The sequence below is a fragment of the Oryzibacter oryziterrae genome, assembly GCF_021864535.1.
In the GTDB taxonomy this organism is placed as follows: Bacteria; Pseudomonadota; Alphaproteobacteria; order Rhizobiales; family Pleomorphomonadaceae; genus Pleomorphomonas; species Pleomorphomonas oryziterrae.
In genome coordinates, this window is the sequence record NZ_JAKJIC010000002.1 from 1 (window position 1) to 461,373 (window position 461,373).

A 461,373-nucleotide genomic window follows, 5' to 3' on the forward strand; every position below is an offset into this window, starting at 1 on the left:
GGCCGCACGGCTTGAGCATTCGATCCGCGAGATCCGTGACGAAGTGGTCGCCACCTCGGGCGTGGTCGAGCATTCCAAGACGGAGGCCGACAGCTCGGCCCGCGAGATCAAGGACTTGAACGACGCGGCCATCGGCATCGGGTCGGTGGTGGAAATCATCCGCGCCATCGCCGAGCAGACCAATCTGCTGGCGCTCAACGCCTCCATTGAAGCCGCGCGTGCGGGTGACGCCGGACGCGGCTTTGCGGTGGTGGCCGGTGAAGTGAAGGCCCTGGCCGAACAGACCGGCAAGGCCACGGCGGAAATCTCGGGCCGCATCGCCGACATCCAGTCGAAGACAGGCGGGACCGCCGCGCGCATTGCCGCCATTGCCGGCATGATGGACCAGATCAACCGCATGACCCTGACCGTCGCCGAGGCGGTGGAGAAGCAGACCGCTGAGACGCGCGAGATCTCCAATGCTTCCGAAGCGGCCGCGGAAGGCGCAGGATCGCTGGCCGCCAGCATCAGCAGCGTTTCGGCCATGGTGTCGCGCACCACGGCGACAGCGGAGACGCTGCGCCATCACTCGACGGAAGTGAAGCGGCAGGCGTCGGACCTGTCGCGGGAGATCGATGGCTTCGTCGACGCCTTCCGGAAGGGACCGCTGGCGCGGGGGTGACGGGCAATGCTCCGGTGAGTACGCTCGCGGTGGGGCAAAGGCGACGTCACGGAACAGGGAATCGCTGCGAGGCGCGCTGGCTCCGCAGCTCGCGGCAACGGTCGGCCCCGCGATGGAGGCGCCTCGATTTACGTCGCCTTCCTGCATGAAATAGATTCAGTTTCTTCTAATATATGAATATCTGAAATAACTTTGCGTCCTAGAGCGCCGGGGGAATATGGCTTGCCTTCAAGCCGCAGGCCGACCATGCGACAATGCACACTCGCCGCCTTTTGCCATGGAGCCGCAGTTGACCGAATTCACCCCCTACGCTTCCCTCGCCGGGGGACTGTTGATCGGATTGTCGGCCGTTCTCCTGATGGCGGGGCTTGGCCGCATCGCCGGCATCACCGGAATCGTCGGGCATCTGTTGCCGCCCTGGCGCGGCGAGGTCAAGGGACGCGCCGCCTTTGTCGCCGGTCTGGTGGCCGCACCGCTGATCTTCACGCTGTTCCATCTGCCGCTGCATGCGGTGACCGTCGCTGCGTCGACACCCGCGCTCGTGGTGGCCGGACTCGCGGTCGGTGCCGGGACGGTGCTCGGCAATGGATGCACCAGCGGCCATGGCGTCTGCGGTCTGGCGCGTCTGTCGCCTCGATCCCTGGCTGCGACGCTGACCTTCATGGCGGTCGCCTTCGTGACCGTCTTCATTGTCCGTCACGTGATCTGAGGTCTGACGATGCGTATCGCCCTGCAAGCCATCGCCGGCCTGATCTTCGGCCTTGGTCTCCTGATCTCCGGCATGGCCGATCCGGCCAAGGTGCTGAACTTCCTCGACCTGTTCGGCAGCTTCGATCCGAGCCTGATCCTCGTGATGGGCGGGGCGGTGATGCTCACCTTCGTTGGCTATCGCCTGGCCTTTCGGCGCGGTCAACCCTGGCTCGCCAGCCGCTTCGACCTGCCGGTTCTCAAAGCCATCGACCTGCGCCTTGTTGCCGGTGCCGCGCTGTTCGGCCTCGGCTGGGGGCTCGCCGGCTTCTGCCCCGGCCCGGCGCTGGTGTCGATCACGCTGGCTGGAACCTCGGGACTGATCTTCGTGGCGTCCATGCTGCTGGCAATGACGGTGACGCAATCCTGGCTCGTCCGCCGTCAACAGGTGGCCGGCGCCGACGCCTCCTGAGCGACCCTTTCGAGATCAGCCATGTGGACATGACAAACGGGCGGGGCGCCATCGCATCCCGCCCGTTTCATATTGTTCGATGCCCCGTCATGGGGACGACCGGGGCCAGCCGCCGATCTTACTGACCGTCGTCGGCGCCATCATCGGAGCTATCGTCACCGCCGTCATCAGCGCTGTCGTCGCCGCCGTCGTCCTGGCTGTCGGCGCTGTCGCCACCGTCATCGGGAGCGTCGGCGCTGTCGCCGCCATCATCGGGGGCGTCCGCACTGTCGCCACCGTCGTCGGGAGCGTCGGCGCTATCGCCGCCATCATCGGGGGCGTCGGCGCTGTCGCCGCCGTCAGCGGGAGCGTCGGCACTATCGGCACCAGCGTCCTCGCTGTTCACCGCTTCATCGGTGGCTGCGCTGTCTTCCTCGCTGGTGGCCTCGGTGTCGACCTGATCGATCTCGTCGGAGAGGCCGCTCTCTTCGTAGGAAGCGTCGACAGAGGCTTCGATCTCGGAGTCGGTGTCGATCTCGGAGGAATACTCGCTATATTCTTCCGAGGTCGCGCTGAGCTCGTAGGATTCCTCGACCGAGACGGTCTCCTCATAGGATTCCCAGGAATACTCTTCGTAGTAGCTGTAGGACTCGGTGTAGAAGTAGCTGGTTTCCTGCGAAGCGTAGGTCCAGTAGGTCTTGTAGTCGGCCGCATAGGTGGGATCGTAGGCGACCACATACTCATAGGTGCCGGACGAGTAGCCGAAGACTTCCGCCAGCAGCAGGTCGACCATCCACAGGGCGGCGGCGTCCTCATTGGCCTTGTTGGCTTCGGCCAGCAGGGCGAGCAGGCGGGCGTCGGACGCCGAATAGCGCGAGTCCTTGCCATGCTTGGAGGACATCTCGGTGACCTTGGCGGTCAGCGCCTGGATGCGCTTGCTGTTCTCGCCCTTGGCCTTGTCCGAACCGCCGGACTTCTTGGGGGCGACAACCTGGGCATACTGACGGAACAGGCCGTTCAGCGCCGTGAGATCCTTGTCGATCTTGGCGTCTTCGATGCCGGACAGGTCCTGGGCGCTGCCGAGCTTGGCAAGCGCGGTGGCCGCGGCGGGCAGAGCCTTGCCGAGAGCCTTGCTGTCCTTCTTCTTGGCGGCAGCGTCGAGAGCCTGGTAGGCATCGATCGTGTCGCTGAGCGCCTTGGCGAAGGTGGCCGACTTTGCACGCGTGTCCTTGGGCAGGGCGGCGTAGGTGTTGGCAATCGACAGCACCGCAACAGCCTGCTGCTCCAGCAGCTTGGCAGCGGAGGTCTGAACCGCAGCTGCCATCGCCGGCAGGGCAGGCGCTGCAACAAAGGCAAAGCTGCCTGTCGCCAGGGCGACCTGGAGGAGCAATACACGTGACAGTTTTTTCGACATTTAGGTTCCCTTGAGTGGAAGGACATCTGCCGATTGTTGGCTGAACGGCAGTTACAGGTTCAAAAGTCTGGGTAATCCGGCTTCCAAGGCATCTTGGCGATGGGCATACGACAACGCGAGAACGCGACCGGCTGCGGCGACGGCAGATCCGGCGGAGGTCCTTGAATCCTTTTCGGTACGCCCCACACAACTCTACCTAATATATTGGGAGCTCCGAAAATCAGGTTAATTGCGACAGTTTCCAAAGAGTTAGCTTGCGCCTCGCAGAGATTGCGGAGGCGTGAGACAACCTTACGGTCTGATTGTGGTGACAATTTGCAGAAATAGTTTCGTTGTCTGCGGGCGAAGTGTCGTCGCACGACACGGCATCGGATCAGAGCACGCGGATGTATCCCATCATGCCCGTCTCCTGATGCTCGATCACATGGCAATGCAGCATCCAGTCGCCGGGGTTGTCGGCGACGAAGGCGACGCGGGCGCGCTCGCGCGGAACGGTCAGCACCGTGTCGGTGTAATGCGGTGGCAGGTTGTTCTTGTTCGAACCGAGATAGGTGAAGCTGTGACCGTGGAAGTGGATCGGGTGGAACTGCTTGGAGATGTTGGAAAACTCGAAGATGTAGCTCTTGCCGCGCTCCAGCACGGCCAAAGGCGGCGGCAGCTTCTCGTGGCCGGTCTCCGGCCAGGTGGTCTTGTTGATCGACCAGAAGGTCTTCTGGCTGAGGCAGAGGCTGTCGATGCCCGGAAAGCGCTCGGCGTCCGCCGCCAGCAGCGAGCCTTGCGCGGTCGACGAAAGCTCGAAGGCGATGGTGGTGGCGTTGCCAAGGTCCGGTGCCGCCACACGCGAGGCGGCAAGCGGGGCCGGATCGAAGGCTTGGGTCCGCTTCGGCGTGCCTGACGCCTTGAGATGGGCGAGGACGGCGCCTCCGGCAGTCCGATAGTCCATGAAGGTGGCGACGCCGCCATCGGCCGGCGTGCGGACCACCAGATCGATGCGCATGGCCGATCCCATGCGCCAGGTTTCCAGCGGGAAGGGCGTCACCGCCATGCCGTCGACGGCAATGATCGCCGCCTCGGCGCCCTCGAGGCCGAGCTCGAGAATGCGCGTCGGATCCACATTGTAGAAGCGGATGCGGACGTCGGCGCCGGCGGGAACGGCGATCTCGGGCTCTACCTGGAAGTTGACGCTGCGCAGCTTGCCGAAGGTGCCGGCATTGGCGGCACCATTGTCGGTGAGGAAGGGTTCGAAGGTGGGCGCGGTGCCGTCCGGGCTCATGTGCCAGTCGCGATAGACCAGCACTTCCTCGTGGTCATAGGGCTCGGTTTCATCCCCCTCGACGATGATCAGGCCGGCGAGACCGCGACCGAGCTGTTCGGCCGTGTTGCAATGGGTGTGGAACAGGTAGCTGCCGGTATCGGGCGGCACGAAGCTGTAGTCATAGCTTCTGCCCGGCGCCACCGGATATTGTGAGATATAGGGCACGCCGTCCTGATCGATCGGAATGCGCAGGCCATGCCAGTGGATCGACACGTGTTCATTGGCGCGCGTGAGATTGTTGACGAGATGGGTGTCCAGCCGGTCGCCCAGCTTCATGCGCACGATGGGGAGCGGGGTGTCCGGCGAAAAGGTCCAGAGCGGCAGGTTGCGGCCGCCAAAGCAGGGCAGGGACTGCGGCCGCTCGGCGACGTCGAGCTCAAGCCTGACGGTTCGTCCTGACGTCGGCTTGGGTACGGGGCCGGGATTGCGCGGATTGGCAAAGGAGGGGCGGGGTTGGGCGAGAGACAGGAGCGGCAAGGCGGCCGCACTGGTCAACAGTGCTCGGCGGGACAGCATTCGCGCCTCCTTCAAAAACATGAATGCTGTTTACATCTTTTCAGGCGAAAGGCAATCCGGGACATTGCCCATGGTGCGGCGTGACCGCTCCTGGCGCTCTAGCAGAGGGATTTCGCGAGAATGTGACGGTCCATCAGGACCGGGCACGCCAGGACTGGCGGGCGGCAAAGTCCACGATGGCACTGGCGGGCATCGGGCGAGCCAGGCCGTACCCCTGAAGGAAGTCGCAATCGAGCGCCTTGAGCACCTGCACATGCGCGTCGGTTTCGACGCCCTCGGCAAGCACGCGGATGCCCAGCGAATGGCCCATCTGGATGATGGCCTGCACCAGACCGCGCTGTTCGGTGGAGCTGGTGATCGCGGCGATCAACTGACGGTCGATCTTGAGCAGGCTCGGACGCAGGCGCAACAGGCTGACGATCGAGGCATGCCCGGTGCCGAAGTCGTCGATCTCGATGTTGATGCCAAGGGCACCGAGATGATGCAGCGTGGTGGCAACCGGCTCGTCGATCTCGTCAAGAAAGATGGATTCGAGCAGTTCGAAGGCAATCGTGCCCGGGCGGATGGGCAGCGTCGACAGGGACTTGATCAGGCTCGGATCGCGCAGGCGCTCGGAAGAGACGTTGACCGAACACTTGGGGACGATAAAGCCGCGTGCCTCCCAGGCTGCGCAATCGGCGAGGGCCTGTTCCAGGATCCGCCGGTCGATCTCGGCGACCATGTCGAGATCCTGCGCGATGGCCAGAAACTTGTCCGGCGCCAGCAGACCACGGGTTGGGTGCTGCCAGCGTGCCAGCGTCTCGACGCCGACGATATCGAGCGTCTGCCCGCAAAACTGCGGCTGGTAGACGGGAACGAACTCGCCGCGGTCAAGACCAAGCAGGATCTCGTCCGAAGTCTGGCGGTTGAGCACCATGCGGTTGCGCGATTCGTCGGTGAAGAATTCGAAGCGGTTCCGCCCCTTGTTCTTGGCCTGATAGAGCGCGATGTCGGCGTTGAGCAGCAACTGGCGCGGATCGAGGCCGCTGCCGTGGCCGACAGAGATGCCGACGCTGGCGCCGTAGCGGCATTCTATGTGATCAACATGCACCGGCTTGCGCATGGCATCGATGATGCGCGTGGCAAGCTCGGCCAGGTCTTCGAGATCGGTGAGACCGGGCGCAAACAGCGCAAACTCGTCGCCGCCGATGCGTGCCGCGAAGTCGCCTTCGCGGGTGTTCTCCCGCAGGATCGCCGCCGCCTTGTGCAGCACGGTGTCGCCGACATCGTGACCATAGGTGTCGTTGATCTGCTTGAAGCGGTCGAGGTCGATGTGCAAGACGCCGAGCCCTTGCGACGACAGGTCAGGATCGAGCGCCATGCGAACAAGCTGGCTGTCGAGATAGCGCCGATTGGGCAGGCTCGTCAGGGGATCCAGAAGCGCCACGCGCTCGATTTCGGCCTTGGCGATTTCCAGTTCACGGTTGCGGGCCTCGGCAAGGCGATGGGCATCTTCGAGGGCCTTGCGCAACATGCGGTCGTCGGTGACGTCCCAGTTGGCGCCGATCATGCGTCGGTGACCGTCGGCGTCGATGAAGGGGAGGGTGTGCGAGCGGATGAAGCGGACCTCGCCGCTGGCCACGATCACCCGGAACTCATCGAAGAACGGCAGCAGGTTGGCGACGTGGTGATTGACCTTGGCAAACACCCTGTCCCGGTCTTCGGGATGCAGCATGTTCTCCCACAGGCCGCCGATCAGGACCTGCTGTGTCTCTTCCACCTGGTAGACGCGGAACATGCCGGCGTCCCATCCGGCGGTGCCGGCATCGAAGTCTGCCTCGAAAACACCGATGCGCGACGCTTCCAGCGCGACCTGCAGCCGCCGTGACAGGCGCTCGAGGGTCTGCTCGGAGCGCTTGCGCTCGGTGATGTCGATATCGGTGCCGACGATGCGAAGCGGCTTGCCGTCCTGGCCCCATTCAACCGTGGTACTGCGGCACTCGATCCAGATCCACTCGCCGTTCGTTCGCCGCAGTCGATAGTCGTAGACGTTGCATACCTGCTCGCCGTTTCGCTGACGCAGGACAAGGTCGGTGATGCGATCGGTGTCCTCAGGGTGCACCGCAGCCATGAGCTCATCGAGCGAAATGGGCGTTGTGTCCGCGGGATCAAGGCCACGGAGCAGCTTCCAGGAGTCGCTGAAATAGGGGCGTTGCCGCCGGGTGTCATATTCCCAGATGCCGGTTCGCGCACTGGCCAGCGCCTGATTCCAGCGGGCTTGCTTCCTCAGAAGCTCGGTCTCGCGGGCGGCGATGTGGGACATGTCCTGGAACTGCAGAAGGACTGCATTTCGACCGCTTCCGTCGCGCGCTGCCTTGAGCCAGACGCGGCAATGGGAGACGCTGCCAGCACCATCAAGGCCGATGTCGCGCGTCTCCACCCTGTCAGGGGCCATCAGGAGGACGATCATCAAGGCCTTGAGAGGGGGATAGTCTTCTGCACGAACCAGGGCACCGAGATGGGCGCTGACGCCGGGACGGAGATCGAAGAGCTCGGCAGCGAGCCCGTTCAGCTCCACAATCAGCCCCGTTCCATCGGCAAGCACCGACGGTAACGGCAGTCCGTCAAGCCAGCCCCGCCGAAGCGGCTGCGTACCATCAGGGTTTGTACTTAGTGTGGTCGCTTGGGTGCTCAACGCGATCTCGATGAGGAAAGACTTATTGTCGTCATACACGGTACCATTAAATAGCGAGTAAATAACGAAGTATGCTTTGGGGTTCTGTCTTGTTCGTGGCGCTTTTGTTGGCGTGAGGTATGCAGAAATATGTACCCGGAGATGATTGTCTCGGCAAAGACTGCAAAAAAGATCATTCAGGCATTGTATTGAGACGACAATGCCAAACGCACAGACACAGTGTCGTGGTAGAATTTTCTCGCGTTTGAGTCGTCGGGACGAGGCGCGGGCTCTGCCGCGACGCGCGGGGGCGGTGCGACAAAATGTGCCAAATGCGTCTGATCCGGTCGCCCGCGTCGGCGTAACCGTCAGGTTGCAGTCAGGTTGGCATGTCATTTCATGTCAGCCTTGAAATGGAGAAACAGCAAATGAAGAAGTCAAGCCAAGGGTACACGGCCATGCAGCTGGCGCTGCATTGGGGTATCGCCGTCCTGGTGCTCTACCAACTGGTCTTCGGCGAAGTGATGGGCGATCTTGGCCATTACCTGCGCGGCCTCAAGGAGAGTGGCGCCCAGCCCGATCCGACGGTGCTTGATCCCCTGAACCAGGGCGCAAACCTGCATATCTACGTCGGCATCGCCATTCTGCTTCTGACGGCCATTCGCTTGCTGGTTCGTCTGTCCGTCGGCGCGCCCGAGCCGGTGCCGGGACCGGCGCTGCAGGTCAAGGTGGCCCAGCTCCTGCATTTTGGCTTCTACGTGCTGCTGTTTGCCGTGCCGGTGACCGGCCTGCTGGCCGAATATGTCAGCCGTGAGTTCGGCGACATCCACGAGCTGGCCAAGCCCGTGTTCATCGTGTTCATTCTGGTTCACGCCGGCGCCGCGCTTTACCACCATTTCGTGGTGAAGGACTCGACGCTCATGCGCATGATGAAGCCGGGCAGCCTCTGAGCCACGGCTCGGGCTGACCGGCCTTGTGCCGCCCGTCAGCCCGGGCGGAAGGCAACGACGACGGACGGGTCGGTCTCGATCCGTCCGGCCTCGATGAGATCGAGGCAATAGGGCACCGCCGGAAAGACGGCGTCGAGACAGACATTGATCGACGACGGCTTGCCCGGCAGGTTGATGATCAGCGTGCGGCCGCGCGTGCCGGCCGTCTGGCGCGACAGGATGGCCGTCGGCACCTTTTGGAGGCTGATCTTGCGCATCAGCTCGCCAAAGCCGGGCAACTCCTTTTCCATAACCTGACGCATGGCCTCCGGCGTGAGGTCGCGCGGCGCCGGTCCCGTGCCGCCGGTGGTGAGGATCAGATCGACCTTCTCCTCGTCGCAGAGGCGGATCAGCTCATCGCGCACGCTGTCGACGCCATCGGGGATGATGCGGATGACCGGCTCCCAAGGGCTGGTGATGGCAGCCGACAGCCAGGCGGCCATGGCAGGACCGCTCAGATCCTGATATTCCCCCCGCGAAGCGCGATCGGATATGGTGACGAGCGCGATACGGACCATGGCAGGCTGTTCTCCCCGAAATCTGTGGTGGACCATCCTCCTATCACCGGCGCACGGCCTTGGACAATCCGGGGCGAATCGGCAAACAGTGCCGCTTGATCTCGCCAGTCGGCGATGGCGGACCAGTTCAGCGTAACGGATAGCCCATCAGGATGACCATCAGCGTAGACATCGGCGGCAAGGGCAACGGCCAGCGGGCCTGCTTCGACCTTGAGGAACTGCTCGCGACCCGCCTGCTGGTGCAAGGCAATTCCGGTTCAGGCAAGTCGCATCTTCTGCGCCGTCTGCTCGAACAGAGCGCGCCCTGGGTGCAGCAGGCGGTGATCGATCCGGAGGGCGATTTCGTCACGCTTGCCGATCGCTTCGGCCACGTGGTGGTCGATGCCGTCGGCTCCGAGCGCGATCTCGCCCTGATCGCCGCCCGCGTGCGCCGTCACCGGGTGTCGGTGGTCCTGAATCTGGAGGGCCTCGATATCGACGGCCAGGTGAAGGCCGCTGCCGCCTTCCTGAACGGCCTGTTCGACGCCGAGCGGGATCACTGGTATCCCATGCTGGTGGTGGTGGACGAAGCGCAGCTCTTTGCGCCGGCCGCATCCGGCGAAGCCGATGGCGAATCGCGCCGCGCCTCGCTTGCCGCCATGACCAACCTGATGTGCCGCGGCCGCAAGCGCGGCCTTGCCGGCGTGATCGCCACGCAGCGTCTGGCCAAGCTGGCCAAGAATGTTGCGGCCGAGGCGTCCAACTTCCTGATGGGCCGCACGTTCCTTGATATCGACATGGCGCGCGCCTCCGACCTGCTCGGCATGGACCGGCGGCAGGCGGAGACCTTCCGCAATCTTGAGCGCGGCCACTTCGTCGCCCTCGGTCCGGCCATCACCCGTCGTCCCGAACCGGTGAAGATCGGCAATGTGGAAACGCGCGGTCGTGGCGGTGGTCCCGCCCTGATGCCGCTGCCCGAGACCGTGGGCGAGGAAGCGCGCGAGCTGATCTTCCGGTCCGTACCGGGCGAACAAATCCCGCGCGGGCCGGTGTCGCAGGTCTCCACCGCCGACATTCTCAACCAGCTGGCCCAGTCGCGTCAGGCCCTGGCGCCCGAACCCGAGGACAACCCGGCGCAGGCCGATCTCCTCGGCATGATGGAGCGCGACGAGACCATCGAGGAGATCCTCACCGAGATGCTGGCCGAGCCGGAGGCGGCTTTCGCGCAGGTCTCCATGCTCTATCAGGACTTCCTGGTGCGCTGTCGCATCAAGCGCGTGCAGGGCGAAAGCCTCGATCTGCCGTCCTTCCGCAAGCGTCTGGCCCTGGCGCGCGCCGGTGTCGAGACGGAAACGGTGGACGAGGACGCCTGGAAGCAGGCGACGCTGATCGCCGCGGCCCTGCCCGAGGACATGCGCGGCGTGTTCCTTCTGGTGGCCAAGGCGGCACTGCAGAAGGCGCCTTGCCCCTCCGATCTCGAAATCGCCAAGGCCTATGGCACCCGCAGCCCGTCGCGGGCGCGCCGGCTGCTCGCCTATATGGAAGAGCGCGGCTTCCTGGTCTGCGCGTCCGACCTGCGCGGCCAGCGCATGATCCAGCTGCCCGACCTTGGCTGGCAAACCGCGCCGGGCATGGCGGATGCGCTCGCAGCCGAATGATTTTCCGGTGAGATAGGTAACGCACCCGCTTGGCGGCGGGCAGAATTCCTGCGATTAGTTGAAGCACATACAATTATTGCGTCGGCCAGTCGCGGGAGGAATCGGCGCTGGCTGCGCAGGGAATGTCTCCGGCAGGGGTGCCGCAGAGGCATTCGGCTGGACCGGACAAGGGAGAGAGCCATGAGCCTTGACTATGTCGATGGCGCCGCCACGGCGGTCGTCGATCTCACAAGTGTTGCCTTCGGCGAAGTTGAACGGACGATTTTCCGCTCGGGTCGCCTCGCCGCCTCGGTCTTCCGCTATCCCACGGGTGTGGATGCCGTTCGCATCGGCGATGGCGACAATGAAATGGTGATCCTGCCCTTCCAGGGTCAGCACATCTGGCGCGCACGCCTTGGCGGCCGCGACGTCACCATGAAGAGCATGTTCGACATGCCGCGGCCGACGCTGAAGTTCTTCGAGACCTATGGCGGCTTCTACCAACATGCCGGCGCCACGGCGATCGGCGCGCCGGAGCCGGGCGAGCGGCGCGAGCAGCATGGCGAACTGCCCAACGCCCCCTATGGCGAGGCGGCCGTCTATGTGGGCGAGGATGCTGACGGGCGCTTCATTGCCGTGACCGGCCGCTACAATCACACGGTCGCCTTCGCCACCAACTATGCCGCTGTGCCGGTGGCCAAGGTCTATGAGGGCAGTGGCCGCATCTTCGTCGGCATGACCGTCACCAACCTCAAGGCCTCCCCCATGGAGGTGCACTATCTCGGGCACCTGAACTGGCGCGCGGCCGACCACGCCGAGCTGTTCGGTACCACCATCGACAGCGGCGAAGCCTTCCGGGTGCGCCAGGAAATCCCGCCGCATATCAAGCCGGGCCCGGGTTACGTGGAGTGGATCGACCGCCTTGCCAAGGATCCGACGCCGGCGTCGGTGCTGTCGCCGGACAAGCTGTTCGCGCCGGAAGTGGTGTTCACCTTCGACAGCCTCACCGACGATGCAGGGCAGGCGCATTTCCTTGCCGTCCATGGCGACGGCAGCGGCGACTATGTCTCCTTTGCCCCGCTCGGCGGTTCGGTGCGCTGGATCTGCCGCACGCCCGATCAGGATGCGCTCGGCCTTGCTTTCCCCGTGCACTCCGTGACGACGCCCGGTAAGGTGAACGGCGTGCCGGTTGAGCACAAGCCGCTTGGGCCCGGCGAGACCTTCAAGGTCGGTATCCGCGCCGGCGTTCTGCCGCCTTCCGAGGTGGCGAAGGCCAAGGCGCATATTGCCGGCGTCAAGGCTAGGCACGGCTGACGGTACGATGGAGCGATCGTCCGGCCGGCGTGATGAGAGGAAGCGATGACCACCACCGTCTTTCACCCCGACGTCTACCGGACCGATCTCAAGCCGCGCAGCTATTGGCAGGCGACCGCCAAGGTTCGCGCTGCGGTGCCGCTCGAAGGGGCGCGCTCGACCGAAGTGGCGATCATCGGCGGTGGCTACGCTGGGCTCAGTGCCGCGCTGCATCTGGCGCGCGACTGCGGTATCGAAGCGGTGGTGCTGGAAGCGAGAGACTATGGCTGGGGCGCCTCCGGCCGCAACGGCGGCTTTGCCACCATCCCCGCCACCAAGCTGTCGCTCGCCGACATGATCCGCCGTTACGGGGAAGGCGAAACGCGCGCCTTTCATGCCATGCAGCAGCGTGGCCTCGATACGGTGCGGGCACTGATCGCCGATGAGGCGATCGCCTGCGACGTGCAAGGCGACGGCAACTATGAAGTGGCCCATAGCCCAGCGGTGGTCGACGATCTCAAGGCCGCCGTCGAAGCCTGGCGCCAGTTTGGTTTCGAGGGCGAGTTCCTGAGTCGCGAGGCCTTTCTGGAAGTTGGCCACGCAGGAACCGAGCAATTCGGCGCCATGCGGTTTCCTGGCCATTTCGGTCTGCATCCCATGAAATATCTCGGCGGACTGCGCGAGGCTGCGGAGCGCCATGGCGCCACCCTCTACGCCCAGTCGCCCGTCATCGGCTGGGAGAAGAGCGGCGGCCTGCATGTGCTGCGCACGCCCGGTGGCGAGGTGAGCGCCCGCCATGTCATCCTCTGCACCAATGGCTACACGCCCGACGGCCTGCGCAAGGACTTCGACAATCGCACCGTTCCGGCGCTCTCCAACATCATCGTCACCCGTCCGCTGACACCGGAAGAACTCGCCGCCGAGGGCTGGAAGACGGAGTGCACGCTGACCAATGCGCGCGATCTCCTGTTCTATTACCGCCTGCTGCCCGACCGCCGCATCCTGTTCGGCGCGCGTGGCGGCACGTCCGGATCTCCCACCGAAGACATGCGCATGAAGGCCTGGCTGACCCGCCGGCTCGGTGAAGTCTTCCCGTCCTGGGCGGACGTGGATGTGGAGTATTTCTGGAATGGCCTCGTCTGCCTGACGGGCCGCCTGACCCCCGCGATCGGGCGTCTCGACGACGATCCGACGGTGTCCTACGGCTTTGGCTGGCACGGGAGCGGCGTGGTGGGCGGCACCATCGCCGGACGCTTGCTGGCGGAGGCCCTTTCGGAAGGCGTGGCAACGCCCTTGCGCTTCCCGAAGCCGGTTCTCGGGCTGCCACCCAATCTGTTCCACCCGCTTGTGCGCCGCTTCGGCCTCAAGGCCGCCTATGTCTGGTACGCCTATCGCGATTGGCGCGCCGGCCGGGACTAGGGGCGGCGCTCGTGAGAGGGCACCCTCGTCGGATTACCGGAAAAACCTCGATTTCATAGCATCTTGCCTGTCGTGGCCTCCGCGTCGCTGCAAGCTCCGAAGCCGTAACGGCACGCGCTTCAAGGGGCGTGAACACACAAGGTCGTTACATGCACATCACGACTTGGTTCCGTATCTTCACGGATATCATCGCCGGCTGTTGACGGCACCCCCACTATTTGCGTGATCAACCTGCCCCTATCTTCAGATCATCGATGCGACGCCAAGTGGTTCGCACCGAACCTCAGCCGAAGGAAAAGAAAAGTTCGGCGAGGTTCAATCAGATCAAAATTGAAATGAAGATCAGGAGTCAAATCATGAAGAAGATCGTCCTCTCTGCCGTCGCTCTGGCGTCCATCGTTGCTCCGAGCCTGGCCTTCGCCAACAGTGTCACCTACTGGGATCCCTCGGCAGACGACAGCCATGGCGAGATCGTTACCATTCATTCGGGTAGCGATGCTGCCGCCGACGCTGCGAGCGCCAAGGCGGATGCCAAGACCTACAACTCGACCCTGTCCTACTATGATCCTTCCGCCAGCGACCACGGCGGCGGCCAGATCGTGATCAAGAAGGTGGGCGAGGATCAGCCGTTGATCGCCACCCATGATGCCGGCACCGGTTCGCAGGCGTCGCAGATGCAGCGCTTCCTCGCCTATCGGGCGGACGCTCAGGACAAGTGACCGCAACGGCGGTCCAGCACGGCTCTTCAGAGCTCAAAAAAGCGCGCCGGGATCTCCCCGGCGCGCTTTGTGACTCGCGAACACATTGGTGCGCCTCAGCATTTCGGCCCTATGTGTTCAAGGGGGCGCTGCGCACGATCGCGTGATAGCCGGCTCACGATTATGTTCCGGGCGTTCACGTTTCCAGTCGCCGTCAAGTGACGACACCCCCTCTATTTCCGTGATCGATCCGTCTCTATCTTCCAATCATCGAAGCGAGGCCAAATGCTTCGCAAGAAAAGATCAGCGGTTCGCAGAAATCGGGCCGAGATTCAAAGTTGAAACAAAGACAGGATTTAGAAATCATGAACAAGATCGTCCTCTCCGTCGTTGCTCTCACCGCTCTTGCTGCTCCCAGCCTGGCTTTCGCCAATGGCGTGACCTATTGGGACCCGTCGGCCAACTCGTCCTCGGGTGAGATCGTGACCGTTGCCCCGGGCAGCAACGCCGCTGCTCAGGCCGAAGCCGCCAAGGCTGACGCCGGTCTCTACACCACCACCGTGTCCTTCTACGATCCGTCCGCCAACTCGTCCTCGGGCGACGTCGTCTCGGTGAAGGTGGGCGCCGGTCAGGCTCTGGTCGGTACGCATGACGCTGTCGCCGGCTCGCAGGCTGCCCAGCTGGATCGCTTCCTGCAGTATCGCGCTGACGCTCAGGACAAGTAATCGCTTCATTGGCACCAGGCCAATCTCAGATGCGCGTCGGGTTCGCCCGGCGCGCTTTTGCATTTCCTGGGCGGAAGCTCGCGGCCGTTTTGCAAGCGTCGGCGATCCCGTGCTCACGAAGCCGTGTGAGATCTTCACGAAAAGGCTCCCACTCTGTTGACGAGAACGCCACTGTTTCCGTGATCGATTGGCTCCTATCTTAAGGTCATAGCAGCGACGACAAGTCGATCGCCGCAAAGAGTTCAGTAAAGAGATGGATCTGGGTTCCATCTTTACTTTCCAAGAACAAGCCTAAACCCAAGGAGTTCAATCATGAAGACCTTCGTGCTCTCCGCCGTCGCCCTGACCGCTCTGGCCATCCCGAGCCTGGCTTTCGCCAACGGCGTGACCTATTGGGATCCGTCTGCCAACTCTTCGTCCGGTGAGATCGTCACCTTGGTTCCTGGCGCCAATGCCGGTGCGCAGGCGGAAGCCGCCAAGGCCGATGCTGCCCGCTACACTGCCACGGTCACCTACTATGATCCGTCGGCCAACTCGTCGTCGGGCGACATGGTGACCAAGAAGGTCGGCATGGACCAGCCGCTCATCGGCACCCATGACGCCGGGTCCGGCTCGCAGGCCGCTCAGATGCAGCGCTTCCTGCAGTATCGTGCGGATGCCCAGGACAAGTGATTGTCCGGCTCTGCCAGGAAATGAAAAGAGGCGCGTCGGGTTTGCCCGGCGCGCCTTTTTCTTTGGCAAAAGCCGTCCGCCTTACTTCGAGCCCGCCTGCGCGCGGCCGGCGATGAGGTCGCGGTACCACTTGCCGGAAGCCTTGATGGTGCGCTTCTGGGTTTCGTAGTCGACATAGACGATGCCGAAACGCTTGGCGTAGCCATAGGCCCATTCGTAATTGTCCATCAGCGACCAGGCGAAATAGCCGCGGATGTCGATGCCTTCTTCGATGAGGTCGGCGAGCACCGTGAGATGGCCGTCGAGATAGTCGATGCGCTCGGGGTCGTTCACCTCGCCGTCGACCATTTCATCGAATTGGGCGCAGCCATTCTCGGTGATGTAGATGGGCGGCAGCTTGAAGCGACGACCCATGTCCTTGATGAGATGGGCAAGCGACGGTGCGTGCACTTCCCAGGTCATGGCCGTGCGCGTGACATTCTCGAGCTGGATCTGGGTCGCCGCGGGGAAGGGCACCGACGGATCGGCGACCACGCGATCGGGGAAGTAATAGTTGATGCCGAGGAAATCGAGCGGCTGGGAAATGATCTTGAGATCGTCGGCTTCGATCTTCGGCATGACGGGCCCGAGCGCTTCCATCACCGCGGCGGGATAGCGGCCGGCGAAGATCGGCTCGGCGAAGACGCCATTGTGGAAGGCGTCGTAGCGCTCGGCGGCGGCGATGTCCTCGGGCTTGTCGCTGCCGGGATGGATCGACTTGGCGTTCAGCACGATGCCCACGGGCATGTCGGGCTTGTGGGCGCGCACCACCTGTACCGCAAGGCCATGAGCCAGATTGAGGTGGTGCACGGCGGCCAATGTCGCCTGCAGGTTTTTCTCGCCCGGCGCATGTTGGCCATAGAGATAGCTCAGGAAGGACGAGCACCAAGGCTCGTTCAGCGTCATGACGCCTGCCAGACGGTCGCCGAGACGTTTCATCACGGCATCGGCATAGTCGGCAAAGGCGTAGGAGGTGTCGCGGGCGCACCAGCCGCCGCGGCCATGCTGCTCGATCGGCAGGTCCCAGTGATAGAGCGTGGCGAAGGGCTTGATCTCGTTCTTGAGCAACTCATCGACCAGGCGATCGTAGAAGGCGAGGCCCTTCTCGTTCACGGCGCCGCGTCCGTCGGGCACCACGCGCGGCCAGGCAATGGAGAAGCGGTAAGCGTCGGCGCAGAGCGACTTGATCAGCTTCACGTCCTCGGGCATGCGGTGATAATGATCACAGGCAACTGCACCCGTGTCGCCGTTGATGACGCGGCCCGGCGTCCGCGAAAAGGCGTCCCAGATGCACGGCTTGCGCCCGTCCTCGTCATGGGCGCCCTCGATCTGATAGGCGGCGGTGGCGACGCCGAACAGGAAGTCCTTGGAAAATCGATGGGATAGGGTATGCGAAGACATTGTTCCTCCTCTGGACCTCGCGTCGGTTTTTTCGATGCCTTTCAGATATAAATAGATGGCATGAATCGGTTCATAAAAAAAGTACTGCCATTTGTTTCTAGAAGTCACATTGTTCGGGTATAGCTGCTCGCTCAGATCGGAAAGCGTGGTTCGTTCACCATGGGAAATGTGTCGTTGCAAAACGCCGTCAAAATTGCCTCCTTCGTCGTCGTTGCCGGTGGCCTGTTGATTTCGCTTGAAATGGGCCTGTTGGCCGGCTTGCTCGCCGGCTTGCTGGTGCATGAGACCGCGCTTCTGGTGGCCCCCTGGTTCCGCAACCACACGGGCTGGACGCAGGAAATGGGCAAGGCGGTCGCCCTCATCGTGATTGTCGCGCTGATCTCGCTCGGCATCACCGCAGCCGTGGTGGCGGCGTCCTCGCTGTTTTCCAATGACTCCGAAGGCCTGATTGCGCTCCTCAACAAGATGACGGCCGTCGTCGAGACCGGCCGCAGCTATCTGCCGAGCTGGGCTGCGGAGTATCTTCCGGGCAATACCGAGGAGTTGCGCCATCAGGCCGCGCAGTTCCTGCAGGCCAATGCCTGGGCATTGCAGCGCTTCGGCCAGGATGTCGGCCGCATCCTCGTCTACATCCTGTTCGGCATCATCATCGGCGGCCTCGTGCTGTTCCGCAAGCCGCCGACCGAGCAGGCAGGCCCGCTCGCCGTTGAGATGAAGGAGCGCATGGCGCGTCTGACGCTGTCCTTCCGCCGCGTGGTCTTTGCGCAGATTCGCATTTCGGCGCTCAACACGGCGTTGACGGCCATCTTCCTCGGCGTGGCGCTGCCCTTCTTCGGGGTGCACCTGCCGCTGCTCAAGACCATGATTGCCGTGACCTTCGTGGTCGGTCTGCTGCCGGTCATCGGCAACATCATCTCCAATACCGTGATCGTCGTCGTCAGCCTCGGGATCTCGGCCGGGGCCGCCATTGCCGCTCTCGTCTTCCTGATCGCCATTCACAAGCTCGAATATTTCGTCAATGCCCGCATCATCGGCGGCCAGATCAACTCTCGCGCCTGGGAGATGCTGACGGTGATGCTGGTGATGGAGGCGACCTTCGGCATTCCGGGCCTGATCGCCGCGCCGATCTTCTATGCCTACGTGAAGGAAGAGCTGAAGCAGCACGACCTGATCTGAGCTGGAACAGTCAGGCGCTTGTCACCTTCGCCGACCCGATATACCCTCAGGTATATAACGGTGAAGCGGAGCTCTAACATGTCGAAATTTGCAACACTTCTGGCCACTGTCGCCTTCGGTCTCTCCCTGTCGGCCGCCTCGGCCGCCGATCAGGTCAAGATTTTTGCCGGCGCCTCGATCGCGCCGTCGCTTCAGAAGGCCGCCGATCTCTACAAGGCGTCCGGCAAGGATGTGGAATTTGCCATCACGCCAGGTGCCTCCGGCCAGTTGGCCAAGCAGATCGAGGCGGGGGCTCCTGCGGACATCTTCGTCTCGGCCGACGTCAAATGGGAAAAATACACCGAGGAAAAGGGCCTGGTGAAGCCGGAGACGGCCTATGATCTCGCCGGCAACGATCTGGTGCTGGTGGCCGGCAAGGACGCCGACGTCGCGGTCGATCTCTCGGCCAAGGACAGCCTGCCCAAGGTGCTCGGCGACGAGCGCATCGCCGTTGGTGAAGCCAAGTCGGTGCCGGCCGGTGCCTATGCCGAGGAAGCGCTGAAGAAGCTCGGTCTCTATGACGCGGTCTCCCCGCATTTCGCGCCGGCGGAAAACGTCCGCGTCGCCCTGCAGATGGTCGCCCGCGGCGAAGCCAAGCTCGGCATCGTCTACGCCACAGACGCCAAGGCCGAGCCGGGCGTGAAGGTGATCGCGACCTTTGCCGCCGACACCCACAAGCCGATCGTCTATCCGCTGGTGGTGACCAAGGACGGGAGTGCGGCCGCTGCCGACTTTGCGACCTGGTTGAAAACCGAGAAGCCGCAGGCCATTCTGGCCGAAGCCGGCTTTGCCAAGACGGTCAAGTGACAACGGCCCTGCCGTGCTTTGTCTCCCGCCTGTGACGATCGAGGCCCATGATCGACCTATCGCCTGACGCCTGGATTGCCATAGGCCTGTCCTTCAAGGTGGCCGCCGTCTCAACGCTCGTGTTGCTGCCGGTGGCCACTGCCCTCGCCCTGATGCTGGCCCGCGCCGATTTCCCCGGCAAGGCACTTGTGGATGGGCTGATTCATCTGCCCCTGGTGCTGCCGCCGGTGGTCACCGGCTATGCCCTGTTGCTGCTGTTCGGCCGAAAGGGGCTGATCGGCGCCTTTCTCGACCACTATTTCGGCATTGTCTTCGCTTTCCGCTGGACCGGCGCCGTACTGGCCGCCGCCGTGATGGCGCTGCCCATCGTGGTGCGCGCCATCCGCCTGTCGATCGAGGCTGTGGACCGCAAGCTGGAAGAGGCGGCCGGCACGCTGGGTGCCGGCCCCGTCGCCACCTTCTTCCTGGTGACCCTGCCCTTGGCGACGCCCGGCATTCTCGTTGGCGCCACGCTTGGATTTGCCAAGTCGCTGGGCGAATTTGGCGCCACCATCACCTTCGTCTCGAACATCCCCGGGGAGACGCGCACCATCGCCTCGGCCATCTACACCGCCAGCCAGTCGCCGGATGGAGACCTTGAAGCGCTGACGCTGTCGGGCATTGCCGTGGCCATGGGCCTCGGCGCCCTGGTGCTGTCGGAAGTCATCGCCCGCCGCAGCCGGAGGGCGCTGTGATGCTGGAAGTGGACGTCGCAAGCCGCCTCGGCAGTTTCGAGCTCAACGTCGCCTTTTCCGGCGGCGAGGGCGTGACCGCTCTGTTCGGGCCGTCGGGTTCGGGCAAGTCGTCCGTCATCAAGCTGATCGCCGGTCTTGCCGCACCGGATCGCGGCCACATCGCCCTCGATGACCGCCTGCTCTGTGATACCTCGGCCCGCGTCAACCTCAGGCCTCACCGTCGTCGCGTTGGCGTGGTGTTCCAGGAAAGCCGCCTGCTGCCGCATTTCAGCGTGCGCCACAATATGCATTTCGGCCGCTGGTTCTGCCCGCCGGCCGAGCGGCGCATTGAAGAAGGGCCGGTGGTCGAGACCCTGGGGATCGGCCATTTGATGGAGCGCCGGCCGGAAACCCTGTCCGGTGGCGAGAAGCAGCGCGTGGCCATCGCGCGCGCGCTCCTGTCGTCGCCTCGCCTCCTCTTGATGGATGAACCGCTGGCGGCGCTCGACTGGGAACGCCGCCGCGAGATCCTGCCGCTGATCGAGCGCCTGCGCGACGATTTTTCCATTCCCATCGTCTATGTCAGCCACGCGGTCGAGGAAGTGGCCCGCCTTGCCGCGCGCGTCGTGGTGCTCGACCGGGGCCGTGTGGTGCGCGAGGGTGCGCCGGCGGATGTGCTGCACGCCTCGGGCGCGGACACCGGCGACCGCTTCGGCATCGCCTCCGTTCTCGAAGGCCGCCTCGGCGCGCCGGACGTGGACTATGGGCTGACGCCCGTGGATCATCCGGCCGGGCGGCTCTGGCTCACCGGGGTCAACGGCCCCGCCGGACGCAGCGTTCGCGTCGTGGTGCGCGCCACCGATGTGTCGCTGGCCACCGAGCGGCCCAAGCACATCACGATCCGCACCGCGCTCAAGGGCGAGATCGCCGCCGTCAACGGCACGGGCCCGCAACTGTCGCTGGACGTGAAGCTCGAGGGGGGCGCCATCCTGGTCGCCGCCGCGACCCGCCGCGCGGTGGACGAACTCGGCCTGCGGCCCGGCGTGCCGGTCTTCGCGCTGATCAAGTCCGTGGCCATTGACGAACGTCCGGTCTGAGCGCAAGGACCGCCGAAGAAAGCGCACACGTTCCTGTGAGCCTTGAAACAAATCCTGTGTGGCCAACGAATAACGGGTAGAGTTCTCCCGTTGCACAGGACTGGAAGATGCTGCCCTGGACCGATCGCGCCAATCGATTTTCGCCCCTCAAGGCTCTGACTTTTCTGATCCTTTTCCTGCCGACCTTCTGGATCGGCTGGCGTCTTGCCTCAGGAGCCATCGGGCCTCGCCCCTATAACGCCGCGGTGCACGAGACTGGCGACTGGATGGTGCGCTTCCTGCTGGCCTCGCTCGCCGTGACCCCCTTGCGGCGCATCACCGGCTGGAACAAGCTGATCCAGATCCGCCGCATGCTCGGCGTTGCGTCCTTTGCCTATGGCCTTGGCCATCTCATCCTCTACACCGTCGACATGAACGGCGACCTGGTGAAGGTCGGCAGCGAGATCGTGCTGCGCTTCTACCTGACCATCGGCTTTATCGCGTTGACGGGGCTCGCCCTGCTGGCCGCGACCTCCACCGACAGTGCCATCCGCCGGCTCGGCAAGCGCTGGAGCGTGCTGCATCGCCTCGTCTTTCCGATCACCGTGCTGGCCCTCCTGCATTTCTTCCTGCAGTCCAAGATCGACGTCTTCCAGGCAACGCTGATGGCCGGTCTGTTCCTCTGGCTGGTCGGATGTCGTCTGGCCGCCCGTAGATGGGCGCTGACCCTGCCGGTGCTGCTCGGTCTGGCGATTGCCGCCTGCCTCGCAACCATGGGGCTGGAATGGCTCTGGTATCGCCTTGCCACCAACATCCCCGCGAGCCGCGTGTTCGCAGCCAACTTCAGCCTCGCCGCTGGCCTGCGTCCTGCCTGGTGGGTGGGCGCCACGGCGCTGGCGGGATTGGCACTCAGCAAGACCTTGCGCGAAAGCCTCAGGGCAATGACCGTAGGACGGCAGCAGGTGTCCAAGCCCTGAGGCTTTGGGGATCTCCGACTTTCTGCTCGGGGGCTGCGATCACGAAGGCTCTGGAAATCGCCGGCGCGGCATGCTGTACTTGCCGTTAGATACAAATCAGATTCATTGGGTCGGGCCGGCGCGTGGGGGAACAGGCGGGTCGGAACTGGCCAATCATTCATTGGGGGGATCATGCGCCAGTTTGCGGCGACGCTTGCCTTGGGCCTGGCGCTTGCGGCCTGTCAAAGCGGCGAGGGCGAAAGCGTTCAGCCGGAGGCCGTGACAACGCCGGCACCTGTGATTACCGGTGCTCTGGGCGCGATGCGCAAGGACGCGGTGACGCCTGACGCCGAACTCAGCGCCTTTCTCGCCGATCTCGCCGCCAAGGCCGGACGCAGCCGTCCGGACGGGGCAGCGGACAGCGACTATGCCGATGTGGCTTCCCTGTTCGCGCCGCGCCTCACCGTCTTCAATCGTGGTCTGGAACCCGACGAGCCCTGGCATCGGATGGCGCCTGACAAGCGGTCGCCGCTGGCCGTTGCCGAGTCATTCCTCGTCGAGCAAGGCGAGCTGCCGCCGGGCGCAAAGGTACCCGACTATCGGCCGGAGCTGATGCAGGTGCTGGTTCGTCACGCGAGCGCGCCGATGACCTATGGCCGCATGCCCGGCTTTCCCGGTGCGGTCTGCTCGGACGCTGAGCTGACTGTCGACTGGTCCGCAGCCAAGGCGTTTGCCGCCACCGACGACCTTGATACCGCCAGCCTGCGCCTTTTCCTCGACGCGCGGCAGCTTCGCGCCGAGCCGAAGGCCAAGGCGCCGGCCGTCGGTACGCTGCCGGCGATGACGCTGTTCCTGTCCAATTATGATGGCGTGCAAGGCGCGCTGGACAAGGGCTGGCTGCAGGTGACGCTGTCCAATGGTGTCAAGGGCTGGGTGCAGGATCCCGACGAGGTCTTTCACGGGCTCAGCCAGCAGCATCTGTGCTTTGGTCGAGAGGGCGGTCATTACCGCGTCATAGGGTTTTATGCCTACGGCCTTTGAACGTCCGAGAGGCGGAAATGGGCTTATGATCAGCCCGTAAGGGCCAGGAGAGTTTCTTGAGGCCGCGATTTGTGTGCGGGCTCATCCATCGGGGGGAAATGATGTCGGTTTACAAGGCTTCCGCGGCGCTTTGCGTCGGTCTCGTTGCGTCGCTGCTCGGCATGGGCGGTGCACTGGCGCTTGATCGCCATGTGGTCATCGTCAACAACACATCCTATACCATCAATGAATTCTACGCCTCCTCCGTCGGGCAGAAGTCCTGGCAGGAAGACATTCTGGGCAATGATACGCTTGCCCCCGGCGCCAAGGTGCGCATCAACATCGATGACGGCACCGGCTATTGCAAATACGACCTGCGCGCCGTTTTCAACGACGGCACCGACGCGGTGAAGCAGGGCGTGAACATCTGCGAAGTGCGGACCTTCACCTTCAACGAGTGAGGCGGTCCGCCCGCCTTTGAAGACAGCCTCAGACGTCGATCAGCTCGAAGCGGTCGACGTCCACCAGCCCCTTGTCGGTGATCTTGAGATGCGGGATCACCGGCAGCGGCAGGAAGGCCACCTGCAGGAATGGCTCGGCCAGCGTGACGCCGAGGGCTTCGCGCGCCGCACGGCGCAGCGGCAACAGGTCGTCATGCACCTCGCCATGCGACTTGAGGCTCATGAGGCCGGCAATCGGCAAGGCGATCTCTGCCAGCACCCGCCCACCCTCGGTGACGACAAAGCCGCCCTCGATCTCGCCGAGGCGGTTGACGGCCAGTGCCATGTCGGCCTCGTTGGCGCCGACCACGGTGATGTTGTGGCTGTCATGGCCGACCGATGAGGCGATCGCGCCACGCTTCATGCCGAATCCCTTGACGAAAGCGCAGCCGATACCGGCTCCGGGGGCGGACTTGCCGTGCCGCTCGACCACGGCCACCTTCACCACATCCTGATCGAGGTCGATGAACTTCTCGCCGTCGCGGAAGGGCAGGCTGAGGTCCACGCGCGCGGTGATGATCTTGCCGGGGATGATGCCGATCACCGGCGTCGACGGGCCTGCGGAGCGCACGCGGAAATCTTCGGCGGTAACCCGGCGCGCCTTGACGCTGTTGCGACCAATCGGGGCGATCTTCGGCCGGGCCGCGAACAGGGTAGGCTCGACGAGACGGCCTGCCGCCACGGTGGCGCCGACGCGGCAGGTCTCAAAGTCATCGAGGAGGACCAGATCGGCGCGATAGCCCGGGGCCACAAGGCCGCGATCATAAAGGCGGAAGGCGCGCGCCGCCGACCATGAGGCGATGCGATAGGCCACGAAGGGCGGCACGCCCGCGGCAATGGCGGTGCGGACGAGGAAGTCGAGATGGCCTTCTTCCGCGATCTCGAGCGGATTGCGGTCATCGGTGCAGAAGGCAAGGAAGGGCGAGGTGCGCTCGGAGATGATCGGCATCAGCGCATGCAGATCCTTGCAGACCGAGCCCTCGCGGATCAGCACCGTCATGCCCTTGGAGAGCTTTTCCATAGCCTCATCGGCGCGGGTGCACTCATGATCGGTGCGAATGCCGGCGGCGAGATAGCCGTTGAGATCCTTGCCGCGCAGCAGCGGGGCGTGCCCGTCGATATGCCCGCCCTGGAAGTCGATCAGCTTGTCGAGGCAGATCGGGTCCTTGTAGAGCACGCCGGGGAAGTTCATGAACTCGGCAAGGCCGATGACCTTGGAATGCCCGACATAGGGCGCCAGATCGGCGGCGCGCAGCGTGGCGCCGGAGGTTTCCAGATGTTCGGTGGCCGGCACGCAGCTTGACAGCTGCACGCGCAGGTCCATCACCGTGGTCTCGGCCGAGCGCAGGAAATAGTCGAAGGCTTCGGCGCCCAGCACGTTGGCCATCTCATGCGGATCGCAGACCGCCGTGGTGACACCATGCGGCAGCACGCAGGCATCGAACTCCTGCGGGGCGATCAGCGACGATTCCACATGCAGATGCGTATCGACAAAGCCCGGCACGATCACCTTGCCGCGCGCGTCCACTTCCCGCTTGCCGCGATAGTCGCCGAAGGTGCCGACGATGCGGTCGCCGCTGATGGCCACGTCGGAGGCGACAAGCTCGCCGGTGACGAGATCAAGGAAGCGGCCGCCCTTCAGCACGAGATCGGCGTCGGCAACGCCGCGGCCCTGGTCGATCATGGCGGAAAGGCTGTCGTGGGTCAGTCGGGTCATGGGCAACCTGTGGCAGTTGGAAGCGCGGCGAAAGCCAAGCAATCGCCGTTCCAACTACTGACACGGCGGCGCGGCGCTGGAAAGGCTTTGCAGGAGGCGCTTATTGCTTGTTCTGCATGTGGAAGGCGAGCTGCTGGATCGGTTCGAACACGATGTCGCGCAGTTGCTGGCTCTCCACCGTTTCGTTGAGCGCCCGGCGGAAGCACAACAGCCAGCCGTCGCGCTCGCGCGGACCGATCGGCGCCGGCAGGTGACGACGGCGCAGCATGGGGTGGCCATACTTGTCCTGGTAGAGCTGCGGCCCGCCGGTCCAGCCGGTCAGATATTCGTAGAGCTTTTCCTCGGCTCCGGCGAGGCTCGGCCCGTGGATGGCGCGGCATTCGCGCGCCTCGGGCAGGCTGTCCATCAGCTCATAGAAGCGGCGCACCAGGGCCCGGATGGTTGGCTCGCCACCAAGCGCCTCGTAAAGGGTGATGGTTCGGAGGCTGTCGTCGTCGGTCATGCTTGTGCCTGAGGCTGTTCTGTCCCGCCTTGCTTACAGGAAGGCGGGACAGGGCTCATCAGGAAAAATGGCGGCGCCTGCTCATCCTATGGTCATCAGGCTGGCATTGCCGCCGGCCGCAGCCGTGTTGACGGAGGTGGACACTTCCTCGAGCAGCAGATTGACCGCATAGCCGAGCGCACCCGAGGCGATCTCCTCCCGAGATGCCGCCTGTACCGTCACGATGGCGCCGGGCAGGCCGGCCAGCGTGCCGCAGACGCCGGTGACCGCCGCAGCGTCACCCTCGACGAGAGCGGCCGCAAAGGGACCGGCGGTGGGCCAATCGGCCGTCCAGGTGATCGCATCGGCTAGCGCGGAGGGCAGCTCGGCGGCAAGCGCCTCAAGACGCGAATGGCTGGCCACCACCGGCTGATTGCCGCTGGCAAGGCAGGCGGCCAGCTGGCGCAGGAAGCCCGATTGCGTCTCGGCGATCATCAGCACCCGGCCGCGCGGATGCAGGGCATAGGCGTTGAGCTCGCCGACCGGGCCGGAGAGCTCCGTCTTGAGACCGAGCCGCGACTGCCGGGCGAAGCTGCGCGCGGCGGTGGCATCCTGTTCGGCGCCCCGTTCGTCCAGCCAGGCGGCCAGACTGTCCGTGAGCGGCTTGGCCGCGGAAGTTGTTCCCAAGGGCTGCTCTGGCGGCGGCGTGACGAGGCGGCCGAGATAGAGCGGACCACCCGCCTTCGGTCCGGTGCCGGACAGGCCGCGACCGCCGAAGGGCTGCAAGCCGACGACGGCGCCGATGACATTGCGGTTCACATAGAGATTGCCGGCGGCGACGCGGCTGGTGACATGCTCGATGGTCTCGTCGATGCGGGTGTGCAGGCCGAAGGTGAGGCCGTAACCGGTGGCGTTGATGTCGTCGATCAGCCGGTTGATGTCGGTCCGCTTGTAGCGCACCACATGCAGCACCGGGCCGAAGACTTCACGGCCAAGATCGGCGAGCCCGGCGACCTCGATGATGGTGGGCGCCACGAAGGTGCCGCGATCGGTCGCGCTTGGCAGCGGCAGCTGTTCGACCTTGTGGCCGCGCGCGGCCATGCGCGCCACATGGGCATCGATGGTGGCCTTGGCCTCGGCGGTGATCACCGGGCCGACGTCGACGGCGAGACGGTCGGTGCGGCCGATGTCCAGTTCCGTCAGCGCGCCCTTGAGCATGGTGAGAATGCGGTCGGCCACCTCCTCCTGCAGGCAGAGGACGCGCAAGGCCGAGCAGCGCTGGCCGGCGCTGTCGAAAGCCGAAGCGATCACGTCGCCGACCACCTGCTCGGCCAGCGCCGAGGAATCGACGATCATGGCATTCTGGCCGCCGGTCTCGGCGATCAGCGGGATCGGCTTGCCCGAGGGCGTGGTGCGGGTGGCAAGCTCACGCTGGATCAGCCGGGCGACTTCCGTCGATCCGGTGAACATCACGCCCGCCGTCTCGCGGGCCGCAACCAGCGCCGCGCCGACGCGACCGTCGCCCGGCAGGAGCTGCAGCGCCGCCCGAGGCACGCCGGCTTCGTGCAGGAGGCGCACGGCGGCAGCGGCGATCAGCGGGGTCTCCTCCGCCGGTTTGGCGAGTACCGGGTTGCCGGCCACCAGCGCGGCGGCAATCTGCCCGGTGAAGATGGCCAGCGGGAAGTTCCACGGGCTGATGCAGGTGATGGGGCCGAGCGCCTGCTGGGAGGGGCCGAAGGTGGTCCGGGCCTGCTCGGCGTAGTAGCGCAGGAAGTCGACGGCCTCGCGCACCTCGGCAATGGCGTTGGGGGCCGACTTGCCGGCCTCGCGCATGATGAGGCCGAGGAGATGCGGCATCTCCGCCTGCAGCCGATCGGCGGCGCGGTCGAGGCAGGCGGCGCGTGTTGCCACCGGCGTTGCCGCCCAGTCGGGCGCGAAGGCGGCTGCGGCGGTGAGCGCGGCGCGCACATCCGCCGTGCTGGCCTCACACACCTCGCCGACGTGGTCGCCGTGATCGCCCGGGTTCAGGACCGGGCGAGGCGCCGCAGCCTCCGAGGCAACGGCCAGGATGGGCTCTGCCGTCCAGCTCCTGGCGGCGGACGCCTGCAATGCGGCGTCGAGATCGGCGAGCACGGTTTCGTTCGACAGATCGAGACCTGCGGAGTTGGCTCGCGTGGCGCCGTAGAGGGCGGCGGGCAGGGCGATCTTCTCGTGCGGCGCGCCGGGCACGGCCATGGCGCGCACCTGCTCGACCGGATCGATCACCAGCTCGTCGATCGACACCTTGGGATCGGCGATGCGGTTGACGAAGGAGGAGTTGGCGCCGTTCTCCAGGAGGCGACGGACGAGATAGGCCAGCAGCGTCTCATGGGTGCCGACGGGCGCATAGATGCGGGCGGGACGGTCGAGCTTGCCGGCGCCGACCACTTCCTCATAGAGCGGCTCGCCCATGCCATGCAGGCACTGGAACTCATATTGCCCGGCATGATAGGCGGGACCGGCCAGATGGTAGATCGTGGCGAGCGACTGCGCATTGTGGGTGGCAAACTGCGGGAAGACCGCATCGGGAGCGGCCAGGAGCTTGCGGGCACAGGCCACATAGGCCACGTCGGTGTAGACCTTGCGGGTGTAGACCGGGAAGTCGTCGAGGCCATCCACCTGCGCCCGCTTGATCTCGGCATCCCAATAGGCACCCTTGACCAGGCGCACCATGACGCGGCGACCGGCGCGGCGGGCAAGGTCGATGATGAAGTCGATCACCGCAGGGCAGCGCTTGCCATAGGCCTGCACCACGAAGCCCATGCCGTTCCAGCCGGCGAGATCCGGATCGAGGCAGAGGCTTTCGAGGAGATCGAGGGACAGTTCCAGCCGGTCGGCTTCCTCTGCGTCGATATTGAGGCCGATGTCATAGCCGCGCGCGATGAGCGCCAGCGCCTTCACCCTCGGCAGCAGCTCGCCCATGACGCGCGCCGTCTTGGCGCGGGCATAGCGCGGATGCAGGGCCGACAGCTTGATGGAAATGCCCGGGCCTTCGATGACGCCGCGGCCGGCGGAAGCCTTGCCGATGGCGTGGATGGCCGTTTCGTAATCGCGATAGTAGCGGTCGGCGTCGGCGGCCGTGGTGGCCGCTTCGCCGAGCATGTCATAGGAATAGCGGAAGCCCTTCTTCTCCAGTGTCCGCGCGCGCTTGAGCGCCTCGTCGATGGTCTCGCCGGTGACGAACTGCTCGCCCATCATGCGCATGGCGAGATCGACGCCTCGCCGGATCACCGGCTCGCCGCAGCGGGCGATCAGGCGGGTGAGAGCGGCGCCGAGGCCGCGCTCGTTGACGGTGCCGGTTAGTTTGCCGGTGACCGCGAGGCCCCAGGTGGCGGCGTTGACGAACAGCGAACGGTCAGCACCCATGTGGGCGGCCCAGTCGCCGTCGGCGATCTTGTCGCGGATCAGAGCGTCCCGCGTCGCCGTGTCGGGAATGCGCAACAGCGCTTCGGCCAGGCACATGAGCGCGACGCCTTCCTCGCTCGACAGCGAGTATTCATGCACCAGCCCCTCGACGCCGCTGTTGCGCGGCTTGGCGCGCAGCGCCGTGATGAGATTGCGGGCGGTGGCGGCGATCGCCTGGCGCTGACCGGCGGGCAGGGCCGCTGCTGCCAGCAAGGCCGGAACGCAGATGGTCTCGGGCGTGCGATAGGCGGATGTGATCGCCTGCCGCAAGGGGCCCTGCGGTCGGATCGGCGGTGCAAAGGTGGCAAACGGAGGAGCGGAAGCAAGCGGGGACGTGGGCAGGGGGGCGTTCATGGCTGAAGTCTCCTGTCGGGCATGGCTTCGTCGAGCATCGCTCACGTGGCGGTCGACGAAAATCTGCGGGAAATGTGGGAGAAATCATACCAGTCGGCGTCTGGTCATTTTGCCTGAAATCGACGAAAATGGAAGGCAAATCGCCTATTTGAATAGCCAATGATAGGATGAAGAATGGATAGGGAGCCGAACATAAGTCAACTCGACCCGTTTGACCGGAAGATTCTGGCCGCCTTGGCCGAAGATGGCCGCATGGCGGTGACCGAACTTGCCCGCAAGGTTGGCCTCTCCAAGACACCCTGTCAGGTGCGCATGAAACGCCTTGTCGATGAGGGATATATCCTGGGCTTCCGTGCCGTGCTCAACTTGCCGAAACTCGGCCTCGACCACATCGCCTTTGCCGAGGTGAAGCTGTCGGATACGCGCGAAAAGGCGCTCGACGAGTTCAACCGCGCCGCCAACAAGGTCCGGGAGATCGAGGAGTGCCACATGATCGCCGGCTCCTTCGACTATCTCCTCAAGGTCCGGACCACCGACATCCATAAATACCGGCAGGTGTTGGGCGAAAAGATATCAAGTCTGCCCCACGTGGCCAGCACGTCCACCTATGTCGTGATGCAGCCGGTGAAAGAGGCGGGCAGTTGAGGCAGCTCGTGGTCGATGGAGAGAGGTAATTTATACGGAGGGTCTGGTTGAGATCATTGAGAGTTCGTCAATGGACTAGTCAAAGTTACCATGGGGATAAATATATCGTAAGTTGTTACATTCGGAACCAATTGAATAAGTATCAATATAAACCGACGGGTAATTATTGCGCGATAGCATGGAGTTGAGCTTCCGAGTTCCCTTGCGGGAACCAGATAGACCTTGGACAGGTCGTCGTGCCCCACTCTGCAGTCTAGAGAGTGCATACGTCCATAGACATCTCTTCAGGCTGAGCGCCTGAAAAAGAAGAACTCGCGTTCGATCAAGTGCAGTCAATCACTGCCCCGGCAATTGCCGGGGGGCTGGCTTGTTGCCGATCGGGTGGGCCGGACCGATCAAGGTCCGTGTCCCCGCCGCGGAAGGTCATTCCGGCGGCGCGCGAAGGCATAATCGTGGGGTAGGAAATGAAGCTGACGATCAAGACCCTTCTGGTTGGCGCTGCCGCCCTTCTCGTTCTCCTGATCGGGGTGCTGGGAGGATTGTCTCTGACCAAGATGGGCGCCATGCAGGCGGCAACCTATGACATCACCAACAACTGGATGCCGGCGGTCACCAACCTCGGGCGGGTGAGGGCTGCGGCCATTCAATACCGCATGCTTGGCGCGCGTCACGTGACCAACACCGACGCGGCGAAGATGCAGGAAATCGAGACGTCCATCGGTGCCGCCCTCGCAGACGTCGACACCTATTCGAAGCTCTACACGCCGACGATCACCGGGTCTGACGAGCAGGCGCTGTGGAATGTCTTTGCCACCGAATGGCCAGCCTACAACAAGATCCAGGACCAGATTCTCGACTTGAGCCGCAAGAACGAGAATGAGAAGGCCGCCGAGCTGCTCAATGCGTCGGCGAGCGACTTCAACAAGGCCATGGACTCGCTGAACAAGGACATAGAGTACAACGACAAGGGGGCCGAAAAGGCCAAGGACTTGTCGATCTCCACCTATGAGATGGCCTTCTGGTCGGTGTTGGTGGTGAGTGCCGTTGCGACCCTCTGCGGTCTGTCCACCATCGCCTTCGTGTTGTTCGGTGTGTCGCGTCCGCTGACGCGCATCACGGCGGCCATGCAGGCCGTGGCCGAGGGGCGGCTCGACACGCCCATTCCCTCGGAAGACGCCCGCAACGAGATCGGCGATCAGGCCCGCACGCTGAAGATCTTCCGCGACGGTCTGATCGAGGCAGAGCAGTTGCGCGCCAACCAGGCCGAGCAGGAGCGGCGGGCGCAGGAAGCGGCGGTCGTCGAACGCAATCAGCTGGCTGACCGGTTCCAGGCCTCCATGGGCGCCCTGGCCGATCGCTTCGCCCATTCGTCCCAGGAAGTGGCCTCATCCGCCCGCAATCTTTCGGCCACGGCCGAGGAGACGTCGCGGCAGGCGCAGGCCGTGTCGGGAGCTGCAGAGGAAGCTGCGTCCAATGTGCAGACCGTTGCGGCTGGAACCGAAGAGCTGTCGGCCTCGATCCGCGAGATCAACCACCAGGTGACGAAATCGGCGCAGATCGCCGGCGAGGCCGCAAGTGAGGCCGCCCGCACCGAAAGCAACGTGCGCGAACTGACGCAGGCGGCAGTCCGCATCGGCGACGTGGTCAATCTCATCAGGGACATCGCCGAGCAGACCAACCTTCTGGCGCTCAATGCCACCATTGAAGCGGCGCGGGCCGGCGAGGCGGGGCGCGGCTTTGCGGTGGTGGCCTCGGAAGTCAAGCAGCTGGCATCCCAGACGGCCAAGGCTACCGACGAGATCGGCGCCAAGATCGGTGAGATCCAGGACGCGACCAACGAGACGGTGCAGTCGATCGGCCGCATCGTCAGCACCATCAGTTCGATCCGCGACGTCACCTCCTCCATTGCCGGTGCCATGGAAGAGCAGGGGGCTGCCACCTCCGAGATCGCCCAGAACACCCAACGGGCCTCCACCGGCACGCAGGACGTCACCGGCAACATAGCCGGCGTCGGCCACGCGGCGGAAACCACGGGCGCAGCGGCAACGCAGCTGATGGGCCTGTCGGACAATCTGCAGACTCAGTCCCGAGATCTGCAGCGCGAAGTGTCGGAGTTTGTCAGCAGCCTGCGGGCAGGCTGAAAGGATAACGCCTGACCAGATAAAGGCGCCCGGCGACCACGTCGGGCGCGTCGTTCCTGGGGAGTGTCGATTCCGGAGCCTTCACGCACGCAAGGCAACGCCAACGGCGCAACGATGCAGTGGCCGCGACAGGCGACAGCAACCAGCTCAATCACATCAGTCTTGTGTGGATTGACCGAAGAAGAATGGCGCGCTCGAAGAGATTCGAACTCCTGACCCTCAGATTCGTAGTCTGATGCTCTATCCAGCTGAGCTACGAGCGCATGCCATGGCAAAGAAATTTCTTCGCCGGGATCGGTCGGTCCCGATCGATGGGCAGTGTCTATATCGTCGCGTTTCTGATTGCAAGTGCTTTCTCAGATTTCGTGCGCGAAAATGGGAAAAAAAGGAAAAGCGCTAAATTACAATGGCTTGCATTGTTGGAAGTGGCGCTTCCGCCACCTCCGCTACAGATGAGCCGGATATTGGATCATCCGGTCTTGCGGCTGCGGGCGTCTGCCAGGGAGGCTGAACGGTCGGGAATTTCGATCTCGAAGGTGGCGCCGGGCTGGTTCTCGAGCGCGACGATCGTGCCCCCGTGAGCGCGGATGAGTTCGGCGGCGATGGCAAGGCCAAGGCCGGTGCCGCCAGGGCGCACGGAGCCCTGGAAGGGCTTGAACAGGGTCTCTCGCGTCTTCTCTGGCAGGCCGGGTCCGGTGTCGGCCACACGGATGCGGACGACACTGCCTTCACGCGATCCGGAGATGGTCATGCGCTTGACCATGGCGCTGTCGGCGGTCTGCTCGAGCGCTTGCACGGAGTTGCGCGTGAGATTGAGCAGCACGCGGAAGAGCTGATCTGAATCGGCGTCCACCTCGAGCGAATCGGGGACGGCGTTGACCCATTCGATGCTGGCGTGATGGCTGATGCCGGTGACGTCGGCCACATCGTTGGCGAGGCGCACCAGTGCCACGAGGCGCCGGTTGGGCGGCGCTTCCTGCGCTTTGCCATAGGCAAGGACCGACTGGCAGTAGGTGATCGCACGGTCGATGGTGCTGACCAGCTTGGGGGCGAAGCGCTGCACCGTCGGGTCGGGAATGGAGGTCAGGCGATCTGAGACAAGCTGCGCCGAAGCGAGCAGATTGCGCAGGTCGTGATTGATCTTGGAGACCGCGAGCCCCAGATCGGCCAGGCGGCGCTGCTGCTTGAACATGTCGCCGATGCGGCGCTGGATCGAGGCGATCGCCAGCTCCGCGTGTCCGAGCTCGTCGGTGCGGCCGGAGGGGATGACGTGGTAGGCGGTGGCTTCCGGGTCGTGGCTCCACCGTTCGAGCTGAATGCCGAGCTTGCGCATGGGCTGAACGAACAGGAAGCGGATGCTGTAATAGACCAGCATGCCGGTGATGGCCGAGATCGTCAGCGATATCAGGAAGATGGTTCCCGACGCCTCGATCATGGCCCGCCGCAGTCCGCGTTCGGAGAAGGCGATTTCGATTTCGCCGTCGGCGCCATAGGCTCCGGTCGCCTTGATGGTCCTGTCATCGCCGAGCAGCAGCGTGTTGGTCGCCTCGCTCAGCAGGTCGAGGAAGCTCGTCTGCCGCACGTCGATGCTGCGATCCACCGTGGGTGGGGTGTCGGCAACGGCGACCATCTGCTTCATGCCATCGGTCCGGACTGCGATGGCATAGGCATCGACCTGGGACAGCATGTCGGCCTGGATGTCGCGCGGCGGTGCCTCGGGATAGGCGGTCAGCGCATGGGCGGCGATCACGCCGGTCCGCAGGCGCTTTTCGATCTCGTCCTTCTGGAAGTTGGAGATCAGCGGAAAGTAGATGAGAATGTCCGCAAACATCACGAAGAGAATGGTCATCAGCAGCAGCTTGAAGGAGAGACCCCGCTTGGGATCTCCGAGCGGCATGGCCGTCTCTTCCTTCAACGGCAAATCGTCTGACTGATGCATCTCACCCGTCCCAAATCAAATTGCCCTTCTATCTGTTCCTTTCGTCAGAAATTGGAAGAGGCTGATGAGCGGATCTGGCGAAATATTTTGTAAGATTATGTCCCGTTGTAACACGGCAATGCAATTTTCCTCGGATGCCCAGCGGATTCCGGGTCTGTCTCCCATTGATCCGTTGACGGCGCCGTTGCGCTCCCGTATAAGCCCGCATCGATCGGAGAGGTGCCGGTCTGCCGGGGCGTTTGCCGCTGGCGGAAGGCGCCGCATTTCCATTTTTGGCAACAACCTGCCGACTGACCGGGCGCGACACTGCCGCCGGGGCAGGGGCACGACGAATGAGGACGCCCGCACAAGCGGGCGAAAGAACAATGAAGCGGACTTATCAGCCGTCCAAGCTCATCCGCAAGCGCCGTCACGGCTTCCGTGCCCGCATGGCCACCGCTGGCGGTCGCAAGGTGATTGCCCGTCGCCGTGCTGTCGGGCGCAAGAGCCTTTCGGCCTGATCAGCCGCCGCGTGCGGCTCAAGGCCCTGAATGAGGGGACGGAGCCCGCTGCCATGGATCGGCTGAAGAAGCGCAAGGACTACCTGAAAGTCGCCCGGGGTGCGCGAACGCCCCGGCGCGGCTTTTTGCTGCAATCATCCTGGCGTGAGGGTGCTGTGCCGGGTCTCGAAGCCGAAGCCTCGCGTTTCGGTTTCACCGTCACCAAGAAGACCGGCAATGCCGTGGTGCGCAATCGCATCCGGCGCCGTCTCAAGGAAGCCGTCCGGCTGGAAGGGCAACGCCATGCGGCCCCCGGTCAGGATCTGGTGCTGATCGGCCGGCATGCGGCACTCGACATGCCTTTCGCCGATCTGATGGCCGACGTGGCTGGCGCCATAAGGGCGGCCGGCAAGCGGCGCAATGCGGACGGCAACGGATCGCACAAAGCTGCCGCGCAGAATAAAGAGGTGCCGCCTGCGGCATCAAGCGAGGAAGAAACCCGCCAATGAGTGAAAATCGCAATCTGTTTCTGGCGATCGCCCTGTCGCTCGCGATCCTGCTGGGGTGGCAGTATTTCATCGCCAAGCCGCAGCTCGACAAGGCTCGCATGGCCGAGCAGGCCAAGCAGGAGCAGACGGTGGCCGCCGGCGCTGCCGGCACAGGGGCGCCGGCTGCCGGTGTGGATGGCGCCGTGCCCGTAGCCCAGGCTTTCGTCACGCGCGATGCCGCCATCTCTGCCAGCGCCCGTGTCGCCATCGATACGCCGGAACTGTCCGGCTCGATCAGCCTGACCGGCGCGCGCATCGATGACCTTTCGCTGAAGCTCTTCCGCGAGACCATCGATCCGAACTCGCCGCTGGTGAAGCTGCTGAACCCGTTCGGTACCGAAAACGCCTATTATGCCGAATTCGGCTTCAAGGCGCCCGCCGGCGATGCGACGCCGGTGCCCACCAGCGATACCGTCTGGACGGCGCCCGCCGGCGCCAAGCTGACGGCGACAACGCCGGTGACGCTGACCTGGGACAATGGCAAGGGCCTTGTCTTCTCGCGCACCATCTCGGTCGATCCGCACACCATGTTTGACGTCAAGGACTCGGTCGAGAACAAGACCGCCGCTCCGGTGACGCTCTATCCCTATGGTCTGGTGACGCGTTACGGCGAGCCGAAGGACCGTACCGCCTGGGTGCTGCACGAGGGCATGGTCGGTGTTTTCGGCGACAATGGCCTCAACGAGACGACCTATGCCAACCTCAAGAAGGAGCTGATGGTCAAGACCGATCCGGTTTCCTACGGCTGGCTCGGCATCACCGACAAGTATTGGGCCGCGGTCCTGATCCCCACGGGCGAGGCGACCTTCACGCCGAAGTATTCCTTCGCCCAGGCCGGAACCATCGACACCTTCCAGGCCAACTACCTGCGCGACGCGCTGGCTGTTGCTCCGGGCGCCTCTGCTTCGACCGAGACCCGCCTCTTCGCCGGCGCCAAGACCGTGTCGCGCATCGACGCTTATGAGACGGAACTCGGCATCGACAAGTTCGATCACCTGATCGACTGGGGCTGGTTCTACTGGATCACCAAGCCGATGTTCCGCCTGATCGACACGCTCTACAAGTATGTCGGCAACTTCGGTATCGCCATTCTCCTGGTGACCTTGATCGTCAAGACCATCTTCTTCCCGCTCGCCAACAAGTCCTATGCGTCGATGAGCAAGATGAAGAAGATTCAGCCGGAAATGAACGAGCTGAAGACCAAGTATGCTGATGACAAGGTCAAGCAGCAGCAGGCGATGATGGAGCTCTACAAGCGGGAGAAGATCAACCCGGTTGCCGGCTGCCTGCCCGTCGCCCTGCAGATCCCGGTGTTCTTCTCGCTCTACAAGGTGCTCTACGTGACCATTGAAATGCGTCACGCGCCCTTCTTCGGCTGGATCCACGACCTCTCGGCGGCTGACCCGACCACCGTCTTCAACCTGTTCGGCCTCATCCCCTGGGCGCCGCCGGCCATGCTGATGCTGGGCGTCTGGCCGCTGATCATGGGCGTCACCATGTTCATCCAGATGAAGCTCAACCCGGCGCCGCCGGACCCGACGCAGGCGATGATGTTCACCTACATGCCCATCATCTTCACCTTCATGATGGCCTCCTTCCCGGCTGGCCTGGTGATCTACTGGTCGTGGAACAACACGCTGTCGATCCTGCAGCAGTCCTTCATCATGAAGAAGAACGGCGTTAGGATCGAACTGTTCGACAATCTGAAGTCCACCTTCGGCAAGAAGGCCAAGGCGGGCTGACCATAGAGCGCTTTCCGACCTGACGGAATCGTCAGGTCGACAAGAAATCGCTCCAGATTCAAGAGTTTGAGCACCCGCCGATCATGTTGGTTCAACATGATCGGCGGGTGCTCCAGGCAAGAGGAGTTGAGGGCCATGATCCACTGATCGCCCGGCGGGCGTCGCACGTTCCGCCGCGTTTCACCGCCCCTGGCAAGCCCGATGGGTCCGCCGGGACAAGGTTGAATTTTGCGAAAGCGCAGATCATGGCCCACACCTTCCCTCATCCCGATCCGTCCATCGTTCACCCCATGCCGGAACACCCGCGCGTGGTGTTCCTGAAAGCCGTGGTGGACGCGCCGAATGTCGAAATCGGCGATTTTTCCTATTACGATGATCCGGTGGAGCCCGAGCGCTTCTATGAGAAGTGCGTGCTCTATCACTATCCCTTCCTTGGCGACCGTCTGGTGATCGGACGCTTCGTGGCAATCGCCACCGGCGTTTCCTTCATCATGGGCGGGGCCAACCACCTGATGGGCGGCATCTCCACCTTCCCCTTCCAGATCTTCGCATCGGGCTGGGAGAAGGATTTCGACATGGCGCCGATTCTTGCGGGCCTCAAGGGCGATACGCTCGTCGGCAACGACGTCTGGATCGGGCGCCGGGCGACCATCCTGCCGGGTGTCCGCATCGGCGATGGCGCCATCATCGCTGCCGAAGCCGTGGTCAGCCGCGACGTGCCGCCCTATGCGATCGTCGCCGGCAACCCAGCTCGCGTGGTCAGGCGGCGCTTTGATGAGGGGATTGTGGACAGGCTTCTTGCCATTGCCTGGTGGAACTGGCCCGCCGAACGGATTACACAACATTTGCAACTGATCATGGGCGCCGACGTGGATGCCCTCGAAAGGGTGAGCGGGGAAACGCCATGACCCAAGACCTTGCCGGCCGGGCTCCGATCGATCCCGAGGCCATCCGCCTGATGTTCGCCCGTCCCTGGGTGTTCATTCGCGGCATGCAGACCGTGAACGACCTGCCGCCCCTTTCGGGGACGATCGAGATTGCCTTTGCCGGCCGCTCGAACGTCGGCAAGTCGAGCCTCATCAACGCGCTCACCGGCCAGCAGGGCCTCGCCCGCACGTCCAACACGCCGGGACGGACGCAGGAACTCAACCTGTTCCGCCCCGAGCGCGACGCTGGCCTGATCCTGGTGGACATGCCTGGCTATGGCTATGCCGAGGCGCCCAAGGACAAGGTGGATCTGTGGAACCAGCTGATCCGCGACTATCTGCGCGGGCGGCCCAACCTGCGCCGCGTCTATGTGCTGATCGACGCCCGTCATGGTCTGAAGACCAACGACGACGGTGTGCTGACCATGCTGGACAGGGCAGCCGTCTCCTATCAGATCGTGCTGACCAAGGCCGACAAGCTGAAGCCGGGCGGCCTCGAGAAGGTCGTCGCCGACACCGTTGAGCGCATCCGCAAGCGCCCGGCCGCCTTTCCCGAAGTGCTGGCAACGTCCAGCGAAAAGGGACTGGGCATCGAAGGGCTGCGTTCCACGATCGCGGGGCTGCTGACCTATTAAGAAGACTCCGCCGGCGGTGGGCCAATGGCTCCCCGTCCGGCGCGCTCCGACCGATTGTCCGGCATTTGCGTGGGCGAGGTGATATCCGTCATTGAGGCGTCGCCCATGATCCGCTATACGGCGTGCCGGAATTCTCCCCGCACTGACGATTGAGGCCGGCCATGTCCGTCAACGCCGATACTTCCGCCAGCACCGAAGAGGCCATGGTCTCGCGGGCTCGCATCATTTCCGAGGCGCTGCCCTATATGCAGCGCTATGACGACAAGACCATCGTCGTGAAATACGGCGGCCACGCCATGGGCGACGAGGCGCTGTCGCGTGCCTTTGCCCGCGATATCGTGCTGCTGAAGCAGTCGGGCATGAAGCCGATCGTGGTGCACGGCGGCGGGCCGCAGATCGGCGCCATGCTGGACAAGCTCGGCATCAAGAGCGAGTTCAAGAACGGTCTGCGCGTGACCGACAAGGCCACCGTCGAGATCGTCGAGATGGTGCTGGCCGGCTCGATCAACAAGAATATCGTTTCCGCCATCAACGCCGAGGGCGGTCGCGCCATCGGTCTCTGCGGCAAGGACGGCAATCTCGTCACTGTCCAGAAGGCCACGCGCACCATGCGCGACCCCGACAGCAACATCGAGAAGGTGGTGGACCTGGGCTTCGTGGGTGAACCCAAGACGGTGAACCCGGCCATGCTGGACATGGTCGCCAAGGAAGACCTCATCCCGGTGGTCGCCCCCGTGGCTCCGGGCGAGGACGGCGAGACCTACAACGTCAACGCCGACACCTTCGCCGGCGCCATTGCCGGCGCTCTGAAGGCCGCGCGTCTCCTCTTCCTGACCGACGTGCCGGGCGTGCTCGACAAGCAGGGCCGCCTGATCAAGCAGCTGTCCAAGGCCGAGGCCCTGGCTCTGATCGCCGACGGCACCATTTCCGGCGGCATGATCCCCAAGGTGGAAACCTGCTTCGACGCGCTGGAGCGCGGTGTCGAGGCGGTGGTGATCGTCAACGGCAAGACGCCGCATTCGGTGCTGCTTGAGATCTTCACCGAGACCGGTGCCGGCACGCTGATCACCCAGTAATACCAATTCTGCCCAAGATGCCGACGCATCGGCTCATTGCAGATATTTCGAATTTCTCATCTGCATCAAGGGCATGAGAAATTCGAAAGCGGGATACCGAGGTCATTTTCAATGACACTCGGTATAATCCATGGGCTGAACGCAAGAAAATGAGGGCTGCGGCTGGTGTCGCGGCCCTTTTTTGTTGCGCCACACGACCAACATAGTGAACGTTTAATTAATCGGTTACCCGCAGCTGCCAAACTCAACCTTCCGCCGCTCCGCAATGAGGACCCGCCGTTGAACGCTCCTTCCCATCCCGCCGTCCTTGAAACCCGGCCCGTCCTGGACTTCGGCGGCTTTGCGCATGTGGACTTCTGGCTGTTCGATCTCGACAACACGCTCTATCCGGCCGAGACGAACCTCTTCGCACAGATCGACGTGCGCATCCGCGACTTCGTCGCGCGCCTGCTCGACATGCCGCCCGAGCGCGCCAATGTGGTGCAAAAGGACTATTATCATCGCTACGGCACCACGCTGCGTGGCCTGATGGAGGAGCATGGCGTCACGCCCGATGGCTTCCTTGAATATGTCCACGACATCGACCATTCCGTGGTGCGCCCCGATCCGCTGCTGGCGGCGGCGTTGAAGCGGCTGCCGGGCCGGAAGTTCGTCTTCACCAACGGCTCGCGCCGTCATGCCGAACGCACCATGGACTATCTCGGAATCGGCGATGCCTTTGACGACATTTTCGACATCGTCGCCGCCGACCTGGTGCCCAAGCCCCAGCGCGAGGCCTATGACAGCTTCCTGCGTCACACCGGCGTCGCCCCCGAACGCGCCGCCATGTTCGAGGATCTCGCCCGCAATCTTGCCGTCCCGCACGCCATGGGCATGCGGACCGTGCTCGTGGTGCCCACGGGCGGCCACATCCAGTTTCGGGATGCCTGGGAAGAGGGCGGCGAACAGTCGCCGCATGTGGATCACGTGACGGAAGACCTGAGCCTGTTCGTCGAAGGGCTGGCCGACAGTCGTCGATGATCGCGCGGCGGGGGAGGGTGACGGGCTCCCATGCAAAAAGGGAGCTGGTGTCTCGCGGGCACCTCCTGTATGAAGCCAGCATCGGCGGCTCTCACGAACGGGCCGCCGTTTTCCGTTTCACCCGTAGCGCGCCGATACGGACCTTCTGACGTGGCTTGCCCTGGCATCAGGCAGGGAAGCGCCCAGTTCCAGACATCTGGAGAGAGGGCAATGCGATCCTGCCATTCCGGCAGGTGTTGCATGTGGGTCATTGCGGCAGTCGCTCGATCGTAGCCGAATCAAGCCCAGGGGTCTGCCCGGGCGCCGGCCGCGACTGCCAGACCTAGAGAGATTAATGCCCTTTACCGTGACCAACCCCAGCCTTGCGCGCGCGCTCGAGGCCAAGTCCTACGTCGATCCCACGCCGGTTCAGGCGGCGGTGATCGATCCCGCCCTGTCGGGCCGCGACATGCTGGTGTCGGCGCAGACCGGCTCGGGCAAGACCGTGGCCTTCGGTCTCGCCATTGCCGCGACGCTCCTGGGCGACGCCGAATTCTTCGGCGCCCCGGCCCGTCCGCTGGCGCTGATCATCGCACCGACCCGCGAGCTGGCCCTGCAGGTGCAGCGCGAACTCACCTGGCTCTATGGCGAAACCCATGCACGCATCCTGCCTTGCGTCGGCGGCATGGACCCGCGCCGCGAAAAGCGCGGCCTTGCCGAGGGCGCGCATATCGTCGTCGGTACGCCCGGCCGCCTGCGTGACCATCTTGAACGCGGCGCGCTCGATCTGTCGGACCTGCGTGCCGTGGTGCTCGACGAAGCCGACGAGATGCTGAATCTCGGCTTCCGCGAAGACCTGCAGTTCATCCTCGACACGACGCCGGCCGAACGCCAGACGCTTCTGTTCTCGGCGACGATCCCCAGCGAAATCGCCCGTCTGGCCAAGCATTACCAGCGTGACGCCGCCCGCATCGACGTGATCGACCAGCGCCAGGCCCATGCCGACATCGACTATCGCGCCATCCGCGTGCTGCCGCACGAAGTGGAGAAGGCCGTGGTCAACGTGCTGCGCTGGTTCGAGGCCGGTGCTGCCATCGTCTTCTGCGGCACCCGTGAGGGTGTGCGCCACATGCACGGCGCGCTGGTGGAACGCGGCTTTGCCGTCGTCGCCATGTCCGGCGAGATGGGTCAGAACGAACGCAATCAGGCGCTTCAGGCCATGCGTGACGGTCGCGCCCGCGTCTGCGTGGCGACCGACGTTGCCGCCCGCGGCATCGACCTGCCCGACCTCGGCCTCGTCATTCACGCCGACCTGCCGCATGATCCAGAAGTGCTGCTGCATCGCTCCGGCCGCACCGGTCGTGCCGGCCGCAAGGGCACCAGCGTCCTTCTGGTTCCGATCAGCCGCCGCCGTCGCGCTGACGGCCTGATGGCAGGCGCGGGTATCGTCGCCAACTGGAGCGGCCCGCCGATGGCCGACGAGATCCATCGTCAGGACCAGACGCGTCTTTTGGCCGACCCACTGCTGGGCGAGGCAATTGCCGAGGATGACGCCGAACTCGTGGCCTCGCTGGTCGCGCAGAAGAGCGCCGAGGAACTGGCCGCCGCACTGATCCGCCTCTATCGCGCCGGCATGCCCGAGCCGGAAGAGATCACCGATCCGCGTGAAAAGCCCGAGCGCAAGACGCCGGCGCAGGCCAGCAGCGAGCGCGTGGCCGGCGGCGCCTGGTTCCGCCTGTCCATGGGCTGGAAGGACAATCTCGACATCCGCTGGCTGCTGCCGGCCCTGAGCCGCGCCGCCAAGATCTCCAAGAACCGGATCGGCGCCATCGACATCCGCGACCGTGAGACCTATTTCGAAGTGGCGCAGGACGTCGCGGCCATCGTCGAGCGGGCCGCCGCCCATCCGCTGGAGAACGGCGCCGTGATGGAGCCAATCCCCACGCCCCCCATGGACGTGCGCAAGGGGCCTGACGCCCGCAAGGCCAAGCCGGTTGGCAAGTCTGGCCCGAAGGAAGGCAAGCCCTACAAGCCGCACAAGGACAAGAAGGACGGCAAGTTCCGCCACGGCTGATCGTCCGCCGACCATCAATAGTGTCGATTCTGCAAGCGGGTGGGCGCCAGGCGTCCACCCGTTCGTCATTCTGCGTCCGAATTGCGCGGGCGCGAAATCAGCGCTTGACCTGGAGTGCACTCCAGGGGGTAACTGATGGGGTCGGTTGATCAGACCAAGGAGACCGACCATGAAGATTGGCGACCTGGCGCGGGCGACGGGGCTTACCGTCGACACCCTGCGCTACTATGAAGACATCGGCCTGCTGCCGCCCTCGCAGCGCGATCGCAGCGGCCACAGGATCTACGGCGCCGAGAGCCTGCGCTGGCTGGAGTTCGTTGGCCGCCTCAAGGCGACCGGCATGGGGATCGCCGACATGGTCCGCTATGCTCAGCTCCGGGCCAAGGGACCCTCCACCAATGGCGAGCGTCGCCGCCTGATGGAAGCCCACAGGGCCAAGGTGGCGCTGAAGATCGCTGAGCTCAGCGAAAACCTCGGCAAGCTCGACGAGAAGATCGCCTGGTACCGGGCCGAGGAATCAGCAACCGATATCGCGGAGGCCGCGGAATGAGCGACACCCGTCCCGCACTCGACCGCGGCCGCGACGTGGTCGCCATCCTCAATCCGGCGCTGGAAGACATGCTGGCCGGCTATGACGCCGTGTTGCCGGGCTTCACCGAGACCATGGTCGAGTATGCCTATGGCCGCCACTATGCCCGGCCCGGCCTTGACCTCAGGACCCGGCAGATCGCCACGGTGGCGGCGCTGACGGCGCTGGGTGGACAGACCGGACCACAGCTGGCCATCAACATCCGCCATGCACTCGCTGCCGGCGCGACGCGGACCGAGCTTCTGGAAGTCATCTACCAGATGGCCGTCTATGGCGGCATGCCCGCGGCAATCAATGGCATCAACACGGCACTCGCCACCTTTGCTGACCTGGATGCTGCGGCACCGGCCGCGTGAGAAGGCCAGGGGAAGAGGCTGCGTCATCCCGTAACGCTCGGAGACCAGTTTGGGGAACCGACCCGATCATGCCGTTGTTCAAACGCCTCTGCCTCGCAACCCTCTCGATCCTGCTCTTGTCCCCGGCTGCCGCCGGGGACAACCTTCTGGCTGGAAAGAGCTACATCCTCCAGCTGTCATCCAGCCAGTATGACAGCGGCTACGGTGAGTATCTCGTGCCGCCGCTTGCCAAGTCCATCGCCAAGACCGGCATGAAAGCCAAGGGCGGGCCAGGTGCCGATGTGGTTGTGAACGTCGTCAAACAGGCCGATCACGGCGCCTGGTACGGCAAGGGCGCTGCGCGTCGCTGGCTCTATCGCAACGAGGTGACCGTCGGCTTCAGCCCGGAAAGCTACGACATCCCCCTGAGCGGCAAGCCGCAGTTCGGCATCAAGGTGACCGCGCTTACCGAAAACGAGGACCGCATGGACGAGTACGCCTGCATGGTGGATTTGGCCGTGCGTATGGCAATGTCCAGTTACAAGCCGAAGGGCCTCGTCAAGATCGATGGACAGGCTTGCGTCGCGGCTGGGCACTGATCCCGCAAACCATCCCGTAAGGCGGAGTCAGGCCGGCGCGGTTGACGCGCTGTCCAATGTCCTGCTCGCTGAGCTGCCGCAAGGGAAATGCCCCCGTGAAACACGCCGACCTCCTCCGCGCTCTTGTCGTTGCCGCTGTTGTGTTGAGTGCCGGTGCCGCTGAAGCCGCGCTGGTGGAAGACGGCGCCGTGATCAGCTCGCCTGCCACGGCGCCGCTGCCGCCGGTCAAGCCGGTCGTTGCAAGCGGTCCGGCGACGCGTCATACCGAACCACTGCCCGCCTTCATGAAGGGCGTCAAAGCCACCGGCAGCGCCATCGGTTCCGCCGCAGAGGCCACCGTCGACGCGACGGGCGAAGCGGTCGAAGCCGGATGGTCCGCGACCCGCTCCGGCGTGCATAGCGTCGGCCATTCGGCGCACAAGCTCTGGCGCCGCACAGGCATCCCCCAGCTGTTCAATTGAGCGGGCGCGTCAGCTATTCGCAGCCTCACCTAGGCGCCGCCGGTTGCACAGACGGGCGTTAGTCTCTAAAGACGTCCCGGAAACCCGCCTGTTCTGGAGACGCCGATGACCACGACTGCCGCCTCTGCCGCCTACTCCGATCTCGCCACGACGATCGACGCCGCCTGGGAAGACCGCAACTCCATTTCCGTCGACACCAAGGGCAATGTGCGTGACGCCGTGGAAGCTGCGCTGACCCTGCTCGATGGTGGCAAGGTGCGTGTCGCCGAGAAGATCGACGGCGAATGGCTGGTCAACCAGTGGCTCAAGAAGGCGGTTCTTCTCTCCTTCCGCCTGACGCCGATGCAGATGATCTCCGGCGCCCCCGGCGGGGCCTCGTGGTGGGACAAGGTGCCCTCCAAGTTCGACGGCATGGACGCTGCCGCCTATGAGGCAGCCGGCTTCCGTTCGGTGCCGGGCGCCATCGTTCGCCGCTCGGCCTATATCGCCCCGACCGCCGTGCTGATGCCCTCCTTCGTCAATCTCGGCGCCTATGTCGATACCGGCACCATGGTCGATACCTGGGTGACCGTTGGCTCCTGCGCCCAGATCGGCAAGAACGTGCATCTGAGCGGTGGCGTCGGCATCGGCGGCGTGCTTGAGCCCATGCAGGCCGGCCCGACCATCATCGAGGACAATTGCTTCATCGGCGCCCGTTCGGAAGTGGTCGAGGGCGTCGTCGTCGGCGAAGGCTCGGTGATCTCCATGGGCGTGTTCATCGGCAAGTCCACCAAGGTGATCGATCGCGAGACCGGCGAGATCCACATGGGCAAGGTGCCGCCCTATTCGGTGGTGGTGTCCGGCTCGATCCCCGGCAAGCCGCTGCCCGGCCAGACCTGGGGTCCGTCGACCTATTGCGCCGTCATCGTCAAGAAGGTGGACGAGAAGACCCGCTCGAAGACCTCGATCAACGAGTTGCTCCGGGACTGATCTGTTCGTCCAAGGCTCTTGCATCGCATGAAAGCCGGCAAGAACCGGCGGCGGCTTGTTCCTCCGCCGGTTTTTGCTTATCTTGGGGACATTGAGTGAACAAGAGATGCCGCCCATGAGTGCGTTGACGATTTCAAGCCTCGATCCTGAAACGTTGGCCGGCCTCAACCGACTGGCGGCGACGCACGGGCGGAGCCTTGAGGCTGAGGTTGTATCGATTCTTCGCGGCGCAGCCGTCAGGGAGGATGACGCGATTTTGTCCGATCCCGAACTCGGGCTGGGGAGCAAGATACACGCGCTTTTTGTTCGTCACGGCGGGTTGGACCTTCCAGAGCGTGAGCCTTGGCCGGAAGGCGATCCGAAAGACTTTCGCGGTCCGGAACCTGATCGATGATCGTTCTGGACACCAACGTCATCTCCGAGTTGTCACGCGACAAGCCGGATGCAAACGTGCTGTCCTGGGTCGACAGCCGGCCGCCCGATCGCTTTCTGACCACCTCCATCAGCGTGATGGAAATGCGCTTCGGTCTGGCGATCATGCCTGCAGGTCGGAAACGGACCGAACTGGCGAGAGACTTGGATCTTGTGTTCAATCACCTCTTTGCCGGGCGCGTGCTCCCCTTCGATACCGAGGCCGCTGTCATCTGCGCCCGCATCCGTGCCGAGCGTCGCGCGTCGGGGCGGCCACTCGTGGACATCGCCGATGCGGCGATCGCGGCCATTGCCTTGGCGAGGCAACTGCCGCTCGCGACACGAAACCTCGACGATTTCGCCCATCTCGGGCTTGACCTGATCAATCCATGGGATATGCCTGCGTCCTGATTTCTACGGAGCTGGCTCCAGATGCCCCACGATCCCGTTTCCATCGCCCGCGATCTCCTGATGTGTCCGTCGGTGACCCCGGAGGAAGGCGGCGCGCTTGCCTTCATCGAGGGGCTGTTGAAGCCGGCAGGTTTCGCGGTGGATCGGCCGGTGTTCACCGAAGACGGCACGCCCGACATCGAGAACCTCTTCGCCGGCCTCGGCGCCGGAAATCGCCATCTCTGCTTTGCCGGCCATACGGACGTGGTGCCGCCGGGGCCGCTCGACAAATGGAGCCACGGCCCCTTTGCCGGCGACATTGTCGACGGCTTGCTCTATGGCCGCGGTGCCGTGGACATGAAGGGCGGTATAGCCGCCTTTGCGGCTGCTGCGCTCGACTTCATCGCCGACAAGGGACCAAGCTTCGGCGGGCGCATCTCCTTCCTGATCACCGGCGACGAGGAAGGACCTTCCATCAACGGCACGGTGAAGCTTCTGGAATGGGCGGTCGCGCGCGGCGAGCGTTTCAGCCATTGCATCGTCGGCGAGCCGACCAATCCCAATGCGCTTGGCGACATGGTGAAGGTGGGGCGGCGCGGTTCGCTCTCGGGCCTTGTGACGGTCAAGGGCACCCAGGGCCACGTGGCCTATCCCCATCTCGCCGACAATCCCTTGCGCGTTGCCCCCTCGGTGATGGCGGCGCTGATGGATCCGCCGCTCGACGCCGGCAACGAGCGCTTCCAGCCGTCCAATCTCGAGGTCACCTCGGTGGAGACCGGCAACCGCGCCACCAATGTGATCCCGGCCGAGGTGCGCCTCGCCTTCAACGTGCGCTTCAACGACATCTGGACTGTGGAGACGCTGGAGGCGGAGATCGCCGCACGCGTCAAGCGCGGCGTGGAAGCCTCGACGCTGCGTGAAGGTCGCGACAAGCCCATGGCCTATGCGCTTGCCTTCGAGCCGACCAATGCGGTGTCCTTCCTGACCCATGACGCTATGCTGATCGGCGGTCTCGCCGATGCAGTGGAAGCGGTGACCGGCAAGCGGCCGGAACTCTCCACCACCGGCGGCACGTCGGACGCCCGCTTCATCAAGAACTACTGCCCGGTGGTGGAGTTCGGCCTCGTCGGCCAGACCATGCACAAGATCGACGAATGCGTGGCGGTCGAGGACCTCCAGCGCCTCAAGGTCATCTACCGCACGTTCCTCGATCGCTATTTCGCCGATTGAGGATGCTCAGGCTGCTGGGGCGCGCCTGAGAAACCCCGGCAGCGGCAGCACGATCGTGCCGAGGCCGATGAGGATCAGCGCCATGCCCAATACGCGCAGCGGCGAGAAGGTCTCCCCCAGCACGGCCCATGACGAGACGGTGCCGAACAGCGGCACCATCAGCGAGAAGGGCGCCACCGTCGACGCCGGGTGATGCTTCAGCAGGAAGCCCCAGACGGCGAAGCCGAAGATGGTGGTGGGGATGGCGATATAGAGCACCGAGGCGACGCTGACGAGGTTGGCGTCGGCAAAGGCGGTGACGATGGCCGGCCAGCCCTCGAAGATCAGCGACAGGCCGAACAGCGGCAGCGGCGGGATCAGGCACAGCCAGATGATCATCGGCAGCGTGTCCACCTTGCCGGCACCGCGCATCAGGATGTTGCCCGAAGCCCAGCTAATCGCCGAGGCAATGGTGAGTACGAGGCCGATCGTGGTGAAGTCGCCACCGACCGTCGAGGCGATGGTCAGGAGCCCGGCGCCGGCGACCAGCGCGCCGCCGATCTGCCGCGGCTTTGGCCGCTCGCGCAGCACGATGGATGCAATCAGGATGGTGAAGAATGCCTGCGACTGCAGGGTGACCGAGGCCAGCCCCGGCGGCATGCCGAGCTTCATCGCCGGAAACAGGAAGGCGAACTGGCCGACGAACAGCGTCATGCCGATGGCGAGCATGCGCCAGAGGGGCACCTTGGGGCGCGGCAGGAAGAACACGGGCAGGGAGGCCACCACAAAGCGCAGTGCCGCCAGCAGAAGCGGCGGCACGGTGCCGAGCCCCAGCCGGATCACCACGAAATTGAAGCCCCAGACGGCGGTGACCATGACGGCGAGAAGGATGTGGCGCAGGGGCATGAAGATGGGACTCTCAAGTTGGCCCCGACACTAGCCGCTGGCCGGCGCGCAGGACAGGGACAGTTGAGCGCAGATTTTGCCCCCAACTGTCCGGTCATGGTGCCGGCGCGAATGGGCCCACCGGCCGAAGCCGGCCGGGGGAGCCCGCTCGTCTCGATCAGGCCTGGCGCGCGAGCACCCGGTTAGCCGCCGATACCACCGCCGACAGCGAGGCGGCGACGATGTTGGTGTTGATGCCGACGCCGAACAGCTTCCCGCCGGGATGCTTCATCTCCACATAGGCGATGGCCGCCGCGTCCGAGCCGTGCTGCAGCGAATGCTCGGAATAGTCTTCCACCGACAGGGGGATGCCGAGGTAGATGGAGAGCGCGTTGACGAAGCCGTCGATCGGGCCGTTGCCGTGCCCTTCGATCCGCTTGGTCACGCCGCCGTCGGTGATCTCGGCAGCGCAGACGCGACGCCCCTTCTGCTCGGGGTCGGGATAGGTGTGGTGATCGACGAACTTGATGCGACCGTCCGGCTGGTCGACATAGAGGTCGAGGAAGCGCTCGTAGATGCGGCGGGACGGCAGTTCCTTGCCTTCCTCGTCGGTGATGCGCTGGATCTCGTCGCGATATTCGACCTGCAGGTTGCGCGGCAGGTTGATGCCGTAGTCTTCCTGCATGATGTAGGCGATGCCGCCCTTGCCCGACTGCGAGTTGATGCGGATGATCGCCTCGTAGGAACGGCCGACATCCTGCGGGTCGATCGGCAGGTAAGGCACTTCCCACAGGGACGAATTGGCCGTCTTCAGTGCCTTCATGCCCTTGTTGATGGCATCCTGATGGGAGCCGGAGAAAGCGGTGTATACAAGCTCGCCGACGTAAGGGTGCCGCTCGGGAATGCGCATCTGGTTGGAATATTCGAATACGTCGCGGATGCGTTCGATGTTCGTGCAGTCGAGACCCGGGTCGATGCCCTGCGTGAACATGTTGAGCGCCAGCGTGACGACGTCGACATTGCCCGTGCGCTCGCCATTGCCGAACAGCGTGCCTTCCACGCGATCGGCGCCGGCCATCAAGGCGAGTTCGGTGGCGGCGATGCCGGTGCCGCGGTCATTGTGCGGATGCAGCGAGATCAGCACATTCTCGCGATTGTTCAGATTGCGGCACATCCACTCGATCTGGTCGGCGTAGATGTTGGGCGTCGCCATCTCGACGGTGGAGGGCAGGTTGAGGATCAGCTTGTTGTCGGCCGTGGGCTTGATCACGTCGATGACGGCATTGGAGATTTCCAGCGCCACTTCCAGCTCGGTGCCGGTGAAGCTCTCCGGCGAATACTCGAAGCGATAGCCGCCGCCGGCCTTGGCGGCCATGTCGGTGATCATCTTGGCGGCGTCGACGGCGATCTGCTTGATGCCGGGCACGTCCTTGGCGAAGACGACGCGGCGCTGCAGCTCGGAGGTCGAGTTGTAGAAGTGGATGATCGGGCGATGGGCGCCCTCGAGCGCCTCGAAGGTGCGCGTGATCAGCTCGGGCCGGCACTGCACCAGCACCTGCAGCGACACGTCGCGGGGCACGTTGCCTTCCTCGACGCACCAGCGGGCGAAGTCGAAGTCGGTCTGCGAGGCCGAGGGGAAGCCAATCTCGATTTCCTTGAAGCCCATGTCCAGGAGCAGCTGGAACATGCGGGCCTTGCGGTCGTGCCCCATGGGATCGACGAGCGCCTGATTGCCGTCGCGCAGGTCCACCGAGCACCAGATCGGCGGCTTGGTGATGGCCTTTGACGGCCAGGTGCGATCGGGAATGTTGATCTGCGGATAGGGGCGATACTTGGCAGCGGCGCTGGGCATGCCCTTGGGGGCGGGGGACGTCTCGGTCATGGCTCTCGTCTCTTCGGCAATGGCGCGCCTTTTAGCCCATCGTCGCAGCTTTGGCGACGGCAAAGGAGGCTGCAGGCAGCAAATTCAGACATAGGGATTGAACGAAGGAGCTCACGCACGTCGGCGGGCTATCGGCCGCCGGGCGCTCCTTCACTGGACCCGGCAACCGCTGATAAGGCCGAGCAGAAGAAGCGAGTTTGCAGTCCGCGCACAGTCGCCCGGGGCGGCAAAGCCGACCGGTGAAACGGTGCTGATGGTGGCGGACGTGATCTTCATGAAACGCTGTATACGGGAACGGGGCCGGATTTGGCAAGGGCGGATTTTGCTCGCGGCGGCGTCTCAATAGTCGACCCGCATGAAGCACAAGCCCGCGGCCGGGGCCACCGGGGCGCAGGCCTGGCGGTCGCAGGCGTCAAGGGAAGCCTTGAGGTCGGCAGCCGTCCAGCTGCCGTCGCCCACCTTGCGCAGGCCGCCGACCATGGAGCGGACCTGGTTGTGCAGGAAGCTGCGGGCAGAGACGATGAAATGCACTTCGTCGCCCACCTGCATCACGTCGAGCTGGTCCAGCGTCTTCTCCGGGCTCCTGGCTTGGCAGGCGGTGGAGCGGAAGGTGGTGAAATCATGCTTGCCGAGCAGGACCTTGGCCGCCTCGTGCATCGCCGGCACGTCGAGCGGCACCTTGGCGTGCCAGACCAGATGCCGCTCCAGCGTCGCCGGCGCCCGCCGGGCGAGAATGCGATAGCGATAGTGCCGCTTCCTGGCCGAGAAGCGGGAATCGAAACTCTCCGGGACTTCCTCTGCCTCGACGATGGTGATCGGATGCGGCCGGATATGCACGTTGCCGGCGTCGCGGATGGTGCCGGGCTTCAGCGGGCGATCGATGTCGAAATGGCAGACTTGGCCTACGGCATGCACGCCGGCGTCGGTACGGCCGGCGCCGTTGATGCGCACGTGAGCGCCGGTGAAGCCGAAGATGGCCCGTTCCAGATGATCCTGAATGGCGTCACCCGTCGCCTGGCTCTGCCAGCCGGAATAGTTGGTGCCGTCATACTCGACGAGGAGCTTGTAGCGGGGCATCTCAGCTGAACCTCTCGCCCCCGGCAAGACGCGCGCCGCGGGCAAAGTCGCCGAAGGCCATGGCCTTCGAGCCGGCGCGCTGCACCGTGACGAGGCGGATGGCGCCGTCACAGCAGGCGACCGTGCCGTCGGTGGACAGAAGCGTGCCGGGAGTGCCCGAACCGCTGGCCGCAGCCGCTGCCACCACCTTGACCCGCTCGGGCCCCTTGCCGAGATCGGCTTCGAACCAGGTGCCGGGGAAGGGGGCGAGGCCGCGGATGTGATTGTGCACCTCGCGACCGGGACGCGCCCAATCGATGCGGGTTTCCTCGTTGGTGAGCTTCTGGGCATAGGTGACGCCGTCGTCGGACTGGGCGGTGAAGCTGAGGCGACCCGCTTCCAGCGCTTCCAGTGCCCGGCCCATGAGGCCGGCGCCAACGGCGGACAGCGCGTCATGCAGCACGCCTGCCGTCATCTCCGGCGTGATCGCCACCTCTTCGCCCATGCCGACGGGGCCGGTGTCCAGCCCCTCTTCCATGCGCATCACCATGACGCCCGAGGCCGGATCACCGGCCATGATGGCCCGGTTGATCGGCGCAGCGCCGCGCCAGCGCGGAAGCAGGGAGGCATGCAGATTGAGGCAGCCGAAGCGCGGCGCATCCAGCACCGGCTTGGGCAGGATCAGGCCGTAGGCCACCACCACGGCCACATCGGCGCCATGGCCGGCGAACACTGCCTGCGCCTCCGGATCGCGCAGCGTGCGCGGCGTCAGGACCGGAATGCCGGCGCTCTCGGCCTTCACGTGCACGGGCGACTGGCGCAGCGCCATGCCCCGACCGGCCGGACGGGGTGCCCGCGTATAGCAGGCCACCACCTGGTGACCACGGTCGAGGATCTCGGAAAGGACGGGAACGGAGAAATCCGGCGTTCCCATGAAGACGACTTTGAGCGGCATGGGTGTCCAAGCTTTGCAGATTTGTCCCCTGCTTTCATACCAGGTGAACCGCAAGGTCAAGGACAAACGGCGTCTCGGCAGGGCCCGCGCCCCGGCTAAATGGCCCAGAAGTCGGCGGCCTCCTGCGGCAGGGTAGACAGCAACTGCTCGAAGGCTACCGCGTCCACATGCCGGCGCAAGGCTCTCGCAACATCGCCAATGGCGCTGTCCGGGGAGAAATTGTGGTGCTGGCGCAGCATCTGGGCTTCTCGCGTGAGATCGCTTCGCGAGCCGAAGGCAAGCAGTGGAGCGTCCACGTCCCAGTCGGCAACAAAGATGGCGCGCAGCACGGGCGGCAGAAGGCCGGCAAATCTCAGGGCATCGCGGGGCTTGAGACGCCGCCGAAACACCACGAAGACGCTCTGCACGGTCGTGTAGGCCTGGTTGCGGGTGGCAAGCCCGGTCTCCTCGATGACATCAGCCAGGAACCGGTTGAAGTCTTCGGTCGCGCGCTGATAGTCGAGCGGCATCGGCATGGTCGCACTCCCCGTTTCCTCGGCGACGCGACGATCGGTGTTCACCGACACTGGCTGGACGGCGCGGTCCGCCGCTCAGATCCGCGTCTTTTCCTTGGCCTGCTTGGTGAACTTGCGGATCACCCGGTCGCGCTTGAGCTTGGAGATGTGGTCGATGAACAGCACGCCGTTGAGATGGTCGATCTCGTGCTGCACGCAGGTGGCCAGCAGCCCCTCGGCATCGATCTCCTGCGGCTCGCCGGCCAGATTGGTGAAGCGCACCTTCACCTGGGCCGGACGCTCGACCTCGGCATAATATTCCGGGATCGACAAGCAGCCTTCCTCGTAGACCGACTTGTCCTCGGAAGACCAGAGTATCTCGGGATTGACCAGCACCATGGGCTGGCGGTCTTCGCCTTCGCGGGAGACGTCCATGGTGATCAGCCGGGTCAGCTCTCCGACCTGGATTGCGGCCAGGCCGATGCCCGGCGCGTCATACATGGTCTCCAGCATGTCCTCGGCGAGACGGCGCACGCCGTCGTCCACCTTGGCAATGGCGGGAGAGGTCAGCCGAAGCTGGTTGTCGGGGAGGATCACAAGGGGGCGAATGGTCATCCTGTGCACATAAGGCTCCGGCGAAAAGGCGTCAATAGCGCCGTTTTGCCGGGTTTCAAAAACAATCCCCTCCGGCTTGCAGCCATGGGAGCGCTGGTGCATTGATCGGCTTCATCGATCTTCACGCCGAACCTGCTCCGGGAGCCGAGCCGCAATGTCCATTCTCATCGCCGTCAAGGGCTGGAACCCTGATCACTGGATCCACGCGTTGAAGGCCCAGGCGCCGGATCGCCAGGTGGTGCTGGCGTCCGAAGCCTTTGATCGCGACGCCATTCGCTACGCCCTTGTCTGGAAGCCCGAACCCGGGCTTCTGAAGTCTTTGCCGAACCTGCAGGTGATCTTCTCCCTTGGAGCCGGCGTCGACCATCTGACCACCGATCCGCAACTGCCCGATCTGCCGGTGGTGCGCATCGTCGACCCCGATCTCACCCAGCGCATGACCGAGTGGGTGCTGCTGCAGGTGCTGATGCACCACCGCCAGCATTTTCATTATGCGGCTGCGCAGGCTGCCGGCCAGTGGCGCGCGCGCCGCCAATGGGGCGCGGCCGACGTGCGTGTGGGCGTCATGGGGCTGGGCGTGCTCGGGCTCGACGCCATCCGCGCGCTCAAGGCGCTCGGCTTTCAGCTGAGGGGCTGGAGCCGCACGCCCAAGGTGATCGAAGGCGTACAGACATGGGCTGGCGACGAAGGCCTGGCGCCCTTCCTCGCGGCCACGGACATTCTGGTGTCGCTGTTGCCGCTGACGGCGGAGACCACGGGTCTCATCGACGCCAGGCTGATCGACGGTCTTGCCAAGGACGGACCGCTGGGTGGTCCGGTGCTGATCAACGCCGGTCGCGGCCGCAGCCAGGTGGAAGGCGACGTGAACGCCGCCCTGCGCGATGGACGCCTCAAGGGGGCAAGCCTCGACGTCTTTGCCGTCGAACCACTGCCCCATGACAGCCCGCTCTGGACCGCGCCGAACCTGATCATCACTCCGCATGTGGCGGCTGAAAGCGATCCGGTCGCCCTCAGTGCCTATGTGCTGTCGCAGATCGCCGGCCACGAGGCGGGCGCGGGTCTCGCCAATCTTGTGGATCGGAAACTCGGATACTGAGCTGCGGGAAATTTGCGCAGCAGATGAAGGGCTTCGACACTCCGTCATAACGGGGCCGACATGCGCGGCCGCGACTGCCGAAAAATCGCACCAAATCGAGAGAGTACCGGCCTAAGCAAATGCACCTAGAGAGAAAAGACAGGTGCGAAGCGGCTGGTGGCGACGCTCTGATGGCGCAATATATCCAAAGGAAACAATGCAGCTCCAAATGAATCAATGAGTTAGGCGGGTAACTACTGTAATGCCTGTTACATGCCTGAACGAATTGACGGAACGTGTAACAAACTGTCATATTCGTGGTGTAACGAAGATCGCGGAGACGGCAAATTATCGGCAGCTCAATGAGGTTGCCGGACATTGCCGACCAGATAACCGCGACGCGGGGGAGCCGATTTTTGCGAGTCCGCACGTTACCCGCCAGTGGGAATACGTTTCCGACCGCCTCGGGGTGGTCGAATTTCAAGGGAGCCGTCATGTCTTTCAAGAGCATTCTTTCCTCGTCGATCGCGCTGTCGACGCTGGTGTCTTTCACCGGCCACGCCTTCGCGGGTTCGATGGATGATCTCGTTGCCGCCGCCAAGAAGGAAGGCGCTCTGACGGTCATCGCCCTGCCGCATGACTGGTGCGGTTATGGTGGCGTGATCGACGGGTTCAAGGCCAAGTACGGCCTGACCGTGAACGAACTCAACCCGGACGCCGGTTCGGGCGATGAAGTCGAAGCCATCAAGGCCAACAAGGGCAACACCGGTGACCAGGCTCCCGACGTCATCGACGTTGGTCTGTCCTTCGGCCCGTCCGCCAAGGCCGACGGCCTCATTCAGCCCTACAAGGTTGCCACCTGGGACAGCATCCCCGACACCGCCAAGGACGCCGACGGCTACTGGTACGGCGACTATTACGGCGTGATGGCCTTCGAGGTGAACAAGGACCTCGTCAAGGAAAGCCCGAAGGATTGGGCCGACCTGCTGAAGCCGGAATTCGCCAACATGGTCGCCCTCGCCGGTGACCCGCGCACCGCCAACCAGGCGATCTCCGCCGTCTTCGCCGCCGGCCTTTCGTCCGCTGGTGGCGACGTTGCCAAGGCTGGCGACGCTGGCCTCGCCTTCTTCAAGGACCTGAACGCCAAGGGCAACTTCGTGCCGGTCGTCGGCAAGTCCGCTCCGCTCGCTCAGGGCACCACGCCGGTCATCCTGCGTTGGGACTATAACGCCCTCGCCGACCGCGACACGCTCGCCGGCAACCCCCCGGTTGACGTCGTCGTTCCCGCCACCGGCGTCGTTGCCGGCGTCTACGTGCAGGCGATCTCCGCTTTCGCTCCGCACCCGAACGCTGCCAAGCTCTGGATGGAATACCTCTATTCGGACGAAGGTCAGCTCGGCTGGCTGAAGGGCTACTGCCACCCGATCCGCTTCAACGACCTCGCCAAGAACGGCAAGGTTCCCAAGGAGCTGCTCGACAAGCTGCCGCCGGCTGACGGCTACGCCAAGGCTGTCTTCCCGACGCTCGACGAGCAGAAGGCCTACAAGGAAACCATCAGCAAGAACTGGGACAGCGTCGTCGGCGCCGACGTCAAGTAATCCCGTTCGCTTGAGGAACGACCCCGCGGCGGCACTGCCGCCGCGGCTGGTCACCATGCTGATTGCCGAGAGAATGTCTCCTCCGTCATCGGAGACAGGATCGTTTCTTCGTCTGGAACGCGGGCGCCACGGCAAGTCTTCTCCGAGCTTGCCTCCGGCGCCTTTCCCGTTGCCGACCGCTCGATCAACTCACAGGTCCTGACATCTCTGCGTTCCGATAAAGGCTGACCATGGCCGCACAAGCTCAAGCCGCATCCAAGCCTGTTCAGGGGGGCATCCCCTGGGCCTGGGTTGGCGTCACCCCCTTCCTGCTCTTCGCCATCCTGTTTCTGATCCTGCCGACGCTGTTCCTGGTGGTCGGTGCCTTTCAGGACCCCGATGGCAATCTGACGCTGGCCAATATCGGCGACCTCTTCACGCCGTCGATCCTGTCGGCCTACTGGATCTCCATCAAGGTCAGCCTGGCATCCGGTCTCACCGGCGCGATCTTCGGCGCCTTCATGGCCTATGCCGCCATCGGGGGCGGGCTGCCCAACTGGATCAAGCCGACGCTGATGACCTTTTCCGGCGTCGCTTCGAACTTTGCCGGCGTACCCCTGGCTTTCGCCTTCCTGGCCACGCTTGGCCGGCAGGGTCTGGTGACCCTGTTCCTGATGAATGTCTTCGGCCTCAACATCTACGCCCAGGGTTTCAACATCCTGACCTTCTGGGGCCTGACCATCACCTATCTCTACTTCCAGATCCCGTTGATGGTGCTGATCTTCACGCCGGCCATCGAGGGATTGCGAAAGGAATGGCGCGAGGCTGCCACCATCCTCGGCGCCTCCAACTGGCAGTATTGGCGCCATGTGGCCGGCCCCGTGCTGATGCCGAGCTTCCTCGGCGCGGCCTTGCTGCTCTTCGCCAACAGCTTCGGCGCCATCGCCACGGCCTATGCGCTGACCGGTTCGTCGCTCAACATCGTCACCATCCTGCTCTATGCGCAGATCCGCGGTGACGTGTTGCACAACCAGAACCTCGGCTATGCCATCGCACTTGGCATGATTGTCATCACGGGCTTGTCCAATCTCGCCTACATCTGGCTGCGTATCCGGTCGGAAAGGTGGCTCAAATGAAACAGAACCGCATCGGCCACTGGATCGCCATCATCCTCGGCTCGCTCTATTTCGTCGTGCCGCTGATCGGGACCTTCGAGTTCTCCTTGCGCAAGTTGCGCGGGGTCTACAGCTTCGAAGCCTACCGGGTGGTGCTCGGGGATCCCGCATTCCAGGCCTCCTTCCTTTACTCGGTGGGGCTGGCCTGCCTGACGATCATCATCGGCCTCCTGCTCATCGTACCCACGGCCTACTGGGTCCAGCTGCGCCTGAAGCGTCTGCAGCCCTTCGTCGAGTTCGTCACGCTGCTGCCGCTTGTCGTCCCGGCCATCGTGCTGGTCTTCGGCTATCTCCGGCTCTACAACTCGTCGAGCTGGCTGCCGCTGACCGCCACGGCGCGCGGCACCGACATCCTGCTGACCTTCGGCTATGTCACGCTGGCGCTGCCCTACATGTATCGCTCGGTGGAAACCGGTCTGAAGTCGATCGACGTCAGGACGCTGACCGAGGCGGCAGAAAGCCTCGGCGCAGGCCCCGCCACGATCCTCGTGCGGATCATCCTGCCGAACATCCGCTCCGCGATCCTGTCGGGCGCCTTCCTGACCTTTGCCATCGTCATCGGCGAGTTCACCTTCGCCAGCCTGCTCAACCGGCCGGCCTTCGGACCCTATCTGCAGCTCATCGGTGCCAACCGCGCCTACGAACCTGCCGCCCTCACCATCATGTCCTTCGCCATCACCTGGGCCTGCATGGGCATCATCCAGGTGGTGAGCCGCAATCGCGCCGCCATGCGCAAGTGATCGCCTAGGACACATGACCTCAGACATGACGGAACGCCAACGATGAGCTTCATCGACATCAGGAACCTCAAGAAGTCATTCGGCACCAACACCGTGGTGCATGACTTCAGCCTCTCGATCGAGAAGGGCGAGTTCGTGTCCTTCCTTGGTCCCTCGGGCTGCGGCAAGACCACGATCCTGCGCATGATCGCGGGTTTCGAACTGGCCTCCTCGGGCTCGATCACCATCGGCGGCAAGGACGTGACCTACCTGCCGCCGGCCAAGCGCAACGTCGGCATGGTGTTCCAGGCTTACGCCCTGTTCCCCAACCTGACGGTGGCCGAGAACATCGGCTTCGGCCTGAAGATCGCCGGCGCGTCCCAGAGCGACATCAACACCCGCGTCAGCGAAATGCTCGACATGATCAAGCTGCCGCATCTGAAGGACCGCTATCCCTACCAGATGTCCGGCGGTCAGCAGCAGCGCGTGGCACTCGCCCGCGCCATCGCCGTGCGCCCGCAAGTGCTGTTGCTCGATGAACCCTTGTCGGCGCTCGACGCCAAGATCCGCGTGTCCCTGCGCGAGGAAATCCGCGCCCTGCAGCGCCAGCTCGGCATCACCACGGTGTTCGTGACGCATGACCAGGAAGAGGCGCTGTCGATCTCCGACCGCATCGTCGTCATGTATGAGGGGCGTGCCAACCAGGTCGGCGCTCCCTTCGAGATCTACAACAACCCCAAGACCCGCTTTGTCGCCAGCTTCGTGGGCACGCTGAACATCTTCGAGGCCAAGATCACCGATCGCGCCCGCGGCGCGGTCTCGATCGACGGCCAGACGGTGGTCACCTCGCGCGACCTTGGTGACCTTGGCAATGGCGATACCGCCACCGTGGCGCTGCGCCCGGAAGCCGTCCGGCTCGGAACACCGGTCGAGGGGCGCAACAGCCTGGCCGGCACCATCGGGGAAGTGGCCTTCCTCGGCGCCGTCATCCGCATCGAGGTCAAGCTCGGCGAGTCCGTGGTGTCGCTGGATATCTTCAATGACCCCGGCCTGCACCTGCCGAAGATCGGCGATCAGGCAACCGTGGTGTTCAAGCCCGAAGACGTGTTGGTCATCGATCCGACCTGACGCGCGGCAGCAGGTGAAGACAACCAAGGCCCCGGACGGTGATCCCGTCCGGGGCCTTGCTGTTACACGCAGGACGTCGTCTGACTCGCGGTCATCACTGGGCCGGCGCCGCGTCCTCGGGCCCGCCTTCCTCGTCACCGCCCGGCGCCATGCCGCCCGGTCCCGGGCCGCAGTCGCCCATCATGCCCATGCGATGGCCCATGCGCCCGAAGTCCTGGCCGGCGCCGCCATGGTGGCCCCATTTCATCCAGCCGCGCGGTTCGTCACCTGGCTTGGGCGGCGGCGGAAGATCGTCCCTGGACAAGGCCTTGTCGCCGTTGCGGTCAAAACGGGCGATGAGGCGATCGGCCTGACCTGCCATCTCTTCCTTGGAGATCTCACCGTCGCCATTGCGATCGAGGCGCTGGAAGGCGCGCACCATCATTTCCCGATGCTGCGCCCAGAAATAGGGCTCGAATTCCTGGATGGTGACGCCGCCCTGGCCATCCTTGTTGGCTTCGGCGAAATTCTTGGCTTCAACGGCGTCGATCTCCTCCTGGGTGATCTTGCCGTCCTTGTTGGTGTCGAATTTTTCCATGAGACGGGCGCCCATGGCCGGGCCGCGACCACAGCTGTCGCCGGGGGCGGCGCTCGCCAGGCCAGCGGTGGCGATCAGGGACAGGGCGGCAAGGCTGGTGAGTGTGAGAGTCTTCACGGGGGGAAACCTCCTCGAATGGATCCAGGGCAGCGGGCAATGGGGGTATCCCGCCGCCGACAAGGTCAACATAAGCGTGGTTTGTCGCGAGACTTCGCCGGAAAACGGCTTGAATGTAAGCGGTGGTATCGGCTGTGGCCCTTCGTTACAAAATGATACCATTTCCTGTAGCGAAGATTTTTCCGGGGCTTATTCTGGAAGAACCTCAACCGGGCAAGGCCGAAATGAACGACCCTCAGCCGCATATACTTGTCGTCGACGATCATCGCGACATCCGAGACCTGATCGGCCGCTATCTCACCAAAAACGGCTTCCGCGTCACCACGGCGGAGAACGCACAAATGGCCCGCAAGGCCCTGAAGGCGGCATCCATCGACCTCGTGGTTCTGGACATCATGATGCCCGGTGAGGACGGCCTGAGCTTCTGCCGGTTCCTGCGAGAAACCTCGGACATTCCCGTGATCCTGCTGACCGCCATGGCCGAGGACACCGACCGTGTCGTCGGTCTTGAGATCGGTGCCGACGACTATCTGACCAAGCCCTTCAACCCGCGCGAGTTGCTGGCTCGTGCCCGCGCCGTACTGCGCCGAACGCTGGCCATGCCGCGCAATCGCGACCAGATCGACGCCAAGCGCCTCAAGTTCGATCGCTATGTGCTCGACGTCAACAGGCGCGAACTCCTTGATGCCGAAGGTGTTTCCCTCCCGCTCTCGACCGCCGAGTTCCAGTTGCTGACCGCCTTTCTGAAACGGCCGCGCATCGTGCTCAACCGCGATCAGCTGATGGATCTTACCTCCGGCCGCACACCGCAGATCTTCGATCGCTCCATCGACAACCAGGTCAGCCGCCTGCGCAAGAAGATCGAGGTCGATCCCAAGGCCCCCGAGATCATCAAGACGGTCTGGGGTGGCGGTTATGTCTTCTCCGTCGAGGTCGAGGAGCTCGCCAATTGAGGATTCGCTTGCTTCCGCGCAGCCTCGCCGCGCAACTGACGATCCTGCTGCTGGCGGCCGTGTTGGTAGCCCAGACGCTGACGACGCTGATTTTCGCGGAAAGCCGCCGTTCTGCCATTGATGCAGCCGCGCGCGAGCAGGTGCTCGGACGGACCGCCACGCTTGTCCGCCTGATCGAGGAGACGCCGCCCGAGCAGCACGAGCATATCCTGGCGGCCTCAAGCTCCAACCGGCTGCACTATTCCATCGATGACGCCCCTGTCGTATCGGGAGCGCCGGATCAGAACGCCGATACCTTCGAACAGAACCGCCTGAGCGACGTTTTCGGTGGCGGGCGACAGGTGCGCGCGGAGTTCTTCGATCGCCATCGCTCGGACCTGGAAGACACTCCGGACGGCGCGCGACCTCATGCCGGCGCGCGCCGTATCGGCCAGCCGACCGTCGCCCTTTCGGTGCAGCTCTCCAATGGAAAATGGCTCAATTCCGAGACTTTGCTGCCTCGCCCGGTACTGTGGGCCTGGCCGACCCTGGTCTCGACGCTGTTCATGGCCATCGCCGTGGTGCTGATCGTCGGCCTGTCGCTGCGGCGCATCACCCAGCCCTTGCGACGTCTGGCCGAGGCCTCCGATCGGCTTGGGCGGGGCGAGACGGTGGACGCGCTGCCGGAAGCCGGCCCCGAGGAAGTGGCGCGCGCGTCCCATGCCTTCAATGCCATGCAGGAACGGGTGAAGCGGTTTGTTGCCGACAGGACGCGGATGCTGGCGGCCGTCAGCCATGACCTCAGGACGCCGCTTACCGCCTTGAGATTACGGGCAGAATTCATTGACGACGACGAGATCCGCGAGAAGATCACCGATGCCGTTGATGAAATGACCCGCATGACCGAGGCGACGCTGGCCTTTGCCCGCGAGGACGCTGCGCACGAGGAAACGCACGATACCAACATCGGCGCCCTGGTGCAGGCGGTGGCGGACGACTTCACCGAGCTCGGCCACGACGTGACGATGAGCGGACCGGAACGGCTCGATCACCCGGTCCGCCAGGTGGCGTTGCGGCGCGCGCTCCGAAATCTTGTAGAGAATGCAATACGTTATGGCGAGCGTGCCCGTGTTGCCTATGCCCGGGGCGGGCGTGATCTGGTCATCACCGTCGACGACGACGGCCCCGGCATCCCGCCGGACCGGATCGAGGATGTGTTCGCGCCCTTCACCCGGCTCGAGTCCTCGCGCAATCAGGAGACCGGCGGTGTCGGCCTCGGCCTTGCGACAGCGCGCTCGATCGTACGGGCCCATGGCGGCGAACTGACGCTCGCCAATCGCAGTGGCGGTGGCCTGACGGCGACCATCCGCCTGCCCGGCGCCAACCGCTGATATCCCCGAATCCAGTGCCAGGCGACGTCACGATCATGTCGCCCTGGCCGCGGTGAAGGCGGCGCTGGATGTCACGCATTTCGTGTGCAACGTCGCACTTTTGTCGCATGCATTTGCGACATGCGAGCTTCCGTGTGATGTGAGCTGCGCTCCTGCGCCGTATCGGCTGCGAAGGGGACAATGAGGGGAAGAGGCATGCGCTACGCCATCTACTTTGCACCGGCTCCGGAGGATCGCCTGCACGACCTTGGCAGCCGCTGGCTTGGCCGTGACGCGATCACCGGGGAGACCCTGCCTCAGCCCGACGTCGCGGGGATCTCAAACGGCGATCTGGCGGCGGTCACCAGGGACCCGCGCCGCTATGGCTTTCACGCGACGCTGAAGGCGCCGTTTGCCCTGGCGGACGACGCCACGGTCGAGGACCTCATCGCGGAAATGGAAAGCTTTGCCGGTGAACAAAATGGCTTCGACCTCGATCTGGGTGTCAACTGCCTGTCAGGCTTTCTCGCCCTGACCCCGACCGCGCCGTCCGTCGATCTCGATCGCCTTGCGGCGGAGTGTGTGCGTCGGTTCGATCGTTTCCGCGCCCCGATCTCGGAGGCCGATATGGCCCGCCGCCGTCCGGACTTGCTGACGGAGCGCCAGCGCGGATATCTCAAGGACTGGGGCTATCCTTACGTCTTCGAGGACTTCCGCTTCCACATGACGCTGACCGATCGGCTGGACGGCACGGTGGTCGAGCGGATGGGAGCCGCAGCTCGTACATACTTTGCGCAAGCGTCAGCCGCTCCGATTCGCATTGATCGCATTGCACTATTCAGCGAAGCCGAACCCGGGGCGGCCTTTCGGCTGCAACGTTTCTTGCCGTTTAGTCGTGGAGATATAGGCAACTAAAAGGCAAAACGGGCGGCGCGGCCGCCCGTCGCTCACCTGCTGGCGCGGGATCGACTATTGGCTGATAATGCCGTTGATCCAGGAGTTGATGCTCGAGTAGCCAAGCCGACTATATACGCCAGGATAGTTCTTCATCGCGCAGCCCTGGCCCCAACTAACCACACCCACCAGGGTATTGTAGGACGAGCCGCTCTTGGCGAGCAGCGGGCCGCCGGAATCTCCCTGGCAGGAGTCCTTGGTGCCGTTCGTGAAGCCTGCGCAGATCATCCGATCCGAGATGTGGCCATTGTAAGAAGTTGATTTGTTGCAGGTGGCATTGGAAATGATGGGCACCTGAACCTGACGCAACTTGATCGGGTAATTGTCATCGATCTTGCTGGTGTTGCCCCAACCGACTGTATACTGATTGACGCCCGGCGCCGTGAGCCCGCTCTGGCTTGTGGTGACGAGTTTTGCGGGGGTGACGCCGATGACGCTACTGCTCAACTTGATTACAGCCACATCGTAATCATGCGTGAACGGGTTATAGTTCGGATTGACCGAAATCTTCGCCACCGAATAGCGCGTCCCCCCCTTGGACAAGTCCTGTGTCTTCGCGAGAACCTTGATCCAACCGGTGGGTATGGTCTGGAAAAAATAGTCGTCGAAAACACAATGCGCAGCTGTGACCACGTAATTGGCCTTGACCAACGTGCCACCGCAAAACTGCCCTTGATAGTTGTTGCTGGTCGACGACTTCTCCAGGGCGACAACAAACGGCCAGGCACCCGACGGAGCTTCGGTTCCGCCGATGATGGCGGGAGCGGCGGTATCCGAAGGCGACGCTGCCAGTGCCGGCGAAAGGGCAAGGCAGGCGGCGGTAAAGCCGAGCAAACTGTTTCGCATAAATGACATGATCGTGAGACCTCTCGCTGGTGGATAAATACCGAAAATTTATCCAGCAATTTCAAAATCTTGTGGGCCAACTTGTCGCGCATTCCAGGGTGGCAGATGTCGCGGTCGGATCACCAGGGCAGAAAATGCCCGCTTTCACGCATTCTGCAGGACAGAAGACATGCGAGAAAAACGATACGTCAGGAAGGGCTTATGGTCAAAGCCTAAGAATATACAGGATGTATAAGGTGTAACGGCAATCATTGCGAGTTTTTGCGGTGCTGCGCATGGCGCGCCACCTGCAAACGATCAGGTCAAAGCAATACTTGGAAAACAGCCCGAGACTGAGGGCATGGGCCGGCGGCCTGTTGAGCCCGCGCCCGGTTCCGAACCTGGGGCAAGGATGCAACAAGCTAGAGGCCTGCGCTTGCGCCACTCACCGGCCAGAGGAGCGGACCTTCTTTGACCGGTGAGGTACATTGGCTTCAGGCTGCGGAAACGGCGGTGGCATGGCCCCACCGGTTTGTCTTACTGGCCGATCTTCGCCTTGACCCAGTTGTTGATCTCGGGAAGAGCAAGGCGGGTATAGACGCCCGGCAGGTTCTTCCGGGCGCAGCCATAGCCCCAGCTCACCACACCAGCCTGGAGCTTGAAGGCCCCGCTTGCGTCGGCAACGATCAGCGGGCCGCCCGAATCGCCCTGGCAGGAGTCCTTGCCGCCGGCAAAGGTGCCCGCACAGAACATGCGAGGCGTGATTTCGCCGTCATAGGATGTTGCCGAGTTGCACTTGGCCCTTGAAAGGATCGGGACCTGAACCTGCTGCAGCAGGGTGGGAAAGTTATCGTCTTTGGTGGACATGTTGCCCCAACCGATGACAAAGGACTTGTCGTTGACCGCAGCCAGGGTGCTTTCCTGAGCCGGCTTGATCAGCGCGATGGGCTTGATGCCCGTGACGGGCTTGTTCAGCTTGATGACCGCAAGGTCATAATCCATGGTCTTGGGATTGTATTTGGGGTGCCGATAAACCGCGGCTCCCTTGAATACCTTGCCGCCGGACTCCAGGTTCTGTGTGCCTGCCAGGACGAAGACCGTTGATGCGGGAACGACACCATTGTCCTCGCGCGTAATGCAATGTGCGGCGGTCAGGACGTAGTTCGACTTGATGAGGGTCCCGCCGCAGAACCAGGCCGAACCGTCCGTGTCGTCAACTTCCAAGTGGACCTGGAATGGCCACTTGCCCTTGGGAGCGGTGGTGCCGCCAATGATCTGTGCCGAACCTGTGTTGCTTGCACCACTTGCGAAAGCCTGGCTCAAGGAAAGACCCGCGATAGCGAGCGCTAACAAACTCTTGCGAACAAAAGACATGATTGGGAAGCCCCTTAAGTGTCACAACAAAGCCGATCGTCCCCGTCGGGCGCGGCGGCTGACGGCAGCTAAAGGTCGCGCCAGTTAAAAGGGGCTTACGGTCCGCTGAAATTACCAGGGGACCGCAGAGGTCAATCAAATCAGGGGCTCAATACGGCGCCCAGACGTCGCCCATCTCGACATAAACCGACTTGATCTGCGTATAGGCGTCGAGCACGGCGCGGCCGTTCTCGCGGCCGAGGCCGGATTGCTTCATGCCGCCGAAGGGCATCTCGACCGGTGTGAGATTGTAGGTGTTGATCCAGGTGGTGCCGGCCTTGATCTTGCCGATGACGCGATGGGCGCGGGTGATGTCGGCGGTGAAGACGCCGGCGGCAAGCCCGAAGGGCGTGTCGTTGGCCCGCGCAATCACCTCGTCCTCGGTCTCGAAATCGAGGACGCTCATCACCGGCCCGAAGATCTCCTCGCGGGCGATGCGCATGTGGTCCTTGACGTCGGCAAACACGGTGGGCTCGACCCAATAGCCGCTCTCGAAGCCCTGGATCTTCGGCACGCCGCCGCCGCAGACGAGGCGGGCGCCGTCCTCGCGGCCGATGGTGAGATAGGACAGCACCTTCTGGTGATGCTCCTCGCTGACCAGCGGACCGAGATGGGTGGCCTCATCCAGCGGGTCGCCGAGGCGGATCTTCTCGGTGCGCATGGCGAGCTTCTCAAGGAAGGCATCCTTGATCGACGCCTGCACGAAGACACGCGTGCCGTTGGAGCAGATCTGGCCGGTGGAGTAGAAGTTGGCCAGCATGGCTGCGGAGACGGCATTGTCGAGATTGGCATCCTCGAAGACGATCAGCGGCGACTTGCCGCCGAGCTCCAGCGTGACCTGCTTCAGCGTCTGGGCGGCATCGGCCATCACCTTGCGGCCGGTGCCGCTTTCGCCCGTCAGCGACACCTTGGCAATGCCGGGATGGCGGACGAGGGCGCGGCCCGTCTCGGCATAGCCCTGGAGCACATTGTAGACGCCGGCTGGCACGCCCGCCTCGTGCAGGATCTCGGCAAGCTTCAGGGCGCTGAGCGGGGTGTTCTCCGCCGGCTTGAAGATCACCGCGTTGCCGGCGGCGAGCGCCGGGGCGGCCTTCCAGGAGGCAATCTGGATCGGATAGTTCCAGGCGCCGATGGCGGCGACCACGCCGAGCGGCTCGCGGCGGGTGTAGACGAAGGACGAGCCGAGATCGACGTGGGCACCCTCGATGGAGGCGGCGAGGCCGCCGAGATATTCGAGCGCGTCGGCGCCGGAGGTGGCGTCGGCCACCAGCGTCTCCTGCAGTGCCTTGCCGGTATCGAGCGTTTCAAGCTCCGACAGCTCGCGATTGCGCGCGCGCATGATGTCGGCGGCCTTGCGCAGGATGCGGCCGCGTTCGCGACCGGGCATGGCGGCCCAAGCCTTCTGCGCTTCGGTGGCAGCATCGACGGCAGCGTTGACGGTGGCCTCAGTTGCGGCATTGAGGCGCGCGATCACCTCGCCGGTGGCCGGGTAGCGGCTCTCGATCAGAGCGCCGGCGGGATCTTCCACATACTGGCCGTTGACGAAATGGGAGGCGGTCGGTTGGGCGCGCATGGAAAGCTCCTGGGGGAAAGTCTGAGGGGCGATAGCGTTGGAACGCCCAAAGGTCAATTGCTTTGGCTTGCAGGAAGAGAGGAGTGGCACTGCGGTGGCTCACCCCTCTCCCTGTCCCTCCCCCGCAAGGGGGGAGGGACAGGGAGCGGGGTATACCCCGCTCCCACCCTCACGACGGCTTGCGCAGGATCGCCTTCATGATGGCTTCCGGGCTGATGGTGCCGACCACCTTGCCGTCGTCTTCCACCAGGATCGGAGCCCCCGACGCCACCGAGGCAGCCATGACCGACTTGACGGGATAGTCGGCGGGAACGACGCAGGACTGGCCCTTGACTGGCGTGCCTTCCGGCAGGCGGATGGCGCCGTCGGCCACCGCATAGCCGGGGCCGGCCTCCATCATGTCGGACGCGCGCAGCACATTGAGCGGGTTCATGTGCGCCACGAACTCGGCCACATAGGGCGTTGCCGGGTTGAGCATGATCTCCTGCGCGGTGCCCACCTGCACCACACGGCCGGCGGCCATGATGACGATGCGGTTGCCGATCTTCATGGCCTCGTCGAGATCGTGGCTGACGAAGAGGATGGTGCGCTTGAGCGAGCGCTGGAACTCCAGGAGCTCGTCCTGCAGCTTGTCGCGGATCAGGGGATCGAGCGCGGAGAAGGGCTCGTCCATCAGCAGGATCGGCGCATGCGTGGCGAAGGCGCGGGCGAGGCCCACACGCTGCTGCATGCCGCCCGAAAGCTGGTGCACCTTCTTGCCGGCCCAGTTGGTGAGATGCACGAGGTCGAGCTGGGCGGCGACGCGCTTGTCGATCTCCGCCTTGTCGACACCGGCGAGTTCGAGCCCGAGCGCCACGTTGTCGGCGACGGTGCGCCAGGGCAGCAGGCCGAACTGCTGGAACACCATGGCGACACGCGAGCGGCGGATGCGGCGCAGCGTGGCGGCGTCGCACTTGGAGACGTCGACCTCGGTCTCGCCGTCGCGCACCCAGACATTGCCGCGCGCCACCTTGTTGAGGCCGTTGACGGCGCGCACCAGCGTGGACTTGCCCGAACCGGACAGGCCCATCAGCACGACGATCTCGCCTTCCTTCACCTCGAAGGAGGCTTTCATGACGCCGACGATCTGGCCGGTTTCGGCATTGATCTCGGCGACAGGCCTGTCCTGGTCGATCAGCGGAAAGGCCACGGAGGGCTGCTTGCCGAAGACGATGTCCACATTTTCAAAGCGGACGGCATTGGGAGCGGAAGCAAGAGACATGGACAATCCCTCAGTCGTCGACGCGGCAGATGCGGTCCAGCATGATGGCGAGCAGAACGATCGCCAGGCCGGAAGTGAAGCCCATGCCGATGTTCACGGAGTTGAGCGCGCGCACCACGGGGACACCGAGACCGGCGGCACCGACGAGCGCGGCGATCACCACCATCGACAGCGAGAGCATGATGGTCTGGGTGAGGCCGGCGAGGATCTGCGGCATGGCGTAGGGGATCTCGACCTTGATCAGCCGCTGCCAGGGCGTGGCACCGAAGCTCTCGGCCGCTTCCACCAGCGCCGTCGGCGTCGAGGCGACGCCGAGATGGGTGAGGCGGATCGAGGCGGGCAGGGCGAAGATCACCGTGGAGATGAGGCCGGGCACCATGCCGAGGCCGAACAGTACCAGCGCCGGGATCAGGTAGACGAAGGTGGGGATCGTCTGCATCAGGTCGAGGATCGGCCGCATGGCCGTCATCAGCCAGGGGCGGCGGGCGGCGGCGATGCCGAGCGGCACGCCGATCACCATGCACACCGACGCGGAGGCCAGCACCAGCGCCAGCGTCTGGGTGGTTTCCTTCCAGTAGCCCTGGTTCAGGATGTAGAGGAAGCCGAGCACCACGAAGATCACGAGCGGGATCGAACGCTTGAGATAATAGGCAAGGCCGGCAACGATGGCGACGAGCACCAGCGGTGGGGGTGCCTGCAGCAGGAAGAGAATGGCCTGCACGCCGGCTTCGAGCACGAAGGAAATGGCGTCGAACACGGGGCTGGCATTGGTGGTCAGCCAGTCAACAGCCACCTTGGCCAACTGGCCGACAGGAAGCTTGGTCTCTGTCAGGAATTCCATGGAAATGCCGCCTCCGGGTCATCTCATGCGGGAGCGTATGCGGGCGCAAAGGCGCCGGGACGAGAGGTCCGCGCGGCGCGGGGTGTCCGGCGCCCGCGAGGGCCGGCGCCGGAGAATGTCGTCGGTAGCGATCAGAGGCCGAGCTTGGCGGTCACTGCGTCAACGGCATCGCCGCCGTCGAAGGTGGTGACGCCTTCGAGCCAGGGGGCGATCACGTCGGCATGGGCCTTGAGCCATTCGCTGGCCGCCGCCTTGGGCTCTTCGCCGCCGTCGAGGATCTTGCCCATCATCTCGTTTTCCATCGCAAGGGTGAACTTGAGATTGGAGACGAACTTGCCGGCATTCGGGCATTCGCCCACATAGCCCTTGCGCACGTTGGTATAGATGGTGGCGCCGCCGTAGTTCGGGCCAAACACATCGTCACCGCCGGTCAGATAGGCCATCTGGAAGTTGGCGTTCATCGGATGGGGTTCCCAGCCGAGGAAAACGATCGGCTTCTGGTCCTTCACCGAACGGGCGACTTCGGCCAGCATGCCCTGCTCGGAGCTTTCGACGAGCTCGAAGCCCGTGAGGCCGAAGGAGCCCTTGGAGATCATGTCGAGGATCAGGCGGTTGCCGTCGTTGCCCGGTTCGATGCCGTAGATCTTGCCCTCGAGCTTGTCCTTGAACTTGGCGATGTCGGCGAAGTCCTTGAGGCCGGCGTCATAGGTGTACTTGGGAACGGCCAGCGTATACTTGGCGCCTTCGAGATTGGCGCCGAGGGTCTCGACGGTGCCCTTGTCGGCATAGGGCTTGATGTCGGCGGCCATGGACGGCATCCAGTTGCCCAGGAAGACGTCGATGTCCTTGTTCTCGAGCGAAGTGAAGGTGACCGGCACGGAGAGCAGCTGCACGCTGGGCTCGTAACCGAGCGCTTCGAGGATCACCGAAGCGGTCGCCGTCGTGGCGGTGATGTCCGTCCAGCCGACATCGGAGAAACGGACGGCCTTGCAGCTCTCCGCGTCGCCTGCCAGCGCAGGCACGGCGCCGGCGACGAAAGCGGCGAGACTGGCACCCAGAATCCAGGACTTCATGCTGCTACTCCCTTGTTGCAGATCCCCTGCCAGGAACATCCCCCTCGGACGTCCCGCATGAAACGACCCCTGTCGGTCAGGGCCGCGATTCAATACGCATTCGGCCTTGTGGCCAATGCCTAAATTGCCGCGACAAACAAAAATCACGACATCCCTGCTGTCCGCAGTCCGTCGACGCCTCTTGCCAGGGTGTTCGATCGCTACGGCTTTTTCCTTAAGTGTTATCCAATCATTGCTCCCTTGCGGGCGCAAGTTTTTCTTGATTGACGGATCAATCAAAAATACGCTTTTCGCTCGAAAACAGCCGATTTGTCGCTTTTCTTCAAAGTTGGCGCCGGTTTGCCCCCGCGCGCCACCGCCTCATTTGGCGGCATGGATGGGAAAGAGGCGCTGTCGGGCCTACGGAGAACCACGATGCCCAAGACCGGAATGCAGCCTCGCCGCAGACGGGATCTGATCGAAGCGGCGATCGAAGCGATCCACGACCGCGGCATGAGCGGCGTGACGGTCGGCGACATCGCACGCCGGGCCGGTGTCTCCTCGGCGCTGGCGCATCACTATTTCGGCTCGAAGGACGACCTGTTGCTCGCCACCATGCGGCACCTGCTCGACGATCTCGGCGCCGAGATGCGCCGCTCGCTGTCGGCAGCCATCGGTCCGCGCGAACGTCTGTCGGCGCTGGTCGCCGGCAACTTCGGACCTGAACAGTTCCGACCGGCCGTCATCTCGGCCTGGCTCGCCTTCTACATGCAGGCCCAGCATGACGCAGAAGCGGCGCGTCTGCTCAAGGTCTATCTGCGCCGCCTCGAATCCAACCTCGTCCACGCCCTCCTCGAACTGATGCCAGCCCCGGTGGCGCGCCAGACTGCGCGCGGTGTCGCCTCCATGATCGACGGTCTGTGGCTGCGCGCCGCGCTTCCGGCGGTGTCGATCACGGCCGGGGACGCCATCGAACTCATCGAAAACTACATCTCCGAAATGGTGAACCGCTATGTCGCTTGAAGCTGATTTCGTCATCGTTGGTTCCGGCTCGGCCGGCAGCGCCATGGCTTCGCGTCTCAGCGAGGACGGCAAGCACACGGTTCTCGTCCTCGAGTTCGGCGGCACCGACGCCGGCCCGCTGATCCAGATGCCGTCGGCGCTCAGCTACCCCATGAACATGGACCTCTACGACTGGCGCCTGAAGGCCGAGCCGGAAGCCGCCCTCGGCGGCCGAGCGCTGGTGACGCCGCGCGGCAAGGTGGTCGGCGGATCCTCCTCGATCAACGGCATGGTCTATGTGCGCGGCCACGCCCGCGACTTCGACACCTGGGCCGACATGGGCGCCACCGGCTGGAGCTATGCGGACGTGCTGCCCTATTTCAAGCGCATGGAGCATAGCCACGGCGGCCAGGCCGGCTGGCGCGGCACCGACGGGCCGCTGCATGTGACGCGCGGCAATCGCAAGAATCCGCTCTACAACGCCTTCATCGAATCCGGCCGCGCCGCCGGCTTCGGGGTGACGGAAGACTATAACGGTCAGCGCCAGGAAGGCTTCGGCCCGATGGAAATGACCATCTGGAAGGGCCGCCGCTGGTCGACCGCCAATGCCTATCTGAAGCCGGCGCTGAAGCGGCAGAACCTCAAGCTGCAGACGCGGACACTGGCCCGCAAGGTGGTGTTCGAGGGCAGCCGCGCGGTCGGCGTGGAAGTGGAACGCGGTGGCAAGGTGGAAGTGATCCGCGCGCGCCGTGAGGTGATCATCGCCGCCTCCTCGCTCAACTCGCCCAAGCTGCTGCTGCTCTCGGGCATCGGACCTGCCGCCGAACTCGGGGCGCTCGGAATCCCGCTGGTGGCGGATCGGCCGGGTGTCGGCAAGAACCTGCAGGACCATCTCGAAGTCTACGTGCAGCAGGAAGCCAGCCAGCCGATCACGCTGAACGGCAAGCTGGGGCTGTTCTCCAAGGGGCTGATCGGCCTGGAATGGCTGCTGTTCAAGTCGGGCCTGGGCGCGACCAACCATTTCGAAGCCTGCGCCTTTGTCCGTTCCAAGGCCGGCGTCGACTATCCGGACATCCAGTTTCACTTCCTGCCCGCCGCCATCCGCTATGACGGCAAGGCGCCGGCCGGCGTGCATGGCTTCCAGGCCCATGTGGGGCCGATGCGTTCGAAGTCGCGCGGCGAGGTGACGCTGCGTTCGACCGATCCGCGCGAGGCGCCGCGCATCCGCTTCAATTACATGAGCCATGAAAGCGATTGGGCCGACTTCCGCACGGCCGTCCGCCTGACCCGCGAGATCTTCGGCCAGAAGCCCTTCGATCCCTATCGCGGCAAGGAGATCCAGCCGGGCGCCGACGTTGAGACCGACGACGAGCTGAACGCCTTCCTGCGCGATCACGTGGAGAGCGCCTACCACCCCTGCGGCACCTGCCGCATGGGCCGAGCCGACGATCCCATGGCGGTGGTCGATCCGCAAGGTCGCGTCATCGGCGTCGACGGCCTGCGTGTCGCCGACAGCTCGATCTTCCCGCAGGTGACCAACGGCAACCTGAACGGCCCCTCGATCATGGTCGGCGAGAAGATGTCCGATCACATCCTGGGCAAGACGCCGCTCCCCAAGCTCAACAGCGAGCCCTGGATCCATCCGGACTGGCAGAACCGCCAGCGGTGAGAGAGGCTGTCCGAACTATCTGATTTGAAGCCGGTTGAGCGGGAAGGGTCTCCACAAAAAAGCGGAGTTTACCATCTTCCTTAGGCTGCCCTTATGACTCCATCTGCAATCCTGCGTAAGGATTTTTGCTTTGATGGGGGCATCATGCGCGTGTTTTTGATCAGCGTATTGCGGGTCTGCTGGGCGGCACTTGCGCTGGCCATGCTGGCCGGAACGGCGTCGGCCACAACCGGCACCATGACGCTGACGGCCAGCAAGACTTCAGTCACTGAAGGCGGCAGTGTCGACTTCACCCTGTCGGTCACCGATGGCGACCCGATGCCGGATCAGCCGACCTACATCATGTACGTGAATGACAACACCGATCTTTACGGTGACTTCACGTCCAACCCCATGACCGTCAGCCGCGCCTTCGACAAGGCAGGCACCTATCATGTGATGGTCTGGGTGAACACGGCGGCGAGCAAATATTGGTACAGCAACGTTGTCGATATAACCGTCCAGAAGCCGGTTTTCGACACCACGACTTCGCTGACGGCGACGCCTGCGGTTGTGATGCCAGGAAGCAATGTCACCCTGAAGGCAAGTGTGACGGCCTCGGACAGGACGGTGTCCGGCGGCACGGTGACCTTCAAGGATGGGGCGGTGACAATGGGTACAGCCAACGTTGCCGCCGGCAAGGCGCAACTGATCAAAAACAACCTCGCCGTGGGAAGCCGTTCCATCACTGCCGTTTACAACGGGCTGAGCAACGGCACAGGGGACAATTTCAACCCATCGACATCGTCGTCGGTGACGGTGAAAGTTGGGGCGAGCGGCTCCATCAGCCTTTTGACCAGCTCCGATCATCTGAAGCCGGGCGACCCGATCAAGCTGACAGCTACGGCGCTGGACGGGAGCGGCAAGCCGATCACGACGCTTCGCGGGCAGGTGGCCACATTCAAGATGGGGACGACCACGCTCGGTACAGCGACGCTCGGCAACAATGGTGCTGCCAAACTGACAACCACGGGGCTGGCTTTCGGCACGCAAAGCATCACTGCAACCTTGTCGGCCTTGTCGTCGCCGGTCTCAAAGCCGCGAACGGTGCAGGTGGATTATTTTGGCGACCCGCAGACTCTGATATCCGGTGCAAGCACAGACTACTCTGCAGGCAAGGCTGCCGTAGCGTCTTTGTTTGGCGGGGGTAACGTCATTGTCAGCCAAGATCCGATGAATCATGGTGCGATCGATTTCTTCAAATCGAGAAAAAGGACCAATATAATCATTTTAGGCAGCGCTTTTGAAGTTGGCGGCATTTGGGTTGGTCCCGGCGTCTACGATGGCAAAGGTGCTTCTGAGTATCAGGGGTTCATAAGGTTCATCAATAAAGATGACAGAAGTACATTAAATATGACGTTTATTTATACGGAGGGAGCGGGTCTTAAAATGACAGGGGTAAACAACCCCCCTGACGAGCATATGTCGGCCCCTGTTGCGTTGCAAATTTCAAATAGTAGCATAAAATTTGTGTCTACCGATAATAAAGGTAATTTTGACTATGACACTTGCAACTCAAAATGTTCTAGTACGCAGGTCAAGAACTCCATTGTTCTGAATGCTGATATAGCTTCAAAGCGTCTTCCTGGTGGCAAGCTGGCTGTCATCTTCCCGACCACTGTTTCCGCAAAATGCACGTTGAGCTACACACTCGACAATATCACTTTCAAGACACGTCAGGCGAACACAGGCGCCTGCAATTTCGCAGTGCCGCCTTTCATTGTCGCCATGGGCGGCAACAAATTTGGCATTGCCTGGGCCAACGGTGCCGGAGCCAACAAGCCGGTAGCCTTGCAGCTTGCGACTTTCGACGAGAATGGCTCCTTCGTGAAGCAATTTGGTGGCTTTGCGACGTTGCCGACGAACCTCAAGGGCGTGGATCTGCAGCTGATCGACCAACAGCACTATGCCCTGACCTGGAGTTCTGTAGTGAAGAACAAGCAGGTTGTGAGCATGGCCTTGTACGACACGAAGGGCGAGCAGGTGGGGACCACTTTGCAGCTGGCTGACTCGGCCTACTATCCGAAGTTCACGCCCAGCTATGGGGCCAACCAGGCCCCAACAAAGCAGGGCTATCTTGTGAGCGAGGTCTACAAGTCCAGTGACAAGACCTGGAACCTCGTCAGCTATCCCTGGCAACTTCCCTGATCCGTGAACTGCCCGCGTTTCTCCTGGGCGCCCGAATGTGCAAGGGCCCGCCGGTCACCTTGACCGGCGGGCCCTTGCCATTCAGGACAATCCGCGGTCGTTCAGTCCTATGCCGCCCGCAGCGAGGTCACGAAGGTCTGGACTTCGCGCTGCAACTGGGCGGACTGCGAGGTCAGGCCCTCGGACAGGCGCATGAGTTCAGTCGAGGCCGTGCCGGTCATTTCCGCGGCGCTGCCGACGCCGGAGATGTTGGCGGTGACGTCGGAGGTGCCGGTGGCGGCCCGTTGCGTGTTCTGGGCGATCTCGTTGGTGGCCACGCCCTGCTGCTCGACGGCGCCGGCGATGGCCTGCGACGACTCCTGGATCGAGACGATGGTCTTGGTGATCAAGGACATCGAGTCCACCGTGGTGTGGGTGGCGTTCTGGATTTCGCCGATCTTGCGACCGATCTCCTCGGTGGCCTTGGCCGTCTGATTGGCCAGTTCCTTCACCTCGGCGGCGACAACCGCAAAGCCGCGACCGGCTTCACCGGCGCGCGCCGCCTCGATGGTGGCGTTGAGCGCCAGCAGATTGGTCTGGGCCGCGATGTTGTTGATGAGGTCGACCACTTCCCCGATCTGGTTGGCGGCCAGCGCAAGGCTCTGGATGTTGTGCGCGCTCTGTTCGGCGGCGGTGGCCGCTTCCTGGGCGATGCGGTTGGAGGCAGTGACCTGGTTGGCGATCTCGCGGATCGACGCGGCCAGTTCCTCGGTGCCGGCGGCGACGGTCTGCACGTTGGAGGCGGCTTCCTCGGCAGCGCCCGTCACGGCCTGGGCCTGACGCGAGGTTTCCTCGGCGGTGGCGGACAGGCCGCGCGCCGATTCGGCCACATCGCCGGACGACTTGGCAAAGCCCGAGGCAAGGTCTTCCATGCGGCCAACGAATTTCTCGGCGAGCGCGGCGCGTGCCTGGGTCGCTGCGGAGATCTTCTCGCGCGCCGCATCTTCTTCGATCCGGCGTTTCTGCGCACCGGAAAGCTCTTCGCGGAACATTTCGAGCGCGCCGGCCATGGCGCCGATCTCGTCATTGCGCTCCTTGTGCGCGATCTGGACGTTGTAGTCGCCGGACTGCATGCGCTGCATGGCGTCGATGCTCTGCCGCATCGGCACGGCAAAGCGCTTGTTGAGCACGAAGGCCGCGCCAAGGCCGACGACGAGCCCGGCGATGATGGTGAAGATCACGGCGATCGTGATGGTGGATTGCGCTTCCGCCATGGCCTCCGCGCGCGTGGTCAGCAAGGAGGCTTCCGCTTCCTTGAAATCCTTGATGACACTGCGGATCGCGTCGAAGCGCTTCTTGCCGAGGCCCTGACGCTCGACGTCGCGGGCCTGTTCCTGCGTGGCCGCATTGCCCATGAGATCGATGGCGTGATGGGACACCTCATCCTGCCAGCCCTGGACTTCGGTGGCGAGGGTGGCAAGGCGGGCTTGTTGGGCGGGGTTGTCGGAGGTCAGCGACTTGGCCTTGTCGAGCGCTTCCTTGAATTCGGTTTCGCCATTCTTGAGGGGGTCGAGATTGGCGGTGTTGCCGGTGACCATATAGCCTCTGAGACCGGTCTCCTGGTTCACCATCGTGGCAAGGATGCGGTCTGCCTCGGTCATCACCTGGTAGGTATGTACGGTCCAGTTGACATTCTGCTCGACGGTTGTGTTGGCCGTCTCAATGAAGATGCCCGTGGCCAGCCCGGTTGCGATGATCGCTCCGAATGCCGTCAGCAACTGGCCGCGTAGTTGTAGTCCCTTCGCCATGCAAACCCCCATGCCCAAGCGAAATTAAACGAAGATCCGACATCGGTCGTGCGATGGTATTGATTGAAGAGGACACAAGGTCACCGGCGCAGAGGCCGCGTGATGTAGTCCAACCAGCTTCCTGTCCTGCCTTCAGCCTTTGGTTTCAGACCGTGCCTTCGGGGCACCGGCAAACTTCAGGTCAGACACAACAGGGACGACGCGGTGTATGGATGCAACAATATGCATATATAGGTTAATAAGGCGTTTAACTTGTTGGGTTGGCTGTTCCCTTTGGCCTCAAAAAGCCAAAAAACGCGGCGCTGGGAGGCTCGACATAGTATTTTGTGGTTCTTTGTGCTGCAGATCAATCAAGGATAGCCGCAGAAAAACCTAAGCAAACAGGTGCATCGATCATATGAAGTGTTCGAAAATCAAGACGGCTGGGGTTTCTCAATAGAAAGACCTGCGGTTCATCTTAATTGAGCGTGCAATATTTTTCATGAACAGCAGCGCGATGCCGCAAGAGCGGCAGCTGCGACCCGACCGCAACAGGGCGCGCGTCCCGTCAAGACGGGCGCGCGTGCCATGTCCGATCGGAGTCTTGCCCCGAAGACGTCAGGCGCCGATCTCGGTCGGCGACACCCACTTCATCACCACGATCGACAGCGGCGGAAGCGTGAGTTCGAGCGATTGCGCCATGCCATGGCTCTTCTTTGCCTTGGCCTTCTGCTGGCCCTTGTTGCCGGTGTTCGAGCCGCCGTAGATCTCTGCGTCCGAATTCAGCACTTCCTGCCAGGTGCCCGCGCGCGGCACGCCGACGCGATAGCCCTCGCGGGGCACGGGCGTGAAGTTGCACAGCACGAGACAGGGCGCGTCGGCCTCGAAGCCCCAGCGGATGAAGGCGAAGGTGGAGTGTTCCGCGTCGTCGGCCACGACCCACTGGAAGCCGCCGGGCTCGTGGTCGCGCGCATGCAGCGCGGGTTCGGCGCGGTAGAGCGTGTTCATGTCGCGCACGAAGCGCTGCACGCCCCGGTTCTCGACCCGGCTTTCCAGCCAGAGATCGATGGAGCCGTCGTGGTTCCATTCGCGGCCTTGGCCGATCTCGCCGCCCATGAACAGCAGCTTCTTGCCCGGGTGGGTCCACATGAAGCCGTAGTAGGCGCGCAGGTTGGCGAACTTCTGCCATTCGTCGCCGGGCATGCGGCCGAGGATGGAGCGCTTGCCGTGCACCACTTCGTCATGGCTGAGCGGCAGCACGAAATGCTCGGAATAGGCATACATCATCGCGAAGGTCATCTGGTTGTGATGATACTGGCGATGGATGGGCTCGAAGCCCACGTAAGCCAGGCTGTCGTGCATCCAGCCCATGTTCCATTTGTAGGTAAAGCCGAGCCCGCCCTCGCTGAGAGGGGCCGAAACACCCGGCCAGGCCGTGGACTCCTCGGCGATCATCAACGCGTCGGGAACTTCCGTGGCGATGATGCCGTTGAGATGCTTGAGGAAGGCGACCGCCTCCAGATTCTCCCGACCACCGAACTTGTTGGGGATCCATTCGCCTTGCTTGCGGCTGTAGTCGCGGTAAAGCATGGAGGCGACGGCATCGACGCGCAGCCCGTCGATATGGAAGCGCTTCAGCCATTCGAGCGCGGAAGCGACCAGGAAGCCGACCACTTCGGTGCGCCCGAAGTTGTAGATCAGCGTGTTCCAGTCCTGGTGGAAGCCCTCGCGCGGGTCCTGGTGCTCGTAGAGCGCCGTGCCGTCGAAACGCGAGAGGCCGTGGCTGTCGGTGGGGAAATGCGCCGGCACCCAGTCGAGCAGCACGCCGATGCCCGCCTGGTGGCAGGTGTCGATGAAGCGGGCGAAATCGGCCGGGCTGCCATAGCGGGCCGTCGGCGCGAACAGGCCGAGCGGCTGGTAGCCCCAGGAGCCGCCGAAGGGGTGCTCCATGATCGGCAGCAGCTCGATATGGGTGAAGCCCATGTGCTTCACATAGGCGACCAGATGCTCGGCCAGGAAGGCCCAGGTCACCGGCTGGCCCTGAGGCCGCTGCCAGGAGCCCGGATGCAGCTCGTAGATGCTCATGGGCGCCGTGCGGCTCTGGATCGCCGGACGGTTCTTCATCCACTCCTGGTCATGCCAGGTGAAGGGGGTGGGATCGGTGACGATCGACGCCGTCGCAGGGGCGAGCTCATACTGCCGGGCCACGGGATCGGCCTTGTCGGGCAAAAGGCCCCCGTCGGCGCCGATCAGTTCGAACTTGTAGGCCTCGCCGATGGCAAGGCGCGGCACGAACAACTCCCAGACCCCGCATTCGCGCCTCAGCCGCATGGGGTGGCGTCGGCCGTCCCAGCTGTTGAAGTTGCCGATCACCGAGACGCGCCGGGCATTGGGCGCCCAGACGGCAAAGCGCACGCCGGGGATGCCGTTCACCTCGGTGCGGAGCGCACCCAGCGTGTCGGCCAGAGCCCGGTGTTGACCTTCGGCCAGCAGATAGACGTCCATCTCGCCGAGCAGCAGCGGGAAGGCGTAAGGGTCTTCGGCTTCATGCAGGCTGGTCGGCCACTGAACGCGCAACTTGTAGCGGCCGGGGTTGCCCTTGACCATGCCGATCCACAGGCCGGCTTCCACATGGGCCAGCTCGCAGAGCACCTTGCCGTCCTCGCCGACGGCGGTTACCGAGAGCGCATTGGGCTTGAAGGCGCGGATGGCAGTGCGGGCGCCGGAGACCGGATGCGGCCCGAGAACGGCGAAGGGATCACCATGCGTCCCCTGGGCCAGAGCCGAAATTGCGCCGTCGAGCACGCCCTCGCGCAAGCCGAGATCCACCATTGCCGCCTCCCAAACCGCTTTTATTTCTGTCAGGTTAGCCGGATTGTCGCATGAGGGCAAATGGCTTTGTCGGCCATGTCCAGGAAATGCACGCGCAGGCAGTCAATAGCCCGACAGCGGTCGTCAATGTACGAATACCGGCGACGGTCCGACGACCACCTGGGTGCCGGTGAGTGCCTTCGAGCTGCCCTGGACATCGGTCACCGTTGTCGCGCGCCAGTCCTGCGGCACGTGTCTGGTCATGGACCCAGCCGTGGACCAGAGAACATGGGTGACCTGCCGGCCTCGCGCCAGGGTCACGTGCACCAGTGAGCCGGTCTCCGAGGCTGCCGTCATCGTTGCGCCGCTCATTGTCCGCATGACAAAGGCGTAGGCCTTGCCGGCGGCAACCAGTGTCTTGTGGTCGGCTGCGGTAAAGACGATGCGGTTGTTGTTGTCCCATGTGTAATAGTGGAAGCGAGAAAGCCCCCAGAGCCAGTTGAGGAGCATGCTGCGAGCCACGTAAGCGCTCGCGGTGCCGCTATCCATGAGGTCAACGGGTAGGACGCCGTCGTACCAGCCCTGTTCGGTGTTCCAGATCGGCAGCCGGGTGAGACCGTGCGAAGCCATCGCAGCGCGCACCAGCGTCGCCGAGCGTCGCATGTCTTCGGGCCGATCCACATAGAAATGGTAGCCGATTACGTCGACAAGCGATCCGCCGCCGGCGTCGAGGAACTGGGTCAAGCCCGACAGGCCTTCCACGCCGTTATACGAGGGGGAAACGATCCGGGCTTGCGGATCGATCGAACGGATGGTCTGCCGGGCGATCGCAGTAAGGGCAACCATGCGTCTGAGGTCGCCGCAGAAGAATTCGGCATAATTGGGCTCGTTCCAGATTTCCCAATAGCGGATCTTGCCCTTGTAGCGGCTTGCCAGGGCCTGAATCCAGGCGCGCCAGACCGAGTCCGATTTCGGCAAGGCGCATTGCCCCGGACCATATGGCGACGGTGCGTCGGGGCGCGCCGAGGCCCAGCGCGGGGTTCTGCCGCCGAGGGTGTAGATCACGTCCGCTCCATGCGCTGTCGCAGACGCAACACGCTGATCCAGACCGGACCAGTGAAAGACACCCTCTGCCGGACTGACGTCCGCCCATTGGGCGCCGACGCCGCTGCCGTCGCTGGAGCGGTCGCCGTCCCAGATCCGGATGCTGCCGAAATGAGGCGCGCTCGCCGGCCAAGGCGTATCCAGGTAGTTGAAATGGGTGCCGAAATAGCGGCTGGGCACCGGCTGGCTTGGCGGCTTCGGGAGGAGCGGCGCCGTGCCGGCGCCTACGACCTGGACATCATCAAAGGAAAAGGTGCCCCGATCGTTCGAGAACAGGACAAGGCTCGTGGAGCCCTTCGACGCGAGGGCAGGAAAGGTGAAGGCCCGCCAGGCTGCTGTCGCGGTCACCTCGACCTGGCCGTAGACCGCATAAGGCGAATCGGTCTGGCGGATTTGCACGGTGACGGTCTGGTGCGACGACGATCGCAGCCACAGGCGAACCTGCATCAGCTGCCGGGTTGTCGTTGGGCGCGGCAGGGTCTGGATCAGTTGCGCCCCGGCGCCGGAAAGCAGCGTCACGGACTGCGCCGCGGCGCCTCCATGCCGGGAGCGGGTGTCGAGCGCGTATCGGACATGAGGGGATGGGGTCATCCAGCAACTGTTGTCGTTCCATCCGACGGCCAGCTTGCCCGTGACATATGGACAGCTGCTCACCGCAAGCGCGGGCGTTTCAACGCCGCCATTGACGGTCAGGTTCGTGACGGCAGCCGATGGCGAAATCCCGGACGAAAAGATGCAAAGAGCGCAGACAACAACAAGGCAGATATCAAACAGGCGAAACATCCAGGATCGCTCCAAGCGGACGGTGCGTCAGCAAGGTGGGGCGTGTGCCGCTTGCTTGCGATTGCGGCTCTCTGGCCTGACGGGGCTGATTTTGACCGATGAGACGTCTGTTCGCAACATGGCGTCAGCCGCATCGGCATTTTTCCCGCAACAAAACTGGCCGCAAACGGGGCTTCACGGTTCCGACAGCATGGCCTTGAGCCGCGTCCAGCGCCGGCGGATGCGGGCGTCGGAAATTGCCATTTCCAGCGCCGAGGGTTCGGCCACCAGCACCACCAGCTGCCGGCCGCGCGTGGCGGCCGTGTAGAGGAGGTTCCGTGCGAGCATGATCGAATGTTCGCGCACCAGCGGAATGACGACGGCCGGATACTCCGAGCCCTGCGACTTGTGGATGGTGATGGCATAGGCGCGCGTCAGCGCTTCGAGATCCTCAAGGCCATATTTGACGTCGCGTCCGTCGAAGGAAACCACCACCTCGTCTTCACGCGTGCGGACACGCTTGAGGATGCCGAGATCGCCGTTGAACACGTCGCGATCATAGTCGTTCTCGATCTGCATGATCTTGTCGCCGACCGCATAGGTCTGGCCGAAGCGCTCGACCTGATCGATCGGGGCGCCGTTGAGCAGGCGCGCCAGCTGGTCGTTGAGATTGCGCGCGCCGACCACACCCTTCTGCATCGGCGTGATCACCTGCACGTCGCGCATGGCGTCGAGGCCGAAACGGCGGGGAATGCGGGTGCCGACCACTTCCAGGATCTTGGCGAGCGCGTCGTCCGAGCCGCGCGCTTCGACCACGTAGAAATCGGCCAGTTCGCCGGGCGGTGGCGGCTCGGGCAATTCCCCGTGATTGATGCGATGCGCGTTGACGATGATCCGGCTTTCCTCGGCCTGCCGGAAGATCTCGGTAAGGCGGGCGACTGCAACCGCGCCCGAAGAGATGACGTCGCGCAGCACCTGGCCGGGGCCGACGGAGGGCAACTGGTCGACGTCGCCGACCAGAATCAGGGCGGCGTTGAGCGGGATCGCCTCGACCAGCGCCGCCATCAGCGGCACGTCGACCATGGACGCCTCGTCGATGACGATCACGTCGGCCTCCAGCGGTTCCGAAGGGCCGCGCCGGAAGCCGCCTGTGGAGGGGTCGATTTCCAGAAGGCGATGAATGGTCTTGGCTTCGCGCCGGGCCTGCTCGGCCATGCGCCGCGACGCGCGCCCGGTGGGGGCGGCGAGCGCGACGGTGAGCTTCGAGCCGGCGATGGTGGCCAGCAGCGCTTCGAGAAGCGTGGTCTTGCCCACGCCGGGGCCGCCGGTGATCACCGACACCTTGGCCTCGGCGACAACAGCCAGCGCATCGCGCTGCGAGGCCGACAGCTGCTTGGCGCTCGACGCTTCGAAGCGGGCGATGGCCCCCTCCACATCCACCTTGCCCCAGGGCGGGCGCCCCGTGGAGAGCGCCTTGAGGCGGACGGCAACCGAGCGCTCGAAGCGCGTGAGACGTCGGGCGGCGAGGCAGGCGGTGCCGTCGATCTCCACTTCCTCGATGTCGCCATGGCGGATGGCCTCGCCCAGGGCGTCTTCGACGGCCATGTCGTCGACGGCGAGCAGGCGCGCCGTGCGGTCGATGATCGCGCCGCGCGGCACGGCGGTGTGACCATCGTCGGCCGCATTCTCGAGCGCATAGGTGATGCCGGCGCGCAGACGCTCCGGGGCGGACTTGCCGATGCCGAACCGGGCGGCGATCTCGTCGGCGCCCTCAAAGCCGATGCCGCGCACCTCGCGGGCGAGGCGATAGGGATCTTCCTCCACCAGCTTCACCGCGTCCGGACCGAAGTGCTTCCAGATCGACACGGCGCGCGCGGTGGAAATGCCCTTGTCCTGAAAGGCGATCATCACGTCCTTGACCGCCTTGCGCTCGCGATAGCTCTCGGCAATGCGCGCCGCGGTCTGCTTGCCGAGGCCGGGCACGGTGACGAGCCGCATGGGCTCGTTCTCGATGATCTCCAGCGCCTTGGCGCCGAGCACCTGCACGATGCGTTCGGCCATGGCCGGGCCGACGCCGGCGATCAGGCCCGAGCCGAGAAAGCGCAGCACCGCGTCCTTGCCGGAGGGCTCGTGGGTGGTGATGGTTTCAGCCCGGAACTGCAGGCCGTGGACCTTGTCGGTGGCCCACTGCCCCTCGGCCTCGACCTTCTCGCCCGCCGACACGGTGGGCACATGGCCGACGAGCGCGACCGGGTCCTTGCGACCGCGCACGCGCACGCGCAGCACGGCAAAGCCGTTGTCGGCGTTGTGAAACGTCACGCGCTCCACGGTGCCGGTCAATCGGTCGAAAAGCCGCCCTTCTGATGCAGAATCATCGTTCATTGAGCCCTTTATGGCGCGTGACGCCCCTGTTCGTCGAGCCTTGTTCGCGGTATGTATGCGCCGCCCGCCGTTCGATGCCCAAGCTGTCGGCGCCCGGCGGGACGCATTGGAGAGAACTTGTTCATGTCGTCCACGTTGACCCGCCGCGAAATGCTCGGCCTGCTCGCGAGCCTTGGCCTTCTACCCCAGCTTTCCGTCGAAGAGGCGCTTGCCGCCGCCGACAAGACCCGCCTCGGCAAGGCGACGGAGTTTTCCTTCGCAAAGCTGATGGCCGCTGCCAAGGATCGTGCCTCCAAGCCCTACGTGCCTGAAGTGCCCCGCGCCGCCGACACGCTTGAGAAGATCGATTACGACCAGCATTGGAAGATCCACTTCAAGGAAGATCACACGGTGCAGGCCGCCGGTGGCAAGGCGCCGCTGCGCTTCTTCCACCTCGGGCGCTATTTCAAGCTGCCGGTGGGCATTTTCCTGGTGGACGGTGAAAAGGCGCGCGAAGTGCTCTATTCGCCCGACTATTTCGAGATCCCCAAGGATAACCCTGCCAACGGTCTGCCCGATGACATCGGCTTTGCCGGCTTCCGCGTGATGGAGCCGGGCGTCGAGCGCGACTGGCTCGCCTTCCTCGGCGCCGCCTATTTCCGCTCGTCGGGGGCGCTGGACCAGTATGGCCTTTCGGCGCGTGCGGTTGCCATCGACGTCGCCATGCCGACGCCGGAAGAATTCCCGCGCTTCACCAACTTCTATTTCGGTCCGTCCAAGACCGGTCTTTTCACCATCTATGCCGACCTCGAGGGGCCGCGCGTGTCCGGCGCCGTGCGCTGGGACATCTCGCGTGGCGGCGACGTCACCGGCAAGCAGGTGGTGATGGACATGGCGGTGCGCTTCTATCCGCGCGAGAACATCGCCCGCTTCGGCGTTGCGGCGCTGACCTCCATGTTCTGGTATGACGAGACCAACCGCCAGAAGGCGCCGGACTGGCGTCCGGAGATCCACGATTCCGACGGCCTGGGCATCTGGACTGGCGCCGGCGAGCGCCTGTGGCGTCCGCTCAACAACCCGCAGAACGTGATGACGTCGACCTTCGTCGACAACAACGTCAAGGGCTTCGGCCTGTGCCAGCGCGATCGCAGCTTCGAGAACTACCAGGACGACGGCGTCTTCTACGAGAAGCGCTCGACCGTCTGGGTGGAGCCGACCGGTGAATGGGGTGCGGGCGCGGTTCAGCTCGTGGAGATCCCGACCGACGACGAGATCCACGACAATATCGTCGCCTACTGGATCCCGAAGGAGCCTGCCAACAAGGGGACGGAGATCGCCTTCGACTATCGCCTGACCTGGGCCGGCGACGAGCCGCATGTGCCGACCGTCGGACGCGTCTACTCGACCCGCCTGGGCTTCGGTGGCGTGCCGGGGCAGGAGCGTCCCAAGGGCGTGGTCAAGTATGTGATCGACTTTGACGGTGGCGAGCTGGCCAAATACGGCCAGAAGGACGGCGTCGAGGCCGTGGTCAGTGCGTCGGCTGGGACGGTTTCAGGCGTCTACACGCTGCCGGTCGTCGGCACCACGCGCTGGCGCGCCGTGTTCGACTTCAAGGCTGCTGGCCCCGAGCCGGTGGACATGCGCTTGTTCCTGAAGACCAAGGACAAGACTCTGACCGAGACCTGGCTCTATCAGCATCACAACGAGACCTTCGTCTGGCCGAAGTGATGTCATGAAAATCGCGGGGTGGCCGGCAGCATGGCCGGCCACCCCGCGCATGTCTTCAATGGGGGCGGCGCGGGTCGCGCGATACGTCGTTGCCCTCGATCGCTTCCGTGTGATACCAGCACGGATCGATGGCGTCGCAAACGGCGAAGGATTGGGCTTGGGGCGTGAAGCGCTGAACCTGATCGTGAGCGGCAAAGCGCCCGCGAGCCGGAAATGCGATGATCTCGGCGCTGGTGCGGGAGTTGATGCTGGCCATGTCTTTCCTACCCCGGCTCGGCCGTGAACTGGAAAGGCCAGTCCCGCCTTGCCGTAATTTTGAGTGCAAGAATTCATTGCCGCATCCACTGAAGATGCGAGCTCTTTGAACTGCGACTCTTTTTTGTCCGCAAGCACTTATGCGGTTTTTACAAGATAAGAATGGTCACACTCCATGCAAGTTGGCTAGTGACAAAATTAGCAATTGCATAACATTTGATCACTAAATCTGCTGCCTAATTGTGCATCTATGCCGATTGTCCGGCAATCTACCAATCCTTAACCATTCAATAACGGGTCAATCTGCCTAATTTGCGGGCAGGTATGCAGCCGGCTGACTTTTTGTCCTCATGGCCAGGGTGTCCGGATTTCGCGGAAAACCGGGAATGTCCGGCTCATTTCCGCCATTTGCCGCGGTCTCGGCTCGCCGGCTGATGGCACTTGGCACGCATCCTGCAAAAGAGGAACCGCTTCGCAGGTCCCGGAGCGCGCTCTGGCCACCGGAACCGTTCGAGTTAAGTTCAACACGCGCCGCCATCGGCTTTTTGAGAGGCACGCAATGACCAAGTACAAGCTGGAGTATATTTGGCTTGACGGCTATACCCCGGTTCCCAATCTGCGCGGCAAGACGCAGATCAAGGAATTCGACGCTTTCCCGACGCTTGAGCAACTCCCCTACTGGGGCTTTGACGGCAGCTCGACGCAGCAGGCCGAAGGCCACAGCTCCGACTGCGTGCTGAAGCCGGTTGCCGTGTTCCCCGACCCGACCCGCACCAACGGCGTGCTGGTCATGTGCGAAGTCATGATGCCCGATGGCGTCACGCCGCACGCGTCGAACAAGCGCGCCACCATCCTCGACGATGAAGGTGCCTGGTTCGGCTTCGAGCAGGAATACTTCCTGTACCAGAACGGTCGCCCGCTCGGCTTCCCCGAGAACGGCTACCCGGCCCCGCAGGGCCCCTATTACACCGGCGTCGGCTATGCCAACGTGGGTGACATCGCCCGTGAGATCGTCGAAGAGCATCTCGACATCTGCCTCGCCGCCGGCATCAACCACGAAGGCATCAACGCCGAAGTGGCCAAGGGCCAGTGGGAATTCCAGATTTTCGGCAAGGGTTCCAAGACCGCTGCCGACCAGATCTGGATGGCTCGCTACCTGCTGCTGCGCCTTTGCGAAAAGTATGGCGTCGACGTGGAATGGCACTGCAAGCCGCTCGGCGACACCGACTGGAACGGCTCGGGCATGCACTGCAACTTCTCCACCAAGTTCATGCGCGAGACCGGCGGCAAGGATTACTTCCTCGCCCTCATGGACGCCTTCGCCAAGAACTGGAAGGAGCACATCGAGGTCTACGGTCCGGACAATGACAAGCGCCTGACCGGCAAGCACGAGACGGCTCCCTGGAACAAGTTCTCCTGGGGCGTGGCCGACCGTGGCGCCTCGATCCGCGTGCCGCACAGCTTCGTCAAGAATGACTACAAGGGCTATCTGGAAGATCGCCGCCCCAACTCCCAGGGCGACCCATACCAGATCGCTTCCCAGGTCCTGAAGACCATCGCGGAAGTTCCCCTGAAGTCTTCGGCTGCCGCCTGAGACTTGACCTCAGACAGATGAATGCAAACGGCGCGGGCAGCAATGCTCGCGCCGTTCGGCTTTTGGGAACGGATGCAGGGACGGAGCGTCAGCAGCAGGCGCCAACGGCCTCGGTGTGCGTCTGCGTTGCGGCCGGACCGCAGTCGAAGGCGCCGAAATGGGTGGAGCGGTCGCCGAGGACGCGGAAATGCCGCGCGAAGCGGCTGGTGCCGACCATGGCGGCGGTGTTGCCGCAGACCAGCATCGGCTTGCCCGTGATGAAGCTGTGATGATCGTCGAGCTGATAGCCGTGCGGCTGGCCGGGGATGGTGCCGAGATAGGTGGCCACCTGGCCGTAGTCCTCGCAGCGGTCCTCGAGGCCTTCGACCTTGAAGGCGCGGATCTTCAGCGACCAGAAGGTGGTCGGGCCGACCATCAGTTCCGCATAGGGATGATTGATGGCGATCGGCGCCTGCCGCAGCACCCGATAGTCGGGCCAGCCGACGTCGGCCATCAGCCGGCGAAAATCCTCCACATAGAGCGCGCCGCCCAGGCATTCGCCGACGAGCAGCGGATCGGTCGCCACATGCGGCGGCAGGCGGCGGCTGGAGAAGACGTCGGAGAACAGAAGTTCGCCACCGGGCTTCAGCACGCGGTGGATCTCGGAGAAGACGCGGCGCTTGTCGCCTGACAGATTGAGCGCACAGTTGGAGATCACCACGTCGACCGAAGCGTCGGCAATGCCGAGGCCGGCGAGGTCTTCGAAGGTCCCGTCGCGCAGGGAGACGTTGGAGACGCGATGGCCCAGGACGCGCGCCTGTTCGGCCTGGTGCCGACGGCCGACTTCGAGCTGCTCCGGCGTCATGTCGACGCCGATCACCCGGCCTGTTTCCCCGACGAGAGCCGAGACCAGATAGACGTCGCGCCCGCTGCCGCACCCGAGGTCGAGCACGGTCAGGCCCTCAAGGTCGTCGGGAATGGGCGAACCGCAGCCGTAGAAGCGATCGAGGATCTCCGGGTGGATGTTCTGCACGATGGCCTGCAGCTGCGGCGACAAGGCCTCGGTCGAGCAGCAGGCCCCGGTCTTGAGATCGGTGGTGCCCTGGAGTTCCGAGCCATAGTAGCTCAGGACGTCGCGGCGGCTCATCAGGAGAGACTTTCCGCAAACAGGATCGAGCAGCATCCGAGATCGAAGCCCGCCTGGCCATTGTCGAGGCGTACTCCTTCGGCAAGGCTGTAGGTGACTTCGCGGCCGTGCCGCCGCCCGATGGCGAGCCCGGACTGCTTCAGGATCTTGAGGTGGTGGGACAGAAGCGTCGGATCAATGCCGATGGCAGCCTGCAACGCACCGGCGGTCATCGCCCGGCCATTGAGCAGCACCATCACGGACCAGCGGGTGGTGTCGGCAATGGCTTTCAGGCGGCTCACACAATAGTCGGCAGAGGTTCGGTCCAGATCCGGCATGGCAGTGCCCTGTTCTCGGGTTCTTGAGCGTGCGACCGCCAGTCCGGACAGGACAACGGCTCGGTCCACGCTGCACACACCAAGCGACAGATTGAACGGACTTTCAATTCAGGAGGCATACCAACCGGACTAGAACCTATGCGTCTTGCATAGATTGATCAGGCTAGTGGTTTGATTCCGACATTTGCATCCGTCTGATACAACGCGCAGAGCAAATGTCAGAATCTGAAAGGCCACTAGCAAGCTATTGTTTCTAGTGGAGCTTTAGACTTTGACATTTGAGCGCGAGACCGATGTCATCCGGGACTCAAATGTCAAAGTCGCTCCACTAGACGCCGGATGGAGCGCACCGGCTGCCCGGCTTCGGCGATGCGGCGGATGGCACCGTCGAGCGGCTCGACGACCGTGAGCATGTGATGGCCGTTGGCATGCAGCAGACGGTTCGATCCGGAGACGATGCCCACGTGGCCCTTCCAGAACACCAGGTCGCCCCGCTTGAGGTCGGCAATGCCGCCCTTCCAGTCCACCGGAGCACCGAGCGCGGCTTCCTGCATGTCGGTGTCGCGCGGCGCGGCAATGCCGGCTGCGGCCAGCGCGCTCTGCACGAGGCCCGAGCAATCGATGCCGAGGGCAGTGCGACCGCCCCAGAGATAGGGCGTGCCGACGTAACGCTCGGCCACCGCGACGAAGTCGGCTTCCGCAGGGACAGCCTCAGGCGCGAGGTGGCTTGCGACGATCGCACGCCCATCCGGCAACAGACCATAGACGAGACCGCGGCGTTCGACGGTGCCAGTGAGCGTGACGCGCGCGCCCTCCGTCAGTTGCCCGACCGCCGGCAGCTTCATGTCCGGGCCGGGATAGACAAAGGTTCTGAGGGCGGTGACCCGATGGGTCGGAGCCGGATCGGCAGGTCCCAGCGCGTCGGAAGACAGATAGCCAACATAACCGTCCCGCTTCAGCTGGACCCAGGCCCAGCCCTCGCTGTCGCGCTCGAAAACGTCGACGTCCTCGCCGAACACCGCTTGAGTGTCCAGGCCGCAGTCGCTGCGCGGTTCCGCCCGGAGATCGGCAACGGCGACGGCAACGCGACTGCGCTCGGCCGCGACGAAGCGATCGGCTTCCACCTTGCCCTTGAGGAAATCGGCGGCAAGGTCGGGACGAGCCGGCGTGAGCCGACGGTCGAAACTGGTCATCGCGGCAGATCCTTGGCCTTGCCGACGATGGTGTCGGCCAGCTTTTCCAGAAACAGGGAGCCCTCGACCGTGCGGTGGACGATGACATTGCGCCGGTCCGCTTCGTCGCGCTTGCGTCCGAGCAGCTTCAGCTCGCCCATGGTGTCGAGCGCCCGGGTGATCGCCGGCTTGGTGACGCCCAGCTTTTCGGCGAGGCCACGGACCGTGTGCGGCGGCGGTTCGAGATAGACGGTCAGCAGCACCGTGACCTGGCGCGGCGACAGATCGGCCCCGTTCTCGCGCACGATGGCGAGGGAGACGTCGTGCCAGAGCCTGAGGGCCTGAGAGGGGCGCATGTCGATGGGCATGCGTCCCTTCTACACCAGGATCGTTTCGGATGCGTTATTAAAGCGCGATCAGCCGAGCGCTTCTGCGAGATCGGCAATCAGGTCGTCGGCATGCTCCAGCCCCACCGACAGGCGCAGGATTCCCTGGGTAATGCCCAGTTCGAGCCGCGCTTCCTCGGTCAGGCGATGATGCGTCGTGGTCGAGGGATGGGTGACGAGGCTCTTGGCGTCGCCCAGATTGTTGGAGATCTTGATGATGCCGAGACGGTTGAGCGCCTTGAAGGCCGCTTCCTTGCCACCCTTCACCTCGAAGGCCACCATGGTGGAGCCGCCGAGCATCTGCCTGGCGCAGATATCGGCCTGCGGATGGTTGGGCGAACCGGGATAGTTGACGCGGGCGATGGCCGAATGGCCTTCGAGGAAGGTGGCGATCTTGCCGGCGCTGGCGGTCTGACGCTCGACGCGGATCGGCAAGGTCTCGAGGCCCTTCAGCAACACCCAGGCGTTGAACGGGCTGAGCGAGGGGCCGGTCTGGCGGATGAACACCTGCAGATGCTTGTCGAGGAACTCCTGGTCGCACAGCACCACGCCGCCCAGGCAGCGGCCCTGGCCATCGATATGCTTGGTGGCCGAATAGACCACAACATCGGCGCCGAGCTTGAGCGGCTTCTGCAGCATCGGCGTTGCGAAGACATTGTCGACCACAAGGCGCGCGCCGGCATTGTGGGCGATGTCGGCCACAGCGGCGATGTCGACCACTTCAAGCGTCGGATTGGTCGGGCTTTCGAGGAAGAAGGCCTTGGTATTGGGGCGTACGGCAGCCTTCCAGGCGGCGAGATCGCGGCCGTCCACCAGCGTGCAGGCGATGCCGAAGCGCGGGCAAAGGTCTTCCACGATATAGCGGCACGAGCCGAACAGCGCCTTGGCGGCGACCACGTGATCGCCTGCAGACACCTGGCTGAGGATCGCGGCGGTGACCGCTGCCATGCCCGTGGCGGTAGCGCGCGCCACCGGGGCACCTTCGAGCAGCGCCATGCGCTCTTCGAACATGGAGACGGTGGGGTTGCTGAAGCGGGAGTACTGGAAGCCGGGGTCCTGGTTCAGGAAGCGGGCTTCGGCCTGCTCGGCGCTGTTGTAGACAAAGCCTTGCGTCAGGAACAGCGCTTCGGATGTCTCGCCCCACTGCGAACGGCTGGTACCGCCGTGTACGAGAGCGGTTTCCGGGTGCCAGCTACAGGTGTCCTTGCTCATCAAAATTGTCCTCTGCCTGAAGCGCGCGGCCAATAAAAAACCCGGCGCGCAAGATGCCGAGCCGGGTGCGTCTGACTGACTTTTCCGTCCCGACCTTTTAGCAACTTTGTTTAACGTGGCGGCAAGCCGGTCGGCTCAAAGAACCACGATGAGAGATTTCTACGCCGCACGGCGCCGCCGGTCAAGGCGCATGCTGCGCTTGCTGATCCGTCTGAAGCCTATGCGGGTAGGGGGTGCGATTGCACCAAAAATGCGGAAACATTTGTCATTCTGAATTTAACGCAATGGAAAGCGCGTCATGACAGAGTAAGGCATCGGAGTTCTCATGTACCAGTCCTTGTCAGCAAATCGCCAGTATCTCATCAGGATCATCTTGCCCGTCGCGGGGCTGCTGGCAGCGTTGCTGATTGGCATCACGTTCGGCTTGTTCACCCTCGCCGAAGTTCAGACGTCGGCGGCCATTGCCGAACAGGTCAAGCTCGCCAACGGCGCCATCCGGACCCACGGCGAGTATCTGGAGACCGGTGCCGTCGACTACGGCCACTGGGACGAGGCCGTCGAGAACATCGTCACCAAGTTCGACTTCGATTGGGCCGACGGCAACATCGGCATGTCCGGCCAGGACAATTACGGCCTGAGCATGGTGTTCGTGCTGGGGGCCGACAACAGCACCGTCTATTCGCGCGTTGACGGCGTGGGCGGCAACAGCGACATCAACAGCCATCTCACCGGCGGCTTTCAGGAACTGCTGAACCGCTGGCGCAAGGGAGATGACCATCTCGGCAGCGTCTCGGGTCTGATGATGGCCGATGGGACGCTGGCCATGGTGGCGATCGCGCCGCTGCGGCCCTACGAAGACACCGCAACCAAGCAATATACAGGCTACGGCGTGGTTTTCGTCGACAAGATGGATGATGAGATGCTTGGGCATCTCGCGCATGACTATCTGCTGCCGGGCTTGCATCTTGATCGCGGCAACGAGACGGGGCTCGACCTGCGTGCCTCCATCGCGCTGTCGCAGGAAGACCCCAGCCAGCGCTTCCGCCTCGTGTGGACGCCCAATCGCCCCGGTGACACCACCCTGCGCACCCTCGGGCCGGCGATCGGCCTGATCGCCCTCTGCTTCTGCCTGTTGTCCGCCTTTGTCATGCGGCACGTGATGTCCACCTTCCGTCAGCTGAAGGACAGCGAAGCGCGGGCCATGCACGATATCCTCACCGGTTTGCCGAACCGCCAGCTGCTGTTCGATCGTCTCGATCGTCTGGTCGGCACACGGCGTACCGTGCGCCCGGAAGCCGCGGTGCTCTATCTCGATCTCGACGGCTTCAAGGCGGTGAACGACACGCTCGGTCACGACGCCGGTGACGCTGTGCTCCTGCAGGTGGCCGAGCGCATGCGCGATCTTTGCCGCGATCGCGACACTGTCGCGCGGCTCGGGGGCGACGAGTTCGCCATGGTGATGCCCGGCGTGACAACCCGCGAGGCCATCGAGCGCCGCGCAACCGAGATCATCACCCGCATCGCCGAGCCCTTCCACGTGGGGGCGGCGACCGCCCGCGTGGGCGTCTCCATCGGCGCCGCCATCTCGCCGCACGATGGCACGGACTGTGCCGAACTGCTGCGCAAGGCGGACGTCGCACTCTATGATGCCAAGTCCGCCGGAAAGGGCGTCGTCCGCTTCTTCAGTGACAGCGTTTCGCCGGAAAAGTCGGGCAAGGACGCGAATGTGCGCTGGGTCGCCTGACGGCGGTCTTCGCATGCTCAGTTGAAATCCTGAACACAGGCGCGCTATGGCTTGGGACCGAGTTGTTTCCGGTGCCCAAAGGTCCTGCCCCATGATCCTGCCGAGCGGCATCCTGCCTGCCCACCGCATTGTTGAACTGGCGGCCTCCGGCGCCCTCAGTGCCGACCGGCCATTCGATGCCGACCAGGTCCAGCCCGCCAGCATTGACCTGCGCCTCGGCCGCATCGCTCATCGCATGCGCGCCAGCTTCCTGCCGGGGGCCACGGCATCGGTGGAGGAAAAGCTCGAGCGCCTGCGCCTGCACACCATCGACCTGAGCCAGGGCGCGGTGCTGGAAACCGGCGGCGTCTATCTGGTTCCGGTGCAGGAGCGGGTTGCCCTGCCGGCTTCCATATCGGCGTCCGCCAATCCCAAGAGTTCCACCGGCCGCATCGATGTCTTCACGCGCCTGATCACCGACCGCGGCGTCGCCTTCGATCAGATCCCGGCGGGCTATACCGGGCAGCTTTATCTCGAAGTCTCGCCGCGCACCTTCCCCGTTCTGGTGCGGGAAGGCTCCCGCCTCAGCCAGGTGCGCTTCCGCAGCGGCGATACGCGCCTGTCCGATGCGGATCTCGCCGACCTGCACCGCCTGAGCCCGCTGGTCGATCGCGAGCCGGCGCTGCTCGACAACGGCCTGTCGCTGTCCATCGATCTTGCGGGCGCTGGCCCGGGTGCGCTGATCGGCTATCGCGCCAAGCACCACACCGGCGTGATCGACGTCGACCGCAAGGCCGCTCTCGAAGTGCTGGACTATTGGGAACCGATCCATGCGCGCGGCGCGCCGTCGCTGATCCTCGATCCGGACGAGTTCTACATCCTCGCCTCGCGCGAAGCGGTGCAGGTGCCGCCCGAGACTGCGGCGGAAATGGTGGCCATCGATCCCCTGGTGGGCGAGTTCCGCGTCCACTACGCCGGGTTCTTCGATCCCGGCTTCGGCCATGCACCGGCGGGCGGCACAGGGTCGCGCGCCGTTCTGGAAGTGCGCAGCCACGAAGTGCCCTTCATCCTCGACCACGGCCAGACCATCGGCCGCCTGGTCTACGAGCGCATGAGCGAACTGCCGCGCCAGCTCTATGGCCAGGGCATCGGCTCCAACTACCAGGCGCAGGGCCTCAAACTCTCCAAACACTTCGCTGGCGGCTGAGCCTACTTGACACGACCCGGTCTTGCTGCGATCTAGGAACCCGCGCGGGTATGGTGAAATGGTATCATGCGAGCTTCCCAAGCTCTTGGCGCGGGTTCGATTCCCGCTACCCGCTCCAGCTCCTTTCCTTTCGTCAAGCATTGAGCATCAGCTGCATCAGTCGGGATGACTGTGCTGGTTGCCGTCTTTCGTGCCGGTGATGGTGTCGTGCGGTGTCTTGTGCCAGTGGTGTGGCCGGATCATCAGGTCGAGAAGTGCGTGCCAGGCGGCGAAGGAAACCAGCAGCCAGTAGAGCGGCATCTTCAGGATGTCGCGCCGCAGGTCGGTTCGCTCCACTGCGCGCAGGGCGTGCCAGGCCAGCAGCATGCTGCCGACGTAGCCGCTTGATAGCCCCACCGCCGCGCCCGAAATCAGCAGGGTGTCGGTAAAGTCGATATCGTCGGGGGCGTCGATGTAGCCGCTGGCATAGCCGGCGATCAGGCCGAGCCAGCACAGGTGAGCGAGCGGTGCCACCACGGTGGCGGCCATGTGAAACTGGAAGGTCACGGCGTTGAGGAGGCCCATCTCGCGGATCAGCGCCACGGGATCGCGCATATGCACCATCCATGTGATCAGCCAGCCCTTGATCCAACGGCGCCGCTGGCGCATCCAGACGCCGATCCGGTCGGGCGCGTTTTCCAGCGTTCGGCTCTCGACCACCCCAACCGAGTAGCCGAAGCGGGCAAGGCGGGCGCCAAGGTCGGCATCCTCGGTGACATTATAGGGGTCCCAGCCGCCGGAGACGTCGAGCGCATGTCGCTTGAAGTGATTGGACGTGCCACCGAGCGGCATGGGCATGCGATGATCGGCGAGCCAGGGCAGGATTCCGTGAAACAGGCTGGCATATTCGATGAGAAACTGTCGCTGCAGGAAGCTGTGCGCATGGTCGATGTCGAGCCTGGCCTGCACGCAGGCAAGGTGATCCGGCCCCTGGATGAGGGCCGCGGCCGCGAGACGCAGCTGGTCGCGCGCCGGCCGATCCTCGGCATCGAAGACGGTAACGATGTCGCCGCGGCAAAAGGCGAGGCCATAGGCGAGCGCCCGCGGCTTGGTGCGCGGCAGTCCATCCGGCACGATCGAGACCTGCATGTGTGGCCGGCCTTGGATGGCGGTCTCGGCGGCGAGCCGCGTGGCCTCGTCATCGGCTTCGACCAGGATGCGGATCTCCAGCCGGTCTTGCGGGTAGTCGAGGGCGGCGAGGGCGGCAACCAGTTGCCCGATCATGTTGGCTTCCCGGTAGAGCGCCACCATCACGGAATAGGACGGCAGTTCGGAGTCCGGGAGGTCCGGCAGCGCTGGCTGGCGCAGGCGGAAATCCACAAAGGCCTGCCAGCGCAGAAAGCCGAGGCCGACAAAGGTGACGACCGAAGCCAGGAACAGCAGGGCGGCTCCCGTCCAATGCTGGAAGAGAAGGCACGGCAGGACCCCGGCACAGGCGGCCGCGACCAGCACGCGCTGCAACGGCGACGGAGCCCTGTACGCCGACATGAGCGGTGCGATCGCGGCCAGATGGCCGGTCGTGGAGCGCTCGGTGTCCGTGGCAATGCTGGCCTCCAATCGCCGTCGGAGGCGCCGGGGCGTCGTTAACGAGAGGTCCTGCCCGCTGTCGCTGGCGATGAGGTCCTTGAGCAGCCCCGAAACCTGTTCGAAGGAGGGGGCAAAGACGGTGCGTTCGCTGCCGCGCCGGCGAAAGCGGGCGAAACGGAGCGCAGCCAGCGAGCGTGGGACCAGGGGGTAGGCGCGAGCCAGTTCGTGACGGGCGTCGAGCGCCACGAAGGGAAGGCCGTATCGACGCGCGATCTGCCCGTAGACGAGATCCTCGCCATTGAGCCGACCTGCGGCAAGGGCCTGAAGGGGGCGAGGGCTTTCTGAGGCGCGCTCCAGCTCGTCGAGCGAGAACGGGCCGGTGTCATAGAGGCGCGGGCTGTTGCCCTGCGGGCTGAGACGTACGAGGGCGGCGACGCGAGAGCGTGCGGCGGCCGCCTGTGCGAGCGCGTCGAAGGAAAGGTCGGACGGCAGCAGCAAGGCAAACCGCGGTCCGCGAGTTCCGCCGCCCATGTTGCAAGCTGCAGTGTCGGGTGAAAGTTGCACGCCGACGGTATCGAGTAGTTCCATGAGCCTGGACGTTGCCAGCTTCAACGGTGGCCGGGTGTTTTCCTCGGCGGCCGGCAATGCGTCGGCAATGGCAGGCTTTGCAGCTGCAACTGTTTCGGTTAGCGTCTGCGGGGAACCTGCTTTACTCGGCATGGCTGCGGACACATGTGCACGACGATTTTTCGCTTAGCAATTTTATGTGCAATGATTGCAACCGGAGTCAATCCGTCTCTTGCAGAAGGTGTATATGTTCCTGCGCAAAATGCCATTGCAGCATCTCCACATATCGGCAGGACTGCGGGAGATGGCGAGGTCAAGAGCAAGGTCGCCTCGCTCCGCTTCGTCACAACCGACGATTTCCCTCCCTACAGCTTTCTCGACGGCCAGGGCAATCTGACGGGCTACAATGTCGAGCTGGCGCGCCGCATCTGCGAGACCTTGGTCATTGCCTGCACCATCCAGGTACGGCCTTTCGCGCTGATGGTGCAAACCCTGCGCGAGGACAAGGCCGATGCCAGCATTGCCGGTATCAAGGATACGCCGGCGTTGCGCCATTACCTTGCCTATACGATGCCCTACCTGCGCTTGCCGGCCCGCTTCGTGACAGCGCGCTCCGGCGTGACGATCGATGGCCCGGACAGCCTTGCAGGCAAGACCGTGGCGGTGGCGAGCCATGGTCGCTACGAGGACTTCCTGACGGATTTCTTCCCCCGCGCCCAACGCGCGCCGATGGCGTCCACCGAAGACGCCCTGGCAGCGGTGAAGGCCGGCAAGGTCGATGCAGCCTTTGCAGGCGCCGTCGACGCCGCCTTCTGGATGGCCGGACCGTCTGCTGCGGACTGCTGCCGGTTCTCCGGCGGCGTCTATACGGAAGCTGCCTATTTCGGTGACGGGATGACCATTGCGGTCGCTGCCGGCAATGATGACCTGCGCCGGGTTCTCGACGGCGCCATTGCGAGCCTGGACAGCGACGGCACGCTGGCCGACCTCGCCGCGCGTTTCTTCCCGGCCGATCTCCATTGAGGCGCGGGCACGCAAGCTCAGCAGATGTTCCGTCCGCAGCAGAAAACTGCTAAGGTGTTGCTCCAAGGCCCCTATTGCCGCTCTCTGCCAACCGGAGCCCGTATCGAGATGTTCAGCGCCGTTACCCATTCGATCGTCATTTCCGTCGAGCCGAACTTCCTGCCGCAGGAATCGGACCCGTCGGAGAACCGCTTCGTGTGGTCCTATCGCGTGGTGATCGAGAACCGCAGCGATCGGGCAGTTCAGCTGATCGCCCGCAAATGGGACATCACCGACGGCAATGGCGTGCGCCGGGAGGTGTCGGGCCCGGGCGTCGTGGGGCAACAGCCGGTGATCGAGCCGGGCGAGGCCTTCGAATATTCGAGCGGCTGTCCGCTGACCACCGACAGCGGCATCATGTCGGGCAGCTACAAGATGGTCGACGAGCATGGCGAGACGCTGCACGTGACCATTCCGGCCTTTTCGCTCGACCTGCCCGACGCGCCGCGCGTGTTGAACTGAGGGCTCCTGTCCGCTGTTGGCACCTGCCACTGGACGGGCCGGTCGGCAATGCCTATCTGTCTGTGCAGTGTAAAGGCTTGAAGGACTTGGCCATGAACGATTCCCTGTCCCGTTTCTTCGGGGACTCCCCGGCGCGTGTGCTGTTGCGCCTGGTGGTGCTGTCCTTCGTGGTCGGCGTGGTGCTGGCAGCCCTTGGCCTTGAACCCTATGACATCGTCAATTCCGCGATCCGCTTCGTTGAGCATGTGTGGGAAATGGGCTTCTCCGCCATTGATCGCGCCTGGCGCTATTTCCTCCTTGGCGCCGTGGTGGTGATCCCCGTGTGGTTTGTGCTGCGCCTTCTGAAAGTCGGCAAGCGATAAGCTTCGGGGCCTTGCGCCCGCCTGCCCGATCGGATGAAGTTGCTGCCGGTGAATCGGAACAGCAAGCGGTGCAACGTGCGGGACAGTCGACTTGAACAGGACTTTCGGGTCGACAGCCGGGCCGTCTTTGCCATCGCCCTGCCGATGACGCTCGCCTTTCTCACCGTGCCCCTGATCGGTGTGGTGGATACGGCCGTGGTCGGCCATGCGGGCGACCCGGCGATGATCGGCGGTGTGGCCGTCGGCGCGCTGATCTTCGACGTGGTCTTTTCCACCTTCAACTTCCTGCGCAGCGGCACAACGGGACTGACCGCTCAGGCGCTCGGTGCCGGCGACCGGGTGGAGATCGACGCCAGCCTGTTGCGGGCGCTGGTGATTGCGCTTGTCGCCGGTCTCGCCATCGTGCTCCTGTCCGGACCGCTGCTGACGGCCGGTCTTGCCTTCGTATCGCCGAGCGAGGCGGTGGCCAGCGCGACGCGCCGCTATTTCGCGATCCGTGTGCTGGCCGCCCCGCTGTCGCTCGCCAACTTCGCCTTTCTCGGCTGGCTGCTCGGGCTCGGTCGTGCCCGGGTGGGGCTGGCGCTGCAAATCCTGTTGAACGGCACCAACATCGCCCTGGCGATTGGTCTCGGTGTGGGGCTCGACTGGGGCATCGAAGGGGTCGCCTGGGCGGCCGTCTGCGGCGAGACGCTGGCCGCCGCCGCGGGCGCCCTGCTGGCGCTTCGCCTCGGCTGGGCGGGCTGGGCGGTTGCCGCGCGTCAGGTGCTGGAAGGCTCGGCCTTCCGGCGAATGCTGGGTGTCAACCGCGACATCATGATCCGGTCCTTCGCCCTCCTGGGCGCCTTCGCCACCTTCACCCGGACGGGCGCGCAGTTCGGCGACGCCATCCTCGCGGCCAACGCCGTGCTGATGAACTTCTTCCTGGTCGGCGGCTATTTCCTCGACGGCCTTGCCACGGCCGCCGAACAGTTGACCGGCCGCGCCCTCGGCGCGCGGCGGGCGCCGGAGTTCCATGCCGCTGTCCGGTTGACGCTGATCTGGGGCTTTGCCTTCGCCGGTGTGGTCGCCGCGCTGTTCTGGCTGGCCGGAACGCCGCTGATCGCGCTGATGGCGACGGCGCCCGAGGTTCGCAGCGCTGCCGCCGCCTATCTGCCCTGGGCGGCGCTGACGCCGCTTGCGGGCGTTCTGGCCTTCGAGATGGACGGTATCTTCATCGGGGCCACCTGGTCGGCGGACATGCGCAACATGATGCTGCTGTCGCTGGCCCTCTTCGTGGCGATGCTCTTCGTCGCCGTGCCCGCCCTCGGCAATCACGGCCTGTGGCTGTCACTGCTGGTGTTTCTGGGCGCACGCGGCATTTCCCTGTCTCTCCGGCTGCCCAAGCTGGCGGCCCGCACCTTCGTCAAGGATGTGAAGAATGCCTGACTTTCAGCTCGACCCCCGCCTTGCCGGCGACACGCTGGTGATCGGCGATCTCGCGCTCAGCGGCCTGTTGCTGATGAACGAGAGCACTTATTGCTGGGCCATCCTGGTGCCCCGCCGATCCGGCCTCACCGAGATCATCGATCTCGACAGGGCCGCACAGGGGGTGCTGATGGAGGAAATTGCCGCCGTCAGTGCCGCCATTCGGGCCATCGCTGCGCCGCTGAAGATCAATGTCGGTGCGCTCGGCAATATCGTCAGGCAGCTGCACGTGCATGTGCTGGCCCGCCACGAGGGCGATCCGGCCTGGCCGGGACCGGTGTGGGGCAAGGCGCCTCCCAAACCCTACGAGCCTGCCAAGGCCGCCGAAATCATCGCCCGCTTCCGCGCCGAGCTTGCCCCGCATATCAGGATCTCATGATGCCCATGACTTTGTTTTCCGACGCCTTTCCGGTCCTGGACTGGTCGCGTGCCAATGGCTTTTCCGGCGGCGGGCTCGATCGTCGCTCGGATCTGCGGGGGGACAGCGCCGCGCTGGACGAGGCGTTTGCCCATCCCGACGTGCGGTTGATGCTGTTCTTCGGCGACCAGATCTGGCTCGGCGGCGGCGAGAACCCCTTCGCCTATCTCGAGGGCGACCGGGCGCGCACGGCCGTCTGCACCAACCGCCTTTTCCTCGGGCTCGATGCCGACGATCGGCCCTGGTTTGCCGGCGAACTTGTGTCCGAGCCAGTGCTCGGAGAGGGCGAGCGCCTCACCGATCTGCGCTCGCTGGCGCTTGAGGGGGAAGTGTCCGCCGAGGTGTTCGGCCCGGCGGCGCAGGCGCGCTCCATGCTGTTCTGGCACAAGCGCCACGGTTTCTGCGCCAACTGCGGCGCGCCGACGGCGATCGCGGCCGGCGGCTATCAGCGGGATTGCGCCGCCTGCGGTTCCCAGCATTTCCCGCGCACCGACCCGGTGGTGATCATGCTCATTACCGATGGCGACAGGGCGTTGCTTGGACGGCAGTCCCGCTTCAAGCCGGGAAGCTATTCCTGCCTTGCCGGCTTCATGGAGCCGGGCGAGACGGTGGAGGACGCCGTGCGGCGCGAAGTGCGCGAGGAATCGGCCATCAAGGTCGGACGCGTGCGCTACCACTCGAGCCAGCCCTGGCCCTTTCCGTCCAACCTGATGCTCGGCTGCATCGGCGAAGCCGAGAGCCAGGAGATCACCATCGATCCCAACGAACTTGAGGATTGCCGCTGGTTCAGCCGGCAGGACGTCAAGGCCATGCTGGCCGGGGACCATCCGCAAGGGCTGTTCTGCCCGCCGCCGCTGGCCATCGCCCGCGTGCTGATCGAGGCCTGGATCAACGGCTGAAAAGGCTGTCACCGGTGACGAATGTCGCCGGTGACCTGCTGAAGGCTCGGATCACTCGCCGCGGCGAAGGCCGAGGCCCGCGTTGGGCTCGCGGATATTCTCGCGGAAAGGGCTCGCCGGATAGCTGCCGAGCACCCGCACCTCGTGGCTGAAGAACTCGAGTTCCTCAAGGGCGAAGCGCAGGTTCTGGTCGTCGGGATGACCGTCCACGTCCGCATAGAACTGCGAGGCGAAGAACTGGCCTTCGAGCTGGTAGCTTTCGAGCTTGGTGATGTTGACGCCGTTGGTGGCAAAGCCCCCCAGCGCCTTGTAGAGAGCGGCCGGCATGTTGCGGACGCGGAAGATGAAGGACGTGATGGTCGGCACGTCCAGCGCCGGGACGGGGGCAGGAGTCGGCGACAGCACGATGAAGCGCGTGGTGTTATGGGCGGCGTCCTCGACATTCTCGGCGAGAATGTCGAGGCCATAGATCTCTGCGGCAAGGCGCGGTGCCAGCGCGGCGCGGGTCTTGTCGCCGCTTTCTGCGACCTGACGGGCGGCGCCGGCGGTGTCCGCAGCGACGATGGCGCGCAGGCCATGCTTGCGGATGATCTTGCGGCACTGGCCGAGGGCGTGCACGTGGCTCTCCACCGTGCGGATGTCCTCAAGTCGTGCGCCGGGCACGGCCACCAGCTGGAAGCGGATCGGCAGGAAGAATTCGCCGGTGATGTAGAGCTTGGAGCGCGGCAGCAGGTGATGCACATCGGCGACCCGGCCGGCGAGCGAGTTGTCGATGGCGATCATGGCGAGATCGGCCTGACCCTGCTCCAGGGCGGCAAAGCAGTCTTCAAAAGTGGCGGTCGGCACCGGCTCAGCGTCGGGAAAGACGGATTGAACGGCGATATGGGAGTTGGCTCCTGGCTCTCCCTGGAAGACGACCTTCAGCTTCTGAGACATTTCGGTAGCACTTTCGGCTAGAGCACCCGCCGATCATGTTGGACCAACAGGATCGAGAAGCGGCCGCTCAACTTTTGAATCTGGAGCGATTTCCTGTCGATCCGGTGAGTCCACATGATCGACACGCGCTCCAGTGACGCGCATCCGCGCGGCTCTGGCTCTAGCAGCCGCGCGGAAGGTTGTCACCTGCGATGGCAGGAAGGTCTGCGGATCAACCGCCGAGGACCTGGCGGGCGCGGTCGAGGTCGTGCTGGGTGTCGACGCCGAGCGGCACGTCGTCGACGATCGCCGCGTCGATGCGCATGCCGGCTTCGAGGAGGCGCAGCTGTTCCAGTTTCTCGCGCTTTTCAAGTGTCGACGGCGGCAGCTTGACGAAGGCTTCCAGCGCGGACCGGCGATAGGCGTAGAGGCCGATGTGATGATAGAGCGGTCCATCGCCGTAAGGGGCGGTGGCGCGGGTGAAGTAGAGCGCGCGCAGGCGGCCGTCCGCCACCGGCGATCCCACGATCTTGACCACGTTGGGATCGGTCTTCTCTTCCTCGCGGGAAATGATGGCCGTGAGCGTCGCCACGTCCACCTTCGGATCGGCGAGCGGGCTGAAGCAGGCGCGGATGGCATGCGGCGCAATGGTCGGCAGGTCGCCCTGCACGTTGACGATATAGTCATAGCGGCCGGCGGAATCAGACTTCGATATCGCCTCGAAGATGCGGTCGGAGCCGCTCGGATGATCGACGCGGGTCAGCACCGCGTCGCCGCCGGCGCGCTTGATGACGTCGGCGATCTGCTGATCGTCGCAGGCGACGACGACGGGGCCGATCTTGGCCTCCATGGCGCGGCGCCAGACGTGTACGATCATCGCCTCTCCGGCGATGTCGGCCAGCGGCTTGTTGGGCAGGCGGGTCGAGCCCAGGCGGGAAGGAATGACCACCAGGGCCTGAAGCCCGCTTGTGTCAGCCGACGTCATCAAAATCTCCTTGAACTGAACCTGCAACCGAATGAGACGAAAGTCCCGGCATCGTCAATCCTTATAAGTATGGACAGAACGCGAGGAAAGTTTGTACTTTCCGGCGAAATCCCTTATGAAGCCGCGTGAGAATACGGAACAGACGGCGCAATCCGGCCATGCGGCTTTTTTCATGGCCCGATTCTGCGCCGGTCTCGCGATAGGTTAGCTGGAGCCCTCGATGTCGCTTGAACTCAACAAGATTCTCGGTGCTGTCCTCGGAACCGTGACATTCACCCTTGCTGTCGGCTTTGTGACCGAGCTGGTGTTCAAGAAGGAGCCGCCGGCAAAGCCGGGTTTTGAAATCGCCGTGGCCGAAGCTGCCCCGGCCGCTGCAGCGACTGCCGGTGCTCCGGCCGCTGCCGGTGCCCCCGCCGCCGCTGCGGCTCCCGCTCCGGCCGCCGAAGTTGTGGCTCCGATCGCCGAACGCCTGAAGACCGCCGACGCCGCCAAGGGCGCCACCACCGCCAAGGCCTGCGCCGCTTGCCATTCGGAAGACAATTCCGGTGCCAACAAGGTCGGCCCCGGCCTGTGGAACGTGGTCAACCGCAAGCCCGGCACGCACGAAGGCTTCAAGTACTCCGACCAGGTGGTCGCCTTCGGCCAGACCGCGACTTGGGATTACGACAATCTCGACAAGTGGCTGACCAGCCCGAAGGCTCTGGTGCCTGGCACCAAGATGGCTTTCGCCGGCCTGAAGAAGCCCGAGGATCGCGCCAACGTCATCGCCTATCTGCGCACGCTGTCGGACAACCCGGCACCGCTGCCCTGATCGATCGGCACGATGGCTGAACAATGCGACGGCGGCTCCTGACGGGGCCGCCGTTTTCGTTGGGGCTCAGCCGGGGATCGGCCGATCGGCCCAGCGCGCGACGGCGCTGTTGGTGACGGCAGTGATCGAACTCAGTCCTTCCCGGTCGAGGCGCTGGCTGAGGCCCGAGCAGATGTCGGCCACCGCATTGCCGCCGGCATAGATGAAGGACGTGTAGATCTGCAGGAGATTGGCCCCCGCGGCCAGCTTCTCATAGGCCTGATCGGCCGTGGCGATGCCGCCGACGCCGATGATCGGCAGATCCGGCCCGAGACGCTGGCGCATCTTGGCGAGCACGATGGTCGAACGCTCGAACAGGGGCTGGCCCGAGAGGCCGCCGGTCTCCGCCGCATGCGGTCCGCCGATGCCGTTGCGCGACAGCGTGGTGTTGGAGATCACGAGGCCATCGAGCCCGCGCTTGAGGGTCACCTCGGCAATGTCGTCGAGGCCTTCCTCGCTGACGTCGGGCGCGATCTTGACCAGCAGCGGCACGCGGCGACCAACCGTGGCGATCGTCGCATCCCGCGCCTCGACGCAGCGGGCGATGAGATCATCAAGCGCGGCGCGCGCCTGCAGGTCGCGCAGGCCCGGCGTGTTGGGCGAGGAAATGTTGGCGGTGAAATAGTCGGCGACGCCGGCGAAGACGCCGATGCCGGCCACATAGTCGGCGGTGCGGTCGGCACTGTCCTTGTTGGCGCCGACGTTGACCCCGACGAGGCCCGGCTGCCCGGCCCGCTTCTTCAGGCAGGCGAGCGCATGGGCATGACCCTTGCCGTTGAAGCCGAAGCGGTTGATCACCGCCTGATATTCCGGCAGGCGGAAGACGCGCGGACGCGGATTGCCTGGCTGCGCCCTTGGAGTGATCGAGCCCACCTCAACGTAGGAAAAGCCCTGCCGCAGCAGCGTGCTCACCACCTCGGCATTCTTGTCGAAGCCCGCGGCGAGCCCGATCGGATGCGGGAAGGCGAGATCGAACAGCCGCACGGCAAGCCGCGGATCGGGTGCCACGGGCAGGGACGGCACCAGCCCGGTCTTCATGGCGGTGATGGCGAGGATATGCGCCGTCTCCGGATCGAACTGGCGCAAGAGGCGGGCACTGAGGGTGCCGAGAAGGGAAGCGAGGCTCATCGTCCGGTCTCCAGATCGGGGAACTGATGCAGGCCGTCCGGCCCGAGCGGCAGCGGCACGGCCCAGACGACCGCGGCGAGATTGAGCGGCCCGTAGAGATGCGGGAACAGGGCGCCCCCGCGCGAGGCTTCCCACTTGAGGGGCTCGCCCAGCGTGGTCGCGCGCACGGCGATCAGCAACAGATCGCTCTGGCCCGCGAAATGCAGACGGGCGGTTTCCCTGACTTGCGCGGCGGCGGAGAGATGGATGAAGCCGTCCTGCACGTCGATGGGCGCGCCGGTGAACAGGCCGCTCTCCTCGGCCCGGCGCCAGAGTTCCACCGGTGCGATCTTGTAGACGAGGGCGTTCATGGCGGCTGTCTCCCCGAAGCTGGCGGTTGATGCTGCTGCCATAGCGGAAGCTGGCCCATCTCGCCAGTCCCGGCAGTCGATCTCAGCGGTGATGCGGACGGCACAGACCGAGAAAAACTTGCGCCTTGGCGTGAAGGACCGATTCAAATCCCGCGCGTACTAGGCTAAGGAAGGGCATGATTTGGCGTCGGGCAGACAAAGAGAGGCCGCAGGCCGTTCCGCGCAAGCGTGGCTTTCTGGCACGCTGGACGCTGCCCATCGTGATGGGCCCGTTCATCACCTTCGGCGTGCTGGCCTATCTCAACAAGCTGGCCGTGGAACACCCCAACCCGGGGCCATCGCCGACCATTCTCGATTTCGGCAAGGTCAACCATCCGAAGGTGCCGCTGAAAGTCGGCGAGCCCGGCGTGCTCGACCTCGGCAATGTGCCTCCCCCCGGCGAGGGCAAGGCCCCCGTCCGCACTGGCGCGGCGGTCAACGATCCCCTGCTGTCCCAGGGACAGGTGGACGCGCCCGAGGCGCCGCCTGCCTTCGATGTGGAATATCCGCGCGTGACCGTGCTCGACGCCGTGCATTTCCGCGCCATCAAGGACAAGACCTCCACGGTCGTGGCGCTCAAGGGCGTCACCGGGCCGCTGTTCATGGAAGTCTGCACCGACAGCAACGAGAAGACCTGGAAATGCGGCGCCCGCGCCCGCGCCGAACTTGCCCGGCTGGTTGGCCCGCGCAGCATCGGTTGCGTCGAACCCGAGGCGCTCGACGACAACACCACTTCGGCGGACTGCTATGTCGGCAGCCGCAATCTGACGCAATGGATGGTGCAGCAGGGCTGGGCCGATCCGATCGACCGAGGCGACGCGACCCTGGCCCCGCTCTATGACGAAGCGCGCGCGGCCAAGCGTGGACGCTTCGGGCTGGCGCCGGACACCTCCGCGCCCTCCCAATGAAAGCGAAATCCGGCCATCATGTCGCTCGTTGATCAGGTCCTGCCCATCTTTCTGCTGATTGCCCTCGGCGTGATCAGCCGCCTGTTCAACTGGCTCGACGATGCGGCGGTGGCCGGCCTGCGCCAGATCGTGGTGCGCCTGGTGCTGCCGTCGATCCTGTTCCTGTCCTTCGTCGATATGGAACTGTCGAGGAGCTATCTGTCGATCGTCGGTATCGTCTTCGCCGTCTGCGCCTTGAGTTTCGCCATCGGCTGGCCGTTAGTGAAGCGGCTCTATCCCGCCGATCGCTTCACGCCCTTCCTGACCGCCGGCTATGAATTCGGCATGCTCGGCATCAGCCTGTTCGTCGGCGCCTATGGGGCCGGCGCGCTCGCCTCCATCGCGGTCATCGGCCTTGGCCACGAACTCTTCATCTGGTTCGTCTTCTTCGCCTTCCTGATCGCGGCCCGCGACGGTTCGGCCAGGCCGGCAGATCTGCTCATGGGCTTCCTGCGCAATCCGGTGACGGCAGCCATTCTGGCGGGGCTTCTGCTCAACATGCTTGGAGTGAGATCCGGCCAGCTCGAGGCCATCGCCGGCCTCGGCGCGGTGATCAAGACCTTGCGCTTCCTGGCGCCGATGATCGTTCCGGCGGTGTTGATCGTCGTCGGCCATGGCTTGCGCTTTGACGGCGCCGACGGTGGCAAGGTCGTCCGCCTGATCGGCCTGCGCCTGATGATCCAGCTGCCGCTGGCGCTGGCCGCCTCCTTCTTCGTGCTCGGAACCCTCTGCGGCTTCGACTTGCGCTATCAGGTGGCCCTGTTCACGCTGATGATCCTGCCGCCGCCCTTCATCGTGCCGCTGTTCATGCCCGACAAGGCGGAACTTGCCGGCGAGCGGGCGCTGATCCTCAAGGTGCTCACCGTGCATACGCTGGCGTCGCTGGCTGTTTTCGCCGGGATCATCGCGGCCTTCCCGACGTTCTAGCTTCGCGCGGGCGTCAACCAGGATGCGAGCCAGCATCGGACGACGAGTCGCCGACCGGCTGATAGCTGTTGCCGTTGGTATTGTCCCAGCCGACATCGCTGGTGCGGCGGCGTTGAGACGGGTGCGAAAAGGAAAAGGCAATCACCAGTCCGATGATTGCGAAACCGCCCACAATGCCGAGGATGATCGCCATGTCCTGAGGCTCCGGCCAAGCACAACGCTTGCGCGCAAGTGTACGCGAAACAGCCGTCCGGGCCAAGCCAGGAAACAGAAAGGGCGCGCGCCTGAGCCCGCCGCCCCACTCTGTGACTGGATATCGGCTCAGCCCTTGGACAGCGTGCCGTCCAGCGCCTGGCCGATCATCTCGGCGGTTTCCTTCAGGCCATAGAGCGCGACGAAGGAGCCGAAGCGTGGGCCCTTCTCCTGGCCGAGCAGCACCTGATAGAGGGTCGCGAACCATTCGAGGCTGACGCCCGGGCCGCCGTCGGGGCTCTTCTTGGAGAGATCCTGGAAGCGCTCGAAGGCACGGCCCACCGACAGCACGCTGTCCTGGATCGTCTCGGCAGAGGCGTCGGTCGGCAGGGCGAGCAGGACCTCGCGCAGCTTGGCCAGCGCCTGACGCTCTTCGGCATCGGGCGTGCGGAAGGTCTTGAACGGCTTCACCCGGTCTTCGTAATAGGCGATGGCATAGCCGCAGAGCTCGTCGAGCTTGGGATGGCTCGACGGCGTCACGCCCGGGCTGTGCCGGCCGATATAGGACCACAGCGCCGCCTTGTCATGCGCATGGCTGGCCGAGACCAGATTGAGCAGCATGGTGAAGCTCACCGGCACCGGTGTCACCGGCGGATTGCCCGAGTGGATGTGCCAGACCGGATTGTTGACCTTGGCGTCGGCGTCCATCTCCGGATACTTTTCCAGGAAGGCGAAATATTCATCGACGGCGCGCGGGATCACGTCGAAGAACAGCCGCTTGGCCGTCTTCGGCTTCTGGAACATGTAGAGCGCCAGGCTGTCCGGCGAGGCATAGGTCAGCCATTCGTCGATGGTGAGGCCATTGCCCTTGGACTTGGAGATCTTCTCGCCATTCTCGTCGAGGAAGAGCTCGTAGTTGAAGCCATCAGGCGGATTGCCGCCGAGCACCTTGCAGATCTTCGACGAGGTCTTGACGTTGTCGATGTGATCCTTGCCGCTCATCTCATAGTCGACGCCGAGCGCCGCCCAGCGCAGCGCCCAGTCGGGCTTCCACTGGCACTTGGCGTGGCCGCCGGTCACCGGCGTTTCGAACCGCTCGCCGGTGTTGGGATCGGTCCAGACAATCGTGCCCGTCTCGAGGTTGCGCTCCTCGATCGGCACCTGCATCACCACTTCGGTCTTCGGATGCACCGGCAGGAAGGGCGCATAGGTCTTGCGCCGCTCCTCGCGCAGCGTCGGCAGCATGATCTCCATGACCTCGTCATACTTCTCCAGCATCTTGAGAAGCATCTGGTCGAAGGTGCCCTTCTTGTATTCCTCGGTGGCCGACATGAACTCGTAGTCGAAGCCGAAGGTGTCGAGGAAGGAGCGGAGCTTGGCATTGTTGTTGTGGCCGAAGCTCGCATGCTCGTTGTCGAAGGGGTTCGGCACGTTGGTCAGCGCCTTGCCCAGATTGGCCGTGAGCAGATCGCGGTTCGGCACATTCTCGGGCACCTTGCGCATGCCGTCCATGTCGTCGGAGAAGCACAGCAGGCGCGTGGGGATCTTGTCTTCCGTGATCACGCGGAAAGCCGTGCGCACCATGGTGGTGCGCGCCACTTCGCCGAAGGTGCCGATATGCGGCAGACCCGAGGGGCCATAGCCCGTCTCGAAGATCACCGGCCGCGCCTCGCCTTTGCGTTTCTCGATCCGCGCCACGATCTTCTTGGCTTCCTCGAAGGGCCATGCCTTGGAGCGGCCGGCCGCAGCGATGAGCGCGGGATCGGAAAGGGCGGAGAGAAGCGCGGTGGTCATCGTTGTCCTCAAATGACGAAAAACGCCCGGAAACGGGCCGGCGGACAGTAGGGAGGGGGCAAGGAAAGGTCAAGGACGGTGCAAGCGCTGTTACGCAAAAATGCAAGAGAAAGGCTTGGTGCCGCATGGACATGCGCGTAGGCCTTGGGCAGGGTGAGCAGACTGGGGCCGATCGGGAGATGAAACATGTCGTGGTTGAGCTTTCGCCTTGCCGTTATCCTCGCCATGCTGCTCTCCGCCGGACCAGCCCTGGCCGCGCAGAAGCTGGCTTTCTTCGGCTACCGCATGATCAACTCCTCCATGCAGGAGACGAGCGCCGTCGAGACGGGGCGCATCGCCACGCTGACGCGCGAGTTCGAGGCGCGGGTCGGCGCGTCGGGAAAATATGAGATCGCGCCAGTGCCCGAGGCGGCGCGCGCGGCGCTCGCCAAGACGGCGGGCATGGGCGAGTGCAACGGCTGCGAACCCAGGCTCGGCGCCATGGCCGGGGCCGATCTGGTCGCCTGGGGCACGGTGCAGAAGGTCTCCAACCTGATCCTCAACGTCAACATCTACGTCGCCGACGTGAAGACGGGGCAGTTCACCTTCATCAAGAGCGCCGACATGCGCAACAACACGGACGAGAGCTGGCATCGGGCACAGGAATATATTCTCAAGAACTATTTCCTTAAATGAGAGGGCGCCGAAGCCGCTTGCGCTTTGGTCCGCACTGTCCCACATAGGGTTTCTCGTTTTGCCAGAGGATAAGATGACCAAGCCGCTTTCCGTGCACGAAGCCCTGATCTGGGTGATGGTGACCACCGCTGTCGCCGATCGCAACATGACCGAAAGCGAACTCGACCAGTTCGAGCGGCTGATCGGTTTCCTGCCGGTGTTCCAGGGCTTTGAAGGCAGCGTGGGTGCCATCGCCGACACGTGCTCGGCGCATCTGAAGAGCGACGACGGCATCGACCGCATCCTCGACAAGGTGGTGGAAGCTCTGCCGGCGCGCCTGCACGAGACCGCCTATGCGCTGGCCATCGAAGTGGCGGCGTCCGACCTCGACGTGCGCCAGGAAGAGCTGGTGTTCCTGCAGATGCTGGAAGATCGCCTGGAGCTGGACAAGCTCGGTGTCGCCGCCATCGAGCATTCGGCGCGCGTCCGCTATCGCAAGCTCTGATCGGCCACCCCACCCATGTCCCGCGCCAGCCTCACGTCGGGTGACGTGATCGCCGATCGCCGCTACGAATATGCGCGCGCCTATGCCGCCGCCGATGATTTCGCCGCGGCGCTGGATCTCTACGCCCAGGTGCGCGAACTCACGCCCGAATGGCTGCCGGCCATGCTGGGCGAGGCCGATTGCCTGATCGAACTCGGTCGCGGCGAGGAGGCCGCGCCCATTCTCGCGCGCATGGTCGAGCTCGATCCGGACGGCCTGTTCGGGGCGGAGTTGAAACTGGCCGCGCTGGGACTGGCCGCCGCCCCGGCCGCACCGCCGACCGCCTATGTGAAGGGCCTGTTCGACAGCTATGCCGACAAGTTCGACAAGGCGCTGGTCGGCGATCTCGGCTATCGCACGCCCTGGCATCTCGCCGACCGGCTGGCACTGCTCGATCCCAAGCGGACCTATGGCTCCGTGCTCGACCTTGGCTGCGGCACCGGGCTGATGGCCGAAGCGCTCGGCGATCTGGCCTCGGGCCTTGTGGGCTGCGACCTGTCGCCCGGCATGCTGGCGAAGGCGCGCGTGCGCGGGCGTTATCAGCGGCTGATCGAAGCCGATGTGGTGGCAGCTCTCGACGGCGAGGCCGGTCCCTTCGATCTCATCACCGCCGCCGACGTCTTCGTCTATGTGGGACGGCTCGAGGCGACCTTCGCTGGCGTGGTCAAGCGCCTGGCGCCCGGTGGGCTCTTCGCCTTCTCGGTCGAAGCCGCAGAGGAGGGCGATGGCGTGCAACTGCGCGACAGCCTGCGCTATGCCCATGGCGAGGGCTACGTCCGCGCACTCGCAGCTGCTGCCGGTCTCGACATCCGCGTTTTCGACACGGCACCGCTGCGGCTCGACCGCGGCAAGGCGATCAAGGGCTATCTGGTCCTGGCCCGACATGGAAACAAAGCCGCCAATCCCTGATTTTGTTCTTCACTTGTTCTGGAAAATAGGCTCTACTCCCGCCCCATGGACACCGTGGAGCGACCTCTGCCGCAAAAATTTCTCGACTGGTTCGCCGGGCGCGGCTGGAGCCTGCGGCCGCATCAGGCGACTTTGCTGGAACACGGGCGTGCCGGCCATTCGGCGCTGCTGATCGCCCCTACCGGCGCCGGCAAGACGCTGGCCGGCTTCCTGCCCAGCCTCGTGGAGCTGAGCCAGCGCCCCAGATGGAAGCCGGGCACGCGGCGGCGCGGCGTGCACACGCTCTACATTTCGCCGCTGAAGGCGCTCGCCGTCGACATCGAGCGCAATCTCGAACGGCCGATCGCCGAGATGGGGCTCAACATCACCATCGAGACGCGCACCGGCGACACCTCCGCCTCGCGCCGCCAGCGGCAGAAGCTCATTCCGCCCGACATCCTCCTGACGACGCCCGAACAGCTGGCACTGCTGATCGCCGGCAACGACGCTTCGGTCTTCTTTGAAGACCTGCGCACGGTGATCTTCGACGAGTTGCATGCGCTGGTCACCTCCAAGCGCGGCGATCTCCTGGCGCTGGGCCTCTGCCGCCTCAGGACGCTGGCGCCCGGCCTCCGCACCGTCGGTCTGTCGGCCACCGTTGCCGAGCCGGACGAACTGCGCGCCTGGCTGATGCCGCAGCAGGGCACAGACCTCGTTCTGTCCGAGGTGGTGACCGTCACCGGCGGCGCCAAGCCGGAGATCCGCATTCTCGAGGCCGGCGACGCCATCCCCTGGGCCGGCCATTCGGCGCGCTATGCCTATGCCGATCTCCTCGACGTGATCGCCGCCCATCGCATGACGCTGATCTTCGTCAACACCCGCAGCCAGGCGGAACTGGTCTTCTCCGAACTCTGGCAGATGAACGACGACAATCTGCCGCTCGCCCTGCATCACGGTTCGCTCGACGTCGGCCAGCGCCGCAAGGTGGAGGCGGCCATGGCTGACGGGCGACTCAGGGCCGTCGTCGCCACCTCGACGCTCGACCTCGGCATCGACTGGGGCGATGTGGATCTCGTGGTGCACATCGGCGCCCCCAAGGGGGCGAGCCGGCTCGCCCAGCGCATCGGCCGCGCCAATCACCGCATGGACGAGCCCTCGCGCGCCATATTGGTGCCGGCCAATCGTTTCGAAGTGCTGGAATGCAAGGCGGCGCTCGACGCCAATTATCTTGGCGCGCAGGACACCCCGCCGATCCGCGCGGGCACGCTGGACGTGCTCGCCCAGCATATCCTCGGACGGGCGGTGGCCGGTCCCTTTCGCGCCGACGACCTCTATGCCGAGGTGACCTCCGCCTATGGCTATCGCCATCTCGACCGCGACAGCTTCGACAAGGTGGTCGATCTCGTCGCCACCGGCGGCTACGCCCTCCGGACCTACGAGCGTTATGCCAAGATCAAGCTGACGGCGGACGGCACCTGGCGGCTCACCCATCCGCGCTTTGCGCAAGGCTATCGCCTCAACGTCGGTACCATCATCGAAAGCCCGATGCTGAAGGTCCGGCTCGGCGGCAGGGCGCGCGGCAGCGGCCCGGTGATGGGCGGACGCGTGCTGGGCGAGGTGGAAGAGTATTTCTGCGAGCAGATGGCCGTCGGCGACACCTTCATGCTGGCCGGCGAGGTGCTGCGCTTCGAGGGCATCCGCGAGACCGAGGTGATCGTCTCCCGCGCCAAGGCGCAGGACCCGCGCATTCCCGTCTATGCCGGCGGCAAGTTCCCGCTCTCCACCTTCCTGGCGGCCGGCGTGCGCCGGATGATCTCCAACCCCGAGGAATGGCGAAGCCTGCCCGGTCCGGTGCGCGAGTGGCTGGAGCTGCAGCGGCAGTTCTCGCGCCTGCCGCGGGAGAACGAACTCCTGGCCGAGACCTTTCCCGAGGGCGACCGGCACTATCTCGTGCTCTATCCCTTCGAGGGACGGCTCGCCCATCAGACGCTCGGCATGCTGCTGACCCGCCGGCTGGAGCGCTTCGGCGTCGGGCCGCTCGGCTTTGTGGCGACCGATTATGCGCTCGGCATCTGGTGCCTCCATGACGTGGGCGCGGCCTTTGCGACCGGGCGCCTGCCGCTCTCGAAACTCCTCGATCCCGACATGCTCGGCGATGATCTCGAAGCCTGGATGGCGGAGAGCTATCTGCTCAAGCGCACCTTCAAGGCCTGCGCCATGATCTCGGGTCTTGTTGAGAAGAATGCCATCGGTGCCGAGAAGACCGGGCGGCAGCTGACTGTCTCCACCGATCTCATCTATGACGTGCTGCGCGAGCACGAGCCCGACCACATCCTGCTGCGCGCCACCTGGGCGGACGCCTCGTCTGGGCTTCTCGATCTGCACCGGCTCAGCGACATGCTCTCCCGAATCACCGGCCATATCGTGCATAAGCGACTGGACCGGATCTCGCCGCTGGCCGTGCCCATCATGCTGGAGCTCGGGCGCGAGCGGATTTCCGGCGCGGCCGAGGAGGACATTCTCGCCGCGGTGATGGACACGGGGTTGGCGGCGGCAATGCGATGACGGGACTGGCGGCGGTTGCTTCGGAACGGGAGGAGACCTCGGGCGTGCTGACGCGGGACGGCCTCGTCAATCTCAACGGTGCCGCCGTGCGCTTCGACGCGGCGGGCGTGCTGCATTGGCCCGACGAGGACCTGCTGGTGGTCGCCGACCTGCATTTCGAAAAGGGCTCGGCCCGCGCGGCGCGCGGCGCCTTCGTGCCGCCCTATGATACCCGGGCGACCATTGCGGCGCTGGAAGGCGTGGTCAAGCGCCTCGCGCCGCGTCGCGTCATTGCACTGGGCGACAGTTTCCATGACGAGCGGGCGGAGAGCCGGCTTGCCCCCATCGATCTTGATCGCCTGGCGGCGCTGGTAGCGTCGGTGGAGTGGATCTGGCTCGAAGGCAACCATGACCCGCTGCCGCCCTCGACGGTGGGCGGCACCTGCCTCAAGGAACTGGCAATCGACCCGCTTTGCTTCCGCCATGAGCCACGCGCCGGGCGCCAGCGCGGCGAGGTGGCGGGCCATCTGCATCCGGCTGCCAAGGTAGGGCGCGTGCGCTCGGTACGGCGCCGCGCCTTCGTGACCGACGGCGCCCGCTGCATCCTGCCCGCCTTCGGCGCCTATACCGGCGGCCTCAATGTGCGCGACAAGGCCTATGCGGGCCTGTTCGAGAAATCGCGGCTGATTGCCTGGATGATGAGCGACGGCCGGCTGTTCCCGGTGCGGGCGGGCGACCTTCTGAGCGATTGAGCGTCAATCCCGCCGGAACAGCACGCCGGCCAGCCAGCCGGTGAGGCAGGCGATCAGCACGGTGGCGAAGCCATAGGCGACGGGCTGCTGATGGGCGGCATCGGTAACGAACTGTTCGAAGCCGGTCTTGCGGATGTTGAAGTCCTCCGACGTCCTCGACAGCAGCACGCCGCCCGAGAAAAGGTAGACCGTCGCCGTATACCAGCCGACCGGCACATTGGCCGGCAGGTCGACCTGCGAACGGAAGAGCTGCGGGCTCAGGAACTCGACGCCGCCTTCCTTCAGGGCAAACAGCTTCTGCTGCTGCATCAGGCGGATGAAGGCGCCGTCGAAGTCGGTGCGGATCGGCGGCAGCGGGCCGGGCGGATCGTTGATCGGCAGCATGTCGAAGCCGAGGCCGAGCCGGGCGCGGACACCCACGCTCGCCACGTCGGGCATGGGGGCCGTGGTGGAAATCGACAGGAACGAGGGGACGGACCGCAGCTTTTCCGATTCCCGGTTCAGCCAGATGCCGGCCGTGCGGTCTTTGCGGCGGGCCACGATGGTGCGCGGCGGGCCGGATAGCGTAACCACCAGGTGATAGTCACCATTGCGCGAAATGGTCTGCGCGTCGCGCTCCACGGTGCCGAAGATGGTCACCTGGCTGCCGGTGAAGTTGGAGGTGATGGCGACGCGGTCGCTGGACAGCGCGGTCACCAGGTTCTCCGCACGGGCAATGCCGGGCAACAGCGTGAGGACGACGAGGGCGAGCAACCGGAGCGCGGTCATGACGCCCCTCCGGTGCCGGACAGCGAATAGATCTCCGTGGGCGTGACGATCAGATCCACGGCAAAGCGCACGCCGACCGCCAGCACCAGAAGGCCGAGCAGCAGGCGCAGCGTCTCACCGCGCAGGCTCTGGCCGACGCGGGCGCCGAACTGGGCGCCCACCACGCCACCCACCATCAGGCAGAGGCCGAGGATCACATCCACCGTCTGGTTGGCGCTGGCCTGCATGAGGGTGGTGAAGGCCATGGTGCCCAAGGTCTGCATCAGCGTGGTGCCGATGACGATGGTGGTGGGCACGCGGAGGAGATAGATGAGCGCCGGCACCATGATGAAGCCGCCGCCGATGCCGAGGAGGGCGCCGAGGAAGCCGATCATCACCCCGAGCCCGATCACCGGGAAGACGGAGATATAGAGGCGCGAGCGTTCGAAGCGCACCCGCAGCGGCAGCTTCTGCATCCAGCCATGCTGGCCGGGGCGCTTGACCGGCAGCTGCGTGCCGCGCTTCTGGGCGATGAGCGCGCGGGTGGATTCCACCAGCATCAGCGCGCCGATCGTGCCGAGGAAGCCCACGTAGCAGAGCGCAATGACGAGATCGAGCTGGCCGACCTTGAGCAGCAGCGAATAGACGAGCACGCCGAGGCCGGAGCCGGCGATACCGGAGACCAGCAAGAAGCTGCCGAGCTTGAAGTCGACGGTCTTCTTGCGGATGTAGGCCAGCATGCCCGAGGCCGAGTTGGCAACGATCTGCGAGGAGACCGAGGCCACCGCAACGGCCGGCGAAATGCCGGAGAAGATCAGGAGCGGCGTAAGCAGGAAGCCGCCGCCCACGCCGAACATGCCCGACAGAAAGCCGATCGCCGCCCCCATCCCGATCAGGATGAAGACATTCATCGGCAGTTCCGCGATGGGCAGGTAGAGTTCCAAGGAGGCAATCCGCTTGCAAGATCGTTGACCGATCCTATGCATAAAAACTTTGTCAAAATCGAAAAGGTAAGGCGCCTGCCAACTAAAAATTTGGGGTGTGTTGCCGCAGACCCTGCCTGAAACGACAATCCCCGCGCTGGCGGGCGCGGGGATTGGAGACGTAAAGCGTGGATGCGAGGGTCAGATCGGCTGCGCGGTGATCGCGGTGATCAGGGCCGCGTCGATCTCGCCGGTCGCCGGCAGGCCCTTGGACTTCTGGAAGGCGGCGATGGCGTCCTTGGTCTTCTTGCCCATCTTGCCGTCGGCCGGCCCCACGTCGAAGCCGTGTGCCGTCAGGACATTCTGGATCTTGGCGATCAGCCGCGTCTGGTCGATCGAGGCGGTGCTGCCGGGGGCGGCGGTCCAGGCCGGATCGAGCGGGCCGTCGTCGTTGGCGGCGGGATCAACCGGCTTGGCGGTCCAGGTTTCCACCGCGAGACGCGCCCGCGCCAGATCGTCCTTGGACAGGGCGAGGGCGACGTCGTCGCGCTTCTTGGCCGCGTCAGCATCGCCGCCGTTGGCCGCGATGGCGAACCACTTGTAGGACGAGGTGAGGTCGCGCGGCAGGCCGAGGCCGCGGGCATAGAGAATGCCGAGGTTGAACTGGCTGTCGCGCACGCCGAGATCGGCGGCCTGCTGGAACCACTTGGCGGCCATCTGATAATCAGGCGCACCAAGACCGCCCTCGGCGTTGAGCACGGCGAGATTGTGCATGGCCTTGGCATTGCCCTGCGCAGCGGCCTTGCCATACCAGACCGCGGCCTGCTTGGGATCGCGCACCACGCCTTCGCCCTTTTCGAACAGGCTGCCGAGGCGATATTGCGCAACGGCCAGTCCGCCGTCGGCCGCGTGATGGTACCAGGTGGCAGCGGTCTTGAGATCGGCGGGCACGCCCTTGCCGTCGGCATAGCGCGAGGCAACTTCCATCTGCGCCCGCGGATTGCCGTCGGCAGCAGCCTGACGCAGGGCCATCGGGCCCACGGCGGACGGCGGCAGGTCGGCCTTGACCGGAGCCATCGCGGTGGCCACGGGGGGCGCAGCTTCGGTAACCGGAGGCGCCGTCATGGTCTGCGGCGGCACGAGAGCCGTCGTCGACGGTGACGTCTCAGCGCCGGACGGCGATGCTACCGGGGCAAAGCTGTTGGCCGGCAGGTCGGTGGCCTTGGCGCCGAACCCGGTCGACGCGGTCACCGAGGGCATGCCGGAGAGATCCGACGAGGCCGCAGCCGAGGCATCTTTGGCTTCCGGAGCAGCGGCAACCGGTGCCGGCGTGTCGCTCGGGGGCGCTGCGGCAACCGACGTGTCGCCTGAGGCATTCTGCGCGGAAGCGTCGGCTGACGCCGGTTCCACCGGGGCCGGTTCGGCGGGAACCGAGGTCTCCTGCGCGACGGATTGGGTATCGCTGCGGTGCTCGAGGAACTGCACGGCCAGTCGCGTCCCGCCGGCGAGCACCAGAAGGGCTACCGCACCGATGCCGATCTTGCGGCCATGCGCCTTCAGGACATCGAGGAGACGCGAAGACTTGCCGCCTTCGGCAGGCTGCGCCATGGCGACATGGGGCGCCTGACCAGGCTCGGCCGTGCCGGCAGCGAGAGCCGCCCGCCGCGCAGCGGCAATGAAGTCCGCCTTGGACGGCGTCGCGGCGGCGTCCTTGGCATCGGCTTGCGGCGCGCGCGCCGGCTTCTCCCCGGTCGGACGGGCGACCCTGGGTTTGCCCGAACCGGGTTCGAGCGGCAGATTGACGTCGAAGGGACCGGGGGCGGCATCCTCGTCGGGCGTCGCCGCGAGGGGCGGCTCCTGGCGCGGCTTCGGGGCCTTGGCCTTGCGGCCAAAGATGCGCGGCATGTCCTCATCATCGGCGGCTGGGGCTGCGGCCGGGCGCTGCAGCTTGCCGGTCAGTGCCTTCTCGATTTCCTGCCAGGTGCCGTTGTCGCGATCCTCGGGCTCGGCCACCGGGGCGGCAGCCGGCTCGACCGGCTCGTCGAACATCGTGTTGCGCCGTGCGGCCAACTCGCGGGTCGCAAGACGCTCGACGGCTTCGCAAATGGTCAGCAGCAGTTCGCGGTCGCGCTTGGCATCGCCGCGCAGATCCTCGCTGAGGCGGGAAATGTTGCCCTCGACAGCCGCCAGAAGCGCAACCGCCTCGCGGTCGCTCCCGGATGCCGCGTAAGAGGCGCCCGCCTGAGCGTTGCCGGCCAGCGACACCGCCATGGTTGCTTCGAGCTTTTCGAGCGCATTGGCCAGGGCGAAGACTTCCGCCGGCCGCGATTCCAGCTTGGCGACCACATCCGACAGGCGCTGTTCGATGCGGATGATGGCATGGGCATCGAACTGCGGCAGGCGCATTTCGCCGATGCGATCGGTGATGAGGCGCAGCTCCTGCTCGACGCGATCGACCGTCTGGGTCGACAGCGTCGTCACCTCGCCGCGCAGCGCGTCGATCGCGCGATCGACGGCGGCAAGGTCCTTGGTGGTGGCAAAGTCGATTTCCGACAAGGACCGGGTCAGGCTCTCTACCCGGTGCTCGAGTTCGGTGAAGCGATTGCCCGAAGCGCTGGACGACAGGTGGCTTTCAATCCGCGCAAGCGCCCCCATCAGGTCTTCCGCCTGTGGCGGAACGGACGCGGTCAGGCTGCTGTCCACCGACTGGGCCAGCCGCCCGAGATGGGTTTCCAGCTGCTTGAGGGATGCCTGATCAAGCGGGGTATCGATACGGTCGAGGCGGGAGAGGATTTCGGCAAGCTTGTCCTCGAGACCGTCGAGCCGAGGCCCGTCAGCGGTTTCGATGCGCGCGCCGAGTTCGTCCATGCGGGCGATCAGCTTGTCGAAGCCGGCCAGCGTGCGGTCACGGTCCTGGCCGAGGGCATGCTGGACGGCATCCATGTCGCGGGCAAGGCGGGGCAGACCGTCGGTGACGCGGGCCAATTGCTCGACGGCGGTGGACTGGCGCTCGAGCTCGTGGGCAAAGCGCGGCAGTTGTTCTGCGCGCTGGGCAATCTGGCCCATCAGGGCCGTCTGGCGACTGGCGACTTCGCCCCAGCGGTCGAGGGAATCGAGACCGGCAAAGCGCTGCTCCAGGGACTGGATCTGGCGGCTGACGTCGGCAAGATGCGAGGAGATGGCAGAGATGGTCTCCCGCTGATCGAGCGTGGCGACCGCTCCGGCGAGATCGCCGATGCGCCGGTTGAGCTCCAGCATGGCGCGACCGTCACCGCCGCGGTGCACGAGTTCGGACAGGTCTTCCAGCCGGGCCGCGATGGCGTTGACATGGGCATCGGTGGGAATGGTGTCGAACAGCCGGCGGATGTCCGCAAGCTGTTGCACGAGGTCCCCGAAGGAGCGTTGGTTGTCCACCAGCGGGCGGATGCTGTCGAGGCGATCCACCAGCGAGGCAAAGCCGGCTTCGAGGAGTCGCGGCGAGTTGCGGGCGGCCAGATCGCTCAGCATGGCCTTGAGTTCGCCGACGTCGCGCTGCAGCCCCTGCAGCGGCTGACTGCCATAGTCGGTCGCCTGCGACGGCGCGGGCTCGGCATAGCGACGGCGCGGGGCCTCTTCGCGGAAAGAGGGGCTCTCGGGACGGCTCAGGGCCTGAACACGGGCTCCGAGATCGGCGACATCCTCGCGGAAACGGCTGGACGGTGTGGCCCGGTCGACAGAGCCGCGCTCCAGCGCATCCCGCTTGCGCGAGATCTGCTCGATGGCCCGCTGCAACTCGTCGGACGCGGAGGCACGCGGTGCCGGCGCTTCGCCCGCTGCCGGCGTCAGCATGCGAATGCGCTCGCCCAAGCGATCGAGCGAGGACAGGATCTTTGAGACCGATTCGTCTTCCGAACGCCGAGGCGGCGCTCCGCGGTGGGACGGACCCGTGGCGCTCAGCCAGTCGTCAACCGTCTGGCCAGCGCGGGCGGCGGTGTAATCTGCGTCCCGCTGCGTACTGCCATAGGTTCCGCCGTCAGTACGAGACATTGCCCGCGACGCCATCGTCCATCTCCCCAATCGGCCGGATCGGTCGGACGCGCACCCAAGGGAACGCACGTCCTCCATTCTTTCAAACTGGCTCGACTTTCGGAAATCACGGTAAACAGGCGGTTAACATCAGTTAACGAACGCAAGGTATTTTTAAGCGCTGTGAAAAATACCTTACGCCAGCGCGTCGATTTGGAGCCAAAAGAGGTCTTTCAGCCATAACCTGCCGACCAAATCGCAACTTGACCTAAACGTCAGCTCATGCCCAAGGTATCGTACAATTGCCGATATCGATCGATCCGGCCGCGCGGCAACGCTGTTGTCTCTGCGCCTTGAATTGCGTGACCCAAGAGGCCCGAACATGACCAACGCCGTGGACCCCGAAGCCGACAGCGCCATCGGTGCGCCGATTGCAGATGAGCTCGATGTCGACGATGGGCTTTATCCCAAGGGGTCGATGTTCTCGATCGGCGATCTGTCGCGCGAGTTCGACGTGACACTGCGAACCTTGCGCTTCTATGAGGATCGCGGCCTGCTCAATCCCAAGCGCGACGGGCTCAACCGCCTCTACTCCCGCCGCGACAGGGCGCGCCTGAAACTGGTCCTGATGGGCAAGCGAGTGGGCTTTTCGCTCACGGAGATCAAGGACATGCTCGATCTCTACGATCTGCGCGACGGCCAGGTGTCACAATTGCGCGTGGCGCTGGGCCGCTTCAACGAGCAGATCTCCATCCTCGAACGACAGAAGAAGGACATCGAGCAGGCCCTGACGGAGCTTCGCCGCACGACGGCGGTGGTGAGCGGCCTTCTCAAGGAAAAGGAAGGAAAGGCGCCCCGCTGAGCGGCGGTCGCCATCTTTGTGACGCAAGCGAGCACCATGGTGTGTCACCATGTCGGAGCTTGGGGGACGGACGCTTCGAAAAGGTCTGAAGCGCCATCTTGAGCTTGAACTCCGACCAGCCTGGAGGATGCGGCATGCAGACCAAGCTTACGATCCTTGCCATCACCTGTTTGCTTTCAGCGCCGGCTCTGACCAGCGCCATGGCGACCGACCAAGCGCCGGCTGGGCCGAAGGATGGCGTTGCCGACACGTTTGCCTTTGCCCCTGCCGACGGGCCTCAACTCCGCATCGATCGCCGCGATGGCACCGTGTCGCTCTGCGAGCAGACCGCGGGCCAATGGGCCTGCAAGCTGGTGGCCGATGACCGCAAGGCTTACGAGGACCGTCTCTCCGAGGTGGAGGCCGAGAATGCGCGCCTCGCGGCCCGGGTGAGCGAACTCGAACGCAAGCTCGCCGACAGCAGCCCCATGCTGGGCTCGTCGGACCAGCAGAAGCTGGACGAGTTCCTCGATCTCTCGGACCGCATGTTCCACCATTTCTTCAATATGGTGGAGGATCTGAAGAGGCAGGAGAACAAGCCCATCTGATCAAAGTGGGGCGCAAGTGCTGCAAACAGGGTTGCAGCCACTGGCGCTTTTGCGAATTCTTAAGCATAATCAGCCGGCTGGACAATTGATCCCGGGCGCTTGCCAAAAGCGCTGCGGGACAGGCTGGAGGATGGCATGCTCAAGGAATTCCGGGAATTCGCCCTCAAGGGCAACATGGTCGATCTCGCGATCGGTGTGATCATCGGCGGTGCCTTCGGTGGCCTCGTCAACTCGATCGTTGCGGATCTGCTGATGCCCATCATCGGCGTCATCACCGGCGGCATCGACTTCTCCAATCTTTATGTCCAGCTGTCCGGCACGCCGGTGATCAACGACCTCGCCGCCGCCCGCAAGGCCGGCGCAACGCTGGCCTACGGCAACTTCATCACGCTGGCCATCAACTTCCTGATCATCGCCTTCGTGCTCTTCCTTGCGGTGAAGGGCATCAATCGCATGAAGAAGAAGGAAGCCGAGGCACCTGCGGCGCCGCCGGCACCGGCCGCCGACATCCTGCTGCTCACCGAGATCCGCGATCTCCTCAAGAAGAGCTGACGTCCTGAGCCGCCGCGTGTAGTCGCCAGCTCCTGGCGGCTACACCCAAAGATCGAAAATGACGAGTTGGCTTGAGCGGATTCGCCCTGCTAAGAACAATCACCTAGTGGACAGGGCCTGACATTTGAAATCGAGATGTCGCCGTCGGACCGCTAGCGCGCCTGCGCCCCTTTCGAGTTGCGCCGCCGCAGGAAAACCCGGTGTTGTCAGGGCAAGGTGAAGATGGCTTTTTCCGAAGAAATGCTGGCGAACGTGCGGGCCGAGGCGCGCAATGCGCCGGCGAGCGGCATCGTCGAAGTCCACAAGCGGGGGCTGGCGCGTCCGGGGACCATCAAGCTCTGGGTGGGGGAGGGCAATCTTCCCACGCCCGACAACATTCGCGCTGCTGCCGCACGATCGCTGGCCGACGGCGAGACTTTCTATACCCATCAAGCCGGTCTGCCCGAGCTGCGGCAGGCCCTGGCGACCTATCATGACCGCGTCTACGGCGGTCTTGCCGGTGCGCCCTTCAGCCCGGATCGCTTCCTGATCACCGGGTCGGGCATGCACGCGATCACGCTGGCGGTAGCCTGCGTCGCCGGCAGTGGTGACGAAGTGATCGTGCCCTCGCCCGCCTGGCCCAACTCGTCGGCTGCCGCCGGCGTGAACGGCGCCGCCATCCGGCAGGTGCCGATGCGCTTTGACGCGGCAGGCTGGGATATCGACATGGCCGCGCTCACCGCGGCCATCGGCCCGCGGACCCGGGCGATCTTCATCAACAGTCCGTCGAACCCGCTCGGCTGGGTGGCAAGTCGGCAAAGGCTGCAGAGCCTGCTCGATCTCGCGCGCCGGCACGGCCTGTGGATCGTCGCCGACGAAGTCTACGGCCGTTTCTGCTTCCTGGACGGGCAGCCCGTGGCGTCGTCCTTCCACGAACTGATGGCCGCCGACGACAAGGTGATCTTCGTCAACACCTTCTCGAAGAACTGGGCGATGACCGGCTGGCGAATCGGCTGGATCGAGGTGCCGCCGGCACTCAACGAAACCGTCCAGAACCTCATCCAGTATTCGAGTTCGGGCACCGCCACCTTCATGCAGCGTGGCGCCATCGAGGCGCTGGAGCATGGCGAGGCGTTCATCGAGTTCCAGGTCAACCGCGCCCGTCACAACCGCGATCTGGCGCTCGCGCGGCTGCGCGACACCGGCCGCGTCCGCCTCGCGGTTCCCGACGGCGCCTTCTACATGTTCTTCGCGATCGAAGGTGAAACGAATACCCGCGACCTCTGCCTGCGCCTCGTTGACGAAGCCGGTGTTGGCATTGCGCCGGGGACCGCCTTTGGCGAGGGCGGCGACGAGTTCATGCGGCTTTGCTTTGCCGGCGATCCGGACATCCTCGCCGACGGGCTCGATCGCCTGGTCAACTGGCTCGGACGCAACCGTCGCTGACCGTCTTCCGGCGCCCGATGGAAGATATTGCATTCACGCGGAAAGCCCTTTTCCGCCAGAATGATGCAGTGACTTGCCAGCACCAATGAACTGCGTTTATTGCAAAATCGAAATATGGACGGGGCCGAGGGCTAGGCAAGGGCGAAAAATAGTGGATCATAAGGCCCAAGGATTTTTTCGTTTTCGCCGGTGAAATTTGATTTGGCGCAGATACGACTTTCACGAGTTGGTGCATGGTTCATCCGGAGTTGCACGAAAAGGTCGATGACGGATTGACTGAGCGGTCTTCGCAAGAAGCCAGAACAAGGTGTGGCAAAGGTGTCCGTCAAATACGGGGTCGGTAATGGTCAAGGTTGACGACCGGAATACTACGGTGAATGAAGCCCGCTTCGAGAGCCTGCTGGATACGGCAGCCGACGGGATCATCGTCATGGACGAGCGTGGTCGTATGCTGGTCTTCAACAAGATCTGCGAGACCATGTTCGGCTACAGCTCGGAAGAGGCTGTGGGCAAGCCGGTCAACCTGATCATGCCGCCGGAATTCTCGACCGATCACGATCGGTATGTCCGCAACTATCACCGTACCGGCGAGAAGCGGATCATCGGCATCGGCCGTGAAGTCTCCGGCATGCACAAGGACGGAACGGTGTTTCCGCTGGAGCTGTCGGTCGGCGAAGCGGTGACGCCGGAAGGCCGGCAATATATTGGCGTGCTGCGCGACCTGCGCCCGCGCCGCGCCGTGGAAGTGCGCGTGTCGCAGCTGCAGGCTCAGGTGGTCCACATGACGCGCCTGTCCGCCATGGACGAGATGGGCGCCGCCATGGCGCACGAACTCAACCAGCCGCTTACCGCGCTCCTGCTCTATCTGCAGGCGGTGACGCGGCAGATCAAGAATTCACATGCCGAGGGGCAGGTGCCCTCCGAAAAGGTTCTCGGCGTGCTCGACAAGGCCGTTACAGAGGCCGAACGCGCCAGCCATATCGTCCAGCGCATGCGCCAGATGGTGGAAAAGCGCGATCCGGAACGGGCGACCATCGATCTGCGTGAAGTGGTGAACGAGGCGCTGGATCTCAGCGAGTTCGTCGCCCAGAGCGCAACGGTGACCATCCGCCGTGTCTACGGTCCCAACCCCATCTGGGTCGATGCCGACGCCACGCAGATCCAGCAAATCGTTTTGAATCTTCTGCGCAACGCGCTCGAGGTTGCCAAGGAAAGCGAGGAGCGCTGGGTCAAGGTGTCCATCGGCTCGGACGATCGCAGCGCGGTCGTCAGCGTGACCGACAGCGGGCCGGGCTTCTCCGAAGAAGTCAGCCGGTCGCTGTTCAAGACTTTCAGTACAACGAAGAAAAGTGGAATGGGTCTCGGTCTCGCGATCTCGCGCGCCATTGCCCAGAACCACGGCGGTGATTTGATGGCCGATTCCGGAGGAAGCGGCCAAGGCGCAACCTTCACACTCGTTCTGCCCGTGCATCGGGCAGCTGTCGACGAGGGGTGATGAATGGAACCCGGCCGTCTCCACGGGATTGCCGGTCAACAATGGGGCCTTGTCCCCGGCGGGCGGACCGCTGATGCAAGCGGACCGTCGTTGGGAACAAGGTGGGCTAAAGGCTGATCGAGAGCCGCCGGAGACCTCCTCCGGACATCGCAAGGCCGCGTGATTGAGGAAGACGAAAATGGGTGAAGCTGTCGAAGGAAAGATCTTTGTGGTCGACGATGATGCGGCGGTGCGCGATGCCCTGTCGGTGATCTTCGATATGGAAGGATATGGCGTGCGGACCTTCGCCGATGGCGATCAGTTCCTGAACGCGCTGAAGACCGAAGGGCCGGCCTGCGTGCTGCTCGACGTGCACATGCCCGGCAAGTCCGGTCTCGATATCCTGAAGTCGATGGACGTCGGCACCTTCCCGGCACCGGTGTTCATCATCTCCGGCCAGGGCGATATCCCCATGGCCGTCAGCGCCATCAAGGCCGGCGCGACCGACTTCATCGAGAAGCCCTTCGACGCTGAGACCGTCGTGATGCGCGTGCGCGAAGCCATCGCCAGCTACGGTCGCCATCAGGCCAACGGCGTCGCCGCGATGAACTTCCCCGGCGCCGAGCACCTGACCCCGCGCGAGCGCGACGTGCTGCAGGAAATCACCGGCGGTGCCTCGAACAAGGAAGCCGGCCGCAAGCTCGGCATCTCGCCGCGCACCATCGAAGTCCATCGCGCCCGCATCATGGAGAAGCTCGGCGCGCGCAATGCGGCCGATCTCGTTCGCATTGTGTTGACTGCGCATACGGGCGAACACGGATAATAATTTCCGATAAAAAAATGCAAGTTATCAGTCTGCCGGTTTGCCCCGGCAGACAATGGGGTATCGCATGTATTTCGTCGTCGAAGATGATCCTGCTGTTGCCGACGCGCTCGAGTCTCTGCTCGAAGGCGCGGGGCTGGAGGTTTGCGTCTTCGGATCGGCTGAAGAACTGATGCGCAACGGCCTGCCCAAGGCCAACGACACCATGATCGTCGATCTAGGCTTGCCCGGCATGAGCGGCGGTGAACTGGTTCGTCGCCTGGGCAAGGTTGGCGCGGCCCCCCGCGTGATCGCCATTTCCGGCAAGTCCTCGCGCACCATTGCGCGAGAGGTCGAGGGCATCAACGACATCAAGATCCTGCGCAAGCCGCCGTCGGCGGATTGGCTGGAAGCCATCACGGCCTGATTGTCGCGCCTCGATGGAGGCTGGGATTGCTTGCAGCGAACGTCGGGCGTCTGGGCGTGCGGCGGAGTTCGATTCTTCCTCTCCAGTGGAGGGGGCTGCGCATTTCCTTGATTTTCCGCGTAATCCGCGGGTATCCCGCTCATGTTTTGCTGACTGCGCAAATTTGCATGGCTGGGGTCCAGTTTATGGAAAGCGCGTAATAGTCGCTCCAGACGTCGCTCTGGACCTGAAAAACACACATTTTCGTTTTTGTGATTCGCGTGGATCCAGCGTGTCCGGCGTCTGGCGCATTCCCGGCCATCGATGCGAGCTGCAGATTTATGCCGCCTATATTGCGGTTTACTACAATCATTTCAAAAAAATCTCATGCTTTTGTGGCAAGATCTTGATTGTTGATTTGACGGATCGCAGTGGATCGAGAAACATATCAAGTAATATTTATGCGTAGTTGGGCGTACGTAGCGGCACGAATTTTGTGTCTCTGGGTATTTACCTAATGTGCGCTGGTCAAGTTTAGCTGCCGTATGTCAGATCGGGAAAGCGAAGCAGCGGTCGGATACAAGCTCGTAAGGCCATGGACGGATGGTCCCTTGCGGGAAAGCTGCTCTGAACCGGGTCTCATCGAGGAGGGATCGATGTTCGTGGAAAAGAAATCTGCCTTTGAACCGGGCAATCAGGCTGATGGCATGGTGTCCATGCACCATCACAACAGCCGCTATTCCGGCACCAAGATGAAGGCGCCGGTCGATGACAGCGCCTGGCTCAGCTTCCGCTCTTCGCCGCGCGCTCGGCTGGACCGCTTCGAGTCCCATGACATCCTGTTCCATGAGGACGATCCGGCCACCAATCTCTACGAGATCGCGTCCGGCCAGATCATGCTCTATCGCCTCCTCGCCGATGGGCGCCGCCAGGTGGTGGACATCCTGTCGGAGGGCGACCTGTTCGGCCATTCCATGACCGGCCTCTACGACTGTTCCGCCGAAGCGCTGATGCCCTGCGAAGTGCGCATCCTCGATCGTCGCGATATCGAGCAGTCCAGCGAACTCCTCGGACACGTCAACCGCTGCCTGATGAGCCGCATCGAAGTCCTGCACTCGCACGCCGTTCTGCTCGGCCGCAAGTCGGCGACCGAACGCGTCGCCAGCTTCCTGATGCGCTTCGTTCCCGGCCGCGGCGTGGTTGGCTGCAGCGGCCCCAAGGCCGACGTCGACCAGCAGGTCGTCGTCCTCAAGATGACCCGCCAGGAAATCGCCGATTATCTCGGCCTGACCATCGAAACGGTCAGCCGCGTGCTGTCCGATCTCAAGCGCCGCGGCATCATCTCCATCGAGAAGAACGACCGCATCAAGCTGGTCGAAGTCTGCCGCGTCTGCAAGATGACCGGCATTCACTGACCCATCCTCCTCGATCGACCTTCCAGCGGCCGGATGCGCATTGCGTTTCCGGCCGTCATTCTTTTCAAGCGCCGCAAAAGATGCGGCAAGGGCGTCACACCGCCACCGAATGGCGACCGCCCCTGCCGAGATAGGCGTCGAAGGCCGACGCGACCACGCGGGCGAGCTCCACCTTGTGTTCGATGATCGAGACCTTGTACCCGTCGATCGTCAGCCAGCCGGCCTTGACCATGGGCGCAAGCGACTCGAGGTCCGCGGCGAACATCTCCGGCGACACCCTGTGGTGCGCGGCGATGGCTCCGAGATCCACGTCGAAGAAGCACAGGACCTGCTCGATCACGTCGGCACGAACGAGGTCGTCCGGCGTGAAGATCCGGCCCTTGTGGACGGCGAACTTGCCGGCCTCTATGGCGCGCTGCCAGGGCGCGTTGGCCGTTTCATTCTGGGCATAGCCCCAGGGCGTCTTGCCAATCGAGGAGGCGCCGAAGCCGAGCAGGGTGTTGGCAGCGTCGGTGGTATAGCCCTGGAAGTTGCGGCGCAGGGTGCGTTGATCGCGCGCCCGCGTGAGATCGTCCTCCGGACGGGCGAAATGGTCGATGCCGATTTCCTCGTAGCCGAAGGCGTCGATGGTGGCACGCGCGATGCGCGCGAGCTCATGACGAGCGGCGCTATCGGGCAGCAGGCTCTCGTCGATCACCTTCTGATGCGTGCGGAACCAGGGCACATGCGCATAGCCGAAAAGCGAGATGCGGTTCGGCGCCAGACCGGCCGCATGCAGCGCCGTCTGGCGGATCGAGGCCGGGGTCTGCCGCGGCAGGCCGTACATCAGGTCGAAGCTGATGGCGCCGATGCCATGCCCATGAAGGTTTGCGACAGCCGCTTCAACCATTTCCAGCGGCTGGATACGGCCGATGGCCTCCTGCACTGCCGGATCCAGGTCCTGGACGCCGAGGCTGGCGCGGTTGATTCCCATGCGCGCCAGGAAGCGGGCATTCTCACGGGTGAGATGGCGCGGATCGAGCTCGATGGCGTGCTCGGCATTGCGGCGAATGTCGAAGAACTCATGCAGATCGCCGACGATCTTCTCGAAGGACGCCATCGGCACCAGGTTCGGCGTGCCGCCGCCCCAGTGGATATGCGAGACCTTGAGCCGTCCGAGGCGGTCGGCTGCCAGCGCGATTTCCTTGCGCAGCACCTCCACATAGGCTTCGATCGGCGCATCCTTGCGTGTCGCCTTCGTGGTGCAGCCGCAATAATGGCAGATGGTCCGGCAGAAGGGGATGTGGATGTAGATCGACACCGCCTCTTCCCGGTTGCCGATCTTGTCGAGCCACGCCCCATAGAGTTCCGAATCCACGTCCTGATTGAAATGGGGCGCGGTTGGATAGGACGTGTAGCGGGGGACCGTGGCGCGGATCACGCTCGACAGGTCCAGCGAAGGGAGGGACATGGCGTTCATGCTTCCTGTTTGCGGCACGGACGGCGCCCCGGCATTGATCGACATCAAAGAAAACCCTATTCGGGTTATTCCGCAGTCTTGCGGGGATGGAGCGTGGTCGGACAAGGCTTCGGAACAGTCGGGACCTGCTTGCCCGTCCGGAGCGTCCGCCGAAGCGGTGCTTTTGCGGCCAAGTGATTCTGGCATCTGGCAAAAGACGGACTACTCAGACTTTCGGTGCATCGGCTTGCACCTACCGTCTTCGCCTGCACCCCGACATCGGTAGTCCCTCTCCGCAATTTTCCGCAAAAACAGGCTCTTAGCGGCGAGAAGGCGGCATAAGTGGTGAGTCAATTCCCCTATTTAAAGGGGTAGATATTGATTTCGATCAAGGTTGCCCTGCTTCAAGCCCACTAGGTTCGGCCCGAACTCTCGCGTATTCGGCGCGGGGCTCGACCAGTGTGACCGCGGATCACCCCCGGGGGAGTGTCTGAATTACCAAGGGGCGGTCCGGACAAAATACGGGGCGACAATCATGACAGCGCAGAGGGCAAAACCTCTCATGTCGCTTGAGGAGGGGGGCTTTGCCGTCTTCCTGGGGCTACTCACTCTGCTATGCGTTCTGCTCGCCGGTAAGGCGCTCGATCCGGTCTTCGCGTTCCACGCGACGATCGGCGCGATTGCGTCAGCGGCAGGCGTTTATCTCATCGTCAAGGCTTACATCGACCGTGCCGGCAAGGAAGTTCCTGCCGAAATCAACGGTAAGCCCAACTACAACTACGGACCCATCAAGTTCGCCTCGATCGCGGCGATGTTCTGGGGCATTGCCGGCTTCCTCGTGGGCGTGATCATCGCCTTCGAACTGGCGTTCCCGAACCTCAGCATGGGTCTGGAGTGGATCAACTTCGGTCGCCTGCGCCCGCTGCACACCTCCGCGGTGATCTTCGCCTTCGGTGGCAACGTGCTGCTGGCGACGAGCTTCTATGCCGTGCAGCGCACCTGCCGCGTCCGCATGCCTGGCTTGGTCGCGCCCTGGTTCGTCATCCTCGGCTATAACGTCTTCATCGTCATCGCTGGTACGGGCTACCTGCTGGGCGTGACGTCGGGCAAGGAATACGCCGAGCCGGAGTGGTATGCCGACCTGTGGCTGACCGTCGTCTGGGTGGCCTATCTGCTGGTCTTCCTCGCCACGTTGTGGAAGCGCAAGGAGCCCCATATCTACGTGGCCAACTGGTTCACGCTGGCCATGATCGTCACGATCGCCATGCTGCATCTGGTCAACAACGCGGAGATTCCGGTGTCCTTCTTCGGCACCAAGTCTTACGTGCTGTGGTCCGGCGTGCAGGATGCCATGGTTCAGTGGTGGTATGGCCATAACGCGGTGGGCTTCTTCCTGACCGCCGGCTTCCTGGCCATCATGTACTATTTCGTGCCCAAGCGCGCCAATCGTCCGGTGTATTCCTATCGCCTGTCGATCGTGCACTTCTGGGCGCTGATCTTCCTGTACATCTGGGCCGGTCCGCACCACCTGCACTATACCGCGCTGCCCGAATGGGCCTCCACGCTGGGCATGACCTTCTCGGTGATGCTGTGGATGCCGTCCTGGGGTGGCATGATCAACGGCCTGATGACGCTGTCCGGCGCCTGGGACAAGCTCCGCACCGACCCGGTGCTGCGCATGCTCGTGGTGTCCGTCGCCTTCTACGGCATGTCGACCTTCGAAGGTCCGCTCATGTCGATCAAGGCGGTCAACAGCCTCAGCCACTATACGGACTGGACCATCGGTCACGTGCACTCCGGTGCGCTCGGCTGGGTGGGTTACGTCTCCTTCGGCGCGCTCTATTGCCTGGTCCCCTGGGTCTTCGGCAAGAAGGACGTCTACTCGCTGAAGCTCGTGGACTGGCACTTCTGGATCTCGACCCTGGGTATCGTTCTCTACATCTCCGCGATGTGGGTGTCCGGTATCATGCAGGGCCTGATGTGGCGCGCCTACACCTCGCTTGGCTTCCTGCAGTATTCCTTCGTGGAAACCGTTGAGGCGATGCATCCCTACTATGTGATCCGTGGGCTCGGTGGCGTTCTGTTCCTCACCGGCGCGCTGATCATGGCCGTCAACCTCTACCTGACCATCACCCGTGGCGAAGCCGAAGAGGCCGAACCTGCTGGTGCTCTGGCTGCGGCCGAGTAAGGAGAGCCGAGCCATGTCCTTGTTCGAAAAACATGCAGTTTTCGAGAAGAACTCCATCGTTCTGCTGCTTGGCATCCTGGTTATGGTTGCCATCGGCGGTCTGGTGGAGATCGTCCCCCTCTTCTATCTGAAGAGCACGATCGAGACGGTGGACGGGATGCGTCCCTATTCACCGCTCGAACTGGCCGGCCGCAACATCTACGTCCGTGAAGGGTGCTATCTGTGCCATAGCCAGATGATCCGCCCGATGCGCGACGAGATCGAGCGTTACGGTCACTTCAGCCTGGCCGCCGAAAGCCAGTATGATCATCCCTTCCAGTGGGGCTCCAAGCGTACCGGTCCGGATCTTGCCCGCGTTGGCGGCAAGTATTCCAACGCCTGGCACGTGGCCCACTTGAGCGATCCGCGTCAGGTCGTGCCGGCTTCGGTCATGCCCGCCTACGCCTTCCTCAAGAACGCTCCGCTGAAGGCTGATCGCATTGGCGACGACATGAAGACCCTGCGCATCGAAGGCGTCCCCTATACGGACGACGAGATTGCCCAGGCCCAGGCCGACCTGGCAGCCCAGGTCAATCCTGACGGCGACAGCTCCGGCCTCCTCGGCCGCTATCCCAAGGCTGTGGTTGCGGACTTCGATGGCGACCCGACCAAGGTCACCGAGATGGACGCTCTTGTCGCCTATCTGCAAATGCTTGGCACGTTGGTTGATTTCTCGACCTACGACGACAAAGCCAACCTGCGTTAACCCGGGGGGTCATCATGGGCTTCACCTACGAACAGGTTGCAATGTTTGCCCAGCAGAGCGTGACGATCTACTTCTTCGTTCTATTCCTGGCCATCCTCGCCTATGCGCTGTGGCCGAAGAACAAGGAGCCCTTCGATCACGCCGCGCAGATCCCGCTTGAGGAGGATTGAGCCATGGCTCAACACGGAGAAATCGACAAGGTCACCGGCGTGTCGACCACCGGTCACGAGTGGGACGGCATCAAGGAACTGAATACCCCGCTGCCGCGCTGGTGGCTGTGGCTGTTTTACATCTGCATCGTCTGGGCCATCGGATACTACTTCGTGTATCCGTCCTGGCCGCTGGTCTCCGACTACACCCGTGGTTATCTGGGCTATTCGCAGCGCGAAGCAGCTCTGACGGATGCGGCGGCCGGACAGGCGTCCCGCATGGTGATCGGTAAGGGACTTGAGGCGGCGACCTTTGAGCAGATCAAGGCCGACCCGAAGATGCTCGAGTTCGCCATGGCCAACGGCAAGGCGGCCTTCGGCAACAACTGCGCGCCCTGCCATGGTTCGGGTGCCACCGGTTCGCCCGGTTATCCGAACCTGCAGGACGACGACTGGCTGTGGGGCGGCACGCTTGATGCCATCCAGCAGACGATCACGGTGGGTGCCCGCTCGACGAGCCCCGACACCCGTCAGAACGTCATGCCGGCCTTTGGCCGCGACCAGATGCTGACCGCCGACCAGATCGACAAGGTTGCCGACTATGTTCTGTCCCTGTCCGGTTCGGGTGGCGCTGCCACCGACGAAGGCAAGCAGATCTTCGCCGACAACTGCGCGGCCTGCCATGGCGAGGGCGGCATTGGTAACCAGGATCTCGGTGCGCCCAAGCTCACCGACAAGATCTGGCTCTACAGCGGCACCAAGGAAGCCATCGTTGCCCAAATCAACAATCCCAAGCTCGGCGTCATGCCGACCTGGGGCGGCAAGCTCGACGCTGTGACCATCAAGTCGCTCGCGATCTATGTCCACGACCTGGGTGGCGGCGTCTGATTGACGCGCCTTTCCTGATAACTTCGGCGGCGGGAACCTCGGTTCCCGCCGTTGTCATTTGGGGCTCTGTTGTTCGCCGATGCCGCGCTAACGCCTCTGAGTCGTCGTTGGCTGGGGTGATGACAACCCCGGCCAAGCCGGCAAAATGCGCCCTGCAAACCTATTTTATTTTTAGACCTTTGTCGAAATCTGGCGGATTTCCAAGGGTGTGGTCATGTGGTGTTTGACCTTTATCAAAGCATGGGCTAACCCGGCCTCCTATGGTGCAGGCGCGCGTCAGGGCGGACGACGGGGCTCGGCGACGGCGCAGCGAGGAGTCGGGCGACGATGCGCGTCGAACAAGACGGTTCTGCCGGAGGCGACGGCCTCTATTCGGCAGCAAAGAAAAACTATCCAGCGGCAGTCAGCGGGCGGTTGAGGACCATCAAGTGGGCGGTCCTGATGATCACCCTCGGTATCTACTATCTGTTGCCGTTCATTCGCTGGGATCGCGGACCCAACTCGCCGGATCAGGCTGTTCTGATCGACATGACCGGCCGTCGCGCCTATTTCTTTTTCATCGAGATCTGGCCGCAGGAGGTTTACTACCTCACCGGTCTTCTGGTGATCGCGGCGATCACGCTGTTCCTGATGAACGCGGTCGCGGGCCGCGTCTGGTGCGGCTATCTCTGCCCGCAGACGGTCTGGACCGACCTGTTCTTTGCCGTCGAGCGCCTGTTCGAAGGCGATCGCCGCGACCGGATCCAGCTGGACAAGGCGCCGTGGAGTGCCAACAAGATTGCCCGCAAGGGTGCCAAGCATGCCACTTGGCTGCTGATCGCCTGGTGGACCGGTGGTGCCTGGGTGCTTTACTTCGGTGACGCGCCCACCATGGTCCGCGATCTGATCACCGGAAATGCGTCCTTTGCCATCTACATGTGGATCGGCATCCTGACCTTCACCACTTACGCGCTCGCCGGCTTCATGCGCGAGCAAGTCTGCGTCTACATGTGCCCCTGGCCGCGCATCCAGGCCGCGCTGACCGACGAGTGGGCGCTGAACGTCACCTATCGCTCCGATCGTGGCGAACAGCGCATGTCGACCAAGGCCGCCGCCAAGGCGCGCGAGGCCGGACAGCCGGCCGGCGATTGCATCGACTGCTATGCCTGCGTCAATGCCTGCCCGACGGGCGTGGATATCCGCGAGGGCATGCAGCTCGGTTGCATCCAGTGCGGCCTCTGCATCGACGCCTGCGACACTATGATGGAAAGGGTCGGTCGCGAGCCCGGTCTGATCGGCTACGACACCGACATGAACATCGAGCGCCGCAAGGCCGGCAAGCAGCCGATCTATCGGATCGTGCGCGCCCGTACCGTGCTCTATACGGTGCTGATTCTGGGCATCGGCGGCGTCATGCTCTACACGCTGATGCATCGCACCTTGCAGGACATCAGCGTCCTGCACGACCGCAATCCGCTCTATGTCGAGCTGTCGACCGGCGGCATTCGCAACGGCTATACCGTCCGCTTCATCAACAAGCGCTCGGAAGAACGGTCCTTCTCTCTCGATGTGAACGGCCTGCCGCAGGGTTCGGCCACGATCGAGGCGCAGGGCATCGAGACGGTTGTCTCCGGCCTGCCGGTGGTCACCGTGGCGCCCGATGATACGCGCGAGTTGCGTGTGGTTGTGACGGTTGCACCGGGCGTGGCTCTGCCGCCGTCAACCGACATCATCTTCCGCATTGTTGACATGAAGACCGGTGAAAGTGCCCGGACGGGGGACTTCTTCAAGGCCGATGACGATCACGGCGAGGCTGAAGAGCACAAGCCCTGAGCGTCAGGCTCCGAACTGTCGCCCGGCCCCGCGAGGGGCCGGGCTTTCCGCTTCAGACAATCCCGCGAGGAGGGATCATGAGCATTGCCGTTGATGGAAACAAGCAGCGTCGCCTGACTGGTCGCGCAGTCCTGCTCTGGCTGATCGGCTTCTTCGGGTTGATCTTCGCGGTCAACTTCGCCTTCGTCTATTTCTCCATTTCCACCTTCCCCGGGCTGGAAGTGGAATCGAGCTATCAGGCTGGGCAGGACTTCGAGAAGGAAGTTGCGCTTGGCCGCGAGCAAACTGAACGCGCCTGGAAGGTTGACGCCTCGGTCAAGCCTGCCGGCACCGACGCGGCCGTGTCCATCAGTTTTGTCGACAAGGCGGGCGCGCCGATCTCGGGTCTGGCGGTTTCCGTGCAGCTGATCCATGCCGTCGACCCGACCCATGACCACACCGCCAAGCTGTCGGAGACCGCTCCTGGGGTCTATACGGCGTCGCTTGAAGACGTTCCCGATGGCAGCTGGGTGCTGAACATCGAGGCCGACAAGGACGGCCAGCGCCTCTTCAAGAGCCGCAACCAGCTTGACTACAAGCGCTCGTGACCCTGGGCGTTCCGGTGGGCGTTCGGACCTTCGGTTGCAGGAGTAACCTGCTGTGACGGCTGTTCTTTCAGAGGGGCTAGCGCCCGAGCTCCCTGCCGCGGCCAGCCAGCGGGAAGAACACGATTGGACCGCCTTCACGGTCGCGGACAAGGATGGCGCGCGTCGGCTCGAACTGGCGGTCAGCGGCATCACCTGTGCCGCCTGCATGACCGATATCGAGCGGGGACTGAAGTTTGTCCCGGGTGTCAAGTCGGCGCGGGTGAACCTTGCCAGCCGCCGTACCTCTGTCGTCTATGACCCCGAGGTCATCGGTCCGGTTGCGGTGCTCGATCGCATGGCGGCGATCGGTTATCCCTCGCATCCCTTCGATCCGGCGCTGGCCGGCGATCGGCGCTCCGAAGCCTCGCGCGAACTCCTCCGGTGCATGGCGGTCGCTGGCTTTGGCGCCATGAACGTGATGCTGATGTCGGTGGCCGTCTGGGCCGGCAACGTGACCGACATCACGCCGGAGACCCGTGACTTCTTCCACTGGATGAGCGCGCTGATCGCCATCCCCGCGGTGGGCTATGCCGCGCGGCCCTTCTTCCGCAGCGCCTTCGGCGCCCTCAAGCGGCGTTCGGTGAACATGGACGTGCCGATCTCCATCGGCGTGACGCTGGCCATGGGGCTGTCGCTGGTCAACACCATGCTGCACGAACTCGAGGCCTACTTCGACAGCGCCTTGATGTTGCTGTTCTTTCTGCTGCTGGGTCGTTTCCTCGACGAAAACATGCGCCGCAGAACCGCGGTCGAAGCCGAGACCCTGGCGACGCTGCGGGCGGAGTCGGCCGTCCGCATCGCCGAGGACGGGACGCTGTCGCGCCTGCCGCTCAGCCAGGTGAAACCTGGCGATCGCATCCTCGTCCGGGCCGGGGAAAGAGTGCCGGTGGATGGCAAGGTGCTGTCGGGGCGGTCGGATATCGACATGAGCATGGTAACCGGCGAGACGCTGCCGGCGCGGGTGTCCACGGGGAGCATGGTGCATGCGGGAACGCTGAACGGCGCCGGAGTGCTGACCGTCTCGGTGACGGCGGCGGTCGAGGGGACGCTGATGGCCGAGATCGAGCGGCTGATCGGCGAAGCCCAGACCGCCAAGGCCGGAACCTTGCGACTGGCCGACCGGGCGGCGCGCGCCTATGCGCCGGTGGTGCACAGCTCGGCCTTGCTGACGGCGGTGGGCTGGATGATCGCCGGTGCCGGCTGGCACAACGCCCTGATCAACGCCATCGCCGTGCTGATCATCACCTGCCCCTGCGCCCTCGCACTCGCCGTTCCGGCGGTCCAGGTTGTGGGCGCGGGTCGTTTTTATCGCAATGGTATTCTTCTCAATGCCGGCGACGCGGTCGAGCGCCTCGCCAAGGTTGACACCATCGTGTTCGACAAGACGGGAACGTTGACGCTGCCCGATCCGGTGCTGCTCAACGGTGCGGAGTTCGACGCCCAATGCCTTGATGTCGCCGGGCGGCTTGCCCGTGGCAGCCGCCACCCGCTGGCCCATGCGCTGGCCGAAGCGGTGGCGGCGGGGGCCAGCTTCGAAGGTATCGAGGAGACCCCCGGCGAGGGTGTCGCCGTGACCCAGGAAGGCCGCCGGCTGCGCCTCGGCTCCCTGGAGTTCTGTGGCGTCGACCATGACGCTGCCCAGCGCGTCCGCACGGACTATCCGACCGCCTCGCTGATTGCCTTTGCCGACGGCAGTGAACCGCCACGCGTCTTTGCTTTCGGCCAGACCCTGAAGGCGGACGCCGTCGAAACCGCAGAATCCTTGAGAAAATCGGGCTATCGCCTCGAAATCCTGTCAGGAGATCGCGAGGCCGCTGTCGCCGACATCGCCCGCGCTCTCGACATCGCCGCCTGGAAGGCCGAATGCGATCCGGCCAGCAAGATCGAGCGATTGAAGGCGCTGAAGGCCGAGGGGCGCAAGGTGCTGATGGTCGGCGACGGCATCAATGACGCACCCTCGCTGGCGGCTGCTCATGTGTCCCTGTCGCCTGTCTCGGCGGTGCACGTGGCGCAGGCCGCTTCGGACGCCGTGTTCCTCGGCGACCTGCTGAAGCCGGTGACCGTCTCGCTCGAGATTTCCAAGGCCGCCTATCGCCTGATGATGGAAAATCTCGGCATAGCCGTTATATATAATCTGTTCGCCGTGCCCATCGCGGTGGCCGGTTATGTGACGCCTTTGATTGCTGCCCTGGCAATGTCGGGGTCGTCGATGATCGTGACCCTGAACGCGCTGCGGTTGCGGCGGGTCGCCGAGCCGCCGGAGATCCGGCCGCTGCAATCGGCTGATGGCGAAACCGTTGGAGAAGCCGGATGAACGTCCTCGTATTCCTCGTGCCGATCGCCCTGTCGCTGGGAATGCTGGGGCTCCTGGGCTTCATGTGGTCGCTCAAGAATGGCCAGTATGAAGACCTGGACGGCGCCGCCTGGCGCGTGCTGCAGGACGACGACCTGCCGCAGGGCGACCACAAGCCCTGAACTCCCAAGGCGACTGGATCGTCAGACCTGGGCGATGCGCGATCACGCCGGGCCTGTCGGTCCGCTCGGCGGAAACGCGGCCTGGTTGCAGGGGCGTGTGCAAATGCGCTGGCCAGGATGTCGCGCTTTTGTCGCTCTGGGCACCGATGGCGACGGCGGGAATGTCGCGGATATGTCGCCCGCGCTGCCGATTGTCACATTCAGCGAAAATGATCGGTCGCACGCGGCCTGAATGTCACGGGCGCGCGGATTGTTGCCCCCACTTGTCCCCGCCTGCCGGCGCCGCAAAAGAAAAGGGGCCGGTGCAGCACCAGCCCCTTTCGATATCGATGATTGGCCTGACGCCGATCAGCCGCCGGCGGCGCGGAAGATCTGCTGACGCAGGACCATGTCGTCGTCCATCAGCGTCGGCGTCTCGAAGGTGAGGCCGAGCGTCTGCCAGACGTCCACCAGAGCGGTGGCCAGCTGCACGATCAGTTCGTCGTTGTGGAACGGCGTCGGCGTGATGCGCAGGCGTTCGGTGCCGCGCGGCACGGTCGGATAGTTGATCGGCTGGATGTAGATGTTGTGCTTCTCAAGAAGGATGTCGGTGGCCTTCTTGCACAGGTCGGGATTGCCGACCAGCACGGGAACGATATGCGTCTCGCTCGGCATCACCGGCAGGCCGGCGGCGGTGAGCACGGCCTTGGTGCGGGCAGCCTGGCGCTGGTGCGCATCGCGCTCCACCTGGCTTTCCTTGAGATGGCGAATTGAGGCGGTCGCCGCGGCGCAGAGGCCGGGGGGCAGGGCGGTGGTGAAGATGAAGCCGGGCGCATAGGAGCGCACCGCATCCACCAGCGACTTCTTGCCGGTGATATAGCCGCCCATGACGCCGAAGCCCTTGGCCAGCGTGCCCTCGATGACGTCGATGCGATCCATCACGCCGTCGCGCTCGCAGATGCCGGCGCCGCGCGGGCCGTACATGCCGACCGCGTGCACCTCATCGATGTAGGTGAAGGCGTTATACTTGTCGGCGAGATCGGCGATCTTCTCGATCGGCGCAATGTCGCCGTCCATGGAGTAGACCGATTCGAACACGATCAGCTTGGCGCGCTCGCGACCGGCGGCCTTCAGCAGCTCTTCGAGATGGGCGAGGTCGTTGTGGCGCCAGACCTGCTTGGAGACACCAGACGACCGGATGCCGTGGATCATCGAAGCGTGGTTGAGCGCGTCGGAAAGGATCAGGCAGTTCGGCAGCAGCTTGGCGATCGTCGAGATCGCCGCTTCGTTCGACACATAGCCCGAGGTGAAGATGAGGGCGGCTTCCTTGCCATGCAGGTCGGCGAGTTCGTTCTCGAGCTGGACCAGCGGATGGTTGGTGCCGGAAATGTTGCGCGTACCACCGGCACCTGCGCCCATGCGCTGCGCCGTCGAGGCCATGGCATCAATCACCTTGGGGTGCTGGCCCATGCCCAGATAGTCGTTGGAGCACCAGACCGTGATCTCACGTGAGTCGCTGCCACGATGCCAGAGTGCCGTCGGAAATCGACCAGCCATTCGCTCAAGTTCGGCGAAAACGCGGTAACGCTTCTCGTCCTGAAGGGCCTGGACTGCACTCTCAAAAAAAGCATCATAGTTCATGATAGGATCCATTCCCTCCCGGCGTCGCGCCCTTATAACGCCATTGACGCCGTGTCGAAAGCCACCCCCGCCATTTGACGGGAAAATGCGCCGGTTCCCTTTGCCGCAGGCGCCAACCTAGCCACCTGCACGCTCGATCACTTTGATCGGTGTCAAACTGCGTCCGGGATCTGTCAAAAGTAACTTCCCGTAGCCGCTGGCCCACAGCTGCCCTCGGAAATGACCCCATAGTTTTGAAGGGTTCCGAAAAGCATTTGTATGTCGCTGAAATTCAAGCATGAAAGGGTAAATTTCTCAAGGCCGACCGAGAGGTTATTGCTATGGTAGCTCTACTTACCCGTCGATTGGCTGACGGATTGCAAGGTTTTCCAGGCTTCACGATTTGGTGAAGGTCTGGCGCCGGCCACCGCGCGAGAGAAATCCGAACTGCCCTAACCGGATATTCACTTTTGCCGACCAAGGTCTAGGGGGCATATGGGAGTTCGGCACGTGCAGCTTGATCTGTCATCCCTGACCTTCCTGGTCGTGGAAGATAGCGCATACATGCGGACGATTTTGCGCACCATGCTGCAAGGCTTCGGGGCCCGCCGGATCGTGGAAGCTGAAGACGGCGCCTCCGGTCTCGAAGCGATGGACCGCGCCAATCCCGACATCCTGATTCTCGACTGGGTGATGCCGATTCTCGACGGCGCCGACATGGTGCGCATGATCCGCGTGCCCTCCAATCCCTTCGCCTATATCCCGATCATCATGGTGACGGGGCATACCGAGCGCAGCCGCATCATCGAAGCCCGTCGTCTCGGCATTCACGAGCTGCTGTGCAAGCCGATCTCGGCCAAGTCGCTCTATCAGCGCATCCAGTCGGTGGTGCTGAGCCCGCGCGACTTCGTGAAGACGCCGACCTATTTCGGTCCGGCGCCGCGCGAGATCCGCAACCGCCAGAACATCTGGCAGGCCAAGCCGGGCGAGAAGGCTGCGTCCTGACGCCGCGCTGAGGCCGGCAAGCAGTCGTGAAAATCCTGAAGTTGCGCGAAAGCGGTCGGCGTCCGGTCGGCTGGCGGACTTTGCCGCTTTACCATTCCACCAAATGCGAGATGCACATGCGTGTTGAAATACGTTATTATACCAATCTGCCAGAATGCTGACGCATTGGCTCGTTGAAGATGTTTCGAATTTCTCATCTGCATCAAAGGCATGAGAAACTCGAAATCGGAGTGCCGCGAGCCATTTTCAACGCCTCGTGGTATGACACGCATGCCCCGGCGCAATTGCGCGCCGACCAGACCGTAAGGTCAGGCCAGTGGCTCAATTGATTGGATGACAAGATGTTCAAGACCCGTCGTTTGCTCGGCTTTGCCGCCATCGTTGCCTCCGCCATCGTCGTTGCCTCCGGCCTTGCCGCGATTTCATCCCCCGCAGGCGCGGTGACCCGCCAGATGGACAGCGTTCCGTCGGTCAGCGAGACACCCGCCACCCTGGCGAGCGCCGAGACCTGCAACGTCGATATTTCCGACGTCGCCGGCAGCGATGAAACGTCGCCTCTTTCGGTCGCCGAACATCACTCGGTCGATCTCGATCTGCTCGAAGGTTACGGTGTGTCGGTCGCTTGCGGCACCGGTGCCGGTTCGGCGGCTACCGCCGGATTCAGCGTCGAGACCGATCCCAATCTGAAGGCCGATCGCCTGCCGCTGTGACGACGGATCGAGGCTTTCCGCGCTCTCGCTGCCCACAGACACCCAAGGACCTCGGGAAATTCGCCGCAGATCGCGTCGCCGGGACGTGATCGCTTGCCGCTTCGCTACCCGATGGACGAGGGAGAGGCCGCCTCCCTGAACCGCGCTGGCCTGCCACGTTCGGGGCTTGTCAAAAAACGACCGCGCGTCATGTCGCTTTCCTTCAATGCCGCCGCCGTGTAGGACACTTTCCTTGAGCCGTATTTGTCCGAATAGTTCGGCTTGTGAGTTTCTCAAGCTGATGGCGGTGTCATGCAGCCCTTTTCGGCCTTTAATCTGTTTCGTCGCGCGCTCGGCGGGCACACCAGTTGGCAGGCGCAATGGCGTCAGCCCTCGCTGAAGAGCGAGTATGACGTCGTGATCATCGGTGCCGGTGGTCATGGCCTTGCGACCGCCTATTACCTCGCCAAGGAACACGGCGTCCGCAACGTGGCGGTGATCGAGCGCGGGTGGCTCGGCGGCGGCAACACGGGGCGCAACACCACGATCATTCGGTCGAACTATCTGTTCGACGAAAGCGCGGCGCTCTACGACCACGCCGTGAAGCTGTGGGAAGGCCTCAGCCAGGGCATCAACTACAATGTCATGTATTCCGCCCGCGGCGTGCTGATGCTCGCCCACACGGTGCATGACGTGCAGTCGGCCCAGCGGCATATCCATGCCAACCGCTTGAACGGCGTCGACAACGAGTGGCTCTCGCCGGAAGAGTGCCGGGAGTTTTGTCCGCCGCTCAACATCGCCAAGAACATCCGCTATCCCGTGATGGGCGGCGCCTTGCAGCGGCGCGGCGGCACCGCGCGCCATGACGCCGTGGCCTGGGGCTTTGCCCGTGCCGCCGACGCGCTGGGCGTCGACATCATCCAGAACTGCGAAGTGACGGCGATCCGTCGCAATGCCGCCGGCGCCGTGGAAGCGGTGGAAACCACCAAGGGTACGGTACGCACCAAGAAGGTGGGTGTCGTCACCGCCGGTCACACCTCGGTGGTGATGGGCATGGCCGGCGTGCGCATGCCGCTCGAAAGCTTCCCGCTGCAGGCGCTGGTGTCCGAGCCGGTGAAGCCCGCCTTCCCCTGCGTGGTGATGAGCAACACCATCCACGCCTATATCTCCCAGTCCGACAAGGGCGAGATGGTGATCGGCGCCGGCACCGACGTCTACCCGAGCTATTCCCAGCGCGGCGCACTTCATATTGCCGAGCACACGCTGGACGCCATCTGCGAGCTGTTCCCCATGTTCCGCCGCATGCGCATGCTGCGCAACTGGGGCGGCATCGTCGACGTGACGCCGGATCGCTCGCCGATCCTGTCCAAGACCCCGGTGCCCGGGCTCTATGTCAACTGCGGCTGGGGCACCGGCGGCTTCAAGGCGACGCCGGGGTCGGGCAACGTGTTTGCCCACACCATCGCGCGCGACGAGCCGCACCCCATCAACGCTCCCTTCTCGCTCGACCGTTTCCGTGACGGTTTCCTGATCGACGAAGCGGCGGCCGCCGCCGTGGCTCACTGAGGTCTCGCGATGCTGATCATCAACTGCCCCTATTGCGGCGCCCGCCCGGAAGTCGAGTTCCGCCATGCCGGTGAAGCCCATGTGGCCCGTCCGGCCGGGACCGAGTCGCTGACCGACGAGGAAGTGGTCGACCGTCTCTATTTCCGCAGCAACCCCAAGGGGATGACCGTCGAGCGCTGGCGCCATGTGCACGGCTGCGGTCGCTTCTTCAACGCGGTGCGCGACACGGTGTCCGATTTCTTCGTGACCACCTACAAGACAGGCGAGCCCAAGCCTGACCTCGAAGCTCTCAAGGCAGGAGCGGCGAAATGAGTTTCCGCAAGGCGGCCGGCGGCCGCATCGACCGCAACAAGCCGATCTCCTTCTCCTTCGACGGCAAGACCTACCAGGGCTATGCCGGCGACACGCTGGCCTCGGCGCTGCTGGCCAACGGCGTGCATCTGGTGGGGCGCTCGTTCAAGTATCACCGCCCGCGCGGCATCCTCACCGCCGGCATCGACGAGCCCAACGCGCTGGTGGGTGTGGGCAAGGACGACGCCCATTATACGCCGAACCTGCGCGCGCCGGTCATCGAACTCTATGACGGGCTGAAGGCGGAGAGCCAGAACCGCTGGCCCTCGCTCGGGTTCGACATCGGGGCCGTCAACGACCTGCTGCTGAGTCGCTTCATTCCCGCCGGCTTCTACTACAAGACCTTCATGTGGCCGAAGAGCTTCTGGACCAAGGTCTATGAGCCCAAGATCCGCGCTGCCGCCGGCCTCGGCCGGGCGCCGGAGACGCCGGATGCGGCGCGCTACACCCAGGTCTACCAGACCACCGACATCCTGGTCGTCGGCGCTGGTCCCGCCGGCCTGTCGGCAGCGCTCTCCGCCTCGCGCAGCGGCAAGCGCGTGATGCTGGTGGACGAGCAGGCCGAAATGGGCGGCTCGCTGCTGCACAATCTCACCGAGGTGATCGAGGGCAAGTCGGCCTCCGAATGGGTGGCCGATGCGCTCACCGAGCTCAAGGCCAACCCCAAGGTGACGCTGCTGCCGCGCGCCACGGCCTTCGGCTACTATCCGCATAACTTCATCGGCATCAACGAGCGCCTGACTGATCACCTCGCCAACCCGCCGGCCAACCTGCCGCGCGAGCGCCAGTGGCAGGTGCGCGCCGGCGAGGTGGTGATCGCCATCGGCTCGCTCGAGCGGCCGCTGGTCTTCCCCGACAACGACCGTCCGGGCGTGATGATGGCGGAAGCCGCCCGCGCCTATGTCAACCGCTGGGGCGTTCTGCCCGGTCGCCGCGCGGTGATCGCGACCGCCCATGACAGCGCCTATCGCGTCGCCCTCGACCTCAAGGCCGCCGGCATCCAGATCGCGACGATCGCCGACCTGCGCGGCGACGTCAGCGGCGAGCTGGTCTCCGCCGCCGAGGCCGCCGGCATCCGCGTCCAGCGCGGTGCGGTGATCACCGGCACGCGCGGCCGCAAGCGTATCACCCAGGCGCATGTGGCGCGCATCCAGCCGAACGGCACCGCCGCCGCGCCGGAAGCGATCGCCTGCGATCTCCTGCTGATGTGCGGCGGCTGGACGCCGTCGGTGCATCTGTTCTCGCAGTCGCGCGGCAAGCTGACATTCGACGAGGCGCTGCAGGCCTATGTGCCGGGCCAGTCGGTGGAAAAGGAACGCTCCGCCGGCGCCTGCCGCGGCCTGTTCGACCTTGGCGCCATTCTCGAAGACGGCTGGAAGGCCGGTGCCGACGCTGCGGCTGCGGTTGGCGGCGTGGTCGCGCCCTTCCGCGTCATCGACGTCAAGGGATCGGTCAAGGAGAGCGGCGGCTATCTCGGCGCGCTGCCGCATGGCCGCAACGTCAACACCGTCAAGGCCTTCGTCGACTTCCAGAACGACTCGACCGCCAAGGACATCAAGCTGGCGGTGCGCGAGGGCATGCGCTCCATCGAGCATGTGAAGCGCTATACCACCACCGGCATGGCGACCGATCAGGGCAAGACTTCCAACATGAATGCCCTGGGCATCGTGGCGGATACGCTGAAGACGCCGGTGCCGGCCGTCGGCCTCACCACCTTCCGCCCGCCCTATTCGCCCATCACCTTCGGCGCCTTCGCCGGTCTCGCCCGTGGCGACCTGTTCGACCCGCTGCGCAAGACGCCGTCGCACGACTGGGCGACGCGCGCCGGCGCCGCCTTCGAGCCGGTGGGCCAGTGGATGCGCGCCTGGTACTTCGCCCGTCCGGGCGAGGACATGCACGCGGCGGTCAACCGCGAGGTCAAGGCGGTGCGCAGCTCCGTCGGCATGTTCGACGCCTCGACGCTCGGCAAGATCGAGGTGGTCGGCCCCGATGCCGCCGCCTTCATGAACCTGCTCTACACCAACGCCTGGACCAAGCTCGGCGTCGGCAAGTGCCGCTATGGCGTGATGCTGCGCGAGGACGGTTTCGTCATGGACGACGGCGTCGTCGGTCGCCTGGCCGAAGACCGCTTCCACGTGACCACCACCACCGGCGGCGCGCCGCGCGTGCTCCATCACATGGAAGACTATCGCCAGACCGAGTTCCCCCATCTCGACGTCTGGCTGACCTCGACCACCGAACAATGGGCTGTCGTCGCCGTGCAGGGCCCGAAGGCCCGCGACGTGGTCAGGAAGCTCGTCGGCGACTTCGATCTCTCAAAGGAAGCCTTCCCGCCCATGTCGGTCGCCGAGACCGCCATCGCCTGCGTGCCGGGTCGCCTGTTCTCCGTCTCCTTCACCGGCGAGATCGGCTATGAGCTCAACGTGCCCGCCGACTATGGCGCGGCGCTGTGGGAGGCCGTGTTCGAAGCCGGCCGCGAGTTCGGCATCACGCCCTATGGCACCGAGACCATGCACGTGGCCCGCGCCGAGAAGGGCTATATCATCGTCGGCCAGGAAACCGACGGCACCGCGACGCCCGACGACGTCGGCCTCGGCTGGGCCGTGGGCAAGACCAAGCCCGACTTCGTCGGCAAGCGTGCTCTGGCCCGCCCGGCCATGTCGGCACCGGACCGCAAGCAGATGGTCGGCCTGTTCACCGAGGACCCCAAGGTGGTGATCGAGGAGGGCGCGCAGATCGTGCTCGACCCGAACCAGCCCGTGCCGATGAAGATGGTCGGACACGTCACCTCCTCCTACTGGAGCCCGACCGTCGGCCGGTCCATCGCCATCGCCATGCTGCGCGGCGGCCGCGCCCGCATCGGCGAGACGGTCTACATCCCCATGCCGGAAGGCACCATCGCCGCGAAAGTGGTGGAACCCGCATTCTACGACAAGGAAGGGGAGCGCCTGAATGGTTGACATCTCCAGCGATCGCCGCACGGTTCTCGACGGCCTGCAGTTCACCTCGCCGGCCGACGCTGAGGTGCGTATCGAACCGGTGGCGGCCATGAGCCGGCTCGCCCTGCGCGGACGGCCCGGCATCGAGACCGCGGTCGCCCCGGTCTTCGGCTTCAACCTGCCCAGCACCGCCTGCACTTCGGCGACCGCCGCCGAATATGCCGCGCTCTGGGTCGGGCCGGACGAATGGCTGGTGACGGCGCCGGACGGCCGCGTCGACGTGGTCAAGGCGGCGCTCGAAGAGGCCTGCGCCGGCGTGCCGCATGCCATCACCGACATCTCCCATCGCAACGTCGGCCTGACCATCTCCGGACCGAAGGCGACCTGGGTGCTGTCGCACGGCTGCCCGCTCGACTTCGACCTCGCCGCTTTCCCGGTGGGCATGTGCACCCGCACGCTGCTGGGACGGACCGAGGTCGTGCTCTGGCGCCGCGCCGAGGACACGTTCCGCATTGAGGTCTGGCGGACTTTCGCCGACTATCTGATCGGTTTCCTCAACGAAGCGCGCAAGGAACTTGCCGCATGAGCTTGGAGCGCTTTCCGACCTGACGGAATCATCAGGTCGATTGGAAATCGCTCCAGAGTCAATAACTTGAGCAGCCGCCGATCATGTTGGTTCAAACTGGTCGGCGGCTGCTCTAGATCCGGCAGAGGCTCTGCTGCCTTTGCCGGAAGCCTGCAACAGCCCGACTCATGACCAGTTGGGATGGGGTGCGAGAAGAACTGGCCTCCGGACTAAATCGAATTGATTTGGCTTGAGGCCGGGTCTGGGCCAATTCTGGAACCAATCACTGACACGGCAACGCCGGAAACGGAGCAAGGGAGCGTCGATGGGAGCCACGGCAGCGCGGGGACGGGTGAAGACGAACGGGGTGCCACAGGTACCGGCCCGGCCGCGTCTGTCTGTCGGATTCATTCTGGCCGACAATTTCACCCTATCGGCCTTTGCGCTCTTCGTGGACCAGTTGCGCCTCGCCGCCGATGAGGGCGACCTTTCCCGCCAGATCAATTGCTCCTGGTCGATCATGGGCGCGCGCCCCGAGCCGGTTCGCTCGTCCTGCGGCGTCGGCATCGAGCGCACCTCGCCCTTCACCGAGCCGGAACGCTTCGATTATATCGCCGTGGTCGGCGGCATCCTGCATGCCGGCCGTCAGGTGGACGACGCCACCATCGACTATCTGCGCCGGGCCGCGCGCGCCGGCGTGCCCTTGATCGGGCTCTGCACCGGGTCCTTCGTGCTGGCGCGCGCCGGCCTGATGACCGGACGGCGCATCTGCGTCAACTGGTACCACTATCAGGATTTTCTCAACGAGTTCCCGCACCACCATCCGGTGGCCGATCGCCTGTTCGTGGTGGACGGCGACCGAATCACTTGCCCCGGCGGCGGCTCGGTGGCGGATCTGGCGAGCTATATCGTCGAGAAGTCGCTCGGCCGCGCCATTGCCCAGAAGAGCCGGCAGATCCTGGTGCTCGATCAGGCCCGCCCCGGCACGGCCGCCCAGCCGCATCCGCCGCTGGCCGACAGCATTTCCGACGAGCGGGTGCGTCGTGCCCTGCTGATCATGGAACAGCATCTGGCCGATCCGCTGTTGATCGCCGACATCGCGACACGGCTGAAGCTGTCGACCCGCCAGCTCGAACGGCTGTTCCACAGCGTCATGGGCATCAAGCCTGCCGCATTTTACCGGTCGCTGCGTCTGAAATATGCACGGTGGCTACTGGATAATACGGATAGATCAGTTACGGATATTGCGCTTGAGTCGGGCTTCTCTGACTGCGCCCATTTTTCCAGACATTTCAAGGCGCTTCACGGCATTTCACCATCCGATATCCGCATCCGGGACGGGGGACGGCGGCGGATGGAGGAAGTCGATGGCGTGCTGGCAGGGCAACCGATCGCCGTCGCGGGCCATCGGCTGTTTGAATGAGTGCATCAGGTAGAACAGGTAGACAACGACAACAAAGTCACCAGAGGGATCGAAGAGATGCTTGACCGCTCCAATGACACCCCCCGCGCGCTCCTGGCGCGCCGTCGCCCGGGCTACAGCCTCGAGGCGCCTTTCTATACCTCGCAGGAGATCTTCGATCTCGACATGGAAGCCGTCTTCTACAAGACCTGGATCTATGTCGGCGTCGAAGCCGATGTGCCCGACGAAGGCGACGTGCGCCGCATCGACATCGGCAAGTATTCGATCCTGATCCTGCGCGACGACGACGGCGAAGTGCGCGCCTACCACAATGTCTGCCGCCACCGCGGCGCCCGCCTTGTGGAAGAGGAACGCAAGTCCGTCGCCAAGCTGGTCTGCGCCTACCACTCCTGGACCTATGGCCTGGAAGAGGGCAACCTCATTCGCGCCGACCACATGGGCACGGAGTTCGACAAGAGCTGCCACAATCTCAAGAAGGTGGCGCTGAAGTCGATCGAAGGGCTGCTGTTCGTCTGCTTCGCCGACGATCCTCCTGAGGATATCGAGGAGATGGCGGCCAAGATGACGCCCTATCTGAAGCCGCACGACATCCGCAACACCAAGGTTGCCTTTGAGATGGACCTCATCGAGGAAGGCAACTGGAAGATCACGATGGAGAACAACCGCGAGTGCTATCACTGCGCGGGCAACCATCCCGAACTGACCATTCCCTTGTTCGAATACGGCTTCGGCTTTGCGCCCGACCAGATGAGCGCCGAGAAGATCGAGGACGCCAACAAGTATCTGTGCATGGCCGACAACCTGCATGAGGAATGGGAAAAGAAGGGCTTCCCCTCCAAGGGCTATGATCATCTCGATGACATGGTGACCGGCTTCCGCACCCAGCGCCTGCCGCTCAACCACGAGGGCGAAAGCCAGACGCTGAACACCAAGGTGGCCTCCACCAAGCTGCTCGGCAACATCACCGAGAAGAAGCTCGGCGGTCTGTCCTTCTGGACCCAGCCCAACAGCTGGCACCACTTCATGAGCGATCACATCGTCACCTTCTCGGTGATCCCGCTGACGCCGGACCGGACGATCGTGCGCACCCGCTGGCTGGTGCACAAGGACGCGGTGGAAGGCGTGGACTACGATCTCAAGCGTCTCAACGAGACCTGGATCGCCACCAACGCCCAGGACGGCGCGCTTGTCGGCATGCAGCAGCGGGGCCTGCAGTCGCCCGCTTACGAACCCGGTCCCTACTCGCCCTATACCGAGGGGCTGGTGGACAAGTTCATCAACTGGTACTGCCTGCGCCTGAAGGACCACCTGGGCTGAGTTGGGACGTCAGACCCTCTCCCCTTGTGGGAGAGGGTGCGGCGGAAAAGCGGTCCTTCGGACTTCTTTTCTCATGACTGCGTGGATGGTCCGCCTTCGCGGACCATGACGGCCTTTGCCAGAGTCGAAGCTATTTCGGTGAGTTGGTTCACACGTGACGACGCCGGGGAAAGGGAATGGCTGGATATGTTTACATCGTTACCAACCGCCCGAACGGTGTTCTCTACATTGGTGTGACCGCAGATCTCGAGAGACGAATTCTGGAACACCGATCCCGCGCTGCGCCTGGCTTTACGGCTAGATATGGCTGCGACAGACTGGTTTGGTACGAAGACTATCCGGATATCTCGGATGCCATTCAGCGGGAGAAGCGTCTCAAGACCTGGAATCGTGCATGGAAGATCCGGCTGATCCACGAAATGAACAGCGATTGGCGGGATCTTTATGAAGAGTTGAATCAATAGGATGGACTTTGGCCGACGTTTCCACGCCGTCATGGTCCGCGAAGGCGGACCATCCACGCAGTCAGTGCAAAAAAAGTCCGAAGGCCCGCTTTCCCAAAAGGGGGGCGGAAGGATGCCGAGTTCCGAATGATATTGGTTGGCAATAACGCTATGGAACCATTGCGCTATTGCAGAGCTAGTAAGTAGTATTACACATGGATCGGGCGCGGCAGACAGGCCGCGCCCGCGACTATTGGGAAGCTTGACGGATGACCCTTGCCGCTTCGACGCATCTTGCCGCCCACCTTGGCGATCTGCCCCTCTGGGACAGCGAGGCCGACGATACGCTGGTCTGCCGGGCCGTGATCGACGAGACCGCGGACGTCAAGACATTTGTCTTCGAGGGGCCGGAACCACGCCGCTTCGCCTACAAGCCGGGCCAGTTCCTGACCATCTCCGTCGAGATCGGCGGCGAGACCGTCAATCGCTGTTACACCATCTCCTCGACGCCGACACGGCCGAACACGGTGGCGATCACGGTCAAGCGCGTGCCGGGCGGCATCGTCGCCAACTGGCTGCACGACAATCTGAAGCCGGGTGGCACCATCAAGGGCATCGGCCCCATGGGCGAGTTCAGCTGCCTCAACGATGCGGCGCCGAAATATCTCTTCCTGTCCGGTGGCTCCGGCATCACGCCGCTGATGTCCATGAGCCGGGCGCTGGCCGATCTCGGCCGCCCCGTCGACGTGGTCTTCGTGCACGCCTGCCGCACCCCGAAGGACATCATCTTCCGCGCCGAGCTGGACCTGATCGCCGCGCGTCTGCCGGGCTTCCGGGTGATCCACCTGCCCGAGAGGCAAGATGGCGAAGCCGGCTGGGCGGGTGCGACCGGACGCATCTCCGCTGATTTCTTCAAGCTCTTCGTGCCCGATTTTGCGACACGCTCCGTCTGGTGCTGCGGCCCGGCGCCGTTCATGAAGGCGGCGAAGACGACGCTCGGCGATCTCGGCGCCCCCACGGCGCTCTATCACGAGGAAAGCTTCGACTTCGGCACGCTCACCGGTGGGGCTGCCGAACCTGTAGCGGAGGCGGCGGTCGAGCCGGGCGTGGCCACCTACAAGATCACCTTTGCCAAGTCCGGCCAGGTGGTGGAGGCCCGTGCCGATCAGTTCGTGATCGCCACGGCGCGCGCGGCCGGCGTGCCGCTGCCGGCCTCCTGTTCGGAAGGGCTGTGCGGTACCTGCAAGTCCAAGCTGGTGTCGGGCACCGTGGACATGAACCACAAGGGCGGCATCCGCAAGAAGGAAATCGACCAGGGCCTGTTCCTGCCCTGCTGCTCCAAGCCGACCAGCGATCTGGTGATCGAACGCTGACGGCCCGCTCGGCCGCGGTCGAGGCAAGCCGTCGCAGGCTCAGCCGGTCGGGCCGGGCGTGAAGGCCTGATCGAGGCGGACGAAGTGGAAGCCCTTGGCCTCCAGCGCCTTGATGCCGTCGACCACGCCGGCGCCGGCGTCGCGCTTGGGCTGGTTGATGTGGGCGATGATCACGTCGCCGGTGCGGGCGGCGGCCATGCGCCTGGCGACCTGCTTCTCCGGCAGCGACGCGCCGATATCGGCGTTGAGCGAATAGCCGGCGATGCGGAAGCCGAGCTGCCCGATCAGCGACATGGCGTCCTTGCTGTAACGCGCGGTGGCGCCCCGGAACCAGACGGCGTGATGGCCGAAGGTGGTGGCGATCGCCGCATCGCCGCCCTGGACCTCGCTGGTGACATTGTCCAGACTGCCGGCCGTCTTGAGGCCGAAGACGAAGGAGCGATCCGTCACGGCGGGCACATGCTCGTCGCCGTGGTTCTCGATCTCGAACAGATCCGGATGCGCCTCGATCACGGCGATGGCCTCGGCGTTGCGCTCGATCCAGCGATGGGTGACGAAGAGCGTCGCCGGGATCTGCTCGGCGACCAGTTCGTCGAGAATGCGCCTGTCGGTCTGTCCCATGCAGGCGTCGAAGGTGAGCGCCACCGTCTTGTCGGCGGGCGCCGGCAGGCTGAGGCTGGGCTCCACATCGCCGGCAAAGGCGGGGGCGATGAGGGCGGTCAGCGCGAGCGCCAGGGATACGAAAGACGACAGTCCAGTTGCGCGCGGCGACATGATCAGGGGCGAGGCCTTTCCGGTTCGGAACGCCGTGCTGGTGCCGCAAGCCCAAGGCAAAATCAAGGCGTGGGGCGACCTCGCGAAACTGTGATCGAGCCCATGCAATTTTCGCCAAGTGTTGCGCATATCAGCCATGAAGCAAAAGGCCTGAAACCGGATTCCCCTTTTAGGCCGGATACCCTAAAAAAGGCCTCGAACGTCACTACGGAATTTCCCTTATGTTCTTCATACCCCTGCCGCTCGTGCCGATCGTCTTCCTGATCGCGTCCAACCTGTTCATGACGGTCGCCTGGTATGGTCACCTCAAGTATCCCGACAAGCCCCTGTGGATGGTGATCCTGATTTCCTGGTCCATCGCGCTGGTGGAATATTGCCTGGCCATTCCCGCCAATCGCTACGGCTTCAAGGTCTATTCGGCCGCCGAATTGAAGACCATGCAGGAGGTGATCACGCTGACCATCTTCACGGTCTTCTCGGTGGTCTACCTCAAGGAGTCCCTGACGCTGAACCATCTGGTCGGCTTCGCCTTCATCGGCCTCGGCGCCTGGTTCATCTTCAAGGGGCCGATCCATCTGTAATACCATTTCGCCCGGATGCTGACGCATCGGCCCAATGAAGACATTTCGAATTTCTCATTTGCATCAGAAGCGCGAGAAGTTCGAAAACGGAATACCAAGAGTCATTTTCAATGCCACTTGGTGTAACGGGTCGGAAGCAAACCCGCAGACAACAGCCTCATTTGCCATGCGATACGCCCCGGATAACGCCCCGCGTTTCCGGGGCGTATGTATTCATGGTTCATTCAGTAGCTTGAAATCCCTTGCCAATATAAGCTTTGTAATTTCGTATATTCTAATATAGTGTGATGCATGAGGAGGCGGGAGCCGTCGGGGTGGGAGGACGCCGTGGCGGACCCAGGGGAAACGCCTCGCAGTTTCCAGGGAGGGTTTCATGGCAAGAGTTGCAGTTCTCGGCGCCGGGCTCGGCGGCGTGATCATGGCTTACGAGCTCAAGGATCAGCTTGGGCGCGAGCACGAGGTGATCGCCATCAACAAGGGCACGAGCTATTCCTTCGTGCCGTCCAACCCGTGGGTGGCGGTCGGCTGGCGCGACAAGGAATCGATCGAGGTGGACCTGACCTCGGTTTTCGCCAAGCGCGACATCAAGCTCCACGCACAGGGCGCCGAGCGGGTGCACCCGGCCGAGAACCGCGTCGACCTGATCGGCGGCGGTTCGGTCGACTACGACTATCTCGTCATCGCCACGGGGCCGGAACTGGCTTTCGACGAGATCGAGGGCTTCGGACCCGAAGGCTTCACCAACTCCATCTGCCACGTCGACCACGCGCTGAGGGCCAAGGCGGCTTTCGACCAGCTCGTCAAGAAGCCGGGGCCGGTGATCATCGGTGCGGCGCAGGGCGCGTCCTGCTACGGCCCGGCCTATGAATTCACCTTCGTGCTCGACAAGGCCCTGCGCGACGCCAAGGTGCGCGACAAGGTGCCGATGACCTTCGTCACCGCCGAGCCCTATATCGGCCATCTCGGCCTCGACGGTGTCGGCGACACCAAGGGCCTGCTTGAGAGCGAGATGCGGCAGCATCACGTCAAGTGGATCTGCAACGCCAAGGTCGACAAGTTCGAAGCGGGCATGGCGCATGTCTCCGAGCTCAACGACGACGGTTCGCTGAAGGCCAAACACGACCTTCCCTTCGCCTATTCCATGCTTCTGCCGGCCTTCCGCGGCGTGAAGGCGGTCTATGGCACCGAGGGGCTGACCAATCCGCGCGGCTTCATCCTGGCCGACAAGCACCAGCGCAACCCCAACTTCGGCAACGTCTTCTCGGTCGGCGTCTGCGTGGCCATTCCCCCGCTCGGCAAGACGCCGGTGCCGGTGGGCGTGCCCAAGACCGGCTTCATGATCGAATCCATGGTCACCGCCACGGCGCGCAACATTGCCCGCCTGCTCGACGGCAAGGAGCCGGATGCGGAGGCCACCTGGAACGCGGTCTGCCTCGCCGACTTCGGCGACAGCGGCGTCGCCTTCGTCGCTCAGCCGCAGATCCCGCCGCGCAACGTCAACTGGTCGTCGTCGGGCAAATGGGTGCACGCGGCCAAGATCGCCTTCGAGAAATATTTCCTGCGCAAGATCCGCATCGGCAAGTCCGAGCCCTTCTACGAAAGGCTGGCACTGCAGGCGCTGGGCATCGACAAGCTGAAGGCCATCAAGATCGAGGAAGAATGAGCGCAAGGACCAAAGTGTCTGCCGGTCAAACCGATCGGCAGGCGCCAAGAAAAAGGCCCGCCGGGGGGCAACCCGACGGGCCTTGGCGTGCGAGCTGTCTCAAGCGCGCTGGTGAACTTCTCAACTCTTCGCGGTCTTCGGCTTGTCGAAGCCGGCGGCATTGGCCGTGATCACCGGATTGCCCGGTGACAGCTTCACCGCCTCGGCAAACAGGATCTTGGCTTGCGCCCGGTTGCCGCGCAGCACCTGCGACCAGGCCATGTTGTTGACCACTTCGCCGCGCCGGCCCGACACCGCGACGACGCGGGCATAGGCCTGATCGGCGAGATCGAAGCGACCGAGCCGGTCGTAGGAGGCGGCGAGGCCCAGCCAGGCTTCACCATCCTTGGGGTCCTTGGCGACGACCACCTTGAAGGTGCGTTCGGCGAGGCCATAGTTGGCCTGACGGAAGTAGTCCTTGGCCTTGGCGCGCATGCCGGCCTGGCTGGCGCCAAAGGCCGACAGATCCGGCGAGGCGTCGAGCAGGCCTTCCTCGAACTCACTGCCCGCACAGCCACCTGCGACAAGACTGAGCCCCAGAAGGGCTGCAAGGGCGATGCGACGGGAAGCGTTACGGAGAAGGTAGGCCGACATTTGCAAATCCAGCAAGATGATCTGGATTTGACAATACCAAACAAAGTCTAAACCGCGGTCAATGTAGCGCGTTAAATTGCCTAACCTGATGTCTTGATTTGTTTACAAATGTTAACGGGATGAGCTTGCCGGGCGAGGCTGTCGGGAGCCGACAAGCGAAGGGCGGGAGGAACCCCGCCCCTTAGATTGTCTCGGCAACTCGGTTCCAGCTGAGGCGTGAAACGGCCTCAGGGAAGTTTCTCGAGGACAATGTTGTCGAAGGTCATGGTGGTGACCGGATAGGTCGTCTTCGCCTTGAGGTGCCGGACCTGGATGATATGGCTGCCGGCGGTCGCAAACGTGACGGTCGTGCTCGCGGTGTGAACCGGAATGTCCGCATAGCCGGTGGAGGGCGAGTAGTCCTTCAGGACGTCCTTGTAATCCAGCGCAATGGCCAGCCCCTGGCCGATCTCGTAGGTACGGACGGTGTAGCTGACGTCAACCGAGAGCTTGTAGGTTCCCGCGCTGGGCACATTGAAGAACTGATAGGCGTTGGGATTGGCCGGATAGGCGGCGCTGGTGCTGGCGCCCGGCCGGTAGAGCGTCGAGAGGACCCCGTAGCTCTCGCCGGCAGCCGTCCGGACGATGGAGATGTTCCTTACGATGCGCGGCCAGTTGGTGATCTTCCAGTTGGAGGGGCCGAAATAGGCCGCGCCGATGGCATCGGTCTGCAGCGTGTACTGCTGGAAATCGCCATTTGGGATCAGGTTCTCGGCTTGGGCGCTCGCCAGGGGCAAAAGCGTGAAAGCGGCAATGGCAAGCACGGACGGGAAGTTCATGGGCTGACACCTTTCGCAGGCAATTGAGTTGACCGCAAATGTGCCATCGAAATCGTTGGAACCGAGCGCGGTATGCTAGGCCTAACGTTCCGTGGAACCCCTTATTCCCGCAATCAGAAGAAAACCATGTGTCTCGCCTGCCCATGATGTAGGTACAGGCGGGCACGTCACCCCTTGAAGTGCACGACCACCGGCCAGATGGCCACGAAGAGCACCACGGGCAGGATGCAGGCCGTCACGGGGACGGAGAGTTTAGCCGGCAAAGCATAAGCCTTTTCTTCGGCGGCCGCGAGGCGTTGATGGCGCATGTCGTCGGAGAAGACGCGCAGGGCGTCGGAGAGGCTGGAGCCCAGTTCCTTGGACTGCTGCAACAGCGTGGCGAAGGCGCGGACCTCCGGCACGTTGAGCCGGTCGGACAGCGATTGCAGCGCCAGTTCGATCGGCCGGCCGGCGCGCACCTCGAGGCAGACGATCTGCAGGTTGACGCCGAGCGCCGGATAGAGCGGCGCGAGTTCCCGCGAAACGCGCTCAAGCCCGGCTTCCATGCTGAGGCCGGCATTGGCGCAGACGCCCATCAGGTCCATGAAATCGGGGAAGGCGGTGCGGTTCTGCCGCATCACGGTCTTGGCCGAGCGGTCGACATAGAAGCTCGGCGCCAGATAGCCGCCGAGGAAGGACAGGAGCAGCGCGCCATAGAACAGGCTGCCGGAGGGATCGCGGCCCGAGGCGTAGAGGGCGACGGCGGTGCCGAGCGGCAGGAGGACGGCGAGCAAAACGCGGCTGAGGAAGAACACGGCGACGGCGTTCTGGTCGAAGAAGCCGGCCTGAACCAGCCGCTGGCGCACCAGCTTGATCTTGCCGGCATCCATGGTCTTGACCAGGCTGTCCGCATGGGCAACGGCCTTGTCCAGCATCAGGTTGTTGCGCTTGCGCGGCAGTTCGATGACGAGGGGGGCAGCCGGCTCCGACGAAGACGGCGCCGGCTTGCTCGCTTCGCTGCGCGGCTTGGGCAGATCGACCTTGAGGCGTCGGCGCGCGGTGCTGCGGGCGTCGCGGGCCGAAAGCACGAGATAGATCACGCTGGCCAGAGCCACCAATCCGGCAAGCACCAGAACCGGCCCGAAAGGTCGGTTCATGATGGCACTGATCAACTCGTAGAGGGCGGTCATGGTGGGCCTCAGAACTTGAAACTGATCATCTTCTTCATCATGAGATTGCCGACGCCGAGCCAGGCGAGTGCCCCCATGATGCCGTAGGTGGTCATCGGCTTGCCCCAGACGTCGCCGTAGTAATGCGGCGAGATCAGGTTGAGCACCAGGAACAGCGCCACCGGCATGGCCGTGAGGAAGATGGCGGAGATGCGCCCCTCCGCCGAGATCGAGCGGATCTTGCGCCGCATCTTGATGCGCTGGCGGATGACATCGGTGAGGCCCTGCAGGATCTCCCTGAGATTGCCGCCTGTCGACGACTGGATCGACACGGCGGTAACGAAGAGCGGCATGTCCTCCTGCCCGACGCGCTGCTGCATGTTGGTGAGCGCGGTGACGAGATCGGAGCCATAGGTCACCTCGTCGGCCATCAGGCCGAATTCGGTGCCGATCGGATCGGACATCTCGCGCGCCACCATCGACATGGCGACGGGAACCGGATGGCCGGCCTTCAGCGAACGGATGATCAGCTCGATCGCCTCGGGGAATTGCAGGCTGAAGCGATCCTGCCGCCGCTTGCGCATGTGCCGGAGCACCAGAAGCGGGACAAAGATGCCACCCGTAGGCAGGGCAATCGCGGTCTTCAGCAGATCGTGGGTGAGATTGAAGGTGAGGCCGGCGATGATGACGCCGGTAGCAGCGCAGATGGCCATCAGCTTGGGCAGGCCGATGGTAATGCCGCACTGAACGATAAGCCGGCTAAGCCAGGCGAGGCGCTCGGAGATGTCGCCGGAGGCGGTGAGCCCGCGCTCGCGCCTGAGCGTCACCATCACCTCCTGCCGGCTCTTCTCCGGATCGGAGATGCGCATGCGCCGGTTGACCTTGCCCTTGTCGGCGCCGCCTTCGGTGGCAAGCAGGTAGACCGCCTCGGCCACGAAGATCGCTGCAAATCCGGCGAAGGCATAGAAGATGTAGATCTCCGGCATGGGCGTATCCTCAGACGATCGGCTTGGTCGGGTCGAAGGTGGACGCGGGCAGGGTGATGCCCTTGGCGATCAGTTCTTCGAGAAAGCGCGGGCGGATGCCGGTGGCGCGAAACTCGCCGACCACGGTACCGTCAGCCTCGGTCTTGAGCCTGTTGAAACGGAAGATCTCCTGCATCTGGATGATGTCGCCTTCCATGCCGGTGATCTCGGCGACCGAGGTGACCTTGCGTTTGCCGTCGGACAGGCGCGTGAGCTGGACGATCAGGCCGATGGCCGAGGCGATCTGCGAGCGGATCGAGGCCACCGTCATCGGCATGCCGGTCATGCCCAGCATCTGTTCGAGACGGGCGATGGCGTCGCGCGGCGTGTTGGCGTGGATGGTGGCCATGGACCCCTCGTGACCGGTGTTCATGGCCTGCAGCATGTCGAAGGCTTCCTCGCCGCGGCACTCGCCGAGGATGACGCGGTCGGGGCGCATGCGCAGGGCATTCTTGACGAGGTCGCGCTGGCGGATCTCGCCATGGCCTTCGGTGTTGGCCGGCCGGGTCTCCATACGCGCCACATGCGGCTGCTGCAGCTGGAGTTCGGCGGCGTCCTCGATGGTGATCAGCCGCTCGTCGGGCGAGATGAAGGCCGAGAGGGCGTTGAGCATGGTGGTCTTGCCCGTGCCGGTGCCGCCGGAGATGATGGTGGTGACGCGGGCATTGACGGCGGCGGCCAGAAGTTCGCCCATGGGGCGGGCGAGTGCGCCCACATCGATCAGGCGATCGAGCGACAGCTTCTTCTTGGCGAACTTGCGGATCGATACCAGGGGGCCATCGACGGCGATCGGACGGATGGCGGCGTTGAAGCGCGAGCCGTCGAGCATGCGGGCGTCGCAGGTGGGGTGGCTCTCGTCGATGCGGCGACCGACGGCGGAGACGATCTTGTTGATGATGCGCAGCAGATGCGCCTCATCCTTGAAGGGGATGTTGATCGGTTCGAGCTTGCCGGCGCGCTCGACATAGCAGTTCTGGTGGCCGTTGATCAGCACGTCGTTGATGGTGGGATCGCGCATGATCGCTTCGAGCGGGCCGAGGCCCATCATCTCGTCGTAAACGCTGCCGACGAATTCGGAGAATTCCGTCTCGTTGAGTGCCAGGCGCTCTTCCTGGGCGAAGACGGTGACGTGATTGTAGATCTCGCGCATGACGAGGTCGGGTGCCAGCTTTTCGAGCTTGGCGAGATCCATCTCCTCGATCAGCTTCTTGTGCAGCTTGTCCTTGGCGGCGATCAGCCGGTCGTTGACCGGGCGCGGCAGCGGGATCGGCGCCATCTGCTGCAAGGGCGTGATCTGGATGGCGGCGGGCTTGGCCTCCGTCGGCACGGCGGTGACCATGGCGAGCGGCGCGGCCTCGGTCTGCGCCTGCTGCAGGGCCGAGAAGCGGCTACGCATGGCGCTTCTCCTTCGCCTTGCCGGCGCTGGCGGCGGCCGGTGTGGTGCGACCGAGCCGACCGATGAGGGCTTTCAGCTGGTGCGTCCAGGCGGGGCCGGCGCTCGTGTCCACGTCGGTGACAAGGGTGTTGAGGTCGGCGAGGATGCGCGACGACGGCGCGACGTCCTTGAGCGGCTTGCCCTGATCGAGCGCCTCGCGCACCGCCTTGTAGTCATTGGCGACCGAGCCGAGATAGCTGTCGCCGAGCACCTCGCGCACGTCCTTGATCGAGATGTTGGCGCTGCCCTTGGCGTCGACGCGGTTGACGATCACGCCGAGCTTGCCCTCCTTGCCGATCCGCTCGCGCACGGCGCTGGCGAGCCGCTGGGTATGGCGGATGGCCGGCACCGTCATCTCGGTGACGAGGAACACCTTGTCCGAGCCGAGCAGCACCGAATCCGTCCAGGGGAACCAGGTACGCGGCAGGTCGATCACCACGGTGTCGAAATGGGTGGAGACGAGATCGAGGAGCCGCGTGATGAGATCGGGCCGGTAGCTGCGCATTTCCCAGGGGCAATGCGGCGCCGAGACGATGGCCAGACCCGACTTGTGCCGGCTCAGCATCACGTCGAGCAGCTTGCGATCGAGGCGATCGGGCTGGTTCTCGATCTCGGCAATGTCGAAACGCGGCTCGAGGTCGAGATATTCGGCCGCCGAACCGTGCTGCAGGTTGAGGTCGACGAGGCAGGTGGTCTTGTGGTGCCGGGCGTTTCGCTCGTGCAGCAGGAAGGCGGTCTGCAGCGCCAGCGTGGTGTTGCCGACGCCGCCGGCGCAGGGGAAGAAGCTCAGGATGTTGCAGTCGGGATGCGGGTCGCCGTCGCCCATCACGGCGCGGCGCAGCGTGGCGGCGAGATCGTCGGCGGCCACGGGCTTCACATGGAAGTCGTTGAGCTTGAGCCGCAGGAAGGCGCGGGCGAGATCGGGGTCGAAGGCGCCGGTGACCGCCACGAAGCGCACCGAGGCGCTGGCCATGCGCTGGAGATCGCCCAGCGCGGCGGCCGGACCGTCGGGGAAGCCGTCGAGGTCGGCGATGACCAGATGACAGTCGGGGTCGCTGACCTCCGTCGTCAGCTTGTCCGGCGCCCGTACGGTGAGATTGCCCACCGGCAGCGCCGAGGCACGCAGGGCGGCCGAGACGGTGACGGCCAGCTCTTTCTCATCGGTGATGACGACGACATTGAGGGGCGTATCGGCTGCGAGGGTCATGAGCATCTCTTGGCCAGCGAGTTTCGAGACAGGCTGTGGGCCTTAACGGGTGGCGAGCGCGGGCAGGTCGAGGATGTAGCCGCCGGTGGCGGTGCCGTTGTTGGCGGTATAGGACGCCATGTCGGCGGGGATCTCGGCCTTGCCGTTGACGAAAAGATCGAAGTCGCCGGCCATCCTGGCGCCGTCGAAGGGCGTCGGGATATCGGTGGCCACATCGGTCGGCGTGACGATATGCGGGGTGACGATGATCACGAGATCGGTTTCGTTGCGGCTATAGGCGGTGCTGCGGAACAGCGCGCCGAGCACCGGAACGTCGCCGAGCCAGGGCACGCGCTGGCGCGTCGCCGACCGGCCGCTCTGCAACAGGCCGGCGATGACGAAGCTCTGGCCGTCGCGCAGTTCCAGCGTGGAATCGGCCCGGCGCACCTTGAGGCCGGGGACGGTGATGCCGTCGGCGACGATGCCCGAGCCATAATCGATCTCGCTGACCTCGGGCTTGAGCTGCATGTGGATCAGATTGTCCTTGCCCACCGTCGGCGTGAAGTCGAGGCTGACGCCGAACTTCTTGAAGGCGATGGTGACATTGCCGTTGTCGGACGCCACCGGGATCGGGAACTCGCCGCCGGCAAGGAAGCTCGACGTCTGGCCCGACAGCGCGACGAGATTGGGTTCGGCCAGCGAGCGGGCGAGGCCGCGCGCTTCCAGGGCCTGCACCAGCACGTCGACCCCAATGCCGTTGCCTATGATCTGCGAGATGATTTCGCCGAAGGGGGTGGAGCCAGAGGGCAGCGTGTCCGAGCCGACGCCCACGCCGGTCTGCGTGCCGGCGACCGCCCACTTGAGGCCGAGATCCTTGCTGGCCGAGCGCGACGCTTCGATGAAGCGCACCTTCAGCTGCACCTGCTTGCCGCCGCCGATGTCGACGGCGTTGACCACGTTGCCGCCGAACTGGCTGGCGATCTGGTTGGCCTCGTCGATGGTCTTCTGATCGGCGGCCGTGCCCGACAGCACGATCGAACCGTTGGCGCTGGACACGTCCACGTCGGCGTTCGGCAGCTTGCTTTCGAGCGCCGACTGCAGCCGGTCGGTGTGCAGCGTGATCTCGAAGTCGCCGGCGCCGACGATGTTGCGCTCCTTGTCGAACAGCACGATGCCGGTGAGCCCGCCCTTGTTGCCGAGCACCATGAAGGTCTTGTCGGTGAGCGGCCAGGCGTCGGCGAGGGAGGGATCGCCCACCACGATCTCCGAGAAGGGTCGCGTGGTCTCGATCATCTGCGGCACGCCCTTGGGGATCTTGAAGGATTGCCCCGTGGTGGCCGCGCTCATGTGGATGGGGGCTGCGGCCTCTGCAACCGACACGACCGGCGAAAGGCTTGCGACCAGCGCGACGACGGCCGCGGCCAGGAGGGAGGAGAAAGTCCGCATCATTGAGGCTCCGGCACGGTCTTGCCGCTCGCGGGATTGGTGGCATCGGCGGGAGGCGCGCCGGCACTGGCCGGCACCACGGCGACCGCGTCGATCGGTTGAGCCTGAGGCGCACCGGGCACGACCGGAAGGGCGATCACGTTGACCGGACGCACCGGTCCGCCTGAGCGTACGGGGACGTTGTATTGCGTGAGATCGGTGGCGCGCCGCACCCAGATCACCGCGCTGTCGCTGTCGCCGGTGTCCTTGGCCGTGGAGGCGGCGGAGAGATCGGTGGAGGTGATCGGTTGCACCGAGGCGGACGCCACTTCACCGGCGCGGCGCAGCACCAGCGACAGGCTGCCGACATCCTGGGCCAGCACCAGCTTCTGGGCATTTTCGGGATTGGCTTCCACGGTGACCGTCCGCGCCACCTTGGGCTCGTTGGTGCGCTCGTCGGCGCTCTGGTCGATGGAGAGGATGCGCACGTCCTGCAGGATCACCTCGGCGCGATCCTTGCCGGTCAGCACCACGTCCACATGATCGCCGGGCAGCACGAAGCCGCCGACACCGGCGACGTCGTTGACCTTCAGCGTCACCGCGCGATTGCCGGCGCCGATGAGGCGCGACAGGGCGGCGCGCTCGCCGGGGCCGGTGACCTTGGCCGACAGGATTGGCTCGCTGGCTTCAAGGGGGAAGAGCACGGTGCGGCCGCCGTCGCGCAAGAGATCGTCGATGGTGGCGAAGGCGCCGATCGGCAGGTCGCTGCTTGGCCAGGGAATTTCCTTGAGCTGACGGCGCGTGAGCTCGGAGCCGAAACGCAAGGGCTCGGCGGCGACCACCAGCGTGGCGAAGGTAATCTCCGGTCTGGCGGCCTCGATTTCCTTGATGCGCTGCGAGGTCTGGGTATCGAGCCAACGCTGACCGAACCAGACGGCACCGCCGCCGCAGACGATGGCCAGCAACAACATCACTTTTACACTGCTGCGCATGTTCACGCTTCTCCAGCCTTGCGCAGAGCTTACGGCAATCAAAATAAATTCAAGTTCAGAGAATTAACGTGATTTTATTGGCCGCATTAAAGGTTGATAAGTAAATGAAAATTGCCAATGGCGTTTACACGCTATGAACCATGGCTATACGACGCATTTGCCTGGCCCTCTTCTGATGCTGTGCTAGGATGCGTGAAAAGCCGTAGGTCTTGTGTTCCGTCCATGAGGGGGACGGCCGCCTGCGGCCGCGGGGAGGGCGGGACATGGGAGAGCAGGTTTCCGTGCTGATCGGCACGCGCAAGGGCGTGTTCATCGCGCGCAGCGATGCCGGGCGCAGCGCCTGGCAGATCGACGGGCCGCATTGCGAGGCCTGGCCGATCAACCACGTGATCGCCGATGACACCGGCACGCTGTTCGCCGGCGGTGGCAACGAATGGTTCGGTCCCGCCGTCTGGCGCTCGACCGACGGCGGTCGCAGCTGGAACCATTTCAGTGCCGGCCTGACCTATGGCGAGGGTGGCACCCCCATCAAGGCGGTGTGGTCGCTGGCCCGGCGCGGCAAGACGCTCTACGCCGGTGTCGAGCCGGCGGGCCTGTTCAGGAGCGAGGACGAGGGCGAAACCTGGAGCCATGTGGAAGGCCTGCAGCGCCATCCCTCACGCCCGACCTGGGTGCCGGGCGCCGGCGGCATGATCCTGCATTCCATCGTCCTGCATCCTGATGATCCCACGCAGATCTGGGTGGCCATCTCGGCCGCCGGCGTGTTCCACACCACGGACGGCGGCGAGACCTGGGCGGCGCGCAACTCCGGCACCCGCTGCGACTTCCTGCCCGAGGGGCAGCAATATCCCGAGACGGGCCAATGCGTGCACTGTCTGGTGATGGCGCCGGGACGGTCCAACCGGCTCTATCAGCAGAACCATTGCGGCATGTACCGCTCCGACGACGGCGGCGTCAGCTGGCAGTCGATCGAAAAGGGCCTGCCTTCCACCTTCGGCTTCCCCGCCGCCGTGCATCCGCGTGATCCCGAACGGCTCTATCTGGTGCCGCTCAACGGCGCCATGGAAGGCCGCTTCGTGCCGGACGGCCGCGCCGCCGTCTGGAGCACGGGCGATGCCGGCTCCTCCTGGCACGGCAACCGGGCCGGTCTGCCGCAGGAAAATGCCTTCTTCGGCGTGCTGCGACAGGCCATGGCGACCGATTGCCTGGAACCGGCCGGCGTCTACTTCGGCACCAGCTCGGGCGAACTCTACGCCAGCGCCGACGAAGGGACGAACTGGATCTCGATCGCCGCCCATCTGCCCGTCATCCATTCGGTGGAAACATGGACGCCGCGCAGCTGACCGGGACAGGCACAGGGCAGGTGGACCTGCGCCTGCCCGAGGCGCTGCTCGCGCTTTTTCCGGGCGCCCCGCGTCGACTTCATCTCGGCGCCGGCTCGGTCCGCGAGCTGATCGCCGAACTCGACCGCCGCTGGCCCGGCATGTCCGATCGGCTCACCGACAGCCGCCCGGCGATCCGCAAGCACATCAACGTCTTCGTCGACGGCGAACGCGCGGGCCTGGATACGCCGCTCGACGCGGGCGCCAGCGTGACCATCCTGCTGGCGATCAGCGGCGGCTAGGGGCGCCCCGATCGATCAGGCGGACTCAACCTGATCGACAGAAAATCGCTTCTCTCCAGGCGTCAGTGCCGCCCCCGCACCAATCCGTCAGGCGGCTGAGCGAATGCCGCAGGCGGCCAGAAAGCCGGCGGTGGTGTAGGCGATGAGCGGCTCCAGCGCTGCGTCCAGTCCCGTCGCGTCGAGGCCGGGCTGCGCCAGCGCCTCGATGCGTCCGACGCCGGCGAAGGACGAGACCATCAGCGCTATGGTGAAGTAGAAGGCCTGGACCAGGCGGTCCCGATCCACATCGGGCAGGCTGCGGGCGAAGCGGTCGAGGAAGATCGTCAGCGTGTCTTCCATGTGCAGCTTCAGCAAGGGCGAGAAGCGATCCGACTGGCAGATCTGGGCGATGATGCGCGTGTAGCTCTTCCAGCCTTCGCCGCCGGTAACCGCAAGGTCGATATAGGGCCGGATGAAGATCGTCAGCAGGCGCGCGACACCGAGCACCGAACCATCGGCTTCGGCGGCGGCGAGGATTTCCCGTCGCCGGGCGTTGAGGACATGCAGGCGCCGGTCGATGACCGCCTCGAAGAGCCCCTCCTTCGACTTGAAGTGATAGGACAGCAGGTTGAGCCGGACGCCGGCGCGATCGGTGATGGCGCGCACGGACACGGCATCAAACCCGCCCTCGGCGAACAGGGCCTCGGCAGAATCCAGGATTCGCTCGGGCGTGGTGGCTTTGACGGCCATTCAGGAACTTCCCCTATTGAATTGGTAGGTCGACCGACCTATTATCATCTCCAGCGACGGACCTGACAAGAGATCGATAATATCTGGAGGAAAGAAGACCATGGATACGACCCCTGAACAGCGTGACTTGGCTTACCCGGCATCGGCCGGATCTGTCACTCAGAAAATGTCCGTAGACCTGCCGTTGCCCAACCGGCGCGCGTTTGTCGCCGGTGTGGGCATGCTTGCCGCCGCCACCTGCGGCGCCGTTGCCGGCCAGGCTGCGCCCGGTGGCAAGACCTACAGCTCCTGGCTGGTCGGCACCTGGATGATGGAGTCCTTCACCACCACCGACGACAAGGGCGTTGTCGCCGACGCCATGGGGCCGGGCGCGCTCGGCGTCATCAGCTATTCCGCCGACGGCTGGATGTCCGTCCAGATCATGAGGCCGGACCGCAAGCCCTATGATCATCCCGACCTTTCCGGCGGTACGCCCGAGCAGACGATCGAAGCGGCGCGGACCTTCTTTGCCTATGCCGGCCCCTATGACGTCGATGAGGCCAATGGCATCGTCTACCACAATCTCCAGTTCAGCCTGATGCCCAACTGGCTGGGCGGCCGCCAGAAGCGCTACATCGCGGCAGAGGGTGACGACATTCTGGTGCTTTCCGGTGATCCCGTGCTGATCAACGGCAAGACCCAGGTCACGCATCTGCGCTGGAAGCGCCGCAAGGCCTGACGCCCGAACCTCTCCCTCTCCCATTCCCTCGTCACGACCATCCTCCGACCGGTGATGCCGGTCGGCCGGGCATGATTTTGCCGACACTCCGAGGACACAAGAATGACTGATGCTTCCGTTTACATTCTCTCGGCTCGCCGCACGCCGATCGGCACCCTGCTGGGCCAGTTCGCCGGCATTCCCGCCACCCAGCTTGGTGCGACGGCGCTTGCCGCCGCCGTCAAGGACTCGGGCGTCGACGCGTCCGCCATCGACGAGGTGGTGATGGGCTGCGTGCTGACTGCCGGCGTGGGGCAGGCTCCGGCGCGCCAGGCGGCCATGGGCGCGGGCATTCCGCTCGCCACCGGCGCCACCACCGTCAACAAGGTGTGCGGTTCCGGCATGAAGGCGATCATGCTCGGTCACGATCTGATCCGCGCCGGTTCGGCCGGCATCGTTGCTGTGGGCGGCATGGAGGCCATGTCCAACGCGCCTTATCTCGCCCATGCCCGCGCCGGTCTGCGCTTCGGTGACGCGGTGCTGCAGGATCATCTGCTGCGCGACGGCATCGACAATGCCGACGGTCGCTCGCTCGGCCTGTTCACCGAAGACTGCGCGGCCAAATACGGCTTCACGCGGCAGGCGCAGGATGCCTCGGCCACGGTCTCGGTGCAGCGTGCCAGAGTGCCCAGGCCAGCGGTGCCTTCAACGCGGAAATCGTCGGTGTCGACGTGGTTCGGCAGGGCGTCACCACCACCATCCGCACCGACGAAGGTCCGAAGCGGGCCGACGTCGCCCGCATCCCGCAGCTGCCGCCCGCCTTCAAGCCCGACGGCACCATCACGCCGGCGACCGCCTCCGGCTTCTGCGACGGCGCGGCCGCGCTGGTGCTGACGGGTGAGGCCGGGGCTGGCGGCAAGGCGCCGCTCGCCCGCATCGTGGCGCACGCCACCCATTCCCAGGAACCGGAATGGTTCACCACGGCGCCCATCGGCGCCATCCGCAAGGTGCTCGCCAAGGCCGGCTGGCAGGTGGGCGACGTCGATCTCTTCGAGATCAACGAGGCACTGGCCGCCGTCCCCATGGCGGCGATCGTCGACCTCGGGCTCGATCCGGAAAAGCTCAACGTCAACGGCGGCGCCTGCGCCCTCGGCCACCCGATCGGCGCGTCCGGTGCCCGCATCGTCGTCACGCTGCTGCATGCGATGGCCGCACGCGGCCTGAAGCGGGGCGTGGCCTCCCTGTGCATCGGTGGCGGCGAGGGCGTTGCCCTGGCCATCGAGCGGCTCTGACCCGGAAAGGAGCGCGAGAGATGACCGATGACAGTGAACATCGCACCAGCCCGGAACTGGTCGCCGACAGGCGGAGCGTGATGCTGGGCATCAGCGGCTTCATGGCGGCGCTGGCCGCGTCCGATGCGGCGGTGGCGGCGACGCCGACCCGCAAGATCGTGGACATTTCCGTGGCCATCGAGAATGACCGTCCGTCCGACCCGCCGGGGCTCGGGCCGAAGGTAACCTATCGCGGCCACAAGGAGTCGGCGCCGGGCATGGCGCATTTCTTCCCCGGCCTGAAGCCCGAGGACCTTCCCAACGGCGAAGGCTGGGCGATCGAGGAAGTGCAGCTGACCACCCACAATGGCACGCATCTCGACGCGCCCTACCACTATCACTCGACCATGGACAACGGCAAACGGGCGCTGACCATCGACGAAGTGCCGCTGGAATGGTGCTACCGGCCGGGCGTCAAGCTCGACTTCCGCCACCTGCCCGACGGCCATGTGGTGAGCGCCGCCGAGGTCGAGGCGGAGCTGAAGCGGATCGGTCACGAGTTGCAGCCGCTCGACATCGTGCTGGTCAACACCTCGGCCGCCGCGCAATACGGCACCATGGCCTATCTCAACTCCGGGTGCGGCATGGGGCGCGAGGCGACGCTTTGGCTGCTGGAGCGCGGCGTGCGCGTGACCGGCACCGACGCCTGGAGCTGGGACGTTCCCTTCTCCTTCACCGCCAAGCGCTTCGAGCAGACCCATGACAAGAGCATCATCTGGGAAGGCCATTTCGCCGGCATCCAGATCGGCTATTGCCACATGGAAAAGCTCAGCAATCTCGACGCGCTGCCGTCCACCGGCTTCGAGGTGATCTGCATGCCCGTGAAGATCAAGGGCGCATCGGCCGGCTGGACCCGCGCCGTGGCGCTGGTCGGCTGAGGGAGAACCTGATGACGCACACATCATCGATCGCCGATCGTCTCGTCGGCACCTGGACCCTCACCGGTTTCACGCTGCAGGTGGAGGGGCTGCCGCCGATCCTGCCCATGGGGCCGAACGTCAAGGGCTACGGCTCTTGGGGCGCCGACGGCTGGATGTCCTTCCTGGTCGAGACCGCCGAGCGTCCGCTGTGGGACAGTCCGGCGCCCGACGGCGGCACCGACGCCCAGACCATCGCGGCGGCGCGGAGCTTGCTCGCCTATGCCGGGCCCTACACCATCGACGAGGCGGCGGGCACCATCGCCCAGCGCCTCCAGCACTGCCTGATCCCCAACTGGGTGGGCGACGTTCACCTGCGCTCCGTCCGCTTCCCCGGCGACGGCCAGATGGAACTGACGAGCGACCCGTCGCCCACGCCGGCCGGTGCCGGCCGCTTCGTGCTCACCTTCACACGCAGACCGGCCACGGTGCTCTGACCTCCACCGTCTTGTCAGGACACCACGCCGCCAACGCTCCGCCGTCCCCCCGGCGGAGCGTCTTGTCGTTTGGCAAGGGCTTGGGCGCGGATCGGACGGCACCGATGATCCGTTGGCCGTTGGCGTGCGTAGAGAGGTCACACGCAACGGAGGTTCCCATGATCGCTGCCATCGCCACCTATGTGACGGGTCTCGTCTGCTTTCTCGCGCTGGATGCGGTCTGGCTCGGCACCATGGTGCCGCGGCTCTACAAGCCGGCCATGGGCGATCTGGTGGCAGATCCGTTCCAGCCGCTGCCGGCGGTGATCTTCTATCTGATCTATGCCGCAGGGCTCGCCTTCCTTGCGATTCAGCCGGCGCTTTCCAGCGGCAGGTGGACCATGGCGCTGGTCAACGGCGCGGCGCTCGGCCTCGTCGCCTATGCCACCTATGACCTCACCAACCAGGCGACGCTGCGCGGCTGGCCCGTGGTGATCACCCTGGTCGATCTTGCCTGGGGGACGATTGCCAGCGGCCTGGCGGCGACGGCAAGCTACCTGCTCCTGTCGCGCTGGCTCTCGCCCTGAGCGTCCGTGCGCGACGGCCAGGGGAAGAAGGCCGAGACACGCCGCCGGTAGGCCGCAAAGGCCTCCCCTCGGCTGCGAGCCATATGGGCTTCCAGCGGCGGAATGCCGGAGACGTGCACCAGCAGTGCGTACATGATCGCCGGGGCAAGCAGCGCGCCGGCGCTGCGCAGGTCGAGCCCGCCGACGCCGGTGAGCGCCAGCCCGACCCAGAACAGCCACTCGAAGAAATAATTGGGATGGCGCGACCAGCCCCACAGGCCCCGGTCGCACACCGCACCGGGCTTCTCGCGGCGGAACCGGTTCAGCGTCCGGTCGGCGAGGCCCTCGCCGCAGATGGCCGCGAGAGCAAGGAACAGGCCGAGCCCATCCTGCCAATCGACCGGCCCCGGACGGGACGCCATGGCGGTGGCGGACAGCGCAAGCAGCCAGCCGGCCAGGGCCTGCGTCTGCAGAAACAGGAACATGCGGCGCGGCGCCGCCTCGCCCCATTCCCGCCGCAGGGCCGCATAGCGGGGATCATCGCCGACGTGGGCGAAGCTGCGGCTGAGCAGGTGACGGCCGAGGCGGAGCGCCCAGAGGCCGATCAATCCGGCAACCAGCACGGCCCGCCCCGTCCAGCCAGCCGCAAGGCCGATCGATAGCGCGCCGGCGAAGCCCGACGACAACGACCAGATGCCGTCGACGAAGCCGGAGCGGCGAGTCCGTTCGGCGATCAGCGCGGCGGCAGCCATCGCCAGCATCATCACGGCCAGGGCGGTTGCGGCGCCGGTGATCATGCGCCTAGAGACCTATGAAAGGGCTGACGAGACGACCGATCAGGCTGTGCGGCCGAAGGCGTCCCTCGATGGCGGCGAGGCAGACGCAGGTCTCCGTGCCGATCACCACGGGCGTGTGATGGCTGTCGCCATCCTCTTCGGCCAGATCGCCCTTGGCAAAGCGGCCATGCTCGTCGGTGAAGGCGCCCTGCAGCACCAGTGTCAGCTCGGCACCGGAATGGCCATGCGTCGGCATGCGGCGACCGGCGGCGATGCGTAGGAGAACGAGGGAGGTGCGCTCGTCCTCGGGCACGTCCAGCCGGGTGAAGGCCATGCCCGGTCCCATCCAGCGCCAGCCGGAGTTGACGCGGCCGGCGATCGGAGCTGGCAGGTCGATGCCGAGATCGGGCGTTGTGCGACGCGCGCGGCCGGCCGAGGCACTGGCGGGACGCGGTTCGTCGAGGCGCGCAAGGGTCCGCTCGAACAGGCGCGCGTCGAGATCGGCAGGGGCGAGGCGTTCCAGGAGGACGCCGCCGAGGGCCGTCATGTCACGCGCCTCGCCTTCGCAGGTGTCGCACATGCTCAGATGGCTCTCCACCACCAGCGCAGCCGCCGGCGACAGGGACCCGGCCGCAAAGCGGGCGAGGAGTTCGGGAGTGGGGTGATGCTTCACAGTCATTGGAAGTCGCCGAGCAGTTGGCGCAAACGGGTCAGGGCGAGACGAACCCGCGATTTGACGGTGCCAAGGGGAATGCCGAGACGGCGCGCGATTTCCGTCTGGGGCGAGTCGCCGAAATAGGACAGCGCAATCACCTCGGCTTGCTCGGCCGGCAGCTGGCCGAGCGCCTTGCGGACCCGCGCTTCTTCCTCGCGGCTGATCAGATCGCTGTCGACGAGCGGCGTCGGGTCGAGATCTTCAGGTGTCTCCAGTTCGGCGACGCGCGAGCGCCGCACCAGACGCCGCCGGCGGTCGATGCCGAGATTGCGGCAGATGGTGAAGATCCACGTGGACACCGCCCCCGACTGCAGGTCGAACTGGCCGGCCTTGCGCCAGACGGTCAGGAGCGTGTCCTGGATCAGGTCGTCGCAATCGCTGGCGCCGAAGCCCTGGCGGGTCAGGAAGGATTTCAGCCGCGGCGCATAGAAGGCGAACAGCCTGGCGAAGGCCTGCCGATCGCCGTGAGCGGCGATGGCCGCGACGAGGCGTGCGGCCTCGTGGCCGTCGAGCGGCTCGCCGTCGGACAGAGCCGGTCTCATGACGCGCCCCGCCGATTGGGGCGCCGTCGATGGGGCCGGGAAAGGAAGTGACGCACGTTTCATGCCCTTCATACGCGCCGGATCACGGGGTGGATCACCGAAATCCGGCTAGACGACAACTTTCCTGCGCGCACAGTGATCCCAAAATGTGTGCCCGGCGTAGAAGCGATGTTACATCAATTGCGAAGGCAAGCGGGAGAGGCCATGCACAATGCGACGAAGACCTGTAGCGACCGGTTGCAGATCGCTGTCCTCGGCTCGGGAATCAGCGGTTTGTCGGCTGCCTGGCTGCTCTCCACCCGGCATGACGTCACCGTCTTCGAGACCGATCGCCGCGTCGGTGGCCACAGCAACACCCTGCTGGCGCCGACCTCCGGCGCCTCCATCCCCGTGGACACCGGCTTCATCGTCTATAGCGAAGCCACCTATCCCAACCTCACGGCCCTTTTCCACCACCTCGATGTGACCACCGAGGCGACCGACATGTCCTTCGCCGTGTCCATCGATGGCGGGCGGCTCGAATATGCCGGCTCCGATCTGGCCGGCCTGATCGCCCAGCCCGGCAACCTGCTGCGGCCGCGCTTCTACGCCATGCTCTCGGGCATCCTGAGGTTCTATGCCCAGGCCCCGCGCGATCTTGGCAAGCTCGGCGACATGACGCTGTCCGACTATCTCGACGCCAACCGCTATGGGCAAGCCTTCCGGCAGGACCACCTCTATCCCATGGCGGCGGCCATCTGGTCGACCCCGGCAGCCGACGTCGGGGCCTATCCGGCCGAGGCCTTCATCCGCTTCTGCGACAACCACGGCCTGCTGAAGATCGCCAACCGGCCCGTCTGGCGGACGGTGACCGGCGGCAGCCGCTCCTATGTGGCGCGGCTCACAGACCCCCTGGCCGGTCGCATCATGCTGGGGCGGAAGCCGCGTGTGGTGGCGCGCTCGGACGAGGGCGTCGTCATCGAGGACGGCAGCCGACTGCGCAGCTTCGACCGGGTGCTGCTGGCCTGCCACGCCGATCAGGCGCTGGCCGTGCTGGAGCAGCCGACGGAAGAGGAGCGGCGTGTGCTGGGCGCCTTCCGCTACAACAGCAACGAGACCATCCTGCATGGCGACGAGCGGTTGATGCCGCGCCGCCGGGCGGCCTGGGCGGCCTGGAACTATCTGGCCACCTCCGATCACTCGGCGGGACCGTCGGTGACCTACTGGATGAACCGGCTGCAGCATCTCGATCCCTCGGTACCGCTGTTCGTGACGCTCAATGCCATGACGCCGCCGCGCGAAGAGCGCGTCTATGCGCGCATGACCTACGAGCATCCGCAGTTCGATCAGGCCGCCATTGCCGCCCAGCGGCAGCTCTGGACCTTGCAGGGCAAGGCCAACACCTGGTTCGCCGGGGCCTATTTCGGCGCTGGCTTCCATGAGGATGGCCTGCAGGCGGGCCTGGCCGCCGCCGAAGCCATGGGGGGCGTGCGGCGCCCCTGGTCGGTAGCGGCCGAATCCGGTCGCATCCATCTCGTTCCGGCGCTGACCGCCGACGCGAGGGCGGCATGAGCCTGGCCCCCGCCCTCTATGTCGGGCCGGTGATGCACCGGCGCCTGCGGCCGCGGCCGCACCGGCTGAGATACAGCATCTTCATGATTCATGCCGACGTGGACCGTCTGGAGGATCTTGATGGCGCGAGCCGCCTCCTGTCGGTCAACCGCGCCAATCTCGTCTCCGTCCGCGAAGCCGATCACGGGCCAGAGGGCGCAGGCTCGCTGGCAGCGCGCATGCGGGCGTTGGCGCAGGCGCGGTCGCTCGCCTGGGATGGCACGTCACTGACAATCCTGGCCATGCCGCGCGTCCTCGGCTTCGGCTTCAATCCGCTGAGCGTCTATTTCTGCCGCAATGCCGACGCTGGTCTGGCGGCGGTCATCTACGAAGTGCGCAACACCTTCGGCGGCCTGCACCATTATGCGCTGGACGTGGCCCCAGGTGCCACCGGCACCCTGTGCCAGACGACAGCCAAGGACTTTTACGTCTCGCCCTTCCTGCCGATGGATCTCAACTATCGCTTTCACATCCGGCCGCCGGAGGCGCGCTTCTCGCTGGCCATCGAGGATCGCGATCAGGACGGCCTCCTGCTGGCCGCGTCCCTGTCGCTGACACGTCAGGCGCTGACCACCGCCGGCCTTGCCCGGCTCCTGTTGCGCATGCCCCTGATGACGCTGAAGGTCGTCGCCGGCATCCACTGGGAGGCCCTGAAACTGTGGCTGAAGCGCGTGCCGTTTCACTCCCGCCCCGGCGGCGGCCCCAAGGGCTTCAATTCCAAGGAAAGGCATTCCGCATGACGTTGCTGTCGATCTCCACGCTCGTGCCCTCCATCGTTGGCCTGGCGGTGCCGAGCCGGCTGCGTGTCGCCTTCGTCAGGCGGATGATGGCCCATGTCAGCCGTGGACGTCTGACCGTATTGCTGCCCGACGGCACCCGGCTGGTGGCGGCCGGTCGCCAGGCAGGGCGTGACGCGGAACTGCACATTCTGAACTGGCGGGCGATCAATCGCCTCCTGACCTCCGGCGACATCGGCTTTGCCGAATCCTATGTGGATGGCGACTGGGAGACCACCGATCTGGTGGCCCTGCTCAGCCTGCTCGCCGACAATCTCGATGGGCTGAACAGCCTGGCCGAAGCCTCGCTGCCGATGCGCCTGTTCCAGCGCCTGACCATGCTGCTGCGGCGCAACTCGCGCACCGGCAGCCGACGCAACATCATGGCCCATTACGACCTCGGCAACGACTTCTTCGCCTCCTGGCTCGACGAGAGGCTGATCTACTCCTCCGCGCTCTACGAGGCCGGCGATGACCTGGCCACCGCCCAGCAGCGCAAGCTCGAGCGCATCGCTGACATGCTCGCCCTCGACGGTCGCCAGAGCGTGCTGGAGATTGGCTGCGGCTGGGGCGGGCTTGCCGCCCATCTTGCCGGCAGCGGTGCGGCCCGCGTCGACGGCATCACCCTGTCGCCGGCCCAGCTCGCCTTCGCCCGGCAGGCCGTGGCCGCGCAGGGGGTGAGCGAAGCGGTCAGGCTGGATCTTTGCGATTATCGCGATGTTGCGGCGAGCTACGACCGCGTCGTCTCCATCGAGATGTTCGAGGCAGTGGGGCAGGCCTACTGGCCGGTTTATTTCGACAAGGTCCGCCAGTCGCTCAATCCGGACGGCCGGGCGGTGCTGCAGGTGATCAGCATTGCCGACGACCGCTTCGAGCACTACCGCACCCATCCCGACATGATTCAGACGCTTGTGTTCCCCGGCGGCATGCTGCCGAGCAAGTCGGCTTTCGCCGAAGGGGCTTCCCGCGCCGGTCTTGCGATCCGCGAACGCCTGGACTTCGGCCTGTCCTATGCCGAGACGCTCGCGGCCTGGCGCCGCAACTTCGACGCCGCCGCCCCTCGCGTCGCCACGCTGGGCTATTCCCCCGCCTTCCGACGCCTGTGGTCCTATTATCTCGCCTATTGCGAAGCCGGCTTCCGCACCGGCCAGATCGACGTCAGCCTCTATGTGCTGGAGCGGGCGGAGGTGGCAGAGGGCTGAACCCGCGCATGCCCTGTCATCCGCCGGGGCACGGGGCCACGTCTGGGCCGCCGGCCGCGGAGGGGGCCGCGGCAATGGTATGAAAGGGCGCCGGAGCGATCCGGCGCCCTGTTTGCGTCAGTTGCAATCGGACGCCAGAACCTTGCAATCGTCCTTGCCGCAGCCGACCATGGACTGCTTTTCGGCCTCTTCCTGGGTCGGGGCGTTGCCCCAGCCAATCGAGCTTCCGTTCGACGCAAGGGCGCCGCACTGCTCGTAGGTGGTGGCGAGCGTGCAGTTCTTGCCACCTTCTTCGGCGCAGAACTTCACGGCGTTGTCGGAAGCTTCCTTCTCGGTGTCGCCCCCGCCCACCCCATAATAGGGGGTGTTGGTGGTGGCGTCCGACGTGTCGACGGCAAACGCGCCCCACTTGGTGTCGCCGGCAAGGACAGAGCCGGTGGAAACGGCAATTGCGAAGGCGGTGACGACGCTCAACTTGGCAAAGTTCTTCATGAGATTATGGGTTCCTGTCTCGCTGACTGGCTGCCACACGACGCGGCACAGCGCAAGCATTATCAGCTGCCACCTAAGAAACCCTGAAAGGCGCAGGCTGCAAGCAATTGACTTGACTTGCAATTTCGGTGCAGCCCGTCGCGGGACGCTGTCGAGACGTTGGGAAGGCTTAACGAGCGCGGTCATATGAGGAGGCGAGGGCGTTACGCGAGCGGGCAGGGTGCGGCCGGCGGCTGACCGCGCCTGAGGGCAACTCGGCCCTGGCGAACGCATTGAAAGGCAAGAGCACAAATCAGCGTGCCAGGCGCACGCGAGTCCCGTTCGGACAACAGGAAAAATCGCCGAATGACAACTCTATGTTTTTCAGGGAATTGATGGTGCTGTGAGAGAGGATTGAACTCTCGACCTCTCCCTTACCAATAGAGCAACCCCTTATCTCGGGTGGGCTCTGGTAGTCTCTATAAGTTGCCTTTTCATTTTACGAACAATGGCTTGCCGTCTATAATCGTCTCCGACGGGATCGCCCCGTATCGCTGAAACTCGCTCCATTTTTAACCCCGCGTTACCCCGACATGGCCAAACAGCCGCTGGACAAAGCCAAGGACCCGCCCATCCGCTTCACGGATGCCGCGATCAAGAAACTCAGCCCCGATCCGGAGCGCCGCCGCGAAATCCGCGACGCCCAAACCGATGGCCTCGTACTGCGCATCACGCCGCAGGGGCAAAAGAGCTGGTCCGTCCTCTTCCGTGTCGCAGGCGCGGGCGAGGCCGGATTGCGCGGGCCGCTGCGCCGAGTGACGATCGGAGCCTATCCGCTCGTCAGCTTGGCGGACGCCCGCGACAAGGCGATGGCCGTGCTCGACGCGGCGGACAGGGGCGAAGACCCGGACTCGTCGCGCGACATCGCCGTGAAGGCGCAAAAGGTGAAGCAGGAAGCCGAGAAGGCGAAGACCGAACGACTGATCCGCTCGGTCATCGACCGCTTCATCAATGTCTACGCCAAGGTCAACACGGTGAAGTGGAAGGACACCCAGTTCCTTCTCGAAACCTATGTGGTGCCGCATTGGGGCGATCGACCCATCGACGGCGTCACCCGTGCCGACGCCCACAATCTGCTCGACCAGTTTGTCGCCGAAGACCGCGCCTCCATCGCTCGCGAAGTCCGCAAGCACCTGACGCGCGTCTTCAACTGGGCCGTCGATCGCGACATCATCCGCGCCAACCCGCTCGCCGGGATGGAACGCCCGGAAATCGCCTACAAGCCCCGTGAACGCACGCTGACCATGGCGGAGCTTTCGGCGATCTGGCAGGCCGCGCCGCTAATGGGCTATCCGTTCGGGCCGATCTTCCGCCTGCTGATCCTGACCGGCCAGCGCAAGACCGAAATCGCTGAGGCGCGCTGGTCATGGGTGCGGGCCGATATCGCCGCGCTGGAAATCCCGAGCGACTTCTACAAGACCAAGCGCCCGCAGGTGGTGCCCTTCACGGCGGCCATGCAGACCATCATCGACGCGCTGCCGCATTTCACCATCGACGACTATCTGTTCACGACCAGCGCCGGCCACAAGCCGGTCAGCGGCTTCAGCAAGGCCAAGCAGCGCATGGACAAGCTCTCGGGCGTCACGGATTGGACCATCCATGACATCCGCCGCACCGTCGCCACCGAAATGGCCCGGCTCGGCATCGCCCAGGAGCACATTGAACGGGTTCTCGGCCACGTCATTCCGGGCGTCGCGGGAACCTACAACCGTTACAGCTATCTGGACGAGAAGCGCGCCGCGCTGGAGAAGTGGGGCGCGTTGTGGGACCTGAACGCCGAAGGCGGGGTGATCAAGCCGCCGCGTCGATCTCCAACCGGACGGAAAGCCCGGCCTGCCGCGCAAGGTTGATGAGGGCGTCGAGGCTGAAATTGGCGATCCGCCCGCGCAGCAGATCGTTGAGGCGCGGTTGTGTCACCCCGAGCCGCCGCGCCGCTTCGGCCTGCGTCAGGTTCCAGCCCTCCACAGTGTTGCGAAGGGCGATGAGCAGATCGGAGCGCATCGTCATGTTGGCCGCCTCACTCGGCGCATCTTCGATCGCGTCCCACACGTTGGCGAAGGTCTGGCGTTCCATGGCGATACCTCCGTCTGTAACGGTGTCGGGTCTGATTGGATGTTTATATCGGTTTTGGTATAGTCCGGCAAATTGGTCGGTTTTTGAGTTCAGGCATCATGGTGCGCGTAACAACCCATCCCGGCGAAGTTCTCCGCGAGGAGTTCATGAAGCCGCTCGGCATCAGCGACCGGGCGCTTGCCGCCGCGCTCGGCGTGAGCCGCTATCGTGTCGCGGCAGTGCGACGGGAACGGCGTGGGGTCGATGCCGATACGGCGATCCGTCTCGGGCGCTATTTTGGAACGAGCGCCGAATTCTGGATCAACATGCAGGCGGCGCAAGATCTTTCACGCGCGGAAGGGAACCACCGTGGAATTGACGCCTGAACAGTTCAGCTACGTCCGTGACGTCTATGTCCGGGCGCGCCATTTGGAGGAAGAACAGGTTGGCCGTTCACGGCTGGCGACGATTTCGAAAACCGAATTGAGCGCTGAGGCTCCGACGCAAGAGCTAGAGGATCGCGAAAGACGCCAGAAGGCCAAGGAGTCATTGAAACGCATTGCGCGCCTGTGGGAAGGTGTCCCCGATGAAATCAAGGCTTTCGTCGCCCATGAAGCGCTGATGTCCATTGGCACAAAATTCAACTTCGATCCTTTCGAGCGCATCGATCCGCAGGAAGAAGACAGCGAAATACTGTCGTCATTCCCGTTGAACGTCTTCATCGACGCGACACTTGAAACCCTCGCTGGACGAACGGGCAATTTTTCTGGTCGGGATATTGCCGAGCGGGCTGCGGTACAGGCATTGCTCGAAATTTGGGAGCAATCGCATGGGACCGTCCCCTTCAAGCCCGCACCCGATGTGATGACAGAAAGTCCAAAGCATAAAAGTCAGACACGATTGTTTTGCGAGTTCTGCGCTCCCATCCTGCTCGGTCTGAACCCCGAGAAATATCCCCTGAAACGAGACACGCCGTCACAGCACGACAAGCGGACAGCCACAGCGACCGAAAAGGTCGCCCGTCACTTGCGAGAGATTCGTGAAATATCCAGAAAATCCCGATAATTCGCGTTCTACCTAAAGCCACAGGTCTTAACTAGCGTCGCCCCGTTCCTTTCGATTTCTCTTGGAGCGAGGCAGTAATGAACGCGCCGCACAAACTCCTGACCATCCGCGAAGTCGTCGCGGCGACCCGGCTCAGCAAGCCGACCATCTACAAAATGGTCCGCGCGGGCAAGTTCCCCCGTCAAGTCCGCCTCGCGGAACAGCGCGTTGCTTGGCTCGCCGCTGAAATCGACGGCTGGATCGCCGAACAGGCTGCCACCCGTTGCCGCGCGTGACGGGGGCGATCATGTCCGATATGCTGCTTCCCGATTTTGACCAGACCATCGCGTTTCTCGATGCCTATTCCGGCGACGACCCGATCGTATTGACGGCGATCGTGCCGGATCGCGGTGGCATCGGTTTGCGAACCTTCCGCCCCCGCTCGCAGCCCGACGAAATTCGGTCATGGCTTGAAGGGCTCAGCGGTAAAGCGAACCTCTATTTCACAGTCAATCCCTGCCTTGTGGCCCTGAGCGGCAAGGGCAAGAAGGCCAAGAAGACCGATATTCGGGCGCTGAAGGCGCTGCATGTCGATATTGATCCCCGCGTCGGCGAAGAGTTTGCCGAGGAACGGGCGCGCGCCGTGCGCGTGCTTCAGAACTTCGATCCGCCAGCTTCAATCGTCATCGACAGTGGCAACGGCTTTCAAGGCTTCTGGTTGCTCGACGAAGAACAGCCCGTCGATGGACTGGAAGAGCGCGCGGTTGAGTTGGAGCGGTATAGCCAGCACATCGCCCTGAAGCTCACGGCAGACCATTGCCACAACATCGACCGCATCATGCGCCTTCCGGGCACGATCAACCTGCCGGACGCGAAGAAACGCGAGAAGGGCCGTGTGCCGGTGCTGGCGTCGCTGTTCAGCGTTGACTGGGACCGCCGTTATCCGTTGTCCCGGTTCGTTGCCGCCCCGCTTCGCCGATCTGTGGCGACTACGCCCGCCGTCACCGTGACAACGCCGCGCATACTGGTCGGGCCGGTTGACTTGGACGGGTTGCCCAATACCGTCTCGGATCAGACGAAGGTGGTCATTCTTCACGGCCATGATCCCGACGCGCCGAACCGTTTGCCGTCACGCTCGGAATGGCTTTTCGGCGTCTGCTGCGAGCTGGTTCGGACTCGTGTTGACGACGACGTCATCGCGGCGATCATCATGGACCCTCGGTTCCTGATCAGCGCGTCGGTTCTGGAGAAGAAGGGCAAGGCGGCGGATTATGCGGCGCGCCAGATCCGGCGTGCGCACGAGGAGGCAAACGGCGGCCACCGTAGCAATCGCCCCACCGTCATGTTGACCGAAAGCGAACTGCCCCGCGTGCTCGACGAGGTAGAGGCCGGACTGTTGGCGATGGACGCTCGGCTCTACCAGATGGCGGGCCGACTGGTGCACGTCGAACGCCGTGACGGGCACACCGCGACCCGAGACGGCGCTGCGCCGGGGGCGCTGATCATCAAGGACATCACCGATCATCGCTTGCGCGAATACATGATCGAGAACATCGACTTCCGCCGCCCGAAGGACGACGACGGCGATGCGAGCGTTTCGGTGCCGACGCTCGCCCACGCCAAGCATCTGCAAGCCCGTTCGGACAAATGGACCTTCCATCCGCTTCGCGCTGTCGTCGAAGCGCTGACCTTGTGTCCGGATGGCTCCGTCATCCAGACCGAAGGCTATGATCAGACGTCCGGCTTCTATCTCGACTTCGGCGGCACTGCCTTCCCGCCGGTGCCCGACAACCCGACGCGAGACGATGCGCTCGCGGCATTGGCGTTGCTGAAAGAGCCGATCACGGGTTTTCCCTTCGTCGTCGAGCCCGAGATTGGACCGGGCGCGAGTTCGTCGCGCTCGGTGGCGCTGTCGGCGATGCTGACGGCGCTTTGCCGCCGGGCGCTGCGCAGCGCGCCGCTGCACGCCTTCACCGCGCCGACCATGGCGACCGGCAAGTCGCTGCTTGCCGATGTCGTCAGCATCATCGCCACCGGGCGCTCGGCCACGGTCGTCTCTCAGGGCAAGAACGAAGAGGAAGACGAAAAGCGCCTTCTCGCCCTCCTGATGCCGGGTGAGCCGATTTTCGTACTCGACAATGTCGAGCGACCGATTTCCGGCGATGCCTTCGCGTCGATCCTGACGCAGGAGCATTGGCAGTCGCGCATGTTGGGCCAGAGCAGACAGGTGCAGGTTGCGACCAACGTGCTGATCATCGCCACCGGCAACAACCTCGCCTTCAAGGGCGACATGTCGACCCGCGCCATCGTCTCGCGGATCGATGCCGGCGTCGAAGCTCCCGAGACGCGGACATTCACCGGAGACCTCCGTAAAGACGTTCGCGCCCGGCGTCCCGCCCTCGCCGTCGCCGGCCTGACCATCCTTCGCGCCTTCCACGTCGCCGGGCGTCCCGGCTTGTCCGAGCTGAAGCCCTTCGGTCGGTTCGAGCCGTGGTCCGAACTGGTGCGCGGCGCGCTGGTCTGGCTCGACGAGGCCGATCCGTGCCTCTCCCGCACCTTCGTCGCCCAGCGCGATCTGGCCCGCGATGAGCACGGCGACCTTCTGGAAGCATGGCGCGAGACGATCGGCGCCGGAACCGTGGTGCGGGCGGCGGAAGTCATCGAACGCACGATGCGAAGCGGCGGTTTGAAAGCCTTGGGCGAGGCCGTCGCCAGCATCTGCCCGATGGGTCCGAACGCGAAGCGGCTCGGCCATTATCTGAAGGCGATCAACGGGCGCTGGCTGAATGGCCTCTGCATCGAACAGTTACCCGACCCCAAGCAGGGCGCGCGCTACCGGCTGAAGGATCAGACCCAGAGCGAAGCCCCGAGGCAGACCGAATTGAAGCTGTGACGGGGTTCTCGGGGTTTCCGGGATTCGTTTCGGCCTGCCGCCGCCGTACTCGCCGCGCCGTCCGTCGTCGTCGGCGCGCGCCGCTGTCTCGCGTAGCCCATAGAGAACCCCTTGAACCCCTCGAAGCCCCCGACATTCCCCGAGCCTGTGGAACCGGAAATGCAAATGTGCCCGCGCCGTCCGGCGAGGGGTGAACACCGGCTGTGTTTTCCGGAAGTTGGGGGTGGGGGTGTCCTTGTGGGCTGGCGCATGGCGCGCGTCGCCCCTCGGCATCACATCGGCACGCCATCCCGGCGGATGGAGGCCAGCAGGGCGGGGTTGGGATAGCCGTCCGGCCTCTGCCATTCGCTCTCCCAGATGGGCCAAGGCTGGATCAAAACGCCGTTCTCCAACAAGATGTCATAGGCGATGTCGGCCATCGCCAGCTTGGTCTTGACGAGCGGCCCGGCATCGCCGGACAGGAAGACAGCAAGGTCGGCGTCGCTGTCGGCTCGGTGGTCACGGCGCGCGGCTTCCAAACAGAACCGCGCGGCGGATGGGGAAACTCTGCCGGGCGACGGCGAGGAAGGCTTCAACGGCTTCTCGGGTGGCGGTGTCGGGGCTGGTATCGCTCATGTCTGGTCGCCTGTGCTCATGGCAGGTTCTACCCCGGTGACGACCACCCGGAAAACCCCCTCGAAAATGCCGACGCTGCACCCCAAAAAATCTGGCGCTTTTTCCAACCCGTTGAATCCACCCGGAAAACGAACGTTTCTCGGGTGGATTTCGGTAGACGAGAACAAAAAGTGAACTTATTATCCCCGCCATCAGGAAGGGAGAGTTCATCATGCGCCGCGCCGCCATCTTCAGCCGGGTCAGCACCGACCGTCAGATCACCGACAATCAGCTTCAGCGCCTCCGTGAGGTCGCCGCCAAGGCCGGATGGGAGGTGGTGCAGGTTTACGAGGAAACCGTCTCGGGCGCGGCGGGCAAGGCCAAGCGCGACGCCTATAGCCGGATGCTGGCCGACGCCACCCGGCGGCAATTCGACGTGGTGCTGGCGTGGGACGTATCGCGGCTGGGCCGCTCCTTGCGGGAGCTGCTGGAATGCTTCGAAACGCTGAAGGCGACGGGCGTCGACCTCTATCTTGACCAACAGGGCGTCGACACGACCACGCCCGCCGGGCGCGCCCTCTTCGGCATGGCGGGCGTCTTCGCCGAATTCGAGCGGTCGATGCTGATCGAACGGACCAAGGCGGGGCTTGACCGGGCGAAGGCCCAAGGCAAGCGGCTGGGCCGTCCGTCAACCAGCCCCGAGGTGATCACCCGCATCAGGGACTTGCGGCAGTCCGGCATGGGCATGGATCGGATCGCGCGGGAATTGGGGATCGGGAAGAGTGTGGTGTTCAACCGTCTTGCGGAAGGGAAAGAAGCAAGATCAGTCCAGTGATGGCCTAAACAATTTAGGCCACCTGCGATCTGCATCTTGACCAGCCATCTGTATCCAGCGAAACGACGATTCACCAGAGTAGTACAACTCGGTCTCACCTTCTCTTAAAACATAAGGGAGGTTTCCCTCAATGTCTCCATCCGCCAAAAGCTTGCGGAAACCATCGATACTGTCAGATAGCGAAGAATGTGAATATCTGGTGCGACCATCTTCATCGTCTACCATTTTCCAGTAAATGTTTTTGTTCTTTAGAATGAAGTCAAGATCTTTGTCGCAAATCTCACTACTATTTGTGATATCTAATATTCTAAGGCTCCGGCTATCGACAGATGAAGCTGATAAGAGTTCATCGAGTCTATCCTTTACGCATGGCGATGTCAGAACAATGCAACCGTCATGCCGAATTCTGCATATAGACGGATAAAAATCGGAAAGGTCGATTTGAGACCATGTAACAGAGCGCATATCTCTATCCGGTCGGCCTGTAGAAACATGAATTACCCTCTGACCCTGATCTTTCAGATAGGAGAGAAGCGGAATAAAATCGCGATCGCTGGAAATTAGCCCTAAATACTCATGTTCGCGCATTGTGGCATGTTTAATCATCTCGACTGAGAGAAGCACGTCAACGCCGCTCTCGGAGAAAGTTTTGAATTTGTTGCTGCACTGAGGGCATGTAGTGGATGATTGCTTCGGAACACGCGGCGCGAAATTGAAGAACAGCCCAGAAATTGCCCCATACTGATCTAAAACACGATCAACAAATTCTTTTTCTTTCGGATTTGAATTTGAAACAGATCCAAAAACGTAGCAGCCAGCCAACTCGCCGATTGTATCATCGAAATGTCCGAGCCGCGTTGAGCTAACGAGCAATTCTGATAAGGCGTCCCATCGAACATCTATATCGAAATTCTTGCATAGCTTCCTCGCGTTAATCATTACATTCCAAAAATCAACGAATAATTTGATCCGCCTCCGACCTGATTGAACTACCCGTATCGTGTCTTTTAGTGACATGGCCGCTTCCTTCAGAAGATGCCAGCCGCCCTCCATTGCAGTGATCACAAGGCAGAGTCATGAGCGATCTGGCTCACTTGAAAGACTACAATGATTTTCGGTTGCGTTATAGATAAACAACAAATGCCGCGCGCGCGAGCATCGTATAAAGCGTAGAATCAGGGGCATGAAGACGCCCTGGCACTCCTACACCCGACTGACGGCGGAACGGCGTGATGCCTTCCTCGCCCATCTGGCCGCGTGTGGCAACGTGACGGCGGCGGCAGACGCGATCGGCGTGACGCGGGTCGCCGTCTACAAGCTCAAGGACCGGGACGTGGACTTTGACGAGGCGTGGGAAGCCGCCCTTGACCGCTATGCCGCCGCCCTTGAAGCCGAGCTGCATATGCGCGTCTTCGATGGGCTTCAGCGCCCGGTGTTCCAGCGAGGTGAGCTTGTTGGGCACGAAACGGTCAAGTCCGACCGGCTGCTTGAAATCGCCCTTCGTGCCCATGCGCCCGAACGCTATTCGGAGCGGGTTGCCGCCAAGCTCGAACATTCCGGTACCGCCGGGGTGCTCGTGGTGTCCGGCACGCTGGAACCGTCCGACTGGCTGGCGAAGTTTTCGCCCTCAGCCCCCGGAGGCCACGACGATGACCGGAAAGACCGCGCTTGAGCGCCTGATGGCGTTGCCCAAGCGATACCAATCCGCCGCGCTGGCGGCCATCGCGCGGGCGCGCATCGCCTGCAAGGACCGGTGGCCTGACCTGCCGACCCTGTCGCGCACGTCGAAGGAATTCGAAGTCGAGATGGACAAGCTGGCCGCCATGTTCGGCCATCTGCGCGTGCCCATGGGCAGCACCAACAAGTTCTATTTCGACGCGCTGCGGCATGGCGAGCCGATGAACATCTATCGCTATGATCCCCGGCTCCGGCAGTTCTACAACTTCTTCCGCGCCTTCGTGGCTCAGGACGAAGAGCCGCTGCGCCGGGATTCACCGCCTTGGGCGGCACCTTCGCCGCGCGCCAAGAGCTGAGCGGGCGGAACGCCCAAGGCATCAGCAAGCCGGGCCAGCACCTTGACGGTGGGGTTGCGCACGCCCCTCTCGACGCCCGAGACATAGGTGCGGTCAATCCCGGCTTTGTCGCCCAATTCCTCTTGCGACAGGCCGATGGCCTCGCGCGCCCGGCGCACGTTTTCCCCGACGATCTTGGTGATGCTCGCTTCACTGCTCATTCCCTGAACGAGCCGTGATGTGGACTAATCGTCCACGGACTATGAGTCTCTTTTTGGTTTACGAACCTGCATGTTGACTATAGTCTACAAGTCCAATCTGGAGAGGATTGGACCTCGTGACGCTCGTTGCAAGCGCCGACGAAGACCAGCACCGCCCGATCCACCATTCTTGAGATCGCGCCGGGCACCGGCGACTTCGGGCCATCATGGAAACCGCAAAGCACATCCTCGGCTGGATCGCCATCATCCTCGGTGCTGCGCCGATCGTTCTGGGCATCGGCTGGTCGGTCTGGGAATTCAACATCGCGCCGATGCTGATCCCGCGTGCGGAAATCGCCCGGATCGCCGACCAGGTCATGCGTGACCACCCCGACGACCCGCAAGAATGGGCCTTCATGGAAGAGCACGCCGCTTGGTTCCGCAGCCATACCGCAGAACAAGGGAGATGGCGGCGGGTCCGGTGCGAGTTGCGGAGGCGTCTCGGATGATCGCTTTCCGGCTGGCAGCGATGGCGCAGGGCTGGCGAGCGCGGTTCGCCTGTAGGTCGGGCTGTCCCGCCCTGCCGTTCGCCGCCCTGCTGACCGCGCTGTTGACGACGGGCATAGCGCGGGCCGAAAGTCCCCGCGTCGCCTTTACCGGTCCGCCCGGCCACCAAACGCTCCTGATCGATGGTGAACCCGCCCGCTACGATCCCGAGGCCGATCGACTGATTGCCCGCCTACACCTCTCCGATGGGCTTCGGCAGGTCGCCCGTGACGTGGTGGCCGTCGATATGGCGAAGGGGATCAGCGCGCGGGCAGCGGTAGAGGGGTGGGCAATGCGCCGGCAACATTGCAAATGTCATGTCGGCCAATTACGCCAGTATTTCCAATAGGGCCACGCAGCTAAACGGCTTGTGACTCTTTTCGGTACAGAAGCTCGTCGAGGCGACAGGCTGCACGAAAAACTGCACTTTTGAGGTTTTTATGAGCGGATGTTTGCGACGTGGCGCGTTCGTAGCATTTTAATAGAATATTCGGGAAATTTTCGAGGTTCTTCTGTTCATCAGGCAAGCCTTGAACGGCAAGAGCGAACTTATGCGCCTCGGAATCATCCGTAGGCTCATCTATAATCCCGCTGCCGAATTCCTTGATTAATTGCTTGGGTTTGCCATTATTGACATTATATGCGCTGCGCTTCCCGCTGAGCCGAGCAATTGCACCGTCCCGATGTGACGGATGGCTGGCAACCTCTTTCTGCAAGTGCTCTATGGCCGCGTCGATGGGGATGTTCGCATGATGTAAATAGTACCAGATCGGCTGCCATTCGCGGTTTGAGTTCGCAGAGTTTGCAAGGTACTGAAGAGGCTGTTCGACTTTCTCGCTAGTCAAAAAATTTCGAAGAACTGCGTCGGGGGTTATATTGGCACGAACTATCTTGCTATCGACAGCCTTCCCGTCTGCAGTCACATCTCCAATAAGTCGCAACGCAGGCGCACCCACCTTTTCGTCGAATTCGCCTTCACGAATGAACTTGATTTGATCAAGCAATGCAGGGTCAATGACGATTGATCGTTTCCCATCGTTCAGAATACCTTTGTCGAGATCTGCGATCAGTGCGCGCTCTGGGCCAAGCGCGAGCAGCCGTTCAACCAAAGGGAGAATATCTCGTCGAGTTGATGCATCGCGCGCGTCCAGCATGGCCCGAAGATCGCTGTACTTGATCCGCTCGCTACGGCCCGGATACCGGAAGAAGATATCTCCCTCCTTGATCGTCTTTCCATCCCCGCTTCGCGCAATGACCGGTCGCCCTGGATGTTGCTCAACGTACATCACGCCGATGGTCTCGGAACCTATTGAAATAGTCGTTGTTCGCACCGTTGGGGTTGGATCGAGATACGATTTCGTGAGCTTGGAGAAATCGGACGGATCAGCCTTCGCGAACTCACCGCTCTGCAATCCGATGACCGAATAGCTTTTGTCGTCTTCACCAACTGCGGGCTCGTGTTTGTCATGCACACCGAAAAATATATATCCGCCGCGATTGTTGGCGAGTGCAGCAATGGCGCGCATCCACTCGTGCCAATGTTTAAAACCAAAGTTCCCCTTGCATTCATGCTCATCCGTTTCACCACAGCCCAGACGCCAAGTGCCACCTTCATCTTGGGTGAAATGTGCGGCTATTACTTCCGGGTGAAGTGGTCCCTTTAGCTCTTCAGTCTTTGGCGTTGAAACGGCCCCCCCTCCGGCGGTTCCACCCTCGGCAGCAGCAGCGATAAACGCATCCAGATCAGGATCCGATGCGGCGGCGACCTCGCCACCATATTTTCTTTGCTTGATTTGGGTAATCCGCCCTGAGCTGATCAGACGATCAGGGCGATTAAAATAGAAGTGAACCTTGTCGTTGGCCATCCCGCGCGCAAGCATCGCCTTTATCAGGCCGATTTCCGTATCGGTGATGCTGCGCTTGGCCATGGTCTACACCTCGAACACCTTCTGCACTTCGTCGCCGAAATGGTTGATCACCTTCACGCAGATGCGGCCCGACTTCGGGCGCGGGAAGGGGCGGGAGATGGTGGCGTTCATCTCGTCCCATGCGGTTTCGTCGATTTCGGCCTTCAGGGCGCGCTTCAGGCTGTCGTAGGGGTCTTGGCCGACGAAATAGGCTTGGCGGACGAAGAAGCTCTCCTCGTCATAGTCGTCGTCGATGAACCAGGCGGCGACGTCGTTCTTCAGTTCGCTGCCGCCGGAGGAACGGACTTCGCCCGTCGTTGGATCGAAGATGTCCATGCCCCTGATCTCGACGCGGATTAGGTCGCCGTCGGCCTTCACCACGCGCAAGTCCGGTTCGCCGAAGATGACGAAGAGGTTGCCCGCGCCGGTCGCCTTGAGCTTGTCGCCCATGCGCAGGTCCTGGTTCATGCGCGCCTTCAAGACGGTCAGCGAGCCGAAGTTCAGCCGCGTCTCGTCCACCTCTGGGGCGAAGGCGAAGCCGCAGACGATCAGCGTGTCGTAGAGGTCCGCCGCTTCGCGCGCGGCCTTCTTCACGAGGTCGTAGCCGACCGTGTCATATTCCGGGCCGATGCAGATCGCGGCGCGCTTCAATTCGCCGTTCTCGGCGTAGCGCCCTTCGAATGGCACCAGACCGGAGCGGGAGACGCGCGGCTTCAGCCATTCGAACTTGATGGCCTCGCCCTTCTTTGTGTTTTGCACGCCCGACGCCATCAGGTTGTCGTAGACGACCTGCGCGAAGTCGCTGGACGGCTCGGCGGACGTCGCCTCCTTCAGCGCTTCGGTGTGGGCGTCGTCGTCGCCTTCCAACAGTTCGGCGAGGAACGGGTCTTCGCCCAAGGGCAGCACGCGGTGCGGGCTGAGGCTTTCGACGGTGAAGGGGCCGGAGACGCGGACGATGCCCTTGGCCTTGATCGGCTGATCGTAGAGATATTCGACGTCGGCATTGCGGGCGATGCTGTCGTCGATCTCCTTCTGCCGGGCGCGGCGCAGATCCCACCATGCGGCATGTTCGAGATTGGCGCGGACCGACCAGCCCTTGCCCGCCTCGCGCGGCACCTGCCACTCTTCCCATTTCGTGCCGAGTTCGGCATTGAGCCTGCCGAGGCACGGGGCCATCTGGGCTTCGTAGCGTTCCCAGATCACGTCGATTTCCGCATTGTTGGCGATCGACTTCAGCGTGACGTGCGGTGCGCGCTTGTAAACGAAGCCGTGACGGATGTCGCCGATGAACGGCCCTTCCGCCGGAGGTTTACCCGACAGCTTGCCTTCTTCCAACGCGCCGTCCTTGCTGTCGGCGAGATGGAAATAGTCGAACTTCGCCCCCATCAGCCGGGCACGTGCCAGCGTCAGCGCCACACGGGACGTGTCGATGGTGATCCAGCGACGACCCCAGTTTTCGGCAACATGGGCCGTCGTGCCGGATCCGCAGGTCGGATCCAGAACCAAATCGCCGGGATCGGTGGTCATGAGGATGCAACGTTCAATGGTTTTTATTGAAGTTTGAACAACATAGGTCTTGTCTTCAGATCTGCTTGAAAATTTAACATCAAGCCAAATATTGTTAATGGGGACCACTGGGAAATCGTCAACAAATCTCACATAGCTCAGACTAGTTCCTCTTGGTTCCAGCCGAGCCGCAGCGCCAAGGCGCCTCATCCCGCTTTCGTTGGTCTTCCAACGGTTTTGCATGCTGGGAGTAAATGTGCGCCCTTCAACGGACACAGCAAACCATGACGCTGCGCCTTCGCCTTTCTCTCGTCCCATGCCTTGGCTGGTAAGATTGTCTTGACGATAGAGCTTTGTCCCCTCTGGGAGTGGACTGCCAGCATCTGTCGCCTTCAAAGTTCGCTTTCCGAGGTCGGGCAACAGCAATCTGTTGTATTCTGAAAATCCAGCCTGATCTCCGCCTTTGTCCTTCCAAATGGGTCGATACTTTGCCGCTTCTTTTCTTTTCGAATACCAAAGTACGTAATCGGATACATTTGGCATGTAGTCTTGCGTTTGACTGCTGGTTTTTGCAATTGTAATTTGAGCAAGAGAGTTTGTTGCTCCAAATACCTCATCAAGAAGTGATCGGACGATGTGAATGTTTTCGTCACCAATCTGTACAAAAATGCTTCCGCTTTCGCTCAAGAGATCGCGCGCAACGATCAACCTATCTCGCAAGTAGCTCAAATATGAGTGTATTCCATCCTTCCACGTATCCCGGAACGCCCGCACGACTTCGGGCTCACGAGAGACGCTGTCCTCCTTGCCGTCCTTGACGTCACGGCTCTTGGTCGAGGGCTGCCAGTTGGAATTGAACTTGATGCCATAGGGCGGGTCAAAATAGATGCACTGCACCTTGCCGCGCAGCGCCTCGCGCTCGGCCAGACTGCCCATGACGAGCAGACTGTCGCCGAGGATCATCCGGTTCTGCCAGCGTCCTTCGTCTGGTAGTAGCTTGCCGCAGCGTCTTCAATCCAGCCCTCCGGTAGGCCATTGAAGTCGTGAAAGAAATCAAACTGTGACGCGTCGCCCGACCTGCGTTCGCGGGATTGGCGGCGCAAGTTCTCGATCAACACCTGAGGATGGATCTTCTCCTGAATGTAGATCGGCGGCGCGGCCACCTCCAACGGTGCGCTATCTTCGGCATCCTTGCCGCGCCAGACCAGCTGAGGGTCCAGATCGGGATTGCGCGGATAGCGCAACACCTTCAGCGCCTTGTCGTCGTCCGGCACCAAAGCCTGATTCTCGGCGGTCGGGATGTTGATCCGCTTCGCCGCCTCATGGCGGTAGTTGTCGACGTCGGTAGGGGTGGGAGGCTTGGCCATGGAATATCTCACTCTCGACCGCTGTCACGGTCGCTTGTCGCAGAAATCAAAACCGCTCGTTTGGCGTTGTACTCGCGGGCAACGGTCTCCAGACTGTTTTTGTCTGCCGCCGCAAATCGATAGTCTCCGTGCCAACAACTCAAGAACTGGCCCATGAAATTGGCGAGTGAACGGTTCTCGACTTCCAAGACGGTTCTATGGTTTCCACATCCGGCCAACGTTCCGGCGCGCATCACCCTGACACCCGGTTCCGCGTAGACCCAGACAAACGATTCTGGTGTGATTTGCAGCATATTCTGAATTTGGCCCCGAAGATGATTATCCAACGTGAAAGTTGGGTACATGAAGTTGGTCATAAGCTCGCGAACATTCTGCAATATCTTCGCCTGAACCAGAACACCCTTGGAAACGGAGAAGTCCGGAGAGTTGACGGACAAGACAATCATCAAGTCTGCGCCATACTGCTTTTCCTCCGATGAAGAACCTCTCCACGGGAGCTTTCTTGTCACAACATTCCATCGATAGCCGGAATCGATGACGCCATCGATCGCGTTCTCTATTCTGTCGGCAAGGCGGGACGTGAAGTCGTCCTCATCATGAATGCTCGTTCCGATCCGCTGACAAAGCTGCGTCTCTTCAAGCGCGATCTTGTGTACGATTGCCCGGATAATACTGTCGAAACGCGCGAGCATGGTTCACTCCGCCGCCATCTTGGGAAACACCGCATCCCGGATGATCGCCGCCGCGTCGTAGGGCGCGCTCTTCAGCTCCAGGAAGGCCCAGCGCCCATGCCGCCCCGCATTGTTGACGGCGGGCACCCAGACATTGCGCATGGTCTCGGCCTTGGCGGCGTCCTGCTCGTCGCGCTGGCCCTTGACCTCGATCACCAGATTGAGCGGTCCGGCCCCGCCGTCGTCGATCCGCACGACGTAATCGGGCCTATACCGACGGGTCTCGCCGCCGAACTCGTAGGGCACCTCGAAGCCGAGATTGTGGTTCTTGGCATAGGCGACGACCTCGCCCATGCCTTCCAGCCGCTCGGCCAACCCCACCTCCCAATCCTGATCGTAGACCACATAGTTGAGGTGGCACTTGTCGGCTTTGGTCGCGAACAGCGTCGTCTTGGAGGTGTTGAAATCGACGTGCCGCGTCGTGCCTTCCGGATTATAGGCATTGAGGATCGGCAGCAGCGCGCCACTTGACCCGTCCGGCGGGCCGGACAGCGACGGCGCCAAGGCGCGATAGATTTTCTCGGCCGCGCGGACGGCCAGCGAGCGCCATTTCAGGAATTGCGGTCGCGTGTCCCCGGCGCAGGTCAGGCACTCGGTGAACCACCGCTCGGTGATCCGCGTGAGTTCGGGATAGCGCCAGACCTGAAGCGCGCCGTCTTCGTCCTTGAAATAGGTGCGCAGCAGGAGACCGGCGACGTCGAACACCACCGTCTTCAACCGAAGCTGGTCGGCATGGGTGCGCAGGTCCAGCGTGAAGCCTTCGCCGATCAGCGGCTCGACTTCGGTCACGACAGGCAAGTCGTCCGAGGTGATCGTCATCTTGCTGTCGTTGGTGAAAACCGGCTTCAGCAGTTTGCGCGGGAAGACGATGCGGTAGCCCTCGACATTGGGGAAGCGGATTTCACGTGCCGCCCGGTCCTCCAAGGCGCGGATGCGCGTCACCTTCGGCGGCGGCTTCGGCGCGACGTTCTTGCCCTGCTGGGCGAAGGTGAAGGGCACGCCGAGGACGTCGGCATATTCGACGGGGAAGAAGCCGGTGGCCGGATCGATCTCGTAGGACACGCGTCGGAGGCCGCGCCCTACCACTTGCTCGCAGAGCAACTGCGTGCCGAAGGCGCGCACGCCCATGATGTGGGTGACGGTGTTGGCGTCCCACCCCTCGGTCAGCATGGAAACGGACACCACGCAGCGGATGTCCGCGCCGAGCTTGCCCGGACGCCCGACCGTGTTCATCACCTCGCGCAGGATGTCGGCATCGGTCAGTTTGTCGATGTCGCGCGGGTCGTTGCGGATGCGCAGTTCTTTCTTGAAGGCGGCCAACTCGCCAGCCGCGAGCTTGCGGAAGTCCTCCGACAGCGCCTCGCCGGAATCGAGCTGTTCGCTGTCGATCAGCAGCGTCCGCCGCCGTCCCAGCCATTCGCCACGGCCGTCGACATTAGAGAAGAGCGGCAGCTTGCCGGGCACCAGCCGGGTCTGTGCCTTCGCGCCTTCGCCTTCCGTTACCTCGTAGCCGGAAATCCAGTCGGCGATCAGCTTCGATGTCGCGGTGTTGTTGCACACGACGATGAAGACCGGCGGGCGACCGAGTTCGGGTTCGGCTTCCCATGCGGCATAGGTCGCCTTGTAGTGATCATAGAGGGCTTCGGTCGCCTGAAGCAGCAGGGCGGGCAAGCGCTGCGGGTCCATCAGCGCCTTCGATTGCTTGCCGCGCCCCTTCTTCGGCAGGTCCTTGGCGACGTGCCGGTACACATCGCGGAACTTCGGCAACTCGCCCTGAATGGAGTCGTCGAGCACCGGCAGGCGCGGCACCTTGACGATGCCGCTCTCGATAGCGTCGAGCAGGCCGAAATCGGACGTCACCCATGGGAACAGGGTGCCTTCCGGATAGCCGGAGCCCTTGAGGAAGAAGGGGGTTGCCGAGACGTCGTAGACGGCCTGCACGCTGAGCCTGCGCTGGAATGCTTCGATACCGCTGATCCAGACCCGCGCGGCTTCCTCGTTGCGCTTTGCCTCTTCCTTGTCCTCGGCTGTCAGGGCTTCGCCGTTGCCCTCTTCGTCGCCGACCTTGTGGCGGTAACAGTGATGTGCCTCGTCGTTCAGGACGATGATGTTCTTGCGGCCCATCAGGTCGGTTCCGCCGACGCGCGCGACCATCTCGCCTTCCGTCTCGGTGAAGGACTTCTCGCCGTCCCGTCCGCCGAGGATCTGGCGGTTGAGTTTCGAGACCTGCTCTTTCTCTCTGAGCATAAAGGCGTGGTAGTTGGTGATGACGATCCGCGCCTTGCGGATGCCGTCGATCAGATCAGTCGGGACGAGGTTCAGCGCCTCGTAGATGTTCTCGGGGTCGGACGGGATCAGGACACGCAGCCGGTCACGGATGGTGATTCCGGGCGCGACGATCAGGAAGGCGTCGGAAAACGTCTTGGAATTCGGTCGCCGCGCCTTGTTGACCGCGTGCCACGCGATGATCATCCCCATGACCGTCGTCTTGCCCGAGCCGGTCGCCATCTTGGCGGCGAGACGATAGAGGCCGGGGTTGGCCTCGGCGTTGGCGTCCTGAAGCTGTTTGCGGAAACGGTTCGGCGCGACCTCGGTCAGATAGATCAGCGTCTCGACGGCCTCGCGCTGACAAAAGAACAGCCGCCGGGCACGGGTCGGCTCGCGCCAATGGAGGAGTAGCCGCTGCGTCTCTGGCGTCACGCCCCACTGGCTCGGAGGCAGAGCGCGCCATTGTTCGACGTGCTTGCGGATTTCGTTGATCAGGGCATTGGACGTGACCTTGGCCCCGTTCTCGTCGAACAGTGCAAGTTCCGCCTGTTTTGGACCGCGACGACGGGCTGCCGGGACCGGAACAACCTGAATACTCTCGCGTCGCCCGGCGAGCTTCTTGCCAGTCGGCTGGCCGTCGTCGTCGAGTTCATAATGATGCGTGGGAGGATCGAACGGCGACGTGATGATCGGGTTGTCCGTAAACCCCATATTCGCCTCCCTCTAAGCTGCTGAGCTGATTCAAGTTGAGTCGGAATTCTAGCGAAAGCTAGCACGGACCGCGCACGCCCTTACAGACGGTTATTGACCGTCGTCCACAATTATAGAGCGAAACCAAAGTGGTTGAACGATTTTCTGCCCCAAGAGAAAACGCCCCGCACGAGGCAGGGCGTTTTACCTGTATTGCGTATATTGCGGCACAAGCGTCTTACGCCACTACTCCGCCGTCGAAGCAGGAGCCGGTTCGCACTCATCTGGCTCAATCTTATTTTCAAGATTAAATATGCTGTAGGCGAAACAGAAGCGACGCCAGTAGTCGATACTGGCGTCTGTATTATTTTCAGTCGAGGAGGCGATCCTCGCCCCATCAGCAGCAATTTCCCTCAGCGCTTTGAACACATGCGGCAGCAGATTGATATCGACTTCGGCTTCCCGAGCCATCAATGCCAGCCGAACACCACTGGCAGCCATATTGAAAGCGTTTTCGTCAACAGCATCGCCGACGAAGCTCGAAGCAGTTAAATTGGAAATCTGGGACAGAAGATAGATCACCTCCTCAGGTGACCAGTCATAAGCCGCGCCGTGCTTATCCTGAAATTCGAACATGCATTCCATTGCCTTCACTCCTTTTGTCTAACGGCGGCTTCGATTGCCGTTGGAGGAGCATGGCAAGGAGGAACGTCCCATGAAATGACGAGAATTCCCCGGAAAACGAGGGTAATTTCTGTCATCGTAAAGGGGCTGGATTTGTGCTTTCGCGCGCGCCGGTACGGCGAACGCCATTCGGGATGCCAAAAGGCTGCGCACCCCGGAAGGGCTGCTTTTAACCCCGGACAACTGCTCGAATATGGCGGAAAATGGTGCTGTGAGAGAGGATTGAACTCTCGACCTCTCCCTTACCAAGGGAGTGCTCTACCACTGAGCTACCACAGCAGGCCGGTCCGGATCGCGTTGCGGCGATGTCGTTCGGAACGGGCGCACGTCTGCCATAGTTCTCCGTGGCATGCAAGCCCAAGATCGGAAATTCTCGTGAGTTTTCTTTGCCGGGTTGGGGGCGGCGAGGGGCGGGTGTGGAGAAAACGGGCGGATTTCCAGCTTTTCGCTTGTCTTCACCGAAAAAGCGCAGCATGGAAGGGGCCGTATTTTTCGGGGAAGGGTCATGCCGGATACCGAGCGGGACGATAAGGCGCGGAAAGAGCGCGAAAAGCGCCTTGCCGAGGCGCTGCGTGAGAATCTGCGCAAGCGCAAGAGCCAGGCGCGCGGGCGCCGGGCCGGCGAGGCTGATTCGCGCGTCGGTTTGCCGGCGAGTCCCGTCATCGACAAACAAACGCCGGAAACCGCTGATTAAGCCTGTGGCGACAGGTGCGGGTCGCAGCGGGGCTGCGAGGCCGGCAGACGAAGGATAGGGCGCCCGTGCGGCGTTCCGGGGCAAAGGACGGATAATGGACAAGATCAGGATCATCGGCGGCAACCGCCTCAACGGCGTCATTCCCATTTCCGGCGCCAAGAATGCCGCGCTGCCGCTCATGATCGCCAGCTTGCTGACCGACGAGACGCTGACGCTGGAAAACGTCCCCCGCCTGGCCGACGTGCGGCAGCTGACCAACATCCTGGTCAACCATGGCGTCGACTATGGCGTGAACGGCAAGCGCATCGGCGAGGACCTGCTCACCGGCCAGACCATTTCGCTGACCGCCCGCTCGATCACCGACACCACCGCCCCCTATGAGCTGGTGTCGACCATGCGCGCTTCCTTCTGGGTGATCGGGCCGCTCCTGGCTCGCATGCATGCCTGCAAGGTGTCGCTGCCCGGCGGCTGCGCCATCGGTACGCGCCCGGTCGACCTGTTCCTGATGGGCCTCGAGCGCCTCGGCGCCCAGCTCGACGTGGAAGGCGGCTACGTGGTCGCCAAGGCCCCCGGCGGCCTCGTCGGCAACCGCGTCGTCTTCCCCAAGGTCTCGGTCGGCGCCACCCACGTGATCATGATGGCTGCGACGCTGGCCAAGGGCCAGACCGTGATCGAGAATGCCGCGCGTGAGCCGGAGATCGTCGATCTCGCCAAGTGCCTGATCGCCATGGGCGCGCATATCCAGGGCGCCGGCACCTCCACCATCACCATCGACGGCGTCGACCGCCTGCGCGGTGCCCGCCATCGCGTGGTGGCCGATCGCATCGAGACCGGCACCTATGCCATGGCGGTTGCGATGACCGGTGGCGACGTGCTCCTGGAAGGCGCCGAAGGGTCGCTGCTGGAGAACCCGCTCGACGTGCTGCGCCAGGTCGGCGCCGAGATCACCGAGACCAACTCCGGCATCCGCGTGCGCCGCAACGGCCATGGCATCGTCGCCGCCGACGTGACCACCGATCCCTTCCCGGGCTTCCCCACCGACCTGCAGGCGCAGTTCATGGCGCTGATGACCCGCGCCAAGGGCACCTCGCACATCACCGAGACCATTTTCGAGAACCGCTTCATGCACGTGGCGGAACTGGCCCGCTTCGGTGCCAGGATCTCGCTGTCCGGTCAGGTGGCGACCGTCGAAGGCGTCGAGAGCCTCAAGGGCGCCCCTGTCATGGCCACCGACCTGCGCGCCTCGGTGTCACTGGTGATCGCCGGCCTTGCCGCCGAAGGCGAGACCACGGTCAACCGCGTCTATCACCTCGACCGCGGCTTCGAACGGCTCGAGGAAAAGATCTCGCGCTGTGGCGCCGACATCTCCCGCATCTCCGGCTAGTGCACCCGCCGATCATGTTGAAGCAACGTGATCGAAAAGCGGCTGCTCAAGCAATTGAACCTGGAGCGATTTTGAGACGACCTGACGATTGCGTCGGGTCGGAACACGCTCCGAGCGCCAAAGGATTGACCATGGACCTCGTGATCCGCGACGCCGTTGCCTCCGACGAGGGGCAATGGCGTCAGCTGTGGGCCGGCTATCTCACCTTCTACAAGACCGAGCTTGCGGAAGGCGTCACGGCCCATACCTGGCAGCGCCTGCTCGATCCGGCGTCGCCGCTGTTCTGCCGTGTGGCCTTTGCGGGTGACCGCATGGTGGGCTTTGCCAATTGCGTGCTGCACGAGGGCACCTGGGTCACCCAGCCGATCTGCTATCTCGAAGACCTGTTCGTCGACCCCGACACCCGTGGCGCCGGGGTCGGCAGGGCCCTGATCGACGATCTGCTGCGCCTCGCCTCCGAGCGCGGCTGGGACCGCGTCTACTGGCACACCCACGAGACCAACACGACCGCGCGCAAGCTCTATGATCGCTTCCGCCCGGCCAACGGGTTTGTTGTCTACCAGCTGGACCTGTGACCAAGGCGAGGCGCTGCGTGGGCCAGTGTCTATTTCCCTGCAGGGGTGACCGTCACGTCGTCTCAGGGCGAGAAGTCCGGTTCCCGCGCAAGAGGTGATAGGAAACGCCGGCTCTGCCGGCTACATCCAGTCACCGGCCTTCGTTGCGGCTGTGGCGAAGGTGAAGCACCTTACCGTAGAATGGGCCGTGCCGTCTTGCCATCGTCCCCGTCGCATCCTATCTGCATCAGCAGCAGAAAATGAGGTTGGACGATGGACTTGCTGAAGCTTGCGGCGCTGGACGCCGATGATCTCAAGGTGATCGCCGCCCATGTGCAGGACGCGGTGGGCCAGGTGGGGGACATCCACTGGCGGCCGCAGGAGAAGCGCCTGACGCTGGAACTCAACCGCTTCGTGTGGGAGAAGACCGGCAAGCGCGGCCTTTATGAACGGCGCCGGTCGCTGTTGCACTTTGCCCGCGTCAACGCGGTGCAGGCCGCCCATATCCGGCGCGATGTGCCCGATGCCGTCGTCAGCCTGCTGACCATCCGCGTCGAGGTGAAGGACGAGCCGGCGGCGTGGGTCTTCCTTGAGTTCGCCGGGGGCGGTTCCTTGCGTCTCGATGTGGAATGCATCGAGGCGAGCCTGACCGATCTCGGTCCAGCCTGGTCGACGGAAAATATCCCAACGCACTCCGAAGCGTGATAAAGGGCGGCGGATCAAGAGCGCGCCAGCCGCGCTCCCTTCTGTCTTTTGTCACGCAACTCCGGACGCAGAACCGGTTCCCGCCTTTGCCGGAGTTGTGTGTTCTGCCGGAGTGACACGCCGTGGCCATTCGCCTTGACGATCGGGATGCCGATTTCGAAACCCGCTTTGCCGCCTTCCTGACCACCAAGCGCGAAGTCTCCGAGGATGTGGACAATCGCGCCGCCGAGATCATCGCCGACATCCGCAAGCGCGGCGACGCGGCGCTGATCGAGTGGACGCAGAAGCTCGACCGTTTCGACGCGGGCGCCAAGGGCCTGCGCGTCAGCGAAGCGGAGATTGATGCCGCCGTGGCCGCCGTCGAACCGAAGGTGATGGACGCGCTGAAGCTGGCGCGCGACCGCATCGAGAGCCACCACGCCCGCCAGAAGCCGAAGGACGACCGCTATACCGACGCCATCGGCGTCGAGCTCGGCTCGCGCTGGACGGCCATCGAGGCGGTCGGCCTCTATGTGCCCGGCGGCACGGCGAGCTATCCCTCGTCGGTGCTGATGAACGCGGTGCCGGCCAAGGTGGCGGGAGTCGATCGTCTGGTGATGGTGGTGCCGACGCCCGATGGCGCGGTCAACCCGCTGGTGCTGGCGGCCGCGCGTCTTGCCGGCGTCGACGAGGTCTGGCGCATCGGTGGCGCCCAGGCCGTCGCCGCGCTCGCCTATGGAACGGAAAGCCTGAAGCCCGTGGCCAAGATCGTCGGCCCCGGCAATGCCTATGTGGCCGCCGCCAAGCGGCGTGTGTTCGGCACCGTGGGCATCGACATGATCGCCGGCCCATCCGAGGTGCTGATCATCGCCGACAAGGACAACAATGCCGAATGGCTGGCCGCCGACCTGATCGCCCAGGCCGAGCATGACCGTGCCGCCCAGTCCATCCTGGTGACCGACAGCGCCGAACTGGCCGAGGCGGTGGAAGCGGCCGTCGAGCGGCAGCTGAGCGTGTTGCCGCGTGGCGAGATCGCCCGCGACTCCTGGCGCGACTTCGGGGCGGTGATCCTGGTGCAAGATCTCGCCGACGCCATCCCGCTGGCCAACCGCATTGCGGCCGAGCATCTGGAACTGGCCGTCGCCGATCCCGAGGCCATGCTGCCCAAGGTGCGCAATGCCGGCGCCGTGTTCATCGGCCACCATACGCCGGAAGTGATCGGCGACTATGTGGGCGGATCCAACCACGTGCTGCCGACGGCCCGTTCGGCGCGCTTTTCCTCGGGCCTCGGCGTGCTCGACTTCGTCAAGCGCACGTCGATCCTGAAGGTGCCGCCCGAGGCGCTGAAGATCATCGGCCCGGCGGCGGTGACGCTGGCGGAGGTCGAAGGCCTCGGCGGCCACGCCCGCTCGGTCTCCATCCGCCTGAACTGAAAGAAAAGTCCCGCTGCAAGGCAATGCAGCGGGACTATCGCAGCGGGCAGCCGGGCAGGGCTGCCCGTTGCAATCCGATCACTTCTTGCAGGTGTTTATGCCGAAGAGCGTATAGGCAGGGCAGAAGTTGACAAGGCCGGTCAGCAACAGCACGGCGCCGACGGCGGTCAGTACCCAGCTCCAGCCGCCGATGGCGGACTTGAGAGCGTCGCCGAAGGGTGTCAGCGTCAAGGCCAACAACACGACGCCGACGAGGATTCGCACGAGGCGATCGTTACCACCCACATTCTTCATGGAACTCTCCCGTTGGTGATCGGGCCGAAGCGGCTCGGCCTTAACTCATCGTTATTATATTAGTACATAGTCATGTACATTGATAGAGGCGAGGCGTTGCAACAAAAAAGAAAATGGCAGCGAGAGGGGCTCGCTGCCGATCTCCGGTTTCGGACCTCTGACTGGGGTCAGTGCCGGCAACTGGCGGAATGCACATGGCTTCCATCGGCGGCCACGGCCTTGAAGGCGCCGCTGGCTGCCAGCCGGTCCTGCCGGGCACTGACATAGGCCGACAGGTCTTCCAGCCGCTCCACAACATCGGCGCTGGCGTGGTTGAGCTCTGCGAGTGCGGCCATCATCTTGTCCGGCTGACCCGCCGCCCTCGCTTCCAGCACCTGCCGGGCAACGTTGTGGACGCGTTCATGCGGCCCGAGGATGGCGATGAAGGCGGGCTGGTTGCGCACTTCCGGGTCGCGCATGCCGTCATACCACTTGCCCAAGCGACAGTTGTGATGGTCGGTGACCTCGCTGGGGCGCCATTCCAGCGCGCCCATGACGGCATCGATCACCTTCTTCTTGAACAGGACGTGGTCGATCTTGGCGATCTCGCAGAGCGAGGCGTCGTCGCCGTCATTGTGCCAGCTGGCCGCCTTCTGCGAGAAGCGATCGTTGCTGCCCCGCATCTTGCCGGACATCGTGTGCAGCAGGCCCTCGTTGTCGGTCGCAGTGTCGGCCACCGTGTTGATCGACTTGGAGATTTCCTCCACCGCTTCACGTTGCTGGCGCAGGATGCCGGAAATGTCGCGCATGCGGTGGTTGACGCTGCCGACCTGCGAGGAGATCTGCTCCATCATGGCAAGCGCTTCGGCAATGGAGGCCTGCCCTTCGCCAACGGCCGACTTCGACGCAGCCATGGTCTTGAGGATCTGGTCCATGCCGCCTTTCAGCACCGAAATGCGGTGGGAGATGTCATCGGTCGCCCGCGAGGTCTGGTTGGCGAGCCCCTTGACCTCGGCCGCCACGACGCCGAAGCCCCGGCCTGCCTCGCCGGCGCGCGCCGACTCGATGGTGGCGTTGAGTGCCAGGAGATTGGTCTGGCTGGCGATGCCCTCGATCACCGCGAGGATTTGCGCGATCTGGCCCGAGGCCTCGCTCAGCTGATCGACGCTGCGCGCCGTCTCGTCGACGGCGGAGGCGATGTTGCCCACGGCCGAGGCCACCTTGGCCACCACGCCACGGCCGGCCACGGCCGTCTGGTCGGTGGCATTGGCATCGGCGGCAACGCCGTCGGAGTTGGCGGCGATCGCCTCGACCGAACTCACCAGTTCCGCGGAAGCGGTGGCAATGGTCTGCGCGCCGCTGGTGACCTGCGCCATGTTGCGATTGAGCGCTGTCAGGTCAACGGCGATGTCGTTGAGATCGGCCACCATGTTGGCGCCGACCTTGAGGCTTTCGAGGGCGCCATGCCGGCCGCGCTCGATCAGGGCGCTGGACTTTTCCTGCTCCTTGCGCAGGCGTTCGTTTTCCACCAGGCGATCGCGGAACACCAGCAGGGCCTGGGCCATGCCGCCGATCTCGTTGTCCATGCCCGTATGCGGTACGTCGGTGTCCAGATGGCCTTCGGAGATGCGCGTCATGGTCATGGTCACGTCGACCACCGGCGCGGCCACCCGGCGGCGGACGAACAGCACCGTCGCCGCGCCAAGCACGAGACAAACCGCGGCAAGGCCGAGCGACATCAGGCGGATCTCGAGGAACTCCGCCTTGGCTTCCTCATGCGCGGCGGCGGCCTCCTGGCGGTGGTCCTGCAACAGCGCCTCGACGCCGCCCAGGAGCTTTTCGGAAAGCACTTTGAGCTCGCCGTTGAGCAGCTTGGTGGCGCCGTCCTTGTCGCCCTTGCGCGACAGCGCGATCAACTGGTCGAACTGTGCCTTGTAGGGGTCATAGGCGGCGAAGGCGTCGCGATAGGTTGCCTGCTCGGCCGGATCGATCAACAAAGCCTCGGCGGCGGCCCGATCCTTGGCAAGTTCCGCCAGCGTTTCCGCACATTGGTCTTCCACCGCCTTGAGGTCAGCTTCCGAGGTGACCAGGATATGGCGGGACATGCGCAGACGGAAGCGGATCAGGTCGAACTGCACCTGCCCGAGAAGATCGACGCTCGGGAGATAATTCGCGGCCTCGATCTCAACCTTGTCCTGCAGCTTCTGTGCGATGAAGAAGCCGGCCACACCTTGCGCCAGGCCGATCGCGACAAGCAACCCGGTCGCCAGAGCCAAGACAGTCTTGATTGATCCAGTCCATCGTCGTGTCATCGTCGTCGCCTTGGGTGTCGATGTGAGCAACTTCGCGCCAAACGTGCCGTGCCTGAAGGTCTATATATTTGACCAAGTCATCATCGGACAGGGCTCAGTAGATCCGACTTCAGATGTGCTCAGCAAGTTGGCAGTCTTGCCAAGATTTATAGCAATGACAAAATTAATTTATCATACATGATTTTTGATATCATGTTTTAGTGACGTCTTTTCATGTTTAATTCGTAGATATGCTTATGCGACAAAAGTATTGAGCGGAAGCGAAAGCGGTCCGTCAAAGGCAAGAAGGCCCCGGACCGCAGTCCGAGGCCTTCCATTGCTTTTGCTGGAAAAACACCCCGTCCGCCGGGACCTGCCTGAACGTCTCAACCGCAGCCAGGGCGTGGGGCGCTCAAGCGAGGGGGCGGTCCGGTTCCGCGCGGCGAGCGTCAGCCGAGCTCGCGCTCCATCATCCGGCTGACCGCTGCCGCAAAGGCGGCGGGATCATCAGGTGCTTCGCCGTCGAGGATCCTGGCCTGGCCGTAGAGCAGGGCGGCGGCATCCTTGATGGCGGCCACATTGCCGGCGGTGGCCTTGGCGGTGAGCGCCTTGATCAGGCTGTGCGACGGATTGATCTCGAGCACCGGCTTGGTCCCGGCCGCCTTGCCTTCCTGGCGGGCCAGCAGCTTCTCGGTCATCTTGTCGAGGCCGAAGTCGGCGGCGACCAGACAGACCGGGCTGGTAGCGAGGCGGGCGGAGACGCGCACGTCCGACACCACGTCGGCGAGCGCGTCCTTGAGCGTCGCGGCAAGGCCGGCGGCTTCCGCCTTCGGCGCTTCCTCGGCGCTGTCGTCCACTTTCTTGATGTTGTCGAGATCGGCGGCGCCCTGGGTCACCGACTTGAAGGGCTTGCCCTCGAAGCCGAGCGCGGTGCGCACCCAGAAGGCGTCGACCGGATCGGTCAGCAGCAGCACCTCGAGGCCGCGGGCGGCATAGCCTTCCAGATGCGGCGAGGCCAGCACCTGCTCAGCGCTGTCGCCGAGCGCGTAATAGATCGAGGTCTGGTTTTCCTTGAAGTCCTTGACCACGTCGGTCAGCGTCCGCCAGCTCTCGCCGGAGGTGGTGGTCTTGAAGCGCACCACCTTGAACAGGTCGTCGCGCCGGTCGGCCGCCTCGTAGAGGCCTTCCTTGATCACGGGGCCGAAGGCATCCCACACCTTGGCGAACAGCTCGGCATTGCTGTCGGCGAGCTTGGAGAGTTCGGTCAGCACGCGCCCGGTGACCGCCTTGCCGATCGCCTCCAGCACCGGGTTCTTCTGCAGCATCTCGCGCGAGATGTTGAGCGGCAGGTCCTCGCTGTCGATCACGCCGCGCACGAAACGCAGCCAGGCCGGCAGGATCTCCGCCTCGTCGGTGATGAAGACGCGCCGGACGTAGAGCTTGACGCGGCCCTTGCGCGAGGGATCGAACAGGTCGAAGGGCTTGGTCTCCGGCACGAACAGCAGGACGTTGTATTCCTGCCGCCCCTCGGCGCGATAGTGCAGCGTCAGGGCCGGGTCGTCCCAGGCCATGGCGACGTTGTGATAGAATTCCTTGTACTCCTCAGCGCTGACCTGCGCCTTGGGCTTCACCCACAACGCCGAACCGTCGGCGAGTTCCCGCGTCTCGTCCTTGCCAGCCACCTTCAGCGAGATGGGCACCGGCACATGCGCCGAATAGGCATGCACGATGCGGTCGACGGTATGCTCCTCGGCGTAATCGAGGCTCTCGTCGTTGAGGAACAGCTCGACGCGGGTACCGCGCAAGGGGGCGTCGGCCACGTCCACCGACGACAGTTCATAGGTGCCGAGACCGTCCGACTCCCAGGCCCAGGCCTCGCTGGTGCCGGCCTTGCGCGAGACGACGCGCACCTTGGCGGCCACCATGAAGGCCGAGTAGAAGCCGACGCCGAACTGGCCGATCAGCGCCGTGCCCTCGGCCTTCTGCTCGAGGCTGTCGAGGAAGGCCTTGGTGCCCGAGCGGGCGATGGTGCCGAGATTGTCCTTGAGTTCCTCGCGGCTCATGCCGATGCCATTGTCGGCGACCACAAGCCGCTTGCCGTCCTTGTCCGCCTCGATGGCGATGCCGAAACCGCCTTCGCCGCCGAGCAGCGAGGGATCGGCAATGGACAGATACCGCAGCTTCTCGCAGGCGTCGGCCGAGTTGGAGATCAGCTCGCGCAGGAAGATGTCCTTGTTGGAATAGACCGAATGCACCATCAGGTGCAGGAGGCGGGAAACCTCGGTTTCGAAGCTCAACCGTTCCGTGGTCGTCATGTCGCACTCTTCTCGTTGGTTGCGGGGTGAATTCACGCGCGCGACATATCGGCGAGGCCGGGCGCGGATTCAAGCGTCTGCGGCCCGCTTTCAGACATTTGCGGCGAATTTTCTGGTGGCGCGTCGATCATCGGCTACCTCAAAGGCCCGGTCGCGTCGGGCAAACGCCTGTGCTATCAGACGGCATCCAGCATGGAGGCCATTGTGACCGATCAACCGGAGCAGACGCGTCCCTGCCGCCTCGTGGCGGTGACGCTCGACGAAGCTTCGATCAGCCATATCTCGCGCGAGGTCGATCACGAGCGGCGCGTGGCCATCTATGACCTCGTCGACGACAACAGCTTCGCCCCGGCGGGCCACGACAGCGGCGAGTTCACCCTCAATCTCGCGCTGGTCTCCGGCCGTCTGGTGATGCAGATCGGGCGCCAGGACGGCACGCAGGTGATCACCCACGTCCTGTCGCTGAGCCCGTTCCGGCGCATCGTGCGCGACTATTTCGTCGTGTGCGACAGCTATTATCAGGCCATCAAGACGGCCAGCCCCAGCCAGATCGAAGCCATCGACATGGGACGCCGCGGCCTGCACAACGAGGGCGCCCGCGCACTGATGGAGCGGCTCGACGGCAAGATCGTCATCGACATGAACACCGCCCGGCGGTTATTTACGCTGATCGCCGTTCTGCAGTGGAAGGGCTGAGGCCGCGCGTCGATCGGGCATCGCCCTGACGACCGACCAGGCAAGACGAGAGGCAGATGACCGACGTCCCCGAACTTGAGGAGGAAGAGAAACGGCCCGGCGCCGTGCTGTTCACCTGCTCGTTCAATGCCGTCCGCTCGCCCATGGCCGCCGCCATCGCCCGCCATCTGTTTCCCGGCAAGATCTACATCGCCTCGGCCGGCGCCCGGCGCGGCGAACTCGATCCCTTCGCCGTCGCGGTGATGGAGGAGATCGGCCTCGACATCACCCGCCATCGCCCGCAGACCTTCGAGGATCTCGAAGACGAGAGCTTCGATCTGGTGATCACGCTGGCACCGGACGCCCACCATCGGGCGCTGGACCTCTTCCGCTACAATGCCGTCGACGTGGAATACTGGCCGACGTCCGACCCGACGCTGGCGAGTGGCTCGCGCGATCACATCCTCGAGGAATACCGGGCGGTGCGCGACTATCTGATGGCGCGCATCAAGAAGCGACTCAACTGGAACCCGCAGTTTCAAACCGCCCCGGCGCGGGCTTGAGGCCGGACGGGGCTGCTCTTGAACGCGGTCCACAGACCTGCACGGTTACCAAATCACCAATCCCACGCCTTTTTCCTGCATTTTCGCGGGTCTGCTGTTTATTTCGGCGTTGCTTTGGGCTAGGTATCCGGCACCGAATTCAATCCCTGGAACGAAAATCGCATGTCTGAAAAAGAAGAAGTCCTCGAATTTCCGGGCGTCGTGTCCGAACTGCTGCCCAACGCTACCTTCCGCGTGAAGCTCGAGAACGAGCACGAGATCATCGCCCACACCGCTGGCCGCATGCGCAAGAACCGCATTCGCGTTCTCGCCGGCGACAAGGTGCTGGTGGAGATGACGCCTTACGACCTGACCAAGGGTCGCATCACCTATCGCTTCAAGTAAGCAACTGAGCGCAAAGGTGCCGACCATGACCGACAGCCCCTTGCTGGTTCTGGCCTCCGGCAGCCCGCGCCGCGTCGCGCTTCTGAAGCAGATCGGGATCGAGCCCGGCCTGCTGCTGCCTGCCGACATCGACGAGACGCCGGAGCGGCGCGAGTTGCCGCGCAGCCTCGCCCGCCGGCTGGCGCGCAGCAAGGCCGAAGTGGCAGCACTGCGCCTCGATGCCAGGCTGACCGGCGAGCGCAAGGCGCTGGTGCTCGCCGCCGACACGGTGGTGGCACTCGGCCGCCGCATCCTGCCCAAGGCCGAGACCTTCGCCCAGGCCGAGGAATGCCTCGCGCTCCTGTCGGGCCGCACCCATCGCGTCTTCACCGGTCTGGCGCTCGCAACGCCCAATGGCCTGCGCGAACGCCTCGTGGAGACGCGCCTGCGCTTCAAGCGTCTGTCGGCCCAGGAAATGGCCGACTATCTCGCCTCCGGCGAATGGCAGGGCAAGGCCGGTGGCTATGCCATCCAGGGCTTTGCCGGTGCCTTCGTCGCCACCATGTCCGGGTCCTATTCCTCCGTCGTCGGCCTGCCGCTGCATGAAACGGCGCAGATGCTGGAAGGCGCCGGCCTGCCGGTACGGCAGAACTGGTCCGAAGGCGCGCTGGCATGACCCCGTCGCAGCCGCGCTGCCCCAACTGCGGCGCGCCCACCGATCCCGGCTTCCGCCCCTTCTGCTCCAAGCGCTGCAAGGACGTGGACCTCAATCGCTGGCTGAAGGGCGCCTATGCCATCCCCGTGGTGGAATATGACGACCTGCCCGACAGCGCCGACGATCCCGACGCCGACCGCTGATTTTGCGCGGACCTCTCAATTTTTCCAGCTTTTCACCAGTGCGAGGCCCGATTCCCTGCGTCTGTCCGCACGCGCTTACGCCTTGATCCAAAATCATTTTCCCCGGCTTTCTCCCCAAATTTCAATTTCCTGACAAATTTCCCGCCAAACCCTCTGGACAAGCCTCGCCGCGCTATCTATAAGGCCGATGCTTCGTCGCTGGAGCCAACCAAACCAGCGGCTGATGTGCCTGAGTAGCTCAGTTGGTAGAGCATGCGACTGAAAATCGTAGTGTCGGTGGTTCAATTCCGCCCTCAGGCACCATCCCTTCCCTGAACATTGCAAGTTGACCTTGGCGCCGGGGCTTCGACCTGTTTGCGTGTCGTCGCGGCTATTGGTCAGCGCGCTGATCGTGCATTGAAAATTTCAATTCGCCGCCATAGGGGATATTGCCGAAGTTGCGGGCAAATGCTCCTATGGGTGGTAGGGAGCCTATTGGGGTGGAGATTTTTGATGGCGAGGATTGGCGCGGTTTTGGGCGTGGCCCTGTTGGGGCTGTCGATGGTGTCGGCCGCTGAGGCGGCCACTTGCGGCAACACGGCTGCTGGCTTTGCCGACTGGACGAAGCAGATCCGCGGTGAGGCCATGGCCAACGGCGTGCCGGCGTCGACGCTGGATACTGTGCTGCGATCGGTCAGCTACTCGCGGGGCACCATCAGTGCCGATCGCGGCCAGAAGAGCTTTCATCTCTCGCTCGACGCCTTCATGAAGAAGCGCGGCGGTCCGGCCATCGCCTCGCAGGGCAAGTCGGTGCTCAAGCGCAATGCCGCGCTGTTTGCCTCCATCGAACAACGCTTCGGCGTGCCACCCGGACCGGTCATTGCCATCTGGGGCATGGAAACCGGCTTCGGTTCGTTCATGGGCAACACGCCGACCCTGTCGGCGGTGGCGACGTTGGCCTATGACTGTCGCCGCACGGAATATTTCACCGACCAGTTCTACGCCGCCCTGCAGCTTGTCGACCGCGGCGTGCTGACCACCGACATGATCGGCGCCGCCCATGGCGAGGTGGGACAGACGCAGTTCCTGCCGAAGAATGTGCTGCTCTATGCCGTCGATGGCGACGGCGACGGCCGGATCGATCTGATCCACTCGGCAGCGGACGCGCTGGCGTCAACGGCCAACTTCCTGAGGGGGCATGGCTGGCAGCCGGGGCAGGGATACCAGCCGGGGCAGCCCAACTTTGTCGCGCTTCAGGGCTGGAACGCCGCCAGCGTCTACCAGCAGGCCATTGCCATCATCGCCGGTCGCATCGACGGTGGCTGACGGCCTTGCACCGGTCGAGCAACCGGTTACTGATGTGCGGCGAACACAGGGCTTACGGGGGATTGCATGACGGGCGTATCGGTGGTGTCGAACCATTCCTGCCATCTGGGGGAGGGGCCGTCCTGGCATGCGCCGACCCGCACCATGTTCTGGTTCGACGTGCTCGATCGGCAACTGCTGGAGATGGGCTGGGACAGCCGCACGCTGATCCGCCATGATCTGCCCTTCCATGGCACGGTGGCGGCGACGGTGGACGCGGCGCGTCAGCTGATCGCCGGCGATGCCGGCCTGTTCCTGCGCGACATCCGCACCGGCGCACTCACCGAGCTGATGCCGTTCTGGGACAAGACGCCGGGCACGCGCGCCAATGACGGGCGCACGCACCCCTCGGGGGCGCTCTGGATCTCCACCATGAGCTGGACCTTCGACGATGGCCTCGGCACCATCTGGTGCTATCGGGACGGCGAGATCAGGCCCATCATCACCGGCCTTGCCATTCCCAATGCCATCTGCTTTTCGCCCGATGGCCGCAGGGCCTATTACTCGGACAGCAAGGTGGCGCGGATCTATTGCATCGACGTCGATCCGGCCACCGGCCTGCCCCTGGGCGAGGGGCGTGTCTTTGCCGAGCTGACGGACGGCGGCCCCGACGGGGCCGTGGTGGATGCCGATGGCTTGCTCTGGAACGCCCGCTGGAACGGTGCGGCGGTGGACGCCTATGCGACGGACGGGCAGCGCGTGCAATCGGTCGCGCTGCCGGCGAAACAGACGTCCTGTCCGTGCTTCGTCGGCCCGGACCTCGATCATCTGCTGGTGACGTCCGCCCGCGAGTTCTACGACGCCGACAAGCTCGCCGCCGACCCCCTGGCCGGCCAGACATTCCTCGTCACGGGTAGTTTCAAGGGCAAGGCCGACCCGGCTGTACGGGTGTGATCGCCGGCAGTCACAGAACCGTCAGGACACCGCCTCGGCCACTGCACGGGCCCCGGCCTCAATGACCAGCCGCATGGCGGCGCGGGCAGCTTCGGCATCGCCGGCATCGATCGCGGCAACGATCCGCCGGTGCTCGGCCGCCACTTCCAGTATGCGCACACTGCCGGAGGCGGGCGAGGACAGGCGGAAGGACGTCGCCAGCGCGACCTCGATCACGCTGGTAATCGAGTGCATGAAGGGATTGCGCGACATCAGCGCAATGGCGAGATGCAGCTCGAGGTCGACGGCTGCAAAGTCCTCAGGCGAGATCTGAGGATCCGACATGCGTTCGATCAGGACATAGAGGCGGCTGACGTCCTGCTCGGTGCGCCGACGGGCGGCAAGGGCCGCTGCTTCCGGTTCGAGCGCGGCGCGCACCTCCGACAGGCTGGCCAGAAACTCGCGACTGATGCCGCATTCGAAGTGCCAGGCCAGCGTATCGGAGTCGAAGAGGTTCCAGCACGAACGCTCCAGGACGCGGGTGCCGATCTTGGCCTTGGGCAGCAGGAACCCCTTGGCCGCCAGCGTCTTCAAGGCTTCACGCAGGACGGTGCGCGAGACGCCGAAGCGCGCCATCAACTCGGCGTCCCCTGGCAGCAGGCTGCCGGGCGGCAAGGTTCCGCGCACGATCTCGAGGCCGAGCTGGTGGACCACATTGGCGTGATTGTTCTGGGGCGCCTTGCGCAACGCGCCGGCCCCGAAGAGATCCGTCTTCATGTCTCCCAAGCTCTCCCAGCCCACCTTCGCGCTCCAGACCAACCGTCCGTCAGGTTGAAACGATCCCTTTGATGGCGATTGCCCGAGATCCTTGAATCTGGAACCGTCGCAAGCATTCCCTCTCCCCAAAAGGCGCTGCGCGGCTTGTCCATGATGCCCATGTTGTCATTCGTGCGTATAGCAGGATTATCGCCTAGGCACTGGAAAATCTGTTAGTTTCCGTGGGTATATCCGGATGCTGAATCAATGGGCGGCCGGCGAAGACGAGTTTGCGAGACAATGCGATGAACAAGACCAAGGAAATCATTCTGCGTGGCGATGCCGGCTTGACTGCCCGCTTTGCCCCGGCGGGCGCGCGGCTTCTCAGCCTGGACGTGCCCACGGCCTCCGGGCCGGTGCAGGTTGTCATTGGCACGGCAACGGACACCGATCAGCCGGCCGGCGACACCTGGGGCGGCACCATCTGCGGCCGCGTCGCCAACCGTATCGCCGACGCCTCCTTCGTGCTCGACGGCGTGAAATACGCCCTGCCGGCCAACAACGGCACCAACACGCTGCACGGCGGCCCGGGCGGCTTCGGCCGGCGCGACTGGGACGTCGAGGCCGGCACCGATCAGGTGACCTTCCGCCTGTCCTCCGCCGATGGCGACATGGGCTTTCCGGGCGCGCTGGAGACGACGGCTACCTATGGCCTCAGCGGCACGACGCTGTGGCTGGAGATGACGGCAACGACGAGCAAGACGACGCTCGTCAACCTCACCCACCACGCCTACTGGAACCTGCTCGGCAAGGGCAATGTGCTGGCCCACGAGGTGGAGATCCCCGCCTCGCGCTATACGCCGGTGGATGAGCGGCTGATCCCCACGGGACCGCTGGTGGACGTGGCCGGCACGGCTTTTGACTTCCGTGCGAAGCGGCCGATCAACGGCAGCTACGACCATAACTTCTGCCTCGACGCCGGCCGCGGCGCGCTGCATCTCGGTGCCCGCGTCACCGAACCGGGCACGGGCCGCGTCATGGAAGTGTGGACCACCGAGCCGGGCATCCAACTCTATACGGGCGATCACTTCTCGGATGCGCTGAAGGCGCCCTATTCGGATCTGGTCAAGAATGGCGCCATCGCGCTCGAACCGCAGACCTATCCCAATGCCGCCAACGAGCCGTCCTATCCGAGCGCCGTGCTGCGCCCGGGCGAGACCTATGGGCATCGCATGGAGTGGCGCTTCTCGGGCTTCTGACCGGAGCCGGCGAGAAGCCAGGACCATCAAGAGAAGACACAGGCCGGCTCGCTTGAGCCGGCCTGTCTGTTTCTGGTGCCTGTCGGACACAGGGGCGAGGCTGGCGGAGGGCATAGCCCAAAAGAAAATCGGGGCCGAAAGGCCCCGATTGCATTTTGTCGTTCCGCTGAAACCTTGGGGCTCAGCCCTTGGTGCGGTTGTAGACGTCGAAGAACACGGCGGCCAGCAGCACGAGGCCCTTGACCATCTGCTGATAGTCGATGCCGAGGCCCATGATCGACATGCCGTTGTTCAGCACGCCCATGATGAAGGCGCCGATCACCGCGCCGGTGATCTTGCCGACGCCGCCCGTGGTCGAGGCGCCGCCGATGAAGCAGGCCGCGATGACGTCCAGCTCGTTGCCGAAGCCGGCCTTGGGGGTCGACGAGTTCAGGCGGGCGGCGATGATCATGCCGGCGAGAGCGGCCAGCACACCCATGTTGATGAAGGTGTAGAAGGTCAGGCGTTCGGTGTTGATGCCCGACAGCTTGGTGGCCTTCTCGTTGCCGCCGAGGGCATAGATGCGACGGCCGATGGTCGTGCGGGTGGTGACGAAGGTGTAGAAGCTCACCAGCACCAGCATGATCACGAGCACGTTGGGGAAGCCCTTGTAGGTCGACAGTTCAAAGCCGAGGTAGAGGGTCACGACACCGAGCACGATGTTCTGAACCAGGAAGAAGGCCTGCGGCTCGACTTCGATGCCATGGGCCATGTTGACCGTGCGCGTGCGCCAGGACATGAACACCAGCGCGAAGGTCATCAGCAGCGTCAGGACGAAGGACGACAGCGACAGGATCGGACCCGCCGTACCGAGCGGCGGGATGAAGCCCGTGGCCATGCTCTGGAACTCGGTCGGGAACGGGCCGATGTTCATGCCGCCCAGCACCCACATGGTCATGCCGCGGAAGACGAGCATGCCCGCCAGCGTCACGATGAAGGCCGGGATCTTGTGGAAGGCGACGAAATAGCCCTGCGCCACGCCGATGACGGCACCGAGCAGGAGGCAGACGATCGACGTCGTCACATAGTCGATCTTGTAGTTCACCATCATCACCGCGGCGACGGCGCCGACGAGACCAACCACGGAGCCGACCGACAGGTCGATGTGGCCGGCGACGATGATCAGCAGCATGCCCAGCGCCATGATGACGACGAAGCTGTTCTGCAGCACGAGGTTGGTCAGGTTGACCGGCTTGAACAGCACGCCGTTGGTGATGATCTGGAAGAAGACCATGATCACCACGAGCGCAATCAGCATGCCGTATTCGCGGATGTTCTGCTTGAGGAAGGTACCGATGGAGGGTTGCTCAGCCGCGTCCGGCTTGGTCGTAGCAGTCATTTAGTTCTTCTCCCCAGAGGAGCGCATGATGGCGCGCATGATGCTTTCCTGGCTGGCGTCTTCCTTGCTCAGCTCTGCAACGATACGGCCTTCGTTCATCACGTAGATACGGTCACAAGTGCCGAGGAGCTCGGGCATTTCGGACGAGATCATGATCACGCCCTTGCCTTCCTTCACCAGGTCATTGATGATCGTATAGATTTCATACTTGGCGCCGACGTCGATGCCGCGCGTCGGTTCGTCGAGGATCAGCACGTCCGGATTGGTGAACAGCCACTTGGACAGCACCACCTTCTGCTGGTTGCCGCCAGACAGGTTCACGGCCATCTGATAGATGCCCGACGAACGGATGCGCAGCTTGTTGCGATAGTCGTTGGCAACCTTGCGCTCGGCTATGTCGTCAATCACCAGGCTCTTGGACACACCGCCATGATTGGCCAGCGTGGTGTTGTGCATGATGTTGTTGATCAGCACCAGACCCAGCTGCTTGCGGTCCTCGGTGACATAGGCCAGCTTGGCCTTGATCGCCTTTTCCACCGTCGAGACGTCGGCGGTCTTGCCGTTGATCAGCACATCGCCGGAGATCTTCTTGCCATAGGACCGACCGAACACGCTCATGGCGAACTCGGTGCGGCCGGCGCCCATCAGGCCGGCGATGCCGACCACCTCGCCCTTGCGGACGTTGAGGTTGATGTTGTTGCAGATCTGCCGTTCGCTGTGGATCGGGTGATAGGCGTTCCAGTTCTTGACCTCGAAGATCGTCTCGCCGATGGCCGTGGAGCGCTTGGGGAAGCGGTCGGCGATTTCACGACCGACCATGCCGCGGATGATGCGGTCTTCCGACGCCGGCTCGTTCGAGCAGTCGATGGTCTCGACCGTGGTGCCGTCGCGCAGCACGGTGATCTTGTCGGCGACGCGCGAGATCTCGTTGAGCTTGTGCGAGATGATGATCGAGGTGAGGCCCTGCTTCTTGAACTCGAGCAGCAGATCGAGGAGAGCCTGACTGTCGGCCTCGTTGAGCGAGGCGGTCGGCTCGTCGAGGATCAGCAGCTTCACCTTCTTGGAAAGCGCCTTGGCGATTTCCACCAGCTGCTGCTTGCCCACGCCGATATGCGTGATCAGCGTGGCCGGGTTCTCGTTCTTGAGACCGACCTTGGCCAGAAGTTCCTTGGTGCGGCGCGTGGCTTCGGCCCAGTCGATCACGCCACTCTTGGCGACTTCGTTGCCAAGGAAGATGTTCTCGGTGATCGACAGCATCGGGATCAGGGCAAGCTCCTGATGGATGATGATGATGCCTTCTTCTTCGGTATCCTTGATACCGTAGAACTCGCGCTGCTTGCCCATGTAGTGGATTTCACCCTCATAGGTTCCATGCGGGTAAACTCCCGACAAAACCTTCATGAGGGTAGATTTTCCTGCGCCATTTTCGCCGCAAAGGGCGTGAATTTCGCCCTGGCGCACCGAAAATGTCACATCGCTCAAGGCTTTCACACCAGGGAAAGTCTTGGTGATGTTGCGCATTTCAAGAATGATGTCGGCGCTCAAGACGACGCTCCTCTTCTCATTCACTGTTCTTGTCATTCGCGGGCCACCGCGAGACAAGAAGGCATCCGATTTTCATTCGATGCCTTGATCCAACGCCGTTTGCCGTCGATTTTTTGTGGATTTTGTGCCGGCTGCGCTTGCGGGCGAACGCCCTAAGCTTCGACCAGACCTTGAGAATACTCGCGCGGCGAAACACGGGTCGCCTGCGCTCTCACGCTCTGATCAGCCTGCGGCACCGGCGGCGCACCACCTGTCCGTCTGCCGTGCGCACTCGCACCAAGGCAAACGACCGGTCGCGGGGCCAGCCAGTCCTTGAGGCCCTGTCTCCGGACGCAGCCCCTCACAAGGAATGGCCGCAGTTGGAGGCTTGGTCCTGATCCCACCACACACCTTTACCCGACGGCATCGAGGGGCGTGATGGAAGTCTTCGCAACACAATCCGTGCGGCATCGCAAGCGACGCCGCACGGACTGTAATCCCGAGATTACTTCAGCTGGTCAGCCTTGTAATAGCCCGAGTCGATCAGAGCCGAGGTCACGTTTTCCTTGGTGACCAGCGACGGCTTCAGCAGATAGGCCGGAACGACCTTCACGCCGTTGTCGTAGGTCTTGGTGTCGTTCACTTCCGGCTCCTTGCCCTGGAGAACGTCGTCAACCATCTTCACGGTCACCTTGGCGAGTTCGCGGGTGTCCTTGAAGATCGTCGAATACTGCTCGCCAGCAAGGATCGACTTGACCGACGGAACTTCGGCGTCCTGCCCGGAGATGTAGGGCATCTTCAGATCGCCGGAACCATAGCCCACGCCCTTGAGCGAGGAGATGATGCCGATGGAGATACCGTCATACGGCGACAGAACGGCGTCGACCTTCTTGTCGGTGTAGTTGGCGGACAGGATGTTGTCCATGCGGGCCTGGGCGGTAGCACCGTCCCAACGCATGGTGGCAACCTGCTGGAAGTCGGTCTGGCCGGACTGGACAACGATCTTGCCGCTGTCGATGTACGGCTTCAGAACGCTCATGGCGCCGTTGAAGAAGAAGGTGGCGTTGTTGTCGTCCGGCGAGCCAGCGAAGAGCTCGACATTGAACGGACCCTTGCCTTCTTCAAGACCGAGCGGCTTGGTGAGCGAGGAGGCCTGCAGGACGCCGACCTGGAAGTTGTCGAAGGTGGTGTAGTAGTCCACATTCGGCGAGTTGCGGATCAGGCGGTCATAGGCGATGACCTTGACGCCAGCGTCGTGGGCCTTCTGCAGGATGTCGGTCAGCGTCGTGCCGTCGATGGCGGCAACCACGAGAACCTTCACACCCTTGGTGACCATGTTCTCGATCTGAGCGAGCTGGTTCGGGATGTCGTCTTCGGCATACTGCAGATCGGTGTCATAGCCGGCAGCCTTGAACTGGTCGACCATGTTGGCGCCGTCGGCGATCCAGCGGGCGGACGACTGCGTCGGCATGGAGATGCCCACAGTGCCCTTGTCGCCGGCGAAGGCAGCGGTCATCGTGGAAACGCCGAGCACGAGCGCCGCGGCCAGAACTTTCGTAAGCTTCATAAGTCTCTCTCCCCCTTCAAACTCGTCGGCTCCAGATCATCGGTAGCAGACGAGAATTCCGTTTGGGCTATCCATGTCCGCCAGAGCCTCCCGGCATCCAGCGGTCTCCATAAAGCGAGTGCAGAACACGCCGCTCTATTCTTGCTGTCCGGGGTTTTCGAAGGGGCTGCACTGGCCCTCTCCTTGACCTCGTGACGAAATCATCTTCTACGCCGGAAGTTCGAGCTTTGATTTCTCGCAAACATCACACGGATATATGCGGTGGCCCTGTCACTTCCGAAGCGTGCTTCGGCAGATAACGAAATTCAGATGAAGCAAACTGGCAAAACCCGGAAATGCAATCGCTGACGCGTGTCACCTCACTGATCCCAAGGTAAACACCGCTGCGGTCGGGCATCCAAAAGGACAAGCCCATCCCGTTTGCCAAAGTGTGCTGGATACTCCTCCCGATCTACCGTCTTCTGCATCGTGCGCCCGACAAGCGAACGCCTTGCATGTCTTCCTTATTTGCAGGCTCACACTACTCAAACGCCCATGTTTGAGCAAGTCCGTTAGTTTGAGCCTTGAAGGGGGAACATCTCCTGATTGTACCGCCTTCACGCTTGAACCAAATCGCTGATCTGCAATGCTAATTCCTGCAATGCGATTTAATTCAGAGGCCAAAATAATCGATTGTATCGGAAAAGGCAATACGCAGATTCGCGCTGTAGGCGGGCATTCATAACCGGGAAGTGCTGGCCTACAGCAGTTTTATCCATGTCATTCTTGTGGAAATTGCAAGGCAACTCCCGGCGAATATGCGGAGATCAAGGGGTAGGGACCTGACAAGGCCGGGATTTGCCCCGCGCAGGCCGCCCGGCGACGGGAAGCAGTATTCTCCATAACCTGGCCTCCGCTCAACTCCGCGATTTTTGACGTGATTTCCTCGGAGGAGGGTTACTCCACCGTCACGCTCTTGGCGAGGTTGCGCGGCTGGTCGACGTCGGTGCCGATGAAGACGGCCGTGTGATAGGCGAGCAACTGGACGGGAATGGCGTAGGCGAGCGGCGCGATCGCCGCGGGCATGTCCGGCAGAATGATGGTTTCGGCCGGTTCAAGGCCGGACGCGCCGGCCCCGCGCGTGTCCGTCATCAGGATGATGCGTCCGCCGCGCGCTGCCACCTCCTGCATGTTGGAGACGGTCTTTTCGAAGATCTGATCATGGGGCGCAATCACGATGACCGGCATGGTCTCGTCGATCAGCGCGATCGGTCCGTGCTTGAGCTCGCCCGCCGCATAGCCCTCGGCGTGGATATAGGAGATTTCCTTGAGCTTCAGCGCGCCTTCGAGGGCGAGCGGGAAGTTGGTGCCCCGTCCGAGATAGAGGGCGTGGCGCACCTTGGACAGCGACTTGGCCAGGCCCTCGATCTGATGCTCGACCTTGAGGGCCTCCGCCATGATGCGCGGGATCTCGATCAGCGCCTGCACAAGCGAGCGCTCACCGTCGTCATCGAGCACGCCGCGCTGCCGACCGGCGGCAATGGCGAGGCAGAGCAGGGCGGTGAGCTGGCAGGTGAAGGCCTTGGTGGACGCAACGCCGATCTCCGGACCGGCCAGGGTCGGGAACACCACGTCGCTTTCGCGGGCGATGGTCGATTCCATCACGTTGACGACTGCCGCCACCTTCTGGCCCGCCGCCTTGCAATAGCGCAGGGCGGCCAAAGTGTCGGCGGTCTCGCCCGACTGCGAGACGAACAGCGAGACGTCGTCGGGATCAAGCGGCGCCTCGCGGTAGCGGAACTCCGAGGCGATGTCGATGTCCACCGGCAGGCCGGCATAGCGCTCGAACCAGTATTTCGCGGTGAGGCCGGCGTAATAGGCGGTGCCGCAGGCCGAGATGACCAGGCGCCGCACCTTGGCGAAGCTGAAGTCGCTGTCGGCGGGCAGGCGGATGCGACCGGAGGTGAAGTCCACATAGCGGGCCAGCGTATGACCGACCACTTCCGGCTGCTCGTGGATTTCCTTGGCCATGAAATGGCGATGGTTGCCCTTGTCGACGATCAGCGCCGAGGCGTTGGAACGCGTGACGGCGCGGGCGACAACTTCGCCCGTCTCGTCGCGAATGGTGGCGCCCTCATGGGTGATCACCACCCAGTCGCCATCCTCAAGATAAGCGACCGACGAGGTGAAGGGGGCAAGCGCCATGGCGTCGGACCCCAGGAACATCTCGCCCTTGCCATAGCCGATGGCGAGCGGGGAGCCGCGGCGGGCGCCGATCAGGATGTCGTCGCGGCCGCGGAACAGCAGGGCGAGCGCGAAGGCGCCCTTGAGGCGCGGCAACACACTGGCCACGGCGTCGACAGGGCTGGCGCCGGCTTCCACCGCCTGGGAGACCAGATGGGCCACCACCTCGGTGTCGGTGTCGGATTCGAAGTGCCGGCCGAGGCCTTCCATCTCCTCGCGCAGCTCGCGGAAATTCTCGATGATGCCGTTATGGACGACCGCTACCTGAGCGGTGGCATGCGGGTGGGCGTTGCGTTCGGAGGGAACGCCATGCGTCGCCCAGCGCGTATGGCCGATGCCGACGGTGCCAAGTGGAGGCGCCTTGTCGATGAGGGCCTGCAGATTGACCAGCTTGCCTTCGGCGCGCAGACGGGCAATGGCGCCGCTCGCCTCGAGGGTTGCAATGCCGGCCGAATCGTAACCGCGATACTCGAGGCGCTTCAGCGAGTCGGCCAGTCTGTCGGCAACCGGTGAACACCCAACAATTCCGATGATTCCGCACATGACACCGCTCCGCCGACTGATTGTCTCCACCCCGGTTTGACCGGCTGATGGTTAACGCGGCGTGAACCTAAGGGGGAGCAGGTCATAATCGAAATCAAACTTGGTTGCAGTTTGTTGCGCCGACGCCGGAGCCATCACCGCAAGGTCGCCCGAACTGGTCTGCAAAGGGCGGCTCCGGCGGGCGGGCCTTACGCCGCCAGCAGCCGGTCGAGGAAGCGGCGGAGACCTGCCTGCAGATCGGTCGCGCCCTGGCCGAGGCTCGCCGCCTGCTGCACGACCCGGTTGGCCGCTTCATCGGCAACGGCGGCGGCCCCCTGAACGTCGGAGATGCAGGCGGACACCGTATTGGTCCCGTCCACGGCGCTTTGCGAGGAGCGGGCGATCTCGTTGGTGGATGTGCCCTGCTGCGTCACGGCGGCTGCCACGGCGCCGACAGCGGTGCCGATCTCGGAGACCACGGAGCGGATCTGCCCGATGGCGCCGACCGCCGAGCCGGCCGCCTCGCGGATCGAGGCGATCTGCGCGGAAATCTCTTCGGTCGCCCGTGCCGTCTGCCCGGCCAGCGACTTGACCTCGGAAGCCACCACTGCAAAGCCCTTGCCGGCATCGCCGGCGCGGGCGGCTTCGATGGTGGCGTTGAGCGCCAGGAGATTGGTCTGCTGGGCAATGGACTGGATGATGTCGATCACCGAGCCGATCTGGTCGGCCGTCACGGCCAGCGAGTCGACGATGGCATTGGTGGACTGCGCGTGTCCGTCGGCGTCGCGGGCGATCTTGCCGGACCGGTCGATCAGGCCGGAAATCTCGTTGATGGCCTGGAATAGCTGTTCGGAGGCAGCGGCAACGTTGCGCACTTCGCCTTCCGCCGTGCTGGAGGCGGACGCCATGGTCTCCGACTGGTCGCGCGTCCGCGTCGCCGCGCCGGCCATGGAGGTGGCAAACTGCTCGAGCTCCTGCGCCGAGCGACCGAAGGAGGAGACGAGGGCGCCGATCTCACGCTCGAACTCGGCGGCCAGACGCCGCGTCATCTCCTGCCGTTCCTCTTCCTGGCGCCGGCGCTGGCTGTCGGCATCCTCGGCGCGACGAGCCGCATCACTCTCGGCGCGCTCGCGGATGTCCTCGACGGCACGGGCGATTTCGCCGATCTCGTCGCCGCGATTGCGTCCGGCGATCTCATTGACCTGGTCGCCGCGCGACATGGCCTTCAGCGTACCGGTCAGGCGGCTGATCGGCCGGGTGATCCAGATCGCGATCAACACGCCGACGGCAATGGCGGCGCCCACATTGGCAAGGCCGATCAGCACCATGTTGCGCAGCACCTTGGTCAGCGCCACGAAGGCTTCGGCCTGCGATTGCTCGGCGACGATGGTCCAGGTGCCGCCGAGAGCGGGCACGTCAACGCGTGTTGCCATCATGGGTTCGCCATTGCGCACATAGGTCGTCTGCAGCTGGTCGGCCGCGAAAGACGCGTTGGCCGTGAGAGTGGAAGCCGGCGTGCCGCTGCGGGCGGCTTCGACCAGCGCCGTATCGGCGCGCAGCAATCCGTCGCTGCCGAAGACGAAGGTCTCGCCGCTGTCGCCAAGGCCTTCGCGGTTGCCGAACAGGGGATTGAAATAGTCGGCCCCGAGGCGGATCACGGCGAAGCCACCGGCCACATCCTGCTGCGCCGCGCCCATGGCGACGTTGGACTTGCGCAGCACCGGCGCGACAATGAAGGCCGACGGTCCCTTGTCGCCGGCGACGTCATAGGGCGCATAGTCGACGCTGACACTCGCCTGACCACCGGACCTGGCCTGAGCGATCGCGGCCGCAAGGCCCGTGCCCGCCAAGGCGGGGTCGTCGAGCGTCTTGCCCAGGTCCGCGTCCTTGGCGATCGAGAAGGCGATGCGCCCGTCGGTGCCCACCAGCAGGATGTCGGCAAAGCGCTTCTGATCGGCGAGCGGCTGCAGTTCTTCGAACACCTTCTTGTAGCGCGCGCCATAGAGGGCGTTGATCTGTGAGCCGTTGACCTTGCGGCGCGCCACCGGATCGGGCTCCGACGTCATGGCCTTGATGACATTGGCCGCATCGGGGTTCTTGGCGGAGAGCTGGTCGGAGAGGTCCGAGATGGTCGACGTGATCGTCTTCTGCCCGGCGATAGACTGAACGGACGCCTCAAGGTCGGCGATCTGGCGGCGCAACTCGCCGGCGCGCGTGTTGGAGGCCAGTTCAAGCCGTTCCACCACCGCGGTCTCGATGCCGGATTTCGCGCTGAAATAACCGAGGGTTCCCATCACCGCGACGCAGGCAAGCGCGAGGCCCACCATGGTGGTCGGAAGACGGAATTTCAGGGTGCGGAATACGGCCAGCATGAAGATCTCCGGTCTGTCGACAGGCGTTGTCGAGCAGACGTTGATCCGGATGCATTAACTGCGAGTAAAACTTGGAGAAAAATGATTGTCTTTAAGCAAAGCAATTGGTCGCAGGCGGCGGTGCGACTTGAAAACTGTCAATAATGACGAGTGGCGAGCTGTCGCAGATGCTGCTTTTCCTTCGAGGCTGTCTGCGGCGAGGCGGTATTTATTGTGGGTTTCTCGCCGCAGGGCCGATTGTCCGGGGAATAAAACTATTTCTTCGCCTTGGCCGCAGCCAGACGAGCGCGCAGTTCGCGGGCCCTGGCGGGAAAAACACTCTGGCGGGCCCGGCCGAAGGCCATGGCATCCTCGGGCACGTCGTCGGTGATGACGCTGCCGGCGGCGGTGAGCGCGCCGTCGCCGATCGTCACCGGTGCCACCAGGGTGGAATGCGAACCGATGAAGGCGCCGGCGCCGATCTCGGTCTTGTGCTTGAAGAAGCCGTCATAGTTGCAAGTGATTGTTCCGGCACCGATATTGGTCTTGGCGCCGACGGAGGCGTCGCCGATATAGGTGAGGTGGTTGACCTTGGCCCCGGCGCCGAGCGTGGCATTCTTGATCTCGACGAAGTTGCCCACATGCGCCTCCGGGCCGACGTCGGCCCCGGGGCGCAGGCGCGCATAGGGGCCGATGATGGCGCCGGTGGCAACCTTCGCTTCTTCCAGATGGCTGAAGGCGCGGATGGTGACGCCATCGGCCACCGTCACGCCGGGGCCGAAGACCACATTCGGCTCGACCAGCACATCGCGGCCCAGCACTGTGTCATGGGAGAAGAACACCGTCTCCGGTGCGATCAGCGTGACGCCGGCGGCCATGGCGGCCGCGCGGGCGCGCCGCTGGAAGATGTCCTCGGCGACGGAGAGCTGGATGCGGTCGTTGACACCGGCGAACTCGTCTTCCGGGCCGGTGACCACCACGGCCCTGAGGCCGCGTTCGGCCCCGACGGCGATGGCGTCGGTGAGATAATATTCGCTCTTGGCGTTGTTGTTGCCAATGGCCTTGAGCAGGTCTGGCAGCAGCCCGGCGCGGAAGGCCATGATGCCGGAATTGCACAGCGTGATGGCGCGCGTGGCCGCGTCGGCATCCTTCTCCTCGACAATGGCCGTCAGTCGGCCGTCGCGCACGACGAGGCGACCGTAGCCATGCGGATCGCGTGCCTCGAAGCCGAGCACGGCGATGTCGGCGCCCCTGGCGATCTCGTCGCGTACGCGCTGGAAGGTCTCCGGCAAAACAAGCGGCGTGTCGCCGTAGAGCACCAGGACGTCACCGGTGTGCTGCGCCAGCGTCGCCTCGGCGGCGAGGACGGCATGGGCCGTCCCGAGCCGCTGCACCTGCTCGTGAAGGGCGGCCTCCGGCGCCGTCTTGTGAAGATGGGCCCGAAGCCGATCGGCTCCGGCGCCGACGACCACCGCCAGCGACGAGGCGCCGGCCTTGCGGGCGCTGTCGATCACCGCGTCCACCATGGGGCGGCCGCCCACCGGGTGCAGCACCTTGGGCAGCGACGACTTCATCCGCGTTCCCTCGCCAGCGGCGAGCACAACGGCGAGGCAAGCGGACATGGTCATGGCACGGTCTCCGGCAAATCAGGTTGGAGACTTTTGGCCGGGGCGGGCGTCAGCGTCAAGTGAGGGCACCGACTGCTCTCACTTCATCGCGGTGACGATCGTCTTGCCCAGATGGAACAGGCGCTGTTCGATGTTGACGGGCACCTCGCAGACATAGGTCAGCGACTTCTGCCGCTCGTCGAAGACGCGCAGGTTCCACTGCACTTCGTCATTCTTGGCCTGCAGGGTCTCGAAGGGCGTCTTCGGGTCGTTCCTGAGCGTGTTGAGATTGGCGTCCATGCTCTTGAGCTTGGCGGCAAAGTCCTTCTGCTTGCGGGCGAAGCGGTCGATGCCGGTCATCACATCCTTGCGCTCGGTGTTCATCTTCTGGAACAGGCCTGCGAAGAGCTTGCCAAGCTTGTCGGTCCTGGCCGCGCCAGCGGCGCCGGCGAAGGCGCCGATCTTGGCGTCGGCCTCGTCGAGCGGCACGCGGCGCTGCATCAGATAGACCACCAGCGAGGCGACGTCCTTGTCGTCGCTCCAGCCGGATGTGGCGGGATCGATCGCGGGACCATTCCACACCTGGCCAAGCGCCAGCTCGGGCACCTTGATCTGGACGCAGGGCCAGTCGGGATCGTTGGGATCGGGACGATTGGCCGCCGCCGCCGACGTGATCCCGGCGACCAGCAGCGCAAGGCCGAGCGTGAAGGAGGTGAGAGAGGCTTTCATCACTTCACCACGAACTTGCCGGTGAGGCCCTGTTCGCCGAGACCTTCGCATTCCCAGTCGTATTCGCCCGGGCGGATCGGCACGAACTCGATGGTCACCTCGGCGTCGTCGTCGAGATCCACCGTCTCAAGTCCGGCAATCTCCAGGCTGGCGCGACCGATGTCGATCTGGCGGATCCAGGTGTTGGGGAAGAACTCTTCCGCCGACCACTCGCAGCCATGCGGGCCGACTTCCTTCAGCGTCAGCTTGTAGGATTTGCCGGTTTCCAGCTGATACTCGGGCACCGAGACGCCATAGCCGGTGTCGCCGGTCCCGATTTCCAGCGTGTCCAGCTTCTTGGCCTTGATGGCAAGATCGCCCTCGGCAAAGGCCGGCGCCGAAAGGGCGACGAGGGGCAGGGCGACGAGCACAGTCTTGAACATGGGGTTTCCTCCTCCCAATTTCATTTGAGTGTTCAGCTCACTTGAGCGACGGCCCGATGGCGACACCCCAGGGCATGGAGCCGACCGGGATCGACTTGATGACTTCCTTGGTGGCAACGTCGATCACCGACACGTCGTTGGAGACGCCGTTGGTGGTGTAGAGATATTTCTCGTCGGGCGTGAAGGCCATCTGCCAGACGCGCTGGCCGACCAGGAGATAGTCGAGCACGTCATGGGTGGTGCCATCGATGACGGCGACGCGATTGGCCGGCCCGAGCGCGACGAAGCCGGTCTTGCCGTCGGCGGTGATCTTGATGCCCACCGGCTGGATCGCCTCGGACCTGAGGCCGGGGATCTCGAAATGCACCGTCTTGGTGACTTCCTGCTTCACCGGGTCGATGATCGACAAGGTGCCGCCGATTTCCGAGGTCACCCACAGTTCGGACTGGTCGGTCTTGAAGGTGGCATAGCGCGGGCGGGCGTCCACCAGCACGTTGCCGACGATCTCCTGGCTCGCCGCATCGATGATGTGCGCCATGTTGGTGGTCTCGGAGGTGTTGACGATCATCTTGTCGTCAGGCGACACCGCCATGCCCTCGGGCTCCACGCCAACGGGGATCTCCGCCTTCACCTCCTTGGTGGTGACATCGATGGCGGTGACCAGGTTGTCATTCTCGTTGGCGATGTAGAGCATGTCGCCCTTGTGATTGAGGGCGAAGAGTTCCGGGTCTGGCCCCGACGGCAGATTGTGCCTGAACTCCATGGTCTTGGCGTCGAACACCTGAACCGTGTCGTCGTCGGAGGCGCACAGGTAGAGCTCCGAGCCGTCGTGCGACATCATGATGCCGCGCGGCCGCTGGCCCACGTCGACGGTCTTGATCACCTCCATCGTATCCGTGTCGATCAGGGTGACCGTATTGTCCTTTTCATTGGACACGTAAGCGGTGAAGGCTGCGGCCGGATGGCTGGCCAGCAGGAGCGCCAGCAGCGAGACGGCGGGGGCTGTTCTAGTCACGTGGGTCTCCTCCGGATGGTCTTCTTATTTCAGTTTGCAAGCGGTCTCAGGTTCGTCGATGCCCATGGTGTCGAGTTCGGAGCGCTCGTGCAGGAAGCCTTCCTGCGGCGACACGGACACGATGGTGCGGCCGTCGGTCAGCAGGATCGGCTGGCGCAGTTGCTGGTTCCAGCTGCGCAAGGTGAGCTTCTGGCCCTTGTAGGCGGCCACTTCCATCTTGGGGCCCGTGACATAAGCGCGAATGGTCGCCGCATCGGCGCTCTTGGTCCGCGTCGCAGCCTCCCCGATCATGCGCACAGCCGTCCAGGCGTCGGCGTCGATGTCGCGCATCCAGCGATGGTTCATGTCATAGAAGCGGTTCTGGGTCTGGAACCCGCCCCATTGCTCATGCGTCGGCGACCATTCGGTCGGCATCAGGCCAGCCGAACCGGCCACCGGCTTTGGGTCCCAGGTGCGATAGGGCACATAGGCGGCAAAGATCTCGTTGACGTCGGCCACCACCACCACGTCGTGGTCGGGCGCATTCTGGGTGAACACGGGCATCTGCCGCTGTACCTGGGCCTGCCCGGAATCGGTGCGGGCGGAGGTGTCGGTCTCCGAATAGGTCCGCTCCTCGACGATCTCCGCGCCGAAGCGCCCGGCGGCGCGCTTCAAGGCATCGGCCCAGATCCTGTCGGTCGGCAGCGCGCCGGTCAGCAGGAACCAGTGCGGCCAGCGCTTCCAGACCAGATATTGGGCGAGACCATCGGCCAGCATGGTGTAGCTCGGCACCACGTGGACCACGTCGGCCCGGCAGTTTTCCTCGCGCAGCGAGTCTTCCTTGGCGGCGATGTTGAAGATCAGCGTAGTGGCCGAGGGCTTGTCGTCGGCAAGCTTCAGGATGCCTTCGGCCGGCAGGTCGGCGATCACCAGCGTGACGCCGTCGGCAACCAGAGCGTCATAGGCCTGTACGCCCTCATCCACGGAGTTAACCTTGCGCTCGACCAGTTCGAACTGCTGCCTGGTGAACTTGCCGGTGGTGTTGTTGTCTGCGATGGCCAGCCGCGCACCGGCCAGCCCGCGATCGGCGGTCGGGCTTTCCGGAAAGGACAGGGTTTCGCGCGGCTTGCCCCACTGGATATAGCCGATGCGAATCTTTTGCTGTGGCGCAGTGTTATCTGCGGCAATGGCGTCAGATCCCCAAACCAATGAGGTTATCACCGCAAGTGCAGCGCCGGATATTTCCCTCAGGCCAACTTGTGTATTTTTCATCATTCCAAGTCTTCCTCCCGATGATGCCCGACCCGTATTTTGTCAAACCTTCGGTTGGCTGTCGAACATTACAGATTTTTAATTTTTTGTATTTTGGGATTTTTTCCTTGGATCTTGAAATGTTAATGTTTGAACCATGGGAAGAGTCTTGCCAACCCAACGAAAATTCAAGTCTGCACTTGGAAATCCAGGGTGGGCGAGTTGACGCAGGGGCGCGAAGCGGCGACAAAAAAGACCGGGAATCGGCGAAAGTCGCGGTTTGGCCTCCCCCAGCCTGCTGCTTGACCCAAAGGGGGCGCGCACTATTCTGCAACATGAGGGGACGGTGCCGTTGAGGGACGAGCGCCGGGTCTTTAGGGAGGACCACATGAATCTGTTCAACATCGTCATGGGCATCTGCCTTCTGAGCGATCCGAATTCCTGCCGGGAGCACCGGATCCAGTTCGAAAGCTATGAATCGCTGAACGAATGTATTCTCGATGCACAGTTTTATATTGCGCAATGGCAAGCCGCCAATCCGGGTTGGAAGCTAGGTCCGTGGCATTGCGAATATGGCGAGCAGCCGGACAACGGCAAGAACAACGGCTGAAGGTGCCATCCCGCGCTGGCCAGGGTGCTGGCGGAGAGAGCGGTTCCTGTGGAGGTTTAGAGTGGTCGACGACAAGCCCAAGGAAGCGGCGCTCGAAGTTCGGGGACTGACATTCTCCTATTCCGGCAAGAACGCGCTGGAAGATGTGAGCTTCATGGCCCGGCAAGGGCGGTTCACCGCCTTGCTCGGCCCCAACGGTGCCGGCAAGACCACCCTGTTTTCGCTGATCACCCGCCTGTTCGACACTCGCGTCGGCTCGGTGCACATCTGCGGCCTGGACGTTGCCAAGGCGGGCGCCGGTGCCTTGGCCCCGCTCGGGGTGGTGTTCCAGCAGACCACGCTGGATCTCGATCTGAGCGTCAGGCAGAACCTGCGCTATTTCGGCTATCTGCGCGGCATGTCCCGTCGCGACTGCGACCGTCGCATCGAGGAGGAGCTTAGTCGGCTTTCGATGTATGAGCGGGTGGACGAGAAGGTGCGCGCGCTCAATGGCGGCCATCGCCGCCGCGTCGAGATCGCCCGCTCGCTGCTGCACGATCCCAAGGTCGTGGTGCTCGACGAGGCGACTGTCGGTCTCGACGTCCCGACGCGCAAGGTGATCGTCGATCACGTGCATGAGCTGACCCGCACGCGCGGCCTGGCCGTGCTCTGGACCACCCACCTGATCGACGAGGTCTGGCCCGACGACGATCTGGTGGTGCTGCACCGCGGCCGCGTGGTCGCCAACGGCATTGCCGACGAGGTCTGCGCGTCCGTCGGCGAAGCGACGCTCGACGCCGCTTTCGCCAAGCTGATCGGCTCCAAGCGGGGGGACGCAGAATGAAGGCCCAAGTCTATTATCGCGCCTTCATGGGCATCGTCTCGCGGGAGGTGCTGCGCTTCTTCCACCAGCGCGAACGCTTCTTCTCGGCACTGGTGCGCCCGCTGGTCTGGCTGATCATCTTTGCTGCCGGCTTTCGGGCCGTGCTCGGCCTTTCCATGCAGCCGCCCTACCAGACCTATGTGGAATACAACGTCTACATCGTGCCCGGCCTGATCGCCATGATCCAACTGTTCAACGGCATGCAGTCGTCGCTGTCCATGGTCTATGACCGTGAGATGGGCTCGATGCGCGTGCTGCTGACCACGCCCCTGCCGCGCTGGTTCATCCTGGCGGCAAAGCTGTTCGCCGGCGCGCTGGTGTCGGTGATCCAATCCTATGCCTTCCTGGCGGTGGCAGCCCTGTTCGGGACCAAGGCGCCCATGTGGGGCTATGTGACGGTTCTGCCGGTGCTGGTTCTGTCCGGACTGATGCTGGGATCGCTCGGCATGTTCCTGTCGTCGACCATCCGCCAGCTCGAGAATTTCGCCGGCGTGATGAACTTCATCATCTTCCCGACCTTCTTCCTGTCCTCGGCGCTCTATCCGCTTTGGAAGATGCGCGAGAGCAGCTTCTGGGTCTGGCAGCTGTGCCAGCTCAACCCCTTCACCTATGCGGTGGAGGCCCTGCGCTTTGCCTTCTACATGAAGGCCGAACCGCGGTCGCTGATCGTAGTGGGGGTGACGCTGGTGCTGTTCCTGGCGCTGGCGGTCTGGGGCTATAACCCCAGCCGCGGCTTCACGGTGCGCAAGAAGGGCGGCGACTGACGTCCGCCCCCGTGACCGGTCACTGCCCCGCCGGCCGAATGGCGGCGTCGTCCGGTGAACCGGCGACCACGGCATTCGAGGGCTGGCTGACAAAGCAGCCCCGATCCGCCTGCAGCAGGCCGGCCCCGTAGACCCGGTCGACGCCGGGCGTGCCGAGGTCGCGCGCGGACGTGGCGAGCGCCTTGGAGACTTCGCGCGGCGACAGTCCCGGGCGCTCGGCCCTGAGCAGCGCCACCGAGGCAGTGACGAAGGGCGCGGCAAAGGACGTGCCCGAGCGCGCCTGTTCGCCCTTGCCCGCCGAGGCGACCCAGACATTCACGCCGGGCGCGGCCACGTCCACATAGCTGCCCTGGTTGGCCTGCCGGTAGACCTTCATCTTGCGATCGATTGCGGTCACCGCCACCACCGGTGCATAGGCGGCGGGATAGGCCGGCGCAGCCGAGGGCCCGCCGTTTCCGGCGGCCGCCACCACCACGACACCCGCGTTCACAGCCGCATCGACGGCGGCCTCGAGCACCGCATTGGGCGGCCCGGACAGGCTGAGGTTGATCACGCCCACATGCCGACTGACCAGATAGTCGATCGCCTGGACAAGCCCGACCGTGTCGGTGCGATCCTTGTTGCTGTCGTCGCGGAAGAACGTGTTGACGGCAACGATATGCGCATTCGGCAACAGGGCGGTGCCGCCCCCGCGCCGCCCGACCAGCAGCGAGGCGACCGCCGTGCCATGGCCGGCATCGGACGGATCGGCCTTGGCCTTGCTGTTCTCGAATGTCTCGATCGAGGCGCCGGCGAGATCGGGATGATGGGTGTCGACGGTGGTATCGATCATGCCGATCAGCGGCAGATGCCCGCACTGCGGCGTCAGCACAGGCGACCAGCCGACGAGGTTGCTGCCGAGAAAGCGGTCGGAGCCTTTGTCCTGGCCCGCATCGGCATAATAGAAGTCATTGGCGGCGACCACGGCGCTGCGGCTGAGGGTGGCCACCTCGCTGGCCGCTTCGCGCACGCTGACGCCCTTGGGCGCGCTCAGTGCCACGGTGGCCTTGCGCAAGGCGGTTCCGGTCGATGTCCGGACGGTATAGCCCTTGGCAGCAAGGCGCGCGAGATCGTTGCGGCTGAGGCCGCTGGCGAGCAACTCCCCCTTCACATAGTCATGGCTGTCTTCCACGTGATCGCTGCGTTCGGCCACATCCTTGGGGACCTTGCCCGAATGGCTTTCGGTCGAGCCGGACGTCGTGGATGCGCTGCTGTCATCCGTGCCACCGTCATCGGAGCCATGGTCGTCGGACCCGTGGTCGTCCGATCCGCCATCATCGGACCCGCCGCCATCGTCGGATCCGCCATCGTCCGAGCTGCCGCCGTCGGACCCGCCACTGTCGGACCCGCCGCTGTCGGAGCTGCCGCCATCCGAACCACCGTCATCCGACCCACCATCATCGGAGCTGTTGTCGTCCGAACTGTCGTCCTCGCCGTCGTCCTTGCGCGAGGTGTCAGTCTCGGATGCGACGGCACGGCTTGCGGCGATCAGCGAAAAGGCGTGCATCTCGTCGTCGACGCGCATCTCCAGGCGAAGCGGCATGACGATGCTCACGCTGGCCAGCAACAGACCGAGACGCCATTTTTCCTTGCTGCTCTTCATCTTCCTGCCGCCCCCAACCCGTTCGCTTGCTGCAGGATTGCCCTGCAATCACAGTCCGAATGCTGTCGAAACAGATCTTTTCCGGACAATCCCTGAAACATGAAACGATCGGGAAACACTTATAATCCATTGATCGGGAAAATATCCGCAGCCGACTGCCGCAGCACGGGAATAAACATCGTCAACGCCCGTTAACGAAGCAGATCACAATCAAGGAGCCGCGATGGCTCATCCCGTGGAAACCGAGCTTATCCAGTTGCTGCCGCGCCTGCGCCGCTACGCGCTGTCGCTGTGCAAGTCGGCCGTCCAGGCCGATGATCTCGTGCAGTCGGCCTGTCTGAAAGCCCTTGCGGGCGCCGACGGCTGGATGCAGGGAACGCGCTTCGATGCCTGGGTGTTCCGGATTCTGCGCAATTGCTGGATCGACGAACTGCGCCGGTCGCGTCAGCATGCTTCGCTGGATGACGACGAGACCGCGCTCAACCTGGTGGGTGAACGAGGAGAAGAGGCGGCCATGGAGCGTCTGTCCTTCGACGAAGTGCGGCGGGCGATCGACAGCCTGCCGGTGGACCAGAGGGAAGTGCTCCTCCTGGTCTGCGTCGAGGACATGGCCTACCGCGAGGCTGCCGAAGTGCTCGGCATACCCTTGGGAACCGTAATGAGCAGGCTGGCCCGGGCGCGACAGCGCCTGTCGGACCTGACGGCGCGCACGGGCTGACCTCCGCCTGTCCGCCACGAGAAATGAAGGGTGCGTATCATGACGCTCGTTGATTTCACTGACGAAATCCTGATGGCCTACGCCGACGGCGAGTTGGACGAACCAGCCGCCCGCCGGGTCGAGATGGCCATGGGCGCCGATCCCGCCATCAGCGCCCGGGTGGTCGCCTTCCTGCGCAGCCGCCGCCTCGCCAAGGCGGCCTATGCCGCGCCCGCGGATGTCGAGGTGCCCGAAGCGCTGCGCAAGGCGATCGAGGCGGACATGGCGGCCTTCCGCGAACGCTCCGGTCCGGTTCTGCCGGCGGCCGACAACGTGGTCGCCTTCCCGCGCAAGACCGAGGGCGGCAGGCCGTTCCTGCGCTCGATGATGGCCGCCGCCGCTGCCGTTGTGGCGGCCGTCGGCATCGTCTACGGCACCTTCGGCTGGCAATCGAAAAGCGCGATGGAGATGAACCTCGCCGAACTCGACCACCCGGAAGTGGTTGAAAAGCTGGCGACTTTGGCCTCCGGCGACACCGCCCACCTCGGCAACACCGCCATGACCGCGGTGGAGAGCTTTGCCGGCCAGGGCGGCGAACTCTGCCGCAGCTTCGACCTGACCGATCCCGACAGCCGCACCCAGGCGGTGGCCTGCCGGGCGGGGACAAGCTGGCAGGTGCGCTTTGCCATGGTCGGCCCGGCGCCCAAGGCGACCGAGGGCTATGACACCGCCTCCGGCGACGAGGCGCTGAGCAACTACCTGAGCTCCATCGACGCCGGTCCGGCCATGGACAAGGCGGCAGAAGCAGAAGCGCTGGCCGCGCTCGGCAAGCCGTAACCCCTTGAAACAGAAGCGGGACTGCGATCCGTCCCCGTCCCGCTTCCCAAGACCGGTTGCCCGCTATAGGCTGCTCCCCGACAAACCGAACCGGGGGCCGCATGACCGAACTCCTCACCAAAAGCGTCAGTACCCACGACAGCGCCGAGGACAGCCGCAACGAACAGATCAAGATCTACGTCAACGGCACATACTATAGCCGCGACGAAGCCAAGATCTCGGTCTATGATTCCGGCTTCATGATGGGCGACGGTGTCTGGGAAGGACTTCGCCTCTACAATGGCCATGTCGCCTTCATCGACGATCACATGGCGAGATTGTTCGAGGCGGCCAAGGCCATCGACCTGGACATTGGCCTCTCCCCGGCGGAGATGAAGCGCATCCTCCATGAAACCCTTGCCATCAACGCGATGACCGACGGCGCGCATATCCGCCTGATGGTCACCCGCGGCAAGAAGAAAAATCCCTTCCAGGATCCGCGCCTGTCGGTCTATGGTCCAACCATAGTCATCATCCCAGAATACAAGGTTGCCTCCGAGGCCACCATAGAAAAAGGCCTTCGCCTTTTCACGGTTCATGTGCATCGGCAGACGCCGGACAGCCAGGACCCCAAGCTCAATTCTCACTCGAAACTCAATTGCATCCTGGCGCTGATCCAGGCGCTCAAGGCTGGCGGCGACGAAGCCTTGATGCTGGACCCGCATGGCTTCGTCAATACCTGCAATTCCACCAATTTCTTCATCGTGCGCAAGGGCGCTGTGTGGACCTCCACCGGCGACTATGCCATGAACGGCATCACCCGCGCCAAGGTGATAGAGGCTTGTAAAACCTCGGGAATCCCCGTCTTCGAACGCAATTATTCGCTTCTCGACACCTATGGCGCCGACGAGGCCTTCGTCACCGGCACCTTCGGCGCGCAGACCCCGGTGGTGGAGATCGACGGCCGCACCATCGGCGATGGCCGCCCCGGCCCCATGGTCCGCCGCATCCGCGCGCTCTACAAGGCCCTGGTGGCCGAGGACGCAAGACGCCAGGCGGACATGTCGCACGGCGCCCGGTGAGACAGGAGCCAACGTCGCCCTTAAGGAACACAACGCCATAGAACATGTCGCGCGACCATGTCGGGCCGCGCATCACCCAAAAATCCCCGCCGCCGGAGCTCAAGACCGTGACCCAGGACCTGCCCCCGAGCCATCTGCCGCCCATGACGCTGCGCGACCGCAAGGTGGTCTACGACGGCTGGCTGACGCTGGAGGTCGCCCGCTTCGACACCACCATCCACGGCACCCCCGCCGTGGTGGTGCGCGAGGTGCATGACCACGGCCACGGCGCTGGCGTGCTGGCCTATGACCCGGTCCGCCGCACCGCCGTCCTCGTCCGCCAGCGCCGTGCCGCCGTGCTGCTCGACGGCGGCGACGGCCTGACGCTGGAAGTCATCGCCGGCCTCGTCGACCCCGGGGAAACCGGCGAGACCACCGTCCGCCGCGAAGCCTGGGAGGAAGCCGGCGTCACGCTCGGGCAAGTGGACTTCCTCGGCAAACCCTATTCCTCCCCCGGCTCGGTCACCGAACGCGTCTGGCTCTACCTCGCCGAGATCGACCCCACCGCCCCCCGCGGCAAGGGCGGCGGCATGGCCGAGGAACACGAGGAACTGGAAGTGCTGGAAATCCCGCTTAGCCAACTGGCGGAGCTGTCCGACGCGATGATGCTGTCGGACCTGAAGACGCTGGTACTGGTGGAGGCGCTGAGGCGGAGGCGGCCGGAGCTGTTTTGAGGGGAGGGGGCGGAAGTGGAGAGCAGCATAGGGTGCGAGAGGCTGAGAAATAAACTAAAGATAGTGGTTATTGTTTGCTCGCGAGGAGTTGGCGAGTATATTAACCAATGGGCGTAGGCGACTGCTTCGACGTTTCGCATTTGTGCAATCGACGTGGAGTGAATCGCTGAGCTTGATTGAAGGTCTTGGCACGAGACCGAGAACCTTTGAATATATGGGCGAAAATTTCCATGGCTAAGCAACTCACAAGGACAGCGGTTAGAGTGTACGGCGCTCTATCCGCTTTGGGCAATGGCACTGGTAGTGTTATGGAGAGCTTGCTTCCGTTTTTTGCCCCAATACTTCAAAGACACACTGGTGAAAAACTCAACCCTCACTCGCTTTCAGCTGAAATCAGAGATGCTTACAAGTGGAATTTTAACGCGGATCTTGTCGAGGCATTCGTGCCTCTGTTGGAGAAACACGCTTGGCTTAGAGCGGATCTCGTTCACCAACACGGTACAACTTACACCATCACAATTGACCTAAATGAAGACGAAACTCTCAATCAGAGTCATATTGCTAATGAACTGAGGGATATTGCTAAAAAGTTTAAGGAATTTTCCGAAGCTCTTACCCCGCTGACTACAATCCCTCGAGACGTGGAAGAGTTTGAGGATATTTTGGTCGAATGGCTCCTTTATGTTGAAGCATTTAGTGAGAAAAATATAGAATTTAGGGATGTATTTAGAAAAGATGAAGGGGGTAAGATAGTAAAAAATATAGAAATACCACGAACAACAACCCTGAGGGATGAAGAACATTTTTTGTGCGCCAGATTTGTGCAGCAGATGATAAAACAGGATAGCGGAAGTTCAGAAATACTTGCAAAAATTGCATCAATAGGTCTTTTAACGGAAGTTGTTCAGGATTTTATAAGTCCTTCCACTTCGGTGGAAAGGACAAATCTTGTGGTTTATGTTGATGCCCCTGTGGCAATGGAACTTATAGGTGTTTCGGGAACCGATGCAAAAAACAATATTGAGCCAATCATAAGAGAACTCATCAGAATGGGGGCCGCAGTAAGGATTTTCGGGCAGAGCATAGAGGAAATTAAGCAGGCTTTGATAGCAGTGTTGAGAAACCCGCGGCCGACTGGGCCGACAGCTCAGGCGCTGGCTCGGCGTGAAGTATTGAAAGAATATGTTGTTTCTGCGTCGCAGGCTCCCGAAAAGTTGCTACAGGAATTTGGAGTCCAGCCGACATACCGAACACTTGAGCAAACACCTTCCGAACATAGATATTTTGACACTGAGGACCGTGAGGAATTATTCAGTAAGCTTAGATATGCGGAAAATCTCCACGCGCGCGAACATGATGCAGACATAACGACTCTAACGGTGAGACAGAGAAGCGGCAGAACCTCTTCCGATTTGTTTCAATCGCATGCTGTTATACTGACGCGGAATGGGCTGCTCGCACAAATTGTACGCAAACAGTTTCAGGAAATGCAGAACGGGGCGAGTAATTTTGTCCCTCCAGTTGTTCATAGGCGAGCGTTCGCAACGGCAATGTGGCTCCGGACGGGTATGGGAGCCAGAGATCTAAACATCCCGAAACGCATGCTTCTTTCCAGTTGTGAGAGGGTTCTTGCTATACGCCCAGGAGTGGTCAATGCGGTGAAGCGGCTGACAGATGCGATGGAAGACGAATCAACGGCTCGCCAACTCGATCTCTTAATATCTCAAGACAGAAGTGCACAGGCACTTATGGACAAGACCTTGGGACTCGCTAACGTCGTGACTGAAGAAAACTTTCCTCTTTTGTGGCAGGAAATGCTCCAGCCGCATCTGGAGGAAGAGCGAGAGAAGGGGAAGGCAGCGGTGGCAGCTGAAAGGGGAGCTGCACGGAAGAAAATCGAAGAAGAACGGCGAAAGCTAAAGAAATTTGAAGAGGATCGAAATACAGAAAGAAAGATTTTAGAAGAAAAAATAGCTTCCCTCCGCGAGGATGATCGAATGGCAGTCAAAGGCTTATGTGATGATGTCACACGTATTATGTACAGGAATAAAATGATAAGAATTGTATTTGGTATATCTATTGCTGTATTTTTCTCTGTTCCATTATTGCTTGAATCTAGCATCGCTGTTCGTTTAATTTCGTTCTCTTTTGGAGTCATTATGGCGTTTTTGACTGCAACTGGAGGTCGAATGGTTAGTACTGCGACTTCAGCCTCAAAAGCGCGTAAAATCCTGAAGGATGTGGCAGGCAAGCGTTATCTAGACGCAAAGCTCTCTCAGTTTGAGATTGTGTGGAACGGGCGGATTTTCGAAATCAGTGATTTACCTACGGTCCCGCAGAGTGCCTCTCGAGAGGACTTGTTCATTTATGATTCGTGAATCTTTGCTGGAACAGATGCGCGTCATTTGCCCCTCCCTCCACGCCCTCTTGGACGGACTGCGCGTTAAGCCGTTCTAGAAGGCCCGATAATAATCGCCTGCAGTATTTATACGGTGCACAGACTTGGCTTGGCAGAACGCGACTTTTCAAAGTGGCAAAGAGCACTTTGGATTAGAGAGACGATAGTCTTGAGCCTGTCAATTTTGATGATTAGGCAAAAGGATCCGAAGGCATCTCCTTGAGGAATCTCTTACCTCCCATGCCCACCCATGGCGCTTACGCCCTCGTCATCCGCCTCGACGCGCCTCTCCCCGTCTCGCTCCCCGGACGTGGCGTTGCCGTGCACGCCCCCGGCTGGTATGCCTTTGCCGGCCGCGCGCGGTCCGGGGGATTGCCGCGCGGGTAGGGCGGTATTTTGGGGCCGGTGACTGTTTCGGCGGCGGAGCCGGCGTAGCTGTCACCTCTTGCGCGGGAACCGAATTCCGGGCTTGGATCTGCGGCGTGCAAAGGGTGACAGCTACCGCCTGCGGCGGAAACAGTCACCGGCACGCGTAGGCTCCGCCTTTTCGGCTGATAGGGTGGCGTTGCAAGTGAGGTATCCATGCTCCCCACCCCCGGCGCCTACGCCCTCCTGCTCCGCTTCGACGCGCCTCTCCCCGTCTCGCTCCCCGGTCGGCTCTCCGCCGTGCTTGCGCCCGGTTGGTATGCCTATGCCGGCAGTGCGCGCGGGCCGGGGGGTATCGCCGCGCGGGTGGGGCGGCATTTGCGGGCAGAGAAGAAGCCGCATTGGCATGTGGACAGGGTGACGGCGGTGGCCGGGGCGATGGAGGCCTTGGGGTTTCCCGGCGGCGAGGAATGCGCCGTCGTGGCGGGTCTGCTGGCGGCGGGCGAATGGTCGGTGGCGATGCCGGGCTTTGGCAGCAGCGATTGCAGGACCTGCGCGAGCCATCTTTTGCGCTATGAGGGCGCGGGGCGGCCGGAGGTGCGGCTTGCGGGAGCGGTGGGGCTCGGGGCGGCTCCCGGGCAAGGGGGATGATGGGCTCGCCCTGTGGCAGACGGGGCGCGGCTGGCGCGTCGGGGCCGGGCCAGGCCGTTGACGGGAAGGTCGCATGACGGGGCGGGACAAGGGGCTTGCCGCTTCGTTCAGGGAAGTCTAACAATTTCCCGGCTAAACTCTTTTGATTGTCCTCTCATACCAATTCGCCAGAATGCTGACGCATTGGCTCATTGAGAACAATTCGAATTTCTCATTTGCGTCAAAGGCATGAGAAATTCGAATACGGAATGCCAAGAGTCATCTTCAATGCCACTTGGTATCAGGCAATCAGCTGGGATTTCTGACCATGGCGCCGCACGAACTGCTCCTCAACCTCATCGGCGGTGTCGCCCTGCTCATCTGGGCGACGCGCATGGTCAAGACCGGCATACTCAGGGCCTTCGAGCATCCGCTGCGCCTGATCATCCGTCGCGCCTCCAGGAGCCCGATCACCTCCTGCGGGGCGGGCCTTGCGGTGGCGACGGCGCTGCAGAGCTCGGCGGCGGCGGGGCTGCTCGCGGTGTCCTTCGCCGAGCGCGGCATGATCGAGCTGGCGCCGGCGCTGGCCTTCATGCTCGGCGCCGACATCGGCTCGACGCTGGTGGTGCAGGCGCTGTCCTTCGACCTGTCGCGCGTGGTGCCGATCCTGCTGATCGTCGGCGTGCTGCTGTTTCTGAACGGCGGCGAGGCGCGCACCCGGCAGATCGGGCGCATCGTCATCGGTCTTGCCTTGATGATCATGGCGCTGAAGATGGTGGTGGCCGCCTCTCTGCCGCTGCGCGACTCCCCGGCGCTGGCGGCGGTGCTCAACGCCGTCTCGGGCGACAACCTGATCGGCCTCGTCATCGGCGCCGGCCTCACCTGGATGGTGCATTCCTCGGTGGCCATGGTGCTGTTCTTCATGACGCTGGCCTCCGGCGGCGCCATCAACCCCGAATTCACCCTGGCGCTGGTGCTGGGCGCCAACATCGGCTCGGGCATCCTGCCGCTGGAAATGTCGCCCGGCGCGCTGCCGGCGGCCAAGCGCGTGCTCTATGGCAATCTCGCCTTCCGCATCGCCGGCGCGCTGGTGGCAGTGGCGCTGATGCCGGCGATCTGGCCCGAGCTCGAAGGGCTCGGCTGGCGGCCGGCGGCGCTGGTGGCCAACTGGCACACCGGCTTCAACCTCGTGCTGGCGCTGGTGTTCCTGCCCTTCGTGCCGCGCGCGGCGCGCCTGCTCGAACGGCTGGTGGCCGATCCCAAGACGGCGCTGTCGCCGGCCGCCCCGGTGCATCTCGACGAGGACCTGCTCGACCGGCCGCAGCTGGCGCTCGGCGCCGCGTCGCGCGAGGTGATCCGCCTCGCCGACATGGTGGAGGTGATCCTGCGCGACGTGATCGGCATCTTCGAGGCGCCGCCGCGTATCACTCGCGAACAGCTGGCCGGGCAGGAAAACGCCATCACGGAACTGCAGGATTCCATCAAGCTCTATCTCGCCCGCCTGACGCGCAACCCGCTGGCGGAAGAGGACGCGCACACCTGCTTCGACCTGATCGTGTTCGCCACCAACCTCGGCCATATCGGCGACATCGTCGCCAAGGGGCTGATCGCGCACGCCGACACCAAGCTGGACCGGCACCTGAGCTTCTCGGAAACCGGCTGGGCGGAGATCTGCGAGCTGCACCGCATCGTGCTCGACCAGATCCGTCTGGGCGTTACCGTGTTCATGACGCGCGACGACGCCATGGCGCGCGAGCTGGTCATGAAGAAGGACGCCATCCGCGATTTCGAGAAGACGGCGGTGCAGAGCCACGTCTCGCGCCTGCGCGACGGCACGCTGGAATCGATCGAATCGAGCTCGATCCATCTCGACGTGATCCGCGATTTGAAGCGCATCAACGCCCATATCGCCGCGGTGGCCTATCCCATCCTCGAACGCAAGGGCGTGCTGCGCACGACCCGCTTGCGGGCCGTCTGACCGGCCTTCAGCCCCGGAAGGCGCGGGCCTGCTGCGGCGTGGAGAAGACGTCGCGGTCGAGGCGCGAAAGCATGTAGGAGATGAGGCCGGACATGATCATGTCGTCCTGCCAGGGCAGCGTCTCGATCACCGTGTGCCGGCGCAGATCCTCCACCAGACCGTCCTCGATCGCCGCCATCATCGCCGGTGCGAACAGCGGATAGGCGCGCGTCGACTTGCCGGTGAAGACGATGCGGCTGGGGTTGATCAGCGCCATCAGCCGGGCGAGGCCATAGCCGAGGGCGGTGCCCACCTGCTCGTAGACGGCGCGGATGCGCGCGTCGCCCGCGTGCGCGGCGGCCTCCAGCGCGATCAGCTCGCCCTGGGTGGGGTGGGCGTCGGTCGGCACCGTGTCGGGCGACAGGCCCTTGGCGTCGCGATAGATGGCGTAATCGGCGGCGAAGGCCTCGAGGCAGCCGCGCCGGCCGCAGCGGCAGAGCGGGCCATGCGGCTTGTGGTTCATGTGGCCGAACTCGGCGGCCGAACCGGCGGCGCCGTGATGCAGCTCGCCCCCGACGAACAGGCCCATGCCCACGCCATAATCGATGAACACCACGGCGAAGGTGTCGCCATAGAGCACCGGATCGGCCTCGTGCAGCGCCTGGGCGATCATGTTGGCGTCGTTGGAGAGGGTGCAGGGCCGGCCCAGCTCGGCCATCAGCGGTTCGACAAGGCGCACGTCGGCCTCGCCGAAAGCCGGCGACCACATCACCGAGCCAGCCTTGGTGTCGACGAAGCCCTGCGCGCCGATGGCGATCTCGGCGATCTGGTCCAGCGTCAGGCCGCAATCGCTGACGAGGTCGCGGATCGCTCCGGCGAGCTTCTTGGGGAAGCTGTCGCGCGTCTCCCCGAAGGTGGGCAGCGCCGCTTCATGGCGGACGACGGTCTTGCCGGAAAAGTCGGCCAGCTGCAGGACCACCTGATTGTAGGAGAACTTCACCGCCAGCACATGCGCCGCCTGGGCGGACAGTTCCAGCAGCACGCGCGGACGGCCGCGGCGGATGCGATCGCCGCCGGCGTCGGCGTCAAGGCTGTCGTCGTCGCGGGCGACCACGAGGCCCTCGGCGATCAGGTCGGCGGTGATGGCGGTGATGGTGGCCGGCGACAGATGCGTTTCGGCGCCCAGCTCGACGCGGGCGATCGGCGAGCGCCGGCGCAGGGCCGAAAGCACCAGCGAACGATTCTGGCGCCGCACATTGTCGCTGTCGGCGCGACCGGCCAAGCCTCGACGTACCCCGGACATGGTCCCGATCATGGCCGTCCCCCCAAAACGCGGTTGGACGACGGCAAATGCCGCATGGGCGCGATCATCTTTCTCCTCCCGGCCCGTTCCATCCTTGGTTCTGCCTGACCTCCAGGTAATGCTTTCGCATCTGTCCGGGGCGTTCTGTCGGCTTGACGGGCTTCGTATTTGAGTTTCAATAGTGACACCTTGGCACGTCTGGGTCTACGCTTTTTTTGACCTTCAAACTTATTCGAATACGTCCATTTTCCGGCAGTGATGCCTGACATGGCAGGAGAGCGGCCTTGAAGAGCTTGATCGTCGCGTGTCTCTCGCTTCTTGTCGTGGTCCTTGTCGGGCCGACCGATGCCCTGGCCACGGGGGGCACCACCATCGGCGTCAGCTGGGGCGATTTCCGCGAGGAGCGCTGGCACACCGACCAGGCCGCCCTCAAGGCGGCGGTGGAGGCGGGCGGGCTGCACTATATGGAGACGGATGCCCTGAGCTCCGCCGCCAAGCAGCTCACCGACATCAACAGCCTGATCGACGGCGGGGCCGACGTGCTGGTCATCCAGGTGCAGGATGCCGACCTGATCGCGCCCGCGCTGGCCAAGGCCGCCGCCCGGCGCATCCCGGTGATCGCCTATGACCGGCTGATCGAACAGCCGATGGTGTTCTACATCAGCTTCGACAATCGCGAGGTCGGCCGCCAGCAGGCCCGCGCGGTGCAGGCCGTCCGCCCCGACGGCAACTACGTCTTCATCAAGGGCGACGCGGGCGACCCGAACACCGAGTTGCTGTATGCCGGCCAGCTGGACATCCTGAAGCCGGCCATCGATACCGGCAAGATCAGTGTGGTGGGCAAGGACAATGCGGAAGGCTGGATGCCGGCCAACGCCCACAGCATCATGCGTCAGTTTCTGGTCGCCAACAGCAATCATGTCGATGCCGCCGTCGTCTCCAACGACAACATGGCCGGTGGCGTCATCTCGGCGCTCTCCGACCAGAACCGCGACGGCCAGGTGCCGGTGTCGGGCCAGGACGGCGACCTGGCCGCGCTCAATCGCGTCGCGCTCGGCACGCAGACCGTTTCGGTCTGGAAGGACAGCCGCGCCCTCGGTCGCCGCGCCGGCGAGATCGCGGTGCAATTGGCCAAGGGCAAGCAGATCACCGACCTGCCCGACGTCTCCGTCTTCCGCGGCGGCCCCAAGGGCCTGCCCATCCACGCCGTCCTGCTGACCCCCATCCCCATCACCCGCGACACCCTGAACGTGGTGCTCGACGCCGGCTGGATCAGCAAGCAAGAGCTTTGCAAGGGCGTGAAGCGGGGAATGGTGAAGGTGTGTGACTGAGGGGGAGGGGGGCAGGGGGCGCAGGCTGGTGACTGGATAGAGCCGACCAAAGCCGGTGTTTCCTGTTACCTTTTGCGCGGGATCGACCCGCGTAGGGGGGGGCTGCGCTCCGGAGACGGTCACAGCCAGACTTGCGGGCACGTGATCACCTGCGCTTGGCTTCATTCCCAAGCGAGTTAGCGAATGGCTGTTATCGCTATCCATTCTGTCGGATGGCGGTCATAGCCGCTGCCCAGCCGGCTTTCCACTTCCAAAGAGGCCCACGGGGCCGCCGCGTGCCAGACGGCTTTCAGTTCGTCTCGTGAGAGGTAATTGTAAGTGCGACCGAGCAGATCCTGGCCTTCTGCGGTGCCAGCCTTGAAACTCGCCCACACAAGGCCCCCGCGCATCAGCGCGGTGTGAACCTTGGTGAGTATGTCGCCGAGCTCGCAGCGCGGGGCATGGGTGAGAGACGCACAGGCATATATTCCGTCGTATTCTTCTACGGGAGCGAGTTCGCCGAAGAGCATGGTATGAACCGGCTGGCCAATCCTATGCGAGGCGATGGCCGCAAGTTCCGACGAGCCATCCTTTGCATCCAGCTCGAAACCGGCTTGCAGGATCGCCGCGGCATCAACCCCGCCGCCGCTTCCCAGCTCAAGAATGCGGCCGCGCCTTGGGCAGCGATTCAAAAAGGCATGTAGCCGAGGATTGGGCACATCTCCATCTGCGGCGTAGTGTGCAGCATTCGCGCAGTAGAAGCTGAGAGTTGTATCGAGCATCGGTTGTTTCATCGAGACTAGCCAAAGCGGTAGGATCCAACTCCAGCACGGCGAAGAAAAGCCCAACAAGCTTTTAGGGGGCAATTCAAAAAATCACTCAAGTGGACTTGCCAACAGCTGAACGCGCTTCCAGACAGCTTCTTCCATCCTGTTGCGCCAGACCCCGCCGAGTACACGCTTCCACGTTACCGAGCGACGAGCATACATCTCAATACTATCGATGATCATGCTGCCGTGAATCGCCAAGATATCCTCGACAGAGCCTGCCCCGAGGTTTGCCAGCAGGAGAGCATCGGGATTGAGAGCGATTATGGCGTCGGCTACGAGAAGTGCGTCGTCCGGGTGCACACGCACGAGATGGTCCATACGGTCGTAGGCCCATCCCGATTCAGTCTGTTTGGCGGAATTCCCATGGGTGGTATGTAGGTCAATCCAGGCTCTTGCCAGCGCCTGAATTGCGTCTCCCTCGATCATCTGAAGCGGCTCCCGTCGACCGGCATTTCGCGGATGTCGAAACACGACGGACGTCGTGTTCGTGAGCTGGAAGACTATCACAGAGTTGCCGGCCTTGTGCTGGACAAGCATACGTTCGCCAAAGGCGCGACATGGGCCGGTGACTGGATCGACGGCAAAGCTGACGTTTTTCTGTAACTTTCTGCGCGGAAAGCCGCGACCGAGCTGGGTCTCCCGCCTCAGCGAGGGTGACAGCTACGCCTTGTCGGCGAAGCAGTCACCGGCCCCCGCTAAGCTCGCCTTTGCCGCCCGTCACTCCGCCAGATGCAGGCCCTCTGCCGCGTCCAGTTCGGACTTGAGGCGCTTTTCCTCGGTGCCGCGCGGCTTGGATAGGCCGGCGAGCAGCAGGTAGACGGTGGGGGTGAGGAACAGGGTGAAGACGGTGGCAAAGCCGAGACCGCCCACCAGCACCCAGCCGAGGGCGACGCGCGCTTCGGCGCCGGCACCGGAGGCGAGCACCAGCGGCACGGCACCGACGACGGTGGCGATCATGGTCATGGTGACCGGCCTGAGGCGGATCTTCGCTGCCGTCTCGATGGCCTTGCGCACACCCATGCCTTCGTCGCGCAGCTGGTTGGCGAACTCCACCACCAGAATGCCGTTCTTGGCCATGATGCCGACGAGCATCACCAAGCCGATCTGGCTGTAGAGGTTGAGCGTGCCGCCGGTGAGCGTGATGGCGAAGACGGCGGCGGCAAGGCCGAAGGGCACGGTGGCGATGATGATCACCGCCGACACGAAACTCTCGAACTGGGCGGCGAGCACGAGCAGCACCACCAGGAGCGCGAAGCCGAAGGTGGCAGAGAGGCCCTTGGAGGTCTGCGCCAGCGCCGCCGCCTCGCCGGTGACGGCGATGGAATAGCCCGGCGACAGCACTTGAGCCGCCACGTCATTGGCGACGATCATGGCCTGTGCCAGCGAGGTGCCGGGGCCGAGATCGGCGGTGATCGGCACGGCGCGCTGCTGGCCGGCGCGCGACAGGCCGGGTGCGGTGGCACTTTCCTCCACGGTGGCGATCGACGACATGGGCACGATGCGCTTGTCGGCGGTGCGCAGGAAGACGTTGGAAAGGTCGGTCGGATCGTCGATCGGGTGCTCGCTGGAGACGAGTTTGACGTCCATGGTCTGGCCGCCGACCGATACGGTGGCGATCTTGCGCCCGTCGAGCAGCGATTGCAGCGCCTGACCGAGACCGGTGATGTCGATGCCAAGATCCTGCGCCTTGTCGCGATCGATCTTCACCGACAGCTGGGCCTGGGTCGGTGCATAGTCGAGGCGGATGTTGGCAAGCTCCGGCCGCTTGGAGAGCGCGTCCATCAGCTTGTCGCTCTCGGTGGCCAGTCCCGCAAAATCGGGGCCGACAAGCGAGAAACGCAATCCCTGGCCGCCGCCGCGAATGCCGAGCGAGTTGGAGCTCATGGCAAAGGCGCGGATCGAGGGCAGGGCGGCGAGCTTGCCGTTGATCTCGGCGGCGATCTGCTTCTGGCTGCGGCTGCGCTGGTCCCAGGGGGCGAGCGCCACCATCATGAAGCCGGTGTTGATGTCGCCGCGCCCGGCAATGGCGAAGGTGGATGTGGCCTCGCCGCTGTCGAGATAGGGCTTCAGGATCTCGCCCACCTTGTCCATCTGCCGGCTCATGGCCTCGATCGACACGCCTTGCGGCGCGGTGACGTTGAGCATGATCGAGCCGCGATCCTCGTTGGGCGTCAGTTCGTTGGGCAGGCTGCGGAAGGCGACGAAGGCGGCGCCGGCGAAGACGAGTGCGATGACGATCACCACCATGGGGGCGGCAAGGCACAGGCCGAGCACACGGCCGTAGGCCCAGGCGAGCGGCCGGCCGACGGCGCCGAAGATCGTCGCCATGACGGGGCGATGATGGCCGGGCTTCACCTCGTCGCTCGGCAGGATATAGGCCGCCAGCATGGGGGCGAAGGTGAGCGCGGTAAAGGCGGAAATGCCGACCGCGATGGCCAGCACGAAGCCGAACTCGCGGAACAGCGCCCCGGCAGTGCCGGGCAGGAAGGAGATCGGCACGAAGACGGCGGCGAGCGTCACCGTCGTCGCCAGCACGGCGAAGAACACCTCCTGGGTGCCGAGCACGGCGGCGGCGCGCGATTTCATGCCCATGTGCCGGCGGCGGACGATGTTTTCGAGCACGACGATGGCGTCGTCCACCACGATGCCGGTGGCCAGCACCAGCGCCAGCAGCGTGATGATGTTGACCGAGAAATCCACCGCCCACATGGCCGCCAGCGTGCCGATCAGCGAGATGGGAATGGTGATGGCCGGAATGAGCGTGGCGCGCCAGTTGGCAAGGAAGAGATAGATGACGCCGATGACGATGAGCACGCCAAGGCCCAACGCCATGATCACCTCGTGCAGCGCACCGTTGATGAACTGCGCGTCGTCGGAGGTGACGCTGACGGAGACGCCGGCGGGCAGCGTCTTCTGCAGCGTCGCCACGGCCTTGGCGACGTCCTTGGAGATCTGGATGGTGTTGGAGCCGGCCGAGCGGATGATGCCCATGCCGATGCCGGTGTGACCGTTGATCTTGAGCGCGGAGGCTTCCGTGTCGGGGCCGAGGGTGACGGAGGCGATGTCGCGCACCCGCGTCGTCTCGTTGACCATCAGGTTGCCGATGGCGGCGGGGTCGGTGAGGCGGGCGTCGGCGCGGACCAGCAGCGACAGGTCGCGGTTGGACAACGACCCGGCCGGGCTGTCGATGGAGACGGTGGCGACGGCCTTGGCGAGGTCGGCGACGGTGAGGCCGCGGGCGGACAGCGCCACCTGATCCACGTCCACCTTGAAGATCGGTGTGCGATCGCCGAACACCTGCACGTCGGCGACGCCGTCGACGGCGGAGAGCACGTCGGAAATGCGGTTGTCGACCAGATCGGACAATTGCTCGATCGGCATGCTGTCGGAGGTGACGGCGAGGCGCAGGATCGGGTTGGCGTCGGCGTCGGCCTTGACGATCTGCGGCTCGTCGATGTCGTCGGGCAGGCTGTTGCGGATGCGGCTGACGGCGTCGCGCAGGTCGTTGGCGGCGACGTTGAGGTCGGTGCTGTCGGAGAACTGCACCGTCACGCGCGAGCGGCCGAGGGAGGAGCGGCCGGCAATGTCGGTGACGCCGGCGACGCGGGCGACGGCGGACTCGATCTGGGCGGTGACGTCGGTGTCGACGGTCTCCGGCGCGGCCGAGGTATAGTTGGTGGAGATGGTGACGACCGGCTGGTCGACATTGGGCAGTTCGCGGATCTCGATGCCGCGGAAGGCGGCAAGGCCGGCCACGACGACGAGGGCGTTGACCACCAGCGCCAGCACAGGGCGGCGCACGAACAGGGCGGTGAAGGTATTGCCGGATGCGGACATCGGATCAGCCTCCGTTGGCCGGTGCGGCGGCGTCCTGCCCGTGCTGGTGATGCTTGCGCGTGCCGTCGGCGGGCGCTGTCCCGTCGCTCGGGGGGGCGGCGGCTGGAGCCGTGCCGGGTGTCGCCGCAGCGCCGGCATCGGCGACGGGGGTGACGGCACCGGAGGGATCGGTGGTGCCGAGGCGGACGGCGGCGCCGGCCTTGACGCCCTGCAGGCCCTCGGTGACGATGGCGTCGCCCGCGGCGAGCGGGCCGTCCAGCAGCACCGTGTCGGCATTGCGCTCGACGATGGTGACGCCGACGCGCTCGGCCTTGCCGTCGGTGATGCGCCAGACATAGGAGCCGTCGCGATCCCATTGCACGGAGACGGCGGGCACGGCGACCTTGTGTTCGCCGGGGAAATGCAGCGTCACCAGGAAGGACATGCCCGGGCGCAGGAGGTCGGCGGCATTGTCGATCACCGCCTGCACCACCAGCGTGCGGCTGTCCGCCTCGATCTGGCTGCCGACGGCGGAGACGGTGCCGTCGAAGGACTTGCCTGGCTGGGACGGCGTGGTGACGGCGACGGTCTCGTTGAGGCTGACGCGGGCGGCAAAGGCCTCGGGGACGCGGAACTCCACCTTGAGGCGCGACCGGTCATCGAGCGTCGCCAGCTGGGTCGAGGCGCTGACCATGTCGCCCACCTCGACGCTGGTGAGTCCGATGATGCCGGAGAAGGGAGCATGGGTGACGCGGCGGCTCAGGTCGAGCTCGGCCTGCTTCAGGGACAATTGCGCCTTGGTGAGGTCGGACAGGGCGGTGTCGCGGTCGACGGTGGCGATGGACTGGTTGGCCACCAGCTTGTCATAGCGCGCCACCTTGGCCTGAGCATCCGACAGCGCCACCTTGGCGGTCTCCACCGCGATGGTCTCGACATCGTCGTCGAGCTTGAGGAGCACGTCGCCCTCGGCCACACGCTGGCCCGCTTCAAAGGGGACGGCGGTGACCATGCCGGACGAGCGCGGGAACAGCGCCACGGTGCGCGCCGCTTCCGCCGTGCCGATGGCTTCGACCCGATCGGCGGTGATGGCGTCTGTGGCCGGCGCGGTGATCACGAGGGCGGGGCCGCCGAAGCCGCCACCCTGCCGCCCGCCGCCGCCCTGGTGTCCTCCGCCCTGACCGGCCCCCTGACCGCCACCTTGGCCGCCGCCCTGATGCTGTCCCTTGCCGCCGGACGCGGCAGCCGTGGCGTCCTCCGCCTTGGCCGTGAAGGCCCAGGCGGGCAGCGCGGCCTCGGGCACGCCGAGAGAAACCAGGGTTGAACGGGCGGACGGGTCATAGGCGCCCCAGGCAGCGATACCCGCCACCACGAGGCCGACAACGATCAGAAACTGCTTCCAGAAAGCCATCTGGCGCTCCGACTAAGGACAATTGGCACTTATCCTTATCTTCGCGCCAAGGAGGGCGACAGGGAAGAACATGTAATCAAATGTATCGGGGGCGCCTGGCGCCCCCGAAATCATTTCACAATGTCGTGACGGTCTTCAAAACCCTACCGCGCGCGGCGCAACCAGGGACGTGTGCCCACCGGCGCCTCGACGCGCACTGCCGGCTGGTAGTGGATCTGCGGCGCCGGATCGCGGCCGGCGGCGAGATACTCGCGCGTGATGGCGTGTCGCACCTCGAAGGCGGTGAAGCCGAGGCGCTTCATGTAGGTGATCTGGTCGATCAGCACATTGCCGATGGCGCGTAGCTCGCCCGAAAAGCCGGTGCGGGCGATGCGGGTCGCGTGGCTGAAGCCGCGGCCGTCGGTGTATTTGGGAAAGTCGATGGCGATCACCGCGAGGCGATCGAGGAAGGGCAAGACGGCATTGACGTCGTCGGCCGGGCGCAGCACCACGCCGATGCGGCGGTTGCCGAGATGGCCGCCGTCGAGCGTCGCCTGCAGGTCGGCAAGGGGAACCAGCACACCGCCGCTCTCGGGCAGACCGGCGCCGGCTTCGACCTGCGCAAAGTCATTGGCCTCGAAGGCGCCGTTGCGGAACACGTCGGCGGTGGACACAACGGTCGGCGGGGCCGCCGGGATCAGGGCGCTCTGTACGCTCATGGCTTAGATTCCGCTGCCAAAGGCTTCGTGGCCGAGAAGGCCGAGGTGGATGCCGCATTCGGTCTTGGCCTGGCCACGCCAGCGCCCGGCCCGCTCGTCCTCGCCGGGCTTCACGCGGTCGGTGCAGGGCATGCAGCCGATGGAGAGATAGCCGTCGGCGACGAGACCGTGCGCCGGCAGGCCGTGTTCCTCGCGATAGGCCTCGACGCGGGCGCGGTTCCAGCCGGCCAGCGGGTTGACCTTGATCTTGTCGCCGTCGGCTTCGAACAGCGGCAGCTTGGTGCGCGTCTCCGCCTGGAAGCGCTTGCGACCGGTGATCCAGGAGGAAAAGCCCTCCATGGCGACCGACAACGGCTGCACCTTGCGGACAGCGCAGCAGGCGTCGGTGTCGCGCAGCCACAGCGCGCCCTCCGGATCATGCTGCTGCAGCAGGGCCGGTTGCGGCTGGATCGAGCGCACGTCGGTGAGCTGGAGCAGATCGACGAGGCTGTCGCGATAGCGCAACGTCTCGCCGAACAGCTTGCCGGTGTCGATGAAGACGACCGGCAGGTTGCGATCGATGCCGGCGACCATGTGCAAGAGCACGGCGCTGTCGGCCCCGAAGGAGGATACCAGCGCGATCTCGCCGGAAAAATGCTCCTCGATGGCGGCGCGCAGCACGACCGGGGCTTCCTGGCCGTCATACTGGCTGGAGAGCAGGCGGGCTTCGGCGACGACGCCCTGATCGGGATCGACGGCGAGCGTCATGGCGTCAAGCACCATAGAGCGCCTCCTTGAAGGGCGCCTCGCCGACACGGCGATAGGCAGTGAGGAAGGTTTCGTCCGGCGACTGGCGCAGGCCGAGATAGGCGTCGACCACCTTTTCGACCGCGTCGACGATCTCGTCGGAGGAGAAGCCCGGACCGATGATCTCGCCGACCGAGGCGGTCTCGTCGGGGCTGCCACCGAGGGTGATCTGGTAGACTTCCTCGCCCTTCTTGTCGACGCCGAGGATGCCGATATGGCCGACGTGGTGATGGCCGCAGGCGTTGATGCAGCCGGAGATCTTGATGGACAAGGGCCCGATCTCGTCCTGCCGCGCCGGGGCGCCGAAGCGCTCCGACAGACGCGAGGCCACCGGGATCGAGCGGGCGTTGGCCAGCGCGCAATAGTCGAGACCGGGGCAGGCGATGATGTCGGTGATCGACCCGGCATTGGCGGTGGCGAGCCCCGCCGCCTTCAGCGCGGCATAGATCGCCGGCACGTCGTCCAGCGCCACATGCGGCAGCACGAGATTCTGCTCATGGCTGACGCGGATCTCGTCGAAGGCATGCGCTTCGGCAAGATCGGCCACCACGTCCATCTGATCGGCCGAAGCGTCGCCGGGAATGCCGCCGATCGGCTTCAGCGAGATGGTGAGCGAGGTATAGCCCGGCTGCTTGTGCCGGTGCAGATTGTAGCGGCAGAAGCGGTCGAACTCGGCATCCGCCTTGCGGGCGGCGTCGAGCGTGGCCGATGTCGCCGGACGGGCGGCGAAAGCCGGTGGCGCGAAATAGGCTTTGATGCGCTGCACCTCCGCGTCCGGAACGGTGAGCGTGCCGCCCTTCACGAAGGCGAACTCCTCTTCCACCATGCGGCGGATCTCGTCGATGCCGGTCTCGTGCACGAGGATCTTGATGCGCGCCTTGTACTTGTGGTCGCGGCGGCCGAACAGATTGTAGACGCGCAGGATGGCGTCGAGATAGGCGAGAATGTCCTCCTGCGGCACGAAGGCGGAGACCTCGCGCGCCATCATCGGCGTGCGGCCCTGGCCGCCCCCGACGAAAACCTTGAAGCCCACGCCGCCGGCCGCGTTGCGGACGACTTCCAGACCCACGTCATGGGTGCGGATGGCGGCGCGGTCGTGGGCGGCGCCGGTGACGGCGATCTTGAACTTGCGCGGCAGGAAGGAGAATTCCGGGTGCAGGCTCGACCACTGGCGCAGGATTTCCGCATAGGGGCGCGGATCGTCCACCTCGTCGAAAGCGGCACCGGCGAAGTGATCGCAGGTGACGTTGCGGATGCAGTTGCCCGACGTCTGGATGGCGTGCATCTCCACTTCGGCCAGCTCGCCGAGAATGGCCGGAATGTCCTTGAGCGCCGGCCAGTTATACTGGATGTTCTGCCGCGTGGTGAAATGGCCGAAGCCCTTGTCATAGGCGCGGGCAATATGGGCGAGCTTGCGCATCTGCCGCGCGGCCAGCGTGCCATAGGGCACGGCGACGCGCAGCATGTAGGCGTGCAGCTGCAGATAGAGCCCGTTCATCAGCCGATGCGGCCGGAACTCGTCCTCCGTCATCTCGCCTGCGAGACGGCGCCGGACCTGATCGGAAAACTGGGCGACGCGCTCACGGACAAAGGCGGCGTCGAATTCGTCGTAACGGTACATGGCGGCTCACTCGGCGGCGGAACGGATCAGGAGGCGAAGGGCTTGAGATCGGCCCGGTGGTCGGATTTGACGGTGGGGCCGAAGGCACGGATGCGCTCGCGCAGGCGTACGGGGACGATGGCGCCATCGGCGTCGGTTACGTCGATCACCTCGACCTCGATCACCCGCGCCGCGGCGACATCGGCCTTGGCGGCAAGCTCGGCGGTGGTGGCGGCGGCCTTGTCGGACAACACCTCGGCAGCGTTGACGTCCCGCACCCAATCGCCCGAGGCGGTGCGGAACACGACGTCTCCGTCGGCGAGGCGGTTGGCAGTGACGATCTGCGGCATCGGGGCACTCTTCGCGTGCTGGAAATGGAATTCGACAAATAGCCGAAACACCTGCGCGGGAAGAGCATGAGGCTTCCAAATTGGCGCCAGTGAATAGAAAAAAATGCTCAGTGCGGCAATTTTGGCCGGATGACTTGCCAAGTTGCAGCCTCAAGCTCCGAAAATGGGCCGCTGCAAGCGGGGCTGACGCCCCGAAGATCCGGTGAGAAGGGACCTGAGGCGCGTGCGCCTCAGGACGATGCTACGGCAACCGTGAGCCCGCAAGGGGAGACGACGTGATCTCCCTCTGCAACAGGCGGCTCACCCCGCCCGGAGGGTCTCGACAAAATTCGCCACGGCTCCGCCCATGTCGGCGGCCTGACGCTGCAGTTCGGAGGACAGGCCCATCAGCTGGGTCGACGCCGAACCCGTCATCTCCGCGGCGTGGCCGACGCCGGAGATGTTGCCGGTGACCTGCGTCGTACCCTCGGCGGCGCGGCGGCAGTTCTCGGCGATCTCCGACGTGGCGGCGCCCTGTTCCTCGACGGCCGAGGCGATGTGGCTGGAGATCTCGCGTACCGTCGTCATGGTGGTGACGATCTGCTCGATCGAGGCCATCGCGACACCGGTCGCCTGCTGGATCTCGGTGACCTTCTGCGCGATCTCGTCGGTGGCCTTGGCGGTCTGGGTGGCGAGCTGCTTCACCTCCGAGGCAACGACGGCAAAGCCGCGCCCTGCTTCGCCAGCGCGTGCCGCCTCGATGGTGGCGTTGAGCGCGAGGAGGTTGGTCTGGTCGGCGATGTTCTTGATGAGGTCGACCACGTCGCCGATCTGCTGGGCGGCGGAGGCCAGGTCTTTGACGCGCCCGGCCGAGGCGGTGGCCTCGTTGAAGGCGTGGTCGGCAACCGAGGCCGACTTGACCACCTGGCCGTTGATCTCGCCGACGGAAGCGGTGAGCTGCTCGGCGGCGGAGGCGACGGTCTGCACGTTGGTGGCGGCCTCCTCGGCGGCCGAGCCGACGGCCTGGGCCTGCCGCGAGGTCTCTTCCGCCGTGGCGGAGAGATTGCGGGCGGCATCGGCAACCTGGGTCGACGACGATCCGAAGTTGGCGGCGAGCGCGCCCATCTCCCGCTGGAACTTGTCGGCCAGCGCCAGCCGCTCGGCAATCGCCCGCTCGTGCTGCGCCAGTTCCTGCTGCTTGGCAGCAGTCCGATCGTTGGCCGCCTGGAAGAGGTCGTCGCGGAACTGCAGCAGTGTCTTCGCCATCATGCCAAGTTCATTGGTGCGATCGGCGTAGGGGACGGAGGCATCGAGCTTGCCGCCGGCGATTGTGCCCATCGCGGCGGTGATGCGCTGCATCGGCAGGGCGACGCCGAACACCGAAAAGCTGCCCTGCACCAGGGCGATCAGCGTCAGGACGCCGGTGATGCCGACCACCGACCACCAGACCTTGGCAAATGTCGCGTCGTTTTCATCGTTGACGACGTCGGCATCGTGATTGTTGAGCTCCATGAGCTTGTCGAGAAGATCGCCAGCGTTGTTGTAATATCTGTCCATCTCGCCGCGGAACAGCTTGCCTGCCTCCTCGTCCTTCGAGGCGCGCGAAAGTTCCACGAAAGTCTTGTTCAAGTCGACATAGTGGAGATAGCTGTTCTGGATGTCATTGAACAAGTCGGTCTCGGCGCCCGCTTGCATATGGGACGCATATTTCTTCGACCAATCGGCGAATGTGTCCTGCGCTGCGGCAATGGCCTTTTCCGAAGCATCCTGTTCTGGCGGCGTATTGGCCATCAGGTGCTCGCCACCGGCGATACGCAGATCGCCGATGGCGACATTCATCTCCTCGGCCTGCTGCAGCCCGGAAAGGATATCGTCATAGAGCGTGTTGGCGCCGTCGTTGGTGGTGCTTACGCCGGAGACACCGACATAGCCGACTGCCAGGCACAGAATGAGGCTCAAGGCCGACAAGGTGGCGAGGCCAAACTTGATCGAGACCGATTTCATATGTCTCTCCGACATCCAGTTGAGATCACTTGCAAGTATATTGCCGCGCGTTGCAGGAGAGATCCCCTGCCTCGCACGGCAATCATGTGTCGTGCACACTGAGAATCATTATTTTCATGTGTGTGCGTGTTTGTAGCGTATACTGTGTGTGGTGTTATTTGTACTTTACCGTATTTCGTCAAAATCACGGAAATCGTCATGATTTGGGGCGCGTTCGGGTGGGGAAGTGCAGCTGGATATGGCCGAGTGTTGCGGCGGGATGCTGCGAGGAAAGACAGTAAGATATTAGGAAATAACGATTAGTGGCGGGGTGGTGGTCGAGGTCGCGCACCTTCCTTGCGCCTTGCCGGCAGCGGGCTGCAGCCAGATGATGTGCAATGTAAAGTAAAAACTCCCACAGTAATGCAAAAAATAATCAGATGCGGTGTTCCGACGTTTAGTGTAAAAAGGTAGTGCATGAAGCCGTCGAAGTACAATGAAATTTTATTCTGAAATAGGAAGTATGCATAAATCCATATGTTTCAGATGTCTGTCGTGCCTTCGAATACAGTCATGGTGATGTGGAAAAGATCGGGAAGCTTGAGATAAAGAGAAGTTTTCACATTGATAAAAATGCCAATTTAACCGATTAAAATTCCGCTGATTACATTTTACATTTGATGTGGCGACCGGTTTGGAGACATTATATCAGTACTTTAAACAATGGTAAGTTCTATTAGGGCGCGTAAACTTGGGCCGCGTGAGCGGTCCAATGAGATGCGCCGAGTGCCGTATCTGATCTTGAAGTTGCAGGTTGGCGGCAAAGGGGAGTGCCTTGGGATGCAAGCGGCGTCCGCCAGTGACCGTTACCGCATAGTGGAAGGCGACGGGCCCGAGATGATCTCGGAGAAGCTGAACGACGCCTTCCGGGCGCGGATCACGTCGACCAACCTGTCGGAGATGCAGCACTCGGTCATGAACGGGTTCATGACAAAGATCGGGGGTGTCTTCTGGCAGGAAGGCTTCAGCGGCATCGAAATCGAGACCAGGACCCGCTACCACATGCAGGTCTTCACGCTGGAAGGCGCCATGTCTGTCCATGCGGAAGGGCAACTGATCGAGGGTGGGCAGAACGACCTTGTCCAGATCTCTCCGAATATCCTTATCCGCAAACGCTTCGCACAAGGATCCCGCCACGTCTATCTGGCCTTGCCCGATGACTGCGTCCGCGATCGCGCCCTGTTTCTGTTTTCCGATCGTGGCTACAGCTTCGTTGGCGCTCCGGTGTCGGTCAGCCATCTGACACCGCTCAACAAGATCTCCAAGCGGATCATCCTGAACATCATCGACTATCTCGACGACGCCTCGACGGATCGGCACGACAGTTTCGTGATGGAGTCGCTCGAGTATCTCCGCACGCTCTATGTGCGCAGCCACTATATCGAGCACGAGGGGGGAATGCTGGACGGCGACGCCTGTGCCGGAGACGTGTCGATCCGCATCGCCATCGAACACATCAAGGAAAACTGGCGTCAATCGCTGTCCCTGCAGGACCTGGTGCAGCTGACCGGCGTCAGCCCCAGTACGCTGCTGAGGGCTTTCAAGCGCCACACGGGCATGACACCGATGGCATTTCTCAAGCAAACACGCTTGCGTCGCGCCCGCGATCTGCTGCTGGCGGCGGACAGGCATGTGACGATCACCGAGGTGATCTTCTCCTGCGGCTTCGGCAATACCGGGCACTTCGCCCGAGAGTACAAGGAACTCTTCGGTGAGCTGCCGTCTGAAACGCTGCGACGCAGGGTCCCGGACTGCTTCTGATCCCGACGTCGCGAGCACCGAGCGCCATCTGTCGGGGCACTCGGTGCTTGCGATCTTGTGGTGGCTTGCCCGGGGCTTGCCCGCTCACCCCGCCCGGAGGGTCTCGACGAAACTCGCCACGGCTCCGCCCATGTCGGCGGCCTGACGCTGCAGTTCGGAGGACAGGCCCATCAGCTGGGTCGACGCCGAACCGGTCATCTCCGCGGCGTGGCCGACGCCGGAGATGTTGCCGGTGACCTGCGTCGTGCCTTCGGCGGCGCGGCGGCAGTTCTCGGCGATCTCCGACGTGGCGGCGCCCTGTTCCTCGACGGCCGAGGCGATGCGGCTGGAGATCTCGCGTACCGTCGTCATGGTGGTGACGATCTGCTCGATCGAGGCCACCGCGACACCGGTCGCCTGCTGGATCTCGGTGACCTTCTGCGCGATCTCGTCGGTGGCCTTGGCGGTCTGGGTGGCGAGCTGCTTCACCTCCGAGGCAACGACGGCAAAGCCGCGTCCCGCCTCACCGGCGCGTGCCGCCTCGATGGTGGCGTTGAGCGCGAGGAGGTTGGTCTGGTCGGCGATGTTCTTGATGAGGTCGACCACATCGCCGATCTGCTGGGCGGCGGAGGCCAAGTCCTTGACGCGCCCGGCCGAGGCGGTGGCCTCGTTGAAGGCGTGGTCGGCAACCGAGGCCGACTTGACCACCTGGCCGTTGATCTCGCCGACGGACGCGGTGAGCTGCTCGGCGGCGGAGGCGACGGTCTGCACGTTGGTGGCGGCCTCCTCGGCGGCCGAGCCGACGGCCTGGGCCTGCCGCGAGGTCTCTTCCGCCGTGGCGGAGAGATTGCGGGCGGCATCGGCAACCTGGGTCGACGACGATCCGAAGTTGGCGGCGAGTGCGCCCATCTCCCGCTGGAACTTGTCGGCCAGCGCCAGCCGCTCGGCAATCGCCCGCTCGTGCTGCGCCAGTTCCTGCTGCTTGGCAGCGGTCCGATCGTTGGCCGCCTGGAAGAGGTTCTGGCGCAGCGCCTCGGCGGCGCGGGCCAGCTGGCCGATCTCGTCCTTGCGGTCAACACCACCAACGGTGACGTTGAGGTCGCCGGCGGCGAGCGTGTTGGTGAGCCGCGTGATGTCGCCGATCGGCTGGGCGATGCCGAACCGCGAGGCGAAGAAGGCGATGATCAGGACGATTCCAAGCGCCCCGAAGGTGACAAGATAGGTGGTCGAGATCGTGCTGTTGGTGTTGGCAGACGCTTCGGCGCTTTGAGACTTCATCTGGCCTTCAATCTCGTCAGTCAGAGCAACCAACTGCTTCACGGCATCGTCCAGCAGCGGTCCACAGGTGGCACTCATCTGACTGGTCGCCTTGCGCAGGGTTTCCGCATCGGTACCGCCGTTTGCCATTGCAATGGCGCTGTCGCAGGAGGCGGTGAGCTGGCTCGACACCTTATCGCCGATCTCCTTGAGCCGGGGAGCGAACTCGGGACCCGCTTCGGCTGCCTTGGCGAGCCAATCCTGGAACTTGGCCCTTGCCGTGTCGGACTCCTTGGCCGCGGCGTCCTTGGCGTCAGGCGTTGTGGCCGCCAGGTTCATGTAAAGGCTTGCCGACAGCGATGCCAAATTGCGGTTTGCCCGGACAACGTCGATCTCGACAATGGCTTTGTGATTGATCAACTGGTCGTAGTCCGCGCCGATGGAACGCATCTTCGTTGCAGCGAACAGGGTGGCACCAATGGTTGCCAGGCCGAGGAGCATCAGAAGCGAGACAATCTTCAGGAGCACGGGCAGGTTCTTGAACATTTGAGCAGGCTCACCTTCACGAAAGAATTCGCTATTCCGGCGCCACGCTGTCCATTTTTCCTTAAGATAGAATTAATAACAAAATAAATAAATGTATACGTTAAGTATCTAAGATATCAAATCCTGAATATATCATCCCTGCAGAAGACAAATTCAAATATCGACATAAGATAATCTTGTCGTGTTATTGGGCAGCTCGCAAAGGAAGCTGTCACAGCAGGTCCAGGATCTTGAACCAGCTCATGGCGGCCACCAGTGTCGGCCAGCGCAGGGCAGCGCCGCCGGGGAAGGGCGGCGTGGGGATGGCGGCGAACTGGTCGAAGCGGCCGAGCGTGCCGGCGATGGCTTCGGCGAGGATATGACCGGCGAAGGGCGCCATCATCACGCCCTGGCCGGAATAGCCGGCGGCGACCCAGACATTGGGGCGCGGACGCCGCACATAGGGCATGCGGTTGAAGGTGATGCCGAGCGTGCCACCCCAGGCGTGGCTGACCGGCGCCGTCACCAGCTCCGGATAGACATTCCGGAGGTGCTTGCGCACGAAGCCGGCAATGTCGGCAGGGAAATGCGGGCTGAAGGTTTCGCCGCCGCCGAAGACGAGGCGCAGGTCCGGCGTCTGATGCCAGTAGTAGACCACGAAGCGCGTGTCGCTGACCGCTTCCTCGCCCGGGATCAGCCGCCGGTCGAGCGGCTCGGTGGCGAGGATGAAATTGTTGAGCGGCATGACGCGCGCGTCGGTCTCTGGGTCGAGGCCGCCGAGATAGCCGTTGCCGGCGAGGATCACCGTATCGGCCTGCACTTCGCCCGCTTGCGTGCGCAGCACCGGCCGCGAGCCGTGTACGATCTCGAGGACACGCGAGTTCTCGAAGATCGTGGCGCCGGCCTCCGTGGCGGCGCGGGCAAGGCCGAGGGCGAATTTCAGCGGATGCAGTTGGCCGCCGTCGGGATCGTAGGTGCCGGCGTGATAGACCGGGGTACCGACGCGGGTGGCGGTTTCCTCGCGGCTCAGGAACTGGTGGCGGAGGCCCCATTTCTCCGCCTGGTGATCGAGATGCTTGCGCTCGTCCGCGACCCAGCGCTTCTTGTGAATGGTGTGGATCAGCCCCTCACGCAGATCGCAGTCGATGGCATGTTCGGCGATCAGCTGGCGCTGGAACAGTCGCGCCTCCTCGGCCAGCGCGAGCAGGTCGCGCGCCGCCTGCTCGCCCATGTGCGCGGCAATCCAGTCCGGCCCCATGCGCTGGCCGGGGTGGATCTGTCCGCCATTGCGGCCCGAGGCGCCCCAGCCCACCTTGTTGGCTTCGAGCACGGCCACCTTGAGACCGCGCCGGGCGAGACTGCGCGCCGCCGACAGACCGGTATAGCCGGCGCCGATGATGGCCACATCGGCCCGAACATAGCCCTTCAGCGCCGGATGATCCGGGATGGCGCCGGCACTTGCCGCATACCACGAACCGGTGTGCGGGGCTTTTCCTTGCGGCGGCATGAAGGTGGTCGGATACATGGGGCGGCTCTGCAATGGCGAGAAGGAGTGAGGACAAGTTTAGGTGGGCAAGGGCGGTGCGTCGTGCGTGACGACGCGTAAGAGGTCTGCGGATTTGCCCGTTTTGCCGAGGATATTTTGGGCAGCCATGCGGAAATGACGGGCAGGGCTGTCAAGGGTCACGGGCATTCGCGATGTCTGTCATGGAGAAGTCGTTGCCCTTGAAGAGCAGACGCAGTCCATAAATGCGTGTGCAGGCATAAGAAAAGCAGTCGCCAAAGTTCAAGTCCGCCGGATGGCCGATCGCCTTTCCAAAACGCATGCCGGCATCAAGAGCGGCCAGGCCGACCCGATCCGTGATGGCGACTTCCTGCAGATTGAGCTCCTTGGCCAACAGGGAGACAGCTTCGTGGGCGAGGGCAATCTGATCGGCGGTCGGCTTGCAGTGAGGCGCATCCAGTCTTGCCATCGCATGCGCCAACGAGATGGTCGCCTCATACCGAACAAGCGGCGAGAAGTGAAAGGGACCTGGCGCGGCTTCCAGCAGTTCGACAAGCTCCCGGGCGTCAGGCTCGGGCTTCAGTATGGCTACAATCACGGATGAATCGATGAAGATCACTTATCGCCCCACATGGCGTCAGTGAACGACTTCATGTCGAAATCCGGATTGCCCGGGCCTATCTGGCCAGCTTTCTCACGCGCAGCGGACAACCTGTTCCACAAGCCGGTCGAGTTCTTGACGCGGTCGATCTCGTGTCGCAGCGCCTGTTTCACGGCAACTTCCAGGCTGTCGGCGTGGGTAAGTCGCTTCACTTCCTCTGCCAGCGCGAGCGCTTCGTCGTCTTGAAGATGGAGCTGCATCGTCCAACCCTCCATGGCTAGACATTATCATGGCAATGGCTGTGCGCGCCATGGTGCGCACAGCCATGCGGACGATACAAGATCAACTGCGCTTCACAGTCCTTTGCGTCACCCCATCAGGCCTTCCGCCTTGAGGTCGGCCAGCGTCATGTCCAGCGTCTTGGCGGCGGTGGCGACCAGGAGGTCGGCTTCCTCGTGGCTGAGCACCAGCGGCGGCGAGATGATCATGGTGTCGCCGACGGCGCGCATGACGAGGCCGTTCTTGAAGGAATGGTCGCGGCACATCATGCCGACCTTGCCGTCGCCCTCGAAGCGGCGGTGCGACGGCTTGGCCGGAACCAGCTCCAGCGCGCCGACGAGACCGGTCATGCGCACTTCGCCGATCAGCGGATGGTCGGCGAGCTGCATCCAGCGCGCCTTGAGATAGGGGCCGATGTCGTCGCGCACCCGCTCGACCAGCTTCTCTTCCTTGATGATCTTGAGATTGGCGAGCGCGGCTGCGGCACAGACCGGGTGGGCCGAATAGGTGAAGCCGTGGTTGAAGTCGCCGGTCTCCTCGATGACATGCGCCACCTTGTCGGAGACGAGCACGCCGCCGATCGGCAGATAGCCCGAGGACAGGCCCTTGGCGATCGGCATCAGGTCAGGCTCGACGCCGAAATGCTGGCAGCCGAACCAGCTGCCGAGACGGCCGAAGCCGCAGATCACTTCGTCGGTGATGAGCAGGATTTCCCGCGACTTGCAGATGCGCGAGATCTCGGGCCAGTAGGTCTCCGGCGGGATGATCACGCCACCGGCGCCCTGGATCGGCTCGGCGATGAAGGCGGCGACCTTGTCCTCGCCGATCTCGTCGATGGCCTTCTCAAGTTCGCGCGCCGCCCACAGGCCGAAGTCGGCCGGGCTCATGTCGCCGCCCTCTCCGAACCAGTAGGGCTGGGCGATGTGGTGGACGCCGGGGATCGGCAATCCGCCCTGCTCGTGCATGGGCTTCATGCCGCCGAGCGAGGCGCCGGCGACGGTGGAGCCGTGATAGGCGTTCTTGCGGGCGATGATCACCTTCTTGTCGGGCTTGCCGAGCGTCGCCCAATAGGTGCGCGCCATGCGCAGGATGGTGTCGTTGGCTTCCGAGCCCGAACCGGTGAAGAACACGCGGTTGAAGCCCTCCGGCGACACCTCGGCCAGCGCGGCGGCCAGCTCGACCGCCGGCGGATGCGTGGTCTTGAAGAAGGTGTTGTAATACTCGAGCTCGAGCATCTGCTTGTTCACGGCTTCGGCGATCTCGTGCCGGCCATGGCCGATGTTGCAGCACCACAGCCCGGCCATGCCGTCGAGGATCTTGTTGCCATCGCTGTCATAGATGAACGAGCCTTCACCGCGCACGATCACGCGCGCGCCCTGCGCGTTCAGCGATCGGGTGTCGGAGAAGGGGTGGATGTGATGGGCCGCATCGAGCGCGCGATAGTGGGCGGTGGGGTACTTGTTGTGCAGGGTCATGGGGTCGCCTCGTGACAATAGAGGGGCGCTGCGCCGCAGATCGAAACGTTCCGCGGCGCTGTCGCCGATGGGCTCAAGTGGTATTGCGTGTCGTTCAGACCGCCAGAAGCAGGTGCTGCCGCTCCCAGCTGGAGATCACGTTCATGAAGGTCTCGTATTCCTGCTGCTTGATCGCGCGGTAGGTGGCCGTGAAGCGCGAACCGAACATGTCGGAGAGCTCCGGCGTGTCCTCGAACAGCGCAAGGGCTTCCAGCAGGCCGCGCGGCAGGCCGAAGGGCAGCGAGCGGGCCGAGCCGACGATCGGATCCTCGGCGGTCAGCTTTTCCTGGATGCCGAGCAGGCCGCAGCCCAGCGTCGCCGCCATGGCGAGATAGGGATTGGCGTCCGAAGACGGCACGCGGTTCTCGACGCGACGCGCCTGCGGCCCGGAGTTGGGCACGCGGATGCCGACGGTGCGGTTGTCATAGCCCCAGTGCACGTTGATCGGCGCCGCGGTGCCGCGTGTGAGGCGGCGGTAGCTGTTCACGTAGGGCGCCAGGATGCACATCACCGACGGCAGATACTTCTGCAGACCGGCGATGAAGGAGAAGAACAGCTCCGTCGGGTTGCCCTCGTCGTCGGAGAAGATGTTCTTGCCCGTCTCGATGTCGACCACCGACTGGTGGATGTGCATGGCCGAGCCCGGCTCGCGGCTCATCGGCTTGGCCATGAAGGTGGCGTACATGTTGTGGCGCATGGCCGCTTCACGGATGGTGCGCTTGAACAGGAACACCTGGTCGGCCAGCGCCAGCGGGTCGCCGTGACGCAGGTTGATCTCCATCTGCGCCGCGCCTTCCTCGTGGATCAGCGTGTCGATCTCGAGACCCTGCTTCTCGGAGAAGTCGTAGATGTCGTCGAACAGGTCGTCGAACTCGTTGACGTGCTGGATCGAATAGGACTGGCGCGACGACTCGGCCCGGCCGGAGCGACCGATCGGCGGCTCCAGCGGATAGTCGGGGTCGATGTTCTGCTTGACCAGATAGAACTCGATCTCCGGTGCCACCACGGCCTTCCAGCCCTCGCGCTCATAGAGGCTGGCGATGCGGCGCAGCAGTTGGCGCGGCGCCAGCTCGAAGGCGCGACCGTCGCGGTGATAGGCGTCGTGGATGATCTGCGCCGTCGGCTCCGACGCCCAGGGCACGGCGGCCAGCGTCGAGTAGTCCGGCTTCAGGATGACGTCGCCGTCATTGGGATCGTGCTGGAAGTTGTCGTCTTCTTCCGGATACTCGCCCGTGATCGTCGTGGTGAACACCGAGGTCGGCATCGCCATCACGGGGGAGGAGAAGAACTTGTCGGCGGGCATCAGCTTGCCGCGCGCCACGCCGGCAAGGTCGGACGTCATGCACTCGATATCTTCGATGCCGCGGGAATTCAGCCACTGGCGGGCCTCGGCCAGCGACTCAACCCCGCGCAAGGGGTTGCGGGTCGCATCGGTTGTCTCGGTCGTAACCAGGCTCATGATAAAAATCTCTCGTGTTGTCTTCGCCGCGCGGGTGGACGTTTTGAACCGCACTCGGGGCGGCAACGCGACGGCGTCAATCAGATGGTGTCGATGTCGTATTTGTGATCACAAATTTGCATTTTGTCAAATCGTGACCTTGGGAGCGGCGATCTTGCGGCGGCGTCGAGGCGGCGGGTGCTGCACCTCGGCATCGCGAACGGCATCGCCGATCAACTCCATGCCCTCGGAAATATCGAGCCGAATCGCCTCGGCAAAGGCGGCGGCATCGCCGCGCGCGGCCGCTTCCAGAGCCTGCTTGTGATGGTCGACAAGGCCCGTGGTGCCGACGCGGCCATAGACCATGCGCATGAACGGGCCGAACCGCAGCCAGACGCTTTCGATGAGCGGCAGGAACACGTCGGACAGCGAGCGCTCGTAGATGGCAAAATGGAAGGCGTGGTTGAGCACCATGTAGCGCTCGACATTGCCGTCGGACAGGCTGACGTCGATCTCGTCGTCGATGCGTTTGAGCTGCCGGAGGCACTCCCGATCGATGTTGGGCAGCGCCAGGGCCGCCGCCCGCGGCTCCAGCAGGGCGCGCGCGTCGAGGATTTCCGTGATCCGCTTCTGGTCGAGGCGCGGAACGGTGATGCGCCCGCTGGCGGATATGTCGATGGCCCGCTCGGCCGCAAGGCCGCGGATCGCTTCGCGCACCGGCATCGGGCTGACGCCGAGCTGGTCGGCAAGGCCGCGCAGCGTCATCGGCAAACCCGGCTGGATGCGTCCGATGATCAGGGCTTCGCGCAAGGCCGAGGTGACCCGGTCGCGCGCATTGCTGCGCACCGAAAGGTCCTGCGGACTGGCCTGAGGGCCGGAAAGGGTCGATAGGGTCTGTTCGCTCATCGCTCAGCTCGTTGTGCCTGCAATCAGCTCTTGCAGGCGCTCTCTATTTGTGATCACAATTACGTACGGACGCAATAGGGAAAGTCATTAGGCGGCAAGGTTGGTTCGAACAATCGGCACCGTCCGACGACGAAACGGACAGCGTAAAAGTCGACGACTGACGCTTTTCGGTACAAGCCAAAAAATAGGCACAAGCCTGTTGTGGTCCATGTCCGCCTATGCATAAACTGCAGTGGGCGGAGGCGGCTCGGGATCGTTTGGGTGGCAGGCCCGGACGCGGGGCGCAGCCTTCAACAGGGGGCGGAAGATCTTGAACCGCAAGGCTGATCTGCCGTCGAAGGTCAAGGTTTCATACGTGGCAGGCAGGCAAGAGGGAACAACGAAAATGTCCAAACTTGGATTGCGCGCGCTCGGCGCGGCAGCGGGCCTGACGGTGGCGCTGATCTCGGGCGCTCAGGCCGAGGACAAGGTGGTCAACGTCTTCAACTGGTCCGACTATATCGACCAGTCGGTGCTCGACGACTTCACCAAGGAAACCGGCATCAAGGTCGTCTACGACGTCTTCGATTCCAACGACATTCTCGAAACCAAGCTGCTGGCCGGTGGCACCGGCTATGACGTGGTGGTGCCGAGCGCCGAGTTCCTCGCCCGCCAGATCCAGGCCGGCGTGTTCCAGAAGCTCGACAAGTCGAAGCTGCCCAACCTCGTCAACGTCTGGCCGGACGTGGCCGAGCGCCTGGCGGTTTACGACCCGGGCAACGAATATGCCGTCAACTACATGTGGGGCACCACCGGCATCGGCTACAACCCCGACAAGATCAAGGCGATCGATCCCAATGCGCCGGTCGACAGCTGGAAGATCCTGTTCGATCCGGAAACCGTCGCCAAGTTCAAGTCCTGCGGCATCTATGTGCTAGATGCGCCGGAAGAGCTGATCCCTGCGGCCCTCAACTATCTGGGCAAGGATCCCAACTCCAAGGACTCGGCCGACATCGAAGCGGCGGGCGAACTGCTCAAGTCCATCGCCCCGAACATCCAGAAGTTCAACTCGTCGGAATACATCAACGCACTGGCCAACGGCGACATCTGCCTGGCCGTCGGTTATTCGGGTGACGTGCTGCAGGCGCGCAACCGCGCTGCCGAAGCCAAGAACGGCGTGACCGTGGCCTATTCCGTGCCGAAGGAAGGCGCCAAGCTGTTCTTCGACAACATGGCCATTCCCGCCGACGCACCGCATCCGGAAGAAGCGCTCGCCTTCATCAACTTCATCCTGAAGCCGGAAGAGATCGCCAAGTCGTCCAACTACGTGAGCTATGCCAACGGCAACCTCGCCTCGCAGAAGTTCATCGATCCGGCGATCCTGAACGACAAGGCGATCTTCCCCGACGCCGAGACCATGAAGCACCTCTACGGCATCTCGCCCTATGATCCGAAGTCGCAGCGCGTGCTGACCCGCGTGTGGACCTCGGTCAAGACCGGCATGTAAGCCCTGAGAGACGCCCGGTCGGAAGAGACCGGGCGTCTTGCCTTCGAACCGGCCACGATGCGCCTGACAGGACTTTGCCCTGACCGCGCACCGAGGAGCCATCTTTCGCGGGCCCTGTGACGCCGGACCGGAGAGCCTTGCTTGGGCCCTCGACCGCGGACCAGACCCGGCACTTCAGATTTCATCAATTGAGGTAGGCGATGAATAAAGCGGTGGGCCCGATCAAGCGCAAGTTTGCTCCCTGGGATGATCCGGCGGGGGTTCCCTTCATCCGCTTCGAGAATGTCACCAAGCGTTTTGGTGACTTCGTCGCCGTCGACAACCTGACGCTGGACATCTACGAGCGCGAGTTCTTCTCGCTGCTCGGGCCGTCGGGCTGCGGCAAGACCACGCTGATGCGCATGCTCGCGGGTTTCGAAAACCCGACCGAGGGGCGCATCCTCCTGGACGGCAAGGACCTTGCGGGCATTCCGCCCTACAAGCGCCCCGTCAACATGATGTTCCAGTCCTACGCCCTGTTCCCGCACATGACGGTGGAGGCCAACATCGCCTTCGGCCTCAAGCAGGACGGCATGGAGAGCGACCAGATCAACACGCGCGTCGCGGAGATGCTGCGCCTGGTCAAGCTCGAGAAATTCGCCAAGCGCAAGCCGCACCAGCTTTCCGGCGGTCAGCGCCAGCGCGTGGCGCTCGCCCGTTCCGTGGCCAAGCGGCCCAAGGTGCTGCTCCTCGACGAACCGCTCGGCGCCCTCGACAAGAAGCTGCGCGAGGAAACCCAGTTCGAGCTGATGGACCTGCAGATCGAGCTCGGCATGACCTTCCTGATCGTGACGCACGACCAGGAAGAGGCCATGACCGTGTCCGACCGCATCGCCGTCATGAACCACGGCGTCATCGCCCAGATCGGCACGCCGGCCGAGATCTACGAGCTGCCGGCCACGCGCTACGTGGCCGACTTCATCGGTGACATCAACCTGATCGAGGGCAAGGTGTCCGCCGTCAGCGGCACCCAGCTGTCGCTGACCTCCGAGGGCATCGGCGGCGTCATCGATGCCGAAGCCGCCGAGGGTGGTGACGCGACCGTCGGCCTGGACGCCTGCTTTGCCATCCGTCCGGAGAAGGTGCGCATCTCCCGCGAGGCCCCGCCGGCCGGCAGCCACAATGTGCTGGAAGGCGAGGTCTGGGACATCGGCTATCTCGGCGATATCTCCGTCTACCGCGTCAAGCTCGCCAACGGCACCATCGTCAAGGCGACCGTGGCCAACATGACGCGCATCGTCGAACGCCCGATCACCTGGGAAGACAAGGTCTATCTGACCTGGCCGCGCGACGCCGGCATCATCCTGACCAAGTGAGGAGGACGCCCGATGGCAGACACCAAGGATCCCACCGGCTCCTCCAAGGCGAAATGGCTCGTGGTAGCCGTTCCCTATCTGTGGAGCGCGATCTTCTTCCTGGCGCCCTTCTTCATCATCGTGAAGATCTCGCTGTCGCAGACGGCGATCGCCATGCCGCCCTACATGCCGCAGTTCAAGGACCTGGCGACGGCCTGGGACGCGGTCAGGCAATTCTCCCTCGACAACTACGTTTTCCTGACCGAGGACCCGCTCTATATCGCCGCCTATCTCTCCAGCCTCCGGATCGCCCTGATCTCGACGCTGCTGTTGCTGGCGGTCGGCTATCCGATCGCCTATGGCATGGCGCGCGCGCCCAAGGGGGTGCGCAACGTGCTGGTGATGCTGGTGATACTGCCCTTCTGGACCTCCTTCCTGATCCGCGTCTACGCCTGGATCGGCATCCTGAAGCCGGAAGGCCTGCTCACCATGCTGCTGCAGGCCCTGCATATCTTCGGGCCGGACCAGCAGCTGAAGATCTTCAACACCGAGACGGCGGTGTTCATCGGCATCGTCTACTCCTATCTGCCCTTCATGGTGCTGCCGCTCTATGCGGCGCTCGAGAAGATGGACCACACGCTGCTGGAAGCGGCCGCCGACCTCGGCTGTCCGCCGCTGCAGGCCTTCTGGAAGATCACCTTCCCGCTGTCGCTGCCCGGCGTGGTGGCCGGTTGCTTCCTCTGCTTCATCCCCATCGTGGGCGAGTTCGTGATCCCCGACCTGCTCGGCGGTTCCGGCACGCTGATGATCGGCAAGACGCTGTGGGCGGAGTTCTTCAACAACCGCGACTGGCCGGTCTCCTCGGCCGTGGCGGTGGTGCTCCTCATCATCCTGGTGGTCCCGATCGTGATCTTCCAGAATCAGCAGAAGAAGTTGTGAGGCGCCGATGAACAAGAATCTGACCTGGTTCAACGTCACCGCACTGGTTCTGGGATTTGCCTTCCTCTACATCCCGATCCTGATCCTGGTGATCTATTCCTTCAACGAATCCAAGCTCGTCACCGTCTGGGGCGGCTTCTCGACGAAATGGTATGCGTCGCTCGCCAACAACCAGTCGATCCTGGATGCCGCCTGGGTGACCATCCGCGTCGGCCTGTTGTCGGCGTCGCTGGCCACCGTGCTCGGCACCATGGCAGCCCTGACGCTCGACCGCTTCAAGAAGTTCCACGGTCGCGCGCTGTTCTCGGGCATGGTCTACGCCCCGCTGGTCATGCCCGAGGTGATCACCGGCCTGTCGCTGCTGCTGCTCTTCGTCGCCATCGGCTTCGACCGTGGCTTCTGGACCGTGACCATCGCCCACACGACGCTGACCATGTGCTTCGTGGCCGTGGTCGTGCAGTCGCGCCTCGTCACCTTCGATCGCAGCCTGGAAGAGGCCGCGCTCGATCTCGGCTGCCCGCCGTTCAAGACCTTCTTCATCATCACCCTGCCGCTGATCTTGCCGGGTGTCGTCGCCGGCTGGATGCTGGCCTTCACCCTGTCGCTGGACGACCTGGTGATCGCCAGCTTCTCGACCGGTCCCGGCGCCACCACGCTGCCGATCAAGATCTACTCCATGGTGCGCCTCGGCGTGACGCCGGAGATCAACGCGGTCAGCTCCATCCTGATCGGCGTGATCGCCTTGGGCGTGGTTGCCGCCTCGATCGTGACGAACCGGGCGGAAAAGGAACGCGAACGCGCCGAGCGCGCCGCCTTCGCGCAAGGCTGAGCGAGAGCGGGTTCAAGGTACAAGATGACCGGAGGGCAGGGCGCCAAGCTCTGCCCTTTGCTTTTGGGACTGACGGAAATCCTGTGCGGTAGCGCTGTTCACGCCTTGGGCGGGCGGAACATGTAGGCGACCAGCCAGATCGGCACCAGCACCATGGAGCCGAGCATCATGTTCGGCAGCGCCCAGGCAAAGCCGCGCTGGAGCAGGGCCAGGGCGCTCTCCGGCGTCAATCCGAGCATGGCGAGGAGATCGTTGGGGCCAACGCGAAAGAAGCTCAGCACCACGCCGGTCAACAGCGAGGCGATGGCAAATCGCACAAGTCCCCAAAGAATATCGTACACGCTCGGCCCCAGCTGGTCCCAAGCCCCAGGAACCCGGCGTCAGGCAGAGGATATAGGCTCGTCAGGCCATCAAACGGCTGCGGATGCGCGGGCGGGCAAGGTTACAGACCGCCATTGAAGCGCATCATGATGAACAGCGGGTAAACTCGCCCAAGGGAACCACCTGTGCGGGACTTCCCTGCGCCGTGCAGGACGAGCGTTCGTCGCAGCTGCAGCCGCCGAGGACGGCCGGATCACTGTCGACGCCGGCGACGCGCTGATGGATCAGCTCGACCACCCGGCGGAAGCAGCCGCAGCAGCGGCCGCGCTTGCCGAGCTCGCGATAGACGAGACCGGGCGTGATCAGCTGCAGGCCGTTGTCGTTGAGCTTGTCGATGGCGCCGAGGATCTGGGTTTCCGTCAGCATGTTGCAGTGACAAACCATGCAGGCGCCTGGCTCGGCGAGCAAGTCAAAGGCGGGCGCGGGCGAGTGATGCAAGGAAACCTCCAGCCAGTCACGGCAGGCAACGGCAAAAAACTAGCATGCGTGTTGCCATGCGGCAATCGCAGTTGCGAAGCATTCGCATTCATCCCTATGGATAGGTAAAGTTTGACCGAAGTTCGACGGAGCCGTCAGGTGGCGGCGAGCTGCGCCGTCGCCTTGCTTGGCCGGCTTTGCTGGTCGCCGAAGCTCGAGCGGGCCAGCAGCACCACCGGCAACAGGCCGACGAGGACAATGGTGAGCGCGGCGATCGAGCCGTCCTCGTAGGTGCCGCGTGCCGCTTCGCCATAGACGGTGGTCGACAGCGTCTCGAAATTGAGCGGCCGCAGCAAGAGCGTGATCGACAGTTCCTTCATGCAGTCGACGAACACCAGCAGGCCCGCCGCGGCGACGGCGGGGCGCAACAGCGGCAGGTGGATGGCCCAGGCGATTCGGGCCGGCGGTGCGCCGAGCGAGCGGGCGGCCATGTCGAGCGACGGCGAGATCTTGGTGAGGCCCGCCTCGATGCCACCCGAGGAGACGCCGAGGAAGCGGATGACATAGCCGGTGATCAGCACGATGCCCGACTGCGACAGCACGAGGCCGACGCGTGCATCGGTGAGCCAGCGAATGCTGTCGGCAATCCAGTTGTCGAGCGTGGCGAAGGGCATCAGCATGCCCGCGGCGAGCACGGTGCCGGGGATGGCATAGCCGATGCCGCTGAGGCGCAAGAGGGCGGGCGCTGCCTTGCGCCGCACGAGGCGCGCCATATAGGCCATGAACAGGCCGACGAGGATGGCGATCAGCGTGGCGCCGCCGGCGGCCAGCATGGTGTTGGCGATCCAGCGGCCGAGCGCTGGCGGCAGGCCATGCGAGGCAAGGCGCTCCAGCGCGTGTACGAGCAGATAGCTCGCCGGGACGGCAAAGCCGATCAGCACCGGCAGGCTCGCCAGCGTGCAGGCGATGACAGCGCGAAGACCGGTCAGTCGCCGCGGCGTGACCGGGCGGCCACGGCCGCCGCGCGCCACGAAGCGCTGCCGCCGCCGGCCGAGCCGCTCGACGCCCACCAGCACCAGCACCATCAGCAGCATGACCAGCGCGATCTGCGAGGCGCCTTCGATCGACGAGCGCGTGACCCAGGTGGAATAGATGGCGACGGTGAGCGTCTTGACCCCGAGGAAGGAGGAGGCGCCGATGTCGTTGAGCGCTTCCATCAGCGCAAGGCTGGCGCCGACGGCGACGGCGGGACGGGCCAGCGGCAGCGCCACGCGCCAGAACACGGCGGGCCGCGACCGCCCGAGCGTGCGCGCCACCTCGAGCAGGACCGGCGACTGCATCATGAACAGCGCCCGCACCGGCAGGTAGACGTAAGGGTAGAGCACGAAGCCGAGCAGGGCGATGGCCCCGGGCAGCGAGCGGATCTCGGGGAAGGGCAGGCCGCGCGGGTCGGTGATGCCGAACAGGGCGCGCAACGTGCTCTGCACCGGGCCGACCGGATGCAGCACGTCGAGATAGGCATAGGCGACGATATAGGTGGGAATGGAGAGCGGCAGCAGCAGCGCCCATTCCAGCGTCGCCCGACCGGGGAAGCGATACATGGCGATCAGCCAGGCAAGGCCGACGCCGATCACCGAGATCAGCAGGCCGACGCCGAGAAGCAGGATCGCCGTGGTTTCCACCGCAGTGGGCAGCACCGAACGATAGAGATGCGGCCAGAGGTCACCCGAACCTCTGGCCGCGTAATAGGTGAGACCGCCGAGCGGCGCCAGAACCCCGGCCACTACCAGGGCGCCGGCAGTGAGCCAGAGCCTCTCGGTGAGATCGCGGCGGGAACGGCGTCGTGCGGCGGTGTCAGGCATTGTCCTACCAGTTCGCCAGGATGCGGACGCATCGGCTCATAGAGGGGTTTTCGAGGTCATTTTGAATGACACTCGGTATCAGTCGTCAAAGCCCGTGTCGTCGACCAGCAGGCTGGCGGCCTTGCGCTGCGCGGTGATCTCGGTGAGCGGGGTCGGGTCGATCTTGAGCGTGCCGAGGGCGGCGATGATCGGATCGGCGGCAACGCCGGCCTTCACGGGATATTCGAAGTTGCTCTTGGCATAGAGTTCCTGTGCCTCGTCCGAGGTGAGGAACTCCAGAAGCTTCACAGCCTCGGCCTTGTTGGGGGAGAACTTGGCGATCGCGGCGCCCGAGACGTTCACATGGCTGCCTTCGCCGTCCTTGAAGGTGGGCAGGACCACCTTGATGGCGGCGCCCCAGGCCTTCTGGTCCTCGCCGCCGGCGCCCGAGCGCATCAGGCCGACATAATAGGAGTTGCCCACGCCGATGTCGCAGATGCCGGCGAGAATGTCCTTGGCCACGTCGCGGTCGCCGCCGCCGGGCTTGCGGGCCAGATTGGCCTTCACGCCTTCGAGCCAGGCCTTGGCGGCATCTTCGCCGTCCTTGACGATCATCGCGGCGATCAGCGAGGTGTTGTAGGGATGCTGGCCCGAGCGGATGCAGACCTTGCCCTTCCACTTGGGATCGGCCAGTTCCTCATAGGTTGAGATGGCGCCGTCAGGCACGCGATCCTTGGACAGGTAGATGGTGCGGGCGCGCATGGAGAGCGCGTACCACATGTGCTGCGGATCGCGCAGCGCCGAGGGAACGGCAGCGTCCAGCGTGTCGGACTGGATCGGCTGGGTGAGGCCGCGATCCACAAGGTCGGTGAGGTTGCCGTAGTCGACCGTCATCAGGATGTCCGCCGGCGAATTCTCGCCTTCCGAGGCGACGCGCTCACCCAGACCTTCGTTCATGAAGATGGTGTTGATCGCAACACCGGTCTCCGCCGTGTAGCGGTCGAGCAACGGCTGGATCAGGCCGGGTTCGCGCGTGGTGTAGATGTTCACCTCGGCGGCAGTCGCGGCGGTGATGGCAAAAAGGCTGGAGGCAAGCGCGGCGACAACGCCGGCCCGGCGGAAGGTGAGGGTCATACTGATCTCCAGGAAACAGGGGTCAAGGCCCGGTTGCGAGTGGATAAAACCAGACTTACAGGCTCATGATTTCGTCTGTCAATCAGGAAAAGAACCTTCTCTTCAAGGGCTTGGGAGAAAATGTACTGGAATGGTTCCAATCTATGCCGCAAGTCCTTGCGGGCGTTGGAATTTCAACAGCGCCATTTCGAGCGATGCGCGCACGGCAACCCAGTGCCCCGGGATCGCGGTATCTGATAACCGCGCCGCAGACGGTGTCACGGGGCGCCGCCGGAGTATTCGGTCAGGTCCAGACCATGTCCATCGAGCGCGAAGCGGCTTTGAGTGAACTGTGCAAAAGTCGGCTGAAAGCGGGAGGGATCGTCGAGCGTGCCGGCGTAGATGGTGACGATGTCGGGGGCATGTCCGGGCAGGCCGAACAGCAGGCTGCCGCAGGCCGCGCAGAAGTTTCGCGTCGTGTCGACACCGCTGCCGCCCGCGCAGGTGAAGGAGCGGATCTCCCCCTTCACCCTGAAGCCGTCCTTCCGGAGCACGACAACCGGCATGCCCGCGGAGCCCGACGCCCGCTGGCAATCCCGGCAATGGCAGATGAGGCTGGCGAGCGGCGCCCCCTCTGCGGCATAGCAAACCGAGCCACACAGGCAGGCCCCGGTCCAGGTTTGATCACTCATGACGCCCCCTCAAGCGCTGAGGTCTCGAAAGCTGCGACCGCTCGGCCGCGAGGCCGGAACGGCCGTTATACCAATTCTGCCCAGGATGCTGACGCATCGGCTCATTGAAGACATTTCGAATGTCTCATCTGCATCAACGGCATGAGACATTCGGAAGCGGGATACCGAGAGTCATTTTCAATGACACTCGGTATTATTCCGCCAGCACGCGCGTCGAGGGGAAGGTGATCTGCACCAGTGTGCCCTGGCCCGGTGTCGAGTCGATGCGGAAGGCCGCCCGGTTGGCTTCGACCAGCGCCTTGGTCAGCGGCAGGCCGAGCCCGGTGCCCTGGCCGGTGCGGGTGGTCTGCAGCTGGCGGAAGGGTTCGAGCGCCTTCTCGATGTCGCCCTCGCTCATGCCATGGCCGGTGTCGCGCACGCGCAGAACCACCTCGCCGCTCTCCTCGTAGAGCGTGGAGACGATCACCTGACCGCCGGCCGTGTTGAACTTGACCGCATTGGACAGAAGGTTGAGCACGATCTGCCGCAGGCTGCGATTGTCGGCCACCACCGGCGGCAGCGAGGAGGACAGCGAAGTGCGGATGATGATCCGTTCGCGATTGGCCTGCGGCTGCATCAGCGCGGCGCACTCACGGATCACCTCGTTGAGCCCCACCGCCTCGAAGCTCAGTTCCAGCTTGCCCGCCTCGATCTTGGAGAGATCCAGAAGATCGTTGACCAGGCTCATGATGTGGCTGCCGGACATGTGGATGTCGCGCAGATATTCCTTGTATCGATCCGAGCCCACGGGGCCGAAGCGCTCTTCCATCATCACCTCGGAGAAGCCGATGATGGCATTGAGCGGCGTGCGGATCTCGTGGCTCATCTTGGCGAGGAAGTCCGACTTCTGCGAACTGGCGTTCTCCGCCGCCTTCTTGGCCGAGGTCAGCTCTTCTTCGGCACGCTTCCACTGGGTGATGTCACGCAGGACCGCACAGAACTTGGTGAGCGACACCCGGCCGATGGTCATGAACAGCGGCACCAGGCCACCGCTGACCACCTTGCCGATCACCTCGCGCCCATCGTTGAGCACGGACGACAGGCCATTGCGGCTGAGGCCGTCGAGATAGTCGAGCGCGCTGCGGTGGCTTTCGGGGGCCAGGAGGTCGACGAAGCTGAGGCCCACCATATGCGAGCGCTCAAGCCCGAACAGCGCTTCCGCCGAGCGGTTGGCGCCGATGACGATGCCCTTCTGGTCGAGCACCAGCACGCCGTCGGTGGCGGTGTCCAGAATGCCCTCGAGATCCTCGACGCGCTGCTCGGCAAGTTGCAGGCGCTCGCGGCTGGTGGTCTGGGCCGTCTCCTGCACCACCAGCATGGAGGCGACCGAAGCGCCGAAGGGGATGGAATGCAGACGCGCCGTGACCGGCACTTCCACACCATCCTTGCGGCGGATGGCCGGAATGGTGGATTCGCGCGGCAGGGCCGTGCCCTCGAACACCGAGGCAAAGCCGCCGGCGGCGTTCATCTCCTCAAGGTTCGCATAGGCGGCGAGATCGAGGAAGGCGCGGTTGGCATGGACGAAGTCGCCATGCTTGAGGATGGCCAGCGGCAGCGGCAGCTTGTCGATCAGCGTGAAGTCAAGCGTGGCCGCTGCATCCGGCTTGGCGACCGGGGCGGGCGTTGCCACCGGCTCGGGCTGGACCTGCGATGCCGGCTCGTTCGGACGCGTGAGGAGCGAGCGTGCCGGCGCTTCGGCCGGCGTGCCGCTGCGTCCGCCACGGGCCTCGAAGGCTTCCGACAGCGCCTCGGCGATGCGATCGAAGGCTTCGCGATCGGTCTTGGACAAGCGACCGGAGTCCTCGCGCGGAATCGGGCGGGGAACGATCGGCACGGGGATGACTTCCGCCGTGGTTTCCGTCTGGGCCGTCCAGTCGATATCCTGCTCGCGCGTCGCCGCCAGAGTCTCCTCGACGGTGATCAGGCGCTCGAGTTCGTCGAGATGTTCGGAAATGGTGCGCGTGCTGTCGTCGGGGCCGAGCATGGCGGCAGTGTCGTCGATCGGCGCGATGACGATGGGCTCGGCGGTGTCGACGGCAAAGGCGTCGTCGTTGCCGGCAGGCGGCAGCGGTTCATCGGCGAGGACCGGCTGGGCGTCTTCGACAGGCGCTGGCGGCAGCTCGGCCACCGCTGCGTCGTCGGCGGCCGCGACGGGTTCGTCGCCAAGGCGCACTTCGCCGTCGCCGGACGCCAGCGTGATGGCTTCTTCCACAGGAGTGGCGGCAACGACCGGCGCGGCCTCGACCGCTTCGGCGTCAATCGACGGGGCGACATCGGCGGGCGCGGCGAGGTCTTCAACCGGCGCCTCATCCTCTGCAACCGGTGCCGTCTCGGGGGCGACGGACGCAGCGTCGCCGAGGACGGCGGGCTCTTCCGGCAACAGGCCGGGCAGCGCTTCCGCCGGAGACGGATCCAGCGCGGCAAGGGCAGCCGGGGCGTCGTCCGCGATGACGACCGGCGCGACATCGACAGTCTCGCCGGCGTCCGGCGGAACTTCGGCAGACGGGGCCAGAGGCTCGATGACGGTCTCGACCGCAGCCACGCTTTCCGTGACCGGTGCGGCGAGAGGCAGGTCACTCTCCATGTCGGCGACGGGCGCGTCGGCGGGCGCCGCATCACTGACGAACTCCGCACCTTCCGGTACGGCCACATCGGCTGAGGTCTCGATCGGTTCTGCGACCGGACGCTCGTCGACCGGCGCGACATCGGCTTCCACGACGGCCGGGACTTCGGCGGCGGCAGGTTCAGGAGCCGGCTCGACGGCCGCCACCACTTCCGCAACCGCAACGGCGGCCAGAGCGGCGATCTCCGGCGCCGCCACAGGGGCAACGGTATCAGGTGCGGCCTCGACGAGGTTCGCGATGGGCGCGGTGACTGGCTCGGCTGCCGTCTCTTCCGGCTGGGCTTCCACCGTTTCGCTTGCCGGCACGGCGGCGGTGGCCACCAGCATCGGGGCGGTGAAGGCAGCGCCGGTCTTGATCACGCCGAAGCCGCGATAGCCGCTGAAGCGACGGTCCCGACCGAACACCGGCATGCCAGCTAGATCGATCGGCACGCGCATGTCCGCGTCCTGAACCGGCCAGTCAACGGTAAGGCCGGTGAAGGTGTCGCGCCGCTCCAGCGCCTGAGCCACGCGGTTGCGCGGATCGAGCGCGTAGCGGGTAGCGAGATCGGTCCAGGCCGTGCCGGCAAGATCGCCGGACAGCGGGCCGACGGTGGTGGCAAAATCGGCCGAGACGAAGGAGAAGGCGAGGCTGGAATCCAGCTCGAACACAAAACGCACCGGCCGGCCATGGTCCGGGAAGGCGAAGGTCGTGACGGCGGGCGCGGCCTCGATCTCGGCTGCAACCGGTTCGATGACGGCGTCTGACTGTGCGGTCTCAGCGTCTTCGGGAAGCGCCTCGGGGGCGGCGAAGGCGGGCGCTGCGTCCACGATCTCGGTGGCGCTCTCGACCGGAGAATGGATTTCAGGCGCGATGGCTTCCGGTACGACGGCTTCCGGCACGTCCGACGGTGCTTCAGCGCTGCCCTCCGACGGAAGCGCGGCGACGGTCTCCGCAATGCTCGCCTCGACGGGGGCGTCGGTCACTTCGGTCAGGGTGACTTCGGGCGCGACAAGCTCCGTCTCGGTCTGATCGGGGGCTGCGGCAACCGGCGCGGTCTCCAGATCCGCCTCGTCGGCGATCGGCTCCACCGGCGCTTCGATTGCGGCGGGCGCAAGGTCGGACGACGCGGCGGCTGTGTCCATTTCGGAGATTGCCGACGACACGGTGAGGCCCTCGGCCTGAGGCGCAGGTTCCACCGCTTCCGCCGCGGGGATTGCCGGGATGACGATCGGCGGGGCGTAGGTCACGTCCACGTCGTCGCTGACCGGCAGATCCGGCTCGGCGGTGAAGGCGATCGCGTCCTCGGGATGGGCTGTGACGGCCAGAACCTCGTCGCCGCTCGGCAGCAGGTCCTGCACCGGCTGCACCTCGGCAGGGGCGGTGGCAAGGGGGGCGACGACCGGGGCAACGGGCGCCGCGGGCAGCGTTACTACCGGGGCCGGTTCGACAGGCGTCGCGGGCAGCACAGCGACCGGGGCAGGTTCAATCGGGGTTGGCACCGCGGTGGCCGGCCTTGCCGCGCCGCAGAAGGCCGCATAGGCGGCAACGGGATCGCCGCTGATCTGGCCCGAGCCATCGGCCACCAGCAGCAGCACGGAGCGATTGGCACCGATCTGCAGCCGGCGCGCCTTGCAGACCACAGGCTTGGGCATCAAGCCGCGCGGCAGCGCAATGCGTTCGACGCGCTCGTCGCCCGACCCCAGACTGACGGCGAGGCTGGCAATGCGGCGTACGGCAGGGTGATCGGGCGCAAAGCGGCGCGCCAGCACTTCGGCGGGAGAGCGGAGGCTGAAATAGGCGGCACCGGCGGCATTGGTCCACAGGAGCGAGGTGCCGGAGCGGTCAAAGGCCAGAACGGGTCGCGCGTCTCCGATCAGCGCAGCGAAGGCCGGCTCGCTAGCTGCTGCGACAAACAGTTCCAGTTCATCGGCCATGCCGATCACTCCCACGTCCAAACTGCGATTGCCCGCCCTCCATTGCCACGACGAAATGGTCGGGCCAATTCTTGGTAAATTTGGCCAGAGGTCGGCATGTTCCGTCAAGGTTATGTTAATAGTATGGCAACGGCCCTGAGGCCATCCCGGATGTGCTGACAAGGCCGATCACTTGCAGATAACCTTAATGGCCCCGACAGAATTAAGTTTAATTGCGTCCCTCAACAAGTCGTGATGAACTGTCATCGTTCGGCAGGGGCGCCGATGCTGGTGCCTGCCACATCCCGGACGCGAGGAGACTGCCATGGTCGACAAATTCGTGCCGCCCGAAAGCGCCGCCCAGGCGGCGGACATGTTCAAGCAGGCAGCAACGCAGTCTGTCGACCAGGCCCGCAAGGCCTTTGACGAGGCGCTTGCCGCCACGCGCAAGACCTTGGGCGGCATCGAGGAAAACGCCTCCGAAGTGCAGGATCGCCTGCGTGAGGTGGCGCGCGACAGCGTCGACTTCGCCTCGCAGTCGGCAGAGGCTGCCTTCTCTCTCGTCGAAAGCCTCGCCCGGGCACGCAGCCCGGAAGACGCGCTGGCGCTGCAGAAGGCCTTCATCGAACAGCAGATGGAGCGGCTCGGCCGCCAGACCCGCCAGATCGGCGATCAGGCCGTCCGCACCATGCAGGGGCTGACCAAGCCGTTCGAGAGCTGAGCCTTTCCCCAGGGGACAACCGGTCGCGCCTGTGCATTTGTCGCATTGCAGCATTTATGTTGCAATGCAGCATAAACTCGTGTAGACAGGATCGCAGAAGATCGGAGCGGTGGCAGGTTTCTGCGTCCCCCTTCGATCCGGAAGCCGCCCCCAGAGGGTGCGGCGTCCATCCCCGGCTTCCTGGCGCTGTCCGTATTCGCCTCCAGCCGTTTGACCGACCAAGAAACAGGCATCGATCCATCCGCCTCGTGAGGCGCCGGGCGATGTCGCAGGAGGGATGCCATGACCGACGAAATCAAGACCACCACCACCGAAACCAAGGCCGCCCCGAAGGCCTCCCGCAAGCCCGCCGGCAAGGGCGAGACGATCGACGCCTTTGCGATCGGTGGCTTTGAAATGCCCGAGATGATCCGCGACGCCGCCGAGAAGTCGGCCAAGCAGGTCAAGGATGCCTATGACAAGCTGCGCACTGCGGCTGAAGAGGCTACCGACGTGATCGAAGAGCAGATCGCCACCACCCGCAGCGGCGTCAGCGCCCTGAACGGCAAGGTGCTCGAGAACGCCAAGGCCAATGTCGACGCCTCCTTCCAGTTCGTCCACGACGTTTTGTCGGTGAAGTCCTTCGCCGAGGTGATCGAGCTGCAGACGGCTTTCGCCCGCGCCCAGTTCGAAACCGCTTCCGCCCAGGTCAAGGAGTTCCACGAACTGGCCACCAAGGTGGCGACCGACACCTCCGCCCCGGTGAAGGACGCCTTCGAGAAGCTGTTCAAGGACTTCAAGGCCGCCTGACGCTGGTCGATCCCGAAGAATGACGTCATACCAATTTGCCAAGATGCTGACGCATCGGCTCATTGAAGATGTTTCGAATGTCTCATCTGCCTCCAGGGCATGAGACATTCGAAAGCGGGATACCGAGGTCATTTTCAATGACCCTCGGTATCAGGCCGCCCCGGGGCTCTCCCCGTCGGGCGGCTTTTGCTTGCGCGGCGCACCGTTCCCCGCACGACTGCATGGCAGCTCTCTGAGGCGAGGCGAGGTTGCCTGCTGCCGCAATGACGGCCCATCCCGCTGAATTTCCCAGAAAATTCAGCATTTTCCATCGATTTCACCCCGACCGCAAAAAATGCGCTCGGGGGGCTTGCATTGATGCGGCTATCGAACTAGGTTCCGCGCCGTTGTGCAGCTGTAGCTCAGTTGGCTAGAGCGTCGGATTGTGGCTCCGAAGGTCGCTGGTTCAAGCCCAGCCAGCTGTACCACTTCTTTCAATGACTTAGCTGAGTGTGATGCGGTGCTGCATAGGCGCCGGAGCTGGCTTTATACCAAGTTTATACCAACTGCGTTTGGCGGGCGGGCTGCACGGCGGGGTTCTGGGCCTGGTAGCCAGAGCGACGCCATGGAAGCCGGTTCTCGTCGGAAAATATAGTTAAGAATTTGTTGCGCAACGGCTTTTCAGGAGCTCGGCCTGAAAGTGGGGCTGGCTTGTTTGGTGGCCCGCCTGCTTCCTTCTCACGATCCCCGAATCGAGGCTACAGGCGGCTATCTGCGCCGGCCAAAGACACGGCGCCAAACACCAAGCAGTCCCGCTTTGGAGGCAATTGCTCGGGGCTTGAGTGAAGTCGCACCACGCTATTTGACGGAGCAATCCCGACAATCCTTTGGCTGGGAGCGATGGCAAGTCCGGTCGCGACTTGGGGAAGTATAGAGAGCCAGGTAGTTCGATGCATCTGTGGCTGAACGATAAGATGGATGGACGTGTTGTTGGAGGGGATGATCTAACTAAAAGTAATGATCGCTGAGATCGGAGCCTTCTGATACGATTTTATGGGATTCGGCGGCAAACAATCAAAATTGAACAGAGAAAATATTCGTCGAAATCGTTGATGGATAAAATCCGAGCAATTTAGCCGGCGCCTCATAAAGACTTTTGTCATAGGATATATTCGCCTACCTTGAGGTAGCAGCCTCAGTCAGCAACTTCGCCCATTCGGTCGAAGCAATAGGCGGCTGTCGCCAGTGTTGACGCACCAACGACAGCCTACGCCACATCAACCCTGATTGCGACAGGATACGACATGACGATTGAAATGCATTCCGGCACTTTGCCGCCCATCAGTTCTTACGCTAACTCTGTTAACGCAGAACCACCGAGCCATAATTTCATGGCCGCCTACACCCGCTACCTTCGTCTTCGCGCCGACGCGTTCGACGCCGATCTTTCAAAGACCGACGCAGAGATGTACGCGCTCGTCGGGTCCGAAGCGCGAGCCCTCGCCGAGGCTGCCGCGGCTCCTGCTTATACGATCGAGGAATATGGCCTGAAACTGCAGCTCCTTCAGAGCTAGCTTGCGGAGATCGACGTGGATCATCCTGTGGCACTCCTGGCTGCGGGGTTGACGGCTGACTTGCGCCATCTGTAAGGGACCAGCAAGTGGGAGTAGTCAAATACGGCGGCTGGGCAACTGGCCGCCGCGATTGGTTTGGAGCGGGATGAGTTTGCAATCGCGGTGAGATCCGGACCTTTGAAACTGGCGCTCCAAGCAATCATGGCCAGTGCAGCCCGGCACTCAGATTTTTATGTGCCAATCCGTCGCCGCTGTCGGCTGCGGGGCTCGCGCTTCGAGAGTTTCGCAACGATCAATCCCGCTCAACCCGAGCCTTGAGGCATTTGTCGATCAATCCAGCGAGCTGATCGGGATTGTTAAGGAGGCTGACAATGTCGCTCCGTGTTGCGCGGGAAGCGTGGAGCAAGGCATTGCGCAAGCCCTTGAGGACCAGGTAATCTGCGTCCTCTTCTCGGCGTTCCGATCGCCTCAACGATCGTATAGACGCGTTGAGTTCTGCCTGGCAGTAAGAGCGCTGTCCAGGGTCTTCCACCGCTTGCGCTGCATCCCCAATCTCCTGCTCCATATGGGCTGAAATGCAGGCTTCGAATGCAAGGGCAGTCGCGCGCATGAGATCGCCGTCCGCCAGTGAGCGTCGCGCCAGCGCGGCTTGTATCCAGCTGATCTTTTCGCCTTTCATGGCCCAGTCCAGGCGCTCCTTCAATGCGCTCAGGAAAAGCATGGTTCTGGGCGATTGGCTCTGTTGCGCAACTGCCAGCAACTGGTGCGCGCGCTGCGCAGCTCTGCGCGGACGCAGCATTTTCTCGTCGACATACTGACGAGAAATCAGGTCGGCGATCTCTGTATTGTCCTTCAGGAGCTTGGACAAGGGCCGCATGTCGCCAGTTGCATCCAGTACAGAAAGGGCCCGAACCCACGCGATGATCTCCCTGACTGCTCCAATGGAAAGGACGTCAGCCTGCCCACCGGATTGGGCCTTGATGGAGGCGTAGATCACATCGCGCAATCTTATGTCGTTGAGGTGCTCCAGTGCGAGGGCGCAGGCGAACGTGGTCAACATTACGTCGCGCAAGCCGAAGGTCATGTCGAAGACGACCTGTTCTCCCTTTCTTAAGACCGAAGCAATTTGCCCAGCCAGCACAGCGGATGCCTGTGGATCATCGGCATATGGCGCGATGAGCAAGACGACATCTTCAATGCCAAGATGTTTCGCAAGGTGGCTTTGAAGCTTGTGAACATTCGCTACAGACGCTGTTTGGCTCTCAACCTCCGAAAACAGGTCATATTCCAGCAATGATCCATCCAGTTTTGCGATACGGGCCAGCAGGTCCCAGCCGCTCCCGCGCGTGCCAACGATGATCAGCCGTCTTATGGCATTGTCGGTATCCGCACACATGCGGATCAGCGCTTCTGGCATCCATCGGCTTTCCGCATGTCGTGGGCCGAAATGATAGACGAATTTCTCATAGTCTCCGGTTTTTGGGGTTCCCAGGAGGGTGACCAGCGTGGTTCCTGTCGGCTTCGACGGTCGCGGCGTGGCAACCTCTGCGGGGCGCATGTCGAATGCAATTTGCAACGGCACAAGCCGCGCACCGCATTGATCCATTTGATCCGCGTTCAGGTTCTGCCCTCGCAGATGCTCGGGAACGGTCATCGCCAGGTGAATGTATCGCCCGCCTTTCACGGCTATCTCGGCGGCCAAATGGGCGGGCAGATTGCCGATGACAACGTCACCCGGCTGCACGGATGTCATCTCAAGATGGCCGAACACCTCTGCGCTGATCCCCTGCCGCCGCAGCCAATCTGCTGCACCGCTATGCCGGGTTACAAATCGCGTCGTCATGATGGCCCGCCCCGCGTTGCCATGGCGCCTGCCCCTCTAGGGAGCCGCCTTGCCCGAGCGAAGAGTCCAATGGAGAGTAGGGTTTGTCAAATTTCCACAGGGTAGGCGATGAACAAGTAAGTCAAGCGAAATCGGCGGCATCTATGTGGATTTAACTCGCCTGCAGGGCATATTGACAAAGGGCTGCAGACAGGGGAGTTTAGGCGCTCATGGCGCGCCTCAGCGCTTAGCAACGGCGGGGCATGCGTGAAGGACTTCATCCTTGTTTAGGCGCTCATGGCGCGCCTCAGCGCTTAGCAACGGCGGGGCATGCGTGAAGGACTTCATCCTTGTTTAGGCGCTCATGGCGCGCCTCAGCGCTTAGCAACAGAGAATCTCCTGTTACGGTTCAGGAGAGGAAGTTTAGGCGCTCATGGCGCGCCTCAGCGCTTAGCAACTTGGGTAAACACAACCATGTATGCCTCCTGTGTTTAGGCGCTCATGGCGCGCCTCAGCGCTTAGCAACTAATGGTTAAGCCTTGAGGCTTCCCTTTTAGGTTTAGGCGCTCACGGCGCGCCTCAGCGCCTAGCAACTGCCAATCGCCATGAATGTCTATGACGTGGATTTGGGCGCTCATGGCGCACCTCAGCGCTTAGCAACGGACAGGGCGGCGGTGGGCAGCTCTTTCAGTCTAGGCGCTCACGACGAGCCTCCTTGCTCCCGGATAGGGGTTCACCCTTGGAGGGGTTGACTATTCTTCGTTTTTCGAATGACGATGCTCGCATTACGGGAGGCTGTGCGTGTCGATCTCTCTGAGAATCCCTCAACCAAATGACGAGTCCGGTCGGACCGTGCGCTTTCCGTTGGTCTTGGCGACACACGCTCTCGTGTCGGGCGCAGAGGCAAATTGCCCTGAACTCCGACTTAGCAGTATTTTGGGATTGTTACGGTTCTGGTGGCGCGCGACTTCGCCGTTGTCAACAAGTTCCAACAAGCTACTGGATCGGGAAGTACAACTCTTCGGTGGCCCAGCTACTGGCGACGACAAGAGTAATCAGGGTACAGGGTGCTTTACCGCCTCGGTAGAGTGGAAGGGCCAAGACGGCCTCCTTGGCTTCAAGTCAAACAGTCGTGGGAAGCCTGGCGGCAATCTGGAGTCGTTTCTTGGATATGGTGTGCAAAAAAACCGTCGGAATGGGCTGTTGCCCGGCTTAGTCGGCGAATTGACTATCCGGTTTAGAAGCAACGCAGGCCCGGATTCCCGGGCAGAGATTCTTCGCGCGGTAGAATATCTGCTCCACTTTGGGGGGATCGGGCTCCTCTCGCGCCGTGGCCTGGGTTCGCTCCAACCTTCCGAACAGACTCTTGCGAAAGATACGCTTGTCTCCAAGCTTCAGGCGTTGGTCAGCGCTGTATCCCAAAATGCGAAAACCAGTGACATACCCACTTTTTCCAAAGCTTCACGTGTTCTTTTTCTTCCCGAAGAGGCAAAAATAGGGCGTGATGCCCTGCACGTTATTGCAGACGATGCTGTAGCCTTTGCATCTTTTCTCAGCGGGAAGGGTGTCAACGGCGTGTCGCCGGACAATATTTTTGCTGAGCAACGAGGTAATCAGCGTGCGCCGAGTCCTCTATTCATCAAGATTTTCTCCTATCTCGACGGCAACGGTGCCGAGGTATTTGGAGTGCTGCTGACATACTTACCAACTACTTTTGTAAATGCGCATGAAAATATCATGGATTACATGGGAAGCCTCGTTGAATGTTCTGCCGAGACTCATGCCATTCAAATAAAGTGGAGCCCTTGAGAATGGCTGAGTTTGTGTTGCATTTTCATCTTGGCCCGGTGCAAGCCTTCATTTCAGAAGCGCGACGCACGCGAGACATATGGGCTGGTTCCTTTATCCTGTCCTGGCTTTCTGCTGAGGCATTGGCCGCTGCGCTGGACGGCGCACCAGCCACCAGGGTTTTGTCTCCCAAACTCCCTGACAATGACCCCACATTCATGGCAGTACGGCGCAAGCGCGGTGAAGCTCCTGTCGGAGGGACGCCGTTTCTGGGGACGTTTCCGAACCATTTTTCCGTAGAGGTGAATGACCTGGACGCAGGACAACGTGCTGCCAGAAAGGTGCGCGCGTGCTGGGTAGCCTTGGCTCAGGCGGTCGAGGCTCTCATATTCGACACTAAAATTGACGATTCCACGCTTGGCGAGGTCGACGAGGCTGCCCGTGCACTCTTCAGGCATCAGATCGGTACGATTGACCACACGCCGATGTGGGAGATCTATACCGTTATCGTTGCGAAAGGCGAGTGGGATGATACTGGGCCTTCACCTCTCGCCGTTCGGAAGCTGCAGCGTTGGTGCGCCGATAGTGCCGCAATGCCGGATGTGCAATTGGGGGCGCTCTGTTCCATGCTGCCTGGTTGGCAGGAAATCTCCGGCGTCGATGATGTAACCAACCGCGATAAGGGCAAAATCAGGGACGCATTTTGGACCGCCGTGCGGGCCGCCGTGGTCGCTGCCAGATATGGCGAACACAGAGCCGTTCGGGAAAATGCTATCGAGTGCCTTGATCTGGTCCCCAAAGAGCGTCTCAGTGCCCCGGCTCTCGTCAAGCGCCTGTTTCCGTTGCTTGCCGACGGCACTCTTGAAGGCATTTTTGGGTGGGTCCCCGTTGTCCGTTCCTCAAGTGTCCTAGCGATCTATGACGAGAAGACCCCCTCTGACGTTCGCACGAAGCTCTTGAAATGGTTTAGCAGCTGGCTTTGGCGAAGGGGGGAAGAGGCGCCGGTTCTGAAATCCATCTCGGTTGAGCAAGTTGAAGCACAGGAAGGTCGACAGAGCTTTGTCCTGTGGCCGTCGACAAGTTATGTTGCTGCCGCTCACTGGATTGAGCGAGTACACAAGTATGCCCCGAAGCAGGGGGCGGCTGTTGCCAAGGCCATTCAGGCCTGCGGCAGGCATCTGGCGGTTGCCGAACGAACTCTGTTTATCGGGAGTACGTTGGACGGGGAAAGTTGCCCTCTTGCGCCGGTGGATGGAGCATCGCTGTTCCCGAACACGGTTGAGCGCATGATACGCGACGCCGAACATCAAGCGCCGTTCAAGGCACTTTCCAAGGCGCTGGAAATGCTGGCGGCCGTGCCTCTTGACTCTGCCAACCCCAATGGACCGAAAATAGGCCGTCCCGCTCCGGTCTATGCCATCATTGTCGCTGATGGCGACAAGATGGGCGAAAGGCTCGCTTCCAAGCCGGATTTGAGCAAGGGGCTATCCCACTTCACTCAGGCGCTACGTGGAGGTCTAGATCACGATGTGGGAGCCATCGCTAAAAACAACGGCGTAACACTGTACGCCAGCGCCGATGAAATGATTGCCATGTGTCCGATAGAGGATGCGCTGCAGCTGGCGTTGGACGTGCGAAATAGCTTCTTAGAGGCAACGAAAGCGTTTGATCCCCAAGCGACGATCTCTGTTGCGATTACTTTTGCCCACAGACAGGTCCCACTGTCTTGGGTCCTGAATTCAGCCAAGTCACTGCTCGATGGCACGGCAAAAGACGCCCTCGGCGGCAACGCGTTGGCGATCGAGATTATTGACGCTGGAGGGAGGCGTGCCGACTGGGCGTCATTTTGGCAGGTTGCGCTCATTCCAGGCATGTATCAGGCCCTCGACTTGATTTTACGTGCCGCCCTCAACGACGCACCGCAGTTGGGCTCCAACCAGTTTCTTCACGAGTTTGCCACCTGTCTTGAGCCGTTGTTGTTCGACGACGACACAGTCCCTGCCGCCGCAAGAGCAGGCATGTTCAGACGTCGCGATGTCTTCCAAAGCGGTGACCTGCCACCTGACCTTTATCGCATGACGAGCGAAGAACCGTTCAATCTCGCCAGTCGACTGACTAACGCGCTCATCGCAAAACACTGCCTATCGATGTCGCCTTCTCGCCGCGAGGAACTGACCGAGGCTCTCATCAAGATTTCGGGTATTGACTACCCGGGGGAGACGGCTCAGGCCCACTCGTCGTTGCGGTTGACCCCTTCCGGTATAAAGATTCTCCGCTTTCTGGTTGAGAATTGGCGCGCCCCTGCGCTCGATTTGGAGTAAAGCGCATGAGCGAGCAGCTGCTGACTCTTGACGCATACGATACGCTTTGGTTCCGGGATGGGCGGCCATTTGACCAGATGGACGAAGGGCTGGCCGAAGCCAGATCTGTTTTCCCACCATCACCTTCCACACTTGCTGGCGCAATTGCGTCGATACTCGCGCCATTGATAGGTGACGAGTCTCGCGAATCTGATCACTTCGCTCCCCGCTTGCGCCTTATTTCCGAAGGCGATGAGAGTATGTCCGGTCAGATCACAATGGTTGGGCCGTTTCTAGTCGACGATTCAGGGAACCTGTTTGTCCCGGCTCCTGCAACGCTTATTGCTCCTCGCATAGAGCGCCTCTCCGCTCTGGGTATATCGCATGCAAAGTACATTACTGACCGTCAGAGGTTGGGCATTCTGCTTCCCCGCTCTGATCTGTTTGCGGACGCTCAGCTGCTCCCATTCCCAATTGCGATCAATCCGAAAGGGGACCTATCCAAATACGAGTCCCTGGCTAGCATGGGGTATTGGGTGCGAGAAAAGGACTTTGCGGCACATATGATGGATATGATGCCCCGCAATCTCTTTGTGCCGCGGAGTTCTGAGGCATTTCATCGTGAACAGCGGATCGGCATCGGTGTCACCGCTGCAACTCGAACTGCTACAGACGGCCAACTGTTTGCAGCGCAACACTTGCGCCCCGAAGATCGTGGCAATGGTAGAATGCGGCTGGCCATGATCGTCTCTGACCCACTGGAGCTTGTAGGGAATACACTGGCTGAGCGGATCGCGGTGATAGGAGGCAAAGGTCGCTTTGCTCGCATTGATTTAAAGAATATTGACCTCGCCGCTTTGTTCTCGACGCCCGAGATGCGCCCATGGCGCGAAAAGACAGGTCGGATATACTTTCGTTTGACCGCCATGACGCCTGTGCCGGTCCATGCCGCGAGTCAACTGGGGCTGCAGCTTCCGACCGCCGCCATAGCCGAAATACTCCCTGACTTTAGGGTCCACTCGGTCGTAATGCCACGGCGTCCCACGCCGACTGGTATCTGGAATAGCGTAGGCAAAAGCAAAATGCGGGTCGTCCAGTGCCACTCAGCCGGGACGACTTGGTTTGCCTCTTGCCTGAAGATGGATGGCGACGCCGTGTCTCAAGTCAACGCCATAAGAGAAGCTTTTGTGGCCTCACAGCATGTGCCTGTTGGTATGGCAGATCTCGGGGCAATGGGCTTTGGAAAGCTCATTGCTGGTGAGTGGCCAGACTTTGCGGAACTGCAGTCCCGGGTGAAGAAGGAATTGATTTGATGTCTCAGCGCTTCTGGTGGTTGCGAGCCGCGAGTTCAATTCATGTTGGTGCGGGAGAGACTGGATCCTTGATCGATCTACCGGTCATGAGGGAGGTCACAACCGGTTACCCCTTTTTGCCAGGCTCGGCAATGAAAGGTGCACTTAGGGATCATTGGCGGATACAGAAGGCTAAATCCTTGCCGGCGGCCGAAACAGATGGTTTGACTTGGAGCGAAGTGCTCAAGAAAGCCGATACCTCAGAAATGTTGCAAGATCTGTTTGGCAGCCAGGAAGGTGCAGGGCAGTTGCTGATCGGAGACGCTAGGCTTGCCTTTCTCCCCATGCGCACACTGAGCCATGCTTTCGCATGGGTGACATGTCCCAATGTATTGAGGCGCATGCAGCGCGACCTTGCTTTTGCGAGTGTCGCCAATGTTGCCAGCGAAACACCAATATCGCTGGATGACCAGGACGATGAAAGGGCGCTTTTCGTTGGCGACACACTCTATCTTGAAGATTATCGTCTGAAATCAGCAAAGCCCGAGATCAGCTGCAAAGAAATGGAGGATATTGTATCCATGGCCGGTTTTGCGGGCCTTGCGGATTTCGACTATAAGAACATCGTGATTGTCAACGATGCCTTCTTTGGATACCTCGCACGCCGCCGATTGCCAGTCAGGATGCGTAACCGCCTTGATCCACACACCAAGACAGTTTCGGTCGGAGCGTTGTGGAGCGAGGAAAGCCTGCCACCCGAAACTCTTCTATACATGGTAGTCGCGGACCGGTCACCGCAAGAACAATCCCTTGCGACGTTTTCCAAGGAAGCTCCCAAGTTTCTGCAAGTCGGCGGGAATGAGACGGTTGGCGAGGGCTGGTTGGAGCTCTCGGCGCGGACGGAGTGAACCATGGCACGCAACAACGATCTTCGGCGCTTGGACGACGTGGCGCAGCAAGTTGGGGAGTCGTGCACGAAGCCCTTCCGGCAGGCGGTGGATGCCATTGCAGGCACAGTGTCCACCATTGGTCTTCTCAAAGCACTGCTTATGACTGAGGAAGGTGACGGTCTCGCCGCCGCCGGCATCCTCTGCAATTGGTTGATCAATGAGTTCGAATATGCCCCTGTATTTGAAAGAATTGCGGCCCGCAGCCTTCGTGGGGACCGAGATGGAGAGCGCTGCAGGTCAGTCGTTAAGGGACTGCTCAAGGTAAGCGACATCTCACTCTGGCGGGCAATAGACGAGGAAGCGCTATCCTACTTGTCTCAGCTCAAGCTCTACGCCAAATCTGTCGTCAAGGAAGATCCCAAATGAGCCTTTTCGATGACCTTGTTGACATGAGGAAAGACCGCAGCAGTGGTGTGTTGAAACGCAACGAGGCACCTCTTCCCGCTTTTCTCAGCGATCTGGCGATGACCGAAAGCGCGCAGCCCGGACTTTGGTGGGAACGCTATGGCTGTGACTTCGTAGAACTAATTCCAGAGAAGCCTAACAAGAAGACAGGTGTACCCGAGCCGGCCTATAACACGTTCAAGCTCGAAAAGAAGGAATGGACCGAGAAGCTCGTGAAAATTGCGGAAAACAGTTCCCCCGCGGAGGCTGTTTTGCGCGCCTACGTGGATAGGCAAAAGCGCATTGCTCAATCCATGAGCCCAAATGGCATTTCCTTTACAATGGAACTGTCATCAAGGTTGATAACTGGCACGGGCATTCCACATCCAATCGAAAATGGACTACTCTTCCACCCAACACTGGGATGTCCCTATATTCCCGGCTCTTCTGTCAAGGGAATGGTTCAGTCGTTTGCCGATGAGTGGTTGCGCGGTGACGCCTATACCGAGGTTCCTTCGGAACTAGGCGAGGTCATGACAAGAATATTTGGACAACCGGAGCGATTGGCTGGTAGTCAAGCTCATAAATCCGGAATAACCGCTCTTGGCTCGGTTGCCTTTCTCGACGCGATTCCGATTACGCGGCCAAAGATTGTTGCGGATGTCATGACGCCGCACGTTGGCAAGTACCTGACGGGGGGAGCAACCTACCCAAAGGAAGATGTCGCCCCCATTCCTTTGTACTTTCCTGTGGTAGAGAAGGGATGCAGGTTGAGATTCACTCTCGTACCAACTGTCGCCGCTGGGCTTAAAAATGAAGAGGAAGTTTCCAGCGATATTCTGCTTGCTGGCGGCTGGCTGGTCGCTGGGCTGCGCGATATCGGCATCGGAGCCAAGACAAAGTCTGGCTATGGGCGTTTTATCGGGCCGTGTTGAATAAAGAGTTTACTACTTTGTCGCGGTGTTAGTGTGACTTAAAAGGACTGAAGCTTTGGTGCTACATCGTAGCACTCAACTTTTATTTCCTTTTTGTGTGCTTCATTTTCGCCTCCCCGCACATAAAACATGTATACGTTCTTGGCCAACGCTGTTGTTGCAGCTGCGAAGGCATAGATTCTGTCACCACCTGTAATGTCAATGCCAATCCTGTTATTTTTGTTCGTCGATATATTTGTGATCAATTGGTTGAATAGCTTCTGGATAGATTCAAGATCGTCATTGTCCACTGTCCTAGTATCAAGGGAAATGGCGCTCTTTCCTAGGGTCGCAGTCCTTTTATTGACAATCTCCTGTGTTAGTTTTATGTATGTCTTTAGTTCATCCTCACGTTCTTTCGATTTGTTGTAGTATGAGCCAATAATAAGTATAATCTGTTCAAGATGGCTATCTTCTCCAAGTTGGTCGTCAATTGTTCGCCAGCTTTGCTGCCAAGCAAGTTTGTCTAGGCTCAATCTATCTATCGTCGCTATCGGAGCGATTAGACTTTCCAGTGTGGCTTCTTCCATCTCCGTGCCCGTCGACACTTTTTTGCTGCCATTGGCCGCTGCTTCCAGGAGCTTGAGGTTATCCTCGACTGCGCTTTCGCTGTCCTTTGAATGATCACGCATTGGCGGGGAAAGCGTGATGATCAGGGCATTGACCCGCACGGAGCTGCTTTGATCGAGGACACGCACCCCAAAAAGCCCGAACTGGCTAAGTCCGAGATATGACAATGCCAGAGCCAGGCCGCCGAACCCGACGGCCTGCGCGACCAGCCACCAATTGCAATCCGAAAGCGCCTTCTCCAGTCCGTCGCTCGCCAGTGCGCCAAGGGCGTCGGTAACGATGGAGGCAGGCACGTTGCCACACAGTGCTGCCAGCGAAAGCAATAGAGCAATCCACAGGCGGATATTTCTCTCGCTATGGTCCTTCTTGGGCTTTGATGACGCAGACATCAGCACCTCCCGTTGCAGGAAGATTAGAATGCACCCGTATGCGGAAAGTCAAGCCTTCTCTCCGGCATTCCTCTGTCCGTGTACGGATCTCGATATCCGGAAGTAGGCAAGCGCAGGAGCGCGTCTCCAGCGCCCAAGCAGGTGTCCCAAGGGGGCCAAGATGAAAGGTTGCTAAGCGCATGAGCGCGTTTTCGGCGCCCAAGCCTCCGGACATGGAGCCGAGGGCTCAAGCCCGTAGTTGCTAAGCGCAGGAGCGCGTTTTCAGCGCCCAAGCTTCCCCCCCCAACAAATATGGGAGAATTAGATGTCTGTTGCTAAGCGCAGGAGCGCGTTTTCAGCGCCCAAGCCTTACTCTTTTTACGGAATCGCTCGCTTCTCTAAGGAGTTGCTAAGCGCAGCAGCGCGTTTTCGCCGCCCAAGCTGAAGAAGTTCGTTGTTTCGCTCGTCGCCGCCGTTGCTAAGCGCAGGAGCGCGTTTTCAGCGCCCAAGCTACTTTAAAAGGAGGACGCCATGAGCAATCGGTTGCTAAGCGCAGGAGCGCGTTTTCAGCGCCCAAGCCCAACGTGTCCACAACAATCTTGCAAAATTTTGGTTGCTAAGCGCAGGAGCGCGTTTTCAGCGCCCAAGCGGGCATAACATGCTTTCGGCAAATGCGGCGGTTGCTAAGCGCAGGAGCGCGTTTTCAGCGCCCAAGCTCCCCTTTTGCGGGTAACTCTGGAGAATATCAGTTGCTAAGCGCAGGAGCGCGTTTTCAGCGCCCAAGCCAAAGGAAAATGTCGGCCATTTCTATGAGAAAGTTGCTAAGCGCAGGAGCGCGTTTTCAGCGCCCAAGCCCACCATGACCAAGACCATTTTCTCCCTCGACCTCGAAGAGGTTGCTAAGCGCAGGAGCGCGTTTTCAGCGCCCAAGCGGAATCGAAAATGAACGAAGATCTGAAGAGTTGCTAAGCGCTGGAGCGCGTTTTCAGCGCCCAAGCACGGGTTGTCATTGCCACGCAAACCTTCAGTTGCTAAGCGCAGGAGCGCGTTTTCAGCGCCCAAGCATGGCCTATTCGAACACCGAAGCCACCAGTTGCTAAGCGCAGGAGCGCGTTTTCGGCGCCCAAGCTGACCCAACATACCTCAGAACCCGACAAGAGTTGCTAAGCGCAGGAGCGCGTTTTCGGCGCCCAAGCGGGAATACGATCGCTGAGCGTATGGCGCAGTTGCTAAGCGCAGGAGCGCGTTTTCGGCGCCCAAGCTCCCCCATCTGTAGCCCATTGTCAAGAGGTCCCAATACAGGGCATAGTTCCACATGGATGACGCCGATTTCGCTTGACTTTGCAGTTCCGGATATACCCTGTGGAAAATTCAATCTTCGATCGCTTGGCTACGCTGGACGCTCTCCACCTCGGCTGGACAAAAGTGCTTGCCAACTCTGGTGGCCCGGGGGGAGACGGCGTGAGTGTCCATGAGTTCGGCATGCGGGCGGAGGAGTCGCTGCAACGCCTGGCTCAGGACCTGGCAAATGGCCACTACAAGCCAGGCCCTGTGCGCCGCACGTCCATACCCAAGCGCAGTGGTGGTACGCGGCCGCTGGCCATCCCCTGTGTACGAGACAGAGTTGTCCAGAGTGCACTGCATCAGTTGCTTGAACCGGTGTTGGAGCCGACCTTTTCGGATGACAGCTTTGCCTACCGCCCTGGACGTGGCGTTGCCGACGCGGTCCGCCGTGTGCAGGATCTGCACCGACAAGGTTTTCGGCACGTGATCGATGCCGACATTCGCCGCTTCTTCGAAAACGTGCCTCACATCAAGATGATAGAACGGCTGCAGGATGCTGCACCTGATCCGCGCATTGCCAGGTTGGTGGCGCTTTGGCTTGCCCAGGAATCCGATGGCCGAGGCTTGGCGCAAGGCTCACCCATTTCGCCAATTCTGTCCAATCTTTATCTCGATTACATGGACGATAAGCTGTCGCGGCGCGGGGCGCGACTTGTTCGCTTCGCGGACGACTTTGTGGTGCTGTGCCGCTCCGCCGCAATTGCCAGCGGAACTCTTGCTGGCCTACGAAAAATCCTGTCCGAACTGGGGCTGGAACTCAATGTCGAAAAGACCCGCTTGATCGATTTCAATCGTGGCTTTCAGTTTTTGGGCAAGCTGTTTGTCAAGAGCCTGGTGTTGCCCGGGAGCGACGATGAGTTGACCCTGTTGGACCTGCCAGTGGAGGGAGAGCAAAAAGCTGGCCGACAAGTTGTGTTACCTGACGATTACGAGGATCCAGAAGCAACAGCTCCTCAAGACAAGGTTACTTTCTCACAACCATCGTCGGATCAACTCTCTATCGAACGCGGAGACTCGTTGCCGCCGGAAAGCTGGTTGCCTGACACGCCCGCTGGTCGTGAAGTGCACTCGCTCGCACCGGTTTTGAGGCCGGTCTACTTGCTTTCCCCTGGTCGACGGCTCGGAGTCCGCGGGGAGGCCTTTGCTGTCTTTGAAGATGAAAGGATCGTGGTGCTGCTCGTTCCGCGCCGCATCGGTAGAATAGAAATCGGCCCGGACGCAGACGTGGATGCGGACGCCATCCGCCACGCGTTGGCGTGGAATGTCGAACTCGCGTTTGTCACGTCATCGGGCAAGACCTTGGGTAGTCTTGCATCGCCGCCCCGCCATGCCGCCTGGCACTTGGCCCAATCTGCTGCGAGACTGGACTTGAAGCGTCGCCTGCACTTTGCCTGTGCCTTTGCCGACGCGCGTATGCGCAATCAACGCGCATTGCTTCACCGTCTAAATCGTCGACGCAAGGACGTCACCGTCGGAGAAACCGCTACGAAAATCGGCCGGATTGCCTTGAAGCTGAAATTGGCTGCGACCGAAGATGCTGCGCGTGGCGTTGAAGGTGAAGCAACAGCGATCTTCTGGCCCGCACTGGGGCGCACAATGGACAATGGCTTCAGCCTCTCCAAGCGAGAGCGTCATCCGCCAGCGACACCTGCGGATATGTTGCTGTCCATGGCGGCCGCCACGCTGACGCGCGACATTGAGGCACTGATCCTTCGTCACGGTCTGCATCCCGGAATATCATTTCTACATGCTCCGCGCGATTACGAATGCCCGTTGGCTTGGGACTTCATCGAGCCGTTCAGGGCGCCGCTGGTGGAGGGACTGGTGGTCTACCTCGTCAATAATCGCGTTATTACCGACGATCATGTTGGGCTGAACCCAGAAGGCCACTGGTCGATTTCTCCCGACGGTCGAGCTCGCTTCATTCGGGCCTATGAGGCGTGGCTGGCTCGCCCGATCAAGAACCGACGAACCGGGGGAGAATCTGTTTGGCGTGGACTCATTGAGGATGACATTCTCGCTTTCCGCGATGCTCTGACGACTGGAGCGGCCTTCGACCCCTATGTGATGGACTACTAATAATGAGCCAAACCAAGGTTCTGGCCGTATTCTGCTACGACGTTTCCAAAGATCACGCGCGCAACAAGCTCGCCGACTTGTTGGAAACGGAAGCTGTACGCGTCCAGGAAAGCGTCTTCGAGGGGTGGATGAGCGAGCGCCGTGCGCATGCCATCGGCGAAAAGGCGGTGCGCCTGATTGCCTCGGATGACAGTTTGAGGATCTATGTGCTGCCGCTTGGCAGCGCGATGCGAACGTTCACATTCGGCGCAACTCCGCCAGTTGAAGCCGATGAATTCCACTTGCTTTGACACTGAGCACAGAGTGACAACGCCATTTCTCAAGTCTGTTCAGAGGCGTCTCAACAACGCAAGTGAGGTCCCCTCTGTTGAGAAACTATTCCGGCACCTGCATTGGACAGACGTAACTCTATGTCTCGCAACAAGACCGCTGGTGGAGGATTTGCCCGACCTGGCGGACCGCTTCCGCGGGGCCCTTGGTCGCGCATTGGAGCGCCTGTCCCCACAGACCGATGACGCTTGGCAACTGCTGTTCGGCTCCCAGCTTCCACTTGTTAACGGAGCTATAGTGCGCCCCTATGCGATCCGGGCCCATCGCGAAAAAGGACAGATAATTTGCCTCGTCCGCTTGTTTGGCTTTGCGGATTGCTGGACAGATGAGGTCTCCCACGCCCTGGTGGAGGCAGCACAAACTGGAATTGCGTTGAGGATGCACGGCATGCATCGTGTTCCCCTACCGGTGTTGTCCGTGAAGCGGGCGTTGAGTTACTGGCAGGAGCCGAAAACAACAGCACGCGTAATTGACGTTCGATTTGCGACGCCGCTCATCATCCGTCACAAGGCGAGGGTCTCGGGTGTTCTCGATAGCCTTTACGTTGCTTGTGTAAGACGTGTTGCAGGTATTGCCCGTTGGTGTGATGTTGCGCCCGACACCGCACTTCAGAAAGTCATGATGGAACAAGCGTGGCGCACTGAGGATGTTGACCTGCATCCCGTGGGCTGGACGAGGCATTCCTCAACTCACCCACAAGGGCGTGCAACGACGGGGCTGATAGGGAGAGCGAGAATCTCCAAGCTCAATGCGACGAACATTTCCATTTTAAGAGCCAGCGAAATCTTCCACGCAGGTGGCGGAGCAACGTCTGGGAATGGCGAGATGATTGCTTCATTTTGAGAATCGGCTGGATGTCCGTCTTCGGATTAGGCCGACATGGCCTATCGGTTGGGGGCAAGTGAAGAGTTCACGCCATGTGGGTTCTCAACGGTTCAGAAAATTGGGTTGATCGGACTGCCCACTCGGCGGCGTTATCGGCCTCGGAACTCAAGTTCCAAAATTTGCAAACTCCAAGAGGCAGGTCGAACCACTCCAGTGCGCCGGAGCGATTCAGCTGCATTACCGCAGTCGCGCGCCTTCGACGCCGTCTCGCCGGCCGGAACACCTATCCGCTAATCTTTGCGACTCCGCAGCCTCTGCTGCGGAGCCCGCCATTCTTCTTGAGCCGCTCCGCTCAAGTGAGCAATAAAGTCGCAATGGGCTCGGTGCTGCTCTTCTCTCCAACCACAGCGTCCGCCATCACCTCGGCGATCCTCTCGCCTGTGACCGATGCCTCGCGCTCGAGCTCCTCGGCCAGCGCGTGGATCACCTCTCTCCGCACTTCCAGGATCGCCTTGGCCGCTGCGTAGCGCTCAGCCAGCCTGTGCTCAACCCGGCCCAGCAGATCGGGTGTCTTGGCGATGAGCATGAGCAGATCCTCGTCACTTCGCCCCCCCAAGTGGATTGGTGCAGCGCCAAACCCGAGCTGAGCTTCGATGCGGGCGGCGAGAGTCGTGGCGCGGTAAAGGTCCGAGCCAGGACCACCTGCTGCACCGTCGGAACGAGTGCCCAACATCACCTCTTCGGCGGCCTGGCCCGCAAGGGAGGATCGTGAGTTCTATGCTGTGATCGACCTCTGTGCGGAGCGCCTGTACGTCCTTCCAGACCCGCATCCCGCCACCTGTCACTACTCCAGTTCCGGGGGCATCGATCACGAGATCTCGCTCGATCCAGATGCCTTCGACTCGCCGCCCGCCGAGTACAGTCGCGACAACGGCGTGGCCGACTTCGTGGATCGCCATGCGCCGGAGTTCGTCGGAACACGGCTTGTGCAGCGGCGGCCGCTCAGCCTCAAGATCGGTCAGTTGCAGGGGCTGTCCAGCCTTGCGGGCACGCCGCCGACCGCCGCGGACGAGGCGTTCAAGGTCGGCCCCGGACAAATCATGTGTCCGGCGTATGATGTTCGAGAGATCTGCGTCATCGAGGTTTCCATTGAGATGCAGGCGCAGGATTGCAAGCCGTGCCGCGGCGTCGGGGAGGGGGATCTCGATCATGCGATCTATGCGGCCCGAGCGGAGGACCGCGGGATCGATCAGATGCGGATGATTGCAAGCGCCGACGACGACCAGTCCGTCGCGGCCTTCGACGCCGTCGAGACATTCGAGCAGTGCATTGACCACCTCGGTCTGGTAGCCCTTGCTGTCGCCCGAGAATGTGGTCCGGTCGCCAACGCTGTCGAGCTCGTCGATGAAGAGGATGGACGGCACTTTGTCGAGGGCTTCATCAACAGTCCGCCGCATAGCCGCGAGCATGTCGCCGAGGTGCCCCGCCACTTGCCAACGCGCGAAGGAGCCGACGACCAGCGGCACGCCGCATGTGGTTGCCAGTGCTCTCGCGAAGGTGGTCTTGCCGGTGCCGGGCTTGCCATGCAGCAGCAGACCTCGGTCGACGTCGCGCCACGGCAGACGCCCGGCCGTCCAATCGGCAAGGTCTCGGGCAAGGTCCTGCCCCCATTCGCTCGCCGCCCCCATGCCGGGAAGACTGGCAAGAGTCACGGGGCAGCTCACTGCCATCTTCTGCCGCCCTTCGATTGACGCCACAAGTCGACGCAGCCGACGCTCGATCTGACCGCGATCAGACCCGTTCCGCAGTACCTGGCAGAGCTCGGCAAAGCGCAGCGACGCAAGGGCGGTGATCGCGGAAGGATCGAGCGATAGCCGCAGGCGATGGCGGATCAGGCCGTCAAGCTGGGCAGCCGTTGGCGCTTCGACGGTGATGCGCCTGTCGATCATGTGCAGGACATCTTGCGGGATTGGGGTGTCGCGCTCGAAGGTGACGAACACGCGGCGATGGGCGCGCATGTCCGAGAGAATTTCTCGATGAAGAGGACTTGTCCCCGATCTCCGCCGACTGGGACGCGTCGCCCCGGCTTCGATAATTTCTGTGGCTGCAATCGGCTCCTTTCTAGAGCTTCGGGCAATGCCTGCGCCGATGCGCCGGAGCTCGGGGACTACGTCCGAGGAAGCGAGGCCTTCCGGTAGTTCAAGTGCAATCACCATCGGCAGGTCGGCCCAAAGCTCGGCGATGGGGCGAAGCGCTCGCCGAAGCATGGCATGAACGAGCGCATCGGGGAGTGTGCCATTGCGCGACGGGGCAAAGCGCTTTTCCGCCCGCCGCTGGGTGCGGTGGAACTTGCGCTGGGCCTTTGACAGGCGATGTCCAGGAAGGGCTGCCGAACGCGTGGAGCGGTCGAGAGTGAGGGCCATGATGGATTTTCCTTTCTTGTTCAAGCCTGCGGGCGGGGTGCGTTAGCCTGACGGCCAAGGCGGTAAAAACGTGACTGGGTGCGCGCCCAACCCTCGCGAAGCGCGAGGAGATGCAGCTGCGACGTTGTGATGAGGCGTCCGTTGCCCTTCAGTGTCGGATGCCCGGTGACCGCGCCGGTGAGGACTGGCGCCACCGCCAGTTCGATGGTGAAATGATCCAAGAGCGGGGCATCGGCGAGGTCGGCATCGGTGGGGAACGCGCCGCCAGCGACCCGCGTGAAGTCGTGGGCGAGGGCGTGCAAGCTGCCCGCGGCATTGGTGAGTTCGTCGATTGGTATAGGCTTGTCGAGATCGAAGATGAGCATGAATGGGCTCCAAAGATTGAGGATGAAGCAAGGGGGAGGTGGCACTCAGGCGGGCTGTGCGTTGCCTGGAAGTTGGCAGGGAATGGCGCTTGTCGACATGGCTCCGCCATGGCTGCCGAACTGTTGTTGGGCAGGCTGGCGAAGGCGTCGGAGAGAGGGAGTGCCGGACGATGAGGGGCGCAGGAGCCACTCACATTTCATCGATCAGCTTTTGCCTCTCGACGCACGGAGTGAGCCGCCTTTGCATGGCTTTCCAACAGCAAGGCTCAGCGCCTTGCGGTGAGCGATCAAGCGCCAACAGCGCTCATCCTGCGGCCTTGGGTTCGCAACGGCAGAGGCGCCAAGCACTGGGCCAGGGACGGTAACGATGGTGCCGGAGCCCGCAACGGCACAACTTGGCCTTGCTCGCGTTTTCGACCGGGCGATGGTGGCGGGGCATTTTCCGATGTTGCCGCTGTGGACTTCATCAGCGTCACCAGATGCTCCTGCACCCTTTGAGAAACCGCGTCCGCCATCCGCTCGGTCATCGCGTCGACAAAGCCGACGATCGGCGTGCCGAAGAACGCGTCGAGATCGACACCTTCAATGACCTGACCAGCGATGATGCCGGATCGACCGTAGTAGTCGATGACAATGACTTCAACAGAGCTGACCGTCCGACCCGCGCTGGTGAGCATGCCCCGCAGGATCATCCCTGCTGCGCGCAGATCAAGCCGATCCTGTCGCGCAGCAGATCCACCTTGCGCCCCACCGCCGCGCTTGACCGATGCCGCTATCAGCCTACCGGTTTCGGGGTAATAGCTGACGATGTCGATCAACGCCGTCTTCACGACCGCGCTGCCGACCGGAAGGGTAAGCACGCGTGTTTTTTCCGGGCCATTTGCAGCACACAGGTCGAGTGCGGCTTGCGAGATAGGGACCGCGACCTGCACCATGACTTCCGCATTCCCGCTGAGTTCAATGGCCGTTGCGATGGCGTTCTCGATGAGCAAACCGTGCCGCCGCAACACGCTGTCGAGTGGGCCACGAATGGCGGCGATAGCTTCGGGTATCAGTGGATCAGGTGTGTAGCTGCGGGCAAAGGCTTCCGCTACAGCCGCGTCTGCAGCCTCAGCCAAGGCGGCTGGCAGTTCGATGCGCGGGCCGGACTGAGCCCGAGCGACTGGAGCGTATGCAAACCTTCGCCTTGAAGAGCGAGATCCAGGCTTGCGCTTGATTTTGGGGTAGGTGAGTGTAGTGTGCATTGATGATGTCTCCTTGCGTCGTTTATGATGAGGCAACATTGCATCAAAATAACCTCATTGGCTAGAAGAATCCCAAGTTATGGTTAACGCAAGACAAATTCGTGCCGCCCGCGCCTGGCTTGGCTGGAGCCAACAGGAGCTTGCCGACAGGTCCACCGTCGCCAAACGGACAATCGCGGAGTTCGAGCTTGGCAATCGCGTGCCTTACGATCGTACCCTCCGCGATCTGCGTGAGGCTTTGGAGCGCGAAGGCATCGTCTTTCATTTTGAAGGCATGGCTGGGATTGGGATTTCCGGCCCGTCAGAACCGCTCAGTTGAGAGCGACAGACGCCGGACGCATTCAAGAAGGGCGGCTGCTTGCTGCGGTGGGCGAGGGCCGTTGATTGCAGACGCCTCTCCTGCACGTTGACTTAAATTCCCGGCAACCCAACTCATATTCCCTGCAATGCGGCCCACATTGCAGGTAAGGCTGCTCACCTTGCCTATACTTGGCTTTACCTTGCTGAGACATCATTGCAGGTTTCGGGCACGTCGAGGTACGTTGACTCGAGTTGCGTGCCGCCGATTCAAAAGTCGAAGCGGCTGATTCAAAGATGCGCGCGAGCGATTCAGAGTTCGATGCCAGTGATTCAATACTTGAGATCTGCGATCCAGTCGCAATCGGCGTTACGAGTAGGATCGGATGCGACGCATCTCGCTTCAGGTCGAGTTGCGTAGACCTGATTCAGATCTCTGAACCAGCGATTCAAAGCTCGATGTTTTCGATTCAGAAGTCGAAGCGCCTGGTTCACATTTCGATGCGTGCGATTCAATCGTTAACGCCTTGGCCGTCCCGGGGCGCTGATGAATGGCTGAATACTGACATTTTTCGGTGAATTCGATAAAATCAAATATAATTTAGTCTAAAATACTCAATGCCTTTGACATCCTTTGCAAAGCATAAACGAGGATGGTGAATAGCAAAAATTCAAAATAACGTTCATATTAACTTTCATCATCTGTCTGATTTGGAAAGATGATGCGATTAGATGAGGTAAAAATGGTTGATTTACGTGATTTTCCGAAGGACGATTCATTCGATTTTCGGAGTGAGCTTTCGACGGGCCTGGCTGGCGCCAGACTGGAGACACTGGCGAAGGATGGGGGTGGGCGCCGAAAGACCGGGCAGGTAAGCGATCCTGCTGGCGTTGGGGACGTGACTCTTTCCGCGACAGCGAGCAAGCGCGAGAGCGTTGCGGCAGAGGCAGCTGGGTCAGCACTGGAGGCAGGTCCCGTTCGCAAGCCCGATCCAGCCGCTGTCGACGATTGCATCTCAAAACTCGTGATGCTCGACGGACGCGATCTGCGTACGGATGTAGAACGCGGACGTGTTCTTATGACGCTGGAGACATCATGCGAAGATGGCGCCGAGTTCGCGGAGGTCGTCAAACGTCGAGCGCGCATGACGGATCGGCAGGCCCGCAACCTGATGGGCGTTTCCGAGCGTTTCGGGGCCGAGGTGGACCGGTGGGCTGCAATCGGCGTAACGTCGACACATCTGCGGCATCTGGTCAAGAAATCCGCGGAATTCATCGAAGAATGCTACGCGGATTTCGTCAAAAATGGCATTCCGACGACGGCTGATTTTGCGCTGAAGGTTAAGGGTGCGACGGAAGAGAAGACGGGTTCTCCGGTCAGTCTTCGTCGGGAGCGCGTCGCTTTTCTGAAGGCCCTCGCGCGCCAGGCAGCGGAAGACAATCTTGCTGCATTCCTGCCGCCGCTGGAGAAGCTGGCGGAGGTCCTGGTTGCGGGGCTCAAGAAAAATCGTGACGGTAGCGTCAGTGTTCGCAAAGCCGAGCTTGCGAAAGCTGCTGCCATGCCTGCGCGGACGGCGTGCCGGATTTTGGAAGGCTTTCTGACACATCTGGTGCCGCAGCAGGGCTTCAATGGCCTTCAGTTTTTCGATCGCGTAACGGTGCCTTCGGCAGAGCTTCAGGCGCTGCGTATCGTACTCTTGCAGTTATCGAGCATTGAGATGTGGCCAAAGCACATCGGTGGTGAATGGATTGCGGACACAGTCTTGCCGATGGTTCAGTGGGCCATCGGGGGGGAGTCCGAAGTTGCGCCGCCAGTGGATGCCATTCTCATCGATGCCGCTCGTGCGCCGCTGCTTAACCGAACAATGCCGCAAGATGCGGTGGTGCAGCGCCTGGCCCAGGCGGGCGCTCACAGTGCGCCAACGGATGGCGCGTCAGTGGCGGACAACGACGACGACGCCGACGCTGATGAGCACGACGCCGCCGAGCCAGCGGCCGCTTGATCTCAAGGCACTGACATAACGGTGCCAGCCCGCCAAGGCTGGCACCATTTCCTAGGACGCCAGGAATACGAAATGAAGAGAGCTACCCAAAAATCGACGGATGCTAACAAGCAACGGGCATACCGCAAGCGTCAAAAGGAAAGCGGCGTCCCAACGGCCAACGTGGTCGCTATGGCCACCTTCCGGTTTATAATGTCGGACACATCTCCTCGCAAAAAGAAGCTTCGCGACCGAATTGCTGATCAAGTCAACGACTACCTTATCCGCCGACATCCAGAACTGACTTCACGCGGCGTCGAATATCGCTTTTACGAAATGATCGAAGAAGCCAACCGCATCCGTGCTCTCGGCTGGTTTGATTCCGATATGGGTAACGGCGATACCGAACTCAGTAACGGCGATACCGATGAAAGTTAAGCTAGTCCCCCCGTTACTCCCTGAAACGCCGTTACGGATTGAATCGGATGTATGGAGCTTTTTTGGAGAGGCGTGGACAGTCGGATCGTCGAGAACCGATCGGCAGCCAAGTGATTGCGGGTGGGGGGTGCCAAGTGGCTAACTAGGCAGGGTCTTTGCGTCTTGGCAAGATGTATAGTGTTCTCAAGTTTTGGAACTTGAGTTCCAAAACCTTGTGGCGGATGCATCCAGTCCCTTGTTAGGAAAGTGAGAACACACTTCTAAGATCGCAGAGGGCAGTGCGAGAAACTGGTGAGTTGGCGGTATCGTCAGTGGAGCGCGATCGCCGCCTTTGCATGCAGTGACGAGCCGGACTTGAAGCGAATAGTCCCAATGAGTAAGTACTACACCACGTTCTGAAAGCAATTTAAGATTGAGTATATACTTTAGGTTGTATGTCGGGTATTGTCGTCGGTTCCGACCTCAAGGAATTTGATCAAATTTTTCATTCAACCACAGCCATGTTTGTTTGCAGCGGAAAAAATCTGTCTTATTAAGGTTGCCACAATTGTGGGTGGCCGAATGCGCTGTGTCATGGAGCCATAGCTGCAGGGATGGGTGGCATCTTGGATTTGTTGATTGGCCTCGGTAACAGCGCCCGCTTTGGCATCATGTATGTCGCGCGGTTGCTGACACAGGAATACGTCCCCGGCTTGGTGGCGGTGGGACTTGGGTCGCTGCTCCTATTGGCGATGGTGTTGTTTTCTCTTGAGGCTTGGCGTCGGCGCTCGGCGTTGCAGTGGCTGCATGATCAGATCGTCGGGGCGGGCGGTGCCGCTGAGCTGAAGGAGCGGGTCGAAGACATCAAGGAACGTGCGGACCGGCGCAGCGGCGGGGCCGCAAGGTCCGTCGCCTTTGCCTGGTCGGAATACCGCGAGACATTCGTGGACCACGACGAAAATGGCGTGGCGGTCTTGCGTAATGCGGTACGACCCGGCGCGTTTTTCAATCTTGATGACCTCCGGTTCGGCCCCGGATTCTGGCGCGTCGTGCCTGGCCTCTTTGTGACGGCGGGCTTGTTCCTGACTTTCCTGGGGCTGATTTCAGCTCTCGCGTCCATGGACCTGACGACGCCGGACAAGATCACTGAGTCGCTCAAGACGCTTCTTACGATTGCATCGGCCAAGTTCATCATGTCCTTGACCGGGCTTTTTTGCTCGATTTTCTTCACGATTGTGCTGCGCGTTGGTCTTGGGCGGGTGGACGCGGCAATCCATCGTCTGTGCGGTGCAATCGAAGACCGTCTGAGTTACATCAGCCTTGAAGCCCTCGCCGTGGAGCAACTGCGGACCATCCGCGAGCAGCGCGACAACTTTCGTCAGTTGGGCATGGACATGGTCGCCGAACTTGGCCGGCCGCTTCGCGAAGAGTTGCCGCTTGCCATTTCCAACTCGATCCAGACGGCGATGGGGCCGCTGTTCCAGCAGGTCAGTCAGCTTGGCACCGACAACATGGGCAGCATGGTCAAGGATCTGTCCGCCCGGTTCAGCGACGATGTCGGCCGTGCACTGTCGCAGGCAAGTGAGAGGCTGATGGTGGCCGGCGACCGGATCGCCCAGCTCTCTGAGCGGATGGATAGCAGTTCCGGCCGGATGGGCTCGGAGATGGATGCCGCAGTGACACGACTCGCGCAGGCCGTGGATGATCTGCGCAGTTCCATGGGGGCAACCGCGGAGACCGCCAGCGGCGCATTGAACGCCGGTGCCGATCGGATCCTTTCGGTCATGTCCGAAACGCTTGAGGGAATCCGCAGCAACACGGCGCAAGGGGCGAACTCCATGCAGGAGGCCGCGCAGGAAATGCGTGCGGCCGCAGAGGGCTTTCGCAAGGAGATCGAAACGGCCGCCTCCACCGGGCGTGAAGCGGCTCGCGGCCAGATGGAAGAGGCCAGCCGGCAGGCAAGCGAGGCCATTGGGGGTGCTGCTCAGTCGCTATTGTCGTCCTTCGGCGCCACATCCGCGGAGATCGCGCGCCTGGCCGGCGAACTGACGGCCAAATCCACCCAAGACCTGCTGATGCCTCTTGATCGTGCCAGCGAGAAGTTCAGAGGCCTTGTTGCAAGTCTCGCTGATGGCACAACGAGCATGAACCGGCTGGCCGACGGTGTGAAAACCGCAGCCGATAGTGTCGAACGCGCCTCCGGCCAGCTCAGACAGTCCTCGCAGGATCTCGTCAATGCCACGAGTCCGGTGCGTGGTAGCGTTGAAGCGATCGAAAACTCCATGCGGCTCCTGGGGCAGAGTACCGAAGCGGCGTCCAGCGTCGTGGTACGGTCCGCAGAACAGACGGCGCGGAGTGCAGCCGACGCGCTCGCCTCCGCCGTGGAAGTTCTCGGGGGGCAGCGAAATGCCATCGAGACAGCACTGAACCATTCTCTTGCCATACTCGATCGGCTCAAGGGGCAGGGGGAGCGCTTTGACGAGATTGACGAAAAGCTCGGCGTTGCCTTCGACACCTATACCACCCGCGTCGACACGGCCGTCCGCATGCTCTTCGATCATGTGAAGAAGATGCAGGACGAATTGGCGCCCGCCCTTGGCACGCTGCGTACGGTCGTTGAGAGCGCCGAACAGTTCATCCCGCAGAGCGGGAGGCGTTAATGCGCGCCGGCGGCCGGCGCGCGGAGCGCCATGAGGAGGAAGAAGAGTCCGCCTTCGTATCCATGACCGACATGACGGTGAGCTTCCTGTTCATCGTCATGATCCTGCTGGCCTTTTTCGCGTCCCAGCTCCGATCGACCGACACGGTTCCGCGCAAGGACTATGAGCAGGTGACGGCGGAACGTGACGATGCGATTCACAAAATTCAGGATCTCCAGCAACAGATTGAACGACTGAACGCCGAGGTTCGCGACGCCGAACAGCAAGTTGAACAGTTGAAGGCGGCGGTTCGCAATAACGAGCAGGAAATTAATCGACTGAAGTCGGAGATCCGCGCCAGAGATGAAGAATTGGCCCGCAAAGTCGCCGAGATCAAAAAGCTCAACGACCAGATTGCCGAACTGGAGCGTCAGCTCGCTGCACTGAAACCTGAGAACCGGCTTGAGACCTATCTGTCTGCCGTTGCCGATCAGCGCCGCCAGATGTTGGAGGCCTTGCAGAGCCAGTTGAAGATCGACTTTCCCGATCTCCAGGTGATCGTCAGCGCCGAGATGGATGCACTGCGGTTCAAGGGCGATGGCCTGTTTCAAAGTGGGTCCAGCGAACTGGCTCCCGACAAGAAACTCATAGTCGAGGCCATCGCCGGTCGGCTGAATGAGCTGCTCCCGTGTTTCACCTTCGGTCCGAAGGCGGCTTGGCGAGCCGAGTGCAACCGGGCCGGCGCCGTCATTGAAGCCATCCAGATCGAGGGTCACACGGACTCGACCGGAGATGACAACGCAAACCTGACTCTGTCGACAAGCCGGGCCAACGCAACCTTTTTTGCCATGGCCGCAAGCCGTCCCGATCTCGTCGACTTCCTCAACACGCGCAAGCAGCCGGTGCTTTCGGTGGCTGGCTATGGCGAGATGCGCCCTGTCGAGGACAACTCCACAAAGGAAGGGCGGGCGACCAATCGCCGGATCGATCTCAGGATCATCATGTATACGCCGCGGTCCATGGAGGAGATCGAAGCGGTTCGCAATGCGCTTGAGAATGGCATCGGGAGTGCCAAGCCATGACCGCCTCCTCTCCTGACGGTGACGGAAGAGCCCAGGCGAAGCGCCCGCGCTGGAAGGTGGTCGCGCCAGACATGGAAGCACCACGGTTGCCAGAACCGCTGCCGCTTCGCGCGGCAAAACAGGCCATCCTTGATCGCTGGCCGGACAAGCTGCGTCCGCCGAAGGTCAATCTCGATCAGTTGGTGGCCGAGATGCTGGACCGCGTCAATCGATGGGATTTTCGCAGCTGGACCATCGCACGGACGCTCGATGCCGCCCACGCCTGCTTTGATAGTCAGCGGCGCGAACGGCCGGATCTGGCGCCGCTGCGCCAGTTCTATGCCAATGAAATTGCCGCGACGACCAGCGAGAGTTTCCTTGATGGCATGATGTTGGTCTACATCGGCAGTTTCGTGCCGAGCGCGTCGCACACGCGCCAGCTGGGGCGGGCACTGAATGCGGCGCGTGCAAGGCTCGGGTCCCGGTGGGCAAATCTCCTCAAGGCCGTGCCAGGCATTTTCGACGGCGAGTCAGCCCCTACCCAGATCGCCGGCATGATGACGCATATGCGGGTGCCCTGGGAGGAACTGCCACAGATCGACATTCGATCGCCGCACGCGCCGGGGCTGATGGATCACGTCCATCGCGCTTACGTGGCCCTGATTGCGCCTGGGCTGCGCGAGCCGCGCGAAGTCGACAAGCTGTTGGCCTGGATGAAGCCGGAGGGCGAACAGGTGAGGTCCTCCGGTGGCGCCGAAGTCATTCAGGCGCTCCTCTCGCATTGGATCAGCAGCGAACCGCCGGAGGCCTTGCGCAAGCATTTGGTCGAGCGTCTGACCGAACTCTTCGGTGATCCCCGTATGTATCAGGGCGCCGCATGGGCGGGCGTTAAGCAGGAAGCCATTGATATCTTTTTGCGCTGGATCACGGGCGCCAACATCGATTTCTTCATGGATGTCCTGTCGCAAGTCGAGAGTAGCCGCATGTGGGCACCACGCCGGCGCTTTTGGATGCAGCTCTACAAGCAGGGTCGGATCGATGCAGCCTGGGTTGCCTTCTCCGGCAAGGGCGATTTGTTGGCGCAGAAGCTTATGAAGCTACAAGGACGCCGCAGCGGCCTTGAGTTCGGCAGGCAGGTTGCACGTGCCGATACGTCTCTCCTAATTCTGAAGAGTGGGAACAAGATCATCGTCGAAGGCTCGCACAGCTATCGCATCCACATCTTTCGAGATGGTGAGACTGAAGCGCCGCGGCTTTATCAGAAGATCTACGATTGCGACGACATCATGCGGAAATCTGATCGGCGCACCCGTGGTCTGTCAAAGGCGCACCAATGTCTATGCGCGAACGGAGGTTACCCCTCTCGCTGCCCTGGACGCTGTGCCTGGCAGGATTGGGTCAACGAAAACATCTAGGGGGCAGGGGTGGCCTTTGATTTCTCCTTTGATGCGAACGGCGTCACTCTCTCGCTGAAGCCCGAGAAGCAGGGGCTCTTGTCTGGCCTGCTGAGACGGCAACGTCAGCGCGACCTCACCAGGCTTCCACCTGACGACCGCGCCTTGCTGGTCGCTGTCGCCGACCTGAAGGCGCTGGCAGCGGAGAGGGGGGACGACAGCCTGGTCATTGATGCCCAGCAGATCAGACTGTCTCATGCCTTGGCAGCGGCACTCGATGGGGCATCCGCCGCCATGCTTGGCCTGCCGCCAATGGTTGACCTGACGCTGGCGACGGACGCTGAAGGCATCGTCGGCTCTCCCAACTTCCGTTTGCGCTATCGGTGGCTGAAGAACGGCAAGTCCATCACCTGCCGGCGGGAGGGCGCCATTGTGACCGTTGGCGACAGCCCGAAACGGCTCCCGGTCTGGATGATGGGCGCGCTCGACATCGCCGACGGTTTCTCGCCCGGCACGGATCTGACCAGCCACTGGGCCGCGCTGGGCCGGTTTCGGGAAGCGCTGGATCCCGGCGTAACGGTCGGAGCTCCAACACAAGCCGCGCGCTCGTCCATGTCGGATTTCCTTGCGCGGCTGACAGTCCGTGTTGCCGACCGTTTTGCCATTGCCGCCGATGCCAACGGCGACGACTTCGAGGTCGTGCCCTTCTCAGGTCGTCATCTTCAGCGTGATGGCTATGAGGCCGACGCCCTAGTGCCAGAAGCCGCCAGTGAGTTGGAGGGCGACGAGCTCACGGTCTTTCAGGCTCGCGTCGTCGAACGCGGCGCACTGCCGGCCTACCGGCTGAGCCCGGGTAGCTATCTGGTCGTCGACAAGGCGGCCGCCCCGGCGCTGGACGTGATGGCGCGCAAGCGTCAGGCATCCGTCGCCGAACGGCGCGCCTTCATCCGCAATCCGCGCGCCGACATTGCCGCGGCCATCGAAGCGTCCTTGCGGGCAAGCGGCGACCTTGACGGCCTGTCGCCCGAAGCGGAAGAGGAGGCCATTGAGGCCGCCGCTGCGCCGCTCTTCGTCGAGACGGAGGAGTTCTCCGAGCGCGTGAAGGGCATCAAGGTCTTCGAAAAGGCCAATCTCGACATTGGGCCGGGCAGCGGCACCACCTGGCTTCCCGAAGTGTTCACCCAGACCATACTCGAAGCGCTGGCGACGGCCACGACCCAGGAGGTCCGGCAGCTGACCGCGCAGGTGGCCGAGGCGGTTGCCTCGGGTGAAACATCGGTGCCCTTCAGTGGTGTTGACGTGCCGGCCCGGCCCGAGACCCAGGTTGCGCTTGAGGCGGAAGTGCGCCGGCGCGAGTTCGACGAGGCCGCCCAGCAGGATTATGTGGCCGACATCGAGCAAAGGCAGGGGCCGATCGTCCTTGACGCGGAGACCAACTTCGAGGAGCTGACCTATCTCGCCAACGTCAAGCCGCGACAGGCGGTGGTCGCCGAGGAGGTGCCGGCCGTCATCCGCACGCCGCTGAAAGCCCATCAGGTCGATAGCTTCCACTGGCAGCTTGCCGCCTGGAAGGCGGGGTTGCCGGGTGTTCTCAATGCCGATGAACAGGGCTTGGGCAAGACGTTGCAGACCATCGCCTTCATCGCCTGGCTGAAGGCGAACATGGCGAAAGCCGGAGGCGCTGCGGCGCGCCCTGTGCTGATCGTCGCGCCCACCTCGCTGTTGCGCAATTGGGAAAAGGAAGTGCAGCTGCATGTGGAGGAGCCCGGCTTCGGCTCGATCGTCCGCCTCTATGGCGCCTCCGTTGCCGCCCGCAAGGCCGTCGGCGCTCACGGCAAGGACACCGACCGTGGCGAACAGACGCTGGACTTGAGCTCCCTGCATGAGGCCATCGCCGACGGTCGGGCGCACCGCTATTGGGTGCTGACCACATACACGACGCTCACCAACTACCAGCATTCGCTGGCCCGCATTCCCTTTGCCGCCGGCGTGTTCGACGAGATCCAGGCCATCAAGAACCCTGACAGCCTGCGGGCCATTGCGGCCGAGGGCATGAAGCTCGACTTCCGCATTGGCCTCACCGGAACCCCGATCGAGAACAGCACCATCGATCTCTGGGCGATCATGGACAAGATCGCGCCGGGCTGGCTTGGAACCCTCAAGGATTTCCGCGACCGCTATGCCGCTCCCGACGAGGCCAGCATGCGCGACCTCCATGAACGAGTGTTCCGCTCGCAGCGCGATCTGCCGCCGCTGGCGCTGCGACGCCTGAAGGACGAGGTGGCGCGCGATCTGCCGGCCAAATCGCGCCGGCTGCACCCGCGCCTGATGCCCAATCGTCAGGCGGCGGTCTATGAAGAGGCGCGCGTCAAGCTGGCCGAGGGCGGATTGGGCGCCGCTCTCAAGATGCTGCATCACATCCGCGCCGTCTCGGTACATCCTGCGCTGGACGCGGACGAGGCCGGCCCTGACTTCATCCAGGCCTCGGCACGCCTCAAGGCCACCTTCGACATCCTGCGCCGCATCCGGCAGCGCGACGAGCGGGCGCTGGTGTTCATCGAGCACCGGCGCATGCAATATCGCTTCATCGAACTGGTAAAGGCGGAGTTCGGGCTCGACAGGGTCGACCTCATCAACGGCGACACGCCCATCCCGCAGCGGCAGGCCATCGTGGACCGCTTCCAGGGCGAGGCGGGCGGCGCACGCGGCTTTGATCTCTTGGTGCTCGGCCCCAAGGCCGCTGGCACCGGCCTGACCCTGACCGCGGCAACCCACGTCATTCACTTGTCCCGGTGGTGGAACCCGGCGGTGGAGGAGCAGTGCAACGATCGTGTCCACCGCATCGGCCAGACCCGGCCGGTGACGGTGCATCTGCCCATGGCCATCCATCCCGGCTATCGGGAAAACTCCTTCGACTGCCTCTTGCACAGCCTGATGCAGCGCAAGCGCCACCTGGCCGCCGCCGCGCTCTGGCCCATGGGCGACGATGGCGGCGACGTGGCCGCCTTGCAGCAGGGACTGCAGAGCCAACAGTCCGCCAGCGCGGCCGATCCGGTCTGGTCGGCGATCGGCGCCATGTTCAAGCGCGACGGGGTACCACTGGGAGAGCCGGACGCGGACGGTTCGGTGGCTATTTGAGCCTGGGCTTTGAGGCCTCTGCCGCTTCAAGCGACAGATCCTCAAAGCCCAAACATAATGGGAGACGCTTTGTGATTCGCCTTGTCAGAGGAGGTCCGCGAGAAACTCGGATGCAGGGTTCACACCGGAGACAAATAGCCGTTCCCTTGCCCTGGTCGCGGCCACGTACAGCAGATGCCGTTCTGTCGTATAGACTTCTTCCAGATCCGCCTCGTCGGTGACGGTCTCAATGCGGTCCTGGAGCGGAAGGACTTCATCGTCGCACGCCAGCACCGCCACGGCACGAAACTCAAGCCCCTTGGCGTAGTGCATGATGCCAAGGGCGATGGTGTCGGGCTCGTAGCTCACTTTGTCAGACAACTCAGTGGCGCTGACACCAATGGCCTTTGCGACTGAACGGGCACGATGAAGCTGCTGGTCGGAACGGACAATCAGTGCGATTTCTTGCGGCAAATACCCCTCACCGATGAGCCCCTGCACCCAACCGGCGACCGCGGCTATTTCGGCTTCCGCACTCGGGAACGTTGCAACGACCGGCTCCGGACCAGCGAACACGGAAACCGTGCCCTTGCGTTCGTCGCCAAGTCCGTCCACGTCGGTGATCGACGCTGGCAGGAGGCGATCAGCCGCCGTACGGATCTGCTGTGACGTCCGATAATTGAGACGCAACGTTGAGGAGCGCCCGCGCACATCGACTCCCGCAGCTTTCCAAGAGAAGGGCTGTTGAAAGATCCGCTGACCGAGGTCTCCAGCGAAGAAGAGGCCTTCCGGGCGGCTTCGGGCAAGTGTGGCTAGAAACCTGGCCTCAGCGGGGCCAAGGTCCTGCGCTTCGTCGACAACGGCGAACTCGACGGGCGACAAGCCGGAGACGCTCATGTGCTCAGTCAGCCTTTCGAACACGTCGGCCCAGGTCGTCAAACCACGCGTGGCCAAGCCTTCGCGGCATCTTGCAAGCACAGCCCAAAGCGCCTCGCGCTGCTTGGCACCAAGCCTTGTTTTCCGTCCGAGGCGCGGCACGGTGAGGTAGGCGTCGAGCGTCCGGATCTGCCAGGCGTCAGCGACGTCGGTCCATTCATTGATCAGAAACGAGGCCGAATGAGCCAATCCTTCGCCCGCCGCCGCCTTGACCAGCAGCGACCTGATCACCGCTTGCGGCGCGATGTTTGGCTGGCCGAAGAGCTGCGTGTGCAGGTCATAGGCGAAGCCGGTCAAGGACTGAACCTTGATCCTCCGGGCGAGATCGGGCTCGAAAGCGGTGAGAACGTCAAGCCGTGCCTTCAGAGCGTTGGCCAGCGCCTTGGAAAAGGTGGTCAGCAAGACCGACGTGTCACCATATGCCCGGGCAAGATACACGGCGCGATGCAAAGCCACAATGGTCTTGCCAGTCCCCGCTGAACCGGAAACCCGAGCTGGCCCCTTGTAGTCCCGCTCCACCAGTGCCCGCTGCGTTGGATGCAGAAAGACCGTCCACTTTTCCCAAGGAAATTCCAGGGCGCGCGCCAGCTCCTCCTGGCTGGTGATGAGATGGAAGCGTCGCTGCGCATCCGGGTGTGCATACCCGTCTTGCGGCGGCGCACTCGGACCGATCACCTCTGGCTTCTCGCCGACAGCCAGCTTCAGCAACGTCTCCTGCGCCTCCTGCGGCAGGTGGGTGATCACGTCGAACAGTGTCTCTTCGGTTGCCTCTCGCACGGCGTCTACCCAATCGGCGGGGACGCCAAAGCCCATAAGCTCGAACTTGCGCAGGTTGTCGAACAGGCGCACGCCCTGCGGCGGATTGGCGTCAACGCTGCCGGAGCGAGGCGTTTCGGCAACCTCGATCCTCTCTCGAACTTCCACAAGCTGCATGGCGCCGGTGTCGGGATGCCGCTCCAGCCGCCGCCGTTCCGCCCAGCGATAGGCGTCGTCGTGGTGATTGGCATAGGCGAGCAGGACGCTGTCACCGGTCTTGTGCAGGATGAGCCTGAGATCAGCGCTGACCCGCACCGACCAGAAATTCGGATCCTTGCCATTGTCCAGCCGGTGCATGGACAATCCCGGTGCCGACGGGTCCATCTGAAGATCGAAGGCGGTTGTCTTCACCGCCTTCTGCTCTTGCGCAGTCAGTTTACCCAGCGAGGAGGTGAAAGTGTCTGCGATCAGGAAGTTCATGTCAAAGATACTAGCGTGCTAGAAGGGACTAAATTGAGTTTCGAAACCGCCTCAACAACGTTTTGCGGCCAGATCCAAAGCCTGTATGGAGGGGGGATCGCCATATAGTCTTCCTGACCATAAAGAAGTCGGCTCCGCATATCTGCGCAATACCTGCTCCGCCATGCGTGCCTGTCCGTCGCCGATAGCTTTTCTCCTTGCTGCAGCTTCGATGCAATCTCATGCAGCTTCTCGCACATCCGATACTCGTAGCCGGGCAAGCCCATCGGGTTGCTCCATTGGCCGGCATTCGTTGAATAAGCTTGCCATGCTCGTTCAATAAACAGGGGTAGATCAAGCTCGCCGGGAATGTTGGGATACAGAACGAACGAGGCTGCCCAGCCGGACTCAACCAATCCTAGGTTAAAGGTAGCGCGATCAGCTCTCGACATGCTTGCCAACTCTGCCTTATCGAACTGTGGCGCGACATAGGCCAGCAATCGCCCGTAATTATCGAAGGGAGCTTCTGACACCCTTACGAAAACGCTCCGTTTGGAACCGTCGGGCCTTGTGAGACGCGCTTCCACGCTTGCCTTGAACCATGCACTCGCACTTTTGCCTGAGGTATATTGTAGTGTGCCAGCACAGCCAGTCTTCAACTTTGGCAGAATGTACTCGGCAAATCGGGCTGACACCGGCGCCTTGCCTTCTTCGATCCAGCCAGCAAGCTGCAAGAAGTTGGCATCAATGGTGCGTGCCCGCTCCTCGGATCTTGCGGTCACCTCAGGCGTGTCGACCGATAGCATTCGGATCGGCATTTGAATCGTTGGCGTATCACCATCAGTGACATCGATCAGTTTCTTGCTGCCGATATCTGGAGTGTTCATTCCGGCTGGCAGCCAGATAATTCCAACCGCATCTGCGCTCATGTGCCCGCTCCTCTGGTGATCGTTCTATGCCTTTTCACCCCACCGCAAATACCTTCATCACCTCGTCGCCGAGATGGTTGATGACCTTCACCGCGATCCGGCCGGACTTTGGCTTGGGGAAGGGGCGGGAGGTGTCTGAGTAAAGGCTGCTCCAGGCCTCTTCGTCAATCTCTGATTTCAATGTTGTCTTCAGAGCTTTGTACGGGTCGTTGGCGCCGAGGAAATAGGCGTGGCGGACGAAGAAGCTCTCCTCGTTGTAATCGGTGTCGAGCATCCATAAGGCGATGCCGTCGGTCCCCTCCGACACCACCTCGCCGGTCTGTGGCTTGAACACGTCGACGCCCGACACCTTCACGGTGATCTCACCGCCGCCGACATCGGTGATCACCACGTCCGGCTCGCCGAAAACGACGAAGAGGTTGCCCGCGCCGGTCGCCTTCAGGTCCTTGGCCATGTGCAGGTCGGGATTCATGCGCGCCTTCAAGACCGGCACACGGCCGAGCTTGTCGAACTCGGCGGAATGGGCATCGTAATTGAAGGCGCAGGCGATGAGGATGTCGAACCCGGCATCTCCCGCCTCGCGGGCGGCGGCGACGAGATCTGGGCGCGACACTGTGCCGAACTCCGGGCCGATGAAGACGCCGGCGCGACGCTCGCGCTCGCCCTCCATGAACCGCGCCTCGGCGCAGATGAAGTCGCCCGGCCAGCCGATGAGGCTGGTGAAGGTGATGCGATCTTCCTTGTGTGCTTGCTGCACGCCCGCCGTGCGCAGGTTTTCGAGGATCATGTGGGCGAATTCGGTCACGGCGTCGTCGCGACCGATACCCTCAGGCCGCTTCCGCTTGCCTTCTGAGGCTTCCAGGATGTCGATCAGCTCGTCGTCCCAGTCGACGGCCAAAGTCCGGTGCGGGCTGAGGCTCTCCACCGTGAACGGCCCGGCGACGCGGACTTTCGACGTGTCGACATAGGGCTTGTCGTAGAGGTACTCGAACTCGGCCTTGGCGGCGATCGAGGCGTCGATCTCCTTCTGGCGGCCGATGCGCGCCGCCCAGAAGCGGGCGAGCGGCCCCGATGCCGCCTCGGGCCAGTCCTTCGGCGGCTCGCGCGGCACTTCCCAGTCGAGCAGCGCGTCGGTCGGCGCGTCCTCGCCGGAGGGCAGCTTCATCGCGCCGGGTTTGCGGAAGTCGACGAGCTTGCCGTCGCGTCCGCCGGTCGTGACCTTGAACGGTGTGGCGTGGCCCTTCAGGGCGGCATTGAGCTGGACAAGCGCCGCCTCGACCGCGGGCATCCACTTGTCCCAGATCGTGTCGATCTCGGTGTTGTTGGCGATGTCCTTGAGCATGATGTGCGGGACACGCTCGTAGACGAAGCCTAGACGGATATTGCCGTGCGTTGGCGTGGTGCGTGGCACGGTCCGTGTGATTTCGGCCTCCTTACGCAGACCGTCGGGGCTGTCGGCAAGTAGATAGAACGGATACCGGGCGCCCATAAGCCGTGAGCGGGCAAGCGCGACGGCGACGCGCGACGTGTCGATGGTGATCCATCGTCTGCCCCACTGTTCAGCCACATATGCCGTGGTTCCCGACCCGCAAGTCGGATCTAGAACTAGGTCACCAGGATCCGAAGTCATTAATACGCAGCGCTGAACAGCTTTAGTTCCACTCTGGACCACATAGATTTTCTCGTCTGTGAAGCTTCCTGTACCGGTATCTGACCAGTTGTTTCCGATTGCCTGGGCCTTAAAATCATCAATGAATCGAATGTATGTCAGGCTGTTTCGGGCGGTTCCCACCCTAGATGAGCGTTGCAGGCGCTGCATCCCAATCTCCCCGGTCTTCCAGTACCCCTTGCCTGATCCAAAGAGGCGGCCTTCGACTTTGACGGGAAAACTTCCAGGAGGCCTCTGAGAGGTCAAATTGTCATAGCGATAGACACCTTCTGTCGTCCCGGCACTGATGTTCTGATCCATCAGAGGCCGGATCTGGCCATCGGCACCGCGGATCCATCGATAGACACCGGACTTGTCCGTCTCCAGACTTTTCTCGTTCAAAGGAACTCGGAATTTTACGTTGCTCTTTGATTTAGCATACCAAAGAATGTAGTCGGATGTTCCCGCGATAAGCTCAGACGTTTGGCTGGCAGTCTTGACGACCGTTATCTGAGCGCAGGCATTCTCATCCCCGAACACCTCATCCATCACCGCCCGGACGCGATGCACGTTCTCGTCGCCGATCTGGACGAAGATGCTGCCGCTTTCGGTGAGAAGTTCCCGCGCCACGGTGAGCCGGTCGCGCAGATAGCCGAGATAGGAGTGGATACCGTCCTTCCAGGTGTCGCGGAAGGCGCGGACCTGTTCGGGCTCCCGGGAGAAATGGTCCTTCGCCCCGTCCTTCACGTCTCGCGACGTGGTGCTCCACTGGAAATTGCTGTTGAACTTGATGCCATAGGGCGGGTCGAAATAGATGCACTGCACCTTGCCGCGCAAGCCTTCGCGCTCGGCAAGGCTGGCCATGACGGAGAGGCTGTCGCCCGCGATCATGCGGTTCGACCAGTGCTGGTCGTGCTGGTAGAACTCGGTCTTCGCCTCCATGTCCGGCAGGCCGTTGAAGTCGCCAAAGAGGTCGGCCTTCGGCGGTGCCGCCTCGCGCCGCCGCTCCGCCGTCTCGCGCTTCAGATCGTCGATGATGACCTTCGGGTGCACCTTCTCCTGGATGTAGAGCGGAGGCGCCTGGACGATGAGATCGGACCAATCGGTCATGTCCTTGCCGCGCCAGACGAGCTGCGGATCGAGATCGCGATTGCGCCGCTCATAGGCGATCTCGATCGGCGTCTTGTCCCTCGGGTCCATGACGCTCTCGAACTCGGCGGTCGGAATATTCTTGCGCGTGTCGCCGTGCTTCAACGCGTCCACTTCAATCGGCTTCCTGGCCATCACGTCTATCCTTGAGCGTCTTATTCGGCGGCGGCGAGGCCTGCATCGCGGGCGATGTCTTCGGGCAGGTCGGTTTGAGGCTCTTCGGAGGGAGCGACGAGGATCTCGTGGCCGGTCGCGGCGGCGATCAGTGCAAGAAGCCGCTTCTCCCGATCGGCGAGGAAGGCATCAAAGCTGTCGGAGCGCAGCAGCACCGCGTCGATGCAGTGGCTGACCACGTGCTGGTCAAGCCGGTCGCGTGCGAGCGGCGGATCGTCGCCGATGCCGCGCTCCAGCCGGTCGAGATATGCAGATGGTGCAACGCCGCCGATCTTGCGATTGGTGCGGTAGGCGATCGGCGTCTTGTTGATGATGCTGTCGTAGATCGACGCGGGGATCTTGGCGTCGGAGCACCACTTGTCCGGAAAGACGTGGTGGATGTCGACGCTCTCGTCGAAGAACAGCGTTGCGTCATAGGGTTGCCCTGTGCGGAAATCCCTGGCGCCTTGCCGCAGCAGCAGCGCGTTGACGCCCTTGTAGGCGGCAGACAGGCGGCTGTACATGGTGCGCAACCGATCGGGGCGGAAGCGTCCGTCCTTGACGGTCGTCGGCTCGGCGCCGCCATCGATCCAGGCAGGGACCTCAACGACGTCCTTGGCGAAGCGGGAATCGGTCGCCGAGCCATAGAGTTCGCCGAAGATGCCGCACCAGTACCAGCGGGCGAGCTTGTCCTGCACCGCTGCGTGTTCGGCGCGGTCGCCTATGGCCGCGAAGATGGCGGCAAGCGGCACAAGTTGGCTCTGATAGGGCAGGTCAAAGACGCGGTAGATGCCTTGCTGCCGCAGGAACTTCGCCGCCGCCTTGAAGCCAACCTCGACCGCATCGCGCCAGCGCTTGTATCCCTCCAGCGGGAGATCAAGCAGCGACTGCCGCCCCGAGCGGACGGCTGGAAGATCGTTATCCTTCACGCCATCTGCGATGGCTTGCTCCCGCACTGCCTTTGTGTGGAGGAGCGCGATGGCTTGCAGCACTTCCGTCGGCTGGATCTTTTCGAGGACACCGAACTTCTGGTCGGCGGCGCGACCGAACGTGGCAAGGCGGGTCTGGAGGCCGGTCTGACCGTCGGCACCGAACCAGTCGTCGCGCAGCCGATGTCCACGGGCCGCGTACATTGCGGTCACCAACTCGAAAGCGTCCAGCGCCTTGCCCCCTGTGTTGACCTTTTCGAACACGAGACACACCGCCTCGTGCGACGTGTCGGCTCCGAGCGCGATGACCGGCACCTGATAGCTCTTGAAGTTCTCCAGCACTTCGTTCTTGAAGCGAGTGAATGTCGCCTTGTGCTCCTTGTAGACATTCATGTCCCCACCGAATGCTCCAAGCCAGAAGGTGTCGTATCCGTCCTGCCAGGCATCCCAGTCGAAGACGTGGATGAGCGGGAACATCAGGTTTTGGTATTCAAGCTCAGGCGTGGAGAGGTCCATCTCAACGGACTTGTCGAAATTCGTCTTGATCCGCTTGTCCTCGGGAATGCCGACAATGGCATCCTCGCGGTCGGCGTCCGGCGCCAGCGCCTTCAAGATGTCAATGTAGAACCAGCGCTTCACTAGCTTCTGACGAGGCGTGATGGTCGTGACGACCTCGTTGCGGACGCAGGTCTGATACAGCGAAGTCATCCGCTGCTGCCCGTCGAGCAGAAGTTGGTCGGGTTGAACGGCTTCGGTGCCCGGTTTTGCACCCTGCACAGGGCGGCGAGCGAAGGTATCGGCGACGCCGGGCTTCATCTCAAGCGTCATCAACGCCCCAACGGGGAACGCTTGGGAGACCGAGGCAATTAGGCTCTTGATCCTTTCTTCGTCCCAGACCCAGCTGCGCTGAAAGTCCGGCAACTGTATCTTGCCCGCGCCACAGTCGCGTAGTAGTTCATGCAAGTGAACCGGGTTGGTCTTGAAGTTCATGCGCGGCATCGGTTCCTCACACCACCTTGGTCGCGCCAGCAAAGCTATCGACCAGCCTGCCGAACGCTGTCTGTATCTCAAACACGTCAGTGAACTCGGCAAAAGCCCAGCGGCCAAACTTGCCGAGGTTATTCACGCCCGGCACCCAATAGGCCTTCATCGTGTTGGCCTTCTCCTTGGCATCCTCGCCGCGAAAGCCCTTGATCTCGACGATCAGATTGAGCGGGTCGTCGCACCCGTCGTCGATCTGGACTATGAAGTCAGGCAGATAGCGCCGCGCCATGGAACCTATGAGGTACGGTACCTCCAGCCCCAGATTGTGGTTCTTGACGTAGGAGTGGACCTTCGGATGCGTCTCGGCAACGCGGCAGAACTCCGCCTCCCAGTCGCTGTCACACATCACCCAGTTGACGTGGCATTTGGGCGGTGGCCCCTTGGTGTCCCACCGTGTTTCCTTCGATGTGGTGAAGTTGACAAAGCGGGTGGAGCCCGTCGGGTTGTAGGAATCGAGGATCGCCTTGACCGGGCGGTCTCCCGCCAGCGTCTCAGTGATGGCCGCCTTGATCCGCTCGGCTGCCATGTCGGCGATCTCATTGTAGATCACTTGGGCGGGGTGAGTACCGCCTGAGCACTTCAGGAAGCCGCCATCGAGCCAAGCTCGCGTGATCCGCTTGAGCTGCCCGAAAAGATGCAGCTTGGGCTCTTCACCGGGATCGCGAAACTTGTTGTAGAGCAGATGCCGCGTGAGCTCATAAATGATCTGTGATTGGCGAACCTGATCAAGATAGGCAACTGTCAGATCGACGCCTTCGCCGATGATGCCCTGGTTCTTGGTTATTGACGGTCCAACCAACTCAGGCGTCAGGTTGAGAACGTGATCCGGGCCAAACTGCGCTTCTAGTCTTTCCTGTGGTAATTCGACACGATAGCCTTCGACCCTCGGAAAGACGATCTCAAGCGCATCCCGTTCAGGCCGTACGGCGTGGACCCTAACGGTTTCTCGCGGTTTCACGGGCCCTACGACGACGGGCTTGCCCGTGAAATCAAAGGGAATGCCGAGCACGTCGGCATATTCCACGTTGAAGAGCCCTTCCTCGTTCAGGTCATAAGACTGGCGCCGGAGCCCGCGGCCGACCACTTGTTCGCACAGCAACTGCGTCCCAAACGCACGGACGCCGAGAACATGGGTGACCGTGTTGGCGTCCCAGCCCTCCGTGAGCATAGAAACGGAGACAACGCAGCGCACCTGTTCGCCAAGCTTGCCACGCTTGCCGACGGTGTTGAGGACCTCGCGCAAGAGCGCTGCCTCATCAAGATCGCCGCCGTTACGCAGAGCCTCCGCCGCAGCGCCGCCTCGCTCCAGGATGTCTCGCTTCAACTGCTCGACCTCGTCTGCGGCGGCAGCCTTGAAATCCTTGTCGAGCGCTTCACCACTTTCTAGCTGAGCGCTATCAACGAGAATGGTGTTCGGGCGTGCAAGACGATTGCCATACTCGTCGTAGTTTTGAAACAACGGCTGGTGGCCGTTGAAAAACTGCTCCTTGCCACTGGCGTCGATACGGGTGAAGCCGGACAGATACTTGTAGACCAACTCCGAGGTCGCGGTGTTATTGCACACGACGATAAACACCGGGGGAACGGTGATTTCCTCCGCTTTCCAGGCATCAAAGGTCTTCTGGTAATGGCCATAGAGGGCATCGATCGCCGAGACCAGCAACGTCGGCAGGTCAAGAGGATCAAGCGTCTTGCCCGACGCACGCCCTTTTTTGGGAAGCTGGCGTGGTCCCTTTTTCAACTCATCCCAAAGATTGCGAAACTTTGGCGTTTCGCCGCCGGGCACGTTGTCTGCGACCGGCACGCGCGGCAGCTTCACGATGCCACATTCGATGGCGTCCATGAGTGAGAAGTCACTCATCGTCCATCCAAAAAGTGTTCCCTCGCGATAGCCCGAACCACGCAGGAAAAATGGCGTTGCGGACAGATCATAAACGTGGCTGATCCCCAGCTGCCGGCCCACGGCTTCAAGGCCAGATATCCAAAGGCGAGCGGCCTCGTTATTCTCCTTTGCCTCATCCTTCTCCTCGCCCGAGAGATCGTCTTCTGTCTCACCGTCGGCATCCTTGACCTTTGCACGATAGCAATGGTGGGCCTCGTCGTTCAGGACGGTAATGTTTTTGAGGCCGAGAAGATCACCCATGACACGCTGGAGCATTTGCCCCTCGCTTTCCAGTGTCTGGAGCGTTTCACCTCGCCATCCTTCCAATGCGCTGCGAGTACCCTTTGCGATTTCGATGCGCTCGCGCAGCTTGAAGGCATGGTAATTTGTGATGACGATCTTTGCCCTGTCGATGTCCGCCAGCATATCTGGCGGCACCATCTCACGGGTTCGGTAGTAGCTGTCAGGATCGTTCGGCAGCAGAACCCGAAGCCGATCCCGGATGGTAATGCCGGGAGCGACAATCAAAAAGCCACGAGAGAAGAGCTTCGAGTTCGGATGGCGAACCGCATTTATCGTCTGCCACGCGATCAGCATCGCCATAACCGTCGTTTTGCCCGCGCCGGTCGCCAATTTCAACGCTATTCGCATCAGGCCAGGGTTGGACGCGGCGTTGGCTCCTTCGAGCCACGCCCTGAATCGCTCCGTCCTCTTGCCGAGTTTGGGTGCCACCTCGGCGAGCCAAATTGCTGTCTCAACCGCTTCGATCTGACAGAAGAAGGGTTTGATGCCCTGAAAATTATGATGCCGCCAATGCTTCAGCAGACGCGCCGTCTCCGGCGTAACCAACCATTGGTCGGCGTTGGGGAGTTTGCGCCAACTGTCCACTTCCGATCGGACATCGTTGATGATCGGAGTAGGATTGTATTCCTGTTCTTCGGTGCTGACGTCATCAGCATCACCAAGCAAGAGGTTGCCTTGCTTGGTGTTTTGGCGCCGCTTTTTAGGTTTCGGAACCGGGGTTACCAGAGAGGAACGGCGGCGAGATTGGACGATGACATTCGTTGGCTGTCCGTCTTCGTCGAGCTCCCAATGTTTTCCCGGATAACCATAGGGCGAGTTCAAAATCGGACGTTCAAAAAACGCGTCAACCACGACTTCCCCCAGGTCAAATCACCACACTCAAACTTCAGACAGAAAGAGCCAAAACCTCGCGCAGCGCGTGCGACTCTCTTTCATTACAGGCGAAATTAGGTTGGATTCGAGCTCGGGTCTACAACATATTGAGCCAACGACAACAATTGCTTTCGGTCTTTGTGGAAAAGGAGACGCTCTTCCCGAGAAGCGCCAAGATTTGGCGGTAGCAAAGAATACTCACCTTGATAAGGGCATGACTTCAACGCAGTACACCAATATATCGACCGCCGAGCAGTCGAAACTATTTTCAAAGTCATTGGCACTTTTGATCAATGCGAGTCACGTGTTGATTTTTCGAGGAGTGCCCGTGCGTCCACATTGCTACCCAAATAGGTGGCCACGCTCTCGGGCACATCCACCATGACCCGGATGCCAAGTCCTTCAAGCACTTGAAAAAGCTTGCCCCATTGCACGGTTTCGCCGCCGCGTTCGATCTTGCCCAGGAAATTCTCGCTGACGCCAATGCTGCCGGCGGCATCGTCCTGGCGAATCTTTTGTGCCTTGCGGCTGGCGCGGACCACCTTGCCGATGACGGCTGCGTTTTCGATGGGTATCTTCATCGGGAGATCCTCATGAGTGCGAGGATTTTACGTCGTGTAGATGCCTTTGGCAACCAATCCTTTCGATCGTGCGGATTTTGTGCGTTTCCAGTGCTTCTTGATCGAAATCCTCGTGCTCATGAGGATTGGCCTCCTGGATAAGGATGGCCAGTCCAGGTGGCAGGCACCATGGCATCTTTGGAACTCAAGTTCCAAACGCGGCTCAATACCCCATGAGCTCACTCCTCCCACCCATCTTCGGGTGGCTCCACAGCATACCGCTTGAGGTCGATGCCTCTTCCCTTCTTCTGCGTCGCCACTCGCTTACTCGTCTCCTCAAGCACCTGATACCAGGGCTTATGCGCGTAGATCATGCCCGGCAGGGCGTTGACTGGCGGCAGCCCGGAGGGGCGTCTCCAGGCCTTGTCACAGGCTTCGAAGATCGTGTCCGTCCAGACCTGCATCGCTTCCCGTTTCAGCGCCAGTTTTTGGGATTGATCGTAGACCATCCGTGTGACCGGGGCCTCAGCGAAACTCTTCGCGCCGGGCACGGGCTCGACATGGTCGAGGATTGCGGAGGTTGCGTCCCCGCGGACCTTCAGGTCGGTCAGGATGGTGGCGAGGCTACGGCGCAGGTCATGCGGGGAAAACACCGGAAGGCCCGCCAGCAGGTCGCGGGTCGGCGGCTTTTTGAGCTGTGCAGGCGCGGCTTTTTCTTTTGATTTGTCCTGGGTGCGGGTCCCTCTGAGACGCGCGATCATCTGTCCTACGGCATTGTCTGAGACATGCAGATCTGCCGCCTCACCGGTCTTGCGCGAGATCGCTCGTCCCGAAGGAAAGGCCCAAATTGACGATCTGTCGCTCGTCTCCTTGAGCCGCTGGAAAAGCAGCGCGACGCGCGGAGGAATCGGTAGCGCGTGATAGCGACGACTTTTCATGTTCTCTGCCGGAAAGACTGCGATCCACCATCCCGGCGCGTCTCGATCTGGAACGAGATGCGTTGTCTTCAGCTGCATTGACGCGCCCGTTCTTTGAGCCGTCAGCACCAGCCACCAGAGGGCACAAACGATGGAGTCGGACGTCTTTCGCCGCACGCGCCTGCCGTCGGCCACCCGATGTACTTCGACGAGATAGAGAAGCCTCGCGATCTGATCGATTGTCAGATACCGCTCGCGCGCGGGCGGTTCGTACCTCGCTCGATCTCCCTCCACCAGCTCATCACATCTTCAAGACCGGAACTGTCCTTGTAAAATCGCTTGGCCCACGTCAGAGCGGCGCTGGCGTAGGCGACGACCTTCTTGCTGGCGGTGGGGGAGATCTCGTTGAAAGCCCGGTCCCGTGCCGTCTCCAGGTCGCGCGCTCTGAGAGCATTAATTTGCTTGCCGCGCAGGCGTGTTGGTCGCGCGTGAGCGCCGCTTGGGCAGTTGTGCGCTTGCGAGGTTTGCCTGGCAGCCTGAAGGTCGCGGCCATGTAAGCGGCGTCGCCTCGCCCCCTTTTCGAAGGTGAGCGGCGCTGCTGCGCCTTTTGCTCGCGCCGCGCCAATCGTCGGCGCTTACCAGGTCGAGGACGATGCCGAGGTCTTCGGTCAGAACTCGGATACCTCTCCGACCCTGAACCCGTCAAAGCGCGAGGGGTGATACGGCTTGGGATCGACGATCGGTGCCGCGCCCGTCACCAGGTCGGCGATCAGGTGGCCGGCGCCGGGGCCGATGCCGAAGCCGTGGCCGGAGAAGCCGGCGGCGACGATGAAGCCGGGCAGGCTCGACACTTCGCCGATGGCCGGCACGCCGTCCGGGGTGCTGTCGATATAGCCGGCCCAGGCGGCCGTCACTTCGGTTGATCGCAGTGCCGGGATGAGTTCGAGGGCGCGGGCGTGGGTCTTGGCGATGGTGGCCTTGTCGGGGCGCGGATCGAGAATGCGCACGCGCTCCATGGGCGTCGGCGCGTCGAGCTTCCAGCGGCTGAGACTCTCATGGCCGGAGCGCAGCCCTTCGAGGTTGCCCGGCAGAAGATTGCGCCAGCGGCGCAGGAACATGGGCAGGAACTGCGGAGCAAAGCGGACCTGCTGCGCCGTGGGATCGACGCGCCCGCGCCCCGAGATGGCCAGCGTGTAGCCGCCGTCACCGCGCCGCGTCGTCGAGACAGCGGCCGTGTGGAGGGCGTCCGGCAGCCCTGCGGCCCCGGCGGACACCGACAGGATGGACGAGCGGATCGACGCCATGGGCAGGCGGATGCCGAGTTGATGGCAGAAGGACGATGCCCAGGCGCCGCCCGAGAGAATGGCGACCCGGGTGCGGATGGTGCCGGCCTCGGTGACGACGCCCGAGACGCGACCGCCGGACAGCTCAAGTCCGCGTGCGGCGCAGGACTGGTGCACCGTGCCGCCGAGCTTCTGGACGGCGCGGGCGACGGCAGGAGCTGCCGACGCAGGATCGGCGATGCCATCGGTGGGCGAGAAGACCCCGCCCTTCCAGGCCCGCCCGGTGGCCTGTCCGCGCGCGCTGGCGGCGGCGCCATCGAGCATGTGGGTGGTGACGCCGACGGTGCGGGCAAATTCGCCCCAGCGCGCCCAGCCGGCAAGCTCGGCCTCGTCATTGGAGAGATAGAGCAGGCCGGTGCGGGAAAAGCCGGCATTCTCGCCGCTCTCGGCCTGGAAGGCGTCCCAGAGCGCGAGACTCCTGGTGGCCATCGGCAACTCGCGCGCGTCGCGATTTTGCTGGCGGCACCAACCCCAGTTGCGGCTCGACTGTTCGGCGCCGATGCGCCCCTTCTCGACCAGCGCCACCTTGAGCCCGCGCCTGGCCAGATGATAGGCGGAGAAGACGCCGATGATGCCGCCGCCGATGATCACCACATCCGCTTCGGCGGGCAGGGTTGGGCTGGACGTCAGCGGTGCGAGCGGTGCGGGCATGGCAATCTCCTGCGACTGTTGGCCGACACTAGCGGCAGGCGCGGGGCGATCGGCACCGGAAATCGCGGCCCGACAGCATTTCCTGCCGTTTCAAGCGTCGCTACCGTGTCTTTGTACTGCAAGGCAAATCAAACTCAAGCGTGGCAGCCTGCCGGTGAGATGCTACAGTTCCTGCTGCGGCGCCCCAGAACAAAATGCCGTGCCCTCACTCCGTCCAGGATGGATCGCCATGAAGCTCGACCGCATCGACATCAAGATCCTTCACGAGTTGCAGCAAAACGGCCGCATCACCAACGTGGAGCTGGCCGAGCTGGTCAATCTCTCGCCGAGCCCCTGTCTGATGCGCGTGAAGAAGCTGCAGCAGGAGGGCTATATCGAGGGCTATAGCGCGACGATCAACGTCTCGAAGCTCGGGCAGACGCTGACGGTCTTCACGGAAGTGACGCTGAAGAACCATCGGCAGATCGATTTTGCCCGCTTTCTTGCCGCTGTCGAAAAGCTCGATCAGCTCATCGAATGCCACCTCGTCTCCGGCGGCTATGACTATATGCTGAAATTCGTCACCGCCGGCATCGGCGAGTATCAGACCATCATGGAACGGCTGATCGACATGGAGATCGGCATCGACAAGTATTTCAGCTTCGTGGTGCTGAAGTCGCCGATCGTCCGCTCCCATATTCCGCTGACCAGCCTGTTTCCGATGTGAAGGCGGGTGGCCTGATGCGCAAGCGTCGCGATCCGGCGTCGAAGGTCTCGAGATCCTGAAACAGATGAGAAGCGCACCGCACGCGCGGGGCGTTGCTTTGCCGTTCTTGCGGTGCGTTCCGAATACCGACTGGTTTGGGCGGGGCTCCAGGGGAGCCCCGCTGTCCGTGCCGATTGGGCTGCAGGGAACGCCGTCTCAGGCCGGCAGGGACTCGAGCCAGCGCGGGTCGAGCTTGGGAACCGAGGCAAACAGCAGCTGCGTATAGGCATGGCTCGGCGTGGCCAGGGTTTCGGGCGTCAGCTGTTCCACCCGCTCGCCGCGATACATGACGACGATCTCGTCGCAGATCGCCTCGACGACCGACAGATCGTGGCTGATGAACACATAGGAAAGGCTGAGTTCGCGCTGCAACTCGCGCAACAGCTCGATGATGGCGGCGGCCACCACGGTATCGAGGGCCGAGGTGATCTCGTCGCAGATGATCAGCTTGGGATCGGCGGCGAGGGCGCGGGCGAAGTTGACGCGCTGCTTCTGACCGCCGGAGAGTTCGCCGGGCCGTCGGCTGCGCAGCAGGCGCGGCAGATGCACCATGTCGAGCAGCTGATCGATGCGCTTGTCGCGCGTGCGCCCGTCCATGCCGTGGTAGAAGGTGAGCGGCCGGCCGAGAATGTCTTCCACCGATTTGGCCGGGTTCAGCGCCGTGTCGGCATGCTGGAAGACGATCTGCATCTGCTTGAGGTCTTCGCGGCTACGCTCGGCCGCCGTGGCGGCGATCTCCTGGCCATTGAAGCGGACCTGACCGAGATAGCCGGGCATGATGCCGGCAATGGCGCGGGCAAGTGTCGACTTGCCGCAACCGGATTCGCCGATGATGCCGAGATTCTTGCCGCGCTCAACGCTGAGGCTGACCGATTTCACCGCCGCCACCGCAGGCGTGCCGTCGCGCTTGATCGGGCCATAGCCCGCCGTCAGGTCGCGCACTTCCAGGAGCGGTACCGGCCTGTCTGCCGCGACCTCTGCGGCACGATCCTGCCGCTTGGGCTCGAAGGCGGCCAGCAGCTGGCGCGTATAGGGATGGCGGGCGGCGAACAGGATCTGTTCGGTCGTGCCGACCTCCTGCACTTCGCCATGACGGAGCACGACGATGCGGTCGGCAATCTGCGCCACCACGGCGAGATCATGGGAGACGTAGACGCCGGCGATGCCGTGCCTTGCCGTCACCGCCTTGAAGGCGCGCAGCACTTCCACCTGCGTGGTCACGTCGAGGGCGGTGGTGGGCTCGTCGAAGATGATGACGCGCGGATTGCCGATCAACGCCATGGCGGCTGCGAGCCGCTGCAACTGGCCGCCCGAGACCTGGTGCGGGTAGCGGTCGCCGATGGTCTCGGGTTCGGGCAAGGACAGCGCCTTGAACAGCTCGATGGCCTTGGCGCGGGCCGCATCGGCGGACATCAGCTTGTGGATGGCCGTCACTTCGATGACCTGGGCCATGATGGTCATGGCCGGGTTGAAGGCGGCGGCGGCGCTCTGGGGCACATAGGCGACCTTGGTGCCACGGATGGCGGCGCGCTCGTGTTCGCCGAGCGCCACCATGTCCGCGCCATCCACCCGAACCTCACCGCCGACGATGCGGCAGCCCGGGCGGGCGTGGCCGAGCAGCGTCATGGCGATGGTGGTCTTGCCCGATCCGCTTTCGCCGATCAGGGCCACGATCTCACCCTCGGCCACGTCGAGGTTGACGCCGCGGATGATTTGCAGCTTGCGCCCGGCGTCGGTGGTGGCTTCGACGCGGAGGTTGCGGATGCTGACGAGCGGGGCCATCAGTGCTCCTCCTTGTCGCGGATCTTGGCCGGCAGGTTGTCGATGAAGAGATTGACCGAGATGGTCAGGCTGGCGATGGCGAGCGAGGGGACGATGACCGCCGGTGCGCCATAGGGCAGGCCGCCGATGTTTTCGCGCACCAGCGCGCCCCAGTCCGCGTAAGGCGGCTGCACGCCGAGGCCGAGGAAGGACAGGCCCGACAGGAGGAGCACGATGAACACGAAGCGCAGGCCGAAATCGGCCAGCACCGGGCCGAGGATGTTGGGCAGGATCTCCGCGCGGATCAGATAGAACAGGCTCTCGCCGCGAATGCGGGCCACGAGCACGAAGTCCATGGTGTTTACGTTGACCGCCAGTGCCCGGGCGAAGCGATAGGCTCCGGGGATGTAGATCACCGACAGCGTCAGGATCAGCACCGGGATCGACGACCCGACGGCGGCCACCACCACCAGGCCGAAGAGCTTGGAGGGAATGGAGTTGAGCGCATCGAGAAGCCGGCTCAGTATCGTGTCGACCCAGCCGCCCGTGACGGCGGCGGTCATGCCGAGCACGACGCCGCAGGTGCAGGCGATGGCGACGGCGGCGAGCGAAATGCCGACGGTGTAGCGCGCGCCCATCAGGATGCGGGAGAGCATGTCGCGGCCGAGATAGTCCGAACCGAGCCACAGTGTCCGGCTCATGGGGCCGAAGTAGTCGAAGTCGACGATTTCACCGACCGAATGCGGGATGATCAGCGGCGCGGTCAGCGCCACGACCGTCCAGGCGACAATGATGGCCAGACCGATGAGCCCGACAGGGTTGACGCGATAGCCGACGCGACCGCGAAACTTCGTGCCGAGGACGGCGATGGTGTTGGCGGGGGGGCGTTTCATCTGAGCCTCGGGTTGGACAGGATGGCCAGGATGTCGGCGAGCGTGATGAGGGTCAGATAGCCGAGGCAGAAGATCATCGCGCAGGTCTGGATCAGCGGCAGATCGCGGGTGGCGACGGCGTCCACCATCAGCTTGGCGATTCCGGGATAGTTGAAGATGGTCTCGACGATGATCACGCCGCCAAGCAGATAGGACAGCGACAGCGCCACGGCGTTGACGATCGGCCCCAGCGCATTGGGCAGGGCGTGGCGCAGGACGAGGCGCGGCCGCGAGGCGCCTTTGAGCAGTGCCATTTCCACATAGGGAGTGGACAGCGTTTCGACCACGGCGGCGCGTGTCATGCGGATCATCTGGGCCGAGACCACGAAGGTCAGCGTCAGCACCGGCATCGCGTAGACGCGCAGGATGTCGTAGAAGGTGCTGACTTCATTGGTGAAAGAGAGCGCCGGCAGCCATTTGAGATAGACCGCGAAGATCAGGACCGCCGAGGTGGCGATCATGAATTCGGGCACGGAGATGATGCCGATGGTCAGGATGGTCACGGCGCGGTCGTAGACGCTGCCGCGCCACATGGCAGCGGTGATGCCCAGCGTCAGGGCCAGCGGCACGGCGATGGCGGCGGTGATGGCCGCGAGCTTCAGGGTGTTGACGAAGCGTCCGCCGATCAGGGCCGCCACCGGCATGTTGTTGGCATAGGACGTGCCGAGATCGCCCTGGGCAAGACCCATCAGCCAGTGCAGGAAGCGCAGGATGGCCGGATCGTCGAGATGCATGGCGGTGCGCAAACCCGCCACCGCTTCGGGCGTGGCAGACTGGCCCAGCAGGATGGTGGCTGTGTCGCCGGGCAGAAGCGTGGTGGCGAAGAAGACGGCAAAGGACACGATCACCAGGGTGATCAACGCAATCGCCAGCCGGTTCGCGGCCAGGGATAAAATCCGTTTGTTCACGGCAGTGCGCTCCTTCGTGGAATCCCTGTCGGGAACCATACCAGAAAATGCGTATCAATGCGCAGGGTCTGGGGCCGGAGCCTGTCCGGTGCGAGAGGGCCGCTAGGGCCGCTCCTCTCGCACCACGCGTGGTCAGGCTCCGGGGAGCGTTGCGTCAAGCGTCGAACCAGACGTTCTCGGCGAAGGCATAGCCCATCTGGCCGCCCAGCGGGCTCGGCTCGAGGCCCTTCAGCTTGGACGTGGTGGCGTCGACGTTGGAGAGGTAAGCGGGGATGATGGTGCCGGCTTCGTCGGCCACCATCACCTGCATTTCCGCATAGAGCTGACGGCGCTTGTCCTGATCGAGCGAGGCGCGGGCTTCGAGCAGCATCTTGTCGAACTTCGGCGACTTGTACTGGCTTTCGTTCCACGGCGCGTCGGAGCTGTAGAGCAGCGAGAACAGGATGTCCAGCGTCGGACGCGGATTGATGTTGCCGAAGTGGATCGGCGCCTTCAGCCAGTAATTGTCCCAGTAGCCGTCGGACGGCACGCGCTGAACGTCGAGCTTCAGGCCGATCTCGGCACCGGCGGCCTGGATCATCATGGCCATGTCGACCGATGCATTGGCAGCTTCCGATGCGATGACCGGAATGGTCTCGCCCAGCACGCCGGCCTTGTCGAACAGGAACTTGGCCTTGTCGGGATCGAAGGCCTTGGGCTTCAGATCGGCGTTGTGGAAGAAGTTGGCGGGCGAGATCGGCTGGTCATTGCCGACCACGCCGAGGCCGCGCAAGGCCGAGGCGACGATCTGCTCGCGATTGACCAGATACTTCATGCCCTCGACGAATTCCTTCTTGGCGCCGAAGCCCTGATCGAGGCGGATGTTGAGATTGGTGTAGTTGCCCGAGGTGGTCTTGGACAGCGTGAAGCCGTCGACACCCTCGAACATGCGCAGCGAGCGCGGATTGATGGTGGCGGCAAGGTGAATGTCGCCCGACAGCAAGGCGTTGACGCGCGCATTGTCGTCGCTGATGGCGAAATACTCGAAGGAGTCGACGTGCGGGCCGTCCTTGAAATAGCTGGTGTTGCGCAGGCCGACCGAGCGCACGCCCGGTTCGAACACCTCGCGCTTGAAGGCGCCGGTGCCGATGCCCTTGGAGAAATCGGTCGTCCCGTTCTGCACGATCATGAAGTGGTGCATGGCGAGAATGGTCGGCAGGTCGGCATTGGGGGCGACGAGCGTGATCTCGACCGTGGTCTTGTCCACCGCCTTGAAGCTCTGCATCTGCGCGGCGATCTTGGCGACCTTGGAGCCGGTGGCCTTGTCGAGATGACGCTGCAGCGAGAAGATGACGTCGTCGGCGGTCAGATCCTTGCCGTCGTGGAAGGTGACCCCCGTCTTGAGCTTGACCGTCCAGGTCTGCGCATCCTTGGACTCGATGCTTTCGGCCAGTTCCATGTGCGTGACGCCATCCTTGTCGATGATCGTCAGGCGATTGTAGAAGGCGCAACAGCGGACATAGTCGGTGGACAGCGAGGCCTTGGCCGGGTCCAGCGTGTCGGCGGTCGACGACGACCAGCCGGCCGCCTTGAGCGCACCGCCCGATTTGGGCGTGGCCGCCAGAGCCGAGGTGGCGCGGCCGAACACGGCGCCGCCGGCCGACAGCGCCACGCCGCTTGCCAGCAGCATCTTCATGAGATCGCGGCGGGAGGCCCCGCGGCGGATGGCCCCTTCCACCATGGCGTCGTCGGATCGGGTCCAGTTGGTGATCTTGTCGCTCATGTTTGTCCCCTCTTTGTTTGGTTCGTTTTGGCCTCGGCCGGTTGGGCCGAAGCTGGTCGCCGAAGTTGAGCGCGCTGTCGCGGGTCGTCCTGCCCCCGGACGCGAAATCGCTTCATCCCCTGTGCAATCCCGGACGGCTGGTCCGGCATTTTCTGCTGTCACGTTCCGCCTGGGAACGTCCGTCCCGCCGTGATTGCGGCCACCCTGTCGGCCTCATCTCGGCGTCTACCCTCGATCGCGGCCGCGCCGCGTCTCGATCCCGGGGTCTTCCAGCCGCTTTTCCGTGGCACCTGTGGCTCTGCGGAGCGGCTTTCTGGAAGCCTTGTTGTCTTCCTCCCCTCAAGTTTCGCCGATCGGCAGCACCGGAGTCTCTGATTTCGGGGGCTCAGGCAGCACAATATTGCGTTGAGGTCCGGGTCCGCAGTATTTCGGACTTGCGCCATGGCGCCATTTTGATCGCGCCTATTTCTGCTGCAGCGCAGCGCGGACATCCGGATCTGCCAATGTCTGGTCCAGCGTCTGCGCCGTTCGCTCGACGATGGCGTCGATGTCGGCGTCGGTGCAGCACAGCGGCGGCGCATAGCCGAGCACGCCGGTGGGAAAGGCGCGGATGACCAGGCCGTTGGCCCAGGCGCGATCGAAGATGCGCCGCGCCGGCTCGGCGGCGGCGGGCAATGGCGTCTTGGCGACCTTGTCGGTGACCAGTTCAATGGCGGCCAGCATGCCGCGTCCGCGCACCTCGCCCACCAGGGGGTGGTCCTTGAGGCCGTTGAGCCCGGCCATCAGGCGGGCGCCGGCGCGGCGACCATTGTCGAGCAGGCCATCCTCGTAGAGTTTCAGGGCGGCAAGGCCGACCGCCGCACTGACCGGATGGGCCGAATAGGTATAGCCGTGGCCGACCGCCGCCTTGCCGGCCCCGTCGGCGATCGTGTTGTAGACATGGTCGGACATCAGCACCGCGCCCATGGGGGCATAGCCCGAGGTGAGGCCCTTGGCCACGGTCATCAGGTCGGGCACGATGCCATCGTCTTCACAGGCGAACAGCGGGCCGGTGCGCCCGAAGCCGGTGATGACCTCGTCGGCGACGAAGAGAATGTCGAGCTCGGCGCAGCGGGCGCGCATGGCCTTCATCCAGCCGTCCGGCGGAACCAGGACGCCACCCGAGCCCTGGATCGGCTCTGCGTAAAAGGCCGCAACCCGGTCCGGCCCGCCCAGTTCGGCGATCTTGGCCTCAAGGGCGGCCAGTGACGCGGCGATGATGGCAGCACCATCCGCGCCAACAGGGTTGCGGTAGCTGTAGTGCGACGGAATCTTGTGCTGGGAAGCGAGCGGCAGCGAGAAGCCTGCATGGAAGGCAGGCAGGGCGGTCAGGCCGGCGCCGACCACCGATGAGCCGTGATAACCTTGTTCAACCGAGATGAACTGGTCGCGCTGGGGCTGTCCGAGCGCGTTCCAGTAATAGCGGATGAAGCGGATCGTGCTGTCGACGGCGTCCGAGCCGCCGAGGGTGAAGTAGACGTGGTTGAGCGAGCCCGGCGCCCGTTCCGCCAGTTCGGCGGCAAGCCGGACGGCCGGCTCCGAGCCGAGACTGAAATAGCCGGTGGCATAGGGCAACGTGCGCATCTGCTGCGTGGCGGCCTCAACGATGCTCTCCTGCCCGTAGCCGGCGTTCACGCACCACAGGCCGGCAAAGCCGTCCACCAGTTGCCGGCCGGTGGCGTCGGTGACGGTTGCCCCCTTGGCGGAGGCAAGCAGCCGAACACCCGCCGCCTCATGGCCGCGATAGGAGGCCACGGGATGGATGAGATGGGCGCGGTCGAGTTCGATCAGTGAGTTGGCAAGCATGGGAGTCTCCGGATGGGAGCAGGGCCGCGCGCGCGGCGTGAACGAGGGACGGGCTCAGCCGAAAGCCTGGCTGGCGAGGGCGAAGACGTGAACGGATTGAGGCGCGGGCGCCGCAACGGGGCGCTGCATGACAATGCCGCCGCCCACACGCGTGAGGCCGTGCTGGGCGAGGAAGGCGGCCAGCTCGGCGTCGGCACCGGTGTCGATGCGCAGGAAGGCACCGCTGCGCGCGGCGAGGAAATGGGCGATCAGTCGGCGCGCGTCGGCGGCGTTCTCGGCCACCACCGGGCCGATCACCTCCCCGCGGCCAAAGCAGCGCAGGCCGGCAAAGCCGACGATCGCGCCGGCCCGCGCCAGCACGACGAAACTGCCGACATTGGCGATATAGGCGATGAGACCTTCGCGGTCGGCGCCGGTGGCCTGCCGGTCGAGATGGTAGATGGCGGCCATGTCCTGCGCGGTCGCGGCGCGCAGGCCGGACGGTGGCGCCACTTCGCCTGCCACGCCCTGAAACTGGGCGATGGAGCCGACGGCGGCAAAGCCGAGCTTCTCGTAGAGGGGCAGGCCTTCCTGCGTCGCGACGAGGCGCAACGGGCGATTTCCCGCAAGATCCAGTGCAGCCTCCATCAGCCGGCGGCCGAGACCACGCCCGCGCAGCGCCTCGTCGACGATGACCATGTTGATGGTGGCAGCGCTGCTGCGATAGGGCGTCACGAGGATGGTGCCGACGACGACGCCGGCCGCGTCCACGGCCGCGACGCCCTGGCCCAGCGCCAGAGACATCTGCCAATCCGCGTCGCGATGCGGCCAGCCGGCGGCCCGGGACAGACGCAGCGCACCGTCAAGATGCAACGGTCCGAGCGCGGTGAGGGATATGGTGTCTGTCTGCATGATCGGGGTCCTCGCACGCTCCCGGTGGAGCCGTCGGCACGGGCTGTCTGTGCAAACAGTCTGCTGTGCCCGTCGGGGACGGATCGTCTGAAGGCGGGCCGAAGGACGACATCTTCCGCCGTAGCTCCGGCGCAATGCCGCATCTTATGCTGCGGGGCCGCCCTATAATTTTCTTCAATCGCGGTGCCTCATCGAAAGCGGCCCGGATTTCAAGCCCATCTTCAGATACGGACGAGGACCATGAGCCATTTCCGCCCGAAATACGTGACCTTCGACTGCTACGGTACGCTGATCAACTTCCAGATGGCGGAAGCGGCCCGCGATCTCTATGGCGCGGAGTTGTCCGAGCCGAAGATGCTTGAATTCATTCGGAATTTCTCGGCTTACCGGCTCGATGAAGTCATGGATGCCTGGAAGCCCTATGCGGATGTGGTCCACAATGCGCTCGAACGCAGCTGCAAGCGCAACGGCATGTCCTTCAAGCCGGAGCACGGCACATTCGTCTACAATCGCGTGCCGACCTGGGGGCCGCATGCCGACGTGCCCGCCGGACTGGCCAAGGTGGCCAAGGAGATTCCGCTGGTCATCCTGTCCAACGCCATGGACGCGCAGATCCCCTCGAATGTCGCCCAGCTCGGTGCCCCCTTCCATGCGGTCTATACCGCCCAGCAGGCAGGCGCCTACAAGCCCCACTTCAAGGCCTTCGAATACATGTTCGACATGCTGAACTGCGGGCCGGAGGACGTGGTGCACGTCTCCTCGTCCTTCCGCTACGACCTGATGTCGGCCCATGACCTCGGCATTCGCAACAAGGTCTGGGTCAACCGCGGCCATGAGCCGGCCAATCCCTATTACGGCTATCGGGAAATCAACGACATTTCCGGTCTGCCCGGCGTCTTCGGCATCTGATCGGGAAAAGGGAGGCTGCCGCCATGAAATTTCTCTCCTACTGGCATGACACCGCGCCGCGCTTTCAGGGTGGGGCGGTGGGAGCCGCCGAGGGCGACTTTGACGTGGCGGTGATCGGCGGCGGTTTCACCGGTCTCGGCGCGGCGCTGCAGCTGGCGCGCGCCGGCGCCAGGGTGATCGTGCTGGAGGCCGACGCCATCGGCGCCGGCGCCTCCGGGCGCAATGGCGGCCATCTCAACAACGGCCTTGCCCATTCCTACCTCGCCGCCAAGGCCGAGCTTGGACGGGAGCGGGCGACAGCGCTTTACAAGGCCTTCGATCAGGGCATCGACACGCTGGAACGCCTGATCGCCGAAGAGGCAATCTCCTGCGACTTCCGCCGGGCGGGCAAACTGAAACTCGCCTCCAAGCCCAAGCACTTCCCGGCCATCGCCCGCAACTTCGAGGCCATCCACGCCGAGGTCGATCCCGACACGGCGCTGCTGTCGGCCCAGGAGCTCGAGGCCGAGGTGGGCGCGCCCTTTCACGGCGCCATGCTCTCCAGGAAGAGCGCGATGATGCATATGGGCAAGTTCGTCGCCGGCCTTGCCGACGCCGCGCTTAGGCACGGGGCGGTGATCCACGAACAGGCGTGCGTCACTTCGGTGGCTAAAGAGGCGGGACGGCAGCGCATCGCCACCGACAAGGGCACGGTGACGGCCCGCGAGGTGCTGCTGGCCACCGGCGGCTATACCACGAGCAACTTCAGCTGGTTCCGCCGGCGCATCATCCCGGTGGGCAGCTTCATCATCGCAACGCGTCCGCTGACGGAGGCGGAGGCGAACGCGGTGATGCCGGGCAATCGCACCTGCGTCAACTCCATGAATATCGGGAACTATTTCCGCCTCTCCCCCGATCGCCGGCTCATCTTCGGCGGCAGGGCGCGCTTTTCGGCCCGGTCCGATCAGCGTTCGGACGCCCTCGGCGGCGCGATCCTCAAGGCCGCCATGACCCGCGTCTTTCCGCAACTGGCCAAGGTGGAGGTGGACTATTGCTGGGGCGGCCTTGTCGACATGACGGCCGATCGCTTTCCCCGCGCCGGTCATCAGGACGGCCTGTGGTACGCCATGGGTTACTCCGGCCACGGCGCCCAGCTGTCGACCCATCTCGGCATGACCATGGCCGACGCCATCCTCGGCCGCCCCAACCGCAATCCTCTCGATGGACTCGATTGGCCAGCCGTTCCCGGCCATTTCGGCAAACCGTGGTTCCTGCCGCTGGTGGGCCTCTATTACAAGATGGTGGACTGGGTGAAGTGACGGATAGATTGTTTTGATTTTCGCGGCAACCGGTGCAATATTTTCTGCATGAGCAAGGTCACGGCAAGCAAACCTGTCCGGCGATCAACTACCTCAGGCGCCCCCCGCGCGCTGGGAACAATGCCCGATGGTGTCGTCATCCTCGCGCCGAAAGGCAGGCCGACCAACTTCACGATGACACAGTTGCGCAAGGCAATAGAGGCAGTGCATCGCGATACGGCCACGGGCAAGTTCTCAGATCAGGCATTAAGAGACGAATAGATTGGCGGTGGCAGTCCCCGCCCACCGCCTTGCTCCGGTCTTGCCTGGCGCTCCTCACAGCCCCCCGATGTGGAAGGTCTTGGTTTCGAGATATTCCTCGATGCCCAGCTGCGAGCCTTCGCGGCCGAGGCCGGATTGCTTGACGCCGCCGAAGGGGGCGACTTCGGTGGAGATGAGGCCGGTGTTGAGACCGATCATGCCCGCTTCCAGCGCCTCGGCGACGCGCCAGGAGCGCTTGAGGTTCTGGGTATAGAAATAGGCGGCGAGGCCAAAGGGCGTCGCGTTGGCGATGGCGATCGCCTCGTCGTCGGTCTCGAAGCGGAACAGCGGGGCGACCGGGCCGAAGGTCTCCTCATGCGCCAGCATCATCTCGGTGGTCGCACCCGTCAGCACCAGCGGCGCGGTGAACTGCGCGCCCTTGGCGGCGACCTTGGCCGAGGAGGCGATGGTGGCGCCCTTGGCGAGGGCGTCCGCCACATGCCGGTTGATCTTGGCGATGGCCGCCTCGTTGATCATCGGGCCGATGGACACGCCGGGCTCAAGGCCGGGGCCGACCTTCATGGCGTTGACGCGGGCGACCAGCCTTTCGGCAAAGGCGGCGTAGACGCCGGCCTGCACCAGGATGCGGTTGGCGCAGACGCAGGTCTGGCCGCCGTTGCGGAACTTGGAGGCAATGGCGCCTTCGATCGCAAGATCGAGGTCGGCATCGTCGAAGATGATGAAGGGGGCGTTGCCGCCCAGCTCCAGCGACAGGCGCTTCACGCTGTCGGCGGCGCCGCGCATCAGAAGCGAGCCGACGCGGGTGGAGCCGGTGAAGGAGAGCTTGCGCACCGTCTCGTTGGCCATGAGCTCGGCGCCGATGGCCATGGGCAGGCCGGTCACCACGTTGATGACGCCGGCGGGAATGCCGGCGCGTTCGGCCAGCACGGCAATGGCGAGCGCCGAATAGGGCGTGAAGTCCGACGGCTTGATTACCACGGTGCAGCCAGCGGCGAGCGCGGGAGCCACCTTGCGGGTGATCATGGCATTGGGGAAGTTCCACGGCGTGATGATGCCGCACACGCCCACCGGCTCCTTCAGCACGACAATGCGGCGGTCGGGCGTCGGCGAGGGGATGGTCATGCCGCCGATGCGGCGCGCTTCCTCGGCGAACCATTTGACGAAGGAGGCGCCATAGCGGATCTCGCCGGCGGCCTCGGCGAGCGGCTTGCCCTGCTCGAGGGTCAGGATATGCGCTAGATCTGCCTCGTGGGCCAGCATCAGGCTGTGCCAGCGTTCGAGCAGCAACGCGCGCTCGGCATGGGGGCGCGCCTTCCAGGCAGGATAGGCGTCCGCGGCGGCGGCGATGGCGGCGCGGGTGTCGTCGGCCCCCATGTCGGGCACGGTGCCGAGCACGGTCTGCGTCGCCGGATCGATGACGTCGATGGACTTGCCCGAGGCGGCGGCGCACCAGGACCCGCCGATGAGGCCGGCCTGACGGAAGAGGTCCTTGTCGTTGAGCATGTGCATGGGGCTACCTCGGAGGATCAGGAGAGGGCGGACAGGATGGCGGCGGTGATGGTCTCGGTGCGGTCGCGGCCCGGGCGCGTACCGATTCCGCGCGCGGTCGTGGCCTCGATGGCCGCCATGACGCGGGCGGCGGCATCCTTCTCGCCCAGATGGTCGAGCATCAGCGCGCCGGACCAGATGGCAGCGATGGGATTGGCGACGCCGAGATGGGCGATGTCGGGCGCCGAGCCGTGCACCGGTTCGAACATGGAGGGCGCGCTGCGGTCGGGGTTGATGTTGGCCGAGGCGGCGAAGCCGAGACCGCCCTGGATGGCCGCACCGAGATCGGTCAGGATGTCGCCGAAGAGGTTGGAGGCGACGATCACGTCGAGGGTTTCGGGCGCCATCACCATGCGCGCCGCCATGGCGTCGATGTGGTAGCTGGTCACCTCGACGTCGGGATAGGCGGCGGAAAGCTCGCGCGTCACGTCATCCCAGAACACCATGGAGTGCTTCTGGGCGTTGGATTTGGTGACGGAGGCGAGCTTGCCGCGCCGGGCGCGGGCCTGCTCGAAGCCAAATCGCAGGATGCGCTCGACGCCGGTGCGGGTGAAGATGGCGGTCTCGACAGCCACTTCGTCGGCCGTGCCCTGATGGACGCGGCCGCCGGCGCCGGAATACTCGCCCTCGGTGTTCTCGCGGATGCACAGAATGTCGAAGGCCGATGCCTTGAGCGGGCCTTCCACGCCGGGCAGGAGCCGATGCGGGCGCATGTTGGCATATTGCACGAAGGACTTGCGGATCGGCAGCAGCAGGCCGTGCAGCGAGACGCTGTCGGGCACCTGGGCCGGCCAGCCGACGGCCCCCAGCAGGATGGCGTCGAAGCGACGCAACAGTTCGATGCCGTCCTTGGGCATCATGGCGCCGGTTTCCATGAAATGGGCGCAGGACCAGGGGAAGACCGTGCCCTCGAGGTAAAAGTCGCCGGCCTTGGCCGCGACCTGCAACACGTCCCAGGCCGCTTCGGTGACATCCTGGCCGATGCCGTCCCCGGGGATCAGGGCGATGGAATAGCTTTTCATGGCGGTCTCAGAGTCCGATCAGCACGCTCTTGGAGCGCCGGTTGGCGTGATAGGCCTCGCGGCCCAGATCCTTGCCGATGCCGGAGCGCTTGTAGCCGCCGGTCGGCAGGATGTGGTCGCGCGAGCGCGAGTAGCGGTTGACCCAGACGGTGCCTGCTTCGAGCGCCCGGGTGATCCGCAGGGCGCGCGTGAGATCGCGGGTGAAGAGACCGGCGGCGAGCCCATAGGTGGGGTGGCTGGCGAGCTCCAGAGCTTCGGACTCGCTTGTGAAGGTCTGCATCGTCAGCACCGGACCGAAGATCTCCTCGGTGACGGCCGGCGAGGCGGCATCGACGCCGGTCAGGAGCGTCGGCGCGTAGAAATAGCCGGGGTGATCCATGAAGCTGCCGCCGGTGGCGCAGGTCGCACCACTGGCCCGCGCCGCCTCGACGATGGCCGATATGCGCCCGCGCTGGAGCGCGGAAATGGCGGGGGAGTAGGTGGTCGCCGCATCCCAGGTGACGCCCGGTCGCGCGTTGCGCAGGCGGTCGATGATGGCGGACGACAAGGCGGCGACCACGCTTTCCTCGACGATCAGTCGGGTGCCCGCGACGCAGGCCTGGCCGGCATTGGCCAGGACCGATCCGGCAATGGCTCCGGCGGCCTTGTCGAGATCGGCATCGGCGAAGACGATCTGCGGCGACTTGCCCCCGAGTTCCAGCGTCATCGGCTTGATGCCGGTGCGGGCTACGTTGGCCATGATGGCGGAGCCTGCCGCCGTCGAACCGGTGAAGGACACCTTGGCGACGTCGGCGTGCCCGGTCAGCGCCGTGCCCGTGGTCTGCCCGTCACCCAGCACCACGTTGATGAGCCCCGCGGGAAGGCCGGCTTCCACCGCCAGCTGGGCGAGCCGGATGGTCGAGAAGGGCGTCATCTCGGAGGGCTTGATCACCACGGCGTTGCCGGCGGCCAAGGCCGGGCCGAGCTTCCAGCCGGCCATGGAGAGGGGGAAGTTCCACGGCGTGATGGCGCCGACGACGCCATAGGGTTCGTCGAGGATCATGCCGAAGCTCGCCTCGTCGGTGGGGACCACGGCGCTCCCCTCCTTGTCGGCCATTTCGGCAAAGAAGCGGATCTGCTCGGCAGTCACCGCAATGTCGCCGGCGACAAGCTGGCCGACGGGGCGGGTGGAGGACAGCGCTTCGAGCTTGGCGAGCGTTTCGGCATTGGCCTCGATGTGGTTGGCAAAGCGATGCAGCGCGTTGACGCGCTCGCGCGGGCGTACCCCGCCCCAGTTGCTGGTCTTGAGCGCGGCTTTCGCCGCGGCGACCGCAGCATCCACCACCTCGGCGTCGGCGATGGGGCAAGCCGCATAGGCCACGCCGTCGGAGGGCCGGTGCATGGCAATGCGCCCCTCGGCGGGCAGGAGACGCCCGCCGATGAAATGGCCGTTGGGCAGGTCGATGCTGGCGGGGTCGAAACTGAGGCTCATGGGCTGTCTCCGGATGGGCCGGAAGGAACCGGTGCCGTGAGCCTAGGCCGAGGGGCGGCGCATGGGGTTGCGCTTGCCGCCCCGCCGACGGTCAAATCTCCTGAAAGCGGCAGCAGGCACAGAGCTTTGTTCTGCCGCGCCGATCTGCCCTCTGGAGCGTCAGTTCACCACCACATAGATCTTGCGCACGGTTTCCACGGTCTTCCAGACGCCGGTGAAGCCGGGCTTCATCAGGAAGCTGTCGCCGGCGCGATAGGTGACCGGCACACCGCCGTCGGGCGTGATTTCGACAAGGCCGTCGAGGATGTAGCAGAACTCGAAGACCTCGCCCTTGATGGAGCGCGTTTCGCCTGGCGTTGCCAGCCAGATGCCGGTGAGCACCTTGCCGTCCTTGGCCTCGTCGAGCGCCCAGGTCTTGAAGGTGGGGGCGCCGGCGATCAGGCGTTCCGGCAGGGGGAGACCGTCCTTCGCGGGGAAGGTGGGGGCGGTTTCCAGCGTGACGAGCAACTCGGAAGCGGTGGGCATGGGCAACCTTTCATTCTGGCCAAGGGGTGACGCCAGGCGTCGCGCCGCGAGGCGCCGCCTGTCGGGGAGCGGGCTGTTGGCGCATCAGAGCGCGCAGTGCCGACCGAGCGCGGCGATCATGGCTTCGGCTTCGGACAGTTCGCCGGCGCGGATGTATTCGTCGGGCTTGTGGGCCCGGTCGATGTCGCCGGGACCGCAGATGATCGCGGGGATGCCGGCGGCCTGGTAGAGCCCGGCCTCGGTGCCATAGGACACGGCGGCGATGGAGGGGCGACCGGTCAGAGCCTCAAGCAGGCCGACCAGCGGGGCGTCTGCCGGCAGCGACAGGGCGTGATAGGCGCTGAGGGTTTGCCAGATGGCGCCGTAGCCCCGGCCAACAAGGCCTTCGGCGACCGCGCGTACCGGGGCGAGCAGGCTGGCCGGATCGACCCCGGCGATGGCCCGCGCCTCAAGATCGATCACGCAGCTGTCCGGGATGATGTTGACGGCGCGGCCGCCGCCGATCGTGCCGACCTGCAGCGAGGAATAGGGCGGCGCGAAAACCTCGTCGAGCGGTCCCGCCGTCAACGAGTCGGCGGTACGGACCGCGACGGCAAGCACGTCGGCCATGGCGTGGATGGCGTTGAGGCCGAGGTCGGGGCGGGACGAGTGGCCGGGACGACCGGTCACGGTCAGGCGGGCGGCCGCCTTGCCCTTGTGGGCGCGGATTGCCGTCAGACTGCTCGGTTCGCCGATGATGGCGCCGAGCGGCGCGGCGCAGAGCTCGGGCAGGCGGGCAATGAGATGCGGCACGCCGATGCAGCCAGCCTCCTCGTCATAGGAAAAGGCGAAGTGGACAGGCCGGGCGAGCTTGAGCGAGGCAATCGTCGGCACGGCAGCCAGTGCCGCGGCGATATAGCCCTTCATGTCGGAGGTGCCGCGGCCATAGAGCCGGTCGCCATCGGCGCGCAGGACAAAGGGATCGGTGCTCCAGCCGGCTTCGCCCGCCGGCACCACATCCATATGGGCGGAGACGATATAGCCCGGCACATCGGCCGGTCCGAGGCTGGCGAAGAGATTGCAACGGTCGCCCTCGGGCCCGGTCAGGAGCTGGACCTTGGCGCCGTGGCTTTCAAGATAGTCGGCAATCCAGCCTGCAATGTCGCCATTGGGCCGGCCGACGACGGAAGGAAAGCCGATGAGGCGACGGAGAATGTCGGTGACGGTCATGGGATGTGGCTGGCTCTTGCAGGATGCGGATCGCCCCGGACGGGTGGGCCGCCAGGGTCGGTTCTAGTGCACTGATTCAGTCAGAAGATTCACCTTGAACGGTATTCCGTGCACTCGATTTTCTTGTTTGTGCCACGATTTATCCAATCGGACTGGCCCTTGCGGGGCGTACCATCCGATTGGGGCGATGCACGAGCAGATGGTAGGATGCCCGGCGCGGAGATCGTGCCGAATGCGGCCGCGATTTGGTTGGAAATGCCGCCGGCCCCCGCCTTTGCGGTGCAATCTGTTGCGTGCTCCGGCTAGATTGAGGCAGAAATGACGTGCAGCCGGCTTTGCCCGGCCTTCGTCTGGCAGGGCTGATGCGGCGCAATCGGGAGGACGGCCATGGACGAGACGATGACGGATGTTCCGCCCGACGCCCTCGCCGTCGATGCCTTCGAGATGCGGGTCGTCGACATCAACAGGGCCGATCTCGATCAACTGCACGCGCTTTCCATCGGGGTCGGCTGGCCCCATCGGGCTGAAGACTGGCAGTTCCTGCGCGAGAACGGTCGCGGCGTTGTCGCGCTCGACGAGATCGGCCGGACACTGGGTTCGGCCATGTGGTTTCCGCAAGGCGACGATTTTGCCACCGTTGGCATGGTGATCACGTCGCCGCGGCTGCAGGCCATGGGCACCGGCAACTGGCTGATGCAGCATGTGCTCGGCGAATGCGGGAACCGTTCCCTGCGCCTCAATGCGACGCGCACCGCGCGCCGGCTCTATCTGTCGCTCGACTTCAAGCCGGCACAGACCGTCTACCAGTGCCAGGGCGAGGCGGTTGTTCCCGCTTGCCTGCCGGCCTTGCCGGCCGATCTGCAGATGCGGGCGCTGGACGCGGGCGATCTCGACGAGATCACTGCGCTCGATGCGGCCGCCTTTGGCGCGCCGCGCGGCCCGCTTCTGACGGCCCTCATGGAGAAGTCGGCCGCCCTGGGCCTCTATCGCGCCGGCCGCCTCGTCGCCTTCGCCTTCTGCCGCGGCTTCGGCCGTGGCCATGTGATCGGACCGGTTGTGGCCGAGAGCGACGATACCGCCCGCGTCGTGGTGGCTCCGTTTGTTGTGGAGCATGCCGGCCGCTTCCTGCGCATCGACACCCACCGCGAGAGCGGGCCGTTCAACGCCTTCCTTGCCGACGCGGGCATGCCCGTGTTCGACACCGTGCTGACGATGACGCAGGGCGGCCATTTCGCCGACCCGAACCGCGCCGAGCCGGGCGCCCCGCGCACCTATGGACTGGTGAGCCAGGCTTTCGGCTGACGATCGCCCTGGCGAAAGGCGCCCCCCCTCAGGGCATGCGCAAATTGATGAGCCCGCCGCCGAACAGGCTTTCGCGAGAATGCTCGAGATGGGCGCGCATGAGTTCAGCCGCAGCGACCTCGTCGCGTCGCTTTGCCTGCGCCCATGGGAGAGGCAAGCGTCTCGAGCCGTTTGTGTGCTTCGGCTGCGGATCTGTGCGTAGATTGCAGGCTGCAGATCTTCCGATGCGGCGCAACATGGCTTAAGGACGGGCCCTGAGTTTCTCCCGTGGGGTTCGCGCATTCATGATTCGTCTCGACAGCATCAGCAAGCAGAACGGTCATCACCTCCTGTTCATCGAGGCGTCCGCCGTCTTGCTGCGGGGCGAGAAGGTTGGTCTGGTGGGGCCGAACGGGGCGGGCAAGACCACGCTGTTTCGCATGATCACCGGCGAGGATCTTCCCGACGAAGGGATGGTGGCTGCCGATCGCGGCATCACCATCGGCTATTTCAATCAGGATGTCGGCGACATGGCCGGGCGCAGCGCCGTCACCGAGGTGATGGACGGCGCCGGACCGGTGTCCGTTGTGGCGGCCGAACTCGCCGAGCTCGAGGGCGCCATGGCCGATCCCGACCAGGCCGACAACATGGACGCCATCATCGAGCGCTATGGCGAGGTGCAGGCGCGGTTCGAGGAACTGGGCGGCTATGCGCTGGAGGGGCGGGCGCGCGAAGTGCTGGCGGGCCTCAGCTTCACCCAGGAGATGATGGACGGCGATGTGGGCGCGCTGTCGGGCGGCTGGAAGATGCGCGTGGCGCTTGCCCGCATCCTGCTGATGAACCCGGACGTGATGCTGCTCGACGAACCGAGCAACCATCTGGACATCGAAAGCCTGATCTGGCTGGAGCAGTTCCTGCGCGGCTATGAGGGCGCGCTGCTGATGACCTCGCATGACCGCGAGTTCATGAACCGCATCGTCAACAAGGTGATCGAGATCGACGGCGGCCAGCTGACCACCTATTCGGGCAATTATGAGTTCTATGCCCAGCAGCGGGCGCAGAACGAAAAGCAGCAGCAGGCGCAATTCGAGCGCCAGCAGGCCATGCTGGCCAAGGAAATCAAGTTCATCGAGCGCTTCAAGGCACGCGCGTCCCATGCCGCACAGGTGCAGAGCCGGGTGAAGAAGCTCGAAAAGATCGACCGGGTCGAGCCGCCCCGTCGGCGGCAGACGGTCTCCTTCGATTTCCCGCCGGCGCCACGCTCAGGCGACGACGTGGTGGTGCTGAAGGGAATTGAGAAGCGCTATGGCAGCCGCGTGATCTATGACGGGCTGGATTTTCACGTGCGCCGCAAGGAACGCTGGTGCGTCATGGGCGTCAACGGCGCCGGCAAGTCGACGCTGCTGAAGCTGGTGGCCGGCACGGGCGAACCCGATGCAGGTACGGTGACCATCGGCGCCAGCGTCAAGATGGGCTATTTCGCGCAGCACGCCATGGAAGTGCTCGACGGCGACGCCACCATCTTCGAATCACTTGAGGCGAGCTTCCCGCAGGCCTCGATCGGCTCGCTGCGCAATCTCTGTGGCTGCTTCGGTTTCTCCGGCGATGACGTGGAGAAGAAGTGCCGTGTCCTCTCGGGCGGCGAGAAGGCGCGCCTGGTCATGGCCAAGATGCTCTACGATCCGCCGAATTTCCTGGTTCTCGACGAGCCGACCAACCATCTGGACATGGCCACCAAGGAGATGCTGATCGCGGCGCTGTCCAGTTTCGAGGGCACCATGCTGTTCGTCAGCCACGACCGGCATTTTCTCGCAGAACTCAGCAATCGCGTGCTCGAACTTACCGATGACGGCGTTCACCAGTATGGTGGCGGCTACACCGAATATGTTGCCCGCACGGGCCACGAGGCGCCGGGGCTTCACAGCTAGGCTGCATCCTGCAACCACAGTTAGATTCCTTTGAAGTCGCCTCCATCGACGAGTCCGTGGCGTCGCTGGGGATCGATTTTGAACGTCGTTCAATAATTGAATCACCCAGACAACTTTTCGGGGGGCAGGACTCGGACGGACAGCATATTGCTGCGCAAATTAAGCATGGCTGATACAACTTATAGAAGCATTCGCGCTGCCCGATCAATATGAGAATCTGAATCTAGTTTCAGCGATCTTGCGTGCAGGTAACAATTACAGGCCTTAAAATGACTCTCCAAAGTAGTAAAAACTGCCATCAATATGGATAAGCACATGAACTAACAAAACAAAAATCAAGATATTCAAAATTGCTACAATAAATATTTCACCATTTCCGTGGATCTTGTTCCTTGAGTTTGGGTGCATGGCGTTTCGTGTAACAATTACGAAAGTTAAGCATCGGGCCTCTAGGGGATTGGTAAATGAGCGTCGCCTGTGATGTCCTCGGATTCTCTTTTCGCGTGCAGAATGCCCGCGATCTGCAGAAGAGCGGAGGGCTGAACGGCGGGTGGTCCAGCGGCATGTCCGAAGAGAGATCGGGCGTCGCAGCGGTGGGCCGTAGCTATGAGAGGCAGCTTTAGACAGGGGAAGTGCAGCGCTCTTCTTCCGTCGGTTTCCTCTCGAAAGATTTGCAAGCCAATTCTCGCCGAAGAATTTGAGCGGGAAGTCGATGACAATAGCGGACCTCTCCAACCCATACTGGCAAGGCCTCGAGCCAGGCCGCAGCATGCGGGCCTTGATCATTGACGACAGCAAGTCCGTGCTCGTGTGGATGGGGCGTGTTCTCGAAGATCTGGCCGGGCTCGAAGTGGACCTTTGCGACGTCCCGGAGACCGCCCTGCAGCTCTGTGACGGGCGGCAATATGATCTGGTGGTCGTCGACTATCTCATGCCCGGCATGACCGGTCTTGAAGTGACCGAAGCCCTCCGAGCCCGTGAGGCCTACAAGACCATCCCCATCGTGATGATCACGGCCGAGCGCGACAGCGAACTCAGGCTGCAGGCCGTGCTGGCGGGCGTCAACGACTTCCTCAACAAGCCGTTCGATCCCTTCGAGATGCGCGCCCGCGTCACCAATCTTCTCAGCCTGCGTCGCGCCCATGTGCACCTGGCCGATCATGCCGAACGGCTGACCGAGGCCGTCGCGCGTGCGACCGAGGCCATTGCCAATCGCGAGGAAGAGGTGATCTGGCGGCTGGCCCGGGCGATCGAAATGCGCGACGGCGGCACCGGCGCCCATATCTCGCGCGTGGCCAGCGTCTGCCGCATCATCGCCGAGGGACTGGGCTTCGACGCAGCCTTCTGCCGCATGATCTATCTCGCCGCGCCGCTGCATGACGTGGGCAAGATCGGCATCCGCGATGCCGTCCTGGGCAAGCCCGGACGGCTCACGCCGGAAGAGATGAGCGAGATGCGCGAGCACGTCAATCTCGGCGTCCGCATCCTGGAGGATGGCGCCTCCGAACTGCTGCGCATCGCCGAGAGCATTGTCTCCGGCCATCACGAGAAGTGGGATGGTTCCGGCTACCCACGCGGCTTGAAGGGGGAGGCCATCCCCATCGCCGCGCGGATCGCGGCGGTTGCGGACGTCTTCGACGCGCTTTGTTCGGTCCGTCCCTACAAGCCGGCCTGGCCGCCGGAAGCTGCCTATGCGGAAATCGTCAAGGGTAGCGGCAGCCACTTCGATCCGGCCTGCGTGGAGATCTTCTGCCAGAGGTGGCCGGAAATACTGAGCATCGCCCAGGCAATCAGCGATGTCCCCGACGACGCGACGGGGCTAGCCCAAAATTCATCGGCCGAGGCCGCTGACACCGTGAAACTCAGGGGCACCAATTGATGGATCTGGATCTTCTCAAGCGACCTGAAACGACCCACGCGACCGACCTGCGCCCGCTGGCCGAGCGTCTTGAGGCCGCGCGGGTGCTGATCGAGGAACGCTTCCTCAAGGGCGGCGCGGCGTTGATGTCGGCCTTCGACATTGTCTCCGGCCTCATGGACTCCCTTGAAGGGGTCACCGGTGCGCTTGGTGATACCGCCGACGAAGCGGCGGCCAACCTGATTTCCACCATGGCCGGCATGCAGGCGCTGGTCGCAAGCGAAGGCGCGACGCGGAGCCAGTTGGCCGGCGTGTTGGCCGATGCGCGCGCCATCCCGCCACTGATCCGGGAGATGCAGGGGCAACTGCGCTACCTTGCCACCTGCGCCATCGAAACACGCATTGCCGGCGCCGGCATTCCGGAGTTTGCCGGCTTTGCCGACGACGTGGCCAACTATGTCGCCAATGCCTCCGAGCAGGTTGGCATCTTCTCGGTCCGCGTGAACGAGCTTGCCGCGCAGCTTTCACTGGCCTGCGAGGACCATGGGACGATCGGCATTGCCGAAAAGGCTCCCGCCACAGCCAGGCTGCTTCAGGAAGCGGCAGACGGTGTGCGCCAGCGCGGCCGGGATCTTGCCAAGCTGGCCCAGCGCGCCGAGGTGGTTGCGCGCGGTGTGCAGGGCAAGGTCAGCTCGGCGCTGTCGGCGCTGCAGATCGGCGATGTCACCCGTCAGCGCATCGAGCATGTGCATGCGGGCATCGCCATGCTGTCGGAGGCGCTTGCCGAACCGGCTCTCGCCGAGCCCGCCAATGGGTACGAGGTCGGCCGGCACCTCCTGTCGGCGCAGACCTCATCGCTGACCCATGATTTCGTGGTGCAGACCCGAGCGATCGTCAGCAACATCGAAGGCTTTGCCGTGGAGGCCAGCCGCATTGTCGAGCTGACCCGCAGCGCTCGCTCCGACGGCGCCGATCCCATGAAGGCCATCGAGCACGGCGTGTCCATGGCCCGTGGCCTTGTGCGCGACATCGAGGAGGCTGGGCACAAGGCAACCGGCGCCTATGTGGCGACCAAGAAGGTCGCCAACGAACTGCTGAGCAACATGGGCAGCATCGGCAACTTGCGCAATGTGCGCGACGACATTCGCTGCCTGGCCATCAACGCCTACCTGCGGTCCAACCGACTTGGCCCCAAGGGGCGCGCGGTCGGTGTCATCGCGGCGGAAATGAACACCTATGCCGCCCGCCTGGGTGTGGCGGCCGAGGGGATCCTGAGCCGGCTTGCGGCCATGCAGCAAGCCGCGGCCGCCATCGATGCCAGCGGCGAAGCCCCCGAGGGGCTGGTTGGCCAGATCGACGCCGCCGCCGCCGCCCTGCGCCAGGCAAGCCAGCTCACCGATCGGCACATGCTCGAGGTGACCCGCAACTCCGATGCCGTCGCCGATCGCATCGGCCGAATCGCCGGCGAAGTCGACTTCCGCCATGGCCTGGGCGAGGCGCTGGAGGACTGCTGCAAGATGTTCGGCCCCGGCGCCGTGTTCGCCCGGACGGGGGGCTTCGATGCTCGCCTCAAGGACTTCTCGATACAACTTTATCGCGTATACACCATGGCCAGCGAACGCGACATTCATCGCGATATCCTGCCTTTGGGACTCGAAGAAGTTGCGCAGTCAACGAAAGTAAATAAAGCAATAGATGATGATGACAATTTTGACGATGCTCTGTTCTAGTCGATAACGGGGGAGAAATAGAATAAAAATTTTTTGATAAGTAGGAAGACCGAGGTTATTTTTAAAGTATTGTTTAGGCATGTAATGCAATGTTTGGGTAATGTTAAAGGGGTGATGAGATGGCGAATAGAACGCTTGTGCAGTTACCATCAAACCTCTCGGTTCGGGATATATCAATCGTTCATGGAAAGCTCGCTGAGGTTCTGGATCAAAGCGAATCCATTTCATTGGTCGTTCCGGACGATGCGGTTTCCGATATAAGCTTCGTTCAGCTTGTAGAAGCTGCGAGAGTGAAGGCGGAAGTATCCGGAAAGACGATCGCGCTTGCGAGCCCAGCCAAAGGAAATCTTCGCGAGGTTCTCGATCGCTGCGGTCTGCTGACCGATGCGTCGCGCAATGACCTACAATTCTGGCTACATGAGGAGACTGTACAGTGAGCGCGAGCATCCTGACTGTTGACGATTCGATGTCCGTTCGCATGACGACGCGTATTGCCCTGACCGGGGCTGGCTACAAGGTCACGGAAGCCGTGGATGGTCTCGACGGCCTGAACAAGGCCAAGGCCGCCCGCTTCGACATGATCGTTACCGACCTGAACATGCCCAACATGGATGGCCTCAGGATGATCGAGGAGCTGCGGCGCCTGCCGAACCAGACGGGCGTGCCCATCCTTTTCCTGACCACCGAATCCGACCCGGGCATGAAGAACCGGGCCAAGGCAGCCGGCGCCACCGGCTGGCTGACCAAACCGTTCGAGCCGGATCAGCTCGTCAAACTCGTGAAGAAGGTACTCGGCAGATGAGTAACCTGGACCCATCCGAGATATTCCGCATCGAAGCGGCGGAACTGCTGGAGCAGATAGAGCAGGGCCTGCTCGACCTTGAGCATCGCCTGGACGACCGATCGCTGATCGACGCCGTCTTCCGCGCCCTGCACACCCTCAAGGGCTCGGGCGCCATGTTCGGCTTCGACGCCCTCGCGGCCTTCACCCACCACTGCGAAACCGCCTTCGATCGGGTCCGCAAGGGGCTTGCTCCGGCCACACCCGAACTGGTCGCCGCCGTGCTGGCGGCTCGTGACCACATGCGGGCGCTGGTGGAGGACCAGTTCGGAGAAGATCCGGAAGAAGAGCGCATCCTTCTCGACCAGCTGCAGCGGGCCGTGACCGGTGGCGCCGCCAGCCAGGAGCCTGCCGCCGTCGCCGTCGCTCCGGTGGCCATCCAAGCCGCTCCGACCGCTCCGGCAGATGCCACGACCTGGCGCCTCAAGATCGTGCTGCCCGAAAACGCCATGATCAACGGCACCAATCCGCTGACGCTGCTCGACGAGCTGCGTGAGCTTGGTGACTGCCAGGTCAAGGCGGACCGCAGCCGCATCCCGCCGCTGGAACATCTGGTCCCCACCGAACTCTATCTGTCCTGGGACGTGATCCTCAAGACCACGCATTCCCGCGCCGAGATCGAGGATGTGTTCATCTTCGTCATGGACGAGATGACCCTGGAGATGGAGGAAGTCACCGGCGCCGTGGCTCCGGTTGCTGACGCCAGCCAGGCGTCCAACGTCACGGTACTGCCCGTGCCGCAGGCCCCTGTGGCGGTGGCGGAGACGGTGCCCGAGCGCGCGGTTCCGGAGATTGTGCCCTCACAGGCGGACGTCGCGCGTCAGGAAGCGGCTGCCGACACCCGGCTGCGCCGCAAGACGGAAAGCGTCCGCGTGCCCGCCGAGCGCCTGGACGAACTGATGGATCGCGTCGGCGAACTCGTCATCGCCCAGTCGCGTCTGTCGCAGATCGCCGCCGGCAGCATGGACGTGCAGCTGCGCACGGTCAGCGAGGAGATGGAGCGCCTGTGCAGCGAGCTGCGCATCACCATGATGGTGTTGCGCATGGTGCCGGTCGCCACTCTGTTCGACCGCTATCGCCGTCTGGTGCATGACCTGCAGCGCGACACCGGCAAGCACATCGAACTCATGACCGATGGCGAAAGCACGGAGATGGACAAGACGGTGATCGAGCGTCTCGCCGATCCGCTGGTGCACCTCGTCCGCAACGCCGCCGATCACGGCCTGGAGCCGGAAGCCGACCGCGTTGCGGCTGGAAAACCCGGTACCGGCCGCATCACCCTCTCGGCCCGCCAGGTGGGCGGCGAAGTGATCGTCACCGTCAGTGACGACGGTCGCGGCATCAACCGCGATCGCGTCAGAGCCAAGGCGGAAGCCGTCGGCCTGATCCAGCCGGGCCAGGAGCTGAGCGACAGCGAGCTGTTGCAGCTGATCTTCCAGCCGGGCTTCTCGACCGCGGCGCAGGTCACCAACCTGTCCGGACGTGGCGTCGGCATGGACGTGGTCAAGAAGACCATCGAGTCCCTGCACGGCACCATCGATGTTTCCAGCAAGCTTGGCGAAGGTTCGACCGTCTCGCTGCGCATCCCGCTCACGCTGGCGATCATCGATGGCCTCCTGGTGCGCGTCGGGCAGGGCTGCTACGTCATCCCGCTGCCGGCGGTCGAGGAATGCCTCGAACTGTCGCTGGAAGAAGACTTCCGCTCGCGCGGTCGCAGCTTCCTCAGCCTGCGCGGCAGCCTGGTGCCCTTCATCCGCCTGCGCGAACTCTTCGCGACCGGCACCCAGCCCGATCCCTTCCAGAAGGTGGTGGTGGTCTCCACCGGCAATGAACGCGTCGGCCTCGTGGTCGATCAGATCATCGGCGACCACCAGACCGTCATCAAGTCCATGTCCAAGCTGCATGACGACGTGACGACCTTCACCGGCGCCACCATTCTTGGCGACGGCAGCGTGGCCCTGATCCTCGACGTCGCCAATCTGGTGGCGGTGGGACAGCAGCAGGAGGCGCAACTGCGCGCAATCGCATGAGCAATCTCGCCCTCAAGACCGCAACGCCGCCCTGGTCCGACGACGGCGAACTGGAAGCGCTGACCTTCGACATCGCGGGCGAGACCTTCGCCCTCGAGGCGGCCATCGTCCGGGAGATCCTCGATCTCATGCCCGAGACCAAGGTTCCCGGCAGCCGCCCCTTCGTCAGCGCCGTGATCAACTTTCGCGGCAAGGTCATCCCGCTCGCCGACATTCGTGTCGCTCTCGGGGTCGAACCTGCCGCGGCCACCATCGACAGCCGCATCGTCGTGGTCGAAATGGACCTCGACGGCGTGGAGTCGCTCGTCGGACTTCGCACCGACAAGGTAAATGAAGTCACGACATTGTCCCGGGCTGCCAGCGAGCCGCCGCCGCGCGTCGGCATGAAATGGCCGCCCGAATTCATTGAATGCCTGATCAAGCGCGAAGGGGAGTTCATCATCTTCCCCGACTTGCGCGCGATCTTCGCCTCGACTCGCCGCGCTGTCTGACTGGTGACAGGTAGGTCGGAGTCCAGGAAGTAACATCAAGAAAAACAGGGCCATCAGACAAGTCTCTCACTTGAGAAAGTCAAGTCCATGCGTATCACAATCAAGTTGAAGCTTGCGCTTTCCTTTGCCTTTGTCATCGCGCTCGTCGCGGCGATGGCAGTTATGGCGATCACCAATCTTTCGTCGCTGAACACGGCGATCTCTGAACTGGTGGCAGGTCCCGCAGCCGATCTCAACAATATCCGCGGGCTTAGCGTCGCCTACAACGACGGCGTCCGTGCCGAGAAGAACATCATCATGAACACCAGTGCCACGGAAATCGAGGCATTCGTGAAGTCGGCAGCCAAGGCCGAAGAAGACGTCCGCGCCTACATGGATAAGCTCAAGGCGTCGACGAACCCAGAGGTGGTGCAGGCGACGGGCGTGTTTTCTGGCCTTTACGACCAGATACTGCCGCTGCGCCGGCAGATGATCGCTCTCGGCCAGGAAAACACGACGGAGTCCAATGCGAAGGCTGCAGACATCAGCATGCATGCCGGCCGGGATCTGAACAACAAGGTGATCGTCCAGTTGGCCGCTATGTCCGACCAGATCATCGCCGATATGAAGGCGACCGACCTGGCCACCAACGATCAGTATGAGACTTCCAAGAGCTTCATGCTGGTGTTCATTGCGATCGTCGCGCTCTTCTCTGTCGTCATCGCCATCTGGATGTCGCTCTCGATCGCCCGTGGTCTCAAGCGTGGCGTCGAGCTGGCTGAGGCCGTTGCCATCGGCGACCTGACCCATGACGTCGAGCACAAGGCCAACGACGAGATCAAGGACCTGATCGGCGCCATGCAGCGCATGACCGCCAACCTGCGTGAAACCGCAGGTGTCGCCACCGAGATCGCGGCGGGCAACCTCACGGTCACCCCCAAGCCGCTGTCGGACAAGGACATCCTGGGCGAGTCGCTGCTCAACATGGTCGAGCGCCTCCGCTCGGTGGTTGCCGACGCCATGACCGCGTCCGACAACGTCTCTGCCGGCAGCCAGCAGCTCTCGTCGGCCTCCGAGCAGATTGCCCAGGGCGCGACCGAGCAAGCCTCGTCGGCCGAGGAAGCCTCCTCTTCGATGGAAGAGATGGCCTCCAACATCAAGCAGAACGCCGACAACGCCGCCCAGACCGAGAAGATCGCCCGCCAGTCGGCCAAGGACGCCGAGCTTTCGGGCGACGCGGTGTCCCAGGCCGTCAAGGCCATGAGCACCATCGCCGAGAAGATCGGCATCGTGCAGGAAATCGCCCGCCAGACCGACCTGCTCGCCCTGAATGCGGCGGTGGAAGCGGCGCGCGCCGGCGAACATGGCCGCGGCTTTGCGGTGGTGGCCTCCGAAGTGCGCAAGCTGGCCGAACGCTCGCAGGCCGCTGCCGCCGAGATCTCGCAGATGTCGTCGGACACGGTGAAGTCCGCCCAGCAGGCCGGCGAAATGCTGAACCGTCTGGTGCCGGATATCCGCAAGACGGCGGAACTGGTGTCGGAAATCTCGGCCGCCTGCCGCGAACAGGACATCGGCGCCTCGCAGATCAATCTGGCGATCCAGCAGCTCGACAAGGTGACGCAGCAGAATGCAGGCGCCTCCGAAGAGATGTCGGCGACGTCGGAAGAACTGGCCGCCCAGGCCGAGGAACTGCAGTCGTCGATCGCCTTCTTCAAGGTGGACAACGCCGGTTCGGCTAAGCCGGCACAGGCCAAGCGTCAGCCGCAACGCAGCTCCAAGCCGGCCCATCCGGTGGCACACATGCCTCCTCCGGCCAAGAAGCCGGCCGCTGCTCCCAAGCGGCAGACGGTCGCCGCCCAGCAGGACGCAGCGCGCGGCTTTGCCCTGGACATGTCCATGGGTGGCCCCGACGCTGACGATGCCGACTTCCGCGAAAGTGCATGATCATGACCAAACCGACCTTTGAGGCCCAATTCGTCACCTTCGCCCTTGGCAGCGAAGTCTTCGCGGTCCCCGTGACCGTGGTGCGGGAGATCCTCGATTTCGAGCCCTCCTTCCGCATTCCGAGCGGTCCGGACTATCTGATGGGCCTGCGCAATGTCCGCGGCCAGGGTGTGCCGGTGATCGATCTGCGCCTCAAGCTCGGTCTGGCTCCCACGGTCGCCACCGCGCAGACCCGGGTGCTGGTGGTCGACATCACCGTGGCCGAGCGTCCTCTGACGCTCGGCCTGGTGGCCGACCGCGTGTTCGAGGTCGCTGCCTTCCGCAGCGACCAGATCGAAAGCGCTCCCGATATCGGTATCCGCTGGAACTCCGACTATATCGAGGGCGTCGTCCGGCGCGAAAGCGGCTTCGTGGTGCTGATCGATCTTGCGCGCCTGCTGTCGGCCAACGACGCCTTTGCGCTGGCCGGAGCCGAGAGACGTGAGGCCGTGGCATGACGCAAGCACTGGAAGCTCGGGATACCGACGCGGCATCCGACCGGCTGTCGCCCAAGAACTTCCGGCGGTTGTCGGACTTCGTCAGCGCCTACAGTGGCATCAAGATGCCGCCCAACAAGCAGACCATGCTCGAGGGGCGCCTTCGGCGCCGCCTCCGTATCACTGGCCTGCCGACGTTGAACGCCTATTGCCAGTATCTGTTCGAAGAGGATGGGCTCGAAGCCGAGCTCATCCATCTCTTCGATGCCGTGACCACCAACAAGACCGATTTCTTTCGCGAGCCCAAGCACTTCGACTTCCTGCGCGAGGTAGCCTTGCCTTCGCTGATGGAGGCCGGCCGGACGTCGCTGCGGGTCTGGAGCGCCGCCTGTTCGGTTGGTGCTGAGCCCTACACGGCAGCCATGGTGCTTGAGGATTTTGCCGAGAAGCGGCCCCTCAACTACTTCATTCTGGCGACTGATCTCAGCAGTGACGTGCTGACGGCCGCCCAGAAGGGCATCTATCCTGAAAACATGCTGGCGCCGGTGCCGCCGGTGTTGCGTCGAAAATACGTGCATGCGTCGCGCTACAACGGCAACCGCAACGTCCGCATCTCACCGCTCTTGCGGTCCAAGGTGGGCTTTGCCCGCCTGAACTTCATGGATGACACCTATCCGGTGGGAGATCCTTTCGACATCATCTTCTGTCGCAATGTGCTGATCTATTTTGACAAGCCGACCCAGGCCAAGGTGCTCGGACGTTTGTGCGACTGCTTGCGCCCTGGCGGATACCTGATGATCGGCCACTCGGAATCTGTGACGGGCTTCAACCTGCCGATCCGGGTCGTCTCCAATACAGTGTTCCAGAAGCTATGACCAAGGGTTAGGTCAGTCATCATGCGCATTGATATTAGTATCAAGTCGTATGATGGCTGATGTAATTCTATATAAATGTGACAATATACGCCATATGTACATAACGTTATGCTTTAACATTGCGAATTAAACTGTAATAATATCTAGATAGACAAGAAAAATACTTCAAAATTTCTCGATTTGGAGTCGATTGATTAACCTGAATGTTCCACCCTCGTCACCGGGAAATAGAGGCACCTTATGGGTGTGGTGAGAAGAGGGTTGGTAGTATGCGTATCACCATTAAGTTGAAACTTGCGATGGCCTTCGGCCTGATCATCGCTCTGTGCGGCGCCATGGCAGCGCTCGCGATCATCAATCTCTCGTCCTTGAATGATGCCGTTTCCAACATGGTGAACGGCCCGACGGCCGATCTTCAGAATGTCCGGATGCTCAGCGCCGGCGTCTATGACGGCATTCGCAACGAAAAGAATGCGATCCTGACCACCGATTTCAAGGCGACGCAGGGCTTCGTCGACAATGTCGCCAAGGCGAGCGAGGTTGTCGCCAAATACTCAGCCGCTCTGGCGGCGTCCGCGGATGCGGAGACGCGGGCGGACATGGAGAAGTTCATCGTCCTGAAGGATCAGATGGGCGACTTGCGCAAGCAGATCCTCGATCTGGCGCTGGAGAACACGCCGGAAGCCCAGGCCAAGGCCGCGGCGATGAGCATGACCCAGGGGCGTGCGATCGTCGTCCAGGAGCTGGAGGTGCTCGACCAGGTGGCGGCGCGAATCGACGCCAACCTCAAGCAGACCGATGACGACACGGATGCCCAGTATGCTGCGTCGCGCACCTTGCTGCTGGCCTGCATCGGGCTGATCACGCTCTTCGCCTTGGGCGTGGCCGTGATGATTTCGCTCAGCATCAGCCGCGGACTGCACAATGTCTCGACCGTGATGGGGGCCGTTGCCGAGGGTGACCTCACCTGGAAGGCCGGCAAGCTGCCCAAGGACGAAATCGGCGACATGCTGGCCATCGTCAATGCCATGGTCGAGCGCCTCCGCTCGGTGGTTGCCGATGCGCTGACCGCGTCCGACAACGTCTCTGCCGGCAGCCAGCAGCTGTCGTCGGCCTCCGAGCAGATTGCCCAGGGCGCGACCGAGCAGGCCTCGTCGGCCGAGGAAGCCTCGTCCTCGATGGAAGAGATGGCCTCCAACATCAAGCAGAACGCCGACAACGCCGCCCAGACCGAGAAGATCGCCCGCCAGTCGGCCAAGGATGCCGAGCTTTCGGGTGACGCGGTGTCCCAGGCCGTCAAGGCCATGAGCACCATCGCCGAGAAGATCGGCATCGTGCAGGAAATCGCCCGCCAGACCGACCTGCTCGCCCTGAATGCGGCGGTGGAAGCGGCGCGCGCCGGCGAACATGGCCGCGGCTTTGCGGTGGTGGCCTCTGAAGTGCGCAAGCTGGCCGAGCGCTCGCAGGCGGCTGCCGCCGAGATCTCCCAGATGTCGTCGGATACGGTGAAATCCGCCCAGCAGGCCGGCGAAATGCTGAACCGCCTGGTGCCGGACATCCGCAAGACCGCGGAACTGGTGTCGGAAATCTCGGCCGCCTGCCGCGAACAGGACATCGGCGCCTCGCAGATCAACCTGGCGATCCAGCAGCTCGACAAGGTGACGCAGCAGAATGCGGGCGCCTCCGAAGAGATGTCTGCGACGTCGGAAGAACTGGCCGCCCAGGCCGAGGAACTGCAGTCGTCGATCGCCTTCTTCAAGGTGGATACGGCCGGTGCCGCCAAGCCCGTCCAGGCCAAGCGTCAGCCGCAGCGCAGCTCCAAGCCGGCCCATCCGGTGGCGCACATGCCCAGCCATCCGGCGTCGTCCGGCAAGAAGCCCGCCGCCAAACGGCAGACGGTTGCCGCTCAGCAGGACGCGGTACGCGGCTTTGCCCTGGACATGTCCATGGGCGGTCCAGATGCCGATGACGCCGACTTCCGCGAAAGTGCATGACGTTAAGGAAGATGCGGGATCTTAGCGATAGGATTCCGCATCGCCATTTGGAGCGCCGCGATCATGGCCAAAAAGGTTCGCGTTCTCATCATCGATGACTCCGCCAGCGTTCGACAGACGCTGGCGGGTGTTCTCAGTCAGGACCCCGAGATTGAGGTGATCGGCGTCGCGTCCGATCCGTATGTCGCCGCCAACCGCCTCCGCGAGGATGTTCCTGACGTCATCACGCTCGACGTGGAAATGCCGCGCATGGACGGCATCACCTTCCTGCGCAAACTGATGTCGCAGCATCCCATCCCCGTCGTCATGTGCTCGTCGCTGACGGTGGAAGGGTCGGAAACGCTGCTGCAGGCTCTCGAAGCGGGCGCGGTGGACATCATCGTCAAGCCGAAGATCGGCGCCGCCGACCATCTGGCCGAACAGGCCATGATGATCTGTGACACCGTCAAGAGCGCGGCCAAGGCCCGGGTTCGGGGCGCGCGGCGTCCTGCAGGCGCCGCCGTACCCGCTGCGGGCAACGCGGGGTCGCCCGCCCCCAAGCTGACCGCGGACGCCATGCTGCCGCCGGCGCGCCGTGCGGCCGAAGGTGTGGGGGCCATGGCCAAGACCACGGAGATCGTCGTGTCAGTCGGCGCGTCCACGGGTGGAACCGAGGCGCTCAAGGATTTCCTCGTCGCTCTGCCGGCCAATGCGCCGGGCATCGTCATCGTCCAGCATATGCCCGAGAGCTTTACCGCGGCCTTTGCCAAGCGCCTCAACGGTCTCTGCGAGGTCTCGGTCAAGGAGGCGGAAGATGGCGACCCGGTGCTGCGCGGCCACGTGCTGGTAGCCCCGGGCGGCAGGCATCTACTGCTGGAACGCACCGGCGCCCGCTACCATGTTTCCGTTCGCGACGGGCCACTGGTGTCGCGCCATCGACCGTCGGTCGACGTGTTGTTCCGCTCGACCGCCCGTGCGGCCGGTCCCAACGCTGTCGGTGTGATCATGACCGGCATGGGGGACGACGGCGCGCGCGGCATGCTGGAGATGAAGGAGGCCGGCGCCTACAACATCGCCCAGGATGAAGAGAGCTGCGTGGTGTTCGGCATGCCGAAGGAGGCCATAGCGCGCGGCGGCGTCGATCGCATCCTGCCGCTGGACGACATTGCCCGCGAAGTGATGTGGGCGCAGACCCGCCGATAACGGCAGGAACTGCAACGCAATCCGACAAGGCAAAGGCCGGCGTAGCGCGCGTTACGCCGGCCTTTCCTTTGCGGCAGCCAGGCGATCGTGCGAAGGGCAACATGCGTTGACCATAGTGACCCGCGAAACGTTCGACCGGGAACCTGCGCTTTCATGCCTTGGCGGGCGGCTGTCGGAAGTGGACGGGAGTTTTGGGTGAAAACTCGGGATCTTGGCATTCGAAACGAAAATATTACTTTTATTTTTACGAATACAGTTCACTGCCGGGAGATGATGAACGGGACTTCTGGTACTTATACGAATATTGTATTGTGCCTTCTGGATGTCGATTTTTATGATAGACTGCAGTTCAAGGTGAAGACTTGAAGTTTGTCCGCGGCCAAGCCACTGAAGAGCGCAACAGCTGGTCGCAGATCCGGTGAACGAAGCGCAGATTGATCAAGGGGCCGTAATCGTGCTCGCGCCAGTGCCTCATCCTGTGTCCCACATCACGACCGGTTCGACAGGTCGGGAGCCCCACGGGCACGGCCAACATGCGCCGTCGCACAAGCGCCACGTCAATGCCTTTCATGACACTCGGTCGATCCTGATCATCACCGGTACAGCCGTCGCCCTGGCCTTGCTCACCGGTCTGATCTGGCACTTTTCGCGGCCTCTGGACATCGAGCCGATCGCCTTTACCTCCGAACAAGGCCTGCCGCCCACGGCCGTCGGGCCGGCCGACTTGTCAAAGAAGGTGACCCACACCTATTGGAAAGAGGGCTACGGCCTGTTCCATCACTATTACACCGACCCGCAGACGGGACGCATGATCGACGGCGGCACCGTGCGGGTGGAAGATCTTCTCAAGCAGGGCATCGAAGTGCCGGGCTATGAGGTTGTCCAGCCCAAGAAGGCGCCAGACGACGCGCTGGCCGCCCGCTTCAAGGCCATTCAGGACGAGTTGCGCCGCTAAGGTGCGGGTCGCCCTGATCGGCCCTCTCCCGTCCTCAGCCCTTCGCCCGCTGCAGCATGCCGAAGAGATCGCGCGGCTCGTCCGGATCGGCGAGCAGGTCCAGCTCCTCGAAGAAGTTCGTGCCCGTCAGCTTGTCGCGCACATAGCGCAGCGCCGAGAAGTCCTCGACGGCAAAGCCCACGCTGTCGAACAGCGTGATGGCCCGGTCCGAGCTGCGCCCGCGGGTCTCGCCGGCGATCACCTGCCAGAGTTCCGTCACCGGATGGTCGGGCGCCAGCTGCTGGATCTCGCCCTCGATGCGCGTCTGCTCGGGATATTCGACGAAGATCTCCGAGCGCGTGAGGATGTCGCGATGCAGCTCCGTCTTGCCAGGGCAATCGCCGCCGACCGCGTTGATGTGCACGCCCGGACCGACCATGTTGTCGGTGAGGATGGTGGCGCATTGCTTGTCGGCGGTCACGGTGGTGATCACGTCGACGCCTTCAACTGCCTCTTCGGTCGAGCGGCAGGCCGTGAGGCGGAAGCCGAGCGGGGCGAGGTTGCGGACGCACTTCGCGGTGGCCACGGGGTCTATGTCATAGAGCCTGATATCTTCGATGCCGAGCAAGGCCCGGAAGGCCAGGGCCTGGAACTCCGACTGGGCGCCGTTGCCGATGATCGCCATGCGGCGCGCGCCCTTGGGGGCGAGATGCCGGGCCGCCATGGCCGAGGTGGCGGCGGTGCGCAGCGCGGTGAGCAGCGTCATTTCGGTGATCAGCATGGGGTAGCCGTTGCCCACATCGGCCAGCACGCCGAAGGCGGTGACTGTCTGCCGCCCCTCGCGCATGTTCTTGGGGTGGCCGTTGACATACTTGAAGCCGTAGAGCGTGCCGTCCGAAGTGGGCATCAGCTCGATCACACCATCATGCGAATGGGAGGCGACACGCGGCTTCTTGTCGAAACTTGGCCAGCGGCGGAAGTCCTCCTCCACATAGGCGGCAAGTTCCGTGAGGAAGGTCTCGACGCCGATGTGGTGGACGAGCCGCATCATGTTGTCGACCGACACGAAGGGGACGATGGCAAGCGGGGACAGCGCGGTCATGATCAGGAGGCCCATGCGGTTGTCGGGCGGTCCATGACGGACTTGCCCATGAGGCTGGAAAGCAGGTCGACCATCAGCATGGCGGTGCGGCCGCGCTCGTCGAGGAAGGGGTTGAGTTCCACGAGGTCGATCGAAGAGACGAGACCGCTGTCATGCAGCATTTCCATGGCCAGATGCGCCTCGCGGAACGTGGCGCCACCGGGCACCGTGGTGCCGACGGCCGGCGCGATCGAGGGATCGAGGAAGTCGACGTCGAGGCTGACATGCAGCAGGCCGTTCGCCGCCTTCACCCGGTCGATGAAGCGCTGCAGCAGCGGCGGAATGCCCTGTTCGTCGATGGCGCGCATGTCGTGAATGGTGACGCCGGCCTCGCGCAGGGCCGTCCGCTCCGCCGGATCGACCGAGCGGATGCCGAGCATGGCCACATTGGCGGGATCGACCACGGCGGGGAGGGCGGGGAAGGTGCTGCCGAAACCGGCTTGCCCGGTGAAATAGGCCACCGGCGTGCCGTGCAGATTGCCCGACGTGGTGCTCTCCAGCGTGTGGAAGTCGGTGTGTGCATCGAGCCAGAGCACGAACAGCGGGCGGCCAAGCTCCTGGGCTCGCCGCGCCATGCCCGGCACCGTGCCGGCCGACAGCGAATGATCGCCGCCGAGGAACACCGGCATCGCCCCTTCGCTGGCCGCATAGGCAGCCTCCGCCAGCGCCTCGATCCAGGCGATGGTCTCGGGCAGGCGCTTGAGGGCTCGGTTGCGATGGATGATGACGCGCGCGGGCCGCGGCCGCACGTCGCCGAAATCGGAGACGTCGTGACCAAGCTCGGCCAGCGCTTCGGCGATCCCGGCGGTGCGATAGGCGCTCGGCCCCATCTCGCAGCCCTTGCGTCCCGCGCCATCCTGCACGCCGGCGCCCAGAAGATTGACCCGCATCGATCCCCTCCGATCGGTTGAACAGGCGATCATTGAAGCGGATGGTACTGGCGAAGTGAACAGAGGAAATTGCCAAATCAGGAAATCAAGCTTATCAAAATGGCAGAATATCTGAGCAGATTGACATGGACGCCCTCGACGAGAAACTGGTCACCCTCCTGCGCCACAATGGCCGCCGCTCGATTTCCGATCTCGCCGTCGACCTCGGCGTCTCCCGCGCCACCGTGCGCTCCCGCATGGAGCGACTGGAATCATCGGGCGATATCCTCGGCTACACCGTGATCCTGAGGGGGGACGACATCGGCGCCATGCCGGTACGCGCCATGATGATGATCGAGATCGAGGGCCACGTGATCGACAAGGTGATCCGCCAGCTGGGCGGCTTTCCGGAAGTGGCGACCATCCACACCACCAACGGCCGCTGGGATCTGGTGGTGGAACTCGGCGCGCCGACACTCACCGACTTCGACACCGTGCTCCGCCGCATCCGCTTCCTGCCCGGCATCACCAACTCGGACACATCCATCCTGCTGACGACGCCGCGAACGACGCGCGCACGCCTGTGACCGGCACCGCCGGCGTCGCGGCCAACAACAAGCCCGGTTCCACCCCAATTTTCCCCTTTGCCGATCCCGCCACATCGGCTATAGGAACCCTTGTCCGTCAGCCTGATCGGCTGATTTGCTTTGCGCACCCGTAGCTCAGCTGGATAGAGTGTCGCCCTCCGAAGGCGAAGGTCGTGAGTTCGAATCTCGCCGGGTGCGCCATATTCCGCCGATGTCCCTTTGTGATACGCGGTGGTCGTGTCGTTTTTCCCAAGTCCTTACCCTGAAGCAGTGCAATTTTTCGGGGTGCTCCTTCAGGATCCGGGCAGCCTGTAGAGTTGAACGACACCGGTGATGTTGTCCGCGCCATAACCTTCGTTGATAGCGCGCGCAAAGACGTTTCGCGCAGCTGAAGCCAGGGGCGTGCTTTCGTCCTTCTCAGCAATCGACAAAGCGTAGCCCAGATCCTTTTCGACGATCTCAATCGGAAACATCGCAGGAAATGCATTGAGAAGCATCGCCCCTGCGGCCGCTTTCGCTGCGGGGCTGCAGACGGGTGTGGCCGAAACGAGTTCGACCAAGCGCGCCGGATCGAAACCCCGATACCGCACGGCCTCGATCAGTTCGGCCAGCACCGCCACCTGTATCCCGAACAGCGTGTTGACGGCGAGCTTGGCGGCGGCACCCGCGCCATTCGGCCCCGCATGGTGGACCGAGGCTCCCATGTGCAACAGGACCGCCTCCGCCCGCGACACCGCCTCGGTCGCTCCCCCAGCGAGGAAGATGAGCTGGCGGGCTTCGGCCTGGGGACGCGATCCGACGACGGGTGCGTCAAGGAAGATGGTGTTCCGCCTTCTGCACAGTTCGGCAAGCTCCTCGACCCAGTCCACACTCAGCGTCGAACACTCCACGGCGACGGTCCCTTCGCGCAAGCCGCCGAGCGCGCCGTCCTCTGCATCCAGCCAGACCTGACGCGACGCTATGTCATCTCGCAGCATGCTGAGGACGAACTCGCTGTCCGCGACGGCGGCGCGCGGCGTGCGGGCCACGTCCGCCCCCGCCTCGCGCAGCGCATCCGCCTTCTGCGGGTCACGGTTCCAGACCGTGAGGTCGTGTCCTGCCGCGATGAGATTGCGTGCCATACGGGTGCCCATGGCGCCAAGACCGAGAAAAGCGATTTTCGCCATCACACTACCTCCAGAAGGGAATCGATTGTGAGTTTCGCGGCGGCGACATTGGCTGCCAGCATCTCTTCGCCTGCGGTTGTGGCTTCGATCGCGACAAAAGCCACATCCTCGATACCGAGAAAGTTGAGGAGAAAGCGCAGATAGGGATCGACGAAATTCGCCGCGCCGAACGGGCCGCCAGCCGCATAACCCGACGCGCCATAGGCGCAGACGACATAGGCCCGCTTCCCGGTCAGCAGCCCGGAGAAACTGGCGCCGTCATAGGAAAACGTGTGCCCGATCCGCACGATCTGGTCGATCCAGGCCTTCAGCGCCGAGGGAATGGAGAAATTGTACATGGGTGCGGTGAGGATCAGAATCTCGGCCGAGCGCAACTCGTGAATGAGTTCATCGGAAAGGGCCGTTGCGTTGTACAGTTCGGCGGTCATCCGATCGGCCGGTGTGTAATAGCCGGTGATCGTCAGGTTGGAGATATGCGGGAGTGGCGCCGAGGCGAGATCGCGGCGGGCGATGCGCGGATCGGGCAGCGCTGCGACAAGCCTGGCTTCCAGGTGATCGCCGACGAGACGCGAGATGGAGCCGCTGTCGCGGGCGCTGGAATCGATGCGGAGGATCTTGGTCATTGGGGCGTCTCCTTCAAGATGAGATGAGAAGCGCGCCGCTCTGAAAAGCTGGTCCAGCTCGCGGGCGCCCTGTTGAACAACCCCAATCTGATCGCGATGCCGCCAACATTAAATGGCTTGATTGGAAGTATACTGATGCTTATTTTACATCAATGGATATGCGCCACGCCTCCCTCCTGATCGAAATTGCGCGATGCGGTTCTTTCGCAGAGGTCGCCCGCGATCGAGGGGTCGACCCCTCATGGGTGTCGCGGACGGTCGCTGCGATCGAGGAAGAGCTGGGTTTCCGGATATTCCAGCGGTCGACAAGGCGCGTCGCCCTGACCGAAGCCGGCGACGTTTATTTGCGGCAGGTTCAGTCCGCTATCGCTGCGCTCGATCGCGCCCGTGACGACGCCTTGTCTCTCACTCGCGGGCCGCTTGGCACACTGAGGATGACCTCCACCGTCGCCTTTGGGCAGAAGGTCATCGTTCCATTGCTGCCGCGGTTCCGGCGGGAATTTCCGAACGTCGAGATCGAACTGGTCCTGAGCGACGTCAACCTTGACCTCGTATCCGAACGGATCGATCTGGCCATCCGTCTGGGGCCGGCGGTCTTCGGCGACGTCGTTGCCGCGAAGCTGCAGGACACGCGCTATCGGGTCTGCGCCAGTCCTGAGTACCTCAAACGGTATGGCCGGCCCCAGCACCCATCCGATCTCTCGCAACGCGATTGCCTGCGTTTTCTTTTGCCGGGATTTCGCAGTCTCTGGCTCTTTCGCGATCCGGATGGAGGGATCGAGAAGGTCGAGGTGAAGGGCGGCGTGATGGCATCAGGCGCGCTCGCGCTGCATGCCCTGACGCTTGCCGGAATGGGACCCGCCCTGTTGGCAAACTGGCTTGTGGATGACGACATTGCGGCGGGGCGTCTGGTCGATCTGTTTCCGGACTGGCGCGTCACCGCAACCAGCTTCGAAACCGCGATCTGGATGCTCTATCCGAGCCGTTCATTCCTGCCGAAGAAGGTTCGGGCGATGATCGATTTCCTGAAGGCGGAGGCGACGTCCAACTGGCGGCAATGGACCTGACCTTCTGGAGCAGCACAAGGTCAGCAGAAATGGCACTTTTGTGGCATTAGAGGGCTATGGTGTAGGCATAGTTCTCATCTTCGCCCGGCGCGGTGCGCCAAAAGCTCAAAGTCCTCGAGACATCAAGACAGGCCTGTTGAAAGGCTGCTCGCCGGGGTACTCACCAACGCGATGAGAAACGATGAGACGCTTCGGCCCTGTTTGGGCTGGAGGGTTGGGTCCGGCTGCTCGGCTGCGTTGACAAAAGTCGGCATCCAGATCATCGCGGCGGCGAGGTAGGGGAAGGCGCATTCGCCGGTGACCTTTCCAACAGGTAGGCACATCGGGGCAACACTCAGCATCATGCGCCGAGAAGCTGTGATCAAGGAAGCCGCTGGCGCTAGCCGCTCGAGGGCCGGATCCTGCTCGACAACTCCCATCTGCCCGGCGAACTCAAGCGCCAGGTCGACACCTTCGCCGAGCCCTGCAAACACGCAAGATATTTTGAAAGTCTGGACTATCTGACCCTGGTGGACGTTTACCACGGACGGGCAGAAGCCATCCTGGCCGAGAGGCAACGGATCGAGCAGCGCACGATCGATAATCGCCGCCGGCAGCATGAGTTGCAGGCTGCCTCGATTTGCAATGGGGGATGAATTTGGGCGAAAGCGACATCGGCAAGAGCAGCAAAGCCTATTGGGCGCAGTGCTCAGACACTCATGTGGCAAACGCGGTCTACTACCGGCGCGTCACCTCGCTGCTTCCGGTGATCTGTGACTTGTATCTGAACAAGGATGCCAACGTCGTTGACGTCGGCTGCGGAAATGGCGAGTTGAGTTCGCTGATCGCAGCCCATTGTCGCTCGTTGCGCGGCACTGACATTTCGGAACAGCTTGTCGCCCAGGCAAATGCAAGAAAGATCGCGAACGCCGAGTTCTCCGCCGAGGCAGTCGAGCTGCTTTTCAGGCACGGTGACGGCGCGTACGACACCTCCTTTGCCATGGGCCTGTTTGCAACACTGCATGGCGACGTGTTCGAGGAGACTGTCGCCGAGCTTGCGCGCATCACGAAGCCGGGAGGGTTCGTGGTCACCCGAGATTCGCTCACAAACGGCAGTGACATCGTCAGGCATGTCGTCGACGGCTACCACGCACACTATCGCAACAGAGATCGCTATTTGTCGTCATTTCGCGCCCATGGCTTGCCTCTCGTGCGCGAGGTCTTTCTCGACGCCTTCACGGACATCAACAATTCGCTCTTTGTCTTCAGACGAGAGTAAGCCCCGTTTCGTTGCCGATCACTCGGAAAATCCCCCCTGTTATCCGCGTAAAATTGGACTTTACCGGATAAGGGTGGGGACGAAAGGCAGCGAAGAAAGTAGACCCTGCGGGGTCTACGAAACGCGGAGCTCTGCAGTCCGCCGGCGTTCATCTGGCGAAGATATCCCGTTCATGCCAATCCGAGGCTGGACCCTTTAAGCAGGCGGAGTGTCACAAAATCCGCAGCAAGCGCCATGCGGGAGTCTGTTTCGTCAAGCCGACCGACAACGCCTTCGCCTTGCGTTGGGTCCATTGATCCACCGGACCAATGGCTGTTCCCTCCTCACCTTCAACCGCCGTGTCCGCGCCGAGTGCATGAACGCCAATTGGTTCCTGACACATGCCGAGGCGCGCAAAAGGTTGGGCGCTGGGCGCAAATACTACAATGAGGATCGGCCGCATGGGGCCATCGGCAACAAGCCGGCGATCTTGCTGCAAGTTCCCGGTGACGCAGCCAGCCCGCCACAGTGAAGAAGGTCGAAAACTCTCCCCCTCAGGCGCTCCAGCATTGGGGAGCGGACCACTGTTTCCGCCCAACCGAACTGGCCGTTTGAGCTTGCCGCATGACTGTCGCCACAAACCAACTGCCAGTTGACCGGAGCTCGTCCAAACAAGTCCGCCCCTCCCAGCCTTCCAGGTGTCACTCATGCCAACTCTGCCCAAGATGCTGACGCATCGGCTCATTGAAGAGATTTCGGATTTCTCATCTGCATCAACGGCATGAGAAATTCGAAAGCGGGATACCGGGAGTCATTTTCAATGACACTCGGTATCAGAGGACGGCTGCGCTTGTCGCCTGCAATACGGCCGCATCTGTTCTTTCCAGAATTTGCTGCGCATCGACGCCAGGGGCACACTCGACAATCAACAACCCTTCACCGGTAACGTCGAAAACGCCCAGATCGGTGATGATGCGGTCCACGACAGACTGGCCGGTGAGCGGCAGGCGGCACCGCTTCAGCAGTTTCGGCGATCCGTCCTTGCTGCAATGCTCCATGACCACCACGACGCGGCCGACACCAGCCACGAGGTCCATGGCGCCACCCATGCCCTTCACCAGCTTTCCCGGCACCGTCCAGTTTGCCAGATCTCCGGTTTCAGACACTTCCATCGCCCCGAGGATCGCCATGGCAATCTTCCCGCCGCGGATCATGGCGAAGCTGGTGGCGCTGTCGAAATAGCAACTGTGCGGAAGCTCGCTGACGGTCTGCTTGCCGGCGTTGATCAGGTCAGCGTCCTCCTCGCCCTCGAAAGGAAAGGGGCCGATCCCGAGCATGCCATTTTCCGATTGAAAGGTGACATTGAAGTCGGCCGGCATGAAATTCGGCACCAGCGTCGGAATGCCGATGCCAAGATTGACGTAGCTGCCGGGTTGCAACTCGCGCGCAGCGCGGGCGGCCATCTGCTGGCGCGTCCAACTCATGGGCCAACCTCCCTAACGCGAACCGTGCGCTGTTCGATGCGCTTTTCGGCTCGGCTTTGCACGATGCGATGTACATAGACGCCCGGCAGATGCACTTCGTCCGGATCGAGAGCGCCCAGCGGAACGATCTCCTCAGCTTCCAGGACGCAGACCTTGCCGCACATTGCAGCCGGCGGATTGAAGTTGCGCGCAGTCTTGCGAAACACCGCATTTCCTGACGGGTCGACCTTCCAGGCCTTGACTATGGCGAGATCGGCGACGATGGCGCGCTCCAGTATGTGCGTGCGGCCGTCGAAGTCCTTGTGTTCCTTGCCGACGGCGACCTCTGTCCCGACGCCGGTGCGTGTGTAAAAGCCGGCGATCCCGGCTCCGCCGGCGCGCATGCGCTCGGCCAGTGTGCCCTGCGGCGTAAATTCGATCTCGATCTCGCCGGACAGATATTGCCGCATGAACTCGGCGTTCTCGCCAACGTAGGACGAAATCATCTTGCGGATTTGTCTGGTGGTCAGCAGTCGCCCGAGACCAACGTCATCGACGCCGCAATTGTTCGAGGCTATCGTGAGGTTGCGAATGCCGCTCTCGACCAGGCAATCGATCAGCGTTTCGGGTATGCCGCACAGGCCGAACCCGCCTGCGGCGATCAGCATCCCGTCGGCAAGCAGTCCGGAAAGTGCTTCCTGCGCTGTTGCGAAAACCTTCATGCCAGCTCTCGTCCATATCCAGTGTCGGCGATTGCAAGGAGGAGGTCGCCGCATGAAAGGCGGCGACCTTGCGATCAGAAGCTCGTCGCAAAGTTGACCCAGATGGCGTCGCCCTGGGAGCGGTTCTCGGCCAGCACGTCATGCTGCCACGACGCGCTTATCTGCGTGCCCGGATTGAAACTGTAGGTGAGCGACGGACCAATCGCCAAACCTTCGCCCCGGTGCCCGTCCGCGGCAACGCCAGGCCCATGATCATCGCTGAGCTGCTTGAGGAAGTAGCCGGTAGCGCCCACCTTGACCTGGTCGAAGTTCCATCCGAATGCGTAGTCCACCACGAGTTCGGTGCCCGAACGGTAGTTGGTGGCCTCGTTTTCCGAGTTGAAGATGAGGCGGGCGGCGGCACCCAGGTCGAGGCCCTGAGGATCGAAATAGTGATAGCCCACCGTCGGCTGAACAGACCAATGATTGAGGCCGGTGTTGGCCAGGTCTCCGGCATGGTAGCTGCCGGTCGGCAGGGCGACATCGAGCCCCAGCACGAAGGATTGGAACGGATCCGGATGCCAGGCGAGACCGCCGGTGATCGTTGCGTCGGCGAGCCCCAGCTTTCTGTCGCTGGCAAATGCTGTCGAAAGATCGAGGTTGAGCAGGGGCAGCACGACCTGGCCCCAGACCTGGGCTCCTCCGATCTTGATCGGAGAGACATAGAGGAAGCGGAGCGTTTCCGCGCCTACGTTGACGTTGAAATCGATGGGGATCTCGCGGCCGTTGCCGTCGTTGAGCCGGCTGGACGTGTAGTAGCTCGACTGCGACAGGAAGTAGAGCCCCTCGTAAGGCGGAACGGCGCCAGCAAAGAACTGGGACGCGCCCGGCGCATATTGTGTGTTGCCATTCTCTGCTGCTGTTGCGGGGACAAGCCCCAAAACGGTCAAGGCAGCGGCTGCGTATAGAGATTTGTTCATGTGGCCCCCTCCAGGTCCTGTCACAGACTGCGGATGGCCTCCAACTCCATCCGCGCCATCCGGCCGACACCTGCAGGCAATGGCAAGGTTCTCCGACTACGGCCGATTGGCCGCATCCGCTTGTTTTGGTAGCGATTTCGAGGAATAGGCCGCCCGCCCTGTCGTCCGTCGATCAACCCCTAGGAGAACTACATAAATTTGTAAAATTGATATTCGAAATGCCAGAGATAGATATTTGAAATGCCTTGGGCGTCAGGGGCGCGCCGTTCGTCCGGTCGATTGGGGCGGTCAACATTGACAGCTTCGAGTGGAGGTCCCTTCCTCGCTTGCCTCGGCCTACACTTCGCTTCGCAAGAGTTGGGTCTCGATGCGGATCTGTTCGAGCAGCCACATCAGGCCGGCGTCGCTTGAACGGTAGCGATGCCATTGCACGGCTTGTCGCATCGGCGGTAGCTGCACAGGCAGCGGGATCACGCGGATTGGCAGCACCTTGCTCGCCAGTAGGGCGAGGCGGCAATGCAGCGTCGCGATGCGGTCGGTTCCGGCGACGAGATAGGGGATGGTGGTGAAGTTGTAGGTCGTCACGTCGATCTGGCGGCGGATGCCGAGTTCGTCGAAGCAACGGCTCTCAAGCGACTGCGTACCAAAGGCGGGCTGCATCACCACATGCGAGGCGGCATTGAAATCCTCGAGAGTGAGGTCGCCCGTCGCATACTTCCCCTCAGACCAGGCGATTGCCTGAAACTCTTCCTCCAGAACAACCTCGGAGGGGTTCTGTCGCGACGTGAACTCGTGCGGAATGATCAGCAGATCGACGTCACCGCGCTCCAGCAACCGTTCGGGGGACTGGACCTGATGGTGGAACTGGAACCGGACCTGTGGCGCCAACCGCGCACAGCGCGCCAGTATTGGTGGCGCCACGACGGCGAGCGTGTAGTCGGAAGCAAGGATGTTGAAGCAGCGAGCTGAGTTTGCCGGGTCGAATTGAGACGTGGAATCGATCGTCCATTCGACGCGCACGAGCAGATCCCTGACCGAGTCCTTCATGGACTCTGCGCGCGGGGTCAGTTCCATCCGCCGCCCGATCTTCACCAGGAGATCGTCTTCGAAATAGTCACGCAATCTTTGAAGCGCGCTGCTCATGGTCGGCTGCGTGACATTCATCTTCTCCGCGGCGCCGCTGACGCTCTTCAGGTTGAGCAGGTGATCGAGGGCGACGAGCAGATTGAGATCAAGGCGATTGTTGAAACGCATGGGACAGCCCTCGTTATTGATCCCGTCAATATGAAGGATGTTAACAATCAATTTTTCCAACGCAAGCGGAGCACGTAAAAAACCCATCAGGAGAACACCGGAGCTCAACGTGCCGCAGGTCCTGCACGAGAAGCACGAGAGCCGTGGGAGGCGATGCATGTTCAAGTACTTTCCAACCAACTACGCCTGGAATCTGTCGGTCGACCTCGCCATCGAAATGGGCGCCAGGATTGGCGAGATCGAGGAGATGTGCGCTCCTCTGCAGGAAGCGGCCAAGCAGCCCGACGCCGCCGGCGTCGCGGCGTTTCGCACCACCTGGGCGACCATGGCCGACAAGCTGATCGAACTGGCCGGTGAGGATGAAGCGCGTGGGCGCTTGCTCTCGGCCGGCGAGAAGCTCAATCGCGCTGCCACCTATCTCATCACCTGCGAGCGCCTCCAGGCCCACGGCGCGCCGGGCCGGATAGACCTGTACCGACGCTTCCTCGATACCTTCATCAAGGGCGCCCAGCTCTCGCGCGAGAATTGCGAGCGTGTCGAGATCCCCTATGAAGGAACGCACCTTTCCGGCCTTTTCGTGCGCGCCGAAGGCATCGATGGACCGGCGCCGCTGCTGCTGCAAGTCAACGGCCTCGATAGCACCAAGGAGATGAAGTATCGCGTCGGTCTGCCGCAATGGTTGGCCAGGCGCGGCATTTCCTCCCTGATCATCGACCAGCCCGGTACCGGTGAAGCGTTGCGGCTCCACGACCTCAAGGCGCGCTACGACAGCGAGTACTGGGCGAGTCGCGTGGTCGACTGGCTGCAGGCGCGTGCCGATGTCGACCCGTCCCGCATCGGCATGGAGGGTGTCTCGCTCGGTGGCTACTACTGTCCGCGTGCCGTTGCCTTCGAGCCGCGCTTCGCCTGTGGCGTCGTCTGGGGCGCCAACCATGACTGGCGCGATGTCCAGAAAAAGCGGCTCCAGCGCGAGGGCAGCTTTCCGGTGCCGCACTACTGGGAGCACGTGCGCTGGGTTTGGGGCGGCGATACCATCGAGGAGTTCATGGCCATCGCCGAGAATGTCCATCTCGAGGGTATCCTCGACCGGATCAAGGTGCCGTTCCTCGTCACCCACGGCGAGAAGGACAGCCAGATCCCGGTGCACTGGGCCGAGCGCACCTACGAGCAGCTCGTCAACAGTCCAAAGCGCGAGCTGAAGATATTCACGGCCCGCGAGGGTGGCGTGCAGCATTCCAGCTTCGACAACAGCGCCAATGCCGCCACCTACATCGCCGACTGGGTGGCCGAGACGCTCGGTGGCCGCGTGGCGTGATTGCTATTCTTGGGGGAATCTTATGAAGATCATCGGCTTGGACAGCCTCGTCTTCGGCGTCGAGAGTGTGCCGGACGCCGCGCGCTTTCTCGTTGATTACGGCCTGACACCCGTGGACATCACCGCATCGGGTGGCCGCTTCGAGGCCCTGGACGGCACCTCGATCGAAATTGCTCATCAGGCCGACCCGCGCCTGCCCAGACCTCCGGCTCCCGGTTGCCGGCTGCGCGCCACTGTGATGGGTGTCAACGACACGGACACGCTGGCGCAGATTGCCGCCGAACTCGGGCGCGACCGTGAAGTGCGCAAGCTCACCGACGGATCCATCGAATCCGTCGATGACTCCGGCTTCGTCCTGCGCTTCCAGGTGACGGTACGACGTCCCTTCTCACTGGCGGGCGAAATCTCCAATGCGCCGGGCAGCCCCTTCCTGCGCCCGATCAACAGCCTCGGTGTTCCGCCACTCGGCACGATCATCCGGCCGCGCACGCTCTCCCACGTGGTCTACTTCGTGCCCGACGTGCTGAAGGCCGAGGCCTTCTACGTCAACCGTCTGGGCTTCCGCTGCACGGACCGCTTCACCGGGGCTGGCCCGTTCCTCCAGCCCGGCGGTTCGCTCGATCATCACACCCACTTCCTCATCGGCGCGCCGCCGCACATGCAGGGCGCGGAGCATTTCACCTTCCACTTCGGCGGCCCGTCGGAAATGATTGCCAACGGCTACCGCTTTGCGGAGAAGGGCTACCAGTCTTTCTGGGGGCCAGGTCGGCACATATTGGGCTCGAACTGGTTCTGGTATTTCAACAGCCCGTTCGGTTGCCACATCGAGATGGACGCCGACATGGACATGCATGACGCCCAGTGGAAGCCGCGCGAAGCCTCACTCGGGGCGGACACGTCACAAACCTTCCTGATGAAGATGCGTCCGAAGTGGTCGCCTGGACCCGGCACCCCCGTGAACGGCGACTATGCCTGACCAGGACCCTGACAGCGGTGCGAGTGCCAGCGCTCGACTCTGTCCCGAGGCCGAGATCGTCGAGGGAGCGGCGCGCGGCTTCGATCTTGGGGAGGACGGCGTGGACACGATGTTCGTGGTCCGCACCGGCGGCGTGCTCCGCGGATGGCGCAATGCATGTCCGCATATCGATGGCGCGCCGATGGCCTGGCGCAAGGATGCCTACCTGAACGCCGACGGCTCGCGCATCGTCTGCCACGCCCACGGCGCGGAGTTCCTGCCCGAAACAGGTCTCTGCGTTTCAGGCCCTTGTCTGGGACGGAGCCTGACCTCTGTTCCGCTTACACTCGGCGTGGACGGCTTCGTCCTCGCCGAACCAAGAAAATGAAAATTGGGGGAGATATACCATGACGGCGGTGAGGAAAGTTTTGGTCGTCGGCGGCGGGTTTTCCGGCATGGCCGCCGCCATCGAGATGCGCAAGCGAGGTATCGAGGTCAGCCTCGTCGAGATCGACGCACAATGGCGTCCGGAGGGTGCGGGGATCACCGTCGCCGGACCGTCGCTGCGAGCCCTTCAGACAATTGGCATCTACGACAAGATCGCCGCGCGGGGATGCCTTTCTGACGGGGTGGAGCTTTGCGCGCCAAACGGCGACCGGATCAGCGACATTCCGACCCCGCGTCCGGTTGGCTCGGACGTGGCCGGCGGAGCCGGTATCCTGCGCCCCGAGCTCGCCCGCCTGCTCGCCGATGAGGTCAAGGCGTCAGGCGTTTCTGTTCGAGTCGGCTGCACCTATACAAAGATCGAGCAATCGGCCAATGCGGCGACCGTGACTTTCACCGACGGCACGAAGGACACCTACGACCTTGTGGTTGCCGCCGAAGGTGTCAACTCCAGAACACGCAACGAGCTTTTCCCGGAGGTCAATCCACCGCGCTACCTGGGTCAGGGCGTGTGGCGCGCGGTGATGCCGCGGCCGGTCGAGATCAAGAGCGTCCGCATGTGGCTCGGTGGTCCGGTCAAGGTCGGCGTCAACCCGGTGTCGCCGACCCAGATGTACCTGTTCATCACCGAGGCCCGCCCCGAAAAGGCGCATATCGATCCGAAGGACTTTCCGAACTGCGTCGCCGAGCTGCTGCGACCCTATCCGGATCCGATCCTTCAGGCGCTGATCCCGCACGTCCATAACCCCGACGCGTCCATCGACTATCGGCCGCTCTCCAACCTGCTCGTTCCAGCGCCCTGGAACCGGGGACGCGTGATCCTGATCGGCGATACGGTTGCGGCGACCACGCCCCATCTCGCGTCCGGCGCCGGCATAGGCATCGAGAGCGGCATCGTGCTCGCAGAGGAACTGGGGCGCTCCGCCGACCTTCAGGAGGCATTCGACCGCTTCCATGCCCGCCGCTGGGAGCGCTGCCGGCTGGTGATCGAGAATTCCGAAAAGCTCTGCCGCATCGAGATGGAGAACGGCGACAGGGCCGAACATGCCCGGATCATGCGGGAGTCGATCATCGCACTACTGCAGCCGTTCTGAGGCTCGTGGAGGAGCAAACGGAACAAAAGCAAGACTGACGGGGGAGGAAATCATGGCAACAACGACGGATAGCTGGCCGGGACGGGTGTCCCTCATGGTGGCGCACTGCGCCGGAATGCTCGATCTGGTCGCGCTCCCGGTTTGGGTCGGCGTGCTCATCTCGCACTACAAGTTCGAGCCGCGCGAGGCGGGAGGCCTGGCGACGTTGTTTCTGATCGGTGCCGTGGTCTCGAGCCTGTATTTCGCCTCGCGCTTCACGCGATCGAACGCGCGGTTGCTGGTGGTCAGCGGTTTCATCGTTGCCGCCGTTGCCTTCCTCCTCGCTTCCAGGACTGAAGACTACAAGACGCTGGCCGCGCTTCATCTGGTGGCGGGGGCTGCGGCGGCCTGCGGTCTGTCGTTCACTCACGGCACCATCGCCCGCAGCAGCAATCCGCACCGGCTCTTTGCCATCGTCGGCATGGCGCTCGGCATTTTCGCCATCGTCTTCCTCGGCGCCACGCCGAACCTCATTGCGGCACTCGGTGGCCCTGTTCTCTTCGTAGTCTTTGCTGGCGTCATGGCCGTGGCCGCGCTGACTTCCATCCTGGTCTTTCCCGGCCTGAAGCCGAAGACGGAGACAATGTTCTTCGATCGCGTTGCCCGCATCCGGCCCGCGATCTGGTTCGGCGTCATCGGTGTGTCCTGCATGGGGCTGACACAGGCGATGATGTTCTCATTCATCGAACGCATCGGCGCCGATCGCGGCTTCGGCAGTGATGCGGTGACGGGGGTTCTGATTGCGCTGGGCTTCGTCAACCTCTTCCCGGCTCCGCTCGCCGCCTTGCTTGAAACGCGGATCTCGGCACGCGCCGTCATTCTCGCCGGTCCGGCACTTCAGGCGCTGGTCGCCGTGGCGATTGCGCTCAGCACCAGCTTCCCGCTTTACGCCTTGCCGACGGCAGTGTTCGCCGCGGTGATGATCTTCACCCACACCTTCGCCTTCGGTCTTCTGTCCCGTCTCGACCCATCGTCGCGCGTCGTCGCCGGCACGCCGGCGATGCTGATGATCGGCGCTGCCATCGGGCCAGTGCTGGGGGGAACGCTGGTTCAGGCCTACGGCTATGAGGCGCTCGCCATTGCCGCCGTCATCATCGACGCTGCCGCGATCCTGCTGTTCTCCCGCGTGCCGCTTCCCGACGAGGACTCACTTCCCAACCCGACGATGACTGTCGCCTGATCTGGAGATGTCCACCATGAGCCTACCTTTGATCCGCCGTGTCGTGACGGGCCACGATTCCGCCGGCAAAGCCATCATCGCGACCGACGGAGCCCTCCCCACCGTCGTGGAACTGGCGACCATTCCAGGCACCATCTTCCACGAGGTCTGGCAGACGGCCACGACCCCGGCGACGATCGACAACGGTGCCGATCCCACCGCCGGTCCCCTGCAACTCCCGCCGCCGAAACTGGGGACCCGCATCCGCTTTGTCGACATCCCGCCGGATACCGAGGACTTCCTGAAGAACGGCACCGAACGGATGAAGGAACACTTCGCCAGGACCGGAGACGCGAGGCATTCGACGGCCGACGAAAACGCGCCGCATCCACTGATGCATCGCACCGAAACCATCGATTACGGCATCGTCATCGAAGGAGAGATCACCCTGATCGTCGACAAGGGCGAGGTGGCGCTGAAGCGCGGGGACGTGATCATTCAGCGCGGCACCAACCACGCCTGGGCCAATCGAACGGACAAGACGTGTCGCATGTTGTTCATCCTGGTGGACGGCACCTTCAGCCCGGAACTGCAAGGCTGAGAAACCCGATGCGATTTGCAACCTATGACGACGGGAGCCCCGACGGCCGCCTGCTCGTCGTCTCCCGCGACGGCACGCGAGCGGTGCTCGCGACCGCCATCGCACCCAACTTGATCACGGCCCTCCAGACCTGGGCGACAAGTGCTGCAGCCTTGCAGTGGCTTGCCGCCGAACTGGAGGCGGGAAGCGCTGTCGGCATCGTACCGTTCGAGCCGGAGCGCTGCCTGGCGCCGTTGCCGCGCAGTCCCCAGTGGCTCGACGGCTCGGCCTTCCTCAATCACGGCAACCTGATGGACACCGCCTTCGACAAGGCGCCCATCCCCAACTTCCAGACCATCCCGGTGATGTACCAGGGCGCCAGCGACGATTTTCTCGGCCCGCATGTCGATGTTCCCTTCGTCAGCGAAGCGGACGGCATCGATTTCGAGGGCGAGTTCGGCGTCGTCCTCGACGAGGTGGCGATGGCGACTCCAGCGGGAGCGGCAGGGGAGCGCATCCGGCTGATCGTCCAGATCAACGACTGGAGCCTGCGCGTCCACGGCGCCCGCGAGATCAACACCGGCTTCGGCTTTCTCCAGGCCAAGCCCTCGACCAGCTTCGCGCCGCTCGCGGTCACGCCCGACGAACTGGGGCAAGCCTGGACGGGTGAGCGCGTCACGCTGCGGCTGCACGTGGCGCGCAATGGCGAGCGCGTCGGTTCAGCTTCGGGCAGCGAAATGACCTTCACCTTCCCTGAACTCATCGCCCACGCTGCCCGCACGCGCCGACTGTCGGCAGGGACCATCATCGGGTCCGGCACCGTCTCCAATGCCGACCGAGCAGCGGGGTCGAGCTGTCTGGCCGAGGTTCGAGCCATTGAAAAACTGGAAAGCGGTGCCTCACGCACGCCCTTCCTGCGATTTGGCGAGCGCGTAACCATGGAGGCCCGATATCCAGATGGATCTGCAGGGCCATTCGGCATCATCGATCAACGGGTGGCGGCCTCCGGGCCGTCCGCGTCAAACTGAACGAACAAAGATCGACCACCGGGCAAGCATTGGACGGCCATCACATGGGCCGAGCCATACCAATGGTTTGCTCCGAAGGATGTGAACGGAGGTTCGCTTGACCATACTTGTGACTGGTGCTGGAGGCTTCATCGGACGGGCTCTGGTCAGCAGCCTCCTGACCGACAATGACGGTCCAGCCATCACCTGCGTGGACGTCGTGCCGCAGCCCGACGATCTCGTCCATCCGCGCGTAGTCTGGGTGCGTGGCGGGCTGGACGACGGCGGGACGCTCGACCAAGCCAGTCGGGCTGGTCCCGACTGCGTCTATCATCTGGCCAGCGTGCCTGGCGCCCTCGCCGAGGCAGACCCGGCGCTTGGCCGGCGCGTCAATCTCGATGCGTCGCTCGACCTGTTCGATCGTCTTGCGGCCAGCCCCGGGCGGGCAAGGGTAGTCTATGCGTCCAGCATCGCAGTCTATGGAGCGATGTCCAGAGAGCCCGTTGGCGTCGCAACTCCGACCCAGCCTCTGATAACCTATGGTACGCACAAGCGGATGGTCGAGCTCGCCCTTGCCGATCATACCCGGCGCGGCAATCTTTCTGGTATCGCCCTGCGTCTGCCCGGGATTGTTGCGCGTCCGCCTTCGGCCAGTGGCTTCGGATCGGCATTCATGAGCGATTTGATTCACGCCTTGGTCTCGGGCCGGCGCTATGTCTGTCCGGTTGGCCCGGACGCGACCGCGTGGTGGCTGTCGGTCGCAACCGTGATTGAAAATCTCCGCCACGCGGCGCGGCTTGATGTCACCGGTGTGGTGCAGGTTCCGGCACTGCATCATTCCGTCGGCGAGATTATCGCCGCCATGACGGAGGTCACTGACGTGAAGCCAGAGATCGCCTTCGAACCGGACGAGCGTATCGAGGGCGTTTTCGGCAACTTCCCGCCGCTCGACATCAAGCGTGAGTTGGCGCTTGGTTTCAGACACGACGTGACCACCGCCGACCTGATCCGCAAAGCGGTTGCCGGTTCCGGTGTGATCTAGGTGCTCGTGATAGCCTGGCGGATCGGCAGCTCCCTTCCGGGACGAGCGACATCGACGGCAAGGGGCAGGCGGCTTTTCAAAGCTGGAGCAGACGGTGGAGTGTTACCCGTTCAAAGGCGCAGACATTAAATAATCGCCGTCCCCGCATGAAGGCGCGATCGATCGTGCAGAGTTCTGCTTCGGCGCAGACGCGCGTCTCGTGCCTCTCGGCTTATCGCTGCGTCTCTGTCCGCGCAACACACGGCGGTCCAGAAAGCCAACGACTACGGTTGGCATGAACACTCACGGGGAGCACGTCCCGTCCACTACCGGCGCAACGCCTCGAACTCCAAGCCAAATCGGGCCAGATACTTGCGCAGCCGATCGGCGTCGTTGCCCGAGGCCTTGCGCTCGCGCGAGGCGGCGAACAGGCGGCGGCCGGCGGCGCTGAGCGTCGCGCTCTGTCGGCAGACGGCGACAACGGCGGCCAGCTGGACGCGGTCGAATAGGTCGAGTTCGGCGAGCCGCTTCCTGCCGATAACGGCGAGAGGAAGGCCGAGGCAATCGCCACGAACCTGCTCGATCGCCAGTTCGAAGCCGAGGCTCCGAACAAGAAGTGGGGGGCCGACTTCACCTACGTCTGGACGGCGGAGGGCTGGCTATATGTCGCAGCGGTCGTCGATCTGTTCTCCCGACGTGTGGTCGGCTGGTCGATGAAGGCGGAAATGACGGCGCAACTCGTCACGGACGCCCTCGTCATGGCAATGTGGCGTCGAGGAAAACCGGATGCGCTACTGCACCATTCCGATCGCGGTAGCCAGTACACCAGCGAGCAGTTCCAAAGGCTGCTCGCCGACGCCGGTATCTTCTGTTCAATGAGCCGAGCGGGCAATGTCTGGGATAACTCGGTAATGGAAAGCTTCTTCTCGTCGTTGAAAACGGAGCAGGTCTGTCGGAAGGTCTACCGGACCCGCGATCAGGCAAGAGCTGACGTGTTCGACTATATCGAACGCTTCTACAATCCGAAGCGGCGCCACTCGACCATCGGCTATCTCAGCCCGATCGAGTTCGAAAGAATGGCCGAATTAGCTTAGGAGCGTGTCCACGAAACCGGCAGCAGCTCATTTTGCCGGGGGCTCTCAAGGCGTTGGGGCTAGCCCTCTGGCGAGGGTCCGGGCGAACTCGTCGATCAAGGTGCGAAGATAGCGGTCATCAAGGGTGGTGCCCACGCGCAGATGAAACGAGATGTGCATGGACTGGCCGCCAATGGCGAGGCCGACGGCTTCCAGATTGGCGTCTGCGCGGATCAATCCCCGTGCCTGCAGATCCGTCAGGCGCTCGAGCACACGCTCTGCCCCCTTGAAGACGATGGTTTCCAGTTGCCCCCGGATGTCGCCGTCGCGCATCGAGAAGGGCATGAAGACTTTCATGAAATCCTGGAGCTCAAGAAGGCGCCGGTGGCGATGCAGCAGAAACTGCCTGATCTCGCCTTCGACAGAGTCGGCCGCATCAGGATAGCCCTCGTTCTGCGCCTCCTCGTCGATGTAGGCCGATAGCGCCGCCAGCAGCAGCCCCGCCTTGCCACCAAAGTAACGCGTGATCAGCTGTTCGTTGAGACCCGCTGTTGCGGCAATCATCTTGGTTGTCGCGGCGTCATAGCCGTGGAGGGAGAAGACCTCGACGCCGGCCTCAAGAATTGCCTTCTTGCTGGCCTCCTTGTCGCGCCTGCGGGGGCGAGGTTCGTCTTCAGCACCAACTTCAAGTTCGGGATGTTGGTTCATGTCACTCTCCTCTTCACGGGGGACGTCTGACGACCGGTTCGGCTCCTGCGTCAAAATATGTATGTACGTACTTGACTGTTGTCTAGTCAGAAAGTCATGGTATGTATGTGTGTGGATACATACCGAGATGCGATGCGCGCCTTGGGGTGTCCGCCGAGCGCTTTTCTGCCCCACACAGGCCATGGAGATCCTCATGTTGCCGGAAGCCTCTAATTCCGCCTCCGGGGGCGGAGGGCGGGAGCGACTGCTCCGTCTCTGTCTGGGCATGGCCTGCTGTGCAGGCGTCCTTCAGCTTGGCGGTTGCCAGCAACCCGTTCGAACCGAAGGCGAAGTTCCCGCGGCCGTGCAGGTCCAAAAGGTACAGGCTTCCGCCTATACGCCACGCTTCGTGCTCACCGGCGAGGTTGTGGCGCGGAGCCAGAGCGATCTGGCTTTCCGCGTCGGTGGCCAGGTGATCAATCGCAAGGTCGACGTCGGAGATCATGTGGCAGCGGGCGATTTGCTGGCCAGTCTCGATCCCAAGATCCAGGAAGCGGACGTAGCAGCTGCTGCAGCGGCGCTACAGGCCGCCGACGTGAGGCTCCGGCAGGTGAACGCCAACTTCGAGCGGCAGAAGGCGCTGCTTGAGCAAGGATTCACGACACGCCGCGATTTCGACAACGCCTTGCAGGAGTGCCGCAGTGCCGAGGCCATGCTGGCCGGTGCGCAAGCGCAGTTGGCGATCACCCGCGATGTGCTGTCGCAGACTACGCTCAAGGCGCCGGCGGCTGGCACGATCACCGCTCGCTTCATGGAAGTGGGGCAGGTGGCCCAGCCGAGCCAGCCGGCTTTCGTCCTGGCACTTGATGGCCCCCGCGACGTCGTCGTCGACGTGCAGGAAGCTGCACTGGTTGCCGGAATCAGGGACAGCATTCACGTCGCGCTGCTATCAAATCCCTCGGTCACCGCCAAGGCCGAGATCCGCGAGATATCGCCGACCGTGAGTGCGACCGGAGCTGTACGCATCAAGTTGGCCCTCAAGGAGACGCCACCGGGCATGGTTCTCGGCACCGCCGTCAGGGTGACGGCACAAGCCGCGCCGCGTAGCCTGTTTATCGTGCCCTCAAGCGCTCTCACATCCATCGCCGGCAAGGCGGCGGTGTGGGTCGTCGATCAGCCGGGCGGAACGGTTGCGCTGCGGCCGGTCGAGATCGATGTCTACAGCAACTCCGGTTTGGTCATCGCCAAGGGGCTCGCAGCCAACGATCTGGTGGTTACCGCCGGGACGCAGCTTCTGCACCCCGATCAGAAGGTCACCTTCACGGAGGCCCGGTCATGAGGGGCGTGTCTGTCCTGCTCCTCCTGAGCGGCGTCTTGGGTATGTTGGGCTGCCAAGCGGCTGAGCCGCAAAAGCCGACTGTACGGACTGTCCTTTCAATGATCGTTGCCCCGAAGGCCGGCGTCATCGGGCCGTTCGCCGGATCGATCAAACCGCGCTACGAGTCGACGCTCGCTTTCCGTGCGCTCGGGGCTGTCACTATCCGTGCCATCAACCTCGGGGATTACGTGAGGAAGGGCCAGCATCTGGCTTCCCTCGATCCCATCACATTCGATCTTGCCATCAACAACGCCCGCGCCGCCGTGGCCGACGCCAACGCCCAATATGCCAATGTGGCCGCCGCCGAGAAGCGCGTTCAAGCGTTGTTCGACGAAAAACATGCGACATCGCAACAGCTTGAGGCCATCCAGCAGGCGCGCGTGGCCACAAATGCCGGTGTGAGGCGCGCGCAGAGCCTGCTCGACAAGGCGCTGGAGCAGCGCAGCTATGCCGAGTTGACAGCCGAGTTCGACGGCGTCGTCACCGCCGTCAACCTTGAAGTCGGCCAGGTCGTCACGCCCGGACAGCCGGTGGTGACAATCGCCCGGCCTGATATCCGCGAGGCCGTCATCGACGTGCCCGATGACGTTGCCGGCTCCCTGCATGAGGGCAGTCGCTTTCGCATCGAGCTCCAGGTTGTTCCAGGCATTCAGGCGGACGGCGAAGTGCGCGAGATCGCGCCGAGCGTTGACCCGCTGACCCGGAGCCGCCGAGTGAAGATCTCGCTCCCCACTCCGCCGAGCGAGTTCCGGCTGGGAACAACGATCACGGCCTCGGCCGCGACCGGGCTGGCGGGCGTAATCGAGATCCCCGCATCCGCTGTCTTCACGCAAGACGGACACGAGGCGGTCTGGGTCGTCGATCCCGCGAGCACCTCGGTTGCCGCACGGCAGATCAAGACCGCCCATCCCGGCGACGCAGTTGTGACCGTCCTGTCCGGCCTGCAGCCGGGTGAGCGTATCGTCAGGGCCGGCGCCCACGCACTTCAGCCCGGTCAAACCGTCAGGCTCTCCGAGGAGACGCAGTTATGAACGAGCAAGCAGGCAAACCCCGGAGCGGCAGGAAGACCTTCAATCTCTCCGCGCTGGCGCTCGATAACGCGTCGGTCATCTGGTACTTCATGATCGTGAGCATGGTGGCGGGCGTCCTCGCCTATCTCCACCTCGGCCGTGAAGAGGATCCACAATTCACCATCAAGACCATGGTGATTGCCGCAATGTGGCCCGGCGCTTCGGTGGAGGACACGGTCAATCAGGTGACCGACCGGCTGGAGAAGAAGCTCGAGGAACTGGACCAGCTCGACTATACCAAGAGCGAGACAACGCCAGGCCAGACCACCATCTACGTTCACCTGCGCTCGACGACGAAGGGCCCCGAGGTCAAGGCGATCTGGGGCAACATTCGCCACATGATCGATGACATCAAGCCGCAACTGCCACAAGGCGTCATCGGCCCCTTCTACAACGACCGCTTCGGAGATGTGTTCGGCAACGTCTATGCCTTCACCGCCGACGGCGTCTCCCAAAGACAGTTGCGCGACTATGTGGAGAGCGCACGTACCGCGATCATGACCGTTCCCAACGTGGGCAAGGTCGACTTGATCGGCGCGCAGGACGACGTCATCTATCTTGAGTTCAACTCCCGACGCATCGCCGCGCTCGGCCTCGACCTGCAGACTGTGCTGCAGGCTGTGCAGGCACAAAATGCCATCGTCCCCTCGGGCGTGATCCAGTCAGGCCCGGAGCGGGTCAGCGTGCGCGTCAGTGGCCAGTTCGTGTCGGAGGAGAGTCTCAAGGCCTTCAATCTGCGCGTCAATGACCGGTTCTTTCGCCTGAGCGACATTGTCGACATCAGGCGAGGCTATGCCGATCCGCCATCGTCGTTGTTCCGCTACAACGGCACGCCGGCGATCGGGCTGGCCATCAGCATGAAGGCGGGCGCGAACCTCCTTGAGTTCGGCAAGGGCCTCAATGCCGAGCTGGACAAGATCACCAGTGATCTCCCGATCGGCGTCGAGGTCCATCTGGTGGCCGACCAGCCAAAGGTGGTCGAGGAGGCTATCGGCCACTTCACCCGGTCGCTGTTCGAAGCCGTCGTCATCGTCCTCATCGTCAGCTTCATCAGTCTCGGATTGCGCGCCGGCCTGATCGTCGCACTCGCCATCCCGCTGGTCCTGGCCATGACCTTTCTTGGCCTGCAGCTCATGGGTGTTACGCTGCAGCGTGTGTCGCTGGGCGCGCTGGTGATCGCGCTCGGCCTGCTGGTCGACGACGCCATGATCGCCATCGAGATGATGATCGCCCGGCTCGAACGGGGCGACAGCCTGCGACAGGCGGCGATGCAGATCTACACGGCGACGGCCTTCCCGCGCCTGACAGGCACGCTGGTCATCATCGCCGGCTTCACGCCGATCGCCTTCAATACCTCAGATGCGGGCGAGTATACCTATACGCTGTTCGCCGTGTTGGCGCTGTCGCTGCTGCTGTCCTGGCTTGTCGCAGGCATATTCACGCCGCTGCTCGGCTACTCCCTGTTGCCCAAGCAACTGCACAAGCATGACAAGCCGGGGCGCTTCTTCGTCGCCTTCCAGAAGCTGCTGGCCGCAGCCATGCGCTGGCGCTGGCTGACCATCGGCATCACGCTGGCGACATTCGCCCTGTCTGTCGTTGCGATCCAGATGGTGCCGCAGCAGTTCTTCCCCGCCTCCGACCGTCCGGAGCTCCTGATTGATTGGACGCTTCCGCAGAACGCCTCCATCGAAGAGACGCGCGACCGGATGGACCGCTTCGAGAAGACACTTGAAGGCGATCCCGACATCGATCACTGGAGCTCCTACGTCGGTCAGAGTGCCGTCCGCTTCATTCTGACGCTCGATATCCAGCCACCCAACGCCTATTACGGCCAGACCGTCATCGTCACCAAGGACATGGAGGCGCGCGAGCGTGTTCGGGCGCGGATCGCTCGGGAGCTGAAGGACAACTTCGTCGGAACGGATGCCTACGTGAGCCTTCTGGCGCTCGGACCGCCTGCCGGACGGGCCGTGCAATATCGAATTAGCGGCCCCAGTGTGCAGAAGGTACGCGAGCTGGCGCAAGATCTGGCCACCATCGTCGGGGCATCCGGCGGTGTCGGCGCTCCCATCTACGATTGGAATGAGCCGGCCAGAGTTCTCAAGGTCGACGTTCTCCAGGACAAGGCCCGGCAACTTGGCCTCAGTTCGGCTGAAATCGCCTCGCTGCTCAACGGCACCGTGGGCGGGATTCCGATCACGCAGGTGCGCGACAGCATTTATCTGGTCAATGTCGTCGCACGGGCCGGCGACGGCGAACGCGGCGCCATCGAGACGCTGCAGAACCTGCAGTTGACCAACCGGACCGGCAAAGCTGTACCACTCGCCGCGGTGGCCACCTTCCAGTATGAGCAGGAGCAGCCGGTGATCTGGCGGCGCAACCGGCTGCCCACCATCACGGTCAAGGCCGATATTGTCGATGCAGAGCTGCCAGCTTCCGTCGTCGCCCGGCTCGAACCGGCAATCAAGGCCTTCACCGCCAAGCTGCCAGCCGGCTATCGCCTGGCTACCGGCGGTCCGGTGGAGGAAAGCGCGAAGTCGCAAGCCCCCATCATGGCCGTTGTTCCCTTGATGCTCCTCATCATGGCAACGGTGCTGATGCTGCAGCTCAGAAGCTTCAACCGATTGTTCCTTGTGGCGTCCGTGGCCCCCCTGGCTCTTATCGGCGTGGCCCTCGCGCTTTTCCTCAGCCAGTCCGCTCTCGGCTTCGTGGCGATCCTTGGCATCATCGCGCTGATCGGCATCCTGATCCGCAACTCGGTGATCCTCGTGGTCCAGATCGAGACACTCCGCAGCGAAGGCAGGCGAGCGTGGGACGCGGTGACGACGGCCTGCGAAGAACGCGTAAGGCCGATCATGCTGACCGCTGCGGCCGCAAGTCTCGGTATGGTGCCCATCGCCCGCGACGTGTTCTGGGCGCCAATGGCCTTCGCAATGATGGGGGGCATCATCGTTGGTACGGCACTGACACTCTTGTTCTTGCCCGCGCTCTACGTTGCCTGGTTCCGCATCAAAGAGGAAAGCGATGCGTCTCCACAACCTCAGTGCAAGAAGACTGCCGAATGCAAGATAGGCTGTGTCTACGATGGATCTTGCCCACTGGAGTGGCCCGAGTGAGGTGGAAAGCGGGCTTCCGCATCGCATTCCTGTCTCAGGTGTCCTGGTGTGCCGCCGCAAATGCAGCGGCTTGAGCCGATCGAGGAGGAGACTGCCAGGTTGCGCAATCTGGTCGCGGACGGACACACGATGCACCGGGCGGCTGGGTGCTGCCCGGCGAGGGGGCGATGGCGTTGCTGCGCCTGAACACGATGCCCTCGTGCTCCACCACAAATCACTCCTTCGTATTCCCTACGGTCATGTGTGCGTACATGCCGGTGGTTCTGAATTCGCTCGGGCTTGCGCCGAAATGTCGGCGGAAGACTTTCGAGAAATAGTTGGGGTCGTCAAAGCCGACCAGGGCGGCGACTTCCTTGATGCTGACGTCACCGTTGACTGCCAGCAGCTTCGAGGCCTTGCGCATGCGCTCGGACAGCACGAACTCCGCCGGCGGCACGCCAACCGAATGGGCGAACAGGCGGCTGAAATGGGCCCGGCTGAGGCCGGCCACGGCGGCCAGGGCGTCCACCGACAGGTCGCGCCCGAGATTGGCCCCCACATAGCGCACCACGCGAGCCATGGGGCCGTCCACCTCCGCCTCGCCGGTATGGCCGAAGAAGACGTCATCATAGAGCGCGGCCACAACCCGGTAGGCCAGTGCCGACGCCGCCCCCGGCGTGTCGCCTTCCCCCTCGATCAGCCGATTGCAGCAGTCGGCGAAGATCTCGACCGTCCGCGGCTTTGGCCGAAGGATCGGGCCGGTCACCGACAATGCCGCTGACAATAGTCCGAGGGCGTCCTTGCCGTGCATGGAGATCCAGAAGAACTCCCAATGCTCGCCATCCTGCACCCAGTATCGATGATTGTGCGGGATGAACACCAGCATCGCCTCGCCAGGGTGAATGCGGTGGACCTCGTCTCCATGGCGTAAATTTCCATGCCCGGAGATCGTGTATTGCAGGATGGTGAAAGGCGTCTGCCCTCGCTGGCGGCCATCCCAGTTGTATTCGCTTGTGTTTTGAATGTCATAGCCCGCGCTGGTAGGCATGGTGTGCAAGAGCTGACGCCCGCGGGGCAGGGAGATCGTGGCCATGGATGGCCCCCTAGCCATGAGTTCCTGCAGCATGAAATTACCCTATTAAGCACAATCGTCGTCTGGAAATAGCGTCGGTTATAGGTCCTAATACAGTCAACAAGAAAATAGAAATGCCATCGGGGGGACGGGGACACACGCGCTGCATCTGCGCAGCGGTGACGCACGCCTGAAGGCGGGCTTCCTTATTCTCCTGATGAAATATGCTCTGATTGCAAGAGGTTAGTCTTCCATGTCCAGTTTGAAGATCGCCATCATCGGCGCCGGCAGTGTTGGCTTCACCAAGAAGCTCTGCATGGACATTCTCTGCGTGCCGGAGTTCGCCGACGTGGAATTCGCGTTGACCGACATTTCGGAGCACAATCTTTCCATGGTGAAGGCGATCGTCGAGCGGATCGTGGCGGTCAATCACCTGCCGGCGAAGATCACCGCCACCACCGATCGGCGCAAGGCCCTCGAGGGCGCGCGTTACGTGATCTCCTGCGTGCGGGTCGGCGGGCTCGACGCCTATGCCGACGATATCCGCATCCCCTTGAAATATGGCGTTGATCAGTGTGTCGGCGACACCATCTGCGCTGGCGGCATTCTCTATGGCCAGCGCAACATTCCCGTGATCCTCGACTTCTGCAAGGATATTCGGGAGGTGGCCGAAGCCGGGGCCTATTTCCTCAACTACGCCAACCCCATGGCAATGAACACCTGGGCGGCGATCGACTATGGCAAGGTCAACACCATCGGCCTCTGCCACGGGGTGCAGCATGGCGGCGAGCAGATTGCCGAGGTGCTGGGCGCCGGCCCCGGCGAGCTCGACTTCATCTGCTCGGGCATCAATCACCAGACCTGGTTTGTCGATGTGCGCCTCAAGGGGCGCAAGATCGGCAAGGACGAGTTGATCGCCGCCTTCGAGGCCCATCCGGTCTATTCGCAACAGGAAAAGGTCCGCATCGACGTCCTGAAGCGTTTCGGCGTCTATTCGACCGAAAGCAACGGCCATCTCAGCGAATACCTGCCCTGGTATCGCAAGCGGCCGCAGGAAATCGATCGCTGGATCGACATGTCCGACTGGATTCATGGCGAAACCGGCGGCTATCTGCGCTATACCACCGAGCAACGCAACTGGTTCGAGACCGACTTCCCCGTGTTCCTCGAAGAGGCGGGCAAGACGCTCGATCCAGCCAAGCGCTCCAATGAACACGCGAGCCACATTCTCGAAGCGCTGGAAACCGGCCGGGTCTATCGCGGTCATTTCAATCAGAAGAACAACGGCGTCATCACCAACCTGCCGTCCGACTGCATCATTGAATCGCCCGGCTTCGTCGATCGCTTCGGCCTCAACATGGCGGCAGGGATCACCTTGCCCGAGGCCTGTGCGGCGACCTGCATGGCCTCGATCAACGTGCAGCGCATGTCGGTGCATGCGGCGGTGACCGGTGACATCGACCTGTTGAAGGCTGCCGTGCTGCACGATCCGCTCGTCGGCGCCATCTGCAACCCCGAGGAGGTTTGGCAGATGGTGGACGAGATGGTGGTCGCGCAGGCGCAATGGCTGCCGCAATATGCGGACGCGCTGGGAGCGGCGCGGGCGCGTCTGGCCAAGGGGACCGTCAAGACGCGCGAATGGGCTGGTTCGGCCCGCCGGGAGGTTCGCAACGTGGAAGCCCTTCGCGAGGAGAAGCGGCTGAAGGACGCGTGAAACAGCTGTCATGGAGGGAGCGGGCGCAGGTGGAAACGAGGGCCTGGGCCGGCAATGACGCAACGCCGCGGGGAGCAGCGGCGCAACGGGAGGAAGAACAATCATGCAATTGAAGAGATTTGCGACTGCATTGCTGCTGGGGACCGCGATGACCTTCGCGGTTGCCCAGGCATCGGAGCTGACGGTGGTGCCGGAAGCGCCGACCTTCAAGGGGCTCGCCAAGATCAACTACGTCAACGCCAGCGACATCTTTGAATTCAAGGCCTTGCCCGCCTATCACGAGCCCGGCTGGATCACCAAGAATTTCGTCGACACCGGCAAGCTGCCGAAAGTGGCCGATCGCCTGCCCAAGGAGCCGCTGGTCTACAAGGCCGGCAACATGCCCGACGGCATCGGCACCTATGGTGACGTGATGCGTCATGTGATCGGCGGTCGTCCGGAGGGCTGGAACTACGAGGCCGGGCAGACACAGGGCTGGGGAGGCATCGACATCGGCCTCTATGAGTGCCTGACGCGCACCGCGCCGCTGTTCGAGGTCAATGCCAAGGGCATGGAGCCGCTGCCCAACCTCGCCAAGAGCTGGGAATGGTCGGCGGATGGTCACAAGCTGACCATGCACCTGATCGAAGGCGCCAAATGGTCCGACGGCGTGCCCTTCACCTCGGAAGACGTGATGTTCTACTGGGACGACAATGTGCTCGACCCCAATGTGTCGCCGCTCAACGGTGCCACGCAGGAAACCTTCGGCGAGGGGACCACGCTGAAGGCGCTTGACGATTACACGGTCGAGTGGACCTTCAAGGACGCTTTCCCCAAGCAATATCTCTACAACATGGCCTATGGCACCTTCTGTCCTGGCCCGGCGCATATGCTCAAGCCTATGCATCCGAAGTATTCCAAGAATACCTATGATCAGTACAAGAACGCCTTCCCGCCGAACTTCATGAACTGGCCGGTGATGGGCGCCTGGGTTCCGGTGGAATATCGCCCTGACGATATCATCGTCCTGCGTCGCAATCCCTATTACTGGAAGGTCGACGAGTCCGGCAATCAGCTGCCCTATCTCGACGAGTTGCACTACAAGCTGTCCACCTGGGCCGATCGCGACGTGCAGGCCGTAGCCGGCTCCGGCGACTTCTCGAACCTCGAACAGCCGGAGAACTTCGTCGAGTCGCTGAAGCGCTCCGCCGAAGCCAGCGCGCCGGCGCGCCTCGAGTTCGGACCGCGTCTCATCGGCTATAACCTGGACTTCAACCTGTCGGCCAACGGCTGGGGCGAGCCGGACAAGCGGGCGCAGGCGGTGCGCGAGCTCAATCGCAACGATCACTTCCGCAAGGCGGTGAGCATGGCGACGGATCGGGAAAAGCTCGGCCAGTCCCTGGTGAAGGGACCTTTCACCGCCATCTATCCCGGCGGCATTTCTTCCGGTTCCAGCTTCTATGACCGCAACAGCACCTTCTACTATCCCTTCGACCTGGAAGGCGCCAAGGCCGAACTGAAGGCTGCCGGTCTTGAAGACACCGACGGCAACGGCATCGTCAACTACACCGACGGCCCGATGAAGGGCAGCGATGTGGAGATCACGCTGCTGGTCAGCGGTGACTACAGCACCGACAAGAACCTCGCCGAAGGCGTGATTGGCCAGATGGAGAAGCTTGGCTTGCGTGTTGTGCTGAACGCCCAGGACGGCAAGCAGCGGGATGCGCTGAACTACTCCGGTCAGTTCGACTGGATGATCCTCCGCAACGGTTCCGAGATTGCCACCGTGGTGCAGAACACCCCGCAGCTGGCCGCGGTCGGACCCAAGACGTCCTGGTTCCATCGCGCACCGGAGGGTGGCCAGATGGACCTGTTGCCCTTCGAGACGGAGCTGGCTGATCTCGTCAACAAGTTCACCGCCACGCAGGACGAGGCTGCCCGCGTTGATCTGATCCACAAGTATCAGGAGATCTACACCAAGAACGTCTACACCGTCGGCCTGACCGAATATCCCGGCGCGCTGATCATCAACAAGCGCTTCTCGAACATCCCCTCGGGCACACCGATCCTGATGTTCAACTGGGCGGAAGACAGCATCATGCGTGAGCGTGTCTTCGTCGCCGCCGACAAGCAGGGCGACTTCGAGCTGCACAAGGACAGCCTGCCCGGCAAGCCTGGCGATAAGGGCCCTGTTGAATAAGCTCTCCGTCAACAGGCCCATGTCCCGGCGGGGCGCCCCGCCGGGACATTTGTGCTTCCATACGAGTGTCGAGAGAGAAGCCGCCGACCATGTTGAGATTTCTGCTCGTTCGCATCGCATCCGCCGTGCCGGTGCTGTTCATCCTGAGCGTCGTCACCTTCGCCATCATCCAGGCGCCACCTGGCGACTATGGCGACTACATCCGCATGCAGCTGATCAATCAGGGGGGCGCCAGCTTCGAAGAGGCCGAAGTGCAGGCGCAGGCCTATCGGATCGAGCATGGGCTCGACAAGCCGCTGCCGGTTCAATACTTCAACTGGATTGGCGGCATCGTCACCCGCGGCGATTTCGGCAACAGCATGTTCTACAACAAGCCGGTGCGCGATGTCGTGGCCGAGCGCCTGCCGCGCACCATCGCGCTGGCGCTCACCTGCCACATCCTTGCTTCGCTGATCGGCATCAGCTTCGGAATCATCGCCGCCACTCGGCAATATACCTGGGTCGACAGCCTGCTCTCGACCATCTCCTTCATCGGCATGACCGTGCCACGCTTCCTGATGGCGCTGGTCATCGTCTATGTGCTGGTGTTCCACTTCAACGTCAGTGAAATCAACAGCTTCTTCTCCGCAAGATACGGCGGGGCGCCCTGGTCCTGGGGCAAGTTCGTCAATCTCATCCAGCATGTCTGGCCGGTGATCGTCATCGCCACCTTCGGCGGGCTCGCCTACAACATGCGTGTGATGCGCGGCAATCTGCTGGACACGCTCAACGCCCAATATGTGGAGACGGCCCGTGCCAAGGGCCTGCGCGAGAGCGCCGTCGTGCTGCGGCATGCGGTGCCGAACGCGCTGCACCCGCTCGTCATGTATCAGGGGGTCGTGCTGCCCTACATGCTGACCGGCGAGATCGAGACGGCCATCACCTTTGCCCTGCCCACCGTCGGTCCGGCGATCGTCGGCTCGATGCATGTGGGCGACGTCTACGTGACGGCAACCTTCATGCTCGTCCTCTCGGCGACGCTGATCGTCGGCAACATCATCGCGGATCTGCTGCTCGTGCTGCTGGACCCGCGCATTCGCCTCGGGGGAGGAGCAGAGTGATGCTGGCACCCGCTGAATCTCCTGTGGAACCGGATATCGGATCGGGCATCCAGAGCGTCGGTCAAAGCTACTCGGCTCTGGTCTGGCGCCGGTTCAAACGCTCCTGGACCGGCATGTTCGGTCTGGTCCTCGTGGCAATGATGCTCGCCACGGCACTCCTGGCCGACTTCCTGTCGCCGGTCGATCCGAAGTTCACCGACATCGCCTATTCGCCACCGGAACTGTTGTCCTTCCATGACAAGGACGGCAACTTCGTGCTGCAGCCGCGCATCTACCCGCTGAAGGAAGGCGAGGAGCTCGATCCGGTCACCTATCAGCCGCTGATGGCGCCCGACTATGACAATCCGCGCCTCATCGGCCTGTTCGTGACCGGTGCGCCCTATGATCTGTTGTGGCTCATCCCCACGGACATCCATCTGTTTGGCACCACCGACGGCAAGCCGGTTCACTTTCTGGGGACGGACAAGTTCGGCCGCGACGTGTTGTCCCGTGCCTTCTACGGTGCGCGCATCTCGCTGATGATCGCCCTGACGGTCGTCTCCCTCATCACCGTTGTCGGCACCGCGGTCGGTCTGATCTCGGGCTATTTCGGTGGCCGGTTCGACACCTGGGTGCAGCGCTTCGTCGAACTGGTGCTGGCCTTCCCGCAACTGCCCTTCTATCTGGCGCTGACCTCGTTGATCCCGGTGACCGCGCCGACGTCGGTGTTCCTCGCCTTTGTCATCTTCGTCCTGTCCGCCCTTGGCTGGGCGCAGCTGTCCCGCGAGGTCCGCGGCAAGACGCTGGCACTGGCGCGCATCGAATATGTGCGCGCCGCCATTGCCATCGGCGTCACCGACCGGCGCATCATCTTCCGGCATATCTTCCCCAACGTCCTCAGCCACGTGATCGTGGCGGTGACGCTGGCCATCCCCAATGTGGTGCTGCTGGAATCCTTCCTGGGCTTCCTCGGCTTTGCTGTGAAGCCGCCGCTGATCTCCTGGGGGCTGATGCTGCAGGATACCGCCAACTACTCGGCCATCGGCTCCTATCCCTGGATCCTCTCGCCGGTCGCCTTCGTCTTCGTCACGGTGTTTGCCTTCAACGCGCTCGGCGACGGTCTGCGCGACGCCATCGATCCTTATTGAGGACACGTCCATGCGATCCAACAGCGAATTCGCCCCGGGAACCCGCCTGGACGCCGACCGGCACACGGACCGGCCCTTGATCGACGTGCAGGATCTGGCCGTCAGCTTTGCCGTCGATGGCGAGGAGGTCAAGGCCGTGTGCGGCGTCGGCCTGCAGGTACACCGTGGTGAGACCGTCGCCATTGTCGGCGAGTCCGGCTCGGGCAAGTCGGTCACGGCGCGTGCGATCATCGGCCTGCTCGGCAAGCGATCGCGTGTCGCCAAGGGCGCATCGGTTGCCTATGAGGGCGACAACATGCTGGCCTGGTCGGCCAACCGCCGTCGCGGCATGCGCGGCTCGCGCATTGCCATGATCTTTCAGGAGCCGCTGAGCTCGCTGAACCCGGTCTATTCCATCGGCGCGCAGATCATCGAGGCGATCCGCGTCCACACCCGCCTGTCACGGGCCGAAGCGCGCAAGCGGGCGATCCAGCTGCTCGCCGAAGTCAGGATTCCCGAGCCGGAAACGCGCATCGATCAATATCCGCACCAGCTGTCCGGCGGCCAGCGCCAGCGCGTGATGATCGCCATGGCACTCGCCAACAATCCCGACCTGCTGATCGCCGACGAACCGACCACCGCGCTCGACGTCACCGTCCAGGCGCAGATCCTCAATCTCATCAGGGATTTGCAGAAGAAGCACGGGATGGCGGTGATCCTGATCACCCATGACCTGACCATCGTCCGCAAATTCTCCGACTATGTCTATGTGATGCAGAAAGGCGAGATCAAGGAACACAACGCCACCGACGCCCTGTTTGCCGCTCCCCAACATGCCTACACCCGGCATCTGCTGGGATCGGAACCCCGCGGCACGGTGCCGCCCATCGCCCCGGATGCCCCCACCATTCTGGAAGGACGCGAAGTCCGTGTCGCCTTCACTCTCAAGTCGGGCGGCTTCTTCGTGCCCGATTTCCACGAGTTCGTCGCCGTGGATAGCCTCAGCCTGGCCGTCAAGCGCAAGGAGACGCTGGGCCTCGTTGGCGAAAGCGGGTCGGGCAAGACCACCTTCGGACAGGCCCTGTTGCGGCTGATCGCCAGCCAGCACGGGGAGATCTACTTCGAAGGCCAACCCATCCACGGCAAGAACCGCGAGCAACTGCGCCCGCTGCGGTCGCGCATGCAGATCGTGTTTCAGGATCCCTTCTCGTCCCTCAATCCGCGTCTGACCGTCAGCCAGATCATCGAGGAAGGTTTGATCGTCAACCGGATCGGGGCCAATGCCGCCGAGCGGATCGATCGGGTCCGCGACGCGCTCGATGCTGCCGGCATGCCCGTCAACATCCTCTCGCGCTTCCCCCATGAGTTCTCCGGTGGCCAACGCCAACGCATCGCCATCGCCCGCGCCATTGCGCTGGAGCCCGAGTTCATCCTTCTCGACGAACCCACCTCGGCGCTGGATCTGTCGGTGCAGGCCAAGATCATCGACTTGCTGCGAAACCTGCAGGAGACGCGCAACCTCAGCTATCTCTTCATTTCGCACGACCTGAAGGTCGTCCGCGCCCTCTGCCATCGCGTGATCGTCATGCAGCACGGCAAGATCGTCGAGCAAGGCAGCGTCGACGATGTGCTGACCCGCCCCGCCACCGATTACACGCGCCGCCTCGTGCGCGCGGCCTTCGAGGTTGCCGACTGACCCCTACGCCTTTCGGTCGATTGATATTCTCAGGTTCGTCAATCTTTGATTGCCGAGTTCGGGCTTTGTGTTACAATTGAAAGGTCGGTTTTCCGGCGGTTCTGATCATTGCTGTTTGTCTTTTTCGGGGGAGGGGGACATGGCCGACGAACTCATTTGGAAGCTGCCCGATCACGTCTGCGATGCGGAGGCCGAAAACATCAAGGCTCGGCGTGCGGCTGCCGGGCGTGGCCCCGACAATGGTACGCAAGATCTGGTCGGGGTTGCCTTGTCCGGCGGCGGCATTCGATCGGCGGCTCAATCTCTCGGCGCCCTGCAAGCCCTGGCGGCGGCCGATGTCTTTCCGGCAGTGGACTATATCTCCTCGGTCTCCGGCGGCGGTTATACCTCGGTCGCCCTGCAGGCGGCCATTCTGGCTGAAGCTCAGGGAGCAACACAAAATCGGGAGGCCAACTATCGCGACGATTCCGACGCGCGCTTTCCATTCATCAAGAAGAACAGCGAGGACTACGGCGACTCCTACTACGTTAGCCGCTTGCGGGACTATTCCAACTTCCTCCGCCCCAATGGGATGAAGGACGTCATAAGAGACATGGCGATTGTTGTCCGGGGCTTCTGGGGCAACCTGCTCTGGGTCATCGCCGTCATCCTCGCCCTGAACTCTTTCCTGCTGCTGCTCTGCTATCCGACGCGGGGCAGCCTGACGACAGCGTGGATGCATGCTCTGGCGAATGTCGCGACCCGCCTGTTCAAGGCGCCGCAGCTGGCGGATTGGTGCCCGATCATAGTGCTTGTTCTGATCATGCTTGCGCTGCCGCACATTGTGAAGGCCGGACGTCCTTGGTTCAAGGGATTGGCTTCGATCGGTGTCCTTGTGGGCGTCCTGGTCGTCGCATGGGGTACCACCGGAGTTCTGGCTCTAGGGCACCCGCCCGAATGGGCCGCATCACTGTCGGCCTTGTCGGCGGTCGTTGTAGCCGCCTACTTCACAGTTTATGGCATCATACGGGCGGCTCGGCCGGGTGCTGAGCAGTTCACTTCATGGTCTTCTTTGGGGGGCTGCCTTTTCGTTGCGCTTGGCGCGGCAATCTTTCTCGACCTGCAGCCGCTTGTGCTGCTCTTGTTCCTCGATCAGGTGCTGCTGGTGCCCGGATCGAGGATTGAGGCGGCCATCCTGTTCGGCCTGCTCTCCACCGTCGCGGCCGGGTTGCGGAGCGGCGGCGCCGAGACGATTCTCAAGGTGGTGAAGAGCGCTGAAAAGGCCAAGTCGCGGTCCCCGGTTCTGTCGGGTGCCTTGAACAAGTCTCTCTATTTTGTGGCCGCGCTGATCATTCCGCTGCTGCTGTGGTTTGCGACCCTGTTCGTCTGGGCAACGTGGTTGCGGAGCGGCCCGGCCACGGACGCGACCGGAATGAACCTGCCGACCGGTCTTGGTGCAGTCACTGGATTCCTGTTCCCAAATGACTGGCTTCTGCTGGTTTGTCTCCTCAGTGGCGGGGCTGCACTCTTCTGCCTGCGCGACGCCAACGCCAACTCCCTGCATGGTCTTTACCGTGGCCGCCTCGGGCAGGCCTTTGTGGCCGCTTCGGTCAAGCCCAAGGTCTCCGAGTTTGCCACGCGCGCGAACAAGGCGGATTCGGCGCCCTATCCCTTGTTCAACGCGACCCTCAACATCGCCGGGTCAAAAAAGGCGAACATGCGCGCGCGCAATGCTGCCTTCTTCTTCTTCAGCCCGCGTTACTCGGGGAGCCTCGAAACCGGCTTCGTCGCCACCTCGGAACTGGAAGACGGTAAGCGCGACAAGCTTGATTGCGCGGCGGTGATGGCCATCAGCGGTGCCGCGGTCTCGACCTATCAGGGCACGCATTCCATTCCGGTCCTGGCCCCCACACTCGCCTTCCTCAACATTCGCCTCGGCTATTGGCTTCCAAATCCCCGCCTTGCTCCCGACCCCAAGAGGGGGCGATGCCTGCTGGCCGTGGACGAGTTGCTAGGGCGTCTCGACGAGACGCGCCCCTATTGCTACCTGACCGACGGCGGCCACATCGAAAATCTTGGCATTTACGAGCTGCTGCGGCGGCAATGCGCCCTCATCATCGCCATCGACGGCGAGGAAGACCATCTCATGGGCTTTGGCGCCATCATCTCGCTGCAGCGCCTGGCCCGTATCGACCTGGGCGTGACCATCGATCTGCCATGGCAGGACCTGCGTCCGGGCGACGACGGGCTGTCGAAGGTTCATGCGCCATCGGCCTGATCCATTACCGGAACGGCAACAAGGGCATTCTGGTCTATTTCAAGCCCACCTTGACCGGCGACGAAAACGACTATGTCGCTGAATACAGGAAGCGCCACCCGGCCTTCCCCTTCGAGACAACGCTTGACCAGCTCTTTTCCGAGGAACAGTTCGAGGCCTATCGAGCGCTGGCCTTCCACGCGGTCAAATCCGTGTTGATGGGCGAAGCCGACGTGGCCATCGATCCTGGGTTGGCGGAGAGCCTGTCCAGCACGAAACCTGCAGCGCCCGTCCCCTCCGGGGCGGGCGTGATTGCGCGGCTCAAGCGCAAGAAGACTGCAGGCGAGGCCATCAAGCCCGCTCCCGACCGGGAGAACATCCCGCGGATACCGCTCGATCTTTTCCGTGCCGTATTCAGTCTGTAGCCCTGTGAGAGCCACGCGGTCTGCTGCCCAGGCCGTGGCGTGTGAACACGGAGCGAGACGAATTGGACGCCATTGAAACGGACCGGCTGGTGCTCAGGAACTTTCGCGCCTCGGATGCGGCAGATCTCTTTGCGTATCTGCACGCCCCGAGGGCGAGTTGCTTCTACTCGCTGACGCTGGACGACATGGCCGCCGCCGAAGCCGAGGCGTTGAGGCGCAGCCAGGACGACGAATATATCGCGGTCTGCCTCAAGGCATCGGACCGGGTGATCGGCGATGTCTTCGCCACTGCGGAAGACGACTCCACCTCAATCGGCTGGAACTTCAACGCCGACGTCGCCGGTCAGGGCTTTGCCCATGAAGCCGCGCAGGCCCTTGTCGCGCATCTGTTCGGCGCGCGGCAGGTTCGCCGGCTCTATGCCTATGCCGAAGACGACAATCTTGCCTCCCGCCGCCTCTGCGAAAAGTTGGGCATGCGGCAGGAAGGCGTCTTCCTGGAGTTCGTCACGTTCGGCAACGACCAAAACGGCGTCCCGATCTACGAGAACACCGTGCAATATGCCCTTCTGCGCAAGGAATGGCTTGCCCGGCGCTGATCTGCCGCCGCGGCCTGGACCACTCACCGCCGCTCTGCGAGAAATCGCGCCCGATACTCGGTCGGGCTCACGCCGATGCGCTTGCGGAAATGATGGCGGAGCGCTTCGGGGCTGCCGAAGCCCGAGGTTTGCGCAACGGTATCAACGCTTTCACGCTCCTGGCAGAGCAGACGCCTGGCCGCGTCCACCCGTTCGGCGATCAGCCAGTCGCCCGGCGTTTGACCCGTGGCCTCGCCGAACCGCCGCAGGAAGGTGCGGACGCTCATGCGGCAGGCAGAGGCCATGCGCTGCACGCTCCAGTCGGCGGCAGGATCGCTCCGGATGGCATCGAGCAGCGGCGCGATCGCCGTCTCCTTGCGCTCGGGCACCGGGCGTTCCAGAAACTGCGCCTGCCCACCCGAGCGATGCGCGGGCATGACGAGACGACGCGCGACCGAGTTGGCCGCCGCCGGGCCGAAGTCCCGCCGCACCAGCTCGATCATCAGGTCGATGCCGGCCGCGCTTCCCGCCGAGGTGAACAGGCCGTTGTGTTCACGGTAGAGCGAGGCTGCGTCCACCGTCATGTCAGGATGCCGCGCGCCCAAGGCCTCGGCATAGCGCCAATGGGTGGTGATGGTACCGCCCGACAAAAGCCCGGTCGCCGCCAGCACGAAGGCCCCCGAGCAGATCGACGCCAGACGCGCGCCGCGCGCGTGCGCCGCCCGAAGCCGCGTGACGAGCCTGTCAGGCACGGGGACAGCGGCGCCCTTCCAGCCGGGCACCACGATGATGTCGGCCTCATCCATCAGATCCGCGCCGCCATCGGCCACGAAGGTCAACCCGCCATGCGCCCGCATTGGCCCATCATCGAGAGCGCAGCTGGCAAAGCGATACCAGTGCTCGCCCATCTCCGGGCGCGCCAGTCCGAAGATCTCGGCAACGATACCGAATTCGAAGGTACAGAGCCCGTCATAGACGAGGGCAACCACGAGAGGGCCGGTGAGCTTTGGCATGATCTTGACGTATAATGTCAATCACGCCAATTGCAAGGCCGGCGTCGACCGGCGAGGATCGAGGGGCAAAGGAGATCCCCCATGACCACCACCGTGACAGCCATTCCCCCCGCGCCCAGCGACCTTGCCCGCGAGCATTTTGCCGCCGAGTTCACCTTCGAGACCGATTGCTGGGATGTGCATGACTCCCTGGAAAAGGGAGCCGACTTCGTGCTCCTCGATGTGCGCAGCCCCGCGCTTTACGCCAGGGGGCACATTCCCGGCGCCATCAACCTGCCGCATGGCAAGATCATTCGCTCGAAGATGGCGGCCTGGCCGGATGACACCATCTTCGTCATCTATTGCGCAGGCCCCCATTGCAACGGCGCCGCACGTGGTGCGCTGCGCCTCGCCGAACTCGGCCGTCCGGTGAAGATCATGGCCGGCGGCATCACCGGCTGGATCGACGAGGGCTTCACCCTCGCGACGACCGATCCGCAATGACGCCATTCGCCCGGAACCAGGCGACCTCGTCGCGCAGCGTCTCCGCCACCGGGCGAAATCTCAGGCCGAGTTCGGCTTCGCTCTTGGCATGGTCGTAGCGCGAGCGGTCATCCTCGCGGGCGACCGTGCGGGCCATTGCCCGGCTCAGCAACACCGGACGCCCCGTGACCCGCGCAAGGGCCTCGTAGCCGGCGGCGACCACGTGCAGCAGCCAGAGCGGAATTTGCCGCCGGGGCGCCACGACGCCTGTGGCCTCACCGATCAACGGCAGGAGGTCGGCCATGGTCATGTGCCGGCCGGCCGCTAGATAGCGCTCGCCGCGCCGGCCTTTCTCATGGGCGAGGATCATGGCCCTGGCCACGTCGCGGGCGTCCACCACCGAGAAAGAGCCGGGCGGCACGCCGGGCAAGCGCTTCATCGCCACGTCGATGACCGTCTGTCCCGCCGCCGTCGGTCCGCTGTCGCCGGGGCCATGCATCCAGCCGGGCAGCACCAGCGCCGCCCAGAAATCCGGATGGGCGCCCAGAAAGGCGAGGACTTCGCGGTCCGACAGGATCTTGCTGCGATAATAGTCGTCGGTGTCCCGCTCGTCCCGCAGCATGGTCTCGTCGATGAGGGTTCCGCGCGGCCCGTAGAGCACGGCGACCGAACTGGTTTGGACGAAGCGTCGCACGCCCGCGGCATAGGCGGCTTCCAGCAGGTTGCGCGTGCCCTCCACATTGGCCGCATGAAGTTCCCGCCAATGCCGTCCCCCCTTGTAGGAATCGCGGAAGAAGGCGGCGGTATGGAACACCACGTCAACGCCGGCTAGCGCTGAAGAAAAGCCGGCTAAGTTTAGCATGTCACCATGCACGATCTCGACGTCCAGCCCGGCAAACTGTCGGCGCGCCTTGTCCGGCGAACGCGCCAGCGCCCGCACCTGCCAGCCATCGGCAAGCAGTTCGCGGACAAGATTGTTGCCGAGAAGCCCGGTCGCGCCCGTCACAAAGGCCAGGCGGCGGCCTTGCCGGTTGTCGAAATCGTCTGCCATGATCGCACTCCACAAATGAGGGTGCCTGTTCTATAAGTCTGGACCATGGTCCATGGTCAAGGGGGCAGAGATGTTGATTGGCGAGTTTGCGCGCCGTGCCGGTCTCAGTCAGGACACCGTGCGTTTCTATGTTCGCAAGGGTCTGCTGGCCCCCGCTACGGACGCCCGCGGTGGCCGCAATCCATATCAGGTCTTCAGCGAACGCGACGTCTCCACAGCCCTCATGATCCGCTTTGCGCAGTCGCTCGGCATGTCGCTCAGGGAGATCGCCGCGATCGCGAGCGAGCTTGCGCGCGACGGTCTGACGGCGGCCCGCGAGATCGAGATCATCGACCAGCAAATCGGCAAGCTTGAGGAGAAGGCGGCCGATCTTGCGCGCCTGCTCGGCTATCTCCACACCAAGCGCGACTGGATGGCCCGCGGCAAGTCCGGTGATGAACCCGGCTTCGCCGAGGACGGTCTGTGCCTGACGGCAATTGCCGAGCTGCCTCAGGTCAAGGTCAGGGCAGGTTCAGGTAGCCGTAGACGGCGCGCTTGACGCGCGCTTCCAGCGGCCCCGGCTCGATCTCCCGAAGAGGCCGCCAATCCATCCGTTTCCAGAATGCGAGCCGCGACGGCTTCCGCCGGTTCGAACAGGACGCCTGAGGTCGATCATGCGCATGGAAGGACGCGCTGGTGACCGGGGGCAGGGCGGGCATCCGCGCTCAAGTACCGAAGCTCTCCCGCCACAGCCTGCCGTCAAACGGGATGGCCCGCTTCGCATGCCGCTCCGCCAGAGCGCTCCGCCACCATCCCTCATAGTCGGCGATCAACTGCACTTCGCGCGCCTCGTGGTCAAACTCGAGGCCAACCTCGAGATAGTCGTCGAGGTTCCTGAGGTCGGGCTGGGGCAGGGCACCGTCGAGGGCGGCTTGCCACATCTGGCCATAGAGGTCTTCGAGGCTGCGGACCAGCAGCGGCGTGTCGAACAGCACGCAAGCGTCGCGCCCGGCCTTGAGGCGGTCGCGCAAGGCGCTGAGTTCGTCCGGCGCCTGCGCCAGTGCAATGGCGCGGGCGACGAAGACCTCGGCGTCCTCGGTCACCATCTCCGGCAGGCCGGCCGAGCGGACGAGGCTGCCGCAGACGCGCGATGCGAAGGACCGGCCGCTGAGCGTCAGGACAGGCACGCCCATCCACAGCGCGTCCGAACAGGTGGTGTGCGCGCCATAGGGCGTGGTGTCGAGGAACAGGTCGGCCAGCACATAGCGGGCGAGATGCTGCGGGTTCGGCTTCTTCGGCGCGAAGACGATCCGTCCGCCGTCAAGGCCTAGGCGCACCGCGTGCTCGCGCAGGCGCGTGTCGCTCGCCTCGCCCGAGGAGAGCAGCCACAGCACCGAACCGGGCACGCCATTGAGGATGCGCATCCAGCGTTCGAAGGTGAAGCGGGTGATCTTGTGCGAGCCGTTGAAGCAGCAGAAGACGAAAGCATCGTCCGGCAGACCCACCTCCGCCCGCGACGGCGTCTCCGGCGCCACGATGCGCTGCCGGTTGGTCGGCTGGTAGCAGGGCAGGCGCAGCACCTGCTCGGAATAATGGATCTCGTGGTCGGGCGGAATGATCCACTCGTCCGCCACGATATAGTGGTGATAGGGGCTCGCCACCGTGCCGGGATAGCCCAGCCAGTTGACGATCACCGGCGCCGGGCGGCGGGCGATCAGCTTGGTGCGACCCTCGCGCGTATAGCCGTTGACGTCGACCAGGATCTGGATGCCGTCGTCGATCATCCGTTGCGCGGCGGTGGCGTCGTCCAGGCCGGAGACGTCGATCCAGTGATCGGTCTGTGCCTTGAAGGCGCGGTTCATCGGGTCGTCGGAGGGGATGCCGCAGTAATAGGCGAAGACCTCGACGGCCTCGCGATCATGCAGCCCCAGCACCTCGGCCATCAGATGACCCACTGCGTGCTCGCGCAAGTCGGACGACAGGTAGCCCACACGGAGCTTGCCCGTGTGCGCGAAGGCCTTGGGCCAAGCGGTGGCGATGGTGGGCGGCAAGCCCACGTCCTGCTTGTTGTAGAACCAGGACGCGGCGAGCTGCAGCATGGGGTCGTCGGTATAAGCCGCCATGGAGAGCGGCGACAGGCCCTTCATCAGCGCCGCCCGGCTGATCCGTTCGGTCGGCACCACCACGGGCCATTCGCACTGGCGCTGGCGCAAGGCGAGGAAATGCTGGGCCACCTCGCGCTGGGTCGGATCGATGTCGAGGCTCTGCCGCAGCGCGTCCTCGGCGGCCACATCCTGCGACACACTCTCCAGCGTGCGACCGATCTGATTGAGCAGCGTTGTCTTGAAGCCGATGGCCGTTCCGTTGACCTGCGCGAGCTTCTCGGTTCCCGCCGACCAGCGCAGGATGCCCTGACCGGCAGCCCCCATGCGCTCGAACACCCGGCCAAGGTTGATATAGGACGGCATGAAGTCGTCCTTGAGCTCGATCGACCGCTCGAAGGCCTGACGGGCGGCGTCAAAGGCACCGGCGTCGGTCAGCATCACCGCATAATTGAACAGCACGGCATAGAGCAGCGGGTCGTTCGGATTGGACTGGATCCAGCCGGCGTAGAGCGTCTCGGCTGCCTTGGGCTCGCCCACCAGCTTGAGCTTGTCGGCGGCGCGGATCAGGTCGAGCACCCCGATCTTCTGCTCGCCGGCAGGGGAGTTCGGTGAGAAAGCGCCGTCGCTGGCCATGGGAATCATCCTTGTTGCTGCCCACCGAGAGAACAGACAACCGCCGCCGCCTTCAAGCCCCGCAGGCAGACCCGGTGCGCATCGCCCACCGAAACCGTTGCTTCCACCTTTCCGGATGTTTTCCGGTCACCGTCTGCAGTCGGCCCCGTCAGGCGAGAGCCTTGAGGAGGGCGGCCTGCCGGTCGGGATCGAGGGCGGCGATCTGCGTTACCGTGATCTGGTCCAGCTGCGTGCCGTTCAGCGCATCCAGCTGGTCGATCGACAGCGCCGACAGGAAGCCTGTGCCGAGAAGCGCCATGGTGGTGGTGTTGATGGCGGCGATCTGCTCGCCGGTGAGATAACGCGCTTCGGTCGTGGTCAGGCTGTCGAGCTGGGTTGCGGTGACCGAGGCAAACTGCTCGGCGGAGATCGCCTGCATCTGCGTCTGCTCGAGCTCGTTGATCTGCGTGACGGTCAGCGATCCGATCTGCGTGCCGCTCATGCCGGCGATCTGCGTCGTGGTCAGCGCGTCCATCTGGGTGGCCGACAGCGAGCGCAACTGCACGCGCACCAGACCCACCAGTTGCTCCACGGTCATGGCGGCGATATCATCGGCATCCATCGCGCCGAGCACCGTCGTGGTCAGGGAGCCGATCTGCGTCGAGGTGAGGCCGGCGATCTGCGTCAGGGTCAGCGCATCGATCTGCGTCGTGGACAGACCGGTGAGGGCGGTGGGCGACAGCGCGGCAATGTCGCCGGCGCTGAGCCGCGCCAGCTGCGTCACCGACATCGCCCCCACTTGCGCCGGCGTGAGGCCGGAAAGCTCGGTGGCGGTGAGCAGGTCGATCTGCGTCGTGGTCAGCGCCGCAACCTGCGTCGCCGTCAGCCCCATGACGCCGGTCGCCGACAGGCTCGCAAATTGCGTGGACGTCAACGCCGAGAACTGGTCGGGCGTCAGCGACGCCACAGCGGTGGAGGTGAGCGCTCCCATCTCGGTGCGCGTCAACGCGGCAATCTGCGTCGTGGTGAGGAGCGGCACCTGCGTCGCCGTCAGTCCGGCCAGGCCGGAGGTGGAGAGCGCCGCGATCTGCGTGGTCGACAGGCTGGCCAGCTGGGTCGACCGCAACGCCGCCACCTGCGAGGAGGTGAGGCCGCTCATCTCCGTCGCCGTCAGCATGCCCACCTGTGTGGTGGTCAGGGCGGCGATCTGGCTGGTGGTGAAGGCGGCCACCTGCGTCACCGACAGGCTCTTGAACTGGGTCGTGGACAGCGAGGCCAGCTCGGTCTGGGTCAAACCCGAAATGGCCGCGCTGGACAGGGCGGCAACTTGCGCCGGGCCGAGCGCGGCAAGCTGGGTTGTCGACAGATAGGCGAGCTGCGTGGCGGTCAAGCCGTCAATGCCGGTGGCCGACAAGGCGGAGATCTGCGTGGTCGTCAGCGCGCCGAGTTGCGTCGAGGACAAGGTGGCGACACCAGTGCCGGCAAGACCGCTGATCTCGGTGGTTGTCAGCGTCGCAAGCTGGCCCGTGGTGAGACCTGCCACCTGCGTGGTGGTCAAGGCGCCGATCTGCGTGGTCGTGAAGCTCGTCAGCTGCTGCGTCGACAGCGCGGCGAAATTCGCCGGCGTCAGACCCCGCACGGCGGCGGTCGACAGGGCGGCAAGCTGGGTGGTGGAAAGCGTCGCCAGCTGGGTATCGGCAAAGGCCGCGAGCTGGGTGGCGTTGAGACCGGCAAGTTCGCCCGTGGTGAGGGTCGAAACCTGCTTGGTCGACAGCGCCCCGATCTGGCCCACGGTCAACGCGCCGATGGCGGTGGCTCCGAGACCGTGCATCTGCGTCGTCGTCAGCGCTGCGATCGTCTCGGGGGCGAGGCCCGCGACCTGCGTGGTGGTCAAGGCGCCGATCTGTGTTGCCGTCAGTGCGCTCACCTGCGTGCCGTCCAGCGCGTTGATCTCGGTGGCCGACAGACCGGTCACGGCGTTGGTGGACAGCGCGGCAATCTGTGTGGTCGCTAGCGCATCGATCTGCGTGGCGGCAAGCTGTGCCACCTGGCTCGAGGTCAGGCCGGCAACGGCCGTGGTGGTCAGAAGCCCGATCTGCGTGCTGTCAAGGCTGGCCAGCTGGGTCGATGTCAGCGCGCCGATCTGCCCGGCGGTCAGCGCCGTGAACTGGCGGCTGGACAAGGCATCGATCTGCGCGGCTGACAGGCCCGAGACGCCCGTGGTGGAGAGCGCTGCAATCTGGGTCGTTGACAGCGTCGTCAGCTGCGTCGTGGTCAGCCCACCCGCCTGCGCCGCCGAGAGGCCTGCGAGGCTTGCCGTTGGAAGCGCCGACATCTGGGTGGTGGACAGCGCCGCCAGCTGGCTCGATGTCAGTGCCGCAAGGCCGGTCGAGCCGAGGCCGGATATCTGGGTGGCCGTCAGGCTGGCGATCAGCGTTGTCGTCAGTCCGGCGAGCTGCGTCGAGGTGAGGCTACCGATTTCCGTAGCCGTCAAAGCATTGAACTGGGTGCTGCTCAGCGAAGCCAGCTGTGTCGCCGCGAGACCGCGCACGGCGGTCACCGTCAGCGCGGCAATCTGGTTGGCCGACAGGTTGGCGATCTGGCCGGCCGACAGCGCGCTGACCTGCGTCGTGCCGAGGCCGGCGATGGCCGTGGTGTTCAGCGCGCGGATCTGGGTGCCGGTCAACGCCGCCGCCTGGGTCGAGGCGAGCGAAGCCAGTTGCGCAGCGGTGAGGGCGTTGAGCTGCGTCGTGGCAAGGCCCGCCACCTGCGTTGTCGTCAGGCCATCCAGCGCCGCCGTCGTCAACGCTGCCATTTGTGTGGCGGCAAGGCTGGCAAGCTGGGTCGGTGTCAGGTTGGCGGTCTGCGTGTCTGCAAGGCCGGTCATTTGCGTGGTGGTCAGCGACGCAAGACTGTCGGCCGAAAGACTGGACATCTGCGTCGTGGTCATCTGGCCGATGGCGGTCGGCGTCAGCGCCCGCAACTGCGTGGAGGTGAAGGCGGCGAGCTGGGACGCGCTCAGCGTCGTCACTTGCGTGGCCTTGAGCGCGGCCAGTTCCGAAGTGGTCAGCGCCGCGATCTGGGTGTTGCTGAGGCTGGCGATCTGGCTGGTGGTCAGGCCGGAGAAGGCCGTGCCGGTCAGCGCCCCAAGCTGGGTCGTCGTCAGCGCGGCAAACTGCGTCGCGTTGATGGCGGTCAGCTGCGTATTGGTGAGGCCGGCAATCTGCGCCGTCGACAGCGTGGCGATCTGCGCGGCGGCAAAGGCGGAAATCTGCGTCTCATCCAGCGAGGACAGCTGCGTCGCCGTCAGCGATCCGATCTGGGTGGTGGACAGGGCCGCGACGCCGGTCACCGTCAGGCCGTCGAGGCCGACGTCGGTCAGCGCCGACAGTTGCGTCGTTGTCAGGCTGGCGAGCTGCGTCGTGGAGAAGGCCCGCACCTGGGCCGAGGTCATCCCGGCAAACTGGAGGGCCGTCAGCGAAGCCAGCTGCGTCGGCGCCAGCGCGGCGACCTCGGTCGCGGTCAGCCCGGCGATCGCCGTCGAACTCAGCGCCGCCACCTGCGTGGTCATCAGCGCTGCGAGCTGCGTGGTGGTCAACGCCGCCAGCTGCGTGCTGGTCAGCGCGCCGACCTGGGTCGAGTTCAGCACGCCCACCTGGGCGATGCTGAGGGCGGCAATCTGCGTCGAACTGAAATCGGCCAGCTGGCTGGGCGTCAGCGCCGAGGCCTGTGTCGCCGTCAGCGCGGCCATCTGGGTTGCCGCGAGCCCGTCGAGCGCGCTGTTGGTCAGCGCCGCCACCTGCGGCTTGGTCAGCGCCGCGATCTGCGTTGCCGCAAGAGCGGCCACCTGCAGCGAGCCCAAACCGGTCAGCTGCGTCGTGGTCAGTGCCGCAATCTGGTTGGACGAAAGGCCGGCAAGCTGCGTCGCGGTCAGCGCGCCCAGGGCGTCGGAGGTCAATCCCTTGATCTGCGACGTGCCGAAGGCGGCCACCTGCGTCGTTGTCAGTGCCGCCGCCTGGGTGGTCGAGAGGCCCCCGAGTTCGGTGGCGGTCAACGCGGCAATCTGCGTGGCGGTCAGCGCCTTCAGCGTCGCCGTCGACAGGCCCGCCACTTCGCTGGCGTCCAGCGCCGCGATTTGCGAGGTCGACAACGCCGTCACTTGCGTCGGCGTCAGAGCCCCGAGCTGCGACGCATCGAGGCCGGCGACGGCGGTGGTGGTCAACGCCCCGAGTTGGGTGGTGGTCAGCGCCTTGATCTGCGAGCTGGCAAAGGCGGCCACCTGTGTCGCCGTAAGATTGGCTACTTGCGTCGTCGACAGCGCCGCGACGGCCGTCTCGCTCATGCCGGCGATGGCCGCACCGATCAGCGCACGGATCTGCGTCGTATCCATGCCGGCGATCTGGTCGGCGTCGAGACTGGCGATCTGCGTGCCGGTAAAGGCACTGATCTGGGTCGTCGACAGCGCCGACAGCTGGGTTTGCGCCATGCTGGCGATCTGGGTGCGCGTCAGGCCGGAGATCGCACCCGGCGACAGGGCGGCCACCTGCGTGGTGGTCAGCGTGTCCACCTGAGTGACGGTCAGCGCGCCGAGCGCCGTGGCCGACAGGCCGGAAATGGCGGTGGCCGACAGCGCCTGCATTTGCGTTGTCCGCAGAAGGCCCGCCTGCGTCGCCGTCAGCGCGCCGGCCTGGGTGGCGGTCAGGCTGGCGATCTGCGTCACCGACAGCGCCGCCAGTTCGGTTGCCGTGAGCCCGCTGACGGCATTGGCGGAGAGGGCCGCAAACTGCGTTGTCGCCAGGCTGCCGAGTTGCGTCGTGGTCAGCGCCGCGATCTGCGTATCGGCAAGCCCGCCGAGCGCCGTGGTGCTGAGCGCTCCGAGCTGGGTCGTCGTCAGGGCGGCCATCTCGGTGACCGTCAGTGCCGACAGTGCCGATGACGTCAGGGCGCCCATCTGCGTCGTGCTCAAGGCCCTGAGCCCGGTGACGGTCAGCGCCGCCGCCTGCGTTGCGGCCAGACCGGCAATCGTCGTGGTGGTCAGCGCTTGCAGCTGGGTGGTGGTGAAGGCGGCAATCTGCGTCTCGGTGAGGCTGGAAAGCTGCGTCGAGGTCAGCGTCGCAATCAGCGTGGTGGTGAGAGCCGGAATGTCGGTCCGCTCGATGCCGGCCAGTGTCGTGGTGGTGAGCGAGCGCACCTGCGCCGCAGACAGCGCATTCATCTGCGACGTGTTCAACGCCGACAGCTGGTCGTCGGTCAGGCCGCCGATCTGGGTGATCGTCAGCGCCGACAGTTGCTGCGTCGTCAGGTGGGCGACCTGACTGGTGGTGAGCGCGCCGATCTCCGTTGCGGTAAGGCCGCGCACCTGCGTGGTGGTCAGCGAGGCAATCTGGCTCGTGGCAAAGGCGGCCACTTGCGTCGTGCTCATGGCCCCGAGTTCAGCCGCGGTCAGCGCCGCAAGCTGCGTCGCCGCCAGGGCATTGATCTGCACGGGCGTCAGACCGGCGATGGTGCTGGCCGCCAACGCGGAGATCTGTGTCGACGACAGCACCGAAAGCTGCGTCGCGGTCAGCGCCGCCAGCTGGGTTGCGGTCATGCCCGCAATGGCCGTTCGAGTCAGGGCGGTGAGCTGCGTCGTCGACAAGAGCGGCATCTGTGTGTCGGAGAGGCCAGCCACCTGCGTCGAGTTCAGCGCCGCAATCTGGCGCGTGCTCAAGGCCGCTATGCCCGTGCTGCCGATGCCGGCGAGCGCAGTCGAGGTCAGGGCGCTGATCTGAGAGGTCGACAGGGCGCCGAACTGTGCGTCGGTGAAGGCGGCAAGCTGCGTCTGCGTCAGCCCCGCCATGGCCCAGACCGACAGAGCCCCAAGCTGGCTGTCCGACAGGGCCGAGAGCTGCGTGGTCGACAGGTTGGCCACTTCCGTGGCGGTCCAGCCCTTCATCTGGGTGGTCGACAGCTGCCCGAGCTCGGTGGCGTCGAGGGCGTTGATCTGCGTCGCCTGGAGCGCCCCCACCTGCGTCGAGGTCAGAGACGCGAACTGGTCGGCGCCCAGCGTGTCGATCTGATCATTGGTGAGCGCGGCAATCTGCGTCGGCTCCAGCGCGCCGATCTGCGTCGACGTCAGCGCCGTGACCTGTGTCGTGGTCAAGGCGCCGACGGCCGTGACCGACAGTCCCTTGATCTGCGCCGTCGAGAGGCTGGCGATGATGCTGCCCGACAGCGCCTGCACCACGCCGGCCGGGATCGCATTGATCGCAAGCGCCGTGAGCGCCGCCAACTGCGTCGAGGACAGCGCGGCTATCTGGCTGGCCGTGAAGCCGGACGCAGCCGTCGACGACAGGCCGGACAGCTGCGTCGCATTCAGCGTGCCGAGCTGCTCGGGCGTCAGATTGGTCATCTGGCTGTCGTTCAGGCCGGACACCTGGGAGCGGCTCAACGCGGCGATCTGCGTCGTGCTGAGCACGGCCATCTGCGCCGTCGACAGGGCACCGACTTCCGCCGGCTTGAGCCCGCGGATCTGCGTCGTGCTGAGGCCGGCCAGCTGTGTCGCGCTGAGAAGTCCCATCTGCGTGGTGGTCAGGCTGCCGAGCTGTGTCGAGCTCAGCGCCACAAGGCGCGTGCCCGTCAGCGTCGACAGTTCCTCATCGGTCAGGTTTGCCACCTGCGTGTTGGTCAGCGCGGCGATCTGCGTGGTCGACAGGGAGGCGAACTGTGTCGTGGTGAGCGCCCGGAAGGCCGTCGTCGCCAGCGCCTTCACTTGGGTTGTCGACAGCGCGCCGAGCGCGGTAACGGTCAGTGCCTTGATCACGTCCGCCGGCAGGGCGCTGATCGCTGTCGCACTCAACGCACCAATCTGGGTGGTGGTGAGCGCGCCCATCTGCGTTGCCGCCAGCGCGGAAATTGCCGCACTGGAGAGAGCGGCGAGCTGGGTTGCGTTCAGCACCGCAAACTGTGTCGCCTCCAGTCCCGCAAGGAAGTCCGTACCAAGTCCCTTGATCTGGGCCCCTGACAACGCGGCGATCTGCGTCGTGCTGAGTTCGGCCAGCTGGGTCTCGTTGAAGGCACTCAAGGCCGTCGTCGTCAGACCGCGCATCTGCGTTTCGCTGATGGCGTCGATCTGGCCGGTGGTCAGCGAGGCGACCTGCGTGGTGGTCAGCGCGGAGAACTCGGTCGACGTCAGCGCGTGGAACTGGTCCGAGGTCAGCGCCGCCAGCTGGGTGGTGCTGAGCGCAGCCACCTGCGCTGCCGACAGACCGGCGATCTGCGTCGTGCCAAGGGCGGTGAGCTGGGTGGTGGTGAGGGCCGCCAGGGCCGTTGTCGACAGTGCGCGGAACTGCGTCGTGGTGAACTGCGCCAGATCATCCGACGTGAGCGCGGCAATCGCCGTCGTGGTCAGCGAGTTGACGGCCGCCCCGGTCATGGCGCTCAGTTGCGAGTTGCTCAACGCATCGATCTGCGTGGCATTGAGCCCCGCCACGGCCGAACCGGCGAGGGTGGCAATCTGGCTGGTCGCCAGCGCAGCAATCTGCGCCGCCGTGAGGTTTGCGACATTGTCGTCGCCGAGTCCCTTGATCTGCGTGCTCGACAGGGCCGCGAGCTGCGTCGTCGAGAGGGCGCCCACATGCTCGGCGTCCAGCGCGTTGATCTGGGCCGACCTGAGGCCGCGCGTCTGGATGACCGTCAGCGCCGCGATCTGGTCCGTCGTCAGCTGCTTGATCTGGCCGATCGTCAGGGCGCCGATCTGGCCCGAGGTCAGCATCTGCAGCCGGGTCGTCGTCATCCCCGCCAGCTGCGTGTCCACGAGACCGTTGATCTGGGTCCCGGTCAGCGCATTGAACTGCGTCGTGCTGAGCGCATCGATCTGGCTGTTGGCGAGCTGGCTGATGGACGTGGATGTCAGCGCCCGGATCTGCGTGACATCCATCCGCGCCAGCTGGGTCGAGGTCAGCACCACCAGCTGCGTGTCGCTGAGCGAGGCCACCTGCCCGTCGGTCAGGGCCGAGATCTGCGTCGTGTCGAGCGACAGGATCTGCGTCGTGGTCAGGCTGGCAAAGGCGCCCGGATCGATGGCGGCCAGCTGCGCGCGCGACAAGGCGTCGAGCTGTTCGGTGGAAAAGCGCGTGAGCTCGGTGCCGCTCAGTCCGGCAATCTGCGCCGTCCGCAAGGCCTGCAGCTGGGTATCGGCCAGCACTGCCAGCTGGGTCGTCGACAGGGTGTTGAGTGCGACGACCGACAAGCCCTGCATCTGCGTCGTCGAGAGCGCGGTGATCTGGTCGAGGTCGAGCTGGCGGATCTGCGTCGACGTCAATCCCGCGATCGCCGTGGACGTCAGCGCGTCGAGCCGTGTGCCCGTCAACAAGCTCAGCTCTTCCTGGCTGAGACCGCTGACCTGGGAGGCCGTCAGGATCGACAGCTGGGTCGTCGTCAGGGACGCAAACTGGGTGGCATCGAGCGAGCCGAGGTTGGCGGGTGTCAGGCTCTTGAACTGCGTCGCCGAGAGCGCGGCAAGTGCCGTGGTGGACAGCGCGGCGATGGAATCGGCGTTGAGTGCCCGGACCTGGGTCGTGGCCATTGCCTGCATCTGATCGCTCGACAGCGCCGCCGCCAGCGTCGTGGTCAATCCGGAGATCGCATAGGCACTCAACGACGCGATCTGTGTGACCGACAGGACCTGAAGCTGCGAGGTGGACAGCGCCGCGACTTCGGACTTGGTGAGGCCGCCGACTTGCGTGCTGGTCAGGGCCGCAACCTGGTCGGTGCGCAGCGCGGCCATCTGCCCGTCGGTCAGCGCCGCTATCTCGGAGACGGCGAACCCGGCGATCTGATCGAGCGACAGGGCGGCGACCTGCGCGGTGGTCAGCAGCGAAACCTGTGTTGTCGTCAGACCGGAGATGGCCGTTCTGGAAAGCGCGTTCAGGCGGCTGCCGCTGAGCGACTGCAGTTGCTCGTCGGTCAAGCCCTTCACCTGCGCCGACGTGAGTGCAGCAATCTGCATCGGATCGAGCGCGTTGAACTGGGTGATCTCGAGACTGCCGATATCGGTTGCCGATAGACCCATCAGCTGCGTGGTGGTCATCGCAGCGATGTCCGAGGTCGACAAACCGTCGAGGCTCGAGGTCGTCAGGCCGACGATCTGGGTCCGCGTCAGCGTCGCGAGCTGGTCGTCCGTCAGGGCGGCGACCTGCGTATCGGACAGCCCGCCGAGCGCCGTCGACGTCAGCGCCGCAATCTGGGTGAGTGCCAGCGACTGGATCTGGGTCTCGTCCAGCGCCGACAGCGCCTTGCGGGTGAGAGCGGCGGCCTGCGTCACCGACAGGGCGGCAATCTGCGTTTCGCCCAGAACGGCAACCTGTGTGCCCACCAGGGCCGCGATGGACGAGGTGCTGAGCGCTCCGATCTGTGTCGTCGACAGCGCTTCCACCTGATCGGTCGACAGCGCCGAAGCTACCGTGGTGCTGAGGGCCGCAATCTGGGTCGCCTTGAGGGCGCCGATCTGCTGTTCGCTCAGCGCCTGCACCTGCGTCGTCTTCAGAACGCGGATCTGCGTGGTGGTCAGCGCCCCGATCTGCGTGGCATCGAGCCCGCGGAAGGTCGTCGTGTCGAGCCAGGCGATTACCGCCTGCGGCAGGCCGGGCAACTGCGACGCGCTCAGGGAGGTCAGCGCCGTCGACCCCAGGGCGTCGATCTGCGTTGTCGAGAGGCCCGCCAGCTGCGTCGACTTCAGCGCCTGAATGTCATCGGCGGACAGGAAGCCGATCTGCGTCGTGGTCAACCAGCCGAGTTGCGCCGACGTCAGCGAACCGATCTGCGTGGCGTCGAGCGCATCCACCTGCGTTTCGACGAGCATGGTGAGGGACGTGCGCGGCAGCGACTTGATCTGCGTGGTGGAGAGATTGGCCACCTCGCCCGTCGTCAGGGCCGCGATCTGCGTTGTGGTCAGCGCCGCCGTCTGCGAGCTGGAGAGGCCCGCCAGTTGCGTCGCCGACAGCGACGCGATCTGCGTCGTGGTCAGGCTGCGCACCTGCACGGTGGTCATCGCGCCGAGCTGCGTCGGGGTGATCGCCGCGAACTGGCTTTCGGTCAGCGCCTGCAGCTCGGTCGCCGTCAGGGAGCGGATCTGCGTGGTGCTGAGCGCGGCGATCTCGGACGGGTCGAAGGCGGTGATCTGGGCCGCGTTGAACACGGCCATCTGCGCCGCGCTGAAATTCAGCTGCGTACTGGTGAAAGCGGCGACCTGTTCGGGCGACATGGCCTGCAGCTGCGTCGCCTGCAGCGCCGAAATGTCGGCATAGCTCATGGACGCGATTTCGGTCGTCGTCAGCGCGGCGATTTGCGTCGTCGAATAGGTCCGGTAAATCGACGTCGAGGCCGAAACTGAAGTCACCGCCGTCCCCACATGGAGCTCGAGATCTGAAGGTCACGCGTCCAGTCGCAAGATCGATACCAACAGCGAGCCGCGTGCCAATCAGTAAAACCTTGCAGAATCAATATAGTCTACACTGATTCGCCACAAGGCACGCCGGTGTACCCGGCAAAAATTGCCGGGTGCGCGGCAGGCTTTTCCGCAATCTGAAGAAGAATTATTTTCGGTGGAATGCATTTGAAAAGGCCGCAATGCCGGAACATTTCCGGCCCCGTGGCGACCGGGAATTGCGGCAATGAGCGCGCAGCTCCACCGACGGCAGGTCGCTCGTCCGTGAGGCTGCGCCGACTTGCGGACGCAACGGTGGATAATCTGGTTTCGCGTGCCTTTCGCGCTTCTGTCGCGACATGTTGGTCGCCTCTGGCCGCCGCCGATCAGGCCTTGTGAAACGGATCGGCGAAGGCTTTCCGGCGCAGGCCCGCCTAGCACTACAGTTGCAATATTTGTGATGCCGGTCTGCAAGAGGCAATTTTCTGCGCTTCGGTGCTCACGTACTCAAATGTACGCTTCGCTCCGATGCTCGAAAATCACCCCTTTCGCCACGCCTGACAAATCAGCAACTGTAGTGCTAGCTCGCAAGCGGCGTGTGACAGGCGACCGACCGACCGTTGGCTCCGGCGGTCAGCTTGGGCCGCTCGTTGCGGCAGAGATCGGTGGCGAGCGGGCAGCGGGTCGAGAAGACGCAGCCCTTGGGCGGATCGAGCGGGCTCGGCAGGTCGCCCTCCAGCACGATGCGCTCGCCGGAGGCCGACAGGCGCGGGATGGCCGACAGCAGTGCCCGGGTATAGGGATGGGCCGGGGCGGCGAACAGGCTCTCCGTTTCGCCCATCTCGACGATGGTGCCGAGATACATCACCACCACGCGGGTCGACACCTGCCGGACGACGCCGAGGTCATGGGCGATGAACACATAGGTGAGGTTCAGCCGCTCGCGCAGGTCGGCGAACAGGTTGACCACCTGCGCCTGCACCGACACGTCCAGCGCCGACACCGGTTCGTCGGCGACGATCAGCTGCGGCTCCATGGCCAGCGCCCGGGCGATGCCGATACGCTGGCGCTGGCCGCCGGAGAACTCGTGCGGATAGCGGTCGAGATATTCCACCGGCAGGCCGACGAGGCCCATGAGTTCGGCCAGACGGTCACCGATCTCGTTGCGCGGCCGGATCTTGTGCACGGCCAGCGGCTCGGCCAGCATGTCGCGCACCCGACGGCGCGGATTGAGCGAAGCAGAGGGATCCTGGAAGATCATCTGCATCTTGCGCCGGATCGGCAGCAGCTCGCGCGCGGTCGCCTCCGAAATGTCCTCGCCCTCATAGAGCAGCTGGCCGCCGGAGATGTCATAGAGGCGGGTGAGGCAGCGGCCGAGCGTCGACTTGCCCGAACCCGATTCACCCACCAGGCCAACGGTCTCGCCGGCCCACACCGACAGTGAAACCTTGTCGACCGCGTGCACGGCCCGGCCGGAGCCGGGCATGAAGGTCTTGCCGACCATGTAGCGCTTGGAAAGCTCGCGCGCTTCGAGGAGCGGTGTCGCCTTGGAAGGGGTCATGCGGCGGTCTCCGGCGCAGCGAAAAGAGCGGCCCGGCCGGCAGCGCGGGCGTTGTCATCAAGGAAGCAGAAGGCGTCATGCCCGCTGGCCGACAGCGCCGGCGGCAGGCCGGCACAGGGCGCAAAGCGATGGGCACAGCGCGGGGCGAAGGCACAGCCGGGCGGGATGTTGGCCGGCGTCGGCGGCGTGCCGGGGATCGAGGGCAGACGATGCGGTCGCGGCCCCTCCACCGGCGGGATCGAGGCCATCAGGCCCCAGGTATAGGGATGCTCGGGCGCGGCAAAGATCTCGCGCGCCGTCCCGCGTTCGATGACCCGGCCCGCATACATCACCATCACCCGGTCGGCCACTTCGGCCACCACGCCCATGTCATGGGTGATCAGGATGATCGCCGAACCATGGTCGCGCCGTAGCCGCTTGAGCAGATCCAGCACCTGCGCCTGCACGGTCACGTCCAGTGCCGTCGTCGGCTCGTCGGCCACCAGCAGGGCGGGGTTGCAGGACAGCGCCATGGCGATCACCGCCCGCTGGCGCATGCCGCCGGAGAGCTGGTGCGGATAGCGCCCGAAGGCTGCGGCGGGGTTGGGCAGGCCCACTTCGTCGAGCAGTTCGATCGCCCGCTTCTTCGCCGCCTCCTTGGAGACGGTCTCGTGGGTGCGGATCTGCTCGACGATCTGCCAGCCGATGGTGTGCACCGGCGTCAGCGCCGTCAGCGGATCCTGCGGGATGAAGGCGATCTGCTTGCCGCGGATGCGACGCAGCTCGCGATCGGGCAGCCCGAGGATGGGGCGCCCGCGGAACGCGGCCGTTCCTTCGACGAAGGTGGTGCGCCGGTCGGTGAGGCCGAGGATCGACAAGAGCGACACGGTCTTGCCCGAGCCGGACTCGCCGACGATGGCGACGAACTCGCCGTCGTCGATGCGGAAGGACACATCGTTGATGGCGGTCACACGGCCCCGGTCGGTGGCGAAGGATACCTTGAGGTGGTCGACGTCGAGCAGGGCAGGGCGGATGGGGTCGGTCATGGATCAGGCCTCACGCATGCGCGGATCAACGAAGATGTAGATGAAGTCCACCACCGCATTGGCCAGCACCACGAAGAAGGACGCGTAGATCACGGTGGCGAGAATCATCGGCAGGTCGAGGTTCTGCAGCGCGATATAAGTGAGCCGGCCAATGCCGTTGAGACCGAACACCACCTCGGTCAGCAGCGCCGAACCGCCCACCAGTACGCCGAAGTCGAGGCCGAACATGGTGATGAACGGGATCAGCGACGTGCGCAGCGCGTGTCGCAGCATCACGCGGGCCGGGCTGAGGCCCTTGGCACGGGCCGTGCGGATGAAGTCCTCCTGATAGGCTTCGACAAGATTGGCGCGCAGCACGCGGCCGTAGATGCCGATGTAGAGCACCGCCAGCGAGAACCAGGGGATCACCAGCGTCTTGAACCAGCCCCAGGGGTCTTCCGACAGCGGCTTGTAGCCAAGCGCCGGTACCCAGGAGAACAGCCAGGTGTCGTGGAAGCGCGCCTGCGACAGCAGGTTCATCACCTCGCCGAACCAGAACACCGGCATGGACACGCCGATCAGCGCCAGCACCATCAGCGTTCGGTCGATCAGGCTGCCTTGCGTTGCCGCCGCGATGACGCCGACGGCGAGGCCGCCGATCACCCACAGGACGGCCGCGCCGAAGACGAGAGACAGCGTGATCGGCGTCGCCTCCAGCACCTGCGGAATGACATTCTGGCCGCGGTTGACGAAGGACTTGAGGTCGCGGTCGACGAACAGGCGCTTCATCATCAGCACATATTGCACCGGCAGCGGCCGATCGAAGCCGAAGTCGACGCGCACCTGCGCCACGGCTTCCTGGGTCGCATTGCGGCCGGCGATGCGCGCGGCGGGGTCCGATCCGGGGGTGGCAAAGAAGATCAGGAACACCATGACGGAGATGCCGACCATCACGAAGACCATTTCGGCAAGGCGCCGGATAAGGGCGGTGATCATGATGGCTTACCTCGGACGCAGTTTGGAACGCGGGTCGAAGGCGTCCCGCACGCCGTCGCCCAGAATGTTGAGCGCCAGCACGGTGATGACGATGGCAATGCCGGGCGCCACCGACACCATGGGGCGATTGTAGAGCAGCCCCTGACCTTCCTGGATGATGGTGCCCCAGCTGGCGTCCGGCGGCTGGACGCCGATGGACAGGAAGCTCAGGGCCGATTCCGTGACGATGTTCAGCGCCATCATCAGCGGCACGAAGACGATCAGCGTGGTGGTCACGTTGGGCAGGATGTCGAAGAACAGGATGCGCCAGCGCGGTATGCCGAGGCCGATCGAGGCCAGTACGAATTCCGACCGCTTGAGCGCGATCACCTGACCGCGCACCGGACGCGCCACGTAAGGCACGTAGATGACGCCGATGATGCCGATCGGCAGCAGCAGGCTGCCCGATTCAATGGTGAACGGCCCGATGGTGAGCCCCTGCGCGATCAGGATGATCGAGAGCGAAATGGCGAGCAGATAGACCGGGAAGGCCCAGAGCACGTCGAGAAAGCGCGACAGAACCACGTCGGTCGCCCCGCCGAAGAAGCCGGAGGTGACGCCGATCAGCGTCGCAAAGAACAGGCAGACCAGCGTGGCGGCACCGGCGATCAACAGCGAGTTGCGGCCGCCGTAGAGCAGGCGGGCGGCGACATCGCGCCCCTGCGTGTCGGCACCGAGCATGTATTTCGCGCCGAAGGTGGGACCGATCGGCGTCACGCCGAGGCCGAGGCCCTCGGTGGACGGGGCCATCACCGGCACGCGCTTGCCGTCGATCATGATCTTGGCCGACAGGCTGGAGCGGAAGGGATCGGTGCCGGAAACATACTTGGCATAGACGGGGGCCAGGAGGCAGGTGATCACGATGGCCACCAATACGGAGGCTGCGATCATGGCGGCGCGGTCATACCAGAGCTTGACCATGGCCCTGCGAAACGGGCTTTGGGGGCGCCCCGTCGCGGTGCCGGCGGCGGCTGGGGTCTCGGAAGGCGAAGTTGCGTCTGTCATTCAAATAGGGCTCAGGTGGAGAGGCCACACCGGGAGAGGCGGACGGGGCCGCAGCATGCGGTCCCGTCCCAGGGATTTCAGGTCAGTCTCTCAGAGCGAGATCACTTCACCCAGGCATTGGCGAACAGCCACTGGAACACGCTCGAGAAGGTGTAACCGCCGAGACGGCCCGAGACGAAGTCGACGCGCTTGGGGTTGAACAGCGGCACGAGCGGCGCCTTTTCCATGAAGGCGGCGTCGATCTTGGACCATTCCTCGTTGGCGGCGGCCTGATCGGTCACGGCCAGCGCCAGGGCACTCTTCATCTTGGCGTCGAGATCCTTGTTGCAATAGCCGGAGATGTTGATCGAGGCATCGGAGCCCGGCGTGAACGAGGCGCAGCTGAGCAGGATGTTCAGGAAGTCCGAAGCAGCCGGATAGTCCTGGAACCACTGGCTGATGGAGATCTGGACGTTGTTCTTGGTGTTCTGGATGTAGGTGAACTGGATGTTGGCCGAAATCGGCTTCACCGAGGTGTCATATCCCAGATCGTTCAGCACGCTCTGCAGATAGGTGCCGATGGCCTTGGACACGGCAGTGTCCTCGGTGATGATCGTCACCTTCTGGCCGGCGGTGCCGGAGGCGGCGACCAGTTCCTTGGCCTTGTCCATGTCCGGCGCGCTCCAGGCCTCGCCCGGATCCTGGGTGTAGACGCAGCTCGGCTTGTATCCAGGGAAGCCGGGCGGCAGGATCTGGCAGGTCGGATCGGCCAGCACCGAGCCGCCGAACAGGCCGGCCAGCGCGTCGCGATCGACGGCATAGTTGAGGGCCTGACGCACGCGCTCGTCGTTGAATGGTGCCAGGTTGGTGTTGAGCGGCGCATACCAGAAGGCCATCAGGTTGTTGATGTGCACCTGGTTCTGGAACTTCGAACCGAGCTCCGGCAGACGGTCGGCCGGCGGCGGATCGAACAGCCAGTCGGCCTGGCCATTCTGGATGGCGGTGATGCCGGCTTCCTCGGTCAGGCCGAAGTCATAGTCCACTTCGTCCACATAGCCTTCCGGCTGGGCGTCGACGTTCCATTCCTTGAAATGCGGATTGCGGACCAGCTTCAGCTGCGTGTTCGGATCATAGGATGCGAACATGTAGGACCCGGTGCCGGGGATCGGCGCCGTGCCCACGTCCTTGGCCGGAGCGTCGGCGGGCAGGATCGAGGCATGCGGCACGGCCAGCTTGAAGAAGAACTCGGAGTCGGGCGCCACGAGGTTGATGGTCACCGTACCCGCCGCTTCGTCAGCCACAACGCCGTCCTTCAGCGTGCAGTCGGCAGGGGTCTTGAGGCAGGCGTCGGCGCCGACGATGCCGTTGTAGAAGGTGCCGGCAGTCGGGCTCGCCACCTTGAAGATGCGCTGGAAGGAGGCGACCACGTCCTTGACGGTCAGGTCCTGGCCGTTCGAGAACTTGATGCCCTTGCGGATCTTGAAGGTGTAGCTCTTGCCGTCCGCCGACGGGGCCGGCACTTCCTCGGCCAGATCCGGCACGATGGTGAAGGCGTCGGTGCCGTTCACATGCTTGAAGGCCAGCAGGCCGTCATAGGTCGACTGATAGAGCTGCCAGAACTGCGAGGTATAGTTCACCATCGGGTCGATGGTGCCCGCCGCCGCATTGGCGACGAGACGCATGGTCCCGCCACGATGGGCGGCCATCAGCGCGGCCCGGTCCTCGGCAGCCGAGGCGCCGTGCATCAGCGCGGTCGAGGCAAGCAGCAGCCCGGCAGCGGCCGCAAGGCCACGGCGCAGGGCGGATCCTGTGGGAAGGCACGTCATGGATTACTCCCTCTGGTTATGATTGAGACGTCGGTAAAGGGCAGGGTCAGGCGGCGTCGGTCGCATCGAGGAAGTCGACGGTGACCTTGATGCAGGCCTCCTTCTCTTCCACATGCGGCATATGGCTGGAGTTGGGGAACTTCACCCAGCGCACGTCGCGGATCTTTTCCATGTAGGGCTGGACGGTGGCGGGCGTCGCCTCGTCGAAATAGCCGGAGATCAGCAGCGTCGGCACCTCGATGGCGGGCAGGCGATCGACGATCGTCCAGTCCTTCATGGTGCCGATGACGTAGAACTCGTTCGGCCCGTTCATGGTGTGATAGACGGTCGGGTCGGCGGCAATGGCGTCGAAGGTGCGCTTGACTTCCGGCGGCATCGGCACGACGCGGCAGACATGGGTCTCGTTGAACACCGTCTCGGCGGCGCGATATTCGGCGCTGTCGGTGGTCCCGGCCTTCTCATGCTTGAGGAGGGCGTCCTGCACGCTCTGCGGCAGCTCGCTCCTGAGGCGATAGGCTTCCGAGATCCAGGTCTTCATCTCCGCCGGCGAGTTGGCGATGATCAGCCCCTTGAGGCCGGCCGGCTTGCGCACGGCAAACTCTGCCCCGAGCATGCCGCCCCAGGACTGGCCGAGCACGTGATAGGCCGAGCGCACGCCGAGATGGTCGATCAGGTTGTTGAGTTCGGCGACGAAAAAGTCCGGCACCCAGAAGTCGCCGCCCTTTTCCGGCAGATGCGTCGACTTGCCGTTGCCGATCTGGTCGTAATGGATGACGGCACGGCCACTCTCGGCCACCAGCTTGTAGCTGTCCACATAGTCATGGGTGCAGCCGGGGCCGCCGTGCAGCACGAACAGCGGCGGCTTGCCGCTCTTGAGGTCGCCGGTGATGCGATACCAGGTCTTGTAGTCACCAAACGGGGCAAAGCCCTCGACTGTCGTCACGATGGTCTCCTGTCAGTTGAAGACGATGTTGGGGAAATAGAAGGACACCACCCAGTTGGGCTGGTCGACGATTTCGGAGATTCTGAGGTCGCCGGCCACCGAACACAGCATGTAGGCGTCGACGGCAGCCATGCCGGTACGCTTGGCCAGCAGCTCGACCATGTCGGCCACCGCGTGTCGGGCGGCTTCGAACAGATCACTGCCGATGCCGGTGGTCACCTCATAGCCGGCGACGTCGAGATGGCGCGTCACCGGTCCGGGCGTCGAGAAGCGCGGCGTGCGCAGATTGGCGCCCTTGATGAGATCGAAGGACAGCGTCACGTCCATGCGGCTCTCGATCGCCGTGCCGCACACCTCGCCGTCGCCCTGCGCGGCGTGGGTATCGCCCACCGAGAACAGCGCGCCGGCCACTTCCACCGGCAGATAGAGCGTGGTGCCCGCAGCCAGATCGCGAATGTCGAGATTGCCGCCGACGCGGCGCGGCGGCACCACCGAGTGCAATCCCGGCGCAGCCGGCGCCACGCCGATCGTGCCGGCGAAAGGCTTGAGCGGTACCTTGCCATGCGGCGACCAGGCGGCCGGCGCCAGCGACTTGTCATAGGACCAGAGCTTGAGCGCCGGTTCGGTGAACTGGTCGGCGAGCAGGCCGAAGCCGGGGATGTTGGCCGTCCAGCCGAAGCCGCAGGGATCAAACTCTTCGATATGCACCACCAGGGCGTCGCCGGGCTCGGCTCCGTCGATGTAGACAGGACCGGTCACCGGATTGATCTTGCCGAAGTCCATGGCCCCGATGTCGGCGACCACCGACGTCGGCGTCATCTGCCCACCCGAGCTATCCTGGCACTCGAAGGTCAGGCGCTCGCCCGGGGTGATGGTCTTGACCGGCGCAAAGGCGTTGTTCCAGCCGAAATGATGGTTCGAACGGTGAATGGTGTAGCTGCAGTCACGGCACATCGCCTTACACTCCCGATCGGCCCGGGCGCCCGATTGCGCTGCGTGGCAGTCCGCGCCGGAGAACGATCTCCTCGGCCATATCCTCGATGGTTCGCCGGCTCTCCATGGCCAGCGTGCGCAGGCGCTTGGTGGCCAGCGTCTCGTCGAGCCCCTCGGCCTGCATCAGGATGAGCGTCGCCCGCACCACCACCGAGCGCTTGGTGAGCCGATCCTTCAGGGTCAGGATCTCGATCGCGGCCCGGCGCTTGGCCTCGAAGGCATGCGAGGCGATCAGAAGCGCACTGTAGACGCCCGACGAATGGATCGGCTTCAGAAGATGGGCATCGGCACCCTGCGCCAGCGCCCAGCCGATGCGGCCCGGCGCTTCCGAGCCGATCAGTGCGATCAGCGGCATCGGCGCTTCGCCCGGTCCCCAAGGGAACTGACCGTCATGGCCCATGTCGGCATCGTAGATCACCACGTCCGCACCGGCGTCATCGGCCTGCAGATCCGGCCAGCGGCACGTCACCGTGAGGCCGAGGCGTTCGAGCTGGGCGACGACGGCGTCGGCCACCGCATGCGGCGGATGCAGCACCACGGCGCGCCAGCTGGCGAGTTGCAGGGGAGGGCGGTTGGCGAGCGCGTTGACCATCAGCGGACCACCTTCAAGTGAAAGGGTTGCGCCGGTTTTGCCGGCCCGGCGGCGCGCTCGGAAGCGTGCCGCACCAGATAGGGATCGGGTGCGATCGGCGTTTCGGCGCGATGCAGCACGGTAATGCCGCCATCGGCGCCGACACGGCCGAAATAGGGTCGCAAGTGACTATGCCCGGTCTTGGGATCGATGCAAATCGGGCCGTACAGACTCTTGAATACCGTCTGCGTGGCAAGCCGTCGCACTTCGTCCGGCTCAGCCGCGCCATCCGCCAGCGCAATGGCGCGAGCGAGAATATGCACCGCCGTATAGGGGCCGACGAAGCATTGCGACGGACGGCGGCAATATTGACTGGTTTCCGCCTGGAAGCTGTCCGTGGTGCCTTCCTCAACGCCGTTGAAATACACGGCCGTCGACAGCACTCCGGCTGCGTCCGGCCCGATGGCGTCGATGTCCGCTTCGGTGAGATTGCAGCTGACGATCGGCCTCACGTCCGGGGCAAAGTCCGGATTGCGACGGCCGAGCTCGGCATAGGCGCGGATGAAGGCATAGCTCGACGGGCCGATCAGGTTGGACAGCACGAAGTCCGGCCGCCGTTCCTCGACCGCCGCAATCAGGTGGTCCACGTCCGTGTCGCCGAGCGGCAGATAGCTCTCGCCTACCGGCTCGCTGCCGGCTGCCGCCACGATCTCGCGGGCGATCCGATTGATCTCCCAGCCCCAGATGTAGTTGGAACCGATGAGATAGGGCTGCAAGCCGAAGCGCGGCAGCACATAGTCGAACATCGGCACTATATGCTGGTTGGCGGTGGCGCCGAGATAGAGCACGTTGTCGGACGTTTCGTAGCCCTCATAGGGGAAGGCATACCAGAGCAGCGCGCCGGCCCGCTCCACCACCGGTAGAACCTCCTTGCGGCTCGAAGAGGTGATGGTGCCGATCAGATGGCTGCAGCCTTCGCCGCGCACCAGCTCCTGCGCCGCGCGGGCATAGAGGTCGAGCTGTCCTTCCGGGTCGCGCACATGCGGCACGAAGCGAAAGGCAAGGCTGTCGTCGGCATTGATTTCATCGATCGCCATCCGCGCGCCGGCCAGCGCCGTACGGCCGATCGCTTCGTAGGCACCGGCCTGCGAATAGATGATGCCGATCGGTATGTCCCTGCGCTGTCCCATACGTCCAATCCGCGGAATTCAGGCGAAAAAAAAGCCCCGCACCGCCTCCGGGGCGGCAACGAAGCTCGATTGCTTTTGGCCTCAAGTGCCTATGTCCCGGCGAACCTAAAGCCTCCCCGCCAAGGCCGTCAAGTCGTGTATGCGAATTTTTTAGGCATGCCTTGTATTTTCACACAAAGGTGGCAAGACTCGCGATGATTGCAAGAGCAGATTGTCGGGGTCGATCAGCCTGGCGCCTACCGCCAGGTTTGGCCCGCTGTCGAAGGCCTCGTGTCCAATACCTAGGAGAGGCGCACAAGGCGGTTTGGACATGTTGCGAGCGCAAGCCTTGCGCTAGGTGTACGGGGGCCGGTCGACTGGGGAGAGTCCACCGTAAATCGTCGCGTCAGGGGCCTTCCGCGTTCGTGCGCCTGGGCACCGCCGTCAAGCGACCCACCGGAGGAAACAACATGCTCGGCTTCAGGCTTGGTGATTTGGCCAAAGGCGCAGTGCGCGCGACTATGCTCCTGCTGGCGGCGACCCTGGGACTCCTAGCCGCGTCCCTCGCGCACGCCGCGACACCCGCTCCGGCGCTCAAGAAGCAGCTCGACACCTTTTTCAGCAATTTCTCGGAAGCGGATCTCAACAGCTTCACGGCGGGGCAGCTGAGCGACGACGCCATGCTGGCCTTTGCGCTCGACCATATATTGATCAACGCCCGCAAGGAGTTGAAGCTGACTGAGTCCGGCGAAACCGGGATCGCCGCCGCCGCGCTCGTCGACAAGGTCACGCTGCGCTACTTCGACCAGAAGATCGTGACCGGGCGCAAGGCCAGCTATCCGGTGGTCATTGCCGACGGCGAGGCTTACGTCTTTTCGCAAGTCAGCGGAATGGAGGAACTGGGCGGCGGTCTGTTCACCGCCTCGGGCGACATCTTTTCGGCCGGCTCCGGTGCCGTCATCGATCCGCATGCCAAGCCGGCGGATTGGGCCAAGGCGGGCGAGGATGTCGCCAAGGTTGCCGGCTTCACGGCCACCGTCAAGGCGATCGAGAAGCGCTTTGTCCTGATCGAATATCAGGTGACGCCGCAGCCGTGACGCACCCGCTCTGAAATGCACTTCGGCCGGACCCTGGAAAGGTCCGGCCGATTTGTTCGTCAGATCTACCGGATCAGGCCGCCTTGCTCATGGCCTTGATGTCCTCGTCGACGTCGCCGACCGGCATCAGGTTGAAGGTATCCACCAGCACCTTCAGCACGTTGGACGACACGAAGGCGGGCAGCTTCGGCCCGATGCGGATGTTCTTGACGCCGAGGTGCAAGAGCGCCAGCAGCACGCAGACCGCCTTCTGCTCGAACCACGAGAGCACGATGGAGAGCGGCAGGTCGTTGAGGCCGCAGTTGAAGGCGTCTGCCAGGGCCATCGCCACCTTGACGGCGGAGAAGCTGTCGTTGCACTGGCCCATGTCGAGCAGGCGCGGCAGGCCGGCGACGGTGCCGTAATCATGGCCGAGTACGCGATATTTGCCGCAGCCCAGCGTCAGGATCACCCAGTCCTTGGGGATCGTGGTGGCCAGATCGGTATAGTAGGACCGCTCGCCTTCCGAACCGTCGCAGCCGCCGATCAGGGCGAAGTGCTTGATCTCGCCGGACTTGACGGCATCGATCACCTTGTCGGCGACGCCGAGCACCGCGTCGTGGCCGAAGCCCACCAGGTGCTCGCCCGTCTTGGCGCTGTCGGTGAAGCCCGGAGCGGCGAGCGCCGAGGCGATCACGGCCGAGAAGTCGCGGCCTTCGATATGGCTGATGCCGGGCCAGCCCACGAGATTGCGGGTGAACAGGCGCCCCTCATAGGTCTCGAACGGGCTCATCAGGCAGTTGGTGGTCATCAGGATGGCGCCGGGGAAGTTGGGGAACTCCCGCTGCTGCAGCATCCAGGCGCCGCCGAAATGGCCGACCAGATGCTTGAACTTCTTGAGTTCGGGATAGCCATGCGCCGGCAGCATCTCGCCATGGGTGTAGATGTTGATGCCCTTGCCTTCGGTCTGTTCGAGCAGCGCCTTGAGGTCGACGAGGTCGTGGCCGGAGACGAGGATGGCCTTGCCCGGCACGTGGCCCATCAGGACCGGGGTCGGTTCCGGCTTGCCGAAGGTGTCCGTATGTGCCTTGTCCAGCAGGGCGAGAACGTTGACGGTGACTTCGCCGCACTTGAGATTGAGGCCGATCAGTTCGTTGATGTCGGAGACATTGGCGTCGAGCTTGGCCAGCGCTTCCACCGTGAAAGCGTCTACGACCGGGTCGGCGCGATGCATCTGGCGGGCATGATGGGCATAGGCGGCCATGCCCTTGAGGCCATAAAGCAGCAGTTCCTGCAGGCCCGTGACGTCCTCGCCAAGGGTCTCCTTGCGCGGCAGGATTTGCGACGGACCGGCCCAGGCGACCAGCGCGGCCTGATCGGCTTCAGCGGCGACACCGGCAGCGGCGGCACCGGTGGCGGCCACCACCTTGCGGATCTGTGCGACCACGGCGTCAGCGTCGAAGTTCACATTCGTGACAGTGACAAACAGGGCGTCTTCCAGGAGTTCGGCCAGTTCGGCCGGCCTTGCGGCGGCGTCGACGCCGGCATAGCGGCTGGCGAGGCGCTTGGCCGCGTGCACCAGCACGTCCTGCAGGTCGGCCACTTCCGGCGACTTGCCGCAAGCGCCCACCTTGACGCAGCCGGTTCCCCGCGAAGTCTGTTCACACTGGTAGCAAAACATCTGATTTCTCCGTCGTCAGGCCCCGTAGCCGGGCTCATGCGGCGGAGACTAGAAGCGAGGCGAAATCCGAACGTTGTCCGGGCACAAGGTTCAACGGAATTGTACCGCCGGGATCAGTTGTGGCGATTGCTTAGGCGCAGCCGCCAGGCGTAGATCGATTCCTCGAGACCGAAATCCAGCTGCCGCTGTGCGGCACCATCGGCAACCTCCTTCAGGTTTCGCAGCAGGACGGGCGCGATGCGGTCCGTGGCCATCGGCCGGCCGATCAGATAGCCCTGCAAGCCATCGCATCCCAGATTGGTGAAGAACTCGCGCTCGCCATCGGTCTCGATACCCTCGGCGATCACCACCATCCCCAGCGTATGCGACAGCGACACGATCGACCGGACGATCTCCTCCAGCTGCTGCGGATTGGACTGGACGCCCTTGGCAAAGGACTGGTCGATCTTCAGCACGTCGAAGCCGAACTTCCAAAGATAGCCGAGGCTGGAGTAGCCCGAACCGAAATCGTCGAGCGCAATGCGGATGCCCATGCTCTTGAGCGACTCCAGCTGGCTGATCACCGCGTCACTGTCGGCCAGCAGCACGCTCTCGGTCACCTCGAGCACGATGCGGATCGGCAGCACGCCAGTCTCGTCAATGGCCGCCTGGATGGTCTCCACGAGATTGCGCCCGTCGGAGCTGCGCGTCAGGAACTGTCCCGGCGACAGGTTGATGGCGATGGTGACAGGGGCCGGCCAGTTCTTGCCGATGCGCAAGGAGTTGCGGATCACCTGGGCGCCGATGTCGACGATCAGGCGCATGTCCTCGGCGATCGGGATGAACTCCGATGGCGGTATGTAGCTGCCGCCCGGCTCACGCAGGCGCAGCAACGCCTCCATTCCGACGATCCGCCGCGAGCCGATATCCAGCACCGGCTGGAAGTGCAGTTCGAAACTCTCGTCGGTCACCGCCTGCTGCAGGAGCTTTTCGATCCGCCGCCGCCGTGTCCGCTGGTCATGGATGGCCTCATCGAACTGGACCGCGCGGTTGCGGCCGGCATTCTTGGCCCGATAGAGCGCATCGTCGGCATCGACGATCATCTGCGGCAGCGTCTTGAAGCCCCTGCCATTGTCGGCGCAGCCGATGCTCGCCGAAAGGTCCAGCAGAATGCCGCGGTAACGCATGGGTTCGTGGATCAGGTCCACGATATCCCTGGCAATGTCGAGTGGCGTGGCGCCTCCGGTCTGGATGGCACCTGCCAGGATGAACTCATCGCCGCCAAAGCGGCCAACGGTCATGCCCTGACCGGCAAAGGTGGTGAGGCGACGGCCGATCTCGACGATCACTTCGTCGCCGGCGGCATGTCCGAAGTCGTCGTTGATGTCCTTGAAGTGATCGATGTCGATCAGGGCGACGAAACTGGTTTCGGCCTTGGCAAGGCGTTCGCCCGCCAGCTCCATGAATCGCCCGCGATTGGCGACGCCCGAGAGCGTGTCGATATAGGCCATTTCGGTGACGCGCGCGAACATCTGGTCGCGCTCGCGGGCTCGCATCTGCGCTTGCGTCTTGATCAGCATCAGCGCCAGCGCCACGATGAGCGAGGCGATCGAGGTGCCGAGCAGAATATGGTGTCCGAGCAATTCGGCCGCGGCCAGGTCCGGTTCCACCACCTTGGTGACTTCCATCACCGCCCGCACGTCGTTGAGCTTCCAGTCCTTCTTGGGCGAGTTGACGTCCGTGTCGTGGCAGGAGACGCAAGCCTCCGACACCAGCCGGTCGGCGACGGCAACGCGCAAGACCCGCTTGCCGTGGATCACGTCCCTGCGCTGCACCACCGCAAAGGGATCGGACTGGAACGTCACCCAGGCCGAGGACTGGAAATCATCCATCTTGCGGGTCGCACGCGACGGCCACGGGTAGGGGCTATAGAGCTCGACCCGCGTGTCGGCCGACTTCATGAGGTCACCGAGGTCCAGCGTCATGGTGGCCGGCAGCGGAATGTGATTGGGATTGTTGCGCCAGTCCCAGTCTGCCGTGATCGGCCCGCCAGCCTTGCGAATGCGCGCCACCACATTTTCGGAATAGTACTTGCGCGTCAGCTTGACCTGATCGGCCACCTGCAGGTTCGAACGCTCGACCGCCTGAAGCGTGGTCTTCTCGAGCATATCGGGCAGCAGGAGTGCCAGGATCAGGTTGCCCAGCAGCAGGATCAGCAGCGTTCCGATCACGAACTGGCTGGACAGCATGTCCACCGACGCCGCGGAATCCGGCTGTGACTTGGGCTTGCTCACCCATCTTCCCGTGATGACTCCGTCTCGCGACAGGTCACATTCCGTGATGTCTGCTCCGATATCCTGCATAGCCTTCGCTGACGTCTTCTTGTGTCAGGCTACGGATATGGAAATGGAAATAATTTGAGGTGAACGGATGTCGTCACGATACATATTGCGATTGCTATTTGAGGTCATGCTTTCGAAAAGGCAAACGCGGGAGGCAATAATCCGGTGCTGCAACAGCCTGCAGCTGACTTGTGTTCGGCCTTCGCGCCGCCTTGCGTGGCGCTGAAGAGCCTTGCACCAGGAGCGCCCGATTTCAGGCGCCGCCGATCAAACCATTTGCGCCGGCATCTTCCTTGAGGTCGACGCCGGTCAGCCCAAGATGCAGTGCCTGCCGCACCAGCCAGGCGATCTTGTCGGCGGCGGCCTCGTGGCTGAGACCGTCGGCATGAATATTCGACACGCAGTTCCGCTCGCTGTCGCGCCGCCCCACTTCCGGGGCAAAGGTGATATAGGCCCCGAGGCTGTCCGGTACGCTGAGGCCCGGTCGTTCGCCGATCAGCACCACCACGATGCGTGCGCCAAGCGCCGCGCCCGCCTCGTCGCCAAAGGCAACACGGGCCTGTTCTCCAAGCACGATCGGAGCAATTTGAAGGTCGCCGAGGCGCTTGAGGCACGCCTTGAGAACGCCTTCGGCCTGCTTGTCCACCGCCGCGGCCGACAGTCCGTCGGCAATCACGAAGGCCACGTCATGGGCGCCGGCCTCGATCGTGGCGAGATCGTCGGGATGCACGCGCCGACCGAGGTCGGGACGGGTCAGATAGGTGGACCGATCGCGCGCCCGCGATCGGACGTGCAGTACACCGAGCGGTGCCAGACGCTTGCGCAGGGCGGCGAAGTCCGCTTGCCCATGCACCGCGTCACGGGCCCGCGCATGCGACAGCTGGAAGTCGAGCACAGCCCGGGTCGGCAAGCCGTCGCCCACGCGTCCGAGGCCGATGCGGGCCCGCGTCACAGCGCGAAAGCGGGCGAAGGGATCGAAATCGACGGCGTTGCTCATGCGGAGGCCCTGTAGTCCAGGAGTTTGCGGGAAAAGCCGGCGCCATGCGAGGTCGGGGCAAGGCGCCCCTTGCCGTCCAGCATGTCCATGCGCTTCAGCCAGGCTTCAAATTCGGGGGCGGGTGGTCGGTTGAAGTGGTGACGCAGGCTGACGATGTCGTGATAGGCAAGGCTCTGGTAGTTGAGCATCACGTCGTCGGCGCCCGGCACGGCGATCAGGAAGTTGACGCCGGCGTTGCCCAGCAGGAACATCAGCGTGTCCATGTCGTCCTGGTCGGCCTCGGCGTGATTGGTGTAGCAGACGTCGACGCCCATCGGCACGCCCAGCAGCTTGCCGCAGAAGTGATCCTCAAGGCCAGCCCGGATGATCTGCTTGGAATCATAGAGATATTCCGGGCCGATGAAGCCGACCACGGTGTTGACCAGAAGCGGCTTTAAATGGCGCGCCACCGCATAGGCGCGCGCTTCGATCGTCTGTTCGTCGACGCCGTGATGGGCATCCGCCGACAGGGCCGAACCCTGGCCGGTCTCCAGATACATCACATTGTTGCCGACCGTGCCGCGATTGAGCGACAGCGCCGCCTGCCGACCCTCGTCGAGTACGGCAAGGTCGACGCCGAAGCCGCGGTTGGCCGCTTCCGTGCCGGCAATCGACTGAAACACCAGATCGAGCGGCGCCCCCGCCTCGATGGCCTTGATCGACGTGGTCACATGGGTGAGCACGCAGGACTGCGTCGGAATGTCGAAGCGCTGGCGCAGGCGATCGAACAGCTCCATCAACCGCATGCAGGCTTCGAGATTGTCCGTGGCCGGGTTGATGCCGATCACCGCGTCGCCGACGCCATAGAGCAGGCCGTCCAGTGTCGAGCCGGCGACGCCCTCGGGATCGTCGGTGGGGTGGTTGGGCTGCAGCCGGCTCGACAGCCGGCCGGGCAGGCCGATGGTCGACCGGAAGCCTGTGACCACGCGGCACTTGGAAGCCACGGCAATCAGGTCGTGATTGCGCATGATCTTGGAGACGGCAGCCACCATCTCCGGCGTCAGCCCCGGGGCAAGGGCCGTCAGCACTTCCGGCGTCGCTTCGTAGGACAGCAGCCAGTCGCGGAAGGCGCCCACCGTCATGTGCGCCACCGGCGCAAAGGCGGCGGCGTCGTGACTGTCGACGATCAGGCGCGTCACCTCGTCCTGCTCATAGGGGATCAGCAGATCTTCAAGAAAGGTCTTGAGCGGGATGTCGGCCAGAACATAGCGCGCCGCCACCCGCCGCTCGTTGGTCTCCGCGCCGATGCCAGCCAGCATGTCGCCGGACTTGGGAGGAGAGGCGGCCGCCATCACCGCCTTGAGATCGGCGAAGACGTGACGCTCCTGGCTGAGAAGGATCGAATAACTGGACATGAAACACTAAATAGGCCGTGCCCACAATTCATCCAAGCCGGTTTTCTGGGCAATGATGCCGATGTCTTTGGCATTGTCCCCGCTGATCGGCAATGATGCCGGAAATGTCGGGGCGATGGCGCGAGAATGCAGTGAATTCGTCGGATATGTCGCGCTGGACCGGTCCGATGGGCTCTGCAGCGTGCCGATCTGCTCAAACTATGTTCACCGGAATGTCCGTCCCCGTTCACTTGCTGCCCGTCACCGGGCGCAGGCGCATGGTCGCCATCAGTCCCTGCGGGGTGGCGTCGCCGAGAATGAGCTCGCCACCATGGGCATGGCAGACGTCGCGGGCAATGGTGAGGCCCAGGCCGAAGCCGGTATTGGATGCCGAGGTGCGCGCGCTGTCACCGCGCTCGAAGGGTTCCATCAGGCGGGCGCGCTGCTCGGCGGGAATGCCGGGCCCGTTGTCTTCGACAACGATGTTCACTTCGCCCGCTCGCGGCGCTTCGAGGCGGATTGTCACCACGGTGCCATGGCGGATGCCATTGTCCACCAGATTGGTCACGGCGCGCTGCAGGTCGCGCAGGCGCACCTTCGCCGGCAGCTTCTCCGGCCCCTCGTAGCTCACGGCATATCCGCAGTCGGCAAACTGATCGGCGATGGTCTGCAGCAGTGACGGCAGGTCGGCCCGGGCGAAGGGTTCGGTGCTGCTGGCACCGCTCAGATGCGTCAGCGCCGCCTGCACCAGGGCTGCCATGTGGTCGAGATCGGCGAGCATGGGCTCGCGAATGCTGTCGTCCTCGATGAACTCGGCGCGGAGCCGTAGCCGGGTGATCGGTGTCCTGAGGTCATGGCTGACCGCCGCCAGCATTTGCGTCTTCTCGCCCATCAGCTTGCCGATACGGCCGCGCATGCGGTTGAAGGCGGCGATGGCGGCGCGGATCTCGCGTGGTCCGTCCTCGCGGATGTCGGCGCCGCTCTGCAGGTCGCGAATGCCCTCGATCACCGACACGAAGCGCCGGAGCGGTCCGGTGATCACGATGATTGCCCAGCCGACCACGAAGGTGGTGGCGATCACCAGAAAGCCCAGCGTGATGGTGGTCGGTCCCAGGAAGGGTTCGCGCAGGCCATGCGGAAAGTCGATGGTCAGAAGACTGCCGTCGGGCAGGGCGGCAATCATGTGCCGCGCCGGCTTCACGCCGGCGGGGGCGTTGACGCCATAGAGCCTGATGTCGGGGCCGAGGACGCGCTGCAGCGGGTAACCGTCGATCGGCGTTGCGTCCGCCGGCAGCGGGCCGCTGGCGCTGGCGATCGCAGGGACCACGTCGTTGATCTGGTCCAGAAGGTGCGCCCGTTCTTCCGGAGGTGCGGCGACATAGAGATGCACCAGCGCCGCCACCTGACCGTCGATTTCCGCCGGAGACAGTGGCATCGTGCCGTGCGCGTCATCCCACAGGAAGAACAGCGTCAGCGCCGTGTGCAGCAGGATGATGGCCAACACGAGAAGGGAAATGACCTGGCCGGCAACAGTATCGGAAACCAGGCGCAATCCCTTGATGATCATGTCAGCTCGACCTCAGGCGTGAACAGGTAGCCTTCCGAACGGATGGTCCGTATGAACTCCGTCTTGCCATCGTCCACGTCAAGCTTGCGGCGCAGGCGGCTCACAAGAATGTCGATGCTGCGCTCGAATGGCGCAGCAACGCGCCCCTGCGTCAGGTCGAGCAACTGGTCGCGGCTGAGCGTCAGGCCCGGCCGTTCGGCAAAGGTGACGAGCAGATCGAACTCGGCGCCGGTCAGCGTCACCTGCGTTGCGGCGGGCGAGGTGAGGCTGCGCGCCTTGAGATCCACCGTCCAGCCGGCGAAGGACAGCGTCGTCGCGTCGACCTTGCTGACCCGCAACGCGTTGACCGTGCTGCGGCGCAGGATGGCGCGGATGCGGGCCAAAAGTTCGCGGGCACTGAAGGGCTTGGCCAGATAGTCGTCAGCTCCGATCTCGAGGCCCACCACCCGGTCGATCTCCTCGCCGCGCGCCGACACGATGATGATGGGAATGGTCGACGACGACCGCAGCCGCCGGCAGATGCTGAGTCCGTCTTCGCCCGGGAGCATGATGTCGAGCACAATCAGGTCAATGCGCGAGGTGGACAGGATCTTGTCCATCTCGCGTCCTTCGCGCGCCACCGAGACGCGGCAATCATTGGCCCGGAGATAGCGGGCGACCAGACTGTTGATGTCGTTATCGTCTTCGACAAGGAGGATATGAGGCTGCATGTGACCAAGTGCGGCTGGAACTGTTGACGCAGGAATATCACCGCTTCCCGGGCCGCCAACATCTAAATTGTATCCGACTGTTTCCAGATGGGAGGCTTGAAATGTCGCGATACCCTTGAGTTTATCACGGTTACCATCTGTTAACCTTCGGGGCGCTTGCTGGGCTCATGTATCGAGTAGCGAAGTAAAATCACAAGTGAGGCAGGCATAAATGACCTCGATATCCTCTACCACATCATCCCACAGTCACAAATCGCCCCGCGATTTGCTTCAGACCACACTTCAATCCCAGATCAAGTCGGGCACGATCAGCTCCACCGATGAAACGGCCCTGTCCTCGGCGCTGGACACCATCGACAGCGCGCTGAAGAGCAGCGCCTCGTCGAACTCCGGCAGCGCTCCTCCGTCTCCCGACGAGATGCAATCCAAGATCAGCGGCCTGATCCAGCAGCAAGTCGATGCCGGCAGCCTGACCTCCGACCAGGCCAAGGAACTGTCGTCCGTCTTCTCCAGTGCCTTCTCCGGCAAGACGGATGGCACTCAGTCCGCCGGCGCCATGCCGCCGCCCCCGCCGGGACCTCCGCCGTCGGACAGCGACGGAGACAGTGACGGTTCGACTGCGTCGACCACATCGACCACGTCCTCCACCTCCGGATCGACGACCAACCTGGGCGATCTTCTCAAGCAGCTGCAGGAAGCCCTGAGCTCCGGCTCGTCCTATGGCGCCAGCGGCGCGTCGGCCTCGTCCTATACGCAAGGCTACGTGCTCAATCACTTGGCCTGATCGGCCTTTAGGCCAAAGTCCAGCAAACGCCGCTTCGGTCCCCAGTGCCGAGGCGGCGTTTTTGTCTGGCTGCACATCGGGGGCGTTCGGTCGAACGTCAGCCAAGCCAAAAAAAAATCCTGGCACGCAGCCCGGCGTCCTGAATTTGGCCATTGATTTCAGATGGAAAGACGGCCTCTATGGGATCCGTGCTCCGCGTCATCGCGAGGCATCGGCAAGCCCGCACGGCGAGGCTCGCCGAAACAGGAGGAATGTCTGATGTCACGCCCCGCAGCCGGATGGACCGAGGCCCTGCCGACCGATCGCCTGATCGCCGAGTTGGCTCTCTGGTCGGCTGATCTGATCAACCTTGGCAGCGATATTGCCCGCGCCGAATCCCACGCCGACCTGCTGCACATCGACGTCTCCGACGGTCATTTCTCGCCGTCGCTGCTGTTCTTTCCCGATCTGGTGGCGCGCATCCGCTCGGTCACGGCCTGTCCGATCCACGTCCACCTGATGGTCACCGAATCGGCGTTGATCCCCCAGATCAACCAGTTCGCCGAGGCTGGTGCCGACGTCATCTCCATCCACGCAGAGAACACCATGGTCGCCGATGGCGCCCTCGGTCGCATCCGCGAACTCGGCCTGATCCCCGGCATCGTGCTGAAGGCCGATACGCCTGTCGCCAAGATCGTGCGCCATCTGCCGCGCGTCGGCTTCGTCACGCTGATGGGCACCACGGCCGGCCTCAAGGGCGAGCCCCTGTCGCCGCACGCCGCCCTCCGCCTCACCGAAGCGCGCACCTATATCAAGGCGGCCCGCGTTGATCACCGCATCGTGCTGCTGGCCGACGGCGGCATCGACGAGGCCTCGATCAAGCCGCTGCGCAAGGCGGGCGCCGATGCCATGGTCGTCGGCAGCCTCGCCTTCGATGCGCCTGACCTCGGCGAGCGTCTGGCCTGGATCAAGGGCCACTGATCAGCGGCCGGCTACCAGCCATTGCGGATTGAACCAGCGATCCGCATCGCCGTCATAGGGCAGGCGGTTGATGTCCCAATGCCGGATGAACCTGGCATAGACATCCCACACCGCCGGCCCGCCGCCCACGTAGACAACGCGGTCGGCAAACTGGCTCAACACCCATTCCGGGTCCATGTGCGAGCGGATGACGAACAGCGTCCGGTCGCCCCGCGCAAAGTCGGGAATGGCGCCGATGGTCTTCGGCCCGGCAATCAGCACATGGCCGCGCGTGATGTCGAAGAAGCGTTCGACGTCCGCCACAAACTCGCGGCCAGTGTTGCCTTCCCATGGCAACACGCCATGCAATCCCAATTGTCCCCTTGCGCCGATGGCGCAGATGGATCTGACGTCTGCCAATTGGACCTCCAAGTCCCTGCCTGCCCGAGTGTACCACCGGAGCCACAAGCCGCCGCTCGTCCATCAGGCTGATGTGACCTGATCGGCGTGAGCCCGGGCTTGGCCGTCTGATTCTCCTCCATCATATCCGGCGCACGGCCGCCGGACACTATCTGGAGGACAGGGGTGCAGTACCCCGCAAGTTGTTGAGAACAGGGGCATTGGCAAGACATTTCTTGAGCATGCCCATACCAAAGCTTGTGTTTCACACGGAACTTTAGCAAGTTTCTCCCCTTGGGGCGGGGAAAACGAATGCGTGGATTTGCGACGACACTGTGGGCAGCTCTTCTGTGTGGTGCGACCGGGGCACATGCCGGCGGCTTTGACACCGGACAGCAGAACATCGATCTGCTGTTTGACGAAAGCGACTATGTCTTCAACCAGACCAACACCGTCGTCGGCGGGCGCTTCCACTATTCGAGCTTCAAGCCAGCTGCACCATCCGCCGGCGGAGGCTCCGGCACAGGGCACATTTCGCTTTACGTGCCGCGCGTCGACATGAAGATCGGCCACGGTCCGGTGGATTGCCTTGGCACCTACACCCAGCCGTTCAAGTCGTCGATGCAGCATGACTATGACTGGATGGGAAGCTTTACGACCGTCGACAAGAGCCTGACCGTCGACGAGGTCTCCCTGACCTGTTCCTATGCCCTTTCAATGGGCGCGGGCGCGTTTCGCCTCATCGGGGGCATGAACTACGACTGGGGTGCCTACGACCAGACCCGAAATCCCGACTTCGCGCAGATCAACCCGATTCTGACCAAGCTTGACGTCTCCGCGTCCGGGGCCGGCTGGCGCGGCGGCGTGGCTTACGAGCTTCCCGATACGGCCTTCCGCGCGTCGCTGATGTATTATTCCGACGTCTCGCTCGATGCCACCGGAACGGTCACCAATCTTTGGACCGGCTTTGGCTTTGTGCCGTCAGTCAACGTGAAGGCGGATCGGGTCTACCTGCCACAGGCCGTCGAGCTGCGCGCGCAGACCGGCATTGCCCAGGGCTGGCTGTTGTCTGGCGCGGTGAAGTGGCAGGACTGGAGCACCTGGCAAGACATCGGCATCACCGCAACGCCCTCCGGCACGCCCCTCACCACGCTCCACCAGCGTTTCCGCGACAGCTGGACGGTCAACCTCGGCCTCGCCCACAAGTTCACCGACGATCTCTCCGGTGGCGTCGGCCTCACCTGGAACCAGGGCGTCTCCACCGGCTACAACGAATTTCCCGACACCTGGACCCTGACCACCGGGCTGAAATACGCCCTGTCCAAGAACATCGACCTCACCGTCGGCGTCGGCGCCACGCTGCTCACCGCCGGATCCATGACGGCCATCGATCCGAAAAAGGACTATTCGGCCAGCTGGGACAATAACTACCTCCTGTCGGCCCAGGTCGGGCTGAAGGCGCACTTCTGAGGGCGGGGGGGCGTCCCGCGCTTCCCGCCGCACTCAAGTGCGGGTTCCGCTGAATACTGCCTGCATTTACCAAGTCTTGCAGCTTTCAGTTTATGTGTTGGTGCGCCTTCGCTCCGTAAGAGGCCCCAATGAATACTGCAGAAGTCGCACTGGAGCCTTCGACTCCCATTGCCGTTCAGCCAGCGACCGCGCCATCAGGCGCGTCCACCGGCCGTCTCGATCGCCGCTATGTGACAGCTTATCTCGTCATCCTCATTCTGGCGGCAATCCTGCGGGTGACCCGCATGGTGATCACGTCGGACGATACATTTTATCCCGACGAAGTCTTTCAGTTGCTGGAACAGGCGCACCGTTTCGCGTTCGGCTACGGTTTCGTCCCCTGGGAGTTCCAGATCGGTCTGCGCAGCTGGCTGCTGCCCGGCATGCTCGGGCTCATCCTCAAGGGGCTCGACTATCTTCACTTGGGCACGCCCGAGGTCTATGTCCCCGTCGTGGGCTTTCTGTCCTTCGCCTTCTCGATGACGCTGGTGGAAGCGGCGCGCCGCACGGCAGACCGCCTGGGTGGGCCTCTGGCCGGATTGTTCGCGGCCTTTTCGGTCGCCTTCTACACGGCAAGCGCCGCGGCGGCCCTGAAGATGACGCCGGAAGTCATGGCCGGATATGCGCTGGCCTGGGCGCTCTGCTTCTCTCTCGGTTCAGGTAGCCGGTCCGCCTGGCTTGCCGGCGTGATGATCGGCCTCACCGCCGGTTTGCGCGTCCATTACGCGCCGGCTCTCGTCGGATTGGTCATCACCGCCTACCTCTACCGCAACCGCAATGTCGGCGAGACTCTCAGGCTGATCGTGGCAGCTGCTGCGACCTTTCTTGCCTTCGGCATCCTCGACTGGATCACCTGGGGGCTACCGTTCCAGTCCTATATCTTCGCTGTCTGGGCCAATGTCGGCAAGGGCGTAGCTGCGTCCATCAGCGTCCAGCCCTGGAGCGACTATCTGACCACCTTCGGCTTCGGTTCGCTTGCCCTGATCCTGGCGGCTTTCGATTTCCGGCGCACCTGGCCTGCGCTTCTGGTGGCACTGCTGATCCTGCTGCCGCACACCCTCCTTGCCCACAAGGAGCCTCGCTTCGTGTTCGGCATGCACGAACCGACGCTGGTCGCCTTGGCGGTCTTCGTGGCCGGTCGTGCCACCGCGCCCAGACCGTCCCGCTTGCCGCTGGTCGCCGTCGCTCTGTGCATCGTCATCTACGCAATCCGTGGTCTCGTGGTGATGGCGCTCGATCCCCCCTATCACGCGGTACTGGGCCGGGACATCGGTGCCGCCGTTGCCGAGGTGCGCCGCCAGCCGTCGCCGGCCGGCCTGTCGGTCTTAACCGTGCACTGGGGATGGTTCCCCGGCTATTATCGCCTGCACATGCCCATCCCCGTCACCTTCCACAAGAAGCCGCTGACATCTGTGGATCAGGTCGATCCGGGGATCGATTACGTGGTCGTCGACTTCCGCAATCCGGTTCCGGCAGGCTTCACCTTCATGAACACCTACGGCACGGTCAGCCTCTGGCGCGTGGATCATCCCAGGCAGGCCTTGGCTTCCGGTCCCTCGACGGCTATCCCCTTGGACTTCTCGTGGGACCGTGGCTTGCATGAGGTCTGGCAGGACTGAGGTGTGGCCGCGATCGAGGGCAGCCAGCCCATGCAAACGCAGTCAGTGAGGACAGGCGCTTGACCCTTCGTGCCGACCAACTCCCATCTCCGGCTGGCCGGCACATGTGGCTCGCGCTTGGCGCCGTCTACGCTCTGGCCGTCGCCCTGCGGCTCCTCCGCGCCGGCTTGCCGGACGACAGCTTCTATCCCGACGACATCTATCAGATGCTCGAACAGGCGCACCGCCTGGTCTTCGGCTACGGCTACCAGCCTTGGGAGTTCCAGGTCGGCATCCGCTCCTGGCTGCTGCCCGGTCTGATGGGCGGTGTGCTCAAGGGGCTCGCGGCCCTGGGCTTTGACCGGCCGGAGCTCTACGGCCCCGCCGTCACCGGGCTTGCGATCCTGCTCTCGCTCACCCTGATCGAGGCGAGCCGCCGCGCCGCCCGCAGGCTCGGCGGCGAGCGTGCCGGGCTGATCGCTGCCCTGGCCGTCGCGGTCTATACCCCATGCATCGCCGCCGCACAGAAGATCACGCCGGAGATTGTCGCCGGCTACGCCTTCGCCGCCGCATTGGCCGCCAGCCTGGGGGCTGATCGCCGCTCCGCCCTGTGGTCCGGACTGCTGGCCGGCATCGTCGCCGGCTTGCGCATCCACTATGGCCCGGCGCTCGTGGTTCTCGCGGCAATCGCCTGGCTGCGACGTGACCGCCGCTGGCCCGATCTTGCGGTCTTTCTCGCCGCCGGGGCCTTCGCCTTCTCCATCTTTGGCGTCGTCGACTGGCTGACCTGGGGCGCGCCCTTCCTTTCCTACGTCAATGGCGTCAGGGCCAACATCGGTCACGACGTCGCCGCCTTCTTCGGCGTGATGCCGGTGTACTTCTATCTGCAGGTCTTCGCTGTCGGGGCCATCCTCGCGCTATTCGCGGCGCTTGACTGGCGGCGCACCGGTTGGCTGTTGGTCCCCGTGCTGGTGATCGTCGCGGTTCATTCGCTGATCGGCCACAAGGAACCGCGTTTCATCTTCGCCATCCACGGCCCCATCATGGCCGCTCTCGGGGTGTTTCTCGCCGGTCGCCTGCAGCATCCGCTGATCATGTCAAAACAGCATGATCGAAAGGCGGCTGCTCAAGCCATTGAACCTGGAGCGATTTCCAGTCGACCTGATGATGCCGTCAGGTCGGAAAGCGCTCTGGACAAGGGGCGTGAAGGTCGCCTCCTGGCTGGCGTCGTCATCGCCCTGCTGGTTGCCACCAGCCTCAAGAGCTTCGTGCTGCTCTGGCGCGATCCGGGCAACACCGCTTCCATCTCCAGCGATTACCGCACGGCCGTCCTGGCACTGCGCCGCGAACCGGACGTCCGCGCGGTGGCAAGCTATGGCATTGATTATTTCTGGTTCCCCGGCTGCTATTGGCTGCATGAGGACGTGCCGGTGCAGTTCGTCCGTCGCCTGCCTGCATCCTCGGCGGAGATCCCGGCCGGCATCTCGCATGTCTTCCTGCCCGTCGGCGCCCCGCCGCTTCCAGGCTTCAGCCCGGTTGGCACCTATGGTCTTGTCGAACTGCGCCATCGCGACGAAATCGATCCCGCCGCCCCGCTGCCGCCGATCGACCGCAGCTTGCCGCTCACCTTCTCCTGGGACAAGGGCATCCACGACGCCTGGTGGGATTGATCCGCTCCGGCCTTCCTCACGCCCCTTGCGCGGCGATCAGAGCCTTGGCCGTCTCCGCATCGGTCGCCACCGCGTTGATCAGACCGCCGCCGACGGCGGCGCGGATCGCTTCGGCCTTGAGCGGTGACACGGCCGCGGCGATCCTGAGCGGCACGCGGGCAAGGCCCTCAAGCGAAATCGACATGGTGCGGGAATCGAACTCGGTGCCGACGGGCTGGCCGTGGCTGCCGAAGAAGCGGGCGCAGATGGTGCCCACCGCGCCATGCGCGCGGATCTCCTCCAGCTTGGCCGACTCGATGAAGCCCTCGCGGAACACCGTGGCATTGGCCGAGATGGCGCCGACGCCGACGATGGCGACCGCCATGCGGTCCATCATGTTGAACACGCCCTTCACGGTGCCGGTGTCGTGCAGCACGCGCGCCGTGGCGTCCTCCTCGACGATGGCCGGCACCGGCAGTTGCCAGGCGCGCGCGCCGAGGCCCGAGGCCATGCGGCGGCAGACGTCCGAGGAATGGCTGAAATGTTCCGGCGCGCCCACGCCACCCACCAGCGCCACCACGTCGATGTCGGCCGCCGATACCTTGCGCGTCGCCGCGGCGATGGCGGCCACCGTGGCGCCGTCGGAGACACCAAGCACGTCACCGGGCTTCAGCACATCCTCGAGAATGCGGGCGACCGCCTTGCCGAGCGTGTCCACCGCATGCAGCGGGTTGGGCCGGTCTTCCACCACCACGGCCAGCTTCAGTCCCATGTGCAGCTTGAGCCGCCGTTCGAGCAGCTGATCGCGGAAGGCCTTGGGTGCCACCTGGATTTCGACGAAGCCCATGTCCAGCGCCGACTTCAGCGCCCGGCTCACCGTCGCTTCGGATATCTCCAGCATGCGGGCGATCTCGGTCTGGGGCAGCCGCTGCTCATATCGGAGACGGGCAATCTGCACGATCATGTCTTCGCTGCGGCGCGGGCGGGGCATACTGGATTACCGTTCCGTCAATCGGGAATAACTCGGACAGGTGTATCAGAGCGGGCAGGGCGCCGGCCAGATAAATTTGCAATAAATTTCAAAAATGCCATGTGAAAAAGGGCCGACCTTGCGGTCGACCCTTGAAGCAGGAGAGGTGCTGTCCGCCCTCAGGCAGCGAGGCGCTTGGCCACCAGCTTGCGCAGCTCGCCGAGATCCTTGGCAAACAGGCGGATGCCCTCGGCCAGCTTCTCGGTCGACATCGGGTTCTGGTTCATCGCCCAGCGGAAGGCCTTCTCGTCCATCGGCAGCTTGGCCGGACGATCGGTCAGCGCATCCGGCGAAAGCGCGCGGGCGAGCGTGCCTTCATCGGCGGACAGCTGGTCGAGCAGGGCCGGCGACACCGTCAGGCGATCGCAGCCGGCCAGCGCTTCCACTTCCGCAGCCGAGCGGAAGGAGGCGGCCATCACCACGGTCGAGATGCCATGCGTCTTGTAATAATTGTAGATGTTGCGCACCGAGACCACGCCAGGATCTTCCTCGGCGGTGAAGGTGCGGCCTTCGGCCTTCACATACCAGTCGAGGATGCGCCCGACGAAGGGCGAGATCAGGAAGCTCTTCGCATCGGCGCAGGCGACGGCCTGGGCGATGTCGAAGATCAGCGTCATGTTGGTGTCGATGCCTTCCTTCTGCAGGATCTCGGAGGCGCGAATGCCTTCCCAGGTGGCGGCCACCTTGATCAGGATGCGATCGCGCTCGATGCCGTTGGCCTTGTAGGCGGCGATGACGGCCCGCGCCTTCTCGACGGTGGCGGCGGTATCGAAGGAGAGGTCAGCGTCGACTTCGGTCGACACGCGGCCCGGCACCAGCTTGGCAAGTTCGGTACCGACGGCAACGGCCAGGCGATCGCCGATCGCCTTGACGATGGCGTCCTGCGAGCCCGCCTGCGTGCGGCCCCAGGCCACGGCATCGGACAGCACCTGCTCATAGGCCGGCAGCCCGATGGCCTTCAGCACCAGCGTCGGATTGGTGGTGCAATCCACCGGCTTGAACTTCTTGATCGCGTCGATGTCGCCCGTGTCGGCCACGACGACCGTCATGTTACGCAACTGATCCAGTTTGGAAACCATCACACCACTCCGTAAGTCCAGGGGCTTCCTCCGCCCAGCCTGGCCGCTTGTCTCGCTTGTGCCGCAGCCTATGCCCCAAACATAGTGAGACCTTCGGCTAAATGCAAGAAATATCTATTTTGCAAGATATTGCATTAAACGGAGGGGAATACCGTCCCCGGATCCCGTCTCGCTTTGTCCCAATCGGCACCTCGGCTGCACCTTAAGGTTAACAAGATCTTATTGATGCAAATTGAAATATATCATGTCAGGGAAATCACGTGCATTTGGTCAGCGGGGCGGGCTCCATGAAGACGCATTGTCGATTGTCGGTGGCTTTCCTGGCGTGGGGTGCCCTCACGGTTTCTGTGGCGCACGCGGATTATCTCGTCGACAACGCCGGCGACCCGCTGATGACGGGCCTCTCCATTCCGGCCGACGCGGCGACGCGGGGCATGTGGTCAGCGGTCAAGCCCTGGCCGCTCATCGGTCTGCATGCGGCGCTGATGCCCTCAGGCGTGGTGATGACCTTTGGCAGCCCGCTCGGCAATGGCGTGCAGGACGGCCGCACCTTCGATATCTGGGATCCCGCCAAGGGCTTCGACGGCACCGCTCACTACACGCTGCCCCAGGCTCAGCAGGTCGACGCCTTCTGCAGCGCCGGCACCTTTCTCAAGACCGGCGCCATGTTGATCTCGGGTGGCTCGTCCGGCGCCAGCGGCTACTCCTCCAACGCCAGCACCCTGTTCGATCCGTCGACGCACACGGCAAGCAATGCCGTAGCCGCGCTGAACCTGCCCCGCTGGTACGGCACCATGATCACCGTTCCCGACGGACGGGCGCTGATGCTTGGCGGCGCCAAGCCCTACGTTGTCGACGCCTACAAGGATCCTGCGGCGGCGATCGCCAACAACAATGTGTCGATGACGCCCGAGATCTTCGCGCCCGAAACCGGCTGGACCTTGCTGTCCGGAGCGACCAGCCGCACCGCCTTCGGCCCCGATGACAACAGGTGGTGGTACCCCCACGCCTGGGTGGCACCATCCGGCAGCGTCTTCGGCATTTCGGCAAATCGTCTCTGGTCGCTCGATGTGGCCGGCAATGGGGCGATCAGGGATCTCGGTACCTTCAAGGGGGCTCCGGGCAACGGCTCCACCACCCCCAATGTTGGCGCAACCTCGACCGCCGTCATGTATGCGCCGGGCAAGATTCTGCAGGTGGGGGGCAACGGTGTTGCCAACCAGCAACCCACCGCGTCCAGCAACCAGGCCACCGTCATCGACATCAACGGCACCCAGCCGTCCGTCCGCGATACCGCGCCCATGACCTATCCCCGGCAGTGGGCCAGTTCCATTGTCACCCCCGACGGCAAGGTCGTGGTGACCGGCGGTTCGAAGTTCGCCGACGACGCCGGCACCAGTGCCGTCTACCCGGCTGAGATCTGGTCACCGGCGACGGGACGCTGGACGGTTGCCGCCAAGGCCGCCGTCTATCGCGGCTATCACTCGACAACCTTGCTCCTGCCCGATGGTGCAATCCTGTCCACCGGCGGCGGCGTGCCGGGCCCGGTCAACAACTTCAATGCCGAAGTCTTCTATCCGCCCTATCTGTTCCAGTCTTCGGGCGGACGATCGGTCCTCGCGGCCAGGCCCGCCATCTACAGCCTCAATTCCAACAAGCAGGATTACGGTGCCGGCATCACCATTCGCCTGACCAGGTCGGCGAGTCTTTCCAAGGTGGTGTTGATCGGCGCTTCCTCGAGCACTCATTCGTTCAACTCGACCCAGCGCTATCTGGAGCTTCCCTTCACCGTCTCCGGCACCACCATCACGGCCCGTAGCCCCTCGAGCCGCAATCTCGCACCTCCAGGCTACTATCTGCTCTACGTGATGGACGCCAAGGGTGTGCCCTCGCGCGGTGTCCTCATCTCGCTGGGCAGCGAGTGGACCGCGCCGCCCGTGCAGCCGGCGCAACCGAAACTGACCGTGGACGCGTCCGTCAGTCTCGCCCCGGTCAACTTCCCGGGCTATCTGGTGCGCCACAAGAACTATGTCGCCACCATCGACCAAGTGTCTCAGACCTCCGACGCTCTCGCCAAGCTGGATTCGGCCTTCACGGTGCGGACCGGCCTTGCAGACGCAGCCTGCTACTCCTTCGAAAGCCGCAATTTTCCTGGCTACTTCCTGAAGGCTGACAACGGCGCCGTCGGCCTCAAGATCCGCAACAACGCCGACGCTGCTTATGCCGGAGCGGCGACCTTCTGCGCCCGCAAGGGCATGAACGGCACGGGCTACTCCTTCGAAAGCCGCGCCTATCCGGGGCAGTTCCTGCGGCACCAGAATTATGTCCTGCAACTGCAGACCTTCGACGGCACGCCCCTCTTCAAGGACGACTCCAGCTTCTCCGTCGTTCCCGCTTTGCTGTGAGCCGCCAAGCCCATGAAAAAGGCCCGCGTCGGTGTGTCCGGCGATTTCATCGGACACATTTGGTGAGGCGGACGTCAATGACGCGGTGAAGCGGTGGCAGCCGGGCGCAGGTGCTTTGGCAACTTCCGAAACGACCGCGCTCATGAAACGATGTGGATCGACGTCGATATTTTTGCGTATGCCGGTTTACAAGCCAGCGCTCAATCACCCAATTGGGCGATGTGGAAATCGCCAAGTGACCATAAGGAACCCGTAATGCCGGCGGTCTTGGGTACGTGTAGGCGCGCACGCATTACGGCAATCGCGGATTCAAATTGCTACGTGGGGGCTTTTTTGATGAAGACGCTGTTTCATGCATCCATGAAGACGCCCTCCACATGGGCGAGTGGTCTTGCCCTGGCAGTCCTGCTTGGCATCGGGGCGGCAGGCCCCGCCATCGCTGAAACGGCGACAACCACCACAGCCTCAGCCTCGCCCAATCCTGCCCTTGACAGTGAGGATGTGACAATCCACACGGTTACAGAAGGTCTGTCGCCAATCACTTCCGGTTCCCTCACCTTTCGCGAAGGAGCGACGGACTTTGCTACGGTGTCGGTTGTCCCCGACGAATACGTGAGCGTTGCGGCATCTGAAAAGCACAGCTGCGGGCTCACGGCGGCTGGGTCGGTGCAATGCTGGGGTTACAACGGCTTCGGTCAGCTCGGAGACGGTTTTATAACAGCCCAGTTCACTCCGGAGACGATCATTGCGTCAGGGGCCACCGCTATCGCGGCTGGCCTTTTTCATAGTTGTGCTATCGTCTCGGGCGCGGTCGAATGCTGGGGTACCAACGGGAATGGTCAGCTCGGCGACGGTACCAACACGCAGCACTACACACCGGCGACGGTCATTGCATCCGGAGCGACGGCCATAGCGGCGGGTACCGAGCACACCTGCGCTATCGTTTCAGGCTCAGTCCAGTGCTGGGGCGACAACTCTTTGGGCCAGCTTGGGGATGGAACCACCACGGACAGCCTCACTCCGGAGACGATCATTGCATCCGGAGCCACCGCTATTGCGGCAGGCAGTTTGCACAGCTGTGCCGTTGTCTCGGGGGCGGTCGAATGCTGGGGAGCCAACAGTTCCGGCCAGATCGGCGACGGCACTACCACTGCTAGTCTCACGCCCGTAACGGTCGTTGCGTCCTCGGCCACCGCCGTCGCTGCGGGAAACTCCCACAGCTGCGCCGTTGTCTCCGGCGCGGTCCAGTGCTGGGGAGACAACAGCCTTGGTCAGATCGGTGACGGCTCCACGACGGATAGCCTCACTCCCGTGACGGTCATTGCATCCGGCGCGTCGGCAGTAGATGTGGGCACATATCACAGCTGTGCCATCGTCTCGGGAGCGGTTTGGTGCTGGGGCGCCAACAATATCGGCCAGATCGGCGATGGCTCCGGCACCGAACGAGATTCTCCAGTGATGACCATCGCATCTGGCGCAACGGCGATTGCATCTGGCGCCTTTCACAGCTGTGCGGTTGTCTCCGGAAATGTCCGGTGTTGGGGATACAACAGCAACGCGCAGATTGGCGATGGGACCAGAACCACACGCAGATTGCCAGTGGCTTACGTCGCCTTTGGACGTGCGCTCGCGACTACCACCCACCATTTTGGCGCAGGCTCTCACGACATCTCCGCGGCCTTTGCCGGCACCGCGACACATGCGGCCTCAACATCGGCCACAATTGTGCTGACCGTCAAGGACACCGTGCCACCGACCCTCAGCGTGCCTTCCGACATCACTGTGTCTACCGATGCCGGCCTTGCAACTGCTGTCGTGAACTTCGCCGCTGCAACAGCTTCGGACGACGTGGACGGTCCATTGACGCCGACACAGACCGCCGGTCTCGCCTCTGGCAGCGCTTTCCCCGTCGGTTTTACCACCGTGACCTTCAGCGCAACGGATGCCGCCGGCAACCAGGCAAGCGCATCCTTCAAGGTCAAGGTGGTCGACCAGGAGGCCCCGGTCGTGACTGTTCCGTCCGACATCACCGTGTCGGCGGAGCCCGGGCTTTCAAATGCTGTCGTGAACTTCGCCGCAGCGACCGCAACCGACAACGTGGACGGTTCGGTGACACCGACCCAAACTGCTGGCCTTGCTTCCGGCAGTTCCTTTCCCGTCGGCAAGACGACCGTAACTTTCAAGGCAACAGATGCCGCCGGCAATGAAGGGGTCAAATCCTTCCATGTCACGGTGGTCGATAACGAGGCGCCGGTGGTGAATGTGCCGGCCGACATCACGGCTTTGACGAATGAAGGCGAGTCCACCGCCTTGGTGAGCTACGGTGCGGCAACCGCAACGGACAATGTGGACGGCGCTCTGACGCCTGTCCGGACCGCAGGTCTTGCTTCGGGTAGTGCCTTCCCGGTGGGCAAGACCACTGTGACCTTCACGGCGACGGACGCAGCGGGCAACTCGGGCTCGGCCTCCTTCACGGTTACCGTGAGCGACGACCATACTCCCCCCAAACTCACTCTGCCCGCAGACGTGAGGGTCGCGGCGGAGGTCGGGCATGATACCGCGGTTGTGACCTATTCGGTCTCGGCAACGGATACGGTCGACGGGCCGGTCGCCCCGGTGCTGGTCGATGGCCTGGCGTCGGGCAGTGCCTTCCCGCTTGGCACAACGACTGTGACCTACACGGCGACGGACGTGGCCGGCAACATGGAGAGCCGCTCCTTCACGGTCAAGGTCCTGCGCCATATGCCGGACGGTGGCAACGGAAACGACAATCTCCTCGGCAGCAGCAGCGATGACTTCCTGTCCGGCGGTGGCGGCAACGACACTCTCAACGGCAAGGGCGGGGCCGACGAGATGAGAGGCGGTGCCGGTGAAGACACTTATTATGTCGACAACTCCGGCGACCTTGTCATCGAACTTCCCGGGCAGGGCGATGATCTTGTGAACGCTGCCATCAGCTACACGCTTCCCGCCAACGTCGAGCGTCTCACCCTGATCGGCAAGTCAGCACTCAACGGCAACGGCAATTCGCTCGACAACAGCGTAACAGGAAACGGTGCGGCCAATCGTCTCTCCGGCAAGGAGGGCAAGGACCTTCTGGAGGGGCTTGGCGGAGCGGACACGCTCGATGGTGGCCCGGATGAGGACACCGCCAGCTATTCGGCCTCGCCTGCAAGTGTTACGGTCTCGCTTGCGGCCAATCCACAGAGTGGCGGCGATGCGGCGGGCGACCGACTGGTTGCGATCGAGGACATCAAGGGCAGTCGCTTTGCCGACAGGCTCACCGGCAACGCCGGCGCCAACACCCTTGCGGGCGGGTTCGGCGCGGACATCATCTCGGGCGGTCCTGGTGGAGACGTGTTCGCCTACGGCTCTGTCGCCGACAGCCCGGCGGCAAAGCCCGACCTGATCCAGGACTTTCGTGCATCGGAAGGTGATCGCATCGATCTGACCGCCATCGACGCCAAATCCCTGACGCTCCCCGACGATGCCTTCAGCTTTATCGGCTCCCGGGCTTTCTCCGGTGTCAGCGGTCAGCTTCGCTTCGCCAGCGGTCGCCTCGAAGGAGACGTCAACGGCGACCGCAAGGCTGACATCGTCATCCTGCTCAAGGCGGTAACAAGCTTGCCGGTCAGCGCCATCCGGCGCTGACTTGAACCTTTCACCATTGGCAATCGTCAGGCGGCCATCACCGAGGTGATGAACCGGTCGACCACCTCGCGCAGGCGGGTTGCCTGCGTGTTCATGTCGTTGGACACCTCGAGCACCTGAGCCGCCGACTGCGACGTCTCGCCGACCACGCGGGTCAGGGCGCCGGTTTCGGTCGCCACTTCGCGCGTACCGTCGGCGGCCTGCTGGGCGTTGTGCGAGATTTCGTCGGTGGCGTGGCCCTGCTCGCCCACCGCGCCGGCGATGACGTTGGTGGTGGTGTCCACGTCGGCCATGATGCCGGCAATGTTGCGGATGGCCGACACCGCTTCGTCGGTCGACGACTGGATTTCCGAAATGTGAGCGGCGATTTCCTCGGTGGCCTTGGCCGTCTGGCCGGCCAGCGACTTCACTTCCGAGGCCACCACCGCAAAGCCGCGGCCCGCTTCGCCAGCGCGTGCGGCTTCAATGGTGGCATTGAGCGCCAGCAGATTGGTCTGCTCGGCAATCGCCTTGATCAGCGAGATCACCGCCCCGATCTTCTCGGCCGCCGTGGCAAGCCCGGTGATGGTGCTGTCGGTCCGGGCCGCTTCGTTGGATGCGCGGCGGGCCACTTCCGTGGCGGTCTGCGTCTGGCGACGGATCTCGCCGATCGACGCGGCCAGTTCTTCCGCCGCCGCGGCAACGGTCTGCACACCCGACGACGCCATCTCCGAGGCGCGGGCGGCGCTGCCGGCGCGGTCGCGAGCTTCGTCGGCAATCGAGGCAAGGGCGCGGGCAGTCGCCTCCATCTGGTCGGCGTTGCCGGCGACGGAGCCGACGAGTTCCTCGATCTCACGGCGGAAGTCGGAGATCAGATGCTCGATGGCATCCTGCCGCTGGCTGCGGGCCAGCTGCTCGGCCTCGGTCTGCGCGGCAAGGCGGCGGCGCTCGACGGCATTGTCGCGGAACACGCGAATGGCCCCCAGCATGCCGCCGATCTCGTCGGTGCGGTTCTGCTGGTCGATGGCCACATTGGTGTCACCGGTGGCAAGCCGGCGCATGGCGTCGGTCAGCGTCTTGATCGGATTGGCGATGAGGCGCGACAGCACCAGAGCGATGCCGAGCGCCACCAGCAGGCCGACGCCGAGCGTGATCGTCATCGCCAGCGAGCTGGACGCGCGATTGTCGCTGGCCACTTCCGCCCGGCTGCTGACCAGGGCCTTGATGGCGTCGATGGCAGCATTGGCCGCCTGTCGGGCGTTGTCGCGAGCGCTTTGGAAGGCGTCGGTGCCGGACTTCAACGCGGTAAAGGCGTCGGTATAGTTGTCCAGATCCTCGGTCGGATTGGCGATGCCGGCCGCTGCAACCTGTCCGGCCATGTCGAGCGCCGATTTCACGTCCTGTGTGATCAGGTCTTCGATGTCGGTCGAGGGGGCCAGACGGTAGTTGGCGGTCTGCAGCGACATGGCGTCGGTCACGTCGCCGAGCTTGGCGCCGAGCTGCGACACGGTCTGGGCCTTTTGCCCCAGACCAATCTGGTTCTGCATGTTGTTGACCGCCTGATCCTTCTGCAGGGCGGTCAGGCGAAGAATTTCATCGGACTTGGCGATCACGCCCTCAAGAGCCTTGAGAGCATCGAGTCTCAGCGTCTCCTGCTCGACGATGCTCTGGGTATCGGCCATCGACTTGAACGACTTGGTGAGCGCCGCCATGGTGTCATTGATGGCTTGCGCCTGCGTTGCCAGCTCCGGCGTCTTGGACATCGTCACGATCTGCTTGGCGACGATCTTGGCCGACGACATCGTCTGCTTGGCAATCAGCAAGTTCTTGGCCTGGTGGTCCGAGCCGAACTGGATCAGCGACACATTGGCTTTGAAGGCTGCAATCTGGGTCTTGTAGGCGAGCAGCGTCAGGTCCGACGCTTCCTGCACCTGTTGCTGGGCCGCCGCTGCCTGCTCGCTGGCGGCCTTGAACTGCGCGTCGGCATCGCTCTGGATCTTGAGGGCCGCCGTCTGCAGGGCGCTCAGATTGGTGTGCATGTTCTCGGTTGCCGACGCGATCTGCTTGGCTGCCGCGTCGAGATTGTAGACCGAACCCTGGAAGGATCGTACCGCGCCGAAGGCCGGGGCAAGTTCCGGCGCTTCGCGGTCGCCAAGCCCTTCAAGCTCCTTGACCACGCCGCCAAGCAGATTGCGCGCCGAAGCGAGCTGCTGGGGGTCACGGGCCTCGATGAAGGAGTTGGTCGCGTCGCCGGCATCGTTGACCTGCGCCAGGATCGATGCCGACCGGCTCGTCAGGTCTACAGCGGTGCCGAGGCTGTTCAGGCCGAAGAAGCCAACGCCTCCGACCGCGGCCGATAGCGCGATCAGCGACAGCATTCCCGTACCGATCTTGACCGAGATCGATCGGTTGGACACGAAGGTCATGAGTGACATTGGCATATCGTCCTGGGCAGGCGGGCCGGCGCAATGCCGACAACTGAGTGACTGCCAGAGGATTCGACGGGCTTCGTAAATTATTGGTGGACATACGCGGAAAAAGAGCAACAAACCCCGTCTTTCTTTGCAGTCAACACCTCAGACAGAAACGATTCAAAGCAGCCGGACTGGCGCCGGGCAGCGTATCTGCCCGGAAAAGCGCCAAATCAGTAAAAGTAACAGGTATCGAGAAGATGATCTTGAGCGCTTTTCGCAATGTTAATCATCTGTCTCGCGACTGGAATCACTGGTCGCCCCAAGTGCAACAGCCTTGGCGACATCCAGGGACACCTTCATGATTTCAGGGCTGTCCACGTCGGCCTTGGCCTCGAAGCCGAGCGCCTGGCACATGGAGAGCATGCTGGTATTCTCGCGCAGCACTTCCCCATGGATCTGGTCGAACCCTTCCTGCGAGGCAAAGCGGATGATCTGCCGCATCAGCCCCCAGCCGAGCCCGATGCCCTTGAGATCGGACCGCACCGCCACCGCATACTCCCCGTGCAGATGGTCGGGATCGCCATGCAGGCGCACGCCGCCCAGCATCTCGCCCGTTTCGGGATCGAGCGCGGTAAAGGCCATGGCGCGCGCATAGTCGATCTGGGTCAGGCGGGCGACGAAGCTGTGGCCGAGCTCGCGCACGCGGGCAAAGAAGCGCAGGCGCAGGTCTTCTTCGGTCATGCGTTCGAAGAAGCGCAGATAGAGGTCTTCGTCCTCCGGCCGCACCGGTCGCATGAACACCTTGCGGCCGCTTGGCAGCAACAGCGTCTGCTCCCATTCGGTCGGATAGGGACGGATCGCAAGACGCGGATGGCCGATGCGCTTGCGGATGCGGTTGCTCTCCAGCGCGATGTCGGCACGGACGGAAATGCGCGCGTCCACCACGATCAACCGTTGATGGTCGGCGATCAGCGGATTGAGGTCGATCTCGCGGATGCGCGGCTCCTCGGCCACCAGCTGGGCCAGCTTCACCAGCATCAGCGCCAGCCGATCCTTGTCCACCGGCTTGCGGTCGCGATAGCCGTTGAGCTGGCGGACGACGCGCGTCCGCTCGATCAGGTCACGCGCGAGATTCATGTCGAGCGGCGGCAGCGCCAGCGCCTTGTCGTCGATCACTTCGACCGCCGTACCGCCGCGGCCGAACACGAGGACCGGCCCGAACACCGGATCATCGGCCACGCCGGCGATCAGTTCGACCGCTTTCGGCGCCACGATCATCGGATGCAGAGTCACGCCCTCGATGCGGGCGCCCGGTCGGGCATCGCGCGCCAGGTCGATCACGCGCCGCGCCGCCATCTCCACCGCGTCGGGTGTGGCCAGCTCCAGTTCGACACCGCCGACCTCGGATTTGTGCACGATGTCGGGCGAGGCGATCTTCACCACGAGCGATCTGTAGTCGGCAAACAATCGGCTTGCCTCGCGCCGCGCCTCCGCCGGATTGGCGCAGAGCACGGCCGGTGCCGTGTTGATCTCATAGGCCGACAGGAGGTCGTAGACCTCGCGCGCCGTCAGCCAGTCGCGACCGTCGGCCAGCGCACCGTCCACCACCGCCGTCGCGGTCTTGCGATCGGGCGAGAAACCGGACAGCAGATCCGGCGGCGCTGCCGTCAGCGCCGATTGCGCCTCGGCATGGCGGACCAGCTGCATCAGCCCCTCGATCGCCGCATTGGGTGTTTCCAGCACGGGGATCTTGGCCTTGTTGAACACCTCTTCCCAGCCGTCGTCGGCACCGAGCCAGGCGGCGATCACGGGCTTTGCGCCAAAATGCGTGCGCTTGTAATCGGTGATCGCCTCCACCAGCGCTTCGGCCGCCGCTCGCGAGGGCGCCAGCGCCGTGGGGCAGTTCATCACCACGATGGCGTCGACGCCCTTGTCGGCCAGCACGGCCTTCATGGTGGCGAGATAGCGATCGGCCTGCGCGTCGCCCATCATGTCCACCGGGTTGGCGTGCGACCAGGCCCCCGGCAGCACGCGGTCGAGTTCGGCGATCGTCTCGGGTGCCAGCTGCGCCAGCTGCCCGCCCAGATCGGCGATGCGGTCCACCGCCAGCACACCGACGCCGCCGCCGTTGGTGATGACGGCGATGCGCTTGCCGTTGATGCGCGGTACCAGCGACAGCGTTTCGGCCGCCGCGAACATCTGCCCGAGGTCATCGACCCGCAAGAGACCGGCCCGGCGGAAGGCGCAATCATAGACCGCGTCGAGACCGGCCAGTGCGCCCGTGTGAGAAGCTGCTGCCCGCGCGCTCACCGCATGACGACCAGACTTGATCAGCACCACCGGCTTCGAGCGTGCGGCGGCCCGCGCCGCCGACATGAAGGCGCGCGCGTCGCGAATGCTTTCCACATAGAGCAGGATGGCGCGCGTGTTGTGGTCGGTGGCGAAATAGTCGAGCGTGGAACCAAAACCGACGTCACAGGCGTCGCCCAGCGAAACGAGGCCCGAGAAGCCCACCTTGTGCTTTTCGCCCCAGTCGAGCGCGGTCATGATCAGCGTGCCCGATTGCGAGATGAAGGCGAGGTCGCCGCGCCGGCCGAGCGCCTTGGAGAAGGTGGCGTTGAGGCTCAGCGCCGGCACCTGCAGGCCCACGCTGTTGGGGCCGATCACCCGCATGTCATGCCGTCGGGCGATCTCCGTCACGCTGGCCGTGATGCTGTCCGGCCCCTGGCCGAGACCGGCGGTGATCACCACCACATTGCGCACGCCCTTGAGGCCGAGCAGTTCCATGGTCTCCAGCACCGCCGACGGCGGCACGGCCACCACCGCAAGGTCAGGCCCGTGCGGCAGGTCGGGAATGCTGGGATAGACGGGCAGCCCCTCGATCTCCGCCACGTAAGGATTGACGAAGAACAGCCGGTCGCGGCCGAACTCCATCAGGTTGCGCACCAGAATGGAGCCGATGGAGCCCGGGCGCGAACTCGCCCCGATCAGCGCGATGGACGATGGCTTGAAGAACGGGTCGATGCTTTCGAGGCTCATCTGTCATCCTCGCGCCTGAGGCTGTGCGTGCGCGGTTCGTGGTTGGTCGCCTGGCGCATTTCAGCAACCGGGCCGGTGTCATGGATGATACCGGCCCGGCTTGTCTTGCGCGAGAGGGGGGAACGCTTAATGACTCATCAGCGTCGGAATGGTCATCTGCTCCAGCATGTTGCGCGTCACGCCGCCCAGCACGAACTCCCGGAACCTGTTGTGGCCATAGCCGCCCATGACGCAGAGATTGGCGCCGATGGCATTGGCATGCGCCACCAGCGTGGCGGTCACGTCATTGCCCTGCCGCTCCACGCCCTGCACCGCCACATTGAGGCCGTGGCGGGCCAGATAGGTCGCCGCGTCGGCACCGGGCACGCCATCCACCTTCTTGCTGCCCGAAACCGTGGCGATCTCGATGGACTTGGCACATTTCAGCACCGGCAAAGCCGTATGCACGGCCCGCGCCGAGGTGGACGAACCATCCCAGGCGATCATGATCTTCTCGAAGGACACCGGCTTTTCCCAGTCATAGGGAATGATCAGCAGCGGAACGCCGGCGTCGAACAGCAGCGCTTCGAGGAGGGCCGAGCGCATCGGCTCCGGCTGGTCGGGATTCTCCTGGCCGATCACCACCAGGTCAGACAGTTGCGCCTGCCGCACGATCACCGGCGTGCCGCCCGAATAGACGGTGGCATTGCGCGATTCCGCCGGCACACCCAGCGCCGCAGCCTTTTCATCGAAACGCTTGGCCGCTTCCTTGGCGGCATTCTCGGAGGCATTGATGGCCTCGACCAGATACTCCGCCGGTATGGGGGAGGCGAGGAAGCCCGGCGCCAGCGGCTCCATGGCGAGCGCCAGCCCGGTTGCATGCGCCCCGATCCTCTGCGCCAGATCCAGCGCGGCGGAGGACGCCACCATCCGGTCGTTGTTGACGTCGATGATGGTGAAGATGTCTTTGATGGTCATGAGCACGCCTCCTCGAAGTCGGGCTATTGCGGGTCTCCCGTCAGGCTCGACCTGCCACCGCTCTTGGTTGCCCTCGGCAGGCCACTTACCATCCTCCTGCGGGTCTGAAGGCGCATTGCGCTTGATCAATCAGCGCAAATTCCGGCAAGGCACTCGTGGTTCGATTGTGACATTTGCCTCCGCCGGATACGACCCATCGAGCACATGTCAAAGTCGCTCCACTCGCCGGTGCCTGTTGTGAAAATGGGGATCGGACGGGCGCAATTTCAAGGGGCATGCAATGTTAACCGGCGAGCCAGGGTGGTTCGCCGGCTTGAAGCGTGCCACCGGCTCACTTCCGGTGGGCTTCCGCCTTCCTGCGCCGCCGCCAGGCATGCAGCAGCGGTTCGGTATAGCCGTTGGGCTGGCTGAGCCCCTTGAAGATCAGGTCCGACGCTGCCTGGAAGGCCAGCGATTTCTGCGGCTGTTCGCCGAACTCTTCATAGGCGGGATCATCGACATTCTGGTTGTCGATGACGAGCGTCATGCGCTTGAGCGCATCGTGCACCTGCGCTTCGGTCACGATGCCATGCTTCAGCCAGTTGGCGATATGCTGCGAGGAGATGCGCAGCGTCGCCCGATCCTCCATCAGGCCCACATAGTTGATGTCGGGCACCTTGGAACATCCCACGCCCTGGTCGATCCAGCGCACCACATAGCCGAGCAGGCTCTGCACGTTGTTGTCGAGCTCGGCGGCAATCTCCTCGGCGGAGAAGGTGCGCCCGGTCGCCAGCGGCAATGTCAGCAGGTCGTCGAGGCTGGCGCGCGGCCGCGTCTTGAGCTCGGCCTGCCGCGCCGTCACGTCGGTCTCCAGATAATGCAGCGCATGCAGCACGGCCGCGGTCGGCGAGGGCACCCAGGCGGTCGAGGCGCCAGCCCTGGGATGCACGCCCTTCTCGGCCAGCATGGCCCCCATCAGGTCCGGCATGGCCCACATGCCCTTGCCGATCTGCGCCCGGCCGGGCAGGCCGGCGATCAGGCCGGCGTCCACATTGCCGTTCTCATAGGCCTGGATCCATTTCTGGGCCTTCATCTCGCCCTTGCGCACCATTGGTCCGGCGAGCATGGAGGTATGGATCTCGTCGCCGGTGCGGTCGAGGAAGCCGGTGTTGATGAAGAACACGCGGCTGCGCGCCGCCCGGATGCATTCCATCAGATTGGCCGAGGTGCGCCGCTCCTCGTCCATGATGCCCATCTTCAGCGTGTCGCGGGCAAGGCCCCAGGCGTCCTCGATCGCCGCGAACAGCCGGTTGGCAAAGCCCACTTCCGCCGGACCGTGCATCTTCGGCTTGACGATATAGACCGACCCGAAGCGGCTGTTGGCGCGCCGCCCCAACGGTCCCACGTCATGCAGAGCGATCGCCGAGGTGATCAGACCGTCGAGGATGCCCTCGGGGATCTCGCGTCCTTCGCCGTCCAGCACCGCGTCGGTGGTCATGAGATGGCCGACGTTGCGCACCAGCATCAGGCTGAGCCCCTTGAGCCTCAGCGCCCCGCCGTCGGGCGTCTGATAGGTGCGATCGGCGTTGAGCCGGCGCGTCACGGTGCGGCCGCCCTTCTCGAAGCTCTCGGCAAGGTCGCCCTTCATCAGGCCGAGCCAGTTGCGATAGACCACCACCTTGTCGTCGGCGTCGACGGCAGCCACCGAATCCTCGCAGTCCATGATGGTGGACAGCGCCGCTTCCAGCTGCACGTCGGCGACGCCGGCCGGATCGCCCGCCCCGATCGGGCTGCGCCGGTCGATCACGATCTCGATGTGCAGGCCGTTGCGGGCGAACAGCAGGGCCGACGGATCCGATGGCGCACCGCGATACCCGGCCAGGACGCCCGGATCGGCAAGGCCGGTCTCCGTGCCGTCGGCGAGGCGTACGGCCAGATGATCGTCGGCGATGCGATAGGAGGCAACCTCCGCGTGGCGCCCCGCCGCCAGCGGCACAGCCTTGTCGAGTTCCGCCTTGGCGCGCGCCACCACGGCCACGCCGCGTGTCGCGTCAAAGCCGGGCCCTTTGGCCTTGCCGGGCAGCACGTCCGTGCCGTAGAGCGCGTCGTAGAGGCTGCCCCAGCGCGCGTTGGCGGCATTGAGCGCATAGCGCGCGTTCATCCCCGGCACCACAAGCTGCGGCCCGGCCACCGTGGCGATCTCGGGATCGGTATTGGTGGTCGTCACCGTGAAGGTGTCGCCCTCGGGCACCAGATAGCCGATCTCCTCGAGGAAGGCGCGATAGTCGCCCATGTCGAAGGCTTGGTCGCGATTGGCCAGGTGCCAGGCGTCGATCTTGGCCTGCAGCAGGTCGCGATGCACCAGCAGCACCCGATTCTCCGGGGCAAAGCGCGTCACGATGTCGGCGGCAGACGCCCAGAAGCGCTCGGCGTCGAGGCCGGTGCCGGGCAGGGCTTCGTTGGACAGGAAGTCGTCGAGGACGGTCGCAACGGACAGTCCGTGGCGCATCACGCGCTCGGTCATCGGGGCCTCATTTGCGCGGTGCTTCCAGTGGGGGGAAACGAAGCAGCCGCTTTGCCGGCCATAGAAGCCAAGCGACCGGCAAATGTCCAGCCGTTCCGGGGCGTCTCAGAGGATGTCCTCAGGCATGGATACGTATTTGTCTGGATGGCCATGCTTGGCAAAAGGCTCGCATTCCCGGCAAATGTGATCACGTTGATAACGGTCCCGTAAGGAAAGGGGACTACGTATGAATGGATAGATTGGCGGAGCCATATGTGTGGTCCTCTGCCCCGTTGTGTTGGCTATTTCGTCGCTTGCAAGGGAACCGCTGTAGTGTCGCTTACGGTTCTGGTGTTTGTCGCAACTCTGTTCGGGCTTTTCGCGACAGGCGCACGCGCTTGGAGGCTGCCGCATTTCGCCGGCAAGACAGACTACCTGCTGATCATCGCCTCCTCGGCCTGGTGGTTGGTCTTTGCCGCCGTTGATGCCTATTCGACCGAACCCGCCGACAAGATCCTCGCCTCCGAAATCGCCTGGTATGGCATCATCACCACGCCGGTGTTCTGGATGACCTTCATGGCGACCTATATCCGCGGCAGCGAACCGGCTGCCGCGCGGTCGCACCGTTTCGCCACCCTGGCGCTCGGCGCGGTCACGCTCGCCATTGCGCTGACCAACGACTGGCACGGCGGCATCTATGCCAGCGTGACGCCCGATCCCACGCCGGCCTATCCCCATCGCCTGCATTTCTCGCATGGCTTCATCTACAATGTGCTGGCAGCGGTCGTCTATGTCGCCATGCTGGCGACCACGGTTCAGGTGGGGCTCGCCGCACGCCGCGCGTCGGGTCTGCATCGCCGCCAGTTTCTCGGCTTGCTCGGCGCCGCTCTTGTCCCCTGGGCGGCGAATGCGGGCTACAACTTCGGCAATCTGCGCATCCTGGGCTTTGACCCGACGCCGATCGCCTTCGTCTGCATCCCCGTCGTCTATCACGTGCTGATCGCCCGCCATCAGCTGTTCAGCCTGGCGCCGGTCGCCCATCACGCCGTCTTCAATTCCCATCCAGACAGCATGCTGGTGGTTTCCGCCAGCGGCATCGTCGCCGAGGCCAACCCGGCTGCCATCAAGCTCTTTGAGGCGTCCGGCAATCCGGTGGGCCAGCTCTTCGCCGCCCTCAAGGCCAACTTCGTCCCCCAGCGCACCATTGATGCGTCGGGCCATGCCGCCTCCGAACTCTGCAGCCGGGATGGACTGACCTTCGAACTGCGCAGCACGACCGTCCTTGCCGGCGGCAAGGAGCGCGCCAGCATCCACGTCTTCCGCGACGTGACCGCCATCCACAGCGCCAATCTCAAGCTCGGCATTGCCGCGCGCCTGATGGAGGAACGGCTGGACGCCAACGTCAAGCTGCACGAACAACTGCGCGAGATGGCCCTGCGCGACAGCCTGACAGGCCTCTACAACCGTCGCAGCCTCGACGAGATCTGCGCGTCCATGATCCGCCGCGCCGCCGAAGCCGGCCAGACCGTCTCCTTCGCGCTGATCGACATCGACCATTTCAAGGCCATCAACGACACCTTCGGTCACCGCGCCGGCGATGACGCGCTTGTCCGGGTCGCCGCCGCGCTGACGGCGGAGTTGTTGCCGGGCGAGATGGCCGTCCGCATGGGCGGCGAAGAGTTTCTGCTGGCCATGCCCGACGTCGACGAGGTCTCGGCCTTCCGGCGTGTCGAGAGCTGTCGCAAGGCGCTGTCGCAAGACGGGGCGGGCGATGGCGCCGCATCCGCCGTCCGCTTCTCGGCGGGCCTCATCACTTGCGAAGCGGCCACCTGCAACATCGAAACCATGCTGACCGTCGTCGATCGGGCGCTCTATCAAGCCAAGCGCACCGGCCGCAATCGCACGGTGGTCGCCGCCGGCGACGCGCGCAGCATTCAGGACCGGCTCGCCCGCGTCAGCCTGGGCTGATCTCTCTCAGAACAGCGAGCCCTGGCCGCCTTCGCCACCCTTGGCCCGAACCGGCTTGCGTGCCGGCTTTGTCGGTTCCGCACCGCCCTCGCCAACGGTCGCGGCCACATGGCCGTCGCGGAACTCGATGTCGAGCGCAGCTCCGGCCGCAAGCGCCGCCGCGTCGAACACGGGGCGCCCCTCGCCGTCGCGCACCAGCGCATAGCCGCGCTTCAGCGTCGCCTTGTGGTTCACTGCGTCGAACACCGACACCACCCGCTCAAGCCGCGCCGCGCGCTGGCGCAGCACCTCGGAGATTGCCCGGTCGCTGCGCTGGCGGAGGCTCGCGAGCCGCTCGCCGAGCTGCGCCTGGTTGCGCAGCAGGCTCAGCGGTGACAGACGCGCCGCAACGCGATCAAAGCGCCGCGAATGCGCGTTGGTGTTGGCCTTCAACGCCTGGCCGAGGCCATTGGCCAGCGAATCGAAGCGCTGGCGCGGCAACGCCAGAATGTCGCCGGGCCGGGGCAGGGCGCGTGCCGCGGCCATCAGGCGCGTTGCCCGCACGTCGATCACCCTGGAAATGCCGCCGTTGAGCCGACGGCCGAGATCGTCGAGCTTGTCGAGCAACTCTCGCCGCACCGGCACCGCCATCTCCGCCGCGCCCGTGGGGGTAGGGGCCCGCACGTCGGCGGCGTGATCGATCAGCGTCCAGTCGGTCTCGTGGCCGACGGCCGAGATCAGCGGTATTTCGGAAGCCGCCGCCGCCCGCACCACGATTTCATCATTGAAGCCCCAGAGATCCTCAAGGCTGCCGCCGCCGCGTGCCACGATGATGATATCGGGCCGCGGAATCGCGCCGCCTTCCGGCAAGGCGTTGAAGCCGGCAATGCCCGCCGCCACTTCCGCGCCACAGGTCTCGCCCTGCACCCGCACCGGCCACACCAGCACATGCACGGGGAAGCGATCGGTCAGACGATGCAGGATGTCGCGGATCACCGCTCCGGTCGGCGAGGTGACGACACCGATCACCTTCGGCAGGTAGGGCAGCAGCTGCTTGCGTGAGGCGTCGAACAGCCCTTCGGCGGTCAGCTTGCGCTTGCGCTCTTCCAGGAGCGCCATCAGCGCGCCCGCGCCGGCCGGCTCCAGCGCGTCGATGACGATCTGGTATTTCGACGAGTTGGGATAGGTGGTCAGCTTGCCGGTGGCGATCACCTCCATGCCCTCTTCGGGCTTGAAGCGCAGCTTGCCGAACACGCCGCGCCAGACCACCGCCTCCATGCGGGCGTTCTCGTCCTTCAGCGCGAAATAGGCGTGGCCCGACGAATGCGGCCCGCGATAGCCCGAGATCTCCCCGCGCACCCGCACGAAGCCGAACTGATCCTCAACCGAACGCTTGAGGGCGAAGGAAATCTCCGAAACGCTGTATTCGGCGACGTTGGAAGTGGCGTCGGTCACGGTCTCATCCCAATATGTCGTACCAACTCGAATCTCTCGTCAGCCTTGATGGCACGAGCCGATCGAAAACGGAACAACGGCCGTTGTCTCCAACACCGGCGGCAACGGCTATCCGACCTCAACCTTGCTCGCGTGCAGCAGCCTTTGAAGCCAGACGCCCGCGACCGCCGGGTTTCAGATCCGGCGCTCAGCGCTTGAAGCCGTCGAACATCTTCTCGAACAGCTTGGCATTGGCTTCGGCGATTTCGACGCCGGGCTCGAACATCTTGCCGAAGGCTTCCATGCCGGGAGGCCACTGCAGGCCGGCCGGCTTCCTGGCGTCCTCGCCCACATAGCCCTTGAAGAAGGAGTTCATGGCGTCCTTGAAGGGCGCTGCCATCGCCTCCATCGGGTTGGCGGCATCCGCTCCGAAGGCCTTGAACATGGACGCAAACGGTCCGCTCTCCATCTCCTTGGCAAGGCCGCCGAACAGCGTTGCAGCGATGGTGGGCATCACCTTGGCCACCATGTCGGCCCCGACGCCCGTGATCTTCGACACCTGCCCGGCGATCACGTCGGCGGCGTCGCCCGAACCGAACAGCTTGTCGAGCGCGATGCGCGCCGCTTCGGTTGCCGCCGGCGACACGGCGGCGCTGGCGTCGTCATAGGCCGCCTTGAAACGGGCACCGTCGAACAGCTCCGCCGGGCTCCTGGCGTCGCGCAGGTTGGCGAACGACTTCTGAAAGCCCAGCGAAAACACCGGCAGCAGCGCGCCCGTCAGCTTCTCCACGTCCTGCGTCTTGAGGCCATAGGCGCGGGCAATGTTCTCGATGGCCTGGCCGCCCTGGGCCTGCCGCATCAGATCGTAAAATGTGAACATTGCCGCTCCGCCCCTGCTGACTCGTGGGTTGTCATCATGAAGCCCGCGAAGGCGCGCGTCAAAGGGCGAAAGACGGCGCGGCGGCCCGCCTCATACCAAGTGGCATTGAAAATGACGCTTGGCATTCCGTCTTCGAATTTCTCATGCCTTTGACGCAATTGAGAAATTCGAACTGCTCTCAATGAGCCGATGCGTCAGAAACTCTGGCGAATTGGTATCACAAGCAACAACGCCGCACCACGGCCCAGGCAGGCGGTGGCGCGGCGCAAATGCACAGAGCGTTGGCCCTCGAACGGCTCAGTTGTCGCAGTCGGACACGGCCACGGTGCAGCGGCTCTCGCCGCAATCCTTGATGGCCGCGGCCTTGGCGGCATCCTCGGTATCACCGATGCCCTTGCCGCGCTTGCCCGAGTTCGTGCTCACGGCATAGGCGCCACAGGCCTTGAAGCTCACCACCACACGGCAGCTGGTGTTGCCGGCGTCCTGGCAGTTCTTCACGGCGTCCGCCTCGGCGGCCGACTTGCTGTCGCCAAAGCCGGTGCCATAGCCCACGTCGTTGGCGGTGACCGCCTCACCGTCGGTGGCAACATTGTCATCGATGGCGATGGCCCCATTGGCCAGTGCCGCCTGCGGTAGAAGCAGGGTAAGGGCTGCAAGGCTAGCGATCAGGCTGCGGCGCATAAAAGGTCTCCCATTCAGTTCATTGGCCGTCGGCGGCCATCTCCCCCTCGAAGGACGAGCCGGCCACCGTTGATGGGAGACTAGCCGTTTGCAACAGGTGAATGCCGACAAATTTTGTCGCAATCGCCTATCGCAGCGTGGTCGCCATGTCGCAGGCCGCCCAGAGCTTGTCGATGTCGCCACCGAAGGTCTCGAGCAGCACCTCGGCCTCGGTCTTGCCGCGCTCCACGATCCGGTCGAGCGGCGCCAGATACACCGCCTCGTCCTCGCCCTGGGCGTTGCGATAGGCGCGCCGGACCAGGCCGCGTCGGCTGATCTCCAGCACGTCGCGGGCGATGTCGAGCAGCGAGCGTCCGGCAATCGTCGCCTTGAGGGCCTGTGTCGGCACCGCGTCGCGCAGATCCTGCCGCTCGTCGGTCGTCCAGTCCTTCACCACCTGCCAGGCTTCGTCGAGCGCCACGTCGTCATAGAGCAGGCCCACCCAGAAGGCGGGCAGCGCCAGAATATGCTCGGTCGAGCCCGAGTCGGCGCCGCGCATCTCCAGGAAGCGCTTGAGGCGCACTTCCGGGAACAGCGTGCCCAGATGATTGTCCCAGTCGCCGATATTCGGCACCACGCCCGGCAGTTCGGTCTTCAGCGCGCCATTCATGTATTGGCGGAAGGTGACATGCGTGGCCGGATTGTAGGTATCGTCGCGCTTGACGAAATACATCGGCACATCGAGCGCCCACTGCACATAGCGCTCGAAACCGAAGCCCTCCTCGAACACGAAGGGGACCATGCCGGCGCGCGCATTGTCGGTGTCGCGCCAGATCTCGGAGCGTTCGGACAGGCGCCCCGTGGGCTTGCCGTCCATATAGGGCGAGTTGGCAAACAGCGCGGTGGCCAGCGGCTGCAGCGCGATCGACACGCGCATCTTCTTGACCATGTCCGCTTCCGAGGCGAAATCCAGGTTCACCTGCACCGTCGCCGTGCGGAACATCATG

General features: G+C 63.6%; 383 protein-coding genes, 6 tRNA genes, 3 pseudogenes, 2 CRISPR repeat arrays and 1 riboswitch (1 of these 395 only partly in view). Of the genes and pseudogenes, 217 read left to right on the plus strand and 175 right to left on the minus strand.

Annotation, left to right across the window (positions count from 1 at the left end):
- The 3 genes from L2I41_RS02425 to L2I41_RS02435 form a co-directional block, all read left to right on the plus strand.
- Positions 1-661: methyl-accepting chemotaxis protein (locus L2I41_RS02425; RefSeq protein ID WP_304610543.1), on the plus strand; the 661-nt coding region annotated here is incomplete at its 5' end.
- A gap of 289 nt (positions 662-950) precedes the next feature.
- Positions 951-1,370, plus strand: a complete 420-nt coding sequence (locus tag L2I41_RS02430; RefSeq protein WP_237151917.1) for a YeeE/YedE family protein — start codon at positions 951-953, stop codon at positions 1,368-1,370.
- Between the two features lie 9 nt (positions 1,371-1,379).
- Positions 1,380-1,820, plus strand: coding sequence for a DUF6691 family protein (locus L2I41_RS02435; RefSeq protein WP_237151918.1), 441 nt, complete (start codon positions 1,380-1,382; stop codon positions 1,818-1,820).
- Between the two features lie 118 nt (positions 1,821-1,938).
- Here L2I41_RS02435 and L2I41_RS02440 read toward each other — a convergent pair whose 3' ends face one another.
- The 3 genes from L2I41_RS02440 to L2I41_RS02450 all read right to left on the minus strand — a co-directional run bounded on the left by L2I41_RS02440 (position 1,939) and on the right by L2I41_RS02450 (position 7,718).
- Positions 1,939-3,213 (minus strand): ICP22 family protein, encoded by a 1,275-nt coding sequence (locus L2I41_RS02440; protein ID WP_237151919.1) that lies wholly within the window; start codon positions 3,211-3,213, stop codon positions 1,939-1,941.
- A 373-nt stretch (positions 3,214-3,586) separates the two neighbouring features.
- Positions 3,587-5,044, minus strand: coding sequence for a multicopper oxidase family protein (locus L2I41_RS02445; RefSeq protein ID WP_237151920.1), 1,458 nt, complete (start codon positions 5,042-5,044; stop codon positions 3,587-3,589).
- Positions 5,045-5,177: 133 nt separating this feature from the next.
- Positions 5,178-7,718 carry a sensor domain-containing protein gene (locus L2I41_RS02450; protein ID WP_237151921.1) on the minus strand — a complete coding sequence of 847 codons (2,541 nt, stop codon included), beginning with the start codon at positions 7,716-7,718 and terminating at the stop codon, positions 5,178-5,180.
- Positions 7,719-8,125: 407 nt separating this feature from the next.
- Here L2I41_RS02450 and L2I41_RS02455 point away from each other — a divergent pair, with 407 nt between their 5' ends.
- Positions 8,126-8,647, plus strand: coding sequence for a cytochrome b (locus L2I41_RS02455; protein ID WP_237151922.1), 522 nt, complete (start codon positions 8,126-8,128; stop codon positions 8,645-8,647).
- Between the two features lie 35 nt (positions 8,648-8,682).
- Here L2I41_RS02455 and mog read toward each other — a convergent pair whose 3' ends face one another.
- Positions 8,683-9,204 (minus strand): molybdopterin adenylyltransferase, encoded by a 522-nt coding sequence (mog, locus tag L2I41_RS02460; protein ID WP_237151923.1) that lies wholly within the window; start codon positions 9,202-9,204, stop codon positions 8,683-8,685.
- A 152-nt stretch (positions 9,205-9,356) separates the two neighbouring features.
- On the opposite strand from mog, the gene L2I41_RS02465 reads away from it, so the two are divergent.
- The 6 genes from L2I41_RS02465 (at position 9,357) to L2I41_RS02490 (ending at position 15,627) form a co-directional block, all read left to right on the plus strand.
- A complete protein-coding gene (locus L2I41_RS02465; protein WP_237151924.1) occupies positions 9,357-10,841 on the plus strand; it encodes a helicase HerA domain-containing protein in 1,485 nt (494 codons plus the stop codon).
- A gap of 180 nt (positions 10,842-11,021) precedes the next feature.
- On the plus strand, positions 11,022-12,134 hold the full coding sequence (locus tag L2I41_RS02470; RefSeq protein WP_237151925.1) for a DUF4432 family protein: 1,113 nt from the start codon (positions 11,022-11,024) through the stop codon (positions 12,132-12,134).
- 45 nt (positions 12,135-12,179) lie between these two features.
- Positions 12,180-13,532, plus strand: a complete 1,353-nt coding sequence (locus L2I41_RS02475; RefSeq protein ID WP_237151926.1) for an NAD(P)/FAD-dependent oxidoreductase — start codon at positions 12,180-12,182, stop codon at positions 13,530-13,532.
- A 356-nt stretch (positions 13,533-13,888) separates the two neighbouring features.
- Positions 13,889-14,251: a hypothetical protein gene (locus L2I41_RS02480; RefSeq protein WP_237151927.1), complete on the plus strand. Its 363-nt coding sequence runs from the start codon at positions 13,889-13,891 to the stop codon at positions 14,249-14,251.
- A gap of 344 nt (positions 14,252-14,595) precedes the next feature.
- Positions 14,596-14,955, plus strand: a complete 360-nt coding sequence (locus L2I41_RS02485; RefSeq protein ID WP_237151928.1) for a hypothetical protein — start codon at positions 14,596-14,598, stop codon at positions 14,953-14,955.
- Between the two features lie 312 nt (positions 14,956-15,267).
- Entirely contained in the window at positions 15,268-15,627 is a 360-nt protein-coding gene (locus tag L2I41_RS02490) for a hypothetical protein (RefSeq protein ID WP_237151929.1), read from the plus strand.
- Between the two features lie 81 nt (positions 15,628-15,708).
- Here L2I41_RS02490 and L2I41_RS02495 read toward each other — a convergent pair whose 3' ends face one another.
- Positions 15,709-17,067, minus strand: coding sequence for a GH1 family beta-glucosidase (locus tag L2I41_RS02495; RefSeq protein ID WP_237151930.1), 1,359 nt, complete (start codon positions 17,065-17,067; stop codon positions 15,709-15,711).
- 174 nt (positions 17,068-17,241) lie between these two features.
- Here L2I41_RS02495 and L2I41_RS02500 point away from each other — a divergent pair, with 174 nt between their 5' ends.
- From L2I41_RS02500 to L2I41_RS02530, 7 genes are all read left to right on the plus strand, one after another.
- Entirely contained in the window at positions 17,242-18,243 is a 1,002-nt protein-coding gene (locus tag L2I41_RS02500) for an AI-2E family transporter (protein WP_237151931.1), read from the plus strand.
- A 78-nt stretch (positions 18,244-18,321) separates the two neighbouring features.
- Positions 18,322-19,089, plus strand: coding sequence for a molybdate ABC transporter substrate-binding protein (modA, locus tag L2I41_RS02505; protein WP_237151932.1), 768 nt, complete (start codon positions 18,322-18,324; stop codon positions 19,087-19,089).
- 47 nt (positions 19,090-19,136) lie between these two features.
- On the plus strand, positions 19,137-19,823 hold the full coding sequence (modB, locus tag L2I41_RS02510) for a molybdate ABC transporter permease subunit (RefSeq protein ID WP_237151933.1): 687 nt from the start codon (positions 19,137-19,139) through the stop codon (positions 19,821-19,823).
- Entirely contained in the window at positions 19,823-20,899 is a 1,077-nt protein-coding gene (modC, locus tag L2I41_RS02515; protein ID WP_237151934.1) for a molybdenum ABC transporter ATP-binding protein, read from the plus strand. The genes modB and modC overlap by 1 nt, the downstream gene beginning before the upstream one ends.
- Before the next feature lie 107 nt (positions 20,900-21,006).
- Entirely contained in the window at positions 21,007-21,855 is an 849-nt protein-coding gene (gene msrQ, locus L2I41_RS02520) for a protein-methionine-sulfoxide reductase heme-binding subunit MsrQ (RefSeq protein ID WP_237151935.1), read from the plus strand.
- 171 nt (positions 21,856-22,026) lie between these two features.
- Complete coding sequence (locus L2I41_RS02525; RefSeq protein ID WP_237151936.1) at positions 22,027-22,875, plus strand: SH3 domain-containing protein; 849 nt, start codon at positions 22,027-22,029, stop codon at positions 22,873-22,875.
- 101 nt (positions 22,876-22,976) lie between these two features.
- Complete coding sequence (locus L2I41_RS02530; protein WP_237151937.1) at positions 22,977-23,315, plus strand: hypothetical protein; 339 nt, start codon at positions 22,977-22,979, stop codon at positions 23,313-23,315.
- A gap of 28 nt (positions 23,316-23,343) precedes the next feature.
- Here the strand turns inward: L2I41_RS02530 and ade are convergent, their stop codons facing one another.
- The 3 genes from ade to putA all read right to left on the minus strand — a co-directional run bounded on the left by ade (position 23,344) and on the right by putA (position 29,350).
- Positions 23,344-25,071, minus strand: coding sequence for an adenine deaminase (gene ade, locus L2I41_RS02535; protein WP_237151938.1), 1,728 nt, complete (start codon positions 25,069-25,071; stop codon positions 23,344-23,346).
- Between the two features lie 100 nt (positions 25,072-25,171).
- Positions 25,172-25,573 (minus strand): group II truncated hemoglobin, encoded by a 402-nt coding sequence (locus L2I41_RS02540; RefSeq protein ID WP_237151939.1) that lies wholly within the window; start codon positions 25,571-25,573, stop codon positions 25,172-25,174.
- An 81-nt stretch (positions 25,574-25,654) separates the two neighbouring features.
- On the minus strand, positions 25,655-29,350 hold the full coding sequence (putA, locus tag L2I41_RS02545) for a trifunctional transcriptional regulator/proline dehydrogenase/L-glutamate gamma-semialdehyde dehydrogenase (protein ID WP_237151940.1): 3,696 nt from the start codon (positions 29,348-29,350) through the stop codon (positions 25,655-25,657).
- A 174-nt stretch (positions 29,351-29,524) separates the two neighbouring features.
- On the opposite strand from putA, the gene L2I41_RS02550 reads away from it, so the two are divergent.
- Positions 29,525-29,995: an Lrp/AsnC family transcriptional regulator gene (locus tag L2I41_RS02550; RefSeq protein WP_237151941.1), complete on the plus strand. Its 471-nt coding sequence runs from the start codon at positions 29,525-29,527 to the stop codon at positions 29,993-29,995.
- Positions 29,996-30,459: 464 nt separating this feature from the next.
- Positions 30,460-32,136, plus strand: a complete 1,677-nt coding sequence (locus L2I41_RS02555; protein WP_237151942.1) for a methyl-accepting chemotaxis protein — start codon at positions 30,460-30,462, stop codon at positions 32,134-32,136.
- A gap of 186 nt (positions 32,137-32,322) precedes the next feature.
- Here L2I41_RS02555 and L2I41_RS02560 read toward each other — a convergent pair.
- Positions 32,323-32,399: transfer RNA gene (locus tag L2I41_RS02560), tRNA-Arg, on the minus strand.
- Between the two features lie 206 nt (positions 32,400-32,605).
- Complete coding sequence (locus L2I41_RS02565; RefSeq protein ID WP_237151943.1) at positions 32,606-34,075, minus strand: ATP-binding protein; 1,470 nt, start codon at positions 34,073-34,075, stop codon at positions 32,606-32,608.
- Between the two features lie 365 nt (positions 34,076-34,440).
- Here L2I41_RS02565 and rpmH point away from each other — a divergent pair, with 365 nt between their 5' ends.
- From rpmH to dapE, 16 genes are all read left to right on the plus strand, one after another.
- Positions 34,441-34,575 carry a 50S ribosomal protein L34 gene (gene rpmH, locus L2I41_RS02570; RefSeq protein WP_237151944.1) on the plus strand — a complete coding sequence of 45 codons (135 nt, stop codon included), beginning with the start codon at positions 34,441-34,443 and terminating at the stop codon, positions 34,573-34,575.
- A gap of 11 nt (positions 34,576-34,586) precedes the next feature.
- Positions 34,587-35,063: a ribonuclease P protein component gene (rnpA, locus tag L2I41_RS02575; RefSeq protein WP_237151945.1), complete on the plus strand. Its 477-nt coding sequence runs from the start codon at positions 34,587-34,589 to the stop codon at positions 35,061-35,063.
- Positions 35,060-36,844 carry a membrane protein insertase YidC gene (gene yidC, locus L2I41_RS02580; protein ID WP_237151946.1) on the plus strand — a complete coding sequence of 595 codons (1,785 nt, stop codon included), beginning with the start codon at positions 35,060-35,062 and terminating at the stop codon, positions 36,842-36,844. Before rnpA ends, yidC begins: the two co-directional genes overlap by 4 nt.
- 245 nt (positions 36,845-37,089) lie before the next feature.
- Positions 37,090-37,752, plus strand: coding sequence for a CatB-related O-acetyltransferase (locus L2I41_RS02585; protein WP_237151947.1), 663 nt, complete (start codon positions 37,090-37,092; stop codon positions 37,750-37,752).
- Positions 37,749-38,405: a ribosome biogenesis GTP-binding protein YihA/YsxC gene (gene yihA / locus L2I41_RS02590; RefSeq protein WP_237151948.1), complete on the plus strand. Its 657-nt coding sequence runs from the start codon at positions 37,749-37,751 to the stop codon at positions 38,403-38,405. Before L2I41_RS02585 ends, yihA begins: the two co-directional genes overlap by 4 nt.
- A 203-nt stretch (positions 38,406-38,608) precedes the next feature.
- A complete protein-coding gene (gene argB, locus L2I41_RS02595; RefSeq protein ID WP_390633808.1) occupies positions 38,609-39,481 on the plus strand; it encodes an acetylglutamate kinase in 873 nt (290 codons plus the stop codon).
- 279 nt (positions 39,482-39,760) lie between these two features.
- Positions 39,761-40,501, plus strand: a complete 741-nt coding sequence (locus L2I41_RS02600) for a pyrimidine 5'-nucleotidase (protein WP_237151950.1) — start codon at positions 39,761-39,763, stop codon at positions 40,499-40,501.
- A 334-nt stretch (positions 40,502-40,835) separates the two neighbouring features.
- Positions 40,836-42,554, plus strand: a complete 1,719-nt coding sequence (locus L2I41_RS02605) for a DEAD/DEAH box helicase (protein ID WP_237151951.1) — start codon at positions 40,836-40,838, stop codon at positions 42,552-42,554.
- A gap of 169 nt (positions 42,555-42,723) precedes the next feature.
- Positions 42,724-43,104, plus strand: a complete 381-nt coding sequence (locus L2I41_RS02610) for a MerR family transcriptional regulator (protein WP_237151952.1) — start codon at positions 42,724-42,726, stop codon at positions 43,102-43,104.
- Positions 43,101-43,499 (plus strand): carboxymuconolactone decarboxylase family protein, encoded by a 399-nt coding sequence (locus L2I41_RS02615; RefSeq protein WP_237151953.1) that lies wholly within the window; start codon positions 43,101-43,103, stop codon positions 43,497-43,499. Before L2I41_RS02610 ends, L2I41_RS02615 begins: the two co-directional genes overlap by 4 nt.
- A gap of 68 nt (positions 43,500-43,567) precedes the next feature.
- Positions 43,568-44,077, plus strand: a complete 510-nt coding sequence (locus tag L2I41_RS02620; protein WP_237151954.1) for a hypothetical protein — start codon at positions 43,568-43,570, stop codon at positions 44,075-44,077.
- Between the two features lie 95 nt (positions 44,078-44,172).
- Entirely contained in the window at positions 44,173-44,538 is a 366-nt protein-coding gene (locus tag L2I41_RS02625) for a polysaccharide deacetylase family protein (RefSeq protein WP_237151955.1), read from the plus strand.
- A 105-nt stretch (positions 44,539-44,643) separates the two neighbouring features.
- Positions 44,644-45,507 (plus strand): 2,3,4,5-tetrahydropyridine-2,6-dicarboxylate N-succinyltransferase, encoded by an 864-nt coding sequence (gene dapD, locus L2I41_RS02630; protein WP_237151956.1) that lies wholly within the window; start codon positions 44,644-44,646, stop codon positions 45,505-45,507.
- A gap of 115 nt (positions 45,508-45,622) precedes the next feature.
- Positions 45,623-45,901 carry a FitA-like ribbon-helix-helix domain-containing protein gene (locus L2I41_RS02635; protein ID WP_237151957.1) on the plus strand — a complete coding sequence of 93 codons (279 nt, stop codon included), beginning with the start codon at positions 45,623-45,625 and terminating at the stop codon, positions 45,899-45,901.
- Positions 45,898-46,329 (plus strand): type II toxin-antitoxin system VapC family toxin, encoded by a 432-nt coding sequence (locus L2I41_RS02640; protein ID WP_237151958.1) that lies wholly within the window; start codon positions 45,898-45,900, stop codon positions 46,327-46,329. The genes L2I41_RS02635 and L2I41_RS02640 overlap by 4 nt, the downstream gene beginning before the upstream one ends.
- 21 nt (positions 46,330-46,350) lie before the next feature.
- A complete protein-coding gene (dapE, locus tag L2I41_RS02645; protein ID WP_237151959.1) occupies positions 46,351-47,538 on the plus strand; it encodes a succinyl-diaminopimelate desuccinylase in 1,188 nt (395 codons plus the stop codon).
- Between the two features lie 6 nt (positions 47,539-47,544).
- Here dapE and L2I41_RS02650 read toward each other — a convergent pair whose 3' ends face one another.
- The 6 genes from L2I41_RS02650 to def all read right to left on the minus strand — a co-directional run bounded on the left by L2I41_RS02650 (position 47,545) and on the right by def (position 53,404).
- A complete protein-coding gene (locus L2I41_RS02650; protein WP_237151960.1) occupies positions 47,545-48,423 on the minus strand; it encodes an EamA family transporter in 879 nt (292 codons plus the stop codon).
- A gap of 157 nt (positions 48,424-48,580) precedes the next feature.
- Positions 48,581-50,284, minus strand: coding sequence for a 2-isopropylmalate synthase (gene leuA / locus L2I41_RS02655; RefSeq protein ID WP_237151961.1), 1,704 nt, complete (start codon positions 50,282-50,284; stop codon positions 48,581-48,583).
- A gap of 339 nt (positions 50,285-50,623) precedes the next feature.
- On the minus strand, positions 50,624-51,361 hold the full coding sequence (gene truA, locus L2I41_RS02660; RefSeq protein WP_237151962.1) for a tRNA pseudouridine(38-40) synthase TruA: 738 nt from the start codon (positions 51,359-51,361) through the stop codon (positions 50,624-50,626).
- Position 51,362: 1 nt separating this feature from the next.
- Positions 51,363-52,295, minus strand: coding sequence for a methionyl-tRNA formyltransferase (fmt, locus tag L2I41_RS02665; RefSeq protein WP_237151963.1), 933 nt, complete (start codon positions 52,293-52,295; stop codon positions 51,363-51,365).
- Between the two features lie 95 nt (positions 52,296-52,390).
- The gene (locus L2I41_RS02670) at positions 52,391-52,810 is read right to left on the minus strand and encodes a DUF2267 domain-containing protein (RefSeq protein ID WP_237151964.1); all 420 of its coding nucleotides are present in this window, start codon (positions 52,808-52,810) and stop codon (positions 52,391-52,393) included.
- A 75-nt stretch (positions 52,811-52,885) separates the two neighbouring features.
- On the minus strand, positions 52,886-53,404 hold the full coding sequence (gene def / locus L2I41_RS02675) for a peptide deformylase (protein ID WP_237151965.1): 519 nt from the start codon (positions 53,402-53,404) through the stop codon (positions 52,886-52,888).
- Between the two features lie 154 nt (positions 53,405-53,558).
- Between def and L2I41_RS02680 the strand changes: the two genes are divergently transcribed.
- The 5 genes from L2I41_RS02680 (at position 53,559) to L2I41_RS02700 (ending at position 59,078) form a co-directional block, all read left to right on the plus strand.
- On the plus strand, positions 53,559-54,500 hold the full coding sequence (locus L2I41_RS02680) for a 2-hydroxyacid dehydrogenase (protein ID WP_237151966.1): 942 nt from the start codon (positions 53,559-53,561) through the stop codon (positions 54,498-54,500).
- 554 nt (positions 54,501-55,054) lie between these two features.
- Positions 55,055-56,077, plus strand: coding sequence for an ABC transporter substrate-binding protein (locus L2I41_RS02685; RefSeq protein ID WP_390633810.1), 1,023 nt, complete (start codon positions 55,055-55,057; stop codon positions 56,075-56,077).
- 230 nt (positions 56,078-56,307) lie between these two features.
- Positions 56,308-57,192 (plus strand): ABC transporter permease, encoded by an 885-nt coding sequence (locus tag L2I41_RS02690; protein WP_237151968.1) that lies wholly within the window; start codon positions 56,308-56,310, stop codon positions 57,190-57,192.
- Entirely contained in the window at positions 57,189-57,971 is a 783-nt protein-coding gene (locus L2I41_RS02695) for an ABC transporter permease (RefSeq protein ID WP_237151969.1), read from the plus strand. Before L2I41_RS02690 ends, L2I41_RS02695 begins: the two co-directional genes overlap by 4 nt.
- 42 nt (positions 57,972-58,013) lie before the next feature.
- Positions 58,014-59,078 (plus strand): ABC transporter ATP-binding protein, encoded by a 1,065-nt coding sequence (locus tag L2I41_RS02700; RefSeq protein ID WP_237151970.1) that lies wholly within the window; start codon positions 58,014-58,016, stop codon positions 59,076-59,078.
- 94 nt (positions 59,079-59,172) lie between these two features.
- Here L2I41_RS02700 and L2I41_RS02705 read toward each other — a convergent pair whose 3' ends face one another.
- Entirely contained in the window at positions 59,173-59,772 is a 600-nt protein-coding gene (locus L2I41_RS02705) for an EF-hand domain-containing protein (protein ID WP_237151971.1), read from the minus strand.
- A 224-nt stretch (positions 59,773-59,996) separates the two neighbouring features.
- Between L2I41_RS02705 and L2I41_RS02710 the strand changes: the two genes are divergently transcribed.
- The 3 genes from L2I41_RS02710 to L2I41_RS02720 all read left to right on the plus strand — a co-directional run bounded on the left by L2I41_RS02710 (position 59,997) and on the right by L2I41_RS02720 (position 62,989).
- Positions 59,997-60,725: a response regulator gene (locus L2I41_RS02710; protein ID WP_237151972.1), complete on the plus strand. Its 729-nt coding sequence runs from the start codon at positions 59,997-59,999 to the stop codon at positions 60,723-60,725.
- Positions 60,722-62,095, plus strand: coding sequence for an ATP-binding protein (locus L2I41_RS02715; protein WP_237151973.1), 1,374 nt, complete (start codon positions 60,722-60,724; stop codon positions 62,093-62,095). The genes L2I41_RS02710 and L2I41_RS02715 overlap by 4 nt, the downstream gene beginning before the upstream one ends.
- Before the next feature lie 195 nt (positions 62,096-62,290).
- The gene (locus tag L2I41_RS02720) at positions 62,291-62,989 is read left to right on the plus strand and encodes a DUF1045 domain-containing protein (protein ID WP_237151974.1); all 699 of its coding nucleotides are present in this window, start codon (positions 62,291-62,293) and stop codon (positions 62,987-62,989) included.
- 54 nt (positions 62,990-63,043) lie between these two features.
- Here L2I41_RS02720 and L2I41_RS02725 read toward each other — a convergent pair whose 3' ends face one another.
- The 6 genes from L2I41_RS02725 to L2I41_RS02750 form a co-directional block, all read right to left on the minus strand.
- A complete protein-coding gene (locus L2I41_RS02725) occupies positions 63,044-63,862 on the minus strand; it encodes a S1 family peptidase (RefSeq protein ID WP_237151975.1) in 819 nt (272 codons plus the stop codon).
- A gap of 528 nt (positions 63,863-64,390) precedes the next feature.
- The gene (locus tag L2I41_RS02730; RefSeq protein WP_237151976.1) at positions 64,391-65,227 is read right to left on the minus strand and encodes a serine protease; all 837 of its coding nucleotides are present in this window, start codon (positions 65,225-65,227) and stop codon (positions 64,391-64,393) included.
- A gap of 148 nt (positions 65,228-65,375) precedes the next feature.
- Entirely contained in the window at positions 65,376-66,839 is a 1,464-nt protein-coding gene (gene betB, locus L2I41_RS02735) for a betaine-aldehyde dehydrogenase (RefSeq protein WP_237151977.1), read from the minus strand.
- Between the two features lie 169 nt (positions 66,840-67,008).
- The gene (gene choV / locus L2I41_RS02740; RefSeq protein ID WP_237151978.1) at positions 67,009-68,100 is read right to left on the minus strand and encodes a choline ABC transporter ATP-binding protein; all 1,092 of its coding nucleotides are present in this window, start codon (positions 68,098-68,100) and stop codon (positions 67,009-67,011) included.
- A gap of 10 nt (positions 68,101-68,110) precedes the next feature.
- Positions 68,111-68,941: a choline ABC transporter permease subunit gene (gene choW / locus L2I41_RS02745; RefSeq protein ID WP_237151979.1), complete on the minus strand. Its 831-nt coding sequence runs from the start codon at positions 68,939-68,941 to the stop codon at positions 68,111-68,113.
- 131 nt (positions 68,942-69,072) lie between these two features.
- Positions 69,073-70,014 carry a choline ABC transporter substrate-binding protein gene (locus L2I41_RS02750; protein WP_237151980.1) on the minus strand — a complete coding sequence of 314 codons (942 nt, stop codon included), beginning with the start codon at positions 70,012-70,014 and terminating at the stop codon, positions 69,073-69,075.
- 414 nt (positions 70,015-70,428) lie between these two features.
- Here L2I41_RS02750 and betI point away from each other — a divergent pair, with 414 nt between their 5' ends.
- From betI to L2I41_RS02765, 3 genes are all read left to right on the plus strand, one after another.
- Positions 70,429-71,016 (plus strand): transcriptional regulator BetI, encoded by a 588-nt coding sequence (gene betI, locus L2I41_RS02755; RefSeq protein ID WP_237151981.1) that lies wholly within the window; start codon positions 70,429-70,431, stop codon positions 71,014-71,016.
- Positions 71,006-72,664, plus strand: coding sequence for a choline dehydrogenase (gene betA, locus L2I41_RS02760; RefSeq protein WP_237151982.1), 1,659 nt, complete (start codon positions 71,006-71,008; stop codon positions 72,662-72,664). The genes betI and betA overlap by 11 nt, the downstream gene beginning before the upstream one ends.
- 144 nt (positions 72,665-72,808) lie before the next feature.
- Positions 72,809-74,851 (plus strand): Ig-like domain-containing protein, encoded by a 2,043-nt coding sequence (locus L2I41_RS02765; protein ID WP_237151983.1) that lies wholly within the window; start codon positions 72,809-72,811, stop codon positions 74,849-74,851.
- Between the two features lie 107 nt (positions 74,852-74,958).
- On the opposite strand, the gene L2I41_RS02770 is transcribed toward L2I41_RS02765, so the two are convergent.
- The 4 genes from L2I41_RS02770 to recD2 all read right to left on the minus strand — a co-directional run bounded on the left by L2I41_RS02770 (position 74,959) and on the right by recD2 (position 83,676).
- Positions 74,959-76,638 carry a methyl-accepting chemotaxis protein gene (locus L2I41_RS02770; protein ID WP_237151984.1) on the minus strand — a complete coding sequence of 560 codons (1,680 nt, stop codon included), beginning with the start codon at positions 76,636-76,638 and terminating at the stop codon, positions 74,959-74,961.
- Positions 76,639-77,235: 597 nt separating this feature from the next.
- A complete protein-coding gene (gene glgB, locus L2I41_RS02775) occupies positions 77,236-79,449 on the minus strand; it encodes a 1,4-alpha-glucan branching protein GlgB (RefSeq protein ID WP_237151985.1) in 2,214 nt (737 codons plus the stop codon).
- 123 nt (positions 79,450-79,572) lie between these two features.
- Positions 79,573-81,315 (minus strand): glycoside hydrolase family protein, encoded by a 1,743-nt coding sequence (locus tag L2I41_RS02780; protein WP_237151986.1) that lies wholly within the window; start codon positions 81,313-81,315, stop codon positions 79,573-79,575.
- A 174-nt stretch (positions 81,316-81,489) separates the two neighbouring features.
- The gene (gene recD2 / locus L2I41_RS02785) at positions 81,490-83,676 is read right to left on the minus strand and encodes an SF1B family DNA helicase RecD2 (RefSeq protein WP_237151987.1); all 2,187 of its coding nucleotides are present in this window, start codon (positions 83,674-83,676) and stop codon (positions 81,490-81,492) included.
- 123 nt (positions 83,677-83,799) lie between these two features.
- Between recD2 and L2I41_RS02790 the strand changes: the two genes are divergently transcribed.
- Entirely contained in the window at positions 83,800-85,383 is a 1,584-nt protein-coding gene (locus L2I41_RS02790) for an OpgD/OpgG family glucan biosynthesis protein (RefSeq protein WP_237151988.1), read from the plus strand.
- A 55-nt stretch (positions 85,384-85,438) separates the two neighbouring features.
- Here L2I41_RS02790 and L2I41_RS02795 read toward each other — a convergent pair whose 3' ends face one another.
- Positions 85,439-85,639, minus strand: coding sequence for a DUF2735 domain-containing protein (locus L2I41_RS02795; RefSeq protein ID WP_237151989.1), 201 nt, complete (start codon positions 85,637-85,639; stop codon positions 85,439-85,441).
- Between the two features lie 558 nt (positions 85,640-86,197).
- Between L2I41_RS02795 and L2I41_RS02800 the strand changes: the two genes are divergently transcribed.
- On the plus strand, positions 86,198-87,232 hold the full coding sequence (locus tag L2I41_RS02800; RefSeq protein WP_237151990.1) for a glutamine synthetase beta-grasp domain-containing protein: 1,035 nt from the start codon (positions 86,198-86,200) through the stop codon (positions 87,230-87,232).
- A gap of 88 nt (positions 87,233-87,320) precedes the next feature.
- On the opposite strand, the gene L2I41_RS02805 is transcribed toward L2I41_RS02800, so the two are convergent.
- The 5 genes from L2I41_RS02805 to L2I41_RS02825 all read right to left on the minus strand — a co-directional run bounded on the left by L2I41_RS02805 (position 87,321) and on the right by L2I41_RS02825 (position 91,445).
- Complete coding sequence (locus L2I41_RS02805; protein WP_237151991.1) at positions 87,321-88,358, minus strand: methyltransferase domain-containing protein; 1,038 nt, start codon at positions 88,356-88,358, stop codon at positions 87,321-87,323.
- A complete protein-coding gene (locus L2I41_RS02810) occupies positions 88,358-88,675 on the minus strand; it encodes an ArsR/SmtB family transcription factor (protein WP_237151992.1) in 318 nt (105 codons plus the stop codon). Before L2I41_RS02810 ends, L2I41_RS02805 begins: the two co-directional genes overlap by 1 nt.
- Before the next feature lie 314 nt (positions 88,676-88,989).
- Positions 88,990-89,868, minus strand: coding sequence for a C40 family peptidase (locus L2I41_RS02815; protein ID WP_237151993.1), 879 nt, complete (start codon positions 89,866-89,868; stop codon positions 88,990-88,992).
- Positions 89,865-90,215, minus strand: coding sequence for a MarR family transcriptional regulator (locus L2I41_RS02820; RefSeq protein WP_237151994.1), 351 nt, complete (start codon positions 90,213-90,215; stop codon positions 89,865-89,867). Before L2I41_RS02820 ends, L2I41_RS02815 begins: the two co-directional genes overlap by 4 nt.
- Positions 90,216-90,263: 48 nt before the next feature.
- On the minus strand, positions 90,264-91,445 hold the full coding sequence (locus L2I41_RS02825) for an O-succinylhomoserine sulfhydrylase (RefSeq protein WP_237151995.1): 1,182 nt from the start codon (positions 91,443-91,445) through the stop codon (positions 90,264-90,266).
- A 77-nt stretch (positions 91,446-91,522) separates the two neighbouring features.
- A riboswitch (SAM riboswitch) is annotated at positions 91,523-91,602 on the minus strand.
- Between the two features lie 168 nt (positions 91,603-91,770).
- Here L2I41_RS02825 and L2I41_RS02830 point away from each other — a divergent pair.
- The 3 genes from L2I41_RS02830 (at position 91,771) to L2I41_RS02840 (ending at position 94,493) form a co-directional block, all read left to right on the plus strand.
- On the plus strand, positions 91,771-93,189 hold the full coding sequence (locus tag L2I41_RS02830; protein WP_237151996.1) for a sensor domain-containing diguanylate cyclase: 1,419 nt from the start codon (positions 91,771-91,773) through the stop codon (positions 93,187-93,189).
- Between the two features lie 91 nt (positions 93,190-93,280).
- On the plus strand, positions 93,281-94,375 hold the full coding sequence (locus L2I41_RS02835; protein WP_237151997.1) for a 2'-deoxycytidine 5'-triphosphate deaminase: 1,095 nt from the start codon (positions 93,281-93,283) through the stop codon (positions 94,373-94,375).
- 44 nt (positions 94,376-94,419) lie between these two features.
- A tRNA-Gly gene (locus L2I41_RS02840) sits at positions 94,420-94,493 on the plus strand.
- Positions 94,494-94,531: 38 nt separating this feature from the next.
- Here L2I41_RS02840 and L2I41_RS02845 read toward each other — a convergent pair.
- Positions 94,532-96,529 (minus strand): glycosyltransferase, encoded by a 1,998-nt coding sequence (locus L2I41_RS02845; RefSeq protein ID WP_237151998.1) that lies wholly within the window; start codon positions 96,527-96,529, stop codon positions 94,532-94,534.
- A 144-nt stretch (positions 96,530-96,673) separates the two neighbouring features.
- Here L2I41_RS02845 and L2I41_RS02850 point away from each other — a divergent pair, with 144 nt between their 5' ends.
- From L2I41_RS02850 to nudC, 6 genes are all read left to right on the plus strand, one after another.
- Positions 96,674-97,531 carry a transporter substrate-binding domain-containing protein gene (locus tag L2I41_RS02850; protein ID WP_237151999.1) on the plus strand — a complete coding sequence of 286 codons (858 nt, stop codon included), beginning with the start codon at positions 96,674-96,676 and terminating at the stop codon, positions 97,529-97,531.
- Between the two features lie 108 nt (positions 97,532-97,639).
- Entirely contained in the window at positions 97,640-98,032 is a 393-nt protein-coding gene (apaG, locus tag L2I41_RS02855; protein ID WP_237152000.1) for a Co2+/Mg2+ efflux facilitator ApaG/CorD, read from the plus strand.
- A gap of 92 nt (positions 98,033-98,124) precedes the next feature.
- Positions 98,125-98,394, plus strand: coding sequence for a DUF6460 domain-containing protein (locus L2I41_RS02860; protein ID WP_237152001.1), 270 nt, complete (start codon positions 98,125-98,127; stop codon positions 98,392-98,394).
- Positions 98,395-98,469: 75 nt separating this feature from the next.
- Positions 98,470-99,819, plus strand: coding sequence for an MATE family efflux transporter (locus L2I41_RS02865; protein WP_237152002.1), 1,350 nt, complete (start codon positions 98,470-98,472; stop codon positions 99,817-99,819).
- Positions 99,812-100,237, plus strand: coding sequence for an HIT domain-containing protein (locus tag L2I41_RS02870; RefSeq protein ID WP_237152003.1), 426 nt, complete (start codon positions 99,812-99,814; stop codon positions 100,235-100,237). Before L2I41_RS02865 ends, L2I41_RS02870 begins: the two co-directional genes overlap by 8 nt.
- Before the next feature lie 5 nt (positions 100,238-100,242).
- On the plus strand, positions 100,243-101,175 hold the full coding sequence (gene nudC / locus L2I41_RS02875; protein WP_237152004.1) for an NAD(+) diphosphatase: 933 nt from the start codon (positions 100,243-100,245) through the stop codon (positions 101,173-101,175).
- 51 nt (positions 101,176-101,226) lie between these two features.
- Here nudC and L2I41_RS02880 read toward each other — a convergent pair whose 3' ends face one another.
- Both L2I41_RS02880 and L2I41_RS02885 read right to left on the minus strand, forming a co-directional pair.
- Positions 101,227-102,111 (minus strand): prephenate dehydratase, encoded by an 885-nt coding sequence (locus L2I41_RS02880; RefSeq protein ID WP_237152005.1) that lies wholly within the window; start codon positions 102,109-102,111, stop codon positions 101,227-101,229.
- Between the two features lie 211 nt (positions 102,112-102,322).
- Positions 102,323-103,075, minus strand: coding sequence for a 3-deoxy-manno-octulosonate cytidylyltransferase (locus tag L2I41_RS02885; protein ID WP_237152006.1), 753 nt, complete (start codon positions 103,073-103,075; stop codon positions 102,323-102,325).
- A gap of 220 nt (positions 103,076-103,295) precedes the next feature.
- Here L2I41_RS02885 and L2I41_RS02890 point away from each other — a divergent pair, with 220 nt between their 5' ends.
- Positions 103,296-103,886, plus strand: coding sequence for a c-type cytochrome (locus tag L2I41_RS02890; protein ID WP_237152007.1), 591 nt, complete (start codon positions 103,296-103,298; stop codon positions 103,884-103,886).
- A 66-nt stretch (positions 103,887-103,952) separates the two neighbouring features.
- On the opposite strand, the gene L2I41_RS02895 is transcribed toward L2I41_RS02890, so the two are convergent.
- The gene (locus L2I41_RS02895) at positions 103,953-105,053 is read right to left on the minus strand and encodes a quinone-dependent dihydroorotate dehydrogenase (RefSeq protein WP_237152008.1); all 1,101 of its coding nucleotides are present in this window, start codon (positions 105,051-105,053) and stop codon (positions 103,953-103,955) included.
- Positions 105,050-105,403 (minus strand): DUF952 domain-containing protein, encoded by a 354-nt coding sequence (locus L2I41_RS02900; RefSeq protein ID WP_237152009.1) that lies wholly within the window; start codon positions 105,401-105,403, stop codon positions 105,050-105,052. The genes L2I41_RS02895 and L2I41_RS02900 overlap by 4 nt, the downstream gene beginning before the upstream one ends.
- 176 nt (positions 105,404-105,579) lie before the next feature.
- On the opposite strand from L2I41_RS02900, the gene L2I41_RS02905 reads away from it, so the two are divergent.
- Both L2I41_RS02905 and L2I41_RS02910 read left to right on the plus strand, forming a co-directional pair.
- Positions 105,580-106,350, plus strand: coding sequence for a thermonuclease family protein (locus tag L2I41_RS02905; RefSeq protein ID WP_237152010.1), 771 nt, complete (start codon positions 105,580-105,582; stop codon positions 106,348-106,350).
- A gap of 18 nt (positions 106,351-106,368) precedes the next feature.
- Entirely contained in the window at positions 106,369-107,316 is a 948-nt protein-coding gene (locus L2I41_RS02910; RefSeq protein ID WP_237152011.1) for an AEC family transporter, read from the plus strand.
- Between the two features lie 13 nt (positions 107,317-107,329).
- Here the strand turns inward: L2I41_RS02910 and L2I41_RS02915 are convergent, their stop codons facing one another.
- A complete protein-coding gene (locus L2I41_RS02915) occupies positions 107,330-107,509 on the minus strand; it encodes a hypothetical protein (RefSeq protein WP_237152012.1) in 180 nt (59 codons plus the stop codon).
- A gap of 128 nt (positions 107,510-107,637) precedes the next feature.
- Complete coding sequence (locus tag L2I41_RS02920) at positions 107,638-109,302, minus strand: lysine--tRNA ligase (RefSeq protein ID WP_237152013.1); 1,665 nt, start codon at positions 109,300-109,302, stop codon at positions 107,638-107,640.
- A gap of 186 nt (positions 109,303-109,488) precedes the next feature.
- On the opposite strand from L2I41_RS02920, the gene L2I41_RS02925 reads away from it, so the two are divergent.
- The 5 genes from L2I41_RS02925 to pdeM all read left to right on the plus strand — a co-directional run bounded on the left by L2I41_RS02925 (position 109,489) and on the right by pdeM (position 114,684).
- Positions 109,489-109,977, plus strand: coding sequence for a DUF3280 domain-containing protein (locus tag L2I41_RS02925; protein WP_237152014.1), 489 nt, complete (start codon positions 109,489-109,491; stop codon positions 109,975-109,977).
- Between the two features lie 73 nt (positions 109,978-110,050).
- Entirely contained in the window at positions 110,051-110,461 is a 411-nt protein-coding gene (locus tag L2I41_RS02930; protein ID WP_237152015.1) for a tellurite resistance TerB family protein, read from the plus strand.
- A 15-nt stretch (positions 110,462-110,476) separates the two neighbouring features.
- Positions 110,477-111,409 (plus strand): class I SAM-dependent DNA methyltransferase, encoded by a 933-nt coding sequence (locus L2I41_RS02935; protein ID WP_237152016.1) that lies wholly within the window; start codon positions 110,477-110,479, stop codon positions 111,407-111,409.
- 45 nt (positions 111,410-111,454) lie between these two features.
- Positions 111,455-113,953: a ligase-associated DNA damage response DEXH box helicase gene (locus tag L2I41_RS02940; RefSeq protein WP_237152017.1), complete on the plus strand. Its 2,499-nt coding sequence runs from the start codon at positions 111,455-111,457 to the stop codon at positions 113,951-113,953.
- Positions 113,950-114,684, plus strand: a complete 735-nt coding sequence (pdeM, locus tag L2I41_RS02945) for a ligase-associated DNA damage response endonuclease PdeM (protein WP_237152018.1) — start codon at positions 113,950-113,952, stop codon at positions 114,682-114,684. The genes L2I41_RS02940 and pdeM overlap by 4 nt, the downstream gene beginning before the upstream one ends.
- A gap of 3 nt (positions 114,685-114,687) precedes the next feature.
- Here the strand turns inward: pdeM and L2I41_RS02950 are convergent, their stop codons facing one another.
- The 3 genes from L2I41_RS02950 to L2I41_RS02960 all read right to left on the minus strand — a co-directional run bounded on the left by L2I41_RS02950 (position 114,688) and on the right by L2I41_RS02960 (position 120,380).
- Entirely contained in the window at positions 114,688-115,452 is a 765-nt protein-coding gene (locus tag L2I41_RS02950) for a TIGR02186 family protein (protein WP_237152019.1), read from the minus strand.
- Entirely contained in the window at positions 115,449-116,375 is a 927-nt protein-coding gene (locus tag L2I41_RS02955) for a sulfite exporter TauE/SafE family protein (RefSeq protein ID WP_237152020.1), read from the minus strand. Before L2I41_RS02955 ends, L2I41_RS02950 begins: the two co-directional genes overlap by 4 nt.
- Before the next feature lie 180 nt (positions 116,376-116,555).
- Positions 116,556-120,380: a peptidoglycan-binding protein gene (locus tag L2I41_RS02960; protein ID WP_237152021.1), complete on the minus strand. Its 3,825-nt coding sequence runs from the start codon at positions 120,378-120,380 to the stop codon at positions 116,556-116,558.
- Between the two features lie 457 nt (positions 120,381-120,837).
- On the opposite strand from L2I41_RS02960, the gene L2I41_RS02965 reads away from it, so the two are divergent.
- The 8 genes from L2I41_RS02965 to L2I41_RS03000 all read left to right on the plus strand — a co-directional run bounded on the left by L2I41_RS02965 (position 120,838) and on the right by L2I41_RS03000 (position 127,882).
- The gene (locus L2I41_RS02965; RefSeq protein WP_237152329.1) at positions 120,838-121,221 is read left to right on the plus strand and encodes a MerR family transcriptional regulator; all 384 of its coding nucleotides are present in this window, start codon (positions 120,838-120,840) and stop codon (positions 121,219-121,221) included.
- A gap of 134 nt (positions 121,222-121,355) precedes the next feature.
- Positions 121,356-121,808 carry a hypothetical protein gene (locus L2I41_RS02970; RefSeq protein ID WP_237152022.1) on the plus strand — a complete coding sequence of 151 codons (453 nt, stop codon included), beginning with the start codon at positions 121,356-121,358 and terminating at the stop codon, positions 121,806-121,808.
- A 135-nt stretch (positions 121,809-121,943) separates the two neighbouring features.
- Positions 121,944-122,360 (plus strand): large conductance mechanosensitive channel protein MscL, encoded by a 417-nt coding sequence (gene mscL / locus L2I41_RS02975; RefSeq protein WP_237152023.1) that lies wholly within the window; start codon positions 121,944-121,946, stop codon positions 122,358-122,360.
- Between the two features lie 222 nt (positions 122,361-122,582).
- Positions 122,583-123,785, plus strand: a complete 1,203-nt coding sequence (locus L2I41_RS02980) for a pyridoxal phosphate-dependent aminotransferase (protein ID WP_237152024.1) — start codon at positions 122,583-122,585, stop codon at positions 123,783-123,785.
- Positions 123,786-124,128: 343 nt separating this feature from the next.
- Complete coding sequence (locus L2I41_RS02985; RefSeq protein ID WP_237152025.1) at positions 124,129-125,280, plus strand: two-component system sensor histidine kinase NtrB; 1,152 nt, start codon at positions 124,129-124,131, stop codon at positions 125,278-125,280.
- A gap of 178 nt (positions 125,281-125,458) precedes the next feature.
- Positions 125,459-126,082: a response regulator transcription factor gene (locus tag L2I41_RS02990; protein WP_237152026.1), complete on the plus strand. Its 624-nt coding sequence runs from the start codon at positions 125,459-125,461 to the stop codon at positions 126,080-126,082.
- Positions 126,083-126,149: 67 nt separating this feature from the next.
- The gene (locus tag L2I41_RS02995; protein WP_237152027.1) at positions 126,150-126,488 is read left to right on the plus strand and encodes a response regulator; all 339 of its coding nucleotides are present in this window, start codon (positions 126,150-126,152) and stop codon (positions 126,486-126,488) included.
- Positions 126,489-127,123: 635 nt separating this feature from the next.
- Entirely contained in the window at positions 127,124-127,882 is a 759-nt protein-coding gene (locus L2I41_RS03000) for a Crp/Fnr family transcriptional regulator (RefSeq protein ID WP_237152028.1), read from the plus strand.
- 94 nt (positions 127,883-127,976) lie between these two features.
- Here L2I41_RS03000 and hemN read toward each other — a convergent pair whose 3' ends face one another.
- A complete protein-coding gene (gene hemN / locus L2I41_RS03005) occupies positions 127,977-129,332 on the minus strand; it encodes an oxygen-independent coproporphyrinogen III oxidase (RefSeq protein WP_237152029.1) in 1,356 nt (451 codons plus the stop codon).
- Between the two features lie 550 nt (positions 129,333-129,882).
- On the opposite strand from hemN, the gene ccoN reads away from it, so the two are divergent.
- From ccoN to ccoS, 8 genes are all read left to right on the plus strand, one after another.
- Positions 129,883-131,508, plus strand: a complete 1,626-nt coding sequence (gene ccoN / locus L2I41_RS03010) for a cytochrome-c oxidase, cbb3-type subunit I (RefSeq protein WP_237152030.1) — start codon at positions 129,883-129,885, stop codon at positions 131,506-131,508.
- Positions 131,509-131,521: 13 nt separating this feature from the next.
- Positions 131,522-132,253: a cytochrome-c oxidase, cbb3-type subunit II gene (gene ccoO / locus L2I41_RS03015; protein WP_237152031.1), complete on the plus strand. Its 732-nt coding sequence runs from the start codon at positions 131,522-131,524 to the stop codon at positions 132,251-132,253.
- Between the two features lie 14 nt (positions 132,254-132,267).
- Positions 132,268-132,423 carry a cbb3-type cytochrome c oxidase subunit 3 gene (locus L2I41_RS03020; protein WP_255720113.1) on the plus strand — a complete coding sequence of 52 codons (156 nt, stop codon included), beginning with the start codon at positions 132,268-132,270 and terminating at the stop codon, positions 132,421-132,423.
- Between the two features lie 3 nt (positions 132,424-132,426).
- A complete protein-coding gene (ccoP, locus tag L2I41_RS03025; protein ID WP_237152032.1) occupies positions 132,427-133,290 on the plus strand; it encodes a cytochrome-c oxidase, cbb3-type subunit III in 864 nt (287 codons plus the stop codon).
- Positions 133,291-133,617: 327 nt separating this feature from the next.
- Positions 133,618-135,102: a cytochrome c oxidase accessory protein CcoG gene (ccoG, locus tag L2I41_RS03030; protein ID WP_237152033.1), complete on the plus strand. Its 1,485-nt coding sequence runs from the start codon at positions 133,618-133,620 to the stop codon at positions 135,100-135,102.
- 77 nt (positions 135,103-135,179) lie between these two features.
- Positions 135,180-135,689, plus strand: a complete 510-nt coding sequence (locus tag L2I41_RS03035; RefSeq protein WP_237152034.1) for a FixH family protein — start codon at positions 135,180-135,182, stop codon at positions 135,687-135,689.
- A 52-nt stretch (positions 135,690-135,741) separates the two neighbouring features.
- Positions 135,742-138,042, plus strand: coding sequence for a heavy metal translocating P-type ATPase (locus L2I41_RS03040; protein ID WP_237152035.1), 2,301 nt, complete (start codon positions 135,742-135,744; stop codon positions 138,040-138,042).
- Positions 138,039-138,203: a cbb3-type cytochrome oxidase assembly protein CcoS gene (gene ccoS / locus L2I41_RS03045; RefSeq protein WP_237152036.1), complete on the plus strand. Its 165-nt coding sequence runs from the start codon at positions 138,039-138,041 to the stop codon at positions 138,201-138,203. Before L2I41_RS03040 ends, ccoS begins: the two co-directional genes overlap by 4 nt.
- 348 nt (positions 138,204-138,551) lie before the next feature.
- Here the strand turns inward: ccoS and hemA are convergent, their stop codons facing one another.
- Positions 138,552-139,823, minus strand: coding sequence for a 5-aminolevulinate synthase (hemA, locus tag L2I41_RS03050; protein ID WP_237152037.1), 1,272 nt, complete (start codon positions 139,821-139,823; stop codon positions 138,552-138,554).
- Between the two features lie 489 nt (positions 139,824-140,312).
- Here hemA and L2I41_RS03055 point away from each other — a divergent pair, with 489 nt between their 5' ends.
- The 10 genes from L2I41_RS03055 (at position 140,313) to L2I41_RS03100 (ending at position 151,473) form a co-directional block, all read left to right on the plus strand.
- Entirely contained in the window at positions 140,313-140,807 is a 495-nt protein-coding gene (locus L2I41_RS03055; protein ID WP_255720114.1) for a response regulator, read from the plus strand.
- A 341-nt stretch (positions 140,808-141,148) separates the two neighbouring features.
- On the plus strand, positions 141,149-141,517 hold the full coding sequence (locus L2I41_RS03060) for a hypothetical protein (RefSeq protein WP_237152038.1): 369 nt from the start codon (positions 141,149-141,151) through the stop codon (positions 141,515-141,517).
- Between the two features lie 291 nt (positions 141,518-141,808).
- Complete coding sequence (locus L2I41_RS03065) at positions 141,809-143,062, plus strand: sarcosine oxidase subunit beta family protein (protein WP_237152039.1); 1,254 nt, start codon at positions 141,809-141,811, stop codon at positions 143,060-143,062.
- A 9-nt stretch (positions 143,063-143,071) separates the two neighbouring features.
- Positions 143,072-143,374 carry a sarcosine oxidase subunit delta gene (locus tag L2I41_RS03070; RefSeq protein WP_237152040.1) on the plus strand — a complete coding sequence of 101 codons (303 nt, stop codon included), beginning with the start codon at positions 143,072-143,074 and terminating at the stop codon, positions 143,372-143,374.
- Entirely contained in the window at positions 143,371-146,373 is a 3,003-nt protein-coding gene (locus L2I41_RS03075; RefSeq protein ID WP_237152041.1) for a sarcosine oxidase subunit alpha, read from the plus strand. Before L2I41_RS03070 ends, L2I41_RS03075 begins: the two co-directional genes overlap by 4 nt.
- Positions 146,366-146,938: a sarcosine oxidase subunit gamma gene (locus L2I41_RS03080; protein WP_237152042.1), complete on the plus strand. Its 573-nt coding sequence runs from the start codon at positions 146,366-146,368 to the stop codon at positions 146,936-146,938. Before L2I41_RS03075 ends, L2I41_RS03080 begins: the two co-directional genes overlap by 8 nt.
- Positions 146,939-147,242: 304 nt before the next feature.
- A complete protein-coding gene (locus L2I41_RS03085; RefSeq protein ID WP_237152043.1) occupies positions 147,243-148,340 on the plus strand; it encodes a GlxA family transcriptional regulator in 1,098 nt (365 codons plus the stop codon).
- A gap of 57 nt (positions 148,341-148,397) precedes the next feature.
- Complete coding sequence (locus L2I41_RS03090) at positions 148,398-149,657, plus strand: aromatic ring-hydroxylating oxygenase subunit alpha (RefSeq protein ID WP_237152044.1); 1,260 nt, start codon at positions 148,398-148,400, stop codon at positions 149,655-149,657.
- 176 nt (positions 149,658-149,833) lie between these two features.
- The gene (locus L2I41_RS03095; protein WP_237152045.1) at positions 149,834-150,121 is read left to right on the plus strand and encodes a GIY-YIG nuclease family protein; all 288 of its coding nucleotides are present in this window, start codon (positions 149,834-149,836) and stop codon (positions 150,119-150,121) included.
- A gap of 248 nt (positions 150,122-150,369) precedes the next feature.
- On the plus strand, positions 150,370-151,473 hold the full coding sequence (locus L2I41_RS03100) for an FAD-binding oxidoreductase (protein ID WP_237152046.1): 1,104 nt from the start codon (positions 150,370-150,372) through the stop codon (positions 151,471-151,473).
- Positions 151,474-151,512: 39 nt separating this feature from the next.
- Here the strand turns inward: L2I41_RS03100 and L2I41_RS03105 are convergent, their stop codons facing one another.
- Positions 151,513-152,247 carry a polysaccharide deacetylase family protein gene (locus L2I41_RS03105; RefSeq protein ID WP_313791121.1) on the minus strand — a complete coding sequence of 245 codons (735 nt, stop codon included), beginning with the start codon at positions 152,245-152,247 and terminating at the stop codon, positions 151,513-151,515.
- A 221-nt stretch (positions 152,248-152,468) separates the two neighbouring features.
- Here L2I41_RS03105 and L2I41_RS03110 point away from each other — a divergent pair, with 221 nt between their 5' ends.
- Together L2I41_RS03110 and L2I41_RS03115 are read left to right on the plus strand one after the other, a co-directional pair.
- Entirely contained in the window at positions 152,469-152,828 is a 360-nt protein-coding gene (locus tag L2I41_RS03110; RefSeq protein WP_237152047.1) for a DMT family protein, read from the plus strand.
- Positions 152,829-153,201: 373 nt separating this feature from the next.
- On the plus strand, positions 153,202-154,491 hold the full coding sequence (locus tag L2I41_RS03115; RefSeq protein ID WP_237152048.1) for an NAD(P)/FAD-dependent oxidoreductase: 1,290 nt from the start codon (positions 153,202-153,204) through the stop codon (positions 154,489-154,491).
- Positions 154,492-154,611: 120 nt separating this feature from the next.
- Here the strand turns inward: L2I41_RS03115 and L2I41_RS03120 are convergent, their stop codons facing one another.
- The 8 genes from L2I41_RS03120 to cpaB all read right to left on the minus strand — a co-directional run bounded on the left by L2I41_RS03120 (position 154,612) and on the right by cpaB (position 163,153).
- Complete coding sequence (locus L2I41_RS03120; protein WP_237152049.1) at positions 154,612-155,124, minus strand: tetratricopeptide repeat protein; 513 nt, start codon at positions 155,122-155,124, stop codon at positions 154,612-154,614.
- Positions 155,125-155,351: 227 nt separating this feature from the next.
- Positions 155,352-155,942, minus strand: a complete 591-nt coding sequence (locus tag L2I41_RS03125) for a hypothetical protein (protein WP_237152050.1) — start codon at positions 155,940-155,942, stop codon at positions 155,352-155,354.
- Between the two features lie 167 nt (positions 155,943-156,109).
- On the minus strand, positions 156,110-157,111 hold the full coding sequence (locus tag L2I41_RS03130; protein ID WP_237152051.1) for a type II secretion system F family protein: 1,002 nt from the start codon (positions 157,109-157,111) through the stop codon (positions 156,110-156,112).
- A gap of 8 nt (positions 157,112-157,119) precedes the next feature.
- Positions 157,120-158,076, minus strand: a complete 957-nt coding sequence (locus L2I41_RS03135) for a type II secretion system F family protein (RefSeq protein WP_237152052.1) — start codon at positions 158,074-158,076, stop codon at positions 157,120-157,122.
- Between the two features lie 10 nt (positions 158,077-158,086).
- Complete coding sequence (locus L2I41_RS03140) at positions 158,087-159,511, minus strand: TadA family conjugal transfer-associated ATPase (RefSeq protein ID WP_390633755.1); 1,425 nt, start codon at positions 159,509-159,511, stop codon at positions 158,087-158,089.
- Positions 159,504-160,757: a CpaE/TadZ family protein gene (locus L2I41_RS03145; RefSeq protein WP_237152053.1), complete on the minus strand. Its 1,254-nt coding sequence runs from the start codon at positions 160,755-160,757 to the stop codon at positions 159,504-159,506. The genes L2I41_RS03140 and L2I41_RS03145 overlap by 8 nt, the downstream gene beginning before the upstream one ends.
- A 42-nt stretch (positions 160,758-160,799) precedes the next feature.
- Complete coding sequence (locus tag L2I41_RS03150; protein ID WP_237152054.1) at positions 160,800-162,185, minus strand: type II and III secretion system protein family protein; 1,386 nt, start codon at positions 162,183-162,185, stop codon at positions 160,800-160,802.
- Complete coding sequence (gene cpaB, locus L2I41_RS03155) at positions 162,182-163,153, minus strand: Flp pilus assembly protein CpaB (RefSeq protein ID WP_237152055.1); 972 nt, start codon at positions 163,151-163,153, stop codon at positions 162,182-162,184. The genes L2I41_RS03150 and cpaB overlap by 4 nt, the downstream gene beginning before the upstream one ends.
- Positions 163,154-163,416: 263 nt before the next feature.
- Between cpaB and L2I41_RS03160 the strand changes: the two genes are divergently transcribed.
- Both L2I41_RS03160 and L2I41_RS03165 read left to right on the plus strand, forming a co-directional pair.
- Entirely contained in the window at positions 163,417-164,496 is a 1,080-nt protein-coding gene (locus tag L2I41_RS03160) for a WD40/YVTN/BNR-like repeat-containing protein (protein ID WP_237152056.1), read from the plus strand.
- Positions 164,478-164,777: a MoaD/ThiS family protein gene (locus tag L2I41_RS03165; RefSeq protein ID WP_237152057.1), complete on the plus strand. Its 300-nt coding sequence runs from the start codon at positions 164,478-164,480 to the stop codon at positions 164,775-164,777. Before L2I41_RS03160 ends, L2I41_RS03165 begins: the two co-directional genes overlap by 19 nt.
- An 87-nt stretch (positions 164,778-164,864) precedes the next feature.
- On the opposite strand, the gene L2I41_RS03170 is transcribed toward L2I41_RS03165, so the two are convergent.
- On the minus strand, positions 164,865-165,506 hold the full coding sequence (locus tag L2I41_RS03170; RefSeq protein WP_237152058.1) for a TetR/AcrR family transcriptional regulator: 642 nt from the start codon (positions 165,504-165,506) through the stop codon (positions 164,865-164,867).
- A 166-nt stretch (positions 165,507-165,672) separates the two neighbouring features.
- Between L2I41_RS03170 and L2I41_RS03175 the strand changes: the two genes are divergently transcribed.
- From L2I41_RS03175 to L2I41_RS03195, 5 genes and pseudogenes are all read left to right on the plus strand, one after another.
- Positions 165,673-166,224, plus strand: coding sequence for a lipocalin-like domain-containing protein (locus L2I41_RS03175; RefSeq protein WP_237152059.1), 552 nt, complete (start codon positions 165,673-165,675; stop codon positions 166,222-166,224).
- Between the two features lie 102 nt (positions 166,225-166,326).
- Positions 166,327-167,495, plus strand: a pseudogene (locus L2I41_RS03180) (thiolase family protein).
- Between the two features lie 101 nt (positions 167,496-167,596).
- On the plus strand, positions 167,597-168,412 hold the full coding sequence (locus tag L2I41_RS03185) for a cyclase family protein (protein ID WP_237152334.1): 816 nt from the start codon (positions 167,597-167,599) through the stop codon (positions 168,410-168,412).
- A gap of 11 nt (positions 168,413-168,423) precedes the next feature.
- Positions 168,424-168,888 (plus strand): lipocalin-like domain-containing protein, encoded by a 465-nt coding sequence (locus L2I41_RS03190; RefSeq protein ID WP_237152060.1) that lies wholly within the window; start codon positions 168,424-168,426, stop codon positions 168,886-168,888.
- Between the two features lie 158 nt (positions 168,889-169,046).
- Entirely contained in the window at positions 169,047-169,454 is a 408-nt protein-coding gene (locus L2I41_RS03195) for a DUF2177 family protein (protein WP_237152061.1), read from the plus strand.
- Here L2I41_RS03195 and L2I41_RS03200 read toward each other — a convergent pair.
- The 3 genes from L2I41_RS03200 to L2I41_RS03210 are packed head-to-tail and all read right to left on the minus strand — an operon-like array spanning position 169,421 to position 171,466.
- Positions 169,421-170,230 (minus strand): DUF1295 domain-containing protein, encoded by an 810-nt coding sequence (locus tag L2I41_RS03200; RefSeq protein WP_237152062.1) that lies wholly within the window; start codon positions 170,228-170,230, stop codon positions 169,421-169,423. The genes L2I41_RS03195 and L2I41_RS03200 overlap by 34 nt on opposite strands.
- 4 nt (positions 170,231-170,234) lie before the next feature.
- A complete protein-coding gene (locus tag L2I41_RS03205) occupies positions 170,235-170,888 on the minus strand; it encodes a ChrR family anti-sigma-E factor (protein WP_237152064.1) in 654 nt (217 codons plus the stop codon).
- Positions 170,885-171,466: a sigma-70 family RNA polymerase sigma factor gene (locus tag L2I41_RS03210; RefSeq protein ID WP_237152065.1), complete on the minus strand. Its 582-nt coding sequence runs from the start codon at positions 171,464-171,466 to the stop codon at positions 170,885-170,887. Before L2I41_RS03210 ends, L2I41_RS03205 begins: the two co-directional genes overlap by 4 nt.
- A gap of 204 nt (positions 171,467-171,670) precedes the next feature.
- On the opposite strand from L2I41_RS03210, the gene L2I41_RS03215 reads away from it, so the two are divergent.
- From L2I41_RS03215 to L2I41_RS03225, 3 genes are read left to right on the plus strand one after another with little or no spacing between them, the layout of a single operon-like run.
- A complete protein-coding gene (locus tag L2I41_RS03215; protein WP_237152067.1) occupies positions 171,671-173,017 on the plus strand; it encodes an NAD(P)/FAD-dependent oxidoreductase in 1,347 nt (448 codons plus the stop codon).
- Complete coding sequence (locus L2I41_RS03220; RefSeq protein ID WP_237152068.1) at positions 173,014-173,796, plus strand: DUF1365 domain-containing protein; 783 nt, start codon at positions 173,014-173,016, stop codon at positions 173,794-173,796. The genes L2I41_RS03215 and L2I41_RS03220 overlap by 4 nt, the downstream gene beginning before the upstream one ends.
- The gene (locus L2I41_RS03225; protein WP_237152069.1) at positions 173,793-175,034 is read left to right on the plus strand and encodes an SAM-dependent methyltransferase; all 1,242 of its coding nucleotides are present in this window, start codon (positions 173,793-173,795) and stop codon (positions 175,032-175,034) included. Before L2I41_RS03220 ends, L2I41_RS03225 begins: the two co-directional genes overlap by 4 nt.
- Positions 175,035-175,151: 117 nt before the next feature.
- On the opposite strand, the gene L2I41_RS03230 is transcribed toward L2I41_RS03225, so the two are convergent.
- The gene (locus L2I41_RS03230; protein WP_237152070.1) at positions 175,152-175,526 is read right to left on the minus strand and encodes a DUF4189 domain-containing protein; all 375 of its coding nucleotides are present in this window, start codon (positions 175,524-175,526) and stop codon (positions 175,152-175,154) included.
- A 572-nt stretch (positions 175,527-176,098) separates the two neighbouring features.
- Here L2I41_RS03230 and L2I41_RS03235 point away from each other — a divergent pair.
- Entirely contained in the window at positions 176,099-177,415 is a 1,317-nt protein-coding gene (locus L2I41_RS03235) for a tyrosine-type recombinase/integrase (RefSeq protein ID WP_237152071.1), read from the plus strand.
- Here the strand turns inward: L2I41_RS03235 and L2I41_RS03240 are convergent.
- A complete protein-coding gene (locus L2I41_RS03240) occupies positions 177,357-177,638 on the minus strand; it encodes a helix-turn-helix domain-containing protein (protein ID WP_237152072.1) in 282 nt (93 codons plus the stop codon). The two genes, L2I41_RS03235 and L2I41_RS03240, sit on opposite strands and share 59 nt — an antisense overlap.
- Positions 177,639-177,736: 98 nt before the next feature.
- Between L2I41_RS03240 and L2I41_RS03245 the strand changes: the two genes are divergently transcribed.
- From L2I41_RS03245 to L2I41_RS03260, 4 genes are all read left to right on the plus strand, one after another.
- Positions 177,737-178,003 (plus strand): HigA family addiction module antitoxin, encoded by a 267-nt coding sequence (locus L2I41_RS03245; RefSeq protein WP_237152335.1) that lies wholly within the window; start codon positions 177,737-177,739, stop codon positions 178,001-178,003.
- Positions 177,987-178,682 (plus strand): hypothetical protein, encoded by a 696-nt coding sequence (locus L2I41_RS03250; RefSeq protein WP_237152073.1) that lies wholly within the window; start codon positions 177,987-177,989, stop codon positions 178,680-178,682. Before L2I41_RS03245 ends, L2I41_RS03250 begins: the two co-directional genes overlap by 17 nt.
- A 77-nt stretch (positions 178,683-178,759) precedes the next feature.
- Complete coding sequence (locus L2I41_RS03255) at positions 178,760-178,957, plus strand: helix-turn-helix transcriptional regulator (protein ID WP_237152074.1); 198 nt, start codon at positions 178,760-178,762, stop codon at positions 178,955-178,957.
- A gap of 11 nt (positions 178,958-178,968) precedes the next feature.
- Positions 178,969-181,554, plus strand: coding sequence for a hypothetical protein (locus L2I41_RS03260; RefSeq protein ID WP_237152075.1), 2,586 nt, complete (start codon positions 178,969-178,971; stop codon positions 181,552-181,554).
- A gap of 272 nt (positions 181,555-181,826) precedes the next feature.
- Here L2I41_RS03260 and L2I41_RS03265 read toward each other — a convergent pair whose 3' ends face one another.
- Positions 181,827-182,072: a nucleotidyltransferase domain-containing protein gene (locus L2I41_RS03265; RefSeq protein WP_237152076.1), complete on the minus strand. Its 246-nt coding sequence runs from the start codon at positions 182,070-182,072 to the stop codon at positions 181,827-181,829.
- Between the two features lie 308 nt (positions 182,073-182,380).
- On the opposite strand from L2I41_RS03265, the gene L2I41_RS03270 reads away from it, so the two are divergent.
- Positions 182,381-182,983 carry a recombinase family protein gene (locus L2I41_RS03270; RefSeq protein WP_237152077.1) on the plus strand — a complete coding sequence of 201 codons (603 nt, stop codon included), beginning with the start codon at positions 182,381-182,383 and terminating at the stop codon, positions 182,981-182,983.
- Here the strand turns inward: L2I41_RS03270 and L2I41_RS03275 are convergent.
- The gene (locus L2I41_RS03275) at positions 182,972-184,000 is read right to left on the minus strand and encodes an NYN domain-containing protein (RefSeq protein WP_237152078.1); all 1,029 of its coding nucleotides are present in this window, start codon (positions 183,998-184,000) and stop codon (positions 182,972-182,974) included. The genes L2I41_RS03270 and L2I41_RS03275 overlap by 12 nt on opposite strands.
- 166 nt (positions 184,001-184,166) lie before the next feature.
- On the opposite strand from L2I41_RS03275, the gene L2I41_RS03280 reads away from it, so the two are divergent.
- On the plus strand, positions 184,167-184,655 hold the full coding sequence (locus tag L2I41_RS03280) for a hypothetical protein (RefSeq protein ID WP_237152079.1): 489 nt from the start codon (positions 184,167-184,169) through the stop codon (positions 184,653-184,655).
- Positions 184,633-185,016 carry a hypothetical protein gene (locus tag L2I41_RS03285; RefSeq protein WP_237152080.1) on the plus strand — a complete coding sequence of 128 codons (384 nt, stop codon included), beginning with the start codon at positions 184,633-184,635 and terminating at the stop codon, positions 185,014-185,016. The genes L2I41_RS03280 and L2I41_RS03285 overlap by 23 nt, the downstream gene beginning before the upstream one ends.
- Here L2I41_RS03285 and L2I41_RS03290 read toward each other — a convergent pair.
- Complete coding sequence (locus L2I41_RS03290; RefSeq protein WP_237152081.1) at positions 184,947-185,216, minus strand: helix-turn-helix domain-containing protein; 270 nt, start codon at positions 185,214-185,216, stop codon at positions 184,947-184,949. The genes L2I41_RS03285 and L2I41_RS03290 overlap by 70 nt on opposite strands.
- 206 nt (positions 185,217-185,422) lie before the next feature.
- Between L2I41_RS03290 and L2I41_RS03295 the strand changes: the two genes are divergently transcribed.
- Together L2I41_RS03295 and L2I41_RS03300 are read left to right on the plus strand one after the other, a co-directional pair.
- Positions 185,423-185,704, plus strand: a complete 282-nt coding sequence (locus L2I41_RS03295; RefSeq protein WP_237152082.1) for a hypothetical protein — start codon at positions 185,423-185,425, stop codon at positions 185,702-185,704.
- Entirely contained in the window at positions 185,701-186,090 is a 390-nt protein-coding gene (locus L2I41_RS03300) for a hypothetical protein (protein ID WP_237152083.1), read from the plus strand. Before L2I41_RS03295 ends, L2I41_RS03300 begins: the two co-directional genes overlap by 4 nt.
- Positions 186,091-186,100: 10 nt before the next feature.
- Here the strand turns inward: L2I41_RS03300 and L2I41_RS03305 are convergent, their stop codons facing one another.
- The 7 genes from L2I41_RS03305 to L2I41_RS03335 form a co-directional block, all read right to left on the minus strand.
- On the minus strand, positions 186,101-187,669 hold the full coding sequence (locus tag L2I41_RS03305; RefSeq protein WP_237152084.1) for an ATP-binding protein: 1,569 nt from the start codon (positions 187,667-187,669) through the stop codon (positions 186,101-186,103).
- 3 nt (positions 187,670-187,672) lie between these two features.
- Positions 187,673-190,117: a site-specific DNA-methyltransferase gene (locus L2I41_RS03310; protein ID WP_237152085.1), complete on the minus strand. Its 2,445-nt coding sequence runs from the start codon at positions 190,115-190,117 to the stop codon at positions 187,673-187,675.
- Complete coding sequence (locus L2I41_RS03315) at positions 190,114-190,521, minus strand: hypothetical protein (RefSeq protein ID WP_237152086.1); 408 nt, start codon at positions 190,519-190,521, stop codon at positions 190,114-190,116. Before L2I41_RS03315 ends, L2I41_RS03310 begins: the two co-directional genes overlap by 4 nt.
- Before the next feature lie 8 nt (positions 190,522-190,529).
- Positions 190,530-191,213 carry a hypothetical protein gene (locus L2I41_RS03320; RefSeq protein WP_237152087.1) on the minus strand — a complete coding sequence of 228 codons (684 nt, stop codon included), beginning with the start codon at positions 191,211-191,213 and terminating at the stop codon, positions 190,530-190,532.
- Positions 191,214-191,216: 3 nt separating this feature from the next.
- On the minus strand, positions 191,217-194,231 hold the full coding sequence (locus L2I41_RS03325; protein WP_237152088.1) for a BPTD_3080 family restriction endonuclease: 3,015 nt from the start codon (positions 194,229-194,231) through the stop codon (positions 191,217-191,219).
- 225 nt (positions 194,232-194,456) lie between these two features.
- Positions 194,457-194,855 (minus strand): hypothetical protein, encoded by a 399-nt coding sequence (locus tag L2I41_RS03330; protein ID WP_237152089.1) that lies wholly within the window; start codon positions 194,853-194,855, stop codon positions 194,457-194,459.
- A gap of 243 nt (positions 194,856-195,098) precedes the next feature.
- Positions 195,099-195,173: transfer RNA gene (locus L2I41_RS03335), tRNA-Thr, on the minus strand.
- A gap of 226 nt (positions 195,174-195,399) precedes the next feature.
- Between L2I41_RS03335 and L2I41_RS03340 the strand changes: the two genes are divergently transcribed.
- The 5 genes from L2I41_RS03340 (at position 195,400) to hisD (ending at position 199,643) form a co-directional block, all read left to right on the plus strand.
- Positions 195,400-195,588, plus strand: coding sequence for a hypothetical protein (locus L2I41_RS03340; protein ID WP_237152090.1), 189 nt, complete (start codon positions 195,400-195,402; stop codon positions 195,586-195,588).
- A gap of 94 nt (positions 195,589-195,682) precedes the next feature.
- Entirely contained in the window at positions 195,683-196,972 is a 1,290-nt protein-coding gene (gene murA, locus L2I41_RS03345; protein ID WP_237152091.1) for a UDP-N-acetylglucosamine 1-carboxyvinyltransferase, read from the plus strand.
- A gap of 131 nt (positions 196,973-197,103) precedes the next feature.
- Entirely contained in the window at positions 197,104-197,547 is a 444-nt protein-coding gene (locus L2I41_RS03350) for a GNAT family N-acetyltransferase (RefSeq protein ID WP_237152092.1), read from the plus strand.
- 252 nt (positions 197,548-197,799) lie between these two features.
- On the plus strand, positions 197,800-198,231 hold the full coding sequence (locus L2I41_RS03355) for a DUF2948 family protein (RefSeq protein WP_237152093.1): 432 nt from the start codon (positions 197,800-197,802) through the stop codon (positions 198,229-198,231).
- A gap of 122 nt (positions 198,232-198,353) precedes the next feature.
- Positions 198,354-199,643: a histidinol dehydrogenase gene (gene hisD / locus L2I41_RS03360; RefSeq protein WP_237152095.1), complete on the plus strand. Its 1,290-nt coding sequence runs from the start codon at positions 198,354-198,356 to the stop codon at positions 199,641-199,643.
- Positions 199,644-199,721: 78 nt separating this feature from the next.
- Here the strand turns inward: hisD and L2I41_RS03365 are convergent, their stop codons facing one another.
- The 3 genes from L2I41_RS03365 to htpG all read right to left on the minus strand — a co-directional run bounded on the left by L2I41_RS03365 (position 199,722) and on the right by htpG (position 204,522).
- Positions 199,722-199,937, minus strand: coding sequence for a YgaP family membrane protein (locus L2I41_RS03365; RefSeq protein ID WP_237152096.1), 216 nt, complete (start codon positions 199,935-199,937; stop codon positions 199,722-199,724).
- Positions 199,938-200,104: 167 nt separating this feature from the next.
- Entirely contained in the window at positions 200,105-202,228 is a 2,124-nt protein-coding gene (locus L2I41_RS03370) for a methyl-accepting chemotaxis protein (RefSeq protein ID WP_255720115.1), read from the minus strand.
- Between the two features lie 428 nt (positions 202,229-202,656).
- Positions 202,657-204,522: a molecular chaperone HtpG gene (htpG, locus tag L2I41_RS03375; RefSeq protein ID WP_237152098.1), complete on the minus strand. Its 1,866-nt coding sequence runs from the start codon at positions 204,520-204,522 to the stop codon at positions 202,657-202,659.
- A gap of 192 nt (positions 204,523-204,714) precedes the next feature.
- Here htpG and L2I41_RS03380 point away from each other — a divergent pair, with 192 nt between their 5' ends.
- The 8 genes from L2I41_RS03380 to L2I41_RS03415 all read left to right on the plus strand — a co-directional run bounded on the left by L2I41_RS03380 (position 204,715) and on the right by L2I41_RS03415 (position 209,219).
- Positions 204,715-205,218, plus strand: a complete 504-nt coding sequence (locus L2I41_RS03380) for a UPF0262 family protein (protein ID WP_390633764.1) — start codon at positions 204,715-204,717, stop codon at positions 205,216-205,218.
- A 56-nt stretch (positions 205,219-205,274) separates the two neighbouring features.
- Entirely contained in the window at positions 205,275-205,760 is a 486-nt protein-coding gene (locus L2I41_RS03385; protein WP_237152099.1) for an arsenate reductase ArsC, read from the plus strand.
- Between the two features lie 162 nt (positions 205,761-205,922).
- Positions 205,923-206,144 (plus strand): translation initiation factor IF-1, encoded by a 222-nt coding sequence (gene infA / locus L2I41_RS03390; protein ID WP_237152100.1) that lies wholly within the window; start codon positions 205,923-205,925, stop codon positions 206,142-206,144.
- A gap of 25 nt (positions 206,145-206,169) precedes the next feature.
- A complete protein-coding gene (locus tag L2I41_RS03395) occupies positions 206,170-206,799 on the plus strand; it encodes a Maf family nucleotide pyrophosphatase (protein WP_237152101.1) in 630 nt (209 codons plus the stop codon).
- Positions 206,796-206,981, plus strand: a complete 186-nt coding sequence (locus tag L2I41_RS03400) for a DNA gyrase inhibitor YacG (RefSeq protein ID WP_237152102.1) — start codon at positions 206,796-206,798, stop codon at positions 206,979-206,981. The genes L2I41_RS03395 and L2I41_RS03400 overlap by 4 nt, the downstream gene beginning before the upstream one ends.
- A gap of 227 nt (positions 206,982-207,208) precedes the next feature.
- Positions 207,209-207,284: transfer RNA gene (locus L2I41_RS03405), tRNA-Phe, on the plus strand.
- 189 nt (positions 207,285-207,473) lie between these two features.
- Complete coding sequence (locus L2I41_RS03410; protein ID WP_237152103.1) at positions 207,474-208,286, plus strand: lytic murein transglycosylase; 813 nt, start codon at positions 207,474-207,476, stop codon at positions 208,284-208,286.
- A 66-nt stretch (positions 208,287-208,352) separates the two neighbouring features.
- On the plus strand, positions 208,353-209,219 hold the full coding sequence (locus L2I41_RS03415; protein ID WP_237152104.1) for an SMP-30/gluconolactonase/LRE family protein: 867 nt from the start codon (positions 208,353-208,355) through the stop codon (positions 209,217-209,219).
- 21 nt (positions 209,220-209,240) lie between these two features.
- Here L2I41_RS03415 and L2I41_RS03420 read toward each other — a convergent pair whose 3' ends face one another.
- Positions 209,241-209,984 (minus strand): FadR/GntR family transcriptional regulator, encoded by a 744-nt coding sequence (locus L2I41_RS03420; RefSeq protein ID WP_390633813.1) that lies wholly within the window; start codon positions 209,982-209,984, stop codon positions 209,241-209,243.
- A gap of 275 nt (positions 209,985-210,259) precedes the next feature.
- On the opposite strand from L2I41_RS03420, the gene L2I41_RS03425 reads away from it, so the two are divergent.
- Positions 210,260-211,213 (plus strand): aldose epimerase family protein, encoded by a 954-nt coding sequence (locus tag L2I41_RS03425; RefSeq protein WP_237152107.1) that lies wholly within the window; start codon positions 210,260-210,262, stop codon positions 211,211-211,213.
- Positions 211,214-211,394: 181 nt separating this feature from the next.
- On the opposite strand, the gene mmsB is transcribed toward L2I41_RS03425, so the two are convergent.
- The 10 genes from mmsB to pedA1 all read right to left on the minus strand — a co-directional run bounded on the left by mmsB (position 211,395) and on the right by pedA1 (position 225,739).
- Complete coding sequence (gene mmsB / locus L2I41_RS03430) at positions 211,395-212,591, minus strand: multiple monosaccharide ABC transporter permease (RefSeq protein WP_237152109.1); 1,197 nt, start codon at positions 212,589-212,591, stop codon at positions 211,395-211,397.
- Positions 212,592-214,112 (minus strand): multiple monosaccharide ABC transporter ATP-binding protein, encoded by a 1,521-nt coding sequence (gene mmsA, locus L2I41_RS03435; protein ID WP_304610544.1) that lies wholly within the window; start codon positions 214,110-214,112, stop codon positions 212,592-212,594.
- Between the two features lie 508 nt (positions 214,113-214,620).
- Entirely contained in the window at positions 214,621-215,682 is a 1,062-nt protein-coding gene (chvE, locus tag L2I41_RS03440; RefSeq protein ID WP_237152111.1) for a multiple monosaccharide ABC transporter substrate-binding protein, read from the minus strand.
- Between the two features lie 936 nt (positions 215,683-216,618).
- The gene (gene glmS, locus L2I41_RS03445; RefSeq protein ID WP_237152112.1) at positions 216,619-218,448 is read right to left on the minus strand and encodes a glutamine--fructose-6-phosphate transaminase (isomerizing); all 1,830 of its coding nucleotides are present in this window, start codon (positions 218,446-218,448) and stop codon (positions 216,619-216,621) included.
- 188 nt (positions 218,449-218,636) lie between these two features.
- Positions 218,637-220,799, minus strand: a complete 2,163-nt coding sequence (locus L2I41_RS03450; protein ID WP_237152113.1) for a methyl-accepting chemotaxis protein — start codon at positions 220,797-220,799, stop codon at positions 218,637-218,639.
- A 254-nt stretch (positions 220,800-221,053) separates the two neighbouring features.
- Positions 221,054-222,406, minus strand: a complete 1,353-nt coding sequence (gene glmU / locus L2I41_RS03455) for a bifunctional UDP-N-acetylglucosamine diphosphorylase/glucosamine-1-phosphate N-acetyltransferase GlmU (RefSeq protein ID WP_237152114.1) — start codon at positions 222,404-222,406, stop codon at positions 221,054-221,056.
- A 78-nt stretch (positions 222,407-222,484) separates the two neighbouring features.
- Positions 222,485-223,114 carry a hypothetical protein gene (locus tag L2I41_RS03460; RefSeq protein ID WP_237152115.1) on the minus strand — a complete coding sequence of 210 codons (630 nt, stop codon included), beginning with the start codon at positions 223,112-223,114 and terminating at the stop codon, positions 222,485-222,487.
- Positions 223,114-223,536 carry a cupredoxin domain-containing protein gene (locus L2I41_RS03465; RefSeq protein WP_237152116.1) on the minus strand — a complete coding sequence of 141 codons (423 nt, stop codon included), beginning with the start codon at positions 223,534-223,536 and terminating at the stop codon, positions 223,114-223,116. Before L2I41_RS03465 ends, L2I41_RS03460 begins: the two co-directional genes overlap by 1 nt.
- A gap of 37 nt (positions 223,537-223,573) precedes the next feature.
- Complete coding sequence (locus L2I41_RS03470) at positions 223,574-224,551, minus strand: YVTN family beta-propeller repeat protein (protein WP_237152117.1); 978 nt, start codon at positions 224,549-224,551, stop codon at positions 223,574-223,576.
- Positions 224,552-224,575: 24 nt separating this feature from the next.
- Positions 224,576-225,739 carry a lanthanide ABC transporter ABC transporter substrate-binding protein PedA1 gene (pedA1, locus tag L2I41_RS03475; protein ID WP_237152118.1) on the minus strand — a complete coding sequence of 388 codons (1,164 nt, stop codon included), beginning with the start codon at positions 225,737-225,739 and terminating at the stop codon, positions 224,576-224,578.
- A gap of 430 nt (positions 225,740-226,169) precedes the next feature.
- On the opposite strand from pedA1, the gene L2I41_RS03480 reads away from it, so the two are divergent.
- The 3 genes from L2I41_RS03480 (at position 226,170) to pedC (ending at position 228,017) form a co-directional block, all read left to right on the plus strand.
- The gene (locus L2I41_RS03480; RefSeq protein ID WP_237152119.1) at positions 226,170-226,391 is read left to right on the plus strand and encodes a hypothetical protein; all 222 of its coding nucleotides are present in this window, start codon (positions 226,170-226,172) and stop codon (positions 226,389-226,391) included.
- A gap of 61 nt (positions 226,392-226,452) precedes the next feature.
- A complete protein-coding gene (gene pedB / locus L2I41_RS03485; RefSeq protein WP_237152120.1) occupies positions 226,453-227,214 on the plus strand; it encodes a lanthanide ABC transporter ATP-binding protein PedB/LutE in 762 nt (253 codons plus the stop codon).
- Positions 227,211-228,017: a lanthanide ABC transporter permease protein PedC gene (gene pedC / locus L2I41_RS03490; RefSeq protein WP_237152121.1), complete on the plus strand. Its 807-nt coding sequence runs from the start codon at positions 227,211-227,213 to the stop codon at positions 228,015-228,017. The genes pedB and pedC overlap by 4 nt, the downstream gene beginning before the upstream one ends.
- 19 nt (positions 228,018-228,036) lie before the next feature.
- Here pedC and L2I41_RS03495 read toward each other — a convergent pair whose 3' ends face one another.
- A complete protein-coding gene (locus tag L2I41_RS03495) occupies positions 228,037-229,659 on the minus strand; it encodes a S8 family serine peptidase (protein WP_237152122.1) in 1,623 nt (540 codons plus the stop codon).
- 223 nt (positions 229,660-229,882) lie between these two features.
- Between L2I41_RS03495 and L2I41_RS03500 the strand changes: the two genes are divergently transcribed.
- The 8 genes from L2I41_RS03500 to L2I41_RS03535 all read left to right on the plus strand — a co-directional run bounded on the left by L2I41_RS03500 (position 229,883) and on the right by L2I41_RS03535 (position 238,339).
- A complete protein-coding gene (locus L2I41_RS03500; RefSeq protein ID WP_237152123.1) occupies positions 229,883-230,377 on the plus strand; it encodes an RNA polymerase sigma factor in 495 nt (164 codons plus the stop codon).
- A gap of 39 nt (positions 230,378-230,416) precedes the next feature.
- Entirely contained in the window at positions 230,417-231,193 is a 777-nt protein-coding gene (locus L2I41_RS03505) for an anti-sigma factor family protein (RefSeq protein ID WP_237152124.1), read from the plus strand.
- A 101-nt stretch (positions 231,194-231,294) separates the two neighbouring features.
- The gene (locus L2I41_RS03510) at positions 231,295-232,254 is read left to right on the plus strand and encodes an aminotransferase class IV (protein WP_237152125.1); all 960 of its coding nucleotides are present in this window, start codon (positions 231,295-231,297) and stop codon (positions 232,252-232,254) included.
- 44 nt (positions 232,255-232,298) lie between these two features.
- Positions 232,299-232,967 carry an NUDIX domain-containing protein gene (locus L2I41_RS03515; RefSeq protein WP_237152126.1) on the plus strand — a complete coding sequence of 223 codons (669 nt, stop codon included), beginning with the start codon at positions 232,299-232,301 and terminating at the stop codon, positions 232,965-232,967.
- 230 nt (positions 232,968-233,197) lie between these two features.
- On the plus strand, positions 233,198-235,345 hold the full coding sequence (locus tag L2I41_RS03520; protein WP_237152127.1) for a hypothetical protein: 2,148 nt from the start codon (positions 233,198-233,200) through the stop codon (positions 235,343-235,345).
- Between the two features lie 260 nt (positions 235,346-235,605).
- Complete coding sequence (locus L2I41_RS03525; RefSeq protein WP_237152128.1) at positions 235,606-235,752, plus strand: GIY-YIG nuclease family protein; 147 nt, start codon at positions 235,606-235,608, stop codon at positions 235,750-235,752.
- Between the two features lie 195 nt (positions 235,753-235,947).
- On the plus strand, positions 235,948-236,382 hold the full coding sequence (locus L2I41_RS03530) for a GIY-YIG nuclease family protein (protein ID WP_237152129.1): 435 nt from the start codon (positions 235,948-235,950) through the stop codon (positions 236,380-236,382).
- Positions 236,383-236,689: 307 nt separating this feature from the next.
- Complete coding sequence (locus L2I41_RS03535; RefSeq protein WP_237152130.1) at positions 236,690-238,339, plus strand: Na/Pi cotransporter family protein; 1,650 nt, start codon at positions 236,690-236,692, stop codon at positions 238,337-238,339.
- 7 nt (positions 238,340-238,346) lie between these two features.
- Here the strand turns inward: L2I41_RS03535 and L2I41_RS03540 are convergent, their stop codons facing one another.
- Positions 238,347-239,633, minus strand: a complete 1,287-nt coding sequence (locus tag L2I41_RS03540; protein WP_237152131.1) for an ROK family protein — start codon at positions 239,631-239,633, stop codon at positions 238,347-238,349.
- 272 nt (positions 239,634-239,905) lie between these two features.
- Between L2I41_RS03540 and L2I41_RS03545 the strand changes: the two genes are divergently transcribed.
- Positions 239,906-240,952: a substrate-binding domain-containing protein gene (locus L2I41_RS03545; protein ID WP_390633772.1), complete on the plus strand. Its 1,047-nt coding sequence runs from the start codon at positions 239,906-239,908 to the stop codon at positions 240,950-240,952.
- Between the two features lie 176 nt (positions 240,953-241,128).
- Here L2I41_RS03545 and L2I41_RS03550 read toward each other — a convergent pair whose 3' ends face one another.
- From L2I41_RS03550 to L2I41_RS03590, 9 genes are all read right to left on the minus strand, one after another.
- Positions 241,129-241,713 carry a methyltransferase domain-containing protein gene (locus L2I41_RS03550; protein WP_237152132.1) on the minus strand — a complete coding sequence of 195 codons (585 nt, stop codon included), beginning with the start codon at positions 241,711-241,713 and terminating at the stop codon, positions 241,129-241,131.
- Between the two features lie 93 nt (positions 241,714-241,806).
- Positions 241,807-242,187, minus strand: coding sequence for a DUF6869 domain-containing protein (locus L2I41_RS03555; RefSeq protein ID WP_237152133.1), 381 nt, complete (start codon positions 242,185-242,187; stop codon positions 241,807-241,809).
- A gap of 291 nt (positions 242,188-242,478) precedes the next feature.
- Positions 242,479-245,598 (minus strand): efflux RND transporter permease subunit, encoded by a 3,120-nt coding sequence (locus L2I41_RS03560; protein ID WP_237152134.1) that lies wholly within the window; start codon positions 245,596-245,598, stop codon positions 242,479-242,481.
- Between the two features lie 4 nt (positions 245,599-245,602).
- Positions 245,603-246,985, minus strand: a complete 1,383-nt coding sequence (locus L2I41_RS03565; protein WP_237152135.1) for an efflux RND transporter periplasmic adaptor subunit — start codon at positions 246,983-246,985, stop codon at positions 245,603-245,605.
- A gap of 143 nt (positions 246,986-247,128) precedes the next feature.
- Positions 247,129-247,683: a DUF934 domain-containing protein gene (locus L2I41_RS03570; protein WP_237152136.1), complete on the minus strand. Its 555-nt coding sequence runs from the start codon at positions 247,681-247,683 to the stop codon at positions 247,129-247,131.
- A gap of 3 nt (positions 247,684-247,686) precedes the next feature.
- The gene (locus L2I41_RS03575; protein WP_237152137.1) at positions 247,687-248,445 is read right to left on the minus strand and encodes a phosphoadenylyl-sulfate reductase; all 759 of its coding nucleotides are present in this window, start codon (positions 248,443-248,445) and stop codon (positions 247,687-247,689) included.
- Positions 248,435-250,090, minus strand: a complete 1,656-nt coding sequence (locus L2I41_RS03580) for a nitrite/sulfite reductase (RefSeq protein WP_237152138.1) — start codon at positions 250,088-250,090, stop codon at positions 248,435-248,437. Before L2I41_RS03580 ends, L2I41_RS03575 begins: the two co-directional genes overlap by 11 nt.
- A gap of 26 nt (positions 250,091-250,116) precedes the next feature.
- Positions 250,117-250,419, minus strand: coding sequence for a DUF2849 domain-containing protein (locus tag L2I41_RS03585; RefSeq protein ID WP_237152139.1), 303 nt, complete (start codon positions 250,417-250,419; stop codon positions 250,117-250,119).
- Between the two features lie 300 nt (positions 250,420-250,719).
- Complete coding sequence (locus L2I41_RS03590; RefSeq protein WP_237152140.1) at positions 250,720-252,402, minus strand: methyl-accepting chemotaxis protein; 1,683 nt, start codon at positions 252,400-252,402, stop codon at positions 250,720-250,722.
- A gap of 819 nt (positions 252,403-253,221) precedes the next feature.
- Between L2I41_RS03590 and L2I41_RS03595 the strand changes: the two genes are divergently transcribed.
- Positions 253,222-254,202: a helix-turn-helix domain-containing protein gene (locus tag L2I41_RS03595; protein WP_237152141.1), complete on the plus strand. Its 981-nt coding sequence runs from the start codon at positions 253,222-253,224 to the stop codon at positions 254,200-254,202.
- Between the two features lie 84 nt (positions 254,203-254,286).
- Here the strand turns inward: L2I41_RS03595 and L2I41_RS03600 are convergent, their stop codons facing one another.
- From L2I41_RS03600 to L2I41_RS03630, 7 genes are all read right to left on the minus strand, one after another.
- Positions 254,287-255,984: a methyl-accepting chemotaxis protein gene (locus L2I41_RS03600; protein ID WP_237152142.1), complete on the minus strand. Its 1,698-nt coding sequence runs from the start codon at positions 255,982-255,984 to the stop codon at positions 254,287-254,289.
- A 211-nt stretch (positions 255,985-256,195) separates the two neighbouring features.
- Positions 256,196-257,488 (minus strand): NAD(P)/FAD-dependent oxidoreductase, encoded by a 1,293-nt coding sequence (locus tag L2I41_RS03605; protein WP_237152143.1) that lies wholly within the window; start codon positions 257,486-257,488, stop codon positions 256,196-256,198.
- A gap of 151 nt (positions 257,489-257,639) precedes the next feature.
- Positions 257,640-258,086: a type II toxin-antitoxin system VapC family toxin gene (locus tag L2I41_RS03610; RefSeq protein WP_237152144.1), complete on the minus strand. Its 447-nt coding sequence runs from the start codon at positions 258,084-258,086 to the stop codon at positions 257,640-257,642.
- Entirely contained in the window at positions 258,083-258,328 is a 246-nt protein-coding gene (locus L2I41_RS03615; protein ID WP_237152145.1) for a type II toxin-antitoxin system VapB family antitoxin, read from the minus strand. Before L2I41_RS03615 ends, L2I41_RS03610 begins: the two co-directional genes overlap by 4 nt.
- Before the next feature lie 108 nt (positions 258,329-258,436).
- A complete protein-coding gene (locus L2I41_RS03620) occupies positions 258,437-259,822 on the minus strand; it encodes an aspartate aminotransferase family protein (protein WP_237152146.1) in 1,386 nt (461 codons plus the stop codon).
- 94 nt (positions 259,823-259,916) lie between these two features.
- Positions 259,917-261,320 carry a glutamine synthetase family protein gene (locus tag L2I41_RS03625; RefSeq protein ID WP_237152147.1) on the minus strand — a complete coding sequence of 468 codons (1,404 nt, stop codon included), beginning with the start codon at positions 261,318-261,320 and terminating at the stop codon, positions 259,917-259,919.
- A 126-nt stretch (positions 261,321-261,446) separates the two neighbouring features.
- Positions 261,447-262,205 (minus strand): GntR family transcriptional regulator, encoded by a 759-nt coding sequence (locus L2I41_RS03630; RefSeq protein ID WP_237152148.1) that lies wholly within the window; start codon positions 262,203-262,205, stop codon positions 261,447-261,449.
- Positions 262,206-262,590: 385 nt separating this feature from the next.
- Here L2I41_RS03630 and L2I41_RS03635 point away from each other — a divergent pair, with 385 nt between their 5' ends.
- The 4 genes from L2I41_RS03635 (at position 262,591) to L2I41_RS03650 (ending at position 266,793) form a co-directional block, all read left to right on the plus strand.
- Positions 262,591-263,691: a polyamine ABC transporter substrate-binding protein gene (locus L2I41_RS03635; RefSeq protein WP_237152149.1), complete on the plus strand. Its 1,101-nt coding sequence runs from the start codon at positions 262,591-262,593 to the stop codon at positions 263,689-263,691.
- Positions 263,692-263,891: 200 nt separating this feature from the next.
- Positions 263,892-265,046, plus strand: a complete 1,155-nt coding sequence (locus L2I41_RS03640; protein ID WP_237152150.1) for an ABC transporter ATP-binding protein — start codon at positions 263,892-263,894, stop codon at positions 265,044-265,046.
- Positions 265,047-265,058: 12 nt separating this feature from the next.
- Positions 265,059-265,964 carry an ABC transporter permease subunit gene (locus L2I41_RS03645; protein WP_237152151.1) on the plus strand — a complete coding sequence of 302 codons (906 nt, stop codon included), beginning with the start codon at positions 265,059-265,061 and terminating at the stop codon, positions 265,962-265,964.
- A 7-nt stretch (positions 265,965-265,971) separates the two neighbouring features.
- The gene (locus L2I41_RS03650; protein ID WP_237152152.1) at positions 265,972-266,793 is read left to right on the plus strand and encodes an ABC transporter permease; all 822 of its coding nucleotides are present in this window, start codon (positions 265,972-265,974) and stop codon (positions 266,791-266,793) included.
- A gap of 98 nt (positions 266,794-266,891) precedes the next feature.
- On the opposite strand, the gene L2I41_RS03655 is transcribed toward L2I41_RS03650, so the two are convergent.
- From L2I41_RS03655 to L2I41_RS03680, 6 genes are all read right to left on the minus strand, one after another.
- Positions 266,892-267,134 carry a DUF6460 domain-containing protein gene (locus L2I41_RS03655; protein ID WP_237152153.1) on the minus strand — a complete coding sequence of 81 codons (243 nt, stop codon included), beginning with the start codon at positions 267,132-267,134 and terminating at the stop codon, positions 266,892-266,894.
- A gap of 124 nt (positions 267,135-267,258) precedes the next feature.
- Complete coding sequence (locus tag L2I41_RS03660) at positions 267,259-267,612, minus strand: (2Fe-2S)-binding protein (protein ID WP_237152154.1); 354 nt, start codon at positions 267,610-267,612, stop codon at positions 267,259-267,261.
- 134 nt (positions 267,613-267,746) lie between these two features.
- On the minus strand, positions 267,747-269,453 hold the full coding sequence (locus L2I41_RS03665) for an ABC transporter permease (protein ID WP_237152155.1): 1,707 nt from the start codon (positions 269,451-269,453) through the stop codon (positions 267,747-267,749).
- A 78-nt stretch (positions 269,454-269,531) separates the two neighbouring features.
- A complete protein-coding gene (locus L2I41_RS03670) occupies positions 269,532-270,566 on the minus strand; it encodes a Fe(3+) ABC transporter substrate-binding protein (RefSeq protein WP_237152156.1) in 1,035 nt (344 codons plus the stop codon).
- Between the two features lie 257 nt (positions 270,567-270,823).
- Complete coding sequence (locus L2I41_RS03675) at positions 270,824-271,237, minus strand: GFA family protein (protein ID WP_237152157.1); 414 nt, start codon at positions 271,235-271,237, stop codon at positions 270,824-270,826.
- A 193-nt stretch (positions 271,238-271,430) separates the two neighbouring features.
- Entirely contained in the window at positions 271,431-275,816 is a 4,386-nt protein-coding gene (locus L2I41_RS03680) for a PAS domain-containing sensor histidine kinase (RefSeq protein WP_237152158.1), read from the minus strand.
- Positions 275,817-276,120: 304 nt separating this feature from the next.
- Between L2I41_RS03680 and L2I41_RS03685 the strand changes: the two genes are divergently transcribed.
- The 4 genes from L2I41_RS03685 (at position 276,121) to L2I41_RS03700 (ending at position 278,858) form a co-directional block, all read left to right on the plus strand.
- Positions 276,121-276,516 (plus strand): phasin family protein, encoded by a 396-nt coding sequence (locus L2I41_RS03685; protein WP_237152159.1) that lies wholly within the window; start codon positions 276,121-276,123, stop codon positions 276,514-276,516.
- A gap of 282 nt (positions 276,517-276,798) precedes the next feature.
- Positions 276,799-277,305 (plus strand): phasin, encoded by a 507-nt coding sequence (locus L2I41_RS03690; RefSeq protein WP_237152160.1) that lies wholly within the window; start codon positions 276,799-276,801, stop codon positions 277,303-277,305.
- A gap of 390 nt (positions 277,306-277,695) precedes the next feature.
- Positions 277,696-277,772 (plus strand) — tRNA-His (locus tag L2I41_RS03695).
- Between the two features lie 816 nt (positions 277,773-278,588).
- Positions 278,589-278,858, plus strand: coding sequence for a hypothetical protein (locus L2I41_RS03700; protein WP_237152161.1), 270 nt, complete (start codon positions 278,589-278,591; stop codon positions 278,856-278,858).
- Between the two features lie 292 nt (positions 278,859-279,150).
- Here L2I41_RS03700 and csx16 read toward each other — a convergent pair whose 3' ends face one another.
- Complete coding sequence (gene csx16, locus L2I41_RS03705; protein ID WP_237152162.1) at positions 279,151-280,701, minus strand: CRISPR-associated protein Csx16; 1,551 nt, start codon at positions 280,699-280,701, stop codon at positions 279,151-279,153.
- A gap of 197 nt (positions 280,702-280,898) precedes the next feature.
- A CRISPR array of direct repeats spans positions 280,899-281,341; the repeat unit is 37 nt; unit sequence GTTTAGGCGCTCATGGCGCGCCTCAGCGCTTAGCAAC.
- Positions 281,342-281,481: 140 nt separating this feature from the next.
- On the opposite strand from csx16, the gene L2I41_RS03710 reads away from it, so the two are divergent.
- The 6 genes from L2I41_RS03710 to cmr6 are packed head-to-tail and all read left to right on the plus strand — an operon-like array spanning position 281,482 to position 288,329.
- The gene (locus L2I41_RS03710; protein ID WP_237152163.1) at positions 281,482-282,489 is read left to right on the plus strand and encodes an RAMP superfamily CRISPR-associated protein; all 1,008 of its coding nucleotides are present in this window, start codon (positions 281,482-281,484) and stop codon (positions 282,487-282,489) included.
- Positions 282,490-282,491: 2 nt separating this feature from the next.
- The gene (locus tag L2I41_RS03715) at positions 282,492-284,789 is read left to right on the plus strand and encodes a Cas10/Cmr2 second palm domain-containing protein (RefSeq protein WP_237152164.1); all 2,298 of its coding nucleotides are present in this window, start codon (positions 282,492-282,494) and stop codon (positions 284,787-284,789) included.
- 5 nt (positions 284,790-284,794) lie between these two features.
- The gene (locus L2I41_RS03720) at positions 284,795-286,081 is read left to right on the plus strand and encodes a type III-B CRISPR module-associated Cmr3 family protein (RefSeq protein ID WP_237152165.1); all 1,287 of its coding nucleotides are present in this window, start codon (positions 284,795-284,797) and stop codon (positions 286,079-286,081) included.
- Entirely contained in the window at positions 286,081-286,968 is an 888-nt protein-coding gene (gene cmr4, locus L2I41_RS03725) for a type III-B CRISPR module RAMP protein Cmr4 (protein ID WP_237152166.1), read from the plus strand. Before L2I41_RS03720 ends, cmr4 begins: the two co-directional genes overlap by 1 nt.
- A 3-nt stretch (positions 286,969-286,971) precedes the next feature.
- Positions 286,972-287,376, plus strand: a complete 405-nt coding sequence (locus tag L2I41_RS03730; RefSeq protein ID WP_237152167.1) for a hypothetical protein — start codon at positions 286,972-286,974, stop codon at positions 287,374-287,376.
- The gene (gene cmr6, locus L2I41_RS03735) at positions 287,373-288,329 is read left to right on the plus strand and encodes a type III-B CRISPR module RAMP protein Cmr6 (protein ID WP_237152168.1); all 957 of its coding nucleotides are present in this window, start codon (positions 287,373-287,375) and stop codon (positions 288,327-288,329) included. The genes L2I41_RS03730 and cmr6 overlap by 4 nt, the downstream gene beginning before the upstream one ends.
- Before the next feature lie 38 nt (positions 288,330-288,367).
- On the opposite strand, the gene L2I41_RS03740 is transcribed toward cmr6, so the two are convergent.
- Positions 288,368-289,327, minus strand: a complete 960-nt coding sequence (locus L2I41_RS03740) for a hypothetical protein (protein WP_237152169.1) — start codon at positions 289,325-289,327, stop codon at positions 288,368-288,370.
- 102 nt (positions 289,328-289,429) lie between these two features.
- A CRISPR array of direct repeats spans positions 289,430-290,568; the repeat unit is 37 nt; unit sequence GTTGCTAAGCGCAGGAGCGCGTTTTCAGCGCCCAAGC.
- 100 nt (positions 290,569-290,668) lie between these two features.
- Between L2I41_RS03740 and cas1 the strand changes: the two genes are divergently transcribed.
- The 3 genes from cas1 to L2I41_RS03755 all read left to right on the plus strand — a co-directional run bounded on the left by cas1 (position 290,669) and on the right by L2I41_RS03755 (position 293,902).
- Positions 290,669-292,729, plus strand: a complete 2,061-nt coding sequence (cas1, locus tag L2I41_RS03745; RefSeq protein ID WP_237152170.1) for a CRISPR-associated endonuclease Cas1 — start codon at positions 290,669-290,671, stop codon at positions 292,727-292,729.
- A gap of 2 nt (positions 292,730-292,731) precedes the next feature.
- Positions 292,732-293,019 (plus strand): CRISPR-associated endonuclease Cas2, encoded by a 288-nt coding sequence (gene cas2 / locus L2I41_RS03750; protein WP_237152171.1) that lies wholly within the window; start codon positions 292,732-292,734, stop codon positions 293,017-293,019.
- Between the two features lie 142 nt (positions 293,020-293,161).
- The gene (locus L2I41_RS03755) at positions 293,162-293,902 is read left to right on the plus strand and encodes a hypothetical protein (RefSeq protein ID WP_237152172.1); all 741 of its coding nucleotides are present in this window, start codon (positions 293,162-293,164) and stop codon (positions 293,900-293,902) included.
- A 334-nt stretch (positions 293,903-294,236) separates the two neighbouring features.
- On the opposite strand, the gene L2I41_RS03760 is transcribed toward L2I41_RS03755, so the two are convergent.
- The 4 genes from L2I41_RS03760 to L2I41_RS03775 all read right to left on the minus strand — a co-directional run bounded on the left by L2I41_RS03760 (position 294,237) and on the right by L2I41_RS03775 (position 297,790).
- Positions 294,237-294,470: a hypothetical protein gene (locus L2I41_RS03760; RefSeq protein ID WP_237152173.1), complete on the minus strand. Its 234-nt coding sequence runs from the start codon at positions 294,468-294,470 to the stop codon at positions 294,237-294,239.
- Between the two features lie 13 nt (positions 294,471-294,483).
- Entirely contained in the window at positions 294,484-296,307 is a 1,824-nt protein-coding gene (locus tag L2I41_RS03765; RefSeq protein ID WP_237152174.1) for an AAA family ATPase, read from the minus strand.
- A 20-nt stretch (positions 296,308-296,327) separates the two neighbouring features.
- Positions 296,328-296,672 (minus strand): DUF6634 family protein, encoded by a 345-nt coding sequence (locus tag L2I41_RS03770; protein ID WP_237152175.1) that lies wholly within the window; start codon positions 296,670-296,672, stop codon positions 296,328-296,330.
- Between the two features lie 287 nt (positions 296,673-296,959).
- Complete coding sequence (locus L2I41_RS03775; RefSeq protein ID WP_237152176.1) at positions 296,960-297,790, minus strand: hypothetical protein; 831 nt, start codon at positions 297,788-297,790, stop codon at positions 296,960-296,962.
- Positions 297,791-297,995: 205 nt separating this feature from the next.
- Between L2I41_RS03775 and L2I41_RS03780 the strand changes: the two genes are divergently transcribed.
- The 7 genes from L2I41_RS03780 to L2I41_RS03810 all read left to right on the plus strand — a co-directional run bounded on the left by L2I41_RS03780 (position 297,996) and on the right by L2I41_RS03810 (position 308,844).
- On the plus strand, positions 297,996-298,235 hold the full coding sequence (locus tag L2I41_RS03780; protein WP_237152177.1) for a helix-turn-helix domain-containing protein: 240 nt from the start codon (positions 297,996-297,998) through the stop codon (positions 298,233-298,235).
- A 697-nt stretch (positions 298,236-298,932) separates the two neighbouring features.
- Positions 298,933-300,216 carry a hypothetical protein gene (locus tag L2I41_RS03785; protein ID WP_237152178.1) on the plus strand — a complete coding sequence of 428 codons (1,284 nt, stop codon included), beginning with the start codon at positions 298,933-298,935 and terminating at the stop codon, positions 300,214-300,216.
- A 72-nt stretch (positions 300,217-300,288) separates the two neighbouring features.
- Positions 300,289-300,633: a hypothetical protein gene (locus L2I41_RS03790; protein ID WP_237152179.1), complete on the plus strand. Its 345-nt coding sequence runs from the start codon at positions 300,289-300,291 to the stop codon at positions 300,631-300,633.
- A 605-nt stretch (positions 300,634-301,238) separates the two neighbouring features.
- Complete coding sequence (locus tag L2I41_RS03795; RefSeq protein ID WP_237152180.1) at positions 301,239-303,272, plus strand: anti-phage protein ZorA-like protein; 2,034 nt, start codon at positions 301,239-301,241, stop codon at positions 303,270-303,272.
- Positions 303,272-304,333 carry an OmpA family protein gene (locus tag L2I41_RS03800; RefSeq protein ID WP_237152181.1) on the plus strand — a complete coding sequence of 354 codons (1,062 nt, stop codon included), beginning with the start codon at positions 303,272-303,274 and terminating at the stop codon, positions 304,331-304,333. The genes L2I41_RS03795 and L2I41_RS03800 overlap by 1 nt, the downstream gene beginning before the upstream one ends.
- Positions 304,330-305,727, plus strand: coding sequence for an EH signature domain-containing protein (locus L2I41_RS03805; protein ID WP_237152182.1), 1,398 nt, complete (start codon positions 304,330-304,332; stop codon positions 305,725-305,727). Before L2I41_RS03800 ends, L2I41_RS03805 begins: the two co-directional genes overlap by 4 nt.
- A gap of 9 nt (positions 305,728-305,736) precedes the next feature.
- The gene (locus L2I41_RS03810; RefSeq protein WP_237152183.1) at positions 305,737-308,844 is read left to right on the plus strand and encodes a DEAD/DEAH box helicase; all 3,108 of its coding nucleotides are present in this window, start codon (positions 305,737-305,739) and stop codon (positions 308,842-308,844) included.
- A gap of 84 nt (positions 308,845-308,928) precedes the next feature.
- Here L2I41_RS03810 and L2I41_RS03815 read toward each other — a convergent pair whose 3' ends face one another.
- The 8 genes from L2I41_RS03815 to L2I41_RS03850 form a co-directional block, all read right to left on the minus strand.
- The gene (locus L2I41_RS03815; RefSeq protein ID WP_237152184.1) at positions 308,929-310,995 is read right to left on the minus strand and encodes a 3'-5' exonuclease; all 2,067 of its coding nucleotides are present in this window, start codon (positions 310,993-310,995) and stop codon (positions 308,929-308,931) included.
- Positions 310,992-311,903 carry a thermonuclease family protein gene (locus tag L2I41_RS03820; protein ID WP_237152185.1) on the minus strand — a complete coding sequence of 304 codons (912 nt, stop codon included), beginning with the start codon at positions 311,901-311,903 and terminating at the stop codon, positions 310,992-310,994. Before L2I41_RS03820 ends, L2I41_RS03815 begins: the two co-directional genes overlap by 4 nt.
- 34 nt (positions 311,904-311,937) lie before the next feature.
- Positions 311,938-314,835 carry a site-specific DNA-methyltransferase gene (locus L2I41_RS03825; RefSeq protein ID WP_237152186.1) on the minus strand — a complete coding sequence of 966 codons (2,898 nt, stop codon included), beginning with the start codon at positions 314,833-314,835 and terminating at the stop codon, positions 311,938-311,940.
- 20 nt (positions 314,836-314,855) lie between these two features.
- Entirely contained in the window at positions 314,856-316,781 is a 1,926-nt protein-coding gene (locus tag L2I41_RS03830) for a DUF262 domain-containing protein (protein ID WP_237152187.1), read from the minus strand.
- A 7-nt stretch (positions 316,782-316,788) separates the two neighbouring features.
- A complete protein-coding gene (locus tag L2I41_RS03835) occupies positions 316,789-319,863 on the minus strand; it encodes a BPTD_3080 family restriction endonuclease (protein WP_237152188.1) in 3,075 nt (1,024 codons plus the stop codon).
- A gap of 311 nt (positions 319,864-320,174) precedes the next feature.
- Positions 320,175-320,465 carry a helix-turn-helix domain-containing protein gene (locus tag L2I41_RS03840; protein ID WP_237152189.1) on the minus strand — a complete coding sequence of 97 codons (291 nt, stop codon included), beginning with the start codon at positions 320,463-320,465 and terminating at the stop codon, positions 320,175-320,177.
- Between the two features lie 218 nt (positions 320,466-320,683).
- Entirely contained in the window at positions 320,684-321,460 is a 777-nt protein-coding gene (locus tag L2I41_RS03845) for a site-specific integrase (protein ID WP_237152190.1), read from the minus strand.
- A gap of 569 nt (positions 321,461-322,029) precedes the next feature.
- The gene (locus L2I41_RS03850) at positions 322,030-323,355 is read right to left on the minus strand and encodes an NAD(P)/FAD-dependent oxidoreductase (protein WP_237152191.1); all 1,326 of its coding nucleotides are present in this window, start codon (positions 323,353-323,355) and stop codon (positions 322,030-322,032) included.
- Between the two features lie 229 nt (positions 323,356-323,584).
- Here L2I41_RS03850 and L2I41_RS03855 point away from each other — a divergent pair, with 229 nt between their 5' ends.
- Positions 323,585-324,061, plus strand: coding sequence for an Lrp/AsnC family transcriptional regulator (locus L2I41_RS03855; protein WP_237152192.1), 477 nt, complete (start codon positions 323,585-323,587; stop codon positions 324,059-324,061).
- Between the two features lie 195 nt (positions 324,062-324,256).
- Here L2I41_RS03855 and L2I41_RS03860 read toward each other — a convergent pair whose 3' ends face one another.
- The 6 genes from L2I41_RS03860 to L2I41_RS03885 all read right to left on the minus strand — a co-directional run bounded on the left by L2I41_RS03860 (position 324,257) and on the right by L2I41_RS03885 (position 332,199).
- Complete coding sequence (locus L2I41_RS03860) at positions 324,257-325,882, minus strand: ABC transporter ATP-binding protein (RefSeq protein ID WP_237152193.1); 1,626 nt, start codon at positions 325,880-325,882, stop codon at positions 324,257-324,259.
- Positions 325,882-326,754 carry an ABC transporter permease gene (locus L2I41_RS03865; RefSeq protein ID WP_237152194.1) on the minus strand — a complete coding sequence of 291 codons (873 nt, stop codon included), beginning with the start codon at positions 326,752-326,754 and terminating at the stop codon, positions 325,882-325,884. The genes L2I41_RS03860 and L2I41_RS03865 overlap by 1 nt, the downstream gene beginning before the upstream one ends.
- Entirely contained in the window at positions 326,751-327,701 is a 951-nt protein-coding gene (locus L2I41_RS03870; protein ID WP_237152195.1) for an ABC transporter permease, read from the minus strand. Before L2I41_RS03870 ends, L2I41_RS03865 begins: the two co-directional genes overlap by 4 nt.
- Positions 327,702-327,855: 154 nt before the next feature.
- Positions 327,856-329,463, minus strand: a complete 1,608-nt coding sequence (locus L2I41_RS03875) for an ABC transporter substrate-binding protein (RefSeq protein WP_237152196.1) — start codon at positions 329,461-329,463, stop codon at positions 327,856-327,858.
- Positions 329,464-329,925: 462 nt separating this feature from the next.
- Positions 329,926-331,308: an aspartate aminotransferase family protein gene (locus L2I41_RS03880; protein ID WP_237152197.1), complete on the minus strand. Its 1,383-nt coding sequence runs from the start codon at positions 331,306-331,308 to the stop codon at positions 329,926-329,928.
- A 54-nt stretch (positions 331,309-331,362) separates the two neighbouring features.
- Positions 331,363-332,199, minus strand: coding sequence for a GNAT family N-acetyltransferase (locus L2I41_RS03885; protein WP_237152198.1), 837 nt, complete (start codon positions 332,197-332,199; stop codon positions 331,363-331,365).
- Between the two features lie 240 nt (positions 332,200-332,439).
- Between L2I41_RS03885 and L2I41_RS03890 the strand changes: the two genes are divergently transcribed.
- Together L2I41_RS03890 and L2I41_RS03895 are read left to right on the plus strand one after the other, a co-directional pair.
- Positions 332,440-333,108 (plus strand): haloacid dehalogenase type II, encoded by a 669-nt coding sequence (locus tag L2I41_RS03890; protein ID WP_237152199.1) that lies wholly within the window; start codon positions 332,440-332,442, stop codon positions 333,106-333,108.
- 23 nt (positions 333,109-333,131) lie between these two features.
- Positions 333,132-334,406 carry an NAD(P)/FAD-dependent oxidoreductase gene (locus L2I41_RS03895; RefSeq protein ID WP_237152200.1) on the plus strand — a complete coding sequence of 425 codons (1,275 nt, stop codon included), beginning with the start codon at positions 333,132-333,134 and terminating at the stop codon, positions 334,404-334,406.
- 315 nt (positions 334,407-334,721) lie between these two features.
- Here the strand turns inward: L2I41_RS03895 and L2I41_RS03900 are convergent, their stop codons facing one another.
- The 5 genes from L2I41_RS03900 to argE all read right to left on the minus strand — a co-directional run bounded on the left by L2I41_RS03900 (position 334,722) and on the right by argE (position 340,442).
- Positions 334,722-336,176, minus strand: a complete 1,455-nt coding sequence (locus tag L2I41_RS03900; protein ID WP_237152201.1) for an NAD-dependent succinate-semialdehyde dehydrogenase — start codon at positions 336,174-336,176, stop codon at positions 334,722-334,724.
- A gap of 17 nt (positions 336,177-336,193) precedes the next feature.
- Positions 336,194-337,237: a tartrate dehydrogenase gene (locus L2I41_RS03905; protein WP_237152202.1), complete on the minus strand. Its 1,044-nt coding sequence runs from the start codon at positions 337,235-337,237 to the stop codon at positions 336,194-336,196.
- Positions 337,238-337,244: 7 nt separating this feature from the next.
- On the minus strand, positions 337,245-338,708 hold the full coding sequence (locus L2I41_RS03910; protein ID WP_237152203.1) for an aldehyde dehydrogenase family protein: 1,464 nt from the start codon (positions 338,706-338,708) through the stop codon (positions 337,245-337,247).
- A 159-nt stretch (positions 338,709-338,867) separates the two neighbouring features.
- Positions 338,868-339,233 (minus strand): cupin domain-containing protein, encoded by a 366-nt coding sequence (locus L2I41_RS03915; protein ID WP_237152204.1) that lies wholly within the window; start codon positions 339,231-339,233, stop codon positions 338,868-338,870.
- Between the two features lie 84 nt (positions 339,234-339,317).
- On the minus strand, positions 339,318-340,442 hold the full coding sequence (gene argE, locus L2I41_RS03920) for an acetylornithine deacetylase (RefSeq protein WP_237152205.1): 1,125 nt from the start codon (positions 340,440-340,442) through the stop codon (positions 339,318-339,320).
- Positions 340,443-340,829: 387 nt separating this feature from the next.
- Between argE and L2I41_RS03925 the strand changes: the two genes are divergently transcribed.
- The 14 genes from L2I41_RS03925 to L2I41_RS03990 all read left to right on the plus strand — a co-directional run bounded on the left by L2I41_RS03925 (position 340,830) and on the right by L2I41_RS03990 (position 358,006).
- Positions 340,830-341,744, plus strand: a complete 915-nt coding sequence (locus tag L2I41_RS03925; RefSeq protein ID WP_237152206.1) for a GNAT family N-acetyltransferase — start codon at positions 340,830-340,832, stop codon at positions 341,742-341,744.
- 284 nt (positions 341,745-342,028) lie between these two features.
- Positions 342,029-343,651: an ABC-F family ATP-binding cassette domain-containing protein gene (locus tag L2I41_RS03930; RefSeq protein WP_237152207.1), complete on the plus strand. Its 1,623-nt coding sequence runs from the start codon at positions 342,029-342,031 to the stop codon at positions 343,649-343,651.
- 769 nt (positions 343,652-344,420) lie between these two features.
- Positions 344,421-345,530, plus strand: a complete 1,110-nt coding sequence (locus L2I41_RS03935) for an HD domain-containing phosphohydrolase (protein ID WP_237152208.1) — start codon at positions 344,421-344,423, stop codon at positions 345,528-345,530.
- On the plus strand, positions 345,530-347,239 hold the full coding sequence (locus L2I41_RS03940) for a hypothetical protein (protein ID WP_237152209.1): 1,710 nt from the start codon (positions 345,530-345,532) through the stop codon (positions 347,237-347,239). The genes L2I41_RS03935 and L2I41_RS03940 overlap by 1 nt, the downstream gene beginning before the upstream one ends.
- Positions 347,240-347,358: 119 nt before the next feature.
- A complete protein-coding gene (locus L2I41_RS03945; RefSeq protein ID WP_237152210.1) occupies positions 347,359-347,676 on the plus strand; it encodes a hypothetical protein in 318 nt (105 codons plus the stop codon).
- Positions 347,673-348,041 (plus strand): response regulator, encoded by a 369-nt coding sequence (locus L2I41_RS03950; protein ID WP_237152211.1) that lies wholly within the window; start codon positions 347,673-347,675, stop codon positions 348,039-348,041. The genes L2I41_RS03945 and L2I41_RS03950 overlap by 4 nt, the downstream gene beginning before the upstream one ends.
- Complete coding sequence (locus tag L2I41_RS03955) at positions 348,038-350,110, plus strand: chemotaxis protein CheA (RefSeq protein WP_237152212.1); 2,073 nt, start codon at positions 348,038-348,040, stop codon at positions 350,108-350,110. Before L2I41_RS03950 ends, L2I41_RS03955 begins: the two co-directional genes overlap by 4 nt.
- Positions 350,107-350,601: a chemotaxis protein CheW gene (locus L2I41_RS03960; RefSeq protein ID WP_237152213.1), complete on the plus strand. Its 495-nt coding sequence runs from the start codon at positions 350,107-350,109 to the stop codon at positions 350,599-350,601. The genes L2I41_RS03955 and L2I41_RS03960 overlap by 4 nt, the downstream gene beginning before the upstream one ends.
- A gap of 87 nt (positions 350,602-350,688) precedes the next feature.
- Positions 350,689-352,524 (plus strand): methyl-accepting chemotaxis protein, encoded by a 1,836-nt coding sequence (locus tag L2I41_RS03965; RefSeq protein ID WP_237152214.1) that lies wholly within the window; start codon positions 350,689-350,691, stop codon positions 352,522-352,524.
- On the plus strand, positions 352,521-353,021 hold the full coding sequence (locus L2I41_RS03970) for a chemotaxis protein CheW (RefSeq protein WP_237152215.1): 501 nt from the start codon (positions 352,521-352,523) through the stop codon (positions 353,019-353,021). Before L2I41_RS03965 ends, L2I41_RS03970 begins: the two co-directional genes overlap by 4 nt.
- Positions 353,018-353,875 carry a CheR family methyltransferase gene (locus L2I41_RS03975; protein WP_237152216.1) on the plus strand — a complete coding sequence of 286 codons (858 nt, stop codon included), beginning with the start codon at positions 353,018-353,020 and terminating at the stop codon, positions 353,873-353,875. Before L2I41_RS03970 ends, L2I41_RS03975 begins: the two co-directional genes overlap by 4 nt.
- A 269-nt stretch (positions 353,876-354,144) precedes the next feature.
- Positions 354,145-355,869 (plus strand): methyl-accepting chemotaxis protein, encoded by a 1,725-nt coding sequence (locus tag L2I41_RS03980; protein WP_237152217.1) that lies wholly within the window; start codon positions 354,145-354,147, stop codon positions 355,867-355,869.
- Between the two features lie 63 nt (positions 355,870-355,932).
- Positions 355,933-357,051, plus strand: coding sequence for a protein-glutamate methylesterase/protein-glutamine glutaminase (locus L2I41_RS03985; protein ID WP_237152218.1), 1,119 nt, complete (start codon positions 355,933-355,935; stop codon positions 357,049-357,051).
- Positions 357,052-357,529: 478 nt separating this feature from the next.
- Positions 357,530-358,006 carry a hypothetical protein gene (locus L2I41_RS03990; RefSeq protein WP_237152219.1) on the plus strand — a complete coding sequence of 159 codons (477 nt, stop codon included), beginning with the start codon at positions 357,530-357,532 and terminating at the stop codon, positions 358,004-358,006.
- Between the two features lie 34 nt (positions 358,007-358,040).
- On the opposite strand, the gene ocd is transcribed toward L2I41_RS03990, so the two are convergent.
- Together ocd and rocF are read right to left on the minus strand one after the other, a co-directional pair.
- Positions 358,041-359,102, minus strand: coding sequence for an ornithine cyclodeaminase (ocd, locus tag L2I41_RS03995; RefSeq protein WP_507161411.1), 1,062 nt, complete (start codon positions 359,100-359,102; stop codon positions 358,041-358,043).
- Positions 359,090-360,016, minus strand: coding sequence for an arginase (gene rocF, locus L2I41_RS04000; RefSeq protein ID WP_237152220.1), 927 nt, complete (start codon positions 360,014-360,016; stop codon positions 359,090-359,092). Before rocF ends, ocd begins: the two co-directional genes overlap by 13 nt.
- Positions 360,017-360,141: 125 nt before the next feature.
- Between rocF and L2I41_RS04005 the strand changes: the two genes are divergently transcribed.
- Together L2I41_RS04005 and L2I41_RS04010 are read left to right on the plus strand one after the other, a co-directional pair.
- Positions 360,142-360,582 (plus strand): Lrp/AsnC family transcriptional regulator, encoded by a 441-nt coding sequence (locus L2I41_RS04005; protein WP_237152221.1) that lies wholly within the window; start codon positions 360,142-360,144, stop codon positions 360,580-360,582.
- Positions 360,583-360,706: 124 nt separating this feature from the next.
- A tRNA-Arg gene (locus L2I41_RS04010) sits at positions 360,707-360,783 on the plus strand.
- A 92-nt stretch (positions 360,784-360,875) separates the two neighbouring features.
- Here L2I41_RS04010 and L2I41_RS04015 read toward each other — a convergent pair.
- Together L2I41_RS04015 and L2I41_RS04020 are read right to left on the minus strand one after the other, a co-directional pair.
- Positions 360,876-361,748, minus strand: coding sequence for an NAD(P)-dependent oxidoreductase (locus tag L2I41_RS04015; RefSeq protein WP_237152222.1), 873 nt, complete (start codon positions 361,746-361,748; stop codon positions 360,876-360,878).
- Complete coding sequence (locus L2I41_RS04020; protein WP_237152223.1) at positions 361,748-362,371, minus strand: FMN-dependent NADH-azoreductase; 624 nt, start codon at positions 362,369-362,371, stop codon at positions 361,748-361,750. The genes L2I41_RS04015 and L2I41_RS04020 overlap by 1 nt, the downstream gene beginning before the upstream one ends.
- A gap of 158 nt (positions 362,372-362,529) precedes the next feature.
- Here L2I41_RS04020 and L2I41_RS04025 point away from each other — a divergent pair, with 158 nt between their 5' ends.
- Positions 362,530-363,438, plus strand: a complete 909-nt coding sequence (locus L2I41_RS04025) for a LysR family transcriptional regulator (RefSeq protein WP_237152224.1) — start codon at positions 362,530-362,532, stop codon at positions 363,436-363,438.
- A 122-nt stretch (positions 363,439-363,560) separates the two neighbouring features.
- Here the strand turns inward: L2I41_RS04025 and L2I41_RS04030 are convergent, their stop codons facing one another.
- Positions 363,561-364,037, minus strand: coding sequence for a hypothetical protein (locus L2I41_RS04030; protein WP_237152225.1), 477 nt, complete (start codon positions 364,035-364,037; stop codon positions 363,561-363,563).
- A 38-nt stretch (positions 364,038-364,075) separates the two neighbouring features.
- On the opposite strand from L2I41_RS04030, the gene L2I41_RS04035 reads away from it, so the two are divergent.
- Positions 364,076-364,696 carry a class I SAM-dependent DNA methyltransferase gene (locus L2I41_RS04035; protein WP_237152226.1) on the plus strand — a complete coding sequence of 207 codons (621 nt, stop codon included), beginning with the start codon at positions 364,076-364,078 and terminating at the stop codon, positions 364,694-364,696.
- Between the two features lie 328 nt (positions 364,697-365,024).
- Positions 365,025-365,207, plus strand: a pseudogene (locus tag L2I41_RS04040) (integrase core domain-containing protein); the annotation flags it as partial.
- Between the two features lie 301 nt (positions 365,208-365,508).
- On the opposite strand, the gene L2I41_RS04045 reads toward L2I41_RS04040, so the two are convergent.
- From L2I41_RS04045 to L2I41_RS04060, 4 genes are all read right to left on the minus strand, one after another.
- Complete coding sequence (locus L2I41_RS04045) at positions 365,509-366,159, minus strand: 3-oxoacid CoA-transferase subunit B (RefSeq protein ID WP_237152227.1); 651 nt, start codon at positions 366,157-366,159, stop codon at positions 365,509-365,511.
- Positions 366,156-366,860, minus strand: coding sequence for a CoA transferase subunit A (locus L2I41_RS04050; RefSeq protein ID WP_237152228.1), 705 nt, complete (start codon positions 366,858-366,860; stop codon positions 366,156-366,158). Before L2I41_RS04050 ends, L2I41_RS04045 begins: the two co-directional genes overlap by 4 nt.
- A gap of 74 nt (positions 366,861-366,934) precedes the next feature.
- The gene (locus L2I41_RS04055) at positions 366,935-367,819 is read right to left on the minus strand and encodes a SphA family protein (protein WP_237152229.1); all 885 of its coding nucleotides are present in this window, start codon (positions 367,817-367,819) and stop codon (positions 366,935-366,937) included.
- Between the two features lie 336 nt (positions 367,820-368,155).
- A complete protein-coding gene (locus tag L2I41_RS04060; protein WP_237152230.1) occupies positions 368,156-369,160 on the minus strand; it encodes a LysR family transcriptional regulator in 1,005 nt (334 codons plus the stop codon).
- A gap of 70 nt (positions 369,161-369,230) precedes the next feature.
- Between L2I41_RS04060 and L2I41_RS04065 the strand changes: the two genes are divergently transcribed.
- The 8 genes from L2I41_RS04065 (at position 369,231) to L2I41_RS04100 (ending at position 376,708) form a co-directional block, all read left to right on the plus strand.
- Positions 369,231-370,388 carry an alpha/beta hydrolase family protein gene (locus tag L2I41_RS04065; RefSeq protein WP_237152231.1) on the plus strand — a complete coding sequence of 386 codons (1,158 nt, stop codon included), beginning with the start codon at positions 369,231-369,233 and terminating at the stop codon, positions 370,386-370,388.
- 22 nt (positions 370,389-370,410) lie between these two features.
- A complete protein-coding gene (locus L2I41_RS04070; RefSeq protein ID WP_237152232.1) occupies positions 370,411-371,364 on the plus strand; it encodes a VOC family protein in 954 nt (317 codons plus the stop codon).
- Complete coding sequence (locus L2I41_RS04075) at positions 371,357-371,731, plus strand: Rieske (2Fe-2S) protein (protein ID WP_237152233.1); 375 nt, start codon at positions 371,357-371,359, stop codon at positions 371,729-371,731. The genes L2I41_RS04070 and L2I41_RS04075 overlap by 8 nt, the downstream gene beginning before the upstream one ends.
- Positions 371,732-371,750: 19 nt before the next feature.
- A complete protein-coding gene (locus L2I41_RS04080; protein WP_237152234.1) occupies positions 371,751-372,881 on the plus strand; it encodes an FAD-dependent oxidoreductase in 1,131 nt (376 codons plus the stop codon).
- A gap of 52 nt (positions 372,882-372,933) precedes the next feature.
- The gene (locus L2I41_RS04085; protein ID WP_237152235.1) at positions 372,934-374,100 is read left to right on the plus strand and encodes an MFS transporter; all 1,167 of its coding nucleotides are present in this window, start codon (positions 372,934-372,936) and stop codon (positions 374,098-374,100) included.
- A 16-nt stretch (positions 374,101-374,116) separates the two neighbouring features.
- Positions 374,117-374,680 carry a cupin domain-containing protein gene (locus L2I41_RS04090; RefSeq protein WP_237152236.1) on the plus strand — a complete coding sequence of 188 codons (564 nt, stop codon included), beginning with the start codon at positions 374,117-374,119 and terminating at the stop codon, positions 374,678-374,680.
- Positions 374,681-374,688: 8 nt separating this feature from the next.
- Complete coding sequence (locus L2I41_RS04095) at positions 374,689-375,687, plus strand: fumarylacetoacetate hydrolase family protein (RefSeq protein ID WP_237152237.1); 999 nt, start codon at positions 374,689-374,691, stop codon at positions 375,685-375,687.
- 97 nt (positions 375,688-375,784) lie between these two features.
- Positions 375,785-376,708, plus strand: coding sequence for an NAD-dependent epimerase/dehydratase family protein (locus L2I41_RS04100; RefSeq protein ID WP_237152238.1), 924 nt, complete (start codon positions 375,785-375,787; stop codon positions 376,706-376,708).
- Positions 376,709-377,013: 305 nt separating this feature from the next.
- Here the strand turns inward: L2I41_RS04100 and L2I41_RS21690 are convergent, their stop codons facing one another.
- Entirely contained in the window at positions 377,014-377,277 is a 264-nt protein-coding gene (locus L2I41_RS21690; protein WP_507161412.1) for a hypothetical protein, read from the minus strand.
- Here L2I41_RS21690 and L2I41_RS04110 point away from each other — a divergent pair.
- Positions 377,215-377,781, plus strand: a pseudogene (locus L2I41_RS04110) (IS3 family transposase); the annotation flags it as partial. The gene L2I41_RS21690 and the pseudogene L2I41_RS04110 sit on opposite strands and share 63 nt — an antisense overlap.
- A gap of 45 nt (positions 377,782-377,826) precedes the next feature.
- On the opposite strand, the gene L2I41_RS04115 reads toward L2I41_RS04110, so the two are convergent.
- Positions 377,827-378,468: a TetR/AcrR family transcriptional regulator gene (locus L2I41_RS04115; RefSeq protein WP_237152239.1), complete on the minus strand. Its 642-nt coding sequence runs from the start codon at positions 378,466-378,468 to the stop codon at positions 377,827-377,829.
- A gap of 343 nt (positions 378,469-378,811) precedes the next feature.
- On the opposite strand from L2I41_RS04115, the gene L2I41_RS04120 reads away from it, so the two are divergent.
- The 3 genes from L2I41_RS04120 to L2I41_RS04130 are packed head-to-tail and all read left to right on the plus strand — an operon-like array spanning position 378,812 to position 384,011.
- Positions 378,812-379,786 (plus strand): efflux RND transporter periplasmic adaptor subunit, encoded by a 975-nt coding sequence (locus L2I41_RS04120; protein WP_237152240.1) that lies wholly within the window; start codon positions 378,812-378,814, stop codon positions 379,784-379,786.
- Positions 379,783-380,856, plus strand: a complete 1,074-nt coding sequence (locus tag L2I41_RS04125; protein ID WP_237152241.1) for an efflux RND transporter periplasmic adaptor subunit — start codon at positions 379,783-379,785, stop codon at positions 380,854-380,856. Before L2I41_RS04120 ends, L2I41_RS04125 begins: the two co-directional genes overlap by 4 nt.
- Positions 380,853-384,011, plus strand: coding sequence for an efflux RND transporter permease subunit (locus L2I41_RS04130; RefSeq protein ID WP_237152242.1), 3,159 nt, complete (start codon positions 380,853-380,855; stop codon positions 384,009-384,011). Before L2I41_RS04125 ends, L2I41_RS04130 begins: the two co-directional genes overlap by 4 nt.
- A gap of 214 nt (positions 384,012-384,225) precedes the next feature.
- On the opposite strand, the gene L2I41_RS04135 is transcribed toward L2I41_RS04130, so the two are convergent.
- Complete coding sequence (locus L2I41_RS04135) at positions 384,226-385,083, minus strand: AraC family transcriptional regulator (RefSeq protein ID WP_237152243.1); 858 nt, start codon at positions 385,081-385,083, stop codon at positions 384,226-384,228.
- Positions 385,084-385,315: 232 nt separating this feature from the next.
- Here L2I41_RS04135 and L2I41_RS04140 point away from each other — a divergent pair, with 232 nt between their 5' ends.
- The 8 genes from L2I41_RS04140 to L2I41_RS04175 all read left to right on the plus strand — a co-directional run bounded on the left by L2I41_RS04140 (position 385,316) and on the right by L2I41_RS04175 (position 396,114).
- Positions 385,316-386,776: an alpha-glucosidase/alpha-galactosidase gene (locus tag L2I41_RS04140; protein ID WP_237152244.1), complete on the plus strand. Its 1,461-nt coding sequence runs from the start codon at positions 385,316-385,318 to the stop codon at positions 386,774-386,776.
- A 103-nt stretch (positions 386,777-386,879) separates the two neighbouring features.
- Entirely contained in the window at positions 386,880-388,955 is a 2,076-nt protein-coding gene (locus tag L2I41_RS04145; RefSeq protein WP_237152245.1) for an ABC transporter substrate-binding protein, read from the plus strand.
- Positions 388,956-389,044: 89 nt separating this feature from the next.
- On the plus strand, positions 389,045-390,055 hold the full coding sequence (locus tag L2I41_RS04150) for an ABC transporter permease (protein ID WP_237152246.1): 1,011 nt from the start codon (positions 389,045-389,047) through the stop codon (positions 390,053-390,055).
- Positions 390,055-391,182 (plus strand): ABC transporter permease, encoded by a 1,128-nt coding sequence (locus tag L2I41_RS04155; protein WP_237152247.1) that lies wholly within the window; start codon positions 390,055-390,057, stop codon positions 391,180-391,182. The genes L2I41_RS04150 and L2I41_RS04155 overlap by 1 nt, the downstream gene beginning before the upstream one ends.
- A gap of 10 nt (positions 391,183-391,192) precedes the next feature.
- On the plus strand, positions 391,193-392,857 hold the full coding sequence (locus L2I41_RS04160; RefSeq protein ID WP_237152248.1) for an ABC transporter ATP-binding protein: 1,665 nt from the start codon (positions 391,193-391,195) through the stop codon (positions 392,855-392,857).
- Between the two features lie 139 nt (positions 392,858-392,996).
- Positions 392,997-395,114, plus strand: a complete 2,118-nt coding sequence (locus L2I41_RS04165) for a patatin-like phospholipase family protein (protein ID WP_237152249.1) — start codon at positions 392,997-392,999, stop codon at positions 395,112-395,114.
- A 50-nt stretch (positions 395,115-395,164) separates the two neighbouring features.
- Positions 395,165-395,518 (plus strand): hypothetical protein, encoded by a 354-nt coding sequence (locus L2I41_RS04170; protein WP_237152250.1) that lies wholly within the window; start codon positions 395,165-395,167, stop codon positions 395,516-395,518.
- A gap of 62 nt (positions 395,519-395,580) precedes the next feature.
- Positions 395,581-396,114, plus strand: a complete 534-nt coding sequence (locus L2I41_RS04175; protein WP_237152251.1) for a GNAT family N-acetyltransferase — start codon at positions 395,581-395,583, stop codon at positions 396,112-396,114.
- 23 nt (positions 396,115-396,137) lie between these two features.
- Here L2I41_RS04175 and ftrA read toward each other — a convergent pair whose 3' ends face one another.
- A complete protein-coding gene (gene ftrA, locus L2I41_RS04180) occupies positions 396,138-397,106 on the minus strand; it encodes a transcriptional regulator FtrA (protein ID WP_237152252.1) in 969 nt (322 codons plus the stop codon).
- A gap of 81 nt (positions 397,107-397,187) precedes the next feature.
- On the opposite strand from ftrA, the gene L2I41_RS04185 reads away from it, so the two are divergent.
- Positions 397,188-397,589: a rhodanese-like domain-containing protein gene (locus L2I41_RS04185; RefSeq protein ID WP_237152253.1), complete on the plus strand. Its 402-nt coding sequence runs from the start codon at positions 397,188-397,190 to the stop codon at positions 397,587-397,589.
- Here the strand turns inward: L2I41_RS04185 and L2I41_RS04190 are convergent.
- Positions 397,561-398,619, minus strand: coding sequence for an SDR family oxidoreductase (locus L2I41_RS04190; RefSeq protein ID WP_237152254.1), 1,059 nt, complete (start codon positions 398,617-398,619; stop codon positions 397,561-397,563). The two genes, L2I41_RS04185 and L2I41_RS04190, sit on opposite strands and share 29 nt — an antisense overlap.
- Before the next feature lie 52 nt (positions 398,620-398,671).
- Between L2I41_RS04190 and L2I41_RS04195 the strand changes: the two genes are divergently transcribed.
- Positions 398,672-399,157, plus strand: coding sequence for a MerR family transcriptional regulator (locus tag L2I41_RS04195; RefSeq protein ID WP_237152255.1), 486 nt, complete (start codon positions 398,672-398,674; stop codon positions 399,155-399,157).
- 166 nt (positions 399,158-399,323) lie between these two features.
- On the opposite strand, the gene L2I41_RS04200 is transcribed toward L2I41_RS04195, so the two are convergent.
- The 11 genes from L2I41_RS04200 to L2I41_RS04250 form a co-directional block, all read right to left on the minus strand.
- On the minus strand, positions 399,324-401,336 hold the full coding sequence (locus L2I41_RS04200; protein WP_237152256.1) for an O-linked N-acetylglucosamine transferase, SPINDLY family protein: 2,013 nt from the start codon (positions 401,334-401,336) through the stop codon (positions 399,324-399,326).
- Positions 401,337-401,484: 148 nt separating this feature from the next.
- The gene (locus L2I41_RS04205) at positions 401,485-411,693 is read right to left on the minus strand and encodes a beta strand repeat-containing protein (protein ID WP_237152257.1); all 10,209 of its coding nucleotides are present in this window, start codon (positions 411,691-411,693) and stop codon (positions 401,485-401,487) included.
- A 607-nt stretch (positions 411,694-412,300) separates the two neighbouring features.
- On the minus strand, positions 412,301-413,281 hold the full coding sequence (locus L2I41_RS04210) for an ABC transporter ATP-binding protein (RefSeq protein ID WP_237152258.1): 981 nt from the start codon (positions 413,279-413,281) through the stop codon (positions 412,301-412,303).
- On the minus strand, positions 413,278-414,306 hold the full coding sequence (locus tag L2I41_RS04215) for an ABC transporter ATP-binding protein (RefSeq protein ID WP_237152259.1): 1,029 nt from the start codon (positions 414,304-414,306) through the stop codon (positions 413,278-413,280). Before L2I41_RS04215 ends, L2I41_RS04210 begins: the two co-directional genes overlap by 4 nt.
- A gap of 3 nt (positions 414,307-414,309) precedes the next feature.
- Positions 414,310-415,281 carry an ABC transporter permease gene (locus L2I41_RS04220; RefSeq protein WP_237152260.1) on the minus strand — a complete coding sequence of 324 codons (972 nt, stop codon included), beginning with the start codon at positions 415,279-415,281 and terminating at the stop codon, positions 414,310-414,312.
- 6 nt (positions 415,282-415,287) lie between these two features.
- The gene (locus L2I41_RS04225) at positions 415,288-416,325 is read right to left on the minus strand and encodes an ABC transporter permease (protein WP_237152261.1); all 1,038 of its coding nucleotides are present in this window, start codon (positions 416,323-416,325) and stop codon (positions 415,288-415,290) included.
- 101 nt (positions 416,326-416,426) lie between these two features.
- Positions 416,427-418,130, minus strand: coding sequence for an ABC transporter substrate-binding protein (locus tag L2I41_RS04230; protein ID WP_237152262.1), 1,704 nt, complete (start codon positions 418,128-418,130; stop codon positions 416,427-416,429).
- A 46-nt stretch (positions 418,131-418,176) separates the two neighbouring features.
- Positions 418,177-419,073, minus strand: a complete 897-nt coding sequence (locus L2I41_RS04235; protein WP_237152263.1) for a proline iminopeptidase-family hydrolase — start codon at positions 419,071-419,073, stop codon at positions 418,177-418,179.
- A gap of 12 nt (positions 419,074-419,085) precedes the next feature.
- Complete coding sequence (locus L2I41_RS04240; RefSeq protein ID WP_237152264.1) at positions 419,086-420,027, minus strand: acetamidase/formamidase family protein; 942 nt, start codon at positions 420,025-420,027, stop codon at positions 419,086-419,088.
- Positions 420,028-420,031: 4 nt separating this feature from the next.
- Entirely contained in the window at positions 420,032-420,658 is a 627-nt protein-coding gene (locus L2I41_RS04245) for an ANTAR domain-containing response regulator (protein ID WP_237152265.1), read from the minus strand.
- A complete protein-coding gene (locus L2I41_RS04250; protein ID WP_237152266.1) occupies positions 420,658-421,827 on the minus strand; it encodes a transporter substrate-binding protein in 1,170 nt (389 codons plus the stop codon). Before L2I41_RS04250 ends, L2I41_RS04245 begins: the two co-directional genes overlap by 1 nt.
- Before the next feature lie 449 nt (positions 421,828-422,276).
- Here L2I41_RS04250 and L2I41_RS04255 point away from each other — a divergent pair, with 449 nt between their 5' ends.
- Positions 422,277-422,903, plus strand: coding sequence for a hypothetical protein (locus L2I41_RS04255; RefSeq protein ID WP_237152267.1), 627 nt, complete (start codon positions 422,277-422,279; stop codon positions 422,901-422,903).
- A 73-nt stretch (positions 422,904-422,976) separates the two neighbouring features.
- On the opposite strand, the gene hcp is transcribed toward L2I41_RS04255, so the two are convergent.
- The 6 genes from hcp to L2I41_RS04285 all read right to left on the minus strand — a co-directional run bounded on the left by hcp (position 422,977) and on the right by L2I41_RS04285 (position 431,531).
- On the minus strand, positions 422,977-424,563 hold the full coding sequence (hcp, locus tag L2I41_RS04260) for a hydroxylamine reductase (protein ID WP_237152268.1): 1,587 nt from the start codon (positions 424,561-424,563) through the stop codon (positions 422,977-422,979).
- Between the two features lie 113 nt (positions 424,564-424,676).
- On the minus strand, positions 424,677-426,836 hold the full coding sequence (locus L2I41_RS04265; RefSeq protein ID WP_237152269.1) for an EAL domain-containing protein: 2,160 nt from the start codon (positions 426,834-426,836) through the stop codon (positions 424,677-424,679).
- Between the two features lie 301 nt (positions 426,837-427,137).
- On the minus strand, positions 427,138-427,881 hold the full coding sequence (eutC, locus tag L2I41_RS04270; RefSeq protein ID WP_237152270.1) for an ethanolamine ammonia-lyase subunit EutC: 744 nt from the start codon (positions 427,879-427,881) through the stop codon (positions 427,138-427,140).
- Positions 427,878-429,275, minus strand: coding sequence for an ethanolamine ammonia-lyase subunit EutB (locus L2I41_RS04275; RefSeq protein ID WP_237152271.1), 1,398 nt, complete (start codon positions 429,273-429,275; stop codon positions 427,878-427,880). Before L2I41_RS04275 ends, eutC begins: the two co-directional genes overlap by 4 nt.
- Before the next feature lie 226 nt (positions 429,276-429,501).
- Complete coding sequence (locus tag L2I41_RS04280; protein WP_237152272.1) at positions 429,502-430,821, minus strand: ATP-binding protein; 1,320 nt, start codon at positions 430,819-430,821, stop codon at positions 429,502-429,504.
- Positions 430,818-431,531, minus strand: coding sequence for a response regulator (locus L2I41_RS04285; RefSeq protein WP_237152273.1), 714 nt, complete (start codon positions 431,529-431,531; stop codon positions 430,818-430,820). Before L2I41_RS04285 ends, L2I41_RS04280 begins: the two co-directional genes overlap by 4 nt.
- A gap of 265 nt (positions 431,532-431,796) precedes the next feature.
- Here L2I41_RS04285 and L2I41_RS04290 point away from each other — a divergent pair, with 265 nt between their 5' ends.
- Together L2I41_RS04290 and L2I41_RS04295 are read left to right on the plus strand one after the other, a co-directional pair.
- Positions 431,797-432,315, plus strand: a complete 519-nt coding sequence (locus L2I41_RS04290) for a hypothetical protein (protein ID WP_313791128.1) — start codon at positions 431,797-431,799, stop codon at positions 432,313-432,315.
- Positions 432,316-432,573: 258 nt separating this feature from the next.
- Positions 432,574-433,275, plus strand: coding sequence for a ribulose-phosphate 3-epimerase (locus tag L2I41_RS04295; RefSeq protein WP_237152275.1), 702 nt, complete (start codon positions 432,574-432,576; stop codon positions 433,273-433,275).
- On the opposite strand, the gene L2I41_RS04300 is transcribed toward L2I41_RS04295, so the two are convergent.
- Positions 433,276-433,674, minus strand: a complete 399-nt coding sequence (locus L2I41_RS04300; RefSeq protein WP_237152276.1) for a diacylglycerol kinase — start codon at positions 433,672-433,674, stop codon at positions 433,276-433,278.
- Positions 433,675-433,965: 291 nt separating this feature from the next.
- Here L2I41_RS04300 and L2I41_RS04305 point away from each other — a divergent pair, with 291 nt between their 5' ends.
- The 3 genes from L2I41_RS04305 to L2I41_RS04315 all read left to right on the plus strand — a co-directional run bounded on the left by L2I41_RS04305 (position 433,966) and on the right by L2I41_RS04315 (position 438,430).
- Complete coding sequence (locus L2I41_RS04305; protein WP_237152277.1) at positions 433,966-435,123, plus strand: OmpP1/FadL family transporter; 1,158 nt, start codon at positions 433,966-433,968, stop codon at positions 435,121-435,123.
- A 128-nt stretch (positions 435,124-435,251) separates the two neighbouring features.
- Complete coding sequence (locus L2I41_RS04310; protein WP_237152278.1) at positions 435,252-436,781, plus strand: glycosyltransferase family protein; 1,530 nt, start codon at positions 435,252-435,254, stop codon at positions 436,779-436,781.
- A gap of 59 nt (positions 436,782-436,840) precedes the next feature.
- A complete protein-coding gene (locus L2I41_RS04315; protein WP_237152279.1) occupies positions 436,841-438,430 on the plus strand; it encodes a glycosyltransferase family protein in 1,590 nt (529 codons plus the stop codon).
- Between the two features lie 16 nt (positions 438,431-438,446).
- On the opposite strand, the gene L2I41_RS04320 is transcribed toward L2I41_RS04315, so the two are convergent.
- Both L2I41_RS04320 and tal read right to left on the minus strand, forming a co-directional pair.
- Positions 438,447-439,400 carry a sugar-binding transcriptional regulator gene (locus tag L2I41_RS04320; protein WP_237152280.1) on the minus strand — a complete coding sequence of 318 codons (954 nt, stop codon included), beginning with the start codon at positions 439,398-439,400 and terminating at the stop codon, positions 438,447-438,449.
- Between the two features lie 158 nt (positions 439,401-439,558).
- Positions 439,559-440,518, minus strand: coding sequence for a transaldolase (gene tal, locus L2I41_RS04325; RefSeq protein WP_237152281.1), 960 nt, complete (start codon positions 440,516-440,518; stop codon positions 439,559-439,561).
- A gap of 287 nt (positions 440,519-440,805) precedes the next feature.
- On the opposite strand from tal, the gene L2I41_RS04330 reads away from it, so the two are divergent.
- On the plus strand, positions 440,806-442,923 hold the full coding sequence (locus tag L2I41_RS04330) for an AbfB domain-containing protein (protein WP_237152282.1): 2,118 nt from the start codon (positions 440,806-440,808) through the stop codon (positions 442,921-442,923).
- 336 nt (positions 442,924-443,259) lie between these two features.
- Positions 443,260-446,574: an RCC1 domain-containing protein gene (locus tag L2I41_RS04335; RefSeq protein WP_237152283.1), complete on the plus strand. Its 3,315-nt coding sequence runs from the start codon at positions 443,260-443,262 to the stop codon at positions 446,572-446,574.
- A 26-nt stretch (positions 446,575-446,600) separates the two neighbouring features.
- On the opposite strand, the gene L2I41_RS04340 is transcribed toward L2I41_RS04335, so the two are convergent.
- From L2I41_RS04340 to L2I41_RS04355, 4 genes are all read right to left on the minus strand, one after another.
- Complete coding sequence (locus L2I41_RS04340) at positions 446,601-448,988, minus strand: methyl-accepting chemotaxis protein (RefSeq protein ID WP_237152284.1); 2,388 nt, start codon at positions 448,986-448,988, stop codon at positions 446,601-446,603.
- Positions 448,989-449,249: 261 nt separating this feature from the next.
- Positions 449,250-452,006 (minus strand): bifunctional acetate--CoA ligase family protein/GNAT family N-acetyltransferase, encoded by a 2,757-nt coding sequence (locus L2I41_RS04345; protein ID WP_237152285.1) that lies wholly within the window; start codon positions 452,004-452,006, stop codon positions 449,250-449,252.
- Positions 452,007-452,132: 126 nt separating this feature from the next.
- Positions 452,133-452,963 carry a universal stress protein gene (locus L2I41_RS04350; protein ID WP_237152286.1) on the minus strand — a complete coding sequence of 277 codons (831 nt, stop codon included), beginning with the start codon at positions 452,961-452,963 and terminating at the stop codon, positions 452,133-452,135.
- A gap of 331 nt (positions 452,964-453,294) precedes the next feature.
- Positions 453,295-455,466, minus strand: coding sequence for a malate synthase G (locus L2I41_RS04355; protein ID WP_237152287.1), 2,172 nt, complete (start codon positions 455,464-455,466; stop codon positions 453,295-453,297).
- Positions 455,467-455,778: 312 nt separating this feature from the next.
- On the opposite strand from L2I41_RS04355, the gene L2I41_RS04360 reads away from it, so the two are divergent.
- Positions 455,779-457,413, plus strand: coding sequence for a histidine kinase N-terminal 7TM domain-containing protein (locus tag L2I41_RS04360; RefSeq protein WP_237152288.1), 1,635 nt, complete (start codon positions 455,779-455,781; stop codon positions 457,411-457,413).
- A 6-nt stretch (positions 457,414-457,419) separates the two neighbouring features.
- Here L2I41_RS04360 and xseA read toward each other — a convergent pair whose 3' ends face one another.
- The 4 genes from xseA to L2I41_RS04380 all read right to left on the minus strand — a co-directional run.
- Positions 457,420-458,847, minus strand: a complete 1,428-nt coding sequence (gene xseA, locus L2I41_RS04365; protein WP_237152289.1) for an exodeoxyribonuclease VII large subunit — start codon at positions 458,845-458,847, stop codon at positions 457,420-457,422.
- Between the two features lie 187 nt (positions 458,848-459,034).
- Positions 459,035-459,706: a DUF937 domain-containing protein gene (locus L2I41_RS04370; protein ID WP_237152290.1), complete on the minus strand. Its 672-nt coding sequence runs from the start codon at positions 459,704-459,706 to the stop codon at positions 459,035-459,037.
- Positions 459,707-460,003: 297 nt separating this feature from the next.
- Complete coding sequence (locus tag L2I41_RS04375) at positions 460,004-460,387, minus strand: DUF4189 domain-containing protein (protein WP_237152291.1); 384 nt, start codon at positions 460,385-460,387, stop codon at positions 460,004-460,006.
- Positions 460,388-460,514: 127 nt separating this feature from the next.
- On the minus strand, positions 460,515-461,373 hold the 3' portion of the coding sequence (locus tag L2I41_RS04380) for a glutamate--cysteine ligase (RefSeq protein ID WP_237152292.1). 518 nt of this gene lie beyond the right edge of the window; 859 of the gene's 1,377 nt are visible here — the last part of the coding sequence; the start codon falls outside the window, past its right edge — the gene reads right to left on this strand; the stop codon is at positions 460,515-460,517.

Excerpts from the sequence above, each read along its gene's own strand:
- L2I41_RS03225 (WP_237152069.1), top strand. The coding sequence starts at position 173,793 with ATGACGTTGCTGTCGATCTCCACGCTCGTGCCCTCCATCGTTGGCCTG.
- L2I41_RS03525 (WP_237152128.1), top strand. The coding sequence starts at position 235,606 with ATGCCCACCCATGGCGCTTACGCCCTCGTCATCCGCCTCGACGCGCCT.
- L2I41_RS04240 (WP_237152264.1), bottom strand. The coding sequence starts at position 420,027 with ATGTGCCGTGACTGCAGCTACACCATTCACCGTTCGAACCATCATTTC.
- L2I41_RS02465 (WP_237151924.1), top strand. The coding sequence starts at position 9,357 with ATGACCATCAGCGTAGACATCGGCGGCAAGGGCAACGGCCAGCGGGCC.
- L2I41_RS02980 (WP_237152024.1), top strand. The coding sequence starts at position 122,583 with ATGGCTTTTTCCGAAGAAATGCTGGCGAACGTGCGGGCCGAGGCGCGC.
- L2I41_RS02990 (WP_237152026.1), top strand. The coding sequence starts at position 125,459 with ATGGGTGAAGCTGTCGAAGGAAAGATCTTTGTGGTCGACGATGATGCG.
- hemN (WP_237152029.1), bottom strand. The coding sequence starts at position 129,332 with ATGTCCCTCCCTTCGCTGGACCTGTCGAGCGTGATCCGCGCCACGGTC.
- L2I41_RS03685 (WP_237152159.1), top strand. The coding sequence starts at position 276,121 with ATGGTCGACAAATTCGTGCCGCCCGAAAGCGCCGCCCAGGCGGCGGAC.
- rpmH (WP_237151944.1), top strand. The coding sequence starts at position 34,441 with ATGAAGCGGACTTATCAGCCGTCCAAGCTCATCCGCAAGCGCCGTCAC.
- L2I41_RS04160 (WP_237152248.1), top strand. The coding sequence starts at position 391,193 with ATGCGATCCAACAGCGAATTCGCCCCGGGAACCCGCCTGGACGCCGAC.
- L2I41_RS03465 (WP_237152116.1), bottom strand. The coding sequence starts at position 223,536 with ATGTTCAAGACTGTGCTCGTCGCCCTGCCCCTCGTCGCCCTTTCGGCG.
- L2I41_RS03220 (WP_237152068.1), top strand. The coding sequence starts at position 173,014 with ATGAGCCTGGCCCCCGCCCTCTATGTCGGGCCGGTGATGCACCGGCGC.
- L2I41_RS02445 (WP_237151920.1), bottom strand. The coding sequence starts at position 5,044 with ATGCTGTCCCGCCGAGCACTGTTGACCAGTGCGGCCGCCTTGCCGCTC.
- L2I41_RS03960 (WP_237152213.1), top strand. The coding sequence starts at position 350,107 with ATGAGCAATCTCGCCCTCAAGACCGCAACGCCGCCCTGGTCCGACGAC.
- L2I41_RS02435 (WP_237151918.1), top strand. The coding sequence starts at position 1,380 with ATGCGTATCGCCCTGCAAGCCATCGCCGGCCTGATCTTCGGCCTTGGT.
- L2I41_RS02565 (WP_237151943.1), bottom strand. The coding sequence starts at position 34,075 with ATGCATCAGTCAGACGATTTGCCGTTGAAGGAAGAGACGGCCATGCCG.
- cas2 (WP_237152171.1), top strand. The coding sequence starts at position 292,732 with ATGAGCCAAACCAAGGTTCTGGCCGTATTCTGCTACGACGTTTCCAAA.
- L2I41_RS02810 (WP_237151992.1), bottom strand. The coding sequence starts at position 88,675 with ATGCCGGATCTGGACCGAACCTCTGCCGACTATTGTGTGAGCCGCCTG.
- L2I41_RS03395 (WP_237152101.1), top strand. The coding sequence starts at position 206,170 with ATGACCGACAGCCCCTTGCTGGTTCTGGCCTCCGGCAGCCCGCGCCGC.
- L2I41_RS03135 (WP_237152052.1), bottom strand. The coding sequence starts at position 158,076 with ATGCCGGAGATCTACATCTTCTATGCCTTCGCCGGATTTGCAGCGATC.
- ccoS (WP_237152036.1), top strand. The coding sequence starts at position 138,039 with ATGAACGTCCTCGTATTCCTCGTGCCGATCGCCCTGTCGCTGGGAATG.
- pdeM (WP_237152018.1), top strand. The coding sequence starts at position 113,950 with ATGACGGGACTGGCGGCGGTTGCTTCGGAACGGGAGGAGACCTCGGGC.
- L2I41_RS03270 (WP_237152077.1), top strand. The coding sequence starts at position 182,381 with ATGCGCCGCGCCGCCATCTTCAGCCGGGTCAGCACCGACCGTCAGATC.
- L2I41_RS02440 (WP_237151919.1), bottom strand. The coding sequence starts at position 3,213 with ATGTCGAAAAAACTGTCACGTGTATTGCTCCTCCAGGTCGCCCTGGCG.
- L2I41_RS04125 (WP_237152241.1), top strand. The coding sequence starts at position 379,783 with ATGAGGGGCGTGTCTGTCCTGCTCCTCCTGAGCGGCGTCTTGGGTATG.
- tal (WP_237152281.1), bottom strand. The coding sequence starts at position 440,518 with ATGGTTTCCAAACTGGATCAGTTGCGTAACATGACGGTCGTCGTGGCC.
- L2I41_RS03285 (WP_237152080.1), top strand. The coding sequence starts at position 184,633 with ATGACCGGAAAGACCGCGCTTGAGCGCCTGATGGCGTTGCCCAAGCGA.
- L2I41_RS04210 (WP_237152258.1), bottom strand. The coding sequence starts at position 413,281 with ATGACCCCTTCCAAGGCGACACCGCTCCTCGAAGCGCGCGAGCTTTCC.
- L2I41_RS04045 (WP_237152227.1), bottom strand. The coding sequence starts at position 366,159 with ATGAGTTGGACGCGCCAGCAGATGGCCGCCCGCGCTGCGCGCGAGTTG.
- mscL (WP_237152023.1), top strand. The coding sequence starts at position 121,944 with ATGCTCAAGGAATTCCGGGAATTCGCCCTCAAGGGCAACATGGTCGAT.
- mmsA (WP_304610544.1), bottom strand. The coding sequence starts at position 214,112 with ATGCGCAACATCACCAAGACTTTCCCTGGTGTGAAAGCCTTGAGCGAT.
- betI (WP_237151981.1), top strand. The coding sequence starts at position 70,429 with ATGCCCAAGACCGGAATGCAGCCTCGCCGCAGACGGGATCTGATCGAA.
- L2I41_RS04075 (WP_237152233.1), top strand. The coding sequence starts at position 371,357 with ATGCCTGACCAGGACCCTGACAGCGGTGCGAGTGCCAGCGCTCGACTC.
- L2I41_RS02940 (WP_237152017.1), top strand. The coding sequence starts at position 111,455 with ATGGACACCGTGGAGCGACCTCTGCCGCAAAAATTTCTCGACTGGTTC.
- L2I41_RS04220 (WP_237152260.1), bottom strand. The coding sequence starts at position 415,281 with ATGATCACCGCCCTTATCCGGCGCCTTGCCGAAATGGTCTTCGTGATG.
- L2I41_RS02455 (WP_237151922.1), top strand. The coding sequence starts at position 8,126 with ATGAAGAAGTCAAGCCAAGGGTACACGGCCATGCAGCTGGCGCTGCAT.
- L2I41_RS04255 (WP_237152267.1), top strand. The coding sequence starts at position 422,277 with ATGCTCGGCTTCAGGCTTGGTGATTTGGCCAAAGGCGCAGTGCGCGCG.
- apaG (WP_237152000.1), top strand. The coding sequence starts at position 97,640 with ATGTTCAGCGCCGTTACCCATTCGATCGTCATTTCCGTCGAGCCGAAC.
- L2I41_RS03630 (WP_237152148.1), bottom strand. The coding sequence starts at position 262,205 with ATGAGCGAACAGACCCTATCGACCCTTTCCGGCCCTCAGGCCAGTCCG.
- L2I41_RS04335 (WP_237152283.1), top strand. The coding sequence starts at position 443,260 with ATGAAGACGCTGTTTCATGCATCCATGAAGACGCCCTCCACATGGGCG.
- L2I41_RS03090 (WP_237152044.1), top strand. The coding sequence starts at position 148,398 with ATGCTTGACCGCTCCAATGACACCCCCCGCGCGCTCCTGGCGCGCCGT.
- csx16 (WP_237152162.1), bottom strand. The coding sequence starts at position 280,701 with ATGACGACGCGATTTGTAACCCGGCATAGCGGTGCAGCAGATTGGCTG.
- mmsB (WP_237152109.1), bottom strand. The coding sequence starts at position 212,591 with ATGACTGCTACGACCAAGCCGGACGCGGCTGAGCAACCCTCCATCGGT.
- htpG (WP_237152098.1), bottom strand. The coding sequence starts at position 204,522 with ATGACGACCACGGAACGGTTGAGCTTCGAAACCGAGGTTTCCCGCCTC.
- L2I41_RS02970 (WP_237152022.1), top strand. The coding sequence starts at position 121,356 with ATGCAGACCAAGCTTACGATCCTTGCCATCACCTGTTTGCTTTCAGCG.
- L2I41_RS02765 (WP_237151983.1), top strand. The coding sequence starts at position 72,809 with ATGCGCGTGTTTTTGATCAGCGTATTGCGGGTCTGCTGGGCGGCACTT.
- L2I41_RS03425 (WP_237152107.1), top strand. The coding sequence starts at position 210,260 with ATGAACAAGACCAAGGAAATCATTCTGCGTGGCGATGCCGGCTTGACT.
- L2I41_RS03515 (WP_237152126.1), top strand. The coding sequence starts at position 232,299 with ATGTCGCGCGACCATGTCGGGCCGCGCATCACCCAAAAATCCCCGCCG.
- cpaB (WP_237152055.1), bottom strand. The coding sequence starts at position 163,153 with ATGCGCAGCAGTGTAAAAGTGATGTTGTTGCTGGCCATCGTCTGCGGC.
- L2I41_RS03760 (WP_237152173.1), bottom strand. The coding sequence starts at position 294,470 with ATGCTCATCGCCAAGACACCCGATCTGCTGGGCCGGGTTGAGCACAGG.
- yihA (WP_237151948.1), top strand. The coding sequence starts at position 37,749 with ATGACCCAAGACCTTGCCGGCCGGGCTCCGATCGATCCCGAGGCCATC.
- L2I41_RS03770 (WP_237152175.1), bottom strand. The coding sequence starts at position 296,672 with ATGCTCATCTTCGATCTCGACAAGCCTATACCAATCGACGAACTCACC.
- ccoP (WP_237152032.1), top strand. The coding sequence starts at position 132,427 with ATGGCTCAACACGGAGAAATCGACAAGGTCACCGGCGTGTCGACCACC.
- rocF (WP_237152220.1), bottom strand. The coding sequence starts at position 360,016 with ATGCGGGTCAATCTTCTGGGCGCCGGCGTGCAGGATGGCGCGGGACGC.
- L2I41_RS04135 (WP_237152243.1), bottom strand. The coding sequence starts at position 385,083 with ATGGCCACGATCTCCCTGCCCCGCGGGCGTCAGCTCTTGCACACCATG.
- L2I41_RS03605 (WP_237152143.1), bottom strand. The coding sequence starts at position 257,488 with ATGTATCCGACCACCTTCATGCCGCCGCAAGGAAAAGCCCCGCACACC.
- L2I41_RS03080 (WP_237152042.1), top strand. The coding sequence starts at position 146,366 with ATGGTTGACATCTCCAGCGATCGCCGCACGGTTCTCGACGGCCTGCAG.
- L2I41_RS03320 (WP_237152087.1), bottom strand. The coding sequence starts at position 191,213 with ATGCTCGCGCGTTTCGACAGTATTATCCGGGCAATCGTACACAAGATC.
- L2I41_RS02695 (WP_237151969.1), top strand. The coding sequence starts at position 57,189 with ATGAAACAGAACCGCATCGGCCACTGGATCGCCATCATCCTCGGCTCG.
- L2I41_RS03850 (WP_237152191.1), bottom strand. The coding sequence starts at position 323,355 with ATGCCCGCACCGCTCGCACCGCTGACGTCCAGCCCAACCCTGCCCGCC.
- L2I41_RS03585 (WP_237152139.1), bottom strand. The coding sequence starts at position 250,419 with ATGCCGCAGATCGTCACTGCCAACCGCCTCGCCGACGGAGACGTCGTG.
- L2I41_RS04080 (WP_237152234.1), top strand. The coding sequence starts at position 371,751 with ATGACGGCGGTGAGGAAAGTTTTGGTCGTCGGCGGCGGGTTTTCCGGC.
- choW (WP_237151979.1), bottom strand. The coding sequence starts at position 68,941 with ATGGAATTCCTGACAGAGACCAAGCTTCCTGTCGGCCAGTTGGCCAAG.
- L2I41_RS03820 (WP_237152185.1), bottom strand. The coding sequence starts at position 311,903 with ATGAGCGCAGATGCGGTTGGAATTATCTGGCTGCCAGCCGGAATGAAC.
- L2I41_RS04215 (WP_237152259.1), bottom strand. The coding sequence starts at position 414,306 with ATGACCGACCCCATCCGCCCTGCCCTGCTCGACGTCGACCACCTCAAG.
- L2I41_RS03730 (WP_237152167.1), top strand. The coding sequence starts at position 286,972 with ATGGCACGCAACAACGATCTTCGGCGCTTGGACGACGTGGCGCAGCAA.
- L2I41_RS03535 (WP_237152130.1), top strand. The coding sequence starts at position 236,690 with ATGGCGCCGCACGAACTGCTCCTCAACCTCATCGGCGGTGTCGCCCTG.
- L2I41_RS02770 (WP_237151984.1), bottom strand. The coding sequence starts at position 76,638 with ATGGCGAAGGGACTACAACTACGCGGCCAGTTGCTGACGGCATTCGGA.
- L2I41_RS03895 (WP_237152200.1), top strand. The coding sequence starts at position 333,132 with ATGAAATTTCTCTCCTACTGGCATGACACCGCGCCGCGCTTTCAGGGT.
- ccoO (WP_237152031.1), top strand. The coding sequence starts at position 131,522 with ATGTCCTTGTTCGAAAAACATGCAGTTTTCGAGAAGAACTCCATCGTT.
- L2I41_RS02895 (WP_237152008.1), bottom strand. The coding sequence starts at position 105,053 with ATGAGCCTCGCTTCCCTTCTCGGCACCCTCAGTGCCCGCCTCTTGCGC.
- L2I41_RS04200 (WP_237152256.1), bottom strand. The coding sequence starts at position 401,336 with ATGGCCAGCGACGGCGCTTTCTCACCGAACTCCCCTGCCGGCGAGCAG.
- L2I41_RS02985 (WP_237152025.1), top strand. The coding sequence starts at position 124,129 with ATGGTCAAGGTTGACGACCGGAATACTACGGTGAATGAAGCCCGCTTC.
- L2I41_RS03145 (WP_237152053.1), bottom strand. The coding sequence starts at position 160,757 with ATGACCCTCGCAGCCGATACGCCCCTCAATGTCGTCGTCATCACCGAT.
- L2I41_RS02885 (WP_237152006.1), bottom strand. The coding sequence starts at position 103,075 with ATGACGTCGGCTGACACAAGCGGGCTTCAGGCCCTGGTGGTCATTCCT.
- L2I41_RS03815 (WP_237152184.1), bottom strand. The coding sequence starts at position 310,995 with ATGAACTTCCTGATCGCAGACACTTTCACCTCCTCGCTGGGTAAACTG.
- L2I41_RS03140 (WP_390633755.1), bottom strand. The coding sequence starts at position 159,511 with ATGCGTAGCCGCTTCTCGGCCCTGCAGCAGGCGCAGACCGAGGCCGCG.
- L2I41_RS04185 (WP_237152253.1), top strand. The coding sequence starts at position 397,188 with ATGACCACCACCGTGACAGCCATTCCCCCCGCGCCCAGCGACCTTGCC.
- L2I41_RS03295 (WP_237152082.1), top strand. The coding sequence starts at position 185,423 with ATGGAAACCGCAAAGCACATCCTCGGCTGGATCGCCATCATCCTCGGT.
- L2I41_RS03255 (WP_237152074.1), top strand. The coding sequence starts at position 178,760 with ATGAACGCGCCGCACAAACTCCTGACCATCCGCGAAGTCGTCGCGGCG.
- argB (WP_390633808.1), top strand. The coding sequence starts at position 38,609 with ATGGTCTCGCGGGCTCGCATCATTTCCGAGGCGCTGCCCTATATGCAG.
- L2I41_RS04150 (WP_237152246.1), top strand. The coding sequence starts at position 389,045 with ATGTTGAGATTTCTGCTCGTTCGCATCGCATCCGCCGTGCCGGTGCTG.
- L2I41_RS02960 (WP_237152021.1), bottom strand. The coding sequence starts at position 120,380 with ATGTCTCGTACTGACGGCGGAACCTATGGCAGTACGCAGCGGGACGCA.
- L2I41_RS04165 (WP_237152249.1), top strand. The coding sequence starts at position 392,997 with ATGGCCGACGAACTCATTTGGAAGCTGCCCGATCACGTCTGCGATGCG.
- yidC (WP_237151946.1), top strand. The coding sequence starts at position 35,060 with ATGAGTGAAAATCGCAATCTGTTTCTGGCGATCGCCCTGTCGCTCGCG.
- L2I41_RS03855 (WP_237152192.1), top strand. The coding sequence starts at position 323,585 with ATGAAGCTCGACCGCATCGACATCAAGATCCTTCACGAGTTGCAGCAA.
- L2I41_RS03565 (WP_237152135.1), bottom strand. The coding sequence starts at position 246,985 with ATGGCTTTCTGGAAGCAGTTTCTGATCGTTGTCGGCCTCGTGGTGGCG.
- pedC (WP_237152121.1), top strand. The coding sequence starts at position 227,211 with ATGAAGGCCCAAGTCTATTATCGCGCCTTCATGGGCATCGTCTCGCGG.
- L2I41_RS03185 (WP_237152334.1), top strand. The coding sequence starts at position 167,597 with ATGGCGGCGCTGGCCGCGTCCGATGCGGCGGTGGCGGCGACGCCGACC.
- L2I41_RS03550 (WP_237152132.1), bottom strand. The coding sequence starts at position 241,713 with ATGCTCGATACAACTCTCAGCTTCTACTGCGCGAATGCTGCACACTAC.
- L2I41_RS03355 (WP_237152093.1), top strand. The coding sequence starts at position 197,800 with ATGGACTTGCTGAAGCTTGCGGCGCTGGACGCCGATGATCTCAAGGTG.
- L2I41_RS03450 (WP_237152113.1), bottom strand. The coding sequence starts at position 220,799 with ATGCTGGCCGTATTCCGCACCCTGAAATTCCGTCTTCCGACCACCATG.
- L2I41_RS02530 (WP_237151937.1), top strand. The coding sequence starts at position 22,977 with ATGTCGGTTTACAAGGCTTCCGCGGCGCTTTGCGTCGGTCTCGTTGCG.
- L2I41_RS03315 (WP_237152086.1), bottom strand. The coding sequence starts at position 190,521 with ATGGCCAAGCCTCCCACCCCTACCGACGTCGACAACTACCGCCATGAG.
- L2I41_RS03085 (WP_237152043.1), top strand. The coding sequence starts at position 147,243 with ATGGGAGCCACGGCAGCGCGGGGACGGGTGAAGACGAACGGGGTGCCA.
- L2I41_RS02965 (WP_237152329.1), top strand. The coding sequence starts at position 120,838 with ATGTTCTCGATCGGCGATCTGTCGCGCGAGTTCGACGTGACACTGCGA.
- L2I41_RS03590 (WP_237152140.1), bottom strand. The coding sequence starts at position 252,402 with ATGAAATCGGTCTCGATCAAGTTTGGCCTCGCCACCTTGTCGGCCTTG.
- L2I41_RS03350 (WP_237152092.1), top strand. The coding sequence starts at position 197,104 with ATGGACCTCGTGATCCGCGACGCCGTTGCCTCCGACGAGGGGCAATGG.
- L2I41_RS03555 (WP_237152133.1), bottom strand. The coding sequence starts at position 242,187 with ATGATCGAGGGAGACGCAATTCAGGCGCTGGCAAGAGCCTGGATTGAC.
- glgB (WP_237151985.1), bottom strand. The coding sequence starts at position 79,449 with ATGGTGGATCTCGGCTTGCGCGAGGGCGTGCTCGACGGCGCAATTTCG.
- ccoG (WP_237152033.1), top strand. The coding sequence starts at position 133,618 with ATGCGCGTCGAACAAGACGGTTCTGCCGGAGGCGACGGCCTCTATTCG.
- L2I41_RS02900 (WP_237152009.1), bottom strand. The coding sequence starts at position 105,403 with ATGAACGCCCTCGTCTACAAGATCGCACCGGTGGAACTCTGGCGCCGG.
- L2I41_RS02835 (WP_237151997.1), top strand. The coding sequence starts at position 93,281 with ATGATCCTGCCGAGCGGCATCCTGCCTGCCCACCGCATTGTTGAACTG.
- chvE (WP_237152111.1), bottom strand. The coding sequence starts at position 215,682 with ATGAAGCTTACGAAAGTTCTGGCCGCGGCGCTCGTGCTCGGCGTTTCC.
- L2I41_RS04305 (WP_237152277.1), top strand. The coding sequence starts at position 433,966 with ATGCGTGGATTTGCGACGACACTGTGGGCAGCTCTTCTGTGTGGTGCG.
- L2I41_RS03885 (WP_237152198.1), bottom strand. The coding sequence starts at position 332,199 with ATGCAGACAGACACCATATCCCTCACCGCGCTCGGACCGTTGCATCTT.
- L2I41_RS03570 (WP_237152136.1), bottom strand. The coding sequence starts at position 247,683 with ATGAGCGTACAGAGCGCCCTGATCCCGGCGGCCCCGCCGACCGTTGTG.
- L2I41_RS03765 (WP_237152174.1), bottom strand. The coding sequence starts at position 296,307 with ATGGCCCTCACTCTCGACCGCTCCACGCGTTCGGCAGCCCTTCCTGGA.
- L2I41_RS03110 (WP_237152047.1), top strand. The coding sequence starts at position 152,469 with ATGTTCTTCATACCCCTGCCGCTCGTGCCGATCGTCTTCCTGATCGCG.
- L2I41_RS03650 (WP_237152152.1), top strand. The coding sequence starts at position 265,972 with ATGAACAAGAATCTGACCTGGTTCAACGTCACCGCACTGGTTCTGGGA.
- L2I41_RS03275 (WP_237152078.1), bottom strand. The coding sequence starts at position 184,000 with ATGTCACTAAAAGACACGATACGGGTAGTTCAATCAGGTCGGAGGCGG.
- L2I41_RS02690 (WP_237151968.1), top strand. The coding sequence starts at position 56,308 with ATGGCCGCACAAGCTCAAGCCGCATCCAAGCCTGTTCAGGGGGGCATC.
- L2I41_RS02540 (WP_237151939.1), bottom strand. The coding sequence starts at position 25,573 with ATGACCGACGACGACAGCCTCCGAACCATCACCCTTTACGAGGCGCTT.
- L2I41_RS02470 (WP_237151925.1), top strand. The coding sequence starts at position 11,022 with ATGAGCCTTGACTATGTCGATGGCGCCGCCACGGCGGTCGTCGATCTC.
- L2I41_RS03260 (WP_237152075.1), top strand. The coding sequence starts at position 178,969 with ATGTCCGATATGCTGCTTCCCGATTTTGACCAGACCATCGCGTTTCTC.
- L2I41_RS03120 (WP_237152049.1), bottom strand. The coding sequence starts at position 155,124 with ATGTCGGCCTACCTTCTCCGTAACGCTTCCCGTCGCATCGCCCTTGCA.
- L2I41_RS02880 (WP_237152005.1), bottom strand. The coding sequence starts at position 102,111 with ATGTCTCAGAAGCTGAAGGTCGTCTTCCAGGGAGAGCCAGGAGCCAAC.
- L2I41_RS04065 (WP_237152231.1), top strand. The coding sequence starts at position 369,231 with ATGTTCAAGTACTTTCCAACCAACTACGCCTGGAATCTGTCGGTCGAC.
- L2I41_RS03840 (WP_237152189.1), bottom strand. The coding sequence starts at position 320,465 with ATGAAGATACCCATCGAAAACGCAGCCGTCATCGGCAAGGTGGTCCGC.
- L2I41_RS02680 (WP_237151966.1), top strand. The coding sequence starts at position 53,559 with ATGTCCATTCTCATCGCCGTCAAGGGCTGGAACCCTGATCACTGGATC.
- L2I41_RS02485 (WP_237151928.1), top strand. The coding sequence starts at position 14,596 with ATGAACAAGATCGTCCTCTCCGTCGTTGCTCTCACCGCTCTTGCTGCT.
- L2I41_RS03715 (WP_237152164.1), top strand. The coding sequence starts at position 282,492 with ATGGCTGAGTTTGTGTTGCATTTTCATCTTGGCCCGGTGCAAGCCTTC.
- L2I41_RS02910 (WP_237152011.1), top strand. The coding sequence starts at position 106,369 with ATGTCGCTCGTTGATCAGGTCCTGCCCATCTTTCTGCTGATTGCCCTC.
- L2I41_RS02605 (WP_237151951.1), top strand. The coding sequence starts at position 40,836 with ATGCCCTTTACCGTGACCAACCCCAGCCTTGCGCGCGCGCTCGAGGCC.
- infA (WP_237152100.1), top strand. The coding sequence starts at position 205,923 with ATGTCTGAAAAAGAAGAAGTCCTCGAATTTCCGGGCGTCGTGTCCGAA.
- L2I41_RS03400 (WP_237152102.1), top strand. The coding sequence starts at position 206,796 with ATGACCCCGTCGCAGCCGCGCTGCCCCAACTGCGGCGCGCCCACCGAT.
- L2I41_RS02480 (WP_237151927.1), top strand. The coding sequence starts at position 13,889 with ATGAAGAAGATCGTCCTCTCTGCCGTCGCTCTGGCGTCCATCGTTGCT.
- L2I41_RS02995 (WP_237152027.1), top strand. The coding sequence starts at position 126,150 with ATGTATTTCGTCGTCGAAGATGATCCTGCTGTTGCCGACGCGCTCGAG.
- dapD (WP_237151956.1), top strand. The coding sequence starts at position 44,644 with ATGACCACGACTGCCGCCTCTGCCGCCTACTCCGATCTCGCCACGACG.
- L2I41_RS03160 (WP_237152056.1), top strand. The coding sequence starts at position 163,417 with ATGGGAGAGCAGGTTTCCGTGCTGATCGGCACGCGCAAGGGCGTGTTC.
- L2I41_RS02610 (WP_237151952.1), top strand. The coding sequence starts at position 42,724 with ATGAAGATTGGCGACCTGGCGCGGGCGACGGGGCTTACCGTCGACACC.
- L2I41_RS03600 (WP_237152142.1), bottom strand. The coding sequence starts at position 255,984 with ATGTTCAAGAACCTGCCCGTGCTCCTGAAGATTGTCTCGCTTCTGATG.
- msrQ (WP_237151935.1), top strand. The coding sequence starts at position 21,007 with ATGCTGCCCTGGACCGATCGCGCCAATCGATTTTCGCCCCTCAAGGCT.
- L2I41_RS03970 (WP_237152215.1), top strand. The coding sequence starts at position 352,521 with ATGATCATGACCAAACCGACCTTTGAGGCCCAATTCGTCACCTTCGCC.
- L2I41_RS02640 (WP_237151958.1), top strand. The coding sequence starts at position 45,898 with ATGATCGTTCTGGACACCAACGTCATCTCCGAGTTGTCACGCGACAAG.
- betB (WP_237151977.1), bottom strand. The coding sequence starts at position 66,839 with ATGCGCGCCCAACCGACCGCCTCCCATTTCGTCAACGGCCAGTATGTG.
- L2I41_RS04285 (WP_237152273.1), bottom strand. The coding sequence starts at position 431,531 with ATGCAGCCTCATATCCTCCTTGTCGAAGACGATAACGACATCAACAGT.
- L2I41_RS03700 (WP_237152161.1), top strand. The coding sequence starts at position 278,589 with ATGACGATTGAAATGCATTCCGGCACTTTGCCGCCCATCAGTTCTTAC.
- L2I41_RS03165 (WP_237152057.1), top strand. The coding sequence starts at position 164,478 with ATGGACGCCGCGCAGCTGACCGGGACAGGCACAGGGCAGGTGGACCTG.
- dapE (WP_237151959.1), top strand. The coding sequence starts at position 46,351 with ATGCCCCACGATCCCGTTTCCATCGCCCGCGATCTCCTGATGTGTCCG.
- L2I41_RS04060 (WP_237152230.1), bottom strand. The coding sequence starts at position 369,160 with ATGGGTTTTTTACGTGCTCCGCTTGCGTTGGAAAAATTGATTGTTAAC.
- L2I41_RS03300 (WP_237152083.1), top strand. The coding sequence starts at position 185,701 with ATGATCGCTTTCCGGCTGGCAGCGATGGCGCAGGGCTGGCGAGCGCGG.
- L2I41_RS03245 (WP_237152335.1), top strand. The coding sequence starts at position 177,737 with ATGGTGCGCGTAACAACCCATCCCGGCGAAGTTCTCCGCGAGGAGTTC.
- L2I41_RS03930 (WP_237152207.1), top strand. The coding sequence starts at position 342,029 with ATGATTCGTCTCGACAGCATCAGCAAGCAGAACGGTCATCACCTCCTG.
- L2I41_RS03800 (WP_237152181.1), top strand. The coding sequence starts at position 303,272 with ATGCGCGCCGGCGGCCGGCGCGCGGAGCGCCATGAGGAGGAAGAAGAG.
- modC (WP_237151934.1), top strand. The coding sequence starts at position 19,823 with ATGCTGGAAGTGGACGTCGCAAGCCGCCTCGGCAGTTTCGAGCTCAAC.
- L2I41_RS03945 (WP_237152210.1), top strand. The coding sequence starts at position 347,359 with ATGGCGAATAGAACGCTTGTGCAGTTACCATCAAACCTCTCGGTTCGG.
- argE (WP_237152205.1), bottom strand. The coding sequence starts at position 340,442 with ATGACCGTCACCGACATTCTCCGTCGCCTCATCGGCTTTCCTTCCGTC.
- L2I41_RS03150 (WP_237152054.1), bottom strand. The coding sequence starts at position 162,185 with ATGATGCGGACTTTCTCCTCCCTCCTGGCCGCGGCCGTCGTCGCGCTG.
- L2I41_RS03720 (WP_237152165.1), top strand. The coding sequence starts at position 284,795 with ATGAGCGAGCAGCTGCTGACTCTTGACGCATACGATACGCTTTGGTTC.
- murA (WP_237152091.1), top strand. The coding sequence starts at position 195,683 with ATGGACAAGATCAGGATCATCGGCGGCAACCGCCTCAACGGCGTCATT.
- L2I41_RS03785 (WP_237152178.1), top strand. The coding sequence starts at position 298,933 with ATGATGCGATTAGATGAGGTAAAAATGGTTGATTTACGTGATTTTCCG.
- L2I41_RS02860 (WP_237152001.1), top strand. The coding sequence starts at position 98,125 with ATGAACGATTCCCTGTCCCGTTTCTTCGGGGACTCCCCGGCGCGTGTG.
- glmU (WP_237152114.1), bottom strand. The coding sequence starts at position 222,406 with ATGACCATGTCCGCTTGCCTCGCCGTTGTGCTCGCCGCTGGCGAGGGA.
- L2I41_RS03500 (WP_237152123.1), top strand. The coding sequence starts at position 229,883 with ATGGCTCATCCCGTGGAAACCGAGCTTATCCAGTTGCTGCCGCGCCTG.
- L2I41_RS04195 (WP_237152255.1), top strand. The coding sequence starts at position 398,672 with ATGGTCAAGGGGGCAGAGATGTTGATTGGCGAGTTTGCGCGCCGTGCC.
- L2I41_RS03125 (WP_237152050.1), bottom strand. The coding sequence starts at position 155,942 with ATGAACTTCCCGTCCGTGCTTGCCATTGCCGCTTTCACGCTTTTGCCC.
- L2I41_RS03100 (WP_237152046.1), top strand. The coding sequence starts at position 150,370 with ATGACCCTTGCCGCTTCGACGCATCTTGCCGCCCACCTTGGCGATCTG.
- L2I41_RS03230 (WP_237152070.1), bottom strand. The coding sequence starts at position 175,526 with ATGAAGAACTTTGCCAAGTTGAGCGTCGTCACCGCCTTCGCAATTGCC.
- L2I41_RS04025 (WP_237152224.1), top strand. The coding sequence starts at position 362,530 with ATGCGCCACGCCTCCCTCCTGATCGAAATTGCGCGATGCGGTTCTTTC.
- def (WP_237151965.1), bottom strand. The coding sequence starts at position 53,404 with ATGACCATTCGCCCCCTTGTGATCCTCCCCGACAACCAGCTTCGGCTG.
- L2I41_RS04085 (WP_237152235.1), top strand. The coding sequence starts at position 372,934 with ATGGCAACAACGACGGATAGCTGGCCGGGACGGGTGTCCCTCATGGTG.
- L2I41_RS03955 (WP_237152212.1), top strand. The coding sequence starts at position 348,038 with ATGAGTAACCTGGACCCATCCGAGATATTCCGCATCGAAGCGGCGGAA.
- L2I41_RS03780 (WP_237152177.1), top strand. The coding sequence starts at position 297,996 with ATGGTTAACGCAAGACAAATTCGTGCCGCCCGCGCCTGGCTTGGCTGG.
- modA (WP_237151932.1), top strand. The coding sequence starts at position 18,322 with ATGTCGAAATTTGCAACACTTCTGGCCACTGTCGCCTTCGGTCTCTCC.
- L2I41_RS03845 (WP_237152190.1), bottom strand. The coding sequence starts at position 321,460 with ATGCAGCTGAAGACAACGCATCTCGTTCCAGATCGAGACGCGCCGGGA.
- eutC (WP_237152270.1), bottom strand. The coding sequence starts at position 427,881 with ATGAGCAACGCCGTCGATTTCGATCCCTTCGCCCGCTTTCGCGCTGTG.
- ftrA (WP_237152252.1), bottom strand. The coding sequence starts at position 397,106 with ATGCCAAAGCTCACCGGCCCTCTCGTGGTTGCCCTCGTCTATGACGGG.
- L2I41_RS03865 (WP_237152194.1), bottom strand. The coding sequence starts at position 326,754 with ATGAAACGCCCCCCCGCCAACACCATCGCCGTCCTCGGCACGAAGTTT.
- L2I41_RS03340 (WP_237152090.1), top strand. The coding sequence starts at position 195,400 with ATGCCGGATACCGAGCGGGACGATAAGGCGCGGAAAGAGCGCGAAAAG.
- L2I41_RS04245 (WP_237152265.1), bottom strand. The coding sequence starts at position 420,658 with ATGGTCAACGCGCTCGCCAACCGCCCTCCCCTGCAACTCGCCAGCTGG.
- ccoN (WP_237152030.1), top strand. The coding sequence starts at position 129,883 with ATGTCGCTTGAGGAGGGGGGCTTTGCCGTCTTCCTGGGGCTACTCACT.
- L2I41_RS03175 (WP_237152059.1), top strand. The coding sequence starts at position 165,673 with ATGTCCGTAGACCTGCCGTTGCCCAACCGGCGCGCGTTTGTCGCCGGT.
- L2I41_RS04070 (WP_237152232.1), top strand. The coding sequence starts at position 370,411 with ATGAAGATCATCGGCTTGGACAGCCTCGTCTTCGGCGTCGAGAGTGTG.
- L2I41_RS03965 (WP_237152214.1), top strand. The coding sequence starts at position 350,689 with ATGCGTATCACAATCAAGTTGAAGCTTGCGCTTTCCTTTGCCTTTGTC.
- L2I41_RS04090 (WP_237152236.1), top strand. The coding sequence starts at position 374,117 with ATGAGCCTACCTTTGATCCGCCGTGTCGTGACGGGCCACGATTCCGCC.
- L2I41_RS03505 (WP_237152124.1), top strand. The coding sequence starts at position 230,417 with ATGACGCTCGTTGATTTCACTGACGAAATCCTGATGGCCTACGCCGAC.
- L2I41_RS04190 (WP_237152254.1), bottom strand. The coding sequence starts at position 398,619 with ATGGCAGACGATTTCGACAACCGGCAAGGCCGCCGCCTGGCCTTTGTG.
- L2I41_RS03200 (WP_237152062.1), bottom strand. The coding sequence starts at position 170,230 with ATGATCACCGGCGCCGCAACCGCCCTGGCCGTGATGATGCTGGCGATG.
- L2I41_RS03115 (WP_237152048.1), top strand. The coding sequence starts at position 153,202 with ATGGCAAGAGTTGCAGTTCTCGGCGCCGGGCTCGGCGGCGTGATCATG.
- L2I41_RS04095 (WP_237152237.1), top strand. The coding sequence starts at position 374,689 with ATGCGATTTGCAACCTATGACGACGGGAGCCCCGACGGCCGCCTGCTC.
- L2I41_RS02805 (WP_237151991.1), bottom strand. The coding sequence starts at position 88,358 with ATGAGCCGCCGCGACGTCCTGAGCTACTATGGCTCGGAACTCCAGGGC.
- ocd (WP_507161411.1), bottom strand. The coding sequence starts at position 359,102 with ATGGGCCTCCTGATCATGACCGCGCTGTCCCCGCTTGCCATCGTCCCC.
- L2I41_RS03060 (WP_237152038.1), top strand. The coding sequence starts at position 141,149 with ATGTTCAAGACCCGTCGTTTGCTCGGCTTTGCCGCCATCGTTGCCTCC.
- L2I41_RS03065 (WP_237152039.1), top strand. The coding sequence starts at position 141,809 with ATGCAGCCCTTTTCGGCCTTTAATCTGTTTCGTCGCGCGCTCGGCGGG.
- L2I41_RS04230 (WP_237152262.1), bottom strand. The coding sequence starts at position 418,130 with ATGACGTGCCTTCCCACAGGATCCGCCCTGCGCCGTGGCCTTGCGGCC.
- L2I41_RS03940 (WP_237152209.1), top strand. The coding sequence starts at position 345,530 with ATGGATCTGGATCTTCTCAAGCGACCTGAAACGACCCACGCGACCGAC.
- L2I41_RS03130 (WP_237152051.1), bottom strand. The coding sequence starts at position 157,111 with ATGACCGCCCTCTACGAGTTGATCAGTGCCATCATGAACCGACCTTTC.
- L2I41_RS03070 (WP_237152040.1), top strand. The coding sequence starts at position 143,072 with ATGCTGATCATCAACTGCCCCTATTGCGGCGCCCGCCCGGAAGTCGAG.
- glmS (WP_237152112.1), bottom strand. The coding sequence starts at position 218,448 with ATGTGCGGAATCATCGGAATTGTTGGGTGTTCACCGGTTGCCGACAGA.
- L2I41_RS03690 (WP_237152160.1), top strand. The coding sequence starts at position 276,799 with ATGACCGACGAAATCAAGACCACCACCACCGAAACCAAGGCCGCCCCG.
- L2I41_RS03190 (WP_237152060.1), top strand. The coding sequence starts at position 168,424 with ATGACGCACACATCATCGATCGCCGATCGTCTCGTCGGCACCTGGACC.
- L2I41_RS03460 (WP_237152115.1), bottom strand. The coding sequence starts at position 223,114 with ATGAAAGCCTCTCTCACCTCCTTCACGCTCGGCCTTGCGCTGCTGGTC.
- L2I41_RS02550 (WP_237151941.1), top strand. The coding sequence starts at position 29,525 with ATGGATAGGGAGCCGAACATAAGTCAACTCGACCCGTTTGACCGGAAG.
- L2I41_RS02615 (WP_237151953.1), top strand. The coding sequence starts at position 43,101 with ATGAGCGACACCCGTCCCGCACTCGACCGCGGCCGCGACGTGGTCGCC.
- L2I41_RS04320 (WP_237152280.1), bottom strand. The coding sequence starts at position 439,400 with ATGCCCCGCCCGCGCCGCAGCGAAGACATGATCGTGCAGATTGCCCGT.
- L2I41_RS02780 (WP_237151986.1), bottom strand. The coding sequence starts at position 81,315 with ATGTTTCGCCTGTTTGATATCTGCCTTGTTGTTGTCTGCGCTCTTTGC.
- L2I41_RS02800 (WP_237151990.1), top strand. The coding sequence starts at position 86,198 with ATGACCAAGTACAAGCTGGAGTATATTTGGCTTGACGGCTATACCCCG.
- L2I41_RS03910 (WP_237152203.1), bottom strand. The coding sequence starts at position 338,708 with ATGAGCCTCAGTTTCGACCCCGCCAGCATCGACCTGCCCAACGGCCAT.
- L2I41_RS03210 (WP_237152065.1), bottom strand. The coding sequence starts at position 171,466 with ATGAGACCGGCTCTGTCCGACGGCGAGCCGCTCGACGGCCACGAGGCC.
- cmr4 (WP_237152166.1), top strand. The coding sequence starts at position 286,081 with ATGTCTCAGCGCTTCTGGTGGTTGCGAGCCGCGAGTTCAATTCATGTT.
- L2I41_RS02795 (WP_237151989.1), bottom strand. The coding sequence starts at position 85,639 with ATGGCCAGCATCAACTCCCGCACCAGCGCCGAGATCATCGCATTTCCG.
- L2I41_RS02845 (WP_237151998.1), bottom strand. The coding sequence starts at position 96,529 with ATGGAACTACTCGATACCGTCGGCGTGCAACTTTCACCCGACACTGCA.
- L2I41_RS02890 (WP_237152007.1), top strand. The coding sequence starts at position 103,296 with ATGTCGCTTGAACTCAACAAGATTCTCGGTGCTGTCCTCGGAACCGTG.
- L2I41_RS02925 (WP_237152014.1), top strand. The coding sequence starts at position 109,489 with ATGTCGTGGTTGAGCTTTCGCCTTGCCGTTATCCTCGCCATGCTGCTC.
- L2I41_RS04115 (WP_237152239.1), bottom strand. The coding sequence starts at position 378,468 with ATGAACCAACATCCCGAACTTGAAGTTGGTGCTGAAGACGAACCTCGC.
- L2I41_RS03620 (WP_237152146.1), bottom strand. The coding sequence starts at position 259,822 with ATGACCCTGCACAACAAGTACCCCACCGCCCACTATCGCGCGCTCGAT.
- L2I41_RS03975 (WP_237152216.1), top strand. The coding sequence starts at position 353,018 with ATGACGCAAGCACTGGAAGCTCGGGATACCGACGCGGCATCCGACCGG.
- L2I41_RS03380 (WP_390633764.1), top strand. The coding sequence starts at position 204,715 with ATGGAGGCCATTGTGACCGATCAACCGGAGCAGACGCGTCCCTGCCGC.
- L2I41_RS02905 (WP_237152010.1), top strand. The coding sequence starts at position 105,580 with ATGATTTGGCGTCGGGCAGACAAAGAGAGGCCGCAGGCCGTTCCGCGC.
- L2I41_RS03740 (WP_237152169.1), bottom strand. The coding sequence starts at position 289,327 with ATGTCTGCGTCATCAAAGCCCAAGAAGGACCATAGCGAGAGAAATATC.
- L2I41_RS03625 (WP_237152147.1), bottom strand. The coding sequence starts at position 261,320 with ATGAGCCTGGTTACGACCGAGACAACCGATGCGACCCGCAACCCCTTG.
- L2I41_RS02930 (WP_237152015.1), top strand. The coding sequence starts at position 110,051 with ATGACCAAGCCGCTTTCCGTGCACGAAGCCCTGATCTGGGTGATGGTG.
- L2I41_RS04055 (WP_237152229.1), bottom strand. The coding sequence starts at position 367,819 with ATGAACAAATCTCTATACGCAGCCGCTGCCTTGACCGTTTTGGGGCTT.
- L2I41_RS02475 (WP_237151926.1), top strand. The coding sequence starts at position 12,180 with ATGACCACCACCGTCTTTCACCCCGACGTCTACCGGACCGATCTCAAG.
- L2I41_RS02730 (WP_237151976.1), bottom strand. The coding sequence starts at position 65,227 with ATGTCTTTTGTTCGCAAGAGTTTGTTAGCGCTCGCTATCGCGGGTCTT.
- L2I41_RS03560 (WP_237152134.1), bottom strand. The coding sequence starts at position 245,598 with ATGTCCGCATCCGGCAATACCTTCACCGCCCTGTTCGTGCGCCGCCCT.
- L2I41_RS04330 (WP_237152282.1), top strand. The coding sequence starts at position 440,806 with ATGAAGACGCATTGTCGATTGTCGGTGGCTTTCCTGGCGTGGGGTGCC.
- L2I41_RS03020 (WP_255720113.1), top strand. The coding sequence starts at position 132,268 with ATGGGCTTCACCTACGAACAGGTTGCAATGTTTGCCCAGCAGAGCGTG.
- L2I41_RS03985 (WP_237152218.1), top strand. The coding sequence starts at position 355,933 with ATGGCCAAAAAGGTTCGCGTTCTCATCATCGATGACTCCGCCAGCGTT.
- mog (WP_237151923.1), bottom strand. The coding sequence starts at position 9,204 with ATGGTCCGTATCGCGCTCGTCACCATATCCGATCGCGCTTCGCGGGGG.
- L2I41_RS04145 (WP_237152245.1), top strand. The coding sequence starts at position 386,880 with ATGCAATTGAAGAGATTTGCGACTGCATTGCTGCTGGGGACCGCGATG.
- L2I41_RS04030 (WP_237152225.1), bottom strand. The coding sequence starts at position 364,037 with ATGCTGCCGGCGGCGATTATCGATCGTGCGCTGCTCGATCCGTTGCCT.
- recD2 (WP_237151987.1), bottom strand. The coding sequence starts at position 83,676 with ATGAACGATGATTCTGCATCAGAAGGGCGGCTTTTCGACCGATTGACC.
- truA (WP_237151962.1), bottom strand. The coding sequence starts at position 51,361 with ATGCCCCGCTACAAGCTCCTCGTCGAGTATGACGGCACCAACTATTCC.
- L2I41_RS03105 (WP_313791121.1), bottom strand. The coding sequence starts at position 152,247 with ATGTCGCCGCGCGCAACTGGACTGTCGTCTTTCGTATCCCTGGCGCTC.
- L2I41_RS03890 (WP_237152199.1), top strand. The coding sequence starts at position 332,440 with ATGAGCCATTTCCGCCCGAAATACGTGACCTTCGACTGCTACGGTACG.
- L2I41_RS03310 (WP_237152085.1), bottom strand. The coding sequence starts at position 190,117 with ATGATCCTCGGCGACAGTCTGCTCGTCATGGGCAGTCTGGCCGAGCGC.
- L2I41_RS04140 (WP_237152244.1), top strand. The coding sequence starts at position 385,316 with ATGTCCAGTTTGAAGATCGCCATCATCGGCGCCGGCAGTGTTGGCTTC.
- L2I41_RS03325 (WP_237152088.1), bottom strand. The coding sequence starts at position 194,231 with ATGGGGTTTACGGACAACCCGATCATCACGTCGCCGTTCGATCCTCCC.
- L2I41_RS02720 (WP_237151974.1), top strand. The coding sequence starts at position 62,291 with ATGCGCTACGCCATCTACTTTGCACCGGCTCCGGAGGATCGCCTGCAC.
- L2I41_RS02670 (WP_237151964.1), bottom strand. The coding sequence starts at position 52,810 with ATGCCGATGCCGCTCGACTATCAGCGCGCGACCGAAGACTTCAACCGG.
- L2I41_RS03645 (WP_237152151.1), top strand. The coding sequence starts at position 265,059 with ATGGCAGACACCAAGGATCCCACCGGCTCCTCCAAGGCGAAATGGCTC.
- L2I41_RS04280 (WP_237152272.1), bottom strand. The coding sequence starts at position 430,821 with ATGATCATCAAGGGATTGCGCCTGGTTTCCGATACTGTTGCCGGCCAG.
- L2I41_RS03530 (WP_237152129.1), top strand. The coding sequence starts at position 235,948 with ATGCTCCCCACCCCCGGCGCCTACGCCCTCCTGCTCCGCTTCGACGCG.
- L2I41_RS03205 (WP_237152064.1), bottom strand. The coding sequence starts at position 170,888 with ATGACTGTGAAGCATCACCCCACTCCCGAACTCCTCGCCCGCTTTGCG.
- L2I41_RS03680 (WP_237152158.1), bottom strand. The coding sequence starts at position 275,816 with ATGGCCGATGAACTGGAACTGTTTGTCGCAGCAGCTAGCGAGCCGGCC.
- L2I41_RS03215 (WP_237152067.1), top strand. The coding sequence starts at position 171,671 with ATGCACAATGCGACGAAGACCTGTAGCGACCGGTTGCAGATCGCTGTC.
- L2I41_RS03095 (WP_237152045.1), top strand. The coding sequence starts at position 149,834 with ATGGCTGGATATGTTTACATCGTTACCAACCGCCCGAACGGTGTTCTC.
- L2I41_RS03520 (WP_237152127.1), top strand. The coding sequence starts at position 233,198 with ATGGCTAAGCAACTCACAAGGACAGCGGTTAGAGTGTACGGCGCTCTA.
- L2I41_RS03860 (WP_237152193.1), bottom strand. The coding sequence starts at position 325,882 with ATGGCCCCGCTCGTCAGCATCCGCAACCTCCGCGTCGAAGCCACCACC.
- L2I41_RS04310 (WP_237152278.1), top strand. The coding sequence starts at position 435,252 with ATGAATACTGCAGAAGTCGCACTGGAGCCTTCGACTCCCATTGCCGTT.
- L2I41_RS03790 (WP_237152179.1), top strand. The coding sequence starts at position 300,289 with ATGAAGAGAGCTACCCAAAAATCGACGGATGCTAACAAGCAACGGGCA.
- L2I41_RS03305 (WP_237152084.1), bottom strand. The coding sequence starts at position 187,669 with ATGGCCAAGCGCAGCATCACCGATACGGAAATCGGCCTGATAAAGGCG.
- L2I41_RS04345 (WP_237152285.1), bottom strand. The coding sequence starts at position 452,006 with ATGAGCCTCGAAAGCATCGACCCGTTCTTCAAGCCATCGTCCATCGCG.
- L2I41_RS03365 (WP_237152096.1), bottom strand. The coding sequence starts at position 199,937 with ATGAAGAATGTGGGTGGTAACGATCGCCTCGTGCGAATCCTCGTCGGC.
- L2I41_RS03280 (WP_237152079.1), top strand. The coding sequence starts at position 184,167 with ATGAAGACGCCCTGGCACTCCTACACCCGACTGACGGCGGAACGGCGT.
- L2I41_RS04295 (WP_237152275.1), top strand. The coding sequence starts at position 432,574 with ATGTCACGCCCCGCAGCCGGATGGACCGAGGCCCTGCCGACCGATCGC.
- L2I41_RS03980 (WP_237152217.1), top strand. The coding sequence starts at position 354,145 with ATGCGTATCACCATTAAGTTGAAACTTGCGATGGCCTTCGGCCTGATC.
- L2I41_RS03480 (WP_237152119.1), top strand. The coding sequence starts at position 226,170 with ATGAATCTGTTCAACATCGTCATGGGCATCTGCCTTCTGAGCGATCCG.
- L2I41_RS03825 (WP_237152186.1), bottom strand. The coding sequence starts at position 314,835 with ATGGCCAGGAAGCCGATTGAAGTGGACGCGTTGAAGCACGGCGACACG.
- L2I41_RS03580 (WP_237152138.1), bottom strand. The coding sequence starts at position 250,090 with ATGTACCGTTACGACGAATTCGACGCCGCCTTTGTCCGTGAGCGCGTC.
- L2I41_RS02490 (WP_237151929.1), top strand. The coding sequence starts at position 15,268 with ATGAAGACCTTCGTGCTCTCCGCCGTCGCCCTGACCGCTCTGGCCATC.
- choV (WP_237151978.1), bottom strand. The coding sequence starts at position 68,100 with ATGTCTCTTGCTTCCGCTCCCAATGCCGTCCGCTTTGAAAATGTGGAC.
- L2I41_RS02525 (WP_237151936.1), top strand. The coding sequence starts at position 22,027 with ATGCGCCAGTTTGCGGCGACGCTTGCCTTGGGCCTGGCGCTTGCGGCC.
- L2I41_RS02915 (WP_237152012.1), bottom strand. The coding sequence starts at position 107,509 with ATGGCGATCATCCTCGGCATTGTGGGCGGTTTCGCAATCATCGGACTG.
- L2I41_RS03670 (WP_237152156.1), bottom strand. The coding sequence starts at position 270,566 with ATGACCCTCACCTTCCGCCGGGCCGGCGTTGTCGCCGCGCTTGCCTCC.
- L2I41_RS02850 (WP_237151999.1), top strand. The coding sequence starts at position 96,674 with ATGTGCACGACGATTTTTCGCTTAGCAATTTTATGTGCAATGATTGCA.
- L2I41_RS03510 (WP_237152125.1), top strand. The coding sequence starts at position 231,295 with ATGACCGAACTCCTCACCAAAAGCGTCAGTACCCACGACAGCGCCGAG.
- L2I41_RS02935 (WP_237152016.1), top strand. The coding sequence starts at position 110,477 with ATGTCCCGCGCCAGCCTCACGTCGGGTGACGTGATCGCCGATCGCCGC.
- hemA (WP_237152037.1), bottom strand. The coding sequence starts at position 139,823 with ATGAACTATGATGCTTTTTTTGAGAGTGCAGTCCAGGCCCTTCAGGAC.
- L2I41_RS03290 (WP_237152081.1), bottom strand. The coding sequence starts at position 185,216 with ATGAGCAGTGAAGCGAGCATCACCAAGATCGTCGGGGAAAACGTGCGC.
- L2I41_RS03540 (WP_237152131.1), bottom strand. The coding sequence starts at position 239,633 with ATGATCGGGACCATGTCCGGGGTACGTCGAGGCTTGGCCGGTCGCGCC.
- L2I41_RS03240 (WP_237152072.1), bottom strand. The coding sequence starts at position 177,638 with ATGGAACGCCAGACCTTCGCCAACGTGTGGGACGCGATCGAAGATGCG.
- L2I41_RS04370 (WP_237152290.1), bottom strand. The coding sequence starts at position 459,706 with ATGTTCACATTTTACGATCTGATGCGGCAGGCCCAGGGCGGCCAGGCC.
- L2I41_RS02815 (WP_237151993.1), bottom strand. The coding sequence starts at position 89,868 with ATGACCAGTTTCGACCGTCGGCTCACGCCGGCTCGTCCCGACCTTGCC.
- L2I41_RS02585 (WP_237151947.1), top strand. The coding sequence starts at position 37,090 with ATGGCCCACACCTTCCCTCATCCCGATCCGTCCATCGTTCACCCCATG.
- L2I41_RS02700 (WP_237151970.1), top strand. The coding sequence starts at position 58,014 with ATGAGCTTCATCGACATCAGGAACCTCAAGAAGTCATTCGGCACCAAC.
- fmt (WP_237151963.1), bottom strand. The coding sequence starts at position 52,295 with ATGCCGCTCAAAGTCGTCTTCATGGGAACGCCGGATTTCTCCGTTCCC.
- L2I41_RS02750 (WP_237151980.1), bottom strand. The coding sequence starts at position 70,014 with ATGAAGTCCTGGATTCTGGGTGCCAGTCTCGCCGCTTTCGTCGCCGGC.
- L2I41_RS03410 (WP_237152103.1), top strand. The coding sequence starts at position 207,474 with ATGGCGAGGATTGGCGCGGTTTTGGGCGTGGCCCTGTTGGGGCTGTCG.
- L2I41_RS03595 (WP_237152141.1), top strand. The coding sequence starts at position 253,222 with ATGCAAGCGGCGTCCGCCAGTGACCGTTACCGCATAGTGGAAGGCGAC.
- L2I41_RS04375 (WP_237152291.1), bottom strand. The coding sequence starts at position 460,387 with ATGCGCCGCAGCCTGATCGCTAGCCTTGCAGCCCTTACCCTGCTTCTA.
- L2I41_RS04050 (WP_237152228.1), bottom strand. The coding sequence starts at position 366,860 with ATGAAGGTTTTCGCAACAGCGCAGGAAGCACTTTCCGGACTGCTTGCC.
- L2I41_RS03640 (WP_237152150.1), top strand. The coding sequence starts at position 263,892 with ATGAATAAAGCGGTGGGCCCGATCAAGCGCAAGTTTGCTCCCTGGGAT.
- L2I41_RS03495 (WP_237152122.1), bottom strand. The coding sequence starts at position 229,659 with ATGAAGAGCAGCAAGGAAAAATGGCGTCTCGGTCTGTTGCTGGCCAGC.
- L2I41_RS02555 (WP_237151942.1), top strand. The coding sequence starts at position 30,460 with ATGAAGCTGACGATCAAGACCCTTCTGGTTGGCGCTGCCGCCCTTCTC.
- L2I41_RS03805 (WP_237152182.1), top strand. The coding sequence starts at position 304,330 with ATGACCGCCTCCTCTCCTGACGGTGACGGAAGAGCCCAGGCGAAGCGC.
- L2I41_RS03935 (WP_237152208.1), top strand. The coding sequence starts at position 344,421 with ATGCGGGCCTTGATCATTGACGACAGCAAGTCCGTGCTCGTGTGGATG.
- L2I41_RS03915 (WP_237152204.1), bottom strand. The coding sequence starts at position 339,233 with ATGCCCACCGCTTCCGAGTTGCTCGTCACGCTGGAAACCGCCCCCACC.
- L2I41_RS02920 (WP_237152013.1), bottom strand. The coding sequence starts at position 109,302 with ATGACCACCGCGCTTCTCTCCGCCCTTTCCGATCCCGCGCTCATCGCT.
- L2I41_RS02650 (WP_237151960.1), bottom strand. The coding sequence starts at position 48,423 with ATGCCCCTGCGCCACATCCTTCTCGCCGTCATGGTCACCGCCGTCTGG.
- L2I41_RS04005 (WP_237152221.1), top strand. The coding sequence starts at position 360,142 with ATGGACGCCCTCGACGAGAAACTGGTCACCCTCCTGCGCCACAATGGC.
- L2I41_RS03035 (WP_237152034.1), top strand. The coding sequence starts at position 135,180 with ATGAGCATTGCCGTTGATGGAAACAAGCAGCGTCGCCTGACTGGTCGC.
- L2I41_RS02950 (WP_237152019.1), bottom strand. The coding sequence starts at position 115,452 with ATGACCGCGCTCCGGTTGCTCGCCCTCGTCGTCCTCACGCTGTTGCCC.
- L2I41_RS02820 (WP_237151994.1), bottom strand. The coding sequence starts at position 90,215 with ATGCCCATCGACATGCGCCCCTCTCAGGCCCTCAGGCTCTGGCACGAC.
- L2I41_RS04340 (WP_237152284.1), bottom strand. The coding sequence starts at position 448,988 with ATGTCACTCATGACCTTCGTGTCCAACCGATCGATCTCGGTCAAGATC.
- L2I41_RS03170 (WP_237152058.1), bottom strand. The coding sequence starts at position 165,506 with ATGGCCGTCAAAGCCACCACGCCCGAGCGAATCCTGGATTCTGCCGAG.
- L2I41_RS03000 (WP_237152028.1), top strand. The coding sequence starts at position 127,124 with ATGTTCGTGGAAAAGAAATCTGCCTTTGAACCGGGCAATCAGGCTGAT.
- L2I41_RS04020 (WP_237152223.1), bottom strand. The coding sequence starts at position 362,371 with ATGACCAAGATCCTCCGCATCGATTCCAGCGCCCGCGACAGCGGCTCC.
- L2I41_RS04130 (WP_237152242.1), top strand. The coding sequence starts at position 380,853 with ATGAACGAGCAAGCAGGCAAACCCCGGAGCGGCAGGAAGACCTTCAAT.
- L2I41_RS03370 (WP_255720115.1), bottom strand. The coding sequence starts at position 202,228 with ATGACACGACGATGGACTGGATCAATCAAGACTGTCTTGGCTCTGGCG.
- betA (WP_237151982.1), top strand. The coding sequence starts at position 71,006 with ATGTCGCTTGAAGCTGATTTCGTCATCGTTGGTTCCGGCTCGGCCGGC.
- L2I41_RS02870 (WP_237152003.1), top strand. The coding sequence starts at position 99,812 with ATGCCTGACTTTCAGCTCGACCCCCGCCTTGCCGGCGACACGCTGGTG.
- hcp (WP_237152268.1), bottom strand. The coding sequence starts at position 424,563 with ATGTTTTGCTACCAGTGTGAACAGACTTCGCGGGGAACCGGCTGCGTC.
- L2I41_RS02635 (WP_237151957.1), top strand. The coding sequence starts at position 45,623 with ATGAGTGCGTTGACGATTTCAAGCCTCGATCCTGAAACGTTGGCCGGC.
- L2I41_RS03880 (WP_237152197.1), bottom strand. The coding sequence starts at position 331,308 with ATGCTTGCCAACTCACTGATCGAACTCGACCGCGCCCATCTCATCCAT.
- L2I41_RS04225 (WP_237152261.1), bottom strand. The coding sequence starts at position 416,325 with ATGACAGACGCAACTTCGCCTTCCGAGACCCCAGCCGCCGCCGGCACC.
- modB (WP_237151933.1), top strand. The coding sequence starts at position 19,137 with ATGATCGACCTATCGCCTGACGCCTGGATTGCCATAGGCCTGTCCTTC.
- L2I41_RS03905 (WP_237152202.1), bottom strand. The coding sequence starts at position 337,237 with ATGAAAAGCTATTCCATCGCCCTGATCCCCGGGGACGGCATCGGCCAG.
- L2I41_RS03615 (WP_237152145.1), bottom strand. The coding sequence starts at position 258,328 with ATGCAGCTCCATCTTCAAGACGACGAAGCGCTCGCGCTGGCAGAGGAA.
- nudC (WP_237152004.1), top strand. The coding sequence starts at position 100,243 with ATGACTTTGTTTTCCGACGCCTTTCCGGTCCTGGACTGGTCGCGTGCC.
- L2I41_RS02790 (WP_237151988.1), top strand. The coding sequence starts at position 83,800 with ATGTCGTCCACGTTGACCCGCCGCGAAATGCTCGGCCTGCTCGCGAGC.
- L2I41_RS03875 (WP_237152196.1), bottom strand. The coding sequence starts at position 329,463 with ATGAGCGACAAGATCACCAACTGGACCCGATCCGACGACGCCATGGTG.
- L2I41_RS04275 (WP_237152271.1), bottom strand. The coding sequence starts at position 429,275 with ATGTCCAGTTATTCGATCCTTCTCAGCCAGGAGCGTCACGTCTTCGCC.
- L2I41_RS04250 (WP_237152266.1), bottom strand. The coding sequence starts at position 421,827 with ATGGGACAGCGCAGGGACATACCGATCGGCATCATCTATTCGCAGGCC.
- L2I41_RS03635 (WP_237152149.1), top strand. The coding sequence starts at position 262,591 with ATGTCCAAACTTGGATTGCGCGCGCTCGGCGCGGCAGCGGGCCTGACG.
- L2I41_RS04015 (WP_237152222.1), bottom strand. The coding sequence starts at position 361,748 with ATGGCGAAAATCGCTTTTCTCGGTCTTGGCGCCATGGGCACCCGTATG.
- L2I41_RS03075 (WP_237152041.1), top strand. The coding sequence starts at position 143,371 with ATGAGTTTCCGCAAGGCGGCCGGCGGCCGCATCGACCGCAACAAGCCG.
- L2I41_RS03330 (WP_237152089.1), bottom strand. The coding sequence starts at position 194,855 with ATGGAATGCATGTTCGAATTTCAGGATAAGCACGGCGCGGCTTATGAC.
- L2I41_RS02830 (WP_237151996.1), top strand. The coding sequence starts at position 91,771 with ATGTACCAGTCCTTGTCAGCAAATCGCCAGTATCTCATCAGGATCATC.
- L2I41_RS02620 (WP_237151954.1), top strand. The coding sequence starts at position 43,568 with ATGCCGTTGTTCAAACGCCTCTGCCTCGCAACCCTCTCGATCCTGCTC.
- L2I41_RS03665 (WP_237152155.1), bottom strand. The coding sequence starts at position 269,453 with ATGCCTGACACCGCCGCACGACGCCGTTCCCGCCGCGATCTCACCGAG.
- L2I41_RS04355 (WP_237152287.1), bottom strand. The coding sequence starts at position 455,466 with ATGACCGAGCGCGTGATGCGCCACGGACTGTCCGTTGCGACCGTCCTC.
- L2I41_RS04155 (WP_237152247.1), top strand. The coding sequence starts at position 390,055 with ATGCTGGCACCCGCTGAATCTCCTGTGGAACCGGATATCGGATCGGGC.
- L2I41_RS03900 (WP_237152201.1), bottom strand. The coding sequence starts at position 336,176 with ATGCACATGCTCAACGACAAGGACCTCTTCCGTCAGGCCGGCCTCATC.
- L2I41_RS04350 (WP_237152286.1), bottom strand. The coding sequence starts at position 452,963 with ATGACCATCAAAGACATCTTCACCATCATCGACGTCAACAACGACCGG.
- L2I41_RS03195 (WP_237152061.1), top strand. The coding sequence starts at position 169,047 with ATGATCGCTGCCATCGCCACCTATGTGACGGGTCTCGTCTGCTTTCTC.
- L2I41_RS03925 (WP_237152206.1), top strand. The coding sequence starts at position 340,830 with ATGGACGAGACGATGACGGATGTTCCGCCCGACGCCCTCGCCGTCGAT.
- cmr6 (WP_237152168.1), top strand. The coding sequence starts at position 287,373 with ATGAGCCTTTTCGATGACCTTGTTGACATGAGGAAAGACCGCAGCAGT.
- L2I41_RS03830 (WP_237152187.1), bottom strand. The coding sequence starts at position 316,781 with ATGCCGCGCATGAACTTCAAGACCAACCCGGTTCACTTGCATGAACTA.
- ade (WP_237151938.1), bottom strand. The coding sequence starts at position 25,071 with ATGACCCGACTGACCCACGACAGCCTTTCCGCCATGATCGACCAGGGC.
- L2I41_RS03385 (WP_237152099.1), top strand. The coding sequence starts at position 205,275 with ATGACCGACGTCCCCGAACTTGAGGAGGAAGAGAAACGGCCCGGCGCC.
- L2I41_RS03675 (WP_237152157.1), bottom strand. The coding sequence starts at position 271,237 with ATGAGTGATCAAACCTGGACCGGGGCCTGCCTGTGTGGCTCGGTTTGC.
- putA (WP_237151940.1), bottom strand. The coding sequence starts at position 29,350 with ATGAACGCCCCCCTGCCCACGTCCCCGCTTGCTTCCGCTCCTCCGTTT.
- L2I41_RS02710 (WP_237151972.1), top strand. The coding sequence starts at position 59,997 with ATGAACGACCCTCAGCCGCATATACTTGTCGTCGACGATCATCGCGAC.
- L2I41_RS02495 (WP_237151930.1), bottom strand. The coding sequence starts at position 17,067 with ATGTCTTCGCATACCCTATCCCATCGATTTTCCAAGGACTTCCTGTTC.
- L2I41_RS03235 (WP_237152071.1), top strand. The coding sequence starts at position 176,099 with ATGGCCAAACAGCCGCTGGACAAAGCCAAGGACCCGCCCATCCGCTTC.
- L2I41_RS03575 (WP_237152137.1), bottom strand. The coding sequence starts at position 248,445 with ATGGTGCTTGACGCCATGACGCTCGCCGTCGATCCCGATCAGGGCGTC.
- leuA (WP_237151961.1), bottom strand. The coding sequence starts at position 50,284 with ATGACCGAGACGTCCCCCGCCCCCAAGGGCATGCCCAGCGCCGCTGCC.
- L2I41_RS02825 (WP_237151995.1), bottom strand. The coding sequence starts at position 91,445 with ATGAGCAAGGACACCTGTAGCTGGCACCCGGAAACCGCTCTCGTACAC.
- L2I41_RS02685 (WP_390633810.1), top strand. The coding sequence starts at position 55,055 with ATGGATGATCTCGTTGCCGCCGCCAAGAAGGAAGGCGCTCTGACGGTC.
- L2I41_RS03415 (WP_237152104.1), top strand. The coding sequence starts at position 208,353 with ATGACGGGCGTATCGGTGGTGTCGAACCATTCCTGCCATCTGGGGGAG.